Source organism: Kocuria sp. MNB10 (assembly GCF_054073685.1).
Window position 1 is genome coordinate 57,672 of the sequence record NZ_CM133411.1, and the last position, 461,373, is coordinate 519,044.

At 68.9% G+C, this 461,373-nt stretch carries 390 protein-coding genes, 7 tRNA genes, 3 rRNA genes, 1 other RNA gene, 14 pseudogenes, 2 riboswitches and 2 other annotated features (2 of these 419 running past the window's edge); of the genes and pseudogenes, 124 read left to right on the forward strand and 291 right to left on the reverse strand.

The window, feature by feature from the left end:
• The 12 genes from tatC to ACW9PK_RS00295 all read right to left on the reverse strand — a co-directional run.
• Nucleotides 1-48, reverse strand: partial view of a twin-arginine translocase subunit TatC gene (gene tatC, locus ACW9PK_RS00240; protein ID WP_085106078.1) — the 5' portion only. 765 nt of this gene lie to the left of the window's left edge; only the first 48 of its 813 coding nucleotides appear in the window; it begins with the start codon at nucleotides 46-48; its stop codon lies beyond the left edge, outside the window.
• 195 nt (nucleotides 49-243) lie between these two features.
• Nucleotides 244-585, reverse strand: coding sequence for a Sec-independent protein translocase subunit TatA (gene tatA / locus ACW9PK_RS00245; RefSeq protein ID WP_286737718.1), 342 nt, complete (start codon nucleotides 583-585; stop codon nucleotides 244-246).
• Nucleotides 569-949, reverse strand: a complete 381-nt coding sequence (locus tag ACW9PK_RS00250) for a hypothetical protein (RefSeq protein WP_064846992.1) — start codon at nucleotides 947-949, stop codon at nucleotides 569-571. The genes tatA and ACW9PK_RS00250 overlap by 17 nt, the downstream gene beginning before the upstream one ends.
• A 24-nt stretch (nucleotides 950-973) precedes the next feature.
• Nucleotides 974-3,238, reverse strand: coding sequence for a WYL domain-containing protein (locus ACW9PK_RS00255; RefSeq protein WP_457016198.1), 2,265 nt, complete (start codon nucleotides 3,236-3,238; stop codon nucleotides 974-976).
• Entirely contained in the window at nucleotides 3,239-3,634 is a 396-nt protein-coding gene (locus tag ACW9PK_RS00260; RefSeq protein WP_144996777.1) for an FKBP-type peptidyl-prolyl cis-trans isomerase, read from the reverse strand.
• Between the two features lie 64 nt (nucleotides 3,635-3,698).
• The gene (locus tag ACW9PK_RS00265) at nucleotides 3,699-4,706 is read right to left on the reverse strand and encodes an FKBP-type peptidyl-prolyl cis-trans isomerase (RefSeq protein ID WP_206069137.1); all 1,008 of its coding nucleotides are present in this window, start codon (nucleotides 4,704-4,706) and stop codon (nucleotides 3,699-3,701) included.
• Between the two features lie 104 nt (nucleotides 4,707-4,810).
• Nucleotides 4,811-6,220, reverse strand: coding sequence for a Pup--protein ligase (gene pafA / locus ACW9PK_RS00270; RefSeq protein ID WP_144996781.1), 1,410 nt, complete (start codon nucleotides 6,218-6,220; stop codon nucleotides 4,811-4,813).
• A 4-nt stretch (nucleotides 6,221-6,224) separates the two neighbouring features.
• Nucleotides 6,225-6,431, reverse strand: a complete 207-nt coding sequence (locus tag ACW9PK_RS00275) for a ubiquitin-like protein Pup (RefSeq protein ID WP_098055493.1) — start codon at nucleotides 6,429-6,431, stop codon at nucleotides 6,225-6,227.
• A gap of 52 nt (nucleotides 6,432-6,483) precedes the next feature.
• Complete coding sequence (gene dop / locus ACW9PK_RS00280; protein ID WP_457016199.1) at nucleotides 6,484-8,211, reverse strand: depupylase/deamidase Dop; 1,728 nt, start codon at nucleotides 8,209-8,211, stop codon at nucleotides 6,484-6,486.
• Nucleotides 8,208-9,920, reverse strand: a complete 1,713-nt coding sequence (gene arc, locus ACW9PK_RS00285) for a proteasome ATPase (protein WP_457016200.1) — start codon at nucleotides 9,918-9,920, stop codon at nucleotides 8,208-8,210. The genes dop and arc overlap by 4 nt, the downstream gene beginning before the upstream one ends.
• Nucleotides 9,913-10,992, reverse strand: a complete 1,080-nt coding sequence (locus ACW9PK_RS00290) for a tRNA (adenine-N1)-methyltransferase (RefSeq protein WP_144931822.1) — start codon at nucleotides 10,990-10,992, stop codon at nucleotides 9,913-9,915. The genes arc and ACW9PK_RS00290 overlap by 8 nt, the downstream gene beginning before the upstream one ends.
• Before the next feature lie 149 nt (nucleotides 10,993-11,141).
• Complete coding sequence (locus ACW9PK_RS00295) at nucleotides 11,142-12,320, reverse strand: site-2 protease family protein (RefSeq protein WP_457016201.1); 1,179 nt, start codon at nucleotides 12,318-12,320, stop codon at nucleotides 11,142-11,144.
• A gap of 81 nt (nucleotides 12,321-12,401) precedes the next feature.
• Between ACW9PK_RS00295 and ACW9PK_RS00300 the strand changes: the two genes are divergently transcribed.
• A complete protein-coding gene (locus tag ACW9PK_RS00300) occupies nucleotides 12,402-13,298 on the forward strand; it encodes a PAC2 family protein (RefSeq protein WP_064846984.1) in 897 nt (298 codons plus the stop codon).
• 28 nt (nucleotides 13,299-13,326) lie between these two features.
• On the opposite strand, the gene mshC is transcribed toward ACW9PK_RS00300, so the two are convergent.
• The 3 genes from mshC to ACW9PK_RS00315 form a co-directional block, all read right to left on the reverse strand.
• Nucleotides 13,327-14,637 carry a cysteine--1-D-myo-inosityl 2-amino-2-deoxy-alpha-D-glucopyranoside ligase gene (gene mshC, locus ACW9PK_RS00305; protein WP_457016202.1) on the reverse strand — a complete coding sequence of 437 codons (1,311 nt, stop codon included), beginning with the start codon at nucleotides 14,635-14,637 and terminating at the stop codon, nucleotides 13,327-13,329.
• 112 nt (nucleotides 14,638-14,749) lie between these two features.
• Nucleotides 14,750-15,583 carry an undecaprenyl-diphosphate phosphatase gene (locus tag ACW9PK_RS00310; protein ID WP_131333006.1) on the reverse strand — a complete coding sequence of 278 codons (834 nt, stop codon included), beginning with the start codon at nucleotides 15,581-15,583 and terminating at the stop codon, nucleotides 14,750-14,752.
• A 124-nt stretch (nucleotides 15,584-15,707) separates the two neighbouring features.
• Nucleotides 15,708-16,094 carry a primosomal protein gene (locus ACW9PK_RS00315; protein ID WP_368844100.1) on the reverse strand — a complete coding sequence of 129 codons (387 nt, stop codon included), beginning with the start codon at nucleotides 16,092-16,094 and terminating at the stop codon, nucleotides 15,708-15,710.
• A gap of 87 nt (nucleotides 16,095-16,181) precedes the next feature.
• On the opposite strand from ACW9PK_RS00315, the gene ACW9PK_RS00320 reads away from it, so the two are divergent.
• The gene (locus tag ACW9PK_RS00320; RefSeq protein WP_094067061.1) at nucleotides 16,182-16,379 is read left to right on the forward strand and encodes a DUF5703 family protein; all 198 of its coding nucleotides are present in this window, start codon (nucleotides 16,182-16,184) and stop codon (nucleotides 16,377-16,379) included.
• A gap of 13 nt (nucleotides 16,380-16,392) precedes the next feature.
• On the opposite strand, the gene ACW9PK_RS00325 is transcribed toward ACW9PK_RS00320, so the two are convergent.
• Both ACW9PK_RS00325 and ACW9PK_RS00330 read right to left on the reverse strand, forming a co-directional pair.
• Nucleotides 16,393-17,577: an acyl-CoA dehydrogenase family protein gene (locus ACW9PK_RS00325; RefSeq protein WP_457016203.1), complete on the reverse strand. Its 1,185-nt coding sequence runs from the start codon at nucleotides 17,575-17,577 to the stop codon at nucleotides 16,393-16,395.
• A gap of 155 nt (nucleotides 17,578-17,732) precedes the next feature.
• On the reverse strand, nucleotides 17,733-19,052 hold the full coding sequence (locus tag ACW9PK_RS00330) for a M20/M25/M40 family metallo-hydrolase (RefSeq protein WP_457016204.1): 1,320 nt from the start codon (nucleotides 19,050-19,052) through the stop codon (nucleotides 17,733-17,735).
• A gap of 211 nt (nucleotides 19,053-19,263) precedes the next feature.
• Between ACW9PK_RS00330 and ACW9PK_RS00335 the strand changes: the two genes are divergently transcribed.
• Nucleotides 19,264-19,770, forward strand: a complete 507-nt coding sequence (locus ACW9PK_RS00335; RefSeq protein ID WP_231885618.1) for a GNAT family N-acetyltransferase — start codon at nucleotides 19,264-19,266, stop codon at nucleotides 19,768-19,770.
• A gap of 255 nt (nucleotides 19,771-20,025) precedes the next feature.
• Here the strand turns inward: ACW9PK_RS00335 and ACW9PK_RS00340 are convergent, their stop codons facing one another.
• The 5 genes from ACW9PK_RS00340 to ACW9PK_RS00360 all read right to left on the reverse strand — a co-directional run bounded on the left by ACW9PK_RS00340 (nucleotide 20,026) and on the right by ACW9PK_RS00360 (nucleotide 25,040).
• Nucleotides 20,026-20,472 (reverse strand): pyridoxamine 5'-phosphate oxidase family protein, encoded by a 447-nt coding sequence (locus tag ACW9PK_RS00340; RefSeq protein WP_098055514.1) that lies wholly within the window; start codon nucleotides 20,470-20,472, stop codon nucleotides 20,026-20,028.
• 133 nt (nucleotides 20,473-20,605) lie between these two features.
• Nucleotides 20,606-21,415, reverse strand: coding sequence for an SOS response-associated peptidase (locus ACW9PK_RS00345; RefSeq protein WP_457016205.1), 810 nt, complete (start codon nucleotides 21,413-21,415; stop codon nucleotides 20,606-20,608).
• 31 nt (nucleotides 21,416-21,446) lie between these two features.
• Nucleotides 21,447-22,169 (reverse strand): biotin/lipoate A/B protein ligase family protein, encoded by a 723-nt coding sequence (locus tag ACW9PK_RS00350; protein ID WP_368835237.1) that lies wholly within the window; start codon nucleotides 22,167-22,169, stop codon nucleotides 21,447-21,449.
• A 131-nt stretch (nucleotides 22,170-22,300) separates the two neighbouring features.
• Nucleotides 22,301-22,735, reverse strand: a complete 435-nt coding sequence (locus ACW9PK_RS00355; RefSeq protein ID WP_207387829.1) for a hypothetical protein — start codon at nucleotides 22,733-22,735, stop codon at nucleotides 22,301-22,303.
• Nucleotides 22,736-23,543: 808 nt separating this feature from the next.
• Complete coding sequence (locus ACW9PK_RS00360) at nucleotides 23,544-25,040, reverse strand: hypothetical protein (RefSeq protein WP_457016206.1); 1,497 nt, start codon at nucleotides 25,038-25,040, stop codon at nucleotides 23,544-23,546.
• Between the two features lie 137 nt (nucleotides 25,041-25,177).
• Between ACW9PK_RS00360 and ACW9PK_RS00365 the strand changes: the two are divergent.
• A pseudogene (locus tag ACW9PK_RS00365) lies at nucleotides 25,178-26,500 on the forward strand (ISL3 family transposase).
• 24 nt (nucleotides 26,501-26,524) lie between these two features.
• Nucleotides 26,525-27,802 (forward strand): ISL3 family transposase, encoded by a 1,278-nt coding sequence (locus ACW9PK_RS00370; RefSeq protein ID WP_457016207.1) that lies wholly within the window; start codon nucleotides 26,525-26,527, stop codon nucleotides 27,800-27,802.
• Nucleotides 27,803-28,012: 210 nt separating this feature from the next.
• Here the strand turns inward: ACW9PK_RS00370 and ACW9PK_RS00375 are convergent, their stop codons facing one another.
• A complete protein-coding gene (locus ACW9PK_RS00375) occupies nucleotides 28,013-32,026 on the reverse strand; it encodes a hypothetical protein (RefSeq protein ID WP_457016208.1) in 4,014 nt (1,337 codons plus the stop codon).
• A 188-nt stretch (nucleotides 32,027-32,214) separates the two neighbouring features.
• Nucleotides 32,215-33,462, reverse strand: coding sequence for an IS256 family transposase (locus ACW9PK_RS00380; RefSeq protein WP_457016209.1), 1,248 nt, complete (start codon nucleotides 33,460-33,462; stop codon nucleotides 32,215-32,217).
• 451 nt (nucleotides 33,463-33,913) lie between these two features.
• On the opposite strand from ACW9PK_RS00380, the gene ACW9PK_RS00385 reads away from it, so the two are divergent.
• The gene (locus ACW9PK_RS00385; RefSeq protein ID WP_167318555.1) at nucleotides 33,914-35,449 is read left to right on the forward strand and encodes a recombinase family protein; all 1,536 of its coding nucleotides are present in this window, start codon (nucleotides 33,914-33,916) and stop codon (nucleotides 35,447-35,449) included.
• 75 nt (nucleotides 35,450-35,524) lie between these two features.
• Here ACW9PK_RS00385 and ACW9PK_RS00390 read toward each other — a convergent pair whose 3' ends face one another.
• The 3 genes from ACW9PK_RS00390 to nrdF form a co-directional block, all read right to left on the reverse strand.
• A complete protein-coding gene (locus ACW9PK_RS00390) occupies nucleotides 35,525-35,731 on the reverse strand; it encodes a helix-turn-helix domain-containing protein (RefSeq protein ID WP_167318556.1) in 207 nt (68 codons plus the stop codon).
• A 79-nt stretch (nucleotides 35,732-35,810) separates the two neighbouring features.
• Nucleotides 35,811-36,974 carry a tyrosine-type recombinase/integrase gene (locus ACW9PK_RS00395; RefSeq protein ID WP_457016210.1) on the reverse strand — a complete coding sequence of 388 codons (1,164 nt, stop codon included), beginning with the start codon at nucleotides 36,972-36,974 and terminating at the stop codon, nucleotides 35,811-35,813.
• 468 nt (nucleotides 36,975-37,442) lie between these two features.
• Entirely contained in the window at nucleotides 37,443-38,423 is a 981-nt protein-coding gene (nrdF, locus tag ACW9PK_RS00400; RefSeq protein ID WP_085105975.1) for a class 1b ribonucleoside-diphosphate reductase subunit beta, read from the reverse strand.
• A 303-nt stretch (nucleotides 38,424-38,726) separates the two neighbouring features.
• On the opposite strand from nrdF, the gene ACW9PK_RS00405 reads away from it, so the two are divergent.
• Nucleotides 38,727-38,909, forward strand: coding sequence for an antitoxin (locus tag ACW9PK_RS00405; protein ID WP_457016211.1), 183 nt, complete (start codon nucleotides 38,727-38,729; stop codon nucleotides 38,907-38,909).
• A gap of 158 nt (nucleotides 38,910-39,067) precedes the next feature.
• Here ACW9PK_RS00405 and zapE read toward each other — a convergent pair whose 3' ends face one another.
• Nucleotides 39,068-40,114 (reverse strand): cell division protein ZapE, encoded by a 1,047-nt coding sequence (zapE, locus tag ACW9PK_RS00410; RefSeq protein ID WP_064846785.1) that lies wholly within the window; start codon nucleotides 40,112-40,114, stop codon nucleotides 39,068-39,070.
• A 275-nt stretch (nucleotides 40,115-40,389) separates the two neighbouring features.
• Between zapE and ACW9PK_RS00415 the strand changes: the two genes are divergently transcribed.
• On the forward strand, nucleotides 40,390-41,298 hold the full coding sequence (locus ACW9PK_RS00415; protein WP_457016212.1) for a sulfurtransferase: 909 nt from the start codon (nucleotides 40,390-40,392) through the stop codon (nucleotides 41,296-41,298).
• The gene (locus ACW9PK_RS00420; RefSeq protein ID WP_085105972.1) at nucleotides 41,295-41,744 is read left to right on the forward strand and encodes a SufE family protein; all 450 of its coding nucleotides are present in this window, start codon (nucleotides 41,295-41,297) and stop codon (nucleotides 41,742-41,744) included. Before ACW9PK_RS00415 ends, ACW9PK_RS00420 begins: the two co-directional genes overlap by 4 nt.
• On the opposite strand, the gene ACW9PK_RS00425 is transcribed toward ACW9PK_RS00420, so the two are convergent.
• Nucleotides 41,710-42,960 carry an alpha/beta hydrolase family protein gene (locus tag ACW9PK_RS00425; protein ID WP_457016213.1) on the reverse strand — a complete coding sequence of 417 codons (1,251 nt, stop codon included), beginning with the start codon at nucleotides 42,958-42,960 and terminating at the stop codon, nucleotides 41,710-41,712. The genes ACW9PK_RS00420 and ACW9PK_RS00425 overlap by 35 nt on opposite strands.
• A 231-nt stretch (nucleotides 42,961-43,191) precedes the next feature.
• Between ACW9PK_RS00425 and msrB the strand changes: the two genes are divergently transcribed.
• From msrB to ACW9PK_RS00440, 3 genes are all read left to right on the forward strand, one after another.
• On the forward strand, nucleotides 43,192-43,608 hold the full coding sequence (msrB, locus tag ACW9PK_RS00430; protein WP_369795628.1) for a peptide-methionine (R)-S-oxide reductase MsrB: 417 nt from the start codon (nucleotides 43,192-43,194) through the stop codon (nucleotides 43,606-43,608).
• A 137-nt stretch (nucleotides 43,609-43,745) separates the two neighbouring features.
• A complete protein-coding gene (locus tag ACW9PK_RS00435) occupies nucleotides 43,746-44,327 on the forward strand; it encodes a DUF3000 domain-containing protein (protein ID WP_312794101.1) in 582 nt (193 codons plus the stop codon).
• A 133-nt stretch (nucleotides 44,328-44,460) separates the two neighbouring features.
• On the forward strand, nucleotides 44,461-45,723 hold the full coding sequence (locus tag ACW9PK_RS00440; RefSeq protein ID WP_457017243.1) for an HRDC domain-containing protein: 1,263 nt from the start codon (nucleotides 44,461-44,463) through the stop codon (nucleotides 45,721-45,723).
• A gap of 129 nt (nucleotides 45,724-45,852) precedes the next feature.
• On the opposite strand, the gene ACW9PK_RS00445 is transcribed toward ACW9PK_RS00440, so the two are convergent.
• Nucleotides 45,853-46,323: a hypothetical protein gene (locus tag ACW9PK_RS00445; protein WP_457016214.1), complete on the reverse strand. Its 471-nt coding sequence runs from the start codon at nucleotides 46,321-46,323 to the stop codon at nucleotides 45,853-45,855.
• Between the two features lie 147 nt (nucleotides 46,324-46,470).
• Between ACW9PK_RS00445 and ACW9PK_RS00450 the strand changes: the two genes are divergently transcribed.
• A complete protein-coding gene (locus tag ACW9PK_RS00450) occupies nucleotides 46,471-46,950 on the forward strand; it encodes a Rieske (2Fe-2S) protein (RefSeq protein ID WP_144996802.1) in 480 nt (159 codons plus the stop codon).
• 113 nt (nucleotides 46,951-47,063) lie between these two features.
• Here ACW9PK_RS00450 and dxs read toward each other — a convergent pair whose 3' ends face one another.
• The 4 genes from dxs to ACW9PK_RS00470 all read right to left on the reverse strand — a co-directional run bounded on the left by dxs (nucleotide 47,064) and on the right by ACW9PK_RS00470 (nucleotide 55,683).
• The gene (gene dxs, locus ACW9PK_RS00455; RefSeq protein WP_457016215.1) at nucleotides 47,064-49,079 is read right to left on the reverse strand and encodes a 1-deoxy-D-xylulose-5-phosphate synthase; all 2,016 of its coding nucleotides are present in this window, start codon (nucleotides 49,077-49,079) and stop codon (nucleotides 47,064-47,066) included.
• 225 nt (nucleotides 49,080-49,304) lie between these two features.
• Nucleotides 49,305-52,112: an aconitate hydratase AcnA gene (gene acnA / locus ACW9PK_RS00460; protein ID WP_457016216.1), complete on the reverse strand. Its 2,808-nt coding sequence runs from the start codon at nucleotides 52,110-52,112 to the stop codon at nucleotides 49,305-49,307.
• A gap of 170 nt (nucleotides 52,113-52,282) precedes the next feature.
• Nucleotides 52,283-53,713 (reverse strand): class I SAM-dependent RNA methyltransferase, encoded by a 1,431-nt coding sequence (locus tag ACW9PK_RS00465; RefSeq protein WP_457016217.1) that lies wholly within the window; start codon nucleotides 53,711-53,713, stop codon nucleotides 52,283-52,285.
• Complete coding sequence (locus ACW9PK_RS00470; RefSeq protein WP_270258951.1) at nucleotides 53,710-55,683, reverse strand: APC family permease; 1,974 nt, start codon at nucleotides 55,681-55,683, stop codon at nucleotides 53,710-53,712. Before ACW9PK_RS00470 ends, ACW9PK_RS00465 begins: the two co-directional genes overlap by 4 nt.
• 63 nt (nucleotides 55,684-55,746) lie before the next feature.
• Between ACW9PK_RS00470 and ACW9PK_RS00475 the strand changes: the two genes are divergently transcribed.
• Together ACW9PK_RS00475 and ACW9PK_RS00480 are read left to right on the forward strand one after the other, a co-directional pair.
• Nucleotides 55,747-56,466 (forward strand): potassium channel family protein, encoded by a 720-nt coding sequence (locus tag ACW9PK_RS00475; RefSeq protein WP_035962299.1) that lies wholly within the window; start codon nucleotides 55,747-55,749, stop codon nucleotides 56,464-56,466.
• Nucleotides 56,466-57,212 carry a potassium channel family protein gene (locus ACW9PK_RS00480; protein WP_457016218.1) on the forward strand — a complete coding sequence of 249 codons (747 nt, stop codon included), beginning with the start codon at nucleotides 56,466-56,468 and terminating at the stop codon, nucleotides 57,210-57,212. The genes ACW9PK_RS00475 and ACW9PK_RS00480 overlap by 1 nt, the downstream gene beginning before the upstream one ends.
• Here ACW9PK_RS00480 and ACW9PK_RS00485 read toward each other — a convergent pair.
• Genes ACW9PK_RS00485 through dut form a run of 4 tightly spaced genes read right to left on the reverse strand, consistent with a single transcriptional unit; the run spans nucleotide 57,130 to nucleotide 59,468 of the window.
• Nucleotides 57,130-57,837, reverse strand: coding sequence for a DUF3159 domain-containing protein (locus ACW9PK_RS00485; RefSeq protein WP_368844537.1), 708 nt, complete (start codon nucleotides 57,835-57,837; stop codon nucleotides 57,130-57,132). The two genes, ACW9PK_RS00480 and ACW9PK_RS00485, sit on opposite strands and share 83 nt — an antisense overlap.
• Nucleotides 57,834-58,196 carry a hypothetical protein gene (locus ACW9PK_RS00490; RefSeq protein WP_457016219.1) on the reverse strand — a complete coding sequence of 121 codons (363 nt, stop codon included), beginning with the start codon at nucleotides 58,194-58,196 and terminating at the stop codon, nucleotides 57,834-57,836. The genes ACW9PK_RS00485 and ACW9PK_RS00490 overlap by 4 nt, the downstream gene beginning before the upstream one ends.
• Before the next feature lie 5 nt (nucleotides 58,197-58,201).
• Entirely contained in the window at nucleotides 58,202-58,966 is a 765-nt protein-coding gene (locus ACW9PK_RS00495; protein WP_457016220.1) for a DUF3710 domain-containing protein, read from the reverse strand.
• 49 nt (nucleotides 58,967-59,015) lie between these two features.
• A complete protein-coding gene (dut, locus tag ACW9PK_RS00500; RefSeq protein ID WP_131333054.1) occupies nucleotides 59,016-59,468 on the reverse strand; it encodes a dUTP diphosphatase in 453 nt (150 codons plus the stop codon).
• 85 nt (nucleotides 59,469-59,553) lie between these two features.
• Between dut and ACW9PK_RS00505 the strand changes: the two genes are divergently transcribed.
• Nucleotides 59,554-60,096 (forward strand): DUF3093 domain-containing protein, encoded by a 543-nt coding sequence (locus tag ACW9PK_RS00505; RefSeq protein WP_457016221.1) that lies wholly within the window; start codon nucleotides 59,554-59,556, stop codon nucleotides 60,094-60,096.
• An 85-nt stretch (nucleotides 60,097-60,181) separates the two neighbouring features.
• Here the strand turns inward: ACW9PK_RS00505 and ACW9PK_RS00510 are convergent, their stop codons facing one another.
• The gene (locus ACW9PK_RS00510) at nucleotides 60,182-60,481 is read right to left on the reverse strand and encodes a DUF4193 domain-containing protein (RefSeq protein WP_064847393.1); all 300 of its coding nucleotides are present in this window, start codon (nucleotides 60,479-60,481) and stop codon (nucleotides 60,182-60,184) included.
• 318 nt (nucleotides 60,482-60,799) lie between these two features.
• Between ACW9PK_RS00510 and sepH the strand changes: the two genes are divergently transcribed.
• Nucleotides 60,800-62,227 (forward strand): septation protein SepH, encoded by a 1,428-nt coding sequence (gene sepH / locus ACW9PK_RS00515; protein WP_457016222.1) that lies wholly within the window; start codon nucleotides 60,800-60,802, stop codon nucleotides 62,225-62,227.
• A gap of 705 nt (nucleotides 62,228-62,932) precedes the next feature.
• Here the strand turns inward: sepH and ACW9PK_RS00520 are convergent.
• The 4 genes from ACW9PK_RS00520 to ACW9PK_RS00535 form a co-directional block, all read right to left on the reverse strand.
• Complete coding sequence (locus ACW9PK_RS00520) at nucleotides 62,933-64,003, reverse strand: alkaline phosphatase family protein (protein WP_318545978.1); 1,071 nt, start codon at nucleotides 64,001-64,003, stop codon at nucleotides 62,933-62,935.
• Nucleotides 64,004-64,074: 71 nt separating this feature from the next.
• On the reverse strand, nucleotides 64,075-64,785 hold the full coding sequence (locus ACW9PK_RS00525) for a DUF5998 family protein (protein ID WP_035961403.1): 711 nt from the start codon (nucleotides 64,783-64,785) through the stop codon (nucleotides 64,075-64,077).
• Nucleotides 64,786-64,873: 88 nt separating this feature from the next.
• Nucleotides 64,874-66,454, reverse strand: a complete 1,581-nt coding sequence (locus ACW9PK_RS00530) for a serine/threonine-protein kinase (RefSeq protein ID WP_457016223.1) — start codon at nucleotides 66,452-66,454, stop codon at nucleotides 64,874-64,876.
• Between the two features lie 18 nt (nucleotides 66,455-66,472).
• Nucleotides 66,473-69,163, reverse strand: a complete 2,691-nt coding sequence (locus ACW9PK_RS00535) for a bifunctional acetate--CoA ligase family protein/GNAT family N-acetyltransferase (protein ID WP_457016224.1) — start codon at nucleotides 69,161-69,163, stop codon at nucleotides 66,473-66,475.
• Nucleotides 69,164-69,233: 70 nt separating this feature from the next.
• On the opposite strand from ACW9PK_RS00535, the gene ACW9PK_RS00540 reads away from it, so the two are divergent.
• The gene (locus tag ACW9PK_RS00540) at nucleotides 69,234-71,774 is read left to right on the forward strand and encodes a DNA gyrase/topoisomerase IV subunit A (protein WP_368835224.1); all 2,541 of its coding nucleotides are present in this window, start codon (nucleotides 69,234-69,236) and stop codon (nucleotides 71,772-71,774) included.
• 163 nt (nucleotides 71,775-71,937) lie between these two features.
• Here ACW9PK_RS00540 and ACW9PK_RS00545 read toward each other — a convergent pair whose 3' ends face one another.
• Nucleotides 71,938-74,046: a DNA gyrase/topoisomerase IV subunit B gene (locus ACW9PK_RS00545; RefSeq protein WP_457016225.1), complete on the reverse strand. Its 2,109-nt coding sequence runs from the start codon at nucleotides 74,044-74,046 to the stop codon at nucleotides 71,938-71,940.
• Nucleotides 74,047-74,274: 228 nt separating this feature from the next.
• Here ACW9PK_RS00545 and ACW9PK_RS00550 point away from each other — a divergent pair, with 228 nt between their 5' ends.
• Nucleotides 74,275-74,475 carry a DUF7455 domain-containing protein gene (locus ACW9PK_RS00550; RefSeq protein ID WP_035961388.1) on the forward strand — a complete coding sequence of 67 codons (201 nt, stop codon included), beginning with the start codon at nucleotides 74,275-74,277 and terminating at the stop codon, nucleotides 74,473-74,475.
• 117 nt (nucleotides 74,476-74,592) lie between these two features.
• On the opposite strand, the gene ACW9PK_RS00555 is transcribed toward ACW9PK_RS00550, so the two are convergent.
• The 5 genes from ACW9PK_RS00555 to ACW9PK_RS00575 form a co-directional block, all read right to left on the reverse strand.
• On the reverse strand, nucleotides 74,593-75,318 hold the full coding sequence (locus tag ACW9PK_RS00555; RefSeq protein ID WP_240505540.1) for a ubiquinone/menaquinone biosynthesis methyltransferase: 726 nt from the start codon (nucleotides 75,316-75,318) through the stop codon (nucleotides 74,593-74,595).
• Nucleotides 75,318-76,937 carry an RNA polymerase sigma factor gene (locus ACW9PK_RS00560; protein WP_144996820.1) on the reverse strand — a complete coding sequence of 540 codons (1,620 nt, stop codon included), beginning with the start codon at nucleotides 76,935-76,937 and terminating at the stop codon, nucleotides 75,318-75,320. The genes ACW9PK_RS00555 and ACW9PK_RS00560 overlap by 1 nt, the downstream gene beginning before the upstream one ends.
• A 207-nt stretch (nucleotides 76,938-77,144) precedes the next feature.
• Entirely contained in the window at nucleotides 77,145-78,578 is a 1,434-nt protein-coding gene (locus tag ACW9PK_RS00565) for a DUF4192 family protein (protein WP_457016226.1), read from the reverse strand.
• A 232-nt stretch (nucleotides 78,579-78,810) separates the two neighbouring features.
• Entirely contained in the window at nucleotides 78,811-80,106 is a 1,296-nt protein-coding gene (locus tag ACW9PK_RS00570; protein ID WP_064845178.1) for an MFS transporter, read from the reverse strand.
• A gap of 58 nt (nucleotides 80,107-80,164) precedes the next feature.
• Nucleotides 80,165-81,094 (reverse strand): proteasome assembly chaperone family protein, encoded by a 930-nt coding sequence (locus ACW9PK_RS00575; RefSeq protein WP_179861265.1) that lies wholly within the window; start codon nucleotides 81,092-81,094, stop codon nucleotides 80,165-80,167.
• Nucleotides 81,095-81,300: 206 nt separating this feature from the next.
• Between ACW9PK_RS00575 and ACW9PK_RS00580 the strand changes: the two genes are divergently transcribed.
• The 4 genes from ACW9PK_RS00580 (at nucleotide 81,301) to ACW9PK_RS00595 (ending at nucleotide 86,835) form a co-directional block, all read left to right on the forward strand.
• Nucleotides 81,301-82,824 carry a leucyl aminopeptidase gene (locus ACW9PK_RS00580; protein WP_457016227.1) on the forward strand — a complete coding sequence of 508 codons (1,524 nt, stop codon included), beginning with the start codon at nucleotides 81,301-81,303 and terminating at the stop codon, nucleotides 82,822-82,824.
• 171 nt (nucleotides 82,825-82,995) lie between these two features.
• The gene (gene lpdA, locus ACW9PK_RS00585; RefSeq protein ID WP_064845175.1) at nucleotides 82,996-84,363 is read left to right on the forward strand and encodes a dihydrolipoyl dehydrogenase; all 1,368 of its coding nucleotides are present in this window, start codon (nucleotides 82,996-82,998) and stop codon (nucleotides 84,361-84,363) included.
• A 119-nt stretch (nucleotides 84,364-84,482) separates the two neighbouring features.
• Entirely contained in the window at nucleotides 84,483-86,360 is a 1,878-nt protein-coding gene (gene sucB / locus ACW9PK_RS00590) for a 2-oxoglutarate dehydrogenase, E2 component, dihydrolipoamide succinyltransferase (RefSeq protein ID WP_457016228.1), read from the forward strand.
• Nucleotides 86,361-86,484: 124 nt separating this feature from the next.
• Nucleotides 86,485-86,835 carry a hypothetical protein gene (locus ACW9PK_RS00595; protein ID WP_035961358.1) on the forward strand — a complete coding sequence of 117 codons (351 nt, stop codon included), beginning with the start codon at nucleotides 86,485-86,487 and terminating at the stop codon, nucleotides 86,833-86,835.
• Nucleotides 86,836-86,953: 118 nt separating this feature from the next.
• On the opposite strand, the gene ACW9PK_RS00600 is transcribed toward ACW9PK_RS00595, so the two are convergent.
• The gene (locus ACW9PK_RS00600; RefSeq protein WP_457016229.1) at nucleotides 86,954-88,912 is read right to left on the reverse strand and encodes a serine/threonine protein kinase; all 1,959 of its coding nucleotides are present in this window, start codon (nucleotides 88,910-88,912) and stop codon (nucleotides 86,954-86,956) included.
• A 74-nt stretch (nucleotides 88,913-88,986) separates the two neighbouring features.
• Here ACW9PK_RS00600 and lipB point away from each other — a divergent pair, with 74 nt between their 5' ends.
• The 3 genes from lipB to ACW9PK_RS00615 all read left to right on the forward strand — a co-directional run bounded on the left by lipB (nucleotide 88,987) and on the right by ACW9PK_RS00615 (nucleotide 91,771).
• On the forward strand, nucleotides 88,987-89,724 hold the full coding sequence (gene lipB / locus ACW9PK_RS00605) for a lipoyl(octanoyl) transferase LipB (protein ID WP_098054537.1): 738 nt from the start codon (nucleotides 88,987-88,989) through the stop codon (nucleotides 89,722-89,724).
• A gap of 115 nt (nucleotides 89,725-89,839) precedes the next feature.
• Nucleotides 89,840-90,847 carry a lipoyl synthase gene (lipA, locus tag ACW9PK_RS00610; RefSeq protein ID WP_085105942.1) on the forward strand — a complete coding sequence of 336 codons (1,008 nt, stop codon included), beginning with the start codon at nucleotides 89,840-89,842 and terminating at the stop codon, nucleotides 90,845-90,847.
• 174 nt (nucleotides 90,848-91,021) lie between these two features.
• The gene (locus tag ACW9PK_RS00615) at nucleotides 91,022-91,771 is read left to right on the forward strand and encodes a DUF4191 domain-containing protein (RefSeq protein WP_035961354.1); all 750 of its coding nucleotides are present in this window, start codon (nucleotides 91,022-91,024) and stop codon (nucleotides 91,769-91,771) included.
• Between the two features lie 35 nt (nucleotides 91,772-91,806).
• Here the strand turns inward: ACW9PK_RS00615 and ACW9PK_RS00620 are convergent, their stop codons facing one another.
• A complete protein-coding gene (locus tag ACW9PK_RS00620; protein ID WP_064845162.1) occupies nucleotides 91,807-92,253 on the reverse strand; it encodes an RDD family protein in 447 nt (148 codons plus the stop codon).
• Between the two features lie 235 nt (nucleotides 92,254-92,488).
• On the opposite strand from ACW9PK_RS00620, the gene glnA reads away from it, so the two are divergent.
• On the forward strand, nucleotides 92,489-93,913 hold the full coding sequence (gene glnA, locus ACW9PK_RS00625; protein WP_085105940.1) for a type I glutamate--ammonia ligase: 1,425 nt from the start codon (nucleotides 92,489-92,491) through the stop codon (nucleotides 93,911-93,913).
• Between the two features lie 55 nt (nucleotides 93,914-93,968).
• Here glnA and mptB read toward each other — a convergent pair whose 3' ends face one another.
• Nucleotides 93,969-95,444, reverse strand: a complete 1,476-nt coding sequence (gene mptB, locus ACW9PK_RS00630; protein WP_253270453.1) for a polyprenol phosphomannose-dependent alpha 1,6 mannosyltransferase MptB — start codon at nucleotides 95,442-95,444, stop codon at nucleotides 93,969-93,971.
• Between the two features lie 275 nt (nucleotides 95,445-95,719).
• Here mptB and orn point away from each other — a divergent pair, with 275 nt between their 5' ends.
• The gene (gene orn, locus ACW9PK_RS00635; protein WP_094067060.1) at nucleotides 95,720-96,343 is read left to right on the forward strand and encodes an oligoribonuclease; all 624 of its coding nucleotides are present in this window, start codon (nucleotides 95,720-95,722) and stop codon (nucleotides 96,341-96,343) included.
• 106 nt (nucleotides 96,344-96,449) lie between these two features.
• A tRNA-His gene (locus ACW9PK_RS00640) sits at nucleotides 96,450-96,525 on the forward strand.
• Between the two features lie 260 nt (nucleotides 96,526-96,785).
• Here the strand turns inward: ACW9PK_RS00640 and ACW9PK_RS00645 are convergent.
• The 3 genes and pseudogenes from ACW9PK_RS00645 to ACW9PK_RS00655 form a co-directional block, all read right to left on the reverse strand.
• Nucleotides 96,786-97,713, reverse strand: a pseudogene (locus tag ACW9PK_RS00645) (transposase).
• 296 nt (nucleotides 97,714-98,009) lie between these two features.
• Nucleotides 98,010-98,321: a membrane protein insertion efficiency factor YidD gene (gene yidD / locus ACW9PK_RS00650; RefSeq protein ID WP_231885405.1), complete on the reverse strand. Its 312-nt coding sequence runs from the start codon at nucleotides 98,319-98,321 to the stop codon at nucleotides 98,010-98,012.
• Nucleotides 98,322-98,369: 48 nt separating this feature from the next.
• Complete coding sequence (locus ACW9PK_RS00655) at nucleotides 98,370-99,554, reverse strand: zinc-dependent alcohol dehydrogenase (protein WP_098054543.1); 1,185 nt, start codon at nucleotides 99,552-99,554, stop codon at nucleotides 98,370-98,372.
• Between the two features lie 87 nt (nucleotides 99,555-99,641).
• On the opposite strand from ACW9PK_RS00655, the gene ACW9PK_RS00660 reads away from it, so the two are divergent.
• The gene (locus ACW9PK_RS00660) at nucleotides 99,642-100,577 is read left to right on the forward strand and encodes an SDR family NAD(P)-dependent oxidoreductase (RefSeq protein ID WP_457016230.1); all 936 of its coding nucleotides are present in this window, start codon (nucleotides 99,642-99,644) and stop codon (nucleotides 100,575-100,577) included.
• Nucleotides 100,578-100,706: 129 nt separating this feature from the next.
• Here ACW9PK_RS00660 and ACW9PK_RS00665 read toward each other — a convergent pair whose 3' ends face one another.
• The 7 genes from ACW9PK_RS00665 to ACW9PK_RS00695 all read right to left on the reverse strand — a co-directional run bounded on the left by ACW9PK_RS00665 (nucleotide 100,707) and on the right by ACW9PK_RS00695 (nucleotide 107,793).
• Nucleotides 100,707-101,954 carry an APC family permease gene (locus tag ACW9PK_RS00665; RefSeq protein ID WP_457016231.1) on the reverse strand — a complete coding sequence of 416 codons (1,248 nt, stop codon included), beginning with the start codon at nucleotides 101,952-101,954 and terminating at the stop codon, nucleotides 100,707-100,709.
• Nucleotides 101,955-102,069: 115 nt separating this feature from the next.
• A complete protein-coding gene (locus ACW9PK_RS00670; protein ID WP_085105936.1) occupies nucleotides 102,070-102,978 on the reverse strand; it encodes an SDR family oxidoreductase in 909 nt (302 codons plus the stop codon).
• Nucleotides 102,979-103,062: 84 nt separating this feature from the next.
• Nucleotides 103,063-103,716 carry a response regulator transcription factor gene (locus tag ACW9PK_RS00675; protein WP_085105935.1) on the reverse strand — a complete coding sequence of 218 codons (654 nt, stop codon included), beginning with the start codon at nucleotides 103,714-103,716 and terminating at the stop codon, nucleotides 103,063-103,065.
• Between the two features lie 21 nt (nucleotides 103,717-103,737).
• Nucleotides 103,738-104,586, reverse strand: coding sequence for a glycosyltransferase family 2 protein (locus ACW9PK_RS00680; protein WP_167317862.1), 849 nt, complete (start codon nucleotides 104,584-104,586; stop codon nucleotides 103,738-103,740).
• Nucleotides 104,583-105,659 (reverse strand): glycosyltransferase, encoded by a 1,077-nt coding sequence (locus ACW9PK_RS00685; RefSeq protein ID WP_457016232.1) that lies wholly within the window; start codon nucleotides 105,657-105,659, stop codon nucleotides 104,583-104,585. Before ACW9PK_RS00685 ends, ACW9PK_RS00680 begins: the two co-directional genes overlap by 4 nt.
• The gene (locus tag ACW9PK_RS00690) at nucleotides 105,656-106,717 is read right to left on the reverse strand and encodes a glycosyltransferase (protein ID WP_193519412.1); all 1,062 of its coding nucleotides are present in this window, start codon (nucleotides 106,715-106,717) and stop codon (nucleotides 105,656-105,658) included. Before ACW9PK_RS00690 ends, ACW9PK_RS00685 begins: the two co-directional genes overlap by 4 nt.
• A complete protein-coding gene (locus ACW9PK_RS00695; RefSeq protein ID WP_457016233.1) occupies nucleotides 106,714-107,793 on the reverse strand; it encodes a glycosyltransferase in 1,080 nt (359 codons plus the stop codon). The genes ACW9PK_RS00690 and ACW9PK_RS00695 overlap by 4 nt, the downstream gene beginning before the upstream one ends.
• A 254-nt stretch (nucleotides 107,794-108,047) precedes the next feature.
• Here ACW9PK_RS00695 and def point away from each other — a divergent pair, with 254 nt between their 5' ends.
• The gene (gene def / locus ACW9PK_RS00700; RefSeq protein ID WP_144932386.1) at nucleotides 108,048-108,617 is read left to right on the forward strand and encodes a peptide deformylase; all 570 of its coding nucleotides are present in this window, start codon (nucleotides 108,048-108,050) and stop codon (nucleotides 108,615-108,617) included.
• Between the two features lie 104 nt (nucleotides 108,618-108,721).
• Here the strand turns inward: def and ACW9PK_RS00705 are convergent, their stop codons facing one another.
• The 4 genes from ACW9PK_RS00705 to ACW9PK_RS00720 form a co-directional block, all read right to left on the reverse strand.
• A complete protein-coding gene (locus ACW9PK_RS00705; RefSeq protein WP_312796901.1) occupies nucleotides 108,722-109,498 on the reverse strand; it encodes a YaaA family protein in 777 nt (258 codons plus the stop codon).
• Between the two features lie 14 nt (nucleotides 109,499-109,512).
• Nucleotides 109,513-109,891: RNase P RNA component class A (rnpB, locus tag ACW9PK_RS00710), an RNA gene on the reverse strand.
• Nucleotides 109,892-110,031: 140 nt separating this feature from the next.
• Nucleotides 110,032-110,760: a zinc ribbon domain-containing protein gene (locus ACW9PK_RS00715; RefSeq protein ID WP_457016234.1), complete on the reverse strand. Its 729-nt coding sequence runs from the start codon at nucleotides 110,758-110,760 to the stop codon at nucleotides 110,032-110,034.
• 53 nt (nucleotides 110,761-110,813) lie between these two features.
• On the reverse strand, nucleotides 110,814-111,695 hold the full coding sequence (locus ACW9PK_RS00720) for a Nif3-like dinuclear metal center hexameric protein (RefSeq protein ID WP_457016235.1): 882 nt from the start codon (nucleotides 111,693-111,695) through the stop codon (nucleotides 110,814-110,816).
• Nucleotides 111,696-111,765: 70 nt separating this feature from the next.
• Between ACW9PK_RS00720 and msrA the strand changes: the two genes are divergently transcribed.
• The 3 genes from msrA to epsC all read left to right on the forward strand — a co-directional run bounded on the left by msrA (nucleotide 111,766) and on the right by epsC (nucleotide 114,039).
• Nucleotides 111,766-112,305 carry a peptide-methionine (S)-S-oxide reductase MsrA gene (msrA, locus tag ACW9PK_RS00725; RefSeq protein WP_035962271.1) on the forward strand — a complete coding sequence of 180 codons (540 nt, stop codon included), beginning with the start codon at nucleotides 111,766-111,768 and terminating at the stop codon, nucleotides 112,303-112,305.
• 95 nt (nucleotides 112,306-112,400) lie between these two features.
• Nucleotides 112,401-113,336 (forward strand): cysteine synthase A, encoded by a 936-nt coding sequence (cysK, locus tag ACW9PK_RS00730; protein WP_144932380.1) that lies wholly within the window; start codon nucleotides 112,401-112,403, stop codon nucleotides 113,334-113,336.
• A gap of 118 nt (nucleotides 113,337-113,454) precedes the next feature.
• On the forward strand, nucleotides 113,455-114,039 hold the full coding sequence (gene epsC / locus ACW9PK_RS00735) for a serine O-acetyltransferase EpsC (RefSeq protein ID WP_035961303.1): 585 nt from the start codon (nucleotides 113,455-113,457) through the stop codon (nucleotides 114,037-114,039).
• A 108-nt stretch (nucleotides 114,040-114,147) separates the two neighbouring features.
• On the opposite strand, the gene gndA is transcribed toward epsC, so the two are convergent.
• Together gndA and ACW9PK_RS00745 are read right to left on the reverse strand one after the other, a co-directional pair.
• Entirely contained in the window at nucleotides 114,148-115,605 is a 1,458-nt protein-coding gene (gene gndA / locus ACW9PK_RS00740; RefSeq protein ID WP_457016236.1) for an NADP-dependent phosphogluconate dehydrogenase, read from the reverse strand.
• Nucleotides 115,606-115,729: 124 nt separating this feature from the next.
• Nucleotides 115,730-115,800: transfer RNA gene (locus ACW9PK_RS00745), tRNA-OTHER, on the reverse strand.
• A gap of 208 nt (nucleotides 115,801-116,008) precedes the next feature.
• Here ACW9PK_RS00745 and ACW9PK_RS00750 point away from each other — a divergent pair.
• Nucleotides 116,009-116,084 (forward strand) — tRNA-Val (locus tag ACW9PK_RS00750).
• A 263-nt stretch (nucleotides 116,085-116,347) separates the two neighbouring features.
• Here ACW9PK_RS00750 and ACW9PK_RS00755 read toward each other — a convergent pair.
• The 26 genes from ACW9PK_RS00755 to dinB all read right to left on the reverse strand — a co-directional run bounded on the left by ACW9PK_RS00755 (nucleotide 116,348) and on the right by dinB (nucleotide 146,883).
• A complete protein-coding gene (locus ACW9PK_RS00755) occupies nucleotides 116,348-116,989 on the reverse strand; it encodes a GNAT family N-acetyltransferase (protein ID WP_286737663.1) in 642 nt (213 codons plus the stop codon).
• A 95-nt stretch (nucleotides 116,990-117,084) separates the two neighbouring features.
• Complete coding sequence (gene nrdR / locus ACW9PK_RS00760) at nucleotides 117,085-117,759, reverse strand: transcriptional regulator NrdR (protein ID WP_457016237.1); 675 nt, start codon at nucleotides 117,757-117,759, stop codon at nucleotides 117,085-117,087.
• A 3-nt stretch (nucleotides 117,760-117,762) separates the two neighbouring features.
• Nucleotides 117,763-119,148 carry a histidinol dehydrogenase gene (gene hisD, locus ACW9PK_RS00765; RefSeq protein ID WP_144996848.1) on the reverse strand — a complete coding sequence of 462 codons (1,386 nt, stop codon included), beginning with the start codon at nucleotides 119,146-119,148 and terminating at the stop codon, nucleotides 117,763-117,765.
• A 217-nt stretch (nucleotides 119,149-119,365) separates the two neighbouring features.
• Nucleotides 119,366-122,860: a DNA polymerase III subunit alpha gene (gene dnaE / locus ACW9PK_RS00770; RefSeq protein WP_396415788.1), complete on the reverse strand. Its 3,495-nt coding sequence runs from the start codon at nucleotides 122,858-122,860 to the stop codon at nucleotides 119,366-119,368.
• A 116-nt stretch (nucleotides 122,861-122,976) separates the two neighbouring features.
• Nucleotides 122,977-123,954, reverse strand: coding sequence for an RluA family pseudouridine synthase (locus ACW9PK_RS00775; RefSeq protein WP_085105923.1), 978 nt, complete (start codon nucleotides 123,952-123,954; stop codon nucleotides 122,977-122,979).
• Nucleotides 123,944-124,477, reverse strand: a complete 534-nt coding sequence (gene lspA, locus ACW9PK_RS00780) for a signal peptidase II (RefSeq protein WP_085105922.1) — start codon at nucleotides 124,475-124,477, stop codon at nucleotides 123,944-123,946. Before lspA ends, ACW9PK_RS00775 begins: the two co-directional genes overlap by 11 nt.
• Before the next feature lie 6 nt (nucleotides 124,478-124,483).
• Nucleotides 124,484-125,245, reverse strand: a complete 762-nt coding sequence (locus ACW9PK_RS00785; RefSeq protein WP_457016238.1) for a DivIVA domain-containing protein — start codon at nucleotides 125,243-125,245, stop codon at nucleotides 124,484-124,486.
• A 131-nt stretch (nucleotides 125,246-125,376) separates the two neighbouring features.
• Nucleotides 125,377-125,673: a YggT family protein gene (locus tag ACW9PK_RS00790; protein WP_144996856.1), complete on the reverse strand. Its 297-nt coding sequence runs from the start codon at nucleotides 125,671-125,673 to the stop codon at nucleotides 125,377-125,379.
• Between the two features lie 2 nt (nucleotides 125,674-125,675).
• Nucleotides 125,676-126,200 carry a cell division protein SepF gene (locus ACW9PK_RS00795; RefSeq protein WP_085105919.1) on the reverse strand — a complete coding sequence of 175 codons (525 nt, stop codon included), beginning with the start codon at nucleotides 126,198-126,200 and terminating at the stop codon, nucleotides 125,676-125,678.
• A gap of 62 nt (nucleotides 126,201-126,262) precedes the next feature.
• Nucleotides 126,263-127,078 carry a YggS family pyridoxal phosphate-dependent enzyme gene (locus ACW9PK_RS00800; protein WP_167318592.1) on the reverse strand — a complete coding sequence of 272 codons (816 nt, stop codon included), beginning with the start codon at nucleotides 127,076-127,078 and terminating at the stop codon, nucleotides 126,263-126,265.
• Entirely contained in the window at nucleotides 127,075-127,809 is a 735-nt protein-coding gene (locus ACW9PK_RS00805) for a polyphenol oxidase family protein (RefSeq protein ID WP_144996860.1), read from the reverse strand. Before ACW9PK_RS00805 ends, ACW9PK_RS00800 begins: the two co-directional genes overlap by 4 nt.
• Nucleotides 127,810-128,036: 227 nt before the next feature.
• Nucleotides 128,037-129,281, reverse strand: a complete 1,245-nt coding sequence (ftsZ, locus tag ACW9PK_RS00810; RefSeq protein ID WP_457016239.1) for a cell division protein FtsZ — start codon at nucleotides 129,279-129,281, stop codon at nucleotides 128,037-128,039.
• Between the two features lie 244 nt (nucleotides 129,282-129,525).
• Nucleotides 129,526-130,740 carry a cell division protein FtsQ/DivIB gene (locus ACW9PK_RS00815; protein WP_457016240.1) on the reverse strand — a complete coding sequence of 405 codons (1,215 nt, stop codon included), beginning with the start codon at nucleotides 130,738-130,740 and terminating at the stop codon, nucleotides 129,526-129,528.
• Nucleotides 130,740-132,146: a UDP-N-acetylmuramate--L-alanine ligase gene (gene murC / locus ACW9PK_RS00820; protein WP_457016241.1), complete on the reverse strand. Its 1,407-nt coding sequence runs from the start codon at nucleotides 132,144-132,146 to the stop codon at nucleotides 130,740-130,742. The genes ACW9PK_RS00815 and murC overlap by 1 nt, the downstream gene beginning before the upstream one ends.
• Before the next feature lie 31 nt (nucleotides 132,147-132,177).
• On the reverse strand, nucleotides 132,178-133,311 hold the full coding sequence (gene murG, locus ACW9PK_RS00825) for an undecaprenyldiphospho-muramoylpentapeptide beta-N-acetylglucosaminyltransferase (RefSeq protein WP_457016242.1): 1,134 nt from the start codon (nucleotides 133,309-133,311) through the stop codon (nucleotides 132,178-132,180).
• Nucleotides 133,308-134,666: a putative lipid II flippase FtsW gene (gene ftsW / locus ACW9PK_RS00830; RefSeq protein ID WP_144932362.1), complete on the reverse strand. Its 1,359-nt coding sequence runs from the start codon at nucleotides 134,664-134,666 to the stop codon at nucleotides 133,308-133,310. Before ftsW ends, murG begins: the two co-directional genes overlap by 4 nt.
• Nucleotides 134,666-136,216 carry a UDP-N-acetylmuramoyl-L-alanine--D-glutamate ligase gene (gene murD, locus ACW9PK_RS00835; protein ID WP_167318595.1) on the reverse strand — a complete coding sequence of 517 codons (1,551 nt, stop codon included), beginning with the start codon at nucleotides 136,214-136,216 and terminating at the stop codon, nucleotides 134,666-134,668. Before murD ends, ftsW begins: the two co-directional genes overlap by 1 nt.
• 94 nt (nucleotides 136,217-136,310) lie before the next feature.
• Nucleotides 136,311-137,444, reverse strand: a complete 1,134-nt coding sequence (gene mraY / locus ACW9PK_RS00840; RefSeq protein ID WP_457016243.1) for a phospho-N-acetylmuramoyl-pentapeptide-transferase — start codon at nucleotides 137,442-137,444, stop codon at nucleotides 136,311-136,313.
• A gap of 4 nt (nucleotides 137,445-137,448) precedes the next feature.
• A complete protein-coding gene (locus ACW9PK_RS00845; protein WP_457016244.1) occupies nucleotides 137,449-138,927 on the reverse strand; it encodes a UDP-N-acetylmuramoyl-tripeptide--D-alanyl-D-alanine ligase in 1,479 nt (492 codons plus the stop codon).
• Nucleotides 138,924-140,612, reverse strand: a complete 1,689-nt coding sequence (locus ACW9PK_RS00850) for a UDP-N-acetylmuramoyl-L-alanyl-D-glutamate--2,6-diaminopimelate ligase (RefSeq protein WP_457016245.1) — start codon at nucleotides 140,610-140,612, stop codon at nucleotides 138,924-138,926. Before ACW9PK_RS00850 ends, ACW9PK_RS00845 begins: the two co-directional genes overlap by 4 nt.
• Nucleotides 140,613-140,709: 97 nt before the next feature.
• Nucleotides 140,710-142,563 carry a peptidoglycan D,D-transpeptidase FtsI family protein gene (locus ACW9PK_RS00855; RefSeq protein ID WP_457016246.1) on the reverse strand — a complete coding sequence of 618 codons (1,854 nt, stop codon included), beginning with the start codon at nucleotides 142,561-142,563 and terminating at the stop codon, nucleotides 140,710-140,712.
• Between the two features lie 84 nt (nucleotides 142,564-142,647).
• Nucleotides 142,648-143,268 carry a hypothetical protein gene (locus ACW9PK_RS00860; RefSeq protein WP_085105909.1) on the reverse strand — a complete coding sequence of 207 codons (621 nt, stop codon included), beginning with the start codon at nucleotides 143,266-143,268 and terminating at the stop codon, nucleotides 142,648-142,650.
• Nucleotides 143,265-144,248 (reverse strand): 16S rRNA (cytosine(1402)-N(4))-methyltransferase RsmH, encoded by a 984-nt coding sequence (rsmH, locus tag ACW9PK_RS00865; RefSeq protein ID WP_085105908.1) that lies wholly within the window; start codon nucleotides 144,246-144,248, stop codon nucleotides 143,265-143,267. Before rsmH ends, ACW9PK_RS00860 begins: the two co-directional genes overlap by 4 nt.
• Before the next feature lie 244 nt (nucleotides 144,249-144,492).
• Nucleotides 144,493-144,924 (reverse strand): division/cell wall cluster transcriptional repressor MraZ, encoded by a 432-nt coding sequence (mraZ, locus tag ACW9PK_RS00870; RefSeq protein ID WP_035961210.1) that lies wholly within the window; start codon nucleotides 144,922-144,924, stop codon nucleotides 144,493-144,495.
• 265 nt (nucleotides 144,925-145,189) lie between these two features.
• On the reverse strand, nucleotides 145,190-145,591 hold the full coding sequence (locus ACW9PK_RS00875) for a DUF3040 domain-containing protein (protein WP_144932352.1): 402 nt from the start codon (nucleotides 145,589-145,591) through the stop codon (nucleotides 145,190-145,192).
• A 53-nt stretch (nucleotides 145,592-145,644) separates the two neighbouring features.
• A complete protein-coding gene (gene dinB / locus ACW9PK_RS00880; RefSeq protein ID WP_457016247.1) occupies nucleotides 145,645-146,883 on the reverse strand; it encodes a DNA polymerase IV in 1,239 nt (412 codons plus the stop codon).
• Between the two features lie 352 nt (nucleotides 146,884-147,235).
• Between dinB and ACW9PK_RS00885 the strand changes: the two genes are divergently transcribed.
• The gene (locus ACW9PK_RS00885) at nucleotides 147,236-148,345 is read left to right on the forward strand and encodes a polyprenyl synthetase family protein (protein WP_457016248.1); all 1,110 of its coding nucleotides are present in this window, start codon (nucleotides 147,236-147,238) and stop codon (nucleotides 148,343-148,345) included.
• A 20-nt stretch (nucleotides 148,346-148,365) separates the two neighbouring features.
• On the opposite strand, the gene ACW9PK_RS00890 is transcribed toward ACW9PK_RS00885, so the two are convergent.
• Nucleotides 148,366-148,752 (reverse strand): Rv2175c family DNA-binding protein, encoded by a 387-nt coding sequence (locus ACW9PK_RS00890; RefSeq protein WP_144932347.1) that lies wholly within the window; start codon nucleotides 148,750-148,752, stop codon nucleotides 148,366-148,368.
• A 142-nt stretch (nucleotides 148,753-148,894) separates the two neighbouring features.
• On the opposite strand from ACW9PK_RS00890, the gene ACW9PK_RS00895 reads away from it, so the two are divergent.
• Both ACW9PK_RS00895 and ACW9PK_RS00900 read left to right on the forward strand, forming a co-directional pair.
• Nucleotides 148,895-150,016, forward strand: a complete 1,122-nt coding sequence (locus ACW9PK_RS00895; RefSeq protein WP_144932345.1) for a LysM peptidoglycan-binding domain-containing protein — start codon at nucleotides 148,895-148,897, stop codon at nucleotides 150,014-150,016.
• Between the two features lie 4 nt (nucleotides 150,017-150,020).
• The gene (locus ACW9PK_RS00900) at nucleotides 150,021-151,958 is read left to right on the forward strand and encodes a protein kinase domain-containing protein (protein WP_457016249.1); all 1,938 of its coding nucleotides are present in this window, start codon (nucleotides 150,021-150,023) and stop codon (nucleotides 151,956-151,958) included.
• Between the two features lie 151 nt (nucleotides 151,959-152,109).
• On the opposite strand, the gene ACW9PK_RS00905 is transcribed toward ACW9PK_RS00900, so the two are convergent.
• The gene (locus tag ACW9PK_RS00905) at nucleotides 152,110-153,504 is read right to left on the reverse strand and encodes a class II 3-deoxy-7-phosphoheptulonate synthase (protein ID WP_064845750.1); all 1,395 of its coding nucleotides are present in this window, start codon (nucleotides 153,502-153,504) and stop codon (nucleotides 152,110-152,112) included.
• Between the two features lie 9 nt (nucleotides 153,505-153,513).
• On the reverse strand, nucleotides 153,514-154,359 hold the full coding sequence (locus tag ACW9PK_RS00910; RefSeq protein WP_312796837.1) for a lysophospholipid acyltransferase family protein: 846 nt from the start codon (nucleotides 154,357-154,359) through the stop codon (nucleotides 153,514-153,516).
• A 150-nt stretch (nucleotides 154,360-154,509) separates the two neighbouring features.
• On the opposite strand from ACW9PK_RS00910, the gene ACW9PK_RS00915 reads away from it, so the two are divergent.
• The 3 genes from ACW9PK_RS00915 to ACW9PK_RS00925 all read left to right on the forward strand — a co-directional run bounded on the left by ACW9PK_RS00915 (nucleotide 154,510) and on the right by ACW9PK_RS00925 (nucleotide 157,687).
• Nucleotides 154,510-155,301 carry an alpha/beta hydrolase gene (locus ACW9PK_RS00915; RefSeq protein WP_085105900.1) on the forward strand — a complete coding sequence of 264 codons (792 nt, stop codon included), beginning with the start codon at nucleotides 154,510-154,512 and terminating at the stop codon, nucleotides 155,299-155,301.
• Nucleotides 155,298-155,711: a hypothetical protein gene (locus ACW9PK_RS00920; RefSeq protein ID WP_035961177.1), complete on the forward strand. Its 414-nt coding sequence runs from the start codon at nucleotides 155,298-155,300 to the stop codon at nucleotides 155,709-155,711. Before ACW9PK_RS00915 ends, ACW9PK_RS00920 begins: the two co-directional genes overlap by 4 nt.
• 167 nt (nucleotides 155,712-155,878) lie before the next feature.
• Nucleotides 155,879-157,687 (forward strand): AMP-dependent synthetase/ligase, encoded by a 1,809-nt coding sequence (locus tag ACW9PK_RS00925; protein WP_457016250.1) that lies wholly within the window; start codon nucleotides 155,879-155,881, stop codon nucleotides 157,685-157,687.
• Nucleotides 157,688-157,757: 70 nt separating this feature from the next.
• Here the strand turns inward: ACW9PK_RS00925 and ACW9PK_RS00930 are convergent, their stop codons facing one another.
• Together ACW9PK_RS00930 and ACW9PK_RS00935 are read right to left on the reverse strand one after the other, a co-directional pair.
• Entirely contained in the window at nucleotides 157,758-159,185 is a 1,428-nt protein-coding gene (locus tag ACW9PK_RS00930; protein ID WP_457016251.1) for a mycothione reductase, read from the reverse strand.
• 59 nt (nucleotides 159,186-159,244) lie between these two features.
• A complete protein-coding gene (locus tag ACW9PK_RS00935) occupies nucleotides 159,245-162,694 on the reverse strand; it encodes a pyruvate carboxylase (RefSeq protein WP_457016252.1) in 3,450 nt (1,149 codons plus the stop codon).
• A gap of 280 nt (nucleotides 162,695-162,974) precedes the next feature.
• On the opposite strand from ACW9PK_RS00935, the gene ACW9PK_RS00940 reads away from it, so the two are divergent.
• A complete protein-coding gene (locus tag ACW9PK_RS00940; RefSeq protein WP_085105896.1) occupies nucleotides 162,975-163,814 on the forward strand; it encodes a ParA family protein in 840 nt (279 codons plus the stop codon).
• A gap of 35 nt (nucleotides 163,815-163,849) precedes the next feature.
• Here ACW9PK_RS00940 and ACW9PK_RS00945 read toward each other — a convergent pair whose 3' ends face one another.
• From ACW9PK_RS00945 to gcvH, 5 genes are all read right to left on the reverse strand, one after another.
• A complete protein-coding gene (locus ACW9PK_RS00945) occupies nucleotides 163,850-164,392 on the reverse strand; it encodes a MerR family transcriptional regulator (protein ID WP_064845778.1) in 543 nt (180 codons plus the stop codon).
• Nucleotides 164,393-164,629: 237 nt separating this feature from the next.
• The gene (locus ACW9PK_RS00950) at nucleotides 164,630-165,142 is read right to left on the reverse strand and encodes a bifunctional nuclease family protein (RefSeq protein ID WP_144996895.1); all 513 of its coding nucleotides are present in this window, start codon (nucleotides 165,140-165,142) and stop codon (nucleotides 164,630-164,632) included.
• A complete protein-coding gene (gene ftsR, locus ACW9PK_RS00955) occupies nucleotides 165,139-165,894 on the reverse strand; it encodes a transcriptional regulator FtsR (protein WP_457016253.1) in 756 nt (251 codons plus the stop codon). Before ftsR ends, ACW9PK_RS00950 begins: the two co-directional genes overlap by 4 nt.
• A gap of 8 nt (nucleotides 165,895-165,902) precedes the next feature.
• Nucleotides 165,903-166,346 carry an FHA domain-containing protein gene (locus ACW9PK_RS00960; RefSeq protein ID WP_064845760.1) on the reverse strand — a complete coding sequence of 148 codons (444 nt, stop codon included), beginning with the start codon at nucleotides 166,344-166,346 and terminating at the stop codon, nucleotides 165,903-165,905.
• Between the two features lie 34 nt (nucleotides 166,347-166,380).
• The gene (gene gcvH, locus ACW9PK_RS00965) at nucleotides 166,381-166,767 is read right to left on the reverse strand and encodes a glycine cleavage system protein GcvH (protein WP_457016254.1); all 387 of its coding nucleotides are present in this window, start codon (nucleotides 166,765-166,767) and stop codon (nucleotides 166,381-166,383) included.
• A gap of 149 nt (nucleotides 166,768-166,916) precedes the next feature.
• On the opposite strand from gcvH, the gene ACW9PK_RS00970 reads away from it, so the two are divergent.
• Both ACW9PK_RS00970 and ACW9PK_RS00975 read left to right on the forward strand, forming a co-directional pair.
• Nucleotides 166,917-168,356, forward strand: a complete 1,440-nt coding sequence (locus ACW9PK_RS00970) for a TrkH family potassium uptake protein (protein ID WP_457016255.1) — start codon at nucleotides 166,917-166,919, stop codon at nucleotides 168,354-168,356.
• A 67-nt stretch (nucleotides 168,357-168,423) separates the two neighbouring features.
• Nucleotides 168,424-169,113 (forward strand): potassium channel family protein, encoded by a 690-nt coding sequence (locus ACW9PK_RS00975; RefSeq protein ID WP_085105893.1) that lies wholly within the window; start codon nucleotides 168,424-168,426, stop codon nucleotides 169,111-169,113.
• 8 nt (nucleotides 169,114-169,121) lie between these two features.
• Here the strand turns inward: ACW9PK_RS00975 and ACW9PK_RS00980 are convergent, their stop codons facing one another.
• On the reverse strand, nucleotides 169,122-170,126 hold the full coding sequence (locus ACW9PK_RS00980) for a CobW family GTP-binding protein (protein WP_368835187.1): 1,005 nt from the start codon (nucleotides 170,124-170,126) through the stop codon (nucleotides 169,122-169,124).
• A 13-nt stretch (nucleotides 170,127-170,139) separates the two neighbouring features.
• Complete coding sequence (locus ACW9PK_RS00985) at nucleotides 170,140-171,168, reverse strand: LLM class flavin-dependent oxidoreductase (protein ID WP_457016256.1); 1,029 nt, start codon at nucleotides 171,166-171,168, stop codon at nucleotides 170,140-170,142.
• Between the two features lie 101 nt (nucleotides 171,169-171,269).
• Between ACW9PK_RS00985 and ACW9PK_RS00990 the strand changes: the two genes are divergently transcribed.
• The 7 genes from ACW9PK_RS00990 (at nucleotide 171,270) to ACW9PK_RS01020 (ending at nucleotide 177,323) form a co-directional block, all read left to right on the forward strand.
• Nucleotides 171,270-171,428, forward strand: coding sequence for a hypothetical protein (locus tag ACW9PK_RS00990; protein WP_156960875.1), 159 nt, complete (start codon nucleotides 171,270-171,272; stop codon nucleotides 171,426-171,428).
• A gap of 86 nt (nucleotides 171,429-171,514) precedes the next feature.
• Complete coding sequence (locus ACW9PK_RS00995) at nucleotides 171,515-174,466, forward strand: DUF4040 family protein (protein WP_457016257.1); 2,952 nt, start codon at nucleotides 171,515-171,517, stop codon at nucleotides 174,464-174,466.
• Nucleotides 174,463-174,792 (forward strand): cation:proton antiporter subunit C, encoded by a 330-nt coding sequence (locus ACW9PK_RS01000; protein WP_270450866.1) that lies wholly within the window; start codon nucleotides 174,463-174,465, stop codon nucleotides 174,790-174,792. Before ACW9PK_RS00995 ends, ACW9PK_RS01000 begins: the two co-directional genes overlap by 4 nt.
• Entirely contained in the window at nucleotides 174,789-176,312 is a 1,524-nt protein-coding gene (locus tag ACW9PK_RS01005; RefSeq protein ID WP_368844503.1) for a monovalent cation/H+ antiporter subunit D family protein, read from the forward strand. Before ACW9PK_RS01000 ends, ACW9PK_RS01005 begins: the two co-directional genes overlap by 4 nt.
• A complete protein-coding gene (locus tag ACW9PK_RS01010) occupies nucleotides 176,309-176,695 on the forward strand; it encodes a Na+/H+ antiporter subunit E (RefSeq protein WP_270257513.1) in 387 nt (128 codons plus the stop codon). Before ACW9PK_RS01005 ends, ACW9PK_RS01010 begins: the two co-directional genes overlap by 4 nt.
• Nucleotides 176,692-176,949, forward strand: a complete 258-nt coding sequence (locus tag ACW9PK_RS01015; RefSeq protein ID WP_035961140.1) for a monovalent cation/H+ antiporter complex subunit F — start codon at nucleotides 176,692-176,694, stop codon at nucleotides 176,947-176,949. Before ACW9PK_RS01010 ends, ACW9PK_RS01015 begins: the two co-directional genes overlap by 4 nt.
• Nucleotides 176,946-177,323 (forward strand): cation:proton antiporter, encoded by a 378-nt coding sequence (locus ACW9PK_RS01020; RefSeq protein ID WP_270240125.1) that lies wholly within the window; start codon nucleotides 176,946-176,948, stop codon nucleotides 177,321-177,323. The genes ACW9PK_RS01015 and ACW9PK_RS01020 overlap by 4 nt, the downstream gene beginning before the upstream one ends.
• 94 nt (nucleotides 177,324-177,417) lie before the next feature.
• Here ACW9PK_RS01020 and ACW9PK_RS01025 read toward each other — a convergent pair whose 3' ends face one another.
• Nucleotides 177,418-178,563: a MalY/PatB family protein gene (locus ACW9PK_RS01025; protein WP_457016258.1), complete on the reverse strand. Its 1,146-nt coding sequence runs from the start codon at nucleotides 178,561-178,563 to the stop codon at nucleotides 177,418-177,420.
• A 27-nt stretch (nucleotides 178,564-178,590) separates the two neighbouring features.
• Complete coding sequence (locus tag ACW9PK_RS01030; RefSeq protein ID WP_270450863.1) at nucleotides 178,591-179,064, reverse strand: hypothetical protein; 474 nt, start codon at nucleotides 179,062-179,064, stop codon at nucleotides 178,591-178,593.
• A gap of 281 nt (nucleotides 179,065-179,345) precedes the next feature.
• Here ACW9PK_RS01030 and ACW9PK_RS01035 point away from each other — a divergent pair, with 281 nt between their 5' ends.
• Entirely contained in the window at nucleotides 179,346-180,113 is a 768-nt protein-coding gene (locus tag ACW9PK_RS01035; RefSeq protein WP_457016259.1) for a hypothetical protein, read from the forward strand.
• Nucleotides 180,114-180,503: 390 nt separating this feature from the next.
• On the opposite strand, the gene ACW9PK_RS01040 is transcribed toward ACW9PK_RS01035, so the two are convergent.
• The 3 genes and pseudogenes from ACW9PK_RS01040 to ACW9PK_RS01050 all read right to left on the reverse strand — a co-directional run.
• On the reverse strand, nucleotides 180,504-181,208 hold the full coding sequence (locus tag ACW9PK_RS01040) for a hypothetical protein (RefSeq protein WP_270257521.1): 705 nt from the start codon (nucleotides 181,206-181,208) through the stop codon (nucleotides 180,504-180,506).
• Nucleotides 181,129-186,156 (reverse strand): hypothetical protein, encoded by a 5,028-nt coding sequence (locus tag ACW9PK_RS01045; RefSeq protein ID WP_457016260.1) that lies wholly within the window; start codon nucleotides 186,154-186,156, stop codon nucleotides 181,129-181,131. Before ACW9PK_RS01045 ends, ACW9PK_RS01040 begins: the two co-directional genes overlap by 80 nt.
• A gap of 1,524 nt (nucleotides 186,157-187,680) precedes the next feature.
• Nucleotides 187,681-188,145: pseudogene (locus ACW9PK_RS01050) on the reverse strand (transposase); the annotation flags it as partial.
• 407 nt (nucleotides 188,146-188,552) lie between these two features.
• On the opposite strand from ACW9PK_RS01050, the gene ACW9PK_RS01055 reads away from it, so the two are divergent.
• The gene (locus ACW9PK_RS01055; RefSeq protein ID WP_413468307.1) at nucleotides 188,553-189,773 is read left to right on the forward strand and encodes an IS30 family transposase; all 1,221 of its coding nucleotides are present in this window, start codon (nucleotides 188,553-188,555) and stop codon (nucleotides 189,771-189,773) included.
• Between the two features lie 26 nt (nucleotides 189,774-189,799).
• Here ACW9PK_RS01055 and ACW9PK_RS01060 read toward each other — a convergent pair whose 3' ends face one another.
• Nucleotides 189,800-190,204 carry a hypothetical protein gene (locus tag ACW9PK_RS01060; protein ID WP_457016261.1) on the reverse strand — a complete coding sequence of 135 codons (405 nt, stop codon included), beginning with the start codon at nucleotides 190,202-190,204 and terminating at the stop codon, nucleotides 189,800-189,802.
• Nucleotides 190,201-190,509, reverse strand: a complete 309-nt coding sequence (locus ACW9PK_RS01065) for a transposase (RefSeq protein WP_457016262.1) — start codon at nucleotides 190,507-190,509, stop codon at nucleotides 190,201-190,203. The genes ACW9PK_RS01060 and ACW9PK_RS01065 overlap by 4 nt, the downstream gene beginning before the upstream one ends.
• Nucleotides 190,510-190,565: 56 nt before the next feature.
• Between ACW9PK_RS01065 and ACW9PK_RS01070 the strand changes: the two genes are divergently transcribed.
• Nucleotides 190,566-191,630, forward strand: a complete 1,065-nt coding sequence (locus ACW9PK_RS01070; protein ID WP_457016263.1) for a tyrosine-type recombinase/integrase — start codon at nucleotides 190,566-190,568, stop codon at nucleotides 191,628-191,630.
• Nucleotides 191,631-191,864: 234 nt separating this feature from the next.
• Here ACW9PK_RS01070 and ACW9PK_RS01075 read toward each other — a convergent pair.
• The 9 genes from ACW9PK_RS01075 to ACW9PK_RS01115 all read right to left on the reverse strand — a co-directional run bounded on the left by ACW9PK_RS01075 (nucleotide 191,865) and on the right by ACW9PK_RS01115 (nucleotide 200,825).
• Nucleotides 191,865-191,938 (reverse strand) — tRNA-Pro (locus ACW9PK_RS01075).
• 216 nt (nucleotides 191,939-192,154) lie between these two features.
• Nucleotides 192,155-193,699, reverse strand: coding sequence for a ribosome biogenesis GTPase Der (gene der / locus ACW9PK_RS01080; RefSeq protein WP_457016264.1), 1,545 nt, complete (start codon nucleotides 193,697-193,699; stop codon nucleotides 192,155-192,157).
• A gap of 2 nt (nucleotides 193,700-193,701) precedes the next feature.
• The gene (gene cmk / locus ACW9PK_RS01085; RefSeq protein ID WP_457016265.1) at nucleotides 193,702-194,442 is read right to left on the reverse strand and encodes a (d)CMP kinase; all 741 of its coding nucleotides are present in this window, start codon (nucleotides 194,440-194,442) and stop codon (nucleotides 193,702-193,704) included.
• Complete coding sequence (locus ACW9PK_RS01090) at nucleotides 194,442-195,551, reverse strand: prephenate dehydrogenase (RefSeq protein ID WP_098055211.1); 1,110 nt, start codon at nucleotides 195,549-195,551, stop codon at nucleotides 194,442-194,444. The genes cmk and ACW9PK_RS01090 overlap by 1 nt, the downstream gene beginning before the upstream one ends.
• Nucleotides 195,548-196,630 (reverse strand): pseudouridine synthase, encoded by a 1,083-nt coding sequence (locus tag ACW9PK_RS01095; protein ID WP_457016266.1) that lies wholly within the window; start codon nucleotides 196,628-196,630, stop codon nucleotides 195,548-195,550. Before ACW9PK_RS01095 ends, ACW9PK_RS01090 begins: the two co-directional genes overlap by 4 nt.
• A gap of 7 nt (nucleotides 196,631-196,637) precedes the next feature.
• Entirely contained in the window at nucleotides 196,638-197,312 is a 675-nt protein-coding gene (gene scpB / locus ACW9PK_RS01100; protein WP_457017136.1) for an SMC-Scp complex subunit ScpB, read from the reverse strand.
• Nucleotides 197,313-197,399: 87 nt separating this feature from the next.
• Entirely contained in the window at nucleotides 197,400-198,317 is a 918-nt protein-coding gene (locus ACW9PK_RS01105) for a segregation and condensation protein A (RefSeq protein ID WP_457016267.1), read from the reverse strand.
• A 13-nt stretch (nucleotides 198,318-198,330) separates the two neighbouring features.
• Entirely contained in the window at nucleotides 198,331-199,218 is an 888-nt protein-coding gene (locus ACW9PK_RS01110; protein WP_270257562.1) for a ParA family protein, read from the reverse strand.
• A 176-nt stretch (nucleotides 199,219-199,394) separates the two neighbouring features.
• Complete coding sequence (locus ACW9PK_RS01115; protein WP_144996936.1) at nucleotides 199,395-200,825, reverse strand: cation:dicarboxylate symporter family transporter; 1,431 nt, start codon at nucleotides 200,823-200,825, stop codon at nucleotides 199,395-199,397.
• A 172-nt stretch (nucleotides 200,826-200,997) separates the two neighbouring features.
• Between ACW9PK_RS01115 and ACW9PK_RS01120 the strand changes: the two genes are divergently transcribed.
• Together ACW9PK_RS01120 and ACW9PK_RS01125 are read left to right on the forward strand one after the other, a co-directional pair.
• Nucleotides 200,998-202,716 (forward strand): ATP-binding protein, encoded by a 1,719-nt coding sequence (locus ACW9PK_RS01120; RefSeq protein WP_457016268.1) that lies wholly within the window; start codon nucleotides 200,998-201,000, stop codon nucleotides 202,714-202,716.
• Nucleotides 202,713-203,411: a response regulator gene (locus tag ACW9PK_RS01125; protein WP_457016269.1), complete on the forward strand. Its 699-nt coding sequence runs from the start codon at nucleotides 202,713-202,715 to the stop codon at nucleotides 203,409-203,411. The genes ACW9PK_RS01120 and ACW9PK_RS01125 overlap by 4 nt, the downstream gene beginning before the upstream one ends.
• Before the next feature lie 583 nt (nucleotides 203,412-203,994).
• Here ACW9PK_RS01125 and ACW9PK_RS01130 read toward each other — a convergent pair.
• Nucleotides 203,995-204,177 carry a hypothetical protein gene (locus ACW9PK_RS01130; protein ID WP_085105873.1) on the reverse strand — a complete coding sequence of 61 codons (183 nt, stop codon included), beginning with the start codon at nucleotides 204,175-204,177 and terminating at the stop codon, nucleotides 203,995-203,997.
• Nucleotides 204,178-204,320: 143 nt separating this feature from the next.
• Nucleotides 204,321-206,243 carry a propionyl-CoA synthetase gene (locus ACW9PK_RS01135; RefSeq protein ID WP_144996949.1) on the reverse strand — a complete coding sequence of 641 codons (1,923 nt, stop codon included), beginning with the start codon at nucleotides 206,241-206,243 and terminating at the stop codon, nucleotides 204,321-204,323.
• A gap of 179 nt (nucleotides 206,244-206,422) precedes the next feature.
• On the opposite strand from ACW9PK_RS01135, the gene ACW9PK_RS01140 reads away from it, so the two are divergent.
• The 4 genes from ACW9PK_RS01140 to ACW9PK_RS01155 all read left to right on the forward strand — a co-directional run bounded on the left by ACW9PK_RS01140 (nucleotide 206,423) and on the right by ACW9PK_RS01155 (nucleotide 210,829).
• Nucleotides 206,423-207,082, forward strand: a complete 660-nt coding sequence (locus ACW9PK_RS01140; RefSeq protein WP_368844978.1) for a GntR family transcriptional regulator — start codon at nucleotides 206,423-206,425, stop codon at nucleotides 207,080-207,082.
• Between the two features lie 77 nt (nucleotides 207,083-207,159).
• Complete coding sequence (locus ACW9PK_RS01145; protein ID WP_457016270.1) at nucleotides 207,160-208,692, forward strand: MmgE/PrpD family protein; 1,533 nt, start codon at nucleotides 207,160-207,162, stop codon at nucleotides 208,690-208,692.
• A gap of 2 nt (nucleotides 208,693-208,694) precedes the next feature.
• A complete protein-coding gene (gene prpB / locus ACW9PK_RS01150) occupies nucleotides 208,695-209,606 on the forward strand; it encodes a methylisocitrate lyase (protein WP_064845376.1) in 912 nt (303 codons plus the stop codon).
• Nucleotides 209,607-209,689: 83 nt separating this feature from the next.
• Nucleotides 209,690-210,829 carry a bifunctional 2-methylcitrate synthase/citrate synthase gene (locus ACW9PK_RS01155; protein WP_144996955.1) on the forward strand — a complete coding sequence of 380 codons (1,140 nt, stop codon included), beginning with the start codon at nucleotides 209,690-209,692 and terminating at the stop codon, nucleotides 210,827-210,829.
• Nucleotides 210,830-210,890: 61 nt separating this feature from the next.
• On the opposite strand, the gene ACW9PK_RS01160 is transcribed toward ACW9PK_RS01155, so the two are convergent.
• The 10 genes from ACW9PK_RS01160 to ACW9PK_RS01205 form a co-directional block, all read right to left on the reverse strand.
• Complete coding sequence (locus ACW9PK_RS01160) at nucleotides 210,891-211,871, reverse strand: D-alanyl-D-alanine carboxypeptidase family protein (protein ID WP_457016271.1); 981 nt, start codon at nucleotides 211,869-211,871, stop codon at nucleotides 210,891-210,893.
• 228 nt (nucleotides 211,872-212,099) lie between these two features.
• Entirely contained in the window at nucleotides 212,100-213,014 is a 915-nt protein-coding gene (locus tag ACW9PK_RS01165; protein ID WP_457017138.1) for a site-specific tyrosine recombinase XerD, read from the reverse strand.
• A 128-nt stretch (nucleotides 213,015-213,142) separates the two neighbouring features.
• Nucleotides 213,143-213,799, reverse strand: coding sequence for an NUDIX hydrolase (locus ACW9PK_RS01170; RefSeq protein ID WP_318545822.1), 657 nt, complete (start codon nucleotides 213,797-213,799; stop codon nucleotides 213,143-213,145).
• A gap of 3 nt (nucleotides 213,800-213,802) precedes the next feature.
• The gene (locus ACW9PK_RS01175) at nucleotides 213,803-215,518 is read right to left on the reverse strand and encodes a CTP synthase (protein WP_457017140.1); all 1,716 of its coding nucleotides are present in this window, start codon (nucleotides 215,516-215,518) and stop codon (nucleotides 213,803-213,805) included.
• Nucleotides 215,519-215,550: 32 nt separating this feature from the next.
• A complete protein-coding gene (gene recN, locus ACW9PK_RS01180; protein ID WP_085105865.1) occupies nucleotides 215,551-217,263 on the reverse strand; it encodes a DNA repair protein RecN in 1,713 nt (570 codons plus the stop codon).
• On the reverse strand, nucleotides 217,260-218,357 hold the full coding sequence (locus tag ACW9PK_RS01185; protein ID WP_085105864.1) for an NAD kinase: 1,098 nt from the start codon (nucleotides 218,355-218,357) through the stop codon (nucleotides 217,260-217,262). Before ACW9PK_RS01185 ends, recN begins: the two co-directional genes overlap by 4 nt.
• A 78-nt stretch (nucleotides 218,358-218,435) precedes the next feature.
• Entirely contained in the window at nucleotides 218,436-219,179 is a 744-nt protein-coding gene (locus ACW9PK_RS01190; RefSeq protein ID WP_368844973.1) for a TlyA family RNA methyltransferase, read from the reverse strand.
• Nucleotides 219,176-219,412 carry a hypothetical protein gene (locus ACW9PK_RS01195; protein ID WP_064845384.1) on the reverse strand — a complete coding sequence of 79 codons (237 nt, stop codon included), beginning with the start codon at nucleotides 219,410-219,412 and terminating at the stop codon, nucleotides 219,176-219,178. The genes ACW9PK_RS01190 and ACW9PK_RS01195 overlap by 4 nt, the downstream gene beginning before the upstream one ends.
• On the reverse strand, nucleotides 219,409-220,449 hold the full coding sequence (locus ACW9PK_RS01200; protein WP_457016272.1) for an HAD-IIA family hydrolase: 1,041 nt from the start codon (nucleotides 220,447-220,449) through the stop codon (nucleotides 219,409-219,411). Before ACW9PK_RS01200 ends, ACW9PK_RS01195 begins: the two co-directional genes overlap by 4 nt.
• A complete protein-coding gene (locus ACW9PK_RS01205) occupies nucleotides 220,436-221,233 on the reverse strand; it encodes a hypothetical protein (RefSeq protein ID WP_457016273.1) in 798 nt (265 codons plus the stop codon). The genes ACW9PK_RS01200 and ACW9PK_RS01205 overlap by 14 nt, the downstream gene beginning before the upstream one ends.
• Here ACW9PK_RS01205 and ACW9PK_RS01210 point away from each other — a divergent pair.
• Nucleotides 221,186-221,857: a hypothetical protein gene (locus ACW9PK_RS01210; RefSeq protein ID WP_457016274.1), complete on the forward strand. Its 672-nt coding sequence runs from the start codon at nucleotides 221,186-221,188 to the stop codon at nucleotides 221,855-221,857. The genes ACW9PK_RS01205 and ACW9PK_RS01210 overlap by 48 nt on opposite strands.
• Nucleotides 221,858-222,317: 460 nt before the next feature.
• A complete protein-coding gene (locus tag ACW9PK_RS01215) occupies nucleotides 222,318-223,529 on the forward strand; it encodes a dicarboxylate/amino acid:cation symporter (protein WP_144932299.1) in 1,212 nt (403 codons plus the stop codon).
• Between the two features lie 126 nt (nucleotides 223,530-223,655).
• Here ACW9PK_RS01215 and ACW9PK_RS01220 read toward each other — a convergent pair whose 3' ends face one another.
• Nucleotides 223,656-224,138: a small multi-drug export protein gene (locus ACW9PK_RS01220; RefSeq protein ID WP_098055181.1), complete on the reverse strand. Its 483-nt coding sequence runs from the start codon at nucleotides 224,136-224,138 to the stop codon at nucleotides 223,656-223,658.
• A gap of 199 nt (nucleotides 224,139-224,337) precedes the next feature.
• Between ACW9PK_RS01220 and ACW9PK_RS01225 the strand changes: the two genes are divergently transcribed.
• The 4 genes and pseudogenes from ACW9PK_RS01225 to ACW9PK_RS01240 all read left to right on the forward strand — a co-directional run bounded on the left by ACW9PK_RS01225 (nucleotide 224,338) and on the right by ACW9PK_RS01240 (nucleotide 227,750).
• Entirely contained in the window at nucleotides 224,338-225,183 is an 846-nt protein-coding gene (locus ACW9PK_RS01225; RefSeq protein ID WP_457016275.1) for a histidine kinase, read from the forward strand.
• A gap of 105 nt (nucleotides 225,184-225,288) precedes the next feature.
• Nucleotides 225,289-226,597 (forward strand): annotated as a pseudogene (locus tag ACW9PK_RS01230) (ISL3 family transposase).
• 27 nt (nucleotides 226,598-226,624) lie between these two features.
• Nucleotides 226,625-227,143, forward strand: a complete 519-nt coding sequence (locus ACW9PK_RS01235; RefSeq protein ID WP_457016276.1) for a hypothetical protein — start codon at nucleotides 226,625-226,627, stop codon at nucleotides 227,141-227,143.
• Nucleotides 227,136-227,750 (forward strand): response regulator, encoded by a 615-nt coding sequence (locus tag ACW9PK_RS01240; protein WP_457016277.1) that lies wholly within the window; start codon nucleotides 227,136-227,138, stop codon nucleotides 227,748-227,750. Before ACW9PK_RS01235 ends, ACW9PK_RS01240 begins: the two co-directional genes overlap by 8 nt.
• Nucleotides 227,751-228,155: 405 nt before the next feature.
• On the opposite strand, the gene rrf is transcribed toward ACW9PK_RS01240, so the two are convergent.
• The 10 genes from rrf to ACW9PK_RS01290 all read right to left on the reverse strand — a co-directional run bounded on the left by rrf (nucleotide 228,156) and on the right by ACW9PK_RS01290 (nucleotide 243,588).
• Nucleotides 228,156-228,272, reverse strand: a 5S ribosomal RNA gene (rrf, locus tag ACW9PK_RS01245).
• Nucleotides 228,273-228,495: 223 nt separating this feature from the next.
• Nucleotides 228,496-231,623 (reverse strand): 23S ribosomal RNA (locus ACW9PK_RS01250).
• Between the two features lie 438 nt (nucleotides 231,624-232,061).
• Nucleotides 232,062-233,593: ribosomal RNA gene (locus tag ACW9PK_RS01255) — 16S ribosomal RNA — on the reverse strand.
• Together the 16S, 23S and 5S rRNA genes form the textbook arrangement of a ribosomal RNA operon.
• A gap of 621 nt (nucleotides 233,594-234,214) precedes the next feature.
• On the reverse strand, nucleotides 234,215-235,522 hold the full coding sequence (gene tyrS, locus ACW9PK_RS01260; protein WP_064845917.1) for a tyrosine--tRNA ligase: 1,308 nt from the start codon (nucleotides 235,520-235,522) through the stop codon (nucleotides 234,215-234,217).
• A gap of 13 nt (nucleotides 235,523-235,535) precedes the next feature.
• Nucleotides 235,536-237,851, reverse strand: coding sequence for a HelD family protein (locus ACW9PK_RS01265; protein WP_167318634.1), 2,316 nt, complete (start codon nucleotides 237,849-237,851; stop codon nucleotides 235,536-235,538).
• Between the two features lie 69 nt (nucleotides 237,852-237,920).
• Nucleotides 237,921-238,448 carry an adenine phosphoribosyltransferase gene (locus ACW9PK_RS01270; RefSeq protein ID WP_064845919.1) on the reverse strand — a complete coding sequence of 176 codons (528 nt, stop codon included), beginning with the start codon at nucleotides 238,446-238,448 and terminating at the stop codon, nucleotides 237,921-237,923.
• Between the two features lie 40 nt (nucleotides 238,449-238,488).
• On the reverse strand, nucleotides 238,489-239,199 hold the full coding sequence (locus tag ACW9PK_RS01275; protein WP_085106714.1) for a DNA-3-methyladenine glycosylase: 711 nt from the start codon (nucleotides 239,197-239,199) through the stop codon (nucleotides 238,489-238,491).
• Nucleotides 239,196-240,641 carry an argininosuccinate lyase gene (gene argH, locus ACW9PK_RS01280; RefSeq protein ID WP_457016278.1) on the reverse strand — a complete coding sequence of 482 codons (1,446 nt, stop codon included), beginning with the start codon at nucleotides 240,639-240,641 and terminating at the stop codon, nucleotides 239,196-239,198. The genes ACW9PK_RS01275 and argH overlap by 4 nt, the downstream gene beginning before the upstream one ends.
• Nucleotides 240,642-240,781: 140 nt before the next feature.
• Entirely contained in the window at nucleotides 240,782-241,987 is a 1,206-nt protein-coding gene (locus tag ACW9PK_RS01285) for an argininosuccinate synthase (RefSeq protein WP_064845922.1), read from the reverse strand.
• 86 nt (nucleotides 241,988-242,073) lie between these two features.
• Nucleotides 242,074-243,588: a long-chain-fatty-acid--CoA ligase gene (locus tag ACW9PK_RS01290; RefSeq protein ID WP_144932667.1), complete on the reverse strand. Its 1,515-nt coding sequence runs from the start codon at nucleotides 243,586-243,588 to the stop codon at nucleotides 242,074-242,076.
• Nucleotides 243,589-243,787: 199 nt separating this feature from the next.
• On the opposite strand from ACW9PK_RS01290, the gene ACW9PK_RS01295 reads away from it, so the two are divergent.
• Nucleotides 243,788-244,219, forward strand: coding sequence for an ankyrin repeat domain-containing protein (locus ACW9PK_RS01295; RefSeq protein WP_085106711.1), 432 nt, complete (start codon nucleotides 243,788-243,790; stop codon nucleotides 244,217-244,219).
• Between the two features lie 106 nt (nucleotides 244,220-244,325).
• On the opposite strand, the gene ACW9PK_RS01300 is transcribed toward ACW9PK_RS01295, so the two are convergent.
• Genes ACW9PK_RS01300 through argC form a run of 6 tightly spaced genes read right to left on the reverse strand, consistent with a single transcriptional unit; the run spans nucleotide 244,326 to nucleotide 250,344 of the window.
• Complete coding sequence (locus tag ACW9PK_RS01300; protein ID WP_064845925.1) at nucleotides 244,326-244,820, reverse strand: arginine repressor; 495 nt, start codon at nucleotides 244,818-244,820, stop codon at nucleotides 244,326-244,328.
• The gene (gene argF, locus ACW9PK_RS01305) at nucleotides 244,817-245,788 is read right to left on the reverse strand and encodes an ornithine carbamoyltransferase (protein WP_457016279.1); all 972 of its coding nucleotides are present in this window, start codon (nucleotides 245,786-245,788) and stop codon (nucleotides 244,817-244,819) included. Before argF ends, ACW9PK_RS01300 begins: the two co-directional genes overlap by 4 nt.
• Before the next feature lie 36 nt (nucleotides 245,789-245,824).
• Nucleotides 245,825-247,087, reverse strand: a complete 1,263-nt coding sequence (locus ACW9PK_RS01310) for an acetylornithine transaminase (protein WP_457016280.1) — start codon at nucleotides 247,085-247,087, stop codon at nucleotides 245,825-245,827.
• Nucleotides 247,084-248,034: an acetylglutamate kinase gene (argB, locus tag ACW9PK_RS01315; RefSeq protein ID WP_085106707.1), complete on the reverse strand. Its 951-nt coding sequence runs from the start codon at nucleotides 248,032-248,034 to the stop codon at nucleotides 247,084-247,086. Before argB ends, ACW9PK_RS01310 begins: the two co-directional genes overlap by 4 nt.
• A 10-nt stretch (nucleotides 248,035-248,044) precedes the next feature.
• Entirely contained in the window at nucleotides 248,045-249,250 is a 1,206-nt protein-coding gene (gene argJ, locus ACW9PK_RS01320) for a bifunctional glutamate N-acetyltransferase/amino-acid acetyltransferase ArgJ (protein ID WP_457016281.1), read from the reverse strand.
• Nucleotides 249,251-249,294: 44 nt separating this feature from the next.
• Nucleotides 249,295-250,344: an N-acetyl-gamma-glutamyl-phosphate reductase gene (gene argC / locus ACW9PK_RS01325; RefSeq protein WP_064845981.1), complete on the reverse strand. Its 1,050-nt coding sequence runs from the start codon at nucleotides 250,342-250,344 to the stop codon at nucleotides 249,295-249,297.
• Between the two features lie 204 nt (nucleotides 250,345-250,548).
• On the opposite strand from argC, the gene ACW9PK_RS01330 reads away from it, so the two are divergent.
• Nucleotides 250,549-251,526: a quinone oxidoreductase family protein gene (locus ACW9PK_RS01330; protein ID WP_457016282.1), complete on the forward strand. Its 978-nt coding sequence runs from the start codon at nucleotides 250,549-250,551 to the stop codon at nucleotides 251,524-251,526.
• Nucleotides 251,527-251,595: 69 nt separating this feature from the next.
• On the opposite strand, the gene ACW9PK_RS01335 is transcribed toward ACW9PK_RS01330, so the two are convergent.
• The 8 genes from ACW9PK_RS01335 to infC form a co-directional block, all read right to left on the reverse strand.
• A complete protein-coding gene (locus ACW9PK_RS01335) occupies nucleotides 251,596-252,207 on the reverse strand; it encodes a hypothetical protein (protein WP_206399279.1) in 612 nt (203 codons plus the stop codon).
• Nucleotides 252,208-252,238: 31 nt separating this feature from the next.
• On the reverse strand, nucleotides 252,239-254,791 hold the full coding sequence (pheT, locus tag ACW9PK_RS01340) for a phenylalanine--tRNA ligase subunit beta (RefSeq protein WP_457016283.1): 2,553 nt from the start codon (nucleotides 254,789-254,791) through the stop codon (nucleotides 252,239-252,241).
• Between the two features lie 4 nt (nucleotides 254,792-254,795).
• The gene (gene pheS / locus ACW9PK_RS01345; RefSeq protein WP_064845938.1) at nucleotides 254,796-255,854 is read right to left on the reverse strand and encodes a phenylalanine--tRNA ligase subunit alpha; all 1,059 of its coding nucleotides are present in this window, start codon (nucleotides 255,852-255,854) and stop codon (nucleotides 254,796-254,798) included.
• Between the two features lie 149 nt (nucleotides 255,855-256,003).
• On the reverse strand, nucleotides 256,004-256,447 hold the full coding sequence (locus ACW9PK_RS01350) for a (deoxy)nucleoside triphosphate pyrophosphohydrolase (protein ID WP_193519667.1): 444 nt from the start codon (nucleotides 256,445-256,447) through the stop codon (nucleotides 256,004-256,006).
• 48 nt (nucleotides 256,448-256,495) lie between these two features.
• Entirely contained in the window at nucleotides 256,496-257,452 is a 957-nt protein-coding gene (locus ACW9PK_RS01355; protein ID WP_457016284.1) for a TrmH family RNA methyltransferase, read from the reverse strand.
• An 8-nt stretch (nucleotides 257,453-257,460) separates the two neighbouring features.
• Nucleotides 257,461-257,847, reverse strand: a complete 387-nt coding sequence (rplT, locus tag ACW9PK_RS01360; protein ID WP_035963276.1) for a 50S ribosomal protein L20 — start codon at nucleotides 257,845-257,847, stop codon at nucleotides 257,461-257,463.
• A gap of 92 nt (nucleotides 257,848-257,939) precedes the next feature.
• Nucleotides 257,940-258,137 (reverse strand): 50S ribosomal protein L35, encoded by a 198-nt coding sequence (rpmI, locus tag ACW9PK_RS01365; RefSeq protein ID WP_035963278.1) that lies wholly within the window; start codon nucleotides 258,135-258,137, stop codon nucleotides 257,940-257,942.
• 118 nt (nucleotides 258,138-258,255) lie between these two features.
• Nucleotides 258,256-259,206, reverse strand: a complete 951-nt coding sequence (gene infC / locus ACW9PK_RS01370) for a translation initiation factor IF-3 (RefSeq protein ID WP_457016285.1) — start codon at nucleotides 259,204-259,206, stop codon at nucleotides 258,256-258,258.
• A gap of 362 nt (nucleotides 259,207-259,568) precedes the next feature.
• Here infC and ACW9PK_RS01375 point away from each other — a divergent pair, with 362 nt between their 5' ends.
• A complete protein-coding gene (locus tag ACW9PK_RS01375; RefSeq protein WP_457016286.1) occupies nucleotides 259,569-260,039 on the forward strand; it encodes a DUF1844 domain-containing protein in 471 nt (156 codons plus the stop codon).
• 116 nt (nucleotides 260,040-260,155) lie between these two features.
• Here ACW9PK_RS01375 and ACW9PK_RS01380 read toward each other — a convergent pair whose 3' ends face one another.
• The 7 genes from ACW9PK_RS01380 to ACW9PK_RS01410 form a co-directional block, all read right to left on the reverse strand.
• Nucleotides 260,156-260,992: an SseB family protein gene (locus tag ACW9PK_RS01380; RefSeq protein WP_457017142.1), complete on the reverse strand. Its 837-nt coding sequence runs from the start codon at nucleotides 260,990-260,992 to the stop codon at nucleotides 260,156-260,158.
• 109 nt (nucleotides 260,993-261,101) lie between these two features.
• On the reverse strand, nucleotides 261,102-261,851 hold the full coding sequence (gene priA, locus ACW9PK_RS01385) for a bifunctional 1-(5-phosphoribosyl)-5-((5-phosphoribosylamino)methylideneamino)imidazole-4-carboxamide isomerase/phosphoribosylanthranilate isomerase PriA (RefSeq protein WP_457016287.1): 750 nt from the start codon (nucleotides 261,849-261,851) through the stop codon (nucleotides 261,102-261,104).
• Nucleotides 261,852-261,959: 108 nt separating this feature from the next.
• Entirely contained in the window at nucleotides 261,960-262,121 is a 162-nt protein-coding gene (locus ACW9PK_RS01390; RefSeq protein WP_165489804.1) for a hypothetical protein, read from the reverse strand.
• The gene (gene hisH, locus ACW9PK_RS01395) at nucleotides 262,118-262,813 is read right to left on the reverse strand and encodes an imidazole glycerol phosphate synthase subunit HisH (RefSeq protein WP_318545576.1); all 696 of its coding nucleotides are present in this window, start codon (nucleotides 262,811-262,813) and stop codon (nucleotides 262,118-262,120) included. The genes ACW9PK_RS01390 and hisH overlap by 4 nt, the downstream gene beginning before the upstream one ends.
• 17 nt (nucleotides 262,814-262,830) lie before the next feature.
• Nucleotides 262,831-263,448: an imidazoleglycerol-phosphate dehydratase HisB gene (gene hisB, locus ACW9PK_RS01400; protein ID WP_144932642.1), complete on the reverse strand. Its 618-nt coding sequence runs from the start codon at nucleotides 263,446-263,448 to the stop codon at nucleotides 262,831-262,833.
• Between the two features lie 156 nt (nucleotides 263,449-263,604).
• Nucleotides 263,605-264,708, reverse strand: coding sequence for a histidinol-phosphate transaminase (locus ACW9PK_RS01405; protein WP_085106696.1), 1,104 nt, complete (start codon nucleotides 264,706-264,708; stop codon nucleotides 263,605-263,607).
• Between the two features lie 151 nt (nucleotides 264,709-264,859).
• On the reverse strand, nucleotides 264,860-265,291 hold the full coding sequence (locus ACW9PK_RS01410; protein WP_457016288.1) for a LysM peptidoglycan-binding domain-containing protein: 432 nt from the start codon (nucleotides 265,289-265,291) through the stop codon (nucleotides 264,860-264,862).
• 280 nt (nucleotides 265,292-265,571) lie between these two features.
• On the opposite strand from ACW9PK_RS01410, the gene lexA reads away from it, so the two are divergent.
• Complete coding sequence (gene lexA, locus ACW9PK_RS01415) at nucleotides 265,572-266,345, forward strand: transcriptional repressor LexA (RefSeq protein ID WP_085106694.1); 774 nt, start codon at nucleotides 265,572-265,574, stop codon at nucleotides 266,343-266,345.
• Nucleotides 266,346-266,584: 239 nt separating this feature from the next.
• On the opposite strand, the gene ACW9PK_RS01420 is transcribed toward lexA, so the two are convergent.
• Entirely contained in the window at nucleotides 266,585-268,639 is a 2,055-nt protein-coding gene (locus ACW9PK_RS01420) for an ATP-dependent DNA helicase (RefSeq protein ID WP_457016289.1), read from the reverse strand.
• Complete coding sequence (gene hflX, locus ACW9PK_RS01425; RefSeq protein ID WP_457016290.1) at nucleotides 268,636-270,339, reverse strand: GTPase HflX; 1,704 nt, start codon at nucleotides 270,337-270,339, stop codon at nucleotides 268,636-268,638. Before hflX ends, ACW9PK_RS01420 begins: the two co-directional genes overlap by 4 nt.
• An 86-nt stretch (nucleotides 270,340-270,425) precedes the next feature.
• Between hflX and ACW9PK_RS01430 the strand changes: the two genes are divergently transcribed.
• Nucleotides 270,426-271,043 (forward strand): class I SAM-dependent methyltransferase, encoded by a 618-nt coding sequence (locus tag ACW9PK_RS01430; protein WP_144932636.1) that lies wholly within the window; start codon nucleotides 270,426-270,428, stop codon nucleotides 271,041-271,043.
• Between the two features lie 207 nt (nucleotides 271,044-271,250).
• On the opposite strand, the gene dapF is transcribed toward ACW9PK_RS01430, so the two are convergent.
• From dapF to rpsO, 17 genes are all read right to left on the reverse strand, one after another.
• Entirely contained in the window at nucleotides 271,251-272,195 is a 945-nt protein-coding gene (gene dapF, locus ACW9PK_RS01435; RefSeq protein ID WP_457016291.1) for a diaminopimelate epimerase, read from the reverse strand.
• Nucleotides 272,188-273,129 (reverse strand): tRNA (adenosine(37)-N6)-dimethylallyltransferase MiaA, encoded by a 942-nt coding sequence (gene miaA / locus ACW9PK_RS01440; protein WP_457016292.1) that lies wholly within the window; start codon nucleotides 273,127-273,129, stop codon nucleotides 272,188-272,190. The genes dapF and miaA overlap by 8 nt, the downstream gene beginning before the upstream one ends.
• A 7-nt stretch (nucleotides 273,130-273,136) precedes the next feature.
• A complete protein-coding gene (gene miaB / locus ACW9PK_RS01445; RefSeq protein WP_239318253.1) occupies nucleotides 273,137-274,642 on the reverse strand; it encodes a tRNA (N6-isopentenyl adenosine(37)-C2)-methylthiotransferase MiaB in 1,506 nt (501 codons plus the stop codon).
• Nucleotides 274,643-274,716: 74 nt separating this feature from the next.
• The gene (locus tag ACW9PK_RS01450) at nucleotides 274,717-275,481 is read right to left on the reverse strand and encodes a regulatory protein RecX (RefSeq protein WP_457016293.1); all 765 of its coding nucleotides are present in this window, start codon (nucleotides 275,479-275,481) and stop codon (nucleotides 274,717-274,719) included.
• A gap of 17 nt (nucleotides 275,482-275,498) precedes the next feature.
• Nucleotides 275,499-276,644: a recombinase RecA gene (recA, locus tag ACW9PK_RS01455; protein WP_144932628.1), complete on the reverse strand. Its 1,146-nt coding sequence runs from the start codon at nucleotides 276,642-276,644 to the stop codon at nucleotides 275,499-275,501.
• 167 nt (nucleotides 276,645-276,811) lie between these two features.
• Nucleotides 276,812-277,033, reverse strand: a complete 222-nt coding sequence (locus ACW9PK_RS01460; RefSeq protein ID WP_457016294.1) for a DUF3046 domain-containing protein — start codon at nucleotides 277,031-277,033, stop codon at nucleotides 276,812-276,814.
• 161 nt (nucleotides 277,034-277,194) lie between these two features.
• Nucleotides 277,195-277,620: a helix-turn-helix domain-containing protein gene (locus tag ACW9PK_RS01465; RefSeq protein ID WP_064845953.1), complete on the reverse strand. Its 426-nt coding sequence runs from the start codon at nucleotides 277,618-277,620 to the stop codon at nucleotides 277,195-277,197.
• A 149-nt stretch (nucleotides 277,621-277,769) separates the two neighbouring features.
• Nucleotides 277,770-278,267, reverse strand: a complete 498-nt coding sequence (locus tag ACW9PK_RS01470) for a CinA family protein (protein ID WP_239318182.1) — start codon at nucleotides 278,265-278,267, stop codon at nucleotides 277,770-277,772.
• The gene (gene pgsA / locus ACW9PK_RS01475) at nucleotides 278,264-278,896 is read right to left on the reverse strand and encodes a CDP-diacylglycerol--glycerol-3-phosphate 3-phosphatidyltransferase (RefSeq protein WP_064845955.1); all 633 of its coding nucleotides are present in this window, start codon (nucleotides 278,894-278,896) and stop codon (nucleotides 278,264-278,266) included. Before pgsA ends, ACW9PK_RS01470 begins: the two co-directional genes overlap by 4 nt.
• Complete coding sequence (locus ACW9PK_RS01480; RefSeq protein ID WP_457016295.1) at nucleotides 278,893-281,832, reverse strand: DNA translocase FtsK 4TM domain-containing protein; 2,940 nt, start codon at nucleotides 281,830-281,832, stop codon at nucleotides 278,893-278,895. The genes pgsA and ACW9PK_RS01480 overlap by 4 nt, the downstream gene beginning before the upstream one ends.
• Nucleotides 281,833-281,914: 82 nt before the next feature.
• The gene (locus ACW9PK_RS01485) at nucleotides 281,915-283,609 is read right to left on the reverse strand and encodes a ribonuclease J (protein WP_457016296.1); all 1,695 of its coding nucleotides are present in this window, start codon (nucleotides 283,607-283,609) and stop codon (nucleotides 281,915-281,917) included.
• A 15-nt stretch (nucleotides 283,610-283,624) separates the two neighbouring features.
• Nucleotides 283,625-284,560 (reverse strand): 4-hydroxy-tetrahydrodipicolinate synthase, encoded by a 936-nt coding sequence (gene dapA / locus ACW9PK_RS01490; RefSeq protein WP_167318654.1) that lies wholly within the window; start codon nucleotides 284,558-284,560, stop codon nucleotides 283,625-283,627.
• Between the two features lie 9 nt (nucleotides 284,561-284,569).
• Nucleotides 284,570-285,205: a hypothetical protein gene (locus ACW9PK_RS01495; protein WP_368844704.1), complete on the reverse strand. Its 636-nt coding sequence runs from the start codon at nucleotides 285,203-285,205 to the stop codon at nucleotides 284,570-284,572.
• The gene (gene dapB / locus ACW9PK_RS01500; RefSeq protein WP_368844705.1) at nucleotides 285,202-285,960 is read right to left on the reverse strand and encodes a 4-hydroxy-tetrahydrodipicolinate reductase; all 759 of its coding nucleotides are present in this window, start codon (nucleotides 285,958-285,960) and stop codon (nucleotides 285,202-285,204) included. The genes ACW9PK_RS01495 and dapB overlap by 4 nt, the downstream gene beginning before the upstream one ends.
• Nucleotides 285,961-285,971: 11 nt before the next feature.
• A complete protein-coding gene (locus ACW9PK_RS01505; RefSeq protein ID WP_457016297.1) occupies nucleotides 285,972-287,375 on the reverse strand; it encodes a M16 family metallopeptidase in 1,404 nt (467 codons plus the stop codon).
• A gap of 21 nt (nucleotides 287,376-287,396) precedes the next feature.
• A complete protein-coding gene (locus ACW9PK_RS01510; protein ID WP_131333205.1) occupies nucleotides 287,397-289,655 on the reverse strand; it encodes a polyribonucleotide nucleotidyltransferase in 2,259 nt (752 codons plus the stop codon).
• Nucleotides 289,656-289,900: 245 nt separating this feature from the next.
• Entirely contained in the window at nucleotides 289,901-290,170 is a 270-nt protein-coding gene (gene rpsO / locus ACW9PK_RS01515) for a 30S ribosomal protein S15 (RefSeq protein ID WP_035963435.1), read from the reverse strand.
• A gap of 282 nt (nucleotides 290,171-290,452) precedes the next feature.
• Here rpsO and ACW9PK_RS01520 point away from each other — a divergent pair, with 282 nt between their 5' ends.
• The 3 genes from ACW9PK_RS01520 to ACW9PK_RS01530 are packed head-to-tail and all read left to right on the forward strand — an operon-like array spanning nucleotide 290,453 to nucleotide 292,549.
• Nucleotides 290,453-290,911 (forward strand): S-ribosylhomocysteine lyase, encoded by a 459-nt coding sequence (locus tag ACW9PK_RS01520; RefSeq protein WP_457016298.1) that lies wholly within the window; start codon nucleotides 290,453-290,455, stop codon nucleotides 290,909-290,911.
• Nucleotides 290,908-291,684, forward strand: coding sequence for a 5'-methylthioadenosine/adenosylhomocysteine nucleosidase (locus ACW9PK_RS01525; RefSeq protein WP_368844708.1), 777 nt, complete (start codon nucleotides 290,908-290,910; stop codon nucleotides 291,682-291,684). The genes ACW9PK_RS01520 and ACW9PK_RS01525 overlap by 4 nt, the downstream gene beginning before the upstream one ends.
• Nucleotides 291,677-292,549: an aldo/keto reductase gene (locus ACW9PK_RS01530; protein ID WP_457016299.1), complete on the forward strand. Its 873-nt coding sequence runs from the start codon at nucleotides 291,677-291,679 to the stop codon at nucleotides 292,547-292,549. Before ACW9PK_RS01525 ends, ACW9PK_RS01530 begins: the two co-directional genes overlap by 8 nt.
• Nucleotides 292,550-292,568: 19 nt before the next feature.
• Here ACW9PK_RS01530 and ACW9PK_RS01535 read toward each other — a convergent pair whose 3' ends face one another.
• From ACW9PK_RS01535 to ACW9PK_RS01575, 9 genes are all read right to left on the reverse strand, one after another.
• Complete coding sequence (locus tag ACW9PK_RS01535) at nucleotides 292,569-293,582, reverse strand: bifunctional riboflavin kinase/FAD synthetase (protein WP_131333207.1); 1,014 nt, start codon at nucleotides 293,580-293,582, stop codon at nucleotides 292,569-292,571.
• A 48-nt stretch (nucleotides 293,583-293,630) separates the two neighbouring features.
• On the reverse strand, nucleotides 293,631-294,101 hold the full coding sequence (locus ACW9PK_RS01540; RefSeq protein WP_186317216.1) for a hypothetical protein: 471 nt from the start codon (nucleotides 294,099-294,101) through the stop codon (nucleotides 293,631-293,633).
• Nucleotides 294,102-294,142: 41 nt separating this feature from the next.
• Complete coding sequence (locus ACW9PK_RS01545) at nucleotides 294,143-294,514, reverse strand: hypothetical protein (protein WP_457016300.1); 372 nt, start codon at nucleotides 294,512-294,514, stop codon at nucleotides 294,143-294,145.
• Nucleotides 294,514-295,605 (reverse strand): tRNA pseudouridine(55) synthase TruB, encoded by a 1,092-nt coding sequence (gene truB / locus ACW9PK_RS01550; RefSeq protein WP_457017144.1) that lies wholly within the window; start codon nucleotides 295,603-295,605, stop codon nucleotides 294,514-294,516. Before truB ends, ACW9PK_RS01545 begins: the two co-directional genes overlap by 1 nt.
• Nucleotides 295,606-295,720: 115 nt before the next feature.
• The gene (gene rbfA, locus ACW9PK_RS01555; RefSeq protein WP_457016301.1) at nucleotides 295,721-296,176 is read right to left on the reverse strand and encodes a 30S ribosome-binding factor RbfA; all 456 of its coding nucleotides are present in this window, start codon (nucleotides 296,174-296,176) and stop codon (nucleotides 295,721-295,723) included.
• 217 nt (nucleotides 296,177-296,393) lie between these two features.
• Nucleotides 296,394-299,312: a translation initiation factor IF-2 gene (gene infB / locus ACW9PK_RS01560; protein ID WP_457016302.1), complete on the reverse strand. Its 2,919-nt coding sequence runs from the start codon at nucleotides 299,310-299,312 to the stop codon at nucleotides 296,394-296,396.
• A 116-nt stretch (nucleotides 299,313-299,428) separates the two neighbouring features.
• Nucleotides 299,429-299,761 (reverse strand): YlxR family protein, encoded by a 333-nt coding sequence (locus tag ACW9PK_RS01565; RefSeq protein WP_064845966.1) that lies wholly within the window; start codon nucleotides 299,759-299,761, stop codon nucleotides 299,429-299,431.
• A 125-nt stretch (nucleotides 299,762-299,886) separates the two neighbouring features.
• On the reverse strand, nucleotides 299,887-300,864 hold the full coding sequence (gene nusA / locus ACW9PK_RS01570) for a transcription termination factor NusA (protein WP_064845967.1): 978 nt from the start codon (nucleotides 300,862-300,864) through the stop codon (nucleotides 299,887-299,889).
• Between the two features lie 146 nt (nucleotides 300,865-301,010).
• Nucleotides 301,011-301,502 (reverse strand): ribosome maturation factor RimP, encoded by a 492-nt coding sequence (locus ACW9PK_RS01575; protein WP_035963505.1) that lies wholly within the window; start codon nucleotides 301,500-301,502, stop codon nucleotides 301,011-301,013.
• A 96-nt stretch (nucleotides 301,503-301,598) separates the two neighbouring features.
• Here ACW9PK_RS01575 and ACW9PK_RS01580 point away from each other — a divergent pair, with 96 nt between their 5' ends.
• The gene (locus tag ACW9PK_RS01580; protein WP_457016303.1) at nucleotides 301,599-302,609 is read left to right on the forward strand and encodes a hypothetical protein; all 1,011 of its coding nucleotides are present in this window, start codon (nucleotides 301,599-301,601) and stop codon (nucleotides 302,607-302,609) included.
• 19 nt (nucleotides 302,610-302,628) lie between these two features.
• Here the strand turns inward: ACW9PK_RS01580 and ACW9PK_RS01585 are convergent, their stop codons facing one another.
• From ACW9PK_RS01585 to rpsB, 17 genes are all read right to left on the reverse strand, one after another.
• The gene (locus ACW9PK_RS01585; RefSeq protein ID WP_457016304.1) at nucleotides 302,629-303,435 is read right to left on the reverse strand and encodes a sulfite exporter TauE/SafE family protein; all 807 of its coding nucleotides are present in this window, start codon (nucleotides 303,433-303,435) and stop codon (nucleotides 302,629-302,631) included.
• Between the two features lie 21 nt (nucleotides 303,436-303,456).
• Nucleotides 303,457-305,283: a proline--tRNA ligase gene (locus tag ACW9PK_RS01590; RefSeq protein WP_457016305.1), complete on the reverse strand. Its 1,827-nt coding sequence runs from the start codon at nucleotides 305,281-305,283 to the stop codon at nucleotides 303,457-303,459.
• A 98-nt stretch (nucleotides 305,284-305,381) separates the two neighbouring features.
• Nucleotides 305,382-306,200, reverse strand: coding sequence for a GNAT family N-acetyltransferase (locus ACW9PK_RS01595; protein WP_457016306.1), 819 nt, complete (start codon nucleotides 306,198-306,200; stop codon nucleotides 305,382-305,384).
• 38 nt (nucleotides 306,201-306,238) lie between these two features.
• Nucleotides 306,239-307,405 carry a flavodoxin-dependent (E)-4-hydroxy-3-methylbut-2-enyl-diphosphate synthase gene (ispG, locus tag ACW9PK_RS01600; RefSeq protein WP_144998858.1) on the reverse strand — a complete coding sequence of 389 codons (1,167 nt, stop codon included), beginning with the start codon at nucleotides 307,403-307,405 and terminating at the stop codon, nucleotides 306,239-306,241.
• Between the two features lie 175 nt (nucleotides 307,406-307,580).
• The gene (locus ACW9PK_RS01605; protein ID WP_035963525.1) at nucleotides 307,581-308,237 is read right to left on the reverse strand and encodes a methionine ABC transporter permease; all 657 of its coding nucleotides are present in this window, start codon (nucleotides 308,235-308,237) and stop codon (nucleotides 307,581-307,583) included.
• Nucleotides 308,237-309,289, reverse strand: coding sequence for a methionine ABC transporter ATP-binding protein (locus ACW9PK_RS01610; protein WP_035963527.1), 1,053 nt, complete (start codon nucleotides 309,287-309,289; stop codon nucleotides 308,237-308,239). Before ACW9PK_RS01610 ends, ACW9PK_RS01605 begins: the two co-directional genes overlap by 1 nt.
• Complete coding sequence (locus tag ACW9PK_RS01615) at nucleotides 309,286-310,170, reverse strand: MetQ/NlpA family ABC transporter substrate-binding protein (protein WP_144998862.1); 885 nt, start codon at nucleotides 310,168-310,170, stop codon at nucleotides 309,286-309,288. Before ACW9PK_RS01615 ends, ACW9PK_RS01610 begins: the two co-directional genes overlap by 4 nt.
• Nucleotides 310,171-310,265: 95 nt before the next feature.
• Nucleotides 310,266-310,380: riboswitch (SAM riboswitch) on the reverse strand.
• Between the two features lie 53 nt (nucleotides 310,381-310,433).
• Complete coding sequence (gene dxr, locus ACW9PK_RS01620) at nucleotides 310,434-311,696, reverse strand: 1-deoxy-D-xylulose-5-phosphate reductoisomerase (RefSeq protein ID WP_457017146.1); 1,263 nt, start codon at nucleotides 311,694-311,696, stop codon at nucleotides 310,434-310,436.
• A gap of 131 nt (nucleotides 311,697-311,827) precedes the next feature.
• Nucleotides 311,828-312,088, reverse strand: a complete 261-nt coding sequence (locus ACW9PK_RS01625) for a GlsB/YeaQ/YmgE family stress response membrane protein (protein WP_085106663.1) — start codon at nucleotides 312,086-312,088, stop codon at nucleotides 311,828-311,830.
• A 162-nt stretch (nucleotides 312,089-312,250) separates the two neighbouring features.
• On the reverse strand, nucleotides 312,251-313,891 hold the full coding sequence (locus ACW9PK_RS01630; protein WP_085106662.1) for a solute symporter family protein: 1,641 nt from the start codon (nucleotides 313,889-313,891) through the stop codon (nucleotides 312,251-312,253).
• The gene (locus tag ACW9PK_RS01635; RefSeq protein ID WP_457016307.1) at nucleotides 313,888-314,277 is read right to left on the reverse strand and encodes a DUF485 domain-containing protein; all 390 of its coding nucleotides are present in this window, start codon (nucleotides 314,275-314,277) and stop codon (nucleotides 313,888-313,890) included. Before ACW9PK_RS01635 ends, ACW9PK_RS01630 begins: the two co-directional genes overlap by 4 nt.
• Before the next feature lie 161 nt (nucleotides 314,278-314,438).
• Nucleotides 314,439-315,182, reverse strand: coding sequence for a DivIVA domain-containing protein (locus tag ACW9PK_RS01640; RefSeq protein ID WP_286739363.1), 744 nt, complete (start codon nucleotides 315,180-315,182; stop codon nucleotides 314,439-314,441).
• An 85-nt stretch (nucleotides 315,183-315,267) separates the two neighbouring features.
• Entirely contained in the window at nucleotides 315,268-316,242 is a 975-nt protein-coding gene (locus ACW9PK_RS01645) for a phosphatidate cytidylyltransferase (protein WP_313362343.1), read from the reverse strand.
• Entirely contained in the window at nucleotides 316,242-316,799 is a 558-nt protein-coding gene (frr, locus tag ACW9PK_RS01650; RefSeq protein WP_035963538.1) for a ribosome recycling factor, read from the reverse strand. Before frr ends, ACW9PK_RS01645 begins: the two co-directional genes overlap by 1 nt.
• A gap of 119 nt (nucleotides 316,800-316,918) precedes the next feature.
• Nucleotides 316,919-317,695: a UMP kinase gene (gene pyrH, locus ACW9PK_RS01655; RefSeq protein WP_064845980.1), complete on the reverse strand. Its 777-nt coding sequence runs from the start codon at nucleotides 317,693-317,695 to the stop codon at nucleotides 316,919-316,921.
• A gap of 200 nt (nucleotides 317,696-317,895) precedes the next feature.
• A complete protein-coding gene (gene tsf, locus ACW9PK_RS01660) occupies nucleotides 317,896-318,726 on the reverse strand; it encodes a translation elongation factor Ts (protein WP_064846724.1) in 831 nt (276 codons plus the stop codon).
• Nucleotides 318,727-318,840: 114 nt separating this feature from the next.
• Entirely contained in the window at nucleotides 318,841-319,698 is an 858-nt protein-coding gene (gene rpsB / locus ACW9PK_RS01665; protein ID WP_064846725.1) for a 30S ribosomal protein S2, read from the reverse strand.
• 511 nt (nucleotides 319,699-320,209) lie between these two features.
• Between rpsB and ACW9PK_RS01670 the strand changes: the two genes are divergently transcribed.
• Complete coding sequence (locus tag ACW9PK_RS01670; protein ID WP_457016308.1) at nucleotides 320,210-320,683, forward strand: M23 family metallopeptidase; 474 nt, start codon at nucleotides 320,210-320,212, stop codon at nucleotides 320,681-320,683.
• Between the two features lie 30 nt (nucleotides 320,684-320,713).
• Here the strand turns inward: ACW9PK_RS01670 and ACW9PK_RS01675 are convergent.
• The 4 genes from ACW9PK_RS01675 to ACW9PK_RS01690 form a co-directional block, all read right to left on the reverse strand.
• Nucleotides 320,714-320,787 (reverse strand) — tRNA-Ile (locus ACW9PK_RS01675).
• Between the two features lie 69 nt (nucleotides 320,788-320,856).
• Nucleotides 320,857-322,011, reverse strand: coding sequence for a glycosyltransferase (locus ACW9PK_RS01680; RefSeq protein WP_085106655.1), 1,155 nt, complete (start codon nucleotides 322,009-322,011; stop codon nucleotides 320,857-320,859).
• Nucleotides 322,012-322,033: 22 nt separating this feature from the next.
• Nucleotides 322,034-322,984 carry a DMT family transporter gene (locus ACW9PK_RS01685; RefSeq protein ID WP_085106654.1) on the reverse strand — a complete coding sequence of 317 codons (951 nt, stop codon included), beginning with the start codon at nucleotides 322,982-322,984 and terminating at the stop codon, nucleotides 322,034-322,036.
• Nucleotides 322,985-323,223: 239 nt separating this feature from the next.
• Nucleotides 323,224-324,135, reverse strand: a complete 912-nt coding sequence (locus tag ACW9PK_RS01690; RefSeq protein ID WP_085106653.1) for a phage holin family protein — start codon at nucleotides 324,133-324,135, stop codon at nucleotides 323,224-323,226.
• Nucleotides 324,136-324,598: 463 nt separating this feature from the next.
• Here ACW9PK_RS01690 and ACW9PK_RS01695 point away from each other — a divergent pair, with 463 nt between their 5' ends.
• Entirely contained in the window at nucleotides 324,599-324,946 is a 348-nt protein-coding gene (locus tag ACW9PK_RS01695) for a peptidase dimerization domain-containing protein (RefSeq protein WP_186313837.1), read from the forward strand.
• Between the two features lie 915 nt (nucleotides 324,947-325,861).
• Here the strand turns inward: ACW9PK_RS01695 and ACW9PK_RS01700 are convergent.
• Entirely contained in the window at nucleotides 325,862-326,662 is an 801-nt protein-coding gene (locus ACW9PK_RS01700) for an ABC transporter ATP-binding protein (protein ID WP_368844920.1), read from the reverse strand.
• A 44-nt stretch (nucleotides 326,663-326,706) separates the two neighbouring features.
• Nucleotides 326,707-327,822 (reverse strand): ABC transporter permease, encoded by a 1,116-nt coding sequence (locus ACW9PK_RS01705; RefSeq protein WP_457016309.1) that lies wholly within the window; start codon nucleotides 327,820-327,822, stop codon nucleotides 326,707-326,709.
• Nucleotides 327,823-328,180: 358 nt separating this feature from the next.
• Between ACW9PK_RS01705 and ACW9PK_RS01710 the strand changes: the two genes are divergently transcribed.
• Both ACW9PK_RS01710 and ACW9PK_RS01715 read left to right on the forward strand, forming a co-directional pair.
• Nucleotides 328,181-329,464, forward strand: coding sequence for a sensor histidine kinase (locus tag ACW9PK_RS01710; RefSeq protein WP_457016310.1), 1,284 nt, complete (start codon nucleotides 328,181-328,183; stop codon nucleotides 329,462-329,464).
• Nucleotides 329,461-330,084, forward strand: a complete 624-nt coding sequence (locus ACW9PK_RS01715) for a response regulator (RefSeq protein ID WP_085106647.1) — start codon at nucleotides 329,461-329,463, stop codon at nucleotides 330,082-330,084. The genes ACW9PK_RS01710 and ACW9PK_RS01715 overlap by 4 nt, the downstream gene beginning before the upstream one ends.
• On the opposite strand, the gene ACW9PK_RS01720 is transcribed toward ACW9PK_RS01715, so the two are convergent.
• From ACW9PK_RS01720 to ACW9PK_RS01770, 11 genes are all read right to left on the reverse strand, one after another.
• Entirely contained in the window at nucleotides 330,053-330,922 is an 870-nt protein-coding gene (locus ACW9PK_RS01720) for an alpha/beta fold hydrolase (RefSeq protein ID WP_260850676.1), read from the reverse strand. The genes ACW9PK_RS01715 and ACW9PK_RS01720 overlap by 32 nt on opposite strands.
• A 143-nt stretch (nucleotides 330,923-331,065) precedes the next feature.
• Nucleotides 331,066-331,341: a hypothetical protein gene (locus tag ACW9PK_RS01725; RefSeq protein WP_143467395.1), complete on the reverse strand. Its 276-nt coding sequence runs from the start codon at nucleotides 331,339-331,341 to the stop codon at nucleotides 331,066-331,068.
• A gap of 141 nt (nucleotides 331,342-331,482) precedes the next feature.
• A tRNA-Asn gene (locus ACW9PK_RS01730) sits at nucleotides 331,483-331,558 on the reverse strand.
• Between the two features lie 107 nt (nucleotides 331,559-331,665).
• Complete coding sequence (dnaG, locus tag ACW9PK_RS01735; RefSeq protein WP_457016311.1) at nucleotides 331,666-333,636, reverse strand: DNA primase; 1,971 nt, start codon at nucleotides 333,634-333,636, stop codon at nucleotides 331,666-331,668.
• Between the two features lie 150 nt (nucleotides 333,637-333,786).
• A complete protein-coding gene (locus ACW9PK_RS01740; protein ID WP_457016312.1) occupies nucleotides 333,787-335,166 on the reverse strand; it encodes an MFS transporter in 1,380 nt (459 codons plus the stop codon).
• Nucleotides 335,167-335,286: 120 nt separating this feature from the next.
• Nucleotides 335,287-336,606 (reverse strand): deoxyguanosinetriphosphate triphosphohydrolase, encoded by a 1,320-nt coding sequence (locus tag ACW9PK_RS01745; RefSeq protein ID WP_368835918.1) that lies wholly within the window; start codon nucleotides 336,604-336,606, stop codon nucleotides 335,287-335,289.
• Nucleotides 336,607-336,611: 5 nt separating this feature from the next.
• The gene (gene dusB / locus ACW9PK_RS01750) at nucleotides 336,612-337,796 is read right to left on the reverse strand and encodes a tRNA dihydrouridine synthase DusB (RefSeq protein WP_064846741.1); all 1,185 of its coding nucleotides are present in this window, start codon (nucleotides 337,794-337,796) and stop codon (nucleotides 336,612-336,614) included.
• Nucleotides 337,777-338,628, reverse strand: coding sequence for a tetratricopeptide repeat protein (locus tag ACW9PK_RS01755; RefSeq protein ID WP_239318210.1), 852 nt, complete (start codon nucleotides 338,626-338,628; stop codon nucleotides 337,777-337,779). Before ACW9PK_RS01755 ends, dusB begins: the two co-directional genes overlap by 20 nt.
• 84 nt (nucleotides 338,629-338,712) lie before the next feature.
• Nucleotides 338,713-340,074 carry a galactokinase gene (locus ACW9PK_RS01760; RefSeq protein ID WP_457016313.1) on the reverse strand — a complete coding sequence of 454 codons (1,362 nt, stop codon included), beginning with the start codon at nucleotides 340,072-340,074 and terminating at the stop codon, nucleotides 338,713-338,715.
• A gap of 60 nt (nucleotides 340,075-340,134) precedes the next feature.
• A complete protein-coding gene (locus ACW9PK_RS01765; protein ID WP_457016314.1) occupies nucleotides 340,135-341,547 on the reverse strand; it encodes a sugar porter family MFS transporter in 1,413 nt (470 codons plus the stop codon).
• A gap of 239 nt (nucleotides 341,548-341,786) precedes the next feature.
• The gene (locus ACW9PK_RS01770; protein WP_457016315.1) at nucleotides 341,787-342,062 is read right to left on the reverse strand and encodes a glycosyltransferase; all 276 of its coding nucleotides are present in this window, start codon (nucleotides 342,060-342,062) and stop codon (nucleotides 341,787-341,789) included.
• Nucleotides 342,063-342,105: 43 nt separating this feature from the next.
• Here ACW9PK_RS01770 and ACW9PK_RS01775 point away from each other — a divergent pair, with 43 nt between their 5' ends.
• On the forward strand, nucleotides 342,106-342,276 hold the full coding sequence (locus ACW9PK_RS01775; RefSeq protein ID WP_457016316.1) for a hypothetical protein: 171 nt from the start codon (nucleotides 342,106-342,108) through the stop codon (nucleotides 342,274-342,276).
• Nucleotides 342,277-342,685: 409 nt separating this feature from the next.
• Here ACW9PK_RS01775 and ACW9PK_RS01780 read toward each other — a convergent pair whose 3' ends face one another.
• The 3 genes from ACW9PK_RS01780 to ACW9PK_RS01790 form a co-directional block, all read right to left on the reverse strand.
• The gene (locus ACW9PK_RS01780; protein WP_457016317.1) at nucleotides 342,686-343,663 is read right to left on the reverse strand and encodes a GNAT family N-acetyltransferase; all 978 of its coding nucleotides are present in this window, start codon (nucleotides 343,661-343,663) and stop codon (nucleotides 342,686-342,688) included.
• 7 nt (nucleotides 343,664-343,670) lie between these two features.
• On the reverse strand, nucleotides 343,671-345,053 hold the full coding sequence (locus tag ACW9PK_RS01785) for a glycine--tRNA ligase (protein WP_239318213.1): 1,383 nt from the start codon (nucleotides 345,051-345,053) through the stop codon (nucleotides 343,671-343,673).
• 309 nt (nucleotides 345,054-345,362) lie between these two features.
• A complete protein-coding gene (locus tag ACW9PK_RS01790) occupies nucleotides 345,363-346,559 on the reverse strand; it encodes an acyl-CoA dehydrogenase family protein (protein WP_457016318.1) in 1,197 nt (398 codons plus the stop codon).
• Between the two features lie 314 nt (nucleotides 346,560-346,873).
• Here ACW9PK_RS01790 and ACW9PK_RS01795 point away from each other — a divergent pair, with 314 nt between their 5' ends.
• Complete coding sequence (locus tag ACW9PK_RS01795; RefSeq protein ID WP_457016319.1) at nucleotides 346,874-347,653, forward strand: AMP-binding enzyme; 780 nt, start codon at nucleotides 346,874-346,876, stop codon at nucleotides 347,651-347,653.
• 9 nt (nucleotides 347,654-347,662) lie between these two features.
• Here ACW9PK_RS01795 and ACW9PK_RS01800 read toward each other — a convergent pair whose 3' ends face one another.
• Nucleotides 347,663-348,970 carry an ISL3 family transposase gene (locus tag ACW9PK_RS01800; RefSeq protein WP_457015433.1) on the reverse strand — a complete coding sequence of 436 codons (1,308 nt, stop codon included), beginning with the start codon at nucleotides 348,968-348,970 and terminating at the stop codon, nucleotides 347,663-347,665.
• 326 nt (nucleotides 348,971-349,296) lie between these two features.
• Here ACW9PK_RS01800 and ACW9PK_RS01805 point away from each other — a divergent pair, with 326 nt between their 5' ends.
• Nucleotides 349,297-349,758: a MarR family winged helix-turn-helix transcriptional regulator gene (locus tag ACW9PK_RS01805; protein ID WP_144999120.1), complete on the forward strand. Its 462-nt coding sequence runs from the start codon at nucleotides 349,297-349,299 to the stop codon at nucleotides 349,756-349,758.
• A gap of 82 nt (nucleotides 349,759-349,840) precedes the next feature.
• Here the strand turns inward: ACW9PK_RS01805 and mmsB are convergent, their stop codons facing one another.
• The 3 genes from mmsB to ACW9PK_RS01820 form a co-directional block, all read right to left on the reverse strand.
• Nucleotides 349,841-350,773 (reverse strand): 3-hydroxyisobutyrate dehydrogenase, encoded by a 933-nt coding sequence (mmsB, locus tag ACW9PK_RS01810; protein ID WP_239318215.1) that lies wholly within the window; start codon nucleotides 350,771-350,773, stop codon nucleotides 349,841-349,843.
• Nucleotides 350,774-350,929: 156 nt separating this feature from the next.
• On the reverse strand, nucleotides 350,930-352,426 hold the full coding sequence (locus tag ACW9PK_RS01815; RefSeq protein WP_457016320.1) for a CoA-acylating methylmalonate-semialdehyde dehydrogenase: 1,497 nt from the start codon (nucleotides 352,424-352,426) through the stop codon (nucleotides 350,930-350,932).
• Between the two features lie 122 nt (nucleotides 352,427-352,548).
• Nucleotides 352,549-353,568: a DMT family transporter gene (locus tag ACW9PK_RS01820; protein ID WP_368835856.1), complete on the reverse strand. Its 1,020-nt coding sequence runs from the start codon at nucleotides 353,566-353,568 to the stop codon at nucleotides 352,549-352,551.
• 37 nt (nucleotides 353,569-353,605) lie between these two features.
• On the opposite strand from ACW9PK_RS01820, the gene ACW9PK_RS01825 reads away from it, so the two are divergent.
• Nucleotides 353,606-353,842: an RNA-binding S4 domain-containing protein gene (locus tag ACW9PK_RS01825; RefSeq protein WP_064846925.1), complete on the forward strand. Its 237-nt coding sequence runs from the start codon at nucleotides 353,606-353,608 to the stop codon at nucleotides 353,840-353,842.
• Nucleotides 353,843-353,846: 4 nt separating this feature from the next.
• Here the strand turns inward: ACW9PK_RS01825 and ACW9PK_RS01830 are convergent, their stop codons facing one another.
• Entirely contained in the window at nucleotides 353,847-354,500 is a 654-nt protein-coding gene (locus ACW9PK_RS01830; RefSeq protein WP_064846924.1) for an alpha/beta hydrolase, read from the reverse strand.
• A gap of 75 nt (nucleotides 354,501-354,575) precedes the next feature.
• On the opposite strand from ACW9PK_RS01830, the gene ACW9PK_RS01835 reads away from it, so the two are divergent.
• The gene (locus tag ACW9PK_RS01835; RefSeq protein ID WP_085106631.1) at nucleotides 354,576-355,424 is read left to right on the forward strand and encodes an SGNH/GDSL hydrolase family protein; all 849 of its coding nucleotides are present in this window, start codon (nucleotides 354,576-354,578) and stop codon (nucleotides 355,422-355,424) included.
• Between the two features lie 110 nt (nucleotides 355,425-355,534).
• Here the strand turns inward: ACW9PK_RS01835 and metX are convergent, their stop codons facing one another.
• The 3 genes from metX to ACW9PK_RS01850 all read right to left on the reverse strand — a co-directional run bounded on the left by metX (nucleotide 355,535) and on the right by ACW9PK_RS01850 (nucleotide 358,556).
• Nucleotides 355,535-356,692, reverse strand: a complete 1,158-nt coding sequence (metX, locus tag ACW9PK_RS01840) for a homoserine O-acetyltransferase MetX (RefSeq protein ID WP_457016321.1) — start codon at nucleotides 356,690-356,692, stop codon at nucleotides 355,535-355,537.
• Nucleotides 356,693-356,694: 2 nt separating this feature from the next.
• Entirely contained in the window at nucleotides 356,695-358,083 is a 1,389-nt protein-coding gene (locus ACW9PK_RS01845) for a bifunctional o-acetylhomoserine/o-acetylserine sulfhydrylase (RefSeq protein ID WP_144999036.1), read from the reverse strand.
• A 76-nt stretch (nucleotides 358,084-358,159) separates the two neighbouring features.
• Nucleotides 358,160-358,280, reverse strand: a riboswitch (SAM riboswitch).
• Nucleotides 358,245-358,556: a hypothetical protein gene (locus ACW9PK_RS01850; RefSeq protein WP_457016322.1), complete on the reverse strand. Its 312-nt coding sequence runs from the start codon at nucleotides 358,554-358,556 to the stop codon at nucleotides 358,245-358,247. Its footprint overlaps the riboswitch before it by 36 nt.
• 691 nt (nucleotides 358,557-359,247) lie before the next feature.
• Between ACW9PK_RS01850 and ACW9PK_RS01855 the strand changes: the two genes are divergently transcribed.
• Nucleotides 359,248-359,886 carry a VOC family protein gene (locus ACW9PK_RS01855; RefSeq protein ID WP_064846920.1) on the forward strand — a complete coding sequence of 213 codons (639 nt, stop codon included), beginning with the start codon at nucleotides 359,248-359,250 and terminating at the stop codon, nucleotides 359,884-359,886.
• A gap of 51 nt (nucleotides 359,887-359,937) precedes the next feature.
• Here the strand turns inward: ACW9PK_RS01855 and ACW9PK_RS01860 are convergent, their stop codons facing one another.
• A complete protein-coding gene (locus ACW9PK_RS01860) occupies nucleotides 359,938-360,702 on the reverse strand; it encodes a CPBP family intramembrane glutamic endopeptidase (RefSeq protein WP_457016323.1) in 765 nt (254 codons plus the stop codon).
• Nucleotides 360,703-360,770: 68 nt separating this feature from the next.
• Between ACW9PK_RS01860 and ACW9PK_RS01865 the strand changes: the two genes are divergently transcribed.
• Nucleotides 360,771-363,113 (forward strand): S9 family peptidase, encoded by a 2,343-nt coding sequence (locus ACW9PK_RS01865; RefSeq protein ID WP_457016324.1) that lies wholly within the window; start codon nucleotides 360,771-360,773, stop codon nucleotides 363,111-363,113.
• Here ACW9PK_RS01865 and ACW9PK_RS01870 read toward each other — a convergent pair.
• From ACW9PK_RS01870 to ACW9PK_RS01900, 7 genes are all read right to left on the reverse strand, one after another.
• Complete coding sequence (locus ACW9PK_RS01870; protein ID WP_457016325.1) at nucleotides 363,092-364,222, reverse strand: NAD(P)/FAD-dependent oxidoreductase; 1,131 nt, start codon at nucleotides 364,220-364,222, stop codon at nucleotides 363,092-363,094. The two genes, ACW9PK_RS01865 and ACW9PK_RS01870, sit on opposite strands and share 22 nt — an antisense overlap.
• A 240-nt stretch (nucleotides 364,223-364,462) precedes the next feature.
• Entirely contained in the window at nucleotides 364,463-365,185 is a 723-nt protein-coding gene (locus ACW9PK_RS01875) for a transglycosylase family protein (protein ID WP_368835851.1), read from the reverse strand.
• Nucleotides 365,186-365,619: 434 nt separating this feature from the next.
• A complete protein-coding gene (locus ACW9PK_RS01880; RefSeq protein WP_368835850.1) occupies nucleotides 365,620-366,477 on the reverse strand; it encodes an inositol monophosphatase in 858 nt (285 codons plus the stop codon).
• Nucleotides 366,478-366,485: 8 nt separating this feature from the next.
• On the reverse strand, nucleotides 366,486-368,888 hold the full coding sequence (ligA, locus tag ACW9PK_RS01885; RefSeq protein WP_457016326.1) for an NAD-dependent DNA ligase LigA: 2,403 nt from the start codon (nucleotides 368,886-368,888) through the stop codon (nucleotides 366,486-366,488).
• A gap of 89 nt (nucleotides 368,889-368,977) precedes the next feature.
• Nucleotides 368,978-370,054 (reverse strand): MaoC/PaaZ C-terminal domain-containing protein, encoded by a 1,077-nt coding sequence (locus tag ACW9PK_RS01890; RefSeq protein ID WP_367404344.1) that lies wholly within the window; start codon nucleotides 370,052-370,054, stop codon nucleotides 368,978-368,980.
• A 4-nt stretch (nucleotides 370,055-370,058) separates the two neighbouring features.
• Nucleotides 370,059-371,441, reverse strand: coding sequence for a 3-oxoacyl-ACP reductase (locus tag ACW9PK_RS01895; RefSeq protein ID WP_312795334.1), 1,383 nt, complete (start codon nucleotides 371,439-371,441; stop codon nucleotides 370,059-370,061).
• A gap of 50 nt (nucleotides 371,442-371,491) precedes the next feature.
• Nucleotides 371,492-372,901 carry an acetyl-CoA C-acetyltransferase gene (locus ACW9PK_RS01900; RefSeq protein WP_457016327.1) on the reverse strand — a complete coding sequence of 470 codons (1,410 nt, stop codon included), beginning with the start codon at nucleotides 372,899-372,901 and terminating at the stop codon, nucleotides 371,492-371,494.
• 72 nt (nucleotides 372,902-372,973) lie between these two features.
• Here ACW9PK_RS01900 and ACW9PK_RS01905 point away from each other — a divergent pair, with 72 nt between their 5' ends.
• Together ACW9PK_RS01905 and ACW9PK_RS01910 are read left to right on the forward strand one after the other, a co-directional pair.
• On the forward strand, nucleotides 372,974-373,675 hold the full coding sequence (locus ACW9PK_RS01905) for a TetR/AcrR family transcriptional regulator (RefSeq protein WP_239318228.1): 702 nt from the start codon (nucleotides 372,974-372,976) through the stop codon (nucleotides 373,673-373,675).
• Nucleotides 373,675-375,789, forward strand: a complete 2,115-nt coding sequence (locus ACW9PK_RS01910; RefSeq protein ID WP_457017149.1) for an acyl-CoA dehydrogenase family protein — start codon at nucleotides 373,675-373,677, stop codon at nucleotides 375,787-375,789. Before ACW9PK_RS01905 ends, ACW9PK_RS01910 begins: the two co-directional genes overlap by 1 nt.
• A 135-nt stretch (nucleotides 375,790-375,924) precedes the next feature.
• On the opposite strand, the gene ACW9PK_RS01915 is transcribed toward ACW9PK_RS01910, so the two are convergent.
• Genes ACW9PK_RS01915 through ACW9PK_RS01930 form a run of 4 tightly spaced genes read right to left on the reverse strand, consistent with a single transcriptional unit; the run spans nucleotide 375,925 to nucleotide 379,526 of the window.
• Nucleotides 375,925-376,842 carry a PP2C family protein-serine/threonine phosphatase gene (locus ACW9PK_RS01915; protein ID WP_144999020.1) on the reverse strand — a complete coding sequence of 306 codons (918 nt, stop codon included), beginning with the start codon at nucleotides 376,840-376,842 and terminating at the stop codon, nucleotides 375,925-375,927.
• Complete coding sequence (locus ACW9PK_RS01920) at nucleotides 376,839-377,999, reverse strand: adenylate/guanylate cyclase domain-containing protein (RefSeq protein ID WP_457016328.1); 1,161 nt, start codon at nucleotides 377,997-377,999, stop codon at nucleotides 376,839-376,841. Before ACW9PK_RS01920 ends, ACW9PK_RS01915 begins: the two co-directional genes overlap by 4 nt.
• Nucleotides 377,992-378,603, reverse strand: a complete 612-nt coding sequence (locus tag ACW9PK_RS01925; RefSeq protein ID WP_064846907.1) for a hypothetical protein — start codon at nucleotides 378,601-378,603, stop codon at nucleotides 377,992-377,994. The genes ACW9PK_RS01920 and ACW9PK_RS01925 overlap by 8 nt, the downstream gene beginning before the upstream one ends.
• A complete protein-coding gene (locus ACW9PK_RS01930) occupies nucleotides 378,600-379,526 on the reverse strand; it encodes a biotin--[acetyl-CoA-carboxylase] ligase (RefSeq protein ID WP_144999016.1) in 927 nt (308 codons plus the stop codon). Before ACW9PK_RS01930 ends, ACW9PK_RS01925 begins: the two co-directional genes overlap by 4 nt.
• A 126-nt stretch (nucleotides 379,527-379,652) precedes the next feature.
• On the opposite strand from ACW9PK_RS01930, the gene ACW9PK_RS01935 reads away from it, so the two are divergent.
• The 8 genes from ACW9PK_RS01935 (at nucleotide 379,653) to ACW9PK_RS01970 (ending at nucleotide 388,876) form a co-directional block, all read left to right on the forward strand.
• Complete coding sequence (locus ACW9PK_RS01935) at nucleotides 379,653-379,943, forward strand: YciI family protein (RefSeq protein ID WP_064846905.1); 291 nt, start codon at nucleotides 379,653-379,655, stop codon at nucleotides 379,941-379,943.
• Between the two features lie 152 nt (nucleotides 379,944-380,095).
• Nucleotides 380,096-381,676 carry an acyl-CoA carboxylase subunit beta gene (locus ACW9PK_RS01940; RefSeq protein WP_064846904.1) on the forward strand — a complete coding sequence of 527 codons (1,581 nt, stop codon included), beginning with the start codon at nucleotides 380,096-380,098 and terminating at the stop codon, nucleotides 381,674-381,676.
• A complete protein-coding gene (locus tag ACW9PK_RS01945; protein ID WP_222119012.1) occupies nucleotides 381,673-381,996 on the forward strand; it encodes an acyl-CoA carboxylase subunit epsilon in 324 nt (107 codons plus the stop codon). Before ACW9PK_RS01940 ends, ACW9PK_RS01945 begins: the two co-directional genes overlap by 4 nt.
• Nucleotides 381,997-382,068: 72 nt before the next feature.
• Complete coding sequence (locus ACW9PK_RS01950) at nucleotides 382,069-383,214, forward strand: MauE/DoxX family redox-associated membrane protein (RefSeq protein ID WP_457016329.1); 1,146 nt, start codon at nucleotides 382,069-382,071, stop codon at nucleotides 383,212-383,214.
• Nucleotides 383,215-383,402: 188 nt separating this feature from the next.
• Entirely contained in the window at nucleotides 383,403-385,139 is a 1,737-nt protein-coding gene (locus ACW9PK_RS01955) for a DUF885 domain-containing protein (protein WP_183085805.1), read from the forward strand.
• A 112-nt stretch (nucleotides 385,140-385,251) separates the two neighbouring features.
• Nucleotides 385,252-386,682, forward strand: coding sequence for a dicarboxylate/amino acid:cation symporter (locus ACW9PK_RS01960; RefSeq protein ID WP_368835840.1), 1,431 nt, complete (start codon nucleotides 385,252-385,254; stop codon nucleotides 386,680-386,682).
• Between the two features lie 172 nt (nucleotides 386,683-386,854).
• Entirely contained in the window at nucleotides 386,855-388,378 is a 1,524-nt protein-coding gene (gene exaC / locus ACW9PK_RS01965) for an acetaldehyde dehydrogenase ExaC (protein ID WP_064846902.1), read from the forward strand.
• A gap of 27 nt (nucleotides 388,379-388,405) precedes the next feature.
• Nucleotides 388,406-388,876 (forward strand): DUF779 domain-containing protein, encoded by a 471-nt coding sequence (locus tag ACW9PK_RS01970; RefSeq protein ID WP_368844903.1) that lies wholly within the window; start codon nucleotides 388,406-388,408, stop codon nucleotides 388,874-388,876.
• On the opposite strand, the pseudogene ACW9PK_RS01975 reads toward ACW9PK_RS01970, so the two are convergent.
• From ACW9PK_RS01975 to ACW9PK_RS02000, 6 genes and pseudogenes are all read right to left on the reverse strand, one after another.
• A pseudogene (locus ACW9PK_RS01975) lies at nucleotides 388,870-389,256 on the reverse strand (integrase core domain-containing protein); the annotation flags it as partial. The gene ACW9PK_RS01970 and the pseudogene ACW9PK_RS01975 sit on opposite strands and share 7 nt — an antisense overlap.
• A 27-nt stretch (nucleotides 389,257-389,283) precedes the next feature.
• Entirely contained in the window at nucleotides 389,284-389,727 is a 444-nt protein-coding gene (locus tag ACW9PK_RS01980; protein ID WP_457016330.1) for a nuclear transport factor 2 family protein, read from the reverse strand.
• A 150-nt stretch (nucleotides 389,728-389,877) separates the two neighbouring features.
• Nucleotides 389,878-390,655, reverse strand: a pseudogene (locus tag ACW9PK_RS01985) (DDE-type integrase/transposase/recombinase).
• 394 nt (nucleotides 390,656-391,049) lie between these two features.
• Nucleotides 391,050-391,913, reverse strand: a complete 864-nt coding sequence (locus tag ACW9PK_RS01990) for an SDR family oxidoreductase (RefSeq protein WP_457016331.1) — start codon at nucleotides 391,911-391,913, stop codon at nucleotides 391,050-391,052.
• A gap of 66 nt (nucleotides 391,914-391,979) precedes the next feature.
• A pseudogene (locus ACW9PK_RS01995) lies at nucleotides 391,980-392,211 on the reverse strand (IS481 family transposase); the annotation flags it as partial.
• A gap of 246 nt (nucleotides 392,212-392,457) precedes the next feature.
• Nucleotides 392,458-393,150 carry a hypothetical protein gene (locus tag ACW9PK_RS02000; RefSeq protein ID WP_085106938.1) on the reverse strand — a complete coding sequence of 231 codons (693 nt, stop codon included), beginning with the start codon at nucleotides 393,148-393,150 and terminating at the stop codon, nucleotides 392,458-392,460.
• A 156-nt stretch (nucleotides 393,151-393,306) separates the two neighbouring features.
• Here ACW9PK_RS02000 and ACW9PK_RS02005 point away from each other — a divergent pair, with 156 nt between their 5' ends.
• From ACW9PK_RS02005 to ACW9PK_RS02015, 3 genes are all read left to right on the forward strand, one after another.
• Nucleotides 393,307-393,945: a nucleoside triphosphate pyrophosphatase gene (locus ACW9PK_RS02005; protein WP_368836126.1), complete on the forward strand. Its 639-nt coding sequence runs from the start codon at nucleotides 393,307-393,309 to the stop codon at nucleotides 393,943-393,945.
• A 104-nt stretch (nucleotides 393,946-394,049) separates the two neighbouring features.
• The gene (locus tag ACW9PK_RS02010) at nucleotides 394,050-395,855 is read left to right on the forward strand and encodes an ATP-binding protein (RefSeq protein ID WP_457016332.1); all 1,806 of its coding nucleotides are present in this window, start codon (nucleotides 394,050-394,052) and stop codon (nucleotides 395,853-395,855) included.
• 245 nt (nucleotides 395,856-396,100) lie between these two features.
• The gene (locus ACW9PK_RS02015) at nucleotides 396,101-397,507 is read left to right on the forward strand and encodes an MFS transporter (RefSeq protein ID WP_457016333.1); all 1,407 of its coding nucleotides are present in this window, start codon (nucleotides 396,101-396,103) and stop codon (nucleotides 397,505-397,507) included.
• Between the two features lie 124 nt (nucleotides 397,508-397,631).
• Here the strand turns inward: ACW9PK_RS02015 and ACW9PK_RS02020 are convergent, their stop codons facing one another.
• Entirely contained in the window at nucleotides 397,632-399,068 is a 1,437-nt protein-coding gene (locus tag ACW9PK_RS02020; protein ID WP_085106941.1) for an NAD(P)H-quinone dehydrogenase, read from the reverse strand.
• Nucleotides 399,069-399,431: 363 nt separating this feature from the next.
• On the opposite strand from ACW9PK_RS02020, the gene ACW9PK_RS02025 reads away from it, so the two are divergent.
• Complete coding sequence (locus ACW9PK_RS02025) at nucleotides 399,432-400,250, forward strand: purine-nucleoside phosphorylase (RefSeq protein ID WP_457016334.1); 819 nt, start codon at nucleotides 399,432-399,434, stop codon at nucleotides 400,248-400,250.
• A 119-nt stretch (nucleotides 400,251-400,369) separates the two neighbouring features.
• On the forward strand, nucleotides 400,370-400,801 hold the full coding sequence (locus ACW9PK_RS02030) for a hypothetical protein (protein ID WP_098053338.1): 432 nt from the start codon (nucleotides 400,370-400,372) through the stop codon (nucleotides 400,799-400,801).
• A 144-nt stretch (nucleotides 400,802-400,945) separates the two neighbouring features.
• Here the strand turns inward: ACW9PK_RS02030 and mfd are convergent, their stop codons facing one another.
• Nucleotides 400,946-404,701, reverse strand: a complete 3,756-nt coding sequence (mfd, locus tag ACW9PK_RS02035; protein ID WP_457016335.1) for a transcription-repair coupling factor — start codon at nucleotides 404,699-404,701, stop codon at nucleotides 400,946-400,948.
• 258 nt (nucleotides 404,702-404,959) lie between these two features.
• On the opposite strand from mfd, the gene ACW9PK_RS02040 reads away from it, so the two are divergent.
• Complete coding sequence (locus ACW9PK_RS02040; protein ID WP_457016336.1) at nucleotides 404,960-405,808, forward strand: uroporphyrinogen-III synthase; 849 nt, start codon at nucleotides 404,960-404,962, stop codon at nucleotides 405,806-405,808.
• Here ACW9PK_RS02040 and ACW9PK_RS02045 read toward each other — a convergent pair.
• Complete coding sequence (locus tag ACW9PK_RS02045) at nucleotides 405,781-406,608, reverse strand: sirohydrochlorin chelatase (protein ID WP_085106945.1); 828 nt, start codon at nucleotides 406,606-406,608, stop codon at nucleotides 405,781-405,783. The two genes, ACW9PK_RS02040 and ACW9PK_RS02045, sit on opposite strands and share 28 nt — an antisense overlap.
• A 137-nt stretch (nucleotides 406,609-406,745) precedes the next feature.
• Here ACW9PK_RS02045 and ACW9PK_RS02050 point away from each other — a divergent pair, with 137 nt between their 5' ends.
• Both ACW9PK_RS02050 and nhaA read left to right on the forward strand, forming a co-directional pair.
• On the forward strand, nucleotides 406,746-407,246 hold the full coding sequence (locus tag ACW9PK_RS02050; protein ID WP_035963632.1) for a DUF2505 domain-containing protein: 501 nt from the start codon (nucleotides 406,746-406,748) through the stop codon (nucleotides 407,244-407,246).
• A gap of 115 nt (nucleotides 407,247-407,361) precedes the next feature.
• Entirely contained in the window at nucleotides 407,362-408,654 is a 1,293-nt protein-coding gene (gene nhaA, locus ACW9PK_RS02055) for a Na+/H+ antiporter NhaA (protein ID WP_144931299.1), read from the forward strand.
• A gap of 76 nt (nucleotides 408,655-408,730) precedes the next feature.
• On the opposite strand, the pseudogene ACW9PK_RS02060 reads toward nhaA, so the two are convergent.
• Both ACW9PK_RS02060 and ACW9PK_RS02065 read right to left on the reverse strand, forming a co-directional pair.
• Nucleotides 408,731-408,988: pseudogene (locus ACW9PK_RS02060) on the reverse strand (aminoacyl-tRNA hydrolase); the annotation flags it as partial.
• Between the two features lie 14 nt (nucleotides 408,989-409,002).
• Nucleotides 409,003-409,068 (reverse strand): annotated as a pseudogene (locus ACW9PK_RS02065) (aminoacyl-tRNA hydrolase); the annotation flags it as partial.
• 206 nt (nucleotides 409,069-409,274) lie between these two features.
• Here ACW9PK_RS02065 and ACW9PK_RS02070 point away from each other — a divergent pair.
• Nucleotides 409,275-410,084: pseudogene (locus tag ACW9PK_RS02070) on the forward strand (Na+/H+ antiporter NhaA).
• 336 nt (nucleotides 410,085-410,420) lie between these two features.
• Here the strand turns inward: ACW9PK_RS02070 and ACW9PK_RS02075 are convergent.
• The 5 genes from ACW9PK_RS02075 to ACW9PK_RS02095 all read right to left on the reverse strand — a co-directional run bounded on the left by ACW9PK_RS02075 (nucleotide 410,421) and on the right by ACW9PK_RS02095 (nucleotide 414,809).
• A complete protein-coding gene (locus ACW9PK_RS02075; protein ID WP_457016337.1) occupies nucleotides 410,421-411,038 on the reverse strand; it encodes a transposase in 618 nt (205 codons plus the stop codon).
• A gap of 439 nt (nucleotides 411,039-411,477) precedes the next feature.
• A complete protein-coding gene (sufU, locus tag ACW9PK_RS02080; RefSeq protein WP_206400128.1) occupies nucleotides 411,478-411,951 on the reverse strand; it encodes a Fe-S cluster assembly sulfur transfer protein SufU in 474 nt (157 codons plus the stop codon).
• Nucleotides 411,948-413,243: an aminotransferase class V-fold PLP-dependent enzyme gene (locus ACW9PK_RS02085; protein ID WP_457016338.1), complete on the reverse strand. Its 1,296-nt coding sequence runs from the start codon at nucleotides 413,241-413,243 to the stop codon at nucleotides 411,948-411,950. Before ACW9PK_RS02085 ends, sufU begins: the two co-directional genes overlap by 4 nt.
• Nucleotides 413,244-413,417: 174 nt before the next feature.
• A complete protein-coding gene (pth, locus tag ACW9PK_RS02090) occupies nucleotides 413,418-414,002 on the reverse strand; it encodes an aminoacyl-tRNA hydrolase (RefSeq protein ID WP_457016339.1) in 585 nt (194 codons plus the stop codon).
• Nucleotides 414,003-414,182: 180 nt separating this feature from the next.
• On the reverse strand, nucleotides 414,183-414,809 hold the full coding sequence (locus ACW9PK_RS02095) for a 50S ribosomal protein L25/general stress protein Ctc (protein ID WP_098053344.1): 627 nt from the start codon (nucleotides 414,807-414,809) through the stop codon (nucleotides 414,183-414,185).
• 510 nt (nucleotides 414,810-415,319) lie between these two features.
• Between ACW9PK_RS02095 and ACW9PK_RS02100 the strand changes: the two genes are divergently transcribed.
• A complete protein-coding gene (locus tag ACW9PK_RS02100; RefSeq protein ID WP_144931293.1) occupies nucleotides 415,320-416,798 on the forward strand; it encodes a sugar transferase in 1,479 nt (492 codons plus the stop codon).
• Nucleotides 416,799-416,963: 165 nt separating this feature from the next.
• Nucleotides 416,964-418,676, forward strand: coding sequence for a GH25 family lysozyme (locus tag ACW9PK_RS02105; RefSeq protein ID WP_457016340.1), 1,713 nt, complete (start codon nucleotides 416,964-416,966; stop codon nucleotides 418,674-418,676).
• 127 nt (nucleotides 418,677-418,803) lie between these two features.
• On the opposite strand, the gene ACW9PK_RS02110 is transcribed toward ACW9PK_RS02105, so the two are convergent.
• The 4 genes from ACW9PK_RS02110 to ACW9PK_RS02125 all read right to left on the reverse strand — a co-directional run bounded on the left by ACW9PK_RS02110 (nucleotide 418,804) and on the right by ACW9PK_RS02125 (nucleotide 422,259).
• A complete protein-coding gene (locus tag ACW9PK_RS02110) occupies nucleotides 418,804-419,784 on the reverse strand; it encodes a ribose-phosphate diphosphokinase (protein ID WP_064847154.1) in 981 nt (326 codons plus the stop codon).
• A gap of 58 nt (nucleotides 419,785-419,842) precedes the next feature.
• A complete protein-coding gene (glmU, locus tag ACW9PK_RS02115) occupies nucleotides 419,843-421,318 on the reverse strand; it encodes a bifunctional UDP-N-acetylglucosamine diphosphorylase/glucosamine-1-phosphate N-acetyltransferase GlmU (protein ID WP_457016341.1) in 1,476 nt (491 codons plus the stop codon).
• 64 nt (nucleotides 421,319-421,382) lie between these two features.
• Nucleotides 421,383-421,454, reverse strand: a tRNA-Gln gene (locus ACW9PK_RS02120).
• A gap of 73 nt (nucleotides 421,455-421,527) precedes the next feature.
• A complete protein-coding gene (locus ACW9PK_RS02125; protein WP_457016342.1) occupies nucleotides 421,528-422,259 on the reverse strand; it encodes a hypothetical protein in 732 nt (243 codons plus the stop codon).
• Nucleotides 422,260-422,335: 76 nt separating this feature from the next.
• Between ACW9PK_RS02125 and ACW9PK_RS02130 the strand changes: the two genes are divergently transcribed.
• On the forward strand, nucleotides 422,336-424,288 hold the full coding sequence (locus tag ACW9PK_RS02130) for an ABC-F family ATP-binding cassette domain-containing protein (protein WP_457016343.1): 1,953 nt from the start codon (nucleotides 422,336-422,338) through the stop codon (nucleotides 424,286-424,288).
• A 16-nt stretch (nucleotides 424,289-424,304) separates the two neighbouring features.
• Here ACW9PK_RS02130 and ACW9PK_RS02135 read toward each other — a convergent pair whose 3' ends face one another.
• Nucleotides 424,305-424,943, reverse strand: a complete 639-nt coding sequence (locus tag ACW9PK_RS02135; protein ID WP_457016344.1) for an HD domain-containing protein — start codon at nucleotides 424,941-424,943, stop codon at nucleotides 424,305-424,307.
• A 157-nt stretch (nucleotides 424,944-425,100) separates the two neighbouring features.
• Here ACW9PK_RS02135 and ACW9PK_RS02140 point away from each other — a divergent pair, with 157 nt between their 5' ends.
• Nucleotides 425,101-426,132 (forward strand): GlxA family transcriptional regulator, encoded by a 1,032-nt coding sequence (locus ACW9PK_RS02140; RefSeq protein WP_457016345.1) that lies wholly within the window; start codon nucleotides 425,101-425,103, stop codon nucleotides 426,130-426,132.
• On the opposite strand, the gene ACW9PK_RS02145 is transcribed toward ACW9PK_RS02140, so the two are convergent.
• The 6 genes and pseudogenes from ACW9PK_RS02145 to ACW9PK_RS02170 all read right to left on the reverse strand — a co-directional run.
• On the reverse strand, nucleotides 426,072-426,365 hold the full coding sequence (locus ACW9PK_RS02145) for an antibiotic biosynthesis monooxygenase family protein (protein ID WP_085106956.1): 294 nt from the start codon (nucleotides 426,363-426,365) through the stop codon (nucleotides 426,072-426,074). The two genes, ACW9PK_RS02140 and ACW9PK_RS02145, sit on opposite strands and share 61 nt — an antisense overlap.
• A gap of 90 nt (nucleotides 426,366-426,455) precedes the next feature.
• Nucleotides 426,456-427,895 (reverse strand): RNB domain-containing ribonuclease, encoded by a 1,440-nt coding sequence (locus ACW9PK_RS02150; RefSeq protein WP_457016346.1) that lies wholly within the window; start codon nucleotides 427,893-427,895, stop codon nucleotides 426,456-426,458.
• Between the two features lie 119 nt (nucleotides 427,896-428,014).
• Nucleotides 428,015-429,037 (reverse strand): 4-(cytidine 5'-diphospho)-2-C-methyl-D-erythritol kinase, encoded by a 1,023-nt coding sequence (locus tag ACW9PK_RS02155; protein WP_457016347.1) that lies wholly within the window; start codon nucleotides 429,035-429,037, stop codon nucleotides 428,015-428,017.
• Nucleotides 429,034-430,092, reverse strand: a complete 1,059-nt coding sequence (rsmA, locus tag ACW9PK_RS02160; protein WP_457016348.1) for a 16S rRNA (adenine(1518)-N(6)/adenine(1519)-N(6))-dimethyltransferase RsmA — start codon at nucleotides 430,090-430,092, stop codon at nucleotides 429,034-429,036. Before rsmA ends, ACW9PK_RS02155 begins: the two co-directional genes overlap by 4 nt.
• A gap of 160 nt (nucleotides 430,093-430,252) precedes the next feature.
• Nucleotides 430,253-430,552: pseudogene (locus ACW9PK_RS02165) on the reverse strand (integrase core domain-containing protein); the annotation flags it as partial.
• A 7-nt stretch (nucleotides 430,553-430,559) separates the two neighbouring features.
• A pseudogene (locus ACW9PK_RS02170) lies at nucleotides 430,560-430,724 on the reverse strand (IS30 family transposase); the annotation flags it as partial.
• A 39-nt stretch (nucleotides 430,725-430,763) separates the two neighbouring features.
• Here ACW9PK_RS02170 and ACW9PK_RS02175 point away from each other — a divergent pair.
• Nucleotides 430,764-431,998 (forward strand): IS3 family transposase gene (locus tag ACW9PK_RS02175; protein ID WP_241246949.1). Its coding sequence is split into 2 segments (ribosomal slippage): nucleotides 430,764-431,043 and nucleotides 431,043-431,998, totalling 1,236 coding nucleotides; the frame shifts between segments, so codons are not numbered across the junction.
• Nucleotides 431,042-431,155: a sequence feature (AL1L pseudoknot), on the forward strand. It overlaps the preceding gene by 114 nt.
• Nucleotides 431,999-432,005: 7 nt before the next feature.
• Here the strand turns inward: ACW9PK_RS02175 and ACW9PK_RS02180 are convergent.
• From ACW9PK_RS02180 to ACW9PK_RS02195, 4 genes and pseudogenes are all read right to left on the reverse strand, one after another.
• Nucleotides 432,006-433,268 (reverse strand): annotated as a pseudogene (locus tag ACW9PK_RS02180) (IS30 family transposase); the annotation flags it as partial.
• Nucleotides 433,151-433,960, reverse strand: a complete 810-nt coding sequence (locus ACW9PK_RS02185; protein WP_457016349.1) for an IS3 family transposase — start codon at nucleotides 433,958-433,960, stop codon at nucleotides 433,151-433,153. The pseudogene ACW9PK_RS02180 and the gene ACW9PK_RS02185, both read right to left, overlap by 118 nt.
• Nucleotides 433,889-433,999, reverse strand: a sequence feature (AL1L pseudoknot). Its footprint overlaps the gene before it by 72 nt.
• Complete coding sequence (locus ACW9PK_RS02190; RefSeq protein WP_430413391.1) at nucleotides 433,957-434,271, reverse strand: transposase; 315 nt, start codon at nucleotides 434,269-434,271, stop codon at nucleotides 433,957-433,959. It overlaps the preceding feature by 43 nt. The genes ACW9PK_RS02185 and ACW9PK_RS02190 overlap by 4 nt, the downstream gene beginning before the upstream one ends.
• A 292-nt stretch (nucleotides 434,272-434,563) precedes the next feature.
• On the reverse strand, nucleotides 434,564-435,724 hold the full coding sequence (locus tag ACW9PK_RS02195; protein WP_457016350.1) for a TatD family hydrolase: 1,161 nt from the start codon (nucleotides 435,722-435,724) through the stop codon (nucleotides 434,564-434,566).
• 170 nt (nucleotides 435,725-435,894) lie between these two features.
• On the opposite strand from ACW9PK_RS02195, the gene ACW9PK_RS02200 reads away from it, so the two are divergent.
• The 3 genes from ACW9PK_RS02200 to ACW9PK_RS02210 are packed head-to-tail and all read left to right on the forward strand — an operon-like array spanning nucleotide 435,895 to nucleotide 440,905.
• The gene (locus tag ACW9PK_RS02200) at nucleotides 435,895-436,845 is read left to right on the forward strand and encodes an AAA family ATPase (protein ID WP_457016351.1); all 951 of its coding nucleotides are present in this window, start codon (nucleotides 435,895-435,897) and stop codon (nucleotides 436,843-436,845) included.
• Complete coding sequence (locus ACW9PK_RS02205) at nucleotides 436,842-438,428, forward strand: DUF58 domain-containing protein (protein ID WP_457016352.1); 1,587 nt, start codon at nucleotides 436,842-436,844, stop codon at nucleotides 438,426-438,428. The genes ACW9PK_RS02200 and ACW9PK_RS02205 overlap by 4 nt, the downstream gene beginning before the upstream one ends.
• Nucleotides 438,425-440,905, forward strand: coding sequence for a transglutaminaseTgpA domain-containing protein (locus tag ACW9PK_RS02210; RefSeq protein WP_457016353.1), 2,481 nt, complete (start codon nucleotides 438,425-438,427; stop codon nucleotides 440,903-440,905). Before ACW9PK_RS02205 ends, ACW9PK_RS02210 begins: the two co-directional genes overlap by 4 nt.
• A 151-nt stretch (nucleotides 440,906-441,056) precedes the next feature.
• Here ACW9PK_RS02210 and rsmI read toward each other — a convergent pair whose 3' ends face one another.
• A complete protein-coding gene (rsmI, locus tag ACW9PK_RS02215) occupies nucleotides 441,057-441,947 on the reverse strand; it encodes a 16S rRNA (cytidine(1402)-2'-O)-methyltransferase (protein WP_368835749.1) in 891 nt (296 codons plus the stop codon).
• Between the two features lie 90 nt (nucleotides 441,948-442,037).
• On the opposite strand from rsmI, the gene ACW9PK_RS02220 reads away from it, so the two are divergent.
• On the forward strand, nucleotides 442,038-442,901 hold the full coding sequence (locus ACW9PK_RS02220) for a phospholipid carrier-dependent glycosyltransferase (protein WP_457016354.1): 864 nt from the start codon (nucleotides 442,038-442,040) through the stop codon (nucleotides 442,899-442,901).
• Here ACW9PK_RS02220 and ACW9PK_RS02225 read toward each other — a convergent pair.
• The gene (locus ACW9PK_RS02225) at nucleotides 442,892-444,196 is read right to left on the reverse strand and encodes an ISL3 family transposase (RefSeq protein WP_457015429.1); all 1,305 of its coding nucleotides are present in this window, start codon (nucleotides 444,194-444,196) and stop codon (nucleotides 442,892-442,894) included. The two genes, ACW9PK_RS02220 and ACW9PK_RS02225, sit on opposite strands and share 10 nt — an antisense overlap.
• A gap of 153 nt (nucleotides 444,197-444,349) precedes the next feature.
• Here ACW9PK_RS02225 and ACW9PK_RS02230 point away from each other — a divergent pair, with 153 nt between their 5' ends.
• Nucleotides 444,350-445,105 carry a hypothetical protein gene (locus ACW9PK_RS02230; RefSeq protein ID WP_457016355.1) on the forward strand — a complete coding sequence of 252 codons (756 nt, stop codon included), beginning with the start codon at nucleotides 444,350-444,352 and terminating at the stop codon, nucleotides 445,103-445,105.
• Here ACW9PK_RS02230 and ACW9PK_RS02235 read toward each other — a convergent pair.
• From ACW9PK_RS02235 to ACW9PK_RS02250, 4 genes are all read right to left on the reverse strand, one after another.
• On the reverse strand, nucleotides 445,089-445,808 hold the full coding sequence (locus ACW9PK_RS02235; protein WP_368835747.1) for a TIGR01906 family membrane protein: 720 nt from the start codon (nucleotides 445,806-445,808) through the stop codon (nucleotides 445,089-445,091). The two genes, ACW9PK_RS02230 and ACW9PK_RS02235, sit on opposite strands and share 17 nt — an antisense overlap.
• A gap of 9 nt (nucleotides 445,809-445,817) precedes the next feature.
• On the reverse strand, nucleotides 445,818-447,107 hold the full coding sequence (locus ACW9PK_RS02240) for a L,D-transpeptidase (RefSeq protein ID WP_144998756.1): 1,290 nt from the start codon (nucleotides 447,105-447,107) through the stop codon (nucleotides 445,818-445,820).
• Between the two features lie 76 nt (nucleotides 447,108-447,183).
• Nucleotides 447,184-447,840, reverse strand: coding sequence for a DUF3499 domain-containing protein (locus ACW9PK_RS02245; RefSeq protein ID WP_260850662.1), 657 nt, complete (start codon nucleotides 447,838-447,840; stop codon nucleotides 447,184-447,186).
• A 5-nt stretch (nucleotides 447,841-447,845) separates the two neighbouring features.
• A complete protein-coding gene (locus ACW9PK_RS02250) occupies nucleotides 447,846-448,415 on the reverse strand; it encodes a WhiB family transcriptional regulator (protein ID WP_064846188.1) in 570 nt (189 codons plus the stop codon).
• A 233-nt stretch (nucleotides 448,416-448,648) separates the two neighbouring features.
• Between ACW9PK_RS02250 and ACW9PK_RS02255 the strand changes: the two genes are divergently transcribed.
• Nucleotides 448,649-449,353 carry a TIGR03089 family protein gene (locus tag ACW9PK_RS02255; RefSeq protein WP_457016356.1) on the forward strand — a complete coding sequence of 235 codons (705 nt, stop codon included), beginning with the start codon at nucleotides 448,649-448,651 and terminating at the stop codon, nucleotides 449,351-449,353.
• A 98-nt stretch (nucleotides 449,354-449,451) separates the two neighbouring features.
• Here ACW9PK_RS02255 and ACW9PK_RS02260 read toward each other — a convergent pair whose 3' ends face one another.
• Nucleotides 449,452-450,084 (reverse strand): GtrA family protein, encoded by a 633-nt coding sequence (locus ACW9PK_RS02260; RefSeq protein WP_457016357.1) that lies wholly within the window; start codon nucleotides 450,082-450,084, stop codon nucleotides 449,452-449,454.
• Between the two features lie 238 nt (nucleotides 450,085-450,322).
• Between ACW9PK_RS02260 and ACW9PK_RS02265 the strand changes: the two are divergent.
• The 5 genes and pseudogenes from ACW9PK_RS02265 to ACW9PK_RS02285 all read left to right on the forward strand — a co-directional run.
• Nucleotides 450,323-451,444 (forward strand): annotated as a pseudogene (locus ACW9PK_RS02265) (5-(carboxyamino)imidazole ribonucleotide synthase); the annotation flags it as partial.
• 132 nt (nucleotides 451,445-451,576) lie between these two features.
• Nucleotides 451,577-452,053, forward strand: coding sequence for a 5-(carboxyamino)imidazole ribonucleotide mutase (gene purE / locus ACW9PK_RS02270; protein WP_457017151.1), 477 nt, complete (start codon nucleotides 451,577-451,579; stop codon nucleotides 452,051-452,053).
• A 157-nt stretch (nucleotides 452,054-452,210) separates the two neighbouring features.
• Nucleotides 452,211-453,923: an LCP family protein gene (locus tag ACW9PK_RS02275; RefSeq protein WP_144998750.1), complete on the forward strand. Its 1,713-nt coding sequence runs from the start codon at nucleotides 452,211-452,213 to the stop codon at nucleotides 453,921-453,923.
• A 40-nt stretch (nucleotides 453,924-453,963) separates the two neighbouring features.
• Nucleotides 453,964-454,956 (forward strand): lipid II:glycine glycyltransferase FemX, encoded by a 993-nt coding sequence (locus tag ACW9PK_RS02280; protein ID WP_085106968.1) that lies wholly within the window; start codon nucleotides 453,964-453,966, stop codon nucleotides 454,954-454,956.
• Nucleotides 454,953-455,708 carry an SDR family NAD(P)-dependent oxidoreductase gene (locus ACW9PK_RS02285; protein ID WP_457016358.1) on the forward strand — a complete coding sequence of 252 codons (756 nt, stop codon included), beginning with the start codon at nucleotides 454,953-454,955 and terminating at the stop codon, nucleotides 455,706-455,708. Before ACW9PK_RS02280 ends, ACW9PK_RS02285 begins: the two co-directional genes overlap by 4 nt.
• A gap of 173 nt (nucleotides 455,709-455,881) precedes the next feature.
• Here the strand turns inward: ACW9PK_RS02285 and ACW9PK_RS02290 are convergent, their stop codons facing one another.
• Together ACW9PK_RS02290 and glpX are read right to left on the reverse strand one after the other, a co-directional pair.
• The gene (locus tag ACW9PK_RS02290) at nucleotides 455,882-457,396 is read right to left on the reverse strand and encodes a hypothetical protein (protein ID WP_457016359.1); all 1,515 of its coding nucleotides are present in this window, start codon (nucleotides 457,394-457,396) and stop codon (nucleotides 455,882-455,884) included.
• A 114-nt stretch (nucleotides 457,397-457,510) separates the two neighbouring features.
• Complete coding sequence (gene glpX, locus ACW9PK_RS02295; RefSeq protein ID WP_064846181.1) at nucleotides 457,511-458,521, reverse strand: class II fructose-bisphosphatase; 1,011 nt, start codon at nucleotides 458,519-458,521, stop codon at nucleotides 457,511-457,513.
• A 140-nt stretch (nucleotides 458,522-458,661) separates the two neighbouring features.
• On the opposite strand from glpX, the gene ACW9PK_RS02300 reads away from it, so the two are divergent.
• The 3 genes from ACW9PK_RS02300 to ACW9PK_RS02310 form a co-directional block, all read left to right on the forward strand.
• Nucleotides 458,662-459,453, forward strand: coding sequence for a DUF4245 domain-containing protein (locus tag ACW9PK_RS02300; protein ID WP_457016360.1), 792 nt, complete (start codon nucleotides 458,662-458,664; stop codon nucleotides 459,451-459,453).
• Nucleotides 459,454-459,576: 123 nt separating this feature from the next.
• Nucleotides 459,577-460,227, forward strand: a complete 651-nt coding sequence (locus ACW9PK_RS02305; RefSeq protein ID WP_084118074.1) for a carbonic anhydrase — start codon at nucleotides 459,577-459,579, stop codon at nucleotides 460,225-460,227.
• Between the two features lie 148 nt (nucleotides 460,228-460,375).
• Nucleotides 460,376-461,373, forward strand: the 5' portion of a protein-coding gene (locus ACW9PK_RS02310; RefSeq protein ID WP_457016361.1) for a class II fumarate hydratase. Its footprint extends 409 nt past the window's final position; the window shows 998 of its 1,407 coding nt (coding positions 1-998); it begins with the start codon at nucleotides 460,376-460,378; its stop codon lies beyond the right edge, outside the window.

Sequence of the window (461,373 nt, forward strand, 5' to 3'; positions counted from 1 at the left end):
CTTGATGAGGCGGTTACGCAGTTCCCGCAGGTGCTCCTTGAGCGCCATCTGGGCCTGCGGGTTGTGCCGCCGCGACGTGCTCTTGCGGCGTTCCCGGCGCTGTTGCCGAGTGGAACCGGGGGCCTTCCCGGAATCCGTGGTGGACATGGGTCCCTGTCCTCTCTGACGGGCCGTTCACCCGCATGCGACGGGGCCGAGCCGTGCGGCTCGGCCCCGCGCGGGTCCCGACGGACGATGCCGGGATCAGGCGGTGGGGCGCTGGTTCTGGTCCACGGTGGGCGCGGGCTGGCCCGGCTGCGGGGTGATCACGGTGGGCTGCTCGGCGGCCGGCTGTTGCACCGAGGGCTGGGTGCTCGACTGCGCGGCGGTGGTGCCCGCGACGGGCTGGCCATCGGCGACCGGCTGGCCGTTGACGGTCACGTTCGGATCGTCGTCGCGCTTCATCTCCTTGACCTCGGACTTGAAGATGCGCAGGGACTGGCCCAGGCTACGAGCCATCCCGGGCAGCTTGGGGGCACCGAAGAGGAGCAGGATGACCACGAGGATCAAAACGAGGGTCAGGGGGCTGTCAAACAAGCGGCCCATGGCGGAGTCCTTTCTGTTCAGCCCGGCGCACGTCCGAATACCTCTGGGGCTGCCCCAGGGTGTCCCTGCGCTGCATCCTGCGGATGAGCCGAGCTGTTTGTCGTTGGTCCCGGCCGCTACGGTAGGCGGCGCGGGTCTCGTCCACCGGGGTGAACATGGCTGGCGAGGCGGGTGTGCGCAACGGCGTGGAGTGTCCCTGGGCCGCGGCGTTCCAGCGGGTGGCGAAATCGGTACCGCTTCGCTCGATCTCGTCCAGCGCGGGCAGCACCTGCGTGCGCACGACCCGGTAGAGCACCCACCCGATGAACGCGGCAGCGCCCAGGACCAGAACGGTCCACAGCACGACCCACATCCACCACAGCATGGCCCCAGTATAGGCAGTCGACGGCTACGGACGCCCGGGGGTGGGCTCGGGACAGCTGCTGTTCAACCACTGTTCAACGGCGGCCACGGCCTCGGGCGGTGAGACCACGCCCACGTGTCCCGCATGCCGTGTGACCAGGGACGACAGTGCATCCAGCGTGGGGAAGTCCACCTCCGCGGCCACGTACTCGGGCAGTGGACGCGGCCCCCGCGCCGCGCGTGCGCGGGACCCGGGAATCGGCTGGGAGTTCGACTCCCGGGGCGCGGCGTCGGATTCCTCCGTCTCCCCCGGTGCCGGTGGCACGGAGACCTCTACGAAGCGCTTGGCGTGGTAGTGCTCCACGATCCACCGCCCGCGCCGATCGGTGACGACCACGGCCTGGACCGGACGACGCTTGGCCGGTTGGATGCTCGAACGCACCTCCGATTCCATGCGCGGGTGCACCTCGGCCTCACCCGCGTCCTCGCAGCCCACGATCCGGTCGGTGCGGAACGTGCGCGGCGCGTTGGCCTGCAGGCACCAGCCCCGCACGTACTGCTGCCCGTCCGAGAAGATCATCCGCACGGGGTCCACATGCCGCTCCGTGACCTCGTCCCGGGAGGCCACGAGGTACTGCAATCGCACGCGCCGGCCGTTCTTGATCGCGTCCCGCAGGCGGGTGACGAGCGCGCTGTCACGGGGCTCCGCGGCGGCGTCGGCGTCCGGTGCCGCAAGCGCGTCCGCGAGCGGCAGCGCGTCCGCGGCGGTCGCGACCTTCTGCATGGCCGAGCGCACGACCCTGCTGTCACCGCCCGGAACGGCCTGCAGGGTCTGCAACCCCATGAGCAGCGCGCTGGCCTCGGGGACGGTCAGCCGCACGGGTTCGGACAGTTCCTGCGCGTTGCCCAGGTAGATGTGGCCGTCGTCCCAGGACGCGTCGATGAGCTGGTCTGGCATGTGCCCCGGGCGCCCGCACACGAACAGGGTCTGCAGGTCGTTGACGAGTTCCGCGTCCGTGATCCCGAAGTGCCGGGCCGTCTCCTCGAGCTCCGCGCCCTGGTGGGCGTAGACGTGGCGCACGATGTGTAGCAGCCGCGCGAGGTGCTGTTCGGTGCTGGCCTTGGCCGCGCCGTGACGGCGCTGCTTGCCCCAACGCACGTCCACGCCGGGCATCCGCGCCTGGAAGGCCCGCGCGTCACGGAGTCTGCGGGCCACGGCGTCGGCGACCGCGTTCTGGGTCGCGATGTCCTCGGCGGTCGGGGCGTCGTCGCTCGTCGAATCGGGTTCGACCGACGGCCCGCCCTCGGCCGTCGGGGAGCTCCCGCCCTGTGCGGCGTCGCCCCGAATGCCGGGCACGGGTTCGCGGGGCACCCGGGCGTCCGGGCCCGCCGCGCACACGTGTTCCGCCGCGGACTCGGTGTCGTGCACCGCGAGCTGCACGGCGTCGTAGCCCTCGGGGGCCCGCCACGCGGGTGAATCGGACGGCGCGGCAATGCGGCGCAGCAGCTGGCCCGCGCCCTGGCGGACATGGACCACCACGCACAGCTGCGGCGGCTGGCTGACCATGCGCGCGAGCTGACCGCCCATGGAAAAGTCCCGGGGCGGCTCGAACGTCTCGCGCGTGGTCTCCACCTCGGAGATGATGCGGGAGAGCCGGAACGTGCGCTGTGCACGCCGGTCCGTGTCCCAGCCCGCGAGGTACCAGGCTCCGTAGCGGGAACCCACACCCCACGGCTGCACCGTGCGCTGGGAGAATGCCCCGGTGCGGTCCACGTAGTCGAAGCGCACTGTGCGGTGCGCAAGCACTGCCGAGAGTAGCGGCTCGAAGGCGGGGTCCGCCACGGCCACGGTGGGCTGCAGGTCCCGGCCCGGCGCGGCCTCGCCGCTGAGCGCCGGTTCGAGCTTGTCGAGGGCGCGGCGTGCGAGCCGGTCCTGGGCAGCGTCGTTCCACGCGTCCGCCGCGACGGCGAGCACCGCGGACTCCTCTGCACTGAACCGCACCCGGGGCAGCCGGTACGAGCCCCGGGGCACGCGGTAGCGCGGGGTGAGCTGCGCGTCCGAGGCCCAGGGGTCGTCGTCCGGGATCTCCTCCACCGGGTACCCGAGTGAGCGCAGGTGCGCCTTGTCTCGCTCGAACATGCGCTCGAACGCGTCCTGGTTCCCGGCGCGGTCGTAACCGGGCACGATCCCGCGCAGCTGCTCACGGGTGTACCCGGACTCGCGGTCGAGCAGGGCGATCAGCAGGTTGAGGAGCCGCTCGGCGGACGCCGTGGTGGAACGGCGCGCCGAAGGCCCCGCGGAGGGCGCCATTCAGCGGACGTCGAGCAGGTCCACCACGAAGATCAGGGACTCGTCCGGGCCGATCACGGCGCCGGCGCCGCGCGAGCCGTACGCCAGCTCGGAGGGGATCTCCAGCCGACGCCGACCACCCACCTTCATGCCCAGCAGACCCTGGTCCCAGCCCTGGATGACCTGTCCCACGCCCACCGTGAAGCCCAGCGGCTCACCGCGGTTCCAGGAGGCGTCGAACTCCTCGCCCCCCGAGTACGTGACACCCACGTAGTGGCACGAGACCGTGTCCCCGACCTTCGCCTCCCGGCCGGTGCCCTGGATCTCGTCCACGATCCGCAGCTCGGTGGGAACCGGGTCCTGGGGGAAGTCGATCTCCGGCTTGGAACGATCAAGCTTGCGCTCTCCGAATGACACGGGCTCTACCTTTCGTCGTGGGCCCCCGGGCGGGGCCGTGCCGAGCACACAGTGTAGCCGTGTCTCACTTGCCGGACGCAGAGGACTCCGGGCTCGCGCTCGGTGCCGTAGACGCACCGGGAGTGGCGCTCGCCGAGGCCTGCGGGCTCGCGGTCTCCGTCTTCGGGGTAGGTGTGGTGCCGAGGATGTCCACCACGAACACGAGCGCGCCCGCGGGGTACTGGGAGTCCTTGCCGAGCTCCTTCTCCGTGCCGTAGGCCTTGTCGGTGGGGATCACCAGCTCCACGCGCGAGCCCACCTTCTGGCCCTTCAGACCCTCCTTCCAGCCGGCGATCACACCGTTGAGGGGGAAGGAGGCCGGAGTGCCCTTCTCGTAGGAGGAGTCGAAGGACTTCCCGTCCGCCCAGCGCACGCCCACATAGTTCGCGATCACGGTGTCCGACTCCTTGACGGTGTCACCGTCCCCCTCGATCAGCACGTCCGTCTTCAGCTCCTTGGGCTCGCTACCGGAGGGCTTGGCGATCGTGGGGGTGCCCTTGTCGTCCTGCGTAACGTTGGGCATGCCCTTGGAGGGGGTCTTCATCTTCTCGTTGAGCGAGGGCATGATCTTCTTGGTCACCTGGTAGACCTCCACCGAGGTGGAGTCGTCCCCCTCGGAGGCCGCGCCGCTGGTCTTGGGAGAGCTGTACGCGATGATCTCCCCCTCCTTGGCCTTCGTCAGGGCGTCGTACATCTGCGGCAGGGAGTCCTTGAGCTCGTCGTTGACGGTCAGCACCTGTCCGGCACCCTGACTGTAGGTGTCCCCCAGCGAGGAACCATCCGAGCCCTTGTACAGGGCCGCCTGCAGCATGATGCTGTCGCCGGCGTGGATCTCCTCACCGTCCCCCTCCTTCAGGACCTTGGTCTGCGCGTCGTCCACCTTCATTGGGGTCTTGAAGGACACCGACGGCGCGGTGCCCTGCGAGGGGTCTGCGGACAGTTCCACGGAGTCCCAGCCCGAGCCCCCGCCGCAGCCGGTCAGCAGCAGGGACAGGGCGAGCGCGGCGGTGCCGGCAGGGATGATCTTTCGCACGAGGGGGTGACCTTTCGTCATCGGGGTGCTGGCTCGGGGCCAATGTAGAGGACCCGCGTGGGCCGCGGCTGGGAGAGTCCCCGGAACACTGCGGGCGGGTGGGGTCAGGCGCGTCCAGAGGTGATCTCTGCGATCAGCTCCTCGACGTCCGGCTGGGTGGTGGCGAAGGGGTCCTTGCACATGACCGTGCTCTGCTGGTGCTCCCCGTTGAGCTTCAGGTGCACCCAGTCCACGGTGGTGCTGACCCCGGCGTCGTGGGCCGCGGCCACGAACCGCCCGCGCATCCGCGCCCGGGTGGGAGGGCCTTCGACGACGGCGCGCTCGACGTCCTGCGGGGCCACGAACGTCTCCACGGCACCGCGGCGCTCCAGCATATGGAAAAGTCCGTGGCGCACGGAGGTGTCGTGGTAAGCGAGGTCCAACTGCGCCATGCGGGGGTGGGACCAGTCCATCCCGTGGGCGCTCGCGTAGGAGTCCAGCAGCTTCTTCTTGATGGCCCAGTCCAGCTCGCGGTCCACCAGCGAGCTGTCCTGCTCCTCGACGGCGCGCAGCCCACGGTCCCACAGCCCGACGACCCAGTCGAGGCGGTCGTGGTGCGCGCCGTGGCGCTGCACGAACCGGGTGACTTCCTCAAGGTACTCGCGCTGCAGTTCGATCGCCGAGCGGTAGCCCCCCGCGGCCAGCTCCAGCGGTGCCAAACCGGTGAGGTCGTGGGAGACCTGCCGCAGGGCGGCAGCCGGGTCCGCGAGCGTGCGGTCCGGCAGGATCTGGCCCGCCTCGATCATGCGCAGCACCGCGTCCGTGATGCCGATCTTCAGCGCCGTGGTGGTCTGGGACATGGACGAGTCGCCCGTGATGACGTGCAGCCGGCGGTAGCGCTCGGCGTCCGCGTGCGGTTCGTCCCGGGTGTTGATCATGGGGCGGGAGCGGGTGGTGGCCGAGGACGACCCCTCCCACACGTGGTCCGCCCGCTGGGAGAACGAGTAGCCGGGGCGCCCGTCCCCCAGGGCCAGGGAGCCGAAGGGCGGCGGCCCGTCCGGGTGCACCCGACCCGCGCCCACGAGGATCTGCCGCGTCACCAGTAGCGGCAGCAGGTGCTGGACCAGCCGGGAGAACTCCGTGCGGCGGGCAATCATGTAGTTCTCGTGCGAGCCGAACGAGTTGCCGGCGGAGTCCGCGTTGTTCTTGAACAGGTGCACCGTGCCGCCCACGCCCTCGGCGTCCAGGCTCTCCTGCAGCTGAGCGCGCAGGTCGTCCACGATCCGTTCGCCGGCGGCGTCCTGGGCGACGACGTCGTGCAGGGTTGCGGCCTCGGCCGTCGCGTACTCGGGGTGGGAGCCCACGTCCAGGTACAGGCGCCCGCCGTTAGGCAGGAACACGTTGGAGGCCCGCCCCCACGCGAGCACCGGTGCGAACAGCCGCCGCGCCGTCTCGTCCGCACCCAGGGGACGGCCCTGCGGTGCGCTGTGGATCAGGCCGAACTCGGTCTCGATCCCGTAGATCCGCCGTTCCACGGTATTACTGGCCGCCCTTCTGCACGAAGCCCTTCACGAAGGCCTCCGCGTTGGTCTCGAGCACGCCGTCGATCTCCGCGAGCAGGTCGTCGGTGCCCTGGGTGTCCCGCTGGGCCTGTGCGGCGCCCGAGGCGGGCGGGGTCGCGGGGGCCGGGGCGTCCGGTTCCTCCTCGCGGCGGGATCCGGTGCGGAAGATGCGTTCCTGTGCCATGGTGTCCTCCTGTGGCTTCTCGAATGGGGTGTGCTGCGCCCGACCGGGTGGTTCAGCCGATGTCGCTGCCCGTGACGAGGGCGGGCCGGTTCGCGGCCACGCGCTCGATCCAGGTCTCGACGTCCGGGGCGTCGAACCAGTCCTCGCACGTGTCCCGGGTGAGGTCATGAGGTTCGGGCATCCTGACCCGAGCTCCCCGGCGGATCCCGGGGAACGTCACGGTCAGTGTGTCCCAGCCCACCGCGGCCATGTCCCGCGGGTACCGGGACACCGCGGTGCCCCGGAAGTACGCGCGGGTGTCGGTCGGCGGATGGTCCGCGGCCGCGGTGATCCGGTCGTGGTCCACGAGGGTGCGGATCCGTCCGGCGGCGGCAAGCTTGTGGTAGAGCCCCTTGTCGGGGCGCACGTCCGCGTACTGCAGGTCGATCGCCACGAGCCGGGGATCGTCCCACGCGAGACCGTCGCGTGTGCGGTACGCGGTGAGCAGCGCGTACTTGGCCGCCCAGTCCAACCGGTCGGACAAGCGCGCGGGGTCCTCGGCGAGGTCCGTGAGCACCTCGTCCCAGGTCTGCAGCACGTGGGCGGTGTCCTCGTCCAACCCGTTCGGGGCCAGCTCGGTCTCCAGCGCCAACGCTGCGCGGTAGTACTCGCGCTGCAGCTCCACCGCGGTCAACTCCCGACCGTTCGCGAGCGCCACCGTGGTGCGCAGGGACGGGTCGTGACTGATGGCCTGCAGCGCGGCCACGGGATCCTCGAGTTCGAGGCGCGGCGCCCGGTCGTGTTCCACGAGGTTCAGCACCAGGGACGTGGTCCCGAACTTGAGCAGCGTGGCCACGTGGGAGAGGTTGGCGTCCCCGATGATCACGTGCAGGCGCCGGTAGCGGGTGTCGTCCGCGTGGGGTTCGTCCCGCGTGTTCACGATCGGGCGGTGGATCGTGGTCTCGAGCCCCACGGTGCGTTCGAAGAAGTCGGCGCGCTGACTCAGTTGGAACCCAGGATGTGAACCGTCCACCCCGAGGCCCACACGGCCTGCACCACACATAATTTGCCGGGACGCGAAGAACGGCAGCAGGGCCGCGGTGATCCGCTCGAAGGGCACGGCGCGTTCCACGGTGTAGTTCTCGTGGGCGCCGTAGGACACCGACTTGTTGTCCGTGTTGTTCTTGTAGAGGTTCACCGGCGCGGCATCCGTCCCCGTGGAAACCTCCGCGAGGTACTCCACGGCGCGGGCAGCCACCACGTCCCCCGCGGCGTCCCACGTGAGCGCGTCCAGGGGCGTGGTGACCTCCGGGGACGAGTACTCCGGGTGGGAGTGGTCCACGTAGACCCGCGCGCCGTTGGGGATCACGGTGTTCATGATCACGCGGCGCCAGTCGAGGTCCTCCGTGTACATCGCGGATTCGCTGATCGCCTCCGCGGCGATCTCCTCCGCGGTGAGCACCGGCGCCTCATCGGTGAGCTGGCTCGGGTGGGCGTCCTCGCGGGCCACGGTGAACCCCCGGGCATCCGCGAGCGGGGTCTCGGAACCGTAGTCCCACCCTGTGCCGAGCGGGGCGTCCGGGGAACCGGGCTGCGCGGCGTCGTCGTCCGATGGCGTGGGCCCGGCCGAGCCCACGGACCGTTCCCTGCGTGCCGCCTCCTGTTCCCGAAGCCGTCGGGCGACCCACGCGGCGTACCCCGTGACCACGCGGGTCGAGAGCACCGTGGGGTTCGCACCCGGTTCACCCTGGGCCAGCACGCCGAACTCGGTCTCGCTGCCCATGATCCGCCGTACCGTCATGCCGCGCCCCCGTCCGGACGCTGCGTGTCGGAGACCCCGGGGCGGTCCACCGCGATCCGGACGTCCTGGATGGTGTCCGCGCGCCGACCGGTCAACCGGGCCCAGTCCTCCGGGTCCGCGGTGTTGGGCAGGTCCTGTTGTTCGTGGAACTCCTGGTTCACGGCGTCCACGAGGTGCTGCGCGGTGATCCCGCGCCGGCCCGTGGTCAGCAGCGTCTTGATGGCCTGCTTCTTGGCGCGGTCCACCACGTTGCGGATCACCGCGCCGGACGCGTAGTCCGCGAAGTACAGGGTCTCCTGGCCGCCGTCGCGGTACGTGATCGTGAGGAACTCGGTGTCCGGGGTGCGCGCGTACATGCGCCCGATCGCGGCGTCCACGAGCTCCCGGGCGGCCTGCGCGCGGGAGCCGGCGCGAGCGACATCGTCCTCACGCAGGGGCAGGTCCTCGGTGACGTACAGCGAGAAGATCTCCCGCGCGCCCTGCTCGTCCGGGCGGTCGATGCGGATCTTCACGTCCAGGCGACCGGGGCGCAGCACCGCGGGATCGATCATGTCCTCGCGGTTGGTCGCGCCCACCACGATCACGTTGTCGAGCTGCTCCACGCCGTCGATCTCCGTGAGCAACTGTGGCACGATTGTGGTCTCCACGTCCGAGGACAGCCCCGAACCGCGCACGCGGAACAGCGAGTCCATCTCGTCGAAGAACACCACAACGGGGATCCCGCGCGCCGCCTGCTCGCGCGCGTTCGCGAAGATCGAGCGAATCTGGCGCTCGGTCTCCCCCACGTACTTGTCGAGCAGCTCGGGGCCCTTGATATTGAGGAAGTAGCCCTCGGGCCGCGCGCGCCCGGCCTTGGCCGCGCTGCGCTCGGCGAGCGAGCGCGCAACAGCCTTGGCGATCAGCGTCTTGCCGTTGCCCGGGGGACCGTAGAGCAGGATGCCCTTGGGCGGGCGCAGACCGTGTTCGCGGTAGATGTCCGGGTGGACGTAGGGCAGTTCCACGGCGTCGCGGATCGCCTCGATCTGAGGCCCCAGCCCTCCGATGTCTGTATAGCGGACCTCCGGGACTTCCTCGAGCACGAGCTGTTCCACGTCCGTGCGTTCCACGGGTTCCAGGGCGAAGCCCGTGCGGTGGTCCACGGTCAGGGCGTCCCCGGGCTTGGGGCGCTCACGCCGCAACCGACCCGAGAGTAACAGCACGCGTTCCTCGTCCGAGCGGCCCACGGTGAGCACGCGGTCGTGGTCGATGACCTCCTTGACGGTGGCCACCTCCCCGGTGCGCTCGTAGTCGAGCACCGCGATCACCACGTAGTGCTCGTTGAGCAGCACCCCCAGTCCGGGCTCGCACGCACTCAGCGACACGAGAGGGCTCAGGGCCACGCGCATCTTCCGTCCCGCGGAGAGCACGTCCACCGACGGGCCCGTGACCACGGGACCGTCCCCGGTGGCCTCCCCCAAGGGCTGGCGACCGTGGTTGACCTGCAGCACCACGGCGAACGTCGCGGGCGCCTCGGCCTCCGCCGCGAGGGTCTTCTTGAGCGTCACGATCTCCTGGCGGGACGCGTTGAGCAACCGCACCAGCTTCTCGTTCTGCGATCCCACCGCCGCGAGCTGCTTGTCCAGGTTGCGCTTCTGGTCCCGCAGCATGTTGATCTGGCGCTGGGTGATGTCCGCGGCCGAACGGCCCGCGGTGCCGCCCGATTCAGTCATCGCGCACCTGACCCTCGTCCGCGCGGGCCTGCTCGTCGATCTCCCGCTGGGCGCGCGCGGCGTGCTCGGCCAACGACGCCGCATCGCGGCCCGCGCGGCGCAGCTTGCGGTCCGAGACCACGCGCTCGCCCAGGGCCACGGGAGTCCACGCCTGCAAATCCTCTTCCGTGTACTCGCTCTTGGAAGCGCGCCGCTTCGGAGCCAACCTGGGTGCGCCGTCCACGAGTCGGCGGGACTGGATCAGGAACCCGGTGTGCGCGACCATGCGGTGGTCCGGGCGCACCGCGAGCCCCTCCACATGCCACCCGCGCACCATGGTCTCCGAGGCCTCGGGCTCGGTGAAGCGGCCGTCCGCGCGCATGGCCTCCGCCACGCGGGACAACTGCGGCACGGTGGCCACGTAGCAGATCACCACGCCGCCGGGCGCGAGGGTTGTGGCCACGGCGTCGAGGCACTCCCACGGGGCGAGCATGTCCAGGATCACGCGGTCCACGGACCCGGGCTCCTCCCGCGCGGCCAGTTCCTCTGCGAGGTCCCCGAGGCTCAGTTCCCACGCGGGGTGCGGGCCGCCGAACATGGTCTCGATGTTGCCCCGGGCGATCTCCGCGAACTCCTCCCGGCGCTCGAACGAGTGGACGTGGCCTTCGTCCCCCACCGCGCGCAGCAGGGAGATGGTCAGCGCGCCGGAACCGACCCCGGCCTCCACGACCCGGGCGCCCGGGAAGACGTCCGCCATGGTCACGATCTGCCCGGAGTCCTTGGGGTAGACCACCGCGGCTCCGCGGGGCATGGACAGCACGAAGTCCTTGAGCAGTGGCCGCAGCGCCTGGTACTGGATCCCCGAGGTGTTGGACACGACCGTGCCCTCGGGTTGGCCGATCAACAGCTCATGTGCCAGCACCCCGCGATGGGTGTGGTGTTCCCCTCCGTCCACCAGGGTGATGGTGGTCATCTTCCCGGTCTCGTCCATGAGTTGGACGCGCTCGCCGGAGCGGAACGGGCCGCGCCGGTTGGCTGCTCCCCGCACGGTGGCGCCGGTGGGGTTCGGGTGGGATTCCTGCTGCTCGCTCATCTGCTCGCTCTCACGCGTGGTCGTCGTCGGGGCCGTCCGGCTCCGTAGGTACGCCCGCACCGCGGGCCGCCCCGAGCCATTCTCCCACCGTAGCCCCGATCGGATCACCACGCCCCGCGGCGATGGCCCCCACCGCGCTCATGGAGCGATCAGGCGCGCAGGGCCAAGCGTGCGAGGTCCTCGTGGTGCACCACGCCCGTGACGTGACCGGCGCCGTCCACGACGCACACCCAGGCGCGGCGCCCGGACTCCAGCACGCGGGCCAGTTCGCCGCCGGGGGTGCCCGGGTCCACGGTGGTATCCGCGGGGTGCCATTCGGCTACGTCCCCCACGGCGACGACGCCGCGGTGTGCCAGTGCCACCCGTTCGGCGAGCTCGGGGTCCAGCAGGCCCACGGCGCCGCGGTCACGGACGACAACGTCCGGGGTCCATCCCCGGTAATCGTCTCCCGTGGCGGCCATGACGGTGGCGTCCACGAGGGCCAGGGGCGTAGTCGGGGAGAACTCCATCGCGGGACGCGCGACACCCCCGGCCCGCACGGCGTCGAGCACGCCCAGAACGCGTGCCTGGCGCAGCGCCTGCCCCGCGCCCATGAAGATGAACCCGGCCACGAGCAGCGTGATCACGAGCACCACCGGTTGGCGCCATACCTGCGCCCACAGCAACCACGCGACCGTGAGGATCGCGATCCCGCGCCCGCACCACGCGGCCACGGTCGTGCCCTTGGCCTCCGAGCGGGTCAGTGCCCACACGATCGCCTCCACCACGCGCCCGCCGTCGAGCGGCAGTCCGGGCAGCAGGTTGAACAACCCCAGGATCCAGTTGGCCAGGATCAGCAACTGGACGAGCGCCCACCCCGGGCCCGCGAGGCTGTCCACGGTCACGAAGAGAACACCGGTGCCCAGCGCGGCGAGCACCACGTTGCTCAGCGGTCCGGCCAGGGACACGAGCGCGGTGGGCAGCGGCGTGGTGCGCACGCTGCCGAACGCCGTGTGCCCACCCATGAGGGTCAGCACGATCCGGGTCACTGGCCACCCGGCCGCGCGACCCGCGAGCGCGTGGGCGAGTTCGTGCACCAGCACGCTCAGGGCCAGGCCCACCGCGAAGCCCAGGGCCAGGAGTAGGTTGAGCCAGCCGAGCTCGGGGTACAACCGCCACAGCACGGGCCCGTACATCACCAGGGTCAGCCCCGCGATGAGGAACCACGAACGGTCCAGCAACAGCTCCACGCCCAGCAGCAGACCCAGCCGCACGCCGCGGGGTCGGGGGCCGGCGGGGGCCGGTGCGGCGCGGTCGTCGGAGGGCTGGCGGAACCGGGGAAGGGGCATGCTGAACATGGTAGGTGCGCCCGCCGGTACCGCGCTGGGGATCGGCTCGTGGAACACCCGCATGGGCCGTACAGTGGGACGGTGACCACGTTGGACAATAATTCGGAGCAGCCCGGTATCGGACCTTTCGGGGTCGTGCGTGACGGTGCGGACCAGGAGACCGTCACGGTGCTCATCGCCGCGTTCGAGGGCTGGAACGACGCCGGCGACGCCGCCACGGACACCCTCAAGCTCATCCGCGAGCAGCTCAACGCGAAGGACGTGTTCGAGGTCGCCTCGGACGACTACTACGACTACCAGTACTCCCGTCCCGTGATCCGCCGGCCCCTGACCGGGGAGCAGAAACTGCACTGGCCCACCACGCGGTTGTCCAAGGCGTCGGTGCCCGGGACCAACCTGGACGTCGTGCTGCTGCACGGCTGGGAGCCGTCCTACCGGTGGCGCGCGTTCACCGCCGAACTGCTCGAGCAGGCCGCGGCCCTGGACGTGGACTTCGTGATCATGCTCGGCTCGCTGCTCGCGGACGTCCCCCACACCCGCCCGATCCCCGTGACCCTGACCTCGGACACCGAGGAGCTGCGCGAGGAACTGGACATCGATGCCCCCCAGTACGAGGGACCCACCGGGATCGTGGGGGTGCTCTCCCACATGGCCGCGCTCGCGGGCTTCCCCACGCTGAGCATGTGGGCCGCCGTCCCGCACTACGTGGCGCAGTCGCCCTCCCCCAAGGCGCAGCTCGCGCTCGCGCGCCGCCTCGAGGACCTGCTGGGCATGGCCCTGCCGCTCGAACCCGTGGTCGAGGACGCCGAGGCGTGGGAACGCGGCGTGGACGAGCTCGCCTCCGAGGATCCGGAGGTCGCGGACTACGTGCGCCAGCTCGAGGAGGCCAAGGACACCGTGGACCTCCCGGAGGCCACCGGGGACGCGATCGCCCGCGAGTTCGAGCGTTACCTGCGCCGCCGCGACGACCGCGGCTGACCGCGCGGGTCCGTCGGAGGCGGGGCGCTCAGAGTTCGATGCCGAGCAACGCCTCGACCGTGGCGCGCGCCAGCGCGGCGTCCTCGGCCGACGCCCCCGCACCACGCGCGGCGGCACCGCCCAGGTTGCGCGCGGCCCACGCGTCCACCGCGATCAGTGCCGCGGGAGCGTTGAGGTCCTGACCGAGGGCCGCGCGAACGGCCTCGAGCAGGGAGTCCGCCCCGGCCGTTTCAGGTTTGACGGCGGCCTCACGCCACGTGGCGAGGCGATGCTTCGCCTGCTCGAGCAGGTCGTCCGTCCAGAACCAGTCCGTACGGTAGTGGTTGGCGAGGATCGCCAGGCGGATCGCGGCGGGATCCACTCCCTCCCGGCGCAAGGTCGAGACGAGCACCAGGTTGCCCTTGGACTTGGACATCTTCTCGCCGTCCAGCCCCACCATCGCGGTGTGGACGAAGTGCTCGGCCATGGGCTCACCGGACAGCGCGTACGAGTGGCCTGCGCCCATATCGTGGTGCGGGAACGCGAGGTCCGAGCCTCCGCCCTGCACGGTGAACGGCGCGGGCAGGTACTGCAGCGCGATGACGCTGCACTCGATGTGCCATCCGGGACGGCCCTCACCCAGTGACGCACCGTCCCAGAACGGTTCGCCCTCGCGCTTGACGCGCCACAACAGCGGGTCCAGCGGATCACGCTTGCCCGTGCGCTCGGGGTCGCCGCCGTGATCCGCGAAGAGGGGCAGCATGCGCTTCCGGTCCAGGCGACACGTGGAGCCGATCACCCATGCGTCGGGGTCGTCGGCGCGCAACCGCCCGGCGGCATCGACGTCGAAGTAGACGTCCCCCGCGGGCTCCGAGCGCCCGTCCTGGCCGGTGCCCTCCGGGACGCGGTACGCGAGCCCGCGTTCCACGAGGCGTTCGACGGCGGGCACGATCCACTCGACGGCCTCGGTGGCCCCCACGTAGTGATCGGGGGCCAGCACGTTCAGGGCCGCCATGTCGGTACGGAACAACTCCGTCTGTTCCTCGGCGAGCTCGCGCCAGTCCACGCCGGTGTCGTTCGCCCGCTCGAGCAGGGGGTCGTCCACGTCGGTGACGTTCTGGACGTAGTCCACGGGGAAGCCGGCGTCCCGCCACACCCGGTTGAGCAGGTCGAAGTTCACGTACGTCGCGGCGTGGCCCATGTGCGTGGCGTCGTACGGGGTGATCCCGCACACGTACAGTCCCGCCCGGCCCTCACGCGGTTCCAGCCGTTCGAGCTCCCCCGTGCTTGTGTCGTGCACGAGGGGTGCGGGCGAGGTCCCGGGCAGTTGCGGAACCGGACGGCTGGACCAACGCTTCATGTTCACCTTCGCTTGGACGATTCTTGGACTCCCCCGAACGCAACGGGCGCACCGGGGCCGCTATTCCCTGGTGACCGCGAACGCGCACGTCACGGGTCGAGGGCGGTGCTGATCAGGCGCTGATGAGCCCCGTTCCGAGCATCACGAACAGCGCGGCACCCAGCAGGATGCGGTACCACACGAACAGGTTGTAACTGCGTTCCGAGATGTAGTGCATGAACCACCCGATGATCAGATAACCCACGCCGAACGCGATCAAGGTTGCCACCGCGGTCTGGCCCAGGGAGTAGACCCCGCCGGGTTCGGCGCCGCTGACCGCCTTGTACAGCTGGTACAGGCCGGAGGCGAACACCGCGGGAATGGCCAGCAGGAACGCGTAGCGTGCCGCGGCCGCGCGGGTGTAGCCCATGAGCAGACCCGCGGTGATCGTGCCACCCGAGCGGGAGACACCGGGCACCAGTGCCAGCGCCTGGGCGAAACCGAAGCCCACGGCGTGCTTGACGGTCAGGTCCTCCAGGTGACGTTCCTGCTTGCCCATGTAGTCCGCGATCGCCAGGAACAGACCGAAGACGATCAGCATGGTCGCGGTGATCCACAGCGAGCGGAACTGGGTCTCGATGTAGTCCTGCAGCAACAGACCGAGTACGGCGATGGGCAGTGAACCCAGGATGATGAACCACCCCATGCGGGCGTCCGGGTCCTTGCGGTCCACGCGGCCGCTCAACGACAGCGCCCACTTCGTGATGATGCGCACGATGTCCCGCCAGAAGAAGATGATCACGGCGGTCTCGGTGCCCAGCTGGGTGATCGCGGTGAAGGTGGCCCCGGGGTCCGCCCCGTTGGGCAGGAACTCGCCCACGATCCGCAAATGGGCGGAGGAGGACACCGGCAGGAATTCGGTCAGCCCCTGTACGAGGCCCAGGATTATCGCTTCGATCCAGTTCACGCGACAACTGTACGGCACCCCCTCCGAGGTGCTTCCCGGCCCGTCCTGGGAAGCCGCTGGACACGCACGAAGGCCCCCGCCCGCGGCGGAGGCCTTCGCAGCTCACGTGATCCGATCCCCCGGGTCAGCGCCCGGAACGGCGTCCGTTCGAGGAATCACGGTCCTCGTTCTCGTCGTCGTCATCGTCGTAGTCGTCCTCGTCGATGAGATCCTCGTCCATCATCTCGTTGTCCTCGAGAAGATCGTCGTCATCATCGTCGTCATCGTCATCATCGTCGTCGTAGTCGAGGTCGTCGTCGGAGTCGTCCTCCTCGGCGAAGACGGTGAGCGGGGTAACCTCGTCGTAGGCGTCGTAGAGGGCTTCCTCGTAGGCTTCGAAGGTGTTGGCGATGGCCAGGTAGGCTCCGTCCACCGTGGGATCGTCGTCCGAACGGCGGTTCGCCGCGGCGGCGAGGTGTTCTTCGAGGGCGTTGACGAGCGCTTGCAGCGCGGCGCGGGGATCGGTGCTCATGGTGTAGACGTTAGCCGTTATCGGAGCAGAATGGGAGCAATGAAAGAACAACGTCTGAAGCACAGTTCGGTATCCGGTCACCCCGCCATGACCGGGCGCGACGACCGGTACGAGTACCTCTCGCTCACGGTGGCGCCGCGGGAGAAACCCGCCGAGGCACGCAGCCGGGTGCGGGAACACACCGAGTACGGCAAGTGGGAACTCATGCGCTCGGCGGTGCTCTACGGGGGCCAACGCCGCTATGTACTGCGCCGGCGGATCATGCGGGTGGACCGCACGTTCTGAGCCCGGGATCCGCTCAGGAGGAGACGGGTCCCAGCAGGGATTTCGCCGTGGCCGCGTGGACGGACTCCTCGTCCGAGGGGTGGTACATCCCCGCCAGCACGTCCCGGTAGAGCCGCTCGAGCTCGGAACCGCGCCGGTACTGCGCTCCCCCGGACGCCCGCAGCGCCAGGTCCACCACGGCGCGCGCGGCTTCCGTGGCCCGGTGCTTGACCCCGGAGAACAGGATGAACCACCGCGGCCCGTGCGCCGGCTCCCGGTCCGAGCCCAGGGCGTCCACGTCCGCGCACAACTGCCGCAGTTGCAGTTCCACCCCGTCCCGTAGCACACCGGCCCCGGCCACGTGCCGGCGGATGTCCGGGTCGTCCGAGTACGGGGCGTCCTTGGCCAGGGATCGCCTCGTGGTCGTGATCTCCACGGCCACGTCGATCGCGCGGTCGGCGATCCCCGTGTACACCGCCGCGAGCAGCAGTTCGAAGCACCCGAAGATCCCCCACACCACGGGGTCCGGGTTGGGTGCGGCAGGGGTCCTGGTGAGCACGTCCTCGGTGCGCAGCAGCGCACCGTCCAGCACCGTGGTGCACGACTGCGAGGCCCGCATCCCGAGCGCGTCCCAGTCCTCGCGCACCGTGACCCCCTCCGCCGGGGACTCGTGGTCCTCCCGGGTGAGGAACCCGAAGACGAGGGGTGCGGCGTCGTCGTCCCCGGAGACCCGGGCGTGGACGAGCAGGCGCGTCCAGCGCGGGGACAGGGACGTGAAGATCTTGGTGCCGTGCAGGCGCCAGCCCTCGGCCACGGGCTCGGCGCTCGTGGTCGCGTCGAAGAGGACGGAATCGTTGCCCGCCTCGGAGATCCCGAACGCGAAGACCTCCCCGGCCACGGCGTCGAGGAAGATCCGCTGCGCGCGATCGTCCCCGCGCAGGTGGAGGGTGTGGCCGATCCCCACGATCACGTGGTGCATGTTGATCCCCAGCGCGGTGGCCGGTGCGGCCGTGGCGAGGCGGCGCTGCGCCTGCGCGGCCTGCTCGAGCGTGAAGCCCAGCCCGCCGAACTCGCGCGGGACGAGCATCTGCAGGTAGCCGATCTCGCGCAGCGCATCGAAGTCCTCGGCGAAGAACGCATTGTCGCGGTCGGTCGCGGCGGCGCGGTCTCTGATCTCGGCGAGCAGCTCGTCGGATAGCAGTTCGGTCACGGCGGTCACGGTGGCTCCTTCGGTGGTCGGGCCGGTGGAATGGTGCGGAACGCGGGACGGGCCGGCGTCGCTCGGGTCCGGTCGCGTGGGGCGTGCACGAGGTCGCTAGGACTTGGCAGTACGATGCGGGGCCGACGTCGTTCGGGCCGGCGAGCGCGGGGGGCTCAGTACGTGCGCAGCAAGCGGTCCAGCACACGCGAACCGAACTCGAGCGAGGCCACGGGCACGCGCTCGTCCACGCCGTGGAACATGCCCGTGAAGTCCAGTTCCGGAGGCAGCTGCAGCGGGACGAATCCGTAGCCGGTGATCCCGAGCGTGGCCAGGGACTTGTTGTCGGTGCCCGCGCCGAGCATGTAGGGCAGCACCACGGCGTCGGGGTCCTCGGCCTGCAGCGCGTCCATCATGGCGTCCACCACGTTGCCCGAGAACGGTACCTCCAGCCCGATGTCCTCGAACTCGGCCTCGAAGCGCACCTTGTCACCCGCGAGCTCCTGGAGCTTCTCCATCACCAGATCACGCTGATCCGGCAGGAATCGCACGTCCACGGTGCCCTGCGCGGTCCCGGGGATCACGTTGGTCTTGTACCCGCCGTCGAGCATCGTGGGATTCGAGGTGTTCTGCAGGGTCGCCCCCACGAACCGGGCCACGTCCCCCAGCTCGCGCAACAGCCGCTGCGGGTTCTCCGGATCGAACTCCACGCCGGTCAGCTCGGTGACCTCGTCCAGGAACGCGCGGGTGGTCTTGGTCAGTTCCACGGGCCACGTGTACTGTCCGATGTTCGCCATGGCGCGGGACAGGTGCGTCACGGCGTTGTCCTCGTGCAGCCCGGAGCCGTGCCCGGCCTGGCCCTGTGCGATGAGCTTCAACCACAGCAGACCCTTTTCCGCGGTCTGCAGCAGGTAGGCCCGCTTGCCCCCGATGTTCGCGGAGAACCCCCCCACCTCGCTCAGCGCGTCCGTGACGCCGTCGAAGACCTCGGGGTGTTCGCTCACCATCCACTTGGAGCCGTAGCGCATCCCGGCTTCCTCGTCCGCGAAGAACCCGAAGACGATGTCCCGCTCGGGCACGGTTCCCGTGCGGCGCATGTGGCGCAGCACCGAGAGCATCATGGCGTCCATGTCCTTCATGTCCACCGCGCCGCGGCCCCAGATCATCCCGTCCCGCACCTCCCCCGCGAACGGGTCCACGGACCAGTCCTGCGCCATGGCGGGGACCACGTCCAGGTGACCGTGCACGAGCAGCGCGTCCGCGCTCGGGTCCTTGCCCTCGATGCGCGTGAACACATTGGCCCGCCCGGGCGCGGACTCGAAGTACTGGGCCTCGAGGCCCACCTCGTGGATCAGCTCGGCCACGTACTCCGCGGCCGCACGCTCGCCCTTGGCCTCGCCGCTCGCGTAGTTGCTCGTGTCGAAGCGGATCAACTCGCGGCAGATCCGGGCGGTCTCGCCCTCCGGTGTGGAATCGGTCTGGGGGTTCTCGGTCATGGTTCTCGCTCTCCTCACTACCGGCGGACGGTGGCCTCCGGGCTGCGGTCCCCGCGTGGGACGACGACGCCGCTCGCGCCCACCGCGGTGCCGTGGGCCGGGGCTCGGACGGGCCTGCCCCTCCACCGTAGTACGCCCGTGGAAACCGGGGTCTTCTCGGTTACCCTGAGGGGCAAGAACTACCGTGTGCACCGATGACCCATGGGAGGCCATGATGACTGGAACCATCACGCTGATCGCGCGGACCGAGCTGACCCCCCGGGAGCTCACGGCCACGAGCCGTTCCGTGACGGACGAGGACACCGCCGCGCTCGCCCGGTTGCTCCGGGAGGCCTACGGCTCCGGGACCGTGGGCACGCAGGAGGACGCGGAGACCACGGTCCGGGACGCGTTCCGGGGTGAGTTCGGCCCGTTCTTGCAGGAACAGTCGCAGGTGATCGAGGACGAGGACGGCAACCCCGTGGCCGCGGCCATCGTGCTCGAGCGCCGCGATGACCCGCATCTGCCGGACGTGCCGTACCTGTTCGAACTTTTCACGGCGTCCTCGCACCGCCGCCGCGGCTTGGCGGAGCAGCTCGTGCGCCAGGTCATGACGTCCCTGCACGAGAACGGCTACCACGAGGTGTGCGTGCGGATCCCGGAGGACAACTCCGCGGCCCTCGCGCTCTACCTCACGCTCGACTTCAACCGCTGGATCCCGGAGCAGGACGAACTCTGACGGTGCTGCGGCTGTTCGGGACGCAGCTGCCCGGAACCGAGCCGTCCAAGACCGACCCGCCTAGAACCGAACCGTTCTGAACCGGATGCAAGAGACCCGGATCGCCTGAGGCGACCCGGGTCTCTTGCTGCGGATGGATGCACTGCATGTCGTGGAACGGATCGGCGCCCGCCGAACGCACCGGCGCCCCTCCGTGACGCGCCCGCGCCGTCGTTCGACAGCGAGGGGCGAACCCGTCAGCGTGGCAGCAACCCGTCAGCGCAGCGTGAGCTCGTCGCTGCGCGGCGGGACCTGGGATGCGTCCGTGCGCGTGGCCCAACGCACCGTGATGTCCAGGACCCGCAGGTTCTCGGGATCGTTCGTATCGGTCGCACCCGGGTGCTGTGCCGCGAGCGTCTGACCGGCCGGAGCGGCGTCGGCCCCTTCAAGGACCCTGGCCTCTCCCTCGAGCTGCACCTCGTGCGTGCCGTCGCGCATCACGACCATGGACACGCGCGGGTCGGACGTGATGTTGGAGAACTTCCGGGACTTGGTGTTGGTCCCGAAGACGATGTGTCCGTCGTCCGTGGCAGCCACGTGGACGTACGCGGATTCGGGATATCCCGTGCCGCTGTTGCTCGCGAGCACGCCGGCTCCGGCCGAGCGGACGAAGTCGATCAGCCAGCGCGTGTCATCGGTCAGGGTGTTGCCCAGTTCAACCATGTCTACCCCCGGTTATCGTCGGTGTGTGGTGCGTCGGCGCACCGTCTCCACCATAGGCAGAGGGCCGAGGTCTTGCGGTGCGGCGGGCCGCACCGAGGACATTCACCGGGGTTGTGACACGCCCCGGCTGCGGCTACAGCAAGGTCTGCAGGGGTTCCACCAGGTACTCTCCCTGGGACTTCACCGACCCCACGTCCGTGCTGACGGCATGCATGCGCCACTGCGCGGCGACCTCCAACGCGCCGACCACCGCGCGGTCCACGAGTTCCGGGGCGTGGTCCTTGTCCGGGGTGATCCATTCGCGCGCGAACGCTTCGGTCATGCCCATGGGCAACCGGTTGTGCAGGGCTCCCAGCGCGGCGAGGTGCGAGTTCTCGTCGTGCGCGTCCGGGGCCTCGCGCGTGAGGATCGAACACGAGAGCAACCACCGGCCCGCGTCGTCCTGCGCGTTCTTGCCCGGCCGGGTCTGCTCGGCACGCGCGAGGTCCGCGGCGTCGTCGGGAACGTGCCACCACTCGTAGATCCCGGCGAACCAGATCGGGGAACCGTCCTCGGGGTGCACGAAGTACGGTTGCTTCTTCCCGCGCCCGGACTCCGGGGCCTTCCACTCGTAATAGCCGTCCGCGGGGATCGCGCAGCGCCGGGCTTTGACCGCGGCCCGGAAGGACGGTTTCTCGGTCACAGTCTCCGAGCGGGCGTTGAACATCTTGGACCCGATCGACAGCTCCTTGGCCCACGAGGGCACGAGGCCCCAGCGCGCGGCGTGGATCTCCGGGAGCAGCTGACCGTCCGGTGAGAGCCGCTCGAGCATGATCGGGACCGTGTGCGTGGGAGCCACGTTCCAGTTGGGTTCCACGCCCCCGGCAATCGAGTCGTCGACCTGCGCGTCGAAGGGCAGTGCGAGCTGGCCCGGGGTCCGGGCGATCACATAACGACCGCACATGGTGTTCTCCTCCCGTGACGGGTTGTCGGTCCTACCGCGATCCGCTCACGGGGCCGTACCCCATGTAGGACGAGTACCGGTCGTACACGTTCATGAGCGCGGCCTCGACCTCGGCGACCGTGGTGCCCGGTCGGACGTCCGCGACGCACCCGGCGGTGGCCGGTTCCCACGACACACCCAGGCACGAATACACGTCCTCCAGGACGCTGCGCAACGGCTCGGCTACCTCGATCACGAGCACCGTGGAGAAGTACCACGCCCCGGCCACGACACGCTGCGCGGTACCGGCGAGTTTGACCGGTTGGTTCGGATCCGCCGCTGTCCCCGGTGCGTGCACGCTGTACTCCCCCGCGCAGTACTCCCCCGGGATCTCTCCCACCTGGGCCGGGATCTCGAGTTCCTCGAGCGCTGCGACCACCATGTCCCCGAACAGGCGGTACCGGTCCTGGATACCCGTCTTAGGATCCGGATCCGGTTCCACGTGATCGATGACCAAGCAACCCCCGTGGTACGCGGCCGCACGTCCACCCACGCGGCGCACGAGCGGGGTGAACGCGGCGTCGAGCGCGGCCTGACGGGCCCGGGGGAACCCGGGGTTGAGTTCGTCGCGGCGACCGAAGGCCACCGTGGGCCGCGGTTGATACACGCGCAGCACGGGTTCGGTGGCGCCACCGCGCGCGGCGTCGAGGATGGACAGGGCGCGGCGGTAGTCCTGTTCGGCGCCCAGGGACTCGCGCTGGCGTATGAGTTTCATGCTGGCGCCAACTCTAGTGCAGCGGGGCCCGCTCGGAACCCGGACGCGGCGGCACGGGCGGGTCCGTTCCCCACAACTCCTCGCTCACCCGGCCGGACGTGGCACGCGTTAAGTCGACGACGTGTGGAGCATCACGCCGCGGAGGTGGTCAACCGCGCGGCCGGACGGGGCGGGGTGATGAGCGCAGTGGCCATGCGGCTCTCCTCGGCCGCGGTGACCGGACCGTGAGCGGCGGCAGCTACCATCGCGGTCTTGAGCACGTGGTGGTTCGCGAGCAGATCCGTGGAGTTGCCCAAGGAACGCAGCACCCGCCACGACATGGCCACACCGCCGCGTGAGACGTAGCGATTGACGTAGCGCACGGCGGCGTTCCAACGTTTGCGCTGGTCACGGGTGAGTTCCGCGCCCTCTTCCTGTTCCTGCAGCCACGCACGAGCACCCACGAACACGCGGGACACCAGTTCACGTTCGAACGGTTCCACCGTGCCGGCTCCGCGCATGAGCTGGTTGAGCGTGCCCAGCTCGGCGACCGAGAGCACTGATTTAACGGACGATTTTGCGCGCATCACGTTCAAGCCCCCTACGAAGATCTCCCGTGGCGAGTGCATGACTGTGCAGTTCTTCACGGTTGTCGATCGTGCCCCCACCAACCCGGCGTTCCCCCCGGAACGCCTGAGGGTTGGCGGGAAACCTCTCCCCTTGCGGCTCCAGCCTAGGAACAGCGGCCACGTGATGACAGCCGCACATTGGGGGACGCACCCGCGTGCCACCCGCTCTCCATTCCATGGCCTTGTTTCCCGCACACTCCCACCCAACACGCCCCCGCACCCCCCTTTGCCCCGCGGCGAGCGCACTGCACAACATACGTGCTTCGATACGCACCGAAATCGGGGGTAAAAGTGGTCGTTTCGCGGCACAGATGTTCACCCATCACAGCCCACGCCAGCCCCACCCGCGTGTCACACGCCGCCCCCCACGCCCGCGGATCGCCCACCCAGCACGGCATGCGACGAGGCCCGGGCCCGCATACACCGTGCGGATCCGGGCCTCGGAACGCCCTCCGGGAGGGCGGGCGCTCAGTGACTCAGAAGTCCCAGTCCTCATCAAGTTCCCCGGAATCTTGCGGTTTTTCCGCGGCCAGGCCGGACTCGTGCCCTCTACGTGCCACTCCCCCGCGTCGAACGACCGCAGCAAAGCCGCACATTTCGGAATCCAAGTAGAACCGAGTATATAAGTTTAGGCGGGACGCGGTTATTTCGGAAGCGATTGAACCTACTTCACCTTGAAAGATCCGGTTGATTTCCGGTGTCTGTCGAACGCTGTGGCGAAGGGCAGTGAGCGCCCGCCTTGTGGAACCATCGCCACTAGCCGAGCTTATTCATCCATTTGCTGGAGCCTGACGGCGCCGTGATCCCCTGCGGCGGCGAGTCCGTCAATGATTCGGTGGTAGTGGCTCTGGACCTTACCGTCGATCGCGCCGACGCTACGAAGGTTAGTCAGCCATTCTTCAAGAAGCCAAAGGCGGTTCGCGATGAGGTCGAAGCGGCCGTCGATGATCGTCTCAATCCAGGTCAGCGCGACGGTCGTCTGCCATTCAGGGGTAGTGCCTTTGGCAAACTTAACAACTGCGTCGACAGCTTTAGCCTGCCCGCGCGCAATACGCAGCCAGCGGTCAGGAAGCTCGCCGAGGGCAGCCGGTTGAATCCAAGCCGCGCGGCATCTGGCCAACGTGCCGTCGATGTCTGGGTCTGCCGATCTTGGGCTGGGGGTAGGGAGCAAGGCCGCTACCATGTAGTCGTACCAGTGCCGTTGCGATGGAAGCTCGGTCCCATCCCCAATCGTGTCCAGAGCGATCCTGAGTGCCCAGGACCAGAAGTCCGCCAAATGTGCCCGAAGGCCCTCGTCGTAAGTGAATACCGTCGCGAACCCGTCGAAGAGGAGATGCAGGGCGTTCGAATCTGCTGCGAAGGTCTTGATGTACGACCCGACAATATCGCGGTCGCCATCCAGAGCGACCTTGATCATCCGACGAGCGATGGGCTCGTGCGTGATGTGTGCGTGCTGGTCATACCCTTCTTTCCACCAGTGCGCGAGGCCTCTACGGTGGGCGTCCCATAAGGGGGACCAGAGTGCGGCTATCTCTTTTTGAAGGCAAGGGACGTTGCGGGCGTCGATCATGCAGGCGAGCGGCATGCGTAGCCGATTGACCATTAGGTCGTTGTCGGAAACGAGGAGTAGCGACTCGTGGAATGGTGGCGACAACGGCTCATGCTCCCGCCGTTGTCGATCTCGATTCCATGATCCGAGCCGGCAGTCGATCAAGCCTGCCGTGCCTGCGGCCCACGCCGGGGCGTGCCGACGACAGGAGCTGGTATCTATGTCAAAATCGCACGGTGCACCCCAAACCGGAAGGGCGCCTTTGACGTAGTTTGCTCTTACCTCGTCGAAGACACTGGTCCCAAGGGATCGCAAGCAACTCTCGATCTGCTGCCGGTCCAGCTCCAGGTCGTCGAACGGCGCGAGAAGGAGTAGCGGCACAGACGCGGCCGCTGCTCTGTCTGCACCCATCGAGAACATCGAGCCGCTGTAGTCCATCCCGTCGACCTTGGGGTTCTCGCCAGCCCAGATGATGGCGCCCGCCGCCCACACGAGGTTAGACCGATCTAGGTTGACCAGACCCATGGCTTGACCGTGTACTGCGGCCGCCGCGACTGCAACCAAGGCGTTCTCAGGACTGTAGACATTCTTCGGGACTGTCTCCTCGTCGTTCATCCGACGGGCGACGGCAAGGTCCTCCTCGAGGTACTCAACTGGCCAATTCCCAGGATCGTCGTTGTAACGCCCATAGCGATTCTGGAGCGCATACATCAAGTTGGTCGTCTGAAGCTCCTGGTTGCCGGCTCTTCACAGTTGAGGGTGTGACGGCCATTGACGGGGTGCTGTCGGGGTAGACGTCGAGGTCCCCTGAAGATGGAGGTTCCTACGCCACCCATCCAGAAGACCTCGACTTGCCTGACGCTACCTTCGCGCGCCCCGACCTGACCAAGTTCTGCCGACTCGATGACCTCGGACTCGAAGTCGTCGGCCAGCACCTCGAACCCGACCGTGTAGTTCTGGCCTGTCGTGTTCTCGACGCCGATGACGGCAGCGAGGGCTGGTGCCGACGCTGTGGCTGTCAGGGTGCGCCGCGCGACGCCGTGACCCGCCGGCTGGCCCACGTGCCCTTGGGCTGGCGGCCGACCACGCTGCTGGTGTCGATCCGCCGCTACCGCTGCACTGGTTGCGGACATGTGTGGCGCCAAGACACCAGCCGGGCAGCCGAGCCCCGGGCGAAGCTGACCCGCACCGGCCTGCGGTGGGCACTGGAAGGGATCGTGGTCCAACACCTCACCATCGCTCGGGTCGCCGAGGGTCTCGGGGTCGCGTGGAACACCGCCAACGACGCCGTGCTGGCCGAAGGCAGACGAGTCCTGATCGACGACTAACAACGCTTCGACGGCGTCACCATCCTCGGGGTCGACGAGCACGTGTGGCGCCACACCAGGCGTGGTGACAAGTACGTCACCGTGATCATCGACCTCACCCCGGTACGTGAGGGCACGGGCCCCGCCAGGCTGCTCGACATGGTCGAGGGCCGCTCCAAACAGGCGTTCAAGACCTGGCTCGCCGAGCGCCCCGAAGCGTGGCGCGAGGCGGTCGAGGTCGTCGCGATGGACGGGTTCACCGGCTTCAAGACCGCCGCCGCCGAGGAGGTCCCCGACGCGGTCGCGGTGATGGATCCCTTCCACGTCGTACGCCTGGCCGGTGACGCACTCGACCAGTGCCGCCGCCGGGTCCAGCTCGCCGTCCACGGCCACCGCGGCTACCGAGACGACCCGCTCTACAAGTCCCGTCGCACCTTGCACACCGGTGCCGGCCTGCTCACCGACCGACAGATCGACCGGCTCAACCGGCTGTTCGCCGACGACGCCCATGTCGAGGTCGAAGCGACCTGGGGCATCTACCAGCGCATGGTCGCCGCCTACCGTGAGCCCGACCGCGCCACAGGCAAGAAGCTGATGACCAAGCTCATCGCCGACCTGGGCACCGGCGTTCCGAAGGCGTTGGTCGAGGTCGCGAAGCTCGGCCGGACCCTGAAGAAGCGCGCCGCAGACGTGCTCGCCTACTTCGACCGACCCGGCACCAGCAACGGCCCGACCGAGGCAATCAACGGCCGACTCGAGCACCTGCGCGGCAGCGCACTCGGGTTCAGGAACCTGACCAACTACATCGCCCGCAGTCTGCTCGAGACCGGCGGCTTCAGGCCCCAACTCCTACACCCTCAACTGTGAAGAGCCACCTTCGCCTGCCCTGACTTGACCACCTTCTGCCGTCTCGACGAGCTCGGTCTTGACGTCGTCGGTCAGCGCCTCGAGCCCGAGCAGGCGATCCTGGCCTGCCGGGTCCTGGAACCGGACCAGTGGTGCCGGCGCTGCGGCTGCGAGGGCACGCCCCGCGACACCGTGGTGCGGCGCCTGGCGCACGAGCCGCTGGGCTGGCGACCTACGACGCTGCTGGTCACGGTTCGCCGCTACCGGTGCACCGGGTGCGGACACGTGTGGCGCCAGGACACCACCAAGGCAGCCGAGCCGCGGGCGAGGCTCTCCCGTCGCGGTCTGCGGTGGGCGCTGGAAGGGATCGTGTGCCAGCACCTGACCGTGGCCCGCGTCGCCGAAGGCCTGGGAGTCTCGTGGAACACCGCCAACGACGCCGTGCTGGCCGAGGGCAAGCGGGTGCTCATCGACGACCCCGGCCGGTTCGACGGGGTCAAGGTCATCGGCGTCGACGAGCACGTCTGGCGCCACACCCGCCGCGGCGACAAGTACGTCACCGTCATCATCGACCTCACCCCGGTTCGCGCCGGGACGGGTCCCGCCCGGCTGCTGGACATGGTCGAGGGCCGCTCCAAACAGGCGTTCAAGACATGGTTGGCCGAGCGCGAGAACCCTTGGCGCCAGGGCGTGGAAGTAGTCGCGATGGACGGGTTCAGCGGGTTCAAGACCGCCACCACCGAGGAGCTGCCCGAGGCGACCGCGGTCATGGATCCCTTCCACGTCGTGCGCCTGGCCGGCGATGCCCTGGATCAGTGCCGGCGCCGCGTTCAGCAGGACACCCGTGGCCACCGCGGCCGGGCCGGCGATCCCCTCTACTCGGCTCGCCGGACCCTGCACACCGGAGCGGACCTGCTCACCGACAAGCAGCGGGACCGGCTGGAGAAGCTGTTCACGGCCGACGCCCACGTCGAGGTCGAGGCCACCTGGGGGATCTACCAGAGGATGATCGCCGCCTACCGAGAACCCGACCGGGCCCGAGGCCGAGCGCTGATGCAGCGGCTGATCCACTCCCTCAGCCACGGCGTCCCGGGTGCGTTGAGCGAGGTGATCACGCTCGGCCGGACCCTGACCAAGCGGGCCACCGACGTGCTGGCCTACTTCGATCGTCCTGGTACATCCAACGGCCCGACCGAGGCGATCAACGGCCGGCTCGAACACCTGCGCGGCTCCGCGCTCGGGTTCCGCAACCTCACCAACTACATCGCCAGATCGCTCCTGGAGACCGGCGGGTTCAGGCCGCGACTACACCCTGGATCCTGAAGAGCCGCGAAGGTAGCGTCAGGCACGTCGAGGTCTTCCAGATGAGGCGTGTAGGAACCTTCATCTTCGGGAGGCCTCGACCCCTATCCGGCGACCGACGCGCCGACCCCAACTACACCCTGGATCCTGAAGAGCCGAAAAACCGTTGCCCAACACGTGCTATCCAAAGCTTGCACTGAAGAACCTGGACGCGACTCGTTCCACTTCGGATTAAGACAGTTGAAACAGTCCTGGAGCAGAGTGGGGATCGATATCCCACTCCAATGCCATAAGGCGCGCCGCGCCCAGAGCGATGGTGAGTTCTGTCTGCTCACCCGCTGTAACCATCCGCAGCATCTGACTGGCGATGCCACCGCCAGTGGCGTCGCCGGACTCCTCATTCGTCAACTCCTCTTCGAGGGCGTCCAGAAACAAGACGATCTGCTCAATTACCGCGTCCGTTGGCGCTTGCTTGATGGCCCTCTTCGATCGAGCAAATCCCTGCTTCGCGTCTTTCAGAACCTGAACGACAGTGTCATGCGCTCGCTGTTGCTCACTGAGCGCCAAGACTCCTGACGCAACTTGAACCGAAGCGACCGTCGCGTCGAGCGACTCAGTCAGGGGGATGTCGTGCGGGTCGGGAAGCTCGGTTGCCCAGGGTCCGAGCGCGCCTGTTGGTAGTAGAGAAGTGATCAGGGACATCGTGAGCGATTCGACGGGCTTCCCGTCACGTATCGGAAGGAGCACAAACTTCTCTCCGGGCAGTCCTGCCGTCTGGAGGGCAGCAACAATCTCTTCAAGCGCGTTTCCCCAGGTGACCAGCGACGGCACATCGAGCGCTATGAGCCGTTCGGGGACCAGTTGATATCGGTCACTCGTAGGCATGTGCACACGGAATTGCCAACCAATGCTCCTACCGACTTGTTCCAGCTCGGATTTCCGAGCTTGCAGCCTCCGTCTTGTAAGGGTTCGGGCAGCGTCGGCTGCTCTGCCGAGTGCGCCCTCACGCTTTCCGGCGCGGGCCGCACGCACGAGAGCCACATTTACAGATGAGTCTGCGGCAAGCGCGGCGACCGCAGCGAGGAGGCGATGCAGATCGGCTTCGAGCGATCTCAGGCTATCCGGGAATGTGTCGTAGCCCAGTAGGTGCCACGGCTCCTCCTGCGCAAGGTGGAGCGACTTTGCGATCACATGGTCGCTGAGGTGCGCCGCAAGCGCCGCAGGGTTGTCCAGTTTCATGAGTCGTGGGAATACATTGCCAGTGAGGTCTGTCACGAGGCCCGAGAGTGGGTCTACGGTCAAGGATGACACCCCTTGATCTCCGGTGACGTCAAGCGCTCGTGGACGTCCGTTGAGGCGCGGACCGATCTGGTTGGCGTCTTCGCCGAGAGTGTTTATCTGCTCCGCAAGCTGATTGGTGTCAATACCTCGTACATCTGCAGCAGTGAATGCGTTTCCGACTACGCGTGTGAGTCGAGAGGCAGCCTCGATGAGGGGAAGCGCGGCCGAGAGACGTTCTGTATCGGTGGCCCCGAGCACTGCGTTGGTGACTCGCATGCGTTCTTGGTTCCAGGCCACCGATAGTTCAGAGTGATCGTACTCTCGGCGGAGTGCAGTGGAACCGAATTGGTAATCGCTGATCTGGTAGTCGTGGCCCCCTGGGAGCAGCAACTTGACGTCGACGTGCGTGGTTCTGGGAAAGCATCGCAGAAGGAGTCGTCCAAGCTTGATCACTCGGTCGTGAGGGTCGCCATGAGTGGCATCGGAGACATGAAGAACGCGAGCGTAGGCGACCGCTTCGCCGCTAGATTCATCGATCCGGAGGTCGAGTATCCACGGATCGGCATACCTGATCTTGGCCTCGATCTCGGGCTCTCCACCGCATGACTGAATGAGTGTCTGAGCAAGGTCGGGATTGAGAGAGTTCGCTGTCGCTAGGAAGTTTGCAAGCTGTGTGACCGATGCGCGTTGCATCGCATCGCCCAGAGGGCTGGAGTTCAGAAGCGCGGATTGAGATTCAACGGTGATGTCGACCGGGCTTTCCTGGTGCTCGAACAGAAGCTCATTCGCGAGGTCGAGGTCGTCTATTGCGACAAAGTCCTCGGCGAGTTGCCGAGCACCGATCGCTGCGATCAGCGCTGACCCGCGTGAAGATTCGGGCGATGCAGCCATGTCCGCGACGGCGCGGTTGAACTCCTCTGGAAAAAAGTCAGGAAGAACAGTGCCCGCAATGGCACAGAGTTGTGCGACAGGCTTATTTGCTGGAGGGATTCCATATCTTTCGGCTATCTCAGTCCATTTAACCGCCCGTTCGTAGAAGTCATAGAGGCGCAAGCCTCGCAGATAGGCGGCTAGCTTCTTGACATCGCCGGATTCGCGCAGCGCGGACTCGTGAATCAGCCGGTCCAGTTCTGGTTCGTCCCTGAGTGCATTGGGGACGAATCGCCTGACTTGTTCGGGAACGAGAAGGGCGAGGAGACGACTGAACGTGTGGTCAAGAGTTGGAGGCGGTTGGTCGTGGATGGCTTTGGAAATGGCGGTCGATCGCAATTGATGCACGCCGGAGATCGTTCCGTTGCGCTCGACCAACAGATGCTCTTCCGCCAAACGCGCGAGAGGCCCCCGAAGTTCGAGCTGAGTCACTCCGCAGGCTTCCGCAGCCTTGTCTACGGGTAGCGTGGCCGACCAGCGATCTGCGGTGGTAGAAAGGCTTAACAAGTCGAGTTCGATATTTCTTTGTTCAGCGATGCGACGGCGCACCTGGTCGCCGATCACAGCATCTATGCGTTCTCCACGCGTGAGCAAGTGGGTGAACTCAAGGGTGAGTCCCCCGGATTGTTCGAACGCCTCTCTCCAGTGAGGCGACTCTGTTGCCTTTCGTTCATGCAGACCGTCGAAGATCACCTCAGCGGCGTCTTCGTCCAGATCCACGGTGATGATGGCGCAGCCTGATAGGTCTCCAAGTGAGATGAGGTCTTCGTGCCGCGCAGTCGAGATCATGAACAGGCCCGGTGTCGCAGCCGCTTCCTCGCGTAGCTGAGACCATCCGCTGAACTGGCCTGCACCGGCTGCATCGATGAGGAGACCGATGGGGTTCGTGTCAGAAACCTGGTACGAACGACACAGCCTCAGCACCTCGGGAACGTCAAGGGAAGACAACCGGTTTAGACGGAACCACAGGACGCCCGGGAGAGCATGCGGGATCGACCAAAGCAGAGCGCTCTTCCCGACGCCAGATGGTCCGGTCAAGATAACGGATGAGGTTTCTTGCACTCCGGTTACCGTTTCGCCGATGAGCTCGCTCCGCGGCACCACCAGACCCGCCGCAACATGGCCTGGTTGTGTCGCGACGCCCTCGTAAAAGCGGGCGTCGTGGAGTTCTTCGGTGAGCGACAAAGGCGAACAGAGGCCAAGAGTAATAGCTGCTTCGAGCGCATCGAGGTCAACCTGTTCAATGAAGTCCTGGCTCCGACGTATCAGCTCGTTCCGATCGAGAGAGTGCCTACCGGCGTAGCCGACTGGTGCGTTCAACCTGGCAGTCTCGGCTGTGATGGTGCGGAGCTCACGTGCCAGGTAGTCAAGGACCGACGGCCGCAACATTTCGAAAGCCGTTCCCAGCAACGTTCTGCTGTTCTCATCCAGATAAGACCAGGAGACTCCAAATACGACTGTGCGATCAAACAGCTCGTGAACATCACTCTCGCCAAGCCCGTGCTTCTTCGCCGCAGTAGCGATGCTGGCCCGCAGTCGCGAATCTTGTCCGAGCGATTTGCCAAGCGGTCTATCGAACTCTCCGAGTTCAGTTTCGCCTTCAATGCCTCGCTCAAACACAACGATGAGAGTGTATGAATCGTCGCCACGATTACGGTGTCGGAGCCAGGCGTCAACGACGTCGCCACTTGCCTTCCCCACGGGGAATGCTCCCAAGTGCTCGCCTCGCGACTTCACCTGAACATGCCGCGAGGCCTCGGACTCAATTGTGATGTCTTCGAGCCCCTCGGGAACGAGCGCTTCGGCTTGGAGATCACTAGCAATCAGCCGAGCAGCAAGCCAACCCGCGACCGTGTGCTGAAAATCGAAACCTCTGCTTGCCCAAGCGCCGCTTCTTGTTCCGCTCCACTCATCAATGAGGCGAGCCGAATCATCCTGCTCGGCGAGCACCGCCGGGACCGCTAAGGGAGCGACAGCGGGTGAGCGACGCAACTGCTGTCCTCGCTTGCCACGCTTCGACTTTTTCTTGGCCACCACACAATTCTCCCAGACGCCGCCGACATATACAGTGCGCTGCCACTCGTGTTCAGCGTCGGATGGATGCGCTCTCTTCGTGGGAAGACAACGTGCATCACACCACGCTCGCTGTCTCCTCCTGAGAGGTCAAGACCGAACGTGGGAGGTCAAGCCCCGAGAAGTGGTGTAGCGATCTTTCGTAGGGGTCAGGCAGTGAGGGCGGTCAGGGGGTCGGGGATCACCTCGCTTCCGGTGCGGGCCACGGGGGTGAGCCGGCAACGGGTGAGGACCTCGAGTCCGAGGTAGCGGCGGCCCTCGGCCCACTCATCGGTCTGCTCGGCCAGCACCGCGCCCACGAGGCGAACGATGGCGGCTCGGTTGGGGAAGATCCCGACCGCGTCGGTGCGCCGGCGGATCTCCTTGTTCAGCCTCTCGGCGGGGTTGTTGGACCAGATCTGCATCCACACGTCTTTCGGGAAGCCGGTGAAGGCCAGCAGGTCCTCCCGGGCGTCGGCCAGGTGCTCAGCCACCTCGGGCAGCTTCTCGGCGACGTAGTCGATCAGCCGGTCGAACTGGGCGTTCACCGCGGCGGCATCGGGCTGGTCATAGACCGAGTGCAGCATCGCCTTCACGGCCGGCCACATGCTCTTCGGGCAGATCGACATGAGATTGGCCGCGTAGTGGGTGCGGCACCGCTGCCAGGACGCCCCGGGCAGGTGCGCGGCGATCGCGTCCTTGAGACCGGCGTGGGCGTCACTGGTGACCAGGCGGACTCCGCCCAGGCCCCGGGCCACCAGGTCGGCGAACAACTCGTTCCACGCCGCCCCGGTCTCGGCCGTGGCCACCCGCATCCCGAGGACCTCCCGGTGGCCGTCGCCGTTGACCCCGGTGGCCAGCAGCACGACCGCGTTGACCACCCGCCCGCCCTCTCGGACCTTCATGGTCAGCGCGTCGGCGGCGACGAACGTAAAAGGGCCGGCCTCGTCCAGTGGCCGGTGGCGGAAGGACTCCACGTGCTCGTCGAGGTCACCGGCCATGCGCGAGACCTGGGACTTCGACAGGGAGTTGATGCCCAGGGTCTTCACCAGCTTGTCCATCCGACGGGTCGAGACCCCGGCGAGGTAACAGTCGGCGACCACGGTGATCAGCGCGGACTCAGCCCGTTTGCGCCGCTCCAGCAACCACTCGGGGAAGTAGGTGCCGGTGCGCAGTTTCGGCACGGCGACGTCGATCGTGCCGATGCGGGTGTCGAGCTCACGGTGCCGGTAGCCGTTGCGCTGCGCAGACCGGGTCGGGGTGGGCTTGCCCCATTCGGCGCCGACCACCGCCTCGGCATCAGCAGACAAGAGAGCGTTGATCACCGTCTGCAACAAGCTGCGCATCAGATCCGGGGACGCGTCGGACAGGGCTTCGCCGAGCAGGCCGGCAGGGTCGACAATGTGAGGAGCGGTCATCGTGATGATGTCCTTTCGAGGGTGCTGTGAGAGGTGAACTCGAAAGATCTCACGGTGGCCGCGCTCTCGTCGGCGACGACGAGCAAGACCACCGCGCTACACCACTATCGGGGGCTCAACTACGTGGGACTGCTGTACATCTGTGGGCGTTGATGAGTTGCTTCGGAAGACAGCCTCGAAGGATGGCGCTGTTCCTGAGCTTCTCAGCGGGTCCGCGGCACCGCCAAGCGGCGGTTCTTCATCACCCATTCAGCGCTGCGGGCTCCGCCATCAGCCCTTTGCCCAGGTCCCAGGAACCCCGCCGTACGTCCTATTCCTCGATGAGTCGAACAATGGGAGGTATGGCACCGCGAACATCCGGGTGATTCCGCGGTTTTCGACCGGCGTCTTCCCGCCACGCTATGACAGGTTGACGGGGCAAGGAGCCTCGTCGTGTCGAGAGGAACCTGTCATGGGATCACTGACGTACCTGTCCGTTATGGACAAGAACAAGCCCTCAGCAATAACACCCGTCAGAGCGTTGATATATGCGCGAGCGTCGCAGGACCGGCTCAAACTGATGCGGTCAATCGGTGATCAGGTCAGTGATTGCCGATCGTGGTGCCAACCACTGGGGTGGACGGTCGTCCGCGTCCTGAGAGACGCCGACCGCTCCGCTTCCGAGTGGCGGACTAAGGACCGAGGAGGTTTCCAGGAAGCCCTGCAACTCATCGAGTCAGGGAAGGTCGATGGTTTCGTCACCTGGGAGCCATCCAGAGCCGGCCGGGATCTCGAGATCTACCTCCAACTACGTGCCGCCTGCCAAGCAGCAGGAGTTCTCTACATGACGCAAGGCCGAGTCTCCGACTTCACTCGCTCCGACGACAGCTTCATGCTCGGATTCGAGTTCCTGCGAGCCGAAGCCGACGCACATACGATGCGCGAACGGCAGATCCGCACTGTACGCCTCCTGGCAGAGAAGGGACGCCCGCACGGGCGAATACCTTATGGTTATCGACGCGTTTACGACACGAACACAGGCCAACTCATCGGCCAAGAGCCGGATCCGCACACCGGCGAACTCGTAAGGCTGATGGCACGGCGGATTATCTCCGGTACACCAGTCAGAACGATCGCGAACGATCTTCAAGACCGGGGAGAGCCAACACCTCAAAAATCCCACGATGGGAAAATCACCTCAGCGTGGACATCGATGACGGTGAAGCAGATCATGCAGAACCCCACCATCGCGGGGAAACGCGTCTACCGCGGGGAGATCATCGGTGACGCCGCGTGGGAGCCGTTGATCTCCATCGAGGATTTCGCACGGGTCCAACGGCTCCTGTCCGATCCATCACGGCGAGTGCACGAGTCCGGGACGGTAACCCCGAAATCGTTGCTGTCACACATCGCGATATGTGATTGTTGCAGGCATCCGCTTCGTCGCGTCCTCGACAGACCCCACGGCGATGCCCCTCGAAAGGTGCGATACCAGTGCCGTTTCCGCGGCTGCTACAAGATATCCATCAGCGCAGCACCCGTCGAGGAGTACGTCGTCGACTACGTCCTCGCCTGGCTTTCGCGTCCTGCAAACGCCGCATTGCTGATCGGCGAAGACGACGAATGGGTCTCGCAGTCCGTCGGAGCACGCGAGCATCTCGCAAAACTGGAGGCGAGACTCCAGGAGGCAATAGACGGTTGCGCGAATGGCGATGTCAGTCTCGGACTGCTCAGCGGTATCGAGAAAAAGCTCGTCCCGATGATTGAGCGCGCGCGACACCAGTTGGCGTTGCCCATCGTTGACCGCGCGATCAGAGATCTCGTCAACGCCGAAGACATCTCCATCGCTTGGAATGGACTCGCATTCGCAGAACAGCGAAGGATCACCAAGGCTCTCTTCGGGGTGCGCATCACTCCGGCTCCCCGAAGGTCGGCAGGAGGGGCGTTTCAGCACGAGCGCGTCGTGATCACCGCGCGAGCCGTAGGCGCTGGAACGGTGCAGGGATGACGCGGCTGTCTTCGAGCTGACACCGGCGTCAGTCACGGTGGGCGGGTCCTCCAGGACCCGCCCACCGCACGTCTCTCACCTCGTGGTCGGCATCTCGACGATGAGTCTCTGATCGAGCTCGTCGAGGTCGACCCGGACAAGACGTCCGGCCTTGTAGCCGTGGATCGTTCCGTCCGAGATCCTGCGGCGAAGTGTCTTGGTGGACACTCCGAATCTCGACGCAGCCTCCGCCAGTGATACAAGGTTTCGTGCCGTGGTATCGGCGCGACTCTGGTTTGTCATCGTGGTTCCTCTCCGTCAGCCAACGATTACTGATTCTCAGGTGCGTGCCACAGCCCCGTGCTGACTTGATGGCATGGCTCTAGGCGGCCCCGAGTGCGGTTTCCACGCGAGCGCTAAGACGATCGGCGAGTTCGCGATCACGGGTCATCGTGGAGTGCTGGTATCGCAGCACGACGCGCATGTCGGAGTGCCCGCCGCGTCGCATCAGCTCGGCCAATGTTGCGCCTTCCTGGGCGAAGATCGTCAAGCCGGTATGCCGCAGGTCGTGGAATCTGAATCTGTTCGGCACGCTATCCACTGCTTCGCGAGCCGCGCCCCAGATGTATCCCCACCGCGTGTGCGACAGCGGCACGCTCCCCCGCGTGCTGACCGGCACGACCGGCGCCTTAGCTTCTGACGCCACGTAGTCCTCCAGATACTTCCTCAAGGGCTCCAGCATGATCCGTGGCACGCTCAGCGCCCTCTTCCCTGCCTCGCTCTTCGGTTCGGAAAAATCGCCTGTGTTCACGTTGAGTTGCCTGCGCACGTGCAGGGTCGCTCCCCCGTCCGGGTGCCATTCGATATCCCTGCGCTGTAGGCCCAGGCACTCACCGCGGCGCAGCTGGCACCAGGCGGCGAGCAGGATCGTGATCGCATACCGGTCCGGCGTCGCTTTGTACAGGGAATCGACCTGGGAAGGAGTGGCGACGTCTTCACTTTCGTCATGCTCGGCATCGTGACGCACCGATTCCTGCTTGGGGATCGAGACACTCGGCGCGGCCGGGATGATCCCGTCCCGGGCAGCCTGCCTGAGAATCATCATGAGCACGGTCAGGACCGGTCGTGTGATGCCGTTGAACTTCGACTTCGGGTTCAGTGGAGACGGTATCTGGTCCAGACGTGTGGTCATGACCTTGATCCGGTCGATGTCGATCTCGCGCACCGGGGTGTCGCCGAACTCCGGAATCAGGTAGCCGTCGACTTTGCTCGCATACGAGCGTACCGTTCCGGCCGCGCGTCGTTTGCCGGAACGGTTGGGTTCTGTGCGGATCATCTCGATCCAGCGCTTGGCGTAGGTCGTGAACCCGACCGAGCGTGTTTCGTCGGCGGCGGCAGCAGCGCGCCGCCGCCGCTTGGCGACGACCGCGGGTGGCTCCCACTCCCCTCTTGAGATCCTGGTGTGCATGCCGGCCAGCCAGGTGCGGGCGTCCGTCTTCGTGAGAAACGTCAAAGACTTGTCGTCCTCGGTTCGTGCCGTGTACATCCGGCCATCAGGGGCCGAGTAGCGGGCCTGCCATCGGCCCGAGGGCAGCTTACGGATCCGACCCCATCCCTCTCGCCTCGATGCAACCCTACCTGTCTTCTGAGTGGTGCTCATCGTGTCCTCCCCTGACCTCGAACGGATGTCAGGGAGCTCTCGTGCCCCTCATCGGAAGCACGTCGCAAAACCCCTGGTCAACAGGCTTTTTCTCGACATTCAGAGCGTGCTGAAAGGCACGAAGGGGCAAGACCCAAGGGGTGTGCCAGACCCAAATTTCTCCTGGCGATCCACCTTGCTCCCACCATGCAGGTGTGTGCGTGCCCCCGGTGTGCCCTACTGAATGGGTGTTGATGTTCATCGTCGTCCTCTCCTGTCGTGTTGGAGAGGGCACAAAAAAGCCCCGAACCTGCGAAAACTCGCAGATCCGGAGCCCTTGACTACCCCTGAGTGGTCAGGAGCGGACCAGGACTTCTAGAAGTCCCAGTCCTCGTCCTCCGTGTTCACGGCCTTGCCGATCACGTAGGAGGAGCCGGAACCGGAGAAGAAGTCGTGGTTCTCATCCGCGTTCGGGGACAGCGAGGAGAGGATGGCAGGGGACACGTCCGTCATTTCCCGCGGGAACAGGGCCTCGTAGCCCAGATTGTTCAGTGCCTTGTTGGCGTTGTAGTGCAGGAACTTCTTGACGTCCTCGGTCCAGCCGACCGAGTCGTAGAGCGCCTCGGCGTAGGCCACCTCGTTGTCGTAGAGCTCGTCCAGCAGCTCGTACGTGTACGCCTTGAGCTCCTCCTGACGCTCCGGGGTCTCCTGCAGCAGACCACGCTGGTACTTGTAGCCGATGTAATACCCGTGCACGGCCTCGTCGCGGATGATCAACCGGATCAGGTCCGCGGTGTTGGTCAGCTTGGCGTGCGAGGAGAAGTACATGGGCAGGTAGAACCCGGAGTAGAACAGGAAGGACTCCAGCAAGGTGGAGGCCACCTTCTTTTTCAGCGGGTCGTCACCCTTGTAGTACGTCAGCACGATGTCGGCCTTGCGCTGCAGGTGCTCGTTCTCGCGCGACCAGCGGAACGCCTCGTCGATCTGCTTCATGGACGACAGCGTGGAGAAGATGGACGAGTAGGACTTCGCATGCACGGATTCCATGAACGCGATGTTCGTGTACACGGCTTCCTCGTGCAGGGTCTTGGCGTCCGGGATCAAGGAGACCGCGCCCACGGTGCCCTGGATGGTGTCCAGCAGGGTCAGGCCCGTGAACACCTTCATGGTGAGGTCCTGCTCCTCCGCCGTGAGCGTCTTCCACGACTGGACGTCATTGGACAGCGGGACCTTCTCGGGGAGCCAGAAATTGGACGTCAGACGGTCCCAGACTTCGGTGTCCTTCTCGTCCTGGACGCGATTCCAGTTGATGGCCTCCGCCGGGTGGCGGAGCAGTTCGACCTTCTCGGTGGTCATGGCGCGCACTGGCTCCTTCGTGGATGGGGGTTCCCGCCCCGCTGGATGACGCCGACGGCGCTCGGCGGGCGAGCGCTGCACACCGGTTCTCGCGGGGTCGGCTGGCGCGCGGGACGACTTCCCAGGGTACTCCACTTCAGGCGGGAACGAACGGGGCCCGATTCCTTCCACCCCGGACCCATCGCGTCATATTCCCTCAGGGTGAACCCCGTGTCGGGATCCTTCCGTATGTGACGGAAGTCGTGCAGGATGAACGTACCGACCCGACACCGGGCTGGTTCACCTACCGGAAGGACACAGATCATGCCGGATCTCGGAGGACTCGCGGACAAGGCCAAGGACGCCGCCGGAAACCACCAGGACAAGGTCGACCAGGGCATCGACAAGGCGGGCGACGCCGTGGACGAGAAGACCGGTCACAAGTTCGAGGGCCAGGTCGATCAAGGCCAGGACACCGCGCGCGATCGGCTCAGCGGCAACGAGTGATCTGCACCGCCGACGTGAGAACGGGGTCCCTTCCGATCGGAAGGGACCCCGTTCTCACGTCGGCTCGAGGGTGCGCCCCACGGGCTCGAGGGCTCCTCTCACGGACCGGTCACCCGCGCGGGGACGACGCCGCGGCGTCGCCACCGCTCTCGCGGGTCTCAGGCCTCGTCCGCCTCCCGGGCGAGTGCCGTGAGGCGGGAAACCGCCCGGTAGTACTTCTTCTGGTAGCCGCCGGCCATCATCTCCTCCGTGAAGACGCGGTCGAACGGCACGCCCGTGGAGAGGATGGGCAGGTCCCGGTCGTACAACCGGTCCGCGAGCACCACAAACCGCAGCGCTACCGCTTGCTGGTCGATCGTGCGCACCCCGCGCCACGCGATCGCGTCCAGGCCCTCGATCAGCGCACGGTAGCGCGAGGGGTGCACGCGGGAGAGGTGTTCCACGAGCGCGTCGAAGTCGTCGATCGCCACACGCCGACCCGCGAAGTGCTGTTCGACGGCGGCGTCGAGCGCGGCGTCGTCGGGCAGGGGCGACGGCGCGTTCGGCAGTCCGCGGTGACGGTAGTCCTCGCCGTCGATGCGCACGACCTCGAACTGGGAGGACAGCACCTGGATCTCACGCTGGAAGTCCTGCGCCGCGAACCGGCCTTCGCCCAGGGAACCGGGCAAGGTATTGGACGTGGCCGCGAGCTTGACGCCCGCGTCCGCGAGTTCGCGCATGAGCCGGGACATCAGCACGGTGTCCCCGGGGTCGTCGAGCTCGAACTCGTCGATGCACACGAGGGTGTATTCCTTCAGGGCGTCCACGGTGCGGCGGAACGTGAGCGCACCCACCAGGTTGGTGTACTCCACGAACGTGCCGAACGCCTTGGGCCCGGGCACGGCGTGCCACAGGGACGCGAGCAGGTGGGTCTTGCCCACGCCGAACCCGCCGTCCAGGTAGATCCCCTGCGCCGCGCCGGAACTCTTCTGCCCGCCGAAGAGTTTGGAGAAGAACCCGCCACCGGAGGCGCCGCCCCCGGACGCGCCCGCCGCGAAGGTCTTGAGCTTCTCGACCGCCTGTGCCTGCGAGGGCTGGGACGGATCCGGGCGGTACGTGTCGAACGACACCTCCCCGAAGCGTTCGGACGGGGTGAAACCGGCCAGCAGTTCATCGGCCGAGACGCGTGGATCGCGCTCCACGAGGTGTTCGATCTGAGTGCTCACGTGACAGGGCCTCCCGACCGGTTCCGGATCGCGCGCCGCGGCGGGCGCGCACCGGGACCGGTCCTGCGGTAAACGGACAGTACGTGGGACGCGCCGGGCGTCCCGTTCTCCCCCGATGCTACCGGTCAGCCCGTGGTGAACACGGCGACCGCGTATGACGGCGCACGCGGGCCGGCATGCGCCGGGTGCGCGCGCACCACTACGCTGGAGAACGAGACGCGCACGGCACGTGCGTGCGCAGCGCCCACGACAGCACAAGGACAAGGAGAAGTCTCATGGCTGTAGAAGCAGAGCAGAACGACGCGTTCGCGCAGTACGCGCACCCGGAACGTCTGGTGTCCACGCAGTGGGTGGCCGATCACGTCGGCACGCCCGGCGTCGTCGTCGTCGAATCGGACGAGGACGTCCTGCTGTACGAGACCGGGCACATCCCCGGGGCCGTCAAGGTGGACTGGCACACGGACCTCAACGAACCGGACACCCGCGACTATGTGAACGGGGAGCAGTTCGCCGAGGTGATGTCCCGCAAGGGGATCTCCCGCGACGACACTGTGGTGATCTACGGCGACAAGTCCAACTGGTGGGCCGCCTACGCCCTGTGGGTCTTCACGCTGTTCGGTCACCGGGACGTGCGCCTGATGAACGGCGGGCGCGACAAGTGGATCGCCGAGGGCCGCGAACTGACCACGGACGCGACCCCCGTGACCCCCACCGAGTACCCCGCGGTGGAGCGGGACGACTCCGTGATCCGCGCGTACCGCGAGGACGTGCTGGCCGCACTGGGCACCACTCCCCTGATCGACGTGCGCTCTCCCCAGGAGTACACGGGCGAGCGCACCCACATGCCCGACTACCCGCAGGAGGGCACGCTGCGCGGCGGACACATCCCCACCGCGGCGTCCGTGCCGTGGGCCCGGGCCGCCGCCGAGGACGGGACGTTCAAGTCCCGCGAGGACCTCGACGCCATCTACCGCGAGGAGGTCGGGCTCGGGCAGGACGACGACGTGATCGCGTACTGCCGCATCGGCGAGCGTTCCTCGCACACGTGGTTCGTGCTGACCCACCTGCTGGGCTTCGACAACGTGCGCAACTACGACGGGTCCTGGACCGAGTGGGGCAACGCCGTACGCGTGCCCGTGGCGCAGGGTGAGGAACGCGGCGAGGCCCCCGGGGCCGCGCGGTGAGCACCCAGGACCTGCCCGAACAGTTGCGGGAGCTGGTGACCGAGTTCCACGAGGTCCCGGAACCCGACAAGCTGCAGTTGCTGCTCGAGTTCTCCCGTTCGCTGCCCGCGCTGCCCGCGCGGCTCGGCGAGCACCCGGAGGAACTCGAGCAGGTCACCGAGTGTCAGTCACCGTTGTTCCTGACCGTGGAACTGGACGGGTCCGGTGCGGACGCACCGGTCGCCCTGTTCTTCTCCGCGCCGGCGGAAGCGCCCACCACGCGCGGTTTCGCGTCCATCCTGCACGAGGGGCTCAACGGCCTGCCGGCGTCCCAGGTGTTGGACGTGCCCGACGACCTGCCGGAACGCTTCGGGCTGACCAAGCTGGTGTCCCCGCTGCGCATGCGCGGGATGTCCGCGATGCTCGGTCGGATCAAACGCCAGATCCACGCCCGGCTCGGCGAGTGAGCGCCGCGGGCAACCAGTCACGGATGGCCCGCTCGTAGCGTTTGCGGTCGATGTTCCATTCCTTGGTGTGCCGGGCCCCGGAGAACCCCACGAAGTCCACGTAGGGACTGCGATTGGCGAGTTCCACGGACCCGGCCACCGGGACCACCTCGTCGTCCGTGGAGTGCAGGATCAGGGTGGGCGTAGTGATGTCCTCCCAGCGGGAGAGCCAGTCCAGGGCATGCAGGTCCAGGGGCGCGGCCAGCCCGGTGATCCGCGGGCCCATCCGGTGGGAGATCAGGTCCGCCGCCATGCGACCCACGCGCCGCGGGATGCGGTGGATCCGGGTCTGGTGAGCCAGTAGCTCGTACCAGTCCACGACCGGCCCCGTGAGCACCAGCGCTCGGATGCGGTCGCGGTACTCGGTCAGTTCGGTCGTGCGCAACACAATGGCCCCGCCCATGGACCACCCGAAAAGCACGATGTCCGACGCTCCGTGGTCCAGCGCATAGCCGATTCCCGCCTGGATGTCCTCCCATTCGGTGAACCCCAGCCCGTAGCGCTGATCCGGGGTGGAGGGTGCCTCCTGGTCGTTGCGGTAGGACAAGATGAGGGAGTGCAACCCCAGTTCGTGGGCCACCCTGGCCCCGCGGATGCATTCCGGGCGCTGGGCGCCGCGGCCGTGCACCATGACCGCCCACGTGCCGGTGTGGTGTGCGGTGGCCGTGTCCCCGTCCGCGGGGATGACCCACGCGGGCGCGGGCCCCAGCGGCGTCTCCACGTGGATCTTGCCGTAGGCCAACCCGGCGTCCGACGGTCGCGCGTACACGGTCCCGGTCCACCACCCGCGCTTGCCCACCGCGAGTTCCCCGCGGTATACGCGTTCCACGAGCCGCGTGACGGTGCCCCCGGTCTGGTGCACGATGAAGCCGATCCGTGCGAGGCCGCGACCGTCGTCGAACCGTAGGGCGTACGTCCCGGCGACCCGGGTGTCCGGGTTCGCGGGCAGCGTGATCAGTTCCTGTCCCGAGTTGGGGTCCTTCTCGAGCTTGAGCACCTGGACGTTGCCGGGCCGGGTGGACGGGGTGACCACGTGGCGCGCGACGAGTGCCGCCAGACCTCCCGACAACGCGAACGTCGCCGACGCTGCTCCGATACTCGCGGCGGCGCCCACCACCGCGCCGCGGCGCCACGAGCGCGCGTTCGAATCCTGCCCGGGGGTGATCAGGGTAGTCATGTCGTCATTCTGGCACGCGCCGATCACGGGGACCTGGATGGCGGGCCGGTCACCGCAGGCACCCCGAATACACGGCGCGCGCGAGCGTCGAACGGCGGCTACGCGACGTCGTACGGGCATAACCGGCGCGAACGCGTGGTTGGACAGGGAGGAAGTCACATGACGACGAGAAGGAGGCGCCCCGTGACCACGGAGCCGAACCACGAGACGAGCGCCCGCACCGGCGGAGCCCTGAGCCCGGAGGCCGCCGCGGCGCGCACGGACGCGCAGTGGCGTGAACAACTGAACCCGCTCGAGTACCAGGTGCTGCGCCAGGCCGGGACCGAACGCCCCTTCACGGGCGAGTACGTGGACACCACCACGCAGGGCGTGTACGAGTGTCGCGCGTGCGGGGCCGAGCTGTTCCGCTCGGACACGAAGTTTTCGTCCCACTGCGGGTGGCCGTCCTTCTTCGCGCCGCTCGCGGAGGACCGGGTGCGCTACATCGAGGACACAACCATGGGGATGAAGCGCGTGGAGGTGCGCTGCGCGAACTGCGACTCGCACATGGGCCACGTGTTCGAGGGCGAGGGGTACGACACTCCCACGGATCTGCGCTATTGCATGAACTCGGTGTCCCTGCGTCTGGTTCCCGCGACGCAGGACTGAAGCGTCGATCCGACCCACCCCAGAGCGACGCACGGCGATACGCACGAGCGACACGATGTCAAACGCGCGGTGAAGGATAACGGTGTGGTTACTGTGACCTTGTGGGAGCGGTAACCGAGCTGAACAGCACTCCGGACGTGTTTCGCGCAGTCGTGCAAGCCCTGGAGACTGCCCGCTTCCGCCCGGAGATCGCACTGCGCCGTATCGTCCCCCCGCACGGACTTGCTCCGCACGCGATCTCCTTCGCCGCGGAAGTCGTCCGGGGTCCCCATCGGCGCAATACCGCACCCGACCGGCCCCGCACCGCGGACGACGCACCGGCGGCCGGGCGTTTCGTGGTGTTGTACGACGAGTCCTGCCCGCAGCCCTGGGAAGGTCCCTTCCGGATCGTGAGCTGGTTCCGGTCCCGCACGGACACCGCCATGGGCCGGGACGACCTGCTGACCGACGTCGGTTGGTCCTGGCTCACGGACACGCTCACCCAGCACGGTGCGCAGTTCACCGCCGAGGGCGGTACAGCCTCCCGCACGGTGGAGCGCCACTTCGGCAGCCTGACCGAACATGCAGACTCCGCCCAGGTGGAGGTGCGGGCGTCCTGGACCCCGGTGCCCCACATCGGCCCGCCGCACTGGGCCCTGACCCACCTGGGTGCGTGGGCCCAGGTGTTGTGCACCGCCGCCGGTCTGCCGCCCCATCACGAGGGCGTCACCTACCTGTAACCAGCCCCGTCATCCGTCCCGTCCGGCGGTGCGGATCACCCGCACCGCCGCCGATCCACCTTCCGAGGAACATCCCATCAACAGCAACGCCAAGGACCCCAGGCCCCCTCGAGCTCCGGAGGCACCCGAGATCGTGGTCCCCGGATTCGAGCATCTGCACATTCCCGCGACCGTGCATCTCAACGGCCCCGCAGAGGGGCTCCCCCGCGTGGTGGACACCGCCCGCGGCCTCACGCGCGCCGCGGAGCAACTGGCCGCGGCCACGGGTCCCGTGGCGATCGACACCGAACGCGCCTCGGGGTTCCGCTACGGGCAGCGCGCGTTCCTCGTACAGTTGCGCCGCGAGGGCGCGGGCACGATCCTGATCGATCCCGAGGCCGTGGGGTCCCTGACGGTCGTGAACGAGGCCCTGCGCGACGTCGAGTGGGTGCTGCATGCGGCCACGCAGGACATGCCCTGCCTCGCCGAACTGGACATGCACCCGGACCGGCTCTTCGACACCGAACTGGGCGGTCGGTTGCTCGGGCTGCGCAAGGTGGGCCTCGCCTCCATGACGGAGGAGCTGCTGGGATTCACGCTGTCCAAGGAGCACTCGGCGGTGGACTGGTCCCAGCGCCCGCTGCCCGTGGACTGGCTCAACTACGCCGCACTGGACGTCGAAGTGCTCGTGCAGCTGCGCTGGGCCACGGAGGATCGCCTGGTCCAGGCGGGCAAGCTCGACTGGGCGCTCGAAGAATTCGACCACATCCGCACCCTGCCCCCGCCCGCACCGCGCCAGGATCCGTGGCGGCGCACCCACGGCGTGGGCAACGTCCGTGGCCGGCGCAAGCTGACCGCGGTGCGCAATCTGTGGCAGGCGCGGGAGTCGCTCGCGCGGCACAAGGACCTCGCGCCCACACGGTTGCTCCCGGACTCGGCGATCGTGGCGGCCGCCAACGCGATGCCCCGCACCGTGCCGCAGCTCATGGCCACCCCGGGCTTCCACGGTCGCCTGGCCTCGCGCGAGGCCACCCGGTGGCTCACCGCGGTCCAGGACGCCCGCAACACCGAGGAGCCCGTCCCCGCCACGATCCCCTCCAACGCCCTCCCGCCGGTCAAGGGCTGGGATGCCAAGCGCCCGGAGGCAGCGGCGCGGCTCAAGGTCCTCAAACCCGCCGTGGCGGAACTCGCCGAGCACCTGGAGTTACCCACCGAGAACCTCCTGACGCCCGAACTATTGCGCCGGTTCTGCTGGCAGCCCCCGCGTTCCACCGCCGACGACGCCGTGGCCGCCCGGCTGCGCGAGCTCGGCGCCCGCTCGTGGCAGGTCGAGCACGTGACGCCCGTGATCGGGGCCGCGTGGCGTGAACTGCGCTCGCGGCGTCGGGCGGAGAAGACCACTGAGGTACACGAGTAGATCGAGGGCGCGGAGCCGGCCGTGCACCGGACCGCTCCGGCCACGACACGACAGTGGCCGTGCACCCACGAAGGTGCACGGCCGTTGTCACGCGGCGGCGCGGTCACATGACCCGTGCCGCCCGTCGCATCAGTTCTTCATGTCCTTGGCGTCCGGACCCGGGTGCGCGGGCTTCATGTCCACCTCGTCCTCGGTCACGGCGGGCTCGGGCAGCTCGGCGCCCGAATGGTTCGCGGGCGTACCGGAATCCTGACCGCCCTGGGAGGCATTCTGCTTCACGGCCTCGGCACCGCCCTGCGCCTTGTCCTTAACGGACGCGGCACCCTGGGCGGCCTTGTCCTTGACGGCGGCCGCGCCCTCGGAGGCCTTGGCGCCCACGGTGCCGGCGGCCTTCTGCGCGCCCTCGGCGAGCTTCTCGCCCACCACGGGGACCTCGGACTTGACCCAGTCCGTACCCTCGGAGACCTTGGCCTGGACCTTGGGGTCGTTCCAGGTGTTCAGCGCGCTCTCGCGCAGGGACTCGTAGCTCTTGCGACCGGACGCGGAGCCGACCACGAAGCCGATTCCGAAACCGGCGACGAATGCAAGACGTTTGATCATGGTGCCTTCCTTCCTGTACCGCGGACCGGGATCCACCCGTCCGCTCCTGGTCCCATCGTACTGAGGAAACACCCCGCCCCCGCGCCCCACGCCGCGCCGTGACCGGTCCTAGGATTGGAGTCACCGCGTCGAAAGGATCGCACCGCCATGACCGTCCCACCCCTGCCCGAGGACCCCGCCGCCCGGACCAAGACCCCCTCCCCCGCGTTGTTCACGCGCCGACGCGCCGTGGGTGCCGCCGGGATCGCCACTGTGGGCGCGGTCGGGTTGAGCGCGTGCGGTTCGGGCGGCGGATCGGACGACGACGCCGCGGCCGCCCCCACCGCGCCGGCCACCCCCGTGGACGTGGCCGCCGCCGCGGACATCCCCGTGGGGTCGGGGGTCAAGGTGGACTCCGGTGGTGTGCAGGCCGTGGTGGGACAGCCCACCGAGGGCACGTTCACCGCGTTCTCTCCCGTGTGCCCGCACGAGGGGTGCATCGTCAATCCCGCCAACCGGCAGTACGTGTGCCCGTGCCACAGCTCGGCGTTCGACATGGCCACGGGCGAGGTCAAGGGCGGGCCCGCACCCAGGGGACTCACTGAGTACCCGGTCACGGTGCGCAACGGGCGCGTCATCGTGGGCTGAACCGCGCGGATCCGTTCGCCACGCACCGCATCGGTCTGGCGACAAACGGCCCGTGGAGCAGCGTCCCCGGATCCGCATTCGTGGACCAGCGCGGGTGGATTAGCGCTGGTGGTTCAGCGTTCGTCGCGCGGTTGCTCCCCGGAGCGCGGCACGGTGAGCTGCGCGGCGTCTTCGGCCACGGGGCGCGCGTACGGGACCTTGGTGCCCAGGACGGACGCGAGCGTGTCCTGGGCGATGCGCTGGGCGGTCAACCCCGTGTGCTGCAGGATCTGCTCGCGGCTCGCGTGCTCGAGGAACTCGGTGGGCAACCCCACCTCGTTCAGCGCGGTGTCCACGCCCTGGGCGCGCATCTCCTGGCGGATGAGCGAACCGATGCCCCCGGCGCGCACACCGTCCTCGATCACCACCACGATCCGGTGCGTCGCTGCCTGCTCCACGACCGCCTGCGGCACGGGCAGCACCCAGCGGGGGTCCACCACGGTGGAGGAGACACCGTGGGCGGCGAGGCGTTCGGAGACGTCCAGCGCGGTGACGCACATGGCGCCCACGCCTACGATCAGCACGTCGCGGTGATCCACGCCCTTGCCGGAGGCCTCGCCGTTGCGGGCGAGGACGTCCACCCCGCCGCTCAGTCGCGCGAGGGCGGGCAGCGGCGCACCCACCGCGCCCTTGGGGTAGCGCACCACGGTGGGTGCGTCGGAGACGGCAACCGCCTCGCGCAGCTCCTCGACCATGGTGGCCTCGTCCCGCGGGGCCGCGAGGTGCAGCCCCGGCACGATCTGCAACAGTGCGAGGTCCCACATCCCGTGGTGGCTCGGCCCGTCCGGGCCGGTGACGCCCGCGCGGTCCAGGACGACCGTGACGCCCGCGTGATGCAGGGCCACGTCCATGAGCAGCTGGTCGAAGCCGCGGTTGAGGAACGTCGCGTACAGGCCCACGACCGGGTGCAGCCCGCTGAACGCCATGCCCGCGGCCATGGTCAGCGCGTGCTGTTCGGCGATCCCCACGTCCACGACGCGCTGCGGGTGTGCCGTCTGCATCTTCTGCAGTCCCATGGGGATCAACATGGCGCCGGTGATGCCCACGATGTCCTCACGCTCATCCGCGATCGCGGCGATCTCGTCGCGGAAGACGTGCGTCCACGAGCGGGTCGAGGCGGTGCTCGTGGGTTTGCCCGTGGTGGGGTCGATCACGGGCACGGAGTGGAATTGGTCGTTCGCGTCCAGGCGGGCGGGCAAGTAGCCGTGGCCCTTCTCGGTGATGGCGTGGACGATGACCGGGCCACCGAAGTTGCGGGCATTCGTGAGTGCTTGTTCCATCGCGGCGAGGTCATGGCCGTCCACCGGACCCACGTACTTCATGCCGAGGTCCTCGAAGATCCCCTGCTGGACCACCACGTCCTTGATGCCCTGCTTCATCCCGTGCAGACCGCGGTACACGGCCTGGCCCAGGTGGCCCGAGGACGTCAGCAGGCGCTTAGCCTTCGCGAGGGTCTGCTCGTAGCGGCGGTCCGTGCGCACGGCGTCCACGCCCTGCTGCACGCTGGCCTGCAGCTCGCGCAGGTGGTTCGCGAACCCGCCCACGGTGGGCGCGTAGGAGCGGCCGTTGTCGTTGACCACGATCACGACTTTGCGGTCCCGGTCCGAGGCGATGTTGTTCACGGCCTCCCACGCCATGCCACCGGTCAGGGCGCCGTCCCCGATCACCGCGATGGTGTGCCGGTCGTCCTGGCCCGTGAGCGCGTAACCGCGCGAGATCCCGTCCGCCCAGGACAGGGACGACGACGCGTGGGAGGACTCCACGATGTCGTGTTCGGACTCCGCGCGGGACGGGTAGCCCGCGAGGCCACCCTCCTGGCGCAGGGTGTCGAAGTCCTGGCGACCCGTGACGAGCTTGTGCACGTAGGACTGGTGCCCGGTGTCGAAGACGATTGAGTCCTGGGGCGAGTCGAACACGCGGTGCACCGCGAGGGTGAGCTCCACGACACCCAGGTTCGGCCCCAGGTGACCCCCGGTCGCGGAGACGTGGGTGATCAGGAAGGAACGGATCTCGGCGGCCAACTGCTCCATGGCCGCGGCGTCCAGCCCCCGTAGGTCTTCGGGTCCCTCGATGGTCTCCAGAAGCGTCATAGCCTACTCTCCGTGGATGTCTCGTCCTCTTCGGGCCCGCACCGGACGGGTGCTCGTCCGGCGGGGGGATCATGATGCGCCCGAATGCTCCGTCCGATCTTACTCGCCCTGGCCGGGGCCCCGTCCCGTCGCATGGCCTGGGCCACGGCGAACGGCGCCCGCAACGCCGTCGGCCGGTGACCCCCGAGCGGGGATCACCGGCCGACGGTACGATCCGAGGATCTATTACTTGGCGATCTGACGCAGCACGTACTGCAGGATGCCGCCGTTACGGTAGTAGTCGGCCTCACCCGGGGTGTCGATGCGCAGCACGGCGTCGAACTCCACGGTGGAACCGTCTTCCTTGGTGGCCGTGACCTTCAGGGTCTTGGGGGTCTGGCCGTCGTTGAGCGCGGTGACCCCTTCGATCGAGAACGTCTCGGTGCCGTCCAACCCCAGGGAGTCCGCGGACTCGCCCTCGGGGAACTGCAGGGGCAGCACGCCCATGCCGATCAGGTTGGAACGGTGGATGCGCTCGTAGGACTGCGCGATGACCGCGCGCACACCCAGCAGGGACGTGCCCTTGGCCGCCCAGTCACGCGAGGAACCGGAGCCGTACTCCTTGCCGCCCAGCACCACCAGGGGAACACCGGCCTCCTGGTAGTTCATCGCGGCGTCGTACACGGCGGCCTGCGGGCCACCCTCCTGAGTGAAGTCGCGGGTGAAACCGCCCTCCACGCCGTCGAGCAACTGGTTCTTGATGCGGATGTTCGCGAACGTACCGCGGATCATGACCTCGTGGTTACCACGGCGGGAACCGTAGGAGTTGAAGTCCTTGCGCTGCACGCCGTGCTCCGTGAGGTACTTGCCCGCGGGCGTGTCGCTCTTGAACGAACCGGCCGGGGAGATGTGGTCCGTGGTCACGGAATCGCCCAGCTTGAGCAGCACGCGCGCACCCTCGATGTCCTCCACCGGAGTGGTCTCCATGGTCATGCCCTCGAAGTACGGTGGCTTGCGCACGTAGGTGGACTCGGGGTCCCACTCGAACACGTCACCCGTGGGGGTGTCCAGGTTCTGCCAACGCTCGTCACCGTCGAAGATGGTGCCGTACTCGCGGTCGAACATATCGGTGTCGATCGAGGCATCGATGATCTTCTGGACCTCGGTGGGGTCCGGCCAGATGTCCTTGAGGAACACGTCCTGACCGTTCGAGTCCTGGCCCAAAGGCTCGTTCTCGAAGTCAAAGTCCATGGTTCCGGCCAGCGCGTACGCGATGACCAGCGGCGGGGACGCGAGGTAGTTCATCTTCACGTCCGGGTTGATTCGGCCCTCGAAGTTGCGGTTACCGGAGAGCACCGAGGTCACGGCGAGGTCGTTTTCCTGCACGGCCTGGGAGATCTCGGGCTCCAGAGGACCGGAGTTGCCGATGCACGTGGTGCAGCCGTAACCCACGATGTAGAAGCCGAGCTCCTCGAGCGCCGGGACCAGACCGGACTTCTCGTAGTACTCGGTGACCACGCGCGAACCCGGGGCGATCGAGGTCTTGACCCACGGCTTGGCCTTGAGGCCCTTCTCCGTGGCGTTGCGCGCGAGCACGGCCGCGGCCATCATCACCGAGGGGTTGGACGTGTTGGTGCAGGACGTGATCGAGGCGATCGACACGGCACCGTGGTCCAGCTCGAAGTGACGGCCGTCCTCCATGGAGACCTCCACTCGGTGCTCGGGGCGCTCCTTCATGTCGTCCGCGGAGCTCTCGCGCGGCGCGTCCTGGGGGTCCTGCTCGTCGGTCGCGTTGTGGGAGGGGGCGTCGGAGGCCGGGAAGGACTCGACGACGTCCGGGTCCACCTCCACGGACTTGTCCTCGGCCACGTAGTTCACGAGGTCGTCGCGGAACTGTTCCTTGGAGCGGGTCAGCTCGATGCGGTCCTGGGGACGCTTGGGCCCGGAGATCGAGGGGACCACGGTGGATAGGTCCAACTCGAGGTACTCGGAGTAGGCGACCTCGTGCTCGGGGTCGTGCCACATGCCCTGTTCCTTGGTGTACGCCTCGATCAGGGCGATCTGCTCCTCGGAGCGGCCCGTGAGCGTCAGGTAGTCCAGGGTCACCTGGTCGATCGGGAAGATCGCCGCGGTGGAACCGAACTCCGGGGACATGTTGCCGATCGTGGCGCGGTTGGCTAGCGGCACCGCTGCCACGCCCTCACCGTAGAACTCCACGAACTTACCCACGACACCGTGCTCACGCAGCATCTCCGTGATGGTCAGCACCACGTCCGTGGCGGTCGCGCCGGAGGGGATCTCGCCGGTGAGCTTGAAGCCCACCACGCGCGGGATCAGCATGGAGATGGGCTGACCGAGCATCGCGGCCTCGGCCTCGATGCCGCCCACACCCCAACCGAGCACGCCGATGCCGTTCTCCATGGTGGTGTGGGAGTCGGTGCCCACACAGGTGTCCGGGTAGGCGCGCAGCGTGCCGTCAACCTCGCGGGTCATGACCACGCGGGCCAGGTTCTCGATGTTGACCTGGTGGACGATGCCCATCCCGGGCGGGACCACCTTGAAGTCATCGAACGCGGTCTGGCCCCAGCGCAGGAACTGGTAGCGCTCGCCGTTGCGCTGGTACTCGATGTCCATGTTGCGCTCGATCGCGTCCGCGGAACCGAACGCGTCGATCTGCACGGAGTGGTCGATGACCAGCTCGGCCGGGGCGAGCGGGTTCACGCGGGAGGGGTCGCCGCCGAGGTCGGCCACGGCCTCACGCATGGTGGCCAGGTCCACGATGCAGGGAACGCCGGTGAAGTCCTGCATGATCACGCGACCAGGGGTGAACTGGATCTCCGTGTCGGGCTGGGCCTCGGGGTCCCAGTTGCCCAGGGCTTCGATGTGCTTGCTCGTCACGTTGGCACCGTCCTCGGTGCGCAACAGGTTCTCGAGCAGGACCTTCAAGCTGTAGGGGAGCTTCTGTGCTCCCTCCACGGCGTCCAGTCGGAAAATTTCGTAGTCGGTGCCCTTGACGTTGAGAACGCCCTTGGCTCCAAAGCTGTCCACAGTCATGGTGTGGAACTCCTCTCGCCACCGTCGGTTGCGTTCGGCGCGCGCGGCACACCACAGGTGTCCCCCGCGCGTGGAACAGTCCCTGTCAGTGTAGCCCGTGCGCTCCGTCACTCCGGGGATCCCCGGGCGTCCGCGTCACGATGACGTGGGCCGTCGTTCGGCTGCCCGGTTCAGCCCTCGCAGTTGAGCACAGCGACGGCTTCCACGTGGTGCGTGTTCGGGTACAGGTCGAACGCCTCGACGCCGTCGATCCGCCAGCCCCGGCGCCGCAACCGCCCCAGGTCCCGGCCGAGCGCGGCGGGATCACACGCGACGTACACGATCGTGCGCGGCGCGGCCCGGTCCACCGCGGCGAGCACCTCCTTGGCGGCTCCCGCGCGCGGCGGGTCCAGCACGACGACGTCCGGGCGCGGGGGCCGCGGCGTCGTCGCGCGACCCCGTCGGGACGACGACGCCGCCGCACCCCGGCCGCGATGCCCACTCCGGCCGCCCGGCCCGGTGAGCACGCGCGCCACGTCCCCGCGCACGCTCGTGACGTGCGGGGCGTGGGCGAGGTTGTGAGCGGCGTCGGCGGAGGTCACGGGCGAACCCTCGACCGCGAAGACCGAGCCCGTGGGGCCCACCTCACGGGCGGCCACGGCGGTGAACAGGCCCGCGCCGCTGTAGAGGTCCCACACGGAGTCCCCGGGGCGCAGACCGGCACCCCGGAGCACGGCCCCGGCGAGGGTCTGCGGGGCGCCGCGGTGGATCTGCCAGAAACCTGTGGGGCTCACGCGCCAGCGCAGCGGCTCAGGATCGGTAGCGCCGGGCAACTCGAGGGTCTCCTGGACATGGTCGGTGCCCGCCCACAGCTGGGTGTCCCGCTCGTGCGGCGAGCGCGCGGTGACGCTCGCCCCGTGGTCGTGCGCCCACGCGCCCAGACGTTGCCGTAGTGCCTCGACCTGCTCGGACGTCGCGTCGGGGCGCAGGCCCACGTGCACGAGCGGTGTCCCGCCACTCGCGGGTGCCGCGACGTCCACGCGGGCCGCACCGGGGTAGGCCGGCGACCACGGGGCCAGGGCGCGGATCGCGTCCGTGGCCAGGGGCATGTCGGCGACGGGACCGAGCTCGGTGCTGCGGTGGGGGTACATCCCGGGTGTCCCGTCCGGGGCCACGTCCAGGTGCAACCGGGTGCGCCACCCGGTGCCGTCGGGGCTCTCCCCCGCGACGGGCTGCACCTCGCCGTCCCAGTCGTGGCCGGCCAGGTGGCCCAGTTGCTCGGCGATCACGTGGCGTTTGAGCTCGCGCTGGGTCGCCAGGTCCGCGTGCCCGAACTCGGCCCCGCCGAGCGGTGACCGGTCCGCGCGCGCCGCGACGAGCGCGTCCGCCTGCTGCCACGGGTGGGCCTCCCGGCGCCCGGGGGCGGGTTCGAGCACGTCCGTGACGTCAGCGCGCCAGAACGACGCCGCGGGGTCCCGGTCGGTGAGCCGCACCCGGACCAGCTCCCCCGGCAGCCCGTGGCGCACGAAGACCACGCGCCCCTCGTCCGTGCGGGCCACCACGTGGCCGCCGTGGGCCACGGCGCCCAGGCGCAGCTCGAGGTGATCGGGGGCATCGGTCATTCGTTGTTCTCCGTGAGTCGTAGTTCGCGCACCGATTCGAGGTGCCAGGGCACGGAGGCGATCATGACTCCGCGTTCGTAGTGCAGCCGCGCCCGCAGCGGGCGGATGGCCTGGTTGTGCAGGAAGCGCTCCCACCCGCGGCCCACCACGTACTCGGGCAGGTACACGATCACGAGGTCCCGGGGGGACTTGCGGCGGATGCCGCGGATGTGGGCGATCACGGGTCCCACGCTATCGCGGTAGGGGGATGCGAGGACCGTGACCGGCACGGGGATCTCCAGGGCCTCCCACTGTCGCACGATCTGTTCGGTGCGTGCGCGGTCCGTGTCCACCACCACGGCCTCGAGGCTCGAGGGGCGGGAGGCCCGCGCGTAGGTCAGGGCGCGCACCACGGGTTTGCGCACCGAGGTCACCACGATGATCGAGTGCACCCGGGAGGGCAGGGCCCGCACCCCCGAGTCCTGGTGCACCTCGAGTTCGGTGTCCACCGAGCGGTAGTGGTGCCCGATGGCGCGCATCAACACGGTGATCAGGGCGATCGCGACGATCGTGAGCCACGCACCCTGGGCGAACTTGGTCACGAGGACCACCACGAACACCGCCGCGCACGCGATCAGGGCGATCACCGCCACGGCCCAGCGTCCGGCGATCCGGCGGTGCGGGCTCTGCGACGTACTCGTGCGGCGCACCCTGGCCCAGTGCCGCACCATCCCCGCCTGGGTCAGCGTGAACGCGAAGAACGCCCCCACCACGTAGAGCTGGATGAGCCCGTTGACGCTCGCGCCGAACACGATCGTGAACACCGCCGCGACCACGGACAGCAGGATGATCCCATTGGTGAACGCGAAGCGGTCCCCCCGGCTCTGCAACTGCCGGGGCAGCAGCGCGGCGGAGGCGAGACGCGAGGCCAGCACGGGGAAGCCCGAGTACGCGGTGTTCGCGGCCATGAACAGCACGCCCACGGTCACGAGCACGAGGATCACGAACCACACGGAGTCCGCCCCCGTCACGGCCTGCGCGATCTGGCCCAGGATGGGCACCTGGTAGAAGTCGGGCTCCGGTGCGCGGCCGTCGATCAGCAATTGCCGCGCGGGGTCCATCACGACCACCGCGCCCGTGCGCCGGGTCAGGTAGAGCACGCCGAGCAGCAACACCGCGGACAGCCCCCCGAGCACCGCGAGCGTGCGCGCCGCGTTGAGGGCCTTGGGCTTGCGGAAGAACGGCACGGAGTGCGTGATGGTCTCCACACCGGTCACGGCCACGGCACCCGAGGAGAACGCGCGCAGCACGAGCATGGCCCCGGCCAGGCCCATGAGCCCGCCGTCCATGCCCGCGGCCGGGACGACGTCGTAGTCCGCCGACGGCGCGCGCTGCAGCGTTCCCGTGACGTCCTGGACGAAGCCCACGAGCACGAGGAGCAGCACGACCGCCACGAACGCGTACGTGGGCACCGAGGACGCGCGACCCATGAACTTGAGTCCGCGCAAATTGAGCAGTCCCACGAGCGCGATCCCCGCTACGGCCACGACCGTCTGGTGGCCAACGAGCCACGGGACGGCCGCGGCGAGGTACTGCGCGGCGGCGGCCATGGACACCGCCACGACGAGTGTGTAGTCCACGAGCAGGGCCGCACCCACCGCGGCACCGGCGGGCCGGCCGAGGTTCTTGGACGCGATCTCGAAGTCCGCCCCGCCCGAGGGGTACGCCCGCACGTTCTGCCGGTACGCGGTGATGATCACGGCGAGCACGGCGAGGACCGCGAGGCCCACCCACGGGGACAGCAGGATCGCCGCGGAACCCGCGAGGGCGAGGGTCAGGACGATCTCGTCCGGGGCGTACGCGACCGAGGACAGGGCGTCGGACGCGAACACCGGCAGGGCGGTGCCCTTGGAGAGCACCGTGCCCGCGGCGCGCTCGTTGTGGATCGGTTTGCCCACGAGCGCGCGGCGCAGCATTTGGGACACATACACGTGGGAACACGCTAGTCCCTCGGCCGGGCCTTGTCCCGTGCCGCGGGCCCTATGCTGTGGCTCATGGCGCATTTCGTGATCATGGGCGTGGGCCGGGTGGGGATCACCCTTGCGCACGCCCTCGAGGACTCAGGGCACACGGTGGCCGTGATCGACCAGGACGACCGGGCGTTCCGCAAACTGCGGCCCTCGTTCAGCGGCAAGAAGGTCACGGGCCACGGTTTCGACCGCGAGGTGCTGCAACGCGCGGGGATCGCGGACGCCTACGCGTTCGCCGCGGTCTCCTCCGGGGACAACTCCAACATCATCGCCGCGCGCGTGGCGCGGGAGACCTTCAAGGTCAAGCACGTGGTCGCCCGGATCTACGACCCCACCCGCGCGGAGTTCTACCAGCGCATGGGCATCCCCACGGTCGCGTCCGTGCGCTGGAGCGCGGACCAGGTGCTGCGCCGCATCCTGCCCGAACACGCCATCACGGGTGACTTCCGGGAGGCCTCGGGCCGCCTGCAGCTCGGGGAACTACCCCTGGACGACGCGTGGTCCGGACTGCACCTGGACCGGATCGAGGAGGCCGCCGGCGTGCGGATCGCGTTCGTGACCCGGTTCGGGGAGGGCATCCTGCCCGCGAGCGACACGAGCTACCAGCAGGGGGACATCGTGCACGCCATGATGCGCGTGGAGGACGTGGAACGCGTGGCCCGGGTACTGTCCCGGCCGCCGTCGGACGAGGTCATGGAGGCCGTGGCGCTCGCCGCGACCCCAGGGACGCGGGGGCGTGACTGATGCACGTGGTGATCGTGGGCGGAGGGTCCGTGGGATCCTCGATCGCCCGGGAACTGTTGTCGCACGGCCACGACGTGGTCGTGGTGGACGCCACCGCGGAGGTGATCGGACGCTCCAACCTGCGTGGTGCGCAGTGGGTCGTGGGGGACGCGTGCGATCTCGACGTCCTGCAGCGGGCCCGCGCGGAGGAGGCGGACGTGGTCGTGGCCGCGACCGGTGACGACAAGGCCAACCTGGTCGTCTCGCTGCTCGCGCGCAGTGAGTTCGGGGTGCCCCGCACGGTGGGGCGCGTGAACAACCCCAAGAACGAGTGGCTCTTCGACGACGCGTGGGGCGTGGACGTGGCCGTGTCCACCCCGCGGTTGATGACGGCGCTCGTGGAGGAGGCCGTGGAAGTGGGCGACGTCGTGCGCCTGCTCAGTTTCCAGACCGGTTCGGCCACGCTGTCCGCCTACACGGTGCCCAGGGAGCACCCCGTAGTCGCGAGCACCGTGACCCAGGTGCCGTGGCCCCAGGACGTGGCGCTCGTGGCGATCCTGCGCGACGGCGTGCCGATCGCACCGTCCGGCGACGACGTCCTGGAGAGCGGGGACGAGCTGTTCTTCATCACCACGGCGGGGGGTGAGGACCAGTTGCGAGCCATGTTCACCACGGCCCGGGACGTCAACCTGCAGGCTGCTCGCGGCGAGGGCGGCTCCACAGCCATGCCACCCACAGCACAGCGGCGTACAGCGGGGCCCCCATGACCAAGCGCGCGATCCCGAGCGCCGTGACGTTCTCCGCGACGTACAGCGGGACCTGCACGAGCAACCGGGTCGCGAACATCGCGATGAGCAGACCGTTGACCCGCTGATAGGCCACGCGCCGCAGCGGGTCGCGGCGCCAGTCCACGGATTCACCGCGCACGTAGCCGAAGACGACGCCCAGCAGCGGCCACCCAACAGCCGCCGAGATGCTCAACAGGACCAGCGCCACGACGTTCGTGATGAACCCGGGCACGTAGTAGTCCAGCGCCTGCCCGCCCGCGCGGGCGAACAGCGTGCACACTCCCACGCCCATGAGCCCGGCGATCGCCTGGGTCACGGCCTGGCGCTGCGCCAGCCGGAGCACGGTGAACACGGCGGCCGTGCCCAGTGACGCCAACAACGCCGGGACCAACTCCCCCGTGAGCACCACACACGCGAGGTACACGAGTCCCGGGAGGATGGATTCGATCACGCCGCGCCAGCCGCCCACGGCGCTGAGCACGTCCAGTTGGCCGTTGGCGTCCCGGCGCAGGCCCGAGCGCCGGGCGAAATCCTCGGCGGCGCGGCCCATGCGGTCGCCCGCGCTCTGCGGTGCGGGTTCCGTCGGGTCCGGCGGGGACGTCATCGCACGGCCTTCTTGGGGGTGATGATCTCGTAGCGCGGATTGTACATGGTGGCCACCCCGTCCGGGAAGCACACCACGGCGAGGCAGCGCAGCTTGGTGCCGGCGGTGACGCCCGGGACCACGTGCTGACCGTGCCACAACAGTTCGAGCGTGCACGGCTGCGCCGCTGGGTTCGTCACGCGCAGCAGCGCCCGGTAGTACGGCGGCGCGGTCACGGGCGCGATCGTGACCTCCACGACCACGCCCTCCACGACCGCACGGCGCCGCTGCCGCGCCCTATGCCCCGGGGTCAGGTCCTCCGCGTGGGCCTCGGGTTCGGCGACGACGTCGATCGCGCCCGTGAGCGGGTTGTTGACCACCCGGGTCAGCCGATCTCGGTAATCTCGGGGCCGCGCCGCGGCTCCTGCACCGCGGCGCCTGGCTCCGCCGGGGTCCGACCCGCGTCCTCATCCGCACCGGTCGGCGCGCCCGCGGGGTGCACCTCGGCGTCCTCGGGGACCGTGAGCGCGAGCAGGTCGCGCGGCGGGTGCGGGTCCTGGCCGCGGACGACGACGAGCCCGCGCACGGCGTCATCGAGCACCTCCGCAGTGGGCCCGGGCAGCGCGGCGTCGCCTGTGTAGACGCAGCGCAGGAACCAGCGCGGACCGTCGATGCCCACGAAGCGTGCGAGCCGGAACCCGTTCTCGCCGGAGGGCGTGACGCCCGCGAACTGCGCGTTGACCTGCATGCCCAGGGGACCGTCGGAGACCGTGGGGTTGCCCCCGTCCCGCCGCAACCCGGCCACGAGCTCGGCGCGCACCTCGTCCCACAGCCCGGAGGACTTGGGGGCCGTGAAGACCTGCACCTGGACGGAACCGCCCCCGAAGTCCATGTTCACGGCCCGCGGCACCCGGTCCCGCGGATCCAGCTCGACGCGCACGTCCACGCGCGCGACCGGCTTCAGCAGCAGAGCCCCGAGATCCAGGTACTCGGCGCGCTCACCCGGCATCTCGCTCTCGTCCCACGGGCCGTTGGCGCGAGGATCCGGCGCGTCCTGGTCCGGGGCGGCCTCGGTGGCAGCCGACGCGGTCGTGGACTCGGTCGGTGTCTGCTCCGAGGCCTCGCGGTTGCGCTTCTTACGTCCGAACATCAGTTGCTCCAAGAGTGGGTGGGGAATCTGCGGGGGCGAGGGCCGGCGATCAGTGGGCCCCCGTGGACCCGAATCCGCTCGCACCGCGCTCGCTGTCGGGGAGTTCGGTGGTGAGCTCGAAGCGGGCGGTGACCACTTCCTGGATCACGAGCTGGGCGATCCGCTCACCGCGGCGCACCGTGTAGCTCTCATGCGGATCCGTGTTGAGCAGGCACACCTTGAGTTCGCCACGGTAGCCGCTGTCCACGGTGCCCGGTGCATTGACCACGGTCAGCCCATGCTTGGCCGCGAGCCCGGAGCGCGGGTGCACGAGACCCACGTACCCCGCGGGGATCGCGAGCGCCACCCCTGTGTCCACGAGCGCGCGCCGGCCCGGGCCGAGTTCGACGTCGTGGCGGGCGCGCAGGTCCGCTCCGGCGTCACCGGGACGTGCATAGGCGGGGGCGGGCAGGTCCGGGTCCAACAGGTGCAGGGCCACGGTCACCGCGGCCGACTCGCTCATTTCGGTCACAATGCCCCACTGTAACGCGCGGGCCTGACGGCGCGGACGCGGGCGGCGTCCAGGGGGAATGTGTCAAGGTGGGGGCATGAGTTCCCACCCAGATTTCGGGGCGGCCGCGGCGTCCTCACCCGCAGAGCACCCGTCCCAGGCCCAGGAGAACGTCCGAGCGGACGTGCAGTACGAGGAGAAGCTGATCGTCGCGTGGTGGGTGTGGCTCATCGTGGTCTTCGTGGGCGCGGCCGGATTCGTGGCCGTGGCACCCATCAGCATCGCCGTGGGCGTGATCGTGGCCGTGGTGCTGATGGTCGTGATCGGGCTCGTGCTGCACCTGGGGGCGCCGAGCATCGTGGTCACCGACCAGGACCTGCGCGTGGGCCGGGCGTACATCGAACGGCAGTACGTGGGCGATGCTCGTCCGCTGGTCGGCGCCGAGGCGCGTGCTGCGCGCGGACCCGACCTGGACGGGCGCGCCTTCATGAACTTCCGTGTGTCGATGCCGGACCTGTGCCGGATCGAGATCGTGGACCCGGTGGACCCCACCCCGTACTGGCTCACCGCGACCCGCCACCCCGAGCGGTTGGCCGAGGCGATCAATGCGGGCTCCCGCTCGGCGGGCAACCGGGCCTAACGAGCACGATCACGGACGAGCAGAAAGACGACGGGCGCTCACCCGAGGGTGAGCGCCCGTCGTCATGCGGTCGTGGACCCGGGGCTCAGCCCAGGCACTCGTGGCAGTACTTCACGCCATCGCGCTCCTCGGCGAGCTGCGAACGGTGGCGCACCAGGAAGCACGAGCCACACGTGAACTCGTCGTCCTGGGCCGGGAGCACCACGACGGACAGTTCCTCGTTGGAGAGGTCCGCGCCGGGGAGTTCGAAGCTCTCCGCCGCGGTGGCCTCGTCCTCGTCAACGCTCCCGGACTGTTGGTCCGACCGCCGGGACTGGAGCTCCTCGATGGAGTCTTCCTTGAGGTCTTCGTCCTGCTTACGCGGTGCGTCGTAGTCTGTGGCCATGTGTCTATCCGCTCCAACCGGTCTTCACGAAAATCCCTGCGAAAAACACCTCCCGAGGGCTCTACCCCCGGGCCGTGTCGCGTGGATTGTTCACCATGGACGCGGAAAAAGCCAGTGGCGACGCCGAGGTTTTCTCGCAGAGCAAGATTTCCACCTCGGGCGGTGGATCCGCTCGTCCGGATGACACACGCGGTGCCCGTGCGGGTGGCCGTCCCCCCGGTCCCGAACGGCGCCCGGGCGTGCCACTACACTGACGCTACGAGCGCGCCGAGCGCACCCCGGATCGCGTGGTGCCCCCAACGGCGAGGGAAGGACAGCATGGAGCAGTTGCGCCTGGTAGGAGTGCACGACGACGGTGAGCACCTCATCGTGGAGACCCCCGATTCGACCCGGTACCGGCTGAAGATCGACCAGCAATTGCGTCAGACGATCCAGCACGCGCGCCGCAAGCGCCCCTCTCATGGACGCGGCGGAGGGTCCTTCGGTCCGCGTGACATCCAGGCCCGCTTCCGCGCCGGCGCGAGCGTCGAGGACGTCGTGGCCGAGTCCGGGTGGGAGGCCGAACGCGTCAAGCGGTACGAATGGCCCATCCTGGCCGAACGCTCCCACGTGGTCGCCGAGGCGTGCCGGGTCACGGTCTCCGGAACCAACCCCTCCCACGAGGGTTACCGCTCCGTGTTCGAGGGCGAGCCCCGCACCCTGCGCGAGACCGTGGACGAGCGTGCCGCCGAGCTCGGGGTGGACCGCTCGTCCTTCGACTGGGACGCGTGGTTGCGCGAGGACCAGTTGTGGACCGTGCAGCTGAGCTTCTCCGCGGAGGACGCCTCGCAGGACGCCCCGGACATCCCGGGTCCCGCGCAGTGGAGTTACAACCCCGCGAACCGGACCGTGCGTCCGGAGAACGACTGGGCGCGCGCGCTGGGTCAGGAGCACCAGGAGACCGGCCCGCTCGGCGCGGCCGCCCACGCGCTGCCCCCCGCACCCACCGCGACATTGCGGCAGTTGCAGCACGAGGCGAGCCAGGCGGACGACCTGCTCGACGTCCTGCAGTCGCGCCGCGGACGGCGGATCGGCTCGGACGAGGCGGGCGACGACCGGCTCGCGGAGATCCTCGGCCGCGGCATGGGTCAGGTGGACCAGCGCCCGCGCCCCATCGACGCCCCGGAGGAATCCACGGTGTTCGACCGGCCCATCCAGCCGGCCGCCTCACAGGTCGCCGAGGCCCAGGCACTCGCCCAGGACGACGGGATCGAGATCGTCGACGATTCGACCCCTCTCGAACACGACGACGCCACCCCCTCCCGGAACGCAGCTGCCCCCGCCGTGCCGTTCGGGAAGGGCTCGTACGACGACTCCCCCGCAGCCTCCCGGAACGAGAACGTCCCCTCCGCCGTCACGGGCCACCAACCTGCGGATTGCACGTCCGAGGATCCCGCGCCTGAGGACTCCGGGTCGGAGAACTCCGGTGAGGACGAACAGGCGGCCACGGAGACCGAAGCGCGCGACACCACGTCGGATAGCGCGTTCGCCGTCGACGCCTCCGGCACGGCCACGGACGTGGCGGACGACGACGAGCCCGCTGCGCAGGACACCGACGAACCGGCCCGTTCCGGCGATGCGGACACCACAGACGAATCGGGATCGAGCGACCGTCCCGCCCCGGGCCCGCGGGGTCGCACCCCCAAGGCCAAGCGGTCTTCCGTGCCGAGCTGGGACGACATCGTCTTCGGGGCGAACCGGTCCTGACGTCGGCGCTGCGCTCTCACGAGCGGTTGTGCGCGGGGAAGCCGGCACGCGGTAAAGTCACGTGAACGCACCGGGCCCGGGGAGAACACGGTCCGGTCGTGGACACGCACGGGCGATCTCGAGGGAATTTTTGCATGGGCAACTCCATCCAGGACGATTTATTCGGTGAGGACACTCAATCCCCCGAAGGCACCGCGACTCCGGCCCGCTCGGGTGTCCGGCGATACATGGCCCCCGTCACGCTCGTTGGTGCGGCCCTGCTCGTCCTGGTGGGTGTGGGGGCCGTGGCCTTCACCGGTTTGTCGGGTTCGTCCGACGACGACCCCGCGAACTTCGCGACCGAGTCCCCCACCGTGACCCCCTCCCCCACGCCGAGCGCCACCCCGAGCGTATCTCCGACGCCGTCGCCGCAGATCACGCCGTTGGTCCCGCCCTCGAGGCCCGCGGAGCAGTACTACGTGCCCGTTCCGCCCCCCGTGGTTCCCGCACCCCCGGTCGCTCCCGCACCGCCCGTCGCGCCGGTACCCCCGGCGCCCACGAGCACCCCTCGGCCCGTTCCGTCCACGGCTACGCCCGAGCCCACGAAGAGCCAGGCACCGGAACCGACCCGCGCACCTCGGCCGCCCCAACCACCGGCGCCCACGCGGCCGGCGGCGCCGACCGCCGATCCGGACCCCACGCAGAAGGAGACTAAGCCCGCGCCGATCACCACACCAGGGAAGGGACAAGCCTCTCCTGGTCGGTGAGCGACCCGTGCTGGCCCACCATAGCCAGGGGCCGGGTTCCCTGCCGGGAGACGTCGTACAGGGCGATGTCCTCGCGGGCCAGCACCCACACGTCGCCTGCTCGTTCGAGCAATCCTTGATCCGGTTCGGGGCCGAAGTACCCGTGCGCGGCAAGGTGCTGCTTGGTGGCCACCCACACGACGTCCCCGTAGTGCGCGCTCCAACGGCTTGCCAGTTCTTCCGGATCGGTGTCCGCGTCCGTGTGCAGTTGCACCGCCCGGGGCTCACCCGCGGTGAGCCGCACCCCGGCCATGAGCTCGGGGACCGCACTGTAGTCCACGCGGTGCTCGGGGGCCACATCCACCATGCCATGGTCCGCGGTGAGGATCACCCGGGTGTTGGCGGGCAATTTGGTCACGAGCCGCTTGAGCGCGGAATCAAGTTCCTCGAGGGAGCGTAACCAGTCGTCCGAACGCCACCCCGCTTTGTGACCGGTCTTGTCCAGCTCGTCCCAGTAGAAGTACACGAGCCCGCGCCTGCCCTCCCGCAGTTGCTCGAGGGTGCGCGCGGTGCGGGCGTACACACCGTGGGCGCCCACGAAACGGCCACCACGCAGCACGGCCCTCGTAAGGGCGGAGGACTCGAAGCGTGGTGAGCTCACCGTCACGGCGTCCGCGTGCTGCGCGGCGCGCTCCAGGACCGTGGGCTCGGGTTGCCAGGCAAGCGGGTCCACGTCCGAGGGCCAGTTGCCGAGCATGTTGACCACGCGGTCGGAGGCGGGGTCCACGACGTCGTAGCCGAGCATGCCGTGACGCCCCGGTGTGGCTCCGGTGCCCAGGCACGAGAGCGAGACGGACGTGGTCGTGGGGAACGCGGCATCGAGCTCACCGAGTGACTGGGCCGCGCGCAGGGTGGGCGCGTAGCTCGCCGTCTCCCTCAGCAAGCGCGAGCCGAGACCGTCCACGAGCACCACCACATAGCGTTGGGCGGACGGCAAGCTGAGGGCGTTGCGGAAACCGGGGACGCCCAGGGCCGCGGCCGCGGAACCCATGACCTCCGCGACGCTGTGCGAACCGTAACGCGGCGCACGCGGCAGCTCCGGGGCAGCGGGATCCTCCACATTCACGCGTTGCGCCCCGAATCGCGGCCGTTGAACCGGTGACCGAACCGCGGTCGCGGTGCCGGCGGTTCGGGACGGGCCGCGGTGGGGTGCTGCGGCGGGGACTGCGCGATCTGCGCACCGGAATCCGTCAGCGGTGCCACATTGGCCCGGCGCAGCGTGCGCGCGAACTCGCGAGCGCCCTCCACGGCCTCCTGCCCGTCCGCCTCGGAGCTGATGCGCATGACCACGTCCTCGCTCGCGGCAGTGCCCGTGTAACCGTGGTCCGCCTGGCACTCGGGGTCCTCGCACATCGCGGGATACAGCTCGAGCTGTTGGGTCCCGGTCCAGCTCACGGCCAGGTTCAGCTCCATGATCGCGGTGCCCGGGACGTAGTTCTGCGGCTGGTGGTACGCGTAACTCAGCGTGACCGAGCGGATCTGGGAGATCGGCACGGTCTCGGACGAGACCCGAGCCACGGTGTCCGAACCGTTCTCGTCATACTGTTGGTCGTCCACGTGCGTGATGTGCAGGACGTCCTCCGCGAGCACGAGGGCCGTGATGTGCCGGTGCAACTCCGTGTTGGTGAAATGGGTTTCCAACTGCACCAGGTGGGACACCGGGCGCCGCCCGTCCAGGGAGTCCATGACCACGTCCGTGACCAGTTGCGGATAGAAACCCGCCTTCTCGATGTCCTGGACCAGGCGTGATCCATCGGGTGCTGAGTATGTCATGGCGCCATTGTCCTCCACCGCGCCGCCCGGGGCACATTGCGACCCTCCGCGGTTCGGCACACGGCGCGACCCTTCACCGCCCGGCGCCTCACGGGGCCACCACGCACGAGACCGTGCCGTCCTCGAGCTTCGAACAGATCGGGGTCACGTCCGTGGTGGGCGCCGGTTCCGGGTCCCTCGTGGGAGAGATGGTGGGGGCCGGTGTCTGCGCCGGTGACGGATCACCGCCCCACTGCACCAGCACGGGGCCGAGCCACAGGTACCCCGCGGCGAGGGCCAGGAGCGCGAGCGTGAGCGCTAGGACCCACCACGGCCAGCGGACCGCTCGCCGAGCGTGCGGCTCCCGTTCGTCCGCCGTGCCACCCGGGTCCACGACGCCGCCGGCTCCCGTGTCCGCTTCCCGCCCTCTGGCAGCCAGGCCGGTCGCGGCACCCACGGCAGTGATACCGGTGGGGTGCACGCCCGTGAAGCCCGCAGGATCCACGATCGTGATCTCCTCGGACCGGTCCGGGGTGCTCGCCCCTCCCGAGGTGCCCACGGGGTGCCCTTCGAGCATCGCGGGCGCGCCCTCCACGGGGGTCAGCCGCTCGGTCGTGTCCTGCCCGGCACCGGTTCCGATCGCGTGCGCAGCGGTCACCTCGGTCACGGGGGCGAAGGGGCGCAACCGGTCACCGCCGCGCTCGGCCATGGGCCGGTGCTCACCCGCGGCGATCACCTTCCGGTGCACCGCGTGCCACGCGATGGGCGCGTCCCTGGTGCCGCCCGCCCCGGGAGGTAACCGCGCGGCGTCGAGCACCGGGGACAGCTCACGCTCCGTGGTGGGTTCGAGGACGTCGAAGACCTCGAACGGCTCGCCATCCACCGTCTCGCTGGGCCGGTCCCGGCGGGCGGCCGCCGTGGCCGTGAGACTCGCGAGCAGCTGGTCGGCGGCGCGCGTGCGCTCCGCGGGCACGATGCTGAGCAGTCCGGCCACGCCCGCGCGTAACAGCGGGGAACCCCCGAACAAGCCGAGGCGGGCCACGTCCTCCGGGCGCAAGGGGTCGCCACTGAGATCCACCTCGGGCAGGACCATGCGCACCGCCGTGACCCCGGCGGCATAGAGGTCCATGGTGCGAGACGGATTCCCCGGGGCGTACGCCTCGGTCGGCAGGTACCCGGGGGTACCCACCACGGTGCCGGCGTGCGTGAGGCGCGCATCGGTCACGCGCACGGCGATCCCGAAGTCCGCGAGCCGGGCCACGGGGGTCCCCGAACCCGTGGGTTCGAGCAGCACGTTGGCGGGCTTGACGTCCCGGTGCACCCAGCCGTGCTCGTGGACGAAGCGCAGTGCCTCGAGCAGCTGACACATCAGCTCCTCCGCGAGCCAGTCCGCCACGGGACCGTTGTCCTGCAGCGCGGCCTCGAGGGTGCCCCCGGACACGAGCTCCATGGCGATGGCCACGTGTTCGTCCTCCGCGGCCCAGCCGTACGGAGCCACGACGTGCGGGTGCTCGAGGTCCACGGACTGTTCCCGCACGAAGCGCAACAGCTCCGCCGAATCACGCTGCCGCAACACCTTGGCCGCGCATTCCCTGCCCCGGCGCAGGTCGTGGGCTCGCCACACGGCCCCGCTGCCACCCTCGGCGATGGGTGTCAGCAGTTCGAAGCGTCCGGCTATCGTGTCCCGCACTCGGTTCGCGGTCCCGTGCTAGCCCAGCATGGCGCGCCGGGCACTGTCCGTGCGTTGTCCCGGGTCCCCGATCTTGACCGCGGCAGAGAGCACCGTGACGACGGATCCGGAGAGCACGACCGGGTTCAGTTCCAGGAACGCGATTTCGGGGAAGCGGTCCTTGAGAAAGGCCACATGGTTGATCAGCTGCTCCAATCCGGTGGTGTCCACGGGCGGGACGCCCTGGTAGCCGAACAGTTTCCGCGCGGCCTTGGGCGCGCGCACCATGCGAGTGATGTCCCGGTCGGTCAGCGGGGGCACGCGGTGGGCCCAGTCGTCCAGCAGGTGCACGGCGTCCCCGGCCATCCCGAAGGACAGGACGGGACCGATGAGTGGGTCCTCCGCGGCGCGCACCACCACGGTCTGACCCGTGGGCGCCATGGACTGCACCTCGAAATCGCTCGCGTTCCAGCCCGCGAGCGTGCGCTTCATGGTCTCGATCGCGGCACCCAGTTGGTCCGCGTTCGCGATGTTGAGCACCACGCCACCCAGGTCCAGGCGGTGGCGCAGGAACGGGTCCGTGGACTTCAGGGCCACGGGGTAGCCGAGCCGTTCGGCGGCGGCGTACGCGGCCTCCGGGTCCGTGAACCGCACAGACTCGAGCACGCGGATCCCCGCGAGACCCAGCAGCTCGTTGCGCTCGGCGATCTCCAGTTCGTAGAGCGCGTCCCCGCTGATCTTCTCGCGCAGCCGTTCCAGGAACTTCTCGACGCCGTCGGAATCGAACTCCTCGGGCGACACCATCACGCCCTGGTCCTGCGAGCGCCATGTCATGTAGTCCACGACGCTCGCGAGCGCGCTCAGGGCGGCGCCGGGCGAATCGAAGCACGGCAGGGCGGCGTCGTCCGCGGTGTGCACGGACGTGGTCATGGCCTCGGGGCCGTGCTGACCCGTGAACACGACCACGGTCGTTCGGTCGGCGTCGCGCGCGGCCCGGGCGACGTCGCTCGCGAGCGCCGCGGTGTCCAGGCCGCGCACGGGCATGAGCACGAGCACGACGCTGTCGACCGCATCCGACGAGAGCTGAGCGCGCACGGCGTCCAGGACGGCCTCGTGCGCCCGCTCGGGCCCGTTGGAGGTGTCCACGGTGCCGTCCACGACGGCGGGGTCGAGCCGTAGGCGCAGGGCCGTGTCCTCGGCGAGCTGCGCGAGCGCGAGCGCGTTCGAGACCACGGCCACGCGCGGGGAGGCGGGCAGCGGCTGGCTCTCCGCGATCGCGGCGATGTCGAGCAACTGCTCGGCCGTGGTCGCACGGATCACCCCGGCCTGGCGAAACATCGCGTCGAGCGCGCCGGTCGGGGCCTGGGTGACCCGGCCCGTGTGGCCCGGCGGGAGCCGCAGGCCGGTGACCTCGGACTTCGCGACGATCACGGGCTTGCTCAGCGAGAGCCTGCGCGCAATGCGCGAGAACTTGCGCGGGTTGCCCACCGACTGCAGGTAGAGACCGCACACCGTGGTGGCGGGGTCGTCCTCCCAGTACTGCATGAGGTCGTTGCCGGAGACGTCCGCGCGGTTCCCCGCCGAGAGGTAGCTGGACATCCCCACGCCGTGGCGCTGCGCGGCACCGTAGAGCATGGTGCCGATCGCCCCGGACTGGGAGAACAGTCCCAGTCCTCCGCGGCGCGGCAACTCGGGCAGAACGGACGCGTTGAGCGAGACCTCCGGATCGGTCGTGAACAGACCCAGGCTCGCTGGGCCCACCACGCGCATCCCCGCGGCGCGGGCGATCCGCACCAGGCGGCGCTGGGCGGCCGCGCCCTCCGCACCGTCCTCGGCGTAACCGCCCGTCATCACGACGACGGCGCGCACTCCCGCCCTGCCGCACTGCGTCACGGTCTCCTCCACCGATTCGCGCGGCACCGCGATCACCGCGAGGTCCACGGTGCCCTCGATCTCGTCGAGGGACGAGACGAAGTGCAGCCCTTCGCGCTCGTACGGGGAATGACCTACGCCGTAGAGCGTGCCCGTGTACCCGCCCGTGAGGATGCCCTCGACCGCGTGGAACCCCGCGTGGTCCCGGTTCGCGGACGCCCCCACGACCGCCACGGTGGCCGGTGTCAGCAGGTCCGTGATGGACCGGGCCTCCGCGCGGTGCTCGCGCGCGGCCATCACCGCGAGCGACTTCTCGGTGGGGTCGATGTCGAAGTCCACGACCACCACGCCGTCCTCGAACTGACGGGAGACGTCGTAACCGGCCTCCACGAAGACGTGGAGCATCTTGCGGTTCTCGGGCAGCACCTCCGCGGTGAAGCGGTCGATCCCGTTCTCGCGGGCGGCGGCGGCCAGGTGCTCCAACAGGATGGACCCGATTCCCCGCCCCTGGTGGTGATCGGAGATCATGAATGCGACCTCCGCCGAGCGCTGCGTGGTGCGGTCGTAGCGGCCCACACCGATCATCCGCTCCCCCAGGATCAGCACGAAGCACACGCGGTCCCGGTGGTCCACCGTGGAGAAGCGGTCCAGTTCCCGCTGGGACAGGGTCGGTTTGTAGGAGAAGAACCGCAGGTAGATGCTGTCCTCGGACTGCCCGGAGTGGAACTCCTGGAGCAGGTCCTGGTCCTTGGGGCTGATGGGGCGCAGGTGCGCGGTGGCGCCGTCGCGCAGGATGACGTCCGCCTCCCAGTACTCGGGGTAGGTCTGCTGCGGCGCGGCGTCGTCGGTGGTACCCATAGACTTCAGAGTAGCCAACCGCATGCTCCGGTCACAGGAGCACGCCCTGATTTCAAGGAGTTGCCCCTCGATGGCTCGTCGCCGCTCAGCCACGCGTTCTCCCCAGGACGAACTGCCCAAGGACTTCACCGAGCACATCGTGGACGTGGACGTCACGCAGGAGATGGAGACGAGCTTTCTGGAGTACTCCTACTCCGTGATCTACTCCCGCGCGCTGCCGGACGCCCGGGACGGTCTCAAGCCCGTGCAGCGGCGGATCCTGTTCATGATGGACCAGATGGGCCTGCGCCCGGACCGCGGCCACGTCAAGAGTGCGCGCGTGGTGGGCGAGGTCATGGGCAAGCTGCACCCCCACGGTGACGCCGCGATCTATGACGCCATGGTCCGCATGGCGCAGTCCTTCGCGATGCGCGTGCCACTCGTGGACGGGCACGGCAACTTCGGGTCGCTCGACGACGGTCCGGCGGCCCCGCGCTACACGGAGGCCCGGATGGCCCCGGCCGCGCGCACGCTCACGGGTGACCTCGACGAGGACGTCGTGGACTTCGTGCCCAATTACGACAACCAGTTCCAGCAGCCCGCGGTGCTGCCGGCCGCGTACCCCAACCTGCTCGTCAACGGGGCCACCGGGATTGCGGTGGGCATGGCCACGAACATGGCACCGCACAACATGCGCGAGGTCGCGGCCGGGGCCCGGCACCTCATCCTGAACCCCGAGGCCACGCTCGAGGAACTCATGCGGTTCATCCCCGGTCCGGACCTGCCCTCCGGCGGTCGGATCGTGGGCCTCGAGGGCGTGCGGGACGCCTACCGCACCGGGCGGGGTTCGTTCCGCACGCGCGCCACGGTCTCCGTGGAACAGGTCTCGCCCCGCAAGCAGGGCATCGTGGTGACCGAGCTGCCGTACATGGTGGGCCCCGAGAAGGTCACCGAGAAGATCAAGGACGCGGTCCAGGCCAAGAAGCTCGCCGGGATCTCGGACGTCGTGGACCTCACCGACCGCACCAACGGGCTGCGCCTGGTCATCGAGCTCAAGAACGGTTTCAACCCGCAGGCCGTGCTCGCGCAGCTGTACAAGCACACACCGCTCGAGGAGTCCTTCGGGATCAACAACGTGGCTCTCGTGGAGGGTCAGCCCCGCACCATGGGGCTGCTCGAGCTGTTGCGGGTCTACAGCGACCACCGGATCAGTGTGGTGCGCCGGCGCACCGCGTTCCGCCTGGCCAAGCGGCAGAACCGGTTGCACCTCGTGGAGGGGTTGCTGATCGCGATCCTCGACATCGACGAGGTCATCCAGATCATCCGTTCCTCCGAGGAGACGGCCGAGGCCCGGGACCGGTTGATCGCGGTCTTCGACCTCTCCCGCGCGCAGTCCGAGCACATCCTGGAACTGCGGTTGCGTCAGCTGACCAAGTTCTCCCGGATCGAGCTCGAGGCCGAGCGGGACACCCTGCAGCGGGAGATCGCCGAACTCGAGGCAATCCTGGGCTCGGAGACCGCGCTGCGCGGCGTCGTCGCGGACGAGCTCACCGAGACCGCGGAGAAGTTCGGTGACGAGCGGCGCACCGTGCTGCTCGAGGCCGAGGACCTGCCCGCGGTCACCGCGGAGAACGCGCGCGGGAAGAAGAACGCGGCACCGTCCGTGGCGCTCGAGATCAGCGACGACCCGTGCTGGGTGTTCCTGTCCACGACCGGGCGGATCGCCCGCAGTGCCGTGCGCACCCCGCTCGCTGACGGCTCGCGGCGCTTCAAGCACGACGCCCTGACGAGCGTGGTGCCCTCGACGGCGCGCGGGGAGATCGCCGCGATCACGTCCACGGGCCGGATGCTGCGCGTCTCGTGCGTGGACGTGCCCGTGCTGCAGGAGTTCGACGGCGTTCCCCGCCTCGCGGACGGCGTGCCCGCCGCGGACTTCCTGGGTCTGGACAAGAACGAGACGCTAGTGGGACTCGTGCCCAGCAATGCCGTGTTCGCGATTGGGACCGCGGACGGCGTGGTCAAACGCGTGAACCCCGACTACCCGCTGAACCTGGACCAGTGGCCCGCGATCAAGCTCAAGGACGGGGACTCGGTGGTGGGTGTGGGTGCCGCGCCGGTCGACGCGGAACTCGTGTTGGTCTCCTCGGACGCCAAGCTGCTGCACTTCCCCGCATCCGCGGTGCGCCCCCAGGGCCGAACGGCCGGTGGCGTGGCCGGGATGAAACTCGCGGCGGACGAGCACGTGATCTTCTTCGGGGCGGTGGCACCGAGCGAGTCCACCGTGGTGGTCACCCAGGCCCGCAGTGACGGTCAGCTGCCCGAGATGGGCGAGGCGTCCGTGAAGGTCACCCCGCTCTCGGAATTCCCCGCCAAGGGCCGCGCGACCGCCGGTGTGCGGGCCCAGCGACTACTCGCGGGTGAGACCGGGTTGACCCTGGCGTGGGTCGGCCACGGGCCGGGCAAGGCCGTGTCCGCGGCGGGCGTCGCGCGATCGCTCCCCGTGGAGTATGGGCGCCGGGACGGTTCCGGTGTGGGCATCGACCGTGCGGTCGCAGCCGTGGGACCCGCGCTCAGAGGTCTCCCCGTGCCGGGGACCACGACGAATGGGGAGTCAGCCGCGGAGGACGAATGACCCGCGGACCGGGCGCCGCGGAGGAGGATGGATCGGCGACGGTCGGCGACCGACCCGCGCACGGGGCGACGGCGGCGTCACCCGCGGACGACCGACCGTCCGGGGCGTCGCGCCGCCCGGCGCGTGAGACGGCGCCGCTGCCCGAGCACACCACCTGAGGCGCTCAGGCGTCGATCTGCTCCTGGTTGAGCTGGGCGGCACCGGCCACGATGAAGTCCTTGCGCGGGGCCACCTGCGAGCCCATGAGCAGGGAGAACGCGCGCTCGGCGGCCTCGGCGTCGGACACGCGCACGCGCCGCAGGACACGGTGGCGGATGTCCATCGTGGTCTCCGCGAGCTGATCGGCGTCCATCTCCCCCAGGCCCTTGTAGCGCTGGATGGGCTCCTTGTACCGACGATCCTGCTCTTCGAGGCTGCCCAGCAGCGTGTCGAGTTCGCGCTCCGAATACGTGTAGACCATCTCGTTGGGCTTGGAGCCCGGGTTGACGATCTGCACCCGGTGCAGCGGGGGCACCGCGGCGTAGACCCGTCCGGCCTCCACGAGCGGGCGCATGTAGCGGTAGAAGAGCGTGAGCAACAGGGTGCGGATGTGGGCGCCGTCCACGTCCGCGTCCGTCATCATGATGACCTTGCCGTAGCGGGCGGCGTCCAGGTCGAAGCTGCGACCCGACCCGGCCCCGATTACCTGGATCAGGGCCGCGCACTCGGCGTTCGCGAGCATGTCCGTGATCGAGGCCTTCTGCACGTTCAGGATCTTGCCGCGGATCGGCAACAGCGCCTGGTAGTTGGAGTTGCGGGCGAGCCGGGCGGTGCCGAGCGCAGAGTCACCCTCCACGATGAACAGCTCCGAGCGGTCCACGTCCGCGGAACGGCACTCCACGAGTTTCGTGGGCATCGACGACGTCTCGAGCGCGTTCTTGCGCCGCTGGGTCTCCTTGTGCACTCGGGCCGAGATCCGGGACTTCATCTCCGCGACGACCTTCTCGAGCAGCTGACCGGCCTGGGCCCTGTCGTCCCGCTTCTTGGAGGTCAGCTGCTTGGTGAGCTCCGTCTCCACGACCTTGGCGACGATCTGGCGCACCGCAGGGGTGCCCAGCACCTCCTTGGTCTGCCCCTCGAACTGGGGTTCGGCCAACCGGACCGTGAGCACCGCGGTGAGCCCGGCCAGGACGTCGTCCTTCTCGAGCTTGTCGTTACCCGCCTTGAGCTTGCGGGAGTTGGTCTCCACCTGCTTGCGCAGGGTCTTGAGCAGCGCATTTTCGAAACCGCTCAAGTGGGTGCCACCCTTGGGCGTGGCGATGATGTTGACGAACGAGCGCACCGTGCTGTCGTACCCCACGCCCCAGCGCAGGGCCACGTCCACCTCGCACGTGCGATCCACGTCGGTGAGCCGGGCGTGTCCGGACTCGTCGAGCACAGGGACCCGCTCGGTGAAACTGCCCTGCCCCTGCAGCCGCCACACGTCGGTGACGGGCGCGTCCGCGACGAGGAACTCCGCGAACTCCGAGATCCCGCCGTCGTACTGGAAGACCTCCTCCACGGGACCGTCCGCGCCCGGTGTACCCGGCAGGCGGCGTTCGTCCTGCACGGTGATCTTCAGCCCGGGGATCAGGAACGCGGTCTGGCGGGCGCGGCGCACGAGCTCTTCGGTGGAGAAGCGCGCGTCCGGGGTGAAGATCTGATCGTCGGCCCAGTAGCGGATCCGTGTGCCGGTGACGCCGCGCTTGGCTCTGCCCACGACGTGCAGGTGCGAGTCGGTCGTGAACGCCTCGAACGGTGCACTCGGGGACGGCGCCCCCTTGTCCGTGAACGTCCCGGGCTCACCGCGCTTGAACGACATCTGGTATGTCTTGCCGCCACGGTCCACCTGCACGTCCAGGCGCGCGGACAACGCATTGACCACCGAGGCACCCACGCCGTGCAGCCCGCCCGACGCCGTGTACGAACCGCCGCCGAACTTGCCGCCGGCGTGCAGTTTGGTGAACACGACCTCCACGCCCGTGAGGCCCGTGCGGGGTTCGGTGTCGATGGGGATGCCGCGACCGTCGTCGTGGACCTCCACGCACCCGTCCCGGTGCAGGATCACCGTGATGTCCTGGCCGTACCCCGCGAGCGCCTCGTCGACGGAGTTGTCGATGATCTCCCACAGGCAGTGCATCAGACCGCGCGAGTCCGTGGAGCCGATGTACATGCCCGGGCGTTTGCGTACCGCCTCGAGGCCCTCCAGGACGGAGAGGTGGCGGGCGTTGTATTCGGAACGGGACGGTGTCACGGTGGTGCTACTCCGGGGTTCGGGGGCGGCCCGCGGGCGGTGCGGGACCATCCCACTGTAGTCGGCACCCGGGGTTTGTGCGCGGTGGGCGAAACAGGGCCTTCGTGGGAAGCATTGACTGCGCGCGTGGGTTGTACTGGTACGTGCGATCGGGGCGTGACACCCCTGATGGCCGTGCGGCGGCTCAGATGAGCGCCGTCGCATTCCGTACCCCGTGAGGAGGATCCCATGAACGCGACACTCGAAGCGCGTGAACTTAACGCGACCCACCGTTGCGACGCCTGCGGTGCCCAGGCATACGTCCGCGTGGTCCTCGAATCCACCGGTGGCGAGCTGCTGTTTTGCGCCCACCACGCTCGTGCGAACGAGGAGAAGCTGCGCCCGTTGGCCGCCACGTGGCAGGACGAGACGCAGCACATCGGCGCCTGAGCGACAGGCCCATCCCGCGGCGTTCCGGTCCCCCGCCGGAACGCCCGGACACGAAGGAAGGCGCGCATCCTCGGATGCGCGCCTTCCTTGTCATGTGTCCTTTACATCATGTGTCGTTCACGGGCCGGGCTTGCGGCCCCACAGGATCACGTTGGTGCCCAGGTACTTGGTCTCGAAGTCCACGTCCGTGAAGCCGACCTCGCGCATGAGCTGCGCGACCTGCGCGGGCTGCATGAATCCGAGGGTGGAGCTCTCCAGGTAGGAGTAAGCGTCCTTGTCCTTGGCGACCACCCGTCCTAGCAGGGGCAACACAATCCGCATCCCCGCGGTGACCGCGAGCTTGAGCAGCCCCCGGGGCGGTGCCGTCTCCAGGACGACCACCCGCCCCCCGGGCGAGAGCACACGGAACTGTTCGCTGAGTACGCGCGGGACGTCGCTCACGTTGCGCAGCAGGTAACCGTGGGTCACCGCGTCGAAGGATTCGTCCGCGTACTCCAGCGAGTGGGCGTCCGCGAACTCCCACGCGATGCCGTCCGCGCCGGGCTTCGTGCGGGCGCGCTCGAGCATGTTCTCGGAGAAGTCCACCGCCGTGATCTCGGCGCGGGGTTCACGACGCCGCGCGGCCAGCGCGATCTCCCCCGTGCCCGTGGCGATGTCCAGCAGCCGGCCGCCCGGCATCACGGACGCCCGCCGGGCCACCTCGCGGCACCACTGGGCGTGCCGACCCAGGGTCATCAGCGTGTTGATCCGGTCGTAGGAGTCCGTGATCCGGTCGAAGATGCCCTGGACCTTCGTGTCCCGTTCGGTCATGGAGTGCTTACCGTTCTTGTTCACCGAGGACATCAGTCCAGGTAGTCCCGCAGCACCTGCGAGCGGGACGGGTGACGCAGCTTGGACATGGTCTTGGACTCTATCTGGCGAATCCGCTCACGGGTGACGCCGTAGACCTTCCCGATTTCGTCCAGGGTCTTGGGCTGACCGTCCGTGAGCCCGAAGCGCATGGCCACCACACCGGCCTCGCGTTCGGAGAGCGTGTCCAGCACCGAGTGCAACTGCTCCTGCAGCAGCGTGAAGGACACGGCGTCCGCGGGGACCACGGCCTCGGAGTCCTCGATCAGGTCGCCGAACTCGGAGTCACCGTCCTCACCGAGCGGCGTGTGCAACGAAATGGGTTCGCGACCGTATTTCTGGACCTCCACGACCTTCTCGGGGGTCATGTCGAGCTCGTTGGCGAGCTCCTCCGGGGTGGGTTCGCGCCCCAGGTCCTGCAGCATCTGGCGCTGCACGCGGGCCAGCTTGTTGATGACCTCGACCATGTGCACCGGGATGCGGATGGTGCGGGCCTGGTCCGCCATGGCGCGGGTGATGGCCTGGCGGATCCACCACGTGGCGTACGTGGAGAACTTGAAGCCCTTGGTGTAGTCAAACTTCTCGACCGCGCGGATCAGGCCCAGGTTGCCCTCCTGAATCAGGTCCAGGAACAGCATGCCGCGGCCCGTGTAGCGCTTGGCCAGGGACACCACGAGGCGCAGGTTGGCCTCGAGCAGGTGGTTCTTGGCGCGGCGGCCGTCGTGGATCACCCAGCGGTAGGCGCGGCGGGTGTCCGCGTCCATGGAGTCCTGTTCGTCCGCGAACTTGTGCTCGGCGTACAGCCCGGCCTCGATGCGCAGGGCCAGGTCCACCTCCTGTTCCGCGTTGAGCAGCGCGACCTTTCCGATCTGCTTGAGGTAGTCCTTGACGGGGTCCGCGGTGGCACCGGCGACGACCACCTGCTGGGCGGGAGCGTCGTCGTCGTCGTTGTTGGTCAGCACGAAGCCGCGCGCACTCTTGTCCTGGCGGCCCTTCATGAGCGGGGCCGATTCCTCCACTGAGGCCTGCTGGGACTCCTGGGTGTCCTCGTCCTCGAGGTCCTCCGGGGTGTCCTCGGGCACCAATTCGTCCTCGGCGAGCGCCTCCTCGACGGGATCCGCCTTCTTCCGACCGCGTCCGCCCGCGGGGGCCTTGGCGGCGGGCTTCGCGGCGGTTTTGGTGGTCTTGCGGGTGCCCGTGGACTTGGCGGTGCCCTCCGCGGAGTCCGCGGTGGTCTTGGTGCGGGTCGTGGACTTGGTCGCCGCGGTCTTGGTCGCGGCCGTCTTCTTGGCGGCGGTCTTCCGGGTGGCGGTCTTCTTCGCCGCGGGCGCGGCGGTGTCTGTCTCGTTCGACGCCGCCGCGTCCGATGTGGCAGCGGTGGTCTGCGACGACGCCGCGGCGGTCCCCCGCGTGGCGGAAGCGCTCTTCTTAGCGGCGGTGCTCTTGCGCGCCACAGTCTTCTTGGCCGCGGCGGCCCGCTTCACGGCGGGCTTCTTAGCAGCGCCACTCGTGCTAGCGCCGCCCGTGCCTGCCTGAGAAGTGGTCTCAGCGGGGTCCGTCTGCGCCGTGGAGGCCTGAGAAGCGGACGCGGTCTTGCTGGCAGCTGGTGACACGGAGAACCTTTCGTTGGACAGATCTACGGGTGCGCACCGCATCAGCGGCCAACACACCTATGACCCTGTCAAGTCCGGCGTGGTGACACGGGGTCCCGCCGAGACTCTGAGGGCCTTATTCGCCCTAACACCGACCCTTCGCAGTTTGTTCCCGCACACCATGAAAAAATTTCGCCCGCCCCCGTTACCTCTAGCGATGTGCCCCCATCACCCCTGGTCCGAGGCACCGCGTTCCCACACGCCCCGGCCTGGCCACGCGGTACGCCGGTCCACGCACCACCACGGCGTGGGCTGGTGCCGCAACCGGTGCGCCACGTCGGCCGCCGCGGAACGGCCGGGCATCACGGATCGTTCGGACCCCGCGGCACCCTCCCGGTTCGCGCAGCGTGCGAGCAACCGCGACGCCGTGTGGGCGCGACCCCGGTACACCTCGAGCTGCGCCAAGGTGGCCACGACGCTCGCGGCAGCCGCGGTCAAGGGTTGCCGGTCACTCGAGGGGTTTGGGTCACTTGACGGCTCTCGGTCACCCGACGTCTCCCGGGAATCCGACAAATCTCGAGGACCCAACGACTCCCGCGAGCCCGCCACGATCTCGGTGGGGTCGGCGAGCGGGTCGCGCCCCGCACCAAGGATCCCGTCCAGCACCTGCAACACCCGGTACGCACCGTCCAGGGTGTCCCAGTCCGGCGGGCCGTCCCATTCCCCGGCCACCGCGACCACGCAGCGCAGGGCCTCGTCGATCTCGTCCTGCGAGGGCTCGGACCCCGCGATGCCGCCGCCCAGTCGCACCATGGCGGCCCGCAACCCTGCGAGCGCCGCCGCGGCCCGAGCGGTGCTCCCGCTCAACCACGCGTACAGCAGCGCGTCCCTGACGAGGTCGTCGTGCACCCCCTCGATCAGCAGCGCGAGATGTCCGTCCGACAGACCCAGGACGGCATCCACCCAGTGCTGCCTGTCCGCCTGGACGCAACGCACCGCGCGGTGCCACGCCGTCAACGGATGCCGCGGATCGGGGTCGATGGTGGGCGGCGTCGGACCCGGCACCGTGGTCCGCGCAGGTGCGGGATCGCCGTCGTCCGTGCGCAGTAGCTCCCACGCACGCGTGACATGCTGTGCCCTCCGGGCGAACCGGTGCCGCCACCGCGGGTGGTGCTCGGGCGCATCCGGTTCGGCAGCGCTACCCAGAGCGATCATCTGGGCGTTGACCGCGCTGTCCCGGATCAGCTCGACGGGCAACGCCCGGTCCGGTTCCGCGAGGTCCCACCAGTGCTGCGGACCCACCACGAGGGTGCGTAACACGGTGAGTCCCGCCCGTTCCACGGCGCACTCCCACCGGGCCGCGGCCACGGCCTCGCGATCCACCCCGCCCTCGAGGGCCTGGTCCGAGTACACCGTCACGACCACCTCCCCGCAGTGACGCACACGCGCGAGGACCTCGGCGAGCTCCGCACCGAGCTCGTACGGATCGGTCTCCACGGTGGGTGAGTTCATGCTCAGGCACAGGGCGCTGCTGTCGGCCACGGGGAAGAACAGCACCGAGGTGTTACGGGGCTGGCGACCCACCTGATGAGGGATCAGCGCGAGGAGGTCCTCGGTGCTGCGGATACGAACGGTGTCGGCGGCTTCATGGGAAATGGTCATGACGCCACCCTGGCGACCGGACGCCCCTCGCTGGGGTCGGTCCGCGCGCATGTGCACGAGCTCGCTCCCGACACACCCCGGGGCGGTGCTGTGGAGGGCGCTTGCCGCGGTGGACGAAGTGGGGCGCCGTCGGCGGTGGGCGAAGTGGGGTGCCGTCGGCGGTGGAGCGGTAGGGCGTGGCGAGCCGGAGCCGTAATGGGACGCGCGGCGCGGGTTCCCACTCACCCAGGGGTCAGACGGAATCGGGGCCGTGCACCCGGCGCACCTTGCGTGTGCAGCGAAGGATCGCGACCGTGCCCACGAGGGCCACGAGGGCCTGGGCGGCGATCGCGGGACGGAACGCATCGGCGTCGTACAGCGTGGGTGTGATCCCGGCGCCGAACAGCAGGTCGAGCACGAGCCCCGTGACGTAGATCGCGAGCAGGGACGCCGCGAACCCGCCCACGTTGGCGAGTCCCGTGGCGGTGCCGTTGCGCTGCGGCGGGTTGAAGGAGCGCACGATGTCGAACGCCAGCATGGACGCGGGCAGGGACAGAGCGATCATGCACACGGCCACGTAGACGACCACGGCGGGGGCGTGGCCCGGCCAGACGAGCAGTGCCGTCCACCCGGCCCAGCTCACGAGCACGCATGCCAGGGACAGTGTGGAGCGCCGGCGCGCGAAGCGCGCACTGAGTTTGCCGATCACCGGCGCCACCGCCACGTTGAACACCACGTACACGGTCATCACGGCGGAGGCCTGCGTGGGGTCCAGCCCCTGTGCGTTCTGCAGGTACGGGTACGCCCACATGAGGGCGAACGTGTTGCCCACGAACTGCACGGTGAAGTGGACCCAGAAGCCCAGCTGGGTCCCCGGTTCCTTGATGGCCTGCCCCATGGAGGTGCGCACGGTCGCCAAGGAGATCGCGTCGTTGAGCTCACGCGCGCCCGGCGGGTTGCTGCGCAGGAACAGGCCGGAGAGCACCGCGGCGAGCAGGGCGATCGCCGCCATGACCGCGAAGGACGGCACCCAGCCGACCACGTGGAGCAACGCCGCGAACGGGATCACGGAGAAGAGCTGGCCCAGGTTGCCCGTCATGCCCACGACCTGGGTGAGCATGGGTACCTTCAGCGCGGAGAACCACACGGGGAGCAAGCGCATGACGCACACGAACGTGGCGGCGTCGCCGGCGCCCACGAGGATGCGACCCACCACGCCCTCGGCCACGGACTGCGCCGCGGCCAATTGCAGTTGTCCCGCCGCCATGGCCACGGCCCCCACGGTGATGAGGATGCGCGGGCCGAACCGGTCCACGAGCACCCCCACGGGCACCTGTAGTGCCGCATAGACGAGCACCTGCATCATGGAGAACAGGGACAACCCCGAGGCCGCGGTCTGGAACCGGTCGGCGGCCTCCACCGTGGCCACGCCGAAACTCGTGCGCTGCGCGACCGCGGAGAAGTACGCGAAAACACCCACCGCGAAAATCAACCATGCGGTGGGTGAGTCCTTGTACCGGGACGGACGGGGTGCAACCGGTTCGGGCATGCGGATGGGCCTCCCACGGGCTCGGCGACGGAGGCCCGTGCATACCGGGTGCGGGGCCCTACTCTCGGTGGTCCTCCGGGTCGCTCTGCGCGGCCAAGAACGCCTCCGCGGCGGCACCGAGGTCGTCGGCGTCGGGCAGGTCGGCGTCGTCGGGCCCGGCGAGAATCGAACGACGGGCGGACGCGTCCACCACGTCATCGTATCGCCGTTCCATGTTCTGGATGACACCCTGGACCTCGGGCGAGGAGTTCGCCTGCGCGTCGATCTGACGGATCACGTCCCGGGAGGCCTCCCGCAGCTCGTCCGTGGGCAGAGTGCGCCCGGTCACGGCACTGAGATACTCGAGGGCCGCGACGGCCGCCTGCGGAAGGTAGGACTCCGCGAGGTACTGCGGCACGTGCACGGACAACCCCACGTGATCGATCCCACCCTCCTGCAATCGCAGTTCGAGCAGGTGCGAGGCGGATGCGCTGACCTCGAACGTTGGCTTGTTGCCGTCGATCCGGGGCAGCAGATCCGCACGCGGACCATGGGCGGTCACCAGGATGGGCCGCGTGTGCGGCACGGGCATGGGGATCCCTCCCACGAGCGCCACGAGACTCACCCGCAGTCGTTGCGCGAGCCCCACCACGGCGGAGCTGAACCGCTCCCACTGGGTGTCAGGCTCGGGTCCGGTGAGCAACAAGAAGTGCCGGTCCAGCCCGTCGGTGACCACATGCAGGTTCAGCTCGGGCGCCTCGAAGTCCTCGAAGTGGTCCTCCGAGAACTTCACGTGGGGGCGCCGGGAGCGGTAGTCGTAGAGCTGGTCCAGGTCGAAACGGACCACGGTCTCGCTCGGCATGGAGTCGAGGATGACGGCCTCGATCTGACCGGCCAGGTGGCCGGCTTCCACGTATCCGGACAGCGCCACGATCATGGGCAGCCCACGCAATCGCTCGTCTCCCAGCAACGCGGGATTCCCCAGATACAGGGCCGTGGGATCCAGCACACTTCCTCCTCGTTGAATCATGGGCGCGGCACAGGGGCGCCGACGCTCGTGAGAAGGGAACGCCCGGAGCGACCCCGCCTATTCCCCGCTTCCCCGGGGCTGTGCTGGCTAGGATCGGAGTCGTGCGCGCCACACGAACGCCGCGCACGTCGCGGCCATCCGTACCGCGCCGCATCGTCGTCAGCCACCCGTGAAAGGACACGACAGTGACCACACCGCAGGACATCCTGGCCACCCACGAGGTACGCCTCGAGACCAGCACCAAGCCCCTGGGCACCTCCGCAGACGCCCTCGTGCTGGGGGTACGCCACGACGGCGAGCTCGCGGTACCGAGCGACGTCAAGGCGGGCGTGCGGCGTCGTCTGACGGAGCTCGCCGAACGGGCCCGGGTCTCCGGCGGGCTCGACCGCGTGCTCGTGGTGCCCGCCCCGGACGAGGTGGACGCGCGGTCCGTCGTGTTCACGGGACTGGGCCGTGGTGAGGACGACGAGCGTGGCGAGAACCTGCGCCAAGCGGCCGGTGCTGCGGCGCGGACCCTGCGCGGGGCGGCCGAAACCGCCGTGTTCGCGCTGCCCGTGGCCTCCGAGACCGAGGCCCAGGCCGTGGCCGAGGGGATCGGGCTGGGCGCGTTCAACTACGTCACGCAGAAGTCCCGCACGGCCTCCGAGGCCGACGCCCCGCTGAGCGCGGCGACCGTGGTCGTACCCAAGAACCTCGGCAAGACCGCGAAGGACGCCGTCATCCGGGCCGCCCATGTGGCGCGCGCCGTGCGTCTGACGCGCACCCTCGTGGACCTCTCCCCCGACACCGCGACCCCCGAGTTCGTCGCGGCCGTGGCGACCACCGCCGCGAAGGGCACGAAGGTCTCGGTCGAGGTGCTCGCCGAGAAGGAACTGACCCGCGGCGGTTACGGCGGCCTGCTGGGCGTGGGGCGGGGCTCCGTGAACGGGCCGCGCCTGGTCAAGCTGCAGTGGTCCCCGGCCCGCGCCAAGAAGCACGTCGCGCTCGTGGGCAAGGGCATTACGTTCGACTCCGGCGGCCTGTCGTTGAAGCCGCCGGCCTCGATGATGACCATGAAGTCGGACATGGCCGGTGCCGCCGCGGTGCTCAGCACCGTCCTCGCGGCCGCTGCGCTCCAGTTGCCCGTGACCGTGACGGGCTGGCTGTGCCTCGCCGAAAACCTGCCCTCCGGCTCCGCGACCCGTCCGGGTGACGTGTTGAGCATGTTCAGCGGTCACACCGTGGAGGTGTTGAACACGGACGCCGAGGGCCGCCTGGTGCTCGCGGACGGGCTGTGGGCCGCGGGCCAGGAGAACCCGGACCTGTTGCTCGACATCGCGACCCTGACGGGCGCGCAGATGGCCGCGCTCGGCGTGCGGACCGCGGGCATCATGGGCGACGACGACGCTCGCGAACGTGTCGTGCGCGCCGCCTCCCGCGCCGGCGAACCCGCGTGGCCCATGCCGCTGCCCGAGCACCTGCGTCCGTCCCTCGACTCGTTCGTGGCGGACCTGAAGAACATAGGCGACAAGTACGGCGGGATGCTCGTGGCCGGGCTGTTCCTGCGGGAGTTCGTCCCCGAGCAGCGTGGCCGGCGGATCCCGTGGGCGCACATCGACATCGCGGGCCCCTCCTTCAACGAGTCGCAGCCCTGGGGGTACACACCCAAGGAGGGGACCGGCTTCGGGGTGCGCACCATGCTCGCGGTGGCCCAGGACCTCGCCGAGTAGGCTTCCCTCGATCGTGCGCCACGCTGCGGGGGTCCACCGGGATGCAATGTCTGGTGAGCCCCCCCGGGGTGGCGTTAGGCTGGACCCCAACCGTGACCGCCCCACACACACCCAGGATCGGGACCCGGGCGGGCATCAGAAACCAAGAACTCGAACCCCGAGGGAGCCAACGTGGCCGACAACCAATACGACATTCTGGTCCTGGGCGGAGGATCCGCCGGGTACTCTGCCGCACTGCGCGCGGTGCAGCTGGGTTACAGCGTGGCGCTGATCGAGAAGGAGAAGCTGGGCGGTACGTGCCTGCACTGGGGTTGCATCCCCACCAAGGCGTACCTGCACTCGGCCGAACTCGCCGAAGGCGCCCGGGAGTCGGAGAAGTACGGCATCAAGGCCTCCCTCGAGTCCATCGACATGGCGGCCGTGCGCGAGTACAAGAACAAGGTCGTGCAGGGCAAGTACAAGGGTCTCACCGGGCTCATGAAGATGCGCAAGGTGGACGTGATCCAGGGCAACGGCAAGCTCACCGGCCCCAACACCATCGACGTGGACGGCACCACCTACACGGGTGAGCACATCATCCTGGCCACTGGTTCCTTCTCCAAGACCCTGGGCATCGAGATCGGCGGTCGCGTGATGACCTCCACCGAGGCCCTCGAGATCGACTTCGTGCCCAAGTCCGCGATCGTGCTGGGCGGCGGCGTGATCGGCTGCGAGTTCGCCTCCATGTGGCGCTCCTTCGGCGTGGACGTGACCGTGATCGAGGGTCTGCCCCACCTCGTGGCCAATGAGGACCCGGCCATCGTGAAGATCGCTGAGCGCGAGTTCAAGAAGCGCGGCATCAAGTACAACCTGGGCACGTTCTTCGAGAAGGTCGAGCAGAACGACGACGGCGCCAAGGTCACCCTCGCGGACGGCAAGGAATTCGAGGCTGAGATCGTGCTGGTGGCCGTGGGCCGCGGCCCCAACACCGAGGGCATGGGCTTCGAGGACCAGGGCATCCCCATGGACCGCGGTTTCGTGACCCCCGACGAGCGCCTGCACACGGGCGTGGCCAACATCTACGCGATCGGTGACATCGTCCCCGGCGTGCAGCTCGCCCATCGCGGCTACCAGCAGGGCCGCTTCGTGGCCGAGGAGATCGCCGGGCTCAACCCCGTGGTGGTCCCGGACATCAACGTCCCCAAGGTCACGTTCACCGAGCCCGAGATCGCCTCCGTGGGCTACTCCCAGCCCAAGGCGGAGGAGAAGTTCGGCAAGGACAACGTGGAGACCTTCGAGTACAACCTCGCTGGCAACGGCAAGAGTTCCATCCTGGGCACCGGCGGCATCATCAAGCTGGTGCGCGAGAAGGACGGACCCATCGTGGGGTTCCACGCGATCGGGACCCGCATCAGTGAGCAGATCGGTGAAGGCCAGCTCATGGTGAACTGGGAGGCCTACCCCGAGGACGTGGCGGCATTCGTCCACGCCCACCCCACCCAGAACGAGGCCATCGGTGAGGCAGCAATGGCATTGGCCGGCACTCCGCTGCACGGCTGATCCACTGCACCGGGTGCCCGCCCCACGGGGTGGGCACCCGGCCCCTCACCACCCCGGGACCGCACGGACCCGGGACACGTTGCACATTTTCCGATCTTTAGAGAGGGACGGACGACACAATGTCTGAAACCGTTAACCTGCCCGCGCTGGGCGAGTCTGTCACCGAAGGAACCGTGACCCGCTGGTTGAAGCAGGTGGGCGACGAGGTGGCCGTGGACGAGCCCTTACTCGAGGTCTCCACCGACAAGGTCGACACCGAGGTCCCCTCCCCCGTGGCCGGCGTCGTCGAGAAGATCCTGGTCGAGGAGGACGAGGACGTGGAGGTCGGTGCCCCGCTGGTCGTCATCGGTGACGGCTCCGGTTCGGGTTCCGATGACTCCTCGGACGCTTCCGCTGACTCCTCGGACGCTTCCGCCGAGGAGGTCGAGGACGCCGCGACCGAAGCCGATTCCGGTGAGAACACCGAACAGGCCGCGGAGACCGAGACCGAGCAGGCCCCCAAGGCCGACACCAAGCAGTCCTCGGGCAACTCCGTGGAGGTCACCCTGCCCGCGCTGGGTGAGTCCGTGACCGAGGGCACCGTGACCCGCTGGCTCAAGGAGGTCGGCGAGCAGATCGAGGTCGACGAGCCCCTGCTGGAGGTTTCCACCGACAAGGTCGACACCGAGGTCCCCTCCCCCGTGGCCGGGACCCTGCTGGAGATCAAGGTCCAGGAGGACGAGGACGCCGAGGTCGGCCAGGTCCTGGCAATCGTGGGCGACGAGTCCGCCGCCAGCTCCGGTGACTCCGACTCCGACTCCGACTCCGACTCCGACAACGGTTCCTCCGACGAGTCGGGTGAGACCAAGGCCGAGCAGATCGAGGACGCCGCGACCGAAGCCGATTCCGGTGAGAACACCGAACAGGCCGCCGAGGCCAAGGCTCCCCAGAAGAGCTCCGGCTCCGAGGAGAAGCCCACTCCCGCCAAGCAGTCCGAGTCCGGTGCGTCCTCCGATTCCGGTGCCAAGTCCTCGGACTCCGGCACCAAGGACGTCCCCGGCTACGTGACCCCGCTAGTGCGCAAGCTGGCCCGTGAGAAGGACGTGGACCTGTCCACGATCACCGGCACGGGTGTGGGTGGGCGCATCCGCAAGCAGGACGTGCTCGCCGCCGCGGAGGAGGCCGCCAAGCAGTCCGAGGCTCCCCAGGTCCAGGACACCGGCGCCAACATGGCACCGGCCGTGTCCCGCCAGGGCTCCGAGGCCCAGCCGGCCTCCGCCCCCGCCCCGGACGCCAAGCGCGGCACCACGGAGAAGGCCCCCCGCATCCGGATGACCATCGCCAAGCGCATGCGCGAGTCCCTGGACGTCTCCGCCCAGCTCACGCAGGTGACCGAGGTGGACATGACTCGCGTGGCCCAGCTGCGTCAGAAGGCCAAGGACCAGTTCCAGAAGCGCGAGGGCGCCAAGCTCACGTTCATGCCGTTCTTCGCCAAGGCCGTGGCCGAAGCATTGCAGGCGCACCCCGTGCTCAACGCCACGTTCAAGGAAGAGTCCAAGGAGATCGTCTACAACGCCTCCGAGGACATCGCGATCGCGGTGGACACCCCCCGCGGGTTGCTTGTGCCGGTCGTCAAGAACGCCGGTGACCTGAACCTGGGTGGTCTGGCCAAGCAGATCGCGGAAGTGGGTGCCGCCGCCAAGGACGGTTCCATCTCCCCGGATCAGCTGACCGGTGGGACCTTCACCATCACGAACATCGGTTCCTTCGGTGCCCTGTTCGACACGCCCATCATCAACCAGCCGCAGGTCGCCATCTTGGGCACGGGCACGATCGTCAAGCGCCCCATGGTGCTCACGGACGCGGACGGCAACGACACCATCGCCATCCGCCACATGTGCTACTTGTCCCTGACCTACGACCACCGTCTCGTGGACGGCGCGGACGCCGGCCGGTTCCTGGGCACGCTCAAGAAGCGCCTGGAAGCGGGTCAGTTCGAATCGGAGGTCGGCCTGTAAGGGTTGCCCCGTGACCCACCGCGGTCAACCGTTCGGTTGATTTCCCGGCCGCCGGGATGTGTTCTGGATCACTCAGAACGCATCCCGGCGGTTTCGTGTGACGGGGCTCCGATAGGCTCGAATCATGTCTTTCCTCTTCAGCCTGATGTTGTTCCTCCACTTCCTCGGTCTAGCCGTCATCATCGGCACGTGGCTCTTCACCATGAAGCGCCCCACCGTCACGTCCGGTCAGTTCTGGGCCGCGATCGTGATGCTGCTGACCGGTTTGGTCATGGTGGTCTTCCGCGAGATGCAGGACGGTTTCGCGGTCAACCACATGAAGATCGGCGTCAAGCTGATCATCCTGCTCGTCGTGGCCGTCGCGGCGTTCATCGGGATGCGCAAGACCAAGCGCGGTGAGCCCGTGTCCACCGGGCTGGCCCACGCGGTCGGCGGTCTGGCCGTGATCAATGCCGCCGTCGCCGTGTTCTGGTGAGCCACCCGCTTCCCTGAACGTCCCCCGTTCCCACCGCACGCCCCGGTGCCGCGCGTTCCCTTCAGATTGCGACGGCACAGGGGCTTCGCGTTGCGCGGGGGCCGTCATGGGCCGCCTCTCACGGGGCGGCCTCGACCGGTGTGACGTCGGCGAGCCGCCACCCCCGCGGGGTCTGGGTCACCGAGATCCGCAGGGTCTGCAGGGCCTCGTCCCCCTGCCGGGTCACGTGGGAGCCCGAGGGTAATTCGCCGTGCCAGCCCCGCGTCCGGACCTCGGCGTCGTAGGTGCGAGTGCGGGCCGCCTCGGCGGGCGTGAGACCCGACCCGGCGCGGGGCCGCTGTTCGGTCAACCGGACGACGTCCATGCTCACACCGGACAAGGCCGTTAATCCCGATCCCGCGGTGTCCTGGGCCTTCGCGCGCCGGATCAGGTCCCGATCCCGCGCAGCGAGTCCCGAATCCGCGACGTACACTTCCGCGACGGCCGTCTCGTCCCCGGCCGCGAGCGCCGCCGCGCGGGCGGACACGAGGCCTTCGACGGCCCTTCGCGCCTCACCGTCCTTGTCCTGCATGGTCTCTCCTGGCGCGGTGGCCGATCGCTCGGTAGCTTCCCTGGACGCCCCCGCAGCGTCCGGCACGGGGGTCGCCCCAGGCGACTGCGAGCTCGTTCCGGAGGGTGTCCCGGCGGCCGCATCCGGGGGCGACGACGCCGTCCCCACCTCGGCTGCCGACGTCGCACCGGATTCGGCGGGCCTGGCGACGGGCCCGCCACCGTCCCACGCGAGGAATCCCCACGCCAGGGCCGCTGCACCCAGGACTCCGGCGGCCGTGAGCCACGCCCTGCGCCGCACGGACGTGTCCACCCCGGCCACGGCGACGCCGCCCGGACTCATCCGAATCCGACGCGGGGGAACGAGCCGACGGGGAACGGGGCGCAGGGGCATGAGGCGGCGGGGCCGCGCCACGGTGCCGTCCGCGCGGATGACCTCCGGGGTCATGCGTTCGGGTGGCCGGCCGACCGGTTTGCTCCGCGGTGCGGAGGCCGAGAAACCCGCGGCGAGTTCCTGCGCGGAGGGGCGCGCGGCGGGGTCGTCAGCCAGGGCGGCTTCGAGCATCAGCACGAGGTGACGCGGCGCGGCGGGACACATGAGCGTCAACGGCACCCGGTGCGACTCGGGGCCGGGGTGCCGGCCCGTGAGCGCGAGCCACCCCAGCACGCCCAGGGCATGCACGTCCTGCACCGCGGTGTATGCATCCTCCGCGGGGCCGAGCGCCACCCCGGGGTGCGCGGACCGATCCGCGACACCCCATGGCACGGGCCCCACCGAGCTGCCCGCGGGAACGCCGTAGCCGTCCACGAGCGCGCGCCCGTCCGGTGTGAGGAGGACGTGATGCGCCGCGAGGTCCCCGTGCACCCAGCCGCGCTCGTGCAGGTGCGAAAGCACACGAGCGACCGCCGCGAGAACCGGCGCGGTGTCCTCAGGCCGCAGCCGTCCCCGGTCGCGCATGGTGTCCTCAAGGGTCTTGCCGCGGACGTGGTCCGCCACGAGCGCCCGGGATACGCCGTCCCCGCCGAGGGTCGCGCGCACGCTCACGAGCTCGGGATGCGGTGACTCCGCCCATGCCTCGACGAGGGCGGCGATCTGCTCCTCGCCGGCCCGCCGGTGTTCGCGGTCCTCGGTCACGACGAACGTGACGGTGTACTTCTCATGGGTCGTGCGTTCCCGGGCCAGCCACGTGCGGGACCCACCGCCCTCCCCGAGCTTCTCCACGAGTTCGAGACCGTCGCGCTCGACCGTCTCGGCGGCCGGATCGCTCATCGACTCGGGCGACTCCGCACGGTCGGCGGGCTGCACACGGTGGACGGGTCCCGAATGGCCGGCGGATACCGCACTAGCGGTGGGGGCCATACCCGGGGTGGCCGCGGCGTCGTCGTGTCCCTCGCGACCGTGACGACGCCGCTCACCGGCGCGCACGGCCCGCACGCGGTCCCGGGCGCTGTGCCCACGCGACGGCGCGGATGCGTCACGGGCCCTGGACGGCGCCTCGAGCTGCTCCGGTTCCTGCTCTGCGTTCATGACCTCACTGTGCCGTGAAACACGGAGGCCCGCTCGCGTTATCCACAGACGGGCGGAAGGGATAGGCTGGCGGAATGGCTCTGCACTTCGAACGCATCGGTCTGGCACCGGACTTCGTGAACTACCGCGAGTGCTTGGACCTGCAGCGGGAGGTCCACGGCGAGGTCGTGGCCGGAACCCGCGGCAACACGGTGCTGATGGTGGAACACGAACCCGTCTACACCGCCGGGCGCCGCACCGAGAAGCACGAGTACCCGTGGGACGGCACGGACGTGGTCCCGATCGGGCGGGGCGGGAAACTGACCTACCACGGCCCCGGGATGCTCGTGGGGTATCCCATCGTGCGCTTGCCGATCCCCTTGGACGTGGTGCGCTTCGTGCGTGTCCTGGAAGAGGTCATCATCGCCGTGGTCCGCGACTTCGGCGTGCCCGCGACCACCGTGGAGGGCCGGTCCGGCGCGTGGGTGCTCGCGGACGAGCGGGGCCCCGATCGCAAGATCTCGGCGATCGGTGTGCAGGTCTCCAAGCGTGCGACGATGCATGGTTTCGCCTTGAACTGCTCGAACGACCTGCGCCCGTTCGGCAAGATCATCCCGTGCGGGATCACGGACGCCGGCGTGACTTCGATCAGCCAGGAGACCGGGAATCGGATCGACCCGGCGGACGTTGTGCAGCGTATGGAGCAGGAACTCGCGGCCCGTGAGGCGGACCTGTGCGTCGCCTTCGAACCCGATGTCCCGGCACCGCCCGTGCGACTGCCGCACACGGGTGACTCCCGAGCGAGGGACGCGTCACCCACCGCGGTGTCCTGACCGGGCCACAGCCACCGCACGAATCGCGGATCGTCGAGAACAGACCCCTGAGAACGGCCCGTACCGCTCATCCGCGTGGACCGGGCCCCGCCAGCGCCACCAGCGAGGAGTACTCATGACCATCGCCCCCGAAGGCCGCAAACTGCTGCGCGTCGAGGCACGCAACGCCGAGGTGCCCATCGAGAAGAAGCCCTCGTGGTTGAAGAACACCGCCAAGATGGGACCCCAGTTCACGGAACTGAAGTCCATGGCCCGGGGTCGCGGGCTGCACACGGTGTGCGAGGAAGCCGGGTGTCCCAACATCTACGAGTGCTGGGAGGACCGTGAGGCCACGTTCCTGATCGGCGGGGACACGTGCACGCGCCGCTGTGACTTCTGCGACATCGCCACGGGCAAGCCGGGCATGGTGGACGTCGCCGAGCCTCGCAAGGTGGCCGAGTCCGTGCGTGACCTGGGACTGCGCTACGCGACCGTGACCTCGGTGGCCCGTGACGACCTCGCGGACGGCGGCGCATGGCTCAACGCCGAGACCATTCGCGCGATCCACGCCCTGAACCCGAGCACGGGTGTGGAGATCCTGATCCCCGACTTCAAGGGTCAGCCGGACGCCCTGCAGCAGGTCATCGACGCCCAGCCCGAGGTCTTCGCGCACAACCTGGAGACCGTCCCCCGCATCTTCCGCCAGATCCGTCCCGCGTTCGCGTACGAACGCTCCCTGGACGTGCTGACGCAGGGCAAGGAGAACGGGATGATCGTGAAGTCCAACCTGATCCTGGGAATGGGCGAGACCGACGACGAGGTCTACGACGCCCTGTGCGACCTGCACGACGCCGGGTGCGACATCATCACGCTCACCCAGTACCTGCGCCCCGGGCCCACGTTCCACCCCATCGACCGGTGGGTCAAGCCCGAGACCTTCGTGGAGCTGTCCAAGCAGGCCGAGGAGATCGGCTTCCTGGGCGTGATGGCTGGGCCCATGGTGCGTTCCAGCTACCGCGCCGGCAAGCTGTGGGCACGCGCCATGAAAAAGATGGGCCGCGAGATCCCCGAGCACCTGTCCCACATCGACGACTCGGGTTCCGCGAGCCAGGAAGCCTCCTCCCTGTTGGCCCGCCTGGGCTGACGCCCGCGTCAACACCGCTCCGCGGACGACGCCGCCCGCTTCCGGGCGGCGTCGTCCGTTCCGGGCGCCGCGCGGCACCCGGGAGGGCTTCCCTACGGACGAGACGCCGCGTCGTCGGGCCTCAGCGGATAGAATGGCGGAGATCCCCTGTGTCAGCGAGTGCGAGGAAGAACTGTGTCACCAGCCACGTCCACCAAGGCCAAGGCCGCCGAACGCGACCGTAAGCGCGAGGAGAAGCGCCAGCGCAAGGCCGCCAAGGGCCCGGGCATCTTCGCGCAGATGAAGCAGGTCTTCCAGATGACTCGCGAGCGCGAGCCGAACATCCTGTGGTGGATGATCCTGCTCGGCCTAGGCGTGCTGCTCGTGTTCCTGCTCATCGGTGTGCTACTCGGCAACTGGATCACGTGGTTGCTCATCGGCATCCCGTTCGCGGTGCTCGCCGCCGTGATCCTGCTGTCACGGCGGGCCGAGAAAGCCGCATTCTCGCGCATTGAGGGACAACCCGGTGCCGCGGGGGCCGCGCTGTCCACCCTCAAACGTGGGTGGATCGTGGAGGAGGAACCCGCCGCGATGGATCCCAAGTCCAAGGACCTGTTGTTCCGCGCCGTGGGCCGCCCCGGTGTCGTGTTCATCACCGAGGGCCCGGTCAACCGCGTGGACAAGCTCGTGAAGAAGGAGCGCCGCCGCATCGGCCCGGTGATCCAGAACGTCCCCATCCACGTGCTCAAGTCCGGCAACGGCGAGAACCAGATCCCCCTGAGCAAGCTCACCAAGGAGATGAAGCGCCTGGAGAACAAGCTCACCAAGCAAGAAGTTCAGGTGGTCCACCGCCGGATGAACACCCTGCAGAACAAGCTGCCGATCCCCAAGGGCGTGGATCCCATGCGTGCGCGCCCAGATCGTAAGTCCATGCGCGGTCGCTGAACCAGCGCCCACGCACCGTGGGGCGATCCTGCTGATCAGCGCACGCGCACCAGGACGGTGTCGACCGCGCGATCGTGCAGACCCCGTTGGTCCTCGTCCGCGATCAGCGCGGGGATCACCAGACACAACAGCAGCGTGCGAAGGGCCGCTCTGCCGAAACCGGCGGGGCGGCCCTTCATCGTCTGGACCTGCAACCCCATGATCCAGTGCCCCGGGGTGCGCCCGAAGAACCCGACCATGAGCACGCTGATCACGAAGAACACCGCGAGGTTCATCAGCCCCGACCCGTTCCACTGCGCGAGGAACAGCCCCGCGAGGACCACCGCAAGCACCCAGTCGATCACCAGGGCCACCAGGCGCGCAGGGAAGCGAGCGATCGAGCCCGGCCCCTCAGCGGGGCGACCCAGACGACGACCGGGGTAGGGCTGGCTTCCCTGGGGGGCGCCGTCGAGCCACGAGCCCATGTCCTGGCGAGAAATCATGACTTCACCCTAACGGGCCGACGTGGGAGCGCGCGCACCCGCCGGTAGACTGGGGCTCGTACTGACCGGTCGGCGAGCCCTCCGTGCATCACGCTCCGGGCGTTACACGGACGAAACATTCGTGTCATGGACGGGCAACGCCAGGTTCCTACGCTGGACATCAGAACCGAACGACCGCGGTGGTCCCCGCCACCGCGGCGTCGATCGGACGCCCACACAGAAGGAGAACAGGTCCATGTTCCAATCAGCCGAAGAAGTGCTCGCGTTCCTCAAGGACGAAGAGGTCATGTTCGTCGATCTGCGTTTCACGGACATGCCCGGTGTGCAGCAGCACTTCAACCTCCCGGCCAAGGCGGTGGACGAGGACTTCTTCACGGACGGGCAGTTGTTCGACGGTTCCTCCATCCGTGGTTTCCAGGGCATCGCCGAGTCCGATATGCAGCTGATCCCGGACCCCCAGTCCGCGTTCGTGGACCCCTTCCGGCTCGAGAAGACGCTCGTGGTCACGTGCTCGATCGTGAACCCGCGTACCGGCGAGCCCTACCACCGCGACCCGCGCGGTGTAGCCGAGCGCGCCGAGGCGTACCTGGCCTCCACCGGTATCGCGGACACCGCGAACTTCGCGTCCGAAGCCGAGTTCTTCGTCTTCGAGGACGCCCGCTTCCAGGTCTCCCCCGAGCACACCTTCTACCGGATCGACTCGGACGAAGCCTCCTGGAACAGCGGCCGTGAGGAAGAGGGCGGCAACCTCGCGAACAAGACCTCCGTGAAGGGCGGCTACTTCCCCGTGTCCCCCGTGGACAAGCAGGCGGACCTGCGCGACGCCATGTGCGTGGCCCTGGACGAGGTGGGCCTTGAGGTCGAGCGCTCCCACCACGAGGTCGGTGCCGCGGGTCAGGCGGAGATCAACTACAAGTTCTCCACGCTGACCGCCGCCGCGGACGACCTGCTCAAGTTCAAGTACGTGATCAAAAACACCGCGGACTCGTTCGGCAAGACCGTCACGTTCATGCCCAAGCCCGTCTTCAACGACAACGGCTCGGGGATGCACTGCCACCAGTCGCTGTGGAAGGGCGGGGAGCCGCTGTTCTACGACGAGAAGGGTTATGCGGGCCTGTCGGACGTGGCGCGCTGGTACATCGGCGGCCTGCTGGAGCACTCCTCCGCGGTGCTCGCGTTCACCAACCCCACCGTGAACTCCTACCGCCGCCTGGTCAAGGGCTTCGAGGCCCCCGTGAACATGGTCTACTCGCAGGGCAACCGCTCCGCGGGCATCCGGATCCCCATCACGGGCACCAACCCCAAGGCCAAGCGCCTGGAGTTCCGCGCGCCGGACCCCTCGTGCAACCCGTACCTCGCGTTCGCCGCGCAGCTGATGGCCGGGCTGGACGGGATCCGCAACCGCATCGAGCCGGCGGACCCCATCGACAAGGACCTCTACGAGCTGCCGCCGGAGGAGGCCAAGGACATCAAGAAGGCCCCGGGCACCCTGTCCGAGGCGCTCGAGGCCCTCGAGGCGGACCACGAGTTCCTGCTCGCCGGTGACGTGTTCACCGAGGACCTGATCGAGACCTGGATCGAGTACAAGCGTGAGGTCGAGCTCAAGCCGCTCTCTGTGGTCCCCCACCCGCTGGAGTTCCAGATGTACTTCGGCGTCTGATTCCCCGCTCCACACCAACGCGGCCCCGCTCCTCGTGAGCGGGGCCGCGTTCGCGTCACAGCACGGGCGACGTCGCCCGCTCGCCACGTGGGGGCCGCGCCACACGTCGGGTGGCCGGGTCCAGTAGCCACAGGTAGATGCCGTACGTCAGGGCCACGAGCGCGGCGATGACCCGCGCCGCGAAGAGGTTCAGGTCCAGATAAGGGAACACGTCCAGCTGGTCCGCCACGGCGTAGACCATGAAGAACGCGGTCACAAAGAACAGCACGTCCACCTGCCAGTCGTCGCGGATCCCGGAGATTGCGAACAACGGGATGAGCCACACCACGTACCATGCCTGGATGATGGGGGCCAGCAGCACGAACGCAGCGAGCGCCCACGCGAGCCGGCGGAACAGTTTGGCATCCCGCCCCACGAACATCAGCACGACCACCACCGCGGCGGAGAGCACCGTCCCGGCCGTGTGCACGGCGTCCATCCACGCGGAGCCGTTGAACCCCCACGAGCTGCCCACGAGCTGCGCGAACAACCCAAGCAGTCCGATCGGCGCGTACCAGATGTACACGGTGCCCGGTGTGGAGACCGCGGAGACCCACCCGAAACCGAAGCCGTTGACGAATCCCATGAGCGCCAACAGGGCCACGGAGTAGGCCAGCGTGAGGGCCCAGATCGCGAACCGGCGCGGCCACGACGCACCGCGCCCGGCCCAGAGCAGGCCCACGAACGGCAGGAAGATCAGTGTGATGGGCTTGATCGCCACAGACAGGGTCACGAGGGTCGTGCCCGCGATCCCACCCTTCCAGTTGCGGTGCATTGCCGCCACGTAGGTCCCGATCAGGGCCAGGGCCAGCATGATCGCGTCGTTGTGGGCGGCCACCACGAAGTTCGTGAGGAACAGCGGATTGGCCACCGATAGCCACATGGCCCGCCGCGGATTGACGCCGTGCAGCCGGGCCAGGCGCGGGATGACCCACATGCACGCGATCACGGACACTACGCACAAGGCCCGAAACAGCAGCACGGAGGCGTCCGGGTCCGCACCGGTCACGAGGACCACGAGCTGTTCGAGCCACAGGAACACCGGGCCGTACGGGGGCGGGGATTCCGCCCATAACTGGTCCGCGCCCAGTTGGAAGAAGTTGTCGATCGTGGAGACCCCGGACTCGTACGGGTTCAACCCGTTCGCCATCACGCGGCCCTGCCCGATGTACGAGTACACATCCCGACTGAACAACGGGATGCTCACGAGCATGGGCGCCGCCCACGCCGCGATCGAGATCAGCACCCAGCGGGCGCTCTCCGGTCCCCACGGTCTGAGTTTCTGGCCCAGGCGCAGCCACTGCCGCACCAGGAGCATGGCTCCGAGGGCGAGCATCACGACCGAGACCACCACGCCCACGGTCTCGAAGCGCATCCACATGATCAGCGGGATGCGCCGCAGCGAGGACACGCTCGCGAGCCATCCCACGCCCAGGGAGCCGAACAGCAACATGAGCGAGCCCAGCGAGCCCATCACCACGGTGCGGGTCAATGACGTCGACGACGTCGCGTCCCGCTCCGGGGCTGCGTCCCGTCCGGTTCCGGGGGGCGTCGGGTGACGTTCCGTCCTGGACGTGATGCGCACTACGGGCCTCCCGGTGCTTCCGCGGTGGCCGCAGATGAGGGGTCTGGGAATCGTCCGCCGCGGCGCGCGGTGCGCGGGGGCGGCGTCGGGGTGATCCTACCGTGCGACGTCGTACGCCAACCGGATGCCCGGGGCGAGGCGGCGTCGCGGGGGTGCCCACACGACGCGATAGATTGGAGGGCGTGACGACTGCAAACCGGAAAATAGTGTGGATCGACTGCGAGATGACGGGGCTGTCCCTGTCCGATGACGCGTTGATCGAGGTGGCCGCGCTCGTGACCGACGACGAGCTCAACGTGCTGGGCAGTGGCGTGGACGTGGTCATCAAACCCCCGCAGGCCGCGCTGGATCAGATGTCTTCTTTCGTGCGGAACATGCACGAGACATCCGGGCTGCTGCCGGAGCTCGAGAACGGCATGGACATGGCGCAGGCGCAGGACGCGGTGCTGGACTACATCCGCAAATGGGTCCCCGAACCGGGCAAGGCGCCGCTGGGTGGTAACTCCGTGGGCACGGACAAGACGTTCCTCACGCGGGACATGCCGCAGCTCGTGGATCACCTGCACTACCGGGTCATCGACGTCTCCACGATTAAGGAGCTCGCGCGGCGCTGGTACCCGCGCGCGTACTTCCAGGCGCCCGAGAAGACGGGCAATCACCGTGCGCTCGGAGACATCGAGGACTCGATCGACGAGCTGCGATACTACCGCCACATCCTCTTTCCCGGCGATCCCGGCCCCACCTCCGACGACGCCCGCAAGATCGCCGCGCTCATCAAGGCCTCCCCGACCCGCTCGGGTTCCTGACCGGGACCTGACGCGTTCAGGCGCTCGATGCGGGAATCCGCCCGGGCGTGCGCTATAGTGGTCGTCGTTGCCCGGAGGGATCGAACGGTTCTTCCACGGGTTCATGGTGGGCGTAGCTCAGTCGGCAGAGCGCCTGGTTGTGGTCCAGGAGGTCGCGGGTTCAACCCCCGTCGCTCACCCCATACACGAGGTGCGAACATCGATCGGTGTACCGGTCGGGGTTCGCACCTCGTTCTCGTTGGCGGGCCAGTCCTGCATGACCTCGACCGCCCGCTTCCCAGCGGCCCGTCCGGCCTGACCACTCCCACCGCTGCGGCCATCCCCGCCACCCCGACCGCCCGCGCCTGCCGTCCACATGCACGGTGGAGGAAAAACAGCTTGGCGCGCGAATATCTGTTCCAACTCAGTAAAAGCACAGCCGGGGGTGCTCCTATGTTCTGAGTCAAACCGCGAGGGTGGTTGGTTCGGGGCTAAGGGTAGTGGTCGGGGGCTGGTAGTAGGTGCCATTGCGGAGCATCGCGTAGATGACGTTGCAGCGGCGGCGGGCGAGGCAGATGACGGCGGCGTGGTGGCGGTTTCTCTCGGCCCGCTTCCGGTCGTAGTAGGCCTTGGAGATCGGATCTGAGTCCGAGGCGACCCACGCGGAGTAGAACAGCGCGTTCTTCAGGCGTTTGTTGCCGGATCAGGCGGGCAACTCGCTCCTGATCGAGGCCCCTGATCTTCGCGTGACCGGCGCGACGCCGGCGTAGGCTGCGAGATGGCCTGCGGTCTCGAATGCGGAGCCATCGCCGAAAGCCAGGAGGATCTGGGCGGTCTTGATGCCGATCCCCGGCATGCTCATCAAGACCCCGGCGAGAGAAAAGTCCTCCAGCATAGCCTCGACCTCCCGGGCCACGGTCGCCCGCTGTTCCTTAAGTTCTTTGACCTGGCCAGCGACTCGGGGGATCACCAGTTCCACCCCTGCCGTTGCGGGGACCACCACGGTCTGCTCGCTGAGCGCCGTGAAGAGCCGATCGACCAACACATCCGGGTCAGCGGGATGGATCTGTGTGAGCAGAGACCGGATCCGGTTCAGTGCCCGGGTGGTCTCGTGGGCGAGGTCCTCGGCCTTTCGCATCGCCAACCCGGGTAGGTAGGCCACCGCGCAGCCGACGTTGCGAGCGACTGCGATGGGCAGGGCTCCGATGGTGATGGGCTCCATCAGCACGTCGCCGTGCTCCCGCAGGTGTGTGAAGAGGTCGCGCAGCTGGGCCTCGTCCTGCGGGAGGGGCTTGTCGAAGATCCTGTTCCCCGTCGGGGTCCAGCGCGCAGGCACGATGCCCGGTCTTCCCCACGCCCAGGCCGATCACGGCCGCGAATCTGGCGTTCATGATGTCGTCCTCGTTGAACGCATCACTGCTGGTCGCAGTCTTGAGACCCGATGCCGGCACCCACGTTGCGAAGAGACCTCAGAGAAGCTGGGCCGTGTCCCTATGAGCGGTCAACGCGTGTCTCTCGACCGGGCGGCAACACCCCCGGACCATGGATGGCTGGGCAGACAAGCCATACCCGGTCGAGCACCAAACGCCCAGCGATCGGGGGTACTCACAACGTAACTGGCGGGCACCACGAAGCCCCTCCTACCTCCGAGCGCGCCGCGAGGTGGGAGGGGCTTCCTCCATCTTTCTTAGAACCGGAACGGAATGGGGATGGGCCCGCAGCAGCAGACTCCGCTCACGTCGCCGCGGCCCGCGGGGCCGAGCATGAGTGCCGCCCGGTAGCAGGCCGCGAAACGGAGCATCGTGGGGATGATCCCTCGGATCACGCCGTACTGCGCAATGATGCCGCGCACCGCCGCGGAGCAGGACTGCCCGCCCCGTGCCACGAGGTGCGCGCACGTGAATCCTTTACGCGGTGAGAGGTGGCGCTGGTATCCGCGGATGAGACGATCGACCCCACGGCGGGGTGCCGTGGCTACTCGAAGCAGTACGTCAGTCAAGGGCGACCGGCTCCTCTTCCCATGAGCATGATCGTGGTGTGCACAGGGTCATGGCTTGAGGACCACCTTGATGCAGCCGTCCTTCTTCTCCTGGAAGATCTTGTACATCTCCGGTGCGTCCTCCAAGGACACGTGGTGGGTGGCCAGTGACTCGAGGCCGAGGACGTCGTCCGGGCGGCTCGCGATCTCCAGCAGCTCATCGGTCCAGTGGCGCACGTGGCACTGGCCCATGCGCATGCTGATGCCCTTGTCGAACATCTCCATCATGGGCATGGGATCCGCCATTCCGCCGTACACGCCCGACACCGAGACCGTGCCCGCGCGGCGCACGCTGTGGATCGCGGTGTGCAATGCGTCCAACCGGTCGATACCGGCCGTCTCGATGGCCTTGCGCCCGAGCGGCTTGGGCAGTCGCGCCGCACCGGCGACGATCTTCTCCGCAATGGGGTTGCCGTGCGCTTCCATGCCCACGGCATCCAGGACGCCGTCGGGGCCGCGCCCATCCGTCATGTCGACGAGCGTGTCGGAGACCTCGTCCACCTCACGCATGTCCACGGTCTCGATCCCCCAGCTCTTGGCCAGGGCGAGGCGCTCGTCCACACGGTCTACGGCGATGATCCGCTTGACGCCCTGCAGCTTGGCCGAACGCACCGCGAGCTGGCCCACGGGTCCGAGGCCCAGCACCGCGAGGGTGTCCTCTTCCCCCACGTTCGCGTACTTCACGCCCTGCCACGCGGTGGGCAGGATGTCGCTGAGGTAGAGGAAACGCTCGTCGTCGAAGTCCTTGGGCAGTTTCACGGGGCCGAAGTCCGCGTGCGGGACGCGCACCATTTCCGCCTGGCCCCCGGGGACCGACCCGTAGAGGGAGGAGAAACCGAACAGCGCGGCGCCCGTTCCCATCTCGCGGACCTGGGTGGTCTCGCACGCGGCGTACAGCCCGCGGTCGCACATCCAGCAGTGACCGCACGCGATCACGAACGGGACGACCACGCGGTCACCGGGTGCGAGGTTGCTGACCTCCGGTCCCACTTCTTCCACGATGCCCATGAACTCGTGACCCATCACGTAGTCCTTCTGCAGGTACGGGCCCAGCACGCCGTAGAGGTGCAGGTCCGAACCGCAGATCGCGGTGGACGTGACCCGCACGATGGCGTCGGTGGGATCCTGCAGAACGGGATCGGGGACGTTTTCGACCCGGACGTCGCCAAGTCCTTGCCATGTGAGTGCTCGCATTCACCCAGTAAAGCATGATCACCCCGCCCGGGCACCACCCCTGCAGGGGGGTCGAACCTGGGCGGCGCACCGCGTAGCGTGTCCCGTATGACCGCATCGCATCAGATTGCCCTCGTGGCCGGAGCCTCCCGTGGACTGGGACTGCTCGTGGCCAAGGAACTTCTCTCGCGTGATTTCGACGTCGCCGTGTGCGCTCGCGACGCCGCCGAGCTGGCCCGCGCGCGCGAGATGCTGTCCCCGTTCGGCACGGTGCACGCCTACGTGTGCGACATCGCTGAGGCGGACCAGGTCGAGGCCCTGGTGCGGGACGTGGAGCGCGATCTGGGACCGGTGGACGTGCTCATCACGGTCGCCGGGATCATCCAGGTGGGCTCGGTGGAGGGTGTCACGGTGGAGCAGTTTCGGGACGCCGTGACCACCATGACCATGGGTCCCGTGCACACCGCGCTCGCGGTGTTGCCCGGGATGCGCGAGCGTGGCCGCGGCCGGATCGGCACGATCGCGTCCGTGGGCGGACTGGTCTCCGTGCCGCACCTGTTGCCGTACTGCACGGCCAAGTTCGGCGCGGTGGGGTTCAGCGAGGGTCTCGCGGCGTCCCTGTCGGGGACCGGCGTCACCGCCACGAGCATCGACCCCGGCCTCATGCGCACGGGATCGCACGAGCGCGCCTACTTCACGGGCGAGTCGCAGAACGAGTACGCGTGGTTCGCGCCGTCCGCGTCCCTGCCGGTGTTGTCCATGAACGCCGACCGCGCGGCCCGCTTGATCGTGGACGGCGTTCTCGCGGGACGCCCGATCGTGCTGCTGGGGTGGTTGCCCAAGGTCGCCCAGCGGGTCCGGGGTATCGCCCCCGGGCTCACGATTCGCGCGTTGGGCGTGGTGAACCGGGTGCTCCCGTCCGCGTCCCCCCAGCAGACGGATCTCGTGGTGGGGGCCACCGCCAAGCAGCGCCTGGGATCCCGCGTGGTCAACGCCCTGAGCACGCTCGGCAGCAAGGCCGCACAGCGCAACAACGAGCGCTGAACGAACCGCGGTCGTCCGGCTCGCCGGTGCGCCCCGTGCCGGACGACGGCGCGCGCGGTGGCGGCAGCGCCCGGCGGCGTGGTTCACGACGGCTGTGCAGCGTGGCGTGACGCGCCCTCGCCAGCCGGGTCAGCGCCGTCGCACCCTAATCCCTCGGTACACGATGCCCAGCGCCAGTATGAGGACGCCGCCCGCCACGGACGCGATCGGGAGCGTGATCGCGAGGACCACGCACAGCACCGTGCCCAGGACGGACACCGCGCGCGGGTAGCGGCGATGCGGCCCGGTCTGCGTGAGCGCACTGAGGTTGGCCACGAGGTAGTACAGCAGCACCCCGAACGACGAGAAGCCCACCACCCCGCGCACGTCCATGGTGAACACCGCGATCACGACCACCGCTGCCACCACGATTTCGATGCGGCGCGGGACGCCGTGGCGCTCGTCGAGCACGGCGAGGGGCGCGGGCAGATCCGCCGTGCGGGCCATGGCCAGGCCGGTCCGACCGATCCCCGCCGTGAGCCCCAGCAGCGACCCGAGCGTGGCGGCCGCGGCCGCAATCGTGACCACAACCGTGGTCCACGGCCAGTCGGCGGCCGCGGCGAGGTCCGCGAGCGGCGTCGTCGTACGGGACAGGGCCTCGGGACCGAGGACGTGCAGCGAGAGCACCGCGAGTACGCCGTAGATCACGAGGACCGCGCTCAGGGAGATGACGATGGCCCGGGGGATGATCCGGGCGGGATCGCGCACTTCCTCCCCCATGGTGGCGATGCGTGCGTACCCGGCGAAAGCGAAGAACAGGAGTCCCCCGGCCTGCAGGACGCCGTACGCCCCGCCCGGCGGTGCCGCACCGAAGGTTGATGCGGCGGGGCCGGACCCGGCGAAGAGCCCGGCCACGAGGACCACGGCCAGGCCCGCGAGCACGATACCCACGAGCACCTTGGTGGCCGAAGCAGTGCGCGTCACGCCGAAGCAGTTGACCGCGACCACACCGAGCACCGCGAGAGCAGCGACGGGCCGTTGCCAGGGCTCGGGGACCACGTAGGCGGCGAACGTCATGGCCATGGCCGCGCAGCTCGCGGTCTTACCGGTGAGGAAACACCACCCGGCGAGGAACCCCGGCCAGGGGCCGAGGCGCTCGCGACCGTAGACGTAACTGCCGCCGGCCACGGGGTACTGGGCGGCCAGCTGGGCCGAGGACAGTGCGTTGCACAGTGCGACGACCGCGGCCAGCACGAGGGCCAGCGGTAACCAGGCGCCCGCGGAGGCCGCAGCGGGGGCGAACACCACGAAAATGCCGGCGCCGATCATGGAACCGAGCCCGATGGTCACGGCGTCCGTCAGGCCAAGTCTCCGGTGCATGGCGGAAGGATTCGTCACGAGGCTCCCGGGTTTCACATCACGTGCCCGTGACACACCAATGGGCGGGCCGCGTATCGCGTCCCGCCCACGGTGGTGTCATGTGCACTTGTCTGTCGTGGCTCTCGAAGGTGGCCTAGAAGACGGGCTTGCCGCCGGTCACACCGATCACCGTGCCGGAGACGTAGGACGCCTCCGCGGGGCTGGCCAGGAACACGAACGCCCCGGCCATCTCGGAAGGCTGTCCCGCGCGGCCGAGCGGGGTGTCCGACCCGAACTGAGGCATGCTCTCGCCGGCCTTGGTCGCGGGCTGCAGCGGGGTCCAGATGGGTCCGGGGGCCACGGCGTTGACGCGGATCCCCTTCTCCCCCAGCTCGCTGGCCAAATTGACCGTGAAGTTGTTGATCGCGGCCTTGGTGGAGGCGTAGTCGATCAAGTTCTCGGACGGGTCATAGGCCTGGATGGAGCTCACATTGATGATCGAGGAACCACTCTTCAGGTACTGCAGCGCCTGCTGGGAGACCCAAAACAGGGCGTACAGGTTGGTCTTGAAGACGCGGTCCATCTCCTCGGTCTTCAGACCCTGCAGACCGCCGTCACGGCGGGCCCACTGGAAGCCCGCGTTATTGACGAGGATGTCCAGGCCGCCGAGCTGCTCGGCGGCATCGTCCACGACCTGACGGGCGGTGGCTTCCTCGCGCAGGTCCGCGGGCAGCAGGACGGCCTTGCGACCGGCCTTCTCGATCCACTGCTTGGTGTCCTGCGCGTCCGATTCCTCGTCGGAGAGGTAGTTGATGGCCACGTCCGCGCCCTCACGGGCGAACGCGATGGCCACCGCGCGGCCGATGCCGGAGTCGCCACCGGTCACGAGGGCCTTGAGACCCTCGAGGCGACCGCGGCCCACCCAGTTCTCCTCACCGTGGTCCGGGAAGGGCTGCATGTCCGTGGACAGGCCGGGCGGGGTCTGTTCCTGCTCGGGGAAACCGCCCTCTTCACCGGCGAGTTCCCGTGCTTTCCTGGCTGCTGCGTACTTGTCTTCGGTCATGTGTCCATTGTGCCCCGCCGTACCCCGGGCTGTCGCCCACCCGGGAGGATGAAACCGCTGGTCGGTCCCGGATGACGCTGCGGGTCAGACCGCGGTTGTGCGCTGCTGCTGACCCGTGGGATCCATCCCGTGCTGGACACCCCACAACACGGCCTGACTGCGTCGCTCCACGCCCATCTTGCGGTAGGCGGAACGGATGTAGGACTTCACGGAGTTGATGCTGAGGTAGCAGTGCCGGGCGATTTCGTCATTGGTGAACCCCTGGGTGATCAGCGCGATCACCTCCGCCTCACGCGCGGAGAGCCCCTCGGGCCGGCCGGGCCAGTCCGGCAAGGTGATGTCCTCCCGCACTGGTTCGGGGGCCACCACGCGCTCCCCCTCGTGCACGCGCACGAGGGCGTCCGCGAGTTCGTCCGCGGTGAGCTCCTTGGAGAGATAACCGTGTATGCCCAGATCGAGTGCTTCGTCAACGTGCTCGGCGCGCACGTGCCACGTGTACATCACGACCTTGAGGCAGTGGGGGTCATCCAGTAGGCGCATCACGTCATGGGTGCCACGATCCTTCGCGGCGAACGCGTCATAGAGCACCACGTCCGCGTCCGTGTGCGGCAGACACCCGGAATCAAGTTCCACGACCCGCAGGCGCGGATGACCCTGCAGCATACTCGCCACACCCTGGAGGACCACGGGATAGTCGTTGATCAGGGCCAGGGTGATGACAGGTCGTTCGGAACTCACACCCCGAGCATAATCGTATGCTCACGCATCATCGGTCGAACCCTGTTCGAAAACGTGCCAGTCCTCCCCCGCGCGTGTCAAGACCCCCAAGTTGCGGAGTTCCCGCAGCCACCCCTCCATGGGGTCGAACCCCCACGTACGGCGGAAGAGGTTGGCGTTGCGGGCGATCGCTGCGGCGTGCTGGACGGGCGGTGACTGGGTCGGGTGGTACTGGTGGTACGCGGCGGCTCCGCCGAGCCACCACAGGCTCCCCCCGCTCGCGGCCAGGCGCTGACCGAAATCCGTGTCCTCGCCCCCGTAGCCCACGTAGCGCTCGTCGAATCCGGCCGCCGCGTGCCACGTCCGTACCGTGGTCGCCATCGTCAGCGACCACAGCATCCGGGGGTCGCCCTCGACCAGTTCCCCGGGCTCCGGCAGCACGCGGGCGGCATGATCCCGTCCCGCGCGGGCGACGCCCTCGGGCGTGTAATCGGCCTCGGTCATTCCCTCCGGGAGGTACTGCACGCGCCCGCTCACCACGGCGCGCTGGTCTGCGAGCCGCTCGAGGGCGCGCGTGTAATCGGCCATCAGGTCACGGTGGGGAAGGCAGTCCACGTCCAGTAGCACCACGGTGTCCGCGCCCAGCTGCTCCGCGCGTGCCACGCCGGCATTGCGCGCGGCGGCCAATGGCAGTTCGACGGCCGGCGGCAGTTCCACGAGGTCGGTGGGCAGTTCCGGCCGTTGCTCGAGCACTCCGCGGATCCCGGGATCGCCCATGCTCACGACCACATGGGTGACCGGGGGTTCGTTCTGCGCGGCCACCCAGTCCCGTTGCCGCCGCAGGTGGGTGTGCCGTCCGCTCACGATCGTGATCAGGGCAGCGGCCGTCACGACGTGACCCCGTGCAGCAGGTCCTCGAGCGCGCGCGCCGCACGGTATGCGCCGTCGCCATGGCGCCACGCGTCCCAGCGGGAGCCGCCGAGTTGCCGGGCACGTGCGAGCAACCGGGGCCATGCGGCGGCGTCGGGCCAGTGCTGCAGGCCCACGCAGATTCCCCCGCGCTCGAGCGCGGCGGCCGTGGCGGCTTGCTCGTCGTGCGGTCGCGGCTGGGCGACGACGACGGCGCGCGAGTGCGCCGCGGACAGCTCCGCCACGGCGTTGTTGCCCCCGTGGGAGACGACGACGTCCGCCTCGTGCAGTTCGCGCCACAAGTCCGGGGAGGGGTTCTCCGGCGAGCGCACGGTCCACGACCACCCGGGGGTCGCCGCGCGAGCCGCCTCGATCTCGGTGTCCCCCACGTCGGTCCCGCCGCGGCCCCAGACCACCAGGACGCGTTGGCCGCCGACGTCGCTCGCGCCGCTCCCGCTCGCACCTCGCGTCGCGGTGCGCTCACCGGGAGCTGGCTCGCCGGAAGAGTACGCGCCGGGAACGTGCTCGGCGGAGGATCCCGGCACCCGCACGGGGACGTCGAAGCGGGAGATGGCCCCCGTGAACGTGGTCTTACGGGTCCATTCCTCGGGCCAATAGGTCTCCGCGGTCTCCCGGGACCACGGCGCGATCAGAGCGGTCGCGGCGTCGTACGCCGCACGGTGGGTGCGGTCGGTGCGATCCCCCCGCATGGCCATGACCACGGTGGGCACACCCATCAGACGTGCGAGCAGGGTGACCTCCGCGGAGGTGTCCGTGACCATGAGTTCCACATCCGAGCGCAGGCGCTGCGCCATGAGACCCATGCGTTCCCGGTACCCGGGATGCTCGAGAGGCGCCCAGTGCAGCACGCCGTTGGCGGTGGGGTCCACGGGGTCCTGGGCGACATCCGGGGGCAGCTGGACCCACTCGCCGGGCCACGCCTCCGGGCGCTCCAGGGAACTGAACCCCGTCACGGGCACCGTGAGTTCCCGGGCGATCTGGGTGGCCCGGTTGCGGTGGCCCAGGCCCTGGTGGTGGATGTAGTACCCAATCACGCGCTCACCAGTTCCCGGTAGAGCGCGGCGTAGGCGTCCACGGTGACGTTGAGGGAACAGTGCTCGAGCGCGTAGTGGCGCACCCTGGTGCGGTCCAGGGCCACCACGCGGGGCAGCTCCGCGACCGCGGACGCCACCGTCTCCACCTCGCTCGCCCCGGGCTGGGACGTGTGCCCACCGGGATCGCGCACGATCTCGCTCAGGCCGCCGCGGGCCACCGCGAGCACGGGCGTGCCGCACGCCATGGCCTCCGCGGCCACGAGGCCGTAGGGCTCCTCCCATGCGGGCGTCACGAGGCTCGCGGCGCTATTGCCCACCAGGGTGCGCAGCTGCTGCGTGTCCAGGTGACCCACGTAGGTGATGTCCTCGTTGAGCAACGGCTTCAGCCGCGCCTCGAAGTAGTGCCGATCCGCGATGGGCCCGGCGATCCGCAGTTTCCACCCGGCCTTGCTCGCGATCAGCGCCGCGATGTGCGGGGCCTTCTCCGGGACCACGCGCCCGGACCACACGAGGGCATCCCCGCCGGGTCCCGGCCGCCACTCGTGCGGGTCCACGCCGTTGCGGATCACGCGGGCGGGCGTGACCTTGCTCCACATCTGGGCCACCGAATCGCTCACGGCCACCGTGGGTGCCGTGGGCGTGAGACGCAGCGCGGGTTCGAGCCACGGGGTGGCCGGGGTGTGAAGGGTGGTCAACAGAGGTTGCGGGATGGCCGGGGACATCACAATGGGCAGGAAGTGCAGCGAATTGTTGTGCACCACGTCGATGTCCGGGCGGCGTGCGAAGTCCCGCATGACCTGCAGGTACGAAAAGGTCTCCCGCACCTGCGCCTCCGGTGGCATGGCGACGTCGTTGCGCGCCTCGTCGCTGAGCACGAGCGGTTCCACGTCCAGTTCCTCGACCCCGAGCTCGGGGTCGGAACCCGGCGCGGCGAAGACCACCACCTCCATCCCGCGGCACTTGAGCCCGCGGGCCAGGTGCCATGTGAAGGACTCGAGACCCCCGGAGAACGGCGGGGCGATCGGGAACCGGTCGTGCGCGAGCAGTGCCACCTTCATGCGGCGTCCCCTTTCCCGGCCTCCCGGACCACGACGGCGCGGCGGTAGACCTCGGCGTGGGCTGCGGCGATGCGACGTCGTTGTTGGGTACGTTCCAAGGCGCTCGCCTGCCAGGGCGCGTTCCCGCGCAGACCCGCGAGCGCTTCTCGGATCTGATCGGCGTCCGGCTGACCGTCCCGGTCCCAGTTGAAGCGCAGCACACCCGGATGCTGCTCGTGGTAGAACCCCACGGACGGCGCCAGGACATGGGTGCCCAGGTCGTAGCACAGTTCGAGCCACCCGGAATGGGTGCCGAAGCGGTACGCGAGCACCGAGAGATCGAGCCCGCGCAGGTACTCCCACAATTGCTCGTCGGTGTAGAAGTCGTGGACGTTGACCTGAACGTTGTGTGTCCGATGCGCGGTCTCCAGTAGGTGACTCACCACGGGGTCGTGGTGCGGGGTGCCCCGGGTGACCACGTCTGTGTGGACGTCGAGTTGCAACCGGATCTCCCCGCGGGACGCGCATTCGAGCAGCACGCGGGCCACCGGCAGTGGGTTCATGTTCGCCCGCATGCTCTTGAGGTTGAGTCCCACCACGGGTACGGATCCCACGGGCGCGTGATCGCGCCACCGGTCTAGCGGGAGCAGGTGCGGGTGCGGGATGACCGTGGCCCGGCGGCCCCAGCACCGCTCGATCACGCGTGCGGCGCCGTCGGTCAGGGTAATCAGTTCGTCGGCGGCCGGGATCAGCACGTCCAGGGCGGCGTCCTGGGCAGCGGGGTCCGTCTGGTGGGGGTTGCGCAAATCGTGCACCGTGTAGACGAACGGTTTGCCCAGCTCGTGCAGGGTGTCCACGATCCGTCGCAGCTCCGCGGGTGAGGTCTGGTCGAACCCGAAGTGCAGGTGGTAGATGTCGAACTCGTGTGCGTGCCGCCGGATCCAGGCCTCGCTCAGCATCACGAGGGGCCACCACGGAGCTCCGGGGACCGGGTGTGCGGGCGCGGGGTCCGGCAACCGGTGGACGGGCTGCACGGCGCCGGGGTCACTGAGGTGCTCGACGTACACGTGACCGTGGGGTAGGGACGCGACCCTCACTCGATGTGACCTCCTGCGCAGAACTGACGTGAACGGATGGGACGCCCGCGGGCCGTGCGGACCGGGAACGGCGCGGGATCCGGCGCCTGAGCCGGTTGTGTGCACGGCCCCCGGCGACGATACACACATTACTGATGGTCAGGGACACGATATATTGTCCTCCGTCCGCCCGCCCTCCGCGCGGCCGCGCGGCGTGGGTCCAGGGACCACGCCCACATATGACGTCCACCCGTGAATCCCGAGGTGCTCTCCGCATGACCGTCCGTCCCATTGTGATCTCCGGTAACCCCGTGCTGCATCGTCCCGCGGCCCGGGTGACCACCTTCGACGACGCCCTGCGCGAGCTCGTGGCGGACATGCATGAGACCATGGACGCGTCCCACGGCGTGGGTCTGGCGGCGCCGCAGATCGGGGTGGGGCTGCGGATCTTCACCTACATCTTCGAGAACGAGGACGGTGTGCCCCCGCGCGGCACGCTCGTGAACCCCGTCCTGAGCACCGGGCGGATCTCCGAGACCGCCCCGGACCCGGACGACGAGGCCGAGGGATGCCTCTCGGTGCCCGGCCAGTCCTGGCCCCTCAAGCGGGCGGACTGGGTGCGGATCGCCGGGCAGGACGAGAACGGGGACCCCGTGGCGTTCGAGGCCAACGGCTGGTTCGCCCGGGTCATGCAGCACGAGTACGACCACCTGGACGGGAAGCTGTACGTGGACCGGCTCAACCGCAAGTGGTCCAAGAAGGCCCGCAAGGCCATCTCCGCGGAACAGTGGGGCACGGATTCGACGTGGCTGCCCGGTGTGGACGAGGACCCGTTCGGGCACTGACCCGCTGAGGGGATCCCGCATCACGGACGCGCCGTGGCGGCAGGCCCCGTCTCAGCGCCCTCGTCAGGCGAGCCAGTTGCTGCCCGTGGCTCGGCGCGGCTTGGTTACTGCGGATCCACCACGATCGTGAGCGTGCCCGCCTTACGGGTCGTGGGTTCGGTCAGTTCCACCGTGAACCTCTCGGCCAGCGCCGCGCTCACCTGCTCCACGGTGTCCAGCGGACGCCCCGCTCCCCCAATCTCGCACAGCGCACGGGCCACGAGTCCCCGCGTGTGTTTGGCGTGATGTGACACCACGGACCGGGTCCCGTCCGGCTTGAGCTGCTCGACCCGTACCGTGACGGTCCGCGCGGCGGGAGGTTTCCACGCCGCGGCGTAGGCCGCCGAGCGACAGTCCACGATCACGCCGTCGGCGGCGAGCGCGTTCAGCACCGGGGTCAATCGCGGCTTCCACCACGCACCGAGCTTGCCGGTGTCCGGCAGCGCGGTCCCCATACTCAGGCGGTAGGCGGGGATGCGGTCGGTGGGTCGCACCGCGCCCCACAGTGCGGAGATCACGAGCAGCGACGCATCGGCGACCTCGCGGGCCTCGGGGGCGAGGGAGCTGACATCCAGCGCGTCGTAGAGCACCCCCGCATAGACGTCGGGGGTGGGCGCGGCAGGTGCGGTCGCGAGTTCACGGTTGCGGGCGACGTCGTCCGCGAGCGACGGCCCCACACCCAGGATCTCTAGGGCGTCCGGGCGTTCGCTGACCTCGGCGAGGTGCTCTGCCAACACTGCGCGATCACGTGAGAGCTCGGGGAAGCTGAGTTCGGCGGGCATGACGGGATTCCCGGTCGCGGGCGCGGTCTTGGACTCGGAGGGAGGCAGCAGAATCAGCACCCCACGAGTGTAGAGGGACAGGTGGGCCTGTGAGCCGGGTTCTGTGCCGCGGGCGGTTACCCGCACCGCGGTGACGACCATCCATCTAGACCGTGCGTTGCCGCACGGCTCGAGCAGCCTACCCGGACGCTCGGGCGAGCAGCCCTCGAACGCGCCCTGCATGGCCTTGCTCCGGACGGGGTTTACCGAGCCGCGCCGGTCACCCGGCGCGCTGGTGGTCTCTTACACCACCTTTTCACCCTGACCCGCTCGCGGCGGGCGGTCTGTTTTCTGTGGCACTGTCCTGCGGGTTACCCCGAGTGGGTGTTACCCACCGTCCTGCTCTTCGGAGCCCGGACTTTCCTCGAGACGCCGTCGTTCACGACGACGCCGCGCGGTCGCCCGGCCCACCTGTCCGCCGTCGATCCTACCGCGCCGCCGGGCCACCCGACGCTCAGCGCCTGGCACCCTTGGCGCGGGGCACCCGAGTCAATGCGAGCGGCCGATGAGGAGCGGGCCGCGCAGTTCAGGACCGGACGCGTGCAAGCCCGGGCTCACACCAGGAGCAGCGCGGAACACTCGGGGCACTGGGGCACGGTCTGCGCCGGGGCATTCGTCAGCGCCGCGGCGTCGGCGGGGCTCAACCGGGTGCCGCACGCCCCGCACGTTCCGTTCTCGAAGCGTGCGACGGCGATCCGGCCTCCCCCGCGGGCGGTGCGCAGGCCGTCGTAGCGGCTCAGCAGGGCGGGATCAGTGAACTCCGATACACGCGTGGAGCGCTCCGCGGTCAGCCGCGCGTGCTCCTTTTTGAGCCGGGAAAGCTCCGCATCCCGCTCGGCCACCGCCGCGCGGGCCTCGGCGTCCGCGGCGCGCAACAGGGGCAGCTTCCGGTCCCGGTCCGCGGTGACCTCCTCGGCGTGGTCCATGGCCTGCAACTGCGCGTCCTCGGCCCGTCCGCGCTGCGCGGTGAGGGTGTCGATCTCGTGCTGGATGCCCATGAGGTCCTTGGCGGAGCCGCCGTGGTTGAGCCGCTCGGTGTCCTTGTCGATCCGGTCCTGGACCCGGGTGACCTCCCGCTCCGCCTCGGCCACCGCCCGCTCGGCCTCCTGCTGGGCGGTCTCGAGGGCGCGGGCCGCCGCGATCGCCTGCGTCCGCCGGGCCATGAGGGAAGCCACCCGCTCGGAGGTCTGCAACTCCTTGGCCCGGGCCATCACGGTGAGCAACCGGGAGTCCACGGACTGGAGTTCCAACAGGGCGGGAAGGGCCGAGCGGGGCGAGGTCATGGCGTTCTCCTGGGGTGCGGCTGGTTGAGTGCGGTGGTAGGTCCGCGTGTGCTTCAGGTCCCGGGCGTGTCGATCCGGAAGTCCCACGGATCGGTGCGCAGCGAGCTGACGGAGGTCTCCACGGCGAATCCCCGCCGCTCGAGTTCGTGCCGCAGGTCCTCGGCGGCCCACGGCAACCACAGGGCCTCGCTCGCGGAGTGGGCGGCGTCGATCAGCGCAGGGGTGCCCGATCCCCCGGGGCCCAGGGCGGCTTCCCGCGCTTCGGAGGCCGGGTGGTGGCGCAGGTCCGCGGTCACGAACACGTCCGCCCCGTGGGCCCGGACCTCGTCGAAGAGGGAGTCCCCGGAGCCCCCGCACACCGCCACGGTGCTCACGGGTCGCTCGGGATCGCCGGCCACGCGCAGGCCCTGCGCCGTGGGCGGGATCCGCTGCGCGAGTCGGTCCGCGAGTTCGCGCAGCGTCACCGGCGTGGTCAGGGTCCCCACCCGACCCAGCCCCACGCGGGGGTCCGTGTCGTGCGGGACGAGCGGAGCGGCGTCGTCGGGAGAGACACCGCACGCCGCGATCAGCGCGTCCGACACGCCCCGGCGCGCGGAGTCCGCGTTCGTGTGGCAACACAGCAGGGCGCAGCGGTTCTCGATGAGGTCGTGGATCGCGCGGCCCTTGAAGAGGTGCGCGGCCACCGACGTGACCCCGCGCAGCAACAGCGGGTGGTGGGTCAGCAACAGGTCCGCGCCCCTGGAGACGGCCTCGTCCACGACGGCGGCCACGGGATCCACCGCGAAGAGGATCCGCCGGATCGGCTGCTCCGCCCGCCCCGTGACGAGCCCGGACGCGTCCCAGTCCTCCTGCAAGGGGAAGGGCCACAGAGTGTCCGCGGCGGCGAGCACGTCCTCGAGCGTGGGCGGGGCGTCGGACGGGCGTTCGGTGCTCATGACCTCATCCTAGGAGTTCGCGCTGGGCGAGCGGCGGGAATCTTCTGGCGCGTCACGCGTTGTACTGGGCATGACTTCATCGACACCGCAGACGTTCGTGCTGGCCGGTGGCTGCTTCTGGTGCCTGGACGCCGTCTACCGCAGGGTGCGCGGCGTGCAGGGGGTGCGCAGTGTGTACACGGGAGGGCACACGGACCACCCCGACTACGAGTCCGTGTGCTCGGGCACCACGGGCCACGCCGAGGCCGTGGAGGTCACGTTCGATCCCTCCGTGGTTCCCGCCGACGTGATTCTGGACCTGTTCTTCACGGGCCACGACCCCACCACGCTCAACCGCCAGGGCTACGACGTGGGCACGCAGTACCGCTCCGCCATGTTCCCCGCCGACGACGAGCAACGGCACCTCTTCGAGGCCGCGATCTCCCGGGCGCAGACCCTGTTCGACGATCCCGTGGTGACCACCATCGAGCCGCTCGGGCCCGTGCACGAGGCAGAGGACTTCCACCAGGACTTCTACGGGAACCAACCATTCAACGGCTACTGCCAAGTGATCATCAACCCCAAGCTCGCGAAGGTGCGCCAACATTACGCCGTGTGGCTGAACGACTGAGCCGCCACCCGGGCCACCGATACGCTGGAGAAGACTCTGTGCGGGGACCGGCACGTGTGTCATGCCCCGCGGACCGACTGAACAGGAGACATGTCATGGGCAAGATCTACAACGACGTCACCGAGGTCGTGGGAGGCACTCCCCTCGTCCGCCTGAACCACCTGGACAAGGACCTCCCCGGCAACGTGGCCGTGAAGCTCGAGTTCTACAACCCCGCTAACTCCGTGAAGGACCGGATCGGCAAGGCCATCGTGGATGCCGCCGAGGCCTCCGGCCAGCTCAAGCCCGGTGGGACGATCGTGGAGGGCACCTCCGGTAACACGGGCATCGCCCTGGCCATGGTGGGTGCTGCCCGCGGGTACAAGGTCATCCTGACCATGCCCGAGACCATGTCCACCGAACGCCGGGTCATGCTGCGCGCCTACGGTGCGGAGATCGTGCTGACCCCGGGTGCCGACGGCATGCGCGGCGCCGTGGACAAGGCCCAGGAGATCGTGGACTCCTCGGACAACGCGATCCTCGCGAGCCAGTTCGCCAACCCGGCCAACCCCCAGGTGCATTACGAGACCACGGGCCCCGAGATCTGGAACGACTCCGACGGCGCCGTGGACGTCTTCGTGGCCGGTATCGGCACGGGCGGGACCATCTCCGGCGCCGGCAAGTACCTGCGCGAGCAGAAGCCGGACATCCGGCTCGTGGCCGTGGAGCCCTCCGACTCCCCGCTGCTGACCGAGGGCAAGGCCGGCCCCCACAAGATCCAGGGTCTCGGCGCGAACTTCGTCCCGGACGTGCTCGACCGTGAGATCTACGACGACGTCTACGACGTCACCGTGGAGAACTCCGTGAAGTTCGCTCGCGAGCTCGGCACCCAGGAAGGCATCCTGGGCGGCATCTCCTCGGGCGCCATCGTGTGGGCCGCCCTGCAAGAGGCCGCCAAGGAGGAGAACCGGGACAAGCTCATCGTCGCCGTGGTGTGCGATTTCGGTGAGCGCTACATCTCCACGATCCTGTACGAAGACATCCGGGGCTGATCCACTCGGCCCGACCGTGCGGGTGTCCGGGATGCGCACCACAAGTGAGGCGCAACCCGGGCACCCGTTCTTCACGGCGGGCGGCCCACCCCGGCACACCACGGAAGAGGAAACACACGTGAGCTTCTGGCGCAGACTCAACGAGGACCTCGACACGGCTCGGACGCACGACCCCGCGGCGCGGTCCAACCTGGAGATCGCTCTGAACTACTCGGGGCTGCACGCCATCTGGGCCCACAGGTTGTCCCACCGGTTGTGGCGTAACCCGGACCGCCGGTTGCTGGCGCGCACCGTGTCCCAGCTCGCCCGCTGGGCCACGGGCGTGGAGATCCACCCGGGCGCCACGATCGGCCGGCGCTTCTTCATCGACCATGGCATGGGTGTGGTGATCGGCGAGACCGCGGAGATCGGTGACGACGTGATGATCTACCACGGCGTGACCCTCGGTGGTCGCTCCTTGGAACCCGTCAAGCGTCACCCCACGATCCAGGACCGCGTGACCATCGGTGCCGGTGCCAAGATCCTGGGTCCCCTGACCGTGGGCCATGATTCCTCTGTGGGCGCCAACGCCGTGGTGGTCAAGGACGTCCCCGAGGACTCGATCGTGACCGGCATCCCCGGCAAGGTGCGCCGGCGCACCCCGGAGAAGCAGGAACCGCTCGTGGACCCCGCAACCTACATCGATCCCGCGATGTGGATCTGAAGCTGACTACCTGACGGGTTCGACGAGAACGGGCCGGGTCCCCACGTGGGGGCCCGGCCCGTTCTCGCTACCACCCCCTGTCTCGGGAGCGGTCGACGGTTCACGTGCTCAGGACACGACCTCGGAGCGGTCCCCGCTCCACAGCACGTGGAAGCTGGAGTCCGGGTCGTCGATGCGCTTGTACGTGTGGGCACCGAAGTAGTCCCGCAGGCCCTGGGTCAGGGCGGCGTTCAGCCGCGGGCGGCGCAGAGCGTCGTAGTACGCGAGCGCGGAGGAGAACACCGGGGCGGGGATGCCGCGTTCGACGGCGCGTGCCACCACGCGGCGCCACGACGGCAGTGCGTCCTCGATGGACGTGATGAATTCGGGCGCGAACAGCAGGTTCAACGGGGCCTTGTCCCCCTGGTAGGCGGCCATGATCACGTTGAGCAGTTCGGCGCGGATGATGCAGCCGTTGCGCCACAGGCTCGCGATGGTCGCGAGGTCCAGCTGCCAACCGTACTCCCGCCCGGCCATGGTGAGCATGTCCAGGCCCTGCGCGTAGGACACGAGCTTGGACGCGTACAGCGCCTTGCGCACGTCCTCCACGAACCCGGGGTCCTTCACGACGTCCTCGGTGGTGTCCCCGATGCCGGCGGGCAGCACCTCTTGGGCCTCCTTGCGCATCACGGGCTCGGAAGACGACAGGGCGCGGGCGAACACCGACTCGGCGATCGCGGTGACCGGGGAGCCCAGTTCCAGGGCTTCCTGCACGGTCCAGCGGCCGGTGCCCTTCTGACCCGCGGCGTCCGCGACGACGTCGATGAAGGGCTTGCCCGTCCGGGAGTCCACCTGACGCAGCACTTGCGCGGTGATCTCGATGAGGTAGGAGGACAGCTCGGTGGTGTTCCATTCCTCGAACACGTCCGCCTGCTCGGCGGGCTCCAGTCCGGCCACGGAACGCAGCAGCTCGTGCGCCTCACCGATGACCTGCATGTCCGCGTACTCGATGCCGTTGTGCACCATTTTCACGAAGTGACCCGCGCCGTCAGTGCCGATCCACGCGCAGCACGGAGTGCCGTCGTCCGCCTTGGCGGAGATGTCTTCGAGCATGGGGCCCAGGCTCTTGTAGGACTCCTCGGAACCACCCGGCATGATGGACGGGCCGTTGAGGGCGCCCTCCTCACCGCCGGAGACACCCACGCCCACGAAGTGCAGGCCCTTCTCTGCGCACTCGCGCTCACGACGCCGCGTGTCCTGGAAGTAGGAGTTGCCACCGTCGATGATGATGTCGCCCTCGTCCAGCAGCGGGGTCAGCTGCTCGATCACGGAATCCACGGGCGCGCCCGCCTTGACCATGATCAGCACGCGGCGCGGCTTCTCGAGGGAATCGACGAGCTCCTCCATGGTCTCGGTGGGGATGAAGTCCCCCTCGGAACCGTGCTCCTCCATGAGGGCCGTGGTCTTGCCCTCGGAACGGTTGTGCAGGGCCACGGTGTACCCGTGGTGCGCGAAGTTGCGGGCCAGGTTGGCGCCCATCACGGCCAGGCCGGTGACGCCGATGTGAGCTTTCTTTTCTGCTGCCATGGTCCCTAGCCTACGCATTTGCCCTGTGGGGTTGCAGCGATTGCCGCCTGTTCCCCCGGACACGCTCGGACATGCTCGGACATGCAGAAATCCCCGGGACTTGAGTCCCGGGGATTTCTCGAAGTGGTGGAGACCGACGGAATCGAACCGCCGTATCTGTCACGCCCGAAAGCGATCTAGCGCACCAGCGTCCCCTCAAGCAAGACACGTCACCGAGCGCGTTTGCATCATCAGCTTAACGCATCGTGACCGCGCGGTGTCAAACGCGACGCCGAACGAGGAACCTCTCGTGGTCAACATCACACACGGACTCGTGCATCGTGTTGGGTCCCGCCGTGACCTGCGGGTAGGCTGATCCGCAATCGGGTGCTGGCAGCTGGTCCAGTCGTGCCCACCCGATCCCGGGCCTTTAGCTCAGCTGGTAGAGCGCCACGTTTACACCGTGGATGTCATCGGTTCGATCCCGGTAGGGCCCACCACACGTACGACGAACGGACGTCAAGCCCGTCGCGCCGGGGTCGCGGAATGGCCCCGGCCTATCTCCTAGGTCGAGCGATGCAGGTCTACTGAGACGGTGGGGACTCTCCGAGCACATCGTGGACGGCGTCGTCGACACGAGTATCAACGGCACGTTCCTGAGCCCCGTGGCCGCAGTGATCGCTGGCAGCATCGAACTCGCACAGGTGCGCAAGGCGCATCTCAGGGCGATCTTCGCGGGACCCGGAGGGAACCTTCCGGTCCCTCACGCCACGGGCGGGCGCCACATCCCGATCGCGGGGACCGTCCCGCGGGACGGCACCGGTCCCCGGGAGATGAACCCGAAACGCGAGTAGAAGGGCACGAGGTCCAGCGAGGAGGCCTCCAGGTACGCCCCAGTGTGCTCGCGGTCGATGTGGGCGAGCCGTTCGTTGAGCAGCATGCTCCCCACTCCCGTCCGCTGCAGATCGGGCAGGGTCCCCACGGCCTTGAGGTACCAGTGCGGGGTGGCTGGATGCTGGCGGTGGGCCAGGAACTCGGTCGCAAGGGCATCCGGGAGGCGATCACGGAACACCCGCGCGTAGGCCAGCAGACCCGGAAGCATCCGAGGGATCGAGACCTTGCTTCCGGGGGCCTCCCACAGGGCCACGCCCAACGGACGCTCCTCACCCCGCCGCTCGGCGAGATACGCGTGGCCGCCCGCCTGCAGGGTCTCCCGCACGATGCGCTCCCACAGGACGGTCAGGGACCCGATCACGTCACCGGGCGGGAGCAGACCCACCACGTGGGGGTCCACCGAGAACGCCCGGGCCAGGGTCGCGGCGGCGCGCTGCGTGTCCGCGGCGGCCGCGGGGAGGATGTCGATCTGCTGCGCGGCGTCGTGGTCGGCGCCCTGAGTCGTCTGCACAACCAGAGAGTAACAGCACGCCCCTAAGAGCGGGCCGGGTGCCGAACCCGTCCATGACGAGCTCGTTCACCCGGCAGGCAAAGGACGTGCGACGCTCAGAGAAGTCGCGGCTGCGTGGGCGTCTCCGCCGGTTTCTTGGCCCGACGACGCCGCGTCGGAGCGGCCTTTTTCGGTGCCGTGTCGTCCTCGGGGGCCTCCGCGGCAGTGTCCTCCGACGCCGCGTCCGTGCCCTGCGCGGGGCGCCGGCCCGAGCGACGTCGTACGCCACCGTTGGTTCCCGGACCCGCAGCGGGAGGAACGAGGGTCTGCTGACCCGCGAGCTCCGCCTGCTGATCGCGGAGCACGTTGATCGCGCGCTCAAAGTCCTCGAGGTCGTCGAACGCCTGGTACACGGACGCGAACCGCAGGTAGGCCACGACGTCCAGGCGGCGCAGGGGCGGGAGGATGGACAGGCCCACGTCGTGCGCCTCGACCTCCGCACTGCCCGAGGCCCGGATGGATTCCTCGACCTCCTGGGCGAGCAACGCGAGGTCGTCCTCGCTGACGGGGCGACCCTGACATGCCTTGCGCACGCCGTTGACGATCTTCTGGCGGTCGAACGGTTCGGTCACCCCCGAGCGCTTGATCACCGAGATGGTCGTGGTCTCGAGCGTGGAGAAGCGTCGGCCGCACTCGGTGCACCGGCGGCGTCGGCGGATGGATGTGCCGTCGTCCGAGGTGCGCGAATCCACCACCTTGGAGTCGTTGTGCCGGCAGAACGGGCAGTGCACGGCTCAGCCTTCCCGGCCCGGTGCGGCGGCCTCGGAGCGGATCGTGACGGCGCGGCCGTGCGCGGGCAGATCCTCGGTGTCCGCGAGCGCCACGATGTCGTCCTCGAGCTGCGCGAGCGCCTTCTTGCTGTACTCGATGACCTGCACGGCTTTCATGAACGACGCCGCCTGCAGTCCCGAGTTGAACACCGCGGTCCCGCCCGTGGGCAGCACGTGGTTGGAACCGGCGGCGTAGTCCCCGAGGGGCACGGGACTGTACGGGCCCACGAAGATCGCGCCGGCGTTGCGCACTCGCGCGGCCACCACGGCGGCGTCCCGCGTGTGGATTTCGAGGTGTTCGGCGGCGTACGCGTCCGCAACCGCCACGGACTGGTCGAGGTCGTTCGTGAGCACGACCCCGGACTGGGGTCCACCCAGTGCCGTGGCGATCCGCTCACGGTGTTTGGCGGCGGGCACCTGGACCGCGAGCTGCTCCTCGACCGCCCGGGCCAGGTCCTCGGAATCGGTGATCAGCACGGACCCCGCAGCGGGATCGTGTTCGGCCTGCGAGATGAGATCCGCGGCCACGAACCTCGGATCCGCGGAGTCGTCGGCGAGCACCGCGATCTCGGTGGTGCCGGCCTCGGCGTCCACGCCCACCACGGAGCGCAACTGCCGCTTGGCCATGGCCACGAAGATGTTGCCCGGGCCGGTCACGGTGTTGACGGGTTCCAGGACGTCCTCACCATCGGTGATCCCGTAGGCCAAGGCGGCGAGCGACTGCGCGCCGCCTACGGCCCACACCTCGTCCACACCCAGCAGACCGGCCGCGGCCAGGATCACGGGGTGGGGCAGTCCGTCGAAGTCCTTCTGGGGCGGCGAGCACAGCACCACGGATTCCACGCCCGCGGCCTGGGCCGGCACGACGTTCATGACGACCGAGGACGGGTACACGGCCAACCCACCGGGGATATAGAGCCCTGCGCGACGCACCGGAGTCCACCGGTGGCGCAGGACGGCACCGGGGGCGACCTCCACGCTCACGTCCTGCGGCCGCTGCGCCCGGGCGAAGGCGCGCGTGCGCTCGATCGCGGACTCCAGTCCGTGGCGCACCGCGGGGTCGAGTTCGGCCACCGCGCGCTCGATCTGCTCGGGCGCCACCCTGATCCGCTGCTGGTCCACGCCGTCGAACTTGAAGGCGAGATCCCGCAGCGCCTGCGCGCCACGGGAGCGGACGTCCTCGATGATCGAGCGGACGCTGTCCTCCGCCTCAGCGACTGACGACGCCGCTTGGCGCGGCACCGCCGCACGCAGTTCGTTCCAGTCCAGGTGCCGTCCCCGCAGGTCGATGACCCGCAGGTGGGAACCAGTGGTCGCCGGGGATGCGGATTCAAGGCTGTACTCACTCACCCGTCCAGTCTACAATCGCGCCCCGCGCGGACCGCTCGGGCAACACCCGCACACGGCTAGAACCCACGCACCGGGCATGCCGAGGTCACGCAGCGTCAAGTCCGACGCCGCGCGGCGGCCCGGGTAGCGTCGCGCAACTACCCGTGCGGCGTCGAACCGCGGCCCGTTCGACGCCGCCCGTTCACGAGCGCCCGGTGACGCGCTCGGCGCCGCGTCGTCACGCCTCGAGGCAGGCCGGGCCCAGGAGGACCTTGAGGTCACCGAACAGGGCCGGCGACGGGTTGACCCGGTACTCGGGACCCAGGCGCATGACCTGGACGCTGCGATGCGTGTCCAAGTGGATCCGCACTTCCGAGTCCCCCTTGTGATTGCGCAGCACCTCCCCGATCCGGCGGATCACGGCCTCCGTGGCCCGGTGCTCGGGCAGGGCCACGCACACGGGTCCCGAGGAACCATCCACGCTCAACTCGGGCACCGTGAGTTCCTGGGCGGAGATGGAGATGGAACCGTCGTCGCGGCGCTGCATACGGCCCTTGATCACGCAGATCAGGTCCTCGGCAAGGACCCCGGCGATGGGCGCATATGCCTTGCCGAAGAACATGATCTCGATGGATCCCGAGCGGTCCTCGAGCTCCACGCGCGCGTACGCGTTGCCGGACGACTTCGCGATCCTGCGGGACAGGGACGTGATCATCCCACCCACGGTAATCACCGCACCGTCGGGACGGGTGTTCTCCTCGGTGAGCAGCGAGGCGATCGCGGTGTCCGTGTACTGGCCCAGGGCGTCGTCGAGACCGCGCAGGGGATGGTCGGAGACGTAGAGACCGAGCATCTCGCGCTCGAACGCCAGCAGGTCCTTGCGCTCCCACTCGGGGACCTCCGGGACCTCCACGGAGAACGTCTCCTGCTCGGTGTCGTCGGCGCCGCCCATCGCGAAGATGTCGAATGTGAACTCGCCGTTGTCCTCCTTCTTCTTCTGCGCGACGACGTCCTCCACGGCTTGCTCGTGGCACATCACCAGGCTGCGGCGCGTGTGACCCAGCTGGTCGAACGCACCGGCCTTGATCATGGACTCGATGGTGCGCTTGTTGCACACCACGGCCGGGACCTTGGCCAAGAAATCGGTGAAGGACGTGAACTTGCCCTGCTCGGTGCGCGCGTCCACCATGGCCTGCACCACGTTGGACCCCACGTTGCGCACCGCGCCCATGCCGAAGCGGATGTCGGTGCCCACCGGGGTGAAGTTCAGTTCGGACTCGTTGACGTCCGGGGGCAGCACCGTGATCCCCATGTGGCGGCACTCGGTCAGGTACATGGCGAGCTTGTCCTTGTCGTCACCGACCGAGGTGAGCAGCGCGGCCATGTACTCGGCCGGGTAGTGCGCCTTGAGGTACGCCGTCCAGTAGGACACGAGCCCGTAGGCCGCGGAGTGCGCCTTGTTGAACGCGTAGTCCGAGAACGGCAGCAGGATGTCCCACAGCGCCTTGATCGCGTCTTCGGAGTACCCGCGGTCGATCATCCCCTGGTGGAAGCCCTGGTACTGCTTGTCCAGCTCCGCCTTCTTCTTCTTGCCCATGGCGCGGCGTAGGATGTCCGCCTGACCCAGGGAGTAGCCGGCCACCTTCTGGGCGATCGCCATGACCTGCTCCTGGTACACGATCAACCCGTACGTGGTGCCCAGGATCTCCGACAGCGGTTCCGCGAGCTCCGGGTGGATCGGCGTGATCTCCTGCGCGCCGTTCTTGCGCAGCGCGTAGTTGGTGTGCGAGTTCGCACCCATGGGCCCGGGGCGGTACAGCGCGATGGTCGCGGAGATGTCCTCGAAGTTGTCGGGGCGCATCAGTTTGAGCAGCTGACGCATGGGCCCGCCGTCCAACTGGAACACACCGAGGGTGTCACCGCGCGCGAGCAAGTCGTAGGAACCGGCGTCGTCGATCGGCAGGTGCTCGAGGTCCAGGACGAACCCGTCCCGGTTGAGCGTGATGTTCTCGAGGGCATCCGAGATGATCGTGAGGTTGCGCAACCCCAGGAAGTCCATCTTGATCAGCCCCAGCCCCTCGCACGTGGGGTAGTCGAACTGGGTGATGACCTGCCCGTCCTGCTCGCGGCGCATCAACGGGATGATGTCGATCAGCGGGTCCGAGGACATGATCACACCGGCCGCGTGCACACCCCACTGGCGCTTGAGCCCCTCGAGGCCCTGGGCGGTCTCGAAGACCTTCATGGACTCGGGGTCGTCCGCGAGGATCTCGCGCAGCTCCCCCGCCTCGTCGTAGCGCTTGGCGTCCTGGTCGTAGACGTCCTGCAGGGAAATGCCCTTGCCCATGACGTCCGGCGGCATGGCCTTGGTCAACCGCTCCCCCATGGAGAACGGGTAGCCCAGCACGCGGGAGGAGTCCTTGAGCGCCTGCTTGGCCTTGATGGTGCCGTACGTGACGATCATGGCCACGCGCTCGTCGCCGTACTTCTCGGTCACGTAGTGGATGACCTCGGAGCGGCGGCGATCATCGAAGTCGACGTCGAAGTCGGGCATGGACACGCGGTCCGGGTTGAGGAAGCGCTCGAAGATCAGCCCGTGCTGCAACGGGTTGAGCTCGGTGATGCGCATGGCGTACGCGACCATGGACCCCGCACCGGAACCACGGCCCGGACCCACGCGGATCCCGTTGTCCTTGGACCAGTTGATGAAGTCCGCGACCACCAGGAAGTAACCGGGGAAGCCCATCTGGATGATGATCTTCTTCTCGTACTCGGCCTGCTCGCGGACGTCGTCCGGGATGCCCCCGGGGAAGCGGTAGTGCAGCCCTTTCTCGACCTCCTTGATGAACCACGAGGTCTCGTCCTCGCCCTCCGGGGTGGGGAAACGCGGCATGTAGTTCGCGGAGGTGTCGAAGTCCACCTCGCAGCGCTCGGCGATCTCCAGGGTGTTGTCGCACGCCTCCGGGAAGTCCCGGAAGAGCTCGCGCATCTGTTCCGGGGACTTGAGGTAGAACTCGTCCGCGTCGAACTTGAACCGCTTGGGGTCCTGCAACGTGGAACCGGACTGCACGCACAGCAAAGCGGCATGGGATTTGGCGTCCTCCGCGTGCGTGTAGTGCAGGTCGTTGGTGGCCACGAGCGGCAGGTTGAGCTCTTTGGCGAGCTTGAGCAGGTCCTGCGTGACCCGCTTCTCGATCCCGAGCCCGTGGTCCATGAGTTCGCAGTAGAAGTTCTCTGCGCCGAAGATGTCCCGGAACTCGGCGGCCGCCTGCACGGCCTGGTCGTACTGACCCAACCGCAAGCGGGTCTGCACCTCACCGGACGGGCAGCCCGTGGTGGCGATCAGACCCTTGCCGTACTGGTTGAGCAGTTCACGGTCCATACGCGGCTTGTACAGCTGACCCTCGAGCGACGCCTTGGTGGACGCACGGAACAGGTTCTGCATGCCCTCGCTCGTCTGCGCGAGCAGGGTCATGTGGGTGTAGGCACCGGCGCCCGAGACGTCGTCGCGCCCGCCGTCCGCGAACTTCACGCGGGAACGGTCCTGCCGCGCGGTGCCCGGGGTCAGGTAGGCCTCCACACCGATGATCGGCTTGATCCCCGCGGCGCGCGCCTTGTTCCAGAAGTCGAACGCCCCGAAGACGAAGCCGTGGTCCGTGGTGGCCAGGGAGTCCATGCCCAACCGGTGGCATTCCTCGAAGAGGTCGGTCAGGCGCGCGGCACCGTCCAACATGGAGTACTCGGTGTGCACGTGGAGATGGGTGAAGCCTTTTTTGCCGGTCGCCGAAGTCACCGCCCCAGTCTAGGACCCCGCACCGACCCGCTGAGGGTGGACGCGGTGGAGATCCGTCACAGCTGCGGGCCGCCCTCCCGCAGCGTCTCCACGGCATAGGCGAGATCCGCGGGATAGGGGCTCGTGTACTCCACGTCCTCCCCCGTGTCGGGGCTCGTGAACCCGAGCCGCGTGGCGTGCAACCACTGCCGCGTGAGCCCCAGCCCCGCGGACAGCGCGGGATCCGCCCCGTACGTGAGATCCCCGCAGCACGGGTGCTGCAGGGCGTTGAAGTGCACGCGGATCTGGTGGGTGCGCCCGGTCTCCAGGTGCACCTCCACGAGGGACGCCCGCCCGAAGGCCTCGAGCACCTCGTAATGGGTCACGGAACGGCGACCGTCCTGCAGCACCGCGAAGCGCCACTCGTGTCCCGGGTGCCGCCCGATCGGGGCGTCAATGGTTCCCTTGAGCGGATCCGGGATGCCCTGGACCACCGTGTGGTAGACCTTGGTGACCGTGCGCTCCTTGAAGGCGCGCTTGAGCACCGTGTAGGCGTTCTCGTCGCGGGCGACGACCATGAGCCCGGAGGTCCCCACGTCCAGGCGGTGCACGATCCCCTGCCGCTCGGGAGCCCCCGAGGTCGCAATCGTGATCCCGGCTCCGGCCAGCGCCCCGGCCACGGTGGGTCCCTTCCACCCGGGCGAGGGGTGCGCGGCAACCCCTGCGGGTTTGTCGATCACCACGTAGCCCGGGTTCACGTGCACGAGGCGCAGATCCGGTACGTGCTGCGCGGCGATGCGGTGGGGGTCCTCGGGCACCGGGACCTGGACCGTGTAGGTCTCGGCCGCACCCACCCTGTGGGACTTGGGCGCGGGCCGCCCCCGGAAGCTCACCCGCTCCTCGGCGCACAACTGTGCCGCCGCCGAACGGGACAAACCCGTCCAGGCGGCCACGGCGGCGTCGAGCCGGGAACCTTCCTGCTCGGCCGTGGCCGTGAACCGCTCGCTTACGTACTCGGGTTCGGAACCGGTGGGGCGGGTGTGCTCAACGGCCACGGGGCACCTCCATCTGGCGATTGGTCATGATCAGCACGAGGATCAGCACCACGCCCACGACCACCCCGCAATCGGCCACGTTGAAGATCGCGAAGCGGGGCACCGCGATGAAGTCCACCACGTGTCCGTGCGCGAAGGAGGGCTCCCGGAACAACCGGTCGGTGAGATTGCCCGCGGCACCGCCCAGAACCAGTCCCAGGGCGAGCGCCCACAGCGGGTCCCGCACCCGGCGCAGGTTCCACAGGATCGCAACGATCACCACGGCCATCACGATCGTGAAGACCCACGTGACGTTGGAACCGAGGGAGAACGCCGCGCCGCTGTTGCGGATGTGTTCCCACCACAGCAGGCCGGGGATCACGGGGTACTGCCGGCCGATCGGGAGGTTCTCCACGACCCACAGCTTGCTGAGCTGGTCCGCCGCGTACCACGCCGCGGCCACGAGCAGGGAGATGACGAGGCAGCGGCGGCCCACCCGGGAGGTCCCGGGGGCCGCCGCCGCGTCAGGGGTGTGTTCCGTCACCGGCGCTTACTTGGTGCCCGTGCGCTTGGTGGTCGCGGAGACGGGAGCGTCAGCAGGCTCGAGCGATCCGGCGTTGGCGAGATCGTTCAGCTGGGCGTTGAGGAAGCTCTTGAGGTTGCCGCGGTAGTCCTCCTCGAAGCTGCGCAGCTGCGCCACGGAGGCCTCGAGGTCCACCTTCTCGCGCTCGAGCGAGGACAGGGTCTCCTCCTTGGTGCGCTTGCCGTCCGCCACGAGCTGGTCCGCTTGGGTGCGGCCCTCGGTGATCAGGCGCTCACGCTCGGCCTGGCCCTGCGAGACGTAGTCGTCGTGCAGCTTTTGCGCCATGGCGAGCACCGCGGCCGCGGACTCGGCGGACTCGGTGGTCGGGACGTTCTGCGTCGCAGCAGGCTGGGCGGCGGCCGACGACGTCGTGCCCGCGCTCGGAGCGACCGTCGCGGCGGTGCTCGAGGACTGCTCGTCCGTCACGCGCACGGGCTCGGACACCGTGGTCGTCTCGGAGGTCTCGGTCACCGAGGCGGCCGGAGTCGCCGTGGTCTCCTGGACGTCCTCGGTGGACTGCGAGACCGCGGAGGTCTCCACGGCGGACTCCTCGGGGCGCCCACCCAGGGTCTCGACCTGCTTGCGCAGGGCGTCGTTCTCCTGGTTGAGGCGACGCAGCTCCACGACGATCTCGTCGAGGAAGTCGTCCACCTCGTCCTGGTCGTAGCCCTCACGGAACTTGGTGGGTTGGAAGCGCTTGTTGATGACGTCTTCGGGTGTCAAAGCCATGAGATGTCCTCACTCCTCTAGATGAATTGAACCGCTCGGATGGTGACCGTGCGCGGTGGTGACTGCCGCCGTTGCGCGGTGAATTCTGGCCCAGGATACAGCCGCGTGGCCGTGCCCGGGGCACGGACCGCTCAGCCGCGCAGCAGGAAACCGGCCAGGACGGTCTGCAGGATGCTGACGGCGAAGACCAGGATCAGGAACCCCAGGTCCAGCGCCACCCCGCCGAAGCGCAGCGGCGGCACGAGCCGGCGCAGCGCCTTCATGGGGGGATCGGTCAACGAGTAGATCGTGGACGCCGCCACGAGCGCCATGCCCTTGGGACGCCAGCCGCGCGCGAACATCTGTACCCAGTCCAGCACGAGGCGGCCCAACAGGGCGATGTAGAGCACGTGGACCACGAGGTAGACGATCGACAGCACCAGGCCCATGCTCAGCCCTCGACCCGCTGGACCGAACCGGTATCCTCGTCGATCTCGTCCGAGTGGCCCTGGTCCAGGACCTCCACGAAGGACGGGGTCAGCAGGAACACCTTGGCGGTGACCCGTTCGATGGACCCGTGCAGGGCGAAGACCAGCCCCGCGGCGAAGTCCACGAGACGCTTGGCCTCGGCCTCACCCATGTCGGAGACGTTCATGATCACCGGTGTGCCGTCCCGGAACGCCTCACCGATGGATTTGGCGTCGTTGTACGACCGGGGGTGCACAGTGGTGATGGTGCGCAATTCGTTGTCGTCCTCTCGGGAACTGGGAGCCCGCTTGATGGGGGTCACGGGGGCTCGGTACTCGGGGGACCGGCGGGCCATGGAGGTGCTGCCGGTCTCGCTCACCGCAGTCGTGGAACCGCTCGAGGCGTGCTGGGGGGTGTCCCGAGGGCGGGGGGTTTCTTCGGAGTGGTACTCGTCGTCGCTCTCGGCCAGCCCGAGATAGACCATGGTGCGACGCAGCGCTCCGGCCATATTCTCTCCTCAATCACAGAACGGACCGACTCAGGTCGGCCCGCATGTCGTCCGTCCTTACGCTACCGCACGGCGGGCCGCGGCCCGAGAACATCCGAACCGATCCGCACGTGCGTGGCCCCCGCGGCCACGGCTGCTTCGAGGTCCGCGCTCATGCCCGCGGAGATCGCCCGCGCGTCCGGGAATTCCCGCTGCACATCCTGGGAAAGCTTCCACAGTGTCTCGAAGGCCTCACGGGGTTCGGCGCCCAACGGGGCCACCGCCATTACACCGCCCACGCGCAACCCCTCGGTCCCCTCGAGCGTCCGCGCGAGCTCCAGGACGGTGTCCGGGTGCGCTCCCCCGCGGTGGCCGTCCGGCTCGGCAACCGGGTCCAGGTTGACCTGCACGAGACACGGCAGATCGACGTCGTCGCACGGGGCGGGCCGCGCGTCCCCCGCGAGGGCCGCGTTGCGGTGCGAACGCACCGCCTTGCCGAGCGCGGTGACGAGCGAGGGTCGGTCCACGGAATGCACCCAGGACGCGTACTTGACCACGTGCTTGGCCTTGTTGGACTGCAACTGACCCACGAAGTGCCACGCGGGAGGACTCACGGGAGGCTCCTGCCGGGCGAGGGTCTCGGCGACCTCCGCGGCCTTGGGCCCGGCCTCCTGGTCCTTGTTCTCCCCCACCGCGCGCACGCCGAGTTCCCGCAGGCGCAGGACGTCCTGCGCGGGGAAGAACTTGGTCACGACCACGAGCGAGGGCAGCTCGCCCCCGTGGGCGCGCTCGGGTGCGCGGCCCTCGGCCGCGTGCAGGATCCGTTGGCGCACCGCGGACAACCGTTGTGCGAGTTCCGCGGTACGGCCCGCGTCCTGCGGATCCGTGGTGGTCGTCATTCGGTGTCCCTCCCGTTGCGGGCCCACACGAGCCCCGCCAATCGCTGCGGTGTGGTGTCCCGGCGGTACGAGTACAGCGCGCGGTGCTCGAGCGTGCACCAGGCCTTGCGATCCGTGCCTGCGGTCGCGACGCTCACGCCCCGCTCACGCAGCAGCGCGTCCGCGGCACTCGGCAGGTCCAGGCCGGGGGTGCCCCACGCCGTGGTGGTCGCGATTCCGGGCAGCGCGGCCTCGGCCGCCTCGGCCATCTCCGCGGGTACCTCGTAGCAGTCCCCGCACACCGCGGGGCCGATCCACGCGGTGATCCCGGTGGCACCGCGGTCCTCGAGCGCGCCGACGGTATGCTGCAGGACCCCGTCCAACAGACCCTTGCGGCCCGCGTGGGCCACCGCGAGGACCGGCGCCGCGGCGTCGTCGTCCGTGCGGCCCACGAAGACCACGGGAAGGCAGTCCGCCGTGAGGATCCCCAGGGGCGTGCCGTCCGTACTCACGGCCGCGTCCGCCTCGGGGGCCTGTTCGGGGGCGTCGGTGCCCGTGGCGTCGTGCACGGTGGTGCCGTGCACCTGGTGTACGAACCGCACGCCGCGCGCCCCGGTGCCCAGCTCGCACTCCACCGTACGACGCCGCTGCCGCACCACCGCGGGATCGTCGCCCGTGTGCGTGGCCAGGTTGCCCTCGGTCGCGTCCGTGAACGCGATGCCCACGCCGTGGTGTTCACTGCGGAACCACATGCCGTTCTCCTTCCACTGCCGTGCCCCGCGCGGGCGCGGGACGTCGACGGGGTGGTCACCTCAGTGGTGACCACCCCGTACTGCACCCCGATCGGTGTTTGCGCTGCAGGGCGTTCACACTGCAGGGTGCTCGCGCGAACCCGTGCCGCCCGTGGGGGCACCGGCCCCGATATCAGTCCCCCGGAACGATGCACACCAGTGAACTCACCTGGTGCGCATCGCTGGACTCACTTCAGGAAGTCCGGGAAGTCCAGGGAGTCCTTGCGGCCCGAGGAGTTCGTGGAGGACGGCGCGTCCGACTCCGCGGGCAGGTCGACGTCGAAGCCCGCGTCATCGGGGATGTCGTCGTCCTGGTTCTGCCGGGACCCGAACCCCCCGGCGGGAGCGCCGTAGGACGAGCCGCCGCGCTGCGGGGAACGACCCAGACCCGAGGGCCGGGTGGCGTCCCCGCCGAAGGCCGCGCGGGTGTTCTCCGCCTGGCGCTGCGCGGGAGAGGAGTTGTTCGCGTTGGTCTCCTGGGAGACCGAGTCGAAGCCGGCGGCGATGACGGTCACGCGGGCCTGGTCCCCCAGGGCGTCGTCGATCACGGCACCGAAGATGATGTTTGCCTCCGGGTGGGCGACCTCCTGCACGAGGCGCGCGGCCTCGTTGATCTCGAACAGACCGAGGTCTGAACCACCCTGGATGGACAGCAGCACACCGTGGGCGCCGTCGATCGAGGCCTCGAGCAGCGGGGACGCGATCGCGAGCTCCGCGGCCTTCACGGCACGGTCCTCACCCTGGGCGGAGCCGATGCCCATGAGCGCGGAACCGGCACCCTGCATCACGGACTTGACGTCCGCGAAGTCCAGGTTGATCAGGCCCGGGGTGGTGATCAGGTCAGTGATGCCGGAGACACCGGACAGCAGCACCTGGTCCGCGGACTTGAAGGCGTCCAGCATGGACACGTTGCGGTCCGAGATGGACAGCAGGCGGTCGTTGGGGATCACGATGAGCGTGTCCACCTCGTCCCGCAGGGTCTCGATGCCGTTCTCGGCCTGGTTGGACCGGCGCCGACCCTCGAAGGTGAATGGGCGGGTGACCACACCGATGGTCAGCGCGCCGAGCGAGCGGGCGATGCGGGCCACGACGGGCGCGCCACCGGTACCGGTTCCGCCACCCTCGCCGGCGGTCACGAAGACCATGTCCGCGCCCTTGAGGACCTCCTGGATCTCCTCCTCGTGGTCCTCGGCGGCCTGGCGTCCCACGTCCGGGTTGGCGCCGGCGCCGAGACCGCGGGTCAGTTCGCGGCCGACGTCCAGCTTGACGTCCGCGTCCGACATCAACAGCGCCTGGGCGTCCGTGTTGATGGCAATGAACTCGACGCCGCGCAGACCTTCTTCGATCATGCGGTTGACGGCGTTGACACCGCCGCCGCCGATGCCGACCACCTTGATGACGGCCAAGTAGTTCTGGGGGGTTGAGGAGTCCATATGCACCTAACTCGCGTGGGCTTGCGGAACAAGGGATGTTCGATTGGGGGTAAAGCTTCAACCTTGAGGTGAAACTCGTGAGGTATTGACACCCGCGGGTGCAATATTCCGATCAGGGCAAGGATAACAACCCCGCCCGGTTCTCCGTATCATGCTCCCACGTGTTACCGGAGTTTGCCATAAATCCCCTGGTCACGCCCAACTTTGAAGTTTCAGGAACTGGTTGAACGATTCCGCCCCCTTCTCACCGGACCACGGGGTGCAGTGGTGCGGACACGTCGATGAGCGTGGCGTCCTTGGTGGCGTCCGAGTTCACGAGGGCGGCCACGACCTGGGATTTCAGTTCGCTCTCCCCCGCGTCCCCCCACAGGACCTTCTTGCCGCCCTTGAGGGTCAGCTCCACAGTTGAGCCGGACGGGGCGTCGGCCGCGTCCAAACGGGACAGCACATCCGCCGGCAGAGCGGCCAGGACCTCGGACACGTCGGTGAACTTCTGGGTGCTCAAGACACCCCGGCCACCCGCCACGAGGGGCACGTCCGGGCGCTGGGCGCGGGGCACCGTGCTGAGGGGTTTGCCCTCCGAATCAACGAGCACCAGGTTGGCTGCGTCCTCGACCACGGCCACCCCCACGCGTTCGTGCAGGTGCACCGTGATGGTGTGCGGGGGTCGCAACACCACGTCCACCGATTTCACTTGGGGGACGTCGCCGACCGAGTCCATGATCTCCTGCTTGGAGATCCGGGTCATGGGGACTCCCTCGTACCCGGCCAGGGCCTGCTCCACCGTGCGGGGGTCCGTGAGGGTCGCACCCTGCACGTCGATCGTGCGGGTCGCGAACAACGGCGAGAAGAAGACCACGAGCGCCAGCGCCGCGAGCACCACGAGGCTCAGCAGCAGTGCGAGCAGGCGGCGGCGCCGGGCGCGCCGATGCGGGCTCGGCGGGAACGGGACCACGGTCGTGGAGTCCTCGTCGGGCTCGGCCGCGGTCTCCTCGGGTGCCTCCTCGGTGGCGCGAGCGGCCCGGCGCTGGGCCCGCCACGTCGAGAACCGTCCACCGGCACTCGGCACGGCCTCGAGTTCGTCCGTGGCCACACGCGTGACCTTGGCACCGCCGTGCACGCGGACGAGGGTCTGTTCGTCCGGGGCAACGCCCATCGCGTCCTCGGGCGCGCTGCCGCGGCCGCGCGCGGACCTCGACCCCCCCGGGGACGCACCGGGCGTGCGTCCCCGCGATCCCCGACCCACGGCCGACGACCCCATTCCGGTGGGGCTCGACGTCGGGAACGGGAGGTCCGCGTCCCACGGGGTCGAGGCGTCCGTCCCGGTCCCGGAGATGTCAGAGATGCCGGACGGGTCGGCGGTTCCGGACGGGTCGGCGGCGTCGCGCGCGGCGGCGTCGTCCGCGTCGAACGGAGCGCCGCCCACACGGGGCTGGTGCGGAGGGACGGAGCGTGCCATCAGCGCTGCGCCAACGCGGAGAGGATCCGCGGCCCGAGAGCGGTCACGTCACCGGCGCCGATCGTCATGATCACGTCCCCGGGACGCGCGCGGGCCACCACGGTCTCGATCGCCTCCTCGGCGCTCGGGGTGGAGACCACCCGGTCGTCGGAGGCGTGTCCGGTGATCGCGGCGCCGGTGATCCCCGGCTGGGGTTCCTCGCGCGCGCCGAAGACGTCCGTGACGCACGCGAGGTCTGCGATCTCGAGGGCGCGGCAGAACGCCTCCGCGAACTCCCGGGTGCGCGAGTACAGGTGGGGTTGGAACACGGCGAGCACGCGGTGACCCTGGGCGACGTCGCGCGCGGCCGTGAGCGCGGCGGCGACCTCCGTGGGGTGGTGAGCGTAGTCGTCGAAGACCCGCACCCCGCCGTCCTCGCCCTTGGGGTCGAAGCGCCGTGACGAACCGTGGAACGAGCCCAGGCCCTCGGCGAGCAGGTCCGGGTCCGCGCCCGCGGCGAGGCCCGCGGTGAACGCCGCCGCGGCGTCGGCCACGTTGTGCGCTCCGGGAACGGGGAGCGTGAGCGCCACGGTGCGCCGGGCGCCGTCGCGGTCGAACGTGAGCGTGCAGGACGAGCCCGTGCCGTGCGGCGTGGCGTCCAGGACGACGACGTCCGCTGCCGGGTCCTGCCCGTACGTGAGCACGGCCTCCCCGCAGTCCCGACGACGCCGCGCGAGCCGGTCCGCGCCCGGATCGTCCGCGCACGCCACGAGGGTCCCACCGGGGCGGATGGTGTCGCAGAACGCCTCGAACGCGGCGTAGAACGCTTCCGCGCTGCCGTAGTGGTCCAGGTGGTCCGGTTCCACGTTGGTGATGATTGCGATCCGCGGGTGGTAGGTCAGGAAGGAGCCGTCCGACTCGTCGGCCTCAGCCACGAACCAGTCGCCGGAACCGAAGCCCGCATTGGCGCCGAGATCCGGGACGTGGGCGCCCACGGCCCAGGACGGGTCCATGCCCGCCGCCTGCAGGGCCACGGCGGCCATCGAACTCGTGGTCGTCTTCCCGTGCGTCCCCGCGACCGCGATCACGTTCCTGCCGTGCATCGCCGCAGCGAGTGCCTGCGAGCGGTGCAGGATCCGCGCACCCGCGGCACGTGCGGCGGCCAGTTCCAGGTTCGTCTCCTTGATTGCCGTGGAGACGACCACCGTGGCGGCGTCGGCCACGTGGGCCGCGGACTGCCCCACGAACACCGTGGCTCCCAGCGCCTCGAGCTGCCGCAACCCAGCCGAGTCCTTCGCGTCCGAACCGCTCACCGCCACACCGCGCGCGAGCAGCAACCGCGCGACCGCGGACATGCCCGCCCCGCCCATGCCGATGAAGTGCACGCGGCCCAGGCCGTGGGGATCGAGGGGTTGCTGGGTGTTCACTGGTTCTCCTGGGGACGTGGGGGGAAGGTTTTCAGCGGCGGGCGTGGTCGAGGGTGAGCCGGGCCATCACCTGCGCGGCGTCGCGGACACCGTGGGCGGCAGAGGCCTGGGCCATGCGCTCGAGCCGGGGAGCGTCGGTCACGAGCGGGACCACGGTCTCGCGGTAGAACGCGGCGGTGAACTCGGCGTCCCGCACGATCTCGGCACCACCCGCGGCTACGATGGAGCGGGCATTGAGTGCCTGCTCACCGTTACCGATGGGCAGGGGCACGAAAACGGCGGGCAGACCCACGGCGGCGACCTCGCACACCGTGGCCGCGCCTGCGCGGGCCACGAGCAGGTCCGCGGCCGCGTAGACCTTCTCCATCCCGTCCACGTACTCGGTCTGGACGTAGTTCGGCGCGCGCAGCAGCTCGCCGTCCGGGGTGCGCACTTCCTTGGCGCGCCCCGTCACGTGCAGCAGCTGGTACCCGTGCCGCGCGACCTCCCCCGCAATCGCGGCCACGGTCCGGTTCAGGGACTGGGCACCGGAGGAACCACCCGTGACCACCACGGTGGGCAGGTCCGGGTCCAGCCCAAGCGCCGCGCGGGCCTGCGCGCGTTCCGCGGTCCGGTCCAGCGTGGCGATCTCACGCCGCATGGGCATGCCCACGGTGCGCGCACCACGCAGCGGGGTGTCCGGGAAGGCGGTCGCCACGACGGACGCGAACCGGGCACCCACCCGGTTCGCCATCCCGGGCTTGGCGTTGGCCTCGTGGATCACCACGGGGATCCGACGCCTCGCGGCCGCGAGGTACACGGGCGTGCACACGTACCCGCCCACGCCCACGACCACCGTGGCCTGTTGCGCGTCCAAGATCCGGCCGGCCTGGCGCACCGCGGCGGACAGCCGATGCGGCAGGCGCGCGAGGTCCAGGGACGGCTTGCGGGGCAGGGGCACGCGGTCGATCAGTTCGAGGGGTACACCGGCCTGCGGGACGAGCCGCGTCTCCATGCCGGAGGCAGTGCCCACGGCGCACACCGTGGCGTCCGCGCGCAACTGCTGCACGGCGTCGGCGATGGCCAGCAGGGGGCTGATGTGCCCCGCGGTGCCGCCACCGGCGAGCACCACGCGGGCGGATCCGGCCCGCTTTTGCTGGTGGTCGATGTCGTGCGTGGTTGTCATTCTCGTCCCTTTCCGAACCGCTGGGTCACGCGCTGCGCCCACGACGTCCGGGGGCGTTCCGGTTGCGTGGCCAGCCCGCGCTCGTAGGCCTCCTGGTCGTCCAGGATCTGGGTGCCCGATGCCGCCCCGGACCGTCCGGGACCCACACGCACCGAGCGCGGGACCCGGGCGAAGGACATGACCACGCCCACGGCCGCCATGGTCATCAGCAGCGCGGATCCACCGTAGCTGATGAAGGGCAGCGGGATACCGATCACCGGGAGCAGGCCAGTGACCATGCCCAGGTTCACGAAGGCCTGGCCCACGAGCCACGTGGCCACGCACGCGGTGGTGATCCGCACGAACGTGCTGCGGGTGCGCAACAGGATCCGGGCCATGGCCACGACCATCACGATGAACAGCGCCAGGATGATCACGGTACCCACGAGGCCGAGTTCCTCGCCGATGATCGAGAAGATGTAATCGTTGTGGGCCTCGGGCACGTAGTTGTATTTGAGCCGGGACTGGCCGAGCCCCACGCCCCACCAGCCGCCGGTGGCCAGGGCGTTGAGTCCTTGCTGTGCCTGCCAGCACGCGTCCGTGGCGCCGCACTCCCCGAACAGCCACCCGGTGATCCGGTCCAGACGGTGCGGCGCAGTGATCACGAGGAACAACCCGCCCAGGACGAGGCCGGCCGCGCCCACGAGGAAGATCTTCAGGGGTGCGCGCGCGAACCACAGTGCCGCGGCGTAGATGAGGCAGAACACGATGGCCGTACCGGCGTCCCCGCCGGCCAGCGTGAGGAGGGTGGGGACCAGGAATCCCACGACGGAGGGCCACAGGGCCGGCTTCCAGTGCTGCGCGACCGCATCTCCCTGGCGCGCGAACATCGCCGCGAGCCAGATACACAGCGCGAGCTTGGCGAACTCCGAGGGCTGGAACGACTGACCGCCCAGCACGAGCCAGTTGCGGTTGCCGTTGACCTCCCGCCCCAGGGGTGTGAACACGAGCAGGGACACGAGCACGCTGAGACCCCACAGCACCCACGCGATCCGCGTGTAGAAGTGGGGTGGCACCATCGACAGCGCGAACATCGCGATCAACCCCACGACCCCGAACAGCGCCTGGCGCGCGAACAGGGCGTACGCCGAGCGACTGTCGGAGATCGATTCCACCGCGGACGCGGAAAGCACCATCATCACGCCGATGCCGGTGAGCAACACCACGCACCCGGCCAGGGCGTAGTAGGAGTGGAAGAGCGGGCCGTCGGTGAGCTGGTGCCACCAGCCGCGCATCCTGGTGCTCAGGGCGATCGATCGGGTGCCCGGCTCCGCGGGCTCGGCTGCCCGGGGACGTTCGGGGGTGCGGGTGGCCATCAGAACCCCAATTCTTCGTGCACGACGTGCATGAACGCGTTGCCGCGGTCCGCGTAGTCGGCGAACTGGTCCATGGACGCGGCCGCCGGTGCCATCAGCACGGTGTCTTTGGGCTCGGCGTGTTCACGGGCCAACCGCACGGCCCGGCGCATCACGGCGTGCCCGTCGGTCGGGTCGATGCCGGAGTCGTCCGGTGCGGTGCCGCCCTGGCCCGGGGTCGCCGCGAGGACGGGCACGTCCGGGGCCAGGCGGGAGAGCGCGTCCAACAGGGCGGCGTCGTCCGTGCCGATCACGACGACCGCGCGCAGCCGGCCCGCGTTGCGCTCCACGAGGGTGTCGTACGTGACGCCCTTGGAGAGCCCGCCGGCGATCCAGACCACGGAGTCGAACGCGGACAGGGACGCCTGCGCGGCGTGCGGGTTGGTGGCCTTGGAGTCATTAATCCAGCGCACCCCGTCCGATTCGGCCACGAGCTGGATCCTGTGTTCACCGGGGCGGTGGGCGCGCAGTCCGTCCCGTACGGCCTCGGGGCTCACCCCGGCGGCGCGCGCGAGCGCCGCGGCGGCGAGCGCGTTGGCCACGATGTGGCGCGTGGGGATGGAGCCGGTGTCCTCGATCGATCCGATCTCGGCGGCGGTCGTGGCGCGCTCTGCGACGAACGCGCGGTCCACGAGCAGGTCGTCCACCACGCCCACCATGGACAGCCCCGGGGTCTGCGTGGTGAAGCCCACCGCGCGGCAGCCCTCGAGCACGTCCGCTTCTTCTACGAGTTCCTCCGCGCCGTCCTGTTCGGCGTTGTATACGCACGCGACCCGCGTGTTCTCGTATACACGGGACTTGTCCGCGCGGTAGTTCTCGAAATTGCCGTGCCAGTCCACGTGGTCCTGGGCCACGTTGAGCACCACGGAGGCCAGGGGCGAGACGGAGTGCGTCCAGTGCAGTTGGAAGCTGGACAATTCCACAGCCAGGACGTCGTACTCCACAGGATCGCGCAGTGCGTCCAGGATGGGCGTGCCCACGTTGCCCACGGCCACGGCCTTGAGCCCGGCGGCCTGCAGGATGGAGGCGGTCATGCCCACGGTCGTCGTCTTGCCGTTCGTGCCCGTGATGCACACCCATTCGGGGGTCTTGCGCCCCGCGCGGCGGTTCACGCGCCACGCGAGCTCCACGTCACCCCAGATCTGGATGCCCTCCTCGCGCGCCGCGGCGAGCAGCGGGTGGGTGGGTGGGAAGCCCGGGGACGTGATCACGACGTCCGGGCGGGCCCCGGCCACGTCCGGGACGCTCGTCATGGCGTCCGGCCCCAGGACGACGTCGCTCGCGCCCACGATCTTCAGGGTGTCCGCGCTCTGCCGGTTGCGTTCGGTGTCCCGGGAGTCCAGGACGGTGACGAGCGCACCGAGTTCGATCAGGGTGTCCGCCGCGGCGAAACCCGAGACCCCGATCCCGGCGACCACGGCGCGCAGACCGGACCAGGGCGCGTCCCAGCTGGTCAGCTCCGCGAGGCGGGGGTTGTCCAGGACGGGGTTGTCGTTGCTCGCGTGCATCATGTCTGGTCTGTGCCTCATCCTCGTGTCGGTCGTGGGTGGTCTCGCGGGTGACCGGCGCGCTCCGCCGCCCGAGAGCGGGGTGCGCGCCGCGCGGTCAGTGCAGCGCTTCCGCGCCGGGGAACGCGCCGCCGTTGTGCAGCAACCAGTCACCGTAGAACACACCGAGCGCGGCGGCCACGAACAGACCGGCGATGATCCAGAATCGGACCACGATCGTGACCTCCTGCCAGCCCTTGAGCTCGAAGTGGTGTTGCAACGGGGCCATCTTGAAGATGCGTTTGCCGTGGGAGAGCTTGAAGTAGCCCACCTGCAGGATCACGGACAGGGTGATGATCACGAACAGGCCGGCGATCAGGATCAGCAGCAGTTCGGTGCGGGAGAGCACCGCGAACGCCGCGAGCGCGCCGCCCAGGCCGAGCGAGCCCGTGTCCCCCATGAAGATCTTCGCCGGGGACGTGTTCCACCACAGGAACCCGATGAGCGCACCCACCAGGGCCGCGGCCACGATCGAGAGGTCCATGGGATCCCGAACCTCGTAGCACGCCGCCTGTGCCACGTTCTCACACAGGTGCCCGGCCTGCCACAGTGTGATGAGCATGTACCCGCTGAACACCAGGATGGACGCGCCCGTGGCGAGCCCGTCCAGACCGTCCGTGAGGTTCACGGCGTTGGTGGTTCCGGTGGCGATCAGATTCACCCAGATCACGAACAGGATGGCCCCCACGATCGGCCCGGCGAATGCGAGGTCCACGCCGGTGTCCCGGGTCCAGGAGATCGCCGTGGAGGCCGGGGTGTTGCTCGCCTCGTCCGGGAAGAACAACACGAGCAGGGCGAACGCGATGCCGATGGCCCCCTGCAGGGCCATCTTCCCGGCCGCGGTCAGCCCCAGGTTCTGTTTCTTGGAGATCTTCTTGAAGTCGTCCAGGAACCCCACCAGCCCCATGCCGAGCATCAGGCCGAGCGCCAGGACGCCCGAGAGGGTGATCCCACCGTTCTCAGGCCACGCGATCACGCTGATCAGGTGGGTCACCAGATAGGCGGCCACGACCGAGAGCAGGATGGCCACGCCACCCATGGTGGGGGTGCCGCGCTTGGTCTGGTGAGACGTGGGTCCGTCGTCCCGGATGTACTGGCCGTACCCGCGCCGGGCGAGCACCCGGATCAGGGCGGGCGTACCGAAGATCGAGAACACGAGGCCGAGCCCCGCTGCCACGAGCAATTGGATCACGGGCTCAACCCTCCTGGTGGTTCGTGTCGGTGGTGGCCTGGGCCACCCGGTCCCCCAGGTGCTGCAACCCCGCGGCGTTGGACGCCTTGAACAACACGATGTCCCCCGGGCGCAGCGTGTCACTCAGGTACTGCTCGGCGTGCTCGGTGTCCGGGACCCAGGCCGCTTCCTCACCCCACGAGCCCTCCAGGGTCGCAGCGGTGTAGACCGGCCGGGCGACCTCCCCCACGGCCACGACATGCGAGACGTTCAACCGCACGAGCAACTGCCCGAGGTCCGCGTGGGCGGTGATGGACTCGTCACCGAGTTCGAACATGCCACCCAGCACGGCGATCGTGCGCCGCGCGGGGTGCTCCTCGTCCCCGCGGCCCAATTGGGCGAGGGTCTGCAGGGCGGCCCGCATGGACTGCGGGTTAGCGTTGTAGGCGTCGTTGATCACGGTCACGCCGTCCGGGCGCTCCGTGCGTTCCATCCGCCACCGCGAGCGGGGGCCGCGGCCCGTCAGACCCGCTGCGATCTCGGCCGCGGGGACCCCGGCGCCGAAGGCCACGGCGGCCGCGGCCAGCAGGTTGGTCACATGGTGCGCACCGATCAGCTGCGAGTGCACCGGGTGGGCGGAGCCGTCCGGGAAGTGCAGCGTGAAGGCGGGGCACCCGTCGGTACCGACGGTCACGTCCTCGGCCCACACGCGCGGGTCCTCGTGGGCCGGGTCGTGGGCGTCGGATCCCTGCCCGAAGGAGATGATGCGCGCGTCGGTGCACTCGCGCATGGCACGCACGCGGGCGTCGTCGTCGTTGAGCACCGCGGTGCCGGGCGCGGAGAGGCCCTCGACCATCTCGCCCTTGGCGCGCGCGATGTTCTCCACGCCACCGAACTCGCCCGCGTGGGCCGAACCCACGCACAGTACGGCGCCCACGTCCGGGCGGACGGTGTCGCACAGGTAGCGGATGTTGCCGATGTGCGTGGCGCCCATCTCGATCACGAAGTACTCGGTGTCCTCGGTGGCCGTGAACACCGTGAGCGGGACACCCACCTCGCCGTTGTACGAGTTGCGCGGCGCGACCGTGGGGCCCTGCGCGGCGAAGATCCCGTGCAGCAGGTCCTTGGTGGTCGTCTTGCCCACCGAACCCGTCACGGCCACCACGGTGACCGGGTGCGCGGCACGCAACTGCTCGAGCACGTGGCTCGCGAGCGCGCCCATCGCGAGCACCACGTCCGCCACGACGACGCACGGGTACGGAGCCCCCGCGTCGTCGGTCACCGCGCGTTCGGTCAGGTGCAGCACCGCGCCGGAGTCCGCGGCGGCCGGCACGAAGCGGTGCCCGTCCGTGGTCTCGCCCGGCTTGGCGACGAACAACGCACCGTCCGTGACTTCCCGGGAATCGGTCGTGACGGAGGTGACGGTCACGGACTCGGGGTCCGGGACCCCCGCGAGCTCACCGTTCACGGCCCGCGCGAGCTGCGCGGCGGACATGGCAATCATTGCTGCTCCTTCGTGTCCGCGTGCAACGCCGCCAGGGCGTCCCGCAGCTCTTCGCGGTCGTCCAGGTGCACGACCACGCCGTTGAAATCCATGGCGGTCTCGTGACCGCGGCCCGCCACGATGATGGCGTCGTCCGGGTGGGCCATGCGCACTGCGGTGCGGATCGCGGTCGCGCGCGGTTCGATGACCAGCACGTCCGTGGCGCGAGCATGGTTCGCGACGGCCTCACGAGCGCCCTGCGCGACCTGCTCCCGGATGGGCGCGGGTTCCTCGGCGTGGGGATCGTCGTCCGTGATGATCACGACGTCCGCCTCCTCCGCCGCGACCCGGCCCATGATGGGGCGCTTGGTGGTGTCGCGCTCGCCGGTGGCGCCGAAGACCACGATCACGCGACCGCACCCGTCCTCGGGGGTCACGGCGCGCAGCGCGCGCGCGAGCGCGTCCGGGTTGTGCGCGAAGTCCACGAGGGACGTGGGCCGCGTGCCCACAAGTTCCATGCGTCCGGGCACGCCCGCGCTCAGGGGGTCGTGCTCGTCCAGGACGCGTTGCAGGGTGTCCAGTGCCACGCCGGAGTCCAGGACCATGAGCACGGCCAGCGCCGCGTTGGCCACGTTGAACTCACCGGGCAGTCCGGTGTGCATGTCCAGCGCGCGCCCGTCCGTGTGCTGCAGCGTGAACGCGTGACCGATGCCCCGGCGGGTCAGCGAGCGCAGGGTCCAGTCCGCGGCGTCCGCCCCGCCGGTCCCGACGGGGGCGGTGCCTTCCGCATCGCTCGCGTCCTGACGCGTTCCGTCCGAGCCGCGCAGGGCAACGGTCGTGACGTTCTCCGCACCCAGGTTCTCGCGGGCCCGCTGCGCCATCGCGGCGCTCCACGGGTCCCCGTCCCCCAGCACGACGACGCCGCGGCTCGTGCGCTCGCGCGTGAACAACCGCGCCTTGGCCTCGAAATACTCGGCCATGGACCCGTGCAGGTCCAGGTGGTCCTGGGTGAGATTGGTGAACCCAGCGACGTCGTAGTGCACCCCGTCCACCCGGTGGAACTCGAGGGCGTGGGACGAGACCTCCATGGCGGTGGCGGTGATCCCGCGTTCACGGGTCAGGGCCAGCAGGGAATGCACGTGCGGAGCCTCTGGCGTGGTCATGTGTGACGGGATGGGTGTGTCCCCCGCGAGGATCTCGATGGTGCCGATCAACCCGGTCATGTGGCCCAGGGCGCGCAGGATCGAGGTGATGAAGTAGGTCGTGGTGGTCTTGCCGTTGGTGCCGGTCACCGCGAAGAGCTCCTGGCCGGTGCCGTCCGCCGGTTGGGAATCGTAGACCGCGCGGGCCACCGGACCCACCCATGAACGGGGTTCGGGGCTCACGAGCACCGGCAGGCCCACGCCCGCCTCGACCACGGACCGCGCGCCGTCCGGATCGGTGAGGATCGCCACGGCACCGGACGCGGCGGCGTCGGCGGCGAATCGCGCCCCGTGGACCTTGGCGCCGGGCAGCGCGGCGTAGAGATCACCCGGCTGCACCTCCCGCGAGTTCAGGACCACTCCCGTGACGGGAGCGGTGGTCCCCGTGGGGGCGGGGACCACCCGCGCGCCCGTGAGCCGCGCGAGCTCCTCGAGCGAGTGGGCCACGGGCCGGGACGGACGCAGACTCTGCGCGTCGGTCCCTTCTTGGGCAGATGCCACCATAGAAATCCTCTTCGAACCTGTCTGTGGACGTACCCCGTCCACCCGGGCCGGTGTCTCACCGGTCGTTGCTGCCGCCATGTGCTTCTGTGAGGGAAGTTTAGTCCTGGGACTCGTCCCTCCCCGGCTGCGGCCACGTTTGCTTGAGCGCGTTCGTGGGTGTCACGTCCCGGTCCACGTTCTGCGGCACCTGCATGTCGAACGTGGGCCCCGTGGTGGTGGAGGGCGCCACGTTGAAGTGGTGCAGCACCTGGGACATGATCGTGGAGAACGTGCTCGTCACGCCCAGGGTGCGCACGTCCCCCTGGGGGCGCTGCATGGTGATCGCCACGAGGTACTGAGGATCCTCCATGGGGGCCACACCCACGAAGGACGTGGTGTAGCCCTCGTAACCGCCGCTCTCGCTCGGCGCCTCGGCCGTACCCGTCTTACCACCCACGCGGTATCCCGGCACGGCCGCTTCCTTGGCGCCGCCCTGCGTGACCACGTTCTCCATGATGTCCAGCGTCTGCTGCGCGGCGGACTCGGAGAGCACCTGTTTGGGTTCAGGACGTTCGGGGTGCGTGACCGTCCCGTCCGGCGCGGTCACGGAGTCCACGAGGCGCGGTTCGATCTGACGGCCCTTGTTCGCGACCGCCTGGAAGATCGACGCCGTGCGCAACGGGGTCTGGGACACGCCCTGACCGAACAACACGGTGTACTCCTGACGCGGGTCCCACTGATCCGCGGGCGCCAGGATGCCCGTGGACTCCCCCGGCAGTTCGATGCCCGTGGCGGAACCCACCCCGAAGTTCGCGAGGTTGTCGTGGCGGGCCTGCTTGTCCATCTTGGAACCCATGATCACGGTGCCCGTGTTCATGGAGTCCGCGATGATCCCCGCGACCGTGCGGTTCTGGGTGCCATGGTCGAACGCGTCGGTAATCTTCTCGGAACCGATCTGCAGGTACGGCGGGACCGTGATCTCCGTGGTGGGGGACACGATCCCCCGGTCCAGGGCGCCGGCCACCGTGGCGATCTTCTCCGTGGAACCGGGCTCCACGGCCTGGGACACGGCGCGCGAACCGAGGTCGGCGGCGTCGGCCTTGCCCGGGACGTTGGGGTCCACCGAGGAGGTGTCCGCGAGCGCCAGGACCTTGCCGGTCTTGACGTCCATGACCACGGCCGTGCCCCATTCGGCCTTGAGCTGCTTGGCCCGTTCGCGCACGGCCTGCTCCGCGAAGAACTGGACGTCGCTGTCGAGCGAGAGCTTGACGTTCGAACCGTTCTCGGCGGCCTTCTGTTCCTGCGGGGCCACGGGGATGCGCACGCCGTCGCCGGAGATCTCGAAGCGGCGCTCGCCGTCGGTGCCGCGCAACAGGGAGTCCTGGGTCTGTTCGATCCCGCCGAGGGCCTGGTTGTCCCCGCCCAGGAACCCGACCACGGAACCGCCCAGGGAACCGTCCGGATAGCTGCGCTGGAACGTGGGCTGGCCGTAGATGTACGGCAGGTTCAACTCCCGCAGGGCGTTGTACTGCTCGGGGGTTACGCCCCGCGCCACGTAGTTGAAGCTCTTGTCCCCGTCCAGCGCGGCCTTCACGTCCGTGTCCTTCATGCCCAGGGCGTCCGCGATCTTGTACACGGCCTGCGTGGGGGTCACGGTCTCGGTGGAACCGTCCTTGTGGGGCACGGTCACGGCGGCGACGGCGCTCTGGTCCACGGTGATGTCGTAGCGCTGCAGTGTGCGGGCCAGCACCGTGCCACGGCTGTCGGTGATCTCCCCGCGCACCGCGGGGATGGACTCCACGAGCGTGCGCTGGGCGGCCGCGGCCTCGGCCCGGCCCCCGGGGTCCAGCCCCTGGACCCAGAACAGGCGGCCCACCACGAGAAGCAACAGGACCAGCAGGAAGGCGATGCCCACGTGCATGCGCGAATAGGGCCGGAACAGTCGGTTCTTGCGCGCTGACGATGCTGACACGGTCTTCCTCGATTCCTGGACTTCAGCGTGGTGGGGCCACCTCCGACGGGTTCTACTCCCGGTCCGCGGCGCGGACCGGCGCGTTCACTGGCCAGGCGCGCGCTGCGACGGCGCGGGGATGGAGCCCCCGTTGAGATCCCGGGACTCGTCGGCCTTCTGGGCCGCTTTACGCTGGGCGGTCTTCTTGTCCGCTTCTTCCTTGGCGCGCTTCTCCGCGCGTTCCTCGGCGGCGATCCGGTTCGCCTCCGCGGCGTCGGAACCCTTCATCTGCGCGGGCGGCACGAGGATGTTCTGCGCGTCCGTTTTCTCCGCGGGGGCGCTCGGGGCCGTGACGGCACCCGTGCCGAGCTGGATGCTCCCCACATCCTTGGCCGGGACCATGCCCAGGTCGTTGGCGCGGGCGGCCAAGTTCTGCGGCGCGGAATTGGCCTCGATATCCTGAGTGAGCGCCTCGTTCTCCTGGGAGAGAGCGCGCTGCTGACCGGTGAGCTCGGTCAACTGGTACTGCCCCTGGGTGATCTGGATGTTGAGCAACAGGATGCCCACGAGAGCTGCGGCCAGGGCGAGGGTGCACATCACCACGGTGGAGACCCGGCTGCGGCGGGCCGCGCGGCGCGGCACCACGGAGAGCGGCCTACGCCCGTCCGCCCCCCGGCCCGAGGGGTCACCCGACGACGGGGGCGAGGCCGACGTCGCACTGCTCATCGCTCACTCCCTGGTCTCGTGGTCTCCCGGAGCCGCTCGACGGCACGCAACCTGGCCGAGGCGGCCCGGGGGTTGTCCCGGACCTCCTGCTCGCCGGCGCGTTCCGCACCGCGGGTGAGAACCTTCAGCGTGGGCTGGTGTTCCGGCAGTTCCACGGGAAAACCTCTGGGGGCCGTGGAACGTGCACCGCGAGTGAACTCCTGCTTGACAATTCTGTCCTCCAGGGAGTGGTAACTCATGGCGAGGACACGCCCTCCCACCCTGACAGTTTCCACGGCGGCGGGCACGGCACGCTCCAGGACGTCGAGTTCCTCGTTGACCTCGATCCGCAACGCCTGGAAGGTCTGCTTGGCCGGGTGGCCCTTCTTGTGCTGGGCCGCGGCGGGGACCGCGGAGCGGACCACGTCCACGAGCTGGGCGGTCGTGCGCAGCGGGGCCTCGGTACGGGCGGCGACGATGGCGCGCGCGATCCGCGGCGCGAAGCGGTCTTCGCCCCAGCGGTAGATGATGTCCTTGAGCTGGGCCTCCGAGTACTCGTTGACCACGGTGTACGCGGACAGTTCCGCCCGGGAGTTCATGCGCATGTCCAGGGGGGCGTCGAACGAGTACGCGAAGCCGCGCTCGCGTTCGTCCAGCTGCAGTGAGGACACCCCGAGGTCGAACAGGATGCCGTCCACCCGGTCCACGCCGGCGGTTGCGGCGGCCTGATCGATGTGGTCGTACGTGGTGTGGATGCCCGTGAACCGCTCCCCGAAGTGCGCAAGGCGTTCCCCGGCGAGGTCGAGGGCCTGGGGGTCCCGGTCGATCCCGACCACGCGCAACCCCGGGAAGCGTTCGAGCATGGCGTGGGTGTGCCCGCCCATGCCCAGGGTCGCGTCCACGACCACGGGGTGTTCGGTGTCCAACGCCGGCGCAAGCAGGTCCAGACAGCGCTCCAGCATCACGGGGATGTGTCGTTGCTCGGCGGGGGCGTGGTCCATGCCGGGCTCCTGGTCTGTTGCGGATCGTGCGGGTACTACGGGTCGCAGGTCTCGGTGCGCACGGCACCGATGTCATCCGGGGGCATCCTACGGTGCGCCCGGACACCAGATCCCCATCCGCCGCTCGCCCCTCGAATCCGGCCTGACTCGGGGGAAGTCGAGTCAGGACGGTGACGTGGGCGGCTGGAGATCTCATGTCCGGGGACGGCACCGGCGGGGGTCCCGCGCGGTGGTCCTCGGGTGATCAGAACAGCCCGGGTATGACCTCGTCCTCCGTGGCGGAGAAAGCCGCTTCCTTCTCCGCCAGGTACTGCTGCCACGAGGCCGCATCCCAGATCTCGGCGCGGCTGCCCGCCCCGATCACCGCCAGTTCCCGGTCCAGGCCCGCGTACGAGCGCAGGGACGCCGGAATGGTGATGCGACCTTGCTTGTCCGGGACCTCGTCCGATGCCCCGGAGAGAAAAACGCGGATGTAATCCCTGGCCTGCTTGGACGACAACGGGGCCGCCCGCATCTGTTCATGGACCCTGGCGAACTCCTGCGCGCTGAACACGTACAGGCAGCGTTCCTGCCCTCGGGTCAGCACGAGTCCGTCCGCCAGTTCGGCCCGGAACTTGGCCGGGAGAATCAGCCTGGCCTTGTCGTCCAAACGCGGTTCGTATGTTCCGAGAAACACAGCCACCGCCTTCGAATCAGGGCCAGCCCAACCCTCGCTTCTCTACCACGCTCCACTTTACTCCACTGCCCTCCCCCGTCAACGCGCATCCCCTCCACGGCACGCCACGACGGCGCTGCCCCGGGGCGTCGTCGACATCCCTTTCCCGGCATGGTCTGCGGGCACGCCGGAGACGATGGGTCCGGACATGAAAGAACTCCCCGGCGCGGTGCCGGGGAGTTCTCGGAAGTTTTACGGGCTGGACAGCCTGCGGGGAGGCTCAGCGCTAACCCTGATTGCGTTTGTCCCACTTCTCCTCGAGGTTCTGGAGGAAAGTGGAGGACTTGCGTGGACCGGAGGGACCGCGGCCGGACGGCCCGTTCCCGGGGTTTCCGGGATTGGCGGCGCCCTTGCCCGGGGTGGCCCGGCCCCGCACGGTGGCCACGTACGCGCCGGCGGCCATCACGATGAAGCCCAACACGCCCACGATGATCAGTTGCAGGGCGACCCCGGCGAGCAGGACGCCCAGGCCAACCACGGCGATCACGACCCCCAGCACGACGTTGCGCATGGACCCGCGCCCCCGAACCGCTTCGGTGTGCATGGTCGAGGCGAAGCGGGGGTCGTCGTCGTGCAACTGCTTCTCGAGCTGGGCGAGAAGCTGTTGTTCGTGCTCGGAGAGAGGCACGATTCCTCCTGTGGTGTTGAGGGAACGAGGCGGGGGCGGTACGGCTGCCTTCCTCACGTACCGTCCAGAATATCCCGTGCGGGACGGATTGGCATCGTCGTTTCCATGAGTTTGGCTGGGCGCACAATTCCGGGGCCGAATCGGTGGTGCACGCGGTCCATGGCTTCCTCCGCGGCACCCCATTCCTCCTCCCGTCCGTCCAGGCTCAACTGGAACGCGTGATCGGCCCCGGTGAGCTTCTCCGCCCTGATGCCCACGAGCCGCACGGCCTGCGCTCGCGGGTCCAGACCGTCCAGTAGCGCGCACGCTTCGGTGTAGAGATCGTGGGCCGCGGTGACGGGGTGACTCAGCGTCCTGGAGCGGGTGATGGTCGAAAAATCGGCGTAGCGCAGCTTGAGTCCCACGCGCCCGGCGCGCAGTCCGTGCCTGCGCAACCGGACCGCGGTGTCGTGGGCCAGGCCCAGCAGCACACGTTTCAGAGCCGCACTGTCGGCGACGTCGCGCTGGAACGTCCGTTCGGCCCCGATGCTCTTCTCCTCGCGCGCGGGCGTCACGGGACGGGGGTCGTGGCCGGTGGCCAATTGTTTCAAATGTGTCCCGGACGCGGTGCCCACGAGCGCGTGCAACCGGGGCAACGGCGTGGCGGCGATGTCCCCGACCGTGGACAGCCCGGCGGACTGCAGGATCTCGGAGGTGCGCTTGCCCACCCCCCACAACTTGCCCACCGGCAGCTGTGCCAGGAACGCGAGGGTGTGCTCGGGCGTCACCACGAGCAGCCCGTCCGGCTTGCAGTACGCGGAGGCGATCTTGGCGACCGTCTTGTTCTCCGCGACCCCCACGGAGGCGGTGAGTCCCGTGCGTTCGTGGATCACGCGCCGCAGGGTCCGGGCGATCTCGACGGGCGGTCCGCTGCGCCGGATCGCCCCGGACACGTCCACGAACGCCTCGTCCACGCTCAGCTGCTCCACGCGGTCCGTGACCGAGCGGAAGATGTCCATCACGATCCGTGAGTAATGGGTGTACGCCTCGCGATGCGGTTCGAGCACCACCGCGGAGGGGCAGCGAGCGCGGGCCTGGGACACGGGCATCGCGGAGTTCACGCCGTACTGGCGGGCTTCGTAGGACGCGGAGAGCACCACCGAGCGCGGACCGGAACCGGCCACGATCACGGGGCGGCCGCGGTACTGGGGGGCGTTGAGCAGTTCCACGCCCACGTAGAACATGTCCATGTCCACGTGCAGGATGGCGCAGCGCCGGTACTCGGCCAGTTGCTGCGGACTCGGCCCGCCCATGGCGCCTCCTTCCACGACCCTCCGGCATCGGGAACCCATCGCCACGCGGGACCCGTCCGGATCGAGACCCGTTGATGACGGACATGCCACCCGCGCGGGATCTGGTTCGTCTTTCATAAGCCTAGGAAGGGGCTCCGACACGCACACGGGCCACGGCACCACGAACTTGTCCGGCCCCGGGCCGCTCGATGGGGCGGCACCGATACGCATACGCGGCGCCGCGTCCGGTTAGGCTGGTCGGGCGCCCGCGGGGCGGCCCGGCGTCGTGGAGCCCGTGCCCGGGACGCCCGCCGCGACCCGCGGTACCGCGCAGCGCGGCCGACAGCATCCCCTCGATCAAAGGTGCCCTGGCATGACCCCTCCCGACGCGTCCGTCATCGCGACGCAACAGGACCGTGACTTCTCCGCGCTCCTGGACGAGCGGATCACCGAGTTCTTCGCGCGGGAACGCGAACGGGTCACCGGGATCTCCCCGCACGCGACCGTGCTCGTGGACGCGATCGAGGACCTCACGCGCGGCGGCAAGCGCCTGCGCGCACGGCTGTGCTACTGGGGCTGGCGCGCGGCTGGCGGGGCCGTGGCGGACGACGTCGCCGTGGCCGCCGCGGCGTCCCTCGAACTTTTCCAGACCGCGGCGCTGATCCACGATGACATCCTGGACCGCTCGGACACGCGCCGCGGCAAGCCCAGTGTGCACCGCGTTTTCGAGGCCCTGCACCGCGACGCCGGGTGGTCCGCGGACGCCGCCCACTTCGGGGTCAGCGCGGCCGTCCTCACCGGGGACATGAGCCTGTCCTTCGCGGAACAACTCTTCGCCGACGCCACCGCGCGCGTCGCCGCGGACCCGGCCGCGACCGCACGGGAGATCTTCTCCACGATGCGCACCGAGGTCATGGCCGGGCAGTACCTGGACATCCACGCGGAGGTCGCTCCCGCCGTGGGCGACCCCGAGGAACAACTCGAGCGTGCCATGACCGTGCTGCGCTACAAGTCCGCCAAGTACTCGGTGGAGCACCCCGTGGAGATCGGCGCGGCACTCGCCGGCGCGGACCGCGCGTTCCTCGCGGACTGCTCCGCGTTCGCGCTGCCGGTCGGCGAGGCTTTCCAATTGCGCGATGACGTCCTGGGGGTCTTCGGCGACCCGCAGACCACGGGCAAGCCCGCCGGGGACGACATCCGCGAGGGCAAGCGCACCGCGCTGATCGCACTGTGCGCGGCATCGAGTTCGGCCGAGGACATCGCGTGGCTCGAATCGGTGCTCGGCCGCGCGGAACTCACCGAGCAGGAGGTGCACCGCGCGCGGGACCTCATGCGGGACAGCGGCGCCCACGCGCGCTCGGAGGACCTCATCGCGTCCCTCGTGCGCACCGCGGACACGCAGCTGGCGCGCTTGCGCACCGACGACGTCGCCCGGGCCGGACTGCAGGCGCTCGCCGACGCCGCCGTGCGCCGCGCCAAGTAGGCCGCCTCAGCGGGCGGGTGTCACCAGCCCAGGGCCTGGGCCCTGCGGCGCACCTCGGTCTTCTGGCCACGGCGCAGCGCGTCGATGGGCCGCCCGGGCAGGGTCTCGTCCTCGGTGAACAGCCAGCGGATCGCCTGGGCGTCCGTGTAGGCGGCATCCCGCAGGACGGCCACGGTCCCCTTGAGAGAGTCCACGGGGCGGTCGCCGTCCATGAATTCGGCGGGGACCACACGCACGCGGTCTTCGGGTCGGCGCACCTCGAGCAGGGCGCCGTCGTCCACGAGCCGGTGCACCCGGGTGATCTGGATGTCCATGGCCTCGGCGATGTCGGGAAGGTAGGTCCACTCGCCCACCAACGAGTCGAGTTCGGCGAATTCCTGGGCGGAGAGATCGGTTGAGTAGTTCACGAACCCTACTGTGCCACGGCGCACCGACCGGCTCACACACCGGTCGCGACCAGGGGTCGGGTAATCTGGGGGCACCGTGCTGTACCGGAGGGTGCCGCCGGATCTTCCCCCGTTCCCCCGTCCAGAGGTAGGAATCGCGAACATGCCGGTTGACCCGCCCCACGACCGCCGGTCCCCCCGTTCCACATGGTCCCGCCGCGCCGCGCAGGGCTCCGCCGCCGCGCTGGCCGCCCTCACCGCCCTGGGCACCGTGGGTTCCGCGCACGCCGCGCCGGCGCCCGCCCCGAACGTCCACGTGGCGCAGCATGCCCAGTCCACGCACGCGACCGTGGCCCCCGGGGACTCCCTGTGGTCCCTGGCGACCGCCCACGGGGTGCGAGTCCAGGACCTGATGAGCGTCAACAAGCTCCCGGCCCACGGCATGATCCGCCCCGGCCAGCGGCTCGTGATCCCGGGATCGGACCGCGCTCCCGCCTCCTCCTCCGCGGCCGCATCGCGCGCCGACGACGCAGACCCGGCCGGCTCCGACCGCGGCGGCTCCCGGCGCCACACCGTGGCCGCCGGTGACACCCTGTGGGACCTCGCGCAGCGCTACGGCGTGAGCGTGGCCGAGCTCATGCGGGCCAACGGGGTCTCCGCTGCCTCCGTGTTGCGCCCGGGCCAGGGACTCACGATCCCGGGCGGGGCGGCGGGACCCGCCCGAGCGGCGTCGTCGTCCGAACCCGCCGCGACGGTGCGTGACGCTGGCACGGCCGCGGCCCCGAAGCACAAGGCCGCCGTGGGTGACACGTTCGCGGGCCGCACGTACCCCCGCGAGGTCGTGGAGTCCGCGAACCGACACCACGCCCAGTTGCAGCAGCGCCAACTGCCGGCCCCGGAGCAGATCCGCGAGATGGTGCGAGCGACCGCCCAGGAGTTGGGGGTGGACCCGGCGCTCGCGCTCGCCCACGCCTCGCAGGAATCCGGGTTCCGCCACGGGGTGGTCTCCCCCGCGGACGCCGTGGGCACCATGCAGGTGATCCCGTCCGCCGGTGAGTGGGCGTCCGCGATGGTGGGTCGGGACCTGGACCTGCTGGACCCCCAGGACAACATCACCGCGGGGGTCGCGCTGATCCGGGAGCTGCAGGCCAAGGCCCCCAACAGGGCCGCGGGGATCGGCGCCTACTATCAGGGACTGCACGGCGTGAAGACGTACGGTATGTACCCCGACACCAAGGCGTACGTGAAAGCCGTGAGCGCACAGGAACGAGAATTTGCCCAGTAGCAGCATGAACGACCACCGGGTGGGATCCCTGCTGGAGGACCGGTACCAGGTCCGCCGCCTGATCGCCCGCGGTGGTACGGCCACGGTCTACGAGGGGCTCGACGAACGGCTCGAACGTCCCGTGGCCCTGAAGATCATGCACTCCCACGTCGCGGACGATCCGTCCTTCGTGGCCAGGGCACGGCGCGAGGCCAAGTCCGCCGCGCGCCTGCACCACCCCAACGTGGTGGCCGTCCTGGACCAGGGTCACACCGCGGATGGCGTGCTCTACCTGGTCCTGGAATACGTGGACGGGCCCACTCTGCGCGACGTCGTGGCCCATGAGGCGCCCATGACACCGCGCCGCACGCTCGACCTGCTGATCCCCGTGCTGCGCGGCCTCACCCAGGCGCACCGGATCGGCCTGGTCCACCGGGACGTGAAGCCCGAGAACGTCCTGCTGACCCGGGGCGGGCAGGTCAAGGTCGCCGACTTCGGACTGACCCGCGCCGTGGACGAGCACACCACGAGCACCACGGTCATGGGCACGGTGGGCTACGCCGCCCCCGAGCTCGTGGGGGACGGCCCCGTGGACCAGCGCAGCGACGTCTACGCCGTGGGGATCATGGCGTACGAGATGCTCACGGGCTCACGCCCGTACACCGGTACCGCCCTGCAGGTCGCGACCGCCCACGTGAGCCGGGACGTCCCCGCCCCCGGTGGGCTCGCGCAGGGCGTCCCCGCTGCGCTCGACGAGTTCGTGCTGCGCGCGACGTCCCGCGACGCTGCCCAGCGCCCCGCCGACGCCGCGGCGCTGCTGGACCTCGCGCTGGCCATCCGACGCTCGCTGCCCGAGCAGATCGACCCGCCCTCACTGCGGGACACGGACACGGTCGTCCTGGGAGGCGGGTCCCACGCCTCGACGGCTGCGGCGGCGGTCGCCGGAGGGGCACTGGCCGGCGCTGCGGGAGCGTCCGCCGCTGCCGCCGCTGCCGGCGCGGCCACCGTTCCCACCGCGGGAGGCGACGCCGCCGAGGCGCCGACGCAGGCACTCGGCGGAGTACCCACGGAGGCCCTCGGCGATGCGGGAGCGGATCCCACCGGGGAGAACGCCACCACCCCGCTCGGTACTCAGCACACGCATGGAATGGGCCGTCCCGGCGAGCGCGGGGCCGGTGCGCCGATCCTGCCCGCCTTCGAGACCGACGCGACCGGGACCATCGCCATGACCCAGGTGGGCTCCACCGCCCACCGCTCCCGCGACACACCCCGGGTCCGGCTGAACCCCCAGCCCCCTGCCCTGCATCTGGCCGTGGGCGCCGTGGTTTTTGCGCTGCTGCTCTCGGTGGCCGGATTCCTGGGCTGGTGGCTCGGCTCGGCCCCCGGGACGGCGTCCGCGACCGTCCCTGCCGTCGCGGGTCAGGACACCGCAACCGCGGAACGCGCCCTCAACAGCGCGGGCATCTCCAACGTGGGCGTGCGCTCGACCACGAGCCCCGAGGTCCCGCAGGGCATCGTGATCGCCACGGATCCCGGGGCCTCCACCACCGTGCGCGGTATCGAGCAGGTCAACCTGGTGGTCTCCGAGGGTCCCGCCCGCGTGAGCGTTCCCACCGTGGTCGGTTCAGCGGGCGACGACGCCCGGGCCGCGATCACCGGCGCCGGGCTGCGCGTGGGCGAGATCTCGCGGGAGTACTCCGCGCAGGCCGTGGACACCGTGCTCGGACAGTCCCCCGCTGCGGGGACGAGCGTGGACGAGGGCACGACCGTAGCCCTGACCCTCGCCGCGGACACCCCGCAGGGTGCACCGCCCAACGTGGTGGGCCAGGACGCGGACTCCGCCCGGCAAAGCCTCGAGGAGCAGGGGTACACGGTGGAGATCAACTCACCCGTTGGTTCCCACCTCAACCGGGTCGTGCGCCAGCGTGAGGACGAGAACACGGTGATCCTCACCGTGTTGTGACGGTCGTGCGGACACGACCGCATGAGTGGCGACCGTGCTGTCACGACCACGCCGTGACACCCGCGCCCCGAAGGCGATGACGACACGGACGCCTGACACACGAAAGATGACCCCGGCACCAACGGTGCCGGGGTCATCGCATGTCAACGGATCAGTTCTGCTGGGAGAGATACTCCGCGACCAGGAACGCGATCTCCAGGGACTGCATGTGGTTCAACCGGGGGTCGCACAGCGTCTCGTAGCGTTCGGCGAACGAGGACTCGTTGACCGGGTCGGACCCGCCCAGGCACTCCGCGACGTCGTCACCGGTCATCTCCACGTGGATGCCGCCCGGGAACGTGCCCAGCGCGCGGTGCACCTCGAAGAAGCCGCGGACCTCATCCACGACGTCGTCGAAGTTGCGGGTCTTGTACCCCGAGGGCAGCGAGACCGTGTTGCCGTGCATGGGGTCCGTGACCCACACGGGCTTGGCACCCGACGCCTCCACGGCCTGGATCACCGGGGGCAGCTTCTCGCGGATGTTCTTGGCACCCATGCGGGTGATGAACGTCAGGCGACCCGGCTCGCGCTCGGGGTCCAGGGCATCGATGAGCCGCAGGGCGTCGTCGCCCGTGGTGGACGGGCCGAGCTTGACGCCGATGGGATTGCGCAACCGGGAGAGTAGGTCCACGTGCGCGCCGTCGAGTTCGCGCGTGCGCTCCCCGATCCACAGGAAGTGCGCGGATGTGCCGTACGGCAGGTTCGTGCGGGAGTCGATGCGGGTCAGTGCACGCTCGTAGTCAAGCAGCAGCGCCTCGTGACCCGCGAAGAACTCGGTGGTCTTGAGAGCGTCGAAGTCGGAGCCGCACGCGGCCATGAACTTCACCGCGTGGTCGATCTCGCGCGCCATGGACTCGTAGCGGGCGTATGCCGGGTTGGCCGCGAAGCCCATGTTCCACGCGTGCACGCGGCGCAGGTCCGCGAACCCGCCCTGGGTGAAGGCGCGAATCAAGTTCAGCGTGGACGCGGACGTGTGGTAACCGCGCACCATCCGCTTGGGATCGTGAACGCGGGACTCCTCGGTGAAGTCGAAACCGTTGACCATCTCCCCACGGAACGAGGGCAGGGTCACGCCGTCGCGGGTCTCGTCGTTGGACGAACGCGGCTTGGAGAACTGCCCCGCCATGCGCCCCATCTTGACCACGGGCAGCGACGCGCCGTACGTGAGCACCACGGCCATCTGCAGCAGCGTGCGCACCCGGGCCGAGATCTTGTCCGCGGTGGCACCGGCAAACGTCTCGGCGCAGTCGCCGCCCTGCAGGAAGAACGCCTCACCGTTGGCCACCTGGGCCAGGCGCGCGCGCAGCCGGTCGACCTCCCCCGCGAACACGAGGGGCGGGACGGCGTTGAGCTCCTGCATGCTGCTCGCGAAGTCGGGGTGCTGCGCCCACTGGGGGTGCTGACCGATCGTCTTGTCCCGCCACTCGTCCAGGCCGGGATAGTTCGCCGCGCTCGGGGAGGGGGACGACACGGTTCGGATCTGTTCAGGCAGCGTTATGGAACTCATTCGGACAGTCTAGGCGGATTCCTTGGGACCGCGCTCGTCCGTTCCGTCATGTGAACGTCCCTGCAGCTTGGCGCCCAGGTTGCTCGCCTGCTGGGACACGGCGTCCGTGACCGCGCGTCCCTTGTCCCGGGTGGCCTCGACGACGTCGCGGGCCTGGTTCTTGAGCGCTGCGGTCTTCTCCTCGGCGAGCGCGCGCTTGTGATCGGCAGCGTAGACGTCTGCCATTTCCTGGCCAGAGATTTTCTGGATCGCGGCCATGATCTCGTCCGTCACGCGGCGCATGGTCGCGTGGTCCCCGCGCCGGGACATCAGGTCCGAGAAGTCCATGGGCTCACCGAAGACCGTGGTGACCTTGGCACGGCGCGGATCCGGGAACCGTGAGCCCAGGGGCTGCATCTTGTCCGTGCCGAACATCGCCACGGGGATCACGGGGGCCCCGGTCTCCAGCGCGAGGCGGGCCACACCGATCTTCCCCTTGTAGAGCCGACCGTCCGGGGAGCGCGTGCCCTCCGGGTAGATCCCGATCAGCTTGCCCTCGGCGAGTGCCTGGCCACCGGCACTGAGCGATTTGGCGCTGGCCTTGCCACCCCTGCGGTCCATGGGGATCTGGTTGATGGCTTTGAAGAACGCGCCGATCACGCGGCCCTTGAGCCCGGGAGTCGTGAAATACTCGGACTTGGCCAGGAAATACACCTGGCGCGGCACGGCCACGGGCATGAAGACGGCGTCCGGGACGGACAGGTGGTTGCTCGCGAGGATCGCGGGGCCGTGCTCGGGGACGTTCTCCAGACCCACCACGGTGGGTCGGCACACCAGATTGACCACGGGGCCCACCACGTAGGTCTTCAAGAACATGTACACCATGAGCGGGAGCCCTTTCGTCATCGCGGGAGTCACCGGATGCCCGCGGTGGCCCGGCCGTGCACCGGTGCGCACACGCGGCACCGTGCCTTTGTTCCGCCACATTCTCTCACGAGTTCTCGCGGCGGCTGGCACAATGGCGCCATGTTCTCCGATCAGCAACTCCACGGCCCCCTGCACCTTCCCGGCTCCTCCTCCGTGGGGGTCCTCCTACTGCACGGCTTCACGGCCACCACGGCCTCCGTGCGGGATTGGGCGCACGCCGTCCACGAGGCCACCGACGACGCCGGAGCCCACCCGGGCGTGCGCGTCCCCCTGCTGCCCGGGCACGGGACGCAGTGGGAGGAACTGGCCGAACAACCGTGGCAGGCCTGGCGGGACGCCGTGGACGAACAGTACTGGGCGTTGCGCCGCGAGCACGACCGCGTGGTCGTGGGCGGGCTGTCCATGGGCGGCGCGCTGGCCCTGCACACCGCGGCCCGGCGGGAGGTCACCGGGGTGCTGCTCGTGAACCCCGCGCTGTCCCTCGTGAACCGGATGGCGCGGTTCAGTCACCTGCTGAGTCCCGTGGTCGCGTCCCTGCCCGGGATCGGTGGCGACGTCAAGAAGGAGGACGTCCTGGAGTCCACCTACGACCGCACGCCCCTCGCCGCCGTCGCGCAGCTGAACGTGCTGATGCACCGGACCGTGCGCATGCTCCCGGCGATCACCGCGCCCACCGTGGTGTTCCGTTCCGAGGTGGACCACATCGTCTCCGGGGACTCCGCGGACCTGGTGGCCGAGCACAGTTCCGGGGACGTCCGCGTGGTCGATCTGCAGAACAGCTACCACGTGGCCACCCTGGATCACGATGCCCCACTGCTCGAACGGATCTCCCGGGACGCGGTCCAGCGGTTGTCCCGGGGCGAGCAGTTCCTCCCCGAGGACCCCTCGTGAGTTCACGCCAACCACCGGAGGACCCGTTCGAGCGGATCATCCGCGGCAACTCGTGGGACGACGTCCCCCGCGACGACGAGGACCTCGAACCGTGGGCCGAGGACTTCCCGTGGGAGCCCCGCGAGCAACCGGCCGAGGAGATCCCCGTCGAACTGCGGGACACCCGGGAGGACGAACGCTACGAGCCCGATCCCGGGCCCGTTACGAGCGGGATCTCCCCCGCCATGCTGCGCGCCCTGAGCACCGTGCTCGCGGTCATCGTGATCATGGTCGGACTCGCCCTGTTGCCCGGTCCCCTGCCCCCGGTTATGTGGCTGCTGGGCCTCGTGGGTCTGGTCACGGGTCTGTACCTGGTCTTCCGCGCGCTGCCGCAGGACTCCCCCGAGGACGACGACGGCGCCGTCGTCTGACGCGTCCGCGCGGCGCGTTCCAGCGGGTCCGGCTCCCCGGACGCGGGTGTCTCCGCCACAATCCTGCCGGGGTCGCCGTCATGTGGTGGACACGTCCAGTATATGCCGGGAGTGAGGCGCGACACACAGTAGGCTGAGAGCCGTTCCCATCAGGAAGGTGCCCCTCCATGCGACGCGTCAGCGCCCCGGCCATCGTCGATCCCCTGCCGTACCCCGGCATCGCCCACATCCTTGCCGAACGCGCCGAGCAGAAACCCGACACGGTGCTGTACACCGTGCTCGCAGAAGGGCGCGAGCGGGACGTCACGGCGCGACAGTTCCGTGACGAGGTCGTGGCCCTGGCCCGCGGGATCGCCGCGAAGGGCATCCGCCCCGGCGAGCGCGTGGGCCTGCTGAGCCGCACGCGCTATGAGTGGACGCTCGTGGACTTCGCCCTGTGGTGGGTCGGCGCAGTGCCGGTGCCCGTCTACGACACGTCCTCCCCCGATCAGATCGCCCACATCATGTCTGATTCGCAGGCCGTGGCGATCTTCGTGGAGACCGACGAACTGGCCGAACGCGTGCAGCGGGCCACCGGGATCACGGAGTTCGCGGCCGCACGGCGGATCTGCGTCTTCGACACCGCCTCCAGCGAAAACTCCCTGGAGGCCATGATCGCGGGCGGCGCGGACCGCACGGATCTGCAGACGCCCTACGACGGCGTGACCCTGGACGACGTCGCGACCCTCATCTACACCTCGGGGACCACGGGTGCGCCCAAGGGCTGCGAACTGACCCACCGCAATTTCGTGTCGTGCTCGCAGAACACCATCCCGGTGGCCGGTGCCGTCATGGCCGGGGGGTCCCGCACCCTCATGTTCCTGCCGCTCGCGCACGTGTTCGCCCGGTTCGTGGAGGTCACGTCCCTGGACGCCGGGATCACCCTGGCCCACACGCCGGATGTCTCCCACCTCATGGAGGACCTCGCCCGGTTCAAGCCCACGTTCATCCTGGCCGTGCCCCGCGTGTTCGAGAAGATTCTGGTGGGCGCGCGGTTCAAGGCCCAGGCCGGTTCGCCCGTGAAGAAGCTGATCTTCGAACGGGCCGTCGCGACCGCCGTCGCGTGGTCACGCGCCACCGTGAAGGGCCCCGTGCCGCCGCTGCTCGAAGCCCGCCACCGCCTCTACGACAAGCTCGTGTACTCCACGCTGCGCCAGGCCATGGGCGGGGACGTGCGCTATGCCGTCTCCGGGGGTGCAAGTCTGGGCGACTACCTCGCGCACTTCTTCAACGGGATCGGTGTGTACGTGGTCGAGGGCTACGGGCTCACCGAGACGACCGCCCCCATCGCGGCGAACTTCCCGAGCCTCAACCGGCTCGGCACGGTGGGCCACCCGATCCCCGGCAACGAAGTCGCGATCGCCGCGGACGGGGAAATCCTCGTGCGCGGCGCCAACGTGTTCAAGGGCTACCACGGGCTGCCCGATAAGACCGCCGAGGCGTTCTTCGACGGTTGGTTCGCCACCGGGGACCTGGGCCACCTGGACGACGAGGGTCTGCTCACGGTCACGGGGCGCAAGAAGGAGATCATCGTCACCGCGGGCGGCAAGAACGTGATCCCCAACCAACTCGAGGACCCCATCCGCGCCTCCGCGACCGTGGGGCAGATCATGGTCGTCGGGGACGACCGCCCCTTCGTGGCCGCCCTGATCACCCTGGACCCCGAGACGCTGCCCAAGGTGCTGCCCGGACTCGGGCTGGATCCGCACATGAGCGTCGACCGGGCCGCACGCGAGGAGGCCGTCATCGACCACGTCCAGAAGATCGTGGACCACGCCAACGCCAAGGTCTCCCGCGCGGAGGGCATCAAGGCCTTCCGCATCCTGGACCGTGACCTCACGATCGAGGACGGCCACCTCACTCCGTCCATGAAGCTCAAGCGGGCCAAGGTCGCCCAGGACTTCGCGCGCGAGATCGAGGACATCTACGCGCGCTGACAGCCCGCCGACGCCGTGGGGTGCCCGGGCCAGGAACTGCGCTTCGCATACCGGGCTCCGGGCGCCCGGTTTAGTCCCCCGTGCGCTGCCCGGGGACGTCCAGACCCAGTAGCGCGTTCTCCACCACCTCCGCGAGCGCGGGGTGGATCCAGTACTGGCCGCGTGCCATTTCGTGGGCCCGCAGCCCGAAGGACATGCCCTGGACGAGCGGCTGGATCAGGTTGGAGGAATCGCGGCCGATGAGGTGTGCCCCCAGCAGCTCGCCGGTGCGGGCGTTCGCGATGAGTTTGCAGATCCCGGCGTGGTCCTCCATGGCCCAGCCGTAGGCCACGTCCCCGAAGTCCTGTTCCTTGATCGTGATCCGCTCGTCGTTCCGGGCGGCCCACTCGCGGGCCTGGACCTCGGTCATGCCCACGGACGCGATCTGCGGTTCAGTGAACACCGCGGACGGCACGTAGCGGTGATCGGTCGCGCGCAGATCCTGCGGGTGCACCACGTTGTGGGAGACCGTGCGGGCCTCGGCGTTGGCCACGTGCTTGAGCTGGTACGGGGAGCACACGTCCCCGAGGGCCCACACGCCGGTCACGGGTTCCCCGTCCGAGAGCACACGCTGGTACTCGTCCACGGCGAGCAGACCGCCACCGGTGACGTCCAGGTGGGCGGCTTCCGGGCACAGCGTGTCCGCATTGGGGACGCGCCCCGTGGCCAGCAGGACGACGTCGGCGGTGCCGTCCCAGTGCTGTGCGGAACCGTCGGAGGCCTGCGCCGACACCGTCAGGCGGCCGTCCTCGGCACGCTCGATCCCGGAGAGCGTCCACCCGAGTTGCAGGTCCCACTGTTCGGCGGCCTCGCGCGTGAAGCGTTCGGCGATCGTGTCGTCGTGTTCGCGCAACAAGCGCTGCGAACGGTTGAGCTGGGTCACGGAGGCGCCCAGTCCGCGGAAAACGTGGCAGAACTCGGCGGCCACGTACCCGCCGCCCACCACGATGACGTCTCGGGGGAACTCGTCCAGGCGCATCACGGTGTCCGAGGTGTGCACCCCGGGCAGGTCGGTACCCAGCACGTCGGGGATGCTGACCCGCGAACCGTTGGCCAGCACGATCTCATCGGCGGTGATCCGCTGCCCGGACTCGGTCTCGAGGACCTTGGGTTCCACGAAGTGCACGTACTCCTGGATCACCGTGACGTTGTCGAGCGACTCGCGGTACTGCAGCCCGTTCTTGGAGATCGCGTCGATCCGGGCGAAGATGCGATCCCGCATGCCGGGCCAGTCCACACCCTCGATCACGGCGTCCAGGCCCAGCCGTATGGCGTCCCGCGCTTGGTCCCCCACGGTGGCCGGGTACGCGTACATCTTGGTGGGGATGCACCCCACGTTCAGACACGTCCCCCCGAACCGGCCGGGTTCCACGATGGCGACGTCGAGGTCCGCGTACTCGTCTGTAAGGATGGAGTTGCCGGAGCCGGAGCCCACGATGATCAGGTCGAAAGAACGCATGTGCCCCATCCTAGGCCGCTGCCCCGCGCGTCCGAGGACAGGCGGGGCGGCGGGATCCGTCACTCGGGGTCGATCACCAGCACCAGGTCCCCGCCGCTGACGTGCGCGGTGTCCGCAAGTGCCACGCGGGAGACCGTGCCCGAGACCGGCGCAGTGATGGACGCCTCCATCTTCATGGCCTCGATCGTGGCCACTGAGTCCCCCGCGGCGACCTTTGCCCCCTCGGAGACCGTGACCGTGACCGCACCGGCGAAGGGTGCCGCCACGTGCCCGGGCTTGGATGTGTCCGCCTTCTCGGTCTCCACGGCCTGGGACTTCACCGACTCGTCGCGGATCTCGAGCAGGCGCAGCTGACCGTTGAGGGTCACCATGACCGTGCGCATCCCCTTCTCGTCCGGTTCGGAGATCGCCTGCAGGGTGACCAGCAGCCGCACCCCCTTGCCGAGCGAGATGACGTGCTCGTGGTCCTGTTTCAGCCCGTACAGGAAGTCGCGGGTGTGCAGGAGGGAGATGTCCCCGTACTTGGTGCGCGAGTTCTGGTAGTCGCGCGTGGGGCCGGGGAAAAGCAGCCGGTTCAGGGCCGCGCGGCGCACCTCGCCCGGCTGGGCGAGCTCCTCGAAATCCTTCTCCGAGAGCTCCTCGTCCGCCAGGTGCACGGTGCGTCCCTCCAGCGCCTTGCTGCGGAACGGTTCCGGCCAGCCCGCGGGCGGGGTGCCGAGCTCGCCGGCGAGGAAGTTGATCACGGAGTCGGGGATGTCGAACTTGCGGGGATCGGCCTCGAACTCGGCGGGGTCCACGTCCATGCCCACGAGCTGCAGGGCGAGGTCGCCCACCACCTTGGACGACGGCGTGACCTTGACCAGGTGCCCCAGCATCCGGTCCGCGGCGTGGTACATGTCCTCGATCGCCTCGAACTTCTCCCCGAGCCCCAGCGCGATGGCCTGCTGGCGCAGGTTTGAGAGCTGCCCGCCCGGGATCTCGTGGCGGTACACGCGGCCGGTGGGCCCGGTCAGCCCGGACTCGAAGGGCTTGTAGATGGAGCGCACCACTTCCCAGTAGGGCTCCATGTCGCTCACGGCATCCAGGTCAAGTCCGGTGTCCCGGTCCGTGTTCTCGAGCGCGGCCACGAGCGCGGAGCCCGAGACCTGGGACGTGGTGCCGGCCATGGACGCGGATGCGGCGTCGACGGCGTCGACCCCAGCCTCCGCAGCGGCGAGCAGCGTGGCGAGCTGCCCGCCCGCGGTGTCGTGGGTGTGCAGGTGCACCGGCAGGTCGAAGCGCTCGCGCAGGGCCGCCACGAGACGCCGCGCGGCCTCCGGGCGCAGCAACCCCGCCATGTCCTTGATCGCCAGGATGTGCGCGCCGGCGTCCACGCACTGCTGAGCGAGGTCCAGGTAGTAGTCGAGCGTGTAGACGTTCTCCTGCGGGTCGAGCAGGTTGCCCGTGTAACACAGGGCCACCTCGGCCACCGCGGTGCCCGTGGCCCGCACCGCCTCGATGGCCGGGCGCATCTGCTCGACGTCGTTGAGCGCGTCGAAGATCCGGAAGATGTCGACGCCGGTCTCGGCCGCCTCCGCGACGAACGCGTTGGTCACCTCCACCGGGTACGGCGTGTACCCCACGGTGTTGCGCCCGCGCAGCAGCATCTGGATGGGGATGTTCGGCATCGCCTCGCGCAGCAGCCGCAGCCGCTCCCACGGGTCCTCCCCCAGGAAGCGCAGCGCGACGTCGTACGTGGCACCGCCCCAGGCCTCGACCGAGAGCAGCCCCGGCAGCAGGTGCGCGTACGCGGGTGCCGCTGCGAGCAGGTCGCGGGTGCGCACACGGGTGGCCAGCAGGGACTGGTGGGCGTCACGGAACGTGGTGGACGTCACTGCGAGCGGTTCGTAGTTCCGCAGGGTGCGCGCGAAGCCCTCGGGCCCCTGCTCCTGGAGCACCTGGCGCCAGCCGGAGGGCACCTCGTGGGAGGACGGGCCGTCGAACGGGCTGCGGAAGGGTTCGTCCCGCTTGTCCCCCGGGTAGTGCGGGAGCTTGTCGCGCGGGTCCATGCCGTCGATGCGCTCGCCGTGGGGCTTGTTGACCGTCACCTCCGCGAGGTAGTTCAGCGCGCGGGTGCCGCGGTCCGCCGAGCCCTTGCCCTTGAGCAGGTCCGGGTGGTTCTCGATGAAGTCCGTGGCCACGTCCCCGGCCAGGAAGTCCGGATTGTGCAGCACGGCCTGCAGGAACTGGATGTTGGTAGCGATCCCACGAATGCGAAACTCGGCGAGCGCGCGGCGGGCGCGGTGCACCGCGGTGGTGTAGTCGCGTCCGCGGCACGTGAGCTTCACGAGCATCGAGTCGAAGTGCGGGGAGATCTCCGCGCCCGCGTAGAGCGTGCCGCCGTCCAGGCGCACACCGGCGCCACCGGCGGAACGGTAGGCCGAGACCTTCCCCACGTCCGGGCGGAAGTCGTTGGCGGGATCCTCCGTGGTAATCCGGCACTGCAGGGCGGCCCCGCGCACGCGCAGCGCGTCCTGCGAGATGCCCAGGTCGTCCAGGCTCTCACCGGCGGCGATGCGCAACTGGGACTGGACCAGGTCCACGTCCGTGATCTCCTCGGTCACGGTGTGCTCCACCTGGATCCGGGGGTTCATCTCGATGAACACGTGCTGCCCCGCGCGTTCCCCCGCGGTGTCCACGAGGAACTCCACGGTGCCCGCGTTGACGTAGCCGAGCTCCCGGGCGAACTTCACCGCGTCCCGGTGCAGGGCGTCACGGATCTCCTCGTCCAGGTGCGGTGCCGGGGCGATCTCGATGACCTTCTGGTGCCGGCGCTGCAATGAGCAGTCCCGTTCGAACAGGTGCACGATGTTGCCCTCATTGTCCGCGAGGATCTGCACCTCGATGTGCCGCGGACGCAACACGGCCTGCTCGATGAACACGGTGGGGTCACCGAACGCGGTGTCCGCCTCGCGCATCGCGGCGTCGAGCGCTTCCGCCAACTGTTCGGGCTTCTCCACGCGCCGCATCCCGCGGCCACCGCCACCGGCGACCGCCTTGACGAACACCGGGAAGCCGATCTTCTCCGCGGCCTCGATCAACGTCTCCTTGTCCGAGGAGGGGTCCGAGGACTCGAGCGTGGGGATGCCCGCGCGCCGCGCGGCCCGCAACGCCTCGACCTTGTTCCCGGCGAGTTCCAGGATCTCGGCGCGCGGACCCACGAACGTGATGCCCTCCGCCTCGGCCGCGCGCGCCAGGTCCGGGTTCTCGGACAGGAAACCGTAGCCCGGGTAGATGGCGTCCGCCCCGGACTCCTTGGCCACGCGCACAATCTCGGCCACGTCCAGGTACGCGCGGACCGGGTGACCCTCCTCCCCGATGTGGTAGGCCTCGTCCGACTTCTGGCGGTGGATCGAATTGCGGTCCTCGTACGGGAAGACGGCAACGGTCTTGGCGCCGAGTTCGTACGCCGCTCGGAACGCGCGAATGGCAATCTCGCCGCGGTTGGCCACCAGGATCTTGGAGAACATGACTACCGTTTCCGCACGCGGCGCCCTGTGGGGCCCGCGCACTGGGTGAGGAGACGACTACCGGGACAGCTTACGTGAGCCGCGCCTCGGCAGGGTAGCCCGGATGTCGTGTCCCCTGTGCCGGTCCAGACAACATCCGCCGCTCGTGGTGACATCTACAGCTCATGATGACGACGCCGCGCGGCACCGCCCTACCCGGCTCGCGACGTGCGGTGATCCACCCACTAGCATGGAACAGGCTGGTGGGCAGCCCCCATTTCAGGTGACAGAAGGGTGATCCGTGCAGATCGTCAGCATCAGCAGCCTCAAGGGCGGGGTGGGCAAGTCCTCCGTGGTCCTGGGGTTGGCCTCCGCCGCTCTCGAAGCACACGTCCCCACGCTCGTGGTGGACCTGGACCCCCACGGCGACGCCTCCACGGCGCTCGGCGTCCACGCCCGCCCGGGGCACGAGGTGGGCACCGTGCTGCGCCGCCCCCGCAAGGGTGCACTGGCCTCCGTGGCCACGGCATCTTCGTGGACCAAACATCCCATCACCCCGCACACCGTGCCCGCGGGCCCGGGCGCCCCTGCCGACGGGTCATCGACCGGGGACGGCGCACGAGCCGTGCTGGACGTGGCACCGGGCTCCGCGGCGTCGTCGCACCTGGACCACGCCGCGTTCCGGACCAAGGACCTCAAGCGTCTCGAGACCGCGCTGCGGGGACTGGCCCGCTACGAGCTCGTGCTGATCGACTGCCCGCCCACCCTGAGCGCGCTGACCCGCATGGCGTGGGCCGCGTCCCACAAGGTGCTCTCCGTGGCCGAGCCGTCCCTGTTCTCCGTGGCGGGCACCAAGCGCACCATGACGGCGCTCGCGCAGTTCGAAACTTCCCGGATCTGGGCCGTCCCGGAGGCCGGGGTGGTGATCAACCGCGTGCGCGACGACTCGGTCGAACAGCGTCACCGCATGCGGGAACTGCAGGAGTTGTTCGGACCGCTCGTGGTGGATCCCGTGCTGCCGGACCTGTCCGTGATGCAGCAGATCCAGGGGGCCGCGTGGCCCGTCCACCGCTGGCCGGGTGCCCCGGCTCAGGATCTCGCGCAGCGCTTCGGCACCATTCTGGCGGGCCTCACGCGCTGATCCCGCAACCCGCGGCGGCGGGGTGCGGTGGCGGGTCAGCCCGCGTTCTTCTTGCGACGGCGCGCGCGCCGGGCGGACAGCTCGTCCTCCGGGAACGGATCCGCGGCGGGGGCCCCGTCCAGGCTCGTGTGTTCGCCCGGCATGGAGGCCAGCGTGCCCTCGACCTCGCGCCACACCCGACCCACCGCGATCCCGAACACGCCCTGACCGCCCTGGACCAGGTCGATGACCTCGTGGGGGGACGTGCATTCGTAGACGCTCGCGCCATCGGACATGAGCGTCAACCGCGTGAGGTCCTCGATGTTGCGCAGCCGCAGCGCGCCCACCGCCGAGCGGATCTGCTGCAGGGAGACACCGGTGTCGAGCAGGCGCTTGACGACCTTGAGCACCAGGATGTCCCGGAAGCTGTAGAGCCGCTGCGACCCGGAGCCCTTGGCGCCGCGCACGGTGGGTTCCACGAGATCGGTCCGGGCCCAGTAGTCGAGCTGGCGGTACGTGATCCCCGCGGCCTTGCACGCGGTGGGACCACGGAAGCCCACGGTCTCGTCGTAGCCGCCCAGATTGTCAGTGAACAACATCTCCTGGGTGCCGCCGGCGAGGGAAGATGCGCGCAGCCGTGCCGCGTCCAGCGGCAGCTCCGGATTGCTCAAGCGTCCTCCTCGTGCGTGGGTGGGGGTGTCCGATCCCCCGGACACGGGCACCAGCGCGCTGATGCCTCCTCGACGGTAAACCCACGGGTGGAGCGGGTCAAAGACATTGCCCACGGGCGGGCCCGTGTCGTCAGCCTACCCGCACGGGGCCCTGACGGGGTGGAATCAGGACTGGAAATCGTCCGGATCCACGTGGTCCAGGAAATCCCGGAATTCCCGGACCTGGGCCTCGGCCTCCTGCGGCTGGTCCCCCGTCTGTTCCCGCAGCTCCCCGTCCGGGCTGAGCACCAGACCGGCCTCGTCCAGCACGGCCGCGGCGCACAAGATGGGGCACGACGTGCGCGCGGCGATCGCGAGGGCGTCCGAAGCGCGGGCGTCCACCACGGTGCCGTCGTCGAAGGAGATGGCCGCGTGGAACACCGTGTTCTCCACCGTGTGCACCACGACGTCCCGCACGCTGCGCCCGAGCTGGTCCACCACGGACAACAGGAGGTCGTGTGTGAGGGGGCGCGGGGGCTCGATGCCCTGCAGCGCGAACACGATGGACGTGGCTTCGTTGGTCCCCATCCAGATGGGTAGACGCCGGGCGCCCTGGAGTTCGCGCAGCACGACCACGGGCTGGCCCGTGGGCACGTCCATGCGCACCCCGGCGATCTCCATGCGCACGTTCGGGCTCATTGCGCGCTCCCGTCCGTGTCCGGCGAGGCGAACGGTTGCACCGTCTCCTCCACCTGCGAGGTCACAAGCGCGGTCATCACGGTGAGGCACAGCGAAGCGATCTCTCGAGCCCGCTGCACGGCCCTCCGCCGCGTCTCGGGGTCCCTGCGGTTGCGCAACGGTGAGATGCTGCCCTCGACCAGGGCGATCACGCGCTCCGAGGCGCCCCGCAGCACCCGCAGGTGCCGCGGTTCGATCCCGTACCCGTTGAGCTTGCCCGCCGCCGCGGCCACGGTAAGTGCGTGGCCGTCAAACGCGCCGACCCGTTCCACGAGCAGGCCGTGGTTGAGCAGTTCCCGCAGCAGCGGCACGTCCGTGCCCGACCGCGCCGCGAGCTCGCGCAGGGTGTACCGCCGACCGCCGTCCGGAACCGGTGAAGTGGGTTCGGGGTCGACGCCGTCCCCGGAGCGTCCGGTCCCCGGTTCCTGCCGCTCGGTGTCCTGCGCGGGATCCTCGCCCCGGTCCAAGCGGTCACGGATGACCCGCAACGGGAGGTAGCGCTCACGCTGCAGCGTCAACACGGTCTCCAACCGGGCGACGTCCTCGTGGGAGTACTTGCGGTACCCCGAGGCGCTCCGCAACGGGTGCACGAGTCCCTGGTCCTCGAGGAAGCGCACCTTGGACGCGGTCAGTTCAGGGAACTGCGGCTGCAATCGGCGCAGTAACGCCCCGATACCCACCCGCGGGATCTGCGGTCGTTCGGAATCAGGCATGGAGCGCGTCAGGAACCGTTCTGCACGGAGTGGTAGTACGTAAACCGGAACTTGCCGATCTGGACCTGGTCGCCGTTCTCCAGCACCTTGGTGGCGACCCGGTCACCGTTGACGTAGGTGCCGTTGAGGGAGGACTGGTCCACTGCCTCGAACGTACCGCTGCGTCGGATGAACTCCACATGACGGCGGGACACCGTGACGTCGTCCAGGAACACCGAGCACGCCGGGTGACGACCCGCGACGATCTCGTCCCGGTCCAGCAGGAACCGGGCACCGGTCAGCCCGCCGTTCGTCTCCAGCAGCAGCGCGGAGCCCGGGGGCAGGGAGGCCACCGCGTTCTGCTCGCTCTCGGAAAGTTTGTGGTGAGCGGCATGGGCCAGCACATCCCCCACGATCTGGATGGATGTGGTCTCCGGACCCGCCTGGGTACCGGATTTCTCATGGTTCGACATCAGGGTTCCCTCACCTCACGTGAAGTTGGCGTATTCAGTCCAGCAACTGCTGGTAAGCATCGGCGTCCAATAGCTGCCCGGTGGCATCCGAGGAGTCCACGCGCACGGTGAACAGCCAGCCGGATCCGTACGGGGACTCGTTGAGCGCGCCGGGGTTGTCCACGAGGTCGTCGTTGACGCTCACGATCTCGCCGCTGACGGGCGCGAAGAGATCGCTCACGGACTTGGTGGACTCGATCTCCCCCACCACGTCCCCGGCGGAGACGGTGTCCCCGACCTCCGGTAGCTGGACGAACACGACCTCGCCCAGTTCGTTCTGTGCGTGGTCCGTGATGCCCACGCGGAAAGTGTTGTCCTCGTGGAGGTCCTCGACCCACTCGTGTTCTTCGGTGTACGCGAGTTCCGCGGGAATGTTGGTCATGTCGGTCAGTTTAGGGCACGACTCACGCAGTCGGGTTCATCACACGTGCGCGTGTGCAGCGCGCCGGTATTAGCTGAACGGCCTACGAGGTTCAGGCGCGCTCACGCGGCGCTCAGCCGGTACCGCCCCGGCGGGTGTATTTTGACCCCGTGCCCATCACCGAGGCCCTCCGCCAGGCCGCGTTCCGCGCGCGCACGCACGGGTCCAGGATCCCCCGCGCCGTCCCCCTGAGCCGACGACGCCGCGATCCGCTGCACCTGCACGAGCTCACCCCTGCCCGGTCCGCACGGATCATCGTCACGGCCTTCCTGATGGCGGTGCTCACGGGCACCGCGCTACTCATGCTGCCCCCAGCCACCACGGCTCCCGGGGGCACGGACGTGCTCACGGCGGCGTTCACCGCGACTTCCGCGTTGTGCGTGACCGGCCTGGTCACGGTGGACACCGCGACCTACTGGACGCCATTCGGTCAGGTGGTCATCATCTGTCTGATCCAGGTGGGTGGCCTGGGTGTCATGACGTTCACGACCATGCTGGGGATCCTGCTGGCCCGTAAATTCGGCCTGTCCTCCCGGTTGCTCGCCAACGCGGAGACGAAATCCCGCGGCGGAGCGCGCAAGGTGGTCGCACGCATCGTGGCGACCACCGCCGTGATCGAGAGCATCGCGGCGCTCATCCTGTTCCTGCGGTTCTGGGGCCACTACCACTACCCGCCGGGCACCGCCCTAGCCCACGCGGGGTTCCACGCCGTGTCCGCGTTCAACAACGCGGGATTCGCGCTGTACACGCTCAACGTCATGGACTTCGCGGGCGACGCCTGGATCCTGCTCACGCTCGCGGCGTGCGTGATCCTGGGCGGGCTAGGCTTCCCGGTGCTCTACGAACTGCGCCGCCACATCCGGGTGCCCCGGCGCTGGAGCATGAACACCCGGCTCGTGCTGCTCGCGACCCCCGTGCTGCTCGCGGGAGGCACGCTGTTCCTGCTGATGCTCGAGTGGAACAACCCGGGCACCCTGGGCGGCCAACCGCCCGCGGTCAAGCTGCTCAACGCGTTCTTCCAGTCCACGATCTCCCGCACCGCGGGCTTCAACAGCATCGACATCGGTCACATGCACCCGGTGTCGTGGCTCGGGATGGACATCCTGATGTTCATCGGCGGCGGCCCCGCGGGCACGGCCGGTGGTCTCAAGGTCACGACGTTCGGGGTGCTGTTCTTCGTGGCCCTCACCGAAATCCGGGGTGGCGCCGCGGTACCCGTGCTCGGCAAGCAGCTCTCCCGCTCCGTCCAGCGCGAGGCCATCACGGTCGTGGTGCTCGCGACCGTGGCGGTGATCGGTGGCACGATGCTCATCATGCTCACGGACACCGGCCTGGGCCTGGACCGTGTCCTGTTCGAGTCCGTCTCCGCGTTCGCGACCGTGGGACTGAGCACGGGGATCACCCCCACGCTCGCCCCGTTCGCGCAGTGGGTGCTGATCGCCCTGATGTTCACGGGCAGACTCGGCCCGGTCACCGTGGCCGCGGCCATCGCATTCGGCCGCCGCCCACCCCGTTACGAACTGCCCAAGGAACGACCGCTCATCGGATGAGCCCGGGCCCCGCCCGCGCCACCCGTGGACCCGGTGCTCGACGACCACGACCCACGAAGGAAGCCCCATGTTCGGACCCCACCCCGCCGCGTCTTCTCGCAACGCCATGGCCAACGCCGTGGTCGTGATCGGGCTGGGCCGCTTCGGCGGTGCCCTGGCCACGGAACTGATGCGCAACGGCACGGACGTGCTGGGCGTGGACATGGACGAGACGGTGGTCCAGCGCTTCAACGGCAAGCTCACGTCCGTGGTGCGCGCGGACGCCACGGACGAGGACGTGCTGCGGGAGCTGTCCGTGGACGAGTTCGACCGCGCGGTCGTGGGCATCGGTTCGGACATCCAGGCGAGCATTCTCGCGGCGTCCCGGCTCGTGAAGTTCGGGTGCCCCGCGATCTGGGCCAAGGCCATCACGGAGCCCCACGCGGAGATCCTGACCCAGATCGGCGTGCAGCACGTGGTCAATCCCGAGAGCGACATGGGCACGCGTGCCGCGCACCTGATCCAGCACCGGATCCTGGACTTCGTGCCCATCGACGCGGACTACGCCCTGGTGCGGTGCACCCCGCCGGAACCCATCCAGCAACGACCCATGGACCTGCTCAACGTGCGGCGTCGGTTGGGGGTCTCGGTGGTGGCCGTGTGCCGCCCGGGCGGTCAGTGGGAGCCCATCGAACCCGGCACCATGCTCTACGACGACGACCAGATCCTCGTGACCGGGCCCACCGCCAAGGTAGAGCACTTCTCGAACCTGACCTGAGGGTGTTCCTATAGGAACCGAGTCAGTCGGCGCAGCTCACGGGCCGTGGCCGCGGGAGCGCCGTCGGGGCGCACGAGGGCGTCGAGGCGGCGGCGCAGTGCGGCGTCGTCGCACTCCAGGCCGATGGCCACGACCCGGGACCGCGCGGGCTCGTCGGAGGGCCGTGACACCCGGTCCACCGAGACGTATCCCGCCACGGAGTGCGCCACGAACCGGCGGATCCCCCGGCCCGCGGCGACATCCACGATCGCCTTGATCCGGTGGACGGACGCGGGCGGGTCCTCGAGCAGCTCGGCGAACGCCGCGGGGTCCACGACCGAGGGCGCGTCCAGGGCCGTGGCGCGGTGGTGGACGTGGTGGTCGTGGTCGGGGGCCCGGCCGAACTCCCACAGCGCGAGCTGGCCGCCCTCGGGTACGGGGTGCTCGGCGGCGTCGAAGAACAACCGGGGATCGGCCGCCCCGTGGGGCGCGTCGATGACGAGCGCATGCGGATTGGCGTGCGCGATCCGTTCGCGCACCGCGGCGGTCTCCCGGGGATCGGCGAGGTCGGTCGTGGTCAGCAGCACGACCGCTGCGGCCTTGACGTGCTGCGCGAGGTCCCAGCCGCTGGCCTCCGCGAGCGCCACGCGGGCCACGGCGATCACCTCGACGAGCCCGCCGAAGCGTACGTCGCGCACCTCGCTGCCCAGGACCATATGGATGAGCCCCGGGGGCTCGGCGATCCCGGAGCCCTCGATCACGACCGCGTCGAGCTCGAGGGAGGGCCGGGACAGCGCACGCAGGGCGTCGTCGAGCTGGCGGGGGTCCTCGATGCAGCACAGGCACCCGCCCGCGATCGACACGGGTTCGGCAACGTGCCCCGCCACGAGCGCGGCATCGACATTCACGTCCCCGAAGTCGTTGATGATCACACCGATTCGCGCGCCGCCGGTCGCGAGGAAGTGGTTGAGCACCGTGGTCTTGCCGGAACCCAGGTAGCCGGTGAGGATCAGGACGGGAAGCGAGCTCGGCATGGGTCCATGCTTATCAGTCCGCGAGCATGTCCCGCACGAGGGGCGCAACACGCGTGCCGTAGAGCTCGATGCTACGCATGAGCTTTCCGTGGGACAGCGGGCCCGTGGAGATCTTCAGGTCGAAGCGCGAGGCACCCAGGGCCCGCATGCCCGCGGCGATCTTACGGGCCACGGTCTCGGGAGATCCCACAGCCATGGACCCGTGCTCCACCTCCTCCAGGAAGGACTCCTCGGTGGGTGCGGGCCACCCGCGCTCGGCTCCGATGCGCTCGGTGGAGATCGTGTAGGGGCGGAAGAACTCCTCGCGGGCCTGCTCGTCGGTGTCGGCGACGTACCCGTAGGAGTGGTAGGCCACGGGGTTGTCGGAATGGCCGAACTCGGCGAGCGCGCGGCGGTAGAGGTCGCTGAACGGCGAGAACCGCTCCACGGGCCCGCCGATGATCGCGAGCATGAGCGGGAGGTCGTAGTGCGCGGCCCGCACAACCGACTGCGGGGAACCACCCACCGCGATCCACGTGGGCAGCGGTCCGTTCTCGAGCGGCGGGTAGAGGCTCACGTCCCGCAGGTCCTGGGTCAGCGTGCCCTTCCAGGTCACCGGCTGACTCGTGCGCAGCGCCGCGAACAGCGCGAGCTTCTCCTCGAACAGTGCCTCGTAGTCCTGCAGGTCGTATCCGAACAGCGGAAAGGACTCGGTGAACGAGCCGCGGCCCAGCACGACCTCAGCCCGCCCGTGGGACAGCGCGTCCAGCGTGGCGAAGCGTTCGTAGACGCGCACCGGGTCGTCCGAGCTGAGCACCGTCACCGCCGTGCCCAGGCGCAACCGCTCGGTGCGCGTGGCGATCCCGGCGAGCACGACGTCCGGGGCGGAGATCGCGAAGTCGTCCCGGTGGTGCTCCCCGATCCCGATCGAGTGCAGCCCCACCTGATCCGCGAGCACCGCTTGCTCCACCACGTTGCGGACGGTCTGCGCGTGCGAGACGGGGCGGTCGTCGTCGTCCCACGTGACGTCCCCGAAGGTGTCGATTCCCAGTTCAACGGCCATGCCACGCACAACATTGTGGACACGTCAGCTATTCCGGTGGCGGCCCCTGCGGGTGGCCGGTCGCTTCCCCACCCCGCGGGCTCTTGCTAGGCTCGATCGCGATGCCCACGTTCCCGATCGCCACCGCCGCGCGCCCGCACGCCGTCCCTCGCGGCAGCGTGTCACCCGGTCTGCTCGTCCGATCCGTGGGTACGAACGGCCAGGTGTCCTCGTGGGGCGCCAACCAGGCCGGCGCACCGCCGTCGGCCGCCGCCCACTGATCCGGAGCCGTTGCCGGCGCTCGTGAGCGCCCATACCGTCCTCCGGCCCGCTCTGACCTCATGTCACCCCGGACCTAGGTGGACCCTTGCTACTTGCCTGCCTCGCGGGCGCGCTGCTCACGTGCGCGCTCGCCCCCCTGTTGACCCGCGCACTCGGCCGCGACGCCGGGTGGCTGCTCGCGGTACCCCTGCTCGGTGCCGCGGCGCTGATCGCGCTGGGGTACGACGACGCCGCCCACTCCCCCACCGAGCCCACCCCCGCGGTGGTCGAGTCGCTTCCGTGGATCCCGTCGTTGGACGTGGGGCTCGCCCTGCGCCTGGACGGGCTCTCCCTGGTCTTCTCCCTCCTGGTCCTGGTGATCGGGGCCGCGGTGCTGTGCTACGCGACGCGCTATCTCGAACGCACGGAGCGAACGGATCACGGGAAACACGCGGGGTTCTACGCGCTCATGACGGGTTTCGCGGCGGCCATGCTCGCGCTCGTGCTCGCGGACGACCTCGTGGTGTTCTACGTCGCGTGGGAGGCCACCACGCTGTGCTCGTTCCTGCTCATCGCGCGCTCGGGTGACGGGGCCCGGGAACCCGCGATCCGCACGCTGCTCGTGACCGTGGCAGGCGGGCTCGTGCTGCTCGCCGCGGTCACGCTCATGATCGTGGCCACCGGCACGACCCGGATCAGCACCGTGCTGACGCACGACGTGTGGGGTGCGCAGCCCGGGCTGACCACGCTCGTGGCCGTGCTCGTGGCGGTCGCCGCGTTCACCAAGTCCGCGCAGTTCCCGTTCCAGGCGTGGTTGCCGGACTCGATGGTCGCGATCACCCCGGTCTCCGCCTACCTGCACGCCGCGGCCATGGTCAAGGCCGGCATCTACCTCCTGTTGCGTTTCTCCCCCGTCTTCTCCGGGGTTCCCGCGTGGACCGTCCTGCTCGTGACGGCGGGTCTCGTCACCGCGGTGTTCGGCGCCGTGGCCGCGCTGCGCCGTTACGACCTCAAGGAACTGCTCGCCTACTCGACCATGAGCCAGCTGGGTCTGCTGACCGCGATGATCGGCGTGGGCACCACCGCCGCGCTCTCCGCCGCCGTGGTGCACACGGTCGCGCACGCGCTGTTCAAGTCCGCGCTGTTCATGGGCGTGGGCGTGATCGACCACAGCGCGCACACCCGCGACCTGCGCGAACTCGCCCGGATGAACCCGCGGATGCCCGTGACCGCCACGGTCATGGTGCTGGCCGCCGCGTCCATGGCGGGGATCCCCCTGCTGCTCGGTTTCGTGAGCAAGGAGTCCATGCTCGCGGCCTTCCTCGAGGCGCCCGGTCCCGCGTGGGCCCCGTGGTTGCTCACCGCCACGGCCGCCCTCGCCTCGGTCTTCACGGTCGCGTACTCCGCGCGCCTCGTGCTGGGCGCGCTCGGCGGCCGCAACGGCACGGTGGTGCGCGAGGCCCCGGCCACGTTCTGGGCCGCACCCGCCGCGGGTGCCCTCGCGGGGCTCGTCCTCGGTCTCGCGCCGTTCCTGCTGGACGGACTCGCCTCCGCGGGCGCGAGCGCGGCCGCCGGGTCCACCGTGGAGAAGCACCTCGCGGTGTGGCACGGCCTTGTCCCCGAACTCTTCGTCTCCCTCGCGGTGCTCGCCACGGGCGCGGTCCTGGTCCTCGCCCGACGCCGCGTGCACGCCGTCCTGGCCCCCCGCACCTTCCCGTTCTCCGCCCTGGACGGCGTGGACCGGGCGCGCGAGGGGATGATCCGGCTCGGCGGCGTCGTCGGCTCGTGGACGAACAGCCCCGCCCCCGCGCGGCACCTGGCCATCCCCGCGGTGTGCCTGAGCGTCGTCGCCCTGCTCGCCGTGTGGAGCACGAGCGAACTGCCGCCCGTGCGGATCGCGGCGAGCGAGCCCTTCGACTGGCTGCTCGCGCTGCTGATCGCGTGCGGCGTGGTGGCCATGATGAACGCGCGCAGCCTGATCTCCGCGATCGTGGTGACCGGGGTCGTGGGCTTCTCGATCACCGTGTGGTTCTTCGACCTGGGCGCCACGGACGTGGCCATGACCCAGCTGCTCGTGGAGATCCTCACGGTGTGCGTCATGGTCCTGTTGCTGCGCCGGTTGCCCGCGCGCTTCTCCTCCCCGGGCGCACGACGCCGCGTGGTCGCCCTGCTCGTGGCCGGCGCCGCGGGGCTGGCGACCACCGCGGGCGTGTGGATGCTGACCGGGCGGCGCGAGGTATCCCCCGCGTCCGAGTACTACCTGACCCACGGCTACGACGAGACGGGCGGGTCCAACCTGGTCAACACGATCCTCGTGGACTTCCGTGCCCTGGACACCCTGGGCGAGCTGACCGTGCTGGGGGTCGCCGGGCTCACGATCGCCGCCCTGCTGCACGGGCGCCGTCCCGCCGCGGACGACCCCGCCCCGATCGACGAGCAATCGCCCGTGAGCGACCCGGAGACCAACACCGTGTTCGTGCGCACCGCCGCTCGGTTGCTCGGGCCCGTGATCGTGGCGATGTCCGTGATCCTGCTGTTGCGCGGACACTACGAACCCGGCGGCGGTTTCATCTCCGCGCTCGTGGGCGGGGCCGGCTTCACCCTGAGCTACCTGGCCGCGCCGTCCGACGAACGCGCCCGCGTGCGCCTGCCGTACCTGTGGTTGATCGGGGCCGGTGTGGCCGTGGGAACCGTCACGGGCCTGCTGGGGTACCTGGACGGGTCCTTCCTGCGGCCCCTGCACCCGAGCATCCTGGGGTTCGAGCTCACCACCGCGCTCGTGTTCGACGTGGGCGTGTACCTCGCGGTGATCGGCGTGATCCTGGCCGCGTTCAACCTGCTGGGGCGGCCGCCGTCGGACACCACCAAGGTGCTGCCCCGTGAACCCGAACCCGGTGCCGCGGGACCGGACGACCCGCCCGGTTCCGGCGCGTCCCCGGGCACGAGCACCGGGGCCGGCGAACGCCGTCGTGCCGCCCGCAGAGGCGCCGCCGCGAATCCCGCGACGACCCGTTCGTCGCACCCGACCCACGAGACCGGAGAGGTGACCCCCCGATGAGCGCAGCCGTGATCGCCGGACTGCTCGTGTTCGGTGCCGTGTACCTGCTCATGCAGCGCGAGATGCTGCGCGTGATCCTGGGCTTCGTGCTCCTGGGCCACGCGGGCAACGTGGTGCTCATGGCCGCGGGCGGCAGCGCCCGGCGCCACGAGCCCTTCGGCGCCCCCGAGGACCTGTCCACCGTGGCGGACCCCCTGCCCCAGGCGTTCGTGCTCACGGCGATCGTGATCGCGTTCTCCATCACGATCGTGATGCTCGTGCTGGCCGTGACCGGCCGGGACGAGGAGGACGACACCGAGGCGGACCCCGAGGAGGTGCGCTCATGAGCGGCGCCCTCCTCCCCCTGTTCGTCGCGCTGCCCCTGCTCGTGTCCGCGGTGTTGTTGATCGTGGGCGACCGCCGCGTGCTGCACGCCGTGGGTCTCCTCGCGACCATGCTGCTCGCGATCGCCGGAGCCGTGTGGCTCGTGACCGATTTCGCCGGCGGCGGCGGGGCCGTGGCCCACGGTGTGGCGCAGTGGCCCGTGGGGATCTCCATCCCGTTCGTCGCGGACATGTTCGCCGCGCTCATGCTCACGGTCACCGGGGTGCTGACCCTGGTGTGCTCGTGGTTCGCGTACGCCTCCGGCCGGGCGGCCACCGTGTACTTCGCCCCGCTCGTGCTCGTGCTCACGGCGGGGGTGAACGGCGCGCTGCTGACCGCGGACCTGTTCAACCTCTTCGTGTTCATCGAGGTCATGCTGCTGCCGTCCTACGGGCTGTTCGTCCTCGCGGCGCGGCACCGGGGCACCGAGCGGCAGGTCATGGGTGCGCGGCTGTACGTGACCCTGAACCTGCTCACCTCCACGATCTTCCTCATGGGTGTGGGCTTCATCTACGGCACCGCGGGCACCGTGAACATGGCCGAACTCGCCGGCCGTGCGGCCACCGACGGCACCGTGGCGATCTCGACCGCCGTGTGCTTGTTCGCCCTGGCGATCAAGGCCGCGGTGGTCCCCATCCACGGGTGGCTCGCGGTCGCCTATCCGGCCACGTCCCCCGCGATCACCGCACTGTTCTCCGGGCTGCACACCAAGGTGGCCATCTACGCGATCTACCGGATCTACGCCGTGGTCTTCGACGGCGACACCCATTGGCTGTGGATCGGCGTGGCGCTGTGCTGCCTCACGATGGTCGCGGGCGTGCTGGGGGCCGTGGGTGAGAAGACCACACGCTCGATCCTGGCGTTCCACATGATCAGCCAGATCGGGTACATCCTGCTGGGGATCGCCCTGTTCACCCTGGCCGGACTCGCCGCGGGCATCTTCTACCTGCTGCACCACATGATCGTAAAAGCCTCCCTGTTCCTGTCCACCGGCGCGATCGAGGTGCGCTACGGGACCGGGAGGATCGGCGCGCTGTCCGGGATGGCGAAGCGCGAACCCGTGATCGCGGTCGCGTTCTTCGTGGCTGCACTGTCCCTGGCCGGGCTGCCGCCGTTCTCCGGGTTCGTGGCCAAGTTCTCGCTCATCCTCGCGGCGGTCGACACCGGGCACGTCATCGCGGTGATCGTGATGCTCGCGGTCAGTCTCGTCACGCTGCTGTCGATGCTCAAGATCTGGAACGGCGTGTTCTGGGGTTCCCCGGATACGCCCGCACCCGAGTCCCCGGCACCCGCGGGCGACGGCGCCGTGGCCACCGCGAGCGGGCGACGCATCTCCGCGGCCCTGGCGGGGCCCGCCGTCGTCACCGCGTGCCTGACGCTCGCGCTGGGCCTGGGCGCGGAAGTGCTCATGGGTGTGTCCACGACCGCCGCGGAGGGCCTGCTGGACACCTCGACCTACGTGAAAGCGGTGATGGACTCATGAGTTGGCTCACCTGGCCCGTCCGGGTCCTGGGATTCCTGGTGTGGTACGCCGGGCAGATCATCTCCTCGAGCACTGCGGTACTGCGGGACAACCTGACCCCGGGGCAGAACTCGACCCCCGGTGTGGCCCGCGTGCGGACCCGCTGCCGCTCGGACCTGGAGGTGACGCTACTGGCCGCGCTGATCACGCTCACCCCCGGAACGCTCACGCTGGGGATGCACGACGCACCCGTGGCGGCGCAGCGCCGTCGGGATGCGGAAGACCTCCGCACGCTGTACGTCCACTCGCTGTACTCGGGCGATGCCGACAGCGTGCGGGACGAGGTCCGGGAACTGGAGACACGACTGCTGCGCGCGGTGCGCCGCTCGGGAGGGACGTCATGATCGGTGTGACCGTGGGGATCGTGATCCTCGCCGTGGCCTGCCTCGCGGCGGCCTTCCGGATCCTGCGCGGGCCCACGGAGGCGGACCGCGCGGTCGCGGGTGACCTGCTGCTGTTCGGGTTCGTAGGCCTGATCGCACTGTTCGGTGTGCGGGTGGCCAACGAGTACACCTTCGACATCGTGCTCGTGGCGGCGCTCGTGGGATTCCTCAGCGCGCTGTCCCTGGCGCGCGCTCTGACCAGGGGGAAGCGATGACCGAGATCCTGACCGTCCTGGGCAACGTCCTGATCGTGGCCGGGGCCCTCGTGTTCGCCACCGCGGCCCTCGGGGTGGCCCGCTTCCGGGACGCCTACATGCGGGTCTCGGCCGTGGGCACCGCCGGTGGGTTGGGCATCGTGTTCGTGGTCACGGGGGCGCTGTTGCTGCAACCGTCCGTCTCCAATGTGGTGAAGGTCGTGCTCATCATCACGATCCACCTGATCACGTCCGCGGTGGGGACCATGGCGATCGCGCGGGCCGCTTATCTCACGGGGACGCCCCTGGAGCGTTACGCGTTCGACGAGCTGGCCGCGGACTCCCCCACCTCGGACAGGGACCCGGAGCCCGCGCGTAAGCCGGCCGCGGACTGACTCCCGCCCGCCCGGCTCGCGGGAAGACGTGCGGGTCGCGGGTCCCTTTGTGGGGTGGGGCTCGCGCTTCCGGACTGAGGGCGGCCCTCCAGGATCAGCGGACGGCCCGGCTGAGCCGGTCCACGGCCTCCACGATGGTCTCGGGTGCGCACGCGAGGTTGATCCGGGCGAAGCCCTTACCCGCGTCGCCGAACCTGGGCCCGTTCGATAGGGCCACCTCGGTGTGTTCGAGCGCGTACGCCGCGGGATCGTCGCCCCAGCCCAGGGCGCGCATGTCGAGCCACGCGAGGTAGGTCGCGCGTCCCCGGCGGACGACGACGCCCGGTAGCTTCTCCGCGACTTCCCGCTCGAGCAGCTCGGTGTTGTCCTGGATCACGGTGATGGTCTCGTCCAGCCAGTCGAGGCTGTCACGGAAACCCTCCCGCGTGGCGAGCAGGCCGAAGCTGCCGGTGCGGTAGGACACCTCGTCCGGCAACTGATCGAGCCACCGCGTCATGGGCTCGGAATCCACCACGAACATGGCAGTCTTCAAACCGGCCAGGTTGAACGCCTTGCTCCCCGATTCCGCGGCCACGCCGTGCTCGCGCGCGGCATCGGACACCGAAAGGTATGGCGTGAACTTGGTCCCGTGATGCGTGAGCGGGGCGTGGATCTCGTCGCTGACCACGAATCCGTCGTGCTCGGCCACGATCTCGGAGAGCCGTTCGAGCTCCTCGCGGGAATGTACGAGCCCCACGGGGTTGTGGGGATTGCGCAGCAGCACGCCGCAGGCACCCGCGCGCAGGGCGGCGTCGATGCCGGGCAGATCCAGACGGTAGCTCGCGGCGTCGTCGAGCAGCGGGACCTCCACGACCCGCCCGCCGGCCTCGACCACGAGGTCGAAGAACGGCGGGTAGACGGGCGGGGTGATGATCACGCCGTCGCCGGGCGCCATGAGACGGCGCAGCGACTCCACGATCACCACACTCACGTCCGTGGTGTAGGTGATCCGCGCCGGATCCGGGCGCCACCCCCACCGCTGCGCCGCGAAGTCCGCGAACGCCTCCGCGGCGCCGCGGTCGGTCGGGGTGGCGTACCCGGTGTCGCTGTTCTCGATCGCATTCTGCAGCGCCGCCTTGATGGCCGGCGGCGTGGGGAAGTCCATTTCCGCGACGAACATGGGCAACACGTCCCGCGGATACGTGCGCCACTTGGCGCTCGTACGACGCCGCAGGGCGGGCATATCATCGGCGGTCGTCATGGCCCACCTCCCGGTAGCGAACGGCACTCAGGACTCTGTGAGCTTTTTGGCCTGGCCCAGGCGCAGCGACTCCAGGGTCTTCTCCTGATCCTGGGCGCGCTCGTAGAGGTTCTGCAACAGGTCCTTGTCCAGCCGCTCGTCCGGGACTTCCAGGAGCAACCGCCACCCGAGGCCTTTGACGTGCACGGCGGCCACGAGGCCCTCGAGTTCCTCGATGTCCGACAGCGGCGAACGTTCCTTGATCCGCTCGTTCGGCTTGAGGCGTGCGAGCTTCTCCCCCGCCTTCGCGGGAAGATCCTTGTACAGGGCCGGCTTGGCCCCGACCATGGCCATGATGTCCTCCAGGGACGTCTGATCGCGGGCGATCTCCGGGACCAGTCGCTCGACCTGTTCCCGCACCTCCGGGTCCCCGTGGCCCTCGGCCACGCGGCGGAACACATCCACCCCCGCGGCCGATCCGGCGTGGTGGTCCTGCAGGTACGTGGTGATGACGTTGGTCACGGGATACCCCTCTCGTCGTGTCCTCCCACCTAAGCATGCCGAGCTCCGCACGGTCACACCCGAGTGGGTACATGACGTGCATATTTACCCGATGACCTGCGCCGCCCCGCCTGCCACCCCCATGTTCTAGTGCAGCAAAAGCAGCTTTGGTGCACCGAATCACGCTTTAGCTCAATAAAAGCAGAGGGGTGCGGCGTCGTCGTCCGCCGTGCGTGCGCGGCATACTGGACGGGTACGCGCCGTGCCGGGGGAATCGGGGCGGATCATCTCAGGGGGGGACAGTGGCACCGGAAACTTTCGTGGACTTCACCGCGCCGAACGGACTGAGCTCGTGGTATCACGTGTGGGACTCGGGCACCGCGGGGATCATGTACTACTTCGACGGGGACTACTGGGACCTGGACGACACGTCCATCAACTGGCCAGACGAGGGCGATCTGGCCCGGCTCGCGGTGGCAGCACGGGCCCGGGACCTCATGTTCGTGGCCGTGAACACGCCGGACGAGGACGGCTCCGGCGACGGCTACACGTGGTGGGAGGACTGCAAGGCGAACGGCAAGTACTTCCGGGCGCTGCACGAGCACATCGTCGAGCGGAACCCGCAGATGGACGCGAGCAACATCTGGCTCGTGGGGTACAGCGGCGGCGCCGAGTTCATCACCTACGAACTGCTGGACCGGGGTATTCCCGGGATGACGCACGGCGGCGCGGTGATCATCGGTGGCGGCGGAGCGAACGCGCCGGTGGCCACCAAGAAGAAGGCCCGGCCGTGCATCGGCAACACGGCCATGCACTGGTGGGTGGGCGATCAGGACGTGGACGGTGCCACGAACCCGCCCGAGTGGAGCGCGCTGGGCGCCGCCGAGGAGGGCGTCGCCGCGTTCCAGGCCGCGGGTTTCGACACGAACCTGCACGTCCTGCCGGGCGTGGACCACTCCGGATACGACGCCGTGGCATGCCTTTCGCACGCACTGCCCGCGGTCTCGCGCAAGGCGGGCCTGCGCGCCGCTCTGACCGACGGGTGGGTGCGGCTCACGCGGGAGACGTGAGGGGTCCTTGAGCGGCGGGGCGTGATTCCTAGTGGAGTTAGAGCAGCCACGGGCACGGAAAAGTGATTTAGCTCCACTAGAAATTCGGGTGGAGGCCGTGAACCTCACTACGCACGAAAAAACCGGCCCCGACCAAGCATCTCTGCCTGGCCGGAGCCGGTTCACTCGGTCGGGATGACAGGATTTGAACCTGCGACCCCTTGACCCCCAGGTGCCAGGATCAGGTTCTTAGCCTTCTTGACCTGGCTATTCCTGTTTCAGCGATGCGCTCCGCGCGTCCCATATTGCAGGGTTTGCAGGCTGTTGGTCACTTGATTGGTCCACTTCGTCGACGAGAACGGACCTCCAGTGTGCAACCACCAAATGCTGGCAGGACCGGTGCCGGAAAGGTCAGCCACCGCTCTCACCCGGAAGCTCCGAACCCTCAGCTTCAAGTGCGGTGACCAGGGTCGACACCACCGATGACAGCGCTGTTGCTCTCCTCGTGACCTCACTGTTCCAGTCCGGACTCTCGACATCGTCTTCGCTGCCGTTGTCGGCGAAGCGAATGCGACGGAGTGTCCGCAGCGCCCCGTCTCCGATCTTCTCCGCTTGCTTCGTCCAAGCCGCGCCGTCTTCCTCGGCAAGTGCGGCCGCCCGGCCAATCAGTCCATGGACGAGATCGCCGGCGAGTCGATCGATGAGCAGTGCGGCTTTCAGAGTGGTGCTTGTCTCGGTCTCCTCTGTGCTTGGCTCGGCATCAGCGGCGAAAGCGCCGAAATATGCCCACGGTCTTCGTCCGGGTGTCAGCCTCGCGATTGCCGCCTCCACCTCGTCCACTTCAGCGAGGGGTAACCGACTGCCGGGAAGCTGACGGCGAAGCGACCAGAGTCGGAGGATGAGGTCGGCAACCTCAGCCTCGGCGGTAGATCTCTCAGATCCAGCCTTCTGTTCAAGGCTGGTCAGGCGCTCCGCAAGATAGTGAGCTATCCAGCGTCCGAGAGTGTCGGTCTGTTCCAGCTCAGCCGCCAGCAGCTTACCTAGTTCCAACACAGCCGTTGAAGTCGTTCCATCCTGTTCCTGGCTGGTAGGAGAAGACTCGGAAGTCGTTGCCATGATCGGCGTCACCTCCTTCACTGTCGTTGTCTGAGACGTCGGCATAGCGAGCGCTACGATCTTCGCGCCTCACGCGTACCTCCACAATGAGCGCGGCATCGAGGCGTCCCAGCAACTGGTCGAGCGCTTCGGTCGTGATCCGCAGCCGGTGGCCTGATGGGCCGTGTGGTTCACGGCCGGCGCTAATCTCTGCCCAGGTCTCAGACGCCAAGACGACGTCCGCCTCCTCGCTCTGCCAGCGGAGGCCGCCGTCTCGGGAGGTGATGCTGAGCATTTTCGCAATGTCCTCGGAAGGGCGTGGGAGCTCGGGCGTGAGTTCGGTGGCGAGGGGGTCCAGCCGGTCGATGCCGCCTTCAGAATTCGGCGTTGACACCCAACCTTGAAGCTGGAACGGAGGCGAGGAGAACTGGAAGTCTTCGTCATCGAGGTCAGCTGATGGGATTCGGAAGCTCCAGTAACCGTCAGCAGTTTGCAGCGCACGTACAAGCGCGCCCGCGGCTTCGGGAGTGACCAGAGCCGATGCGATGTCGATGCTCAGGGATCGGTCGTACTCAGTGGCAGCGGCCGATTGCCAGACTGTCACCCATCCGTCAGCAGGTTTGAGGGCGGTCAGAAACTCGGATTCGTGAACCCGGCTACTTCCTCGCGGTCCGGCAGTAGCCAATGAACCAGGGATCGAGCTTCGCTGATCTGTAATCCATCGCCCGTCGTGGCGTGCGACGTCGAAGTCGGCGAGCCATTCTAGGACGTCGGGCTGTTCTGCGTCGGGGTCGCGGTACGGAGCAACGGTCCTCATGAGTCTTCCGGCGGTGGTAAGTGCCGCGTGGCGTTCCAGGTAATAGTCGAGATCCTCAGCTTTAGGAATCTCCCATTTGTATCCGTAGGTTTCACCGTCCTCGTAAACACCTGCGGTCCGCCTCGGGTCCTCTAGACGTTTGCCCTTGCCTCGCCATCCCCATTCGTCGAGGATGAGCGTGCTAGCCGCATCGAGCACTTCTTGGTGTGTGATGGCGAGTGCCTTCGTTAGTTTTCCGAGGACATACTCGTCGAAGTCTGAATGGAATCGGTGCTCAGCGTGTGGTGCGCCCTTCATCATTGGACCGGGCTGGGTGGGGCGGTGCCAGCTTTCGAGAGTCACCGGCTCTGCAAGCTTGGCCTTCCAGTCTGTCCCAACAGAACGGCCAATTGGTGTGGTGGTCAGTAGTGCAACTGATGAGCAGTGTCGTTGAATCGCGGCGTGGTCCGGATAGCGGTCGCTTAGTTCGATCACTGTGGACATGAGTGCGTCGACGGCAGAGGGGTCGTCGCGTGCTACTCGCTCGACAGCGACCAGGAACCACTCTGCTGCGCTCATCTGGTAGTAGAGGAATCGTTCATCGGCGTACCCAGCTGCATCGCCCCGCGTGACTGCCGAGCCGAGCGCAATGATCACGTCGCTGACGCCGAGTTCGATAGCTGTACGCACTGCGTGTGCAGCCTGCCAACGAACTGCTGAGCGCGGGTCACCAAGTGCAGCCCAGAGGAAGTTTGCTATTGCGGTATCGATTGGGTCTGCTGGCGTCTGCCCGGAAGCTGTCCTGGGACTAATTCCGAGTTCTTCCTCGAAGGCGGCGAGCGCTTCGTCGAGCACGCGCGCAGCCGTGGAAGGGTCGAGGACTGCTGAAGCTCCAGCTGCGAGCATGTAGCAATGGTCGGCATCGGTTAACGCTTCCTCAAGATTCAGGTGGTCGAGGGCACGTTGGAGGAGATCGGTCGTGCGCACCGCCAAGAGGTCGGCCGCCGCAGGCAGGTCAAAACTCATCCAGTTGTGGTGAAGCAACCGGGCACCGTGTCGATCAACGTAGGTGCCGACCGCATTCTTCAGCGAATCGACGAACGACTGAGCCGTTCGAGGACGCGCTAGGGCCGCGTTCAAGAGCTTGGCTAGCTCGTAGTCGCTGAGGGCATCAGAATCCAATGCGGCGTCCAGGATCGGGCCCCACTGAAGCTCTGGACGCGAAAAAGTTTCTGCGATGAAGAGACTGTCACTGTACGTACGAGCCTCTTGCTGCAGTCGAACCGCCGCGTTCACGTCGCTTGTCCGAGTGAGGTCAAGTGCCGCGATCTGCGCTTTGCATTCGTCTATCTGAGCGGATCGTTCTGCTTGTTCGTCTGGCGTGAGATCCAAGGTGGTGCTCCTGAACTCGTCAGGGTCCTTGGCACGAAGGGGGTCAGGAAGTGGGGATTGCCTGAACTCGGGATCGAGGGAGCGTCCAAGTCGGTTTGCGAGATTATCTGCGGCAGACAGGGCCTTTGCGTTGAGGGCGCCGGATACGTCAAGTTCACGAAGCGCGGCGTCCAGGCCAAAGTTGGTCGAGAAGGGCGCCAAAACTATTCTGAGATCTGGCCGTCCCGCAAGCAGGGCACCATCCCCTTCAACTAGTCCCCTGAATTGCCAGTCGAGCGCCCCGAACCGGCGATCCCTCCACTGCCCGAGAATTCGGAGAACGTTGGTGCCCGAGACCCGCGCGAGTGCAGCGACGAGCTGGTGTTGGTTGAATCCGTCATACACGATCGGTTCCACGGCCTCGCCGAGGCGAGCGACGCGCTCAGCGAGGGTGAATGCGTCGAGGGGATCGATGCCAGCAGCTGCCCGCGTGAGGGCAACTACTGCATCCCATCGATAAATCGCATCATCACCCACTCCGCTAGCAGCTTTCACAGCGTGGTCGAAGTAGCTTCCAGCTTCGGCCTCACTAAAGCGGTGCATTCCCCGAGCTATGCGCACTAGCGTTTCGGCCTTGCTGTCGGCCGTTTCAGCGGCACTCGTCAGGGCATGCCGTGCCGCGTTGGAGAGTTCGAGGACCGCCGACGCGAAACGGGCGTCGCCTCGCAGCCCTGAGATCAGGTCGAGCGCCCCGGCAATCGGAGCATTGGCAGAGATCGTCTGAATCGCTTGAATGCAAGCGACTGTCACCTCTTTTTCCTCGAAGGAAGAGCCGAGCAAGGGCAAGATCTGCCGGGCGATTCGGAGGGCCATTGACCAGATCTCATCTTGTGACTGGCGTTTGGGGTAACTCGCGATCACTGCTGCCGCGGCTTGCGGATCGAGGTCACCGCGAGCGTATTTTGTCCAAGAGCTGAGCCAGCTGATGGCGGGGCGCAGATAGCGATTGAGATCGTCGTCATTGGACTTCGCGGGATCGTACTTTCCACGCTTCGCTGGAACTTGAAGGGGCCGGTAGTGCCCGACATCGAGTACCTCACCCATTAGTTCGGCACGCAACGCGACCGCTAGGAGAAGACCCGATCGGCCTGAGCCGTGTCTGTCGCCAAGTCCAATAGGTAGCGATGGCGGCAAGCATTCGCGAAGTCGTTCTGCGGCTACTGTTGCGTCGGCAATCGAGTGACGCACCGCAAGTGCGCAAAGCCATGAAGCGCCCCGGAGCGCGGTATCTTCCGCATTCCGGTGATCGTATTCTTCGGCAGTGAGACGAGCACGGAATCGTTCCAGTGCCGTCCACGCGCCGCCAACGACACTGGCATCTACGGTCATTCCAACGCGCTGCATCTCGCCAAAGACGCCAAGAAGTAACGCAGGATGGGTGGAACTCACGATCAGGCCAGAAACGTCGTCCTCTGGGGCACATGAGATGAGCATCCGCGTAAGCGCCGCGCTCGATTCGAGGACGAATCGAGCTGGGCGCCAACCCGACAAGTATCGGACAGCCGCAGGAGGTCCATCCGTTCGAAGGATCGCAAGTGCGATGTGTGCCACTTGTTCTGGGGTGACATTCTCGTCGCGCGAGTACCGCTCTCTCGGCGAGCGTACCCAGGCAGCGATGGCGGAAGCTGCTTGCCGAGACCGGCTCCTGGCTGTGCTCGTACCTCCGGTGGAATGAGCAAGCATCGCCGCCTCGGCACCGAGCGTAGAGCCCGGCCAACTTTGTGGGAGCTCTCGCGACGCGATCAGCTCACCAAGCACCCGGGCGTCCATCCGCGAACCCGCCAGGTCAGGGTTGTCTCTAATGATCGTGAACTGCCGCCCCTTCCCTGCGCGACCCGCTCCAGCGCGCATGGCCAACTGCACAATCGAATCCGGACGTCGTAGCTGGACAGCTGCACGAAGACCGAACTCCACGCGTAAGTGCTCGACCCGGGTACGCTCGACGTCACTCGTTGAGGGCAGGGCATCGTCCGTGGCAACGAGGGCGAGCAGTTCGTCGTGGAGATTTGCGCTCCAGAGAACCTCCGGCAGAGAAGACGCGGCGTAAGCAGAGGAGCCGCTCAGCGTGCGCAGCTGAGACGCGACTTGGGCCGCGACCTCAGGTGTGGCACGGTGCCGGGTGCGGAAGTACGTTTCCGTCGGTTCGTCGAGAAACTGGACGCTTTGCCCGCTCAGGATCAAGCCTCGACCTAGATCGGATATGAAACTGCGGACGTTAGCAGCCTGCGTACCGGCAAGTTCCGCAAGCACGCCCAACGGAACACTCGGACGCAATAACGTGAGGAGCTGGGCAGCACGTTCGAGTTCTGATCGCGATCTACCAGCGTTGTTGAAGGCCTTGGTGACTTGCTCTTGCATGAGAGCGTCAAGCGGAGAAGTGCTGTCCGTAAACCCCGCGAGTCGACCGAGAGCCTCTTGAATCGTTTTGGTTTCAGAGAGCACCGTTGACACGACTCGCGGATTACCCGCGGTTCGATCGTGAATCTCTGCAACGTCCAGAGTCGTCGCCGATGGATGTGAAGTTGAAACGACCTTCGCCGTCTCTTCTAGTGCGAAGGCCGGTAGTTCGAACGTCACCGTACCCGCAGGAGCTTCAAGAAGATGAGCACGCTCTGGTCGACAAGTCAACACGATGTGAACGTTCGTTGGAATAGCGTCGTCTAGCCTCAGCAAGTCCCGCACGAATGCTCTAGATTCCGCGTTGTCCTCCGCAGCCATCACGGCGTTATCGGCGGCGTCCACCACTATCACTAGCTGGCGAGTTCCACTCTGAACGAGAATCTCGCTCGCAGCGTCGAGGCGACGAACGAAAGCCTTGGTGTACTCCTCGGGGGCGAGGTTGCCGGTGTGAACTATCGGGAGACCAAGCCCTATTCCTGCGATTTCAGTAGCAAGCTGAACTAGTCCGTCGCGGTGACGGTGCCGCGGACGGTCTGGTCTGCGGTAGGACCCATTGCCGAAGCAATCGTAGATGATGACGTCGGCTCGACCTCGTAAAAGGTCCGGTAGCGCCCGAGCGAACGTGCTCTTCCCGGCTCCGCCCTCGGCCGTTACGACTATCGAACCGGAAGATCCAAGAACCCGATCCGCGAGTTCTACATATGCGTCTCGCACAAAGAACGGTGCAGTCTCAAGCTGGCACGGCGCCGGGGCAAGCTCGTCCTCCCGACAACCGAAAGCAGTGAGAACATCTGCCTTCCGGATTGGGCCACTGGACTCGGTGCTCGCTCTTGAGGCGACAAGGTCAACAAGAGACGCGGACACACGGAGGTCGGTGTCAGCGGTGAGTCCGCCGACTTCTCGGTCAAGCCCGCGTCGGAGAACGGTAACCCCGGGCTCACGGCCTCGGAGGTCGAGCCGTGAGCATAGAGACGCCGCATCATCGGCGCTGAGATTCGCTGCATTCGTCAGCTTGGCGGCTGACGACCCCACGGCAGTCGGCTGACCACTAGCCAAGTCGCGCACAGCATTGACAGCGTCAGAGGAAATCGGCTTGTTCGTGACTATTGAGAAGCGAATCGTGGCCTGCGGGTACTGCATTCGCAATGTGTCATCGAGCTGAGCAAACTTGCTGAGGATCTTGCGAACCTCGCCAAGGGTGACATTCTCGTTTGGGTGCAGGGTCGAGTGCTTGAACTGACGCACTTCCAGGGACGTGAAGTCTTCGTCTGGAGGTCCATAGAACTCAACAAGGTCTATGACCTCAGCACCGTCTGGCTCGGCTTCCGAAGGAGCGGAGCCGAGTCCCTCGATTGATACCTGCTGGAGATCGGTCGCGGGGCTCAGGAGCTTTAGCAGGCGGGCTGCAGCCCAGGTGTAGTGGAATCGGTCACCGTCACGTGACGCGCGTACTCGTTCTGTCCCAGTGGAACCGCTTCGAGTGGAAGCGCTCTTCGCCCTAGCCATACCTCAGTGCTCCGTGCGGAACCAGCAGCGCCAACCTCTGCCGTGGTGACAAAGAGTCACGAGGAGATTCGGTGACATCACCTGGTGAAAACCCCCTACCGGTGACCAGGTCACCTACTGTCCGTCCGACACGCACTCATTCTCTCGCATCCTCTCCATCGCTCTCGGGCGACACGCGCCAAGAGACCGGTGGCGTGCGATCTCCTCGTCCGCACCAACCGAGCCTGCGCGACTAGATCGCACACGACAGCTGATGATCGAGGCGATCCGCGGCGTATCAGTGACCCACCTAGAGAAGGTCTTATCTATTGGGCGGGCAGCCGTCGGGGGCTGCCGCACGAACAGGTGACAGTTGGGGTGTCAGGCCGCGAGGCTCACGGCGGGGTTCATGATGGTCTCGTATTCGATGGGGGTCAATCGACCGAGGCGGGCCTGTCGGCGACGGCGGTGGTAGGTCCGCTCGATCCAGGTGATGATCGCGATTCGGAGCTCTTCTCGGGTCCGCCAGCGCTTGCGGTCCAGGACGTTCTTCTGCAGCAGCGAGAAGAAGGACTCCATCGCGGCGTTGTCGCCAGCAGCGCCGACTTTCCCCATCGAGCCCACGAGGTGATGACGGTTCAGAGCGTGCACGAACTTCCGTGACCTGAACTGGGATCCTCGGTCCGAGTGGACGATGCAGCCAGCGACGTCACCGCGGCGGGAAGCGGCGTTGTCCAGGGCGTTCACCGCCAGTCGCGCCTTCATACGGTCGCTGATCGAGTAGCCGACGATCCGGGCTGAGAACACGTCCTTGATGGCGCAGAGGTAGAGCTTGCCCTCTTCTGCTTGAGTTCCAGCCATCGTCGCAACACTCTGATCGAGAGGTGCGTGCGATGGTTATTCGGCCGAGGGGTAGAGAGAATGTGCAGTACAAGGCGAAGGAGCGGGACGAGTTCTTCCGTCGGCTTGATCGTGGCGGCACGATCCGTGCTGTCGCGGCTGAGCTGGGGCTGAGCGTTGAGTCGTGTTACCGGTGGCGAAATGAGGCTGGCGTATCGACTTCCCGTGCGAAGAGCCGGGTCTATACGGCTGAGGACAAGGCCGAGTTCTTCCGCCTGCTGGCGTCGACGGGGAACGTGTCGAAGGTCGCGAAAGAGCTCGGGTTCGTGCGGGTCACTTGCTACAAGTGGGCGCATCAGGCGGGGATCTTCACGGGGAAGGACACCCGCGCTCAACGAGCACGGTTTGAGCGGTTGCGTGCCGACGGTGTCAGTCGGGCGGATGCTGCGAGACGGGTCGGCGTGGACAAGCGCTCTGCGCAAGATTGGGACAAGGGCATCAAGCAGATAACGGGCGGACGCGTTCACCCCGACGGTCGTGTAGTTCGCTACCGTCAGGCGGCGATACTGGCGAATGTGAAGAGCCCGCGTGATGCCTATACGAGAGGCGCCCCGGTTGATCTGGCGCGTCTTGAGACTGTTATCGATTCTCGCTACCTGAGTTTGATCGAACGAGAGCGTATTCACGATCTACGCAGCCGCGGGGACTCGATAAGGTCGATCGGGCGTGCGCTGGGGCGGAGCGCGTCGACGATCAGCCGGGAGATCGCCCGCAACACGGCCACGACAGTCGGCTATCTTCCTTACGCGGCGCACCGGATCGCGGCGGCGCGCCGGCCGAGGCGACGTGCATGCAAACTCGAATCTGCTGGCGATTTGCGCGCCTATGTGGCAGCGAAGTTGCGTAAACGATGGTCACCAGAGCAGATCAGTCACCGGCTCGTGAAAGACTTCCCTGACGATCAAGGGATGCGGGTGAGCACCGAAACGATCTACCAGGCGATTTACGTCCAAGGACGCGGCGCTGTGAAACGCGAGATCGCCGCGTCGATGAGACGCGGGCGGACAACACGAAAACCACGGCGCGATCCAGCGAAGAGAACCAGTCGCTTCGTGGACCCTATGGTCTCCATCGCTGAGCGACCCGCGGAAGCTGAGGATCGTGCAATCCCTGGGCATTGGGAAGGGGACCTCATCGTCGGCACGATGGGACGATCAGCAATCGGAACACTCGTCGAGCGATCAAGCCGCTTCGTTACCCTCGTGCACCTTGAACATGACCACACGGCCGAGACCGTGCGCGATGGCCTCATCACCACCGTCGCTGATTTGCCAGCAGCGCTACGCCGCTCGCTGACCTGGGACCAGGGCACCGAGATGTCGGGGCATGTGGGGTTCCAGACCGCCACCGATATGGCGGTGTACTTCTGTGATCCGGGCAGCCCCTGGCAGCGCGGCAGCAACGAGAACACGAACGGTCTCCTACGCCAGTACTTCCCGAAGGGCACCGATCTCTCCCGCCACACGCCCGCAGAATTGCGACGCGTCGCAGAGGACCTCAACGAACGTCCACGCAAGACGCTTGACTGGGACACTCCAGCCGAACGACTCCACGCTTTACTGAATGCGAGTTGAACCAGTGTTGCGACGATGGCTGGAACTCAAGCGGTCCAGTGTTCGGTAATGTCGGTCAGCCAGAGTTCGTTGACGTCATCGGCGGAGAAGTCCCGCTTCACGAGATCATCGTGGACCGGCGGCCCGGGGCGCTTCCCGTTCTTGCCGCGCTTCTTGCCGAACACGGACCACCACTGATTGTCCCGGCAGATCCGCCACGCGGTCCGCTCGCACATGCGCTGGCCAGCGGCCTCCGCTTCGCCGACCAGGAACCGATACCCGAACTCGGGATCATCGCGGTGGGCGTCGAACAACGCGTTCGCCCGGTAGGCCTCGACCAGCTCAGACTCCGTGACCTGTTGTTTCCGCCATCGGTAGTAGGGCTGGCGGGAGAGCTTCAGGACCCGCAGGGACACCGCGACGGGGATACCGTCGGCAGCGAGCTCATTCACGAGCGGGTAGAAGATTTTCCCGGCAGGTTCGCCTGCGAAAGATACGCCGCGGCGCGGCGCAAGACCTCGTTCTCCTGCTCCAGCAGCCGGATCCGCTTACGCGCATCACGCAGCTCGGAGGACTCCTCGCGCGACTTGCCGACACGGTTGCCGTCGTCGATGTCGGCTTGGCGGATCCATTTATGCAGCGTCATCTCGTGAACGCCGAAGTCCTTCGCGATCTGCGCGATCGTGACGCCATCCTCACGGGACCGGGCCACACGCACGACATCGTCGCGGAACTCCTGAGGGTAGGGAGCAGGCATAGTGCACATCCTTCCAGGCCGCCCTACGGGCAAGCCAGATCAGATGTCACCTATCCGTGCAGCAGCCCCATGTAAGAACCGCGGAGGAAGTTGAGGAGTTCTTCGAGCAGATGCGGGCGGCAACCGAAACCGGTAACGACACCACCGTGACGCTGGCCGACTACGCAGCCTCGATCGGCGAGAGGTGGCAGCGCGGCCTCGACCCCACCTCCACCGCCGAGCTATACGAAACCGGGCTCCGGCTTCGCGTGCTGCCAGCGCTCGGGCACATCCGAGTCGCGAAGATCACCGCCGGGATGATCGACCGCACCATCGACACCTGGGAGACCGAGCACTCCGCCTCGACGATCAAGAACTCCATCGCCCCACTCGTCCGGGTCCTGGACGAAGCGGTCCGCGACGACATCATCTCCATCAACCCTGCCAAGCACCGCGCCCGCCGGAACCTCGGCAAACACGTCACCCAGACCACCGGAGCGCTCCGACAGTACGCGCTCCCAGATCTCCCGACGTTGCAGAACCTCGCGGCCGCCTGTGGGGAAGTGCACCAGTCCTACTCCGATCACGTCATGCTGGCCGCCCTCCTGGCAGCCCGCGGCTCCGAAGTCGCAGGACTGCGGGCAGGTGACGTGGACTGGGACAACCACATCGTCTGGATCAGACGCCAGCACTACCCCGGCAGAGGCGGTCTCGTCATCAAACAGACCAAGGGTCGCCGAGACCGCCCGGTCCCGATGCTTGACGCTCTCGAACCCGTTCTCGAACGTCTCACCGCTGAGAAAGAGCCCGACGACCCGCTCCTGCGGGGGCCGCGCGGCGGCGTCCTCACTACAGCGACGGTCCGCGACGCCACCCACTGGGACGACCTCGTGGCAAAGCTCGGCTTCGACAACCTCACCCGCCACGGGCTCCGCCACACCGGAGCAACCTGGATGGCCGACGCCGGCATCGCGCTCCATGTGCTCCAAGAGATCCTCGGGCACCAGTCGATCGAGACCACCAAGGGCTACCTGCACCCCGACCACCGGCACCTCGCCGAAGCCGCCAGGCAGGCCAACCAGTTCCTCTCCGCAGCACCCACCAGAAGGGATCCAGCCCGCCGCGACGGACCCCACCTATGACCACCGCTGAATTGCCGCTCCGACCCTTCCAGAAGGGGCCGGAGCATCGGCCTGCCCGGATTCTGGTCCACCTCATGGGCACCTATTGGTGCACCCCACGGTCGACGAGCCCGAACTGGATTGGTCCACTTAGTCAGTGGAAGGCTCGAGCAGATCGAGCGAGTGGACCAGCCAGTGACCACATCCAGAAACGACGAAGCCCTGGTGAAAGTTTCCTCTCACCAGGGCTTTTTGTCGGGATGACAGGATTTGAACCTGCGACCCCTTGACCCCCAGTCAAGTGCGCTACCAAGCTGCGCCACATCCCGTTGTTTAGTTTTCGAGCCATCTTGCCGCTTCAACGCACTTGACCCCCAGTCAAGTGCGCTACCAAGCTGCGCCACATCCCGCGACCGTGTTCGACACCGTTTCCGGCCCCGAACACCCGAGTTACGTTACCCCAACCCTGCCCGAATTTCACATCGGCGCGGGCGACTCGCGAGCCGCCCGCGCCGACTGGAAACCGAGCCAGTAGGGGCAACCACTCAGCGCTTGCGCTGGCGCTTCTCCCGCACCCGCATGGTGACCTCCAGCGGGGTGCCCTCGAAACCGAAGGTCTCACGGATCCGACGCTGGATGAACCGGCGGTAACCGGGGTCCAGGAACCCGGTGGTGAACAGCACGAACTTGGGCGGCCGGGAGGCCACCTGCGTCCCGAAGAGGATCCGGGGCTGCTTGCCACCGCGCACGGGGTGCGGGTGGGCCGCCACGATCTCGCCCAGGAACGCATTGAGCCGCCCGGTGGGGATGCGGCGGTCCCAGGAGTCCAGGGAGGTGTGCAGCGCCGGGACCAGCTTGTCCTTGTGCCACCCGGTCTTGGCCGAGAGGTTCACCCGGGGAGCCCAGGACACGTGGGCCAGATCCCGTTCGATCTCGCGTTCCAGGTAGAACCGGCGCTCGTCATCCAGGGTGTCCCACTTGTTGAACGCGAGCACCAGCGCGCGGCCCGAGTCCACGGCCATTTGCAGGATGCGCACGTCCTGTTCGGAGAGCACCTCGTCCACGGCGAGCAGCACCACGGCCACCTCGGCGCGTTCTAGAGCGGTCTGGGTGCGCAGCGACGCGTAGAAGTCCGCCCCCTGCTGCAGGTGCACGCGGCGGCGGATGCCGGCGGTGTCGATGAACCGCCACGGTTCCCCGCCGAGCATCACGATCTCGTCCACGGGGTCACGCGTGGTGCCGGCGGTCTCGTCCACGACCACGCGCTCGGAACCGGCGAGCTTGTTCAGCAGGGAGGACTTGCCCACGTTGGGCCGCCCGATCAGGGCCACGCGGCGCGGTCCACCCTCGAGCTCGGCCTCGGCCACCTCCGAGTACTCGGGCAGCGCCGCCACGAGGGCGTCCAGCGCGTCGCCAGAACCCTTGCCGTGCAGCGCGGAGACCGGGAACGGCTCCCCCATACCCAGGGACCACAGCGCGGTGGCCTCGATCTCGAGCTGCGGGGAATCCGCCTTGTTGGCCACCACGATGATCGGCTTGGTCACGCGCCGCAGCATGGACACCACGGCCTCGTCGGTCGCGGAGACCCCCACGGTCACGTCCAGCACGAGCAGCACGGCGTCCGCGTTCTCCACGGCCAGCTCCGCCTGATCGGCCACGCGCTTGTGGATGCCCTTGGCGTCCTGCTCCCACCCGCCTGTGTCCACCAGGGTGAAGTTCTTCCCGTTCCACTCCGCTTTGTAGGACACGCGGTCGCGCGTGACGCCCGGGGTGTCCTCGACCACGGCCTCGCGGCGCCCGATCACGCGGTTGACCAGTGTGGACTTGCCCACGTTGGGCCGGCCGACCACGGCCACCACGGGGTCGGGGCGGCGGGCGTCCCGCTCGTCGTCTCCGTCGACCCAGTCCGCGAGCAGCGCGGCGTCCTCGTCGTCCAGCTCGTAGTCGGCCAGCCCTTCGCGCAGGGCCTGCGCACGGGCCTCGGCCTCGGCGTCGTCGATCGCGGCCAGGCGCTGGGAGATGTCCTCGTTGCCCCCGCCCAGGACGGACTGTTCGTAGGAGTCCACCGTGGGCTCGTCCGATGCGCTCATGGTTACCTCGCTTCCTCGGGGGCGTTGGCGCCCGTGTCGTGAGGCGCGGCGAGCGCCCCGTCGTGTGTGGTGGCGCGGATGATCAGGTCGATCACGCCCTGCACCGTTTGTTCCATGGTCAGTTCGGAGGAGTCGAGCAGGTGCACACCGTCCTGCGCCGTAGTGAAGTTCACCACGGTGGAGTCCTTGGCGTCCCTGCCCACCACACGGGCCTCCAGGTCCGACGACGCCGCTGCGCCCACCTGTTTGCCCCGCCGCGCCATCCGCGCGGCCTCCGAGGCGGTCAGCAGGATCCGCACCTGGGCGTCCGGGGCCACGACCGTGGTGATGTCCCGGCCCTCGGCCACGATCCGGTACCCGCTGTCCCGGATGATGTCCTGCTGCATGCGCACCAGGACCTCGCGGGCGGGGATGGTCGTGGAGACCGCAGAGACGCGGTCCGTGACCCGGTTACCGCGGATTACCGTGCGCACGTTCTGCCCGGCCACCGTGATCCGCTCCTCGTGGGGATCGGTGCCCATCTCCAGGGGGACGGTCTCGGTTGCGGCCGTGACGGCCTGCGGATCGGTGAGATCCACCCCGGATTCGAGGCACCACCAGGTCACCGCGCGGTACATGGCTCCCGTGTCCAGGTAGGCCAGGTCGAAGCGGCGGGCCACCTCCTTGGACACCGAGGACTTCCCGGAGCCCGAGGGCCCGTCGATCGCGACCACGAGTCGCGCGTTCGTGTCCCATGCGTTCATCACTGCACCACCTTCCAGCCGCGTTCCTGCAGCTCGTCCACGAGGCCTTCCCGGCGGTTGGGATCCACCGAGGCCACGACCAGGCCCACCGGTTGCCCGGGTGAGTGTTCCAGGCGCAGGTCCTCCAGGTTGACCCCGATCTCCCCGATCTCCGTGAGCAACTTGGCAATGGTCCCGGGGGTGTCGTCCACGGCCACGGTGAAGGTTGCGAAGGCCCGCGGTGCCCCGCCGTGCTTGCCGGGGATCCGCGCCTGGCCCGCATTGCCCTCGGCCATGAGTTGGGCGATGTCCAATCGCGCACCGTCCGCCGCCGGGTCCTCCAGCGTGGCGATGAGCCGTTCGATGTCCTCGCGCACCTCGTACAGCGAGCGCACCACGGGCCGGGCGTTCGCGGAGAGGATCTGCACCCACAGACCGGGGTCCGAGCCCGCGATCCGGGTGGTGTCCCGCAACCCCTGCCCCGCGAGGGACAGGTGGTGCAGCGGGGTGTCCTGCAACCGGGAGGCCAGCAGGGAGGACATCACCTGCGGCACGTGGGAGATCAGCGCGACGGTCTCGTCGTGTTCGGTGGGGTCCAGCACCGTGATCGTGGCGCCGAGGTCCACCGCGAGGTTCTTCGCCGCCGTGATGGCGCCCGCACCGGTCTCAGGACCGGGGCAGATCACCCACGGCATGGACGTGAACAACTCCCCGCGCGCGGCCACGGGCCCGGACTTCTCCCGCCCGGTCATGGGGTGGGTCCCCACGTACCGGGTGAGGTCCGCACCGGACGCCGTGACGGCGGCCAGGATGGGGGCCTTGACGGAGGCGATGTCCAGCACCGTGGCACCCGGGTGATCGGTCAGTGCCTGCACCACGAGCTCGGCCACGACGTCCGGAGGGGCCGCGACCACCACGAGCACGGGCTCGGGCACGTCCCCGCCCGCGGCGCGCACGCTGCGCCCCGCGCCGATGTCCTGGGCCACGGCCTCCGTGGTGGGCGAGGAGTCCCGCAAGTACACGCTCACACCCAGGTGCCGCAGGCCCAGGCCGATGCTCGCCCCGAGCAGACCGGAACCGATGACCAGCACCGGTCCGGTCGTGGATGCTGTCACGGGAACCACGATCACATCCCCACGGACGCGAGGAGGTTGCCCACCTCGGTGTACGAGAGCTTGCGCACGGTGCCCTGGCGCTGGTCACCGATCGCAATGGGGCCCACGTGGGTGCGCGCGAGCTTCTCCACGGGGTGGTTCACGGCGTCGAACATGCGGCGCACGATCCGGTTGCGCCCGGAGTGCAGCACCACCTCGATGAGCACGTGCCCGGGGGTGGAGTCCACGAGGCGGAAGTCGTCCACCTTCGCATCGCCGTCCTCGAGCCGGATGCCCTGCTTCATCTGATTGCCCACGCCCTTCTCCACGGGCCCGTGCACCTGGACCAGGTACGTCTTGGGGACCTCGTAGGAGGGGTGGGTCAGGCGGTTGGTGAGCTCGCCGTCGTTGGTGAGCAGCAGCAGACCCTCGGTCTCCACGTCCAGGCGGCCCACGTGGAACACGCGTTCGTGCTTGCGCGGGTCCAGGAAGTCGCTCACGCAGCGCCGGCCGTCCGGGTCCTCCATGGTGGAGACCACACCGGCGGGCTTGTTGAACGCGTAGTAGACGAGCTTCTCGTCGGCCTGGATGCGCATCCCGTCCACGTGCACGACCTGCAGCACAGGATCCACGCGCACGCCCAGCTCGGTGACGATCTCACCGTCCACGGACACGCGCCCGTCCTGGATCATCTCCTCGCACACGCGCCGGCTCGCCACGCCCGCCTGGGCCATGAGCTTCTGCAGCCGCATGCCGTTCTCGTCGTGCACCTCCAGCCGGTCCACGGGCGGGTTCTTGGGACGACGACGCCGGTGCGGGCCGTGCTCCTTGATCGCCGCCGCGCGGCGCTCGTACTTGTCCACGCCCGCGAACGCGCGGGGCTTCTGGGGTCCCTTGCGGGACGCCGCGGCCTTGGGCTTGCCCGCCGCCTTGCCGCGCCCGGCACCCGGGCCCTTGGAGTAGCCACGCCCGGCTGCGTCGCCCGAGCGGGATCCGGAGGCCTTACCGGGACCCGAGCGGAAGCCGGCCTTGGGCCCGGATTTGGAGCCCTTGCCGCGACCCTGGGGGCCGCGGGCTCCCCCGCCGCGGGATGGGTTGTTGCGTGATTGTGCCATGCGTCGATCAGTCCTCTATGTCGTCAAGTTGGTCGGTTCCCGGCAGCAGGGGTGCGATGTCCGGGAGCTCGTCCAGCGAGCCGAGACCGAGTTTTTCCAGGAAGAGCGGGGTGGTGGAGTACAGGACGGAGCCCGTGGCCTCCTCACGCTCGTGGGCCGTGAGCAGACCGCGCTGCACCAGGGTGCGGACCACGCCGTCCACGTTCACGCCGCGGATCGCCGAGACGCGGGAGCGGGAGACCGGTTGCAGGTAGGCCACCACGGCCAGGGTCTCCAGGGCGGCCTGTGACAACCGCGAGCTGCTGCCCTCCACCACGAAGTCCGTGACGAGCTGCGCGTGCTCGCTGCGGGAGTAGATCCGCCACCCGCCGGCCACCTCGCGCAGTTCGAAACCTCGCACGCGGGCGGCGGGCACCGCCTCGTCGCGGGAGGCCGACCGTCCATCATATCCGGCAGTGCCGTCCCGTGGTGAGTGCGCCGGGGTGTTTCCGATCACGCCGTCGTAGTCGGCTTTGAGGTGTTCCAGGGCGCTGCGCACCCGGTGCACGGGTTCGCCCGTGACGCGCGCGAACTCCTCGAGCTGCACGGGGGCCGCGGCCACCATGAGCACGGCCTCCAGGGCAGAATACAACTGCGCGTCGTCGACCCCTGTGGACTGTTCCGAGTCGTGGGTGTCGACGATGTCGACAATGGGGGGTCGTGCGGGGCTGGGTTCCGCCACGCGCTCATCATCTCCTTCGGTACGGTTCACACCGATCCTGTGCGGGAATCATTCTCCCAGGTTTTGCTCCTCGGCGCTCGCCGCCGGATCCGCCTCCGCGCCCGTGTACTCGCTGCTCAGGGACTCGGCGGTCCAGTCGTCGGAGCCGTCCCAGCGCACGAGCAGGGGCCCGAGCACCTCGTCCTGGCGCATCCGCACCACCCGGTCTCGGTACATCTCGAGCAGGGCCAGGAACCGCACGACGATCACCAGGGTGGAGGTCGCATCCGCGATCAGGGACCGGAACGTGTGCTCCTCGCCGTCCCGCAGCGCCTCGGCGAGCGTCTCGGCCTCGTCCGCGACCCGCACCCGCGCGCCGTGGAGGTGAGCGACGTCGACCTCTTCGGGGACGTGCCGCTCGGGATCCAGCGCGACGACGGCCAGGTGCGCGAGCTGATCGGGGGTGAGCGTCCACGTGAGCGGCGGCAGGGCCGTGACCACCGCGGGGTCCAGGTCCACGTGGCGCGGGATCCGTACCGACTCCGCGGCGAAGCGCGCGTTGAGCTGCCCCGCGACCTCCTTGAACGCCTTGTACTGCAGCAAGCGCGCGAACAGCAGGTCGCGCGCTTCGAGCAGTTCGACGTCGTACTCGTCCTCGACCTCGCCGCGCGGCAACAAGCGCGCGGCCTTGAGATCGAGCAGCGTGGCCGCGACCACGAGGAACTCGCTCGCCTCGTCGAGTGCCTTGGGCGAGGCGATCTCCTGCAGTTCGCGCACGTACTGGATGAATTCGTCCGTGACCGCTGACAGGGACACCTGGGTGATGTCCATCTCGTGCTTGGCGATCAGGGACAGCAGGACGTCGAACGGACCCTGGAAGTTCTCGAGCGCCACGGTGAATCCCGCGGCCGCCCCGGACGGCGCGTCCGACTGCTCGCCGGAAGACCCACCCGACGGCGCGCTCGCCTCGAGCTCGGTGGTGCTCACGAGCGCGTGGGGATCACGGCGCCCCGCCGCGCGAGATCAACTCGCGCGCGAGCTGGCGGTAGGACTCCGCCCCGGGGTGGTTGGTCGCGAAGTTGAGGATCGGCTCGGCGGCCACGGTGGCGTCCGGGAACTTCACGGTGCGCTTGATGACCGTGTCGAAGACCTTGTCCCCGAACGCGTCCACGATGCGGGCGATCACCTCGCGCGAGTGCAGGGTGCGGGAGTCGAACATGGTGGCCAGCACGCCGTCGATCTGCAGCTTGGGGTTGATCCGGTCCTGGACCTTGGAGATCGAGTCCACGAGCAACGCGACCGCGCGCAGCGCGAAGAACTCGCAGATCAGCGGGATGATCACGCCGTGCGACGCCGTGAGCGCGTTGACCGTGAGCAACCCCAGCGACGGCTGGCAATCGATCAGGATCACGTCGTAGTAGTCCTCGACCTTGCGCAGCGCGGAGGCGAGCACCTGTTCGCGGGCCACCTCGGTCACGAGCTGGACCTCCGCGGCGGAGAGGTCGATGTTGGCGGGCAACAGGTCCACGTTCTCCACGTGGGTCTGCTGCACCACGTCCCATACGTCCACGGAGCGGTCCATCATCACGTTGTAGATGGTCAGGTCCAACTCGTGGGGGTTGGAGCCGAAGCCCGCGGACAGCGCGCCCTGCGGGTCGAAGTCCACGAGCAGCACCTTGCGCCCCAACTCGGCGAGCGCGGCCCCCAGGTTGATCGTGGACGTGGTCTTACCCACCCCGCCCTTCTGGTTGACCATCGCGATGATGCGGGCGGGGCCGTGTTCCGTGAGCTCGGGCGGGTCCGGGAAGGTCCGCACGGGGCGGCCGGTGGGGCCTACGGCGTCCGACGCCGGGTTCTGCTGGGGCGTCTCATCACTGGCGTTGCTCACGGGCGACAGCCTTCCTTCCTGGGCGTCCGTTCAAGTCTCAACGCCCTACCCTACCGCCCGGGGGTGCACCCGACCGGTACCAGCTGCGCTCCCCCGCACGAACGTGGACATGCACCGGGCCCCACCGCGGTGACGGCGGGGCCCGGTACGGGGTCTCGGTGGCGTGACCTGGGGAGTCAGTGCTCCCGCGGGGTCACGGGCCGGGATTCCGGATGTCCCTCCAGGGCCTGCTCCGGGGCGGTCGGGGAGCCGTGCGGGTCCACCGTGAGGGATTCCTCGTCGAAGGGCTCGGCACCCGAGAGCACCCGGCGCACCCGGTCCTTGTCCACCTGCTTGACCCACGTGCCCAGCACCAGGGTGGCCACCGCGTTACCAGAGAAGTTGGTCAGGGCGCGGGCCTCGGACATGAACCGGTCGATGCCCACGATCAGCCCCACACCGTCCACGAGGTCCGGGCGGTGGGACTGCAGGCCGGCGGCCAGTGTGGCGATGCCCGCGCCGGAGACACCGGCCGCACCCTTGGACGCGATGATCATGAACAGCAGCAGCGTGATCTGCTCCCCCAGCGCCAGCGGCTTGCCCATGGCGTCCGCGACGAACAGCGCACCCATGGTCAGGTAGATCGCGGTGCCGTCCAGGTTGAACGAGTAACCCGTGGGCACCACCACACCCACGACCGGCTTGGACACACCCAGGTGCTCCATCTTGGCGATTAACCGCGGCAGGGCCGCCTCGGAGGAGGACGTGGAGAAGATCAGCAGGTACTCGCGGGCCAGGTACCTCATGAGCGAGAAGATGTTGACCCCGGAGACGAGCTTGAGGATCAACCCCAGGACCACCACGATGAACAGGATGCACGTGACGTAGAACGCGAGCATGAGCCCAATCATGGACACGATGGCTTTCATGCCGGTGGCACCGACCACCGCGGCGATCGCCCCGAGCGCACCGATGGGTGCGAGCCACATGACCATCATGAGCAGCCGGAACACGACCGCCTGGATGTAGGTCACGGCCTTGAGCACGGGCTTGCCGGACTCCCCCATGGCCTGCAGTGCGAAGCCCACGAGCAGCGCGACCAGCAGGGTCTGCAGGATGTTCCCGGAGGTCAGGGCGGAGAACAGCGTGGTGGGGACGATGCCCAGCACGAAGCCCACGGCACCGCCCTCGGCCGAGTGGTCTCCCCCGGAGGCCAGCCCCGAGGAGTCGTAGTGCGCGTTGGCCAGGTCCAGTCCGGATCCGGGCTGGACGATGTTGCCGACCACCAGACCGATCGCGAGCGCGAACGTGGACATCACGATGAAGTAGGTCAGCGCGAGCCCGCCCACCTTGCCCACCGTGGCGGCGTGGGCGATGGACCCCACCCCGAGCACGATCGTGCAGAAGATCACTGGCGCGATCATCATCTTAATCAGGGCGATGAACCCCGTGCCGAGCGGCTTCAGCGCCACACCGACGTCCGGGAACAACAACCCGATCAGCGCGCCGAGCACCACGCCGGCGATCACGAAGATGTAGAGGTAGTGGGTGCGGTCCTTCTTCCGCGGACCGGCGCCCGCGGCGCGGGCTCCCCCGGGGACGCTGCCCCGGACGCGCGTGTCTGACATGGTGTCTCCTGACGGGTCGGAGGTGGTTCGGTGGTGGAATGGTGATCAGCCTCACGCACCATCCGCGCCCGCGTCGCGTTGTGGTCATATCGTTCATGACCGGGATCACAGTGCCCGCCGCGGACCTCCCACTGCCCGCCCGTACGACCCGCACCATTCGCTCGGAGCCGCCATGTCCCTCGCCCGCCGTTTCCTCGCCCTGCAGTTGGGGCTGGTGGTGGTCATCTCGCTCGTGGTGGCCGGTGTGATGGTGTGGCAGACCCACACCCGGGTCACGGAGCAGGCCCAGGCGGTCACGCGGGTGGCCACGGGAACACTCGTGGACGATCCGTTCGTGCGGGACGCACTGCTTTCCTCCGACCCCCACCCGAGGCTGCAGGAGTTGACGAGCACCCTCGAACGGGACACCGCGGTGGACTTCATCACGATCATGACCCCGGACGGCACCCGGATCACCCACCACGACGAGGGCCTCGTGGGTCAGCAGTACCTGGGCGACCGTTCGCAGGCGCTGCACGGCGAGGTGCACACCGCGACCGAGGTGGGTCGGCTGGGTCCCTCCGTGCGCACGATCGCGCCCGTGCGGGACCGGGACGGGACCATCATCGGACTCGTGTCCTCGGGGGTGCTCGTGAACCGGATCGCCGCGGAGAGCCGCCACGAGCTGCCAGGACTCGCCCTGATCGTGGGTGCGCTGCTCGCGGCGGCCTCGGTGGTCTGCGTCCTGGTGGCGCGCTACCTCAACCGCGTCACGGACGGGCGCTCCCCCGAATCTCTCGTGCGCGGTCTCGCGCTCAATCGCGCGGTGCTGTCCCGCGCACGGGAGGGGCTCGTGTTGCTGGACCCCGCCGACCGCCCGGTGCTGAGCAACACGCGCGCCGGTGAGCTGCTCGGCGTCACCCCCGGCGAGCAGCGCGGCTCCTCGCCGGAGGACACCCGCTTCGAGCCGTACGACAACGCCCGCTCCGGCCCCGGGGGTCCACGACACGGTCGCGGTCTCTCGGGTCCACGCGGGATCGCCCGACGGCGACGCCGCCCCGCCGCCGAGCCCGTGCCCCCGGCCGTAGCCGAGCTGCTCGCCCGGGCGGACACGTTCACGGACGAACGCTGCACCGTGGCGGGACGCACCCTGGTGGCCTCGTGCACCCGGGTCTCGGAGGACTCCGGGCTGCGTGTGCTGATGGTCCAGGACCAGACGGAGCTGAGCAGGATGTCCGGCGAGCTGGACACCGTGCGCACGATGGCCGCCGGGCTGCGCGCCCAGACCCACGAGCACGCCAACCGGATGCACACCGTGGTCTCGCTGCTCGAACTCGAGCGCTACCCCCAGGCCCGGGACTTCGCGGCTTCGACCCTCGAGGGGTCAGTGCGATTGGGTGTGACCGCCCGGGAGATCGAGGACCCGTACGTCGCGGCATTGCTCGCGGGTAAGACCGCCACGGCCCACGAACGCGGCGTGGAACTCGTGGTCGTGACCCACGAGCGGGTGTCACCGCTCGCCGTGGACCCGTCCGAGCTCGTGAGCGTCCTCGGCAACCTCGTCGACAATGCCGTGGATGCGGTCAGCGATGTCGAACGGGACGAACGTCCGGACGACGAACCGCCCACCGTGGAGGTGGAACTCGTCCCGTCCCGAGACGGGCGGTTCGTGCACCTCACGGTCGCCGACAACGGGCCCGGCATCCGACCGGACGTCCGGGAGCGGCTCTTCGACCCCGGGGTCACCACCAAGCCCGCCACGGACGCACCCCGCGGGGTGGGCCTGGACGTCGTGCGCCGGGCGGTGGAGGGCTGGGGTACCGAACTCACGGTGTCCCACGAGGCGGGCGCCGTGTTCTCGGTGGACATCCCCGCGCAGCACCCCGCCCTCGATCGGAAGGAGAACCGATGATCCGCGTGCTCGTGGTGGACGACGAAGCCCTGACGGCGTCCGCGCACGCCGAGTACGTGGCCCGCTGCGCGGGATTCGAGGTGGCAGGGGTCGCGCGCAACGGCACGGCGGCCGTGCGCGCGGTGCGGGAGCGGGCGGCGTCGTCGGCCCCGGTGGACCTCGTACTGCTGGACCTCACGCTCCCGGACATCTCCGGGCTCGAGGTGGCCCGGGCCCTGCGAGCACAGCGCGCGGCCGTGGACCTGCTGATCGTCACCGCACATCGGGACGTGGCCACGGTGCGGGACGCCACCGCGGTGGGGGTGGTGGGCTACCTCGTGAAACCGTTCACGTTCGACGAGCTGCGGCGCAAGCTCGAGGCCTACGCCGCGTACCACCGGGTGCTCGCGGCGGCCACGCCGGACGACGCCGCGATCGAGCAAGCGGAGCTCGACCGGATCTTCGCCGCCCTGGTTGCTCGCCCCGCTTCCGCGCCGCCCAAGGGTCTCGCTCCCGACACCCTCGAAGCGGTCGCGGGATTCCTGCGGGAGGCCTCCGACTACCACTCCGCGGGTGAGCTCGCCCGTGAACTGGGGTTGTCCCGTGTCACGGCACGGCGCTACCTCGAGCACCTGTGCGCGGCGGGTTCCGTGGACCGGCGGGCGCGCCACGGCACACCCGGGCGCCCCGAACTGGAATACGGGTGGCGCCGCTGAACTCAGCGGCGCCACCCGTACGGTGATCGATCGGTCGTGGGGGGACTACTCGGAGGTCACGGCGCTGCTTTCCGCGCGGGCACGACGGCGCTCGCGGCGTCGTCGTACGAACGGGACGTGGACCCTGGCCACGAGCCCGCGGTGCGCGCGGTGCCTCAGCATCTTCAGGGGCCCCGGTGCGGGTACGGCGCGCGTAGAACGCGGCCACCAGCCCGAGCACGCCGAAGGCCACCATGGACGAGGTCCCGTAACGGGACAGGGAGTTCGTGGTTTCCGCCCACAGGGTGCGGCACGCGATGTCCAGGGGCAGGCCCACCAGGAACCCCAAGGCGCCCACGAGGAACAGGCCCCGACCCATCGTGAACATGATGGGGATCTCGAAGCGCACGGCCACGAAGGTCTCCAGGCCTTCCGCGACCATCCCCCGTACGACTCGGTGTTGCGCAGCCCACCGCCGCCGTTGCCGACGGCGCCCAGGATCGCCGGCGCCGATGGACGAACGGCTCGAGGACTGGCCCGGCAGCAGGGTGAGCACCGTGATCATCACGGCGTGCAGCGCCAGGCCGATCCAGAGCCAGATCTTCTAGGCCTGGGGACTCGTGGCCAGCACCGCCGCGACCACCAGGGCCGCGAGACTGCTTACGGACGAGCTCGAGAAGAGCCAGATGTTGGTCAACAGGGTGCCCAGGAGCGCCAGGCCGCGCAGGACTTCCAGAGCCACGAGCCGTCTGCTCATACTCAGGGCGAGGGCCTGGGCCCCGTCCACCGCACCTGCCGAGTCACCGGACGGCGGGTGGCAACGCCCCGCGAGTGATCCTTGACCGCACGGACGGGGAGTGTTTGTGAGGAGTCAGAGTGTCTACGCGACTGCGGAGTGCCCGCGCGGATCCTGTCGGTCCGCGCGAGCCGCTACCCCTGCTCGCGCGGTGCCAGCACGGCGTGCAGCGCCTCAAGTACGGAATCGTCCTCGATGGTCGAGGGCACCGTGTACTTCTCCCCGTCCGCCATCTGACGCATGGTCTTGCGCAGGATCTTCCCCGAGCGGGTCTTGGGCAGGGCGTCCACCACGGCCACGTCCTTGAAGTCCGCCACGGGCCCTATCTGCGAACGCACCATGCCCACGAGGTCCTCGCGCAGCTTCTGGGGTTCGATGTCCGATCCGGTCTTGAGCACCACATACCCGCTGGGGCGCTGACCCTTGAGGGGATCGTTCACACCGATCACCGCGCACTCGGCCACGTCCGGGTGGGTTGCCACGACCTGCTCCATGTGCCCCGTGGACAACCGGTGCCCGGAGACGTTGATGACGTCGTCGGTGCGGCCCATCACGAACACGTACCCGTTCTCATCGATGTAGCCCGAGTCCCCCGTGGCGTAGTAGCCCGGGAACGCCGAGAGGTAGGAGGACACGAACCGCTCGTCGTTGCGCCACAGGGTCACCAGGGTGCCCGGCGGCAGGGGCAGCCGCACCGCGATGTTGCCCTCTTCCCCCGGACCCAACGGCTCACCCACGGGGTCGAGGATCTCCACGTTGAACCCGGGCACGGGGACCGTGGGCGAGCCCGACACTATTGGCAGCTTCTCGATCCCGAAGGGGTTGGCGCAGATGGCCCACCCGGTCTCGGTCTGCCACCAGTGGTCCACCACGGGCACCCCGAGCACGTCCGAGGCCCAGCGGTGGGTCTCCGGGTCCAGTCGCTCACCGGCCACGAACAGCGTCTGCAGCGAGGAGATGTCGTAGTCGCGCACCAGGTCCCCCTGCGGATCGGCCTTGCGGATCGCGCGCAGCGCCGTGGGGGCGGTGAACAGCACCTTGACCCCGTGCTCGGCCACGCGCTTCCAGAAGGCCCCGGCGTCCGGGGTGCCCACGGGCTTGCCCTCGTAGACCACGGTGGTCGCGCCGGCCAACAGGGGCCCGTAGACGATGTAGGAGTGGCCCACGACCCATCCCACGTCCGAGGCGGTCCACATCACGTCCCCGGCGCCGATGTCGTAGATGTTGCGCATGGACCAGCTCAGGGCCACCGCGTGCCCGCCGTTGTCCCGCACCACGCCCTTGGGGGTGCCCGTGGTGCCGGAGGTGTAGAGGATGTAGAGCGGGTCGGTGGCCTTGACCGTCACGGGCTCCGCGGGCGTCACGCCGTCCTGCGCCTCGGTCCACGACAGCCACGCGGGCCCGCCGTCGCCGGCCCGCTCGCGCGCCTGGGCCACGGTCGTGACGAAACCGTCCCGTTCGTGCACGAGCACCGCCGACGGCGCGTGGTCGCTCAACTGCAGGGCCTCCTCGATCGCGGGCAGGTACTCGATCCGGCGCTTGGGCTCCACGCCACCGGACGCGGTGACGACGACCACCGGGGCGGAGTCGTCGATCCGGCTCGCCAGTTCCTTGGGGGCGAAACCCCCGAACACGACGGAGTGCACCGCACCCAGTCGCGCGCACGCGAGCATCGCGATCAGGGACTCCGCGATCATGGGCATGTAGAGCAGTACCCGGTCCCCCTTGGTCACACCCTGGGCGGCGAGCGCGCCGGCGAAGCGGGCCACGCGCTCCTGCAGCTGCGCGTACGTGATGTGTTCCTGGGTGTCCAGCACGGCGGAGTCGTAGATCAATGCCGTGCGTTCCCCGTGCCCCGCGGCCACGTGACGGTCCACGGCGTTGACGCACGTGTTGAGCTCCCCGTCCGGGAACCACCGGTAGAGGGGTGCGGCGGAGTCGTCGAGTGCGCGGGTGGGTGGGCTCACCCAGTCCACGGCGTCGGCGGCGTCGAGCCAGAACCGCTCGGGGTCCTCCACGCTGGAACGGTAGACGGATGCGTACGTGGCCTCGGACATGGCTTCCTCCGCGGGTGGTCGTGGTGAGGATCGGTGCCACCAGGATAGTGTCCCTGATCACACAAAACAAGAGCTTTGTATACACACAACGCGTAACTTCGTCTTCAGTCCCGGAAAACTCTTGGCGCATGACGGGCTCGTGTATACACTGAAAGAACTTTCGATCTTCAGGAGGAGCCATGCGAGCGGGTGAGCGTGCCTACCGCGAACTGCGCGCGGACATCGTGTCGTGGCGCCTGGTCCCCGGGCAGGTCCTGGGCGAAGTGGACCTCTCCGAACGGCTCGGCATCTCCCGCACCCCCGTGCGCGAAGCGCTGTCCCGGCTCACCGCGGACGGGCTCACCGAGCCGCACAACGGCCGCGGCGTCGTCGTCAGCGCCCTATCCGCGGACGACGTGCGCGCCCTCTACGAACTGCGCGACACGCTCGACTGCCGGGCCGCCGAACTCGCCGCCCAGCGCGGCGACCCAGAGACGTTCCGAGCGCTCGCGGACGAACTGTCCCACGCGGCGGAGCGGCTCTCGGACGACCCCGACCACCCCGCGTACTACGATCTCGTGGACCGCATGGACGAACAGATCGACGCCGCCGCGGGCAACCCCTACCTGCAACAGGCCCTCGAGAACGTGCGTCTGCACCTCGCCCGCGTGCGCCGGCTCGCCACCTCCGATCCGCAGCGGCTGGCCGCCGCGGCCGCCGAACACGAGGCGATCGCCCGCGCGATCGCGCACGGGGACGCACCCCTGGCCGTCGCGACCACGCGCGTGCACCTGAAGAACGCCCTGAGCAAGGCCCTCGGCTCACCCGCGCTCTCCGTGGCCCGCCCGGAGGCCTCCTGACCGGGGCGTACGCCCCACGAACCATCCGCAAACCCGCGGAGACATCCCAGAGACACCCCGCAGCGAAAGGAACGCCCGTGACCGTCGAACACACCGTGCGCACGTACTCGTCCAAGGAGGAACTGCCCCGCGAGGAGCAGCTCGCCCACAAGCTCGCGAGCGTCGCGACCGACCCGGTGGCCGTGGAGCCCGAGGTCGTGGACATGGTCATCAACCGGATCATCGACAACGCGTCCGTGGCCGTGGCCTCCCTCAACCGCGGGCCCATCGTCTCCGCGCGCTCGCAGGCCCTGTGCCACCGGGTCGTCGACGGCGGCGGCTTCTCGGGCACCGGCGCGCTGCTCTACGGCGCCCCGGGCGACGACGCCGCGGTCTCCCCCGAGTGGGCCGCGTGGGCCAACGGCGTGGCCGTGCGCGAGTTGGACTACCATGACACGTTCCTGGCCGCGGAGTACTCCCACCCCGGGGACAACATCCCGCCCATCCTGGCCGTCGCGCAGCACGTGGGCAGCTCGGGCGAGGACCTCGTGCGCGCGATCGCCACCGGGTACGAGATCCAGGTGGACCTGGTCAAGGGCATGTGCCTGCACGAGCACAAGATCGACCACATTGCGCACATCGGTCCGTCCGCCGCCGCGGGCATCGGCACGCTGCTCGGCCTGGACACCGAGACCATCTTCCAGGCGATCGGTCAGGCACTGCACACGACCACCCAGACCCGGCAGTCCCGCAAGGGCGAGATCTCCACGTGGAAGGCCCACGCGCCCGCGTTCGCCGGGAAGATGGCGGTCGAGGCCGTGGACCGCGCGATGCGCGGGCAGACCTCCCCGACCCCCATCTACGAGGGCGAGGACGGCGTGATCGCGTGGCTGCTCTCGGGCCCGGAGGCCCGCTACACGGTGCCCCTGCCGGCCCCGGGTGAGCCCAAGCGCGCGATCCTGGACACGTACACCAAGGAGCACTCGGCGGAGTACCAGGCCCAGGCGTGGATCGACCTGGCGCGCAAGCTGCACCGCGAGCACCCGGAGGTCACCGACCCCGCCAACGTGGCCTCGGTGCTCATCAAGTCCTCCCACCACACCCACTACGTGATCGGTTCCGGGGCCAACGACCCCCAGAAGTACGATCCCACGGCGTCGCGTGAGACCCTTGACCACTCGATCCCGTACATCTTCACCGTGGCCCTGCAGGACGGCGCGTGGCACCACGTGGACTCCTACGCCCCCGAGCGTGCGGGCCGCCAGGACACCGTGGAGCTGTGGCACAAGGTCACCACGCAGGAGGACCCGGAGTGGACCCGCCGGTACCACTCCCTGGACATCTCCGAGAAGGCGTTCGGCGGTTCCGTGGAGATCACCCTCACGGACGGCACCGTGATCACGGACCAGATCGCCGTGGCGGACGCCCACCCGCTCGGTGCCCGCCCGTTCGCGCGGGAGCAGTACATCACCAAGTTCCGTACCCTGGCCGAGGGCATCGTGGCCCCGGAGGAGATCGAGCGGTTCCTGGACGCGGTCCAGCGCGTCCCCGAACTGGGTGCCGGGGAGCTCGGGCAGCTGAACATCACGGCCGCCGTGGAGCTGGAGACCTCAGCGAAGGGAATCTTCTGATCATGCTGTACACCACCGTGACCCCCGCCGAGAAGCGCGAACGGTTCCGCGAACTGCTCGCGGCCCCGGAGATCGCCCGTTTCCCCGGAGCGTTCACGCCCCTGTCCACCAAGCTCATCCAAGAGCAGGGCTTCGAGGGCGTCTACATCTCCGGCGGCGTGCTCGCCAACGAACTGGGCCTGCCGGACATCGGTCTCACGACCCTGACCGAGGTGGCCACGCGCGCCGGTCAGATCGCGCGCAGCACGGACCTGCCGTGCCTCGTGGACGCGGACACCGGATTCGGTGAGCCCATGAACGTTGCCCGCACCGTCCAGGAACTCGAGGACGCCGGCCTGGCCGGTTGCCACATCGAGGACCAGTTCAATCCCAAGCGCTGCGGCCACCTGGACGGGAAGAACGTGGTGGACACCGCCACGGCCACCAAGCGGATCAAGGCCGCCGTGGAAGCCCGCCGGGACCCGAACTTCGTGGTCATGGCCCGCACGGACCTGCGCGGTGTGGACGGACTGGATGCCGCGATCGACCGGGCCAAGGCCCTCGCCGACGCCGGCGCGGACGTGATCTTCCCCGAGGCCATGGCGGACCTCTCGGAGTTCGAGCGCATGGCTGAGGCCCTGGACGTGCCGATCCTGGCCAACATGACCGAATTCGGCAAGTCCCAGCTGTTCACCACGCAGCAACTGCACGGTGCAGGGGTGTCCATGATCATCTACCCCGTGTCCCTGCAGCGCCAGGCCCTCGGCGCCATGGAACGCCTGCTCACCACCATCCGGGAGGACGGCACCCAGCAGGCGCAGGTAGAGAACATGCTCACCCGTAAGCGGCTGTACGAACTCGTGGACTACAACGGGTACAACCAGTTCGATTCCGGGGTGTTCAATTTCGAGGTCCCCGAGACCCCGGACGCCTGAACCCCTCTGTTCCCACCACTCCAAGTGTGGTGTGGTGGGAACACTCAGTCCGTGCACGAGCCCGATCGTCGAAGGAGATCACCGTGGCCGATACCGAGATCCACAAAGGACTCGCCGGGGTGGTAGCTGACACCACCGCCGTGTCCAAGGTCAATGCAGAGACCAACTCGCTGCTCTACCGGGGCTACCCGGTGCAGGAACTCGCGCAGAACTGTTCCGCGGAACAGGTGGCGCTGCTGTTGTGGAACGGCGAGCTGCCGTCCGAGGACGAGCTCACCGCGTTCCAAAAGCTCGAGCGTTCCCACCGCGCGCTGACGCCCGAGCTCAAGCGCGTCATCGACGAGCTGCCCACCACGTGCCACCCCATGGACGTGTGCCGCACCGCCGCCTCGGTGATCGGCGCGCAGCACCCGCACGCAGAGGACAACTCCCCCGAGGCGGAGCTGCGCAAGGCCCAGGAACTGTTCGCCGTCATGCCCGCCGTGGTGTGCTACGACCAGCGCCGCCGTCACGGCCAGGACCTCGTGGATCCCCGCGAGGACCTCGATTACTCCCAGAACTTCCTGTGGATGGCCTTCGGCGAGGAACCCGCCCCGGAGGTCGTGGACGCGTTCCGGGTGTCGATCATCCTGTACGCGGAACACTCGTTCAACGCCTCCACCTTCACGGCGCGCGTGATCACCTCCACGCTCGCGGACCTGCACTCGGCAGTGACCGGGGCCATCGGCGCCCTCAAGGGCCCCCTGCACGGCGGTGCCAACGAGGCCGTGATGCACACGTTCGAGGAGCTCGGGATCCGCAAGGACGAATCCGCCGAGGAAGCGGAGAAGCGCGCCAAGGAGTGGATGGACCAGGCGCTCGCGGAGAAGAAGAAGGTCATGGGCTTCGGCCACCGCGTGTACAAGCACGGTGACTCGCGCGTGCCCACCATGCAGGACGCCCTGTTCCGCATGCTTGAGCACTACGACCGGCCCGAGGTCCTCGGGCTCTACAACGGTCTGGCCAAGTCCATGGACGAGGCCAAGTCCATCAAGCCCAACCTGGACTACCCCGCGGGCCCCACGTACTGGCTCATGGGGTTCGATATCCCCGCGTTCACGCCCATCTTCGTGGCCGCGCGGATCGTGGGCTGGACCGCGCACATCATGGAGCAGCGCGCAAACAACTCGCTGATCCGCCCGCTCTCGGACTACAGCGGCCCGGACGAGCGTCACCTGTCCTGAGCTTGGGACACCACGACGGCCCGCCGCCCCTTCACACGTGAGAGGTGGTGGGCCGTCGTCGTCAGTACTTCGGGGCCCGCGGCAGACCCATGTAGGACTCCACCGTCGCGGACTTGTTGTTCTTCACACTCGTGGCCGTGGCGGTGCCCACGTAGCGCAGGTGCCACGGTTCGTAGGCGTACCCGGTGGTTGCGGTGTGCCCGTTGGGGTAGCGCACCACGAACCCGTAGGTGTGCCCGTTCGCGGCGATCCACTTCCCCTGTGGGGTGTTGCCGAAGCACGGGAGCAGACCGCAGGTGGCCCCGGGGGCGCCCACGTCGATCGCGAGGCCGGTCTGATGTTCGGAGTGACCGGCCCGCGCGGAAATGGTGTCGGCGGTGGCCTGTCCGTACAGGGCCGTGTACTCGCGGTAGAGGCGCGCTTGGGTGTCGTAGTCGCGGTACCCGCTCACCGGGACCAGCGTGACCCCCTGTGCGGCCGCGGCACGGCTCATACGCTGGTAGGCCGCTGCAGCGTCGTCCCGTAGCAGGACTCCCCCGCCCACCGAACGTAACGGAGCCGGGGCGTAGGTGCGCGGGGACAGCGGGCGTTTCTTGTTCACGACCACGGACACGCTGCGGGCATCGTCGATGTCCCGGTGCACCCGCGCTCCTCCCTGGGCGGTCCAGGTGATGCGGCCGCGCTGGTAGCGGACCTCGCACGTGCCACCCGTGCAGGTCTCACGCGTCACGGGGTACCCCAGGGCCCCGTGCTCGGAACCCTCCGCGCGCCACTTCGCCAGGATCCCGCCGCGCTGGGCCCGCGCACCGGTCGTGGACGTCCAGTGGATCGTGCCCTTCTGGTACTGCCGATAGCAGCCGCGGTCCCGCAGGCCACAGCGTTCGGCGGACGTGGGCTTGCCCAACCATGCGCCGGGATTCGGCAGGGCGCGGTACTCGTTGTCGATCCCCGCCCCGGCGTGGGCCGGTGCCATGCCGCCCACGAGCAGCAGCGCGGCCAACAGGGCGGTGAGCAGGGCCGGACGACGCATGACGGTTCGCATGAGGCCACAATAGGTGTTGCGCGTGACGCGCGGTCGGCCTATGGGCGAACAGTCGACGACGCCGCTCCCTGCCCCTTGCGGGCCCGGCGCCCACGCGCGGGAGGTCCCGGGCTCCGGGCGGTGCGGCGGGCGACGTCGCCGGCTCGGTGTGCGGGCGGAACGTCACCCACTCCGTGTGCTGCGGCTCCCGACGTGGTCGGCTCAGTGCGCTGCCCCGACGCTGCCGGCTCAGCGCGCTCGCGGGTGGGACGTCGCGTAGACCTCGCGCAGGGACTCCACGGACACGCGCGTGTAGATCTGGGTCGTGGCCAGGGAGGCATGTCCCAGCAGTTCCTGCACAACCCGCAGGTCCGCGCCGCCCTCTAGCAGGTGCGTGGCGAACGAGTGGCGCAGCGTGTGCGGCGTGATCCGCTCCTCCTGGTGGATCGTGCGCGCGGCGTCCTTGACCATGTTCCACGCCGTCTGCCGCGAGATCCGCGTGCCGCGAGCATTGAGGAACACCGCCGGGCTCCCCCGACCGTGCCGCGCCAACTCGGGGCGGGCCCGGACAAGGTAGCGGTCCAGGGCCGCCACGGCGAACGATCCCACGGGCACGAGCCGTTGCTTGGCGCCCTTGCCCGTCACACGGATCAGGGCGAGGTCCTCGTCGTGCAGACCGGCGAGGTCGTCCACGTCCAGTGCGACGGCCTCGGAGATACGCGCGCCCGTGGCGTACAGCAGTTCGAGGAACGCCCGGGCCCGCAGTCCCGCGGGTGTGTCCGGGTCCGGGGCGGCCAGGAGGTTCTCGACCTCCGTGACGCCGATGGCCTTGGGCAGCCACTGCGGCGGCATGGGCGGGCTCACGCGGGACGCCACGTCCGAGTCGACGCTCGACTCCGTGACCCAGAACGCGTGGGCCCCCCGCACCGCCGCGAGCACCCGCGCACTGCTGCGCGCGGACAGCGCCGGGTGGGCGGCGTCGCCCTCGCGGATGCTCCGCACGAACGCCCGCACGTGATCGGCCGTGATGTCCCTGGGCACGCGCACGTGCGCGGCGGTCGCCGTGAGGTGCTGCAGGTAGCGCGCGAGGTCCCGGCGGTACGCGCTCACGGTGTTCGCTGCGAGTCCGCGCTCGACCACGAGGTGGTCCAGGTAACGCGCCACGGCCCGCCGCAGTTCCGGTGCGGCCTCCGCCTCGGTCGTCGAGTCCGACAGCGCCGCACCCGCCCTCGGTCCCCCGTCCACGATCGGCAGTGGTTCGGTGATGGGACCGTGCGACTCGAGGGAGTCGTTCACCCCTCGTGCCGCGGCCGCGAGGTCCATTCGGCGTCCGGTGCGCGCAGCGTGGCCCAGTCCCGGGACCGCGCGATGTGCGTGGCGAGGATGCCGAGCGTGGCCGCAGGGGACGTGATCCGCCCGGCCATGACCGCGGCCACGGCGTCGTCGAGGTCCGCGAAACCAGCCACGATCTCCGCCTCCTCGCCCTCGCGTTCGAACCGCTCGGACTCGGGGACCTCGCTCAGATCACGGGCCAAGAAGATCCGGTTGGCCTCCGCCGAGGAGCCTGGCGAGTTGTCGAAGTCCACGAGCGTGTGCCAGGTCCGGGCCGTGAGATCCGCTTCCTCGCCCAGCTCGCGCTGGGCCGCCTGCAGCGCGGGTTCCCCGGACACGTCGAGCAGCCCCGCTGGGATCTCCCACATCCGCTTGCGCACGGGGTGGCGGTACTGGTTGATGAGCAGGATCCGTTCCTTCTCGTCCAGCACGACCACGGACACCGCCCCCGGGTGCGTGATGAACTCCCGGGTCAGCGGTTCTTCCTGGCCCGCCATGCGGAAGGACTCACTGCACACGTCCCAGATGGCGCCGTCGTAGACGGTCCGCGAATCCGTGACGGTGTGCGGATCCGGGCGATCCGTCAGCTGCTCGGCGGTGATGCTCGTGTACTCCACGGCTCAGCCCTTGGCCTGGACGCCCCGGCGCTCGAGAGCGGCCTTGACGAGACCGTCGAACAGCGGATGTGGACGGGTCGGGCGGGAGGCCAGCTCGGGGTGTGCCTGCGTGGCCACGTAGTAGGGGTGCTCCTCACGGGGCAGCTCCACGAATTCCACGAGCGTGCCCTCCGGGGACGTGCCCGAGATCCGCAGCCCGGCCTCCGAGAGGGCGTCGCGGTACGCGTTGTTGACCTCGTAGCGGTGGCGGTGACGCTCGGAGACCTCCGTGGCACCGTAGGCCTCGGCCACCACGGAACCCTCGGCCAGCGCGGCGGGGTACAGGCCCAGACGCATGGTGCCGCCCAGGTCACCGGCGCCCTCCACGAACTGCTTCTGCTCCTCCATGGTGGCGATCACGGGAGTGTCCGTGTCCGGGTCGAACTCGGTGGAGGAGGCATTGGGCAGGCCCACGACGTCGCGCGCGTACTCGATGACCATGCACTGCAACCCGAGGCACAGCCCCAGGGTGGGCACCTTGTGCTCACGGGACCAGCGCAGGGCGCCGAGCTTGCCCTCGAGCCCACGGATGCCGAAGCCCCCGGGGATCAGGACGGCGTCCACGTCACCGAGTTCGCGCTGGGCGCCCTCTGGGGTGTCACACAGGTCGGAGGCGACCCACTTGATGTGCACGCGGGCGTTGTTCGCGAATCCACCGGCCCGTAGCGCCTCGGACACGGACAGGTACGCGTCCGGGAGGTCGATGTACTTGCCCACGAGCGCGACCGTCACGTGGTGCTCGGGCTCGTGCACCGCGGTGAGCAGCCGGGACCACTGTCGTAGATCGGCGTCCTGGTAGTCCAGACCCAGGTAGTCCAGGATGTAGGTGTCCAGACCCTGGCTGTGCAGGGTGTTGGGAATGTCGTAGATGCTGGGGGCGTCCGCGCACGAGATCACGGCGTCCAGGTCCACGTCGCACGCGGCACCGATCTTGCGCAGCATCGCGTCCGGGACGTCCCGGTCGCAGCGCAGCACGAGGGCGTCGGGCTGGATGCCCAGACCGCGCAGCGAGGCCACGGAGTGCTGGGTGGGCTTGGTCTTGAGCTCACCGGACGGGCCGATGAACGGGATCAGGGACACGTGCAGGTAGAACACATTGCGCCGACCCACGTCCTGGCGCACCTGGCGCGCGGCCTCGATGAAGGGCTGGGACTCGATGTCACCGACCGTGCCGCCGATCTCGGTGATGATGATGTCCGGGGCGTTCTCGTCCTCGGCGCGGCGGCGCATCCGGCGCTTGAGCTCGTCCGTGATGTGCGGGATGACCTGCACGGTGTCACCCAGGTACTCGCCGCGGCGTTCCTTGGCGATCACCGTGGAGTACACCTGACCGGTGGTCACGTTCGCGGAGGCGTCCAGGTTCTCGTCCAGGAAGCGCTCGTAGTGACCGATGTCCAGGTCCGTCTCGGCGCCGTCGTCCGTGACGAAGACCTCACCGTGCTGGAAGGGGTTCATGGTTCCGGGATCCACGTTGAGGTACGGATCCAATTTCTGCATGGTCACGGACAGGCCGCGCGAACGCAGAAGCATCCCGAGTGAGGACGCGGTGAGCCCCTTGCCGAGGGACGAGGCCACACCTCCCGTGACGAAGATCTGTCGGGTCACCTTGCCGTCGTTCTTTTCTGTGCCTGCCTCGTGGGCGGCGTCCTGAACATTCACCACGGGATTCGAGCCTACCATTCGTGTCTCGTCGGGGCGTTGGGGGTCGTCGGTCATGCGGTGGCGTCCCGCATGAGTTCTCGCGCGTGTTCGCGGGCCGCACGGGAGTCCTCGTGGCCCGCGAGCATGCGGGCCAGCTCCACCACGCGTTCCTCGTCCGTGAGCACTTTCACGTCCGAGACGCTCGAGTCCGAGGACTTGGTTACCAGGATGTGCTGATCCGCGAACGCAGCGACCTGGGGAAGGTGGGTCACCACGAGCACCTGCACGTTCTTGGCGAGCATCTTCAGCCGCCGGCCGATCTCTACGGCAGCTTTGCCGCCCACACCGGAATCGACTTCATCGAACACGAACGTAGGCACGGGGTCCACCTCGGAGAGCACCACCTCGAGCGCGAGCATGATGCGCGAGAGCTCACCACCGGAGGCACCCTTGCCCAGCGGGCGGGGTGTGGCCTGCGGGTGGGGCGCGAGCATGAACTCGATCGTGTCCCTACCGTCGTCCGTGAAACGCTCGGAGGGTTCCACCGCCACCACGAGGGACGCGTTGGGCATGGCCAGCGCGCTCAGTTCCTCGCTCACGGCGCCCGCGAGTTTCTTGGCGGCCACCCGTCGCAGCTCCAACAGCCTGGTCGCGTGCTTCACGAGGGCCGCATGCAGGCTCTCGCCCTCCGCGCGCAGTTGTTCCTCGCGTTGGGGGTCCACCACGAGCCCCTCGAGCCGGGTCCGGGCCTCGTCCGCCCAGGACAGCACTTCGTCGATGCTCGCACCGTACTTCTTGGTCAGCGCGCGCAGGGCACTGCGGCGGGCCTCGACCTCGGCGAGCCGCGCGGGGCCGTCCTCGTCCAGACCGCTCGCGTATCCCGAGAGGTCCGCGGCGACGTCGGCGGCGACCACGGTCAGCTCCCGCACCCGGGTGGCCAGGGCCACGAGTTCGGGGTCGGACTCCGCCACGAGGTCGAGCGCCTGGTGCGCGTGGGACAGCAGGGCGACGGCGTTGAGGTCCGGTTCGTCGTCCGCGTCGGATCCGCTCAGGGCCCCGTGGGCGGACAATGCCGCACCGCGCAGGGCCTCGAGGTTAGTGAGCTTCTCGCTCTCCGCGTCCAATTGGGCGTCCTCGCCCGGAACGGGCTCCACGGCGTCGATCTCCTCGAGCGCGGTGGTCAACGCCTGGGCCTGCAGCGCTCGTTCGCGGGAGTTTTCCTTGGCCACGCGCAACGTGGCCACGACCTCCCGGTAGCGCGCGAGTTTGCCGCGGTAGGTGGCGAGCTCCTCGGCAACGTCCGCGCCGGCGTAGTCGTCGAGCGCCGTGCGCTGGGCCGCCGGGGACTTCAGGCGTAGCTGGTCGGACTGCCCGTGGACGGCTACGAGGGTCTCACCGACGGCGCCGAGCGTGCCCACCGGTGCGGAACGGCCGCCCACATGGGCGCGACTGCGCCCCTCGGCCGAGACGGTGCGGGAGAGCAGGACCAGGGACTCCTCGGTGCCATTGACCGTCTCGCTGTCCACCGCACCACCGGATTCCTCCACGAGCGCCACAGCGGCGTGGTCCGACGGCACCCGCACGGTGGCTTCCGCTAGTGCCTTGGTGCTGCCCGAGCGCACGGACCCGGCGTCCGCGCGGTTGCCGAGCAGCATGCCGAGCGCGGTGACCACCATGGTCTTCCCCGCGCCGGTCTCACCCGAGAGGATCGACAACCCGGGGCCCAGTGGCAGGACGGCGTCCGTGATGACGCCGAGGTCGTGGATGTGGATCTCCTCGATCATGACCGGGAGGCCCCGTCCGGTCGGTCGCCGGTCCGCTCACCGGTCGAGGGGCCGCCATCGAGCCAGGGCGCGTCGTTGTGGTGCGGGATCTCCCGGCCCACGCTGAGCTTGAGTTGTTCCTCGTCCTGAGCGACCACCTTGGTGGTGGGCTGCACGACAGACAGGGCCGAGGTAAGGGCCTCGAGCTGTTCCTTGGGCATGGGGCCACGCCATCCGGCGATCGGCAGTTCGAACTTCCTGACGAGGCGTTCGGAGAACGGGGTCGCGTGCATGCGGGCCAGGTTCACGGACTTCTCGGACCGGCGCACCTCGATGCGCGATCCCGGGGGCAGGTCCACGGTTCGCCGTCCGTCGCACCACAGGACACCGCGGGCATCCGTGCGGGTGAGCACCTCCACGGCCATCATGGAGCGCGGGGAGATCACGAGGGGGCGGGAGAACAGGGCATGGGCGGACAGCGGGACCATGAGCAGGGCCTCGACCTCCGGCCAGACCACGGGACCACCCGCGGAGAACGCGTAGGCCGTGGAGCCGGTGGGGGTGGCCATGACCACGCCGTCACACCCGAACGTGGACAGCGGCCTGCGGTCCACCTCCGTGACGACCTCGATCATCTTCTCCCGGTTGCCCTTCTCCACGGAGGCCTCGTTGAGCGCCCACGTGTGCAGGACTTTTCGGCGCTGCTCCCACACGGTGATGTCCAGGGCCATGCGCCGCTCCACCGTGTAGCGACCGTCGACGATGGCCTCCACGGTCTCGCTCAGCCCGGAACGCTCGGACTCGGCGAGGAAGCCCACGTGACCCAGATTGACGCCCAGCAGAGGGGTGTCCACTCCGCGCACCAGTTCCGCCGCGCGCAGGATGGAGCCGTCACCGCCGAGCACCATGACGATCTCGATCTCGCGCAGCGCCACGTCCTCCTCGAGGATCTCCACGGGTGCCATGTCCGACCCGTCCGCACGTAGGGCCTCGAGGTCCGGGCGGCAGAGGACGGGTACGAGCCCGGCGTCGTGCAGTTGTTCGCAGGACTGGCGGGCCGCTTCCTTGGCCTCGTGCCGCCCCGTGTGGGTCATCACCAAGATTTTCCGGCTCACGAGCTGAAGACCATCCTCCTGCGATCGACTCCCACGGTGGGCTGACTCAGCCAACACTACGCGAGCGCCCCGACGCGGTCAGTGCTTCGGGCTGCGGCACCACACGAAGAACTCCACGTTGCCGTCCTGGCCCGGCAGCGGACTGGGCGCCGTGCCGAGGACCTCGAGCCCGACGTCGCGCGCGCACGCCCGTACGCGCTCCACCGCCGCTTCCCGCGCGGCGTCGGACGTCACGACGCCGGTGCGGGACAGCGCGTGCGCCCCCACCTCGAACTGGGGTTTGACCATGAGCAGCAGGTCCCCTCCACGCTCCGTGGCCGCCGCGAGCGCCGGGACCACGAGGGTCAGGGAGATGAAGGAGAGGTCGCACACCGTGAGTTGGGCGGGGCCGCCGATCTCGGCGGAATCCAGGTAGCGCACGTTGAGCCCCTCGTGGACCCGGACGCGGGGGTCCACGCGCAGTTCGGGGACCAATTGGTCGTGCCCCACGTCCACCGCCACGACCTCGCGCGCACCACGGCGCAACAGGACGTCCGTGAACCCTCCGGTGGACGCCCCCGCATCCAGACAGCGCTTGCCCGCGGGGTACACGTCCGGGAACCGTTCGAGCGCGCCGGCCAGTTTGTGCCCGGCGCGGCTCACGTACTCCTCGCCCTCGGCTGCCGCGACCTCGAGCGTAGCCTCCGAGGTGACCACGGCGGAGGGTTTCGTGGCCGCGGACCCGTTCACACTCACGCGCCCGGCCTTGATCAGAGCGGCGGCCACGGTGCGGGACCGGGCGAGACCGCGCGCGGTCAGCGCCCGGTCGAGCCGATCGTTCACGGGTGCTCCCGCTCCCCCGCGGCGTCCGACCCAGGCTCCGTCACGGAGTCGATGAGCCCGGCGGGCAACGAACCCGGAGACGCGTTGAGGATCCGCTCCAGTTCCTCGTGCAGGACCTCGTACGCCGCCGCCTGTTCCGTGACGGGGAGCGCGGCGATGTTTGCTTCACGCGCGAGCACGCGGTCCACGGGGTCCAGGCCGGTGTGCGGGGGCTCGGGGTGTTCCTCGTTCACGCGGGGTCCTGCCACGTCAGCGACGGTTCGTGAGCGACGTCGACGTCGGGATGGGCGGCCCACCACGCGGCGCACGCAGCGCGCCAGCCGTCCAGGCTGTCGCGAGGCGCGGTGACCGTCACGGCGGTGCTGTCGGTCTCCGCGACGGCCTCGCGGCACCGCGCGCGGAACCGGTCGCCGTCGTGCGTGACATCCACCCGGGGATACGGTTCGAACAGCTCACGCAGGTTCCCCAGGAGGTAGGTGGGGCGCTGGGACGTGCACGCAGCGAGCACCGAACGCGGCGAGTCCACCCCCGTGAACACCTCGATCCCGGGCATGCCCGCGTTGTTGGCCCCGAGGATGTCGGTGTCCAGCCGGTCCCCCACGACTGCGGAGTTGCGGGCGCCGACGCGCTCGGCCGCCTCGCGGAAGATGGGGGCCTCGGGTTTGCCCGCGACCACGGGTTCCCGGCCCGACGCCGCGGCAACAGCGGCCACGAGCGTCCCGTTGCCGGGGGCGATCCCCCGTTCCTTGGGGATGGTGCGGTCGGTGTTGGTCGCGCACCACAGCACGGCGTCGTCCGCGAGGGTGAAGGCGGCCTCGGCGAGGTGCTCCCATCCGATGTGCGGGTCGAAGCCCTGCACCACGGCCTCCGGTTGCTCGTCCTGGGAGGTCACGGGGGTCAATCCCACGGCGCGGATCTCGTCCGCGAGCGCCTGTGCCCCCGTGATCAACACTTTCGCCGACCGCGGGAGTCGCTCCGCCAGCAAAGCCGCGGCTGCCTGGGCGGAACTCACCACGTCCTGCGTCCGAGCGGGAGCGCCGAGGGACGAGATGTGCTCGGCCACCGCTTCGGGGGATCGGGATGCGTTGTTGGTCACGTACATCACCGCGCGCCCCGAGTCCTTCACTCGCTTGAGGCTCTCCGGGGCGCCGTCGATCGCGTGCGGTCCCGCGTAGACCACACCGTCCAGATCGCACAGCAAGGCGTCGAACCGTTCGATGAGCGTCGCGTCCTCGCTCCCCTCCTCGCGGGCGGGATCAGTTGCGGTCATGACCGGTGTCCGTCCCGTGCTCGCCGTCGGCGCTCTCGGCGGGTGCGTGGTTGTCGGCTGACGCGTCACCCGGAGCGGCCGCGTCGTCCGACGGCGCTGTCTCCACCCGCGCAGGGGCCGCCTCCTCGTGGGAGTCCGTGCTCACTTCGGGGGCGTCATCACTGGGGCGGTCCGCGCTGTGTCGCTTCTGGGCCTCCCGGACGGTGCGCCGAGCGTCGTCCTCGTCCAGGTCGTCACCCAGGTCCACGATCTCGGGCTCGGAGAACTGGCCCATGCCCAGCGCCGCCTCCGCGACGATGGCCTGGCGATCCCACGACATGGCCTCGCTGTCGCGACCCACCGCGCGCAGGGCGTCCGCGTACGCGCGGAAAAGTTTGGGGCTGTAGGAGAACCCGCGGTTCTTGTCGAGCTGGGGGATCTCGAGCGCCGCGAGCGCGGCCTGTTCGTCACCGGCGTCGGCGTGGATCCCGGACACGACCATGGCGAGCTCGGCCTTGCCCTCGGCGTCCAGCGCATCAGCGGCATCCGAGATGGCCTCTTCCATGGCCTTGTCCACGCGGCCCAGGGCACGCTGGGCGTCCACCATGAGCGGCAGGTGTGCCTGCGAACCGGAGATCCGCCGGTGGGTGCGCAACTCCTTCAGGGCGAGCGCGTAGTCACCGGCCGCATACGCCGCGATCCCGGCAACCTCGCGCACAGCGCCGATCCGCCCCGCCTTACGCACGGCGGCGTTGGCGTGTTCAAGGGCGAATTCGGGATCGTCGTCGAGATAGCGCGCCGCCATCACGAGGTGTTTGGACACCCGCTCGGCATTGCTCGCCTCGAGGGCCTGCAGTTCCCGGCGCACGGTCCGGTCGATCTCCCGACCCGTGACGTCCGCGTCGATGTCCGGGGCCACGAACCGCGGCTGGGCATCTCGGCGGTCATCGCGCTCGGGGCCACGTGCGTCACCGCGCCGGTCGTCACGGTAGTCGCGGCGCTCGTCGCGCGCTCCGAAGCCGCGCCCACCGCCCTGGCGAGCCCGGTCACCACCCCGGCCCGCGAAGCCCCCGTCCCGGCGATCCCGGTCCCCGCGATCATCACGTCGCCCAAAACCACCATCACGACGGTCGTCCCGACGTCCATAGCCGCCCTCACGACGGTCCCGGTCACCACGCTCGTCCCGACGCCCGTAGCCGCCCTCACGACGGTCGTTCCGACGACCGTAGCCGCCCTCACGACGGTCGTTCCGACGACCGTAGCCGCCCCGTTCCTCACCACGAGCGCCGTCGCGCGGACCGCGTCGATCGTCGTCACGGCGGTAGCCGCCTCGCCGGTCATCATTCCTGCGCTCGTCACCGCGCCCGCCGTAACTCCCCGCCCGCTCGTCCCGGCCCCGGTAGCCGCTGCGAGCGTCGTCGCCGGATGAACGGCGTCCGCTGCCGCCTCGGCCGCCGAAACCGTCCCGATCTCCGGGACGGCCCCCCGAGCCCCCGCGGTACGAGGAGCGATCGGAGCCACGGCGATCCGTGCCCCTACGATCGTCGTCGCCCCGGGAGAACCGGCGGTCTCCCCCACCGCGGGATGAACCGCGCTCGTCACGGCCCCACCGGCCGCCGTGGTCACCCCCGCCGCGTCGACGATCGGAACGATCGTGGGAACCGTGCTGTTCAGATTCGCTCAAGGGGTGTCTCCTACTGCGGCCTGCGGCCATGGTGCGGGGGCGGGATCTGGCACCGCCGGATGTTCTCGAAGAGCATTCTACAAACGGTGCGCGGAGCACTCCCAACGCCATGGACGGGCCGGTCGCGGCACTCGAACGGGCCGCGGCGGGATGATCCGCGCGCGGAGTGAACCGCAAGGAGGGTGGGCGCCGTACATAATGAAGCATGCGTTTGAGATCCCTCTCCAAAAACCTGCTTCTGCGGGTCCTCGTGGCCATCGTCCTGGGCGTCGTCTTCGGCCTCTTCTTCCCGGAATGGCTCGCACGGGTGTTCATAACCTTCAACGGCATCTTCAGCCAGTTCCTGGGGTTTCTGATCCCCCTGATCATCGTGGGCCTCGTGACACCGGCCATTGCGGATCTGGGGCGGGGCGCGGGCAAGTGGTTGGCCGTGACGGCGGCCATCGCGTACGGGTCCACCATTTTCGCCGGTCTCCTGGCGTTCCTCGTGGCCAAAGCGAGCTACCCGTGGCTGCTGGGCGGTGACAGGTCCGTCAACGGGCTGGAGAACCCGGAGGACCACGCCCTGAGCGGGTTCTTCGACATCACCATGCCACCCGTGTTCGACGTGATGACAGCTCTCATCCTGGCCTTCTGCATCGGCGTGGGGATCACGTTCGTCAAGGGCAACTCCCTGCACCGCGGGTTCGGGGAGCTGCGCACGATCGTGATGCGGATCGTGGAGAAGATCATCATCCCGCTGTTGCCCGTCTACATCTTCGGCATGTTCCTGAGCCTCACCATGAACGGGCAGATCGTCCTGGTGATCTCCACCTTCCTGCGCGTGGTGATCCTGGCGTTCATCATGACCGTGGTGATCCTGATCATCCAGTACTGCCTGGCGGGCCTCGTGGCCAAGCGCAACCCGTTCGTGATGCTCAAGAACATGCTCCCGGCGTACGCCACGGCGCTGGGCACGTCATCGTCCGCGGCGACCATCCCCGTGACCTTGGAATGCACCAAGCGCAACGGCGTGGACGAGCGCGTCGCCGGGTTCACCATTCCCCTGTGCGCCACGATCCACCTCTCCGGGTCCACCATGAAGATCGTGCTGTTCTCCCTGGCGATCATGACCATCTCGGGGATGCCCATCAACACGTGGCAGTACATCGGGTTCATCCTGCTGCTGGGCGTGACCATGGTCGCCGCGCCCGGTGTCCCCGGCGGCGCGATCATGGCCGCGGTCGGCATCCTGCAGTCCACCCTGGGCTTCGACGAGACCGCCGTGGGGCTCATGATCGCCACCTACGTGGCCATCGACTCGTTCGGCACCGCATGTAATGTCACCGGCGACGGCGCCATCGCCGCCGTCATGGACCGCATGCTCAAGGACAAGAGCGGGCGCCTGCGTGACGCCCCCGCGGAGTCGACCGTCTGACCATCTCGTGCGGGCCTCGCAGCCCGCACCTGCGATCCATGACGACGGCGCGTCGCACTGTGCGACGCGCCGTCGTCATCTCGTGGCCGGGTGCCGGTACGGGTGGCCCGCTCAGGGAACACCCGCTCAGGAGACCCCGGTGATCACGGAGAGTCCCGCCGAGGCGAGGCCGGCGAACAGGACACCCCACAGCACGATCGAGATGCACTGCCAGAAGATGATCTTCCCCTTGGCCACGCCAGCCCCGGCCATCATGGACGAGGTGATCTGACTGGGCAGCACGGCCTGACCCAGGATTGACACCCCGGCCACCCCGTACTTCTCGAACATCCTCACGAAACGCTGCTGACGTTTGCTCGGCTCCTTGCGCTCGTCCCGATTGCGCGTGAAGAACTTCCGGACCCGCTCCGCGAACAGGACCAACAGGGTCATGGAGACGATGTTGCCGATCACGGCGAAGAGCACCGCCATCACGGGATGGATCCCCGCGATGACCCCCACCGCCGAGGCCCCGTAGGACTCGATGAACGGGATCGCCCCGCCCAGCATCAGGAACAGGGCCTGAACGGTCTGCCCCGCGGCCTCCACATTCTCCTGCAACCACTGCATGGCGTTCTTCCTCTCCTCCGGCGGGTGCTTGAGCGCCGCGCTGTGGACGTGTGTTCGGGCTGTCGTGCCCTTCTGCCCACCACTCTTCCGCGCGGGGACCGTTCGCGGCAGTGAGCCCGCGTCACCACCTTGGCCACGGATGTCATCAGCCCACATGACATGTGTCATATCCGGATCACCCGGCCCCTAGGGTGGAGGCATGTCGGCGATCCCTACGTCCGCGCCGGTCCACGGCGCAGAACAGCACGAGCTCGACCTCGCGCGGCAACGCCGGAACATGAGCCTGGTGTGGTGGAGCACCTACCTCACGCTGGTGGGCATCCTGCTCTACGTGTTCTTCCTGAACTTCGCGGCCATTGCGTTCAGGCCATCGGCGGCCGCGTACGTCACGACGGGGATCATCGGCGTGACGAGCCTGCTGTGTTGGGCCGCAGGGCTGTTGCGGATTCGTCGGGGTGTGAGTCGGGCGGCCGTGTTGACTCCTTTCATGGGTGTGGCTGCGATCCTGGGGATTGTGTGCGCCGTTCTCGCGGCGAGCGTCGGCCCCCGAGGGGTTTACGCCGCACTCCCCCTGGCCGTAGTGGTCATGACGGCCGGCCTGCAGCCCGAGCACCGCTGGCGCTGGTTGTTCCTCGTGGCCGCTGCGATCCCGCCCGTGTACCTCTTGGTCTGTTGGGCCATGGGGGTGATGAACCCGACCGCGATGGACGTCGCCATGACCATCCAGTACGCGGGGATCGTCCTGCTCGCCATCCCCTCCTCGTTGTGGGTCTGGGGCGTCATGCTACAGCTGGAGGCCGCTCAGCGCCGTGCCGCGGACCTGGCCATCGCGAACGAGCGGCTGCGCTTCGCGGCGGACCTGCACGACGTCCAGGGACATCACCTGCAGGTCATCAGCCTCACCACGGATCTCGCGGCCCGCCTGCTCGGCAAACAGCAGTACGACGCCGCCCGCGAGCAGGTCCTCGCGGCTCACGCAGGCGCGCAGGAAGCCCTGCGTGACACACGCTCCCTGGTCCAGGGTTATCGGGCTCTTCACAGATGAGGGTGTAGCTGTGGTGCGACCTGGGGCGGCGCGTCGGTGTCGGGGTGAGGGTCGAGGTCTTCCGGTGATGGGAGTTCTCACACAACCCGTCCGGAAGACCTCGACGTGCCTGACGCTACCTTCACGCGCCCTGACCTGACTACCTTCACCCGCCTCGACGGCCTCGGTCTGGAGGTCACCGGCCAGCTGCTCGAGCCTGACCGGTCCGTGCTGGCGTGCCGGGTCGTGGAGCCGGACGACTGGTGCAGGCGGTGCGGCTGCCAGGGCGTGCCCCGTGACACGGTGAGCAGGGAGTTGGCGCACGAGCCGTTCGGGTGGCGCCCTACCACGCTGGTGCTCACCGTGCGCCGCTACCGCTGCAAGGAGTGCTCGCACGTGTGGCGTCAGGACACCACCGCTGCGGCGCCGCCGCGGGCCAAGATCTCCCGCGCCGGCCTGCGGTGGGGTCTGGTCGGGATCGTCGTCGGCCACCTGTCGATGCCCCGAGTTGCCGAAGGACTGGGCGTGGCGTGGAACACCGCCAACGACGCGGTCCTGGCTGAGGGCCGGCGTCTGCTCATCGAGGACCCGACCCGCCTGGACGGTGTCAAGGTCGTCGGGGTCGATGAGCACGTGTGGCGGCACACCCGGCGCGGTGACAAGTACGTCACCGTCGATCATCGACCTCACCCCGGTCCGGGACGGCACCGGGCCCTCACGCCTGCTGGACGTGGTCGAAGGTCGGCCGAAGAAGGCGTTCAAGGACTGGCTGGCCGAGCGGGGCCAGGCTTGGCGCGATGGGATCGAGGTCGTGGCCATGGATGGGTTCGCGGGCTTCAAGACCGCCACCACCGAGGAGCTGCCGGACGCCGTCACGGTTATGGATCCCTTCCACGTCATCCGGTTGGCCGGGGACGCTCTCGATGAGTGCCGCCGCCGAGTCCAGCAGGAACTGCACGGACACCGCGGACGCAAGGGCGACCCGCTCTACACCGCGCGGCGGACCCTGCACACCGGGGCTGACCTGCTCACCGACCGCCAGCACGAGCGCCTTGACAAGCTCTTCGCTGGGGACCGGCACGTGCAAGTCGAGTGCACCTGGGGGATCTACCAGCGCATGATCTCCGCCTACCGTCACCCCGGCCGGGCAGCCGGCCGCGTCGAGATGAGCTCCGTGATCGACGCCCTCGCCGACAGTGTGCCTGAGGCGTTGGTAGAACTGCGCAAGCTCGGCCGCACCCTGACCAGACGCGCCTGCGACGTCCTGGCCTACTTCGACCGGCCACGCACGAGCAACGGACCTACCGAAGCCGTGAACGGTCGCCTCGAGCACCTGCGTGGCCTGGCCCCCGGCTTCCGCAACCTCACCAACTACATCGCCCGCGCACTCCTCGAAGCCGGCGGATTCAGACCACACCTACACCCTGGATCCTGAAGAGCCGGTTATCGCTCCACCACTCTCGTGGACGAGCTCGAGAACGCGTCCTCCGTTCTCGGCGCGGCCGGGATCCACACGGACGTGGACCTGCCCCCGATGCTGCGGACCTGGGCCGGTCGCTCACGACCCTTCCCCGACTGCATCGAGGACGGCCGCGGTGACACCGTCACGAGCAATGTGCTGGGCCTCGTTGTGCGGGAGGGCACGACTAACATCCTGCGGCACTCCCACGCCTCCTCCGCGCGGATCTCGCTGCGTTTGATCTCGTCCACGGGTCGTGACGACGACGCCGCACCCACCGGTCGTGCCGCACGGCGCCGACGCCTGCCGGGCGGGGGCGCTCATCTCGAACTCGTCATCCACAACGACGGCGCGTCCCCGTCCTCGGAATCCACGCCGGACGCCTCCACCGGGAACGGATTGGCGGGGCTGCGTGAACGACTGTCGGCGCTGGGAGGCACGCTCACGTACACCTTCGATCCCGCGCACGCCGGTTTCACCCTGACCGCGCGCGTGCCCATGACAGGAGACGACCATGAATGACGAGCGGATCACGATCCTTCTCGCGGACGACGAGCACCTGATCCGCGGGGCCCTTGCTGCCCTGCTGCGACTCGAGGACGACTTCGACGTGGTGGCCGATGTCGCAGACGGGGCCGAGGCTCTACGGGCAGCTCAGCAGCACTCCCCCACTGTGTGCATCCTGGACCTGGAGATGCCGCCCACGGATGGCGTGGACACGGCGCAACGCATCGTGAGCTCGGTGGACACCCGCATCCTCATGGTCACGCGCCACGCCCGCCCCGGAGTACTGCGCCGCACCCTGTCTGCGGGCGTGTCCGGGTTCCTCCCCAAGTCCACGCCCTCCGAGAAGCTGGCCCAGGTGGTGCGGGACATCGCGGCCGGCAAGCGGTACGTGGATCCGGAAATCGCCGCCAGTGCGCTATCGGGCTCCGCATGTCCTCTGAGTGACCGGGAACTGGGCGTGCTGCGTGAATCCGCACAGCAGCCCACTCTCGCGGACGCGGCTGCGGCCCTGCATCTCGCACCGGGAACCGTCCAGAACTACGTCTCCTCGGCCCTGGCCAAGTTGCACGTGTCCACCCGTCAGGAGGCCGTGCAGCGGGCATGGGACGAGGGATGGATCTGAGAGTGAGAGAGCGTGACGCTGTCAACTCGCATCGGGGTGCGGCAGAAGAACCCGATCCAGTGGTGGCCCGAACGAACCCATCGCCGCTGGCGCCAGGGTGAAGCCCACCGTGGCGTTTACAGTGCACGATCTCCTCGCCCAGCGGGACGTGCAGCGTACCCTTATCCACGGACACTGTCTCGACCTCGCGCACCCTGCCCCGTGGAAGCATCGCCTTGCTGAGCCGAACCTCGCCGCGATGTGGGAGAACTATCGTAAGTGGGATACCGACGGGCGCACTCTATGAACAAAGCCCCCCGAGGAGTATTCCTCGGGGGGCTTTGTGTGCGTTTAGGTGTGTTAAATGGTGGGAGGCCGCGCCCCCTAAGGGGGTGCGGCCTCGACCACTTCTTTCTTTCATGTTAATCCCGGCGGTGTCTTACTCTCCCACACCCTTCCGAGTGCAGTACCATCAGCGCTGTGGGTCTTAGCTACCGGGTTCGGGATGGGACCGGGCGTTTCCCCCACGCTATAACCACCGGAAACCCTGCCACCAACCCCTACACGGTGACTACCAGCAACCATGCGTGGGGTGATGAAACCATGGGGTCCCGTGTTTCGTGGACCAAGCTTTATTATATTACCAACCACTACCCCCAGCCCACCCCACGCACCAGCCTGCGCGGCCGGGTAGGGGTGGGGGGTTGTTGGTGGTCAACCACATGGTGGACGCGAACATCACATTCTTCGAATGAAGGCTATGTGTGTGTAGAAGTCTTCGGTGTATTAGTACCAGTCAGCTCCACGTCTTGCAACGCTTCCACATCTGGCCTATCAACCCAGTCGTCTACTGGGCACCTCACACCCCACAAAGGAGGTCAGGAAATCTTATCTCGGAGCAAGCTTCCCGCTTAGATGCTTTCAGCGGTTATCAATCCCGAACGTAGCTAATCAGCGGTGCTCCTGGCGGAACAACTGACATACCAGAGGTTCGTCCGTCCCGGTCCTCTCGTACTAAGGACAGGCCTCCACAAATTTCCAACGCACGCAGCGGATAGGGACCGAACTGTCTCACGACGTTCTGAACCCAGCTCGCGTACCGCTTTAATGGGCGAACAGCCCAACCCTTGGGACCAACTCCAGCCCCAGGATGCGACGAGCCGACATCGAGGTGCCAAACCATGCCGTCGATATGGACTCTTGGGCAAGATCAGCCTGTTATCCCCGAGGTACCTTTTATCCGTTGAGCGACGGCCATTCCACAATGTACCGCCGGATCACTAGTCCCGACTTTCGTCCCTGCTCGAGCTGTCACTCTCACAGTCAAGCTCCCTTGTGCACTTACACTCAACACCTGATTGCCGACCAGGCTGAGGGAACCTTTGGGCGCCTCCGTTACTCTTTAGGAGGCAACCGCCCCAGTTAAACTACCCATCAGGCACTGTCCCTGACCCGGATCACGGGCCGAAGTTAGATATCCAGAGTGACCAGAGTGGTATTTCAACAACGACTCCACCACCACTAGCGTGACGGCTTCACAGTCTCCCACCTATCCTACACAAGCCACACCGAACACCAATACCAAACTATAGTAAAGGTCTCGGGGTCTTTCCGTCCTGCTGCGCGAAACGAGCATCTTTACTCGTACTGCAATTTCGCCGAGTTCATGGTTGAGACAGTAGGGAAGTCGTTACTCCATTCGTGCAGGTCGGAACTTACCCGACAAGGAATTTCGCTACCTTAGGATGGTTATAGTTACCACCGCCGTTTACTGGGGCTTAAATTCTCCGCTTCAACCCCGAAGGGTTTAACGAGTCCTCTTAACCTTCCAGCACCGGGCAGGAGTCAGTCCGTATACATCGTCTTACGACTTCGCACGGACCTGTGTTTTTGATAAACAGTCGCTTCCCTCTAGCCTCTGCGACCCCGACCAGCTCACACCGCGTGGGTGTTCACCAACCAGGGCCCCCCTTCTCCCGAAGTTACGGGGGCATTTTGCCGAGTTCCTTAACCATGATTCTCTCGAACGCCTTAGTATTCTCTACCTGATCACCTGTGTCGGTTTAGGGTACGGGCGACTAGAACCTCACGTCGATGCTTTTCTTGGCAGCATAGGATCACCGAATTCCCTCACCTAAGAGAGTCCCATCACATCTCAGGCCCATGACCCGCGGATTTACCAACGGGTCGCCCTACATGCTTAGACCAGGACAACCATCGCCTGGCTCGGCTACCTTCCTGCGTCACACCTGTTAACACGTTTACCTCCCCGGATCAGGTCCCACGCTCCCCACACACTCCCGTGACCGTAAACGGCCACGGATCGTGATGGTTCGGGTGGTTAGTATCCCCGGTTCGATAGGGTCGGTTCTTCGTCGGTACGGGAATATCAACCCGTTGTCCATCGACTACGCCTGTCGGCCTCGCCTTAGGTCCCGACTCACCCAGGGCAGATTAGCTTGACCCTGGAACCCTTGATCATCCGGCGGACGGGTTTCTCACCCGTCTATCGCTACTCATGCCTGCATTCTCACTCGTTGAGGTTCCACCACTGGGTCACCCCGCAGCTTCACTACCCCAACGACGCTCCCCTACCCACAACACCACCTCAACCACAAACGGCTCGGCTATACGGTGTCATGCCACAACTTCGGCGGTGTACTTGAGCCCCGCTACATTATCGGCGCGGAATCACTTGACCAGTGAGCTATTACGCACTCTTTCAAGGGTGGCTGCTTCTAAGCCAACCTCCTGGTTGTCTAAGCAACTCCACATCCTTTCCCACTTAGCACACGCTTAGGGGCCTTAGTTGATGGTCTGGGCTGTTTCCCTTTCGACTATGAAGCTTATCCCCCACAGTCTCACTGCCACGCTTACACTTCACCGGCATTCGGAGTTTGGTTGACGTCAGTAACCTTGTAGGGCCCATCAGCCATCCAGTAGCTCTACCTCCGGGAAGCAACACGCAACGCTGCACCTAAATGCATTTCGGGGAGAACCAGCTATCACGGAGTTTGATTGGCCTTTCACCCCTACCCACAGCTCATCCCCTCCATTTTCAACTGAAGTGGGTTCGGTCCTCCACGCGCTCTTACACGCGCTTCAACCTGGCCATGGGTAGATCACCCCGCTTCGGGTCTAGATCACGCCACTACACAACGCCCTATTCAGACTCGCTTTCGCTACGACTACCCCACACGGGTTAATCTCGCGACGTAACACTAACTCGCAGGCTCATTCTTCAAAAGGCACGCTGTCACCCCAAAAGGCTCCAACGGCTTGTAAGCACACGGTTTCAGGTACTATTTCACTCCCCTCCCGGGGTACTTTTCACCATTCCCTCACGGTACTGATCCGCTATCGGTCATCAGGAAGTATTCAGGCTTACCAGGTGGTCCTGGCAGATTCACACGAGATTTCACGGGCCCCGTGCTACTCGGGAACAACGTCACACCACGCACACCACGGTTTCGTCTACGGGACTCACACCCCCTACGGTCTGGCACTCACCACCAGTTCGACTACCACAGCGCCACAGCGCCCGGGGTGGCGACCCCGAGAACAACGCATCCCACAACCCCGATCATGCAACCCTCGCCAGGTATCACACACAACCGGTTTAGCCACCATCCGCTTTCGCTCGCCACTACTCACGGAATCACTATTGTTTTCTCTTCCTATGGGTACTGAGATGTTTCACTTCCCCACGTTCCTCCTCGCACCCTATGAATTCAGATACGAGTGACCACGCATGATACGCAGCCGGGTTACCCCATTCGGAGACCCTCGGATCACAGCTCGTTTATCAGCTCCCCGAGGCTTATCGCAGATTTCCACGTCCTTCATCAGCTCCTGATGCCAAGGCATCCACCGTGTGCCCGTAACAACTTCTACGCCACACAACACAAAACAATCATCAAAGAACACACCACACACACCCACCACACCACCACAACCAGGAATCTAAAAAACCCCTTGACCGTGATCATCGTGTGACCAGATGCACGCGGCGTCAAAGATGCTCGCGTCCACTATGTAGTTGACAAACAACAACCCACCAACACCACACACCCACCACAATGGATGCGTCAGTGCCCCAGGAAACCAACCAACGTAACTTGTTGATCGACAACCCAACAATGTGCCACCACGAACCCCCACACACACCACCACCAACCATCCAAGCCGGCAGTGTTCCCGTGTGCGTAGTATCCGTGTCCGCTTGCTGATATTCCACCCATGAGCAAAACACCCACCACCGACTCAACGGCGCACCACGATCTCGTGGTCTGTGGGGCCACCAGCCACCCGGCCGGTCAGCGTGCTCCTTAGAAAGGAGGTGATCCAGCCGCACCTTCCGGTACGGCTACCTTGTTACGACTTAGTCCCAATCGCCAGTCCCACCTTCGACGGCTCCCCCCACAAGGGTTAGGCCACCGGCTTCGGGTGTTACCAACTTTCGTGACTTGACGGGCGGTGTGTACAAGGCCCGGGAACGTATTCACCGCAGCGTTGCTGATCTGCGATTACTAGCGACTCCGACTTCACGTGGTCGAGTTGCAGACCACGATCCGAACTGAGACCAGCTTTTTGGGATTAGCTCCACCTCACGGTATCGCAACCCATTGTACTGGCCATTGTAGCATGCGTGAAGCCCAAGACATAAGGGGCATGATGATTTGACGTCATCCCCACCTTCCTCCGAGTTGACCCCGGCAGTCTCCTATGAGTCCCCACCATCACGTGCTGGCAACATAGAACGAGGGTTGCGCTCGTTGCGGGACTTAACCCAACATCTCACGACACGAGCTGACGACAACCATGCACCACCTGTACACCAGCCCCACAAGGAGGAAAACCCATCTCTGAGCCGATCCGGTGTATGTCAAGCCTTGGTAAGGTTCTTCGCGTTGCATCGAATTAATCCGCATGCTCCGCCGCTTGTGCGGGCCCCCGTCAATTCCTTTGAGTTTTAGCCTTGCGGCCGTACTCCCCAGGCGGGGCACTTAATGCGTTAGCTACGGCGCGGAAAACGTGGAATGTCCCCCACACCTAGTGCCCAACGTTTACGGCATGGACTACCAGGGTATCTAATCCTGTTCGCTCCCCATGCTTTCGCTCCTCAGCGTCAGTAACAGCCCAGAGACCTGCCTTCGCCATCGGTGTTCTTCCTGATATCTGCGCATTTCACCGCTACACCAGGAGTTCCAGTCTCCCCTACTGCACTCAAGTCTGCCCGTACCCACTGCACACCCGGGGTTAAGCCCCGGGCTTTCACAGCAGACGCGACAAACCGCCTACGAGCTCTTTACGCCCAATAATTCCGGACAACGCTTGCGCCCTACGTATTACCGCGGCTGCTGGCACGTAGTTAGCCGGCGCTTCTTCTGCACGTACCGTCACTTTCGCTTCTTCCGTGCTGAAAGAGGTTTACAACCCGAAGGCCGTCATCCCTCACGCGGCGTCGCTGCATCAGGCTTGCGCCCATTGTGCAATATTCCCCACTGCTGCCTCCCGTAGGAGTCTGGGCCGTGTCTCAGTCCCAGTGTGGCCGGTCACCCTCTCAGGCCGGCTACCCGTCGTCGCCTTGGTAGGCCATTACCCCACCAACAAGCTGATAGGCCGTGAGCCCATCCACAACCAGTACAAACCCTTTCCACCCCCCACCATGCGACAGGAGGTCATATCCAGTATTAGACCCAGTTTCCCAGGCTTATCCCAGAGTCAAGGGCAGGTTACTCACGTATTACTCACCCGTTCGCCACTCATCCACCCAGTGCAAGCACCAAGCTTCAGCGTTCGACTTGCATGTGTTAAGCACGCCGCCAGCGTTCGTCCTGAGCCAGGATCAAACTCTCCGTCAAAAAACATTCAACAGAAACCACCCCACCACCACACCAAACAGCGCAGCAGAACCAGGGCAGGATCCCAGCTGACACCCAACACCCCCAGGAAACGGGAAAACACCCAGGGGACTGTCAGGCCATCAACCAAAAACAAAAACTTTGGTATCAACAAACTAGACACACTATTGAGTTGACAAACAACAAACCACACCACCAGACCCCTCACCAGGGCCACAACGGTCGGTTGTCCGATCGAACCGCTCGGGGCCGATCGACGATTTTGGTAGCTGCCTCTCGGATCGAACCTCTTCGGTCCGCCGCGAAGCGACTCATCAAGCTTAGTTCCGCGTTGCTCGGCGTGTCAACTTGACTGTTCAAGCCGATTCGCTTCGCGCTGCCGAATGCCAGGTAACCATAGCATGAACGAGGTCCGACATGTCGGGCTGATCTTTGCTGGTCACCCCGCGGCTCCGGTTCCTTCTCGGTTCCTCGCCGCGGCGACTCGGAATACATTACACACGAGCCGGGACCGGCGCAAAACGCTGGCCCCGGCTCGCGGGTGCTCCGCCGTGCGGCGGTTCCGGGCGTCCATGCCCGGGGTATGTGACCAGGGCCCGACGGGGACCCGGTGCCCGACGATCAGCTCCCGACCGTGACGGCTGCCAGGTTCTTCTTGCCCCGGCGCAGCAGCGCGAACCGACCGTGCAACAGGTCGTCCGCGGTCAGGGTGGCGTCCTCCCCCGAGAGCTTGCGGTTGTTGACGGAAGCACCGCCCTCCTTGAGCGTGCGCCGCGCGGCGGACTTGGATTCCGCCAGGCCCGTGGCCACGAGCAGATCCACCACGGCGTGCTCACCCGGTGCGACCTCCGCGTGGGGCAACTCTGCCGCGACCGCCGCGAGCGTGTCTTCGTCCAGGTCCTCGAAGGAACCCTTGCCGAACACGGCGGCGGACGCCTCGATCGCCTTGCGGGTGGCCTCGGGCCCGTGCACCAGGGTGTTGACGTCCGAGGCTAGGACCTTCTGGGCCTCACGCCGGAAGGGTTCCTCCTCGGTGAGACGCTGCAGTTCCGCGATCTCCTCGCGGGTGCGGAAGGTGAAGACCTTGAGTCGATCCGCCACGTCCGCATCCGCGGTGTTGAGCCAGAACTGGTAGAAAGCGTAGGGCGAGGTCAGTTCCGGATCCAGCCAGATGGCATTGCCCTCCGACTTCCCGAACTTGGTGCCGTCCGAGTTGGTGATCAGCGGCGTGCCAATCGCGTGCACCGTGGCACCCTCGGCCTTGCGCACCAGGTCGGTGCCGGAGGTGAGGTTGCCCCACTGGTCGGAACCGCCGGTCTGCAGGACGCAGTCGTACTGCCGGTACAGGTTGAGGAAGTCCAGTCCCTGCAGGATCTGGTAGCTGAACTCGGTGTAGGAGATCCCCTCTTCCGAGTTCAACCGCTTGGCCACGATGTCCTTCTTGATCATGGTGCCCACGCGGAAGTTCTTGCCGATGTCCCGCAGGAAATCGATCGCGGACAGCTGGGACGTCCAGTCCAGGTTGTTGACCATGCGCGCGGGATTGTCCCCCTCGAAGGACAGGAACCGCTGGACCTGTTCGCGCAGCAGGTTTACCCATTCGGCCACGGTCTCGCGCGAGTTCAGGACGCGTTCCGAGGTCTGCCGCGGATCACCGATCAGCCCGGTGGACCCGCCGACCAGACCGATCGGGTGGTGTCCCGCGAGCTGGAGTCGGCGAAGCAGCAACAACTGCACCAGGTGTCCCAGGTGCAGGGAGGACGCCGTGGGGTCGAACCCGCAGTAGTACGTGATGGGACCACCGTCGAGCGTTTCCTGCAGGGCCTCCGCATCCGTGGAGACCTGCACGAGTCCGCGCCAGTTCAGCTCCTCCCACAGGGAGGAGAAGGACGGATCGTTGTGCTGGGTGCTGAGATCGGTGGTTGACACGTGGACTAAGTTATCAGGCCGCCGTGGGGTCCCCGGCGCCCGGTTCCCCGGGTTGCGGGGTGATCCCGTCGGGCAGTCCGTGGGCCGCCACGAGGTACAACCGCTGGGTGGGACGCGTCATGGCCACGTACAGATTTCCCGGGCCCCCGGCGGGGTCGTCCGCGATCTCCGTGGGTTCCACGACCACCACGGAATCGAACTCGAGGCCCTTGGCATCCCACGGGGTGAGCACCATGATCCGCCGGTCCAGGCTGCGCATGCCCGCGGCCACGAGCCCCGGGAAGGCCTCGTCCAGGGCCTTACCCACCGCGGCCAAACGTCCCCCGGGACACACCACTCCCACGAGACCCCCGGCGAGCCGCTCCAGTTCGCGCCGCACCTGCGCCACGATCTCCGCGGCCAGCTCCGCCTCGACGGCCACCGGCACGATCACGGGCGGATCGCCGCCGCGCACCGCCGTGGGATCGGAGACCGCGATCCCCGTAGCCTGCGCGACCCGCACCGCGGCGTCGGCGATCGGTTGCGGGGTGCGGTAGTTGACCGTGAGTTCCTCGAGCGTGAAGCGCTCCCCCACGAACGGCTCGAGCGCCTCGTCCCAGGTCCGGGCCGCCGCCGCGTTCCCCGCCTGGGCGATGTCCCCGACCACCGTGAAGGACTTCAGGGGGCACCGGCGCATGAGCACGCGCCACTGCATGGGCGAGAGTTCCTGCGCCTCGTCCACGACTACGTGCCCGTACGCCCACGTACGGTCCGACGACGCCGCTTCGGCCGCCGTCATCCGGTGCGGCGCCTCAGCGTTGAAAGACGTGAGCTGTTCGACCGTGACGACGCCCTGGGCACCGATGTCCTCGAAACCCTCCGCCATGGCCTCGAGCGCCTTCTGCGCCGATTCCTGGGCCTTGCGCTCCTCGAGCGAACGGTCTCCGCGCACCTTGATACCGGCGGACTCGAAGTCGCCCAGCAGTTCCGCGGCCTCGTCCAGCAGGGCGACGTCGGGTACGGTCAACGGCGCGTCGACGGGCCGCAACAGGCGCGAGACCTGGGCGTCCGAGAGCCGCGGGGCGGCGGAGCGCAGGTAGTGTTCCTTGGTGAACAACTGAGCCACGAGTTGCTGGGGTGTCAAGGGCAACCACAGCAGGTTGAGCGCGATGCGTACCTCTCGGGACTGTCGCAGGTCCTCCTTGAGGTACGAGCGGTCCATCGTGGTCCCGGCCTTCTCGTTGAGCTCGTCCCCGAGGTTCTGGGCGAGCTCCTTGACGATGACCTTCACGAACGTCTCGCGGGCCTCGTTGTGCGGCTTGCCCGTGGCGCGCGCACGCTCCCGGGCCCGGCGCACGAGCGAGGGTTCGAGCCGCACGCGGTGGCCGTCCACGGTGAGCCACTGCGTGCGCTCGGGAACCTTCTCCCGGTCAGCAACGGCGCGCTTGATGACGTCCACCATGTGCAGCCCGGACTTCCAACGGGTCACCCAGGGGTCGGTCTCGACCGTGCCGTGCACACCCGGATAGAGGTCCGCGAGGGACGACATCACCACGCCGGTCTCCCCGAGCGCCGGAAGCACGCGTTCGATGTACCACAGGAACGACGACGACGGACCCACGATCAGCACACCCGACTTGGCGAGCCGCTCCCGGTGTTCGTATAACAAGTACGCGGCACGGTGCAGGGCCACGGCGGTCTTGCCGGTACCCGGGCCACCCTGGACCACGCGCACCCCGGACAGCGGGGCGCGAATGATGCGGTCTTGTTCGGCCTGGATGGTGGCGACGATGTCCGTCATACGGCCCGTGCGCTCGGAGTTCAGGGCCGCGATGAGCGCGCCCTCGCCGTGCACAACCTCGGCGTCGGAGACGGCACCCGGATCCAGGACGTCGTCCTCGAGGGCGGTGACGTCCCGCCCGTCCATGATGAGGTGGCGTCGACGCACCAGGTCCATGGGGTTGGCGGCGGTGGCCTGGTAGAAGGCCCCGGCCTCGCGGGCCCGCCAGTCCAGTACGAGCCGGCGGTGGTCCTCCGTGGCCAGTCCGAGCCGGCCCACGTAGTGCCGCTCCCCCTCGGTGGTGTCCAGGCGACCGAAGACCAAACGTTCATCCACCGAGTTGAGTTGGGTGAGGCGGTCCTCGTAATGCGTGGCGAATGCGTCACGTTCGGAGCGCGCCTGGTGTCCCCCGCCGAAGTTCGTGGTCCGGACGCGGCGCAACTCGTCCGCATTGAGTTGCCGCAACTCGTCCAACCGGGCGTAGGCCTCGGCGACGTAGCGCCGTTCCTCCCCCAGTTGCCGGGACACCTCCACGGATGCGGATTCCTCCACGCACTTCACCTCACGCACACTGCCGACGGGTCCGGTCGCTCAACCGGCGATCGTCTATCCTACCGCTCGATCCGCGCGACTCCCCCGTCACACGCGCAACAGTGCGCGCACGCGATGCCCACCCAGTTGGGCCCGGCCGCGCAGCGCAGTCAGCTCCATGATCACGCCGAAACCCGCGACGTTGTACCCGCCGCGCGTCAACAACGACGCCGTGGCACCCAGGGTCCCGCCCGTGGCGAGGACGTCGTCCAGGACCAGGACGCGCGAACCGCGGGGAGCGTCGTCGGTGTGGATCTCCAGGGTGCCCGTGCCGTACTCGAGGTCGTAGGCCTGGGAGATGGTCTCGCGCGGGAGCTTGCCCGCCTTGCGCACCGGGATGATCCCCACCCCGGAGGCGTACGCCACGGCCGCGGCGATCATGAATCCGCGCGCCTCCACACCGGCCACGCAGTCGTACTGGCCGCGGAAGGCGTCCACGAGCGCGTCCACGGTGCGCTGGAAACCGTCCCCGTCCGCGAACAGGGGCGTGAGATCGCGGAAGAGCACCCCCGGCTCGGGATGGTCGGGGATCTTGGCGCACAACCGGTCGATCATCTGTTCCACGGATTCAGTCACCGCTCCATCGTATCCGGCGCACCGCGCGGCGGGCGGTGCGCTAGCGCGTGCGGCGGCGTTTGACGGTGGCCTTGCGGTACGGGGAGACCGTGGGCTCGCCCGGCAGTGCGTAGCGCCACGGGTACGCGTCCGTCCCGCCCTCCCCGGACACGCCCGTCCGGGCCGTCACGACGACGTCGCTCGCGGGGCGTTGCGCGAGGACCAGTCCGGTCCACGTGTCCTCACCGCGCCGTTCGACCTCCTCGCGCGCCCGGGCCACGGGATCGGGGGCGGTGCCGAGATCGGCGAGCGCGGCGCCGTCGTCGTCGCGGGTCAGTGCGAGGGCTTGCGCCACGTTGCCGGGCCCGCGCGCGAGCGAGGCGAAGGCCGGTGCGGAACTGCGGTTCGCGAGCCTACGCTGCGTGGCCACCTCGGAGCCCAGCACGACCTCGCCCGAGCGGATCAGGACACCGCCCCCGACGCCCTCGGGCCGGCACACGAAGTTCACCGCGTGATGCAGCCCGTACGTGAAGTACACGTAGACGTGCCCGGGCGGGCCGAACATCGAGGCGTTGCGCGCCGTGCGACCCCGGTAGGTGTGGGCCCCGGGATCCGGCAGGTCCGAGTCCTGCGGGCCGCCGTAGGCCTCGACCTCGGTCAGCCGCAGCCCCACCGTGCCCCCGGGGCGCGCGCACACGAGGACGGCGCCGAGCAGCCGGGGAGCGACGTCGGGGGCCGGGGCGAGGAGAAGCTCGTGCAGTCCGGCCGTCACGAGACGACGGGCTCGCGCGCGGCGAAGGCGTCCAGCTCCGCGAGCTGCCGTTCGAGCTCGGTGAGCTGTTGGGCGACCGCGTCCGGCGCGGTGCCGCCCTGGGAGTTGCGCGAGGACAGGGAGCCCTCGACCGTGAGCACCTCCCGGACCCCGGGCGTGAGGTGCGGGGAGATCGCGGCGAACTGCTCATCGGTCAGGTCCCACAGCTCGATGCCCTCGTCCTCGCACACGCGCACGGCCTCCCCTGAGACCTCGTGCGCCTCGCGGAACGGGACGCCCTGGCGCACGAGCCACTCGGCGACGTCGGTCGCGAGCGCGAAACCCTGGGGGGCGAGCTCGGCGAGGCGCAGCGTGTGGAACTCGAGGGTCGCCATCATGCCCGTGACGGCGGGCAACAGAACCTCGAGCTGGTCGATCGCGTCGAAGACGGGTTCCTTGTCCTCTTGCAGATCCCGGTTGTACGCCAGCGGCAACCCCTTGAGGGTCGCGAGCAGACCCGCGAGGTCACCGATCAACCGCCCGGCCTTACCGCGCGCTAGTTCCGCGACGTCCGGGTTCTTCTTCTGCGGCATGATCGATGAGCCGGTCGAATAGGCGTCGTCCAGGGTCACGAACGAGAATTCCTTGGTGGCCCACGTGGTCACCTCCTCGCTCATCCGGGAGACGTCCACGGCGGCCATGGCGCACACCCACGCGAACTCCGCGTAGACGTCCCGCGACGCGGTGCCGTCGATCGAGTTGAACACCGCGGAGTCGAAGCCGAGCTCGGCCGCCACGGCATTGGGGTCCAGGCCCAGCGACGATCCCGCGAGCGCGCCCGAACCGTACGGGGACACCGCCGCACGGTTGTCCCAGTCGGCGAGCCGCTGGACGTCCCGCAGTACCGCCCACGCGTGGGCGAGCAGGTGGTGGGACAGCAGCACGGGCTGGGCGTGCTGCAGGTGGGTGCGCCCGGGCATGGGGGCGTACGGGTGGCGCCGCGCCTGCTCCACGAGGGCTCGCACGAGCTCCAGCAGGTTGCGCGCGATGATCGAGGCGTGGTCGCGCAGGTACATCCGACCCAGGGTCGCGATCTGGTCGTTGCGGGAGCGACCCGCGCGCAGCTTGCCGCCGAGGTTCGCCCCGGCGCGCTCGATGAGCCCGCGTTCGAGGCACCCGTGGACGTCCTCGTCCGACGGCGACGGCGCGTACGCCCCGCTGCGCACGTCCGCCTCGAGCCGGTCAAGTGCGTCCAGCATCCCGCTCAACTCGTCCTCGCTCAACAGGCCGGCCGTGTGCAGCACGCGGGCGTGGGCGCGGGACCCCGCGATGTCGTACGGCGCCAGACGCCAATCGAAATCGGTGGACTTGCTCAGCGCGGCGAGGGCGTCCGCGGGCCCGCCCGCGAATCGACCGCCCCACAGGGCGCCCTCGTTGGTTCCGTGCTGCTCGTGCTGGGCCATGATGCTCCTCGTGGACGTCGTGGGACCGTGGATTGCCGGGCACTCACCCGGCGTGGGGAACGGCCGGGCTCCAGTCTAGGAGCCCGGCCGTTCGCGATGATGTGGTGATCACCCGCGCACCGGGGCGCGGGAGACGGATGTCAGCCCTCGGCGAGGCCCTGCTCGCGGCGGGAGGCCACCTTGGAGGACATCCCGAACAGTTCGATGAACCCGCGGGCGTTGGACTGGTCGAAGGAGTCACCCTCGTCGTACGTGGCCAGGTTGAAGTCGTAGAGACCCGTGGACGAACGCCGCCCGGTCACGGTGGCCCGGCCCGCGTGCAACTCCATACGGATGTCACCGTTGACGTACTTCTGGGTGTCCTCGATGAACACGTCCAAGGACTTCTTCAACGGGGAGAACCACTGGCCGTCGTAGACGAGCTCGGTCCAGCGCTGACCCACGGTCTTCTTGAAGCGGGCCTGCTCGCGCTCGATCGTGACGTTCTCGAGTTCCTTGTGCGCGGCGATCAACGCCATGGCACCCGGGGCCTCGTAGATCTCGCGGGACTTGATGCCCACGAGCCGGTCCTCAACGATGTCGATCCGCCCCACACCCTGGGCACCCGCGCGGCGGTTGAGCTCCTGGATGGCCTGCAGCGGCGTGACGGGCTTGCCGTCGAGCGCCACGGGCACGCCCTGCTCGAACGTGATCACGACCTCGTCCGCGGCGGGCGGGAACGTGGGATCGTCCGTGTAGTCGTAGACGTCCTTGGTGGGCGCGTTCCAGATGTCCTCGAGGAACCCGGTCTCCACCGCGCGGCCCCACACGTTCTGGTCGATCGAGAAGGGGTTCTTCTTGGTCGTGGCGATCGGCAGGTTGTTGTTCTCCGCGTACGTGATGGCCTTCTCACGGGTCAACGCGAGGTCACGTACCGGCGCGATGCACTTGAGTTCGGGACCCAGGGTCTGGATGCCCACCTCGAAGCGCACCTGGTCGTTGCCCTTGCCCGTGCAGCCGTGGGCCACCGTGGTGGCACCGAACTGCTTCGCGGCCTTCACGAGGTGCTTGACGATCACCGGGCGGGAGACGGCCGAGACCAGGGGGTAGGAGTCCATGTAGAGACCGTTGGCCTTCAACGCGGGCATGCAGTACTCGCTCGCGAACTCGTCACGGGCGTCCGCGACGTACGCCTCCACGGCACCGCAGTCCAGGGCGCGCTGACGCACGGTCTCGAGGTCCTCGCCACCCTGTCCGACATCCACGGCCACGGCGATGACCTCGGCACCGGTGGCCTCACCGATCCACCCGATGGCCACGGACGTGTCCAATCCGCCCGAGTAGGCCAATACCACGCGATCACTCACGGTGCTTTCCTCCACAACTGCTCGACGACGCCGACTACGCGGGAGTGCCCCGCGGCTCATGCATGACTATACACAGCAATCAGTATTTATGCATCGAGGGTCAGTTCGCGCTTGAGGATCTTGCCCGTCGGGCCTTTGGGCAGCTCGTCCGTGACGCGGTAGATGCGGGGGTACTTGTACTTGGCCACCCGTTCCTGCACGAACGCGTCCAGCTCTTGCGTGAGCGCCTCGCGGCCCTTGGACTCGAGCACCCCGGACTCGAAGACCACCACGGCCCCGACCTCCTCGCCGTGCTTCTCGCTCGGGACCCCCAGCACCGCGGCCTCCACCACGCCGGGGAACTGGTAGATGGCCTCCTCGACCTCGCGCGGGTACACGTTGTAACCGCCGCGCAGGATCATGTCCTTCTTACGGTCCACGATGAAGAACGCGCCGTCCTCGTCCTCGCGGGCCATGTCACCGGTGTGGAACCAGCCGCCGCGCATCGCGTTCTCGGTGGCTTCGGGCTTGTTCCAGTAGCCCTTCATCACGTACTGCCCGCGCACCACGAGCTCACCGACCTCGTTGGTGGGGACCTGCTGGTCGTCCCCGTCCACCACGCGCAGCTCCGCACCGCGCACGGCCGTGCCGATGGAGCCCGGCTTGCGCTCGTTGCCCGGCTGGTTGAAGCACACCACCGGCGAGGTCTCGGACAGCCCGTACCCCTCGAACACGGTGGTGTTGAAGACCTTCTCGAACTTGACCATGACCTCCACGGGCATGGGGGACCCTCCGGACACGCCGGCACGCAGGTCCACGCCCTCGACGGCCTGCGGGTCCTGGTTGGCCTGGTGCAGCAGGGCCACGTACATGGTGGGGACCCCCGCGAAGATCGTGACACCGTCGCGGCGCAGGATCTCCAGGGCCTTGCCCGGGTGGAAGCGGGGCAGCAGAGTCACGGCCGCACCGCTGCAGATCACGCCGTTGAGCGCCACCGTCTGGCCGAACACGTGGAAGAAGGGCAGCCCACCGAACATCACGTCCCCGTGGTGCAGGTTGAACACCTCGCCGGAGACCTCGGCGTTGGTGAGCAGGTTGTGGTGGGTCAGCTCCGCCCCCTTGGGGCGGCCGGTGGTCCCGGACGTGTAGAGCAGCACGGCCGTGTCCGAGTCCTGACGCTCCACGACGTCACGGTCGGGATCCACACCCTGGAGGCGCTCCACCGTTCCGCGGGCGCTGATGGGCAGCACGTTGAGGCCCTCGATCTCCTCGGCCGCCTTCTGGCTGGCCTGCGCCATGTCCTCCCACGCGAGCACGAAGGAGCACCCAGAGTCCTGGAAGTGGTAGGTGAGCTCTCGGGGCGTGAGCAGGGGGTTGAGGGGGACTACGATGCCGCCGGCGCGCAGGATCGCGTAGTACAGCACGGCCATGTGGGGCACGTTGGGCAGCACGAGGGCCACGCGGTCCCCCGGTCGGATGCCGTTGGCCTTGAGCAGCGCCGCGCCGCGGGCGGAGAGATCGTCCAGCTGCCCGTAGGTCATGTGCAGCTCGTCGAGAATGATCGCGGGATCGGACGTGTACTGGGCGGCCGAGGTGGTGAGCAGGGTAGCCAGGTTGGTCATGGGTCCTCCAGAAGACGGTGTGAGTTCTAACACGTGATACTGCCCGTATCGGATATTCGAGTCAAACGTCGACCCCGCCCGGATTCCGCGTGCGACACTAGACAGCGCCGCACGCGACGAGCCCCGGCCGCCGCTCTCCGCAATCCCGTCAATTCGTTCCCGGGCCACGGGCCGTGGCCCCCGCACAGGAGGATCCCCCGTGACCGACCAGCACAGCAACGCGCAGAGCCCCCAATTCACCGAGGCGGAGCTGGCCTACGTCTCATCCCTGTTCGATGCCGCCCGCAACGGCGACACCCAGCTGCTGAGCTCTGCGCTCGACGCCGGGGTGCCGGTCAACCTCACGAACAGCAAGGGGGACACCCTGCTGAACCTGGCGGCGTACCTGGAGCGCGAGGAGACGGTGGCCATGCTGCTCGCCCGCGGCGCGGACACCGAGCGCGTGAGCGACATGGGCTTCACTGCCCTGGTCTGTGCGGTGTTCCGCGGCAACGAGCCCATTGCCCGCGCGCTGCTCGAGGCGGGGGCGGGCCAGGCCACGGGTCACCAGCACGCACAGGACGTGGCCCGCGTCTTCGGCCAGGAGCACCTGCTGCCGCTGCTGGAGAGCTACGAGACGCGCGAGGCCTGAACCGGGCGGACGGCACCTGCTCTTCCAGGGGCTGGGGGCCCACCGCCGGGAGGTGGCACGGGTGCGGACGGCGCGCGGGCGGCGTCCGCGTGCCTGGTGGGCGCGCTCAGCGGGCGAGGTCCAGGAACTTCCGCGCGAGCTGCTCCCCGCCCTGGGGATCCCGGCTGACCACCATGATGGTGTCGTCCCCGGCAATGGTGCCGAGCACCTCGGGGAGCAGCGAGTGGTCGATCGCCGAGGCGAAGTACTGCGCGGCCCCGGGCGGGGTGCGCAGGATCACGAGGTTGGCGCTGCCCTCGGCCGTCACGAGCAGCTCGCGGCACAGTGCGGCGAGCTTGGCGTCGGTGCTCTCGCGGGTGACGCCGCTGGTCGGGGACCGGTCCACCCCCGCCTGGGGAACCGCGTAGACCATGCCCCCGCTCGCGGAGCGCACGCGCACCGCCTCGAGTTCCACGAGGTCCCGGGACAGGGTCGCCTGGGTCACCTGGATGCCGTCCGCCGCGAGCAGTTCGGCCAGTTCGGCCTGCGAGTGGACGTCTCCTCCGGTCACAAGTTCGAGGATCCGGGCCTGGCGCGCCGTCTTGGTCGTGGGGATGCTCACCGTGCCTCCTCCCGGCGCAAGGCGGCGGGCAGGTCCGCGGCCAGTCCCGAGGAATCCAGCAGGAACGTGAGCAGGGCCTTCTGCGCGTGCACCCGGTTCTCGGCCTCGTCCCACACCCGGGACGCGGGGCCGTCGATCACGTCCGCGGCGACCTCGAAGCCGCGGTAGGCGGGCAGGCAGTGCAGGAACACGGCGTCGTCGGCCGCGAGCGCCATGGCCTCGGAGGTCACGGAGTACGGCGTGAAGATCTGCGCGCGCTCGGTTTTCTCGCTCTCCTGGCCCATGGACACCCACGTGTCGGTGACGACGGCGTCCGCGTCCTCCAGCGCCTCTCTCGCGTCCGTGGTCACGAGCACCGAGCCGCCGGTGAGCTCGGCACGTTCGCGGGCCGCGGCGACGACGTCCTCGCGCGGCAGGTAGCCTTCCGGTCCGGCCACGCGCACGTGCATGCCGGCCGTGGCGCAGCCGAGCAGGTAGGAGTTCGCCATGTTGTTGGCGGCGTCCCCCAGGTAAACCAGGGTGCGCCCGGCCACGTCCCCGAACTCCTCGCGCAGCGTCAGCAGGTCCGCGAGGATCTGGCACGGGTGGTAGTCGTCGGACAGGGCGTTGATCACCGGGACGTCGCTGAACTCGGCCATCTCCTCGAGCCCGGACTGCGCGTACGTGCGCCACACGATCGCCGCGAGCATCCGGGAGAGCACGCGGGCGCTATCCGCGACGGTTTCCTTGTGGCCCAGCTGGGACTCCCCCGGGTTGATGATCAGCGGGTTGCCGCCCAGGTCGCTCACCCCGGCCGCGAACGAGACGCGGGTGCGGGTGGAGGTCTTGTCGAAGATGATCCCCACGGTCTGCGGACCCGCGAGCGGGCGGCGGGAGAACCGGTCCGCCTTGAGCGCGGCGGCAAGGTCCAGGACCCCGGACTGTTCCTCGGGGGTGAGATCGGTGTCGACCAGGAAGTGACGGGGCACGGGGGATTCTCCTTCGGGTGTGGTGCTGTCCGGGGCTCAGCGGGCGCGGACGGTCTCGAGCACATGCGGCAGGGCCTCGACGAATGTGTCCGCCTGCTCCGCAGTGATGATGAGAGGCGGCGCCAGACGCAGCGTGGTGGGTCCGGTGGCGTTGAGGATGAATCCCGCCTCGCGCGCGGCGGCGACGACGCGCTGGGCCATGGGGTTCCCGGAGGTCCCGGCGTTCTCCGCGTCCTCGGTGTTCTCCGCGACGAGGTCCACGCCGACCAACAGACCGTACTGGCGGACCTCCCCCACGCCGGGAACCTCCCGCAGCCGCTGCGCGAGGTGGGCTCCCACCTCCCGGGCGTTGACGAGCAGGTTCTCGTTCTCGAGGGTCGTGACAGTCGCGAGTCCCGCGGCCATCGCCAGGGGGTTGCCCCCGAACGTGGTGCCGTGCTGACCCGCTCCCAGTAGGGCCGAGACCTCCGGTCCCGCCGTGAGCATGGCCCCCACGGGGAACCCGCCACCGAGCCCCTTGGCGAACGTCACAGCATCCGGGAACTCACCCCGGGGCAGCTGGGCGGTGGCGGCGAGCCACGCGCCGGTGCGGCCCATCCCGGACTGCACCTCGTCCACGATCAGCAGTGCACCGCGCTCCTGCGTGAGCCTGCGGGCCAGTGCCAGGAACCCCTCGGGTAGCCCGTGCACGCCGGCCTCGCCCTGGACGGGTTCTACGATCACCGCACTCACGGTGTCGTCGAGTTCGCGCTCGAGGGCCTCCGCCGTGGCCGGGATGTGGGTGACCCCGGCGGGCAGCGGTTCGAACGGTTCGCGGTAGGCCGCCTTGGCCGTAAGTGACAGGGATCCCATGGTCCGGCCGTGGAACGAGTTCTCGAGTGCGAGCACACGCGTCCGGGGCCGACCCTGCGCGTCCGGGTGCGCGCGGCCGTGGCGGCGCGCGAGCTTGAACGCGGCCTCGTTCGCCTCCGAGCCCGAGTTCGCAAAGAACACGTGGGAGCCCTCGGGCGCCCCCGTGACCTTGAGCAGTTTCTCGGCCAGGTGGATACTGCCCGGGGACGTGAACAGGTTGGAGATGTGCGCAAGGGTTCCCGCTTGCTCCGAGACCGCCCGCACCCACGCGGGGTGCGCGTGGCCCAGGGCGTTCACCGCGATCCCCGCGAGCAGGTCGAGGTACCGCTTGCCGTTGGCATCGGTGACGTGCACGCCCTCGCCCGACACGAGCACGAGTGATGGATCCCCGAACACTCCAAGAAGGTGTTCCTTGTACTCCCCCAGCAGTTCGTCCTGGTTGCTCATGAGTGCTCAACTCCGTCCGGTGTGACCTCTGTGCCGATACCCGTGTCCGTGAAGATCTCCAACAGGGACGAGTGCTCCGTGCGCCCGTCCACGATGCTCGCGCGCGGCACACCGCCGTCCACCGCTCGCAGAGCCGCCCGCATCTTGGGGATCATCCCCGATTCGAGCTCCGGCAGCATCTCACGCAGTTCCGCCGCGGATAGGGACGAGATCAGCGACGAGCGATCCGGCCAGTCCGCGTAGAGCCCCTCGACGTCTGTGAGGGCCACGAACTTCTCCGCGCCCAGGGCCACGGCGACCTCGGCGGCCGCCGTGTCCGCATTGACGTTGAGGACTTGCCCCGTGAGCGCACCCCGCCCCGCGGCGTCGTCGTCCGAATCCGCGAGCTCCGGGGCGATCGAGGCGATGACCGGGATCTTGCCGATGTCCAGCAGCTGCTCGACCGCGACCGTGTTGACGCGCGTGACGGTACCGACGAGACCGAGGTCCAGGGGCGCGCCGTCGGACCCGGTGCGCACGCGGCGCGCCTGCAGCAGCCCCGCGTCCTCGCCGGACATGCCCACCGCGTACGGGCCGTGGGCGTTGATCAGGCCCACGAGTTCCCGCCCCACCTGCCCGGTGAGGACCATGCGGATGACCGACATGGCCTCGGGCGTGGTCACGCGCAGACCGTCCTTGAACTCGGACGGGATGTTCAGGGACTCGAGCATCGCGCTGATCTGCGGGCCGCCGCCGTGGACCACGACCGGGCGGATGCCCACGTGGCGCAGGAAAACCATGTCCTCCGCGAAGGCGCGCCGCAGGTCGTCGTTGATCATGGCGTTGCCGCCGTACTTGAAGACCATGGTGGATCCCGCGTAGCGCTGGATCCACGGCAGGGCCTCCATGAGGGTCTCCGCCTTCGAGCGGGCCGTCTCGTACCTGGTGTTATCGCTGAGTCGTGACATGGTGGGCGCGCTAGCTGGAGTAGGCGCTGTTCTCCTCGACGTAGTTATGGGTGAGGTCGTTGGTCCACACGGTCGCGCTCGCGTCCCCGGCCTTGAGGTCAATGAGGACGTCCACAGCGCGCGACGCCGCGAGGTCCACGCCCTCGCGCGGATCACCGATCGCGCCGTTGCGGCACACCGTCACGCCGTTGATGGTGACGTCGATCCGGTCGGGGTCGAACTGGGCGTCCGTGGTGCCCACCGCCGAGAGCACACGCCCCCAGTTGGGGTCGTTACCGAACACCGCTGTCTTGAACAGGTTGGAGCGGGCCACCGTGCGGGAGACGTCCTCCGCCTCGGTCTCCGTGGCCGCACCCACCGTGGTGATCGCGATGTCGTGGGAGGCGCCCTCCGCGTCCGTGATCAGCTGCTGCGCGAGGTTGTGGCACACCGCGGTCAGTGCGTGCGTGAGCTCCCCCTGATCCGGGCGCTGCGCCGAGGCGCCGGAGGACATCAGGACCACGGTGTCGTTGGTGGACATGCACCCGTCCGAGTCCGCGCGGTTGAACGTGACACGGCACGCCTCCTTCAGGGCGAGCGAGAGCTCCTCCGCGCTCAGGACGGCGTCGGTCGTGAGGACCACGAGCATGGTGGCAAGCCCCGGTGCCAGCATGCCCGCGCCCTTGGCCATGCCGCCCACGCTCCACCCTGCACCGCTCACGCAGGCCTGCTTGGGGACGGTGTCCGTGGTCATGATGGCCTCCGCGGCCTCCGCCGCGGCACGCTGCCCGGGTGCGAGCGCGGCCACGACGGCCGGGACCCCGCCGCGCACGACGTCCATCGGCAGCTGTTCCCCGATCAGCCCGGTGGAGCACACCAGAACCTCCCCTGCTCCGATGCCCAGCTGCCCACCCACCAGCTCGGCGGTCTCGTGCGTGTTCTGGAAGCCCTGCGGGCCGGTGCACGCGTTCGCCCCGCCCGAGTTGAGCACCACCGCGCGGGCACGGCCCTGCCGGATCACCTCGCGGGACCAGTGGACGGGGGCGGCGGCCACGCGATTGCTGGTGAATTGGGCAGCAGCGGCGTCGTCGGGCCCGGTGTTGACCACCAAGGCGAGGTCACGGCCACCCGACTTCTTGAAGCCGGCCACCACGCCAGCGGCGCTGAAACCGGCCGCGGCGCACACGCCGGAGTCGGTGCTCACGGAGACGTCGGGAAAGGGGTTGTGCGAGGACATCGCAGCTCCTGGTTCGGACGGGCGGTCGAGCGGGAACCCGGGATTCACGGTGCCACGCCCTGCGCGGCGAGGCCCGAGGTCTCGGGGAGACCGAGGGCCAGGTTGAGGGACTGCACGGCGGCTCCCGCCGTCCCCTTGGTCAGGTTGTCGATGGCCGCGCTCACCACGAGCCGCCCGGCGTGCGGGTCCACGGCCAGCTGCAGCGCCACGTGGTTCGAGGCCTGGACCGACTTGGTGGTGGGCCACTGCCCCTCGGGCAACAGGTGGACGAACGGCTCGCCGTCGTACGCGGCGCGGTAGGCTTCGCGCACAGCTTCCTCGGTCGTGCCCGGGCGCAGCGCGGCGGTGGCCGTGGTGAGGATGCCGCGGGGCATGGGGGCCAGGGTGGGGGTGAACGAGATCCGCACGCCCTCACCTGCCGCCCATCCCAGCCCCTGTTCGATCTCCGGGGTGTGCCGGTGCCCGCCGCCGACGCCGTACGGGGACATCCCCCCCATCGTCTCGGCACCGAGCAGGTGAGGTTTCAGGGCCTTGCCCGCGCCCGAGGTCCCGGACGCGGACACGATCACGATGTCCTGGGGAGACACCAGTCCCGCCGCCAGCGCGGGTGCCAGCGCGAGCAGCGATCCCGTGGGGTAGCAGCCAGGGACGGCGATCCGGGTGGCGCCGGGCAGGTTCTCTCGCTGCTTGCGGCCGTTCGGGTCCACGAGCAGCTCGGGCAGCCCGTAGGGCCACGTGCCGGCGTGGTCTGAGCCGTAGAACGCTCCCCACGCTTCGGCGGACTCGAGCCGGTGGTCCGCCCCGGCGTCGATCACGACCGTGCCTGCGGGCAGCTGCTCGGCCAGCGCCGCGGACTGACCGTGGGGCAGGGCCAGGAACACGACGTCGTGGCCCGTGAGGTTCTGCGCGGTGGACTCGACGACGTCCCTGTCCGCGAGCGCGTGCAGGTGCGGCTGGAGCGCCCCGAGCTTCTGCCCGGCGGAGGAGTGGGCCGCCACGGTGGCGATCTCGATGTCCGGGTGCCCGCACAGCAGACGGAGCACCTCTCCCCCCGCGTAGCCGGTGGCGCCTGAGACTGCAGCGGTGTAGGTCATGGGCTCCACCATACCGTATTCCTATGCACTCCACTCAATATTTATGCATAACGCGTTCCAAATCTCCGCGCGGGTGACCGCCCGCCCCGCCGACCGCCCCGACGTGCACTGCCTTGTGCCGGGAGGTGCCGCAGCGCGAGACTGACGGGGACGCCGTCGTGCCCCTCTGCGAGCACGGCACCCCGCTGCGAGGAGGAACTGACCATGAGCGAGACCACGATGCAGGCGATCGTCGCGCAGGAGCCCGGCGGCCCGGAGGTGCTGCGCCCGGCCGAGGTGCCCGTCCCCGAGCCCGGCCCCCGGGAGGTCCTCGTGCGGACCGAGGCCACCGGTGTGAACTTCATCGAGACCTACCAGCGCTCCGGTGTGTACCCCGTGGACTTCCCGTTCACGGCAGGCTCAGAGGGCACCGGCGAGGTCGTGGCTGTGGGCTCAGAGGTCACCACCGTGCGGACCGGTCAGCGCGTGGCAACCTCCGAGGCCACCCGCACGTACGCGCAGTTCTTCACGGTGGAGGAGGACAAGGCGCTACCCGTGCCGGACGGCATGGACCCTCAGACCGCCGGTGCGCTGCCCCTGCAGGGACTCACGGCGCACTACCTGGTGCGGTCCACGTTCCCCGTGCAGCCCGGGCAGACCGCGGTGGTCACGGCGGCCTCCGGCGGTGTGGGCGGGCTCGCCATCCAGCTGCTCAAGCGCATCGGCGCCACCGTGATCGCGCTGACCTCCACCCCGGATAAGGCCGCGACGGCCAAGCGCCTCGGCGCGGACCACGTGCTCGGCTACGAGGGCTTCGCCGAGCGCGTGCGCGAGCTCACGGACGGCCTGGGCGCGGACGTGGTCTATGACTCCGTGGGCCGTACGACCTTCGACGAGTCCCTCGCGGCCACCCGCGTGCGCGGGACCACCGTGCTCTTCGGGGGCTCCTCCGGCCAGGTGCCCCCGCTGGACCTGCAGCGGCTCAACAGCTCCGGGGCGCTCTACGTGACCCGCCCGTCCCTGGCTTACTACACGCGGGACCGGGACGAGCGCACGTGGCGCTGGGGCGAGCTCATGGACGCCGTGACCTCCGGGGGCCTCGAGGTCCGGGTGGGCGCCACGTACCCGCTCGACGACGCCGCCACCGCGCACCACGACCTCGAATCCCGCGGCACGCAGGGGAAGCTCCTGCTGCTGCCGTGAGACGACACCGCCCCGTGGGTCCGGGAGCCCACGGGGCGGTGCGCCACCGGCTTGCGCCGGAGCGGAGATCTAGGTACCTGCCCGCACCCCGCGGTGCACGCGGCGCGCACCCCAGGCCGTGAGGCCGATGCAGAACAGCGCGCCCACCCCGAGTGCCGCGGCGCGGACCCGCTGGCCGGTGACCATCGAGTCCGTCACCCCGCTGTCCCCGTAGGAGCCGGGCTCGCCCGTCTCCACGACCGTCAGGTGACCGTTCTGCTCCGCGAGCAGGGCGTCCACCTCCCGCGGGAAGTCGGAGTCCTGGACACCCGTCTGGGTGCCGCGAAACGTGATCTGGTTCCCCTCGGTCTTCTTGACAGGATCGTCGAGCCGGTTGTCGAACGGGTAGCGTTCGGTCAGCTCGTTCTTGGGCATGATGCCCGCGTAGATCCCGTTGTAGTCCTGGGTCACGAGGTCCTTGGTGAGCGTCTGGTACGTCCCGGAGACGACCATCGACTCCCCCGCCCACTCCTCCAGCCGGGAGGCCTTGTCGAAGGACAACGCCGAGGCCAACCCCAGCGCCAGGGTCACGACTGCCCCCAGCAGCACGATGAGGACGATCCACCATCCTCGGGCACCACCGGGTCGTGTCTCCTGGTCGTGCTCGTCGAAATCGATAAGTTCCTGGGTGTCGTGGCTCACGGTATGACTTCTCCTGGCTGGTGGGGGGTGATCAGCTTCGGATCTCAGCGCCGTGCTCCCTGTGGGCCGCATCCACCGCGTTCTCACGGGCCTGGGAGGCCTCGTCCGCGGTGAGGGTACGGTCCGCGGCCCGGAACCGCAGGGCGATCGCCACGGACTTCTTGCCCTCGGGGATGCCCTTGCCCGCATACACGTCGAAGACCTCGGCGGCTTCGAGCAACTCGCCCGCTCCCCGACGCACCGTGGTCAGCAGGTCCGCCGCGGGGACGCTCGCGTCCACCACGAGTGCGACATCCTGGGTGGCCGCGGGGTAGCCCGAGATCACCTGGGCGGTGACCGCCGAGGCCTCACGATCGAGCAGCGCGGACAGGTCGAGTTCCACGGCGCACGTGCGCTCGGGCAACCCCTGGGCCGCGACGAGCTTGGGGTGCAGCTCTCCCGCCATACCGATCACGGCGCCGTCCTGAGTGCTCAGCTGCGCGGTGCGCCCGGGGTGGAACGCGTGATGCGAGCCCTGGGTGACCCTCAGCTCCACGCCCACGCTGCGTGTGGCGAGCACGGCGACGTCGAGCGCGTCCTGCCAGTCCAGGGTGCGCGGCGCAACCCACGGGCCTGCAGCGGCGTCGTGCCCCGTGAGCACCGCGGCGAGCCTGCGCGGCTGGTCGGGGACGGCGGCGTCGAGCCGTTCGAGCTCCGGAGCGGCCGGGCGCACGCCGAGCGGCGGGATGGGCTGGGTGTCCGGGGTGTAGCCGTCCGCGAGGAACACGTGGCCCATCTCGTAGAGGGCCAGGTCCCGCAGTCCGCGCGAGTGGTTGCGCTTGAGCACCTCGAGCAGCCCGGGCAGGATGCTCACCCGCAGCAGGGACTGGGCCTCGCTGATGGGGTTCGCGAGCTTGATCGACGCCACGTGCTCACCGTCCGCGCTGCCCCACAGGTCGTTGTCCGCCTGGGACACGAACGGGTAGCTGAGCACCTCGGTGAGCCCGGCGGCCGCGAGCGTGTTGGCCACGCGGCGTCGCGCGGCCTGCGAGCGCGTGAAGCCGCGCCCGGGAGGCGCCACGGGGAGGCGATCGGGGATCTTGTCGTAGCCGTCCAGACGCGCGACCTCCTCGACGAGGTCCTCCTTCTCGAGCAGATCCGGGCGCCACGACGGCGGGACCACGGTCCAGCCGTCCGCGGTCTCCGTGACCTCGGCGCCGATGGCCACGAGGCTGCGCTCGACGACCTCTGGAGAGTAGTCCACTCCAACGCGCGCCGCAGGGTAGCCCGCGGGCAGCTCGATCGCGGCGGGGCGGTCCGTGTGGTCCACGTCCGTGACCCGCCCGGAGTCCGTGCCGCCGGCCAGCTCCACGAGGAGGTCGACGACGCGCTGCGCAGCAACCGGTGCGAGCTGCGGGTCCACGCCGCGCTCGTATCGCTTGGACGCCTCCGAGGGAAGCTTGTGTCGGCGGGCGGTGCGGGCGATCGAGACCTCGTCGAAGCGCGCGGCCTCCACGAGCACGCGCGTGGTGTTCTCCCCGACCTCGGTCGCGGCACCGCCCATGACGCCGGCGAGGCCCACGGGACCGGACTCGTCCGCGATCACGAGGTCCTCGGTGTTCAGCTCACGGGACTTGTCGTCCAGCGTGGTCAGCTTCTCTCCGGCCCGCGCACGGCGCACGGTAATCCCGCCCTGCAGGGTGTCCGCGTCGTAGTTATGGATCGGCTGGCCGTACTCGAGCATCACGTAGTTGGAGATGTCCACGGGCAGGCTCAGGGAGCGGATCCCGGCCAGGCGCAACCGCGACACGAGCCACTGCGGGGACGGGATGGATGGATCCACGTTCTCCACGATGCGCACCGCGAAGCGGTTGCACCCGGCGCGGCCGTGGATCGGGGCGTCGTCGGACACGGTCACGGGGAACCCGTCCTCGGTGGACGCGGGCACCCGCGGCGCGAGCTCCGCCACGGGATCCGCGAACGGTGCGCGGACCGCGTGGCAGTACTCGCGGGCGATCCCGCGGATCGAGAATGCGTACCCGCGGTCCGGGGTCACGTTGACCTCCGCCGCCGAGTCGTAGAGACCCAGCAGCTCCAGGGCGTCGGAGCCGATCTCGGGGTCCAGCCCGATCCGAGACAGCACCAGGATGCCGTCGTGGTCGTCGCCAATGCCGAGCTCGCGCACGGAGGCGATCATGCCTGCCGAGATGTGGCCGTAGGTCTTGCGCGCGGAGATCCGGAAGTCACCCGGCAGCACCGCACCCGGAAGGGCGACGACCACCTTGTCACCCACCGAGAAGTTGTGGGCACCGCAAATGATTCCCTGGACGCCCGAGGGGTCGATGCCCTTGCCCGTCAGCGTCTGCTCATGGCCCTCCGGCACCACGCGCACGGAGCACCAGTTCACGGTCTTGCCGTTGGAGTGGGTCTCCGGCTCCATGGAGAGCACCTGGCCCACCACGATCGGACCGGAGAGGGAGTCGGAGGGGCGGTGGACGTCCTCCTCCTCAAGACCCACCTTCACGAGGGTGGCCAGGACGTCCTCCGCGGTGGCGTCCTCGGGAACGGGCGCGTACTCGCGCAGCCATGACAAAGGAACTCGCATTGCTCTAGATCTCCATCCCGAAGTGTTCGCTGAAACGGACGTCGCCCTCGACCATGTCGTGCATGTCCGGGACGTTGTTGCGGAACATCAGGGTCCGCTCGATGCCCATGCCGAACGCGAACCCCGAGTAGCGCTCGGGGTCGATCCCCGCGGCCCGCAGCACGTTGGGGTGCATCATGCCGCAGCCACCCCACTCAATCCACCGCGGTCCGCCCTTGGCGGTGGGGTGCCACACGTCCAGCTCCGCGGAGGGTTCGGTAAAGGGGAAGTAGTTGGGCCGCAACCGGATCGCGGCCTCCGGGCCGAACATGGTGCGCGCGAAGTGGGTGAGGGTGCCCTTGAGGTCCGCCATGGACAGCCCTTCGTCCACGGCGATGCCCTCCACCTGGTGGAACACCGGGGTGTGGGTCGCGTCCAGTTCATCCGTGCGGTAGGTCTTGCCCGGGCACACCACATACACCGGCAGCTCGCGCTCCAGCAGCGAGCGCATCTGCACCGGCGAGGTGTGGGTGCGCAGCACCAGGTGTGACGACGGCGGGTCCACGAAGAACGTGTCCTGCATCTGCCGCGCCGGGTGGTCCGGCTTGAAGTTCAGCGAGTCGAAGTTGAACCACTCGTGTTCGAGCTCCGGTCCCTCCGCGACCTCCCAGCCCATGCCCACAAAGATGTCCCCGATGTGGTCCATCAGGTTGGTCAGGGGGTGCCGTCCGCCCAGCCGACGACGCCGCGTGGCCGCCGTGACGTCCACCGCTTCCTCCACGAGGATGCGGGCATCCCTCTCCTCCTCGAGCACGGTGGCGCGTGCCGCGAGCGCCTTGTTCACGCGTCCGCGGGCCTGCCCCACCAGCTTGCCCGCGGTGGCCTTGGCGGCCTTGTCCAGCCCACCGATCGCACGGTTGGCCAGCGCCAGCGGGGATTTCTCCCCCGTGTGGGCCAGGCGAACGGTCTTCAGCTCGGAGAGGTCGGCGGCGGCCTCGATCTCACGCAGTGCGTGCTCGAGGGCGGCCGTCACCCCGGCCTCGTCGGTGGGGTCCACCGCGGCGGACGGTGTGGTCTCGGACATGGTTTCTCGCGTTCCTACTGGCGGACGGTGTTCTCACGAGCTCGCTCCCCCGGTGGGTGAGCCGCTTTTCGTGCAAATGCCCGCAGCGTGGCCGGTGCGGGCAGGGTCAGTCTAGTGGAGGACCCATGGCGTCCGCTGACCCGGCGGGGTCATGGGGCGAGCTGTCCCAGCAATGCCCGCACGATCGGAAGGTCCGCCGGGATCCACGGCAAGGCCAGTACGGCGTCGGGGTCGCTCGACGGAACCCACCGCACGGCCAGGTGATCGGTGCCCACCACGGGTGTATCCGCAGTGGTTCCGGTCCACACTCGCATCGCGGCCTTCTCGGACAGTGGCCATCCCTGAGCATGGGGGCCTGAGATTTCAGCCAGAAGCTCCACCCGCACCGACAGCTCCTCCGCGCATTCGCGCACGAGTGCGTCCTCGGCGCTCTCCTCCGGTTCCTGCTTGCCGCCCGGGAACTCCCACAGCCCGCGCAATGTCTCGGGGTAGGCGCGCTGGGCGGCGAGGAACGCGGTGGGGTGATGTGCGTCGTCGAGCAGGGCCACCCCGACCACCTGGGTCCGGAAGCGCGCGGGGAGATCGGAAGTCATGGTGTTCAGTGTGTCACCGACAATTCGGACAGCGCGGAGAGAGAAGCGTCAGCGATCGAAAATCCGGCGCTGGGCTTGCGCCGATGCATACAGACACACGGTCGCGGCGGTGGCCACGTTGAGCGATTCGGCGGCCCCGTACAGCGGCACCGCCACAGACAGATCCGCGGCCGCGACCTCCGCTTCCGACAGTCCCTGCGCCTCATTACCGAACAGCCACGCGGTGGGCTGCTCGAGGGGATACGCCACGTCCCCCGAAGAAATGCCCGCGGCGCGCAGCATCGCGGCGTCGGCCAGCTCGGAGACCGTCATGGAGGCATAACCGTCCGCGGCGAGCACACCCATGCCGTGCTCACGAGCCGCCGCGACGACCGCGGCGAGTTCCATGCCCGTGAACACCGGGACGTGGAACAGCGACCCCGCAGAGGAGCGCACGGATTTCGGGTTGAACGGGTCCACGGTGCCGGGAGTGCACAGCACGGCATCTGCGCCGGCGGCGTCCGCGGTACGGATCACGGTGCCGGCGTTACCCGGGTCCTGCACCCGGACCAGCATGCCCACCAGGCGTGCGGCACCGAGGGCGCGAGCGACGTCGTCAGAGGAGCCCGACGCCTCAGACGCGTCCAAAGCAGAGGAAGGGAAGCGGCACACCGCCAGCATCCCCTGCGGCGTGACCGCATCGGTCATGGCCGCGAGTACCTCCGGGGTGACCGCCCGGACGAACACGTCACCGCGGTCGGCGACCGCGGCAAGATCCGCAGCGATCCCCGGGTGCCGGTCGAGTTCCTGCAGGGTCACGTACACGGCGTCGAGCCGCGGCAGCCCGGGAGCGGGGAGATCCGCGAGCGCGAGACGGACCGCCTCGCGCACGTTCTGCGGGCCCTCGGCGCGGAACAATCCGCGCTTGGAACGCATCGAGCGCCTGGTCAACGCGGCCACGTCCTTGACCCGATCGGCTCGGGGGTTGGACAGCAACCGGTCTTCCAGGCGCTCGACGAACGTCACAGCGGCACTCAGGCGGCGGTGCGGGGCGCGGAGGTGTCCTCCGGCAGGGCGTCCTTGGCCACGCGGACCAGAGTCGCGAACGCGTTCTCGTCGCTCACGGCCAGCTCGGCCAGCATGCGACGGTCCACCTCGACCTCAGCGGCCTTCAGGCCCTGGATGAAGCGGTTGTAGGTCAGACCATTCGCGCGGGCGGCGGCGTTGATGCGCTGGATCCACAGCCGACGGAAGTCGCCCTTCTTCTTGCGACGGTCGTTGTAGGAGTAGGTGTACGAGTGGAGCATCTGCTCCTTGGCCTTGCGGTACAACCGGGACCGCTGACCGCGGTAGCCCGAGGCCTTCTCCAGAACTTCACGACGCTTCTTGTGGGCATTGACCGCCCGCTTCACACGTGCCACGTGCGTACTCCTAACGATTCGGTTCCGACCCCTGCCGGAACATGACTACCCGCCGCGCAAACGCGGCGCTGACGAAATGGAAGAGGAAGGGCCTACTTGGCCAGCATCCGCTTGATGGCCTTGGCCTCACCCGGGGTGGAGACGATCTGGTCGCCCGCGAGACGGCGGGTCAGACGCGAGGACTTGTGTTCCAGGTAGTGGCGGCGGTTGGCCTGCTGGCGCTTGACCTTGCCCGAACCGGTGAGCTTGAAACGCTTCTTGGCACCGCTGTGGGTCTTCATCTTCGGCATGGTGACCGTCTCCTTTTACATCGACCGGTGGGGCACACCGGTGGGTCGCGGCACACGGCCGCGACCACGCTGGTGTCGGGCGATCACACGCCCAACGCTGTCAATTCCTGTGCCGCGATTACTTCTTGGCGGGCCCGGGCTTGGGAGCCCCAGGCTTCGGCGCCGCGGGCTTGGCCGCCGCGCTCGGCGTGGCGGGTGCGGGCTTCGCACTCGGCTTCGCGCTTGCAGCGGGCTTGGGGCTCGCTGCGGGCTTGGGTGACGACGCCGATGCGGTACCCGCCTGCGCCGCCGCCGGCTTGGCCGCTGCGACCTTGGCGTCCGCGGTGGCCTGCTGTGCAGAAGCCTCGGGCTGCGCCGGAGCCTGGGTGGCTTCGGTACCGGACGCCGGCGCCACGGTCTCCTGGACCTTGTCCTCCGCCGCGATCGGAGCGCTCTGCGAGCTCTCCGCCTGCACGGTGGCCGCCTGACGCAGTTCTGCCGGGAACGCGTCCCCGATGGACTGGGTCACGGACTCGGCAGTAGAGGTGTCCACCCGCTGCTTGCGCTGGTTCTCGTACTGCGACGTCTCCCGCTGCTTCTGCTTGCGGGCCTCAGCGCGAGCCTCCGCCTTGTTCTTGAGCGGACCGATGACCATGACCATGTTGCGACCGTCCACGCGGGGCGCGGTCTCCACGACACCGACCTCGGCGACGTCTTCCGCGAGCCGCTCGAGCAGGCGCACACCCATCGCGGGGCGCTGCTGCTCACGACCGCGGAACTGGATCATGGCCTTGACCTTGTCCCCCGCGGAGAGGAAGCGCTTGGCGTGACCCACCTTGGTCTCGTAGTCGTGCGTGTCGATCTTCAACCGGAAACGCACTTCCTTGAGCACCGTGTTGGCCTGGTTCTTGCGCGCCTCACGAGCCTTGACCGCAGCTTCGTACTTGTACTTGCCGAAGTCCATGAGCTTGGCCACGGGGGGCTTGGCGTTGGGTGCGACCTCGACCAGATCGAGATCCGATTCTCGGGCCAGCCGCAGCGCGTCCTGAACGCGAACGATGCCGACCTGCTCGCCGCCAGGTCCGACCAAGCGGACTTCCGGGACACGGATTCTGTCATTGATACGTGGATCGCTAATGCCAAGCTCCTGAGTTCGTGGGTTTCCCCGTGGTTGGGTCCTGGACCACAACGAAAAACCTCCGCTGCGGCACGCGCGAGCGGAGGTGAGAACCACACAGAGACCGAGATGACACGACCGTCATGAAAACGGCGTGGTCGTTCGGTCACGAACCCGGGCACCTTGTGCCGTGTAATCGCGTCACTCGGCGGGCGGCGGCGGGTGGGAGTCATCTCCGCTTGCACACTGCCCACCAATATAACGCATGCGGGGGCGTCGGGGCCAGTCGAGGGACGGCCCCACGCCGGGCGAGGTCGCTGTTCTACAGTGGTCCCATGTCCGAGCAGCCGCGCTCCGAGCGCTTCGAATTCACCGACACCGCATCGTCCCAGGGTCCCGCCCACGGTCACGACACCGCCCACGACCACGGCGCCTCCGATCCCGATGCACTGTCAGACGAGACCCTCGCCGAGGTGAACAACCAGATGCGTGACATCGCCGAGGTCCCCGCGGTCGAGGTCATCACGACCGCCGCCGTTCACCTGATGAGCGCCGCCGCCGTGAAGTGCGGTCTGGCCGCCGAGGAGAACGCCGAGGAACTCAAGGACCTGGACGAGGCGCGCAAGCTCATCATCGCCCTGGCAGGTCTGATCACCGCGGCCGCTTCCGAGATCGGCTCCCAGCACGCGGGCCCGTTACGCGACGGCCTCAAGTCCCTCCAGCTCGCGTTCCGCGAGGCTTCCCCGTTCCCCGACGCCCCCGGCGCGGGACCCGGCGAGAAGTTCACGGGCCCGGTCTACGGCTGAGCGTCGATCCCGTTGAAGTCCTTTTAAGGAACGCGGCGCGCGACCGGTGGTCGTGCGCCGCGTTCCTCTTGGTGACGTCAGACGGCGACGTCACGCTGTGATCTCATGCAGTGACCTCACGCGGTGAGCCGGACCTCGATCGAATCCACCGCCTCCGCCATGACGGGCTGGGCCGCGAGCTGCTGCTGGTAATGCCCCACTGCTGCCTGCACCTCGTCGGCGGACAGCCCCACCCGCAGCTGCAGGGTGACCGTGAGCTCCGGGCCCTCGCCCCCACCGCGTAACGCGGCGCCGCCGGACCGCGCGGCATTCACACCGCGACCCGGTCCGGCGAGCGCCGCCACGATCTCCGAGCGCCCGAGTGCCGCGCGCGTGACGGCGTCGTCCACCGCGACATTCCGGTACGACGGCGTCCACTCGTGTCCCTGCGCCACGGCCCACAGGGCGGGGCGCCGGACCACGAAGGCCGGATCCGTCCCCGGATCCACGACAAGCAGCGCGGAGCCGTCTTGCACCGCGGACAGCGCGGCGCGGCGGATGTCCGCGGCGACCGGTCGGGCCCGGGAGTTCCATGCGGTCAGTGCATTGGTGGACGTGAACACCGGCAGGGCCTTGCGGCCGTCGGCGGCCTGCAAGCTCACGAGGGCCATGTCCGCTTCCTTGTCGGAGACCAGACCGTCCTCGGTGATGTGGGACTGGGACACCTGCGCCACGATGGGCACGAACACCCGGATCCCGGCGAGCGCGGCCACGACCTCCTCCTCGCCCACTGTCCCCGCGCGCCATGCGTCAAGTGCGCAGGCGACACTCGGGTCCGCGGTGCCGGGGTCGTCGGGAAACTGGTGGGTGTGGCTCGTACCCTCCCCCAAATTGCGACCCTCCCACGACTGACCGCCGGTGTCTGTGGGGCCACCGGCCGAGCGCAGCTGAGCGGCGATGTGCGCGGGAAGGATGCGAGCGCCGTCGGCCCCGGAAACGCGTGCGCTGGGGCCGGAAACGTCGTGATCACCGCGCCCGGAGGGCGGGTGCGCTTCGCGTCCGGGCCCGCGATCCGCGCGGTGCTCAGGCACTCGGGCGACCGGCGACGTCCAGGGCCTGCGCAAGCGTGAACTTGCCGGCGTAGAGTGCCTTGCCCACGATCGCGCCCTCGATGCCGGCGGGGACGAGCTCGCGCAGCGCGGCGAGGTCCTCGAGGGACGAAATCCCGCCCGAGGCCACCACGGGCTTGTCCGTGCGGCGGGCGACCTCGGCCAGCAGCTCGGTGTTGGGCCCGCGCAGCGTGCCGTCCTTGGTCACGTCGGTGACCACGTACCGCGCGCAGCCGTCGGCCTCGAGGCGCTCCAGCACCTCCCACAGGTCGCCGCCGTCCTTGGTCCAGCCGCGCGCGGCGAGCGTGGTGCCGCGCACGTCCAAACCCACGGCGATCCTGTCCCCGTGCTCGGCGATTACGCGATGCGTCCACTCGGGATTCTCGAGCGCCGCCGTGCCCAGGTTAATGCGCGCGGGGTCCAGGGACAGGACGCGCTCGAGGGACTCGTCGTCCCGGATCCCGCCGGACATCTCGATCTTGAGGTCGAGGTGCGCGGCGACCCGGCGCAGGACGTCGATATTGTCACCGCGACCGAACGCGGCATCGAGGTCCACGAGATGCAACCATTCGGCGCCCGCGTCCTGCCACGCGAGGGCGGCCTCGAGCGGATCGCCGTAGCCGGTCTCGGAGCCGGCCTCCCCCTGGACCAGGCGCACGGCCTGGCCCCCTTGCACGTCCACCGCGGGCAGCAGTTCCAAACGGCGTTCGGTGGTCTCGGTCATGTCTCTCCTCACGTGGCGCCCGCGGGCGCCGTGGTGGTCCGGTGGTTGATTGGATTGTCGCGGTGCGGCGCGCGCCCCGTACCCGTTGACGACGGCACTACGCCCGGTTCACACGCTCGTGAACCACGAGTAGCCCCCGTAGCCGATCAACACGAGGGCCACAAACGCGAGCAACACCACGCTCCACAGCGGCTTGCGCTGCTGATGGAAGGAGATCGCCCCGCCCACGAAGAACGCCCCCGCCACGAGCAGCAGCACCGATGCGGTCATGCCGGGACCCCCGAACCCGGTGCGGGGATGCGCCCGGCCATGCGTCCGGTGCGCGGCAGCGTGGACAGCCAGTTGCGCAGCAGGGCGATCCCCGCCGCGGAGGACTTCTCGGGGTGGAACTGCGTGGCGCTCAACGGACCGTTCTCCACGGCGGCCACGAAGGGCGCCCCGTGCTCGGACCAGGTGACGCCCGGGGGCGCCATGTGCTCAATGCTCTGGTCGAATTCCCACTCCCGCACCCCGTAGGAGTGCACAAAGTAGAACCGCTCGCCCTCGATGCCGCGGAACAGTACCGAGCCCTCCGGCGGGCGCACCTCATTCCAGCCCATGTGCGGGACCACCGGAGCGTCGAGGCGTTCCACGGTCCCGGGCCACTGTGCCAGTCCCTCGGACTCGTGACCGTGTTCCACGCCGCGGTCGAACATGACCTGTAGGCCCACGCAGATCCCCAGCACCGGACGGCCACCGCTCAACCGGCGATCGATGAGCCGCGGGGCGTCCACCGCGCGCAATCCCTCCATGACGGCCGCGAAGGCGCCCACGCCCGGGACCACGAGACCGTCCGCGTCCATGACGTCGCGCGGATCGGCGCTCAGCACCACCCGCGCGCCGGCCTCCTCGAGGGCGCGCACGGCAGATCGCACATTGCCCGCGCCGTAGTCCAGGACGACAACGCTCGGCGCCTCCGTCATGTTCTGCTCCGCCCCGTTCACAGTGCGCCCTTGGTGGACGGGACCACGCCGGCCATGCGGGCGTCGGGCTCCACGGCTTCGCGTAACGCCCGCGCAAGCGCCTTGAACTGGGCCTCGGCAATGTGGTGCGGATCGCGGCCGCGGATCACTTCCACGTGCAGGCACAACTGGGCGTGGTAGGCCAGGGACTCGAAGACGTGGCGGGTCATCGACCCGGTGAAGTGACCACCGATCAAGTGGTATTGCTGGCCCTCCGGTTCACCCGTGTGCACCACGTAGGGCCGCCCGGACACGTCCACCACGGCGGACGCGAGTGCCTCGTCGAGCGGCACGGTGGCCTGCCCGAAACGGCGGATCCCCCGCTTGTCCCCGAGTCCCTGGCGCAGCGCATCACCCAGGACGATCGCTGTGTCCTCGACCGTGTGGTGGACGTCGATGTCCGTGTCCCCGTGGGCCTGGATGTCCAGGTCGATCAGGGAGTGCTTGGACAGTGCCGTGAGCATGTGGTTGTAGAACGGCACCGTGGTCTCGATCGAGGACGTACCCGTCCCGTCCAGGTCCAGGCTCACGCGCACGGTGGATTCACTGGTCACACGTTCCACCGTGGCGGTGCGGTGGTTCTCGACTGCGCTCATGAAAGACGACATCTCCTCGGGGACGGCGCCCGGCGACGGCTCGGCGGGCGGGTCCAGTCTAGATGGCTGGGGTGGAACCATGGGGCCGCGGCCCGACCGGTCCCACGGTTCGAGACGAGCCGGGCCGGCTCAGAATATTGGCCCGGACGGTCCGGCTCAGGACCGGGCGAGGTAGGACTCCACGGCCTCGAGGAACGCGGTGGTCTCCGCTTCCGTCCCGGCGGTGACCCGTAGGTGGCCGGGGATCCCCACGTCCCGCACGAGGACGCCCTGGTCGAGCAGACCCTGCCACATGGCGTGGGCGTCCCCGCCGCACTCGAAGAACACGAAGTTGGAATCGGATTCGGCGGGGGTCAGGCCCAGTCGCTTGAGCTCGTCCACGATCCGGTCGCGCTGCAGCTTGATGTCCTCGACCGTGCCGAGCAGTGTCTCGTGGTGTTCGAGTGCGGCCAGTGCGGTCGCCTGGGTCACTGAGGACAGGTGATACGGCAAGCGCACGAGGCGGATAGCGTCCGCGACGGAGCGGTCCGCGGCGAAGTACCCGAGCCGTGCACCCGCTAACGCGAACGCCTTGCTCATGGTGCGCGTGACGATGAGCCGGGGACGGCCGGGAAGCAGGGTTAGCGCCGAGGGGGTTCCGAAGCGCGCGAACTCGGCGTAGGCCTCGTCCACGACGACGATGGTGTTGCGGTCCTCCCCCGCCTCGTACACGGCCTCGACGACGTCCAGTCCGAGCGCGGTCCCGGTGGGGTTGTTGGGCGAGCACAGGAACACGATGTTTGGGGCGTGCTCGCCCACCTGGCGTGCCGCCGACTCCGCGGACAGGGAGAAGTCCGCGGCGCGCTCCCCCGCGATGAACCGCGTTCCGGTCCCGAGGGCGAGCAACGGGTACATCGAGTACGTGGGGACGAAGCTCAACACGGAGCGCTCCGGCCCACCGAAGGCCTGCAGGATCTGCTGCAGGATCTCGTTGGACCCGTTGGCGGCCCACAGATTGTCCTCGGTCAGCTCGTGACCCAGATAGGACGCTAGGGCGGTCCGCAGATTGGTGAAGTCCCGGTCCGGGTAGCGGTTCAGGGACGCCGCGGTATCGGTGACGCGCCGCGTGACGGCCCGAACCACGGGCTCGGGAACCGGATGGGTGTTCTCGTTAGTGTTCAGTGCGACACGGACTTCCAGCTGGGGAGCACCGTAGGGAGACAGGCCCCGCAGGTCGTCGCGCAGCGGAAGGGCTTCGAGGGAATCATCACGAGAATTCACCAGACCAGTCTATGGACTCAGTGCATATCCGGTCACACGACGTCTCACGGTGTGTCGATTCCCGGACCAGTCGTGACACCGCCCGGAGCTTGTCGGCGCACCAGGAGTCGCTCACTTGGCACCGACGGATCACGTCACCGACGGGTCACCGTCAGCGGGACGGGACCTCCAGGACCTGACCGGTGCGCAGGGTGGAGGACGTCAGACCGTTGAGCTCGGCGATGTCGTTCATGACCTCTCGGGTATCCCGCTGCGGGTCCGCGACGGCGGCGATCTCCCACAGGGTCTGGTCCGCCTGCACCGTGACACCGTGGGTCACGGGCGCCCCCGCCGGTTCCGTGGATGCCTTGACCGTGGGCGGCAGCAGGAAGACGGCGGCGACTACCAACAGGGCCGCCGCTCCCGTGACGAAGGGCAGTCCGATCAGGAAGAACCGGCCGCGGCGGGTGAGCTGCAGCGGCGAATGAGCGGCGCGCGGGGCGGCCTGGACGGACGCGGCACGGGCCGACGTACGAGCGCGCACGGCGGCGGAGGACGCAGCCGTGGCGGAACGAACGGATCGCGACAAGGTGAGAGCGGTCATGGCTACCTCCTGGTGATCTGACCGGATCCACCCGAAGGTGGCGGTGTTCGAACGCGAAGCGTATTTAGAACACATTTTCGAATCTCTACCCACAGTTCTAGCACGGGTGTACGAATGCTGTCGAGGACCTTTTCGAACACATATTTGAACCCGGGGACGCGCGCGGGTTAAGCTCGAGGTCACACAGGAGTTAGTTGACCCCACGTCTCCGACACGCATAAGCGGCCTCCGCGGCCCACCGCAGGGTGTGCACAGCGTGGACGGTGAAAGGACCCCGCACGTGAGCACTTCTTCCCCGAATCAGCAGGCGTCCGACCGACGCCCGCGCACGCTCACCCCTCGACAAGCACGGATTCTCGGTGCCGTGCAGCGCTGCATCACCACGCGCGGCTACCCGCCGTCCATGCGTGAGATCGGTGACACCGTGGGTCTGGCGTCCCTGTCCAGCGTGACCCATCAGCTCGGCCAGCTCGAGAAGTGGGGCTACCTGCGCCGGGATCCGCGCCGACCCCGCGCCATGGAGGTCCTGCGCCCGTTGAGCGCGGAGGAACTCGACCGCCACCTGGGGCCGGCCGACGAGCCCGCGGGTTCCGTGGAGTCCTTGGCGACCCGCGCATCGGGCGCCGCGTCCCCCGCGGTGCACACCATGGGCGACCTGCCCGCCGCGGACGACGACGACGCCATGGTCCCCGTACCGCTCGTGGGGCGCATCGCCGCCGGTGGTCCCATCACCGCCGAACAATCGGTCGAGGAGGTCTACTCCCTGCCACGGCAGTTCGTGGGTCACGGCCAGTTGTTCATGCTCAAGGTCTCCGGGGACTCCATGATCGACGCTGCCATCTGCGACGGCGACTGGGTCGTGGTGCGCCAACAGAACTCCGCGCAGAACGGGGACGTCGTGGCTGCCCTGCTGGACGACGAAGCGACCGTCAAGACCTTCCGCCAGCGCGACGGCCACACGTGGCTGCTGCCCCAGAACACCCGCTACGAACCCATCCTGGGTGATCACGCGACCGTGATGGGAAAGGTCGTCTCGGTCTTCCGCTCCCTGTAGCTCGCCCTCCGAACGGTTCCGGGAACCGCGCGTCGCGTCACGCGGGACCCGGCGGCGTGCACCGCCTCGGAACCGCCCGTGCTCGCGCTCCGGACCACGGGCCCGCGCTCACAGGGCTGCGGCGCGCGCCGTAATACCGTACGCCGACCCGCGCATGATCCGGCGGGGAGCGCACGGAGGCACTCAACGCGCGTCTCCCTAGACGGCACCACGGACGTGAGCACAGCGACGTCGAACGCTCAGGAGCGCGCCAATCGCTCTAACGCCCCGAGAACGGTCGAGCGGTCCGTGGTGGGCCACAGCGGCGGGAGGGACCGGGCCAGGAAGGACCCGTAGCGCGCCGTGGCGAGCCGCGAGTCCAGCACGGCGACGACGCCCTTGTCCCCGCTCGCACGGATCAGTCGGCCGGCGCCCTGCGCCAGGCGCACCGCGGCGTGGGTGGCCGAGACCGACATGAACCCGTTGCCGCCTGCCCGTTCGGCCGCGCGTGTGCGGGCGGTGCCCAGGGGATCGTCCGGGCGCGGGAACGGGATCCGGTCGATCACGACCAGTCGGCACGATTGCCCCGGCACGTCCACTCCCTGCCACAGGCTCATGGTTCCGAACAGGCTCGCTGAGGGATCGTCGGTGAACTCCTTGACCAGGGACGGCAGGGAGGCGTCCCCCTGGCACAGGATGGGCAGCTCTGTACGATCGCGCAGCGCCTCCGCCGCGTCCTCCGCGGCCCGGCGGGACGAGAACAGACCGAGCGCGCCGCCGCCCGAGGCCTCGAGCAGCCCGAGCAGTTCCTCGAGTTGCTCCTCCGAGACGCCACGGCCGGGTTTCGCGAGGTGCTTGGCCACGTAGAGGATGCCTTGGCGGCGGTAGTCGAAGGGGCTGCCCACGTCCACGCCCCGCCACGCGGGGGACCCCGGGCCCTGCAGGCCGAGAGCCCCGGCCGTGGACGAGAACGATGACCCCACGGCCAGGGTCGCCGAGGTCAGCACGACCGTGCGCCCGTCGAACAACCCCTCCCGCAGGGGCCCCGCGACGCTGAGCGGCGCGATGTTCAGGGTCGCCGGTTCCCCTTCGAACGCTCCCACGTATCCCTCGGTGGGCGACCAGCGACCCACGCGGGAGATCCACAGGACGTCATGGGCGGTGTCCGCCGACAGCATGCGCTCGGCGGTGTCCAGCAGCTCGGACAACCGTGAGCGGGCCGCGTGACGTGCCGCGTCCTCGCCCTTGGAATCGCCCTTGGTGTCACTGAGCCCCGTGCGCGCGGCATCCTGAACGCCACCGACCGCGTAGACCTGCTCCTCGGTGAAGCCTCGCGGCAACAGTCCGGACGGGTCGGGGTCGAAGGCGAGATCGAAGGCCTGCGCGGCCTTCTCGAGTGCATCGCTCGACGCCGCGGTGTGCTTGCGCACGGCCGTGGCCGCCGCTCGTACCGCGGCGGCGGACAGCGACGCGGTCACGGCACCCGTGACCCGGTCCCGCAGCTCATGGGCCTCGTCAACGATCACGACGTCGTGCTCGGGCAGGACCGCGAGCCCCTCGAACGCGTTGATCGCGAGCAGCGCGTGGTTGGTGATCACCACGTCCGCCTCGCCGGCCTCGGCCCGGGCGCGCTCGGCGAAGCACTCCTCCACGAGGGGGCACTTGCGCCCCAGGCACTCCTTGGCGGTCACGGAGACCTGCCGCCACGCGGCGTCCGTGACACCCGGCTGGACGTCGTCCCGGTCCCCGGTCTCGGTGGTCTCGACCCATTCCCGCAACCGCAGCACCTGCTGGGCCAAGCCACCGAGGGGGCGATCCGCGCCCCCTGCGGCGGGTCCCGAACCGGGGACGTCGAACAGGGCGCCGTCGTCGTCCGGGTAGCCGCCCTCGACCTTGTGCAGGCACGCGTAGTTGGAGCGGCCCTTGAGCAGCGCGACGACGGGGCGGTCGTCCAGTTCGTCCTCGAGCGCGTCGAGCAAGCGGGGGACGTCCCGGCCCGTGATCTGGGACTGCAGGGCCAGCGTGGCCGTGGCCACGACCACGGGCTTGTCCGCGGTGCGGGCGTGGCGCAGGGCCGGGACGAGGTATGCGAGCGACTTACCCGTACCGGTCCCTGCCTGGACCAACAGATGCCGGCCGGTCTCGAGGGCCTCGGCGACCTTGGCCGCCATGAACCGCTGTCCCTCCCGACGCTGCCCGCCCAGCGCGGTCACGGCGGAGTCGAGGAGCTCGAGCGTGTCCACCGCGCCGGGCAGCGTTTCGGGGCGGACGTCCGAGAGGTCGTGCCCCGCTTCGTCGACGAACGATTCGCTCATGCTCCGGCGGGATCCTCCGCGGTGGGCGAGGCGGCCGGGCTCCCGGGCTCCGCCACGCGGTAGGGCGCGAGTTCGCCCACGAGTTCCTCGCGAACGCGCACACGCAACCGCGTGCCCTCGGGAGTGTGTTCCGTGCGCAGGATCTCGGCGTCCTGGGCGTGCAGCCGGGAGACCACCTCGCCGTGAACGTAGGGCACGAGCAGTTCCATGTTGTGGTCTGGGCGCGGAATAGCGGAGGAGATCAACCGCTGCAATTCCTCGATGCCCTCTCCCGTGCGCGCCGACACGGCCACCGACGGGTGCTCGTGATTGCGCAAACGACCCAGCACCACGGGATCCGCGATGTCGGCCTTGTTCAGGGCCACGATCTCCGGGATGTCATTGGCCCCCACGTCCGTGAGGACGTCCCGCACGGCCTTGAGCTGACCCTCCGGATCCGGGTGGGAGGCATCCACTACGTGCACGATGACGTCCGCGTCCGCGACCTCTTCCAGGGTGGAGCGGAAGGCCTCGACCAACTGGGTGGGCAGCGAGCGCACGAAGCCCACGGTGTCCGCGAGCGTGTAGCCGATCCCGTCCGGGGTCTCGGCCTTGCGCACCGTGGGATCCAGCGTGGCGAACAGCGCGTTCTCCACGAGGACCCCGGCATCCGTCAACCGGTTGAGCAGGGACGACTTACCCGCGTTGGTGTACCCCGCGATCGCGACCGAGGGCACGGAATGACGCTTGCGGTTGAGTCGCTTGGTCTCACGCGCCGGCTTCATGGCCGCGATCTCCCGACGCAACTTGGCCATGCGCTGGCGGATCCGGCGCCGGTCCAGTTCGATCTTGGTCTCACCGGGACCACGGCTACCGATGCCCTCACCCGAGGCCGCACGGCCACCGGCCTGCCGGGACAGCGACTCACCCCAACCACGCAGACGCGGGAGCATGTATTCGAGCTGCGCCAGCTCCACCTGCGCCTTGCCCTCCTTGGACTTGGCGTGCTGGGCGAAGATGTCCAGGATGAGGCCCGTGCGGTCGATGACCTTGACCTTCACGACGTCCTCGAGAGCACGACGCTGCGACGGCGCGAGCTCGGCATCCACGATGACGGTGTCCGCACCGGTCGCGGCCACCACGTCCTTGAGTTCCAGGGCCTTGCCCGAGCCGAGGTACGTGCCGGGGTCCGGGGTCACGCGCCGCTGCAGCAGACCGTCCATGACCTCGGAACCGGCGGTCTCCGCGAGCGCCGCGAGCTCACGCAGCGAGTTCTCCGCATCGGCCAGGGTCCCGCTCGAGAACAGACCCGCCAAGACGACGCGCTCGAGCCGCAGCTGCCGGTACTCGACCTCGGTGACGTCCTCGAGCTCGGTGGACAGTCCGGCGACACGGCGCAGCGCGTGACGTTCGGCGAGGTCCTGCTGATCGCCGTCGGATTCGACGTGGACGTGGTCCTCGTCCGCGAGCTCACGGGCGCGGCCCAGGTGATCGTGTCCGCCGCCCGCGGCGTATGACGCGGCGTGGTCGCGGGCGCCGTGGACGCCCCGTTCATCGTCGAAGACGTCCTGACCGGCGTCGTGGACGTGGGTGGGTTCGGAGCGTGTGCGCGCACGGGCCAGGACACGCGAGACGACGTCCTCCAGTTCCGGTCCGGTCAGTTCCGCGGAGTGTCCGGGCTGCTTCGGAGCGGGATTCTGGTGCTGGTGAGATTGCGTCATATTTCCTTGATCTGTGGCTGGAGACGGTTGACCAAGTCTAGCGCCGGGCACTGACACGACGGGCGGGGGCACTAGCATGTGGAGCCATGGCCCCCGAGAATCCCGCCCAGCATTACTTCGTGTCCGACCCGTCCGTCGCGGAGAAACCGCGGCGGATCACCGTGGAGCTGCGGGGCCGCACCGTGGACGTGGGGACGGCAGCGGGGGTCTTCTCCCCCTCGGACCTGGACAAGGGAACCGCCGCGCTGCTGCGCAACGTGCCCGATCCGCACGGGCGGAACCTGCTCGACATCGGGTGCGGGTGGGGGCCGATCACCCTGGCCCTCGCGCTCGCTGCACCGAGTGCCACGGTCACCGCGGTGGACATCAACGAACGCAGCCTGCGGCTGACTGCGGCGAACGCGCGGGAGCTGGGTCTCACGGGCGTGGAGACCCATCGGCCCGAAGACGTACCCGCGGATCGTACGTTCGACACCATCTGGTCCAACCCGCCGATCCGCGTGGGGAAGCAGGAACTGCACGACATCCTCATGATGTGGCTCCCCCGCCTCGCGCCCGGTGGTACGGCGTGGCTCGTGGTACAGAAGAACCTGGGTGGGGACTCACTGCAGCGCTGGCTCGCGGCCACCCTGGGTGAGGGGTATTGCGTGGACCGGGCCGCAACCGACAAGGGCTTCCGCGTCATCACTGTCCAGCGCGCCTGAGGCGCGCGGAGGCACGCATGCCGGGCCGGGAACCGGGGTTGCGTGTACGGCGTTGGAAGCCACACCCCCGGGCGTTGGGTCGGGAACCGGTATCAGGGGAGTCGGGCTGGGAGTCGGCGCGCAGCGTCGTCGTCGGACGATGGATGCAACAGGGCCGCGCGGCGAGGCCCTCCCGACTCAGCCCACCACGGCACGAACGCGACCGACTCAGACAAGTTCGGCGGTGGCCACCACGCGCACCGGACCCGTGAGGACAACATGCTCGGTGCCGTCCGGGGCGGGCACGAACGTCACGGACAGCACGCCCCCGGGGACGCGCACGAACCAGCGGTCCGGGGAGTCGGGACCGCCCCAGAACCGGGTGGCCGCCGCGGCCGCGCACGCGCCCGTGCCGCACGAGTACGTCTCGCCGACACCCCGTTCATGGACGCGCATCTCGAGGCGACCGAACTCGGAATCGCCGTCGTCCAAGGGCACCACGAACTCCACGTTGGTCCCCTCGGGAGGGGTGGGTTCCACGACGGGCGCGGTGTGTAGGTCCAGCCCGTCCAACTTCTCGCCCTCGGACAGGGCCACGACCGTGTGGGGATTGCCCATGCTGATCGACACCCCCGGGCGGGGGACCGTGAGGCCCTCCGCATTCACGAGGCAATCCGAACCGCGCTCGCGCGCGGCATCCCCATCCTCGAAGCTCCACGGACCCATGTCCACGGCGTAGCCGTCGGACGTACGCGCCACGGTGCGCATCCCCGCGCGCGTGCCGATACGCAGTTGAGAACCGCGCGGGAGGCTCACGAGCCCCTCGCGCACGAGGTGGTCCACGAACACCCGCACCCCGTTACCGCACATCTGCGCCACGGAACCGTCCCCGTTGCGGTAGTCCATGAACCACTCGACGTCCGGGTGCGCTTCGGCGAGCTCGCCGGCATCGGCCACGTGCTCGGTGCGCACGGCGCGGATCAGGCCGTCACCGCCCAGCCCGAGGTGTCGGTCGCACACCGCCGCGACCGTGTCCGGTGAGACGTCCAGGGTGCCGTCCCGGTCCGTGAAGACCACGAAGTCGTTTCCCGTGCCGTGCGCCTTGGTCACGCGCACGCCCGCCAGTTCCTGCCAGTTCACGCTGCCTACCGTCCCCTCGGTCGTGTCAGTCATCGCCGCCATCATACTGAGCCCGGACGACGTCCATTGCCCGTTCCGGCAGCGCGGACGGTCCCGCGGGATCGTCCGCGCGCAACCAGTGCACGCGAGGATCCGCCCGGAACCACGTGCGCTGGCGCTTCACGAACCTGCGGGTGGCGGTCACGGTCTCGTCCCGGGCGCGCTCGAGCGTACTCGTGCCGTCGAGCACCGCGAGCAACTGGGGGTACCCCAAGGCCTTCCCGGCGGTGGGGCTCTCGCGCAGCCCCCGGGCCGCGAGCGCTCGTACTTCGTCCAGCCACCCCCGCTCGAGCATGGTGTCCACGCGGCGGGCCACCCGCTCGTTGAGCACGTCCCGCTCCATGGCGAGACCGATCTGCACCGTGGGCCGCACGTACCGGCGCTCGGGCATGAACGACGTGAAGGGCCGTCCGGTCAGCCGATGCACCTCGATCGCCCGGACCAGTCTGCGGTCGTCCTTGAGCGTGGCCGCTGATTCGGGATCCACGTCCGCGAGCCGCTGCAGCATGCGGGCGTGCCCGTGCTCGTGCAGCTCGGCTTCGACCCGCGCTCGCAGCTGCGGATCGGTTCCAGGGAATTCGATGTGGTCGAGCACCGCGCGCACGTACAGTCCCGAGCCGCCCACGAGGACGGGCACGTTGCCGCGTTCCTCGATCTCGGCGATGACGGTGCGAGCGCGAGTCTGGAACGCGGCGACCGACGCTTCCTCGTGCAGGTCCAAGATGTCGAGCAGGTGGTGCGGCACTCCCCCGCGTTCCTCCGGGGGCAGCTTGGCGGTCCCGATGTCCATGCCCCGGTAGAACTGCAGGGCGTCCGCGTTGACGATCTCCCCGCCCACGCGCTGGGCGATCGCGATCCCGAGGTCCGACTTCCCGGTCCCCGTGGGCCCCACGACCGCCACGACCGGGCGTTGCGTCCCCCGGGTCATACCGCGCTCAGGGCTTCCGCAGCGACGGCATGCCCAGCCCCACGGCGGCGGGTTTGCCCGACGACGACGGCACACCACACGATTCCGCCTGGGCGGCCTCCCACGCGTCCCCGCCGCGGGAGCGCCGTACGCTGTACTCGTTCGCGTCCCGCGGGTCCGCGAGCAGGTGGTACGTGGCGGCCCCGGTCACCGGAACCGTGACGAAATCACCCGGGCGCGGGTGTTCGGCTCCGTCCGGGACACTGAAGTGCACGAGCCGCTGATCCGGGCCCCGCCCGCTCAGTCGGTGCGTGGCTTCCGATTTACGGCCCGATTGGGCGCTCACGAGCACCTCCGTGCGCGCGCCCACGAGCTCGCGGTTCAACTCCGCGCTGATCCGGTCCTGCAGGGCGGTCAACCGTTCGAAGCGTTCCTGCACCACGGGGGCGGGGACCTGGTTCGCCATCTCCCCGGCGGGAGTGCCCGGGCGCACCGAATACTGGAAGGTGAACGCGGAGGAGAACCGGGAGGCCTCCACAACGTCCAGGGTGTCCTGGAAGTCCTGCTCGGTCTCCCCTGGGAAGCCCACGATGATGTCGGTGGTGATCGCGGCGTGCGGGATCCGCTCACGCACCCGGTCCAGGATGCCCAGGAACTTCTTGGAACGGTACGAGCGCCGCATGTCCTTGAGGATCCGGTCCGAACCGGACTGCAGCGGCATGTGCAACTGAGGCATCACGTTGGGGGTCTCCGCCATGGCATCGATCACGTCGTCCGTGAAGGCCGCGGGGTGCGGACTCGTGAAGCGCACCCGCTCCAACCCCTGGATGTCCCCGCAGGCGCGCAGCAGTTTGGCGAACGCCCCGCGGTCACCGAACTCCACGCCGTACGAGTTCACGTTCTGCCCCAGCAGGGTCACTTCCACCGCACCGGAGTCCACGAGCGCCTGGACTTCGGCGAGGATGTCCCCGGGACGGCGGTCCTTCTCCTTGCCGCGCAGCTGGGGGACGATGCAGAACGTGCACGTGTTGTTGCACCCCACCGAGATGGACACCCACCCCGCGTAGGCCTGTTCCCGCTTGGTCGGCAGTGCTGACGGGAAAGTCTCGAGGGCTTCCAGGATTTCCACCTGGGCCTGCTCGTTGTGCCGGGCGCGTTCCAGCAGGACCGGCAGGGACCCGATGTTGTGGGTCCCGAAGACCACGTCCACCCACGGGGCCTTATCGACGATGGTGGCGCGGTCCTTCTGGGCGAGGCAGCCGCCCACCGCGATCTGCAACCGTTCGTTGCGCCGCTTGACAGGGGCCAGCTGACCCAGCTGGCCGTACAGCTTGTTGTCCGCGTTCTCTCGGACGGCACACGTGTTGAACACGACCAGGTCCGGATCACGGTTCACCGCGGGAACGTATCCGGCGCTCTCGAGCAGTCCCGTGATGCGCTCGGAGTCGTGGGCGTTCATCTGGCATCCGAGAGTGCGCACTTCGTAGGCGGGTGCATCGGTGGCGATCACGGGTTCCTGCACGGCATGGGGCATCTGAGTCACCTCATCATTTTAGGGACGCGGTCAAATTGCTGGAACTCGGCCGCCCACGGCCAAAGGGGCACCGATCAAGGCGTGTCCCATACGTGGGCGCCGTCCGGATCCGGCCGATCGCGCCCGCCCACTGTGGACCCGCCCGCGGCGTACTCATCTCCCGAGGACCCGTCTCCCGGGAACCCGTCTGCGGAGAACTCGTCACCGGCGAACTCCTCACCCGCGGACTCCTCCGATTCGAACTCCTCCGCCGAGGACTCCAGCGCGCCCAGCTCCTCCTTGACCACGGCGAACGCGAGTCCCGGCGGATACCCCTTGCGTCCGAGCATGCTCACGAGCCTGCGGGTCAGCCGGTCGCGTTCCTTGCGGTCCGACGGGTCCACGGAGGCGGGCAACTTCTTGCGCACGAGGACGTGGGCGTCCCGCAGTTCGTCGTGGTCGGAGCGCTGTTCAAGGGCCTCGTCCGCGATCTCACCCGTGATCCCGCGCTGCGCGAGTTCCCGGCGCAGAGCCGAGCGGGACAACCGGCGGGTCTCGGCGCGGGACCTGACGAACATCCCCGCGTAGGCCCGGTCGTCCACGAGGTTCACTTCCTCGAACCGGTCGAGCACCTCCCGGGCGACGTCCTCGGGGACGTTGCGGTCCGCGAGTTTGTCCTCGAGCTGGCGCCGCGACTTGGCCGATGCGCTCAACTGGCGCAGGACGATCGCGCGGGCGACCTCGCGGGGATCGGCCTCCGCCTCACCCGATGACTTCGCGGACGCGGGCGGCGCCGCCGGGCCCCAATGGGAATCGGAGGCCCGGCGGCGCCGGGAACCATAGCGTTCGGACTCAGTCATGAAGGGACGGCGTCAGCTCAGAATGCCGGAAGTTCGGTCTCGTCCTTGGCCGGTGCGAACGGGGCATCCGGATCCAGGTCCTGGGGATCGTCGCCGAACCCGTCCGTGTCCTGGGAGGCCTGGTCCGGGTCCTCGCTGATCCCGAGCTTGACCAGGATCTTGCGTTCGATCTCCTGGGCGAGTTCCGGGTTGTCCTTGAGGAAGCGGCGCGAGTTCTCCTTGCCCTGGCCGAGCTGGTCCCCCTCGTAGGTAAACCACGCACCGGACTTCTTCACGATGCCGTGTTCCACGCCCATGTCGATCAGGCCGCCCTCGATGGAGATGCCCTGACCGTAGAGGATGTCGAACTCGGCCTGCTTGAAGGGCGGGGCCATCTTGTTCTTGACGATCTTGGCGCGGGTGCGGTTACCCACGGGGTTCGCACCGTCCTTGAGGGTCTCGATCCGGCGGACGTCCACGCGTACGGAGGCGTAGAACTTCAGCGCCTTACCACCCGTGGTGGTCTCCGGGGAGCCGAAGAACACGCCGATCTTCTCGCGCAGCTGGTTGATGAAGATCGCGGTGGTGTTGGTGTGGGACAACCGACCCGTGATCTTACGCAGAGCCTGGGACATCAACCGGGCTTGCAGACCCACGTGGCTGTCGCCCATTTCGCCCTCGATCTCCGCCTTGGGCACGAGGGCCGCCACGGAGTCGATCACGATGATGTCGATGGAGCCCGAACCCACGAGCATGTCCATGATCTCGAGCGCCTGCTCACCGGTGTCCGGCTGGGACACCAGCAGGTTGTCCGTGTCCACACCGAGCTTCTCGGCGTAGACCGGGTCCAGCGCGTGCTCGGCGTCGATGAAGGCGGCGATCCCGCCGGCCTTCTGGACGCTGGCCACGGCGTGCAGGGCCACGGTGGTCTTACCCGAGGATTCCGGGCCGTAGATCTCCACGACACGGCCGCGGGGGAACCCGCCGATACCCAGTGCGACGTCCAGCGCGATGGAACCGGTGGGGATGGTCTCGATCTTGTTGGCGGGGCGATCCCCCAGCCGCATGACCGATCCCTTGCCGTAGTTCTTGTCGATCTGGGACAGGACGGTGTCCAGTGCCTTCTGACGATCGGATCCGGCCACCTGAGAGGGTGCCGGTGCGCCCTTGGACTTGGCTGCCATGTTTCACCTCGGTTCTCGGGGGCCGGGGCGGCCCTGTCGATGTCTTCGCGTTCCACGGTACAAAGGGGGTCCGACAGCCATAAGCGACCGGACGGGTTGTGGAGCGCGCGTGAGCTCATTCGAATATACCTTCGAAGACGGCGTGGCGCACGCCGCCCACGGCGAACTCAGCGCCGGGGCGGTTGATCCGGACCCCACCACCGGGACTCGGGGATCTCCTGGGCGCGGCACACCGCGAACCACACCGTCTTGGGGTCCGTCCCGGACTCGAGGGCCTTCGCGGCCGTGCGCTCACCCAACTCGGTTAAAACGAGATCCCGAGCGAGAACCCGGCTGTACGCCGCCCCGAATTCGTGGGACATCAGGTCCCAGAACGCACTGACTCGCATGAACGACTTCTCCTCGGTATCGACGCTGCATAGATCCGCTAACTCTCCACGCTGTGCGGACCCCACGGTGCTGCAACGAGCAACGGACCCGCCCACCGGGCGGGTCCGTTCGTTGGTCTGGTGGACCGCGGCCGACTCGGCCGCAGCGAGCGGGGTCTGACTCAGTGCGCGCCGGCGGCGGTGCCACCGCGCAACTGACGCATCTCCCGCGTGAACTCCTCCGTGAGCTCGGACGGCACGGTGTCAGGGATGAACGTACCCTCGGCGTAGGCGAGACGATCCGCGACCTCGCGCAGCATCTGGGACATGGGGATGTCCAGTGCCGCACAGATGGACGCGAGCAATTCGGAGGAGGCTTCCTTTTGTCCTCGCTCCACCTCGCTCAGGTACCCCAGCGAGACGCGGGCACTGTGCGAGACCTCGCGCAGGGTCCGGCCCTGACGCTGGCGGACGTTGCGCAGCACCTCGCCTATCTCCTGACGCAGGACACCGACCTTGACATCATTGGTTTTCCCGTGAGCTTCATCGGACACACCCACGTCCTTCCAACGGACAACACCATTGACAGACACGGGTTGCTTCGTCATGTGAATTGCTTCTCCTCGTACGAATTGACGGGGCCTCCTGCATCGCTGACGACGCAGTGGTCGAGGCCTCTTGAGCCCATCGGGCTCAACCTCTGATATCCATAACGGGCTTACGTGTTCGATTGTTCCCGCTCGGCGGCCTAAAAACACTAGGCGTTGGCTGGGAATGAGATTTGAGTCGTCAATGCGTCAAGCGCGCGGCCCACGGTGGCTTGCCGGATCTCGGCCCGGTCACCGCTGAGATCCAAACGCTCCACCCGCTCCACACCCGGACCCGCGATCCCCACGAAGACGGTTCCCACGGGGTGTCCGTCGTGCGGTTCCGGCCCGGCGACCCCGGTGGTGGACACGGCCCAGTCCACGCCCAGGCGCTCGCGCGCCCCGCGGGCCATGGCCACCGCGACCTGCGGGTCCACCGCGCCGCGTTCCTCGAGCAGCTCGTGGGACACACCCAGCACGCGTTCCTTGACGGCGTGCGAGTAGCTCACGACCGCTCCCTCGAAACACGCCGAGGCACCCGCCACGGTCACGATCGCGGATGCGAGCGCGCCCCCGGTGAGAGATTCGGCCGTGCCCACCGTGACCCCGCGAGCGACGGCGCGGCGCACGAGCTCCGCGGCGTCGTACCCCGGCCGGTTCTCTGTCACGCCGCATCCCCGCGCACGGCCCGGTTGCGCAACTGCACGGCCTTGATCACATAGTCGATGCCCGTGATCACGGTGGCAAGCAACGCGAGCGCGGTGAGCACCCATGCGAACCACAACCACCACTGCCCCACGAAGGGGGTGAGCGGCAGCAGCAGGGCGATCAGCGCCGCGGTCTGCAGGACGGTCTTGGTCTTGCCGCCCTTGGACGCGGCCATCACGCCGTAGCGGATCACCACGAATCGCATGAGCGTGATGCCCCACTCGCGCACCAGGATCACGATCGTGACCCACCACCACAGCTCCCCGAGCATGGACAGCACCACGAACGCGGCACCCGTGAGCAGTTTGTCCGCGATGGGATCGGCGATCTTGCCGAAACTCGTGATGAGGTTGCGCGCCCGGGCGATGTCCCCGTCGAGCTTGTCCGTGAGCATCGCGAGCCCGAACGTGACCACGGCGGCCCAGCGCATGCCCATGGAGTCCTGGCCGTGGGTCCCCCCGGCCACCAGGAACCACACGAAGAACGGGACCATCACGATCCGCAGTGCCGTCAGGGCATTCGGCAGGTTCCAGTTGGAGGCGTTGGGGGCGGGCGCCCCGGGCGCCGCCGCGCCGTCGTTAACCGTCATCGTCCCGTCAACTCCCATGCATCCTCTGATTGGTCGGACCCGTCGTGGTAGTTGTGGGCCACGTTCGACAGCGACGCCGCCACGAGGTCCTCGCCGGACGCCGACGCCGCGAGCGCACCGTCTGCGGCGGCCGGTGTACTCTGCGCGGGTGGTTCCTCGCCGCGGATCAGGGCGAGGGTCGCGGCGAGGTCATCCGGCTTGACGAGGACGTCACGTGCCTTGGACCCCTCGGACGCCCCGACCACGCCGCGTGACTCGAGCAGGTCCATGAGCCGCCCGGCCTTCGCGAAACCCACGCGCAGCTTGCGCTGGAGCATGGACGTGGACCCGAACTGCGTGGTGATGATCAGCTCGGCGGCCTGCAGCAGGACGTCGAGGTCGTCCCCGATGTCCTCGTTGATCGTCTTCTTGGGCGCTTCCTGCACGACGTCGTCGCGGTAGTGCGTGCTCATCTGCGACTTCACGTGCTCCACGACCTTGTGGATCTCAGACTCGGAGACCCACGCGCCCTGCACACGCATGGGCTTGGACGCGCCCATGGGCAGGAACAGGGCGTCACCCTGGCCGATTAGCTTTTCCGCCCCGGGCTGGTCCAGCACCACTCGGGAGTCGGTGACCGAGGACGTCGCGAACGCCATCCGGGACGGGACGTTGGCCTTGATCAGACCGGTCACGACGTCCACTGAGGGCCGCTGCGTGGCGAGCACGAGGTGGATGCCTGCGGCACGCGCGAGCTGGGTGATCCGCACGATCGCGTCCTCGACGTCCCGCGGGGCCACCATCATGAGGTCCGCGAGCTCGTCCACGATCACGAGCAGGTACGGGTAGGGGCGGATGGTGCGCTTGGACCCGGGTTCGGGTTGCACCTTCCCGTTGCGCACGGCCTTGTTGAAGTCGTCGATGTGCTTGTACCCGAAGTGGGAGAGGTCGTCGTAGCGCGCGTCCATCTCCCGCACGACCCACTGCAGGGCCTCGGCGGCCTTCTTGGGGTTGGTGATGATCGGGGTGATCAGGTGCGGCACGCCCTCGTACGCGGTGAGTTCCACACGCTTGGGGTCCACCATGACCAGGCGCACCTCGTCCGGGGTGGAGCGCATGAGGATCGAGACGATCATGGAGTTCACGAACGAGGACTTACCCGCACCGGTAGCACCGGCCACGAGCATGTGCGGCATCTTGGCGAGGTTCGCGAGCACGAAGCCGCCCTCCACGTCCTTGCCCACGCCCATGATCATGGGGTGTTCGGACGCCCGGGCCTTCTGCGAGCGCAGCACGTCCCCCAGCGCCACGGTCTCGCGATCCGTGTTGGGGATCTCGATGCCGATCGCGGACTTGCCCGGGATGGGCGAGAGGATCCGCACGTCCGCAGACGCCACCGCGTACGCGATGTTCTTAGACAGCGCCGTGACGCGCTCCACCTTGGTCCCGGAGCCCAGTTCGATCTCGTAGCGCGTGACCGTGGGCCCGCGCGAGAAGCCGGTGACCTCGGCGTCCACCTTGAACTGTTCGAGCACGCTCGTGAGCGCCCGGACCACCTGGTCGTTCGCCTCGGAGCGTTCCTTGGCGGGCGGGCCCTGCACGAGGTCCGCCACGGGCGGGAGGCTGTAGGCGACGTCGCCCTGCAGCTTGAGCTGCTCGGAGCGGGCCGGGATGGGTGTCGCGGGCGTGTGGGTGCGCGGCTGGGCGTCATCGTCCACCTTGAGGGCGGGCGCGTCCGACGCCGCCGCGGTGTCCGCCGCGGGCGCGATCCCCTGCTCCTCGCGTAATTTCTGGGCGGCGCGCTGGGACTTGGTGGGGCGCTTCTCGCCGGGACGCAAGGCGGCCTCCGGGTTCGGGATCGCGTCGGTGTCCTGGACCTCGGACGCCGCGGTAGAGCCCGCCGCCTGCGCGGCGTCGCGCACGGAGGAGGACCCACCGGCAGAACCCCGGCGCGCGGAGCGCTCCGCGTGCGAGCCGACGTCGAACACGCTCGTCGATCCCGCGTCCCGTGCCTCGCGGCGGTTGGCCTCGCCCACGACAGCGCGCTCGAACGCCTCGTCACCGTCGTAGCGTTCCAGCTCGTGGCGCTGCTTGCGTCGCTCGGAGCGCCGGGAGCGCTTCTCGCGTGTGGGCCGGGTGGGATCGAGGTAGGAGCGGTCGTGCGCGGGATCGGTGACGTCGGTCGCGCGGGGCTCGTACTGGCCCGTGAGACGGCGGTAGAGCTCGCGCAAGCGCGGCCCGATCTCCCCCACGGGCGTGGCGGTCATGACGAGCACGGCCAACGCCGCGAGCAGCACGAACACCGCGAGCGCGCCCCATCGGGTGATCAGGGCCGCCAACGGGTCCGCGGCCAGGAAGCCCACGAAACCACCCGCGCGCCACACGGCGTCGAACCCGTCACCCAGACCGGGCGCGCCGCCCAGCAGGTGCGCGGTGCCCGCGCCGGCGACGGACAGCGCGAGCAGACCGATCGCGATGCGGTTGTTGGCCTGCGTGGCCTCGGGGTGACGGAAGACGCGGATCGCGAAGAAGAAGCAGAAGATGGGCAGCACGAGGGCCATGAACCCGAAGGTCCCGCCCACGATCGCGTGCACCCAGGACGCGGGGATCGCCACGAGCGCGAGGTCCACGCCGCGCAGGTTCCACCACTCGACCGCGGCGATCACGACGGCGAGCACGAGCCACACGAGCGCACCACCGTCGCGGCGCTGTTCGGGAGCCATGTCCGTGCGCACGGTCCCCACGCGGCGCACCGCGGCCCCCACCACGTGTCCGGCGCCGGACCACGCGTTGACCACCCCGTGCAGGGCGGTGGAACCGGCCGAGGGCCCCGTGGATCCGGAGCGTGCGGACGTGGACCGTGCGGGGGCCTTCTTGCCGTTCTTAGGGGAACGCACGGAACTCGAGGACCTGCCGGAGGCCTTCGAGGAGCGCGCGGGGGAAGTTCGAGACGCCATGCCTCCAGGGTACCCGGACGCGCAGCGGCCCGCCCGGAGTCGGATCCGGGCGGGCCGCTGCGCAGTGCGCTGGTTCGGGGCGTCAGGCCTCGACGACCACGGGCACAATCATGGGCTTGCGCCGCAGCTTGCGGGAGACCCACGAGCCCACGGTGCGCCGCACGATCTGCTGCAACTGGTGGGTCGTGTGGTTTTTGCCGCTCTCGCCGAGCGCGTCCTCGAGGGCCGCGGCGATCCGGGGGCGGATCTCGTTGAACACGGTGTCCTCCTCGGCCACGCCGCGCGCGTGGATGTCCGGGCCGGAGACGATCTTGCCGGTGTCCCGGTTGACCACGGTGATCACGGAGATGAAGCCCTCCTCACCGAGGGTCATGCGGTCCTTGAGGTCCGCGTCCGTGATCTCACCCACGGAGGAGCCGTCCACGTAGATGAACCCGCACTCCACCTGCCCGGTGATTCTGGCCGCGCCGGAATGCATGTCCACCACGGTGCCGTTCTCCGCGAGCAGCACGTGCTCCGCGGGGACGCCGGTTTCCTGGGCCAGGTTGCCGTTGGCGATCAGGTGCCGGATCTCGCCGTGGACCGGCATGACGTACTCGGGTTCCACGATGTTGTAGCAGTACAGCAACTCGCCCGCCCCGGCGTGACCCGAGACGTGGACCTTGGCGTTGCCCTTGTGCACCACGTCCGCGCCCAGACGCATGAGCCCGTTGATCACGCGGAACACGGAGTTCTCGTTGCCCGGGATCAGGGAGGACGCCAGGATCACGGTGTCCCCCGCGTTGACCTGGACCTTGTGGTCCCCGTTGGCCATGCGGGACAGCGCGGCCATGGGCTCACCCTGGGAACCGGTGCACATGATGACGATCTGGTCGTCCCGGTAGTCGCCCACCTTCTTCTGGTCCACGAGCACGTTGGGCGGCACGTCCAGGTACCCGAGCTTCTCGGCGATCGCCATGTTGCGGATCATGGATCGGCCCATCAGGACGACCTTGCGACCACTGGCCACAGCGGCGTCGAGCACCTGCTGCACGCGGTGGACGTGGGAGGAGAACGACGCCACGATCACGCGCTGCTTGGCGCGGGCGACCACGTCTGCGAGCACGGGACCGATGGCCTTCTCGGACGCGATGAACCCGGGAACCTCGGCGTTCGTGGAGTCCGTGAGGAACAGGTCCACACCCTCCTCGCCCAGGCGGGCGAAGTGACGCAGGTCCGTGATCCGCCCGTCCAGGGGCAGCTGGTCCATCTTGAAGTCACCGGTGTGCAGCACGGTCCCGGCCTTGGTGCGCAGAAACACTGCCAGGGCGTCCGGGATGGAGTGGTTCACGGCCACGAATTCGCACTCGAACTCACCGAGGCGCTCCACCTGGCCCTCGCGCACGGCCATGGTGAAGGGCTTGATCCGGTGTTCCTGCAGCTTGGCCTCAATCAACGCGAGCGTGAGCTGCGAGCCCAGGATGGGGATGTCCGGGCGGCGCTTGAGCAGGTACGGGACCGCGCCGATGTGGTCCTCGTGCCCGTGGGTGAGCACGATCGCGACGATGTCGTCGAGGCGCTCACGGATGTGGTTGATGTCCGGCAGGATCAGGTCCACGCCGGGCTGGGTTTCCTCGGGGAACAGGACACCGCAGTCGACCACGAGCAGCTGCCCGTTGATCTCGAACACGGTCATGTTCCGACCGACCTCGCCCAGACCGCCCAGGGGGATAACTCGCAGCGTGTCCTTCGCGAGTGCCGACGGTTCGGAGAGGTCGGTGGTGTTCCAATGGGTCATGAGACCCCTTTCATCTCAGGTAGTCAGCGTGTCGGCGATCACCGACGTGCTCAGGTCCGAGCGGATCTGCTCCAGCTCGGCCTGTGTGGGTGTCACGTGCGGCAAGCGCACCGTGTTGTTCGGCAGGCGGCCCTGCCAATGAAGAATGGTCTTCGCGGCCACGGCCCCGGGGATCCGGGTCATGGTGGCACGCACGAGCGGCAACAACTCCTCGTTGAGCCGCTGCGCGGTCTCGAGGTCCCCCGCCAGGGAGGCGTCCACGAGTTGGCGGTAGCGCGGGGTGTCGATGTGGGTGGTCACACCCACGAGCCCGGACGCGCCGAGCGCGATCCACGGGAGGGTGAGACCATCGTCGCCGGAGTAGAAGAGCAGGTCTGTCTCGGCCATGACCCGGGCGGCGGCCATGAAGTCCGCCTTGGCGTCCTTGACGGCCACGATGTTCGGGTGGGAGGCCAGGGAGATCATGGTCTCGGGCTCGATCGGGATTCCCGAGCGCCCAGGGATGTCATACACCATGACGGGCGTGTCCACGGAGTCCGCAAGCGAACGGAAGTGCGCCTCGACCCCCGCCTGGCTGGGCTTGTTGTAGTACGGGGTGACGATCAGCAGGCCGTCCATCCCGATCTTCTGCGCCTCGAGGCACAGGAAGCGAGAGTGCTCGGTGTCGTTCGAACCGGTCCCCGCGAGCAGCGGCACGCGCCCGCCCACGGCGTCCTTGACGGCACGGAAGACCGAAAGGTTCTCCTGGTCGGTCATAGTGGAGTACTCACCGGTGGTGCCGCACACCACCAGACCGTCACAACCGTCGTCCACGAGTTGCTCGGCGAGGCGACCCGTGGCCTCGAGATCCACCGAGCCGTCGTCGTGGAAGACCGTGACCATGGCGGTGAGCAGGGACCCGAACATGGGCGCGGACCGCTGCGTCCGCGCAGGTGCGCTGTCGTGTGTCATATCCACAGGTTACCGCCCAGAGCGGGCGAGCACCGTTTCCGGATCCGTCCCCCGATGTAGGGCTATGGCGGTGCGCATGGACCTGCGGGCCCGCCGGCCGTCGCCGCTCGCGGAGTACGCGAGGCTCAGTCGGTACCACCCGCCCCAGTCTGCGGGGAACGCCTCGACCTCGCGGCGCACGACGTCGAAGTGCTCGTCCGCGGCGGCCCGCACGTACCGTCCGGACGGGGTCCTCGGCAGATCGTCCGCGGGAAGCTCACCGCGCGCGGCGAGTTCCCGGCCGAGGCGTTCTGTGCGGGCGCCGAAGACGATCTCGCGCACCATGGCCCACGTGCCCACCGCGGGGATCACGAGCATGGCCACGCCCAGCAGGGTGGGCAGCCAGCCCCCCGCGCCGAGCAACAGGACCGCCCGGTGGAAGGCCAAGGCGAGGTACAGGGCCAGCAGCCCGATCATGAGCGCGGCCAGGATACGACCCTTCGCACCCACCTCGAGCACGGTGAACACCGCGGCGAACGCGAGCATGGCGACGAGCCAGATCTTGGAGCCCACGGAGATCGGCAGGATAAGCACCGTGATCACGAGCAGCACGATCACGGCCGTGGCCCACCAGCGCAGACCGGAGAAGGAACGGGCGCGGCTCACAGCCCCAGGTCCATGTAGCCGTCCAAGCCGTGGGTCAGCCCCGGGTGCTTCGCGACCGAGCGCACGCCCAACAGCACACCCGTCATGAAGGACACGCGGTCGAAGGAATCGTGGCGCACGGTCAGCTGCTCCCCCGTGTTGCCCAGCAGGGTCTCCTGGTGGGCCACGAGCCCGCGTAACCGCACCGAGTGCACGTGCACACCGTCCAGGTCCGCACCGCGTGCGCCGTGCGGATCGGATTCCGTGGCATCCGGCGACGGCGCCACACCGGCCCGTTCGCGCGCGGCGGCCACGAGCGCGGCGGTTCGCGCCGCGGTACCGGACGGGGCGTCGAGCTTCTGGGGGTGGTGCAGCTCCACGATCTCCACGGACTCGAAGAACGCCGCGGCCATCTCGGAGAACTTCATGGCGAGCACCGCACCCACCGCGAAATTGGGGGCGATCAGCACACCCGTGTCCGGGGAATCGGCGAGCCACGACCCGAGCTCGGCCAGAGTGGCGTCGTCCCAGCCCGTGGTCCCCACGACCGCGTGGATACCGTGTTCCACGGCGAAGCGCACGTTCTCCCGCGTGGCGCTCGGGACCGTTAGGTCCACGACCACCTGGGCGCCGGAGCTCACGATCTCCTGCAGGTCGTCACCGCGACCGAGCGCCGCGACGAGTTCCATGTCCGAGGCGTCCGTGATGGCCTTCACTGCCTCGGAGCCCATGCGTCCGTTGCGGCCCAGTACGGCCACCTTGATCTGCTCGTTCATGTGATCCCGCCTCATTCCTGGTTCTGCTCGACGTGCGGCCCCACCACGGTGCGCACCGTGGCGTCCGCGGACAATTGCGCTGCCAGTGTCTGCACGTCCTCGGACGTCACGGCGCGGATGCGCCGCAGGGACTCGTCCACGTCCATGAAGATGCCCGTCTTCAGTTCCGCGGACCCCAGCCGGGACATCCGTGACCCTGTGTCCTCGAGGGCGAGGACCGTGGCACCGCTGAGTTGGCCCTCGACCTTCGCGAGTTCTGCCGCATCCATCCCGTCCTGGGCAAGCCGGTCCAGCTCGGCGCGCATGAGCTCGCTGACCTGGTCCACGCGCTCGCCCGTGCACCCCGCGTACATCCCGAAGAACCCGGCGTCCGAGTAGGAGCCCGAGAAGGAGAACGTGGAGTACGCGAGCCCCTTCTGCTCCCGGATGGTGTGGAACAACCGCGAGGACATCCCGCCACCCAGGGCGGCGTTGAGCACGGTCATCGCGAAGCGACGCTCGTCCCCCGACTGCAGTCCGGCGCCGCCCAGCACCACGTGGGCCTGCTCGACCGGGCGCTCGAACGTGTGAGTCCCCACCAGGGGCGTCAGCTGCGCCGGCGAGGAGTCCCGCCGGGCACCGGCGTGACCGGTCGCGTCCGGGTCCCAGCCCGCGCGGGCCAAGGACTCGCGCACGAGTTCGACGACGCGGTCGTGGTCGAGACCCCCGGCCACCGTGACCACAAGGTTCTCGGGGCGGTAGGAGCCGCGGTAGTGCTGCCACACCGCGTCACGGGTCACGGAGCGGATCTCCTCGGGGGTGCCCGCGATGGGCCGCGCGAGCGCGGACCCGTGGAGCACCTCGGCGTTGAACTGTTCGAACGCGAAGTCCGTGGGATCGTCCCGGTCCATGGCGATCTCCTCGAGGATCACGCCGCGTTCGCGGTCGAACTCCTCGGGATCCAGGACGGCACCGGTGAACATGTCCGCGAGCACGTCCACCGCCATGGGCAACTGCTCGGAGAGCACCCGTGCGTGGTAGCACGTGTGTTCGTGGGCCGTGAACGCGTTGGACTCCCCGCCCACGCGGTCGAAGGCCTCCGCGATTTCGAGCGAACTGCGCCGGGAGGTGCCCTTGAACAGCAGGTGCTCCAGGAAGTGCGTGGAACCGAGCATGCCCGGGGCCTCGTCACGCGAGCCCAGGCTCACCCAGAACCCCACGGACACCGAACGCTGCCCGGGCATCTTCTCGGTGAGCACCCTGGTCCCGCACGGCAGGACGGTGCGCATGATCACGGCGCCCTCGGCGTCGTCGTGCACCACGTGGGTGAAGCCCGGCGCCTGCGCCGAGGCCGAATAGGCCCGAAGGCGGGCGGCCCCGCCGGAGACGTGCTCCGCGGGATCGCCCGCCCTCAGGGGAAGGTGAACAACTGTCATCTAGTAACGAACACCCTCTGCTCAGTTCTCGTCGTCGGAGGACTCGGCCGGGGCCTCGGACTCGGCCACGACGGGCGCGAGGGACAGCTTGCCGCGGTCGTCCACCTTGGTGATCTCCACCTGGACCTTCTGGCCCACGGACACGACGTCGTCGACCTCGTTGACGCGCTTGTTGTCGTTGAGCTTGCGCATCTCGGAGATGTGGAGCAGACCATCCTTGCCCGGGGTCAGGGACACGAACGCACCGAACGTGGTGGTCTTGACCACGGTGCCCAGGTAGCGCTCGCCCACCTCGGGGACCTGCGGGTTGGCGATCGCGTTGATCGCCGAGCGCGCGGCCTCCGCGGAGGGGCCGTCCGTGGCGCCGATGTACACGGTGCCGTCGTCCTCGATGGAGATGTCGGTGCCGGTGTCCTCCTGGATCTGGTTGATCATCTTGCCCTTGGGGCCGATCACCTCACCGATCTTGGACACGGGCACGTTCACCGAGATCACGCGCGGCGCGAACTCGCTCATCTCGTCCGGGGCGTCGATCGCGGAGGTCAGCACGTCCAGGATGTAGAGCCGGGCCTCACGGGCCTGGGTCAGGGCCGAGGCCAGGACCGAGGCGGGGATACCGTCCAGCTTGGTGTCCAGCTGGATCGCGGTCACGAACTCGGACGTACCGGCGACCTTGAAGTCCATATCACCCAGCGCGTCCTCCGCACCGAGGATGTCGGTCAGGGCCGCGTACTGGACCTCGCCGTTGACGGTGTCGGAGACCAGGCCCATGGCGATACCGGCCACGGGAGCGCGCAGCGGCACACCGGCGTTGTACAGCGACAACGTGGACGCGCACACGGAACCCATGGACGTGGAGCCGTTGGAGCCCAGCGCCTCGGAGACCTGACGGATCGCGTACGGGAACTCCTCCCGAGAGGGCAGCACGGGCGTGATCGCACGCTCGGCGAGCGCGCCGTGACCGATCTCGCGGCGCTTGGGCGAACCCACGCGGCCGGTCTCACCCGTGGAGTACGGAGGGAAGTTGTAGTGGTGGATGTAACGCTTGTGCTTGACCGGGGACAGCGAGTCGATCTGCTGCTCCAGCTTGAGCATGTTCAGCGTGGTGACACCCATGATCTGGGTCTCGCCGCGCTCGAACAGCGCGGAACCGTGCACGCGCGGGAGCACGTCCACCTCGGCGCTGAGCTGACGGATGTCCGTGAGGCCGCGGCCGTCGATGCGCACCTTGTCCTTGAGGATGCGCTGGCGCACGGTCTGCTTGGTCAGGGCCTGGTAGGCACCGTTGACCTCGTCCGCGCGGCCCTCGAAGGCCTTGCCCTCGCCCGTGAGCTCGGCCAGCGTGGACTGGTGCAGTTCGTCGGTCGCGGCCTCGCGCTCCTGCTTGCCGGCGATCGAGTAGACCTCCGCCATGCGCTCGCCCACGAAGTCCTTGACGGCCTCGGCGGCGTCGTCCTCGTACCCGCCGAAACGAGGCAGGTCCAGCTCGGGCTTGGCGGTGCGGGAGGCGAGATCCGCCTGGGCGTCGCACAGGGCCTTAATGAACGGCTTGGAGGCCTCGAGGCCCTCGGCCACGAGCTCCTCGGTCGGTGCGACCGCGCCCTGGCCCTTGATGAGCTCCCAGGCGTTGTCGGTGGCCTCGGCCTCGACCATCATGATCGCGACGTCCGAGCCGCCGTCCTTGGTGCTCACCACGCGGCCGGCCACGGCCATGTCGAACACGGCGTTCTCCAGCTGCGAGTGCTTAGGGAACGCGATCCACTGATGGGAACCGTTCTCCTGGGCCATGAGCGCCATGCGCACGCCGCCCACGGGGCCCTGGAAGGGCAGCCCGGACAGGGTCGTGGACATGGACGCGGCGTTGATCGCCACGGTGTTGTAGATCTCGTCCGGGGCGATGGACGTGACGGTCACGACCACCTGCACCTCGTTGCGCAGGCCCTTGCCGAACGCGGGACGCAGCGGGCGGTCGATCAGACGGCACGTGAGGATCGCGTCCGTGGACGGGCGACCCTCACGGCGGAAGAACGAACCGGGGATGCGACCCGCGGCGTACATCCGCTCCTCGACGTCCACCGTGAGCGGGAAGAAGTCGAAGCCCTCCCGCGGGTGCTTGCCCACGGCCGTGGCCGAGAGCATGGAGGTCTCTTCGTCGATGTAGACCATGGCCGAACCCGCGGCCTGGCGGGCGAGTCGGCCGGTTTCGAAGCGCACGACGCGCTTGCCGTACGAGCCGTTGTCGATAACGGCTTCTGCACTCTGGATTTCGGGACCCTCCAAGGGTCACCTCCGTTTCTTCGTGGTGCGCGATCCGCGCGACACACCGGTCTTCGATCGAGGCGCTCGCAGCGCGTGAGCGTTGCGAAGGCCACTGTCGAGGACCGCGACATGCAGCGCGGTCACGCCATGACGTGATTTCTCGTTGGATTGTCCGGACACGCGGTCCGGGTGGCGGTGTTCGTCACGAACAGCGCCGGTTGCGGCGGTTCCCCGCGCTCCGACAGGGGCACGGGGAACCGGTCACATCACTTGCGCAGGCCGAGGCGCTCGATGAGCGCACGGTAGCGGGCGATGTCGGTGCGACGCAGGTAGTCCAGCATGCGACGACGCCGTCCCACCAGGGCCATGAGGCCACGGCGGGTGTGGTGGTCGTGCTTGTGCATCTTCAGGTGCTCGGTCAGATCGGAGATCCGACGGGACAGCACCGCAATCTGCACCTCGGGCGAACCGGTGTCACCCTCGTGCGTCGCGTACTCGGTGATGATCTGGTTCTTGATCGTGGCATCCAGGGCCATGTGTAACTCCTCGAGTCAGTACCGTGACCGCCCGGTGCGTGAGATTCTCGCCCGGGGTCCGGGAGCGAGCTCCCGGGGTCGGACCGCCACGGACCGCAGTCAGACCAGCGTCCATCCTAACCGATCCTCCGCCGGGGCACCGTAAGGGCCGTCACCACTCGGCGGACGACGGCGCGGCGCACCGCTGCAGGGCCCCGCACCTACACGGTGCGGCAGCGCCGTCGCCGCCCCGCGGGAGCGCCCCGGACGTGCGAAGCGGGACCGACCTGGAACAATGGGGGCATGCAGAAGATGAACGTCGAATCATTCAACCTGGACCACCGCAGCGTGGCCGCTCCCTACGTACGGATTGCGGATCGGAAGGAACTGCCGGGTGGTGACACCCTCGTGAAGTACGACGTCCGCTTCACCCAGCCCAACCAGGCGCACCTGGAGATGCCGGCGGTACATTCGATCGAGCACCTCACCGCGGAGCACATGCGTAATCACACGGACGCCCTGATCGACTTCTCCCCCATGGGCTGCCGGACCGGTTTCTACGCGCTCATGCTGGGAGTGGAGACCGAGGAGTTCGAGCGCCTGCTCGAGCGCACCTTCCGGGACATCCTCGAGGCGGACGAAGTCCCGGCCGCGAACGAGGTGCAGTGCGGCTGGGGCGCCAACCACAGCCTCGAGGCCGCCCAGGACGCGGTGCGCGGATTCCTGGCCGAGCGCGAGCACTGGGACGAGGTCACGCGGTGACGGACGACGCCGCACGGTTCGCCGCGTGCGTGGGCGCGCCGGCCGTCGTGGTCGCCATGGCGGAGGAGGCCGAACCGTTCCTCGCGGACGCCGACTCCCGCTGCGAGAACCCCCACGTGATCGGCGGTGCCGAGCTGTATGCCGTCGAGGCCGCGGGGCGCCCCGTGCTCGTGGTGCGCACCGGGATCGGATTGGTCAATGCCGCGTCGACCCTGAGCGCGATGCTGGAACGGTTCGAACCGAGCGCCGTGATCTCCGCCGGTTCCGCCGGGGGCCTGCGCGCGGACGTCAACGTCGGTGACCTGGTGATCGGCACCGAGTTCCGCTACGCGGACGCGGACGCGACCGCCTTCGGGTACGAACCGGGACAGGTGCCCGGGATGCCCCCGGCCTTCGCGGCGTCGTCGGAGCTCGTGACGGCCGCGAGCAGCCTCGCGGCCGCAGAGGGCTACGCCGCGTGGCGCGGGACGATGCTCTCGGGCGGCGCGTTCGTCACGGCGCGCAACGTGGGGGTGACCCGCGAGGTGTTCCCCGAGGCCCTGAGCACGGACATGGAGACCACGGCCCTCGCGCACGTGTGCCACGACCGTGGCGTGCCCTTCCTGGCCGTGCGCGCGATCTCGGACCTGTGCGGTCCCGCCGCGGACCAGCAGTTCCACATGGAACTGGACATCGTGGCCCGGATCAGTGCCCAGGCCGTGACCGAACTGCTCGGCGGGCTCCCGCCCGTCCAGCCACCCACACGTCGAGAAGAACGAGGAACGCATGAGTGACGACAAGACCAAGGACCTGAAGGACGCCGCCCCGGACGTCGCCAAGCACGTGCTGCGCGACGGTCACGAGATCCCCCAGCTGGGGTTCGGCACGTACCCCATGGACGACGCCGAGGCCGAGGCCCTGATCCCCGAGGCCGTGTGGCGCGGCTACCGGCTCATCGACACCGCGGTGAACTACGGCAACGAACGCGGCGTGGGCCTCGGTGTGCGCTATTGCGACATCCCCCGCTCGGACCTGTTCCTCACGTCCAAGCTCCCGGGCCGGGATCACGGTACGGACAGCGTGCGGCGGTCACTCGAGGGCACGCTCGAACGGCTCGGCACGGACTACCTGGACCTCTACCTGATCCATTGGCCCAACCCCAGCGTGGACCGGTACGTGGACACGTGGCGCGCCATGATGGCCGCGCGCGACGAGGGCCTCATCCGCTCGATCGGTGTGTCCAACTTCCTGCCCGAGCACCTCCTGCGCCTGGAGCGGGAGACCGGGGAGATGCCCGTGGTCAACCAAGTGGAGCTGCACCCGCAGTACCAGCAAGAGACCCTGCGGGCGTTCCACGGGGAGCACAAGATCCTCACCGAGGCGTGGTCCCCGCTGGGGCGCAAGACGGACCTCCTGCAGGACCCATGGCTCGTGGAGATTGCACGCAAGGTGGGACGCACCCCGGCCCAGGTGGCGCTGCGCTGGCACGTGCAGTCGAGCATCGTGGCGATCCCCAAGTCCTCGAACACCGAGCGCATGGCGGAGAACATCGACGTGTTCGAGTGGGAACTCACGGACGAGCAGATGGAACGGGTGCGCATGCTGCACACCGGCATCAGCGGTTCGGGGTTCGACCCCTCCGTGCACGAGGAGATGTGATCAGCCCCACCGGGTGAGCTCAGTCGGTCCCGCGCGCCTGTTCCCGCAGGATGTCGCGGGACCGATTCACGTCGTCGCGCATCTGGGACACGAGCGCGTCGATCCCCCGGTAGGCCACCATCCCGCGCAGGCGTTCCACGAATTCGACCACCACGGTCTGCCCGTAGAGGTCGAAGTCCTCCACGGCCTCGTCCGGGCGGTCGATCACGTGGGCCTCGACCTGGCGGTTCACACCGTCGAACGTGGGATTCGACCCCACGGAGATCGCCGTGGGCCAGCGGGTGCCGTCCTGGTCCACGAGCCAGCCCGCGTAGACCCCGTCCGCCGGGATGAACCCCGTGGCCTCGGGTGCCAGGTTGGCCGTGGGGAAGCCCAGTTCACGCCCGCGTGCGGCCCCGTGCACCACTTCCCCGCGCATGCGGTGGTGCCGGCCGAGCAGTTTGGCAGCACCGCGGATGTCCCCCGCCTCGAGGCACGAGCGCACCCACGTGGACGAGCAGCGACGGTCGTCGCTCCAGCCCACCAGGCCGTTGAGTGCATCCGTGTCCTCGGGGACCAGGCCCGCGACGTCGTCCACGACCTCGACCTCGAAGCCGTGTTCACGGCCGAGCTCCCTGATCACCGGCAGGTCCCCCGTGTTGTCACGCCCGAGCCGGACGTCCGACCCGATCACGAGACACACCGCGCCCAGCGGTTTCACGAGGTAGTCGACCACGAACTCCTCGGGGCTCAGCTCGGAGAACTCGAGGCTGTACGGCAGCACGAGGACGGCGTCCACGCCTGTGGCCTCAAGGGCGTCGAGCTTGTCCTCGAGACCCATGATGAGTCCGGGGTGAGATTCGGGCCGGTGCACGAGAGCCGGGTGCGGATCGAAGGTCACGACCACGGAGCGGGCCTCGAGACGCCGGGAGGTCTCGAGCAGCCGCGCGAACACGTGTTGATGACCGCGGTGGACACCGTCGAAGTTGCCGATGCTCACCACGGAGGGACCGAATCCCGGGGTGACCTCGTCCAGGCTTCTCCAGCGAATCACTGTTCTCCTTGATGTCTTCTGCGTGGTCAGGGTGTGTGCGGGCGACGTCTAGAGCCTACCGCTCCGCCGGGAGGGCCGTGTCAGCCACAACCACACGAGCCCCACGATCGGGAGCACGAGCGGCACGTAGCCGTAACCGGCACCGAAGTGGGACCACACGCTCGCCTTGGGGAACAACTGCGGTTCCAGGACACTGAGCAGGCCCACGCCCAGCACACCCACGAGCTCCACGACCACGGCCACCGTGGCGACCCTGTGCCAGCCCGGACCGGACTTGGCCAAGGCGATCGTCGCCAGGACATAGATCGCGGCGGAGATCGTGGACAGGATGATCGCGAGCGGGGCCGCGGAGAACTCGGTGGCGAGCTGGTAGAGCGAGCGCACCCCCGCGGAGAGCGAGAAGACGGCGTACACCACTATCAGCAGCCGCCCGAACCCCGAGTTCTTCCGGTCGGATCCCGCGCGGGGCCCCGACCGCCCGAAACGGTTCTGCAGCGTGGTGCGTGAGGGCTCAGCCATGCTCGTCCTTCCCCCGGCGGCCCGTCCCGGCCGCTGCGGCGTCACTGGTAGTAGTAGATGAAGTTCATGCGGTAGACCATCACGGCCACCACGGGACCGGCGGCGGCCAGGATGAGGGTGGACCACCGCGAGCGTTCCACGAGGGACCACACGAACGTCCCCGCGGGGATCAGCAGCGCCGTGAGCAAGTAGCCCCAGTACTCGAGCAGGCTCCCGGAGGGATCCGGACCCAGCACGGGCAGGAACACCGAGCCCACCGCGTAGACCAGCAGGAACGACTCGAGCACGAGCACGGAACCCTGGGAGAAGTCGTCCGGCGCACGGCCGCGCGCGGCCTGCACGAGGCAGATCACGCACGAGAGCGCACCCAGGACCACCGATGCCCAGAACCACCCGTCATAACCCCACAGCATCAGTCGTGCGTCCGTTCCGTTCGCTTGGTTCCGTCCTGTCCCGCTCCGGGGTCACCCGCCCCGGGTTTTTCCACGCCTGTATCATCCGGCGCCGCGGCAGCCGTGAACGTCACCCCCGCCGCGATCCCGAGCACCGACGTCGTGTATCGGCGGTCGGCGGGGCCACGGTCCTCGGCGAGGGCCACGAGTGTCCCGTCCGGTGCGAAGCATGCGACGGGCAGCTCCGCCCGGGATCCCTCGCGCCCCTCGGAGCCCGACGCCGCGGCGTCGCCGGCGGATGCGGTGTCGCCGGCGCCTGCCCCGGAACGAGAGGCGGCGCCGTCGACCTGCGAAGCGCCGCCAGGATGAACCTGCGTCGCGGCGATCCTGCGCCCGTGCGACAGGTCCGTGGCCTCCCGGGCGGTGAGCTCGCGCACGGGGAACAGTCCGCGCGCGGCGTCGTCGATCGGCAGCGTCGAGACCGTGCCGCCGGCGCGCACCTGCTCCGTGAGCTCGTCGAGCGTGTGCGACTGCTCGAGCGTGAACGACCCCACGCGCGTGCGCCGCAGCGCCGTGAGGTGCCCGCCCACGCCCAGGGCCTCCCCGAGGTCGCGCGCGAGGGCGCGGATGTACGTCCCGGAGGAGCACGTCACGGTCGCATCGACATCCACCGCGGTGGGCTCAGCGTCGGTCGGCTCGCGGGAGATCCCGTGCACCGTGAACTCGTGGACGGTGACCGGTCGCGCGGGCAGCTCCACGTCCTCGCCCTTGCGCACGCGGGCGTACGAGCGCTGCCCGTCCACCTTGATCGCGCTGACCGCGGACGGGACCTGCTGGATCTCACCGGTCAGCTCGGCGACCGCGGCCAGAACGGCGTCATCGGTGAGCGCGGCGAGCCGCTCGGGCGCGGCCGTGCTCGTGACGTCCCCCTCGGCGTCGTCGGTCACGGTCGCGGCACCCAGGCGGATGCTCGCCCGGTACGTCTTGTCCGTGCCCGTGACGTAGGTCAGCAGCTTGGTGGCCTTCTCGACCCCCACGACCAGCACGCCCGACGCCGCGGGGTCCAGCGTGCCCGCGTGACCCACCTTGCGGGTCCCCGCGAGGCGGCGCATGCGTGAGACGACGTCGTGCGAGGTCCAGCCGAGCGGTTTGTCCACGACGACGAGCCCGGCCGCCCTCGGGAGCGAGGGTGCCGGGCTCGGAATCTGCTGGCGATCGGTCACCGGATCAGTCCCGCGACCGGCTCTCGGGGGCTTCGTCATCCGCGTCGGACGTGCGGTAGGCGTCATCCCCCGCGGCGTATTGAGCGCCCTGGGCCTGTTCAGCCACCTGGGCGTCCTTCTCACGCGCGGTGCGCAGCAGCGCCTCGAGACGTGCGGCGTCCGCGGGGATCTCGTCCGCGACGAAGGTGAGCGTGGGGGTCAGGCGCGCGGTGATGTTCCTACCCACCTCGGAGCGCAGGATGCCCTTGGCGGACTCCAGGGCCCGCGCGGTCTCCTGACGCTGCGTCTCGTCCCCGTAGACGGTGTAGTACACGGTCGCATGCTGCAGGTCGTTGGTGACCCGCGCGTCCGTGACGGTCACGAAACCCACCCGGGGGTCCTTGATCCTGCGTTCGAGCGCCTGGGCCACGATCACCTTGATGCGATCGGCAAGTCGAGCGGCGCGGGCGGCGTCGGCCATGGTGGTACTCCTCGTGTCCGGGCAACGCCGGGGCGTTGCAGTGTGCGGGGGTGGTGCGCCGTGACGCGCCACCCGGTGCGATCCGCCCATCACGGAACGGATCGCGGTGCGGGCGGGGTGCCCGCGTGATCTCGTGGGAATCACACGGGCACCCGGACCCGCTGTCACGTGGTCGCGGCCGGTGCGCTCGCGTGAGTGCACCGGCCGCGGGGACCCGTCAGTCGCGCGGCTTCTCGCGCATCTCCCAGGTCTCGATGAGGTCGCCCTCGCGGATGTCGTTGAAGGAACCGAGTCCGATACCGCACTCGTAACCCTCTCGCACCTCGGTGGCGTCGTCCTTGAACCGGCGCAGCGAATCGATGGTGAGGTTGTCCTGCACCACGTTGCCGTCGCGCACCAGGCGGGCCTTGCCGTTGCGGCGCACCACACCCTTGGTGATGTACGCACCGGCGATGTTGCCCCACTTGGACGAGCGGAAGACCTCGCGGATCTCGGCGGTACCGAGCTCCACCTCCTCGTACTCCGGCTTGAGCATGCCCTTGAGCGCGCTCTCGACGTCGTCGATCGCGTTGTAGATCACGGAGTAGAACTTCATCTCCACGCCCTCGCGCTCGGCCAGGTCCGTCACGCGCTCGGCGGGACGAACGTTGAAGCCGATGATCACGGCGTTGTCCACCGTGGCCAGGTTGACGTCGTTCTGGGTGATCGCGCCCACGCCGCGGTGGATGACCCGCAGCTGGACCTCTTCGCCCACGTCGATCTTGAGCAGCGAGTCCTCGAGCGCCTCCACGGCACCGGACACGTCACCCTTGATGATGAGGTTGAGGGTGTCGATCTTGCCCTCGGCCACGGCCTCGTCGAAGGACTCGAGCGTGATCCGCTTGCGGCGCTTGGCGAGTTGGGCATTGCGGTCCGCGGCCTCACGCTTCTCGGCGATCTGACGCGCGGTGCGCTCCTCCTGGGTGGCCAGGAACGTGTCACCCGCGCGCGGCACGGAGGACAGACCCAGCACCTGCACCGGGCGGGACGGCAGCGCCGCCTCCACGGTGCGGCCCATCTCGTCGAACATGGCACGCACGCGACCGTACGCGGCACCGGCCACGATCGAATCGCCCACGGTGAGCGTGCCGGACTGGACCAGCACGGTGCACACCGCACCGCGGCCCTTGTCCAGGTTGGCTTCGATGGCGACGCCGCGGGCGTTCTTGTCCGGGTTCGCCTGCAGTTCCAGAGCGCCGTCCGCCGTGAGCACGATGGCGTCCAGCAAGTCGTCGATGTGCAGGTTCTCGCGGGCGGAGACGTCCACGAACATAGTGTCGCCGCCGTACTCCTCGGGCACCAGGCCGTACTCGGTGAGCTGACCGCGGATCTTCTCCGGGTTGGCGTCCGGCTTGTCGACCTTGTTCACGGCCACCACGATCGGCACGTTCGCCGCCTGGGCGTGGTTGAGCGCCTCGACGGTCTGCGGCATCACGCCGTCGTCCGCGGCGACCACGAGCACGGCGATGTCCGTGACCTGCGCGCCACGGGCACGCATCGCGGTGAACGCCTCGTGACCCGGGGTGTCGATGAACGTGATGAGCCGTTCCTGACCGTCCACCTCGGTGGAGATCTGGTACGCACCGATGTGCTGGGTGATGCCGCCGGCCTCACCCTCGATCACCTTGGTGTTACGGATCGCGTCCAGCAGGCGGGTCTTACCGTGGTCCACGTGACCCATGACGGTGACCACCGGCGGGCGCGGTGCCAGGACGTCCTCGCCTTCAGCCTCCAGTTCCGCCTCGAGGTCGATGTCGAAGGACTCGAGCAGCTCGCGCTCCTCGTCCTCCGGGGAGACCACCTGGATCTGGTAGCCGAGCTCGGCACCCAGCAGCTGGAAGGTGTCCTCGTCCAGGGACTGGGTCTGCGTGGCCATCTCACCCAGGTGGATGAGCACGGTCACGAGCGACGCCGGGTTCGCGTTGATCTTCTCCGCGAAGTCCATGAGCGAGGCACCGCGGCGCAGCCGCACCACAGTGCTGCCGTCGCCGTGAGGAACCGACACGCCGCCGACGGCGGGTGCGCTCATCTGCTCGAGCTCCTGGCGCTTCGCCCGCTTCGACTTGCGGTGCTTGCCGCGGGCACCACCGCGACCGAAGGCACCCTGCGTGCCACCGCGGCCACCGCGGCCGCGGAAACCACCGCCGCCACCGGTACCACCACCGCCGGCGCCACCACCGCGGCGGGGTCCCCCACCGGGTGCCGGGCGGCTACCGATCGGGGCCACACCCGTGGTGTGACCGGGCATCATGTTCGGCGAGGGGCGGGGTCCACCGGGACGGGGGCCGCCCTGACCCGTTCGCGGTGCACCCGTACGGGGCGCACCGGGACGCGGGCCACCCTGGCCCGCCTGAGCGGGACGGGGGCCACCCGGACGGGGACCGCCGGGACGGGGTCCGCCCTGACCGGCATTGCTCGAACGCATCCCCTGCTGGGACGCGAACGGGTTGTTACCGGGACGCGGTGCTCCGGGCTTGGCCGAGCGCTGCTGGCCGGGGCGCGGCGCACGCTGACCACCGTCGGAACCGCGGCCCATGCCCTGCTGGGACGCGAACGGGTTGTTCCCCGGACGCGGTGCGGACTGACCCGGCTTGGCACTACCGGGCTTGGGGGCGTTGGCACGGGGGCCCGGGGTCGCCGCACTGCGCGGCGTGGCCGAGTCGGAGGCAGCGGGCTTGGAGGCAGCGGGCTTCGCAACCGGGGTCTCGGAGGCCTGGGGCTCGGACGCCGACTTCGCGGGAGCCTTGGGGGCACCCGGGGTCGGCGCGGCGGATCCGGCAGCGGGCTTGGCAGGGGCGTCGGAACCGGCGGGCTTGGGCTGGACCCTGCCCCCGGGCTTGGGCGCGGAGGACTTCTCCGCGGGCTTCCTGGCGCCCTGCTGCGCGGGCTTGCCGGAGTTGCCCCCGGCGGAGTTCTTGGACTGCGCGGCGGAATCGCCACCGGCGGGGTACGCCGAACGCAGCTTCTTGGCCACGGGCGGTTCCACCGTGGAGGACGCTCCGCGAACGAATTCGCCGAGTTCCTGAAGTTTGGAAATAGCTTCCTTGGACGTGATTCCGAGCTCTTTCGCGAGCTCGTGGACACGGGGCTTGGCCACTGTTCTCCTGTCTCGGTCCGCACCGAAACAGGTACGAACCGCTTATTTTCCGTTGACGTGGCCACCGGACGCACACGTGCGTCCCGCGTGGCCGCGGGTTGAGTACTCGAAGGCACTCATCGGCCGGCACTCATCGGTTTTCCATGGGCTTCTGACTCGCTTTCCTGGTGTTCGTCCTCCTGCACCGGCAGGAGGACGCGCAGCTGTTGCTCGAGGTCGTCCGTGGTCACGGCGGTACGGAACGAGCGATGGAACGCCCGTTTGCGCACCGCGGTGGCAACGCACTGCCGGGTGGCGTGCACCCAGGCTCCTCGGCCTCCCGCTCGGCGGTGAAGATCCGCCACGACCCGGGGGCCCTGCGGTGTGTCCTCCATCGTCACGCGGACGAGTTGATCAGGGGGGCTCACCTCTCGGCACCCCACACAGGTACGAAGACTGTTGACGCTCATCCCCGCTCCTCATGACCCGTCGTCCGGTTTTCAGGCGGCACGGAACCGCGCGGAAGGACGATGGTCGACCTGATCAGAGCAAAGTCTAGCGCGCCGCGCGGGATTCCCCCGAATCCTGGGGATGTTCAGCGATCCGTCGCGCGGGATTCGGGGACGATGTCGATGCGCCACCCCGTGAGCCGCGCGGCCAGGCGGGCATTCTGCCCCTCCTTGCCGATCGCGAGGGACAGCTGGGCGTCCGGGACGACGGCGCGCGCGGAACGGGCACCCTCGTCCAGCACGTTCACCCGGGACACCCGCGCCGGGGACAGGGCGTTGCCGATGAACCGGGCGGGATCGTCCGAGTAGTCGATGATGTCGATCTTCTCGTCTCCGAGCTCGTTCATCACCGCGCGCACGCGCGAACCCATGTCACCGATGCACGCGCCCTTGGCGTTGGCCCCGGGGCGCTTGGCGGCCACGGCCATCTTCGTGCGGTGCCCGGCCTCGCGCGCCAGTGTCACGATCTCCACGGAACCGTCCGCGATCTCGGGGACCTCCATCTCGAATAGTCGGCGCACCAGATCCGGGTGGGAGCGGGACAGCGTGATGGACGGGCCCTTGAACCCGCGCTTGGCCTCCACGACGAACGCGCGGATCCGCTGACCGTGCTCGTAGCGCTCCCCGGGGACCTGCTCGTGCGGCGGCAGCAGTCCCTCCACGGTGCCCAGGTTCACCTGGACCATCTTGGGGTTGTTGCCCTGCTGGATCTGACCGGAGACGAGTTCCCCCTCGCGGCCCTTGAAGTGACCCAGGACGTTGTCGTCCTCGACGTCGCGCAGTTTCTGCAGGATGACCTGGCGCGCGGTCGCGGCGGCGATACGACCGAAACCGGACGGGGTGTCGTCGAACTCGCCCACCCGCTCGTCGTTCTCGTCCAGCTCGGGAGCCCAGATGGTCACGTGTCCACTGCGACGATCGACCTCGGCACGGGCGCCGTTGATGGCCCCGGGCGAGCGCATGTACGCGAGCAGCAGGGCCTGTTCGATCGTGGGGATCAGCACGTCCACGGGGATGTCGCGCTCGCGTTCCAGCAAGCGCAGGGTGCTCATGTCGATGTCCATGTGTCCGGCCTTCCTTCGCACCACGCGGGGGTTCCGCACCGTGTTCGGGGCCGGGAACCAAACAGCGCGCCGCACGCGGGGTGCGGAGCGCTGCTGCATGGGTCTGTCTCGTGTTCTTCCGGCTATCGTACATCCCCGCGGGGACGTCAGATCTCCACCTCCACCTTGGCACCGCGCACGTCCGCGTAGGCCACGCGCTCGGGGTCCAGGTACTTCACCGGCATTCCCTTCTTGGGTTGGTGCCAGCGCTGGACCACGGCGTGGTCCTCGTGCGCCTCGAGCAGCCGCGCCGAGTAGCGCTCCCCCTCCGCGGGCCGGATCCGCACGAGGTGACCCACGCTGCGCCGCCAGTGCCGCGGCGTCTCCAGGTCGCGCGTGGCCCCCGGCGAGGACACCTCGAGTTCGTACGGCGGGCCGGGCACGGGGTCGTCGCGGTCCAGGGCGTCGGAGACCTGCCGCGCCACCTCCGCCACGCGATCCAGGCTCAGAGAGTCCGTACCGTCCGGCAGGTCCACGAGCACGCGCAGCATCCGGTTCCCGCCCTGGCCCGTGAACTCGCACTGCTCCAGGAAGAGCCCGGCGGCCTCGACCACCGGTTCCACGCTTGCGCGGATGCGCGTCTCGTCCACTGTCGTCATGTCCGTCCTCCTCGTGCGGCTCGCGGGGTCACCGCGCCGCGTTCGTCCTGCCTGCTGCTCCCTATCATGGAACAGACCCGTCCCCCGGAGGAATTCGTGAGTTCTCGCCCGCCCGCACCCCCCGCCAGCGCCTGGCGCGTCCTGGCCGTGGCGCTCACTCTGGTCCTGGTGCTCGTGCTCGCCGCGGGTTTGTGGGCTCATTGGCGCCCGTTGCCCGACGACGACGACGCACGCCTCGGCGCGCGCGCGACCATCGCGTCCGTGCGTGCAGACCTGGACCCCGACCCCTCGGTCCTTCCCGACGCTGTCCTGGCGGATCAGGAGGCCGCGTTCGGTCCGGCGGCAACTCCCTCCCAGGCCCGCCACCTCGAGGCACGCGGTACCGGGGCCCCGCCGAGTTCACTGGCCGACGCCGCAGCCCGGCTCGAGGACGTCGCCAGGACCTCGCCGAACGGGGAGCTGGCGGCCACCGCCGCGAGCGTCGCGGCGTCGTGGTGGGCGGCGGCGCCACCGCCGGCTGGCGCGGACCCCACCGCACGCCAAACAGAAGAGAGCGAGGCGGGTTCGGGGGCCGGTTCCCCCGCAACGTCGAACGGATCCGCAGGGGAACGGGACGGTGACGGCCCTGTCAGCGGAGCGGCATCGAAAGTACCCACCGAGGAAGGGGACGGCGGGGACACCGACGACGACGCGGCGTCGTCGTGCGAACCTGCGCAGCTCGCCGCGGTCACGGCCCTGGACCGTGCGCGGTTCACCGCCGAGGCGGCCGCTGCGCGGATCCCGGCCGACGCCGCACAGAGGGGCACCATGGACGCGGTCATGGACACGCTCGATCCCACGCTGCGTGAGCCGGCGGTGACTCCGATGTTGTCGTGCGATCCCGCACCCGTCGCGGGCGGTCACGTCCTGCCCGCCGGCTTCGTGGAGGACCCCGCCCGAGCGGTGGGCGGGACACTGCGCGAGGCGAGCGCCGCGCTCGTGTCCGCCGTGGGGGCGTCGTCGCCCGAGGACCGGGACTGGCTGCTCACGGCGCTGCTGGAGACGGCCGTCGCAGCGCAGCGCCTGGACCCCGAACACCCGGTGCCCGCCCTGCCGGGGAGGGACTGACGCGCGGCGCACGCGCCGGTCAGCGACCCGTGAGGACGTCCCACCCGAGCTTGGCGATCAACACCGTGACCACTGTAAAGAAGACCACGCGGATGAACGCGCTGCCCCGGGCCACCGCGGTGCGTGCGCCGAGGTAACCCCCGGCCATGTTGCTGAGCCCGAGCACGAGACCCAGCCCCCACAGGACGGAACCGTGCGCGGCGAAGACCGCGATGGCGCCGATGTTCGTGGCCAGGTTGACGATCTTGGCCTTCGCGCTCGCCGCGAGGAAGCTGTAGCCCAGTAACGATACGAGCCCGATGATCAGGAACGACCCCGTTCCCGGGCCCATGACGCCGTCGTAGAAACCGATCAGGGCGCCTAGCGCGACAGCCAGCCCGTAGTGCCGCGCGCCGGTGTGTCGCAGCGCGGTCAGCTGACCCATGGATGGCTTGGCCACCGTGAACACGAGCACGGCGATCAGCGCGAGCACGATGATCGGCTTGAACACCGCGGCCGGGAGTGCGGCGGCCGCGGCCGCACCCGCCCCCGACGCGACGAGGGCCACGACGGCCATGGGCAGCGCGGTGCGCAGGTCCGGGTGGACGCGACGGTAGAACGTCACCGCGGACGTGGTCGTGCCGAAGACCGAGCCCATCTTGTTCGTCGCGAGCGCCTGGACCGGGGTGATGCCCGGGATCAGCAGCATCACGGGCAGTTGGAGCAACCCTCCACCGCCCACCACGGCGTCGATGAACCCCGCGGCGAAACCGGTGAGCACCAGCAGCACGACGAAGCCGGAGGCGGCGGAGTCCAGACCGGATCCCGCGAGGGCGGACAGGTCCATGACGGAACACCCGGGCCGGGACTACAGGGTGTCGTCCGCGGGGGTGTCCGATCCGCGCAGTTCGGCGGTGAGTTCGGCAACCACGTCCTCGCGTGCGATGTCCCGGGACTGCCCGCTGCGGCGGTCCTTGAGCTCGAGCACCCCGTCCTTGAGCCCGCGGCCCACCACGAGCACGGTGGGTACGCCCAGCAGCTCGGCGTCGCCGAACTTCACACCCGGGGAGACCTTGGGACGGTCGTCGAACAGGACGCTGATCCCGGCGTCCTCGAGGTGCGCGACGATCTCCTCCGCGGCCTCGAGCACCTCCGTGCCCTTGCCCGTGGCGACCACGTGGACGTCCGCGGGGCTGAGGTCGCGCGGCCACAACAGGCCCTTGTCGTCGTGGTAGAACTCCGCCACGGCCGCGAGCGCGCGGGTCACGCCCACACCGTAGGAGCCCATGGTCACGGTCACGAGCTTGCCGTTGCTGTCCAGCACCCTGAGCCCGAGGGCATCGGCGTACTTGCGCCCGAGCTGGAAGACGTGGCCCATCTCCATGCCACGCGCGATCTCGAGGGGCCCGGAACCGTCCGGTGCGGGGTCCCCGTCACGCACGGTGCAAGCCTCGAGGGTGCCGTCCCACGTGAAGTCGCGCTCGGCGACCAGGTGGTAGACGTGGGTCTCGGCCACGTTCGCGCCGGTGATCCACGAGGTGCCCGGCACCACGCGAGGGTCCACGAAGTACGGGATGCCCGTGCGGGACTCGGAACCGAGCAGGGCGTCGTCGCGGCTCAGACCCGGACCGATGTAGCCCTTGACGAGTTCGGGCACGGCACGCAGCTCGTCCTCGGTCGCGGCGGCGACCTCGAGTTCACCGCCCTGTCCGAGGGCCTCACCGATCCCGGCTTCCACGCGCTTGAGGTCCACGTCGCGGTCCCCGGGAACGCCCAGGGCCACGAGCTGACGCTTACCACCGGGCAACGAGACGGACAGCACGACGTTCTTGAGCGTGTCCGCGGCGGTCCACGGCTCGCCTTCGCGGGGGTGCAACTCGTTGGAGCGCTCCACAAGCGTCTCGATCGTGGGGCTCGCGGGGGTGCGGTGCACTTGGGCCGCAGGAGCGTCCGCGTAGTCGATCGGCTCCGGGACCACCGTCGTCACGGCCTCCACGTTCGCGGCGTAGCCTCCAGCCGAGCGCACGAAGGTGTCCTCACCCACGGACGAGGGGTGCATGAACTCCTCGGACCGGGATCCGCCCATGGCCCCCGAGGTCGCGGACACGGCCACGACCGGCAGGCCGAGGCGTTCGAAGATCCGCACGTACGCCGCGCGGTGCTTGGCGTAGGACTCGTCCAACCCCGCGTCGTCGATGTCGAACGAGTAGGAGTCCTTCATGATGAACTCCCGCCCGCGCAGCAGACCCGCGCGGGGGCGGGCTTCGTCCCGGTACTTGGTCTGGATCTGGTACAGCGAGACCGGGAGGTCCTTGTAGGACGAGTAAAGATCCTTCACGAGCAGCGTGAACATCTCCTCGTGCGTGGGCGCGAGCAGGTAGTCCGCGCCCTTGCGGTCCTGCAGCCGGAAGAGGTTCTCACCGTACTCGGTCCAGCGGTTGGTGGCCTCGTAGGGTTCGCGCGGCAACAGCGCCGGGAAGTGCACCTCCTGGGCGCCGATCGCGTTCATCTCCTCGCGCACGATCCGCTCGACCTTCCCCAGGACGTTCAGCCCCAGGGGCAACCACGTGTAGATCCCGGGCGCCGCGCGGCGGATGTACCCGGCGCGCACCAGGAGCTTGTGGCTGTCCACGTCTGCGTCCACGGGGTCTTCGCGCAGCGTGCGCAGGAACAAGGAACTCAGGCGAAGGGGCATGAAGGGATCCTATCCACCCGTGAAGGGAACGATCGAAGCGGCGGGTATCCCCGCGAGTCTATCGCTGCGCGGCACCGGCGCACGCCGGGCCCGGGGGCTCACAGGAGGACCGTGGCGAAATCCCCGTGCCGCCGGAAACCCACTCGGCGGTATGTGGCCAGGGCGGGTGCGTTGAACGAGTTCACGTAGAGGCTCACGGTCGGGACGTACTGCCGGGCGAGCGCCACGGTCGCGGCCATACACGGCACGGCCAGTCCCCTCCCCCGGTGCTTGGGGTCCACCCACACGCCCTGGATCTGGCACACGGACCCGTGCAGTGACCCGATGTCCGCCTTGAAGATCACGGTACCGTGCTCGTCGGTGAGCACCGCGGTCCTGCGATCGCGCACGAGGGAGCGCACTCGCTGGCGGTAACCCTCCGCCCCGGTGGTGAAGGGGGAGTACCCCACTTCCTCGGTGAACATGGCCGCGGCCGCGGGCAGCACGCGAGGGAAGTCCTCGTCCTGCGCCCATCGCACATCGCGGGCGGGCCCCGTGAACAACTCGGGTGCGGGATCACGGTCCATCACGAGCAGCGGTTGCACGGGACGGACGTCGAAGGGTTCGGGCCACGTGTCCCGCAATCGTTCCCACAGTCCGAGCACGGGATCGGCGGGACCGAAGAACGAGGCGAAGCGGGGGCCGCCGCGGGCCAGGACGTCCGCGACGAGGTCCGTCCCGGTCTGGTCGAGCACCACGGGGACCACGTTGGTTCCCGCCCAGCACGCGCCCACGAGCTCACCGGAGGAGTCCACAACACCGATCACGGGCGGCTGCCGCCGACCGCGGGCGGCCCGGATCCGGGCCACGTGCGCCGCGACGAACACCCCGGACACCGCGTGCCGCGCCAGCAGGCGGTCCAGTGCCGACTGGTTCACGGCGGCGGGTGAGAGCACCCGCGGGGCGCGGCGCAGGATCACCCGGCGGTCACAACCGGCGCGCCCTCGACCGGCTGGCCGTTCTCGTCCAATTCCATGCTCTCGGCCATCTCATTGGCCTGGGCGAGCAGGGTCTCCACGATCTGGTCCTCGGGAACGGTCTTGATGACCTCACCGCGCACGAAGATCTGGCCCTTACCGTTGCCCGAGGCCACGCCCAGGTCCGCTTCGCGGGCTTCCCCCGGGCCGTTGACGACGCAGCCCATCACGGCCACGCGCAGCGGCACGGTCAGGTGTGCCAGGCCCTCGTTGACCTCCTCGGCGAGCTTGTAGACGTCCACCTGCGCGCGCCCGCACGAGGGGCACGAGACGATCTCGAGCTTGCGCGGGCGCAGCCCAAGCGACTGCAGGATCTGATTGCCCACCTTGACCTCTTCGACCGGAGGCGCGGACAGGGACACGCGGATGGTGTCCCCGATGCCCTGACCGAGCAGGATGCCGAAGGCGGTCGCGGACTTGACGGTGCCCTGCAGGGCCGGGCCGGCCTCAGTGACACCCAGGTGCAGCGGCCAGTCCCCGCGCTCGGCAAGCAACTGGTAGGCGCGCACCATGGTCACGGGGTCGTTGTGCTTGACCGAGATCTTGAAGTCGTGGAAGTCGTGCTCCTCGAACAGCGAGGCCTCCCACACGGCGGACTCCACGAGCGCCTCCGGGGTGGCCTTGCCGTACTTCTGCAGCAGGCGCTTGTCCAGGGAGCCCGCGTTCACGCCGATCCGGATGGACACGCCCGCGGCCTCCGCCGCACGGGAGATGCCCTCGATCTGGTCGTCGAACCTGCGGATGTTGCCCGGGTTCACGCGCACACCGGCGCACCCGGCGTCGATCGCGGCGTAGACGTACTTGGGCTGGAAGTGGATGTCCGCGATCACCGGGATCGGGGACTTCATGGCGATGATGGGCAGGGCGTCGGCGTCGTCCTGGGACGGGCACGCCACACGCACGATGTCGCAACCGGCGGCGTTGAGCTCGGCGATCTGCTGCAGCGTGGCGTTGATGTCCGTGGTGGGGGTCGTGGTCATCGACTGGACGCTGATCGGGTGCTCCGACCCCACACCCACCGAACCCACCTGGATCTGGCGGGTCTTGCGCCGGGGCGAGAGCACCGGTTGGGGCGCGGCGGGCATACCGAGATTGACCGAGGTCACGAATTGCCTCCCAAGGAAGTGGCGTCCGGGGCCCGTGACGCGCGCCCCGCGATGTTGCACTGTCCATTGTGCCCCACTCCTCCCACGTGCTACAGCCGCACGTGATGCGCCGAACACGACGCCGCCCCCGGAATGTTCCGGGGGCGGCGTCGCCATGGTACGGGGCGCGTGAGCGTCAGCGGCGCATGATCCTGCGCGCGAGCCAGTTGCCGAAGAACTGCACGAGCTGGACCAGGATGATGATCACGATCACCGCGGCCCACGTGACCTGGTCGTTGAAGCGCTGATAGCCCAGGCGCAACGCGAAGTCACCCAGACCACCGGCGCCGATCGCACCGGCCATCGCGGACATGTCCGTGATGCCGATGACCAGGAACGTGTACCCCAGCACGAGCGGGCCGAGCGCCTCCGGCAGGATCACCGTGGTGATGATCTTCCAGCGCGAGACCCCCATGGACCGCGCGGCCTCGATCACCCCGGGATCCACCGTCATGAGGTTCTGCTCCACGATGCGGGCCACCGCGAACGTAGCGCCGATGGTCATGGTGAAGATCGCGGCGTTGGGGCCCAGGCGCGTGCCCACGACCGATTCCGTGACCTGACCCAGGGCGGCCAGCAGGATGATGAACGGGATGGGACGCACGAAGTTCACCAGGAGGTTCAGCGCGGTGAACAGTGGACCGTTCTCCAGGATGCTGCCCCGCCGGGTCACGTAGAGCCCCATGCCCACGGCCAGGCCGATGAGCCCGGCCAGCACGAGGGTCACGGAGACCATATACAGCGTCTGCCCGGTTGCGTCCAGCAACTGCGGGCCCAGAGCAGACCACTCCATCACTCACTCACCTCCCGCACCGTGGTGACGGCGCGCAGACTCTCGACGGCGCGGTCCACGGACTCGTCCGAACCGGTCAGGGACAGCGTGAGCGTTCCGAAGGACTGTGATTGCAGGATGGAGATCCCCCCGAAGGCGATGTTGAAGCTGACACCGTCACGGGCGGCGTCCGAGAGCACGTCCCCGATCCGGTTCTGGTCGGTGACGTCCACCAGCACGAGCCGCCCGGGGTGTTCCCGGCGCAGCTTCTCGATCTCGTCCGCGCGCGGCACGGTGCGCATGACCGAGGAGACGAACTTGCGCGTGGTCTGCGCCCGCGGGTGGGCGAAGACCTCCGCGGTGGTCCCGGTCTCCACCACACGACCGCTGTCCATCACGGCCACGCGGTCCGCGGTGGCCCGCACCACGTCCATCTCGTGGGTGATCAGTACGATGGTGATCCCCAGCTCACGGTTGACGCGCTTGAGCAGACCCAGGACCTCCTGGGTGGTCTCCGGGTCCAACGCCGAGGTGGACTCGTCCGCGAGCAGCAGTTCGGGATTGCTCGCGAGCGCGCGGGCGATCCCCACGCGCTGCTTCTGACCACCCGAGAGCTGCTCGGGGTAGTTCCCGGCGCGCTCGGTCAAGCCCACGAACTCCAACAGTTCCGCGACCCGCGCCTTGCGTTCCTCGGGCTTCCACCCGGCACGCTTGAGCGGGTAATCGATGTTGCCCGCCACTGTGCGTGACGTGAACAGGTTGAACTGCTGGAAGATCATCCCGATCTTGCGGCGGATGGGCGCCAGCTGGGATTCGCTGCGCCCGTCCACACGGTTACCGGCGACCTCGAGCGTCCCGGACGAAATGGGTTCCAGGCCGTTGATCAGCCGCACGAGGGTGGACTTGCCCGCCCCCGAGTAGCCGATCACCGCGAAGATCTCACCGCGGCGGATGTCCAGGTCCACGGAGTCCACCGCGGTCACGGTGCGCGGGCGGCGTTTGGACCCCGTGACGAAGACCTTGCTCACGTCCCGGAAACTGACCAGGGTGTCCGCCGTGGCGGACGGGCTCACTTGGTCTGCTCCTTGAGGTCCTGCGAGTAGCGGGCCAGCAAGTCCTTGAGCTCCTGCTGGTCCACCTTGGTGGGCACCGCGGTGCCCTTGGTCTCGGTCTTCTCCGCGTCCTGGACCTTGTCGTCGTAGTAGAAGCTCGCGACCTTCTTCAGGGTCTCGTTGTCCGCGTTCGCCTCGGTCGCGGCGAAGAGGTTGTCGTACACCTTGGCACTGTCCGCGGTGGGATCGTCCTGAGCCAGCGCGGACTTGGGATCGATGTTCGCGCGGTCCAGGAAGTCGTTGTTGACCACGGAGGCGGCCACGGAGTCCATGGACAGCACGGTCTGCTCGGCGGAGACCGGGCGGACCGTGACCTTGGACTTGGCGGTGTCGATGTCCTGCTCGGTGGGGGCGATCGTGTCCTTGGTGAACTCCACGAGACCCTGCTGGTGCAAGAGGTTCAGGGCGCGGGACAGGTTGATCGAGTCGTTCGGCACGGCGATCTCGTCACCCTGCTTGAAGTCACCCACGGATTTCACGCTCTTGGAGTACAGCCCCAGCGGGAAGATGGACGTGGAGCCCACGGGAGTGATGGTGTCCCCGGCGTTGTTGTTGTAATCGGCGAGGTACGCGATGTGCTGGAACCAGTTCATGTCGATGTCACCGCTCTTCAGAGCGGGGTTCGGCTGGCTGTAGTCACTGAAGTCCACGTACTCGACCGTGATGTCGTTGTCCGCGGCGACCTGCTTCAACGCTTCCTGCACAGGGGTCGAGCCCACGATCCCGACGGTGATCTTGCCGTCCGCGGCCGGGTCCGAGTTGTCGGAGCCGCCGCCGCACGCGGTGAGGGTGAGGCCCAGGGTGGTGGCCAACACGACGGGAATCAAACGCTTGGTTCGCATGATCATGCCTTTCCAGGGGTCTGTGACGGGGACTCGCGGGGCGAACAGTCCCCCCTGGATGAGGGCACAGGGACGGGTACGTGCTGATTTCCGGGGAACCGCACTTGCCGTGATCTGTTGCAACCGCGACCGGATGGTCATCTGGGGCACCCCGCTACGGGAGAGGGTTGCCGTCCGGCCAGCCAGAGCTACGCGCCGGATCTCGTCATCCACCCGGAATTCTAGCATGGCCCTGCCATGGGCCGACGACCGCCGGAAGGGCCCTATGCCATCCCGGCGATACGTTCGTCCGCGCGGGCCCGGGCCCACTCCTCCGCCCCCAGGACGTCCTCAAGGGTGGGCCGCGTGACGCCGTCGTGATCCTCCAGCACACGCTCGACCATGTCCACGATCTGCGTGAAGCCGAGCGCCCCGCGGTGGAACGCGTGCACGGCCTGCTCGTTGGCGGCGTTGAACACCGCGGGCCACGTCCCGCCGCGCGAACCCGCGTGCTTCATGAGCTCCACGGCGGGGAACACCTGCGAATCGAGCGGTTCGAACGTCCACTGTGCGGCCCGGGTCCAGTCGCACCCCGCGGCGGCACCGGTCACGCGGTGGGGCCAGCCGATTCCGAGCGCGATGGGCAGGCGCATGTCCGGCGGGGACGCCTGCGCCAGGGTGGATCCGTCCACGAACTCCACCATGGAGTGCACGACCGATTGCGGATGCACCGTGACGTCGATCCGGTCCAGGGGGACGTCGAACAGTAGGCTCGCCTCGAGCACCTCCAGTGCCTTGTTGACCATGGTCGCGGAGTTCGTGGTGACCATGACCCCCATGTCCCACGTGGGGTGCTGCAGGGCCTGTTCGGGTGTCACGCGCGTGAGCTGCTCGCGCGTCATGCCGCGGAACGGTCCGCCGGACGCCGTGAGCACGAGCCGGCGCACCTCGGAGGCCGTCCCGGAGCGCAGGGCCTGGGCGATCGCCGAGTGTTCGGAGTCCACGGGGATCAGCGCGTCCTCGAGGCCCGTGTCCGCCGCGGCGCGCAGGACGAGCGGACCGCCCGCGATCAGCGATTCCTTGTTCGCGAGCGCCACCCGCCGACCCGCTCCCAGCGCCGCCAGGGTGGGCGCGAGCCCGATGCTCCCGGTGATTCCGTTCAGCACGAGGTCCGCACCCTCCCACTGCGCGATCCGCGCGGCGGCGTCCGGCCCGTGCAGGACCTCGGGTGCCGCCGACGACGACGACGCACGCGCCCGGTCCGCGATCAGCTCACGCAACCGGGCGGCGTCGTCCGCCGTACCGCTCGTGCCCACTGCTCGGACCCCGTACGCCACGGCCTGCTGGGCGAGCAGCTCGAGGTGACCCGCGCCCGCGGCGAGCGCCACGACCTCGAAGGGCTCGTGGGTGGCATCCGAGACGGGCCGGCGCAGCCCCGCGGCCTGGGACACGACGTCGAGGGCCTGCGTCCCGATGGATCCCGTGGATCCGAGGATCACGAGGCGGCGGGGGGCCTGCCGGGTGGCGCGGTCGAAGTCGGGGGTCATGACGGGCGACGAGTTCATCTGCCCAGTATCGCGTGTGCGACGCCCATGATGGTCATCCCGGGCACGCAACAAGGGCGCCACCCGGAGGTTACGCCCTTGTCGGGAGGGTCCGCTCAGGACCCGCGTGGGATTCAGCGACGGCGGCCGACGATGGCGCCGTAGATGAGCAGCACGATGATCGCGCCGATCACGGCGGTAATGATCGTGCCGGGGTGGTACCACGCATCAATGCTACCGATGCCGATGAGGCTTCCCAGCCAGCCGCCCAGGAAGGCCCCCACGATGCCGAGGATGATGGTGACGATGATCCCGCCACCCTGCTTGCCCGGAAGGATCAGCTTGGCGAGCGCGCCGGCGATCAGACCGAGGATGATCCAGCTAATGATGCCCATTTCTCCACCTCTGGTTCTCGTTGTGCGCGTTTGCGGTGTTCCGCAACCGCACGTGGTCAGCGAACTGGTTCACAGTGTAGTACCAGACACCAACGCTACACGGGCCGCCGCGTCCGAATGAAACCGGACACGGCGGCCCGTGTCAAGGGGCGGTGAACCAGGTCAGTGCGAGACTGCCCTCTCCGCTCCCACTCCCGTGAGGGAACGCACTTCCATCTCGGACTGCTTGCGCGGGTCCTCCGGCCGGCGCTCGCTGAGCGAGCCCAGGAAACCGAGCAGGAAGGACGCCGGGATCGAGATGATGCCGGGGTTGGACAGCGGGTAGAACGCGAAGTCCGCGCCGGGGATCATGGAGGTCTCCGATCCGGACATCACCGGGGAGAAGATAATGAGCACCACGGAGATGATCAGCCCGCCGTACATGGACAATACCGCGCCGCGCGTGGTGAAGCGCTTCCAGTAGAGCGAGTAGAGGATGGTGGGCAGATTGGCGGAGGCCGCCACCGCGAAGGCGAGGGCCACGAGGAACGCCACGTTTTGACCCTGCGCGCCAATGCCGCCGGCGACCGAGATCAGGCCGATGACCACCACGGTGGTCTTGGCCACCCGCAGTTCCTGACGCGGGTCCGAGGTGCCCTTCTTGATCACGGACGTGTAGATGTCGTGTGCGAATGACGCGGAGGCCGTGATGGCCAGACCGGCGACCACGGCGAGGATCGTGGCGAACGCGACCGCCGCAATCAGACCCATGAGGATGGACCCGCCGAGTTCGTACGCGAGCAACGGAGCCGCCGAGTTCACACCACCAGGCGCGCCCTTGATCCGGTCCGCACCGATCAGCGCGGCCGCACCGAACCCGAGCACCAGGGTGAAGAGGTAGAACAGGCCGATCAGAGTGATCGCCCAAACCACGGACTTGCGGGCCTCCTTGGCGGTGGGCACCGTGTAGAAGCGCATGAGCACGTGCGGCAGGCCGGCGGCACCCAGGACGAGGGCCAGACCCAGCGAGATGAAGTCCAGCTTGGAGATCTCGCTCACGCCGTACTTCAGCCCGGGATCGAGCATCGCGGGGTTGTTGTTCGTCTCCACGGCCGCGCCGAGCATGGTCGAGAAATTGAACCCGAACAAGGCCAGGATCCACACGGTCATCACGGCCACGCCGGATACGAGCAGGCACGCCTTGATGATTTGCACCCATGTGGTGCCCTTCATGCCGCCCACGAGCACGTAGACGATCATGATGACGCCCACGATCACGATCACCAGGGACTGCCCGGCCCGGGAGCCGATCCCCAGCAGCAGGGACACTAGGGCCCCCGCCCCGGCCATTTGCGCCAGGAGGTAGAAGAACGTCACGGCCAGGGTTGAGATGGACGCCGCGACCCGCACGGGCCTCTGCCGCAATCGGAACGACAGCACGTCCGCCATGGTGAACTTGCCGGTGTTGCGCAGCGGCTCGGCGATCAGTAGCAGGGCCACGAGCCACGCGACGAAGAAGCCGATCGAGTACAGGAACCCGTCGTAGCCCTGCAGGGCGATCGCGCCCACGATACCCAGGAACGACGCCGCGGAGAGGTAGTCACCCGCGATGGCCAGACCGTTCTGGGTCCCGGAGAACGAGCGCCCACCCGCGTAGTAGTCCGCGGCTGTGGCGGTGGACTTGGACGCCCGGATCACGACCACGAGCGTCACGAGCACGAACGCCAGGAAGATCGAGATATTGATCGCGGGGTTGCCCACGGTGGACGTGGCGGCCTCCGCCAGGTGCACCGCGGGTGTCGAGAGGGCGGGGACGGCGATCATGGCCGGGCCTCCTGGTGGTCGTCGGCCCGGTGGCCGGAAGTGGATTCGAGGTCCTCACGCAACGCGGTGGCCTGCGGATCGAGCTTGCGGTTGGCGAAGCTCACGTACGCGGCGGTGATCCCGAATGTGGTGACGAACTGCAGCAGACCCAGGATCAGACCCAGGTTGACGTTGCCCACGACCCGCGTGGACATGAAGCCCGGCGCGTAGATGGCGAGGACCACATAGAGCAGGTACCAGACCAGGAACGCGATGGCCAGGGGGAAGACGAAGGATCGGTGGGTCGAGCGCAGCCGTTGGAACTCGTGCGAACGCTGGACCGCGGGGAAGTCGATGCCCTGGGTTGCCGCGGAACCGTTGGGGTCGACAGGGGGCGTGGACGCCATGTGTGCCTCCTTGTGTGATGATCACCACAGTACGCACTGTGTATCCAATGACACAAGACATGCCCGTCACAACGTCGAAAAACCCCTGAAATCCGCGGTTTGGTTAGCCCACCTTATAATTTTGATCGATCTGTGTATACATTCGGCGTCATGGCGCGCCGCTACGGCCGCATGGCCAGGACGAACTCCACGGCCCGGTCCAGGAACGCGTCCACCTGTTGTTCCTCGTAGCTGCGCTGACCCTGGGCGGATCGAAAGACCGCCGTCCTCACGAGCCGCGGGTCCACCTCGGGTTCACCGCGCAACGCGTCCATGAGCCGGTCGCACAGCACGTCCACGTCCGCCGCCGCGTAACCCAGCGTGCGGTGCGAACTCGGCCGGCGGAAGCGTTCACCGTGCGGGCGGTTGAGCCGCCCCAGCAACAGCCCGGCCAACAGCTCCAGGTGCTCCTCCCAGCGCCGGGCGCCGTGCTCGGCCACGAACGCGGCCTTCTCCCGCGCGAACAGCTCGTCCTCCACGGCGTCCAGATGGGCGTCCACCGCTCCGGGGTCGTAACCGCCCTTGACGCGGTCGAACACGCGCTCGCGCACCTGCCGGCTGCCCAGCCGACGACGCCGCTGCGCCGCCTCCGCGCTCTCGGGTTCACGGTCCGCGTCGGTCGCCCCGGCGGTGTCCGCGGACGCAGCAGAGTCCTCGGCGGTGACGGGGTCCGTGACATCGGCCGGGTCAACGACCGGCTCAGCGACCGTCCCGGGGCCCGCGACCGGGTCCGCGTGGCCACCGGGGGCGGGCGGCGTCGTCGTATGCATGACCGCGGCGAGGCGGTCCAGGAAGTCGTCCACCTGGGCGGGGTCGTAACCCCAGGCCCGCTCGCCGAGGCGATCGAAACGTTGCTGAGTAGTCATACCCGCCCTTTCGCGGCCGGGACGCAACCCGCGAGGGGCGGCGTCCGTGCGTCCCGGGCGCGCGGGCGGTCGGCCCGCGACCGCGTCACCCCAGGACGGTGAACAGTTCGAAGATCACGTAGCCGGTGATCACGGCGAAGACGATGGAGTCGATGCGATCCATCACTCCGCCGTGACCAGGCAGCAGGGTCCCCATGTCCTTGATCCCGATCTCCCGCTTGATCATGGACTCGGAGAAGTCGCCCACGGTGGCCACGACGACGATCGCGACCGCCAGGACCGCGCCCTGCCACCACGGCATCTCCACGAGGAAAAGCGCGCACAGCACGCCCACGACCACGGCACCGCCCACGGATCCGGCGAAACCCTCCCACGACTTCTTGGGAGAGATCTTGCGGGCCATGGGGTGTTTGCCCCATACGACCCCCACCGCGTAGCCGAAGGTATCGGAGCTGACGGCCAGCAGGATGATCGTGAGGACCTTGTGGGGGCCGTCCGGGGAGTGGTAGAGCAGCACCGCCGTACTCAGCAGGAACGAGGCCCACACGAGCGCGAACACCGAGCCCATGATGGACAGCATCATCCCCTGCTTGGGCCCGAAGGCCCGCCACACCACCACGAGCGTCACGGCGAGCACGAGCGCCATGGACAGCGCCTCCGCCCCGCCGAAGAACGCCGCGAGCGGCATGAGCACCGCTGCGATCACCGCGGGGACCTGCGGGATCTGCACGCCCTTGTAGGTCAGTGACCGCGCGATCTCCCACACCCCGATACCCGCCGCGGTCCCGGCCAGCAGGGCCAGTACGAGCGGGACGAAGAACAGTCCCGTGACGAGCGCGCCGATGAGCACGACGGCCACGGCCACGGCGGCCGGGAGGTTACGGCCCGCCCGCGAGGGGGCCTTGTGCTCGGTGCTGCGCTGTAAGGGGCGGGTGAGGACCTGCCGCAGCGAGCCCGTGGTGACCAGGGGGTCGTGCGCCCGCCCCTGCTCCCCCGCCGGGGCGGGAGACGGCGGGCGGGTGTCGCGGTGCGGGGAGCCGGGGGAATCAGCCGATGCCATCAGGCGCCGAGCAGTTCGGCTTCCTTGTTCTTAAGCAGATCGTCGATCTGGTCGATGTGTTTCTTGGTCGCAGCGTCCAGGTCCTTCTCGCCGCGCTTGCCGTCGTCCTCGCCGACCTCGCCGTCCTTGACGAGCTTCTCGATGGCCTCCTTAGCGTGGCGGCGCACGTTGCGCACGGACACCCGGCCCTCTTCCGCCTTGTTCGAGACGATCTTCACGTACTCCTTGCGGCGCTCCTCGGTGAGCTCGGGCATGACCACGCGAATCACGTTGCCGTCGTTGGCGGGGTTCGCGCCGATGTCCGAGTCCCGCAGGGCCTTCTCGATGTCGTTGAGAGCGCTGCGGTCGTAGGGGGTGATCAGCAGGGTGCGGGCCTCGGGGGTCTGGAACGACGCGAGCTGCTGCAGCGGGGTGGGCGTGCCGTAGTACTCCACGAGCAGGCTCGAGAACAGGGCCGGGTTGGCCCGGCCGGTACGAACCGTGGAGAAGTCCGTCTTGGCGGCGTCCACCGCCTTACCCATCTTGGTCGTGGCATCCGAGAGGACATCTGAAATCACGGGTGTTTCTCCTTATGAGCTGGCCGGCCGGCGGTACTGACGCCGGTGGCGACGGTTCGTTCTCCCCACTCTAACGGGCAGGGGGCGGCTGGTCGCGCGATGCGACGGCCCGCGAGACCTTACGGGGTGACCAGGGTCCCGATCTCCTCGCCCAGCACCGCGCGGGTCACGTTGCCCGCGCCCTCCATGCCGAACACGCGCATGGTCACGTTGTTGTCGCGGCACAGCGCGAACGCGGTCTGGTCCATCACGCGGATGTCCCGCGCGATTGCCTGGTCGTATGTGAGGCTCGCGAGACGCTGCGCGTCCGGGTCCTTACGCGGGTCCGCGGTGTAGACGCCGTCCACACCGTTCTTGGCCATGAGGACCTCGCTCGCGTGCACCTCCAGGGCGCGCTGCGCGGCCACGGTGTCCGTGGAGAAGTAGGGCAGGCCCGCACCCGCACCGAAGATCACCACGCGGTCCTTCTCCATGTGGCGGATCGCACGGCGGGGGATGTAGGTCTCCGCGACCTGCTCCATCTTGATGGCGGACTGCACGCGCGTGTCCACGCCGCACTGCTCCAGGAAGTCCTGCAGCGCCAGGCAGTTCATCACGGTGCCCAGCATGCCCATGTAGTCGGCGCGCGAACGGTCCATCCCGGCCTGGGAGAGCTCCGCGCCGCGGAAGAAGTTGCCGCCACCGACCACCACGGAGGTCTCCACGCGGCCCACGGTCGCGGCGATCTGTTCGGCGATCTCACGCACCACCGAGGTGTCCACGCCCACGCTGCCGCCACCGAAGACCTCGCCCGAGAGCTTGAGCAGGACCCTGCGACGTGCCGGTTCGGTGCGCCGCAGCTGCCGGTCCCCGCCGAGGGCCTCGTCCTGGGGTTCCGATTCGATGATGCTGGGCATGGATCCTCCCGGGGGCCGATTCGTGGTCATGAGGCGGCCCGCCCGTGGCAGACCGCCCTCCAGCATACAGAAGCGGCGGGGCACCCCCGGTCCCCCAGTGGTGCCCCGCCGCTTCAGTGCGGGACGCGCGACGGTCTCCCGTCGAGACGTCGCTGTGGGCCTCACGTGCTCGGCGCACGCGGGACCCCGCGAACGGGTGCTCAGGCCCCCACGCGGAACCGCGCGAACGCGGTGGCGGTGGCGCCGGCCTCGGACAGCACCTGGCCCACGGACTTCTTGGCGTCCTTGGCGAAGTCTTGGTCCACGAGCACGACGTCCTTGTAGTAGCCCTTCAGGCGACCCTGGACGATGTTCGGGATGATCTTCTCGGGCTTGCCCTCGTTGCGAGCGGTTTCCTCCGCGACGCGCTTCTCGTTCTCCACGGTCTCCGCGGGGACGTCCTCCTCGGAGAGGAAGGACGGGGACATCGCGGCGATGTGCACGGCAACGTCGTGCGCGGCGGTCTCGGCGTCAGCACCGGACACGGCCAGCAGGACACCCACCTGGGCGGGCAGATCCTTGGAGGTCTTGTGCAGGTACACGGCCACGTGATCACCGGCGACACGGGCCACACGACGCACGACGACCTTCTCGCCCAACAGCGCACCGGTCTCGGTCACGAGATCGGAGATGGTCTTGCCGTCCGCCTGGGCGGCCAGCAGGGACTCGAGGTCCGCGGCGTCGGAGGCCACGGCGGCGTCGAGCACCTTGTTGCCGAACTCCACGAACGGGGCAGACTTGGCCACGAAGTCGGTCTCGGAGTTGACCTCGACCATGTAGCCCACGTTGTTCTCGGTGCGGGCCACAATGATGCCCTCGGCGGTCGAGCGACCCTCGCGCTTGGTCACACCCTTGAGGCCCTTGACGCGGATGATCTCCTGGGCCTTCTGGGCGTCACCGTCGGCCTCGTCCAGGGCCTTCTTGACGTCCAGCATCCCGGCACCCGTGCGCTCGCGCAGGGCCTTGATGTCGGCAGCGGTGTAGTTCGCCATGTGAACTCCTCTGTTGTCGGTTCGTCCGTGCCGGGCGCCTCAGGACGTCCGGAACGGTTCCGGTCACCACGATGGGTCACCGGGAAGAATGGAAGGTGAACTCGCTCACCGGCCTCACTCGGCGGCGGGGGCGTCCTTCTGCTCGGTCTCGGCGGGCTGCTCGGCGGCGGGCGCGGCCTGCTCGGCCGGGGCCGCCTGCTCGGCGGTCTGCTCGTTGTGCTGTTCCAGCAGCTCGCGCTCCCACTCGGCCATGGGCTCCTCGGCGGCGTTGGACTTGCCGTTGTTGCGCTCCATGAGGCCCTCGGCCACGGCGTCGGCGATCACGCGGGTGAGCAGTGAGACGGAGCGGATGGAGTCGTCGTTACCCGGGATCGGGAACGCGACCTCGTCCGGATCGCAGTTGGTGTCGAGGATCGCGACGATCGGCACGCCGAGCTTCTGCGCCTCGTCCACCGCGAGATGCTCCTTCTTGGTGTCCACGATCCAGACCAGGGACGGGGTCTTGGTGAGGTTGCGGATGCCGCCGAGCGTGCGCTCCAGCTTCTCCTTCTCGCGGCGCAGCAGCAGCAATTCCTTCTTGGTGTACTGCGAGCCCGCGACGTCGTCGAAGTCGACCTCTTCCAGTTCCTTCATGCGGTCGATCCGCTTGGAGACCGTCTGGAAGTTGGTGAGCATGCCACCGAGCCAACGGTGGTTCACGTAGGGCATGCCCACGCGGGTCGCCTGCTCGGCGATCGCTTCCTGCGCCTGCTTCTTGGTGCCGACGAAGAGGATGGTTCCGCCGTGGGCCACGGTCGACTTGACGGCCTCGTAGGCCTTGTCGATGAAGCCCAGCGACTGCTGCAGGTCGATGATGTAGATGCCGTTGCGCTCGGTGAAGATGAAGCGCTTCATCTTCGGGTTCCAGCGACGGGTCTGGTGGCCGAAGTGGACGCCGTTGTCGAGCATCTGGCGCATGGTAACGACAGGCATGTCGTCTCCTCATGAATAATGGACGGCCCGCGGGCCGTCTCGGTGTTTACGGTTGTCGACCGGCCGTGCCGGTCCCTGGCGCGATTCGTGAGTCCTACTCGTGGAGCAGGCTCCCGTGGTTCCATACCGCGACCACCCGGTAACCGGGGCCTCGGACCGAGGACCACGCACCCGGGCGGACCATGTCCGCCGTGGGTTCCCTCGCGCGCGAAGTCAGCCATCCCGCATTGGCGCGCACCCGCGAGCGGGCACGGTGAACCAATGGCAGAGTGACTGCACCCTGTAGGATACAGCATCGCGCGGCGTCCTCGCTCCACATCGGAGCGCCTCCCCGCCCCTTCGGACCGGGCTGCCGCACGCTGTCGTCATGTGTTCCTCCGGTCACGACGACGCCGCCCCACCCATTCCTCCTCGCCCACCCGTTCCAACGGTCCCACCCATTCCCGCGCACCCGCCGTTTCCCGCACGCCCACCCGGACGGTCCCCGCACCACGCCGTGTACTGCGCTGTGATGGCCGCGGTCCTCGCGCTTGGCTCGCTGCTGGCCCACCCCGCGGCGTGGGCCTCTCCCGACTGGGCCTGGCCCGTGTCCCCGCGCCCGTCGGTGAGCCGGCATTTCGAGGCTCCCGCACAGAAGTGGCTGCCCGGCCACCGGGGTGTGGATCTACACGCTCCCCCGGGCACACCCATATGTGCACCGCAGGACGGGGTCGTGAGTTTCGTGGGTGTCGTCGTGGACCGGGAGGTCCTCACGGTGGACCATGGCGAGGGGCACAAGTCCTCATTCGAGCCGGTGTCCTCGTCCGTGCGAGTGGGTGACCGGGTGACCCGGGGGCAGGTGATCGCCAACGTGGCCACTCCCGGCCACGGCCCGGGCGGGGATGCGGTGCACTGGGGTGTGCGGGAGAACGGGGAGTACGTGAACCCGTTGCAATTCGTGGCGGACCTGCGGCCGTCGGTGTTGTTGCCGGTCCCCGGTGAGTGAGACCACAGTGAGCCGGCGTGGCATGTCTTGTAGGGCGGGTGGGGCTTGAACCCACGACCAAAGGATTATGAGTCCTCTGCTCTGACCAGCTGAGCTACCGCCCCCTGTGCGACCGCGAACGGATGTCGAGGTCGCCGCCCTACGCTACCGCATGCGCGGCGTCGCAGGGCCCGTCACGACTCCGCGCCGGTGTAGAGCCGCTCGAACGTATCCAGTGTCTTGGCGAAGGAGTGGCGGGACACCATGTCCCGGCTGCGCTCGCCCATGGCCCGCCGCTGTTCGGGCGGGGCATCGAGGACCAGTTGCAGCTTGGTCGCGAGGTCCCCGGAATTGCCCGGGGAGAAGAGGTACCCGTTGCGCCCCTCGTCCGCGAGGTGGGGCAGCGCGCGGGCGTTGGCGAGCACCACGGGGGTCGAGGCGCTCATGGCCTCCAGCGTCACGAGGGACTGCAGTTCCGCTGTCCCGGGCTGGCAGAACACGTCCGCGCGGAGGTAGGCCGTGCGTAGCTGCTCGTCCGTGAGGAACCCCAGGAAGTGGACCCGGTCCGCGACACCGTGTTCGTGTGCGAGTTTCACGAGCCGGTCCAGCTGTTCCCCCTCCCCCACGATCTCGGCGTGAACGTTCTTCTCCCGCGGGATCAGGGCCACGGCCTCGATGAGTTCGTCCACGTTCTTCTCCACGGCCAGGCGTCCGCAGAACAGTACGATCGGGTGGTCCGGGTGCTCGATCTGCTCCCCCGCGGCGGCTTCGTAGTCACCGGCCTGGATCCCGTTGGACACCGCGATCGCCCGATCGGGGACACCGTTGTCGACCATGGTGCGCACCGCGAGCGGCGTGGGTGCGGTGATGACGTCGCAGCGGCCGTACACGCGGGCGATGTCCCACCACGAGACCTTGCGGTAGCCGCGCACGAACCACTGCGGGAACGGCAGGAACGGCTCGATGTTCTCGGGGACGAAGTGATTGGTCCCCACGACCCGGACACCACGGCGCACGGCCTCACGGACCACGAGCCGGCCCAGGATGTAGTGGCACTGGACGTGGACCACGTCCGGGCGGACGTCGTCGAACAACCGCGCGACCTCCCGCACGATCTCCCACGGGAAGCACAACCGGAAGTAGGGGTGGGTGAACGCGTGGTGGGAGCGGAACCGGTGCTCGGTCACCCCGGCGTCGTCCATGATCCGGGACGGGCCGCTCGTGGGCATGGGTGCTGCGACGTGGACCTCGTGACCCCGTTCCAGCATGCCGCGCGCGAGGCGGCGGGCGAACTGCGCGGAACCGTTGATGTCGGGCGGATAGGTCTCAGCGGTGATCAGTATTCTCAAGGCCTTGTGTTCCGTAGGGGGATCAGCGATCGGTGGCGCGTTCGGTTCGTCGTGGTGTCGCCGTGTCCGCAACCGCCCCGCTGGTCACCGCGTCCTGCTGGGCGCGTGCGGCCGCCCGGCGTTGCAGGACCTCGGGGTGGTGTCGCGAGAGCACGACCACGCCGACTATAGCAACGAGACCCGCGAGCCCCATGGCCGTGCCGAGTGCCCCGGTGAAGAAGTCACCGGCCTCTCCCAGGACCACGAGACCCAGGGCCACACCCACCATGGGGTCCACCACGGTAAGCCCGGCGATCACGAGATCCGGCGGTCCGCACGAATACGCGCACTGCACCATCCACCCGCCCAGCGCAGCGGCGACCACGATCATGAGCACGCTGGTCCACCGGATGTCCCCGAACCCGCTGGACGTGATGGTGGTGGCGGTCAACCGGACGAGCACGGCCACGAAGCCGTAGAGGAGCCCCGCTCCCAAGACGTAGAACATGCTGATCCGGTGCCGGCGCACGAATAGCTCGCACACACCGATGAGCACCACGAGGCCCACAAGCAGGGCGACCACCGTGTTCTCGGCACGCGTTCCGGGTACGTGGGTGGGATCCGTCCCGATCACGGCGCACACCACGAACGTGGCTCCACCCACGCTGCACAGGGCTACGGCGAGCCACGTGCCACGGTTGATGATCAGGTGGCGGTGCCGGGCGTGCAACAGCGTGGTGATGACGAGTGCGATCACCCCGATGGGCTGCACCACGGTCACGGTCGCAAGCGAAAGCGCCGCGACGTTCAGCACCGTTCCGAGGCCCAGCAGCGCGAGTCCGCTGAGCCAGCGTAGATTGCGCACGAGGGGCCACAGCCCCCGCGGCGTCAACGGTCCCTCGGTGTGCCCGGTGACCGCCACGGATTGCGTCTGCGTACCGAGCGCGAGGCACACCGCCGAGCTCAGTGCCAGAGCCACCGCGATCCACTGCATCACCGATTCATCACGTCCTCCGTCACGGTCTCATCGTAGAGCTCGGGGGCGCGGCGGGCCTGGGAGTTCACCGCATGTTCGCACCGGGGCACGAGGGATCCCATACCGCCGGATGAGACGCACCGGAGCCGGAGGAGTCGCGCACCCGAGTACGCCCCGGGACACGGTGGAGGCCGGGTCGCGACGATGACGACCCGGCCTCCGGCACGGCTGGCGACTCACGCGAGCCGCGCACCCGATTACTTCTTGAGCAGCTTGCGCAGGAACACCAGGAACGCGGACCCGGCGGCCACGGCGACCGCGAGGGGCTGCCAGCGCTCGCTCAGGACGTCCTGGGCGGACGTGGAACCGGCGGGACGAACCCCCTGGGAGCCCCCCTTGGACGCAAAGGTCTGCTTGACCGACTCCTGGGTCTGGGTGAACGTGCGCTGGGTTCGGTCCACGAAGCCCTGCGTGGCGGCCTGGACGGAATCTGCGCGGTTCTGGGCGTCGTCGCGCAGGCTCTTGAGGTGTTCGCGGCGCAGCTTGAGGCGGTGGCGCAACTGCTCCTCGGTGGGCTTCACGGGCTTGACCTGGTTGGGGTCGTTGGCCGCCTCTTCCTTCTCCCGCTGCTTCTTCTGCTCGGTCTCGTTCATCTCACGCTGGACACGGCCCTCATTGTACGCGGAGCCCTCCTTGACCACACCGAGGTCGTAGCGCAGCCCGAAGATGGCCTTCTTGGGCATGAGCGGCAACGCACTCTTGATCTTGGCGATCCCGATCAGCGCGAGCACGGCCAGGATGATGAGGAACAGCAGGGCGAGCAGCAGCGCGGCCAACCACGCCGGCATCACGTGGGACAGGCCCGCGATGGCGGCACCGATCAAGGCGATGACGGCGAGGCCCAGGAACACGAGACCGACCACCGCGAGCGCGGCGCCCACGCCCACCTTGATGCCCTTCTCCTTGAGCTCCAGGAACGCGAGCTGGGCCTCATCTTTGAGCTGCTTGGGGAGCAATCGGGTGAAGACCTTGACGACGTCCGTGATGGACGCGGCACCCGGCTTCGTGGTGGTGCGAGTTCTTGCCCCGGACGTGTGTCCTGTGTGGCCGGATGAATGCCCGGTGCTGCCGGACGAGTGACCGCTGTTGGGGTCCACTGCATGGCTCATGCCGCCTCCGATGAGTACGTGGTGGTGCTGAACGGTTGATCTGATTTCAAAATACCATTCGGCCGCGCGCCCAGCGGGCAGGGACGGGCGCGACACCTCGGGCGTGACGGGGCTCGGACCTTGTCAACCACCGGGGGCTGTGGAAAACTGAAGACGTTCAGTGAAAGCAGATTCCTTCACATAAGTCAACATTGTATTCTATTCAGAATCACGCATGATTCACAAAAGATCTTATTGTTGGGTGATTTCTTCGAGAGGGTTCACGGCCCCCGCAGATCGAGGCTCCCGCGTCCGACGTCATCGACTGGCGCCGCCGCATCCACGCCCACCCGGAGCTGTCCTACAAGGAGCACGCGACATCCGACTTCGTGGTGGAGACACTCCCGAGCTTTGGCCTCTCCCCCGAGCGCCCCACCGAGACCTCGGTGACGGTACTGATCCGGGCCAGGGTTCCCACGCTTCCATGCCGCAGAACTGTGCGGACCCGGTGCTGGTCGCCGCGCAGATCACGGTCGCGCTGAACACGATCGTCTCCCGCAGCGTGGCCCCCGACCACATGAACGTGGTCAACGTGGGCATGATCCGGGCGGGCGGGGCCCCCGACGTCATCCCGGACACCGCCCGGATCGGCGTGTCCGTTCGTACGGTCGCGGGCGAGGACTGGGAGGTCCTCGGGTCCCGCGCGACCGACATCGTGGAGGACACGTGCGCCGCCTACGGTGCCACGGCCACGTTCGAATGGGCGGACGGCTACCCCGTGATCGTCAACGACGACGACGTCGCGCAGATCGGCTACGACGCCGCGGTGTAGGCCCTGGGCGAGGACAAAGTCTCCTGGGGCCCGGGCACGTCCGCCTCCGACGACTTCGCGTACTTCGCGCGGGAGGTCCCCGCGTGCTTCGTGTTCCTGGGGGTGGCACGGCCGAGGACCGGCTGCCCTACATGAACCACCACCCCAAGTTCGGCATCAGGGAAGAGGCCCTCGAGGCCGGCGTGCGCACGGAGGTGCAGATGGCCCTGAATGATCCACGTTCCACTCCCGCGTACGACGGACACCCGACCATGAATCTCACGAGCACCCAGAAAGGCATCTTCGTCACGCTCGTGCCGGCGCCGCCGGAGCTGCCGGGCGACGGCGCGGCGTCGTCCTCTGCCGCTGCAAGCACCGAGGAGGGTGCCAACTCGAGTGCGAAGAAGGACGTCTCGATCCTCGACGCCTGGAAGAATCGCAACTCCCTGGTGCTGGGGCTGTGCCTGCTGCTCAACAACCTGGTGGGCGTGGGGCTGCTGACCTGGCTCGCCACGGTGTACTCGCAACAGTTCTGGATCACCCCTACCGGGTGGCAGTACATGGTCGTGATGCTCGGTTACGGGCTCTCGTTGTGGATCGCCACCTCCACCGGGCCCGGCGTAGTCAAGAAGTGGTTCGAGAACAACGAGAAGGTGTTCATGCTGATCATGTCCGTGATCGGCGCCGTCGTGGACGCGGGGGGGGGGGTACACGACCGCGTTCGTGGTACCGGGTGCACTGCCCCTGCTTGGTGGTCTCGCTCCGTTCCTGCTCCGGGAACCCCGCACCCCGCTCGATCCGCAGGGTCCGCGCGCGGCGGGGCCCGATGCAGACGCCACGACACCCCCGGGCGAACCCCACGCGGGCGTGGACGCGGCCGCGGGCACCACGGGCCGGCCCGACTCCCGGCGGTGAGCCCCGCCGGGAGAGGGCCCGTCAGGCCACGGTGGCAGCGACGCGACCGCTCGCCGTCGTGGCCTGTTCCGTGTCCAGGTGACCGTCCTGCATGCTCACGCATGCGTCCGCGAGGGGGACGAACTCGGTGTCGTGCGTGACCACGAGGGACGCCAGGCCGAAGGTGTGGGTCAGATCCGCGAGCAGTTCCATGACGCTGCGGGACCGCGCGTGGTCCAGCGCCGCGGTGGGCTCGTCCACGAGCAGCAGGTGCGGCCTGTTCATGAGCGCCCGGGCGATGTTGACGCGCTGGCGCTGCCCACCCGAGAGCTGATGGGGGCGGCGGTCCGCGCAGTTCTCGAGCCCCACCTGTGCGAGCAGTTCGTCCGCCCGAGCGCGGGCCCGCGCAAGCTCCTTGCCCCTGGCCCCGGCCACGTGCGCGGCGAGTACGAGTTGTTCGCGGGCGGTCAGCGAGGCCAGGAGATTGGGCTGCTGGAACACCATGCCCGTGTGCTCCCGGCGGACCCCGGCGAGTTCGCGTTCGGGGAGCTCCTCGAGCCGACGGCCCGCCACGGACACCGAGCCGGAACTCGGGCGGACCAACCCGGCGGCCACGGCGAGCAGCGAGGACTTGCCGGACCCGGACGGGCCCACGAGCGCCGTCATGGTGCCCGCGGCCAGCTCGAGGGACACACGGTCCAGAGCTCGCACCGTGCGGGGTTCGCCCTGCTCGTCCGTGCCGTCCGGGTACTCCAGGCAGAGGTCGGTCACCCGTAGGGCGGGATCGTCGGTCGAGTACTCATGCGGCCCGTCCGGGCGTGCCGCTGCGGTGTGGTTGTCCATGGGGTCTCCTGCGCGGTGACGGGGGTGACGATCGGAATGCATGCTCAGTTACCTCCCAGGGCGATCATCGGATCCACGGTGGACACGCGGCGCACGGCGAGCACGGACCCGATCAGTCCCAGCGCCAGGACACCGGCCACGGGCAGCGCCATGGTCGCAGCGCTCAGCACGAACGGGACCGCGGACCCGGCGAGCGCACCGCCGGCGATCCCCAGGCCGCCGCCCACGAGCACGCCGATCGTGAGCACCACGACGGCCTGGAGCAGCGAATCCCGCACCACGTAACCACGGCTCGCGCCGAGAGCGCGCAGCACCGCAATGTCCCGGGTGCGCTGGATGGTCCACACGGTCAGGAAGGAGATCACCACCAGGGCGCTGATGCCGTAGAGGAAGCCCTGCATCATGCGCAGCGAGCCCTGCTCCGACTCGTAGGCGGGCAGCGCCGCGAAGGCGTCCCCGGTGTCCATGGCCACGGTTGCGGTGCGCTCCGTGACCCCCTCGGGCACGGTGTCCGTGGTGAGGGCCAGGGCGGTGGCCTGCTCGGGGTCGTCGGTGTGGGCCACAGCGGGAAAGTCCTCCATGCTGAGCCACACGACCGGCACGTGGCTGTAGTACTCGTCCGCCACGACCCCGGTGACCTTCAAGGACGTGCCGGCCAGGGTCACCGCGTCCCCCACGCCCACGTTCATCTCGCGAGCCAGCGTCTCACCGAGCACGGCGGTGCCGTCCTGTGGGTGGGTGACTCCGTTGACGGCGCTCAGCCCGGGCGCGAGCCGCGAGCCCGGTTCGAGCGCGACACCGGCCACGGAGGTGGCCGACGCAGCGTCTGCGGAGGAGTTCGCCCCGTCCCCGGCCCGCGCGGTGGTCTGCACGAGGCCGAGCCGCTCCACGTGGTGCGCGCCCACGGTGTCACGCCACGCGCGCGTTTCGTCCGCGGTGATCCGGGACGTCGTGAAGGACGGGTCGGACGCGTCCCCCGCCGGGGCGCTGAGCACGAACCGCTGCGCCTGCAACCGTTCCAGGGCCGAGGTGTTCTGGTGGCCCAGCCCGTTGGTCAACCCGGTGAGCAGTACGAGCAACAGCGTGATCAGGGCCACGACGGTCGCGAGCAACGCGAACCGCCCCTTGGCGAACGTGATGTCCCGTAGGGACAGGTACATGGTGATCTCCGATGGGTCGAGAAACTGTTCCCCTCAAGCCTCGCGGGACGCGGCCGCCGGTGGATCGCCCCGCGGGTGGAGACCGTCCAGCCCCTCGGGGGATGCCGCGCTCAACCAATCGGTTGATCCGCCACTCGCGTCACATGCGTAGCATGGCGGGAGACCCGGCCGTGCCGTGCGCGCTGCTCGCCGATGGCGGCATCCGCCCGATCGCCGCGCGGCGATCGGGACGCCGCGTCTTGGTCGGGGCACCGCACTCGTGCGACCGCGCCCGGGACCCGGGCAGGACGACGACGCCGTCCCCGGCACACCGCTCCGACCAACCAGTCCACCGCACGACCCGGAAAGGAGCCCCCGAGTGCGCGAGGACCTCTCCACCCCCGCCGTGCTGAGCGTCCTGCGGGTCACGTTGCACGTGAGCTTCGCGGCGCTGTTGGTGCTCGCCGCCGTGCGCGCGGTGCTGCACCTGAGCCGGGCCCCTGGCGGCGGGGCGATGATCGCCGTCGTCCTGGGACTGAGCGTGCTGCTCGCGGCGGTCTACCTCGCGGGGACCCTGGTGGAGAACCGTGTGGCGCGGGGTCGTGCGAGCCGGGAATCCCTGCGGTGGGGTCCCGGGTGGCTCGGTCTCATCGCGGCGCTGTGGGCCGCGCTGGCCCTGCTGAGCCCGGACTTCTCGTGGGTCGCGTTCCCCCTGTTCTTCCTGTGCCCCGTGGTACTGCCCACCGCGGCGGCGCTGGTCGCGATCGTGGTGCTCACCGGCGTCGTGGTGCTCTCCCAGTACCTACATGCCGCCCCGGGAGCGTTCACGGCGGGAATGGCGCTCGGACCCGCGATCGGTGCGATCGTCGCGCTGCTCGTGAGCTTCGGGTACCGCGCACTGTACGAGGACACCCGCCGCCACGTGCGCGCGATCCGCGATCTCGAATCCACGCGAGCCGAGCTGGCGCGCCAGGAACGGGACGCGGGGACCATGGCCGAGCGCGACCGGTTGTCCCGCGAAATCCACGACACCCTGGCCCAGGGGCTGACCTCGATCGTGCTAGTCTCACGGGCCGCACAGCGCTCGCTGGAGCGCGCCGAGCTCGACGCGGCCCGCGCGCAATTGGCCACGATCGAGGACACGGCCGCGGCCGACCTCGCGGAGGCGCGTCGGTTCGTACGGGACCTCGCCGCGCCGGCACCGGGTGACTCCCTGCCCGCCGTCCTCGCGGAGGTGTGTCACCGCACCCGGGAGGCGGCCCGCGCCGTGGGCGCGCCGCTCACGTGCGAGTTCACGGTGGAAGGTGCCGTCCCCGAACTGCCCGCCCCGCAGCGCACCCTGTTCGTGAGGGCAGCGCAGTCCACCCTCGCGAACGTGACCTCGCACGCGCGGGCGTCACGCGCCGTCGTGACCCTCGCGGGCTGGGACGACGCCGTGACGTTGGACGTCGTGGACGACGGCGCGGGCTTCAGACCGCGTTCCGCCGCCGACGACGCACGCAACGACAGCTTCGGACTGGCCCACCTGCGACGCCGCGCGCTCGAGCTCGGGGCCGTCCTGACCGTGGAGTCCGAACCCGGCGCCGGAACGGCCGTGAACCTGCGGTTGCCCCTGCCCGCACCCGAAGCCACCCGCCCCCTGCCGAATGGAGATTCGTCATGACCACCCGCGTATTGCTCGTGGACGATCATCCCGTGGTGCGCGCCGGGCTGCGCGCGGTGCTCGAATCGGTGGGTGACATCGTGGTCGGCGCCGAGGCGCCGGACGGACGCGTGGCGCTCGAGATGCTGTCCCGCGCGGGCGGCTCCGTGGACGTGGTGGTCATGGACCTGCAGATGGGTTCCGGGATGGGCGGGCTGGACGCGACCCGGCGCATTGTCGCGGCGGGCGGGCCCCCGGTGCTGATCCTCACGACCTACGACACCCAGGCGGACATCGTCGCCGCGCTCGAGGCCGGCGCGACCGGTTACCTCCTCAAGGACTCGCAGCCCGAGACCATCGGTGCCGCCGTGCACGACGCCGCCGCGGGCCGCCCCGTGCTGTCCCCCTCCGTCACGGCACGGCTCATGCAGCGGGTGCGTTCCCCCGGCACGTCACTGAGCGCGCGGGAGATCGAGATCCTGCGCGGACTCGCCACGGGCGCGTCCAACAGGGCCCTGGCCAAGGAATTGTTCATCTCGGAAGCCACCGTGAAGACGCACCTTGTACACATCTACGACAAGCTCGGGGTGGACAACCGGACGGCGGCGGTCAACCGTGCGCGGGAAGAACACCTGATCTGACGGATGCGATCACCGCGGCGATCCGCTCGGGGTGATCCACCATGACGAAGTGACCGCTGCGTCGCAGCACGATCGTGTGCACGGGCGCTTCCCGGGACAGGTAGGTGGCCCGGGCGAGCACATGGCGCACCCACCGGGTGGTCCCGATCCGCGGCAGCCGTCCGTTCGCGGCCACCACCAGGACGTCCAGCTCCGGGTCCAGGGGCGTGTGGGCGGCCAGTTCCTGCAACCGGTTCATGCACGCCACGTAGCCCGCGAGTTCCCGCAGGGACCCCATGAGGAAGTTCGGGGATGTCAGATCCACGCGCAGCTGCGGCCACGAACGCATGAGGCGTCCGCGTCCGGGCACGAGTCGCCCGGCCACGACGGGGCCCATCACACGCCACACGGCACCCGCCACGCGGGACCGTGCCAGGGGCAGTGTGAACCGGCGGAACCGACGGGCTGTCGCGGCGTCGTCGTGGGCCGGGTCCGCGCCCTCGGCCGAGGGCACGGACGCGTCCAGCAACACGAGGTGACGGATCCGCTCCGGATGCACCCGGGCCACCACTTCGACCACCGCGCCACCGAAGGAATGTCCCACGGCCGTGACGGGTTCCCGAACGCCGCACACGGTGAGCACGGCGGCGAACCGATGCGCCTCCTCATCGAGATCGGGGAGTTGTTCGGACACCCGGTCCCCCTGGGCGTATCCGGGGCGGTCGTACACGATCACGCGGTGGTCCCGGCGTAGCCGTTCGACCACGGGAAGCCAGTCCCACAGGGTCGACGCCACGCCGGAACAGCACACGATGACCGGCCCGGAGCCCGCATCGAGGATCCGTACGGGGCCGCCCATAACTTCGCGGGTGCTGACATGATCCCCGATGCCCGACGGCGCGGAACCGTTGTCCTTTTCGTTGTGAGTTCCCGTGAGCGCAACCGCTGGGCGACGGGCACACCGGCCGCGGCGATGAGCCACACCGCGATTGCGGGAGGACATCACTTCGCGGGCCCGTCCGTCCCTCGCGTACCGTTCGGGAGAGCGCGCCACAGGGTCCGCAGCCGCGCAGAGGAGAACGCCGTCACCCCGGCGAGCACCACCCCGACCACTGCGTCCACGGTTCGCAGCACGGTGGCCCCGGCGAGGTCCGCGACGACGCACTCGGACACGAAGGACGTCCACGGGTGCAGTTCCCGGTTCACGAGCGGATAGAGGACCCACACCGAGTACAACAGCGCCGCTACGGCGCACAATCGGCGAGAAGCCAGAGTCACGGAACCGGGTCACCCGCCTGAGTCGTGGGCCGCACGTACGGAACAGCCGCCGAGTCTATTAGGCCGCGGCGGCTCCCGGAGGCGGGTGCCGCCCTGGATACGACGAAGGCCCCCTTCCGTACTGGAAGAGGGCCTCCGTGGTGGCTCCCCCGACTGGACTCGAACCAGTAACCCTTCGATTAACAGTCGAATGCTCTGCCAATTGAGCTACGGGGGAATGTACGCACTGCTGCGCAACGAGACGATACTTTACCGCCCCGTCGCGGCTTCCTCAAATCGAATCCCCGCCACCACCCGCAAGCGCCACACCCCTCTGAGTCGGGGTCACACCCCGGTGAGGCTGCGCCGCTGCAGTTCGAGGTCCAGCAGTTCGCGGTTGAGCTGTTGGTACAGCTCGGGTTCCCGTTGCGCGTTCAACCGGTTGAGGTGGGCCAGTTTGTCCGACTTCGCCCGGTTGATGTGCATCTCCACGAGCGAGGTGAGCACGCCCACCGCGTAGTTGCGCATTTGTTGCTCGGTGGCCGCGGGTAGCGGCGTGACGGACAGTTGTGCGAGGTAGCCGTGCAACGGTTCGGGCAGGTGGGCGCGCACGTGTTCGAGCCACGCGCGACCGCCCTCCCCGTGATAGTCCTCGTCCGCGCGGGCGGCCACCACGGCATCGTGCAAGACCTGGTGCACCCGGTACGTCATGCCGGCGGAATCGAAATGCTCCCAGTAGCCGTCCGGCACGAGGTCCGGGAGCTGGAGCACCACTTCGAGCGCCTCCCGTTCCATCCGGGACACGGGTTCGCGCGGATCCGGCAGCTCGGGCGCCTCGGGCCGGTGGTTCTCACCGGGGGCCGAGCCGGGCCCGGAGACAGGCCCCGAGCCATGCCTCGATCCCGCCGAGTCACCGCGGTGGCCACGCGCATCCGGACGGTCCGGGGTCGACCCCTGAGCGCGCCCCCGCCCCGGTTCTCCCCGGCCGTTCTCACTGCGGGAGGCGGCGTCGACGGCGCGCAGCACCTCGTTCGTCTCGATCCCCAGCCACCCGGACAGCTCCCGCGCGTACGCGGGGCGCAGGGCGGGGTCACGGATCCCGGCCACGATCGGGGCGCACGCCCGCATGGCGCGGAGCCGACCCTCGAGGCTGTTGACGTCGTACTCGCGGATCGTGGCTTTCAAGGCGAACTCGAACAGCGGGGTGCGGGACTCCACGAGATCACGCACGGCCACGTCCCCGCGGGTCAGGCGCAGGTCACACGGATCCATCCCGTGGGGCTCGACCGCCACGTAGGTCTGGGCCACGAACCGCTGGTCCTCCTGGAAGGCGCGCAGCGCGGCCTTCTGTCCGGCGGCGTCGCCGTCGAACGTGAACACGACTTCTCCCCCGGCGGAGTCGTCCGAGAGGAACCGGCGCACGATCTTGATGTGGTCCGCGCCGAACGCGGTGCCGCACGTGGCCACCGCCGTGGTGATCCCGGCCAGGTGGCACGCCATGACGTCCGTGTACCCCTCCACGACCACGACCTGTTTGGTCTTGGCGATCGGCCGTTTGGCCAGGTCAATGCCGTAGAGCACCTGGGACTTCTTGTAGAGCTGGGTCTCGGGGGTGTTGAGGTACTTGGGGCCGGCATCGTCGTCGTAGAGCTTGCGTGCCCCGAACCCGATGACCTCCCCCGCGACCGCGCGGATGGGCCAGATCAGCCGCCCCCGGAACCGGTCGTAGAGTCCGCGGTTGCCCTCCGAGACCATGCCGGTGAGCTTGAGTTCCTGGTCCGTGAACCCGTGATTGCGCAGGTGCTGCAACAGGTGGGACCACCCCTGCGGTGCGTAGCCGATCCCGTAGGTGCGAGCGGCGTCATGATCGAAACCGCGCTCCCCCAGGAACCGCTGGGCCGCGGCGGCCTGCCGGGTGTAGAGGTTGCGTTGGAAGAACTCCGCGGCCACCTTGTGTGCGTCGAGCAACCGCTGTCGACGCCCTACTTCCTCCCGGTTGGGTGCGGAACCCTGCTCGTAGTGCAGCTCGTACCCGATCCGGGCGGCCAACCGTTCCACGGTCTCCGAGAACGGCGTGTGGTCCATTTCCATGAGGAAGGAGATGACGTCCCCGGACTCGTCGCACCCGAAGCAGTGGTACGTGCCCAGTTGGGGGCGCACGTGGAAGGACGGCGTGCGTTCGTCGTGGAAGGGGCAGAGTCCCTTGTACGAACCGATGCCCGCGGGCTTGAGGGTCACGTACTGTTCCACGACCTCGCGGAGGTCCGTGCGCGCACGGACCTCGTCGATGTCTTCACGCTTGATCAGTCCGGCCACTCGGCCAGTTTAGGCACCCCGTCAAACCGGATCGCGCACTCGTCACGGATGTGCAGCGGCCCGGAACGACTGGTTAACGGGCCCGCAAGGACACGCGATGACTCCGGCCACGGCGTCACCGAACGGTCCTGCGACGAACAGGGCGCGGGGTCAGCGAGCCGCCGGGGCGTCGTCGTTCCCGCCGACCACCATGCGGCGGTCCGGGGCACCCACGGTCTTGGACCCGACCATGGCCACGCTGCCCAGGGCACCGACCGCGGCGAACGCGAAGAAGCCCCACGGGTACGCGAGCCCGGCACCCAGCAGCGTGCCGCCCACGATGGGACCGCTGATCGCGCCGAGACGCCCCACCCCGGCGGACATGCCCAGGGCGGTCGCGCGCACGCGCGGCGGGTGGTTGGTCGCGGTGAACGCGTACACGAGCACCTGGGAAGAGAACACGAAGCACCCGGTCAGGAACACCATGACGTAGATCCCGGCCACGGGCAGCCGGATCGCGAGGGCCGCGAGCAGCACGGCCGAGGCCGCGAACCACATGATGCTCGCGATGCGGGGGGTAATCCGGTCCGCCACGCGGCCACCGATCCACAGCCCCACCACGGCGCCCACGTTGAGGATGAGCAGGAAGCCCAGCGCGTTGCCGAGGTCGTAGTCCGCGGCGCGCATGATCTGCGGCAACCACGTGTTGAGCCCGTACACGAGTAGCAGACCCATGAAGGACGCGATCCAGATCACCACGGAGTTGCGCGCGTACGTGCCGCTCAACAGTAGGGCCGCGCCCTTCTTCTCGGCCACCACCTGGGCCGACGGCGCTGCGGCACCGCGCGCGCCCGAGGCCGCGGGGGCGGCGTCGCCAATCTCCAAAGGCACGTTGTAGTGCGCGGCCACCCGGCGGGCATCCTCGAGGCGGCCCTTGGACGCGAGGTAGGACGGGGACTCGGGCAGGAACACGAGCATGAGCGGTACGAGGATCAGGGCGGGCAGCGCGCCCACGATGAACATGGTGTGCCACGTGAAGTGGGACAGCACCCAGATCGCAAGCGCTGCGGTGAGCACGGCACCCACGTGGTAGCCGGTCATCATGACCGTGGTGGCGTTGGAGCCGCGGCCGGGGCGGGAGAACTCGGTGACCATGGAGATGCCGGTGGGCAGGCAACCGCCCAGGCCCAGGCCCGCGAGGAAGCGCAGGATGCCGAACCACAGGACGGTCGGGGTGAACGCGGCGGCGAACGTGAGCACCGAGAATACGATCACGGCTCCGATGAGCATCTTGCGCCGGCCCCAGCGGTCCGTGAGGTAGCCCATGCCCAGGGCGCCGACCATCATGCCGAACAGACCGGCGGTCGCGACCGCGGTGGCCTCACCGGTGGTCATCCCCCACGCCTGGTCCGCGAGCAGGGCGGGCATGACGGCGCCGAGCACCACGGCGTCGAAACCGTCGAGCAGCACCGCGATCCAACACAGCGGAGCCACCCAGGCGGCGGATTCCAGGACGAGCCCACGCGATGGGGCGGCGGTTTCGGAACTCACGGGATCACTTCCGGTCGTGGGGAGGGAACACGGTGATCTTAGTCTCACGCGGACGTGACGCACCCGATTTTCCCGATCAACGGGACGCGATGTGGGGCACAGAATTGATGCCGCCGGACCTCACCAGAGCGGCTTGTCCCCCGTGCGCCAGTTGGTGCCCCGGATCCGGTCGTGCAGCGCGACCGCGGAGCGGTCCGTGAGGCACGCGATCTGATCGACCACGAGCCGCAACCGGGCGGCTTCACTGCCGGGGCCGTCCCCCAGGGCACGCCAGTCCGCGGCGAACTCGGGGGCCAGGAACCGCCCGTCCGTCTGCATCAGGGCGTCCACGAGGATCGTGAGGATCTCGTGCTGGTTGTCGTAGAGGGGCAGGGCGTCCCGCACGGTCATCACGAACGCGGTCGCGATGCCCTTGAGCACCCCGATCTCCAGCTCCGTCTCGCGCGGGACCACGAGGGACGCCCGGTACCGGGTGAGCCGGTCGTCCCCGGCCACGTCCCGGGTGGCCGCGACCGCGGACATCGCGAACCGGCCGATCAACTGGCTCGTCATGTTCTTCAGTCGTGCCAGATCCGCGCGTGTCCCGTGCAGACGGGGAATCCACACGGATGAGGACTCGAGCCGGGACAGCGCGGCGTCGAGCTCGTCCTCCGTGGCCGCGGGCAGGTACCAGCTGCGGGTGCACTCGATGACCCGGTGGCGGTGCGCGGGTTGCGTGAGGTTCTCGAGCTGCAGGGCGTGGGCCGCGACCGCGTCCTCGACGTCGTGGACGCTGTAGGAAATGTCATCCGCGAGATCCATGACCTGGGCCTCGATGCACTTGCGTCCGGGCACCGCGCCCGCGCGGAACCACTCGAACACAGGCAGGTCGTCCTCGTAGACTCCGAACTTGCGGTTGGGGCGCCCGTCCGGCCGGGGCGGGGCGTCCGCCGCGCTCCACGGGTACTTGCACGTGGCGTCGAGTGTCGCGCGGGTAAGGTTGAGCCCCGCGGGCTCCCCCGACGGCGCGATGATCTTGGGCTCGAGCCGCACGAGCAGGCGCAGGGTCTGGGCATTACCCTCGAAGCCCCCGATCCCGCGGGTCAGCTGCGCGAGCGCCGTCTCACCGTTGTGCCCGAACGGCGGGTGACCGAGGTCGTGGGACAGGCACGCGGCGTCCACGACGTCCGGATCGCACCCGAGCGACTTGCCCAGCTCGCGCCCGATCTGGGCGACCTCGAGCGAATGGGTGAGCCGGTTGCGCACGAAGTCGTCCGACTGCGGCGAGACCACCTGGGTCTTGGCCGCGAGCCTTCGCAGCGCGGAACTGTGCAGCACGCGCGCGCGGTCCCGCTCGAAGTGGCTGCGATGGCGGTTGTGGTGGTTCTCGACGACGAACCGCTCGGTGTCGGTGGGCTCGTAGTCCGGGGGCAGGATCGCCAGACGGTCGGGGGTGTGCAGTGGGATCAGCCTCCCGAGACGTCGAGCTCGGCGGCCGCGAGACCCAGCCGTTCGGCGTCGCCCAGGATGCGGGAGTCGAGCCAGCCGTCCGGCAGGTGGGGCTTCTTGGGCGAGCCCGCCCGGCCCCGAGGCCCTTCGACGTCCGCGCCCGGGTAGGGGGCATCCAGGTCGAGTTCGTCGAGCAGTTCGCGCAGCGCGGCGAGTGTGGGCACCTGCGCCATGCGGGCGCGTAACTGCCCGCCCACCGGGTACCCCTTGAAGTACCAGGACACGTGCTTGCGGATCTCGCGGCAGCCCTTGAGTTCGTCCCCGAACTCCTGGGTGAGCAGCTCGGCGTGGCGGTACACGGTCTCCGCGACCTTGCGCACACCCGGCCGGTAGCGGCGCGGGCTGCCCTCGAAGGCTGCCTGCAGGTCCCCGAACAGCCACGGCCGGCCCTGACAGCCCCGACCCACGACGACGCCGTCCACGCCCGTGTGCTCGACCATGCGCACCGCGTCCTCCGCGGAGAAGATGTCCCCGTTGCCCAGCACGGGGATGTCCGGGAGGGCCTCGCGCAGCCGCGCGATCGCATCCCAGTCGGCGTGGCCCGAATAGTGTTGTTCGAGGGTGCGCCCGTGCAGGGCCACCGCGGCGATCCCCTCATCGCGGGCCATGCGCCCGGCATCCAGGAAGGTCTGGTGTTCGCCGTCGATGCCGATGCGCATCTTGACGGTCACGGGGATCTCCCCGGCCTCGCGCACCGCCGTGCGGATGATCGCGCGGAACAGGTCGGTCTTCCACGGCAGGGCGGAACCACCACCGCGCTTGGTGACCTTGGGCACGGGGCACCCGAAGTTGAGGTCGATGTGGTCCGCGCGATCCTCCTGCGCGACCATCCGCACGGCCTTGCCCACGTTCACGGCGTCCACACCGTAGATCTGGATGGATCTCGGGGTCTCGTGGGGGTCGTGGTCGATGATCCGCAGGGACTCGGGGCGGCGTTCCACGAGTGCCCGCGCCGTGACCATCTCGGTCACGTATAGTCCCCCGCCGTACTCCCGACACAGGGTGCGGAAGGACTTGTTCGTGACCCCGGCCATCGGCGCCAGGACCACGGGTACGTCCACGGTCAGCCGGCCCAGCTGTAGGGGTTTCAAGTTCAACACGGCCGGTTCACGGTCCGCGGTCTCAGTCGTCTCGGTGCTCATCGTGGGCCATTGTCTCATTCGTCCGCTGCCCGGCGTCGCGGTCGGTGCGCGCGGACGCGTCCACCTGCTCGAGTCGCATCGCGAGCTTGAACGCGCGCACCTGCTCCTCCCTGCGACCCAGGGTCTTGTACACCGCGCCCAGGTCCCGCAGGCACTGCACCCACTCGCGGGTGTGGGCCTCCGGCTCGGGCAGCGCGGGGTAGAGGTTGCTTGCGGTGTGGAGGGCGTGGGCAACGTCGTTCCAGGCCATCATCCCCTCGGCGAGCGCCGCGAGCCCTTTCCAGCACATGATCTGCCCGGCCACGTCCCCGCGCGCTTCGCAGCCCGCGAGCACGGTCTCGTAGTGCTCGGCCGCGAGTTTGCGCCGCCCGGCCGCTTGCGCCGCGGTGGCCAGGTGGGACACCCAGCGCAGGTCCTCCCGCGTGACGAAGCCCGCACCGTCCCCGGCGGGTCGCGCAGGATCCACCCCCGCCGCCGCGGCCCCCTCCTGGAACTCGCGGTATGCGTCCCACGGGCGCCCGGCCAGCAGCAGCACGTCCCCGAGGTTCTCGAGGCACTGCACCCGCGCTCCCAGGGATCGCGCCGACCGTGGCGCGCGCTTGTACTGCGTCGCGGCCAGTCGGTAGTAGTGTTCCGCGTCCGCCCAGTCGCCGGCGTCCCGCGCGAGATTCCCCAACCACGACGCCGCCTGGCCCGCTTCCAGCCACGCCTCCCCGAGTCGCGCCGCGCGCAGGGCCACCTCGTAGTGATCGCGTGCCGTGGCGGTGTCCCCGGACGACGACGCCGCCCGGCCCCGTTGCAGCCTGCGCGCCACCCTGGCCCGTGCGAACATGCGCCCTCCTCCTGTGCTCCTAACGCGTGATTCTTCCAGCACCGAATCATTGCCCCGTGCAACCGATGCCGCAGGGGCGCGGGGTCAGAGGACCCTGCGGGCGGCGTCGGACGGGGTGAGCGTGAGGAACAGCGGATCGGGGAACCTGTTCTCCGCGAACCGGTGCTGCACCGCGCTCGCGAGTCGCTCCACGTGGGTCTCGGGAACCAGGGCGATCACCGAGCCCCCGAAACCGCCGCCCACGACCTTGGCGCCCACGGCCCCGGCGGCCAGGCAGCCCTCGACCGCCGTATCCAGTTCCGGGACCGTGACCTGGCAGTCGTCCCGCATGGACTCGTGGCCCGCCACGAGCAGCCGCCCCACGGCCGCCCAGTCCGGGTCCGCCTCACGCAGGAGTCGGGCGATCTTCTCCGAGCGCACCATCTCGGTCACGGAATGACGCAGGCGCAACCGGGTCCCTCGGGGGTCCTCGGTCAACGGAGCGCCCGCCCCGAGCAGGTGGTCGAAGCGCTCGAGGACCGCCGCGGCGTCGTCGAACCCCGGATCCTCGGGCAGGGCGTCCCGCAACCGGGAGACCCCGAGCACGGCGGCGGCGGCCTCGCACTCGGCGCGGCGGGAACTGTACTGACCGTCGGCCAGTTTGTGCGGGGCGCACGTGTCCACGGCGAGCCACGTGAGACCCGCGAGCGCGGGATCGGCGGGCAGACGGGCGACGTCGAAATCGCGGCAGTCCAGCGCGAGCAACTGCCCGGCGTGCGAGCGCAGGGACGCCGTCTGGTCCAGGCCGCCGGTGTTGGCGCCCACGATGTAGTTCTCCGCGTCCATGCAGGCTCGGGCCAGGGCACGGCGCAGGGTGTCGTCCGGGTGGTCGTCGCCCGTGCGCAGCGAGAACAGGGCGAGCGCGACCGAGCACTCGAGCGCCGCGGAGGAGGCGAGCCCCGCGCCGATGGGCACGGTCGAGTCCACGAGCAGGTCCGCGCCGAAGTCCGCACCGAGCGCGAGTTCGGGCACGGCCTCGTGCTCGGAGTGCCCCACGGCCACGCGGTTCATCCCCCACGCCACGCCCGCGGCGTAGCCGAACCAGCCATGGATGGCTCCGGGTTGGACGTCACTCACCCGGGCCGCGCGCGGTTCACGGTCCGCGACGGAGGCGTCCGTGTCCTGGAGGGACTGTGCGTGCAGCAGCCCGTCCGTGCGGGGTGCGGCGGCGGTCAACGTCACGTACTGGTGGGCGAAGGGCAGGCACATCCCGCCCGAGTAGTCGATGTACTCGCCCATGAGATTCGCGCGGCCGGGCGCGGCCCACACCCCTGCGGGCGGGCGGGCGTAGACCTCCTCGAACTTCGTGCTCAACCGCTGCGCCCGCTCACGCACGTCCGGTTGCGCGACCCAGCGCGGGCGCGCGAAGTCTTCCGGGGTGGCGGTTTCGCTGAGCTCACAGGACACGGACGGTTCCTCACATGGTGTGGACGGGGCGTCGTAGGACGACTGACGAACCATTGTCCCCTACCCGGCGCGGAAGTAGCGCTCCAGCTCCTCGAGGGACTTGTCCTTGGTCTCCGGGGCCACGCAGTACACCCACACGATCGCGACGAGCTGGAGCACCACGAAGATCATGATCGTGTACCCCACGCCCAGCGCGTCCGTGAGCACGGGGAACGTGAGCCCCACCAGGAACGTCATCATCCACAGGATCCATGCGCACACACCCATGCCCACGCCGCGCACGTTGAGCGGGAAGATCTCGGACATGTACAACCACGTCACGGTGCCGATGCAGCACTGCATGAACCCCACGAACACCACGATGCACGCGAGGATCACCCACGCGCGCGCCGGACTGCCCTCGGGGATCGTCAGGTAGGACACCGCGAAGCCCGTCAACGACGTTGCCGTCCCCACCAACCCGGTCAGCAACAGTGTCCGGCGGCCCACGTGCTTGAGCAGGTACATGGCCAGGGCCACAGCCACGACCCCCATGATCCCGGGGATGATGTTGGCGTAGAACGCCCCGTTGCCCCCGAAGCCCACGTCCTGCAGCACCGTGACGCCGTAGTACTGGATCGCGTTGATCCCCGAGATCTGATTGATCACGGCCATGGACGCGCCCAGCACGAAGATTCGCCTGATCCACGGGACGCGGACCAGATCCGTGATCCGGGCCGCGGGGCGGTGCTCGTCCTCGTGGGCGAGTTCCAGGACGGTCTCACCCTCGCGCCGGTCGTAGGAGTCCTCGCGGATGCGGCGCAACACCTGGAACATCTTCTCCACCGCTCCGTGGCGGGCCAGCCAGCGGGGGGACTCCGGCACCACGATCATCCCGATCCACAGCACGAGCGCGGGGACGGTGGCGAGCACGAGCATGACGCGCCACACGTGCGGAAGGTGCCCGAACGCCGTCGCCAACCCCGCGTTGAACACGAAGGCGAGCGCCTGGCCGCCCACGATCATCAGCTCGTTCTGAGCGACCACGCGACCGCGCAGGTGCGAGGGGGCGAGTTCGGCGAGGAATACGGGCACGATCACGGAACACGCGCCCACGGCCAGCCCCAGCAGGCAGCGGAACGTCACGAGCACCGCGACGGTGGGGGCGATCGAACACCCGATCGTGGCGACCACGAAGACCACAGCCAGTATCACCAGCACCCGGCGGCGGCCGTAGCGGTCGGCGAGCTTGCCGCCGAACGCCGCGCCCCACGCCCCACCGAACGGCAGGATCGAGGCCACGAGACCCTCCAGGAACGGCGTCAACCGCAGATCCGTCACGATGGACGGCAGCGCTCCGTTGATCACCCCGGTGTCGTAACCGAACAGCAATCCGCCGAACGTGGCCACCGTGGCGATCAGCCGCAACCGGCCGTTCATCTCCTGGCGTCGCGGTGGCTCCGTGCGCGACGGACTCGCCTGGGTCTCGGGCATGGGACTCCTTTCCTCCGTGAACGTCTTACCACGAACGACGCATTGCGGGGCCCGCGAGGCTGCTCGGCGCCGACCCGCTCGACGTCCTGTCTTCAGGTCAGTCCTCGGTGCCCGCGATCCTGGCCGCGAGCTCCACCGCCGTGGCGCTCGCGAGCGTGGCCGCGTGGCTCGTGACGGCCGTGCTGTCCCGGCACGAGCAGCACGCGGAGGCCTCGTAGACCGAGACCGGACGGCGGCGGTCAGTCCGCACCGCGGCCCGAACAGATTCCGTGATCGTGGAGCTCGTCCCGCAACGCGCGCCACATCCTGTGGTACGTGAACCGCTCGGTGACCACGGCCCTACCCGCCTCCGCGAGCGCCTCCCGCTCGGCCGGGTGGCGCAGCAAGCGGTCCACGGTGTGTCGCCAACCCTCGGGGTCACCGACCGCCACGGGTGCCGCGAACCCCGCGTTGAGGTATTCGCTCAGGGCTTCGGTGGCGGTGAAGGCCACGGCTGCCGCGGCCTCGCGTGCCACCGTTTGCCCGGTGAGGCACGCGAGCTCCCGCGTGGGAACGGCCGTGATCGAACCTGGCGGCGAGGACGTCGACGGCCCGCTGCGTCCCGTCGTCGGTGAACAGTTCCGGTGCGCAGCCGAACGGGATAGCGGCCACCTGCTCGGCCCGGAACCCTGCATCCACGAGGATGTCGATCTGGTTCCGGCTCAGCGTGAGGATCAGATCCACCGCTGAGAACCGGCGGACGAGCGTGCGTCTGCGATCGGGATCCGCTCGTCGGATCCATTCCACGAGCCAGCACGAGATCATCACCAGGGGTGTGCCTGCGTACGGCGGCACGTCCCGCCGCTTGAGCTGCGCGGCGAGTGCCGTGACGGGTTCGAGCACCCCCAGGACGAGTTCGGCGTTCCGCACCCCGGGCACGGCCCTGAGGGGCACGTCCACCGTAGTGTGGGTCCGATGCTCCACGACGTCCCGCAGTTTCCGGGGTAGCCTGCCGCGCAGGGGTCGGACACCGGTGACCGGGAAACCCGGACCCGGAAACAGGTCGATGCCGTACGGGCACGCCGTGTGGTCACCCGCGTGGAGAACCAGTGTCCTCACCGCACCCGTCCTCCCCCCGCACCGGCTTGGACCGGCGGCCTTACACGCGGTCGTCCACCAGCGTGACCGTTTCCGTGACCACGTGCGCGACCCCGGCCTCCAGCAGGTTGTCCACCGCGGCCACGAGCGGGGTCATGGAGTCGTCCACCTCGAGCTCCACGGGGTAGTCCCGGACTAGCAGGGCCAGCAGCGTCTCCACGGCCGCACCCGCCTCACGCGCGGAACCGTCATCGGAAGAGGCGCCCGGCACGTAGCCCAGCAACACGTCCGCGGCCTCGAACCGGGTGGCCCGGTCCTCGGGATCCTGCGGATCGAACGGGCGGTAGCTCACGGCGAACGCGGTGATCGGTGCGGGACCGTCACTCCCCGGAGCGCCCGCGCGCAGCACCAGGGCTCCGAACGCTCCGGCGGTGTCCGAGAGCAACTGCCGGTTCACCGCACCGATCCCGATCTCCGCGACCGGGTCCCAGTCGTGGACCGAGCGGTAGAACTCCCACACGGCGCGTGTTAGTTCCACGGAACCGGTCGCGAGATCTTCCACGGAGCGCACCCACGAGCCGTCCGCGGTCTGTCCGAGCGCGGGTTCGGGCAGGGCACCCGCGGCCACGCGCACCACGCGCGAGCGCATGGCCGGGGTCAGGCCCTCCGCCTTCGCGAAGCTCTCCCCCGCGGAGCCGGGGGTCACGCGGGAGCGCAGCGCCGTGACGCTCGACGGCGCGTCCGCGGCCACTTTCCGCAAGCGCGCCAGGAGCTCCCGGCCGATGCCTTCGCGCTGCCGGTCCGGAGCCACCTCCACGTACGCCCACAACCGGCGCGGGTGCCACGAGGACTCGTAGACCACCCCGGCCGCCACGGGGACGCCGTCGTCGACGGCCACGAGCGTGCGGGAGAACGCGGCGGCGTCGTCGGCACCCAGTCGCGCACGGAAGGCCTGCGCGGGTGCCGACGGCGCGTCCGGCCAGACCTCGAGCAGACGCAGGTCGTCGTCCTCGCGCCACGGACGGTACTCGATGCTCATGCGGTGCCTACTTCTCGAGGTGGTCGGCGAGGTACTGCTGGACGCGGTCCAGACCCACGCGCTCCTGGGTCATCTCGTCGCGCGAGCGCACGGTCACGGCCTGGTCCTCGAGGGTGTCGAAGTCCACGGTGATGCAGAACGGCGTGCCGATCTCGTCCTGGCGGCGGTAGCGGCGGCCGATGGCCCCGGCGTCGTCGTAGTCGATGTTCCAGCGCTTGCGCAGCTCGGTGTCCAGGTTCTGCGCGGCGGGGCGCAGGTCCTCCTTCTTGGACAGCGGCAGCACGGCGGCCTTGACCGGAGCGAGGCGCGGGTCCAGGCGCAGCACGGTGCGCTTGTCCACGCCGCCCTTGGTGTTGGGGGCCTCATCCTCCACGTATGCGTCCACGAGGAACGCCATCATGGAACGGGTCAGCCCGAATGACGGCTCGATCACGTACGGGGTATAACGCTCTCCCGAGGCCTGGTCGAAGTACTGCATCTTGGTGCCTGAGTGTTCGGTGTGGTTGCTCAGGTCGAAGTCCGTGCGGTTGGCCACGCCCATCAGCTCGCCCCACTCGGAGCCCTGGAAACCGAAACGGTACTCGATGTCGATCGTGCCGTCCGAGTAGTGCGCGCGGTCGTCCTCGGGGACGTCGTAGCGGCGCATGTTGTCGGGGTTCACACCCAGGTCCACGAACCAGCTCCAACACGCCTCGACCCACTCGTCGAAGTACTGCTTGGCCTCGTCCGGGTGGATGAAATACTCGATCTCCATCTGCTCGAACTCCCGCGTGCGGAAGATGAAGTTGCCCGGGGTGATCTCGTTGCGGAACGCCTTGCCGATCTGCCCGATCCCGAACGGCGGCTTCTTGCGCGCGGCGGTCACCACGTTGAGGAAGTTCACGAAGATGCCCTGAGCGGTCTCCGGGCGCAGGTAGTGCTTGCCCTCCTCGTTGTCCACGGGACCCAGGAAGGTCTTCATGAGCCCGGAGAACTGCTGGGGGTCGGTCCACTTGCCGTCCTGGCCCGTCTCGGGGTCCTTGACGTCCGCGAGCCCGTTGACCGGCGGGTGGCCGTGCTTGGCCTCGTACGCCTCGAGCAGGTGGTCCGCGCGGTAGCGCTTGTGGGTGTACAGCGACTCCACGAGCGGGTCCGTGAAGGTCTCCACGTGGCCCGAGGCCTCCCACACCGCGGAGGGCAGGATGATCGAGGAGTCCAGGCCCACCATGTCCGCGCGGCCGCGCACGAAGGTCTGCCACCACTCGCGCTTGATGTTCTCCTTCAGTTCCGCGCCCAGGGGCCCGTAGTCCCACGCGGAGCGCGAACCGCCGTAGATCTCACCCGCCTGGAACACGAAGCCCCGGCGCTTGGCCAGGGAGATGACATTGTCCAGGGTGGATTTGGCAGCCATGCGGTCTCACGTCCGTTTCTCGCCCGACCGCTGGCTGCGGCCGTGCGTGGAGTACTGGGTGGGTCGTTCACGGCGCCGACGACGACGCCGCGGGGCCGCCCACGCGGGACCGGCACCGAAGGGTGCGGGTGCGGTGGGGACGAGAACGCCCGACGGCGCGCGAAGGCGCTGTCACCAGGGTAACGAGGATGCCGAATCCCCGCCTAACCGTGCAGCCCTCGCTCATGAGGGACCGCGCCTGGTCGGTCACGACCCCGGGCGCGGTCCTGCGGGCACGGCTTCCGCTTCTGGTCGTCAGCTCCCGGCCACTCAGACGAACGCGGAAACCCCTGTGAGCGCCCGGGAGACGATGAGCGAGTTGATGTGATAGCTGCCCTCGTACGTGTAGATGGCCTCGAGGTCCCCCAGGACCTTGGCGATCTCGTAGTCGCTCAGCAGGCCGTTGCCGCCCAGGGCGTCACGCGCCAGTGAGGCCGAGCGCCGGCCGAGCCGGGTCGCGGTGGACTTGGCGAGGGCCGCGTGCATCATGTCCATCTCGTCGCACGTTTGCAGGCGGGTGACTTGCACCATGAGCGCGGAGCTCGCCGCGAGGTTGCCCGCGATCTCCGCCATGGCCTGCTGGACCATCTGGAAGCTCGCGAGAGGCTTGCCGAACTGTTCCCGCCGCAGGGTGTACTCGCGCAGGACGTCCAGGATGGCCTGTTGGGCGCCCACCGCTTGCCACCCGACCCATGCGCGCGAGTCCTTGAGCAGCATGTTGGCGGCGTCGAAACTCACTGCCCCGGGGAGCAGGGCGTCCGCGGGGACACGCAGGTCCGTGAACGTCACGTCCGCGTTCTGCATGATGCGCAGACCCATCTTGTTGCCGATCTTGGTCGCGGCGTACCCGGGTGTCCTGGTGGGCACGGCGAAACACTTGACCTGACCGTCGGCCGTGTCCCGCGCCCACACGAGGGCCAGTTGGGCCACGGTTCCGGCGCCGATCCAACGTTTTCGACCGTTGATGACCCACTCGTCACCCTCGCGGGTGACCGTAGTGGCCAGGCCGCCGGCGATGTCCGAGCCGTGCTCGGGTTCGGTGAGGCAGAACGCCCCGATCGTGGAGAGGTCCGAGAGTCCGGGGAGCCACGTGTCCTGTTGCTGCTGCGACCCCAGTTCCACGAGGGTCCCCACGATCAACTCGTTGTGGATCCCGATCAGCGCGGACAGGGACACGTCCGCCCGGGCGAGCTGCGCATGCACGAGTCCTTGGAACAACCGGGACGAGCCGTCCCGGAACAGGTTGCCCAGGCCGAGCTCGGCGAGCGGGGGCAGCATCTCCAGGGGCAGGTGCTCCCGGTTCCACGGGTCGATCGACTGACGGCGGACGTTGTCCTGCAGGTGCTTCTCGATCCCCGCCAAACGGGTGCGTTCGTCATCGCAGAGCAGCTGCTGGATCTTCAGCAGGTCCACTCCGGGAAGCTCGGACGCGGCACGGGGACGAGAGGAGGTGATGGTGGTGGTCATCCTGGCCCTCGGGTGCTCGGTAATCCAATGGTGATCTTTTCAATTATAGACCGTCCAAGTACATATGTATGTCACAGATCACATGAATTCGAGGGGGGGCGGTCATGACCGTCACGGACGAGATTCGCGCCGCACGCGACCACCTGGTGTCGCTCCAGCAGGAGTGGGAACGGGCCCGGGAGGAGTTCGTGTGGCCGCGCTTCGATGCTCAACAACCAGGTGGAGCTGTGGGAGTGCATGCTCGCGTGCATCAAGCTGGGGGCGGTGGTGATCCCCTCGACCACCCAGATGGGACCCACCGACCTCACGGCCGGGTGGAACGCGCCGGCGCCTCGCGGGCGGTGGGCGGCGTGGAGGATGCCGCCAAGTTCGCCTCCGTGCCCGGGGACTACGCGGTCGTGTACGTCCCGGGGGTCCGGGCGGGTTCCGAACCGGTCGCCGCACCCGAGCTTCCCCACCGCACGTGCCTGGACTACCGGGACGCGTACGCGAGCTCGGACGAACTGGAACCGGACTCGCCCACGGGCGGGGACGCTACCCTGCTGCTGTACTTCACGTCCGGGACCACGTCCACGCCGAAACTCGTGGAGCACACCCACACGTCCTACCCCGTGGGCCACATCTCCACGATGTACTGGATCGGTCTGGAACCCGGCGACATCGTCTCGGTGGACGAGAACGGGGTGTTCAGCTACATGGGCCGCTCCGACGACGTGTTCAAGTCCAACAACTACAAGATCTCCCCGTTCGAGCTCGAGTCCGTGCTCGTGGAACACCCCGCGGTGCTGGAAGCGGCCATCGTCCCCACCCCGGACGAGCTGCGCCTCGCGGTCCCCAAGGCCTGCGTCACGCTCGCGCCCGGCCGCATGGCCGACGTCGCGACCGCCACGGAGATCCTGGCCTACTGCCGCGCCAAGGTGGCACCCTATAAGCGGATCCGTCGGATCGAGTTCCTCGAACTGCCTAAGACCATCTCGGGCAAGATCCGTCGCGTGGAACTGCGCTCGGTGGAGACGCGGCGCTCCAAATCCGGCCGAGCGCCGGAGGGGCACGGGACGGAGTACCGCGAGAAGGATCTGTCCCTGGACCAGTAATGGGGCTCTTCAGGATCCAGGGTGTAGTCGCGGCCTGAACCCGCCGGTCTCCAGGAGCGATCTGGCGATGTAGTTGGTGAGGTTGCGGAACCCGAGCGCGGAGCCGCGCAGGTGTTCGAGCCGGCCGTTGATCGCCTCGGTCGGGCCGTTGGATGTACCAGGACGATCGAAGTAGGCCAGCACGTCGGTGGCCCGCTTGGTCAGGGTCCGGCCGAGCGTGATCACCTCGCTCAACGCACCCGGGACGCCGTGGCTGAGGGAGTGGATCAGCCGCTGCATCAGCGCTCGGCCTCGGGCCCGGTCGGGTTCTCGGTAGGCGGCGATCATCCTCTGGTAGATCCCCCAGGTGGCCTCGACCTCGACGTGGGCGTCGGCCGTGAACAGCTTCTCCAGCCGGTCCCGCTGCTTGTCGGTGAGCAGGTCCGCTCCGGTGTGCAGGGTCCGGCGAGCCGAGTAGAGGGGATCGCCGGCCCGGCCGCGGTGGCCACGGGTGTCCTGCTGAACGCGGCGCCGGCACTGATCCAGGGCATCGCCGGCCAGGCGCACGACGTGGAAGGGATCCATGACCGCGGTCGCCTCGGGCAGCTCCTCGGTGGTGGCGGTCTTGAACCCGCTGAACCCGTCCATCGCGACTACTTCCACGCCCTGGCGCCAAGGGTTCTCGCGCTCGGCCAACCATGTCTTGAACGCCTGTTTGGAGCGGCCCTCGACCATGTCCAGCAGCCGGGCGGGACCCGTCCCGGCGCGAACCGGGGTGAGGTCGATGATGACGGTGACGTACTTGTCGCCGCGGCGGGTGTGGCGCCAGACGTGCTCGTCGACGCCGATGACCTTGACCCCGTCGAACCGGCCGGGGTCGTCGATGAGCACCCGCTTGCCCTCGGCCAGCACGGCGTCGTTGGCGGTGTTCCACGAGACTCCCAGGCCTTCGGCGACGCGGGCCACGGTCAGGTGCTGGCACACGATCCCTTCCAGCGCCCACCGCAGACCGCGACGGGAGAGCCTCGCCCGCGGCTCGGCCGCCTTGGTGGTGTCCTGGCGCCACACGTGTCCGCACCCGGTGCACCGGTAGCGGCGAACCGTGACCAGCAGCGTCGTAGGTCGCCAGCCCAGCGGCTCGTGCGCCAGGCGCCGCACCACGGTGTCGCGGGGCGTGCCCTCGCAGCCGCAGCGTCGGCACCACTGGTCCGGTTCCAGGACCCGGCAGGCCAGGATCGCCTGCTCGGGCTCGAGGCGCTGACCGACGACGTCAAGACCGAGCTCGTCGAGACAGCAGAAGGTGGTCAAGTCAGGGCAGGCGAAGGTAGCGTCAGGCACGTCGAGGTCTTCCAGATGAGGCGTGTAGGAACCTTCATCTTCGGGAGGCCTCGACCCCTATCCGGCGACCGACGCGCCGACCCCAACTACACCCTGGATCCTGAAGAGCCAGTAATGGCCGCCCGGTGACGGCCCTCCCGTGACGGTCGCCCGAGGACGGTCGCCCGGTACCGGCCGTCCGGTGACGGACGTTCGATGACAGGCCCTTGGTACCCTGACCGGGCCGCGGGAGGGCGCCGACGGCATCCGATGAGGAAGGCGGGTTCCCTGTGTCGACCACTCCCGGGCTCCCCAGGGACCCCATTGCCGAGGCCCAACGCAACTGGATGCGGCACGGGTGGGAGGACACCGCCGCGCCCATGGCGGCGGTCACGGCCATCATGCGCGTGCAACAGATCCTGCTGTCCCGGGCCGAGGCCGTCCTCAAACCGTTCGGGCTCACATTCGCGCGCTACGAGCTGATCGCGCTGCTGAGTTTCTCGCGCGAGCACCAGATGCTCATGAAGAAGGCCAGTGCCCTGTTGCAGGTCCACCCGACCTCCGTGACCAACGCGGTGGACCGCCTCGAGGACGCGGGCCTGGTGCGCCGCGAACCGCTGCCCAGTGACCGGCGGGCCATCACCATCGTGCTCACGGATCGGGGGACGGCCGTAGCCGCCGAAGCCACCGAGGCGCTCAACCGTGACCTGTTCCGCGACACGGGGTTCGCACCGGACGAGGTGGACTCGCTCATCGCGATCCTGCGGCGCTTCCGCGCACACGCCGGGGACTTCGCGATCGAGGGCTGACGCCCCTGCGACGCCAGGCCCCGCCATTTAAGCCCCGCCGCGCAAGCTCCCCGCTCAATCCTTGCTGGTCAGGCGATGCCATTCAGGCCCCGCGCTCGCTCTCGGCGCGGATGGTCTCGATGATCCCCGAGAAGTCCCGGTGGGCGCCGTCGCCGGCCGCGAACTCGCGGTACAGCTGCGCGGCGAGCGGGCCCATGTGGGCCGCGACCCCGGTATCGGTCAGTGCGGAGACGGCCAGGTTCAGGTCCTTGGCCATCAGGGCTCCGGCGAAGCCCGGCCGGAAATCGCGGTTGGCGGGACTCGCGGGAACCGGCCCGGGCACCGGGCAGTTCGTGGTCAGGGACCAGCACTGTCCCGAGGCCTGCGAGACGACGTCGTACATCGCGTCGTGCGTGAGCCCCAGTTTCTCGGCGAGCACGAACGCCTCGCTCACCGCAATCATGGACACGCCCAGGATCATGTTGTTGCAGATCTTCGCGGCCTGCCCCATGCCGTTGCCCCCGCAGTGCACGATCCGCCCGCCCATGATCTCGAGCAGCGGGAGCACCTCCCGGTATACGTCCTTCGGGGCGCCCACCATGAACGCGAGCGTTCCCGCCTCCGCCCCGACGACGCCGCCCGAGACCGGTGCGTCCGCCGCCCGGTGGCCCGCCGCCACGGCGAGTTCGGCGGCGTCCTGCGCGTCGGAGATGTCGATCGTGGAGCAGTCGAGGAACGTGGTCCCGGCGGGTGCCGCCGCGAGCAGACCGGGCGCGGCGTCGTCGCCCGTGTAGGCCTGCCGGACGTGTCGACCCGAAGGGAACATGGTGATGACGACCTGCGCCTCATGGACCGCGGCCGCGGGCGAGTCCACCACTGTGACCCCGGCCGCGCGGGCGGCGTCCATCGCGGCGGGGACCACGTCGAACCCCAGGACCGGGACGCCCGCGGCCACCAAGTTGGCGGCCATGGGCCCGCCCATATGGCCCAGGCCCAGGAAGGCCACCCGGAGATCTGTTGTGCCGGAGGTGTTCATGGTGCTCCCTGACGGTACGGAACCCGGGGGTTCGGGACGTTCGGTTCGGGCGTTCGGCTCGGGTCGCGAAGTGCGGGTCGTGAGGCGCGGGACCTATGGGGCGGGGACCAGGGCCGGGCCCCGTGGAAGGGAACCCGCGGCCGCCCGCGGGCCCGCTCAGCTGCCGGCGGGCATCACGAAGCTCGAGCCCTCCTTGGCCCCGGAGGGCCAGCGCGTGGTCACGGTCTTGGTCTTCGTGTAGAACTTCAACCCGTCCGTGCCGTGCTGGTTGAGGTCGCCGAAACCGGAGGCCTTCCACCCGCCGAAGGTGTAGTACGCGATGGGCACGGGGATCGGGACGTTCACGCCCACCATCCCCACGTCCACCCGGGACGTGAAGTCGCGCGCGGTGTCCCCGTCGCGCGTGAAGATGGCCACGCCGTTGCCGTACTCGTGCTCGGAGGGCAGGCGCAGGGCCTCCTCGTAGTCCTCGGCACGCACAACACACAGCACGGGGCCGAAGATCTCGTCCTTGTAGATCTGCATGTCCGGTGTGACGTGGTCGAACAGGGTGGCCCCGACCCAGAAGCCGTCGGGGTGACCCGCGACCTCCGCGCCGCGCCCGTCCACGAGCAGCGTGGCGCCCTCCTGCTCACCGATGCCGATGTAGCGCTCGATGCGTTCCTTGGCGTCCGGGCCCACGACCGGGCCGAAGTCCGAAGCCGGGTCGAGGGACGGGCCCAGGGTGAGTTGGTCAATGCGTTCGCGCAGCAGGTCGACCAACCGGTCTGCGGTGGCCTCCCCCACGGGCACCGCCACGGACACCGCCATACAGCGCTCCCCCGCGGAGCCGTAGGCGGCGCCCATGAGAGCGTCCGCGGCCTGCTCGAGGTCCGCGTCCGGCATGATGACCATGTGGTTCTTGGCACCCCCAAAGCACTGGGCGCGCTTGTTGTGCTGCGCGGCGGCCACGTAGATGGACTGGGCGATCGGACTCGAACCCACGAATCCCATGGCCTTGACGCGCGGGTCCTCGATCAGCGCGTCCACGGCGGTCTTGTCCCCGTGGACCACGTTCAGCACGCCCTCGGGCATCCCGGCCTCGACGGCGAGTTCCGCGAGCCGCACGGGCACGGACGGGTCGCGCTCCGAGGGCTTGAGCACGAACGTGTTGCCCGCTGCGAGCGCGATGCCGGTCTTCCACAGCGGGATCATGGCCGGGAAATTGAACGGTGTGATCCCCGCGACCACGCCGAGGGGCTGGCGGACCGAGTGGACGTCGATCCCCGTGCCGGCGTTCTCGGAGAACTCCCCCTTGAGCAGGTGGGGTGCCCCGGCGGCGAATTCCACGACCTCGACGCCGCGCTGAATGTCCCCGCGCGCGTCCTCCAGCGTCTTGCCGTGTTCGTTGGACAGCAGCTCGGCCAGCTCGTCCGCGTTCTCGTTAATCCGGTCCACCCATTTGAGCAAGAGCCGCCCCCGGCGTTGGGGGTTGAGCGCGGACCATACGGGGAACGCCTCCTGGGCCGAGATGACGGCGCGCTCGACCTCGTCCGCGGTGGCCAGGGGCACCTGCGCCGCGACCGTGCCCCGCACGGGGTTGTAGACGTCCCCGAATCGCCCGGACTCCCCCGGGACGCGTGTGCCTGCGATGAAATGTGGGATCTGGGTCATGGTCGTCTCCTCGCGGCGCTCCAGTGTGACGTGCGTCTCACGAAAAATCTAACGACAAACCATTACACGTGCAATCAATCGTGGGGCGACGGATTCCCGACCACACCACGCAGAATCGCGCCTCAGGAAAGGCGGCGTGAACCCCACGGGAGTGTGACGACCACGAGGCCCACGAGGGTGGCCAGCGTGCCCGCGACCGTGACGGGGGTGACCACGGTGGCCGCGGTGGGCACGGCGACGTCGAGCACGAGCGCCCCAAGCAGCATGCCCGTCACGAGCCCCAGGCTGGTCTGCAGCACACCCACGTGCCGGGCCAGCACCGCCCCGGCGGCCACGAACACGATGCCCAGGATCCCGCCCGTGTAGAGCCACCACTCGTGGGGCCACTGCACGGGTCCGGGGCGCGTGAGCCAGCGGGCCACACCGGCCACGACCACGAGTGCCACGGTCCCGGCCGCGAAGTTCGTGAGCGTGGATGTGAGGGGCGTCCCTGTGGCCGCGGCAATGTGAGCGTTCCACGCCGTCTGCACCGTGTTGAGCACACCCGCCAGAACCGGCAACGCCACCGCGCCCACGAGCGCCGGGGTGGACATGTGCAGGGAACCCGCCGAGAACCGCGGCACCATGGCCACGGCCACGGCGGCCAGGATCAGGACGGTACCGAGCACCCTGTAGCGGCTCAGCGGTTGCATCCCGCCGGGGCCGATCCCCCACCGGTCCACGAGCATCCCGCCCAGGGACTGGCCCACCACGAGACCCAGGATGAACACGGACACGCCCAGCAGCGCCGTCGTGAGCGTCTGCGCGATCACGAGGTACGCGCCGAAGACCCCGGCCAGGAAGTACCACCAGCGGATCCGCCGCGTGCGCAGCACGCCCGGCAACCGCGCCGCGCCGCGCCGGCCCGCAGGCAGTAGGACGGAGCCCACGAGCAACACTGCGAACCCGATCCCGAAGCTCACGAGCGCGGCGAGGTACGGGTCCCCCATGGCGCGGCCCAGCGCGCCGTTGAACCGCGACTGGACGGCCAGGCACGACCCCGCCAGGATACTCAGCACGACCCCCGTGAGCAGGACGAGCGGGCTCCGGGCGGGCGCGTGTGGAGTGGGGGCGCGACGGCGGACGGGGGTGGAAGAGGTCACCGATGAAGACTACTCCCGAGCCTGCGAGGATGGACCCATGCATCACGACGACTACGAAGAACTCCCGATCCGTGACGAGATGATCCGATTGGGCCAAGCGCTCAAGCTCGCGAACCTCGCGGAGGACGGCCAACACGCCAAGCACTTGGTGTCAGAGGGGCAGGTCACGGTGAACGGCGCGGTGGAACTGCGCCGCGGCGCGCAACTGCACGCCGGAGACGTGATCGCGGTGGTCGGGGCGGAGCTGCCGCCCGTGCGCATCGTGACGGGCTGACGCCCTACGAGGTCGCGTCCACGGCGGCCTGGAGATACTCCTTAATGTGCGCGAGTTCCTCCGGGCAGACCCCGTGACCGATGCCCCGGTACTGGATCTTGGTCAGCTCGGTGTGGTCGTTGGCCCACTCGGCGGTGCCGTCTACGAGCACCGAGGTGATCACGGGGTCCTCCGGGTCCCGGCCCCAGAACATGCGCAGCGGCTCGGCGCGCAGTCGATCGTCCCGGAAGAAATCAGCTTGGGCGTCGTCGGGCGCCACGGGGATCACGAACCCGGACATCCCCACGACGGCGTCCACGAGCTCGGGGACGTGACGCGCCACGGTCGTGGCCATGGCCATGCCCTGGGAGAACCCCAGTAGGAAGACGTGCGTGTGCTGCTGGGACTCTTCGCGCAACCACTCGATCACGGCCTCGGCCGCGGCGACCACGGCGTCCGTGGTGAACGCGAGATCTGCGGCCAACGGGAACCATTGGAAACCCATACCCGCGCGCTGCGGTGCGCGCACGGACGCGTACGTGTAGCCCTGCGGTAGCGCGAAGCTCAGGGCCATGAGGTCTTCCTCGTACGAACCGTAGCCGTGGAACATGACCACCAAGGGTGTTCCGGCGCGGTCCTGCGGTTCGTTGTTCCAGATCACGTGGGGAGCTTGCTGCATGGTTCCATCCTGACATGCCCACCCGGCGCTGCCCGCGGGCCTGAGTCGTTCAGGCGGGTGTGTTAGAAACCTGGTATGGATAAGAGCACGCACTCCCGAGCCCCCTCCGACCCGAAGCACCCTTGGCACCGCATGGTCTCGATCGGCGATTCTTTCACGGAGGGCGTCGGCGATCCCGACGACGCCGTCCCCGGCGGTGTGCGCGGTTGGGCCGATCGCGTGGCCGAGGAGCTCGCGCGCCACACCGACGACTTCGCGTACGCCAACCTCGCGATCCGCGGTCGGCTCTTCCAGGGCATCGTGGACGAACAGCTGGAACCGGCCATCGAACTGCGCCCGGACCTCGTGACCATCAGCGCGGGCGGCAACGACATGCTGCGACCCGGTGCGGATCCGGACGACATCGCGGTGCGGCTCGACGCCGTGATCGAGAAACTCGCCGCCACGGGTGCCACGGTCACGATGTTCGACGGCCCGGACATCGGCAACACCCCCGTGCTGCGCGGCATCCGCGGGCGCGTGGCGATCTTCAACGAGAACGTGCGCGTGGTGGCCGCCCGGCACGACGCCGTGATGGTGGACCTCTGGGGACTGCAGCAACTGGGGGAACCTGCCATGTGGGCACCGGACCGGTTGCACTTCTCGCCCCTGGGCCACCAGCTCATCGCGTGCGAGGTCCTGGACTCCCTGGGGGTCGAGCACGACCTGGTTCCCGGTGAACTCGGGGACCGCCCCGCGCGCACGTGGCGCGAGGCGCGTCGAGAGGACCTCGTGTGGGCCGGGAAGTACCTGGTCCCGTGGGTCGGCCGCCGGATCCGGCGTCGCAGCTCGGGGGACAACATCACCGCCAAGCGCCCTTCGTTCGGGCGCACCACGATCCCCGGTGCGGGCGAGGGCATCCCTGTCGAGGACCGGGAGGCCTGAGCCGGCCCGGGGCCGGGTCACCCAGTCCCGCCAGTCAGGGCCGCGCCCACTGAAGCCGACCCGTTCCCACCGGGTCTCACCGCTGAAGCCGACCCGTCAGGGCTCCCTGCTCAGTCCCGCAGCACGGTCTCCCGCAGCAACATGCCCACCTGCGGAGTTTCGATCAGGAACCCGTCGTGCCCGCTCGGGGACGTGATCGTGTGCAGCTCCTGCTCCCCCGGCAGCGCAGCCACGAGTTCGGCGGATTCCGAGGGGAAGAACAACCGATCGGAGTCCACCGCGGCCACGAGCCACTCGCACCGCGTGCGGGCGAGGACGTCCCGTAGCTCGCCGCGGCCCCGAGCGACGTCGTGCGACATCAAGGTCTCGTTGACACTCAGGTACGAGTTCGCGTCGAAGCGGCCCGCGAGTTTGGACGCCTGGTGGTCCAGGTAGCTCTCCACCTGGTACCGACCGCGGTCCGCGACGTGGGTGGCCTCGGGGTCCTCACGGGGTTGGGGTTCGCGGCCGAAGCGCGTTTCCAGCTCGTGCGCGCTGCGATAGGTGATGTGCGCGATCCGCCGCGCGAGCCCCAGACCCGCCTCCGGGTACTCGCCCGCGTAGTAGTCGCCGCCCCGGAAGTTCGGGTCCTGGCGGATCGCGAGCGACTGTGCCTGTCCCCACGCGAGCTGCTCGGCACCCACGCGCGCGTTGGCCGCGATCACGGCGCACGCGGCCACCCGATCCGGGTGGGACACGGCCCACTCGAGGGCGCGAGCTCCGCCCATGGACCCGCCGATCACGAGCCGCCACCGGGAGACTCCGAGCGCCCGAGCGAGCAGGGCCTCCGCGGTCACCGAGTCCCGCACGGTCACGCGCGGGAAACGCGAGCCCCACGGGACGCCGTCCGGTGCGGGGCTCGCGGGTCCCGTGCTGCCGTAGCACCCACCCAGGATGTTGGCGCACACCACGAAGTAGCGGTCCGTGTCGATCGCGGCACCCGGGCCCACGAGTCCGTCCCACCAACCGTCCGCCGCGGCGGCCGCGCCCTCGGGAGCGCTCGCGGCGTCCTCATGCCCCGCACCACCGCGCGCCACGTGCGTGTCACCCGTGAGCGCGTGCTCGATCAGCACCGCGTTGGAACCGTCCGCCGCGAGCTCGCCCCACGTCTCGTACGCGAGGTGCACGTCCGGCAGCCGGAACCGGGACTCGAGCACGAGCTCGCCGAGTTCGGCCCGCCGTACGACGCCGTCGCACCGCGTGCGCGGCCCGTTGCCCACGACCGTCATGGTCAGTTCCCCGTGTCCTCCGCCGACGACGCCGCGTCGCCGGCAGCGTCGCCGCGCGCACCCACCGCGGCGAATCCGGACTCGAGGTCCGCGAGGATGTCGTCGATGCCCTCGACACCCACGGACAGCCGCACGAATCCCGGTTCCACGCCGGCCGCGAGCTGCTCCTCGTCCTTGAGCTGGGCGTGCGTCGTGGAGGCGGGGTGAATCACGAGCGAGCGCACGTCACCGATGTTCGCCACGTTGGAGTGCAGGCTCAGGGCGTCCACGAACGCGACACCGGCGTCCCGACCGCCGTCGAGCACGAAGCCGAGCACCGACCCGGCGCCGTTGGGCGCGTACTTCAGGGCGCGGTCGTGCCAGCGCGAGGACTCGAGACCGGCGTAGGACACCGAGCGCACCTCGGGGCGGGCCTCGAGCCACTCGGCGACCTTCTGCGCGTTGGCCACGTGACGTTCCATGCGCAACGACAGCGTCTCGATGCCCTGCTCGATCAAGAACGCGTTGAACGGAGAGATCGAGGTCCCCAGATCGCGCAGCAACTGCACGCGCGCTTTGAGGATGTACGAGAGGTTGACGCCGAAGGCCCCGTCGGCACCGAGATCACGGGCGTAGACGAGTCCGTTGTACGTCTCGTCCGGTTGGTTGAAACCGGGGAAGCGCTCGGGGTCCCGCGAGTAGTCGAACGCTCCGGAGTCCACGATGAACCCGCCGATCGCCGTGCCGTGGCCGCCCAGGAACTTGGTGGCCGAGTGCAGCACGATGTCCGCGCCCCACTCGATGGGCCGCACCAGGTAGGGCGTGGCGATCGTGTTGTCCACGATGAGCGGGACACCCGCCTCGTGGGCGATCCCGGCGATCGTCTCGATGTCGAACACGTCGTTGCGGGGGTTCGGGATGGATTCACCGAAGAACGCCACGGTGTTCTCGCGCACCGCGTCCCGCCACTGCGCGGGATTGTCCGGGTCCGAGACGAACGTGGTCTCCACACCCATGCGCGGCAGCGTGTGCTTGAGCAGGTTGTACGACCCGCCGTACAGGGACGGGCTGGCCACCACGTGGGTCCCGGCGCCGCCCAGGTTAAGGATCGCGAGCGTGGCCGCGGCCTGCCCGGAGGAGACCATCAGGGCCCCCACGCCGCCCTCGAGGGACGCGACCCGGTTCTCCACGACCTCCGTGGTGGGGTTGGTCAGGCGCGAGTAGATGGGCCCCATCTCCTCGAGCGCGAACCGGGCCGCCGCCGTGCGGGCGTCCGGGAACACGAAGGACGTGGTCTGGTGGATCGGCAGGGCGCGCGACCCGGTCACAGGGTCGGGGTTCTGGCCCGCGTGGATCTGTCGGGTTTCGAACGACCAGCCCTGGGGATTGTCGGGGGTGGGAGCGGTGCTCATGGCCGTACTCCTTCTCGGAGGGATCAGGGGTCCGGTGGCGATCCGCACGGTGCCCGTGCTGTGACCGGGCACCAACGACCCGCGCTTGCCGCATGACGTCGGTCGACGCCACGGCCAGGTCCTCACCCAGGGCACCCCACCGCGGAAGGGAGGGTTGCCGGTCAGCTAGCTGGGGCTTCGCGCTGACTCTCGTGACCTATTACCTCATTGTCCGAACCCGGCGGGGCGGGAGTCAAGCCGGGGACGCTGCGAGCGGGCTCGGGGTCAGTGGCCGCTCGTTCCTGCTGTTCCATCTCCCGGGTGTGCAGTTCCCGGTCCTTCATCTCACGTGGATGGACGTAGAACAGACCCGTGAGCACCGCGATCACGAACACCGCGAGCATCACGAAGAACAACGGCCGCACGCCGGTCAGGTAGATGACGGGGATGGCCAGCACCGTGACCAACCCGCCCCCGAAGAACGGTTCGAACACCAGCTGTTTGTAACCGAACGCCTCGAACACCGGGTCTTGGCCTCCGGGTCCACCACGCGCATGAGGATCAGCCCGGTGGCGGTCACCCCCATGGACGGGTGGTAGTCACCGATACCGCGCGCGAGCCAGTAGCGACCGATGATGTGGGGTGCCAACCACAAGAAAATGGCCACGTTGAACGCGATGCCGACCACCGCCAGGATGGTGAACGCCGCCAGCCACGGCCGCGATGGACATGTGCAGGGAGAACGGTTCCACGGAGGACGGGCAGCTGGTCATGGTGCCAGCGGAGTAGTACTCGTCGCTGCGGAACAGGCTCTGGACCCAACCCACCTTGACGCGCACGAACTTCCCCAGGAGCAGGGCGACTCGGAGGATCAGGAGTGTGAAACCGACGGCATTTGCGGACACGGGAACCACCTCGTAGTGATCGGGATCGATATCGGTCTCAGGTCACATATCGAGGGCTCGGTCGGAGACTCCCCGGCTGATGCTGCGGACTCCAGCCTCTGAGATGCGCGTCTCGTTGACCTGGACCAACACAGTCCCCGCCCGGATCAGCCGTCCCGATGTCAGGTCTCGGGAGGTGCGGAGAGCCGGCCCTGCCCACCGGACCGGGCGGCGCAGGTCACACACTCGCCGGGCTCGCGCTCGATTTGGTGGCCCGTGTGGCCGGTGCCACCATGGCGTCATGAACTTGGATCACGTTTCCTTCGCGGCTCAGCCCGACGGCCTCGAGGCCACCACCGAACGCATCGCGAACCGGTTGGGGATCGAACCGGTCAAGGGCGGTGTGCACCCCCGTTTCGGCACCCGGAACATGATCCTGCCGCTCACCGACCACCAGTACGTGGAGGTCGTCACGGTGCTCGAGCACCCCGCCGCGGAGAAGGCGCCGTTCGGTCAGGCCGTCCGTGCCCGTTCCGATGCCGGCGGCGGCTGGCTCGGCTGGGTCGTAGAGGTCCCCGACCTCGCGCCCTTCGAGGCCAAGCTGGGCCGCCCCTCCGTGCCCGGTGGCCGGTTGTTCCCCGACGGTCGGCAGCTCGAATGGCATCAGATCGGCGTGAAGGGTTTGATCTCCGACCCGCAGTTGCCGTTCATGGTGCACTTCGATTCCGAGGACGAGATGCACCCGTCCCAGGCGCGGATCACGGACGTCCGGTTGAGCGGAATGGAGATCGCCGGCTCCCCCGACCGCGTCACGGAGTGGCTCGGCGGTCCCGTGGAGGACGTCCTGGGCTCGCTGGACGTCACCTGGTGCGCCCCCAATGGCACCCCCGGGGTCATGGCCGTCTCGTTCGACACCCCGGACGGCACCGTCACCATTTGATCTGGTTCCCTTCGGTGCGGCCGACGACGCCGCTCCGCCCGGTCTCCGGCATCAGCCCGCGAGCAGTTGCGGGGCCAGGAAGCCCACGGTGTCCAGGAGGGCGTGGGCGATCAGCAGCGGCATGAGTCGACCGCCGCGGCGGTAGAGCCACACGAACACGAGTCCCATGACCAGGTTCCCGAGCGTGGGTCCGAACCCCTGGTACAGGTGATAGCTGGCCCGCACCACCGCGGAGGCCACCGCCACGAGCCACCACGACCATCCGAGGGATCGCAAGCGCTCGCACAGGAACGCCACCACGATCATCTCTTCCACGATCGAGTGGCGCAGCGCGGAGAGCACGAGCAAAGAAACCGCCCACCAGGTCTGCTCCATGGTGGATGTGGTGATCTGCGCGGTGATCTCCAGGGACCGGCCCACCTGATAGAGCACCAGGGTGCCGCCGCCCATCACCGCGAACAGGCCCATTCCCCACAGCGTGTCCCACACGGGTCTGCGCCCATCCACCCCGATCCTGCACAGCACGCCGGGGATCCCCCGCGCCACCCCGGCCATGAGGTACAGGGCCAGCAGCACGGGGACGAGCGCGAAGCCGATGCCCGTGAGCTGACGCAACGCGTCGATCAGGGGGACGCTGCTCAGGGGCCGGTTGAGCGTCGTCGTGGTGTCGGCCAGCGAGGACCGCATGAGCACCTCGGCCAGATCCAGCACGGCGTAGACCGCGGACGCCCCGAGGGACACGCCGAGCACCAGGACGATCTGAAGCCACGTGTCGGCGCGCGACATGCCGCGCTGCGAAGGGGTGGGAGTCTGCACGGGACCATTGTGGCCGCTCGCGAGCGGGACCACGTCTGCGCATCCCCACCCGCCCCTAGACTGTGGGCATGACTTCCGAGCAGCCGTCCTATCCCGTGGCCCCGAGCCGCCCGGTGGAACGCACGTTCCACCGGCACACCTTCGCCGATCCCTACGAGTGGCTCCGGGACAAGGACTCCCCCGAGGTGCGCTCGCACCTGGACGCCGAGAACGCCTACGCGGAGGCCACGACCGAGGATCTGGCGCCCCTGCGCGAGCGGATCTACGGGGAGATCAAGGACCGCACGCTCGAGACGGACCTGTCCGTGCCGTCGCGTCGCGGGGACTGGTGGTACTTCACGCGCACGGTCGAGGGCGGCGCCCACCAGATCTTCTGCCGCGTCCCGGTCACCGACCCCGCGCAGTGGACACCGCCCACCGTGGAACCGGGCACCGCACTGGACGGCGAACAGACCCTCCTGGACGCTAACGCCGCATCCCAGGAGCACGACTTCTACGCGCTGGGCGCCTTCAGCGTGTCGGAGGACGGCTCCAGGTTGGCCTGGTCCGAGGACACCGCAGGTGACGAACGGTTCACGATCCAGGTCAAGGATCTCGCTACGGGACAACTTCTCGCGGACCGGATCGAGCAGACCTCGTACGGCGCGTTCCTCACACCGGACGCCTCCCAGCTGATCTACATCGTCGTGGACGAGTCCTGGCGGCCGTGGTGCGTGTACCGGCACGTCATCGGCCAAGACGCATCCTCCGACGAGCTGCTGTTCCAGGAGGACGACCCCGGTCTGTGGCTCGGGGCCGAGCTCTCCGCGGACAAGCAGTGGCTCATGCTGTCCTCGTCCTGCTCGGAGTACAGCGAGTACCGGATCCTGCCGTTGACCGAGCTGGCCGGCTCCCCCACGGATGAGCCGGTCGCCGATGCGTCCGACGACACCGCTGGGCCGGCTTCCCTGCCCTGGCGCATCATGATCTCGCGCGAGGACCGGGTGCTCTACGAGGTGGAACCCCTCACGGTGGCCGGCCAGGACTACGTGCTCCTGACCCACGACGCGCACGCCCCCAACGGCCGGGTGAGCCTCATGCCGCTCGGGCACGCGGGCCGTGCCCTCGCGGACCTCGAGCTCACGGATGTCATCCCGGCGTCGGAGGACGTGCGGATCGAGTCCTGTGTTCCCACCGCCACCCACCTGGTCGTGGCCCTGCGCGCGGACACCACGCCCCGGGTCCGCCTGATCCCGCGCCGCGCGGTGGACGAGATCGTTGCGGGCCCACGCGAGGCCGTGCCCTCGACATCGGACACGGGCTCAGGACGCCTTGCGGACTCGGACGACGCCGCGGCGTCGAGCGCGGCGGCCGGTGCGGCGTCGCCGTCGCTGCTGGACGGGGCCGAGGCCGCGTTCGACGAGGAGCTCTACACGAGTGGCGTGCTCTCCGCGGAGTACGAGAACCCCGTGGTGCGGGTGTCCTACACGTCCTTCGTGACGCCGCCGCGCGTCTACGACATCCCCACGGCCGAACCCGGCGAGTCCGGGACGAACGAGTACGGCGTGGGCGATCCCGTCCTGCGGCGCGAGGCCACCGTGCTGGGCGGGTACCGCAGCCAGGACTACACCGTGGAACGGGACTGGGCCGTGACCGAGGACGGGACCCGGATCCCCGTGAGCATCGTGCGCCGCGCGGACCTGGACCCCACCCGCCCCGCACCCGTGCTCCAGTACGCCTACGGGTCCTACGAGATCAGCACGGACCCCGGCTTCTCAGTGTCCCGGTTGTCGCTGCTGGACCGGGGCGTGATCTGGGCGGTCGCGCACGTGCGCGGCGGTGGCGAACTCGGCCGCGGGTGGTACGAGAACGGTAAGAAGGACACCAAGACCAACACGTTCACCGACTACGTGGCCGTCACCCGCCACCTCGCCACCCGCCCGGACGTGGACGCCCAGCGGATCGCCGTGATGGGTGGCTCGGCCGGCGGCCTGCTCGTGGGAGCCGTGCTCAACCTCGCGCCCGAGCTGTACTGTGCGGCGCTCGCGGCGGTCCCGTTCGTGGACCCGCTGACGTCCATGCTCATGCCCGAGCTGCCGCTCACCGCCCTCGAGTGGGAGGAGTGGGGCAACCCCGTGGACTCGGCCGAGGTCTACGAGTACATGCGTTCATACTCCCCCTACGAGAACCTCCGGGACGCGGACTACCCGCCCGTCCTGGCGGTCACGAGCCTCAACGACACCCGCGTGCTGTACGTGGAACCGGCCAAGTGGGTCGCCGCCCTGCGCACTCGTGCCCGGCACCCGGAGACCGTGGTGCTGCGCTGTGAGATGGCGGGCGGCCACGGTGGCGCGTCCGGGCGCTATTCGCAGTGGAAGGACACGGCCTGGGAGTACGCGTGGCTCGCGCGCTACCTGGGGGTCGCGGACTGATCGGGTGAGCCGTCCGGGGCCAGAGCATCGCGAGTGGCGGGGCTGAGCCAGTCCCCCACCTCACCGCGCAGCACCAGTTCCGCGGCAGCCCTGGCGAGTGCCGAACTCGTCTGGAACCCATACCCGCCCTGGCCCGCGAGCCAGAACATCCCCGGTGCCACCGGGTCCCAGCCGCACACGGGGACGTCGCTCGGACGCTCCGTGCGCAGTCCGGTCCACGCCTTGACCACGCCCGTGATCCGCAGGCTGGTCTCCCGCTCAATCGTGGCGATCAGCCCGGCGACGGCGCCCTCGTGCGGTTGGGCATCGCACGGTTCGCTGGGTTTGGCCTCCCCGAGCGAGATCATGGCGCCCGCGGCATCGGGGCGGTAGTACCAGTCCTCGGCGGCATCGTCGACCATGGGGTGTTCCGGCGGCATGGGCTCGGCCAAGGTTACGAGGGCCGCCGTGCGCCGCAGAGGCCGTAATCCCTGGGGCGCCGCGCCGAACAGCGCTCCCACCTCGTCCGCCCACGCACCCGCGGCATTGACGACCGTGGCGGCACGCACGGTCTTCGGCCGGGCGGCGTCGAGGGTCAGCTCCCACAGGTCCCCGGCCCGCCTGGCATCGGTCACGCGGCTGTTCGTCCGGATCTCGACGCCGGCCGCCAGCGCTCGCTCGCGATGCCATGCCACGAGGGCGGTGGCATCCGTGCGCACGGCGGACTCGTCCACGGCGGCGGTCCGGAAGCGCTGCGGGTTTACCCGCAGTTCGGGGCACAGCTCGAACAGTTCGGCGCCCTCAAGGGTACGCAGCCCGGGAACAGTCATGGCGGCCACGTCCTCGGGCGAGCCGGCGACGACGAACGAGCTGGGCCACGCGAGCGGCGCCGCCAGATAGTTGCCAGCTTCGAGCAACCGGGCAATGCTCCAGCGGGTGAGCTCGAGCACCGGTTCCGGACCGTAGCTCGGGATCAGTTGCTGCGCGGACCGGGAGGACGTGTGCATGGCCGCGTCCCGTTCCGCCTCCAACACGAGGATTCCCTCGCCAGTCCCCCGGTGTTCCGCCAGCTCCGAGGCCGCGGACAATCCGGCGATGCCTGCTCCAATGATCGCGATCTCAGTCGTCATGACCTCATTGTGGCACCCCACAGGTCGCATCCCGGAAGCCGGAGAGGAATCCTCCGGCTCGGCAATCGGGGCCCCGCAGGATGCCGTGGCGTGAAGCCCACACCGTGGGATCCGGACCGGTTCCGGGTATGACGAAGCCCCGCCCCACACCGGGATCGGTGCGGGGCGGGGCTTCGAGGGGTCAGCGGCGGACCTCGGTCCACCGCATCACCCGGTCATCGCGAGCGATGAGTGCCTGGATCAGGCGGGGATGTTCAGAACCTGGCCCGGGAAGATCAGGTTGGCGTCCGCCACGGTGCCGGAGTTGGCGGCGAACAGGGCCTGCCAGCCACCGTTGACACCCAGCTTGTTGGCGATGGTGCCCAGGGTGTCCCCGGCCTGCACGGTGTAGGTGCCGGCGGCGGGAGCGGCCTGCTGCACGGGAGCCGCGGGAGCGGAGTAGGTCACGGCCGGAGCCTGGGCCACGGGGGCAGCCTGCTGAACCGGAGCGGCCTGCTGCACGGGGGCAGCCTGCTTCACGGGCGCGGCCTGCTGGACCGGAGCGGGAGCAGCCTGCTGCACCGGGGCAGCCTGCTTCACGGAGGACGCCTGGGTGCTCACCGAGGCGGCGGAGGCGACGCCCCCACCGTTGCCGGACAGGCCGAGCTTGGCGGAGCAAGCGGGCCATGCGCCCCAGCCCTGACCCTGCAGGACGTTCTCGGCCACGCGGATCTGCTCCCCCTTGGAAGCCCCCTGAGCGGAACCGGTGCCGCCGAAGGCAGCCCAGGTGCTCGGGGTGAACTGCAGACCGCCGGAGAAACCGTTACCGGTGTTGGTGCCCCAGTTGCCACCGGACTCGCACTGAGCCAGGGCGTCCCACGTGGAGACGGGAGCGGCGTTGGCGGGAACGGCGAAGGCGCCCACGGCCACGCCGCCCATCAGGACAGCAGCGGCACCACGGCGAATAGCGGTTGAAGTCTTCATTATGCTCCGTAAGGCCACCTACGCTCGTTCCCATCCCTGGGTGTCTTCGCGCCGTCGTCCACCCTTGACAGTTGGTGTTAGGGGTAGAAACTACGGAATGCTGCCATACAGACGACGTACGGTGTTGCGGCAACATCCAGCACAAGCCGAGCCACGGATCGAGCGGGCCCGGAAGCGAACTTCCGCTCACGAAAGTCCGCTGAGGAAGTTGATAATAACGATAACGTAACGTTCCGGGCGTTGCCAAGCAGAAAGTTACTTTTTCGTTATCCCGTTTCTGGGGACACCCCCAGTCGCGGACACGTATCACGGCCACCACGGCCGATCAACTCCGGCCACGCTAGGCCACCCGCGACGAACGGGTCAACCCGACCCGGGTTCCCGGCTCGCATAACGGTGTGATTGCCAACCGATAACGGTGTGATTACCACTACTCAGCGCGGGGCCCAGGCCGCGATCACACTGGTCACGCGGGTCTTTTCGTATGCGTTCGCGATCGCACTGCCCGCTGAGTGTTCTTGCTCACTCAGCGCCGGTGGAACGGGCAGATCGGGGCGCTGCACCACCGCCCCGGCCTCGTGGGCGATCAATGCGCCGGCCGCCCAGTCGTGCTCGTGCAGTCCACGTTCGGAGTAACCGTCCAGGGTGCCGTCGGCCACCATGCAGAGATCCAGGGAGGCCGCTCCCAGGCGCCGCATGTCCGAGAAGTTCTCCATGATGTCCAGGAACGAGCCGAATTGCTCACGCCGCACGGCGGGGTCGTACGAGAAACCCGTGCCGTAGAGCGCGCCCCGGCGGCCGGGGACCGGACCCGTGAGCCTCGTGTCCCGTCCGTCCCGCCGGACCCACGCACCCAGGCCTGCGACGCCGTAATAGATCCGCCCGAGAGCGGGGGCGTTCACGACCCCTACGAGCCAGTTCCCGTGCTCGTCGCACGCGGCCACGGAGGTGGCGTAGTACACGATGTCCCGGATGAAGTTGGTGGTCCCGTCCAGCGGGTCCACCGACCACCGCACGGGGCTGCGGTGCTCGGGCACGTACGTTCCCGATTCCTCCCCCGTGATGGCGTCCCGGGGCCGTTCACGGCGCAGGACGGCACTCACAGCCTCCTCCGCGGCGACGTCGAAAGACGTCACCCAGTCGCCGTCCGAGGACTTGGTCTGTGCGTGGAACTCGGCGCTGTCACGACCGCTCAGGACATCGGCCCCGGCCTGTGCGGCGCGCAGCGCGACCTCCAACAGCTCCTGCAGTTCGTCCGACCCCGGACCCAACCCTTCCAGTGCATCCGCCATCTCGCGTCTCACTTCCCCGCGTTGTCGTGGGATGCAGCGGCATCCGGGGCGTCAGCCGCGGCGCCCTGGCCATCCGACTCGGCCACGTCCGGGGCCGAGGCCTCCGGGTCACCGTCCTGGGCGTCCTCGGCCGAGGACGCTCCCGGTGCGGCAGCGGCGTCGTGGAACGCCGACGGGCCCTGCGCGAGCAAGCGCTCGAAACCGGCCTCGTCCAGCACGGGAACCCCGAGGGACTCCGCCTTGTCGAGCTTGGAACCCGCGTTCTCGCCAGCCACCAGGAACGCCGTCTTCCTGGACACCGACCCGGACGCCTTGCCGCCGCGTTTTAGGATGGCCTCCTTCGCGGAGTCCCGGCTGTAGGCCTCGAGCGATCCCGTGACCACCACGGTGACTCCCTCAAGTGTGCGGGGGGTGGACTCGTCCACCTCTTCCTCCATGCGCACACCCGCGGCGGCCCAGCGGTCCACGACCTCACACCGCCACGGCTCCTCGAAGAACTCGATGACGGCCTGCGCGATGACGGGGCCCACCCCGTCCGTGCCCGCGAGCGTGTCCAGGTCCGCCGAGCGGATCGCGTCCATGCTGCGCAGGGACGTGGCCAGCGAGCGCGCGGCCGTGGGACCCACGTGGCGGATGGACAGCGCCACGAGGATCCGCCACAGGTCGGTGTCCTTGGCCTGTTCCATCTGCTGGAACATGATCTCCGTGGTCTTGGAGGGCACGCTCGGCTTGTTCTTGGTGGGCTTGGTCCAGAAGTACGGGACGAGTTCGGGGGTGACCCGCTGGGTCTTCTCCCCCGTCTCCTTGTCCGTGACGGTGCGCCGGGAGTCCCGCCACACCTTCACCTTCTTGAGGTCCTCCGGCGTGAGATCGAACAACCCGGCCTCGTTGCGCAGCGGGGGCACGGAGAACTCGGTGCCGTCCGGTGCGTCCTGGGGAACAGGTTGGGTCAGGGCCTTGGCCGCTTCCTCGCCCAGTGCCTCGATGTCGAAGGCCCCGCGACTCGCCGCGTGGTTGACGCGCTCCTTGAGCTGGGACGGGCACGTCTCCGCATTGGGGCAGCGGATGTCCACGTCCCCCTCCTTGGCGGGACGCAGGGGCGTGCCGCACGACGGGCACTCGGTGGGCATCACGAATTCCCGCTCCGTGCCGTCCCGCAGTGCGACGACGGGCCCCACGATCTCCGGGATGACGTCACCGGCCTTGCGCAGCACCACGGTGTCCCCGATGAGCACGCCCTTGGCCTTGACCACGTCCTGGTTGTGCAGGGTGGCCATCTCCACGGTGGAACCCGCCACGCGCACCGGGTCCATGAGCCCGAAGGGCGTGACGCGACCGGTACGACCCACGTTGACCAGGATGTCCACGAGTTTCGTATTGACCTCCTCCGGCGGGTACTTGTACGCCACGGCCCACCGGGGGACGCGGGAGGTGTAGCCGAGCCGGAACTGCGTGCGGCGGTCGTCCACCTTGATCACGATGCCGTCGATCTCGTGCAGCAGGCTGTGACGCTTCTCGCCGTACTCGGCGATGAACTCGAGCACCTTCTCCATCGAGTCCAGGACCCGGGAGTACGGGCTCACGGGCAGTCCCCAGTCCCGCAGGACGTCGTACGCCTGCGACTGCGTCTCCAGCTCGAAACCGCGGGAGAACCCGATGCCGTGCACGAACATGGACAGCGGCCGTCGCGCGGTGACCTGCGGGTCCTTCTGGCGCAGGGACCCCGCCGCGGCGTTACGGGGGTTCGCGAACGGCGCACGGCCTTCTTCCACGATGGCCTCGTTGAGGGCGCGGAAATCCTTGGATGAGATGAACACCTCGCCGCGGATCTCGACCTCTTCGGGGAAGTCCTCACCGGTCAGCCGCTGCGGGATGGTCTTGATGGTGGCCACGTTGTGGGTGATGTCCTCACCCGTGGTGCCGTCCCCGCGCGTGGCGGCCCGGACAAGCACACCGTTGCGGTACAGCAGGTTCACGGCCAGGCCGTCGATCTTGACCTCGCTCAACCACGCCACGGTGGGCGCACCCGGCAACTGCTCGACCTGCTGCTGGGCGCGGGTCAACCACGCCATGAGCTCGTCCGTGGAGAAGACGTCCTCGAGCGAGTACATCTTCTCGAGGTGCTTCACGGCGCTGAACGCCGCGGAAACGTCACCGCCCACCTCCTGCGTGGGGGAATCGTTCGCCTTGAGTTCGGGATGCAGGGCCTCGAACTCCTCGAGGGAGCGGTACAACCGGTCGTACTCGGCGTCCGACATGACGGGTTGGTCGTGGACGTAGTACGCCGTGCGTGCTTCGCGGACGCGGTCCGCGAGATCGGCGTACTCCTCCCGCAGTGTCTCGCTGGGCTCGTCCGGATTGAGGCTCTGGCCCGTGGCGTCCGTGGCCCGCCGCGCGTTGTCTGTGCTCACGCCCCCCATTGTGTCCCACCCCACCGACAGACACGAACACCCCCGGAACCTCGGTCCCGGGGGTGTTCGTCAGGCGGATCAGCGAGCGGTCACAGGGCCGTGACCGTGACCTCCGCGTGTGGGCGTTGCCGCTTGGGGTCCCACACGAGGACGCGGGAACCGCGCCAGTGGGCGCCCCGACCGTCGTCGTCCACCGAGACCGCCACCGTAGTTGGCAGCTGCACCGGGACGGCGAAGTCCACGGACCACGCGAAGGGGACCTCCGCGGGCACGCCGGTCAGCGCCAGCGCACGCGAGGCCGTGTACATCCCGTGCGCGATCGCCCCTTTCATCCCGAGCGCCTTGGCGGACGGGTCGGAGAGGTGGATGGGGTTGTAGTCGCCGCTGACCGCCGCGTAGTCCCGCCCGGTCCCGGCGCCCAGGACCCACTGCGCGGTCTGCTGCGGCGGATCGAACGGTGCGCGCTCGTGGGAGGACTCCTCGGGAACGCGCGCGCCCTCGTCCGCGATCGCGGTGTGCACGCCCTTGGCCAGGTACGTGGAGCGCCCGGCCCAGACCACGGACCCGCCCTCGCGGGACAGTGTCACCACGGCGTCCACCGTGGTCCCGGACCGGTGGGTGCCCAAATTCTCGGTCCACGCCGTGGCGGTGAGCCGCTCCCCCACGGCCACGTCCGTGACGTGGCGGATGGTGTTGCTCAGGTGCACCATGCCCAGCACGGGCAGGGGGAAGTCCTTGCGCGTGAGCACCGACATGGCCACGGGGAACGCGAGCGCGTGCAGCGCACCCGAGAACACCGTGGTGTGCTGCGACCCCGGGGCCACGGGATGCGTGCTTGCGTGCACCACGCGGCAGAACTTCTCGTGCCACTCGGGTTCCGCGCTAACGTCCTCCACGACGTGGGCCACGCGCGGCACCTGCAGGGCAGCCCCCACGCGTTCCGTGCGGGACTTACGCAGCGCGCCGGGCAGCACGCGCCCCACGGGCGAGTCGCGCAGAGCCGGGAGCACCTTGTGCGTGGCCGCAGCGGCGGCGTCGGAAGCCGCCGACGACGCCGCGCGCGCCCCCGCGGACGCGTACAGCGCGGGCAGCTTCACCGAACCCGCCGGCTGGACGAGTTCGTAGTCGGAGGGAACGGTGGGCAGGACCGGGTCAGGAGTGCTCATGCGATCATGCTCCCACGAGGCTCTGGCCGCACACGCGCAACGTCTGACCGTTGATCCCACCGGCGGCGTCCGAGAGCAGGAACGTGATGGCCTGTGCCACGTCCTCCGGCGTACCGCCCTGCTGCAGGGAGTTCAACCGGCGGGAGATCTGGCGGCGGGCCGCCGGGATCTTGGCCGTCATGTCCGACTCGATGAACCCGGGAGCCACGGCGTTGATGGTCCCGCCCTTCTCCGCGATCAGCGGTGCCGTGGCGGCCACCGCACCGATCACCCCGGCCTTGGAGGCGGCGTAGTTGGTCTGACCGCGGTTGCCCGCCACGCCGCTCGTGGACGCGAGGCACACGATGCGCGGCGCCGGGCCCAGCTGATCGGAGGCGAGCAGGGTCTCGGTGATCCGCAACTGCGATTCGATGTTAACCGCGATCACGGAATCCCACTTGGCCTGGTCCATGTTGGCAAGCATCTTGTCCCGCGTGATGCCCGCGTTGTGCACCACGAGGTCCAGCCGGCCGTACCGGGCCACCGCGAGGTCCAGGATCTTCTGTCCGGCCTGCGGGTCCGTGACGTCCAGCTGCAACGCGGGCACGCGCAGTTCGTTGGCGAGCTTGCTCAGCGCGTCACCGGCGGCGGGCACGTCCACGGGGATGACCGTGGCGCCCGAGGCCGCGAGCGTACGCGTGACCTGTGCGCCGATCCCGCGTGCGGCACCCGTGACCACTGCGACCTTGCCCGCGACGGGGTGCACCCAGTCCACGTCCGCGTCCCCGCGGTCGTCACCCACCGTCAGGAACTGCCCGTCCACGTACGCGCTGCGGCCCGAGAGGAAGAAGCGCAGGGCGCCCGTGACACCGGGAGCGTCCGCAGCGACGTCGTCCGCGAGCAGGATGCCGTTGGCGGTCACGCCGCCGCGCATCTCCTGGGCGATCGAGCGCAGCATGCCCACGACACCCTGGCGCGCCGCGGCCTGCGACGGGGTCAACTGCCGCGCGCCGGGCAGCGTGCCCGACGCTGCTCCGGTCCCGATCCCGGGCGCCGGTCGCGACAACGTGATGACCCGCCCGCCCGGGCGCAGCTTGCGCACGGCCGAGGCCAGCTCAAGGGCGGCGTCCGCGAGATCGGCGGGGCTGTCGACCTCCGTGTAGTCGATCACCACCGCACCCACCCGGTCCACGTCCTGAGCGTGCCGGCGCACGTCCAGGTCCCAGCCGAGCAGGGCCGACGACGCGGCGTCGCCCGCCGCACCCCGGCCGAGCACGAGCACGGAGCCGCTCGGGAAGTCCCCGTCCGCGGTGAACCGGCGCAGCGTGACCGGGCGCGGGAGGCCCAGTTTGCCGGCGAGCTGCTTGCCCAGCCCCGAATTGACCATGTCCAGATATGTGTCCGTCACTTGTGTCCTCTCCCAGAAATCGTGGTGTCTCGCCGTGGCCGTGAACTCGCTTAGACCGAGCGCAGCAGCATGGCCACACCCTGACCACCGGCGGCGCACACCGAGATCAGCGCTGTCTGCGGCTTGCCCGTCTCCTTGGCACGTGCGGCCAGTTCCTTGGCGGTGGAGGCAACGATGCGACCACCCGTGGCGGCGAAGGGGTGCCCAGTGGCGAGTGAGGACCCGTTGACGTTGAGCTTGGCGCGGTCCACCGAACCCAGGGGCGCGTCCAGGCCCAGGCGGTCCTTGCAGAACTCCGGGGACTCCCATGCGGCGAGGATCGACAGCACGGTGGAGGCGAACGCCTCGTGGATCTCCACGAGGTCCAGCTCCTGCAGCGTGAGGCCGTGGCGGGCCAGCAGACGCGGCACGGCGTAGGCCGGGGCCATGAGCAGGCCCTCGTTGCCGGTCACGAAGTCCACCGCGGCGGCCTCGCTGTCCACGACCTCGGCGAGTGGGGTCAGGTGGTGCTCACCGGCCCACTCCTCGGACGAGATGAGCACCGTGGAGGCACCGTCCGTGAGCGGCGTGGAGTTGCCGGCCGTCATGGTGGCCTCACCGGAGAGCTTCTTGCCGAACACCGGGTTCAGCCCGCCCAGCTTCTCCACGGTGGAGTCCGGGCGCATGTTGTTGTCCTTGGTCAGACCCTTGAACGGGGTCACGAGATCGTCGAAGAAGCCCCGCTCGTACGCGGCGGCCAGGTGCTGGTGGGAGGCCGCGGCCAACTCGTCCTGGGCCTCGCGTGTGATGCCCCACTTCTGGGTGGTCAGCGCCTGGTGCTCACCCATGCTCAGGCCCGTGCGCGGCTCACCGGACGAGGGCACCGACGGCGCGAGGTCGCCCGGGCGCAGGTCCTTGAACGCCTTGAGCTTCTGGGCGGTGGTCTTGGCGCGCTGCAGCTTGAGCAGCGCGCGGCGCAGCCCCTCGCTCACGGCGATGGGAGCGTCCGAGGACGAGTCCACACCACCGGCGATCCCGGCCCGGATCTGGCCCAGCCGGATCTTGTTGGCGATCGAGCTCACGGTCTCCATGCCCGTGGTGCACGCCATCTGGATGTCGTAGGCCGGGGTCGCGGGGTCCAGCGCGGAGCCCAGCACGGACTCGCGCGTGAGGTTGAAGTCCCGGGAGTGCTTGATCACGGCACCGGCCGCCACGGCGCCCAGGCGTTCGCCCGCGATCCCGGTCCGGGCCACGAGCCCGTCGATCGCGGCGGTCAGCATGTCCTGGTTGGACACGTTCGCGTACGGCCCGCCCGCGCGGGAGAAGGGGATGCGGTTGCCCGCCACGACGACGGCGCGGGCTCCCGTCGCTCCGCCCTGCGGCGCGGAGGAGGCGGCCGGGGCCGCAACTCGCTTGGCGGCTTCGGAACCGGTTCCGGTGGCCGGGGTGGACGGTGCCGTGTTCTGCGTATTCTCGCTCATGCGTAGTTCCTTTCGGGGAATTTATGCGATCTGGATCACTCGGGATCCAGAATAGCTGATACTCTCGGTATCGTGAAACAGGTCACCCACCCCGTGGACGGCAGGAGCTCGCGTTGGCAGCGGCACCGCGCCGTGCGGCGGATCGAACTGATCACGGCCGCGCGCGACGCCGTGGCCGCGAACGGTGCTGCGCTGTCCATGGAGGAGATCGCCACGGCGTGCGGGACCTCCAAGTCCGTCTTCTACCGCTATTTCAAGGACAAGGCCGGCGTGCAGGCCGCGGTGGGTGAGTACTTCGTGACCCGGATGCGTCGACGCATGGTGGCCGCGGCCAGCGAAGCGGACACGTTCGCCGCCATGATCCACGCCCTCGTCTCCGAGTACCTCAAGTCCGTGGCGGCCTCCGGTGAGGTCTACCGCTTCGTGGTGACCGCCCCCACGGAACGGGGTTCCACGATCGAACGCTTCGTGGATTCCGTAAGGGGCCTGCTCATGGAGCAACACATGCGCCACCACGGCAGCCGGGCCACGCCCGAGGGGGTCCTGAAGTGCTGGGCCGCTTCCACCGTGGGCATGGTCCGCGGTGCGGGTGAGGCCTGGCTCGAACTCGGCGGCGATACCGCAAAACCGGATCGCCACACCATGAGTCGGATCATCACCACGTGGGCCGTGGAGGGCCTGCGCCCCGTGACCGGCAGTGAATCCGCACCACCAACTTCCCCCATCAGGACGACGGGTAAACCACCCGTCCCAGAGAACCGTCAGGAGTCATGATGTCCATTACCTCGGTCAGCGGAACAGTTCCCAATACCGACCGCATCGAAGACCTGCCCGAGGACGGTGCCACCACCCCGTCCGGGATCGACACCGCCGAGCTCGGCGCCATCCTGCTGGGGCGCTGGCCCGAAGCACGCAAGGCGGCACGCGAGCGGGCGAAGGATCCCCGCTTCCAGTCCCAGTACGACCAGTCCTTTGCGGACCAGCGCAACGTCACGTTCGAGCAGCTCAAGCTGCTCGCGGATGCCGGGCCCCAGTACCTGGGCATGCCCGAGAGCGTGGGCGGGGCCATGAGCCCCGGCGCCAACCTCTCCGCGTTCGAGGAGCTCGTGCTCGCGGACCCGTCCCTGCAGATCAAGTCCGGTGTGCAGTGGGGCCTGTTCGGCTCCGCCGTGCTGAACCTGGGCACCGAGGAGCACCACAAGAAGTGGCTCCCCTCCATCCTAGACCTCAGCATGCCCGGTGCGTTCGCCATGACGGAGATCGGCCACGGTTCTGACGTCGCCTCGATCGGCACCACCGCCACGTACATCCCGGAGACGGACGAGTTCGAGATCCACACGCCGTTCAAGGCCGCGTGGAAGGACTACCTCGGCAACGCCGCGGTGCACGGCCGCGCGGCCACCGTGTTCGCGCAGCTCATCGTCAACGGCACCAACCACGGTGTGCACTGCCTCTACGTGCCCCTGCGGGACGAGAACGGCGAGTTCCTGCCGGGCGTGGGCGGCGAGGACGACGGCCGCAAGGGTGGGCTCAACGGCATCGACAACGGCCGACTGCACTTCGACCACGTGCGCGTGCCCCGCACCAACCTGCTCAACAAGTACGGGGACGTGGACGAGAACGGCGTCTACTCCTCCCCCATCCCGTCCCCGGGCCGGCGCTTCTTCACCATGATCGGCACGCTGGTGCAGGGCCGCGTGTCCCTCGACGGCGCCGCGACGATCGCGAACCAGGCCGCGCTGAGCATCGCGGTGCGCTACGCCGAGCAGCGTCGGCAGTTCACCACGGACTCGGACATCCAGGAGCAGACGCTGCTGGATTACCAGCGCCACCAGCGCCGGTTGATCCCCCGCATCGCCGAGACGTACGCCATGACGTTTGCGCACCAGCAGTTGCTCGACAAGTTCCACGAGGTCTTCTCGGGCGAGGACGACTCGGACGGCAACCGTCAGGAGCTCGAGACCCTGGCCGCGGCGTTCAAGCCGATGTCCACGTGGAGCGCCCTTGACACGCTGCAGGAGTGCCGCGAGGCGTGCGGCGGTGCGGGCTTCATGGCCAAGAACCGCCTCGTGGAGCTGCGCGCGGACCTGGACGTGTACGTGACCTTCGAGGGTGACAACACCATCCTGCTCCAGCTCGTGGCCAAGCGCCTGCTCAACGACTACTCCGCGGAGTTCAAGAACGCGGACGTGGGCGTGATGGCCCGCTACGTGGCGGACCGCGCCACCGAGGCCGGCTTCAACCGCTCCGGGTTGCGCAAGCTGACCCAGGCGTTCTCGGACACCGGGGACTCCCGCAAGTCCGTCAACGCCCTGCGCGATCCCGCGGCCCAGCGCGCGCTGCTCACCGACCGGGTGCAGACCATGATTGGCGACATCGCGGACGAGCTGCGGGCCGTCTCCCGCAAGTCCCGCACCGAGCAGGCAAAAGCGTTCAACAACAACCAGAACCGGCTACTCGAGGCCGCCCGCTCCCACGCCCAGCTGCTGCAGTGGGAGGCGTTCACCGCTGGTCTCGAGAAGATCGAGGACCCGGACACCAAGCGCGTGCTCACGTGGCTGCGGGACCTCTTCGGCCTGCACCTGATCGAGCAGGACCTCGCGTGGTACCTCTCCTACGGTCGGCTCTCGATGCGCCGCGGCCGCGCTCTGGAGTCCTACATCAACCGCCTCATTGCGCGCCTGCGCCCCTACTCCCTGGAGCTGGTGGACGCGTTCGGGCTCTCGCCCGAGCTGCTGCGCGCTGAGATCGGCGGCACGGTGGAGGCCGAGCGCCAGGAGGAGGCCGCGGGCTACTACCGCCGGTTGCGCGCGAGCGGCAAGGCCCCCGTCAAGGAGCCCAAGCCCGCCAAGGACCCGGGCGCCCAGACGCGCGGCCACCACGCCTGACCCGGCCGGCTCGCGCGGGGTTTCCGCGTCCGCGTGAGCCGCGCCCCGACCGTTTCATTGCGAACGAAACGCTCGGCTTGACGCGCGCACGCAAGCGTGCCCAGGCACCGGCCGCGCGATGCCCGGGACGTGAACTCAGCGGATCCTGGGGATGGACGTGGTGTTGGCGCGGGGGTCGTCCGCGCGCAGCACGTCCGCGACCACGAGCGTGACATTGTCCCGGCCACCAGTGCGCAGCGCGGCCTGGACCAGGACGTCTGCGGCCTCCTTGGGGTGCGGGACCGAGTGCAGGACGCGGGCGATGTGCGCGGGCGAGAGTTCCCCCGTGAGACCGTCGGAGCACATGAGCAACCGCTGCCCCGGCACCGCGGGCACCACGATCACGTCCGGTTCCCAGATTTGGCCCGTGCCAAGGGCGCGCGTGATGACGTTGCGCCGCGGGTGCACGAGCGCTTGGGCCGGGGTGAGCTGGCCGATCGAGACGAGGTACTGCACCTCGGAGTGGTCCACGGTCAGCTGGGTCACGCCCACGGGTCCGGTCTCGGTCGTGGGCGGCTCCCCCACGGGCGGGCCCACGAGTTGGTAGGTGCGCGAATCCCCCACGTTGAACACGAGCCACAGCCAGGTGCCGGCGATCTCCACAAGCCACGCACCCGTGACCGTGGTCCCGGCGCGCGTGCCGCACTGGGCCTGGATGGCCTGGTCCGCTTCCCACAGCACCGAGCGCACCCGGTGCACGGCCTCCAGTGCCTCGTTGGGCACGTCCGGGTCGAGCTTGAGCTGGCGGTCGATCGTCGCGCGGAACCGGGCGACGTCCGATCCGGGTGCCGGCTCCACGATCACGTAGTCGCGGAAGTCGTCGAGCGAGAACAGGTCCGAGCCACCCAGCGTGGACACGCACAGCGCGCTGGCCACCTCACCGGCCTCGTGACCGCCCATCCCGTCCGCGACGGCACACATGGTGTCCGTGACGATCAATGCGTCCTCGTTCGTCTCACGACGCAGTCCCCGATCGGTGACACCGCCCGATCGGATGGTCAGGGGAACGGTCATTCGACCTCGTCTTCCAGAAAGGGCCCGTGGCCCTGGGTGATAGACACGGGGCGCACGTCCCCGAAGCCGCGCACGTTGCGGGTGGGTTGCGGGGTCAGCACGAACCGGTCGTCGCCGTCGAGCACACGGGCGGTGGAGGCATCCACCATGACACCCCCGGGTTCCGTGAGGGCCACGAGCCGGGACGCGAGGTTCACGGTGGGCCCGTAGAGATCACCGAGTCGCGGCAGCACGCGCCCCCACACGAACGCGACGCGGGCCTGCGGCAACAGGGGGTCGTTCTTGATCACGCGGGCGAGTGCGAGCGAGATCTGCGCCCCGCCCTCGGGGGTCTCGGACAGGAACATCACTTCGTCGCCGATGGTCTTGATCACGCGGCCACCGCCGATCGAGATCACCTCCGCGCACCGCTTCTCGAAGCGCTGCACGAGGTTGGCCAGGGTGCGCTCGTTCATCTGCCGAGACAGGGACGTGTAGGAGACGAGGTCCGCGAACCCCACGCCGCGCGCGAGCGGCAGGGACGAGGAGCCCACGTCCGGGCCCGCCATCCCGAGGCTCACAGTGGACCCGTCCGCGCGTTCACCGCGCATGGCCAGTCGTTGCACGGCTGCGGAGAGCTGACGGCGCCACGCGTAGTCGAGCAGGTTCTCGAGCGGTTCGAGAATCTCCGGGAGCATGCGCAGCAGTTCGCGCCGTGCCTGGGCGTCCGTCATGTCCCGGTGGGCCACCATGTCCTCGACGAGCGCCTCGATCTGCCACACGACCATGCGGTCGGTCAGTTGCGCCACGGAGCGGGCCAGGGACAGCGCGGCCTCCTCGCTGAGCTTCTCCTCCTGTACGAGGTTGGAGACCACCCGCAGGGCCCGGACGTCCTCGCCCGTGAAGTAGACGTCGTCGTCGCTGAGGTTCGGGAAGCCCAGGGCACGCCAGATCTTCCGGGCGGACGCCGTGGACAGCCCCGCTTCACGCGCGGCCTCCCGGCGCCGCAGGTGACGCTGCGAACCCAACAACAGGGAGTCGAGGTGGCGCGCCGCCGCCTTGGACTCCTCCGACCCGTACAGGTTGGACTGCACGGGATTGTGCACGTTCAGGTTGAGCTGTTCGGTCTGCGGCCCGGTGACGTATCCGTCCGTGTGCTCCGAGGGGTCGTCAGCCACGCGGTCCTCCTTGCTGGGCGATATGGGTTCCGGGATACCCCGGTCCGGCCGTGTTGCCTCCACCACTGTAGTTGCCCGCGTCCGCCGCGGACTCGCGGACCAACGCGGCGAAGCGGGCCGGTTGCGGGCAGCTGGCGAGTTTGAGCCCGCCCAGGCCCCCGAAATCCGCGAGCACGGTGCCGCGGTCCAGGCCCTCGCGGGCCTCGCCGGGCCGGGTGGCCCCGCGCGTGACGCGCACCGAGCGCAGTTCGTTCAGGGGCAGGAACACAGCACCGTCCCGCGCCGGGGGCCCCACGAGGGCAAGCCGCGCGGTGGTCAGCACGAAGCGCGTGCGCAGCCAGCGCCACGCGGGCGAGAGCACGAACCGCCACGCGAGCAGCAATGCCGCAATGAGCAGCAGCCACCCCACGAACGCGTGCAGCGTGGTCCATGGGGTGGCTGTGGGCCGCCACGTGAGGTCCAGGACGCGGCGCAGGGCCGAATAACCGAACACGATCGCCCACGCGGCGAGCGCCGGGGCCACGAGTTTCAAGGGGTGGGCGCGGGTGGCCACGACCGTGTCCTCCCCCGGTGCCAGGTCCAGGGCGCGGCGCGAGCGTGTCATCGGGGCCTCTCGTTCTCGTGTCCGGCGTCCTCCGGGGTGCGGGGGCCGGGTCGCACGTGGACGACGTCGCCCGCGCCGTACTCGTGCTCGCGGCCGTCGTCGTCGCGCACGCGCAGCTGACCGGACGATCCCAGTCCCACGGCGGTGGCGGGCAATGGCGCGTTGCGCCCTGGCAGGTGCACGAGCACGCGGCGTCCCAGGGTGTCGAGAGCGGATTCGAGCTCCCGTCGCAGTTCCCCACCCGGCCCGAGTTGCGCGGCGGGGTCCACGCTCGCGCGGTCGAGGGCGCGGGAGAAGTGGGCGAGCACCCCGGTGAGCACCGCGCTGCGGGTGGGGACAGCGGCGTCGTTCCCGGTCTCGAGGCGCAGGGACGTGGCGCCGGGGACCGGGAGGTGGCCCTGCTGGACGTTGATGCCCGCGCCGAGCACCACGGTGGGTCCTTGGTGTGCGGCACCGGGGGGCGAGGGTACGAGGGACGCGAGGATGCCGCAGACCTTGCGTTCGCGGATCAGGACGTCGTTGGGCCACTTCACCGCCGCGGGGACGCCGGTCAGCTCGCGCACGGTGGCCGTGACACTGTGCGCGAGCATCAGCGTGAGCCACGGCAGGAGGTCCTGCGGCCACGCGCGGCCCGAGCGGTCCCGCGGCGTGAGGGCCACCGAGAACGTCACGGCGGTGCCCGCGGGGGTGAACCAGCTGCGGTCCAGGCGCCCCTTGCCGCGGCTCTGGAATCCCGCGACGACCGCTCGCAGCGGTGCCCCGGCGGCGTCGTGCGCCGCGTCCCGCGAGAGCTGTTCGACGAGCCACTCGTTGGTGGACGGGACGCTGTCCAGGATCGTGAGGCGGCACCCGTGGCCGCGCAGCGCCCCGTCCAGCTCCGCGGCGCGGTAGTCCGCGGCGGGCCGGTCCTCGGTGGCTTCCATGGGTACTCCTCACATGATTGTGCCCACGACGCATGTCGACGACGGGGCGGTACCGCAAGTTTATGTCTAGCGTCGTGAGCCGGGCATATGCTGGGACCAGCCAGCGCCACCACGAGAGGACCCGGTATGAGCGTCTACGCCTTGAACTACGTCTACGGCGGCCCGCAGGACATCCTGACCGAGCACCGCCCCGCCCACCGCGCGTTCCTGCGCGAACTGCACGAGCGCGGCGTCGTGATCGTCTCGGGGCCCTTGGAAGGTGACGCCGCATTGATCGTCCTGCGTGCGGACAGCGCCGAGGAGATCGAACGGATCATCGCCGAGGACCCCCTGGTGGTCCACGGTGTGGTCACGGAGCACACGATCCGGGAATGGACCGTGACGATCGGCTCGGTGGGGTCCGACACCTCCGCCTGAGGGACCCGGGACGCTCGCGCCCGTCGAAAGAGCACCGGCCTGCGTTGTGGGACTTCTACAAAGGCGCGTGTGGGCCCTGCAATTACACTGGGGGGCGTTCCCAGGGCTCGCGGTACGCCCAACCAGTACCGATCACGATGACGCGAGGTGTTATGAGCCACGACCTGTCCACCACAGCAGGCAAGATCGCCGACTTCCGGCAGCGCCGCGAGGAGGCCGCGGTACCGTCCGGACAGGCGGCCGTGGACAAGCAGCACGCGCGCGGGAAGAACACTGCCCGGGAACGCATTGAGATGTTGCTGGACCCCGACTCGTTCGTGGAGTTCGACGCCCTGGCCGTGCACCACAGCACCATGTTCGGCATGGAGAAGAAGAAGCCGCTGGGTGACGGCGTGGTGAGCGGTTTCGGCACCGTGGACGGGCGCCTCGTGGCCGTCTACTCCCAGGATTTCGGCGTGTTCGGGGGCTCCCTGTCCCAGGTCAACGGCGAGAAGATCGTCAAGGTCCAGAAGTTCGCACTGCGCAACGGGTGCCCGGTGATCGGGATCAACGACGGCGGCGGCGCCCGCATCCAGGAGGGCGTGGCCTCCCTGGCGATGTTCGCGGACATCTTCCGCATGAACGTGCGCTCCTCCGGGGTGGTCCCGCAGATCTCGCTCATCATGGGCCCGTGCGCCGGTGGCGCCGCCTACTCCCCCGCACTGACCGACTTCGTGGTCATGGTGGACAAGACCTCCCACATGTTCATCACGGGCCCAGACGTCATCAAGACCGTCACGGGTGAGACCGTGGACATGGAGACCCTGGGTGGGGCCCGCTCCCACAACGAGCGCACGGGCACCGCCGCCTACCTGGCCTCGGACGAGCAGGACGCCTTCGACTTCGTCCACGAGCTGCTCGAGTACCTGCCCGGCAATAACCTGCAGGACAGCCCGGTGCTCGACCACGACCAGGTCGAAGAGGTCACGGACGAGGACCTCGCCCTGGACACCTTGATCCCGGACTCCGCGAACCAGCCGTACGACATGCGCACCGTGATCGAGACGGTCGTGGACGACGGGCACTTCATGCAGATCCAGGAACTCTACGCCCCCAACGTGATGGTGGGCTACGCCCGCGTTGAGGGTCACACCGTGGGGATCGTGGCAAACCAACCCATGCAGTTCGCCGGGACCCTGGACATCGCGGCCTCCGAGAAGGCCGCGCGGTTCGTGCGTCACTGCGACGCCTTTAACATCCCGATCCTCACGTTCGTGGACGTCCCCGGGTTCCTGCCCGGCACGGACCAGGAGTTCAACGGGATCATCCGCCGCGGGGCCAAGCTGCTCTACGCGTACGCGGAGGCCACGGTCCCCCTGGTCACGCTCATCACCCGCAAGGCCTACGGCGGCGCGTACATCGTGATGGGGTCCAAGAAGCTGGGCGCGGACATCAACCTCGCGTGGCCCACCGCCCAGATCGGTGTCATGGGCTCCCAGGGTGCGGTGGAGATCCTCTACCGCCGGGACCTCAAGGCCGCCCAGGAAACTGGTGAGGACCAGCAGCTGCGCGCCGAACTCGCGCAGAAGTTCGAGGAGGACCTGCTCAACCCCTACCAGGCCGCCGAACTTGGGTATGTGGACGCGGTGATCTGCCCGTCCGAGACCCGCGAGCAGATCATCCGGGCCCTGCGCGGGCTCGCGGACAAGCGCGCGTCCACCCCCGCCAAGAAGCATGGGAACATTCCGCTGTGAGCACGGCCGAGAACAACTCACCGGCCTCGCGGGCGGCCGGTGACGTGTCCCGTCCCGCCCATGATCCGGGGACCGCGGCGGTCGCTTCGCTGCCCGAGACCACGAGTCGCCAGGACCCCCTGTTCACGGTCACCCACGGCAACCCGACCCCGGAGGAGCTGGCCGCGCTCACCGTGGTGTTCTCCGCGCAGGCCGCGGCGCAGGACGCCCAGCCCTCCCGCGCACCCAAGCCTCCGCGGTCCCAGACCCGGCGACTGCGCCTGGGCCTGCGGTTGCGACCGGGGCGCGGTGCGTGGCGGCGCACCCTGCCCGATCGCTGAGCCCAGTCCGCCGCCCCCTTGTCGGCTTGTCAGCGCACATGAGGAGGATGCATCGAAATGGATAATGTTTCCGTGGCTGTCATCTCCTCGTCCTCCCTGGGTTCACTCGCCCTCGTGCTGCTGATCAGCGGGGTGGCCAAGCTCGTCTCCCCCTCCACCGGCCCGTCCCTGCTGACGTCCCTGCCCACGCCCCTCACGGCGCGCTGGCTACAGGGTGTCCTGCCGTGGCTCGAACTGGTCCTGGCGATCGCGCTCCTGCTGGCCTCCGGGGTGGTGCTGTGGGCCGCGGCCTCCGCCGCCACGGTGCTGTTTTCGGTGTTCACGGCCGCGGTGTTCCGCGGCACCCGGCAGTCGGATCCCGCCTCGTGCGGGTGCTTCGGCTCCCTGTCCCGCGCCCCGGTGTCCACGCGGACCGTGGTGCGCAACCTCGCCTTCACGATCGTGGCCGCCCTGGCCCTGCTGCTCGTCACCGTGGGCGATTACGACGGGCCGGTCCTGGACGTCCCGTGGTGGGTCGTCGTGGCGGTCGCGATCCCCGTGGGACTCATGCTCGTGAGCCTGTGGAGCGAACGCCCGGGTCCGTCCCACGCCGGTGACCCGCACGCGCTCGCCGGGATCCCGCCGCTGCCGGGTTCCTCGCACGACGACGCCGCTGTGCCCGCCTACGCGCTCACAGCGGGTACTCCGGTCCCCGCACAGGCGGGCCCACCAGCGGGTGCGGTCCCCGGCGCCGTCGCGCCTCGACCCGCGGGAGACTCCGCAGCCCCTCGACCGGCCGGCAGTTCCAAAGCCCCCGAAGAACACGACGTCTACGCGCGTTTACCCATTCCCTACGCGGGGCTCACGGACGCCGCCGGTAACCCGGTGACCCTGCGTGGCCTGGCTGCCACCGCGGCGCGCGCCCTGGTCCACGTGAGTCCCTCGTGCGGGGCATGCACCCCCGCGATCGACCGTGCGGCGGGGATGCCCGACCACCTGGGGCCGGTCGCGGTGCACGTCGTGGTGGCCCGCGAGGAGGACCGAGATCTGCTCCCTCCGAGCCTGCGTGCAGCGTGTTTGGTGGACCGCGAGCACGAGGTGAGCGCCATGTTCGAGCACCCCGGTACCCCGTGGGTCGTGGTGCTCGGTGCCGATGGGCTGCTCGCCGGCGGCCCGGTCGCGGGTACGGACGCAGTGCTCGAGCTGCTCGCGGAACTCGAGGAACGATTCGCGGGCTGAACTCGCCGCCCCGGTGCTTCGCGGCGGCCACACCGGTGAGTACACCGGCGCGCTCCCCGGTGCCGCGGGAACCGCGCCGTCGCCGCGCCGAATTGCGACAGCGCCGACGTGCGAGCGCACACCGCCCGGGCGTGTCGGACTCGCCAGGGTGCTTGCCGCCGGCCGGAGCGTGACTAGGGTGACACTCTGTGACGCACATCGACTCCACCCCGCAGAGCCGCGAACCCCTGGCACCCCTGGGCACCACGCACCGCTCCGCGACCGCCGTGGACACCCTCGCAGAAACCTACTTCGACCATTGCATGGCCCTGGATCCCAGCGCCGCCACGTTCAACGGCATTCCCGGCCACGAGACCGACTACCCGGACTACGGGCCCGCGGGCCGCGCGGCCGCCGCGGAACTGGCCCGCACCACGCTCGAGCTCGTCGAGCGGGCGGAGCCCCAGGACGACGTGGACCGCGTGACGCTGCACGCGCTGCGCGACGAGCTGCGCCTGCAGCTGGACCGCCACGAGGCGAACCTGGACGTGTCCGTGGTCAGCAACATCGCGTCCCCGGTGCAGGAGATCCGGCAGATCCTGGACGCCATGCCGCGGGACACGGAGCAGGAGTGGAAGCACATCGCCGGCCGGATGGCCAACATCCCCGCGGCCCTGGAGCAGTACCTCGAGGGCCTGCGCGAGGCCGTGGAACTGGACCGCCCGCCGTCCGCCCCGCAGATCGTGGAGGCCTCCCAGCAGGCGGAGCAGTACGCGTCGGACAAGGGCTCCTTCGCGGTGCTCACGAACGACCCCACCGCGCCGGAGGGCGTGCGCGAGGAGCTGCGCCGCGCCGCGGACGCTGCGCGCGAGGCATACCGCGCCGTCGCCCGGGCACTGCGCGAGGAGTTCGCCCCCGGGGCGCGGGAATCGGACGCGTGCGGGATTGACGACTACCGGTTGCACCTCGCCTCGTTCCTGGGCGCCCGGCTGGACCCGCGCGAGGTCTACGACTGGGCGGTGCAGCAACTGCTCGAGCTGGATGCCGAACAGCGCCGGGTCGCGGAGCAGATCCAGCCGGGAGCGAGTGTCCCCGAGGCCATGGCCGCTCTCACCGCGGACCCCGCACGGCAACTGCACTCCCCCGAGGAGTTGCAGGCATGGATGCAGCGGCTATCGGACGCCGCACTGGACACCCTCGCGGACACCCACTTCGAGATCACCGAGCCCATGCGCGAACTCGAGTGCCGGATCGCCCCCACGCACGACGGCGTCATCTACTACACGCCCCCGAGCGGTGATTTCACCCGGCCCGGGCGTATGTGGTGGTCCGTCCCCGAGAACGTCTCCCAGCACGCCACGTGGGAGGAGACCACCACGGTCTACCACGAGGGTGTCCCCGGTCATCACCTGCAGATCGCCACAGCCCTGGCGAACGCGGGTGAGCTCAACAGATGGCGCCGGATGGGCATCTGGGTCTCCGGTCACGGCGAGGGCTGGGCGTTGTACGCCGAGCGACTCATGGCCGAGCTGGGCTTCTTGGACGACCCCGGGGATCGGATGGGCATGCTCGACTCGCAGCGCCTGCGGACGGTGCGCGTGATCTTCGACGTGGGATTCCACTGCGGCTTCGAGATCCCGGAGGTGCTCGGGGACCTGCTGGGCGGCGCGCGCGCGGGCGAGACCTGGACCTCCGACGACGGTTGGGCGTTCCTGCGCCACAACGTAGTGATGGCCGATTCCGTGCTGCGCTTCGAATGGTTGCGCTACATGGGATGGCCGGGTCAGGCGCCGTCCTACCGAATCGGCCAGCAGATGTGGCTCGACGCCCGGCAGCAGGCCATGGCGCGCGAGGGAGCGGACTTCGACCTCAGGCAGTTTCATGCCCGAGCACTGCGCCTGGGCTCCGTGGGATTGGACACACTCTCGTACGCCTTGGCCCTATAGGCGGCGGATTCTCAGGGATTCTTCAGGGTACAGGATTTTATTCCCGTGTCGCGCTGTCATATTTCGTCATGTGACCCGTGCCGTTTAGGATACACGGGCCTATCCTGGGCGCATGAATTCCGCAGAAAGTACTCGCCGTCTCCCGCGGTGGATGACGTCGTTCGGGTGGCAGATCCTGATCGCTCTGATTTTGGGTCTTCTCCTCGGATCGCTGGCCGCTGCCATGGGTGGCGACCCCGAGGAGAACCCCAACTGGCTCATGACCACGTTGGACACGATCGGCACGAGCTACGTCACCATCCTCAAGGCCGCCGTGGTCCCGCTCGTGGTCACGGCCGTGATCTCCTCCATCGCCAACCTGCGTGACGTCTCCAACGCCGCGCGCCTCGCGTGGAAGACCCTGTTGTGGTTCGCCATCACCGCGTTGATCGCGGTGGTGATCGGCATGCTGCTCGGTGTCATCGCGCAGCCCGGTGTGGGCACCGGCCAGGAACAGCCCGGCACGTATTCCGGCAGTGAGGGCTCGTGGCTCGGGTTCCTCAAGGGCCTGATCCCCGTGAACTTCCTTGGTCTGGAGACCAGCTCCAAGGTCGTGGATCCGGAGACCGTGACCACCGCCGTGAACTTCAACATCCTGCAGATCCTGGTGGTCTCGCTCGTGATCGGCATCGCCGCGCTGAAGGTCGGCAAGGCCGCCGAGCCGTTCCTGACCTTCATGCAGTCCGCGCTGGCCATCATGCAGAAGGTCGTGTGGTGGATCATCCGCCTGGCTCCCCTGGGCACCCTGGGGCTCATCGGCCGCGCCGTGTTCGAGTACGGCTGGACCTCCATGGGTTCGCTCGTGAAGTTCGTGATCACGGTTTACGTGGGCCTGCTGCTCGTGGCCTTCGTGGTCTACCCCCTGTTGATCAAGCTCAACGGGCTGTCCGTCAAGCAGTTCTTCTCGGGCGTGTGGCCCGCCATGCAGCTGGGCTTCGTCTCCCGTTCGTCCCTGGGCACCATGCCCATGACGCAGCGCGTGAGCGAGCGCAACCTGGGTGTCCCCGGGCACTACGCGTCCTTCGCGATCCCGCTGGGTGCGACCACCAAGATGGACGGTTGCGCCGCGATCTACCCGGCGATCGCCGCGATCTTCGTCGCGCAGTTCTACGGTGTGCCCCTGACCCCGATGCACTTCGTGCTGATCGCGCTGGTCTCCGTCCTGGGTTCCGCCGCGACCGCCGGCACCACCGGTGCCACGGTCATGCTGACCCTGACGCTGTCCACGCTGGGCTTGCCGCTCGACGGCGTGGGCCTGCTGCTCGCCGTGGACCCGATCCTGGACATGGGCCGCACCGCCCTGAACGTCACCGGTCAGGCCCTCGTGGCCACGATCGTCTCCAAGCGCGAAGGCATCCTGGACACCCGGCTCTACGACGCCCCGCGTTCGAGTGAGCCGTTCAAGGACGACGCCGCCCTCATGGAGCAGCCCGCCCACTCCGGTGAGCAGGGTTCGCACGCGTACGCTCCCGCCGCGCCTTCGGACGGGCAACGCACCGAGTAGGCGCCACCGACCACCGGCACTTTCTGTGAACGGGGCAGTCCGGGTTCTCCCGGGCCGCCCCGTTGCGTGTGCACATTGTGTACGCATAAGGGGGCATGCGGGTGCCTGTCATGATGTCGGGGGCCTGGCTATAGTGTGGTGCACCTCACTTTCGGACAACAGGATGGTCGCCATGAGCGTGTACACCCAGCCCGGCACGGACGGATCCGTCGTCAGCTTCAAATCCCGTTACGAACACTTCATCGGCGGCGCGTGGGTGCCCCCGGTCAAGGGGCAGTACTTCGAGGACGTCACCCCCGTCACGGGCAAGGCGTTCACCGAGGTCGGCCGGGGAACGGCCGAAGACATCGAGGCCGCACTCGACGCCGCGTGGGCCGCAGCGCCGTCGTGGAACGCCTCTACGCCCGCGCAGCGAGCGCTCATGCTCAACAGGATCGCGGACCGCATGGAGGAGAACCTCGAGGTGATCGCGGTCGCAGAAACCTGGGACAACGGCAAACCCGTGCGCGAGACGCTCAACGCGGACATCCCCCTGGCCATCGACCACTTCCGCTACTTCGCCGGTGCGATCCGCGCGCAGGAAGGGCGGCTGTCCCAGCTGGACGAGGACACCGTGGCGTACCACTTCCACGAGCCCCTCGGCGTCGTCGGCCAGATCATCCCCTGGAACTTCCCCATCCTCATGGCCGTGTGGAAGCTCGCCCCGGCGCTCGCCGCCGGCAACTGCGTGGTGCTCAAGCCCGCCGAGCAGACCCCGGCGTCCATCCTGGTGCTCATGGAGCTGATCCAAGACCTGATCCCGGACGGCGTGGTCAACATCGTCAACGGCTTCGGCGTGGAGTGCGGCAAGCCGCTCGCGTCCAACAAGCGCATTCGCAAGATCGCGTTCACCGGTGAGACCACCACGGGCCGACTCATCATGCAGTACGCGTCCGAGAACATCATCCCGGTGACCCTGGAACTCGGGGGCAAGTCGCCCAACATCTTCTTCGAGGACGTCGCCCAGCAGAAGGACGGCTTCTACGACAAGGCCCTGGAAGGCTTCGCGTTCTTCGCTCTGAACCAGGGGGAGATCTGCACGTGCCCGTCGCGCGCGCTGATCCAGGAATCGATGTACGACCAGTTCCTCGCGGACGGGGTCGAGCGCGTCTCTCGCATCACCGCCGGCAACCCGCTCGACACCGACACCATGATCGGCGCGCAGGCCTCCACGGACCAGCTCGAGAAGATCCTGTCCTACCTGGACATCGGCAAGAAGGAGGGAGCGAAGGTTCTCATCGGCGGCGAGCGCGCGGAGCTCGAGGGCGACCTCGCTGGCGGCTACTACGTGCAGCCCACCGTGTTCGAGGGCACCAACGACATGCGCATCTTCCAGGAGGAGATCTTCGGTCCGGTGCTCTCGGTGGCGAAGTTCGGCTCGTACGACGACGCTATCTCGATCGCCAACGACACCCTCTACGGTCTGGGCGCCGGTGTGTGGGCTCGTAGCGGTAACACCGCCTACCGCGCCGGCAGGGCCATCCAGTCCGGCCGCGTGTGGGTGAACCAGTACCACAGCTACCCCGCGCACTCCGCGTTCGGCGGTTACAAGTCCTCGGGCATCGGCAGGGAGAACCACCTCATGATGCTCGACCACTACCAGCAGACCAAGAACATGCTCGTGAGCTACACCGAGAACGCGCAGGGCTTCTTCTAGACCCTGACCGGAAGGCGAGGAACCGTCATGAGCACCCCTTCATCACCGGCGGACCCGTCCCCGGCGGACATCGCCGATCCCGAACACCCCGTGGTGCTCGAGGCGACCGCTGCGGTACCCGGTGAGACCACCTCACGGGTCGGTTTCACCGGGCCCGCAGTGGCCCTGTTGCAGGAACTGTGGGAGCAACATGGACCCCTCATGTTCCACCAGTCTGGGGGCTGCTGTGACGGTTCCTCGCCCATGTGCTTCCCCGCCGGTGAGTTCCGCACGGGCGGGGCCGATGTCCTGCTGGGGACAGCCCGGTTGCCGTCCCCGACCGGCGAGGATCTCGGGGCCCTGGAGTTCTGGATCTCCGCCGAGCAGTTCGAGTACTGGCGGCACACGCGGTTGGTGATCGACGCCGTTCCCGGCCGCGGTGGGGGCTTCTCCCTCGAGGCACCCACGGGCCGGCGCTTCCTCACCCGCAGCGAACTGTGTGGGATCGAGGTGTACTGATCGGAGACGTTGGTCAATCGTGAGAAGGGTGCTGGTTCCCGCAGGCTGTGTGGGGCGGTGGTGGTTGTAGTAGTGCAGCCAGCCCTCGAGTTTCCCGCGGCGCTCGGCCTCGCTCGTATAGCAGCGGGCGTAGCCCCAGCCGTCGGCCAGGGTGAGGTGGAACCGCTCGATCTTCCCGTTGGTCTGCGGCCGATACGGCCTCGTGCGCTTGTGCCGGATGTCGAGGTCGATGCAGGTGTCTCGCCACAAGTGTGAGCGGTAGGCGCCGCCGTTGTCGGACAGCACCTCTCGACGGTGACACCACGCTGGTTGAACCACTGGACGGCCCGGACGAGGACGGCCGTGGCGGTGAGGGCAATGTCGTCGTCGTGGATCTCGGCAGGGCATTCAATGGCTGGGCGACAGGCTCACCAGGTGGGAAGTTCGCCGTGGCCTGGGGTCACGCGTCGCTCATCCTGACCGATGGGACGGTCGTTGATGCTGGCCTCGCGATGGGTCATGTAGCCCTGTGCGTCGAAACGCCACAGCTCATTGCCGTAGGAGCGCCACCACCGGCCGTCATGGTCGTGCCACTCATACTGGAATCGCACGGCGATCTGATCGTCGGTAAACGCCCACAGGTTCTTGCGGAGTTGATAGTCGAGTTCCTGATCCCACTTGGCGGTGAGGAAGGCAATCACCTGGTCCCGGCCGGTGATCGTCTGGTCACGGTTTCGCCACACGGTATCGACGCTGTAGGCCTGGGCGACCGTCTCGGGGTCGCGAGTATTCCAGGCGTCTTCGGCGGCCTGTACCTTGCGGGCAGCGGTTTCGGCGGTGAACGGTGGGATCGGGTTACGGGTTTGGGTCATGTGATGGCTCCTTGACCTGGGAGCGGATGTGTCAGTGGTTTGCGGGCGTTGGCCACATGGGTGGCGCCGGGTGGTACTCGATGCTTTTTTGTACCAGTTGTAAGAGAGCGTGTCGTTGGGAGTGGGGAACGAGCCGGCGACGGTTTCGGTTTAGGCCGCGAGTGTGAGCGGCTTGGTTAGTTTGGCTTCGAACTCGATGGGCGTCAACCCGCCGAGTCTGTCCTGGGCTCGTTGACGGTGATACTTCCGCTCGATCCAGACCACGATGGCCAGGCGCAGCTGCCGGGCCATCGCGCGACCACGGAACTGGCTATCTCTGTCGGCGTGCAGCATGCACCCGGCGACGTCGCCTCGGCGGGCGAGTGCGTTGCGGACCGCGTCCACGGCGAGTTTCGCGGTCATCCGCTCCGAGATCGAGTATCCGACGACGCGGGTGGAGAACACGTCTTCGATCGCGCAACAGTAGAGCGTGCCCTCCCTCGTCCAATCCCCCGTGATACCCCTCAGCCAGAGCCGGTTCGGCTCATCGGCGCGGAAGACCCGCTGGAGGTGGTCCTCGAACACCGGCGGGCCCGTTGTGTTCCCCTTCCCGCGCCGGCGAGCTCGGCAACGAGCGGGTATGTCAGTGTGGGCAGCCGCCGAAACGCAGATTCGCTTGCGACACATACGCCGCAGCCCTACTGAGCACCTCGTTGTCCTGCTCCAGGAGGCGGATCCGCTTCTTCAGCTCCCGAGCATCCGCCGCGTCCGACGCAGTCTGACCAGGCCGATTTCCTTCGTCACAGTCGACCTGACGGAGCCAGTTCTGCAGGGTCGCTTCGCTGATACCGACGTCGGTAGCAATCTATTTGATGGTGACGCCGCTCTCACGACGGTGAGCGACCGCGATAACGTCCTCCCGGAACTCTCTGGGATAAGGACCGGGCATGATGACATCCTCCCCGCCAGCGCCTCTCAACGCTAACGATCAGTCATCACCTACTCGTTCCCCACGCCCGGTCTCGACCACCAAGATGACCTACGACGCCCTGACTCGGCTATACGTCACCAAGCGCCGAGCGGAAGGAAGGAACGACCGAAAGATTCGCCGCTGCATCAAGCACTACCTAGCCCGTCACGTCTATCGAACCCTCAACGCTACGACCCCGAGCGTGAATGGCTCTTGACCGACATAGAAGAATCTGGGCACCCCTCGGCAGACGTCACCATCGGACGCCAGTGTGGGGTTTGCCGGCAGGGGCGAGGTCGGCGGGTAGTTCTGGTTGTCCGGTTGGAAGGTTGGACAAACAGAACTAGCCACTCATGCAGGTTCTACCGAGAGGTTAGATTGCGGCGACAGCCGAACGAACAGCCTCGGCCATGGACGTGGCCGGGCGTCCGATAAGCCTGCTCAGGTCTCCAGAGTTCACCAGGAGGTCTCCGCGGGCTATTCCCAGATCAGAATCTGCGAGGATTTCCGCGCCCCCCTCGGGCACTCCGACCCTGACGAGCATTGCGGCGTATTCGCGCGGCGGCAGGTCCTGGTAGGAGATGTGCTTGCCGGCCGCGGCGCTGATCTCTGCCGCAAGCTCGGCCATGGTGAACGGCTTGTCACCGCCGAGTTCATAGATCCTGCCGGCCTGGTCGTCGGCCAGCAGCACCGCGGCGGCCGCCTGGGCATAGTCTGCGCGGGAGGCGGCGCTCACCCGACCATCGCCGGCACTGCCGACGAGGGCACCCCGAGCGAGCACGCCCGGCAATTGGTCGGTGTAGTTCTCCAGATACCAGCTGTTGCGCAACAGGACGAAAGGAACGCCGGACTGCTCCAGGAGGGTCTCGGTGGCTTGGTGCTCGACGGCCAGCTTCATCCCACTACCGTCTGCGTTGGCGATGCTCGTGTAGGCGACCAGCTGGATACCCTCGCGCTGAGCGGCCTCGATCACGGTACGGTGCTGCTCCACCCGCTGGCCCACCTCGGAACCTGAGATCAGGAGGACTTTGCTGGCCCCCTCCATGGCCTTTCCTACGGAGGCCGCGTCGGTGTAGTCCAGCTTCCTCACGTGGACACCGCGCTGTGCCAGATCCGCGATCTTCTCAACCGCACGCCCTGCGGCCACAATCTCCTGCGGCGGAACGTTGCGCTCCAGCAGTGTCTCCACGACCTGGCGGCCAAGCTGGCCGGTAGCTCCGGTGATAACGATGCTCATGATGTCCTTCAATGGGGTCCTTGACGGAAGGTATAACCACCCCACCTTCCGATTACTTCCGAAAAGCCGGGAGAAGAACCCGATTGTGGTGGCTGCTTTCTCATCCTCGAGGGCCTCGGTGTAGGCCAGCCGGGAAAACCCGTCCACGGCGCTGGGAAGGTAGGTGTACCCGCCACGCTGCTTGGGCGCGTTCGGAAGCCAGGGCTTGGCGGGAGTCTCGCCCGTGGGCCCACCAACCACCACCGTCGGGGATTCTCCCGAGCTTCTTCACATCCAGGTGGCCACAGTGGGCCGGGAAACCCGGAACTTTGCAGCCACGTGAGCCTGGGGCACACCATCGTAAAGATGACGGTGCACCATCCGCAGAAGGCCGGTCGGGGTCAGGGGTGCATTAGCGTGGGTCATGAACGGGCTCTCTCGTACGCGTGGGTGGTGTAGGAACTTCCATCCCGCGACGAGCAGCCCGTTCCTCATCTCACCACCACACCCGTGCCAACAACCTCATCCCCCACAACAGCGAGGAAGCACCTTCATCGGGCCCGCGTCACTCGTGAACGGCGGCGCTCCGCGCCTCGGATCCCAGGTGCGGACCCGCCGTTCGCGCGCGGTCGTCCCGTCGGCGGAGGGCGGCGCGCCGGATGAGCCACCGGCTCACGAGCTGCAGGAGCAGCCCCGCGGCGAACGTCACGGCCATGAACGGGCGGTCGATGTCGAGCGGTAGGACCACGGCCGCCATGCACACCGCACCGAGCACGATGAACGCGGCACGAGCGATACAGCGGCACTCGGTGCGCCAATAACCACGGGGCAGCCGCACGGCCCGTCGGCATGTGGCGAGCGCCGCGAGCCACCCCGTTCCCAGTGGAACGGACAGTTGCGGGTACGTGAGTCCGGCGTCGCCCGGCAGGGCGATCACCGCGCCTCGAGCCACCACCTGGTTGGCAAGGATCAGGGCCAGGGTCACGGCCAGGGCGTCCAGCAGTATCGACGTCAGGGGGCGGGACAGCCATCGCGAAGGCCGCGCCGGTGGTGTCCCGGTGGCGTTCGTAAGGCCGATGCCGTCCGAGAGCCACGGCCCGTGCGGGAGCCCGGCTCCTATGGACGGCCCGTTCGCCAGCCCGGTCCCGAGGGACAGCGCGGGCCCGTTCGAGGCGTGGGATGCTGTCGCTGGTCGGGACCCGGTGACGCCGGAGAGGTCCCGTGGGATGCGCGCACCACGACGCACGATCTCGACCATCCGGGCCACCTCCCTCTCCACGCGCGCGGCCGACGTAACAGGGTACATCCAGATGCTTGAGGTTGCCCCTATTTGTATGATCGCGGCCCTCCCGCGAGCACACCCCTCCTCACCGGACCGACGTCCCCTCACCCGATCCGCCGTAGAGTGAGGGGCGTGCACCCCGCTCTCGTCCTGGCCTCGCAATCACCGGCGCGCGCATCCCTGTTGGAGCGCGCGCACATCCCGTACCGCGCCGTCGTCTCCCACGTGGACGAGGACGCCCTCGTGGCCGCGGAAGCCCCCGAGACCCCCGCAGAGACCGCCTTGCTACTGGCACGGGCCAAGGCGGAGGCCGTCGCAGCGCTTCCGGAAGCGGAGGGGCGGCTCGTGCTGGGTTGCGACTCCGTGTTCGAGCTCGACGGCGCCCCCTACGGCAAGCCGTACGAGCCGGACATCGCGATCGAGCGCATCAGCGCCATGAGCGGGCGCACGGGCACGCTGCACACGGGCCACTGGCTCGTGGATGCGCGCACGGGCGAGGCTTCCGGCAACGGCCTGGTCTGTTCCGCGGACGTGCACTTCGCCACCATGACACGCGCGGAGATCGAGGACTACGTGGCCACGGGTGAGCCCCTCCAGGTCGCAGGCTCCTTCACCCTGGACGGGCGGGGATCCCAGTTCATCGAACGGGTGGACGGGGATCCGAACGCCGTGATCGGGCTGAGCCTGTCCACCCTGCGTACCCTGCTCGCCGGGGTAGGGATCCGGGCGTCCTCGTGGTGGGGTGCCGCAGCACAGGGCGGGGCGCAATGATTTGTAGATCTTCCACAGTTACCGCACCGCGGTGCCCCCGCGCTTAGGCGTTCCCCGGCACGGGGCACTAACCTTTCGGCAGAGAGTCGACAAGGAGCTATCACGTGACAACCACCTCGCGGCAGCAAGAGGCCGCCACCGCAACCCGCCCCGTCACCAAGGTCCTCGTGGCCAACCGAGGGGAGATCGCGGTGCGCGTGATCCGCGCCGCGCGCGACGAGGGCATCGCCTCCGTGGCCGTCTACGCGGACCCGGACCGGGATGCGCTGCACGTGCGCATGGCGGACGAGGCGTACTCACTGGGCGGGACGACCGCCGCGGACTCCTACCTGCGGATCGACAAGATCCTCGACGCCGCTCGACGCGCCGGTGCTGACTCCGTCCACCCCGGTTACGGGTTCCTGTCCGAGAACGCGGAATTCGCCTCCGCGGTGATCGCGGCGGGACTCACATGGATCGGCCCTCCCCCGGCGGCGATAGCCCAGCTCGGTGACAAGGTCGCGGCCCGCCACATCGCGGAGAAGGTCGAGGCGCCGCAGGTCCCCGGCACCGCCGACCCGGTGTCCTCGGCCCAGGAGGTCCTGGACTTCGCGGACGAACACGGCCTACCGATCGCGATCAAGGCCGCCTTCGGTGGTGGCGGCCGTGGCATCAAGGTGGTGCGTGAGCGCGACGCGATCCCCGAGCTCTACGAATCGGCCGTGCGCGAGGCTACCGCCGCGTTCGGCCGCGGTGAGTGCTTCGTGGAACGGTTCCTGGACGCACCCCGCCACGTGGAGACCCAGTGCCTCGCGGACCAGTTCGGCAGCGTCGTCGTGGTGTCCACGCGCGACTGCTCGCTGCAGCGGCGCAATCAGAAGCTCGTGGAGGAGGCACCCGCGCCGTTCCTGTCGGACGAGCAGATCGAGCGGCTCTACGAGTCCTCCAAGGCCATCCTCAAGGAAGCCCAGTACCAGGGCGCAGGGACGTGCGAGTTCCTCGTGGGCCAGGACGGGACGATCTCCTTCCTGGAGGTCAATACGCGCCTACAAGTGGAGCACCCCGTGTCGGAGGAGGTCTCGGGACTGGACCTGGTGCGGGAGCAGTTCCGCATCGCCCGCGGTGAGGCTCTCGGCTACGACGACCCCGAGATCCGCGGACACAGCTTCGAGTTCCGGATCAACGGCGAGGACGCCGGCCGCAACTTCATGCCCTCCCCCGGCACGCTCACCACGTTCACCGTGCCCTCCGGGCCGGGCGTGCGCGTGGACTCCGGCGTGGAGGCCGGCGAGACCGTGGGCGGGAACTTCGACTCGATGCTCGCCAAGCTCGTGGTGACCGGTGCGACCCGCACGCAGGCCCTCGAACGGTCCCGCCGGGCCCTGCAGGAACTGACGATCGAGGGCATGCCCACTGTCGTCCCGTTTCACCGGGCCGTGGTGAGCGATCCCGCGTTCGCAACCCCGGACGACACCCCCTTCACCGTGCACACCCGGTGGATCGAGACGGAGTTCGACAACCGGATCGAGCCCTTCACCGTGGCACCCGAACCCTCGGCGGACGAACCCGAACGGCAGAGCGTCATTGTGGAGGTGGGCGGTAAGCGCCTCGAGGTGACCATGCCGCAGCTGGGAGGTGCGGCCCGCCCGGACGCGGCCCAGCCCAAGGCACGCAAGCAGCGCAGCGGACGCGGCACGGCGGCCCGCGGAGCCTCGGGGGATTCCCTCTCCTCACCCATGCAGGGCACGATCGTGAAGATCGCCGTGGCCAACGGGGACGAGGTCTCCGAGGGGGACCTGATCGTGGTGCTCGAAGCCATGAAGATGGAGCAGCCGCTCACCGCCCACAAGTCCGGTGTGATCAAAGACCTGGACGTGTCCGAGGGGGACACCGTCTCCGCCGGCACCGTGCTGGCCTCCATCACGGGCTGACGCCCCGGCGCATCGCTTTACGGGGCCGGGGCATCGCCCCGGAGCTCCCACCAATCCGTCGTAGCGGCCCCGGTTCGGAACAGGACCGGGGCCGCTACGCACCCGCTCGACGACGAGACCGGCCCAGCACGCGAACTGAGCGACGTTGAGGTTCCATCTCAGAATGTGGACGCCAGAATTCACCATGCGGTATGGCCGGTCTTATCTTGAAGGCATTTCGCCCCTGAGTCCCTGTGAGGTTCTTCATGTCTTCCACCGTGTCCACCGTGGATCCGGGATCCCCCGCGGAGCAATCACGTGTGCCCCGCAGCCGCGTGATCCTGGCGTCCCTCGCGGGAACCACGATCGAGTTCTACGACTTCTACGTGTACGCGACCGCTGCGGTGGCCGTGTTCCCCGCCCTGTTCTTCACGGGCGAGAACGACACCGCCAAACTGCTGGCCTCCATGGCCACGTTCGCCGCCGCGTTCTTCGGCCGGCCCATCGGCTCCGTGATCTTCGGTCATTACGGGGACCGGATCGGGCGTAAGGCCACCCTGATCGGCGCACTGCTGACCATGGGTATCGCCACGTTCCTGATCGGCCTGTTGCCCACGTTCTACCAGATCGGCATCTGGGCTCCCCTGATCCTCACGATCCTGCGCTTCTGTCAGGGCCTGGGACTGGGCGGCGAATGGTCCGGTGCCTCCCTGCTCGCGACCGAGTACGCGGAGGAGGGCAAACGGGCCCGCGCCGCAATGTGGCCGCAACTCGGCGCGCCGTTCGGGTTCATCCTGGCCAACGGCTTCTTCCTGCTGCTGACCGTGGTCATGCAGTTCGGCACCGCGGGTCACCACCTGGGCACGGGCCACCCGTTCCTGGTGTGGGGCTGGCGAATCCCGTTCCTCGCGTCCGTGGTCATGGTCTTGCTGGGCCTGTGGGTGCGGATCAAGCTGGAAGAGACCCCGGTGTTCCAGCGCGCGGAACAGCAGGGTGAGAAGGTCAAGGCCCCCGTAGCGGAGGTCTTCAAGACGTCGTGGGTGCAGATCATCCAGGGCACGTTCATCATGCTCGCCACGTACGTTCTGTTCTACCTGATGACCGCATGGGTGCTGTCCTACGGAATCGGCAAGCCGGAGACCGGTGGGCTGGGCATCGAGTACCGCACGTTCCTGATCCTGCAGTTGCTCGCCGTGCTGCTGTTCGCCGCCATGGTCCCCGTCTCGGGCTGGCTCGCGGACCGCTACGGCCGCCGCTCCTCGCAGCTCCTGATCACGAGCCTCATCCTGCTGTTCGGCCTGAGCTTCGCCCTGATCATGAACCCCGACCTCGTGGGCACGGGCGCGGATGCGTCCCTACTGCGCGTGCTGGTCTTCCTCACGATCGGCATGACCCTCATGGGCCTGACGTTCGGTTCCATGTCCGCGATCCTGCCCGAACTGTTCCCCACGAACGTGCGCTACACCGGTTCGGGCATCGCGTACAACGTCGCGTCCATCCTGGGTGCGGCGATCACCCCCTACATCGCGGTGCTGCTCAACGCGCGCTTCGGCGTGGGCGCGGTGGGCCTGTACCTGTCCTTCGCCGCCGTCATCACGCTCATCGCGCTGTGGTTCTCCCCCGAGACCCGGCACGTGAACATGTACACCGTGGGCACCAAGGCCGCCAAGTAGGCCTTCCGCTTCCACGGACGACGGCGCCGCGGTGACCTTCCGTACGAAGGTCACCGCGGCGTCGTCGTACCCGGGGTGCGAACCGTGCCCGCCGGAACGAGCGGTGCTCGCCCGAGCGGGGCAGTCAGCGGTGGACGTGCAAGCGGCGCGCGGCCTCCGCGATCGTGCCGGACAGGGACGGGTAGACCGCGAACGTGTCGGAGAGGTCGTCCACGCCCAGGCGGTGGGTCACCGCGAGCGCGATCGGGAAGATCAGCTCGGAGGCGCGCGGTCCCACGACCACGCCGCCCATGACCGTCCCGCTGCCGCGGCGGGCGAAGATCTTCACGAAACCGTCGTCCACGGCCATCATCTTGGCGCGCGGGTTGGTGGACAGCTTCATGGTCATGCCGGTGAACATCGTGGGATCCGCCTCGACGTCCGACTGGGAAATGCCCACGGAAGCGATCTCCGGGGACGTGAAGATGTTGGACGCGACCTCGCCAGTGTGCAGAGGGTGCACGGTGTCACCCAGGATGTGGGCCACGGCGATCCGGCCCTGCATGGCGGCCACGGAGGCCAGGGGCAGCACGCCCGTGCAGTCACCGGCGGCGTAGATCCCGGGGACGGACGTGCGGGAGACCGAGTCCACCTTGATGTGACCGCGCTCGTCCATGGCGACCCCGGCCTCCTCGAGACCCATGTCCGCGGTGTTCGGGATTGAGCCCACGGCCAGCAGGCAGTGCGATCCGCGCACCTTGCGCCCGTCAGAGAGCGTCACGCGCACGCCGTCCCCGGTGTTCTCCACGGAGTCGGCGCGGGAGCGGGACAGCACGCGCAGACCGCGGCGCTCGAAGACGTTCTCGAGCACCTGGGCGGCATCGGTGTCGGAACCGGGCAGCACCTGGTCGCGGGACGAGATCAGGGTGACCTCCGAGCCCAGGCCGTTGTACGCGGAGGCGAACTCGGCGCCGGTGACACCCGAACCCACCACGATCAGCTTCTCGGGGATCTCGGTGAGCTGGTAGATCTGCTTCCAGTTGAAGATCCGCTCGCCGTCAGGCTTGGCGGTGTCCATCTCCCGGGGGTGCGAGCCCACGGCGAGCAGGACGACGTTCGCGTGGAGTTCGTACTCGGCGTCGTCGTCGGAGGGGCTGACCACCACGGTGTGCTGATCGGCCAGGCGGCCGCGGCCCTGCACCACGCGCACGCCCACGCGCTCCAGGCCGCGCTTGATGTCACGGGACTGCGTGGCGGCGAGGCGCAGCAGGCGCACGTTGACGGTGTCCAGGTCCACGCGGAGGTTGTTCAACTCCTCGCTCGCGTCCTGACCGTCCCCCACGTGCACGCCCAGGTCCTTGGCGTCCGCGAACCGGTTCATGGTGTCCGCGGACGCGATCAGGGTCTTGGAAGGGACCACGTCCGTGAGCACGGCGGAACCGCCCATGCCCTGCTCCTCGATCACGGTGACCTCCGCACCGAGGGACGCGGCGACCAGTGCGGCCTCGTAACCACCGGGGCCGCCGCCGATGATCACGAGCTTCGGATTCGCAAATTCAGTCTGCACACTCACGGTCCCCATTGTTGCAGCATTTACCACGGGTGCTACCGCCCATGATGGTGGTCCGGGTCTTCCGCGGGCCGGTTACGAGTGGCCGAGTCAGCGAACACACGTCGTAGGAGGAGACATGTCCACCGTCGCTCTTGTTGTCGTCCTGGGCTTCGTCCTTTTCGTCGTCCCCGTCGTCGTCCTGGTCGTCGGGGTGGTTCTCACGGCCTCACTCCGCCGGCAGCGCCCGCCCGCGTCCGATCCGGCTCCTCCGCTCAATGGCCACGTGATGCGGGGTGCACCTCCCGCCGATCGTTGAGGACGACCCCTTGCCGGCAGGACCCTTGCCCGGGCCTTTCACGTCCGAGCGGTGGATCGCGGCTTAGAGTGGTGCCCGTGACTGAGAACGCAACGGCTTGCACGGATCCCTTCGACCTCGCCCGCCGCGCCGCGGACGTCCTGCGTGAGCGCACCGGCGTGCAGAGGCACCGGATCGCCCTGACCCTGGGCTCCGGGTGGGGCGGTGCCGCGGACCTCATCGGTGAGACCGAACACGAGATCCCCGCGACCGAGATCCCCGGCTTCTCCGCCCCCGCCCTGCAGGGCCACGGCGGCACCCTGCGTTCCATCCGGCTCACGAACGGGGATCACGCCCTGGTGATCGGGGCGCGCACCCACTTCTACGAGGGCAAGGGTGCGCGGGCCGTGGCCCACGGCGTGCGCACGGCCGCCGCGGCCGGAGCCGAGACCATGATCCTGACGAACGGATGCGGCGGACTGAACCCCGCATGGGCGCCCGGGACCCCCGTGTTGATCCGCGATCACATCAACCTCACCGCACACTCCCCGCTCGAGGGCGCCACCTTCGTGGACCTCACCGACCTTTATTCTCGGCGGATGCGGGACATCGCCCACCAGGTGGACCCCGGACTCGACGAGGGCGTTTACGCCCAGTTCACCGGACCGCACTACGAGACGCCGGCGGAGGTTCGGATGGCCAAGGTGCTCGGGGCGGACCTCGTGGGCATGTCCACGGCGCTCGAGGCGATTGCCGCGCGCCACGCCGGCCTCGAGGTGCTGGGGATGTCTCTCGTGACCAATCTCGCGGCGGGGATCAGCGACGAGCCACTGTCCCACGAGGAAGTGCTCGAGGCCGGCCAGGCCGCCGGTCCCCGGATCTCCCGGCTGCTCGCGGACGTCGTCGCAAAGTTGTGAGAACGCGCGCCGGTTCGGGTGCTCGATATCGACGGAATGTCGGCAAGTTCCGGTCCCAGGCACTAGACTGGACGCAGGAACGTAATGGGCCCGCCGCGGCGGTCTGAAAGGGTGAACTCATGGTCAGAAGAGCCGAAACACACACGAGCGATCAGTACTCCGCTGGGCGCACGGTGGAGGATGGCAGCCACGCGGTGACCGAGGACCACCGGGCCGCCCGCTCCGACCACGATTCCGCGTCCCGCCGCAAGCCGCAATACTCTGGCCAGGACGACGTCGTGAAGAACGCCATCCTCTTCGGCGGCGGTTTCATCACCATCCTGGTGAGCCTTTACCTCTTCGCGTCCTACCCGGACAGCTGGTTGTTGTTCCTGCTCGGGATCCTGGCCTACGGTCTGGCCCTCATGGTCCCCACCACGATCCTCAACGGCAGCACCGCCAAGCACTCCACGGGTGGCAAGGAAGTCACCCTGGACCTCCCGCGCGACGCCTCCGAGATGGCCCGCCAGCCCATCGGAGCGGGTCAGCTCCAGGACAACGTGAGCCACTGACGCACCACATCCACGACAGCCCCGCTCGTCCACCCGGATGAGCGGGGCTGTTTCCGTGTGCGGGCCTGCGACGACGCCGCGCCAAGGTACCCGGGGTGAGTCAGTACCCGGGCGAGGCGGAGCCCGGACGGGGCCGCGCTATCCCTACTGCGAGACCTCTTCCGTAGGTGCCTGTACCGGAGGGAAGATCGCGTCCAGCACCTCCCGTGCCCATGCGAGGATCTCCCCGTCCACGAGGTCCTTGCCCCCGATCCGCGCGGTCTTGGGTTTGGGGATCAGCGCCATGCGGGTGTCCGCCCCCGGGACCGACTTCACCTGCGCGCCCGGGTACATCCGGGTCAGGCGCATCTCGCGGGACTCGGTGAGCTCGGCCGGCGAGAACCGGATCATGGTGCCCTGGGTGGCCACGTCCGTGAGACCCGCGGCGCGCGCCCTGATCCGCAACCGGGCGACGTCGAGCAGGTTCTCCACCGGGGTGGGTAGCGGGCCGTAACGGTCCTTGAGTTCCTCGCCGGCCTCCGCGACGGCTTCTTCCGTGGCGGCGTTCGCGATCGTGCGGTACGCCTCGAGCCGCAAGCGCTCACCGGGCACGTAGTCGTGCGGGAGGTGGGCGTTGACGGGCAGCTCGATCTTCATCTCGGCGGGACCCGTGTCCTGGTCGCCGCGGTACTCGGCTACGGCCTCCCCCACGAGCCGCAGGTACATGTCGAAGCCCACGCCCGCGATGTGTCCGGACTGTTCCCCGCCCAGCAGGTTGCCCGCACCGCGGATCTCGAGGTCCTTCATGGCCAATTGCAGACCCGAGCCGAGCTCGTTGTGGGCGGCCACGGCCTTGAGCCGTTCCAGTGCCGTCTCGCTGAGGGGTTTCTCCGTGGGGTACAGGAAATAGGCGTAGGCACGTTCACGCCCACGGCCCACGCGACCGCGCAACTGGTGCAGCTGCGACAGCCCGTAGCGGTCCGCGTGGTCCACGATCAGCGTGTTGGCGTTGGCGATGTCCAGGCCCGTTTCCACGATGGTGGTGCACACCAGGACGTCGAACTTCTTCTCCCAGAAGTCCACGATGATCTGCTCCAGGCGCGACTCGCTCATCTGCCCGTGGGCCACCGCGATCCGCGCCTCGGGAACGAGTTCGGCGAGCGCTTTGGCCTGCGCCTCGATCGAGGAGACACGGTTGTGGATGAAAAACACCTGGCCCTCGCGCATGAGCTCACGCCGGATGGCCGCGGAGACCTGCTTGTCCGTGTAGGGCCCCGCGTACGTGAGCACGGGGTGGCGTTCCTCGGGCGGGGTCGCGAGCGTGGAGGTCTCACGGATGCCCGTCATGGACATCTCCAGCGTGCGCGGGATGGGGGTCGCGGACATGGCCAGGACGTCCACGTCCGTGCGCATGGCCTTGAGCTTCTCCTTGTGCTCCACGCCGAAACGCTGTTCCTCGTCGATGATCACCAGGCCCAGGTTCTTGAACTGGGTCTCCTTGGAGAGCAGTCGGTGGGTCCCGATGACGACGTCGATCGCGCCGGAGCGCAGTCCCTCGAGCGTGGCCTTGGACTCCTTGGCGCTCTGGAACCGGGACAGCGTGGCCAGGCGCACCGGGAAGCCCGAGAAGCGTTCGGCGAAGGTCTCGGTGTGCTGCTGGGCGAGCAGCGTGGTGGGCACGAGCACGGCCACCTGTTTGCCGTCCTGCACGGCCTTGAACGCCGCGCGCACCGCGACCTCGGTCTTGCCGTAGCCCACGTCCCCGGAGATCAACCGGTCCATGGGGATGGGCCGTTCCATGTCCGCCTTGACCTCGTCGATCGTGGTGAGCTGATCCGGTGTCTCCACGTACGGGAAGGCCTGTTCGAGTTCGCGCTGCCACGGGGTGTCCGGGCCGAACGCGTAGCCCTTGGACGCCATGCGCGCCGAGTACAGCCGGATCAGCTCATTGGCGATCTCCTTGACGGCCTTCTTGGCGCTGCGCTTGGTCTTGTTCCAGTCCGCGCCACCCATCTTGGACAACGACGGCGCTTCCCCGACGTACGTGCTCACCTGGTCGAGCTGCTCCGTGGGCACGAACAACCGGTCCCGGGGACCGTTGCGCTTGGACGGCGCGTACTCGAGCACGAGGTACTCGCGCACGGGCTTGGGTTGACCCGGGGCGGTCATAGCCCCGGCGATCGGTCGCTGCACGAGTTCGATGAACTGCCCGATCCCGTGCTGCTCGTGCACCACGTAGTCGCCCTTCTGCAGGGCCAGGGGGTCCACCTGGTTGCGCTTGCGCCGCTGCGGCAGTTTGCGCTGCGCCCGGTTGTCGTAGGCGGTGGAACGCCCGAGCACGTCCGCCTCGGTCAGCAGGGCGGTGCGCGTGGCCTCGATGACGAACCCGCGTCCGGCGCGGGCCGTGGTCAGTTCCACGAGACCGGCCCGGGGCACCTCCGTGAGGCTGTCGCACCGGGCGGCGGGGATCTCCGCCCCGTGCAGCAGCTCGCTCAGCCGCTGCAGCGGTCCGGGGCCGTCCGTGACGATCACGACCCGCCAGTCGTCGTGCATGCGCTCCCCCAGGAAGCGCAGCATGGCCTCCACGTCCCCCGAGAACCGGGTGGGTTCGCGCGCCGTGACGGTCAGGGTGTCGGCGTCGGTGTCCGCGAGCCGGACCTCCTCGTCCGCGGTGTCGGCGTCGATCTGGGAGGTCGTCACGGCGTTGACGTTGAGCCCCGTGACGGACCACCACCCCACCGACCGGTCGAGCGCGAGTTCCCGGACCTCCCCCACGGTGTGGAAGGACCCGGCGGCGAGCGTGCGGGACGCGCCGTCGTCGGCGTCGAGCGCGGCGTGCAGGTCCAGCGGGGCGTCGTTGCCGCCCGAGGCGGACTCCCACGCGGCCGTGAGGAACTCCTGGTTGGTGGCCACGAGGTCGTGCGCGCGGGCCCGGACCTTCTCGGGTTCGAGCACCACGGTCATGGAGCCTTCGGGCAGCAGGGACATGAGCTGGACCATCTCGTCCGCGAGCAGTGGCGCGAGCGATTCCATGCCCTCCACGTACTGCCCGCCAGCAATACGCTCCAGGATCTCGCGCCCGCCCGGCAGCTGTTCCTTGAGCTTGGCGGCGCGCGACTGCACCGACGGGGTGATGAGCAGTTCGCGGCACGGCGGCGCCACGATCACGGACGGGTGTTCGGCATCGGTCAGCGTGCGCTGGTCCGCGACCGCGAACCACCGCATCTCGTCGAGCTCGTCCCCGAAGAACTCCGCGCGCACCGGGTGGTCCTCGGTGGGCGGGAAGACGTCGATGATGCCACCGCGCACCGCGAACTCACCACGGCGGGTCACCATGTCCACGCGCGAATACGCTGCCCCGGCAAGACGTGCCACGAGCTGTTGGAAGTCGTACTCCTGGCCCGTGCGCAGCGTCACCGGTTTCATGGCACCCAGCCCGGCGACCACGGGCTGCAGCACCGAACGCACCGGCGCCACGACCACGCGCAGCGCCTGTTCCCCGTCCTGCGCGTGGTCCAGGCGCCGCAGCACGCTCAATCGCTGACCCACGGTGTCCGAGCGCGGCGAGAGTCGTTCGTGCGGCAGGGTCTCCCAGGACGGGAAGTTCGCGATCTGCTCGGCGGGCACGTAGGACGCGAGCCCCGACTGCAGTTCCTCGGCCTCACGTCCCGTGGCGGTCACGGCAAGCAGGATCGGGGTGGACCCCGCGGAACCGCCCTCGGCCCCGTCGGACGACGACGCTGCCCCGGCCCCGTCCGCGAGCCCTCGCGCGATCTGCGCGAGCACCGGCGCGCGCAAGCCGTCGGTCGCGCTGATGATCGTCTCGGCGGAGCGTTCCGTGAGCGGCCGGGCGGCCTGCGCGCGGATGTTCGCGAAGCTGCGGTCCTCGGAGAGCGCGGTGAGCAGACCGGTCAGGGACATGGGTGGCTGACTCCTGGTGGGTGCGGTGATCGGGACCTGTGGTCCCGCGCCCATGACGGGCGCGACGGAACGCGCTACAGCCTACTCGGGACGTCGGACACGATCCCCCGCGAGCGCCCCGTCCGGACCATGCCCTCGCAAGAAGTGCACCGGGTCGGCCGGACTCACGCGAGGTCAGCCCCGTACGCGAGCGCGCGGACCCGACACCCGTTCCCACGGCCGGACTCGCACCGGGCGGCCCGGGCGTACCCTGGAGACATGACAACAGCTGAGCACCCCGCCCTGACCGGACTGACCGTGGCCGTGACCGCGCATCGCCGCGCCGCCGAGCAGGGCGGGGCGTTCGAACGCCACGGGGCACGTGTGCTCCACGCGCCCACGCTCAAGCTCGCCCCGGTGGACGAGGACGACGCTGTGTTCGCCACCGTGCGCGAGACGATCGCGACTCCCCCGGACGCCGTGCTCGTCACGACGGGCTACGGCTTCGACCGGTGGCTGCGCGTGGCCGAGCAGGAAGGGCTGGGTGACGAGCTGCTGAAGACGCTGCGCGGCGTCGTCGTCATGGCACGCGGAGCGAAGGCCCGGGGGCAGTTGCAGGCCAAAGGCGTGACGTGCGCGTACACGGGTGCGTCCGGGCGCACCGCGGAGCTCGTGGACCGCGTGCTCGCGGGGGATCCCGCGGCGCAGCGCCCCGCGACCGTGACTGTGCAGGTGCACGGCACCACGGACGAGGAGCAGCTCGAGCGGTTGCGCGCGGGTGGGATCGCGGTGCGCGTGGTGGCGCCCTATCAGTGGGAGTCCGCGGACGAGGGTTCCCGACTGGCCGGGCTCGTGCGCGACGTCGTGGCCGGGGAGATCGATTACGTCACGTTCACCGCCGCGCCCGCCGCGGACGCGCTGTTCGACGCCGCTCGCTCGGTGGGCGCGTACGACGAGTTGGTGGGCGCATTACGCGAGGGCCGGTGCACCGCGGTGGCGATCGGGCCGGTGTGTGTACAACCGCTCGAGGAAGCGGGCATCACGAACGCCGTGGTGCCCGAGCGGTTCCGCCTGGGGGCCATGGTCAAGGCCGTGTGCGATCACGCGCGGGAGGCCGCCTCGCGGTAGTGCTCCACAGTGAGCTCCATGAGTTCCGGGGGCACCGATCCGGGGTGGACGAGTAGCGGCTCGGCCACGACGTCGCCGCCGGCCGTGAGGACGCGACCGTGGAAGAAGCCCGGCGCCAGGAGGTACGGGACGAGCAGCACGCGCCCGGCATCGGCTGGCGTGGTTTCCGAGCTCTGCGCTGCGTACGGGCGCGATGCTCGACCGTGGGAGCCGGGCCGTTCGGAGTGTTGACCGAGCTCCGCGCGCGCGGCGGCCACGGCATCGGGAACCGAGGGCTGCGCCGCTGAGAGGTAGGCGGCCGTCACGGGCGTGCCCAGTGCATCGCCGAGGTATCGGGCCATGAGCTCGCAATCGTCCCGCGAACGGGGATCGGAGGATCCCGCCGCGACCATGAGCACGCGATCGGCCGGTGCGAGACCGGGTGCGCCCGCGGCGTCGAGCGCCTCGGTGAGCCGCCGGGCCATCACGCCCGCCAGGCGCCGGTCGGGGCCCAGTGCCGCGGCCACGACGTGCTGTGGTGAGGACTGGACGGCCCGGGCCATGTCCACGAACACGTGGTACCCGGCGGAGAGCAACAGCGGCACGACCACCGCGGGATGCTCGGCGTGTTCCCGGGTGCGCGCCACCAGGTCGGGTTCCTGGACGTCCACCCACGTGTCCACCACGTCCACCTCGGGAAGGGCCGCACGCACCTGCTCGACCAGGGCGGCGACGGCGCGTTGTCCCCGCTCGTCGCGGGTCCCGTGGGCGCACGCGAGCAGGACGGGAGCGGAGGCGGGATGCGTGTTCACACAGTCCATTATGCCGGTTTCCCAGGTTGCGCGGCGCATCCGGGAGGCCGCGGTCGCGGGACCGATGACTAGGATGAGGGCAGCCCGCGCACCGTGTCCCATGGCGCGCGGAAACCGACGATTCGGCGACGACCCTGAGGAGCATCATGTCCGTCAACGCTTCCACCACCATCAAGGCCCCCGTGGACACCGTCCTGGCCACGTTCGTGGACGAGGCCTTCGTCCGTCACGTGAGCGCCTTGGCCGGAACGCAGTTCGAGTCCTTCGAGGTCAACGGGGACACCTCCACGGCGTTCACCGCGACCACCGTGCGCAGCATGGGCTCGGACAAGCTGCCGGACGTGGCGCAGAAGTTCGTCAAGGGCGGGGTGAAGCTCACCCAGGTGGACACGTACGGCGCCCCCGCCGCGGACGGTACCCGTACCGTGCGCACCGAGATCAAAGTGGCCGGTCTGCCCGTGGGAGCCACCGCGCACCAGACCATCAAGCCCCTGGGTGAGGACGAGACCTCGGTGGACGTCACCGGTGAGGTGCAGGCCAACATCCCGCTCGTGGGCAAGAAGATCGCCGCGGCCGCCGAGCCCTACATCGGCAAGGCCCTGACCCTGCAGGCCCGCCAGGCCGAGGCGTGGATCATCAAGAACTGAGCGCCTCGCGGGTCTAGGATGGCCGGGCGGGCACCATCGGTGCCCGCCCGGCCATCCTTCGTCCTACTCGACAACCGCGGTTCACCTGTGAACCACGTGACGGGAGTTCCTTGTCTTGAGCACAGACACGCAGACGTCCTCCGGTTCCGGTGGATCCTTCACGAATTTCCTGCGCCGGGACACCACCGGCGGTCTCTTCCTTCTGATCGCCATGGTGTTGGCCCTCGTGATCGCCAATTCCCCGTGGGGGGAGGTCTACTTCGGGCTGCGTGACACCGAGGTGGGCCCGAGTGTGGCCGGGCTGCAGCACACCGTGGGGCACTGGGCCTCGGACGGGCTGCTCGCGATCTTCTTCTTCCTCACGGGGTTGGAGTTGAAGACCGAGTTCGTGGACGGGGAACTGCACAACATCCGTAAGGCGATCCTGCCGGTCGTGGCCGCGTGCGGCGGCGTGCTCGTTCCCGCGTTGATCTTCCTGGGGGTCAACCTGGCCGCCGGTTCGGAGCGCACCGCGCTGCACGGCTGGGCGATCCCCACCGCCACGGACATCGCCTTCGCGGTGTCGGTGCTCGCGGTCGTGGGTTCGTCCCTTCCCGTGGCCATGCGCACGTTCCTGTTGACCCTGGCGGTCGTGGACGACCTCATCGCGATCGCGATCATCGCGTTCGTCTACACCGAGAGCGTGAACTTCCCGTTCCTGGGCGGGGCCGCGGTGCTGCTGGCACTGTACTGGTTCCTCACCCACAAGTTCATGGGGTGGTTCATGGCCCGGCACTGGGCCGCGTGGGTCATCCTGCTGCCCATCGGTGTGGTGACGTGGTGGCTGGTCTACGAGTCCGGGATCCACGCCACGATCGCGGGCGTGCTGCTGGGCTTCATGGTCCCCGTGCTCAAGCAGAAGCCGCGCATCATCCGTCAGGAGGACCCGCGCATGGGGTTGGCGCCCGCGCTCGAACACCGCTTCCGTCCGCTGTCCAACGGCTTCGTGATCCCCGTCTTCGCGTTCTTCTCGGCGGGTGTGGCCGTGGGCGGCTGGGACGGTGTGACCTCCGCCGCCACGGACCCGGTGGCCTTGGGCATCGTGGCCGGTCTACTGCTCGGCAAGCCCATCGGCATCTTCGGTGCCGCGTGGCTCATGGACCGTTTCACGTCCGCGGAGAAGGACCGGGACTACACGTGGTTCGACATGTTCGGCATGACGATCGTCGCGGGCATCGGGTTCACGGTGTCCCTGCTCGTGGGCGAACTGAGCTTCGGAGAGGGCAGCCCCCACGGCGACCACGCCAAGGTGGGCATCCTGTGCGGTTCCCTGCTCGCCGCGCTGATCGGTGGCACTCTCGTGGCCACGCGCAACAAGAAGTACAAGGCGATGCGCACGGCCGGCCACGACCCGGACACCCTGGACTGACGCCCACACACCGCTGCACAGGAGACGCGCCCGCTCCCCCGATCCGGGGAGCGGGCGCGTTACTCGTGACGGGCGGTCAGGCCGGGTTGCTCGGGTGGAAGTACTGTTGTGTGTCGGTGAGTCCCCGCTCGCTGAGCATTTCCACGGCGTCGGCGGCGTCACTGATGAGCAGCGGCAGTTCTTTGGCCTGCGCGCCGGAAAATCGCTTGAGAACATAATCGTCGGTATCCATGCGTCCCGGGGGTCGACCCACGCCCACGCGAACCCGGATGTAATCCCTGGTTCCCAGAGCCTTGGTGATGTCCCGCAGCCCGTTGTGACCGCCCCCACGACCATGGCACCGCTGTTGTGCCGGGTCCCCGCGTAGCGGTCCCCCGGGTTGCCCAGTCCCACGACCAGCGTCCGCTGCGTCATCTCGTGTCCCTTCTTCGGGGCGGGGGCCCGCTCGTTCGTCCCGCACCGTATCGGGTGTCGGATTGTTCGTTGCCGTCCACGTCGATCTCGAGCACGGCGTTGGAGTTACGGGACGCGAGCATCATGTCGTGGCCCGGCAGGATCACGTGCAGCGGCTCGGCACCGTGGCCGTCCTGGCGGTCGTGGGCTCGGCCCTGCCCACTGCCATGCGCACCTTTCTCTTGACCCTGGCCGTTGTCGATGATCTGATCGCGCTCATCATCATTGCGTTCGTGTACACGGATTCCGTGCGCGTGCTCTTCCTGGGCGGCGCAGCCGTGCTGCTCGGGATCCTCTGGGTACTCACCCACAAGTACGCCAACTAGTTCATCGCCAAGCACTGGGCCGCCTGGGTGATCCTGTTGCCCTTTGGAGTGGCCACGTGGTGGTTCGTCTACGAAGCCGGCGTGCATGCCACCATTGCCGGTGTCTTGCTGGGGTTCATGGTGCCCGTCATGAAGAACACTCCCCGAGTCATCCGTCACGAGGACCCCGAGATGGGCCTGGCCCCGGCCCTCGAGCATCGTTTCCGCCCGCTATCCAACGGCCTGGTCATCCCCATTTTCGCGTTCTTATCCGCTGGCGTGGCCGTGGGCGGCATCGAGGGCATCAACTCCGCAGCCACTGATCCCGCGGCGCTGGGTATCGTGGCCGGTCTGCTGATCGGTAAACCCGTGGGGATCTTCGGCGCATCCTGGCTCATGGACCGGTTCAGTCCAGCGGTCAAGGACAACGACTACACCTGGACCGACATGTTCGGCATGTCGTTCGTGGCCGGTATCGGCTTCACGGTGTCCCTGCTCGTGACCGAGCTGAGCTTCGGCACCGGCAGCCCCCACAACGACCACGCCAGGGCGGGAATTCTGTTCGGCTCCATGTTGGCCGCCGTCATTGGTGGCATCATGCTGCTGACCCGCAACGCCACGTACAAGAAAATCCGGGCCCACGGCGTGGATCCGGACGTCTACGACAACTGACATGTAGGGGAGTTCTGTCGAGAGGACAGGGTGAGGCGCCGTCCGGAAGCTATCCGGGCGGCGCCTCTTGTTGGCCCAGCCGGTGCTGGTCGGAAAGCGTGTCAGGTGGCGACGCGCGGTCAGACTGATATGCGCGGGTTGGGTACCGCAGGACGGTGTTCGGCTAGAACGGACCGCGTGTCTACAATCCAGCGTGGCACCGCAACAGGAACCTCGTGCTGCTGCTCATAGTTGTATCGCGGGTCGCTCCACGCGCTACCTCCCGGGACCACCGGCGGGTCGGCTTGTAGGGGCGGGAGACCTATCCGGTGGCGGCCCCGCCCATCTGCTCATCCATCACGGCCAAGGACCAGCACCACCCGGCCAGCTCCCGTGCGATAGCCACGTTAGCGATCTTGGAGCGCTTCTTCCGTTCAAGCATCCGCGCCCAGCGGTGGTGCAATCTGCGGTTGCTGGCATCGCCACGGGCCCGAGCCGCAGCCGGGGCCAGGTCCCAGCGATCCTGCATGATCTTGCCGATGCAGTATGCCCGGCGGTGGTGCCAGGCTGCGTCAACCAGCAGCCGCCAGCATGGGTGTTACCGGTCTTGGTGATCGGTCTTCGTACTCTGCTGGTTCCGGAGGAGTGCTCGCAGGGCACCAGCCCGACGAAGGCCCCGATGGTGTTACCGGTGAAGCGGTGCCAGTCCCCGATCTCCACTGCCAGCCCGCAGCCGGTCAGTGTGGAGATCCCGCGCAAGCACCCCAGCCGGTGGACGACCTCGGTGAATTGGGACTCGGCGGCCATCTGGGTAATCACTTGATCCAGTCGGTCACGGCGGTCCGCAGTGGCCAGAACCGTCTCGTGCTCGGCACCAAAAGCCATCCGCGTGGCCGGGGATTCCAAGTACTGGCGGGCCAGCCACGCGTGATGGGCCCCGGTCCAAGCCTGCCCCACCTTCATGGACGATCCCATGATGTAGCAGCAGCTTCGAGACCCGGTGGCGGGCGCGCATCAGATCTGAACGGCAGCCCTCCCGGGCCCGTACCAGAAACTGGGCGGCTTCTTGTTCCACCGACGGCACCACCACGCCAGTGACCTCATCCACACGCAGCAACCAGGCCAGGTGCACCGCGTCCTTCGCATCAGTTTTCACCCGGTCCCCAAAAGACCGTTGCAGCTTCGAGGGGCCGCCACCACACACCGGATCCCGTCTGCGTTCAACACCCGAGATGACCCGAAACCGATGGGGCGGCCTCCTAGGTCACCGCCACCGGCCCGGGCAGCTGGCGGATCCAGGACCGAATGTGAACGTAATCTGAAGTCAGCCGGGCATGTCCGGTAACCCACGAATCTCTGTGAGGGAGGCCCCGGCCCGCAACCCCTCCACGACAGACGGGTCACTAGATACCGTTTAGACGGTCTTGGACGCCGCGTGCTTCACGGCGTCCTCGACGGCCACCCAGCTGAGCATCGCGCACTTCACGCGCGCCACGAACTTGGACACCCCCGCGAAAGCAGCGGCGTCGCCCAGGATCTCTTCATCCGGAGTCACCTGGCCACGCGACCGCAGCATGTCACGGAAGTGCTCAATCAGTGTGTCCAGCTCGGGCAGGCTCATTCCCGGTGCCGTTTCCGCTAACACCGACGCCGCCGCCATGGAAATCGAGCAGCCCTCACCGTTCCACTCCACGGCCTCCACCGTGGGGGTCTCCCCGCCTGTCACCGTCACCCGCACGGTGATTTCATCACCGCACGTGGGGTTGTACTGATGCGACACTCCGCTGCGCTCACCAGCGGATGAAACGTCCTGGCTCGCCTCCCCACTGCGCTTGTGCGAGTGCTCCAAAATGATGGTCTGGTACAGCTGGTCCAATTCAGCGCTCATGCGCCCTCCGCCCGGAAGTAGCCGCGAACACGCGAAAGCTCGTCGAGGAAGCGATCGACGTCATCAGTGGTGTTGTACAAATACGTGCTTGCGCGTGTGCTGGCCGTGAGGCCCAATTCGCGGTGGAGCGGCTGGGCGCAGTGGTGACCAACGCGCACGGCAATTCCCGCGGCATCCAAGAGCTGACCCACATCGTGCGCGTGCACCCCGGCCACGTCAATGCTGACCAGGCCCACGCGCTCCACCCCGGGTTCGGGACCGATGAGACGAACGCCGTTGATCTCGGTGACACCTCGTGCCAACTGACGGCCGAGTTCGGCCTCCCACGCCTCGATCCGGCCCATGCCGATCGCCTGCAGGTATCGCACGGCCTCAGCCCAGGCGACGGCCTGGCTGATGCGCTGGGTACCGGCATCGAAGCGGACGGGCGAGTCCAGATAGCGAGCATGCTCGGTGGTGACCTCGGTGATCATGGAGCCGCCGGTGAGGAACGTGGGCAGCGCATTGAGCAACTCGTGGCGACCGTAGAGCGCGCCGATGCCCGTGGGACCCAGCATCTTGTGCGCGGAGAACACGGCGAAGTCCACGCCGAGCGCGGGAAAATCTATGGGCATGTGCGGCACGGATTGGCACGCATCGAGAACCGTGAGCGCGCCGATTTTTTGGGCCTCCCCCACGATGGCCTGCACATCCGTGATCGCACCGGTCACGTTGGACACGTGAGTGAACGCGACGAGCTTGGTGCGCTCCGAGACTGTGTCGGCAACCGCCTGGGGCGTGATCAGACCGCGCGCGTCCACGGGAACCACGCGCAGGCTCGCACCCGTGCGGGCTGCCAGTTCCTGCCACGGGATCAAATTCGCGTGGTGCTCCGCCTGGGTCGTGACGATCTCATCATCGGGCCCCACTCGAAACCGCTCCGCGTTCTCGGAACCATTGGAACCTGCGGTCGCGTTGGACATCGCGTAACTGAGCAGGTTCAGCCCCTCGGTGGCGTTGGAGGTCCAGACCAGTGAATAAGGGTCCGCACCCACGAAGTGCGCGATCGTGGCCCGTGCGTCCTCGAAGAGATCCGTGGCCTCGACGGCCAGCGTGTGGGCGCCGCGGTGGACTGCTGCACGATGATGCAGGGTGAAGTCGCGTTCCGCGTCAGCGACCGCCAGGGGCACCTGGGAGGTGGCACCGGTGTCTAGGTACACCAACGGATGACCCGCCACCTGCGATTCGGTGAGCAGCGGGAAATCCTGCTTCAGCCTCAAGACCTGCTCGTTGTCCAAGGGGGTTGTGGGCATGACTCCTTCTTACGAGCTTCCGCTCCTTGACGAACGCTGCGGGCATTTCGACCGTAGTCCGGTGCGAGCACGGTGACGAATGGTGATTACGCAGTGTTGAGCCCACCGTCACTATGGGCCGGGTCCGCGGTGTCACCGGCCGGCGCGGGCCGGACGCGAGAACCCGGCCCGGTGTCAGGACAATCTGGCGTGGAAGTACTGTTGCGTGTCGGTGAGTCCCCGCTCGCTGAGCATTTCCACGGCGTCGGCGGCGTCACTGATGAGCAGCGGCAGTTCTTTGGCCTGCGCGCCGGAAAATCGCTTGAGCACATAATCGGCGGTATCCATGCGTCCCGGGGGTCGACCCACACCCACGCGAACCCGGATGTAATCCCTGGTCCCCAGAGCCTTGGTGATGTCCCGCAGCCCATTGTGACCGCCCTCCCCACCACCGCGCTTGAGCTTAACGGCACCGAAGGGCAGGTCAACGTCGTCGTGGACCACCACGAGCTCGTCCGCACCCAGGGAGTAGTACTGGGCCAGCGCGCTCACAGGCCCCCCGGAGACGTTCATGTAGCTCAAGGGCTGGGCCACCACGAGTCGCGGCGCCCCCGGACGTATCCGGGTCTCCGCCACGGCGGCGCGCGCCTTATGGGCGGAGAGTTTCACGCCGGCGCGCTGCGCGAGTTCGGCCACGACCATGGCACCGATGTTGTGCCGGGTCCCCGCGTAGCGGTCTCCCGGGTTGCCCAGTCCCACGACCAGCGTCCGCTGCGTCATCTCGTGTCCCTTCTTCCGGGCGGGGGCCCCGCTCGTTCGTCCCGCACCGTATCGAGTGTCAGATTGTTCGTTGCCGTTCCCGTGTCCGGACCCGGGGACGACGGCGGCGGCAGGCACACGTGGTGCTTGCCGCCGCTCATCACATCGCCTCAACCCGTTACGGACGGGCGACCACTTGGATCACTCGTCGTCCGAGGACTCCTCGGCCGACTCCTGCGCGGTCTCGACCTCGGCGTCCTCGGTCTCCGGCTCCTCACCCAGGTCCTGCTCCACGGGCTCGGACACGTTGATGACCAGCAGCTCGGGGTCGGACACGAGCGTGACACCGGAGGGCAGGGTCACGTCCGCGGCGTAGATGTGCTCGCCGGCCTCGCGGCCCTCGATGTCCACGACGACGTTCTCAGGAACCTTCAGCGCGTCGGCCTCGACGAGCAGGACGTTCTCCTCCACGTTGTGCACGGCGGTCGCGGCGACCTCGCCCTCGACGGTCACGGGGATCTCGACCTCGACACGCTCACCGCGGCGCACGGTCAGCAGGTCGATGTGCAGGATCTCGGGGCGCACGGGGTGGCGCTGGACGTCCTTGATCATCGCGAGGTGGCCCTCGCCGTCCACGTCGATCTCGAGCACGGCGTTGGAGTTACGGGACGCGAGCATCATTTCGTGGCCCGGCAGGATCACGTGCAGCGGCTCGGCACCGTGGCCGTAGATCACGGCGGGGATCTGGTCGTTGGCGCGCACGCGGCGGGAGTAGCCCTTGCCGAACTCGGTGCGCAGGGTCGCGGGAATGGTGATGACGTCCACCATGGCGGTTCTCCTTCGATCGTGGGTCTGGTTGGTTACCGTCAGACCGTCCGAGTCACGGTGGAGGTACTCGCACCGTGCGTCCCGAACGTTGTTACGACCGACGTGGTGCGGTACCCCACTCGCCCACCGCTCGGGATGCACTCACCGGTCGCGGTGGATCGTAAGGATCCACAAGCCGTCGTCGATAACGGGGCGGGACGACCGCCCCCTCGCCTTGGCAACGGGCCCACGATAGCACGTGCCCCACCCCCGGCGCCGCCTCCGGGTTTGACCCCCAAGCGGGCGACGACGCGGCCCCGTCAAGGACGTCACATGTCCACAATTCTGTACCGATTCATGAACTCCGGGGATATTCGAGCAGGTGAGAGAGTATGTTGACTAATTAGCGGGCGTAAATCTCGGGGGAGATGAACACCGCGGTGCGGGGACTCGTTGGGAACGGTCCACGCATCGGAGCGAGCGCGTGGGGCGTCTCGCCGTCGAACGGTTTTGGGGGAAGGTTCGTCGACCGTGTTCCAACATGCAAGCCAGAAACACAAGCACTTGTCGTGGCGCGAGAGCTACCAGACGGAACTGAGGATCTACGACGCTTTGTCCCTGGTGCTCGCGCTCGCCGCGGCCCAGGCCCTGCGGTTCGGCTGGCTGCAGGGGTTGCTGCAGGTGGACGTGCTGCCCGTGCCCTACTGGCTCGTGGGGCTGCTGCTGGCCGTGGGGTGGTGGCTGTGGCTCGAGCTGCGCGGCACCCGCGGTGTGCGGCTGATCGGTAACGGCGCGGAGGAGGCAAAGCAGCTCGTCACGGCCTCGCTCACGTTGTTCGCCGCGATCGCCATCGCCTCCTACGCCTTCAACGTGCCCACGGCGCGCGGGTACATCCTGATCGCACTGCCTCTCGGCACACTGGCCCTTTTCGCAGGACGCATGTGGGCGCGGCGTCAACTCATGCAGCGGCGCAAGAACGGGCTCAACATGTCCCGCACCATGGTGGTGGGTCGCTTCCCGGGGGCGGTGGAACTTGTTGGAGAGCTGCAGAGTCGCCCGGACGCCGGGTTCAACCCCGTGGCGGTCTATATGCCCACCTCGCACCACCAACTGCCGCAGTCCCTGCACTCCGTGCGGGTACCCGTCAACGCACTCGCGCCGGAGGAACGCCCTAGCGTCCAGGGGATCATGCAGGCGTGCCGCGAGCACGACATCGAGACGCTCGTGATGGCCGCCGCCGTACCCCTGAACACCACTGAGATCCGCCACCTGGGCTGGGCGCTCGCGGACGAGCGGATCCGACTGGTCATGAACACCGGGCTCACGGACGTGGCCGGACCCCGGATCCACACCCAGCAGCTCGTGGGTCTGCCGCTGATCCACGTGGCCACCCCGCGTTTCACCCGGTCCAAGAAGATCGTCAAGCGCATCATCGACGTCACCGGCTCTCTGGCCGCGCTGATCATCCTCTTCCCCGTGATGCTCGTGCTGGGCATCCTGGTCAAGGCGCACGACGGCGGTCCCGCGTTCTTCGCGCAGGAGCGCGTGGGGATTGACGGCACCCGGTTCCGGATGCTCAAGTTCCGTTCCATGTACACGGACGCCGAGGAACGCAAGGCCGCCCTGATGGCCGCCAATGAGTCTCAGGGGGACGTGCTCTTCAAGATGAAGGATGATCCCCGCGTGACCGCACCCGGCAAGTGGATGCGCCGGTTCAGCCTGGACGAGCTGCCGCAGTTCATCAACGTGCTCAACGGCACCATGTCCCTCGTGGGGCCCCGCCCGCCGCTGGCCAGCGAGGTGGACAAGTACGAGCAGCACGTCTACCGCCGCTTGCGTGTGCGCCCCGGGATCACTGGCCTGTGGCAGGTCTCCGGTCGCTCGGACCTCGACTGGAACCAGACCGTGCGCCTGGACCTGTACTACGTGGAGAACTGGTCGCCGGTGCAGGACTTGATCATCATGCTGCGGACCGTGCGTGCGGTCTTCGCATCCGAAGGCGCCTACTGAGGTCGAAATCAGAAGTATTTCTTCTCGAAATGCAATCGTGATGACCGTTGCGTGTGAGACACATCGAATTCCTGGGTGACCACTTACACTTTCTAGTGCGTCCCCCTGGCCGCTCGCCTTCCCCCCAACGAGTGGCTCCCCCCACACGCAGTAAAGGCTACGCGTATGATCTCCCCCCGAAAATCAGTGCTGCCCGCTGCCGTGACCGCCGCGGTCCTGGCACTGACCACCTTCATGCCCGCCACGGCGGCCAACGATCCCGCGGAGAACCTCAATCCCGAGAAGGGGAAAGTGGTCTCCGTGGAAACCCACGAACTCGAGACGGTTGTCAAGGACCCCCAGCTGCCCACGGCCCCGCCCAAGACCGGTGACAAGAATCCCGGCGCGACCATGGGCCAGAAGATGAAGTCCATGGCGACCACGACCAACCTCTCGGAGGCATCCGAGAAGGAACTCGACAAGGTGGCCGAGAACGTCCTGGGCCCCGAGGCGGCGAAACCCTCCGCCGCGCCGTCGACCGCGACGCCGTCGACCGCGACGCCGTCGCCCAAGACCCCCGCCACGCCGTCCGCGAGCGCGAACCCGAAGGCCACCGCGAGTGCCGCCGCGCAGGCCGCGGGCACCACGGGCATCGGCCCGGCCGGTTCCATGTCCCTCGTGATCCGGGAGAACAACTGGATCCCGACCGGGATCCAGGGCATGGACGTCTCCGGGTGGCAGCCTGCCGTGAACTGGAGCGCGGAATACGCCGCCGGCGCACGCTTCGCTTACGTCAAGGCCACCGAGGGGACCGGTTATCACTCCGAGGCCTTCGACGACCAGTACACGGGCTCGTACGAGGTGGGCATGTTCCGCGGCGCGTACCACTTCGCGCTGCCCTCACAGTCCTCGGGTGCCGCCCAGGCGGACTTCTTCATCAACAACGGCGGCGGCTGGTCCTCGGACGGCAAGACCCTGCCCGGCCTGCTGGACATCGAGTACAACCCGTACGCCTCCCTGGGTGGCACGTGCTACAACATGTCCCAGCCGCAGATGACCGCGTGGATCAAGTCCTTCTCGGACCGCTACAAGCAGCGCACTGGTCGACTGCCCGCGATCTACACGACCGCGGACTGGTGGCAGACCTGCACGGGCAACACGGCGCAGTTCAACCACCACCCCCTGCACCTCGCGTCCTACGGCGTTATGGCACCCCAGTGGTACCCCAATGGCTGGTCGCGCTACGACATCTGGCAGTACACGGACAGCGGGCCCTTCTCGGGTGACTCGAACGTGTACGGCGGTTCGTGGGCGCAGCTGCAGGCCCTGGCGTCGTCGTCGAACTACAAGCCGCTGGGCGGGCGCGCGACCGGCTACTCCGTGGCCGGCGGCATCGGCGCCATCTACCGCGCCACGGGCGGCGCCGCGAAGTGGGGCACCCCGGTGGGCCCCGAGGCCAACGCCGCGAACGGCGGCCGGTACCAAGAGTTCGTGCGCAACGGCGTGAAGTCCACCGCGTACTGGCACCGCACCACGGGCGGGCACATGGTGCGCAACACGAGCAGCATCGGCGGGAAGTTCATCGGCGCCGGACGGGAACGCGGTTACGGCTTCCCGATCACCGAGGAGCGCTCGCTGGCGGGCGGGGCCTACCAGGTCTTCCGTACCCCGTCCGGTAAGTCCACCAAGCTCATGTGGTCCCCGCGCACGGGTTCGCGCGCGATCAAGGAGTACGGCGCGATCGGTCAGCGCTGGGCGAAGTCCGGTATGGAGCGCGGCCTGGGCTATCCCACGACCGACGAGTACCGCGCGGGCTACGAGATCCGTCAGCAGTTCTCCAACGGATACGTGATCGGGTACAACACCGTCTACGGCGGGACCCGGATCAGCCGGTTGTGATGCCGTGGTGTCCGGGGTGATGCGCCCCGGACACCACGACTCCCGAGCACGACGAAGGCCGGGGTGGCGTGTGCCGCCCCGGCCTTCGTCGTACCGGAAACCGCGTCGTAGCGGTCACCGGCGGTTGTCAGGAGCGGCCGTTGAAGAGGCTGGTGACCGATCCGTCCTCGAAGACCTCCTGGATGGCACGGGCGATCAGCGGGGCGATCGAGAGCACCTCGAGGTTCTCGAACTGGTGCTCCGGGGGCACGGGCAGGGTGTCGGTCACGGCCACCTTGTCCGCGCCGCACGAGGACAACCGCTCCACGGCGGGACCGGAGAACACGGCGTGCGTGGCTGCGATGATCACGTTCTTCGCGCCCTGGTCCTTGAGCACCTTCACGGCGCCGGTGATCGTTCCGCCGGTGTCGATCATGTCGTCGATGAGCACGCACGTGCGGCCCTTGATGTTGCCCACGACCTCCTTGGACACCGCCTGGTTGGGCACGGTGATGTCCCGGGTCTTGTGTACGAACGCGAGCGGGGCACCGCCCAGGCGCTCCGCCCACTGCTCGGCCACGCGCACACGGCCGGTGTCCGGGGACACCACGGTCACGTTGTCCACATCCACCACGGAGCGCACGTAGTCGCTCAGCAGCGGGATGGCCATGAGGTGGTCTACGGGTCCGTCGAAGAAACCCTGGATCTGCGCGGTGTGCAGGTCCACGGACATCAGCCGGTCCGCGCCTGCGGTCTTGTAGAGGTCCGCGATCAGGCGAGCGGAGATGGGCTCGCGGCCGCGGTGCTTCTTGTCCTGCCGTGCGTACGGGTAGAACGGGCTGACCACGGTGATGGACTTGGCGGACGCCCGTTTGAGGGAGTCCAGCATGATGAGCTGCTCCATCAACCACTGGTTGATGGGAGCGGGGTGGGACTGAATCAGGAACGCGTCCGCGCCGCGCACCGACTCACCGAAGCGCACGTAGGTCTCACCGTTCGCGAAGTCGTACGCGTCCGTGGGGACCAGTTCGGTGCCCAGCTCACGGGCGATGTTGTTGGCGAGCTCGGGATGGGCCCGACCCGAGAGCAGAACCATGCGGTTCGAACCCGTGTTGGTGATGCCGGTCATGTGAACTCGCTTTCCTTGAATTCCTGTGGATCACTGCTCGCGTGCCGTGCGCCCGGACTCAGGCGTGGTCGTCGCGGTCAGAGTCTTGAGCGGCCTGGGCCGCGCGTGCCGCCGCGGTTCCGGGACGGTGCTCCTGCACCCATCCTTCCACGATGACCTGCTTGCCCTCCGTGAGCACCAGGGCCCCGGCGGGGACGTCCTTGCGCACGGTGGTCCCGGCACCCGAGTAGGCACCGTCGCCCACGGTCACGGGGGCCACGTACATGTTGTCCGAACCCATGCGGACGTCGTTGCCGATCGTGGTGTGGTGCTTGGCCACGCCGTCGTAGTTCACGAAGACCGAGGCCGCGCCGATGTTGGAGTTCTCCCCGATCGTGGCGTCCCCCACGTAGGACAGGTGCGGGACCTTGGAGCCGCGTCCGATCGTGGCCTTCTTGGTCTCCACGAATGTGCCGATCTTGCCGTCCTCGCCCAGGACCGTGCCGGGGCGCAGGTACGCGAAGGGGCCCACCGTGGCGCCCGCGCGCAGCTCGGAATCGCTGCCGTGGGTGCGCGTGACGTGCGCTCCGCGGCCCACGATCACGTCGGTCAGGGTGGTGTCGGGGCCCACGACGGCGTCCTCCGCGACCCGCGTACGCCCGTGCAGTTGGGTCCCGGGTAGCACGGTGCTGTCCGCCTCGAGCTCCACGGTGTCGTCGATCCACGTGGTCGCGGGGTCCACGATGGACACCCCGTTGCGCATGTGCATTTCCAGGGTGCGCTGGTTGAGGTAGTGCCCCAGTGCCGCGAGCTGGACGCGGTCGTTGGCACCCTCGAGCTCCATGTAATCCGTCATCTTGAGTGCGTCCACGCGGTGGCCGGCCTCGCGCGCGAGACGCGGGACGTCCGTGAGGTACTTCTCCGCCTGGGCGTTGTCGGTGTCCACGCGGGAGAGCGCATCCCGCAGCACCGCGGCGTCGAACGCGAAGATCCCGGAGTTGACCTCGCTCACGGCACGCTCGGCGTCCGTGGCGTCCTTGAACTCTCTGATCTCGGCGAACTCGCCGCGCTCGTCCCGCAGGATCCGGCCGTACTTGCCGGGCTCGGGGTGATCGGCGGTCAGCACCGTCACGGCGTTGCCGTGGGAGTCGTGGTGCGCCACGAACTCGCGCAGCGTGTCCACCATGAGCAGGGGGACGTCCCCGTAGGTCACCAGCACAGTGCCGCTCACGGGGGTCTCGGCGTCGAGGACCTCGAGGCCCGCGTCCACGGCGGAACCGGTACCGGGGACGTCCGACTGGTCCGCGGTCAGGACCTCGGGATCCACGGCCGCGATGTGCTCGGCCACGAGATCGCGCTGGTGACGGATCACGGCCACGATGCGCTGCGGCGCGAGCTCGCGGGCCACCTTCAAGGCGTGGCCGAGCATGGAACGACCCCCGATCTCATGCAGGATCTTGGGGGTCTTGGACTTCATGCGGGTGCCCTTACCCGCGGCCAGGACGATGACGGCGGCGGGGTTCTGCCCGGTGCTCGCGGTGTCAATGGTGCTCACGGAGCAGACTCCTCTGGTTGCTCGTGAGGCGGTGGGGGCCATCTACGCCTCGATGTATCGTGCGTTCCGCCACTAGGACTCGAACCTAGACTCACGGCTCCAAAGGCCGGTGTGCTGCCAATTACACCATGGCGGAGCGTTGTCACCCGCGGGCGCCAACATGTGCGTGCGGCCGGAGGACGCACGAGACGTCACTTTATCATCTGCGTTCAGCGCGTCAGCACGAGCAGAACCCGCCCCGCTGCACGGTTCTCCTCGAATCCGGGGAGCCCCCGGGACAGGGTCTCGGCGTCCTCCACGGTGATCCCGCGCACGAGCACGGGGGCGCGTGCGGCGGCGCGGCGCACGTACTCCCACGCGGCGTTGTCGGCCTGTCCGGCGGCCCGGGAACGCGAGACGTCCCACGCCGTGGAGGTGACGTCCGGGGCGGTGACGTCCAGCGTGCCGTTGTCGTACTCGCGGTCCAGCAGGGCCATGAGCATGCCCACTTCCTCCACGATCGTGCTGTTCTGCACCATGAGCTTGACCTGGCGGTGGGACGCTGCTTCCGCGAGCGCGGCGAGCATCGAGTACAGCCGCCGCCGCTGCCGCCCCCGGTGCGCCACCCCGCCCAGGGCGAGCACGAGCCACCCGGCGCCCACACCGCGGCACAGCTCCAGGGCGTCGTCCACGGCCGCGAGCACGCCCTCGTCGGGGATGTCGTCGTCCACGGCCACGGGCGCGCGCAACAACAGGGGTTCCGCGCCGGCCTCGCGCAGGCGTAGAGCGGTCTGGCGGCGCACGAGCGAACCCATGTGCGGCCCCACGGGGTGGTCCCCGCCGATCGTGATCTCCACCGGCCCCGGGAACTCACGGATCCGGGCCACCGCCTCGGCGAGGCCCTGGGGATCGTCCAGGACGGTTCCCGCGGGCGTCTCCCCGCGTCCTGTTGCGTCGTGCATGGCACACAGTCTCGCACGCCCGTGGGGCGGGGGGACGACGCCGCGGCCCGTCGGTGCGCGCTTGTATCCTTGCCGGGTGGCTCATCTGATCGGCGGAGAAAACTTACATCTCGAGTACCCCACCAAGACCGTGTTCGACTCGGTCACCGTGGGGATCGACGAGGGCGACCGGATCGGGATCGTGGGTCGCAACGGGGACGGCAAGTCCACTCTCATGCGACTGCTCGCGGGGCGCATCGCACCGGACTCCGGGCGGGTGACCGTGCGCAGCGGGACGACCGTGGGCATGCTCGACCAGGCCGACACGCTGGACCCGGACCAGACCGTGGGCCACGCCGTGGTGGGGGACGTGCCCGACTACGTGTGGGCCGCGGATCCCAAGGTGCGGGACGTGATCTCCGGGCTCGTCTCGGACGTGGACTGGGACACCCCCGTGGGGCAGCTCTCGGGCGGGCAGCGCCGCCGGGTCGCGCTCGCGAGCCTGCTGACCGGCGACTGGGACGTGATCTTTCTGGACGAGCCCACCAACCACCTGGACGTGGACGGCATCACGTGGCTCGCGAAACACCTCAACAACCGCTGGTCCAGGAACGCCGGCGCGCTCGTGGTCGTGACCCACGACCGCTGGTTCCTGGACGCCGTGTGCACCGACACGTGGGAGGTCCACGACCGGATCGTGGAACCCTTCGAGGGCGGGTACGCGGCGTACGTGCTGCAGCGCGTGGAGCGTGACCGACAGGCCGCCGTGGTGGAGCAGAAGCGGCAGAACCTCATGCGCAAGGAGCTCGCATGGCTGCGCCGCGGGGCACCCGCGCGCACGTCCAAGCCCAAGTTCCGCATCGACGCCGCCAACCAGTTGATCTCCGACGTCCCGCCGCCGCGCGATTCCGTGTCGCTGTCCCGCATGGCGGTGTCCCGGTTGGGCAAGGACGTGGTGGACATCGAGGACGTGTCGGTGGAGTTCCCCTCCCCCGCCGTTTCCGGTTCCGCGGGTTCGTCCGGTCCGTCCGGCCCTTCCGCGGATGACGACGGCGCCGCGACTGCCGCTTCGTCGGGCGCCTCTTCGCCTGGCGCCTCCGGTCGGACACGCGTGCTGCAGGACGTCACGTGGTTGATCGCTCCCGGGGAGCGCACGGGCATTCTGGGCGTCAACGGCGCGGGCAAGTCCACGCTCCTGGGGCTCGTCACGGGTGCCGTGGAGCCCACCACGGGGCGGGTCAAGCGCGGGAAGACCGTCAAGATCGCAACCTTGACCCAGCAGCTCGCCGAGCTCGAGGACGTCGCGAACGACCGGGTCTCGGACGTCGTCGCCCGGAAGAAGACCTCCTACGTGACCGAGGGCAAGGAGATGACCCCCACCCAGCTCTTGGAGCGGCTGGGGTTCTCCTCCGCGCAGCTGAAGACCCCGGTCAAGGACCTCTCGGGTGGGCAGAAGCGGCGCCTGCAGTTGCTGCTCATCCTGCTGGACGAGCCCAACGTGTTGATCCTGGACGAGCCCTCCAACGACCTGGACACGGACATGCTCGCTGCCATGGAGGATCTCCTGGACACGTGGCCCGGGACCCTGCTGGTGGTCTCCCACGACCGCTATCTCCTGGAGCGGGTGACCGATCAGCAGTACGCGGTAATCAACGGCCGGTTCCGGCACCTGCCCGGCGGGGTCGAGGAGTACCTCAACCTCTCGGCGACCGCGGCGTCCGGCACCGCAGCCGGTTCCTCCGGGGCGTCCAACCCGCTTGCGGCGTCCTCTTCCTCCTCTGGCACTGCCCCTGCCTCCGACGGCGCTGCCCCCTCCGAGCCGCGGCTGTCCGGCGCGCAGGCGCGGGCCGCGCAGAAGGAACTGGGCGCCGTCGAACGCAAGATGCAGAAACTCGGCGAGCAGATCAAGGCATTGGACGGGACCATGGCCGCCGCGGACCCCTCGGACTTCGAAGGCCTCGGCAAGCTGGCGGCGCAGAAGTCCGATCTGCAGGAGCAGCTGGACGAACTCGAGCTGCGATGGCTCGAGCTGGGCGAGGCGCTGGAGTAGACGAGCGAGCCGGAGCTCACTCGCTCCAGGGATTCGCCTTGATGATCTCCACGAAGTTGTCGCGCTTGAATTCCGGGTCGAAGTGCTCCAGCACGTCCGCGTTCATGTTCCCGAACGTGGAGTGCGAGCGGTGCACGTTGGCGTCGTTGAACGCCTTGAGGATCTGGTTCTTGAAGTCCGGGCGGGGATGGACCTCCACCACGGCCTGCCGTTGGGCGTCCGTGAGCTCGTCGAAGTGCATGCCCAGCACGTCCGTCTCCACACCCGCACTCACGAGCGCGATCTCCGGGGCCATGAACTCGGGCACCCCGGGGGTCGTGTGCAGCGCGATCCCGAGCCACGCGTTGTGCGCCCGCTCCTGCGACGCACCGCGTTCCAGGAGGAACTCGCGGACCTCGTTCGCGCCGTCCACCTCGAAACGCAGCATGGAGTCGGAGTAAGTATCCGTGAGGCCGCGATCGTGGAACATGGCCGCCGCATACAGCAGCTCGTGGTCCACGCTCAGGTCCTGGGCCTGCCCCACGAGCGCGCCGAAGAAGAACACGCGGCGGGAGTGGTGGTAGAGCAGGTCGTCCTCGTTGTCCCGGATGTACTCGGTGATCTCCCGGGCGAGTTTGCTGTCAGGGACGGAGATGCCGGAAATGGTGTCGGTCATGAGCTGACTCCTGTTCTGGGCGGGCCGTGCATGGGCGGGCAGGGGCCGCTGCAGCTGAGGAGCCGCGCTGCCCCACCTTTCCATTGTGGGCTCGCTGCACACCCGTCCGCCAGGTCCACAGTGACAGGAACCCCTCGGATTCGGACATACTGAACACATGACAGCCCGCCATCACGTCGTCGTTCTGCTGTTCCCCGGGGTCACCCTGCTGGACGTCTCCGGGCCCGCTGAGGTTTTCGCCGCGGCCAACTCCGCGGGTGCCGACTACGCGGTGCGCTTCGTGTCGCCGTCCGGCGGAGACGTCGAGACGTCGGTGGGCGCGCGGATCGCGACCGAATCACTCGCGGATCTGAAGGGCGCACCCCGGATCGGCACGCTGCTGGTGGCCGGTGGAGAATCCCTCGCCACGCGCCCGGTGCCGGACGGCGTCGTCACGGCAGTGCGCGCCGTCGCCGACCATAGCGACCGCGTGGCGAGCGTGTGCACCGGGGCGTTCGCGCTGGCCGAGGCGGGCCTGCTCGACGGACGCCGGGCCACGACCCACTGGTGTCACGCCGCCGAGCTGGCCCGCCGCTACCCGGTAGTGACCGTACACCCCGACGAGCTGTACGTGCGGGACGGAGCCGTGTTCACGAGCGCGGGCATCTCGTCCGGGATCGACCTCGCCCTGTCACTCGTGGCCGTGGACCACGGGCGGAACTTGGCCCACGGCGTGGCCCGGGAACTCGTGGTCTACATGCAGCGCGCGGGAGGGCAGTCCCAGTTCTCGGCCGCGCTGGACTGGCCCGCGCCGTCGTCCGCTCCCCTGCGCGAGCTGTGCGCCGATATCGTGAGCGACCCCGCGGCCGCACCCCCAGTGGCGGAGCTGGCCCGGCGCGCGCACATGAGCGTGCGCCATCTGAGCCGGCTGTTCACCGCGGAGCTGGGCGTATCGCCGGGGAAATTCGTGGAACAGGTCAGGGTCGAAACCGCCAAGTCTCTGCTGGACCGCGGGCACGGCGTCATGGACACCGCGCGACTGTCCGGCTTCGGCACGGACGAAAGCCTGCGCCGCGTGTTCGTGCGGCACTTCGGCGTCACGCCCAGCTACTACCGCGGCCGCTTCCCGGCCGATCCAGTCCGGGAGCCTTACAGGTCCACGACCTCGAACTCGAGCAGCGACGCACCCGTGGCCACCGGTTTGCGCTGACCCCCGGCGTGGGCGGCCTTGGCATTACCGTCCCGCCACGCCTCGAAGTCCTCCTGGGTGGCCCACGTGGTCACCACGAAGTAGCGGTTCTCCCCCGCGACCGGGCGCAACAGCTGGAACCCCTCGAAACCGGGCTCACCGTCCACCGCGTGCTTGCGCGCCGCGAACCGGGCCTCGAGCTCGGCGCCGGCACCCTCGGGGACCTCGATGGCATTGATCTTCACCACGGACATGACTGCCTCCTGTCGTTCGTCATCACTTCTCTCCCAGGCTAACGACGCCGCCTGACCGGTTACTGCGACGAGGTTCCGGACCAGGCGGCGTCACCCGGCGACGTCGGACACGAGTTCGAACTCGGCGCGGCCCTCCGCGACGTCGGCCCGCACGAGACGCACCCGGACCTCTTTGCCGAGCGGCAAATCGGGGGCCTTGAGGGTGACCTCAACGGCGGGTTCGCGGATGATGATGGTGCCGCGAGCGCCGTCGTCCTTGACCTCCACCACGGTGGCCTTGAATTCCTCGCCCACGTGCGCGGACAGCGCCAGCGTCTCGACCATGTTCACGATCCCGCGCTCGTACGCCGAGGCCTTGCGCGCGGACGCCTCCATCTCGGCCGGCAGCTGCGGCAGCGCCTCGAGCACCCAGTCGGGAACGGGGTTCCCGGCGCTGATCGCGAGGCACACCTCGCTCCCGTAGCGGTCCACGAGTCGGCGCAGCGGCGCGGTCACGTGCGCGTACGACGTCGCGAGGGCCGAGTGTTCGCGATGCTCCGGGGCCGCGCCGTGGAACGCCTCGTAACCGGCCCCCCGAAACAACAGGGTGCACGCGTGCAGCATGGCCGCGTGGGTCCCGAGCTGCGGATCGAGTGCGCGCACGAATTCCGGGTAGCTGACGTCCTCGGGCCACGGGATGCGCAGGGCGGCCGCCGTGGCCCGCAGTTTGCGGATCGCGGAGTCGGCCGCGCGGGGCAAGATGCGCAACAGGCCCGTGCCGGCGTCGAGCATCAACTGCGCGGCGGCGATGCCCGTGAGCAGCGAGATCTGGGCGTTCCACCCCTCCACGGGCAGCGCACTGCGGTGGACCACGCGCCACTGCTCGTGATCGATCACCACTTCCTGCTCGGGGATGCGCAGGCTCACCCCGCCGCGTTCCCGTTCGATCCGTTCCCGTAATTGCCCCACGGTGCGCAACAGTGTGAGGGACGGGCCCGCGGTCCCCGCGTCCAGCCGATCCTGTACTTCTCGATAGGTCAGCTGGGCGCGGCTACGCACGAGGGCCCGCCGCACCGATGTGCTGCGGAGTGCGCCCTGTTCGTCCAGCCCCAGTTCCCACAGCACGGCGGGGCGCACGGTGTGCGGCAGCAGACTCGCGGCGTCCTCCGAGAGTTCGGGAGGGTGCAACGGCGTGCGCTGGTGCGGGGCGTAGAGGGTCTGGCCGCGGCCGTGGGCCTCGACATCGATCGGATCGCCCGGGTGCACGAACGCGGCGACGTCGGCGATCGCGTACCACACGGTGAAACCCGTATCCGCGGTGCCGATGAGCACCGCTTGGTCCAGGTCCCGGGAGCCCTCCGGGTCGATCGTGACGAGCTCGAGGTCCGTGCGGTCCAGAGACGGTAGGCGCGGTGCGGCGGCAGCGGCCACGGCGGCGTCGTGCACGGCCGGTGGGAAGTCGTCGGGGATGTTGAGCTCGTGACGCAGGGCCTCGAGTGCGCGCACGAGTGGCTCGGGAACGGGATGGACCTGCTGCGGACGGATGGCCAAGATTGACTCCTCACCCGGGGGCTCGGGGAGTGCACCGCCCGGGCCGGCCCAGACCTCGAAACCGTGGTGACGCGCCTACGTTGACCCGATTCTGCCCCGGGACACCCCGGCGGGCGGGTTCATTCGCGCGATTCGACCCGCGCGCCGGGCACGGGGCCGGCCACGGCGAGGGCGTGGCGGTGTTCCCGCACGAAGTCGAGCACGAGGCGGCGCGCGGCATCCCGCGAGCGCACCAGGAAACATACCGTGGGGCCCGACCCGGAGACCCATCCGGCGAGCGCACCCAGTTCCACGCCGTGGTTGAGCAGCCCCTCGAGTTCGGGTAGCAACTGGATCGCGGGGCCCTGGAGGTCATTGCGGATCCGGGCGGCGAGGGCATCGGGGTCCGCGTCGGCCAAGGCCGTGAGCACCGCGGTGGGGACGGGGTCGGGGGCGATGCCGGTGCGCGGGGCACTCCTCGTCGACGCGTTCGTCACCGTGTGACTGGCATCCCGCTGGCGGTACACGGCCGGTGTGGACAGGCCCTGGTCCTGGGGGACGAACACGAAATGCAATTGCTCCTCCGCGGCCACCGACTCCAACTCAGTTCCCGTGCCGCGGCCGATCGCGGCACCTCCCAGGAGCATGAACGGCACGTCGGCGCCCAGGCCGGCGCCCAGTCGGAGGAGTTCGTCCGTATCCATTGGGGCGATGCCCGCGTGGCGGGCCACGAGGCCGTTGACCGCCACGAGCGCGGCGGCGGCGTCCGCGGATCCCCCGCCCATGCCGCCGGCGACCGGCACGGCCTTGCGGACATGCAGCTCGAGTCCGGGCACGGGGACGTCCAGCGCCTCGCACACCGCGAGCGCGGCCTTCACGGCCAGGTTCGTCCCGTCCAGGGGGACATCGGAGAGGCGGGCGGTTCCCTCGCTCACCATGCGGGCGTACTCGCTACCGCGCTCGGCCTCCACGGTGATGCGGATCCCCACCCCACGACGGGCGAGCGCGGGATTCACGGAGGCCGTGACGGTTTCCCGCAGGTCCACGGCCACGAAGAGGGTCTCCAGGGGGTGGTAACCGTCCGGGGTGGGGCTGCCCACGTGCAGCACGAGGTTCGTCTTGGCCGGGGCGCTCGCGCTGACCCGGGTCGGTGTGGGGCTCATGGGTGCTCCCCCGGGTCGGTGGCAGGTACGTCGTTCACTCCGGACCGGTCTCGGGGCGCGGTCTCAACGGCTTCCGCGGGGTGCTCGTCCGGCGCCGTCCCAGTGGCAGACGCGGTTCGTGTAGTCGTGAGGTTCCCCGGAACTTCTCCGGGTCGGCTATCAGCTCCGGCCACTTCCTCCGTCCCCTCTGAACTTACGGTCCCGGCGGCCGCCGCGATCCGGGCGAAGTCGGCGACGTCGAGCCGCTCACCGCGCGCGGCGGGGTCCACACCGGCGGCGCGCAGGATCTCCTCGGCGCGGGCACCGGACCCCGCCCAGCCGCTCAGCGCCGCCCGTAAGGTCTTGCGACGCTGGGCGAATGCGGCGTCTACCACCGCGAACGTGTCCCGGCGCAGCGACTCGGCGACCGGGGGCTCGCGGCGCTCGAAGCGCACGAGCCCGGACGCGATCTTCGGGGCGGGCCAGAACACGTTCTTGCCGATCACCCCGGCCTTGCTCACGTGCGCGTACCAGGTGGCCTTCACGGACGGCACGCCGTACACCCGCGACCCGGGCCCGGCCGCCAATCGGTCAGCGACCTCGTCCTGGACCATCACGAGCCCGTGGCGCACGGTCGGGAAGGTCTCCAGGATGTGCAGCAGCACCGGCACGGCCACGTTGTAGGGTAGGTTCGCGACGAGCGCGGTCGGCTCGCCGGGCAGCTCACGCACGCGGGCGGCGTCGGCCTCCACCACGGACAACCGGTCCGCAGCGCTCGGGAAGAACCGTTCCACGGTCTGGGGCAGCTGCCGCGCGAGGGGCGGGTCGATCTCCACGGCCGTGACCGACGACGACGCCGCCAACAGCCCCAGCGTCAACGACCCCAGGCCGGGCCCCACCTCCAGGACGTGTTCGTCCTGCCCCAGGTGGGCGGCGGCCACGATCCGGCGGATGGTGTTGGGATCGATCACAAAGTTCTGACCGAGCGTCTTGGTGGGGCGGATCCCCGCTTGCTCGGCGAGTTCTCGAATCTCGGCGGGGCCTAGGAGAGGGCCGTCGGTACTGGGCTCGGTCACCGGTCAATCCTACGTGGCGTGCCTGCGCGATCCGCACCCGCACCTGTGCCCGCGCCCCCGCCCCGCTCACTCCCCCATACCCGAACCTTCCCTCCCACCCTCATTGGGCCCCGCGGCAATCCCACTGCACAACTGAAGCGCCCTGGGTTTCGTTCCGAGGTCAGGACGCAACGGGCGCTACGTCGTGGTCGTGAGTGTAGGCTACTTCGACCTCCGCGGGCGTGAGGTAGCCGAGGGCCTCGTGCAGACGGACGGTGTTCCACCAGTGCACCCACCCCATCGTGGCCAGTTCCACCGCCTCGGTGGACTCCCACACACGTTTCGCGTGGATGAGTTCGGCTTTGTAGAGCCCGTTGACCGTCTCGGCCAGGGCGTTGTCGTAGGAATCCCCGACCGTGCCCACCGAGGCGCTCACTCCGGCGGCGATCAACGCATCCGAGTAGGCCAGACTGACGTACTGACCGGATTCAACTGGTCGTTGCAACACCGGCTTCTTGGAGAGACTTTAGCTGCTCGTTCAGTGCCTCGGCAGGTGTCTTCCACCCCAGGCTCTTGCGTGGACGAGTGTTCAGCGTGTGCGCCACGGCGTTGATCTCGTGTGCCGACCAGCGTGACAGGTTGTCCCGTGACGGGTCTGTTGGAGGCTTTCATTCCACGGAAGGATGAGAGTCATGGGGGCACCGAGGAAGTACCCGGACGAGTTGCGAGAGCGCGCCACCCGGATGGCGGTGGAGGCCCGGCGGGACCCGGCGACGAAGGCCGGGGCGCTGGCGCGGATCGGTCAGCAGCTGGGGATCAACCCGGAAACGCTGCGGAACTGGGTGAGACAGGCCGAGGTCGATGAGGGATATCGACCAGGAACCACCACTGATGACGCCCAGCGGCTGGCCGAGCTCGAGAGAGAAGTTCGGGAACTCCGCAGGGCTAACGCCATCCTGCGGTCGGCCTCGGCTTTCTTCGCGGCGGAGCTCGACCGCCCACACAACAGGTAGTGGCCTACATCGACGCCCACAAGGGCGAGTACGGGGTCGAGCCGATCTGCAAGGTTCTGCAGGTCGCCCCGAGCACCTATTACGCAGCCAAGACCCGCCCGCCCTCAGCGCGATCGGTCAGCGACGCGGCCACGACCGCGGTCATCACCAAGGTGCACGCGGAGAACTACGGGGTGTACGGGATCACCAAGGTCCACGCCGCGCTGCGCCGGAACGGCCACCGGGTGGCCCGGTGCACGGTTCACCGGCTCATGAGGGCGGCGGGTCTGCGCGGGATCATTCGCGCCAAGGGCCCGCGCACCACGGTGGCCGGCACCGGACCGGAGACCCGCCCGGACCTGGTGGAACGATCTTTCACCGCCGCTGCCCCGGACCGGCTGTGGGTCGCCGACATCACGTATTGCAGAACGTTCGCCGGCTGGGTCTACGCCGCCTTCGTCATCGATGTGTTCTCCCGGCGGGTGGTGGGGTGGCAGCTGTCGACCTCGTTGCGCACGGACCTGGCTCTGGACGCTCTCGAGATGGGGTTGTGGACCCGCTCCCACGACGGCCATGACACCAGCGGTGTGGTCCATCACAGCGACAAAGGCGTTCAGTATGTCGCCGTGCGCTACACCCAGCGCCTGGCCGAGGCGGGGGCGGTGGCCTCGGTGGGATCCACCGGCGATTCGTACGACAATGCCCTCGCTGAGGCGTTCAACTCGCTGTTCAAGGCCGAACTGATCCGCAACAAGGGCCCCTGGAAGTCGATCGACGACCTGGAGATCGCGGTGGCCGAGTACGTCGACTGGTTCAATCACCGGCGCCTGCACGGAGAGATCGGGCTCGTGCCCCCGATCGAGTTCGAAGACGCCTACTATCGTCACCACACCGCCCCGGCGACCGCCGGAGCGGCACTACCAAGCCTCCACTGAACCCGTCACGGGACAGGTCAGTGCCCTTGGGGAAGTACTGACGAAGCAGGCCGTTCGTGTTCTCGTTGGTGCCGCGCTGCCACGGTGAGTGCGGATCGGCGAAGAACACCGGGATGCCTGTCTCGACACGAAACGCTATGTGCGCGGACATTTCCTTGCCGCGGTCCCACGTCAGTGAACGCGTCAACTCCACCGGCAGACGTGTCATCGTCGTCGACAACGCGTTCTTCATCGTGATCGCGCCGTACCCGGCCAGGGCCGGCCCCTTTTTCACTGATTCCTTGTGCCGATAGCCTTCCTCGCGGGGCAGGTGAACGAGCATCGTGTAGCGGGTGGTGCGCTCCACGAGCGTGCCGATCGCGGAGCGTTCCAGCCCGATGATCAAGTCGCCCTCCCAATGGCCCGGCACTGCACGGTCGTCGGCTTCAGCAGGCCGTTCACTGATGAGCGCTTCGGGCGTGACGTGCGCCCACGTCGTGCGCTGCGCGCGCGCCCGCGGGGCGCGCAGCGCACGCCCGGTGCGCAGGCACAAGATGAGTTCACGTTTCAACGCTCCTCGGCCTTGGATGTAGAGGGATTGATAGATCGCCTCGTGGCTGATGCGCATGGACTCATCATCGGGGAAATCGAGGGGCAGGCGCCTACTGATCTGCTCCGGGCTCCACGCGCGCACCCACGCCCGGTCCTTGCGGCGTGGCTTGTTACGGCCCGTCCATTTCTCTACCGGCGGCCCGGCCACGACGTTTCCGTCCTCGTCGACGATGTGGCCGCTGAGTCGTTGCTCAACGTACTCGCGCAACCGCGGGTTCGCCACGAGCTTGGCTTCCTTCGGCCGCCGCGCTGCCATGTCGGCCTTCCACTGCGCGACCGACGCGCGATAGTCACGCGTGAGGCCCCGTGTCGCGGCGTTTCGGCGTAACTCGCGCGAGATCGTTCCTGGGTCGCGGCCGATCGCGCGCGCGATCTGCCGCACACCATGACCTTTCGCGACAAGAATCGCGATCTCTTCACGCTCGGTGAAGCTGAGGTAACGCCCTGACGGCGTCGGCGGCATGAACGGGCGCATCCCACCATGCTGGCGGTACCAGCGCGTCGCGACCGCAGGGGCCACGCCGATGACACGAGCCGCTTCCTCTGCCAGCAATCCCAGCGCTATCTGATCCCAGAACGCTGACTCGACATCCCGGCGGTACTTCGGATGCCCCGGCGACCGCAGCTTCGGTCTGATCGCCCGATCCGCTTGCCACTGTCGACGCGCACCCGCCGGCACCGCTGATTCCTCTGGATCTCGTCCCACCACACACCCTCACGATCAGGGTGTTGCGACAACCAGTTGAATCCGCCCTGGCTACCCCGGTCGCTGTGGTGTACCAGGCCCTGTCGGCCGCGGCTGGCACCGGTGTTCAGCAGGGCATGTTCCAGGGCCAGTAACGGCAACCCCACGGTGTGCAGCGAGGCAGAGACTGCCCAGCCCACGATTTTTCGGGTGAACACGTCGGTGACGAACGCTGTGTAGCAGAACCCGCCCAGGGACCTGACGTAGGTGATGTCAGCGACCCACAACTGATGCGGCCTCTCGGCGGTGAAGTGCCGTTTCACGAGGTCAGGGCGGTGGTCAGGCTCACCGGCAGGGCGCGTGGTGACGGGCTTGCGACCACGTCGGACGCCCTGCAGGGCGGCGGCACGCATGAGCCGAGCGACCTGATCACGGCCGATCTCCCAGCCGGCGCGGGCCATCGCGTGGTGCATCTTCCGCACCCCGTAGACCGAGTAGTTCTCCGCGTGGATCCGCTTGAGTTCCTCGGTGAGGATTTTGTCTCGCAGTGCCCTCGCGGACGCGGGGCGCTGCTTCGCGGCACGGTAGCCGCGGGAGGTGATGAACCCACATCCCGTCGCACTCAGTGTGCGGCAGATGGCCTCGACCCCGAACTGATCGCGGTGCATATCGATGAACCGGATCATCTCGTCGTGGGGCGGTCGAGTTCCGCTGCGAAAAAAGCCGAGGCGGCTTTGAGAATCTCATTGGCTCGGCGGGCTTCGGCGAGTTCGCGTTTGAGGCGCTTGTTCTCCTGCTGCAGGTCCTCTCCGGCGGGTATCTGCTCGATCTCATGGCCGTGGCGGTTGCACCACATCCGCAAGGTCTCCTCCCCGACGCCAAGCTGTGGGGCCACGGCCCGGATGGAATGCGAGCGTGGGCCGCCCTGCGCGGCCTGGCGTTCCAGGACCATCCGCACGGCGCGCTCACGCAACTCGGGGCTGAACTTCTTGGGCATGTTCCGATTCTCCTTCAGTTGGATCGGAACGAAACCCAGGGCGCTTCAGATGACCTCACGCCCCCGATCTCGTAAACATCTGTGCCCCGAAACGACACTGGATTCGCCTCGCTCCTTGCTTTTTCGGGGCACAGGTGTGGTGCAGCCCGGTTGCCGCGGTGGGGAGGTGGGTGGGCTGGTTGTGGGAGCACGCATGAGAAGCCACGTGGGCGCAGGGTGTGGGTGGGCATGGTGGATGGGGCGCGGGGCGGGGTGGGAGCCCCTCAGAACTGCCCGCACACCCGTTCCGAATTCAGAACTGCCCGTACACCCGCTCCGAGTTCTCCCAGATCCGCCGGCACAGCTCCTCGAGGTCCGTGTCCAGGATCTCCGCCATCCCCCGCACCGTGTAGTTGACCATGTACGGCGCATTGGGCCGGCCCCTGAACGGGTGCGGCGTGAGGAACGGCGCATCCGTCTCGCACAGCACGAGCCCCGGATCCGCTTCCCGCAGCGCCGCGTTGAGCGGTGCCGCGTTCTTGAACGTCACGGTTCCCGCGAAAGACATGTACCACCCGTTCTCGTTGCACACCCGCGCGAGTTCCGAATCCCCCGAGAAGCAGTGGAACACAGTGCGTTCGGGAGCCCCTGCATCACGGAGGATGCGCACCACGTCCTCGTGGGCCTCACGGTCGTGGATCTGCATGGCCACCCCGTGCCGCTTGGCGATCTCGATGTGCGCCCGGAACGATTCCTCCTGCACCGCCAGACCCGACGCCGGGGTGTGCACACGGTCCATGCCCGTCTCCCCAACGCAACGCACCCTACGCTGCCCCGCCAATTCGTCGATCACCGCGAGCGCTTCGTCCAGCGAGCGCCCGCCCGTTGAGCCCGCGTCGCGTGCCCCCGTGAAACGCCCAGCCGCGGAAACTCCCTCTGGTCCATCGGACTCGAAGCGCCCCGCACCGGAACCGTTCGCCGAGCCGTCACCCGCCGGAGCCGGTGCATCACGGTCTCCGGACACACCCGACCCGGCCAACGCCGGCGCCTCGTTCGGGTGCAGCGCCACCGCCGCCAGCACCCCCGGAACCGTCTGCGCCGCCGCCACCGCGAACCGCGACGACTCCACGTCGCACCCGGCCAGCACCACCCCGCACACGGAGGCGTCCCTGGCCGTGGCCATCGCATCCACCACGGACACCCGCACCAACCCGTCCTGCATGTCCAGGTGGGTGTGGTTGTCCACCACGGGGTGCGGCAGCGGTTCCGGCAGCGCGGGGAAGGTGAGGTTGCGACGTCGCCCCCGGGCGTCGGTGTGCGCGCGGCGCTCCGTGCCCTCACCGTTGGGCACGTCGTCACCGGAATCGGCGACCGCGTACCGCTCCACGGTGTACGCCTCGGGCGTCTGTCCCGCCACGGGCTCGGGTCGGGCTGCGTGGTCCCACACGGATTCGGATACGGGTGTCTCGATCACCCCTCCACGATAGATGACTCGCTCCCGCCCGGCCCCGGGCAACCGCATCCGTGCGCCGCTCGGTGAGGAAGGGGCCCCGACCCCGTTCGCAATGCACCCGCACCTGGCAAATACCTGCGAACATGGGGACAAACACCCCCGGATCCCCCTGCCCGTGAGACGAGGAAATAATGGAGCAGTTCGCCGCCCGCACCAAGGCCATCCTTGACCGTATGAACTCGGTCATCGACGGCAAACCCGCCGAGACCCGCACGGCCCTGCTGACCCTGCTGGCCGGCGGCCACCTGTTGGTCGAGGACGTCCCGGGCGTGGGCAAGACCATGCTGGCCCGTACCCTGGCCGGCGCGGTGGGTGGGACGATCAACCGGATCCAGTTCACCCCGGACCTGCTCCCCGCGGACATCACGGGCGTGTCGGTGTACGACCAGACCCGCAACCAGTTCGAGTTCAAACCCGGCCCGGTGTTCGCGAACGTGGTGATCGGGGACGAGATCAACCGCGCTTCGGCCAAGACCCAGTCCGCGCTGCTGGAGGCCATGGCGGAGGGCCAGGTCACGGCGGACGGCACCACGTACCGGCTGGCCGAACCGTTCATGGTCGTGGCCACCCAGAACCCGGTGGAGATGGACGGCACGTTCCCCCTCCCGGAGGCCCAGCGGGACCGGTTCATGGCGCGGATCTCCATGGGCTACCCGGACGCGGACGCCGAGGTCGCCATGCTGCGCGATCACGGCGCAGGCTCCCCGTTGACGGGTCTCGGGCCGGTCGTGGACATCGAGGAGGCCCGCGACCTCGTACGCCACGTGGCCTCGCTGCACGTGTCCACCCCGGTGCGCCGCTACGTGGTGGCACTGTGCCAAGCCACCCGCACGCACCCGCACCTGCGCCTGGGCGCGAGCCCCCGCGCGGCCCTGCAGTTGCAGGCGGCCGCCCGCGCGCAGGCCGCCCTGGCCGGACGCGACCACGTGCTGCCGGACGACATCAAGGACGTCGCGGTGGCCGTACTCTCCCACCGCCTGCTCCTCGAGCGTCGCTCGGGCGCGGACAGCGCCCAGGACATCGTGCGCACGATCCTCTCCGACGTCCGCGTCCCCACCGAAGACGCCCCCCAGACCCGATGAAGGCTGCGGCTCCCGAGGCGCGGGTGGACTCACGCGCCAAGTTCACGGTGCGCGGGTGGTGTTTCCTGGCGGCAGCCGTGCTATGCCTGGCCGCCGCCACGTGGCTCGGCCGCAAGGACGTCCTGGCGCTGTCCCTGTTCCTGGGCATGGTGCCGCTGCTGTCCTCCCTGGCCATGTGGCTCGTCAAACCTCGCGTCCTGCTCAAACGTTCGGTGGACCCGCCGCTCGTCACGCTCGGCGACGCCGCCCAGGTGGCCCTGCGCGTACGACGTCGCTCCGCCTTCTCCGCGCGCAACCGCACCTCGGGTGCCGGTCGAGCAGGCTCCACCCACGACCCGGTGGACCCCGCGGTCCACGACATGGGCACAGCGGGAGGCGGCCTGACGGGTGGCATGGGCAATGGCCCGGCGGATGCCGCGAACCCCGGCCGCGGGGCAGGCCCGGACACCACCGACGCGGACCGCAAGGGCACCCTCCGCTCGGGCCGCACGAGCGCCGTCGCCGCGGTGGACGTGCACGAGACCGTGGACCCCCTACTGGGCCGGGACCAGGACGTCTCGGTACCGGTGTCCGGGGCGCCGGTCACGTACACGGTGCGCCCGCGGCGTCGGGGGATCCACGAACTGGGTCCGGCCACGGTGCGCGTGGGCGACCCGTTCGGCGTGGTGACCGAACTGCTGGACGTGGCCGAGCGGACGTCGCTGTACGTGGCCCCGGAACCCGAGGACCTCACCGAGCACGGGGCTACCATGGCGCGTGAATCTGGCAACGACCCGTCCCGGCGCGCCCAACCGCAACCGGGACCCGACAACGTGATGACCCGCGAGTACCGCCACGGTGACCCCATGCGCCGGGTGCACTGGGCGGCGTCCGCCAAGCACGGCCAGCTCATGGTGCGCCAGGAGGACCCGCGCAGCACGCGCAGCGCCGTCGTGGTCCTGGACTCCGCGGCCGAACACTGGCCGGGCGCTCGTGTGTGGGCCGGTGTGCTCGAATCCACCGAGGAGTTCGAGTGGGCGGTGCGCGCGGCGGCGTCCGTGATCGAGCACCTCACGCGCCGCGAGACCGTGGTGCACGCGCTCGACGACCAGGGCCGCGCAATGCCCCGCGGCGAGGCACCGGTGGCCGACCTGCGGGATACGGACGTCACCGACGACACCGCCACGGAAGTCGTCCACGGCCTCTCCCGAGCGGCCCTCGTGAGCCGGCCCGAATCCGAGGCGTCGACCGATCCCCTGACCGAGCGCCTCGAACGGGAAGGGCTCTCCCACCCGTTGTTGCTGCTCACGGGCCGACTCTCCCCAGCGGCCGCGCGGCGCTACGTCACGGCAGCGGCGGCGAGCACGGTGTGTTCGGTCATCATGGTGATCGACGCCCCCGCGCACCGCCCCGACAGCGCCGCGGTGTTCGAGTCCGCGGGGTGGTCCGTGGTGTTGGTGACGCGCTGGACGGACGTGGACGCCGCATGGCTCGCGACCACCCGCGGCGCCACCCTGCTGACTCCGCCGCCGCCCGACCCCGGTGCCCGACAGCTGCGCATGGACGAGATGATGGGCCGCGCCCGAGGGAGGGCCACCGCATGAGCGCCCCCGATCCCACGCCCCACGCGGACCACGACGCCACCCCCGCCGCGGCTGCGACCGCCACCGCGGCGCCCACGGCTCAGGGCCGCTCGGTAACCCCCGACGCCACCGGTCTCCGGGCCGCTCCGGACGGCCGGAGCTCCGCCGGCCACTCCCGCACTCCGCACGATCAGCACATCCAGGGAGCGCGTCCGCCCCGGCCCCGCGTGATCGAACTCAGTCTGCTTCTGCTCACCGCGATCGCCCTGGGCTGCGTGGGCATGGCCGGTGCGCTGAACGGCCTGTGGTGGCTGCCCTCCGTGGCGGCCACCGTGCTCACGGTGCTCGTGGTCACGGGCGCGGCCCGCTGGTTGCGCGTGCCCTCACCTCTCGTCACGGTCCTGGGCCTGGCCGCCCTGTTGCTCGCGTTGACCGTGGTGCACCTGCCTTCCCACGCCCTGCTGGGCTTCATCCCCACCGGGGAGACCTTCACCGCGGCCGGTGAGCTGTGGCGTTCCTCCGGCGACTTCATCTCCCGCGACGCCGCCCCCTACGGCCCGAACCCCGGGCTGGCCTTCGTGCTGTGCACCCTGGTGGGGCTGGTGACCGTGTTCATGGAAACCGTGCTCGTGGGCCTACGCATGGCCGGGCTCGCATGCCTGGGGGTCCTGGCGCTGCTCGTGCTCCCCGCGCTGACCCTGCCGGGCAGCGTCACTGCCCTCGGTCTGGCCGCGGCCGCGCTCGCCGCCCTGGCGCTGCTGGCCGGTTCACGGTTCTGGGGTGCCACGCGCGCCCAGCGCATCGCCCCGACCCCGGGAGGACTCCCCCGCGCCCTGCTCGTCATCGCCGGTGTACTCGCGGTGGTGCTGTTCGTCCCCGCAGTCATGCCCGGATTCTTCAACGGGGCCTTCCCACAGGGCAGCTCGTTCACCGCGGAGCGCGCCTCCGGGGTGGGCCCGCTGCGCGCGGTGGGTCAGGACCTGCGCTCGGTCGAGCACACCCGGCGGTTCTCGTACACGACCTCGGACGACCAGCCCCAATACATGCGGTTGCTCACCCTTTCCGATTTCGACCAGGACGAGTGGTTCCCGGACGTCGAGAACCTGGACGGCGATCTGTCGGGTCTGGCCGACGCCGCGCGCAACCCGGTCCCCCGCGGCACCGAGGTCTCGGCCAAGGTCATGTTCGACGACTTCTCCGAGCACTGGCTGCCAGCACCCTACGCCCCGGTGGCCGTGAGTGGACTCGGTGACGAGGGGTGGGCGTGGAATCCCCGCGACCTGTCCATCTTCAGCGAGTCCACGGGAATGTCCGGGGCCGAGTACACGGTCACGTCCGCGCTGTCACGAGCCACCCCGGAGGCACTGCGGACGGCACCGTCGGCGGCGTCGGACCCGCAGCTCGGCGACTACCTGCGGCTGCCCGCAAACCGCCCGCAATCGGTCGCGGACGCCGCGCGCACGTTCACCGAGGGTGCGGACACGGACTACGACCGCGCCCTCGCGATCCAGAACCACCTGCGCGACGGCTTCCGCTACGACGTGACCGCGCCGCTCGCCCAGGGCTACGACGCCGGCGGGATGGGATCGCTCGACGAATTCATGCGCACCCGCACGGGGTACTCGGGGCATTTCGCCCCGGCCATGGCCCTCATGGCCCGGGAAGTGGGTATCCCCGCGCGGGTCGCTGTGGGTTACCTGCCCACCGCCCCGGTCGAGGGCCCGGACGGCGGCCGTTCCTTCCCCGTGAGCACGGGCGATTCCCACGCGTGGCCCGAGCTGTACTTCGAGGGCGTGGGCTGGGTCCGTTTCGAGCCCACCCCCGGGGTGCCCAGCACCCCCGATTACGCGCCGGATTCGGCCCAGGACCAGGGTGGGGAGGGCCCGGAGACCCCGGAGGAGACCGCGGCGCCGAGCGACGAGCCCGAGCAACAGCCCAGCGAGGAACCCTCCGACCAGCCGTCCGATCAACCGAGTGAACAACCGGGGGACGACCCCTCGCAGGAGCCACCACCCCAGGACGAGGCGGTGCCGACCACCGCTGCGGTGCCGTGGTGGCTCGTGACCGGGATGCTCGGTCTGCTCGCGCTGCTGGCCCTCGTGGCGGCGCCGCGGGTGGTGCGCGGGCGGCGTCGTCGGGCTCGACTCGCGGCACTGCAGGACGCGTCCCTGACCCCGCAGCGCCGGGCCAACGCCGCGTGGGACGAGTTCCGCGCGCTCGCCGAGGACCACGGCGTCACCTCCCCCGCGTCCGACACGCCCCGCGTGCGGGCACGCCGGCTCGCGGCGGGGCTACCGGGTGCGCAGACCGCCGTGGATCACCTCGTCGCGGACCTGGAATCCGCGAGCTACGGCGCCCCGGACTCCCGCTGGACCCCGCGGACCACGCCGGAGGACCTCACGCTGGTCCGGGACGAGTTCCGGAAGCGGGCCTCGCGCGGCGGGCGGCTGCGCGCCGACTGGTGGCCGGCGTCTCTGTGGAGCGGCCCGCGCGGGTGACCACGACGCCGCGCGGGCGGGTCCGTCCCGCCCGCGCGGAGGCCGGGGCCGCGCCGTCATCACTGCACGGAGACCGGCAAGTCCGACCCGAGGGGCACTCGTCGGCGAGACGGTCGTCCTACATATCTGCGCGTCGTTACCGCGGGTCGGGTCAGTTCTGACCGCGCGCGGTGATCACGGCGTCGTAGAGCTTGCGTGTGCTCACCCCGTGCGCGGTGGCCACTTCGCGCGCGGCGGCCTTGAGCTTGACGTCGCTCGCGGCCACGAGGTGCTCGACCTCCTGAACGAGGTCCTCGGGCTCGGGAGCCGCGGCCGGTGGGGCACCATGCACGACCACCACGATCTCCCCGCGCACCTGGTTGTTCGCGGCCCACTCGACCAGACCCGCGAGGTCATCGCGCAGCACCTCTTCATGCAGCTTGGTCAGCTCGCGGCACACGGCCGCGCGCCGGTCCGCGCCCAGGGCGTCCCGCAGCGCGGTGAGCATCTCCGCGAGACGGTGCGGGGACTCGTAGAAGACCATGGTGCGGGGTTCGTCCCGCAGGGTCGCGAGGTGGGCCGCACGCTCGCCCGTCTTACGCGGCAGGAAGCCCTCGAACGTGAACCGGTCGGTGGGCAGCCCGGAGACCGCGAGCGCCGCGAGGACCGCCGAGGGCCCGGGGAGCACGCTCACGGGCAGGTCCGCCTCGGCCGCGGCGCGCACGAGCGGGAACCCGGGGTCGGAGACCGTGGGCATGCCCGCGTCGGAGAGCACGGCCACGGTCCGACCGCGGCGCACCTCGTCCAGCAGTTCGCCGGTGCGCGCGTTCTCATTGTGTTCGTGGTGGGTGACCACCCGCCCGGTCACGGTCACGCCGAGCCCGGAGGCCAGGCGGTGCAGGGTGCGGGTGTCCTCCACGGCCAGCACGTCCGCGGTGTGCAGGATGTCCTTGAGCCGCTGGGACGCGTCCGAGAGGTTGCCGATGGGGGTGCCCACGACCACCACGGCACCGGGGCGGTGGTCCTCGGTGCCGGGGGTGGTCGTCGATGTCTGTGAACTCACCCGTCCACTCTACGAAGGTCCGCCGGTCGAACGCGGTGACGCCACCGTGGCCGGGCTGAATCTCCAGGGGTGCACCCTACGATGGGATCCGTGCCCTCGACTGTCTTCTCCCCCGCCTCGACCGCACCCGTGGCCCCCTCCGTGCGCGACCGCCTGCTCCCTGCGGTCACCCGGTTGCCCCGGTACTGGTGGGTCCCCCTGGCGCTCGTGACCCTGCTGGGCGGGGTGCTGCGCTTCGTGCACCTGTCGTGGCCGCACGCCGTGGTCTTCGACGAGACGTACTACCTCAAGGACGCCTACTCGCTGCTGCTCCACGGCACGGAGCAGCAATGGCCCGAGGGCGCGGACGAGGGTTTCGTCTCCGGGAACATCCCGGACACACAGGGTCACCCCTCTTTCGTGGTGCACCCGCCCCTGGGCAAGTGGCTCATCGCGATCGGGCTGTGGTTGTTCGGCGCGGACGACCCGTTCGGGTGGCGCTTCTCCGCGGCCCTGTTCGGCACGGCGTCCATCGCGGTGATCTGGTGCGCGGGATGGTTGTTGTTCCGCTCGGTCACCCTGGCCACGATCGCCGGTGTGCTGACCTCCCTGGACGGGCTGCACCTCGTGGAGTCCCGCCTGGCCCTGCTGGACGTCTTCCTCATGTTCTTCCTGTTGCTCGCCTTCGTCTTCGTCCTGTTGGACCGCGACGACGGTCGACGCCGCCTGCTCGCCCGCAGCCCCGGCGGCGTCCTGGGCCCGTGGTTGGGCGCGCGGTGGTGGCGGATCGCCGCGGGCGTGGCGTGCGGTGCGGCCGCGGCCGTGAAGTGGAACGCGCTGTTCAGCATCGCCGCGCTCGGGATCCTGGCGGTGCTGTGGGACATGAACGCGCGGCGGATCGCCGGGGTCAAGAACTGGTTCGCCGGTGCGGTGCTCAAGGACGGCCCGTGGGGATTCCTGGCCCTTCACAGATGAGCATGGGTAGGGGTCTTGCGCCACGGCCGGTGTCCGCCGGCGGCGAGCAGGGCGCGTAGGCGGTAGTTGTCGAAGTTCCGGAAGCCGCGGGCGACCCGGCGCATCGTCTCGATCACCCCGTTCACGGCCTCGGTGGGCCCGTTGGAGGCCCCGGCGGTGTCGAAGTAGGCCAGGATCGCGGCCTTCCACCGGCGCAGGGTCCGCCCGAGCCGGGCGATCTCCGGGATCGGGCAGGACGGGAAGGCGGCAAGGATCTCGGCGACCAGCCGGCGGCCGGTCTCGGGGCGGGCGTGGTAGATCGCACGCAGCTTCTGATAGCAGTGCCAGGCCAGGGTCACCTCGTGGTGCGGGTCCCCGGCCTCAAGCTTGGTGTTGAGCCGGGTGATCTGTTTGGCGGTGAGGTGCTCGGCGCCGATCTGCAAGGTGCGGCGGATCCCGTAGAGCGGGTCCCCGGCCCGGCCCCGGTGGCCCAGGGTGTCCTGCTGCACCCGACGACGCACCTCGTCCACGACCTGCCCACCGAGTTTCACCACGTGGAAGGCGTCCAGGACGGTGATCGCCTCAGGGAGTTCGTCGCGGATGGCGTTGGCGTAGCCGTGGAACGGGTCCAGCGTCGCCGTGCGGATCCCGCTCGTGAACGCCGGACCCTGCTCGGTGAGCCAGTCGCCGTAGGCCGCCCCCGTGCGCCCCTTGACCAGGTCCAGCAGTCGCGCCCGGGGCCGGCCGTCCTCGCCGCGGGAGTGGTCCACGATCCCGGTGACCAGCCCGGTGCCGGGTGGACCCACGTGGCGCCACACGTGCTCGTCGACACCGAGGGCGTCCACCCCGGCCAGCCGATCCTCCGCGGCCAGCTGGCCTTCGATGACCGGGGCCACGGCGTGCCAGACGGTGTTCCAGGCGACTCCGAGCATGTCCGCCAGGGCGGAGACCGCGATGTCGTGGGAGCGCAGCTGCGTCACCGCCCAGGCGATCGCGCGGGTGGTGAGCTTGGCCCGCGGCGCGGCCAGCTCGTGGACCTCGCTGAACGTCACGACCTCGCAGGCGTCCTCCCGGCACCTGAAGATCCGCTTGCGCCACACCACCCGCACGGGCACCCCAGCGCAGGGCAGATCGTGGAGCACGACCTCCCGGCGGCCGTGGCCGGTGGCGAGCACCCCGCAGGACGGGCACCCCACCAGCGTCGGAGAAGTCTCCACCACCACGGTGAACGAGCGTGGTCCGCGTTCCACGGCCCTGACATGGACGTCGGGCAGGTCGAAGAGCGCGCACGCGGGCGCGCAGATAGCATGAGACACGTCGAGGCCTTCATGGATCGGGTTGCTTGGTCGCTACCCATCCTGGAGGCCTCGACCTCTACCCAGACCTCACAACACACCCCTCGAGACGCCCACGCGCACACCGCTACCCATGCTCATCTGTGAAGGGCCGGATTCCTGAGCATGATCGGCGTGGGCGCGGTGGTGTACGTGATCACGTGGACCGGGTGGCTCACCACGAGCACGGGCTACAACCGCAACTGGGCCGAGCTGAACCCGGGCGACGGCCCGCAGTGGCTCCCGCCCGCCCTACGTTCCCTGTGGGAGTACCACGTGGCGGCCTATTCGTTCCACGCGGGGCTGTCCTCGCACCACACGTACATGGCCGGCCCGGCCACGTGGCCGGTCATGGCCCGCCCCACGTCCTACTTCTACGAATCCCCCGGACGAGGCGTGGACGGCTGCACGGTGGAGTCGTGCAGCCAGGCCATCCTCAACCTGGGCAACCCCGCCGTGTGGTGGGTGGGGATCCTGGCGGTGCCGCTGGGACTGTGGTTGTGGGCGGTGCTCCGTGACTGGCGCTTCGGTGCCCTCGTGGGCGTGTACGCGGCCGGTTACCTCCCGTGGTTCCTCTACCCGGAACGCACAATGTTCTTCTTCTACGCGCTGTCCTACTTCCCCGCCATGGTCCTGCTGATCACGGGGGCGATCGGGGTGCTCACAGGCAAGCTCGCGGTCCCCCGCCTGGGTGCCACCGCGGGCACGCCGTCCGCCGCGGTGCACGAGCAGGTGATCTCACCGGTGTGGGCGCGACGCTGGCGCAGGGTGAGCCTGGTGTTCCTGCTGCTCGTGGTGGTGCTCGCGGTGTTCTTCTGGCCCGTGTGGACCGCCCAGACCATTCCCTACGAGCACTGGCGCTGGCGGATGTGGTTCACCTCGTGGATCTGAAGGAGCGTGCCGCCCGCATCCGGCGGGTCGTGGCGAGCATGACCGCGAACGCCCCGATGAGCGCCACGAGCGCCACGGCGATCGCGGCGTCGATCCAGAACTGGGTGGGATAGAGTCGGATCAGGGTGTCCGAGATGCTGAAGGTCCACGTCCCGGAGCTGAAGAACAAGGAGTGGAACGCCGTGAAGAAGCTCTGCCACCCCACCACCGCGAACACGGCCGTGAGCAGCAACAGGACCACGGTGAGCCACGAGCCCGCGAACCACGCGGAAGAGGCGGTCCCCGGGGTCGCCCGGTGCAGGTACCAGGCCGCCAGGACGCTCAGCACGAGCAGGACGAACGCGATCAGCAGCCCCCAGTACATCACGTGCTGGACGTCCCGCATGTGAGAGACCTCCGCCGGGGTGAACGCCATGCCACCCTCGCTGCTCACCAGACCGCCCAAGTACTCGGGCGGGGCCAGGTTCATGATGTAGTCCATCCCGTAGGAACCGAACGTCATCCGTTCCTGCGTGCTCATCCCCCAGTGGTCAGCAGGGAAGCCGGGGCGGTGGTACTCGAGCCACAGGAAGACCGGGGTGGCCACGAGTCGTACCCCCAGCGCCACGAGCAGGACGGGCAGAGTGAGTGCCAGGAATCCCTGGAGGATGCGCTGCACCGCGGTGGGGCGGGGCCAGGGGCCGCGTGGGATGGAGGAGCTCACCGGGCTGTATCACCAGTTTCCGTGCCAGTCCTCGTCCGAGTAGTGCTCGAACGGGATGTTCCAGTCCCCGTAGCCATCGTCGGGATCGGCCTGGGGGTAGTCAGTGTTGACCACCTCCACCATGTCACCCGGGCGGAAGGTCTCAAAAATGTAGGCCGCACCCTCCGGCGGCATCCCCACGCACCCGTGGGACACGTTGGCCACGCCCAGCACGGGCATCGCGGACGGCAGCGCCTGGTGGATGAACTCGCCGCTCCACGTCAGCCGGGACACGTTGGACGCGTCGAACGGCGGGTAGTAGTGGGGGTCGCCGGGCTTGAGGTTCAGCGACGACGCCTTGAACTCGTAGGAGGCCGCTTGCTCGATGATGACCTTCTTGCCCGTGGTGGACGGCCAGTCCGGGTTGCCCAGGGTCACGGGCCAGCGACCGGTCTCCTTGCCGTTCACGTAGGCCACGAGGGTCTTGGTGTTGTTGTCCACGAACACCCGCTGCTCGGCACCGGTGCTGAACGACACCGTCTCGTTGCCGTTGCCGATCATCCCGTTGCCCAGATCCTTGCCCAGGATGTTAACGGTGACCGTGACCTTGGAGTTCGGGTCCCACGGTTGCTCCGGGCGGAAGCGCAGTTTGCGGTCCGAGTACCACCGGAACGCGCCGTCGCGGTGCGCCCCGTCCACGGTCACGGCCTTCTCGACCTCGTCCTTGTTCATGACGGGCTCGGAGAAGTTGAACTCCACGACCTGCCACACGCCGTAGGTCTGCCCGTCCTTGACGTTGAGGGCCACGTCCGCCTCGTGGGCGGCGTCCACCGTGCTGAACACGGACTGCCCCGTGCTGTCCCGGTCCCCGGAGCGCGCGGTGTAGTCCACCGTGTAGGTCTCGTCGAACGCAAGGGGCGCCTTCGAGCGCCACTCGTGGCCGTCCTGCGCGAGTTCGCCCTCGACCCGCTCCCCCGAGCCCGCGGCGCTCACGGTCACGTCCGTGAGTTCCCCGCCGTCCGCTGTGACGACCACGGGGTCCACGGGGTTGACCATGCTCGTGTCGGCGGCCGGGCTCACCTCGACCCGCACGGTCCCGAAACTCTTCGTGGGCGCGGTACTCGATGGAGCGGCGGCGGCGGACGACGGCGCTGCCGGGGTGGCGTCGTTCCCCCCGGCGCACGCGCTCAGGCCCAGGAGCCCCGCGAGAGCGAGGCACACGATGCCCGGACGACGACGCCGCGCGCTCGCCCCGGCGGGACGCGCGGGCTCGCGCGGTGTCCCGGGCAGCGGATCGCGGTGGTGGGAAGGGAGTCTCATGGGCACCTCACATCGGGGGGAGAACGGCGGCCGTGGGAATCACGGTCTCGCAGCCCACCCGGACGGGGCAACCGGGTTACGGCCGCCGCCAGTGCGGGGTGCGCAGGGCTGCGGGGAGGGGGACGGAGTCCATGCGCTGCCCCACCTGCGTATTTGCGTTCGCAATCGTACGCGTCGCTACAGAATAGCCGGTATTCGCCCCGGAACGGCCCATGGGAACATGACGCGCCGGGCGCGCGCCATTGGCGCCCGCGGAGCCCTCGGAACGGGGCATTTCGGCGGAACCGGAGTCGCCCGCGGGGCCGGAATCGGCGTCTGCCCGGGATTCGTCATCGCGGCCCTGGTAGGAGACGTCGCGCAACACGGGACCCCGTGACCGGGACGGGCCCGAGGGTCGCGCAGCCCCGGGCGGTCGCACGGCGCCCAGGAACGTACCGCGCGCCGTGCGGTGGGGTGCGGGATCCTCGTCCGGTCGGACGGCTTCCACCACGGCGTCGAGGTCGTCGTGGTTCCAGCCGTCCGGTGACTCCAGGCGCACCACGCGCCAGCCCTTGGGTGCCGTCAATGAGTCCGCGTGCACGGGGCACAGGTCGTACGCGTGCGGTTCCCGCCGCGCGGACAGGGCACCGATCACCGCGGTGGAATCGGAATAGACATAGGTCAGGGTGCACACCGCGTCACGATTGCACATCTGCTTGGAGCACGTGCGCCGCGGAGTCTCGGGAGCGGCCACGGGGTTCAGCGTCCCCGGCGACGCAGCCTGCGCCGCTCGCGCTCGGACAGGCCGCCCCAGATCCCGAACTTCTCGTCGTTGGCCATGGCGTAGTCCAGGCACTTGCCGCTCACGGGGCACGCCTCGCACACGCGCTTGGCGTCCCGGGTGGACCCGCCCTTCTCGGGGAAAAAGGCCTCGGGATCGGTCTGGGCGCACAGGGCGTCGGTCTGCCACGCGAGCTCGCCCTCGGCGTCGCCCTCGCTCACGGAGTACAGCCCGGCCACGGCCTGCCACACGGAGGCGTCCACGCTCTGGACGTCGTGGACCTCGGTGGTGCTCAGGTCTTGGGGGGTGCTCACGGGGGGTTGCGGTTCACGCGGCTTCTTGCGGTCGGAACGCAGGAGCACGTCCCCGGCGACCTCGGGGTGTGCGGCCAGGAAGGCCGTGGCGAGATCGTCCAGTGTGGTCACACCCGAGTCCCCCCGGGCTTGATCCACGGGATCCACGAACCAGTCCACGGGAGCTGCACCCCCGGTCGACCCGGGTTCGTAGTCCTCCCGAGCATCGATCTGGCGGCGTGCGGCCTCTCCCATGTCGCTCCTTCCGTCCCACGCGTTCGCTGTTCAAATGCCCTCAACCAGCCCGGTTGTCCCGACCGAAAACGAGTGCGCCACGTAGGGGCGTACACCGTCGATATCCAGGTGGACCCCCTAATTACACGCGTGTAAGTCCTACTGAGTCAAGCCGAGTATCCTGGGCTTCCCGGGTCCACCGGCGCGCCGCCCGGGAACCCGTGGTTCCGTCACATACCCTAAGGAGTTTCCTCGTGGGACGCACACCGACAGACCTGGCCCAGGCCCTGCAGACCGTGGCCGAGCGCCCCACCCCCGCTCTGATCTGGCGCGACGGCGCCGAACGGGTCGAGCTGTCCGGGCGGGTCCTGGTGAACTGGGTCGAGAAGGCCGCCGGGCTGCTCGTGGACGAGCTCGACGTCGTCGCCTCCGACGTCCTCACGATTTCCCCCGTGCCGCACTGGCGACTCGCGGTGCTCACGTTCGCGGCGTTACGCGCGGGTGCGCGCGTGGACTTCACGCGTCATCCCGAACCGGATTCGGTGGTCCATGCGTACCCGGAGTCTCACCCTGACGACGACGCCGCGGCGCAGACCCTGTTGGTGGTCGCCGAACCCGCACTGGCCTTCGAGTGCTCGGGGCCCCTGCCCAAGGGCGCGGTGGACTTCTGCGACGAGGTCCGGGCGCAACCGGACATGTACGGGGGTCTCGAGAACCCGGAACCCGACAGCGTGGCCCTGCCGTCCGGGGTGACCCACGCGGAGGTACTGCCGCGAGCGTTGGAGCTCGCCGGAACCGACGGGGGCACCGTGTACCTGCCGCTCACCGAGGGTTGGGGCGAGAACGCGGCCCTGCGGACCCTGGGAATCATCACGGGCGGTGGGGCGGTGGTGCTGACCGCGCGTCCCGAGGATGCCACGGCCGCTGTCCTGGACCAGGAGCGCGCGACCCGCGGTTGACACCGAAACACGGTGGCGCCTGCACCGGGCCGCGCGACCGGCGGTGGTCCGGCCGGCGTTTGTCTGGTGCAGGCGCCCTGTTCGACGGTCCTCGCGGATCAGGACGCGCGGCGCACGTCCTGCTCGGGAAGGGTGTTCGCCACCGTGTCCTCGGGCCGCAGCGCCGGGTTCCCGTGGTGGGATGCCGGGTCGTTGTGTCGGGGCGTCTTGTCCTCGCGCTGCGGGATCACGGGGATCTGCCCGGTGATGAACGCGAGTTCCTGGTCCGGGCTGCTCGCGAAGTCCGGGTCCTGGTCCAGCTTGGTGCTGAACACCCAGAAGCGGTAGGCGAAGTAGCGGAAGATCGTGCCCAGGATGGTGCCGATGATCGTGCCGGAGATGAAGGACGCGGTCGCGGAGGTCAGGCCCAGGACGTAGTAGCTGACCCCGAGGCACCCGAGTTCGATCCCCATGCCGATGCCGTTGGCCACCAGGAACTGCACGAGTTCCTTGCGTTTGTCCTCTTGGCGCTTGTCCCGGAAGGTCCACAACCGGTTGGCGACCCACGAGAAGATGATGGCCACGACCGTGGCGACCACCTTGGCCTTGATGTGGCTTTCCGCGAAGTACTGCGTGTGCATGAGCACCCAGACCAGGCCCGCGTTGATGGCGAACGCAGCCGCACCCACGACCCCGAACTTCGCGAGTTCTTTGACGAACAGATTCCACAGCGCGTGTGCGCGATCAAACATTTTGTTCAAGATTCGATCCCAATCTGACGCTCGGGGAAGAGGGATGGGCGGCCGCACCGGCGTGGCCCGCCGCCGACCCGTGACCCGCCACGACACGGATGATGTGGCGTCCGCAGGATGATTGAGTGCATCGTACTCCGAAATGGCTGAACGTCCGCTGTGGCGCTAGCCTGAAGCCGTGAATTCTCCCATTACCGGTCCTGTCATTGGTGTGGTGGGCGGCGGGCAGTTGGCCCGCATGATGGCCCCCGCCGCCGTCGCTCTCGGCGTGGAACTGCGCGTGTTGGCCGAGGGCCCGGAGGTCAGTGCCGTGGCCGCGGTGCGCACGGCACCCACGGGTGACTACACGGATCTCGAGACCCTGCAGCGTTTCGCCGCGGACGTGGATGTGCTCACGTTCGACCACGAACACGTTCCCACCGAGCATCTGCGCGCGCTCGAGGCGCAGGGTGTGGCGGTGCGTCCGGGGCCGTCCGCCCTGGTGCATGCGCAGGACAAGCTCGTGATGCGCCGCGCCGTCGCCGAGCTGGGCTTGCCCAATCCGCAGTGGCAGGAAGTCTACTCCCCGCAGGAACTCGTGGCGTTCGGCGAGCGGGTGGGTTGGCCCGTGATCCTCAAAACCCCGCGCGGCGGGTACGACGGCAAGGGCGTCCTCAAGGTCGACGGCCCGCAGGACGCCGGCACCGGCACCGCCGCCGAGTGGTTCGAACGCGCCACCGGCCAGGACGACGGCGCCGGGTTGCTCGCCGAGGAAGCGGTCGCGTTCTCGCGGGAACTGTCCGCGATGGTCGCGCGCCGGCCCTCGGGGCAGACCGTGGCGTGGCCCGTGGTGGAGTCCATCCAGGTGGCCGGGGTGTGCGACGAGGTCATCGCCCCCGCCCCCGGCCTGGATCCCCAGGTGGCCCGCGCGGCACAGGACGCCGCGGTCCGGCTGGCCGAGGAACTGGGCGTGACCGGGGTGATGGCCGTGGAGCTGTTTGAGACCCCCGGGATGGACGCGGGTTTCGCGGTCAACGAGCTCGCCATGCGCCCCCACAACTCGGGTCACTGGAGCATGGACGGATCCGTCACGGGACAGTTCGAGCAGCACCTGCGCGCCGTGCTGGACTGGCCCCTGGGCGCCACGGACGTCGTGGCCGGGGCGGCCGTGATGAAGAACTACCTGGGCGGGGACAACCAGGACCTCTTCGCCGCGTATCCGCAAGCACTGAGCGCGGAACCCCGCGCCAAAATCCACAACTACGGCAAGTCCGTGCGCCCGGGGCGCAAGATCGGTCACGTCAACGTGGTGGGCGGCGCCCACGAGATCCAGCGGTTGCGCCAGATCGCGACCCACGCGGCGAGCATCCTGCGCGACGGCGAGGACCGCGGCGTGCGACCCACCGACGTCACCGATGCTCCCGAGCAGCAGCCGTGGGGTGCCGTCCCGTCCGGTCAGGACGAGCCCCCGCGCGTGGGTCTCGTGATGGGCTCGGACTCGGACTGGGCCACCATGCGGGCCGCGGCCGAGGCCCTCGAGGAACTAGGGGTCCCGTACGAGGCGGACGTGGTCTCCGCGCACCGGATGCCCACCGAGATGCTCGAGTACGGCCGTACCGCCCACGAGCGTGGCCTGCGGGTCATCATCGCCGGGGCCGGCGGTGCCGCCCACCTGCCGGGTATGCTCGCGTCCGTCACGCCGCTGCCCGTGATCGGGGTGCCCGTGGCGTTGAAGACCCTGGACGGCATGGATTCCCTGCTGTCCATCGTGCAGATGCCCGCGGGGGTTCCCGTGGCCACGGTGTCGATCAACGGCGCCCGCAACGCCGGTCTGCTCGCCGCCCGGGTGCTGGGATCGGCGCCGGACGCGTCCGGGCAGGACCTGCGGGAACGACTGCGGGATTTCGCACAGGAGCTCTCGGAGGCGGCGCATCGGAAGGGCTCCGCGCTGCGTGACACCGTGGGCCGCGGAACCGCCTCCCAGGACTGAGCGCCACCCCCTTCGGGGTGCATTGTCGGCCCGGACCCAGGCGGACAAGGCACAATGATCGGGTCGGGATCCGTTCTCCTCTGATGGATCCCGGCCCGGCGGGCCCGCACCCATGGCCCGTCGCAACACCGACTTCCCCTTCAGCACGGAGTTGCACGTGAACGGATCCAGCGACCGGCCCGACGACGCCGCCCCCCATCCCACGGCCACCAAGGCCTACGAGAGCGTGGCGTCGGGCTCCCACACCGCATCGGACGAGCCGCCCGCGGGCGCCACCGCCGAGCGTCACCCGGGCGACGGGCCGCGACGATCGCGTTCCCGCGTGGGGGATCCCCTCAGGAGTCCCCGGTTCGCTGCACCCGCCACCCGCACCAAGCGGGCCTGGTGGCTGCTGGGTACCACGCTGCTCGTGCCCGGTTCCGCGCAACTCGTGGCGGGCCGACGCGGCCTGGGGCGGATCGCCGTGCGCGTGACCGCCGTGGTGTGGGCGCTCGTGCTCGCCGCCCTGTTGTTGTGGGTCGTGTGGCGCAGCGCGCTGATCTGGTTGCTGACCAACACCGTGACCTCCGCGGTGCTCATGTACGGCCTGGTGGCGCTCGCGATCGGGTGGGTGCTGTTGTGGTTCGACACGCTGCGCCTGATCAGACCCGGGCTGCTCGGGGACGGGATGCGCCGGGCCGTGGTGCTCGTGACCGTGCTCGCGATGCTCGTGACCGGAGGGGGACTCGGCTACGCGGCGCACCTGGTCTCTGTGGCCCGCAACGCGGTCTCGGACATCTTCGGCGGGGGCATGCCGTTCGCCCCGGAGGACGGGCGCTATAACATCCTGCTCATGGGCGGTGACGCCGGTGACGACCGCGAGGGCCGCCGCCCGGACTCCATGACGGTGCTCAGCATCGACGCCTCCTCGGGACAGACGGTCACGATCTCCCTGCCCCGCAACCTGCAGAACGTCCCGTTCCCGGCGGACTCCCCCATGAACTCGGTCTACCCCGAGGGGTTCAATTGCGGGGACGAGTGCATCATGAACGCCGTCTACACGGACGTGATGCAGAACCACAAGGACCTCTACCCGGACGTCGCCGATCCCGGGGCGCAGGCCACCAAGGAGGCCGCCGAGGGCGTCACGGGCCTGAAGATCCAGGCGTACGCGCTGATCGACATGGACGGCTTCGCGTCCCTCGTGGACGCGCTCGGCGGGATCGACATCAACGTGGGTGGCCGCGTACCGATCGGCGGCGGGACCAACCTGGACACGGGACTGAAGAACCCCATCCTGGGGTGGATCGAGCCCGGGACCCAGCACATGGACGGCTTCCACGCCCTGTGGTACGCCCGCTCCCGCGAGGGCGCCACGGACTACGACCGCCAGGCCCGGCAGCGCTGCGTCCAGGCCGCGATGCTCGCGCAGCTGAACCCGGTCGCGGTGGCCACCAAGTTCGACGAGCTCGCGAGCTCTGGCCAGCAGATCCTCGAGACGGACATCCCGCAGTCCTCGATCGGCTCCATGGTCACCGTGGCCACGAAGGCCAAGGACCACGAGCTGCAGGCGTACGCGGCGGGTCCTCCCTACTACGACCAGTCCTTCCCCACCTATCCGGACTACGCGCAATTCCAGTCCGACGTCTCCCGGGTCCTGGCGAACGCGAACGGCGACGACGCCCAGGCCGCCGGGGGCGTGCGCGGCGACGCAGCGGCGTCGTCCGCCGACACGCCCGGCACCGTGGGTTCCCAGGGTGCGGCGCGAGCGGGCGGGGTGTCCGCGCTGGGCGGCGGTGCGGGCGTCGGGACGGCCGTGGTCGTGCCCGCCGCGCTCAAGGTACCGGCGCAGGAGCAGTTGTCGCCGAACGGGACGTGCTCGGTCCCCTGACCCGGCACCCCGGACCCGCGCACTCGGTACAATTGGGGGCGTGGCGAACATCCTGCAGTCCCCCGAATGGGCACGGTTTCAGCAAAGCATCGGACACCGCGTGATCCAGGCGAATGGGCCGGGCTGGCGGTACCTCGCGACCGTCGAGGGCGGGCGCACCGGACGGTACCTGTACTGCCCGTACGGCCCCGAAGCGGACTCCCCGCAGACGTTCGACGCCGCTCTGGCGGACCTCACGGCGCAGGCCGAGGCGCACCGGTGCTGGTTCGTGCGCGTGGAGCCGATCAACGGTCACCCGGTGGACGGTCTGGAGACCCCGGAGGCATCGCTCAAGCGGCGAGGCATGAAGCTCGCGCCGCGACAGGTGCAACCGGGACACACCCAGCTGATCGACCTGCGCAAGGACGCCAAGGACCTGCTCAAGGACATGAAGTCCACCAACCGCAATCTCTACCGCAACATCCACAAGAAGGGCGTGAGCATCGAGCGCTCCGAGGATCCCGCGGACGTGCGGTACCTGCTGACCTTCCTGGACGCGACCGCCAAGCGGCGCAACTTCAATCGGCAGCATGACGACTACCTGCGGGCCGTCGCGGAATCGCTCATGCCCGCGGGTGCCGCGAGCCTCTATCTCGCCAAGTTGGACGGTGAGCCGATCGCGGCCTCGCTCGTGTACGACTCCGAGGACACCCGCACCTACGCGCACGCGGCCACGGACCAGACCCACCGGAAGCTTTCGGCGGGGATCCCGCTCGTGGTGACCATGATCATGGACGCCAAGGAGAAGGGGCTCACGTGGTTCGACCTCTTCGGCACCGCTCCCGAGGGCGCGGGGCCCGAACACGAGTGGTACGGCTTCACGTCCTTCAAGAAGTCCTTCGGCGGCGAGCCCGTGTCCTACCCGGGGACGTGGGACCTGCCGGTCTCCCGCGCGGGCTACACTGCCTACGGTGCGGTGCGTGCGGGCCGTGAGACCCTCGGGGCAGCCAGGGGCAAACTGCGCACCCTGCGCGAGCGTAGGGTGGGCGCATGACTCGCACAGCCCTGATCACGGGTGCCACCGGTGGCATCGGACGTTCCTTCACCCATGCCCTGCACGAGCGCGGCTACGGCCTGATCCTCACGGGCCGCAGCACCGAGAAGCTCACGGAACTGTCCCAGACCGTCACGGGCGGCACCGCGCAGATCGTCGTGGCGGACCTCGGGACCACCGAGGGGATCGACACCATCCTGGACGTGCTGGAACGCAACCCCGTGGACCTGCTGATCAACAACGCGGGCTTCGGCAGTCACGGCGAGTTCGCGCACCTGGACCTGGACCACGAGATCGAGGAGCTCACGGTCAATGTCCGGGCCCTCATGACGCTGACCCACACCGCTCTGGGTGCCATGACCGCCGCGGGGCACGGCGCGATCGTGAACATCGCGTCCGTGGCGGGCTTCCAGCCCCTGCCGTCCATGGCCACGTATAGCGCGTCCAAGGCGTTCGTGGACCGCTTCAGCCTCGCCGTGGGTGTGGAGGCCCGCAAGCACGGCGTACACGTGTTGAGCGTTAACCCCGGTCCCGTGGACACCCAGTTCTTCACGGTCGCCAATGCGCAGGCCATCGAGCTGGGCCGTTCCGCGAATCCGGACGACCTCGTGGCCGCGACGCTCTCGGCACTCGACAAGAAGCGGTCCCGGCTCGTGTTCCCGCGCGCCTACTACCTCATGGACGCGCTCACGGGTGTGCTCCCGCGGTCGCTGGTCGCGCGCGCCGCGAACGTGGTCTCGGGCCGCAAGTAGTCCCACCCCGCGCCGGCAGAGTTCGTCCCGGGCGGGCGGGGCTCGTCTCCCACACGGGCAAGTCTCGTCCCCACCGCGCCGTGCGGCCAGGCACGGCCCTCTTCGCGCCGCGCGCCTCGGCTCGCGCGAGTCGCCCACACCGTCCACGGCGTGCGCCGCAGGTCAGGACCCGTTCACCAGCGGGCGGCGTCGCGGACCGCCGCCCGGCCCTCCTCGACGGCGCGACGCAGCAGTCCGGCGGCCGCGCTCTGACGCCGCGAAGCGCTCTGCGTGTCCCCGTCCGTGCTCGGGGTTCCGGTGACCGGTGTGCCGGTGGGCTGCGCGGTCCGCTTGCGGCGGGCCAGCGGGCCCGGAAGCATGCCCGTGATCTTGCCGCCCCGCGCCAAGCGTGGTGAACGGGCCGCCCCGGAGTCCTTCGATGTACCGCCCGGGAGCTGATCCGCGGAGCGCACCAGATCCGGATCGGCGTCCACCCCGGGGCTCGTCCGGGAGGACGGTGCGGCGTCGTCCTCACGGGAACGCGCTGCGGTAAGACTGTCGGATGGCTCGACGGGCGAGCCCTCGAAAGCCGCGGACCCGGCAGTCGCGTTCCCGGCGCGTGTCGGCTGGGGCACGTGGTGGGGGGCCGCGGCCGACGTCGTCGGCTCGGGTGCGGCGTCGTCGCGGACCGCGGGCTGCTCCGGCAACAGGTCGTCGGGGGCCGCGTTCTTCGAGCGTCTGCCCAGGAACCGGCGCCGGGTCTTCTCCACACGGCCGGCCACCTGGAACTCGCCGAGCAGCGGGTACTCCCACGTGCCGGGGGCCTCGTGCTCCTCGGTCGCGAGCTCGCGCAACACCATGGGTTGCGAGGGCCGGTCGGGGTCCCCCGCGAGGACCTTGTGCACCTGGCGCTGCTGCAGTTGGACCAGGCCCGTGAGCAGGAGGGCGTCGTCCACGCCCAGCTGGCGGGCGCGATCGGTGAAACCCAGCCGGTAGATCATGGCGGATTCCCCGGTGTGCACGAACCACAGGTACCCCAGGGCGGTCTCCGTCCCGTCCTCGAGGTGCTCGGTGGCCACGAGAAACACGGAGTTCTCCCCCACGGCGCGTAACAGTTCACGGATGTACTCACTGCGCAGACCCACGTTGGAAAGATCGCGGTCCGAGGCGCGCACCCGGCGCACCCGCACGCCGGAATCACGCAGCCCGGCGCGGCAGCGCTGCAGCGTGTCGTCCGACAACCGCTTGGACAGCTCACCCTCGGTCTCGCCCAGTCGCACCACGAGGTGACGCGGTCCGGCCTCCCCCTTGCGGGGCTTGTCCGCGCGGCGGTAGCCCGCGCCGGTGAGCAGCTCGGTGAGTTCGGGGGTGGCGTCGGTGTCCGGGCTCACCCGTAACACGGCGGCCTCGTGTGCCGTGCGGGCGTGGTCCTGCAACGCGGCCAGGACCTCCGTGAGGTGGCGCGGATCCTTGACGTGCAGGGACCGGGCGTCCACGACCGTGTGCAGGTCCTCCCGCAGGATCACCAACTGGCTGTAGCCCACGGTCTGCTGACCCCGATCCACGGCCACGCGTTCGACCCTGGCGTCCTGCGCGGTCAGGGCCTCGGCGTCACCGATGCCCCACAGCAGTTCGGGGTGTCCGCCCGTGACACGGACCCGGGCGTCCCAGGTCTTCCGATTTCCGCAGGGGGTCACGCTCAGCGCCACGGGGTTTCCTCTCCTCAGGCCCACAACGCGTTCCAGCATAGCCGGGCACACACCGCGCGCGTGCCCTCCCCGACCGGGGTGAACACGCGCGCGGTGTGTAGAGAGTGTCGGGGATCAGCCCTGGTTGCGCTCGTACTTCTCCCACTTCTTGGCCAGGTGCTCGGCCTCGACCATGCGTACCGTGCCCGAACGCGAACGCATCACGATGGACTGGGTGGTGATGGTGCGCCCGCGATAGCGCACACCGCGCAGCAGGTCGCCGTCGGTGATGCCCGTGGCGGCGAAGAAGCAGTTGTCGGACGTCACGAGCTCGTCCGTGGTGAGGATCCGATCCACGTCGAGTCCTGCGGCGGCGGCCTTCTCCCGCTCGGCATCGTCCGTGGGGGCCAGCCGGCCCTGGATCACACCGCCGGTGGCCTTGACGGCGCACGCGGTCACGATGCCCTCGGGCGTGCCGCCGATGCCCATCATGATGTCCACGCCGGTGCCCTCACGGCACGCGGCGATCGCCCCGGCGACGTCCCCGTCGAGGATCATGCGGGTGCGGGCACCGGTCGCGCGGATCTCGTCCACGAGGCCCTGGTGGCGGGGGCGGTCCAGGACGCACACGGTGACCTGGTTGGCCTTGACACCCTTGGCCTTGGCCACGAGGTGCACGTTCTGCTTGACGGGCAGGCGCAGGTCCACGAGATCGGCGGCCTCGGGGCCCACCACGAGCTTGTCCATGTAGAACACCGCGGAGGGGTCGAACATGGAGCCGCCGTCCGCCACGGCGATCACGGCTAGCGCGTTGTTCATGCCGAGAGCCGTGAGCCGGGTGCCGTCGATGGGGTCCACGGCGACGTCCGAAGCCGGGCCCTTGCCGTCGCCCACCTGTTCGCCGTTGAACAGCATGGGGGCCTCGTCCTTCTCGCCTTCACCGATCACCACGGTGCCGTTGAAGTCCACGGTGGAGAGGAACGAACGCATGGCGTCCACGGCCGCGCCGTCCGCGCTGTTCTTGTCACCGGCGCCCACCCAGTGGCCACCCGCGATCGCGGCGGCCTCCGTGACCCGCACCAGTTCCAAGGCCAAATTCCGGTCCGCCACATTGCCCGCTCTGCTCTGCTGGGTCGCTTCTGCCACGTTGTTCCTCACATTCGAGTTTCGGGTCGCCCCGGTGGCCGCCAGCCGGGCCCCGGCGGCACCACCATGACACGTACGTCCAGCATATCCTCGGGTTCCCAGGATTGGGCCGGTCCCCGGGAGCACGGCACAATGGGTCCGTGAGTTCTTCCGCTTCCGGTCCCGGTGCCGGGTCCTCCCCCGATCCCCGCGACGCGCACGCCGCGCCCGCCTCCGCCGTACCCGGTCCGAGCGACTCCACCGCGGACGGTCCCGCCTCGGGCAGCACTCGCTCGGAGCGCACCTCCTCGGACGGGGCTTCGGCGGAAGCTCCCTCGGCGAGCGCCTCCGCCGCGGCCGACGACGCCGCCACCCCGGACGCGGGTCAGGCGCCGGTCCCGCAGCTCACCCGCAAGCAGGCCTCGCGGATCAACGCACCCATCCGCGGCATGGTCATCTCCATGCTCGTGCTCATTCTCCTGTTGTTGCCGTTTTTGTGGTTGCAGCCCAAGCCCGATGCCCAGCCCTACCGAGCACACGTGGACGTGAGCGAGGAGGCGCGCTATGCGGGTGACCAGGCCCCGTTCACCCCCGCGGCCCCGGCGTTGGGGGACGGGTGGAGCGCCAACTACGCGCGCTGGGAGGCGCAGTCCCAGGACGGCGTCCCCCTGTGGAACGTGGGTTTCCTCTCCCCCGGTTACCACCTGGTGGACATGGCGCAGACCGCCCGATCCAATCCCACGTGGCTCGCGCAGCGCACCCAGCTGATCCCGCCCACGGACGAGCGCACGGTCAATGGGATCACATGGCAGATCCATCACCGTGACGCGTCGGGCAAGCAGGACGAGTTCACCGCGTGGGTCGGTGAGCTCAAGGACTCCACGGTGGTGCTCAGCGGCCAGGCCCCGAGCGCCGAGTTCGAGCACGTCGCGGGGGCCGTGTCCGGGCAGTGACGCCGGGCAGCGGGACCGGGCGCAGCGACGTCGTCGAACCGAGGTCCCGGAACCGGGGCTAGTCTAGGACCCGAGCGAGCCGACCCGGCCCAGCCGTCGTGCCTTCGAGATTTGGAGATCAGCGTGAGCACTCAGCCGTCTGCCGTGGAGAACACACCCCGCACCCCGTTGGGGGCCTGGCGGAAACTGCGGGAGGGCAACGCCCGGTTCATCTCGGGTGACACCCTGCACCCCCACCAGGACGCCCAGCGCCGCAAGGACCTCGCGCAGTCCCAGAAGCCGTTCGCGGTGATCTTCGGGTGCTCCGACTCCCGCCTGGCCGCGGAGATCATCTTCGATCTCGGGCTCGGCGACGCCTTCGTGATCCGCACCGCGGGCCAGGTGATCGACAACGCCGTCCTGGGCACGCTCGAGTACGCGATCGAGGTCCTCGGCACGCCGCTGATCATGGTGCTCGGCCACGACTCGTGCGGCGCCGTGACCGCGACCAAGGCCTCCGTGGAATCCGGGGAACTGCCCCGCGGTTTCCAGCGGGACCTCGTGGAGCGCATCACGCCGTCGGTGCTCGAGGCCCGGAGGCAGGGCCACACGGACCTACAGGACATGGTCGTGGAGCATACCAAGCAGACCGCGGCGCGCATGCTCGACCAGTCCGCGGCGATCTCCGGCGCGGTCTCCCGGGGCGAAGCCGCCGTGATCGGCGTGTTCTACCACCTCTCGGACGGCCAGGCGGACCTCGTCTACAGCAACGACCCGGCGTTCCGGGACGCGTGAGTCCCCCTCCCGGATCTCACCTCCCATGCCCTGCTGAATGACGATGACGCCGCGCGCTCCCGGGCACCCGGCGTCGTCGTCCTCCGCACCGCGGTAGTACGGCGACCGCGACGGCTGACGACGGGGCCGTGGGCCTAAACTGTGGGCCATGGCAGAAAACACCGAGTACCGCATCGAACACGACACCATGGGTGAGGTCCGCGTCCCCAAGAACGCGCTCTACCGAGCCCAGACCCAGCGCGCCGTGGAGAACTTCCCGATCTCCGGCACCACCCTGGAACGCGAGCACATCAAGGCGCTCGCGCAGGTGAAGAAGGCCGCCGCCACGGCCAACGAGGAACTGGGTGTCCTCGACGCCCAGCGCGCCCAGGCCATCCGCGACGCCGCGGACGCCGTGGCCTCTGGCCAGTACGACGAGCACTTCCCGATCGACGTCTTCCAGACCGGCTCGGGGACCTCCTCCAACATGAACACCAACGAGGTGCTCGCGACCCTGGCCACGCGCTCCCTCGAGTCCGAGGGCGTGGAGGTCCACCCCAACGACCACGTCAACGCATCCCAGTCCTCCAACGACGTGTTCCCCACCTCGGTGCACGTGGCCGTGACCAACGCGCTGATCAACGACCTCAAGCCGGCCATGGACGTGCTCGCGATCTCCCTGGAGAAGAAGGCCTCGGAGTTCAAGGACGTCGTGAAGTCCGGGCGCACGCACCTCATGGACGCGACCCCCGTGACCCTGGGTCAGGAGTTCGGCGGCTGGGCCGCCCAGGTGCGCTACGGCATCGAGCGCATCGACGCGTCCCTGCCGCGCGTGGCCGAGGTGCCGCTGGGCGGCACGGCCGTGGGTACCGGGATCAACACCCCGGACGGCTTCTCCGCGCGTGTGATCGAGCTGCTCTCCGAGGAGACCGGCCTGCCCCTCACGGAGGCCCGCAACCACTTCGAGGCGCAGGCCAACCGCGACGGGCTGGTGGAGGCCTCAGGACAGCTGCGCAACATCGCGTACTCGTACATGAAGATCATGAACGACATCCGCTGGATGGGTTCCGGGCCGAACACGGGCCTGGGCGAGCTGCACATCCCCGACCTGCAGCCGGGATCCTCAATCATGCCGGGCAAGGTCAACCCCGTGATCTGCGAAGCAAC

Coding starts and splice junctions, on each gene's coding strand:
- tatA (WP_286737718.1), bottom strand. CDS start 585: ATGGGCCGCTTGTTTGACAGCCCCCTGACCCTCGTTTTGATCCTCGTG.
- ACW9PK_RS00250 (WP_064846992.1), bottom strand. CDS start 949: ATGCTGTGGTGGATGTGGGTCGTGCTGTGGACCGTTCTGGTCCTGGGC.
- ACW9PK_RS00255 (WP_457016198.1), bottom strand. CDS start 3,238: ATGGCGCCCTCCGCGGGGCCTTCGGCGCGCCGTTCCACCACGGCGTCC.
- ACW9PK_RS00275 (WP_098055493.1), bottom strand. CDS start 6,431: ATGGCACAGGAACGCATCTTCCGCACCGGATCCCGCCGCGAGGAGGAA.
- dop (WP_457016199.1), bottom strand. CDS start 8,211: ATGACGGTACGGCGGATCATGGGCAGCGAGACCGAGTTCGGCGTGCTG.
- arc (WP_457016200.1), bottom strand. CDS start 9,920: ATGACTGAATCGGGCGGCACCGCGGGCCGTTCGGCCGCGGACATCACC.
- ACW9PK_RS00290 (WP_144931822.1), bottom strand. CDS start 10,992: ATGAGCGAGCAGCAGGAATCCCACCCGAACCCCACCGGCGCCACCGTG.
- ACW9PK_RS00295 (WP_457016201.1), bottom strand. CDS start 12,320: ATGCCCCTTCCCCGGTTCCGCCAGCCCTCCGACGACCGCGCCGCACCG.
- mshC (WP_457016202.1), bottom strand. CDS start 14,637: ATGAAGCGTTGGTCCAGCCGTCCGGTTCCGCAACTGCCCGGGACCTCG.
- ACW9PK_RS00315 (WP_368844100.1), bottom strand. CDS start 16,094: ATGAGCACCGATCCCCGCGCCGCGCTGCAAGCGCTCGTCAACGCCCTC.
- ACW9PK_RS00320 (WP_094067061.1), top strand. CDS start 16,182: ATGACCGGGCGCGACGACCGGTACGAGTACCTCTCGCTCACGGTGGCG.
- ACW9PK_RS00330 (WP_457016204.1), bottom strand. CDS start 19,052: ATGACCGAGAACCCCCAGACCGATTCCACACCGGAGGGCGAGACCGCC.
- ACW9PK_RS00335 (WP_231885618.1), top strand. CDS start 19,264: ATGATGACTGGAACCATCACGCTGATCGCGCGGACCGAGCTGACCCCC.
- ACW9PK_RS00340 (WP_098055514.1), bottom strand. CDS start 20,472: ATGGTTGAACTGGGCAACACCCTGACCGATGACACGCGCTGGCTGATC.
- ACW9PK_RS00345 (WP_457016205.1), bottom strand. CDS start 21,415: ATGTGCGGTCGTTATGTGATCGCCCGGACCCCGGGCCAGCTCGCACTG.
- ACW9PK_RS00350 (WP_368835237.1), bottom strand. CDS start 22,169: ATGAAACTCATACGCCAGCGCGAGTCCCTGGGCGCCGAACAGGACTAC.
- ACW9PK_RS00355 (WP_207387829.1), bottom strand. CDS start 22,735: ATGCGCGCAAAATCGTCCGTTAAATCAGTGCTCTCGGTCGCCGAGCTG.
- ACW9PK_RS00380 (WP_457016209.1), bottom strand. CDS start 33,462: ATGACCGCTCCTCACATTGTCGACCCTGCCGGCCTGCTCGGCGAAGCC.
- ACW9PK_RS00385 (WP_167318555.1), top strand. CDS start 33,914: ATGGGATCACTGACGTACCTGTCCGTTATGGACAAGAACAAGCCCTCA.
- ACW9PK_RS00390 (WP_167318556.1), bottom strand. CDS start 35,731: ATGACAAACCAGAGTCGCGCCGATACCACGGCACGAAACCTTGTATCA.
- ACW9PK_RS00395 (WP_457016210.1), bottom strand. CDS start 36,974: ATGTACACGGCACGAACCGAGGACGACAAGTCTTTGACGTTTCTCACG.
- nrdF (WP_085105975.1), bottom strand. CDS start 38,423: ATGACCACCGAGAAGGTCGAACTGCTCCGCCACCCGGCGGAGGCCATC.
- ACW9PK_RS00405 (WP_457016211.1), top strand. CDS start 38,727: ATGCCGGATCTCGGAGGACTCGCGGACAAGGCCAAGGACGCCGCCGGA.
- ACW9PK_RS00415 (WP_457016212.1), top strand. CDS start 40,390: ATGGCTGTAGAAGCAGAGCAGAACGACGCGTTCGCGCAGTACGCGCAC.
- ACW9PK_RS00425 (WP_457016213.1), bottom strand. CDS start 42,960: ATGACTACCCTGATCACCCCCGGGCAGGATTCGAACGCGCGCTCGTGG.
- ACW9PK_RS00445 (WP_457016214.1), bottom strand. CDS start 46,323: ATGATCAAACGTCTTGCATTCGTCGCCGGTTTCGGAATCGGCTTCGTG.
- ACW9PK_RS00450 (WP_144996802.1), top strand. CDS start 46,471: ATGACCGTCCCACCCCTGCCCGAGGACCCCGCCGCCCGGACCAAGACC.
- dxs (WP_457016215.1), bottom strand. CDS start 49,079: ATGACGCTTCTGGAGACCATCGAGGGACCCGAAGACCTACGGGGGCTG.
- acnA (WP_457016216.1), bottom strand. CDS start 52,112: ATGACTGTGGACAGCTTTGGAGCCAAGGGCGTTCTCAACGTCAAGGGC.
- ACW9PK_RS00465 (WP_457016217.1), bottom strand. CDS start 53,713: ATGACCGATGCCCCCGATCACCTCGAGCTGCGCCTGGGCGCCGTGGCC.
- ACW9PK_RS00475 (WP_035962299.1), top strand. CDS start 55,747: ATGGCGCATTTCGTGATCATGGGCGTGGGCCGGGTGGGGATCACCCTT.
- ACW9PK_RS00480 (WP_457016218.1), top strand. CDS start 56,466: ATGCACGTGGTGATCGTGGGCGGAGGGTCCGTGGGATCCTCGATCGCC.
- ACW9PK_RS00485 (WP_368844537.1), bottom strand. CDS start 57,837: ATGACGTCCCCGCCGGACCCGACGGAACCCGCACCGCAGAGCGCGGGC.
- ACW9PK_RS00495 (WP_457016220.1), bottom strand. CDS start 58,966: ATGTTCGGACGTAAGAAGCGCAACCGCGAGGCCTCGGAGCAGACACCG.
- dut (WP_131333054.1), bottom strand. CDS start 59,468: ATGAGCGAGTCGGCCGCGGTGACCGTGGCCCTGCACCTGTTGGACCCG.
- ACW9PK_RS00505 (WP_457016221.1), top strand. CDS start 59,554: ATGAGTTCCCACCCAGATTTCGGGGCGGCCGCGGCGTCCTCACCCGCA.
- ACW9PK_RS00510 (WP_064847393.1), bottom strand. CDS start 60,481: ATGGCCACAGACTACGACGCACCGCGTAAGCAGGACGAAGACCTCAAG.
- sepH (WP_457016222.1), top strand. CDS start 60,800: ATGGAGCAGTTGCGCCTGGTAGGAGTGCACGACGACGGTGAGCACCTC.
- ACW9PK_RS00520 (WP_318545978.1), bottom strand. CDS start 64,003: ATGGGTTCCGCGGCCGCGGCCCTGGGCGTCCCCGGTTTCCGCAACGCC.
- ACW9PK_RS00525 (WP_035961403.1), bottom strand. CDS start 64,785: ATGACATACTCAGCACCCGATGGATCACGCCTGGTCCAGGACATCGAG.
- ACW9PK_RS00535 (WP_457016224.1), bottom strand. CDS start 69,163: ATGGGTACCACCGACGACGCCGCGCCGCAGCAGACCTACCCCGAGTAC.
- ACW9PK_RS00540 (WP_368835224.1), top strand. CDS start 69,234: ATGGCTCGTCGCCGCTCAGCCACGCGTTCTCCCCAGGACGAACTGCCC.
- ACW9PK_RS00550 (WP_035961388.1), top strand. CDS start 74,275: ATGAACGCGACACTCGAAGCGCGTGAACTTAACGCGACCCACCGTTGC.
- ACW9PK_RS00555 (WP_240505540.1), bottom strand. CDS start 75,318: ATGTCCTCGGTGAACAAGAACGGTAAGCACTCCATGACCGAACGGGAC.
- ACW9PK_RS00565 (WP_457016226.1), bottom strand. CDS start 78,578: ATGACCATTTCCCATGAAGCCGCCGACACCGTTCGTATCCGCAGCACC.
- ACW9PK_RS00570 (WP_064845178.1), bottom strand. CDS start 80,106: ATGCCCGAACCGGTTGCACCCCGTCCGTCCCGGTACAAGGACTCACCC.
- sucB (WP_457016228.1), top strand. CDS start 84,483: ATGTCTGAAACCGTTAACCTGCCCGCGCTGGGCGAGTCTGTCACCGAA.
- ACW9PK_RS00595 (WP_035961358.1), top strand. CDS start 86,485: ATGTCTTTCCTCTTCAGCCTGATGTTGTTCCTCCACTTCCTCGGTCTA.
- ACW9PK_RS00600 (WP_457016229.1), bottom strand. CDS start 88,912: ATGAACGCAGAGCAGGAACCGGAGCAGCTCGAGGCGCCGTCCAGGGCC.
- lipB (WP_098054537.1), top strand. CDS start 88,987: ATGGCTCTGCACTTCGAACGCATCGGTCTGGCACCGGACTTCGTGAAC.
- lipA (WP_085105942.1), top strand. CDS start 89,840: ATGACCATCGCCCCCGAAGGCCGCAAACTGCTGCGCGTCGAGGCACGC.
- ACW9PK_RS00620 (WP_064845162.1), bottom strand. CDS start 92,253: ATGATTTCTCGCCAGGACATGGGCTCGTGGCTCGACGGCGCCCCCCAG.
- glnA (WP_085105940.1), top strand. CDS start 92,489: ATGTTCCAATCAGCCGAAGAAGTGCTCGCGTTCCTCAAGGACGAAGAG.
- ACW9PK_RS00655 (WP_098054543.1), bottom strand. CDS start 99,554: ATGCGAGCACTCACATGGCAAGGACTTGGCGACGTCCGGGTCGAAAAC.
- ACW9PK_RS00660 (WP_457016230.1), top strand. CDS start 99,642: ATGACCGCATCGCATCAGATTGCCCTCGTGGCCGGAGCCTCCCGTGGA.
- ACW9PK_RS00670 (WP_085105936.1), bottom strand. CDS start 102,978: ATGACCGAAGACAAGTACGCAGCAGCCAGGAAAGCACGGGAACTCGCC.
- ACW9PK_RS00690 (WP_193519412.1), bottom strand. CDS start 106,717: ATGAAGGTGGCACTGCTCGCGCACGACCGGTTCCCGATCGCCCCGCCG.
- def (WP_144932386.1), top strand. CDS start 108,048: ATGACCGTCCGTCCCATTGTGATCTCCGGTAACCCCGTGCTGCATCGT.
- ACW9PK_RS00715 (WP_457016234.1), bottom strand. CDS start 110,760: ATGACCTCGCCCCGCTCGGCCCTTCCCGCCCTGTTGGAACTCCAGTCC.
- ACW9PK_RS00720 (WP_457016235.1), bottom strand. CDS start 111,695: ATGAGCACCGAACGCCCGTCCGACGCCCCGCCCACGCTCGAGGACGTG.
- msrA (WP_035962271.1), top strand. CDS start 111,766: ATGACTTCATCGACACCGCAGACGTTCGTGCTGGCCGGTGGCTGCTTC.
- cysK (WP_144932380.1), top strand. CDS start 112,401: ATGGGCAAGATCTACAACGACGTCACCGAGGTCGTGGGAGGCACTCCC.
- gndA (WP_457016236.1), bottom strand. CDS start 115,605: ATGGCAGCAGAAAAGAAAGCTCACATCGGCGTCACCGGCCTGGCCGTG.
- dnaE (WP_396415788.1), bottom strand. CDS start 122,860: ATGTTGGACGGTGCCGCGCGCCTGACCGACCTCTTCGAGGAATGCCAC.
- ACW9PK_RS00785 (WP_457016238.1), bottom strand. CDS start 125,245: ATGGCTTTGACACCCGAAGACGTCATCAACAAGCGCTTCCAACCCACC.
- ACW9PK_RS00790 (WP_144996856.1), bottom strand. CDS start 125,673: ATGGGCCTGGTGCTGTCGATCGTCTACCTCGTGGTCCACGTGCTCTAC.
- ACW9PK_RS00795 (WP_085105919.1), bottom strand. CDS start 126,200: ATGGCCGGAGCGCTGCGTCGCACCATGGTCTATCTCGGGCTGGCCGAG.
- ACW9PK_RS00800 (WP_167318592.1), bottom strand. CDS start 127,078: ATGACGACCACCACGGATCCGCAGGACGCGGGCCGTACCGCGGAACTC.
- ACW9PK_RS00805 (WP_144996860.1), bottom strand. CDS start 127,809: ATGTGGTTCCGCAGTGAACACCACGGCGTGGGCATCGCGTTCACGGAC.
- ftsZ (WP_457016239.1), bottom strand. CDS start 129,281: ATGGACTCCTCAACCCCCCAGAACTACTTGGCCGTCATCAAGGTGGTC.
- ACW9PK_RS00815 (WP_457016240.1), bottom strand. CDS start 130,740: ATGGCACGCTCCGTCCCTCCGCACCAGCCCCGTGTGGGCGGCGCTCCG.
- murG (WP_457016242.1), bottom strand. CDS start 133,311: ATGACAACCACGCACGACATCGACCACCAGCAAAAGCGGGCCGGATCC.
- ftsW (WP_144932362.1), bottom strand. CDS start 134,666: ATGGCCACCCGCACCCCCGAACGTCCCCGGGCAGCCGAGCCCGCGGAG.
- murD (WP_167318595.1), bottom strand. CDS start 136,216: ATGATGCACGCGAGCAACGACAACCCCGTCCTGGACAACCCCCGCCTC.
- ACW9PK_RS00845 (WP_457016244.1), bottom strand. CDS start 138,927: ATGATTGCCATGTCCGCCGCGCAGCTCGCGCGGGCCGTGAACGGTGAG.
- ACW9PK_RS00850 (WP_457016245.1), bottom strand. CDS start 140,612: ATGGTGGCATCTGCCCAAGAAGGGACCGACGCGCAGAGTCTGCGTCCG.
- ACW9PK_RS00860 (WP_085105909.1), bottom strand. CDS start 143,268: ATGAGCAGTGCGACGTCGGCCTCGCCCCCGTCGTCGGGTGACCCCTCG.
- rsmH (WP_085105908.1), bottom strand. CDS start 144,248: ATGGACCACGCCCCCGCCGAGCAACGACACATCCCCGTGATGCTGGAG.
- dinB (WP_457016247.1), bottom strand. CDS start 146,883: ATGGGCGGGCCGAGTCCGCAGCAACTGGCCGAGTACCGGCGCTGCGCC.
- ACW9PK_RS00885 (WP_457016248.1), top strand. CDS start 147,236: ATGACCCCTCCCGACGCGTCCGTCATCGCGACGCAACAGGACCGTGAC.
- ACW9PK_RS00895 (WP_144932345.1), top strand. CDS start 148,895: ATGCCGGTTGACCCGCCCCACGACCGCCGGTCCCCCCGTTCCACATGG.
- ACW9PK_RS00900 (WP_457016249.1), top strand. CDS start 150,021: ATGAACGACCACCGGGTGGGATCCCTGCTGGAGGACCGGTACCAGGTC.
- ACW9PK_RS00905 (WP_064845750.1), bottom strand. CDS start 153,504: ATGAGTTCCATAACGCTGCCTGAACAGATCCGAACCGTGTCGTCCCCC.
- ACW9PK_RS00910 (WP_312796837.1), bottom strand. CDS start 154,359: ATGTTCTTGAAGACCTACGTGGTGGGCCCCGTGGTCAATCTGGTGTGC.
- ACW9PK_RS00915 (WP_085105900.1), top strand. CDS start 154,510: ATGTTCTCCGATCAGCAACTCCACGGCCCCCTGCACCTTCCCGGCTCC.
- ACW9PK_RS00925 (WP_457016250.1), top strand. CDS start 155,879: ATGCGACGCGTCAGCGCCCCGGCCATCGTCGATCCCCTGCCGTACCCC.
- ACW9PK_RS00930 (WP_457016251.1), bottom strand. CDS start 159,185: ATGCGTTCTTTCGACCTGATCATCGTGGGCTCCGGCTCCGGCAACTCC.
- ACW9PK_RS00935 (WP_457016252.1), bottom strand. CDS start 162,694: ATGTTCTCCAAGATCCTGGTGGCCAACCGCGGCGAGATTGCCATTCGC.
- ACW9PK_RS00945 (WP_064845778.1), bottom strand. CDS start 164,392: ATGTTGTTCACTGACAATCTGGGCGGCTACGACGAGACCGTGGGCTTC.
- ACW9PK_RS00950 (WP_144996895.1), bottom strand. CDS start 165,142: ATGAGCCCGAACGTGCGCATGGAGATCGCCGGGGTGCGCATGGACGTG.
- ftsR (WP_457016253.1), bottom strand. CDS start 165,894: ATGCCTGATTCCGAACGACCGCAGATCCCGCGGGTGGGTATCGGGGCG.
- ACW9PK_RS00960 (WP_064845760.1), bottom strand. CDS start 166,346: ATGTCGAACCATGAGAAATCCGGTACCCAGGCGGGTCCGGAGACCACA.
- gcvH (WP_457016254.1), bottom strand. CDS start 166,767: ATGACCAACATTCCCGCGGAACTCGCGTACACCGAAGAACACGAGTGG.
- ACW9PK_RS00975 (WP_085105893.1), top strand. CDS start 168,424: ATGTTCGGACCCCACCCCGCCGCGTCTTCTCGCAACGCCATGGCCAAC.
- ACW9PK_RS00980 (WP_368835187.1), bottom strand. CDS start 170,126: ATGCCGAGCTCGCTTCCCGTCCTGATCCTCACCGGCTACCTGGGTTCC.
- ACW9PK_RS00985 (WP_457016256.1), bottom strand. CDS start 171,168: ATGGCCGTTGAACTGGGAATCGACACCTTCGGGGACGTCACGTGGGAC.
- ACW9PK_RS00990 (WP_156960875.1), top strand. CDS start 171,270: ATGCCCACGTTCCCGATCGCCACCGCCGCGCGCCCGCACGCCGTCCCT.
- ACW9PK_RS01000 (WP_270450866.1), top strand. CDS start 174,463: ATGAGCGCAGCCGTGATCGCCGGACTGCTCGTGTTCGGTGCCGTGTAC.
- ACW9PK_RS01005 (WP_368844503.1), top strand. CDS start 174,789: ATGAGCGGCGCCCTCCTCCCCCTGTTCGTCGCGCTGCCCCTGCTCGTG.
- ACW9PK_RS01010 (WP_270257513.1), top strand. CDS start 176,309: ATGAGTTGGCTCACCTGGCCCGTCCGGGTCCTGGGATTCCTGGTGTGG.
- ACW9PK_RS01015 (WP_035961140.1), top strand. CDS start 176,692: ATGATCGGTGTGACCGTGGGGATCGTGATCCTCGCCGTGGCCTGCCTC.
- ACW9PK_RS01020 (WP_270240125.1), top strand. CDS start 176,946: ATGACCGAGATCCTGACCGTCCTGGGCAACGTCCTGATCGTGGCCGGG.
- ACW9PK_RS01025 (WP_457016258.1), bottom strand. CDS start 178,563: ATGACGACCGCCGATGATATGCCCGCCCTGCGGCGTCGTACGAGCGCC.
- ACW9PK_RS01040 (WP_270257521.1), bottom strand. CDS start 181,208: ATGGCAACGACTTCCGAGTCTTCTCCTACCAGCCAGGAACAGGATGGA.
- ACW9PK_RS01065 (WP_457016262.1), bottom strand. CDS start 190,509: ATGCCTGCTCCCTACCCTCAGGAGTTCCGCGACGATGTCGTGCGTGTG.
- der (WP_457016264.1), bottom strand. CDS start 193,699: ATGAGCGCATCGGACGAGCCCACGGTGGACTCCTACGAACAGTCCGTC.
- cmk (WP_457016265.1), bottom strand. CDS start 194,442: ATGAACGCATGGGACACGAACGCGCGACTCGTGGTCGCGATCGACGGG.
- ACW9PK_RS01095 (WP_457016266.1), bottom strand. CDS start 196,630: ATGGCACAATCACGCAACAACCCATCCCGCGGCGGGGGAGCCCGCGGC.
- ACW9PK_RS01115 (WP_144996936.1), bottom strand. CDS start 200,825: ATGTCAGACACGCGCGTCCGGGGCAGCGTCCCCGGGGGAGCCCGCGCC.
- ACW9PK_RS01120 (WP_457016268.1), top strand. CDS start 200,998: ATGTCCCTCGCCCGCCGTTTCCTCGCCCTGCAGTTGGGGCTGGTGGTG.
- ACW9PK_RS01125 (WP_457016269.1), top strand. CDS start 202,713: ATGATCCGCGTGCTCGTGGTGGACGACGAAGCCCTGACGGCGTCCGCG.
- ACW9PK_RS01135 (WP_144996949.1), bottom strand. CDS start 206,243: ATGTCCGAGGCCACGTACGCATCCGTCTACCGTTCCAGCGTGGAGGAC.
- ACW9PK_RS01140 (WP_368844978.1), top strand. CDS start 206,423: ATGCGAGCGGGTGAGCGTGCCTACCGCGAACTGCGCGCGGACATCGTG.
- prpB (WP_064845376.1), top strand. CDS start 208,695: ATGCTGTACACCACCGTGACCCCCGCCGAGAAGCGCGAACGGTTCCGC.
- ACW9PK_RS01160 (WP_457016271.1), bottom strand. CDS start 211,871: ATGCGAACCGTCATGCGTCGTCCGGCCCTGCTCACCGCCCTGTTGGCC.
- ACW9PK_RS01175 (WP_457017140.1), bottom strand. CDS start 215,518: ATGGTAGGCTCGAATCCCGTGGTGAATGTTCAGGACGCCGCCCACGAG.
- recN (WP_085105865.1), bottom strand. CDS start 217,263: ATGATCGAGGAGATCCACATCCACGACCTCGGCGTCATCACGGACGCC.
- ACW9PK_RS01200 (WP_457016272.1), bottom strand. CDS start 220,449: ATGACCGCAACTGATCCCGCCCGCGAGGAGGGGAGCGAGGACGCGACG.
- ACW9PK_RS01205 (WP_457016273.1), bottom strand. CDS start 221,233: ATGGCGGCGCGCTATCTCGACGACGATCCCGAATTCGCCCTTGAACAC.
- ACW9PK_RS01215 (WP_144932299.1), top strand. CDS start 222,318: ATGCGTTTGAGATCCCTCTCCAAAAACCTGCTTCTGCGGGTCCTCGTG.
- ACW9PK_RS01220 (WP_098055181.1), bottom strand. CDS start 224,138: ATGCAGTGGTTGCAGGAGAATGTGGAGGCCGCGGGGCAGACCGTTCAG.
- ACW9PK_RS01225 (WP_457016275.1), top strand. CDS start 224,338: ATGTCGGCGATCCCTACGTCCGCGCCGGTCCACGGCGCAGAACAGCAC.
- ACW9PK_RS01240 (WP_457016277.1), top strand. CDS start 227,136: ATGAATGACGAGCGGATCACGATCCTTCTCGCGGACGACGAGCACCTG.
- argH (WP_457016278.1), bottom strand. CDS start 240,641: ATGGCCCAGCACGAGCAGCACGGAACCAACGAGGGCGCCCTGTGGGGC.
- ACW9PK_RS01290 (WP_144932667.1), bottom strand. CDS start 243,588: ATGACCAACCTGGCTACCCTGCTCACCACCTCGGCCGCCCAGTACACG.
- ACW9PK_RS01310 (WP_457016280.1), bottom strand. CDS start 247,087: ATGAGCAACCAGGACGAACTGCTGGGGGAGTACAAGGAACACCTTCTT.
- argB (WP_085106707.1), bottom strand. CDS start 248,034: ATGTCACGACTCAGCGATAACACCAGGTACGAGACGGCCCGCTCGAAG.
- argJ (WP_457016281.1), bottom strand. CDS start 249,250: ATGTCCTCGCACAACCCCTTTCCCGACGTCTCCGTGAGCACCGACTCC.
- argC (WP_064845981.1), bottom strand. CDS start 250,344: ATGACCTACACCGCTGCAGTCTCAGGCGCCACCGGCTACGCGGGGGGA.
- ACW9PK_RS01330 (WP_457016282.1), top strand. CDS start 250,549: ATGAGCGAGACCACGATGCAGGCGATCGTCGCGCAGGAGCCCGGCGGC.
- pheT (WP_457016283.1), bottom strand. CDS start 254,791: ATGCGAGTTCCTTTGTCATGGCTGCGCGAGTACGCGCCCGTTCCCGAG.
- pheS (WP_064845938.1), bottom strand. CDS start 255,854: ATGTCCGAGACCACACCGTCCGCCGCGGTGGACCCCACCGACGAGGCC.
- ACW9PK_RS01350 (WP_193519667.1), bottom strand. CDS start 256,447: ATGACTTCCGATCTCCCCGCGCGCTTCCGGACCCAGGTGGTCGGGGTG.
- rpmI (WP_035963278.1), bottom strand. CDS start 258,137: ATGCCGAAGATGAAGACCCACAGCGGTGCCAAGAAGCGTTTCAAGCTC.
- ACW9PK_RS01375 (WP_457016286.1), top strand. CDS start 259,569: ATGTCCGAGCAGCCGCGCTCCGAGCGCTTCGAATTCACCGACACCGCA.
- priA (WP_457016287.1), bottom strand. CDS start 261,851: ATGACCGAGACCACCGAACGCCGTTTGGAACTGCTGCCCGCGGTGGAC.
- ACW9PK_RS01390 (WP_165489804.1), bottom strand. CDS start 262,121: ATGACCGCATCGGTGCTGCTGCTCGTGGCGGGGGCGTTCTTCGTGGGC.
- hisH (WP_318545576.1), bottom strand. CDS start 262,813: ATGACGGAGGCGCCGAGCGTTGTCGTCCTGGACTACGGCGCGGGCAAT.
- hisB (WP_144932642.1), bottom strand. CDS start 263,448: ATGAGCGCAGTCGAGAACCACCGCACCGCCACGGTGGAACGTGTGACC.
- ACW9PK_RS01410 (WP_457016288.1), bottom strand. CDS start 265,291: ATGACCGCTCTCACCTTGTCGCGATCCGTTCGTTCCGCCACGGCTGCG.
- ACW9PK_RS01420 (WP_457016289.1), bottom strand. CDS start 268,639: ATGAGCGAATCGTTCGTCGACGAAGCGGGGCACGACCTCTCGGACGTC.
- hflX (WP_457016290.1), bottom strand. CDS start 270,339: ATGACGCAATCTCACCAGCACCAGAATCCCGCTCCGAAGCAGCCCGGA.
- ACW9PK_RS01430 (WP_144932636.1), top strand. CDS start 270,426: ATGGCCCCCGAGAATCCCGCCCAGCATTACTTCGTGTCCGACCCGTCC.
- dapF (WP_457016291.1), bottom strand. CDS start 272,195: ATGACTGACACGACCGAGGGGACGGTAGGCAGCGTGAACTGGCAGGAA.
- miaA (WP_457016292.1), bottom strand. CDS start 273,129: ATGACCCGGGGGACGCAACGCCCGGTCGTGGCGGTCGTGGGGCCCACG.
- miaB (WP_239318253.1), bottom strand. CDS start 274,642: ATGCCCCATGCCGTGCAGGAACCCGTGATCGCCACCGATGCACCCGCC.
- ACW9PK_RS01450 (WP_457016293.1), bottom strand. CDS start 275,481: ATGACTGAGTCCGAACGCTATGGTTCCCGGCGCCGCCGGGCCTCCGAT.
- recA (WP_144932628.1), bottom strand. CDS start 276,644: ATGGCAGCCAAGTCCAAGGGCGCACCGGCACCCTCTCAGGTGGCCGGA.
- ACW9PK_RS01460 (WP_457016294.1), bottom strand. CDS start 277,033: ATGCGAGTCAGTGCGTTCTGGGACCTGATGTCCCACGAATTCGGGGCG.
- ACW9PK_RS01465 (WP_064845953.1), bottom strand. CDS start 277,620: ATGACGAAGCAACCCGTGTCTGTCAATGGTGTTGTCCGTTGGAAGGAC.
- pgsA (WP_064845955.1), bottom strand. CDS start 278,896: ATGACGGTTAACGACGGCGCGGCGGCGCCCGGGGCGCCCGCCCCCAAC.
- ACW9PK_RS01480 (WP_457016295.1), bottom strand. CDS start 281,832: ATGGCGTCTCGAACTTCCCCCGCGCGCTCCTCGAAGGCCTCCGGCAGG.
- ACW9PK_RS01485 (WP_457016296.1), bottom strand. CDS start 283,609: ATGACCCATTGGAACACCACCGACCTCTCCGAACCGTCGGCACTCGCG.
- dapA (WP_167318654.1), bottom strand. CDS start 284,560: ATGACACACGACAGCGCACCTGCGCGGACGCAGCGGTCCGCGCCCATG.
- dapB (WP_368844705.1), bottom strand. CDS start 285,960: ATGAACGAGCAGATCAAGGTGGCCGTACTGGGCCGCAACGGACGCATG.
- ACW9PK_RS01505 (WP_457016297.1), bottom strand. CDS start 287,375: ATGACAGTTGTTCACCTTCCCCTGAGGGCGGGCGATCCCGCGGAGCAC.
- rpsO (WP_035963435.1), bottom strand. CDS start 290,170: ATGGCCCTGGATGCCACGATCAAGAACCAGATCATCACCGAGTACGCG.
- ACW9PK_RS01520 (WP_457016298.1), top strand. CDS start 290,453: ATGCAGAAGATGAACGTCGAATCATTCAACCTGGACCACCGCAGCGTG.
- ACW9PK_RS01530 (WP_457016299.1), top strand. CDS start 291,677: ATGAGTGACGACAAGACCAAGGACCTGAAGGACGCCGCCCCGGACGTC.
- ACW9PK_RS01540 (WP_186317216.1), bottom strand. CDS start 294,101: ATGGCTGAGCCCTCACGCACCACGCTGCAGAACCGTTTCGGGCGGTCG.
- ACW9PK_RS01545 (WP_457016300.1), bottom strand. CDS start 294,514: ATGCTGTGGGGTTATGACGGGTGGTTCTGGGCATCGGTGGTCCTGGGT.
- truB (WP_457017144.1), bottom strand. CDS start 295,605: ATGCGCCGCCTCGCGGGGACCCGCAAGGTGGGTCACGCGGGCACGCTG.
- rbfA (WP_457016301.1), bottom strand. CDS start 296,176: ATGGCCGACGCCGCCCGCGCCGCTCGACTTGCCGATCGCATCAAGGTG.
- ACW9PK_RS01565 (WP_064845966.1), bottom strand. CDS start 299,761: ATGAGCGTCAACAGTCTTCGTACCTGTGTGGGGTGCCGAGAGGTGAGC.
- nusA (WP_064845967.1), bottom strand. CDS start 300,864: ATGGACATCGACATGAGCACCCTGCGCTTGCTGGAACGCGAGCGCGAC.
- ACW9PK_RS01575 (WP_035963505.1), bottom strand. CDS start 301,502: ATGACGACAGTGGACGAGACGCGCATCCGCGCAAGCGTGGAACCGGTG.
- ACW9PK_RS01585 (WP_457016304.1), bottom strand. CDS start 303,435: ATGGACCTGTCCGCCCTCGCGGGATCCGGTCTGGACTCCGCCGCCTCC.
- ACW9PK_RS01590 (WP_457016305.1), bottom strand. CDS start 305,283: ATGCCCCTTCGCCTGAGTTCCTTGTTCCTGCGCACGCTGCGCGAAGAC.
- ACW9PK_RS01605 (WP_035963525.1), bottom strand. CDS start 308,237: ATGGAGTGGTCTGCTCTGGGCCCGCAGTTGCTGGACGCAACCGGGCAG.
- ACW9PK_RS01615 (WP_144998862.1), bottom strand. CDS start 310,170: ATGCGAACCAAGCGTTTGATTCCCGTCGTGTTGGCCACCACCCTGGGC.
- dxr (WP_457017146.1), bottom strand. CDS start 311,696: ATGACCCCCGACTTCGACCGCGCCACCCGGCAGGCCCCCCGCCGCCTC.
- ACW9PK_RS01625 (WP_085106663.1), bottom strand. CDS start 312,088: ATGGGCATCATTAGCTGGATCATCCTCGGTCTGATCGCCGGCGCGCTC.
- ACW9PK_RS01630 (WP_085106662.1), bottom strand. CDS start 313,891: ATGATCGCCGTCCCCGCCCTCTCGACACCCGCGGTGCACCTGGCGGAG.
- ACW9PK_RS01635 (WP_457016307.1), bottom strand. CDS start 314,277: ATGGCGTCCACGCCCCCTGTCGACCCCAACGGTTCCGCGGCAACCCAG.
- ACW9PK_RS01640 (WP_286739363.1), bottom strand. CDS start 315,182: ATGACTACTCAGCAACGTTTCGATCGCCTCGGCGAGCGGGCCTGGGGT.
- ACW9PK_RS01645 (WP_313362343.1), bottom strand. CDS start 316,242: ATGGCATCGGCTGATTCCCCCGGCTCCCCGCACCGCGACACCCGCCCG.
- pyrH (WP_064845980.1), bottom strand. CDS start 317,695: ATGCCCAGCATCATCGAATCGGAACCCCAGGACGAGGCCCTCGGCGGG.
- tsf (WP_064846724.1), bottom strand. CDS start 318,726: ATGGCGAACTACACCGCTGCCGACATCAAGGCCCTGCGCGAGCGCACG.
- rpsB (WP_064846725.1), bottom strand. CDS start 319,698: ATGCCTGTCGTTACCATGCGCCAGATGCTCGACAACGGCGTCCACTTC.
- ACW9PK_RS01670 (WP_457016308.1), top strand. CDS start 320,210: ATGGCCGCGGTCCTCGCGCTTGGCTCGCTGCTGGCCCACCCCGCGGCG.
- ACW9PK_RS01685 (WP_085106654.1), bottom strand. CDS start 322,984: ATGCAGTGGATCGCGGTGGCTCTGGCACTGAGCTCGGCGGTGTGCCTC.
- ACW9PK_RS01690 (WP_085106653.1), bottom strand. CDS start 324,135: ATGAGCCATGCAGTGGACCCCAACAGCGGTCACTCGTCCGGCAGCACC.
- ACW9PK_RS01695 (WP_186313837.1), top strand. CDS start 324,599: ATGCCGCAGAACTGTGCGGACCCGGTGCTGGTCGCCGCGCAGATCACG.
- ACW9PK_RS01700 (WP_368844920.1), bottom strand. CDS start 326,662: ATGGACAACCACACCGCAGCGGCACGCCCGGACGGGCCGCATGAGTAC.
- ACW9PK_RS01705 (WP_457016309.1), bottom strand. CDS start 327,822: ATGTACCTGTCCCTACGGGACATCACGTTCGCCAAGGGGCGGTTCGCG.
- ACW9PK_RS01715 (WP_085106647.1), top strand. CDS start 329,461: ATGACCACCCGCGTATTGCTCGTGGACGATCATCCCGTGGTGCGCGCC.
- ACW9PK_RS01720 (WP_260850676.1), bottom strand. CDS start 330,922: ATGGGCGGCCCCGTACGGATCCTCGATGCGGGCTCCGGGCCGGTCATC.
- dusB (WP_064846741.1), bottom strand. CDS start 337,796: ATGAGCACCGAGACGACTGAGACCGCGGACCGTGAACCGGCCGTGTTG.
- ACW9PK_RS01755 (WP_239318210.1), bottom strand. CDS start 338,628: ATGTTCGCACGGGCCAGGGTGGCGCGCAGGCTGCAACGGGGCCGGGCG.
- ACW9PK_RS01765 (WP_457016314.1), bottom strand. CDS start 341,547: ATGCCCGAGACCCAGGCGAGTCCGTCGCGCACGGAGCCACCGCGACGC.
- ACW9PK_RS01780 (WP_457016317.1), bottom strand. CDS start 343,663: ATGAGCATCGAGTACCGTCCGTGGCGCGAGGACGACGACCTGCGTCTG.
- ACW9PK_RS01785 (WP_239318213.1), bottom strand. CDS start 345,053: ATGGCTGCCAAATCCACCCTGGACAATGTCATCTCCCTGGCCAAGCGC.
- ACW9PK_RS01790 (WP_457016318.1), bottom strand. CDS start 346,559: ATGACCACCACCATCACCTCCTCTCGTCCCCGTGCCGCGTCCGAGCTT.
- ACW9PK_RS01805 (WP_144999120.1), top strand. CDS start 349,297: ATGCGGCACGGGTGGGAGGACACCGCCGCGCCCATGGCGGCGGTCACG.
- mmsB (WP_239318215.1), bottom strand. CDS start 350,773: ATGAACACCTCCGGCACAACAGATCTCCGGGTGGCCTTCCTGGGCCTG.
- ACW9PK_RS01815 (WP_457016320.1), bottom strand. CDS start 352,426: ATGACCCAGATCCCACATTTCATCGCAGGCACACGCGTCCCGGGGGAG.
- ACW9PK_RS01825 (WP_064846925.1), top strand. CDS start 353,606: ATGCATCACGACGACTACGAAGAACTCCCGATCCGTGACGAGATGATC.
- ACW9PK_RS01830 (WP_064846924.1), bottom strand. CDS start 354,500: ATGCAGCAAGCTCCCCACGTGATCTGGAACAACGAACCGCAGGACCGC.
- ACW9PK_RS01835 (WP_085106631.1), top strand. CDS start 354,576: ATGGATAAGAGCACGCACTCCCGAGCCCCCTCCGACCCGAAGCACCCT.
- metX (WP_457016321.1), bottom strand. CDS start 356,692: ATGACGGTCGTGGGCAACGGGCCGCGCACGCGGTGCGACGGCGTCGTA.
- ACW9PK_RS01845 (WP_144999036.1), bottom strand. CDS start 358,083: ATGAGCACCGCTCCCACCCCCGACAATCCCCAGGGCTGGTCGTTCGAA.
- ACW9PK_RS01855 (WP_064846920.1), top strand. CDS start 359,248: ATGAACTTGGATCACGTTTCCTTCGCGGCTCAGCCCGACGGCCTCGAG.
- ACW9PK_RS01865 (WP_457016324.1), top strand. CDS start 360,771: ATGACTTCCGAGCAGCCGTCCTATCCCGTGGCCCCGAGCCGCCCGGTG.
- ACW9PK_RS01870 (WP_457016325.1), bottom strand. CDS start 364,222: ATGACGACTGAGATCGCGATCATTGGAGCAGGCATCGCCGGATTGTCC.
- ACW9PK_RS01875 (WP_368835851.1), bottom strand. CDS start 365,185: ATGAAGACTTCAACCGCTATTCGCCGTGGTGCCGCTGCTGTCCTGATG.
- ACW9PK_RS01880 (WP_368835850.1), bottom strand. CDS start 366,477: ATGGCGGATGCACTGGAAGGGTTGGGTCCGGGGTCGGACGAACTGCAG.
- ACW9PK_RS01890 (WP_367404344.1), bottom strand. CDS start 370,054: ATGAGCACTCCTGACCCGGTCCTGCCCACCGTTCCCTCCGACTACGAA.
- ACW9PK_RS01900 (WP_457016327.1), bottom strand. CDS start 372,901: ATGAGCGAGAATACGCAGAACACGGCACCGTCCACCCCGGCCACCGGA.
- ACW9PK_RS01910 (WP_457017149.1), top strand. CDS start 373,675: ATGTCCATTACCTCGGTCAGCGGAACAGTTCCCAATACCGACCGCATC.
- ACW9PK_RS01915 (WP_144999020.1), bottom strand. CDS start 376,842: ATGACCGTTCCCCTGACCATCCGATCGGGCGGTGTCACCGATCGGGGA.
- ACW9PK_RS01925 (WP_064846907.1), bottom strand. CDS start 378,603: ATGACACGCTCGCGCCGCGCCCTGGACCTGGCACCGGGGGAGGACACG.
- ACW9PK_RS01930 (WP_144999016.1), bottom strand. CDS start 379,526: ATGGAAGCCACCGAGGACCGGCCCGCCGCGGACTACCGCGCCGCGGAG.
- ACW9PK_RS01935 (WP_064846905.1), top strand. CDS start 379,653: ATGAGCGTCTACGCCTTGAACTACGTCTACGGCGGCCCGCAGGACATC.
- ACW9PK_RS01940 (WP_064846904.1), top strand. CDS start 380,096: ATGAGCCACGACCTGTCCACCACAGCAGGCAAGATCGCCGACTTCCGG.
- ACW9PK_RS01960 (WP_368835840.1), top strand. CDS start 385,252: ATGAATTCCGCAGAAAGTACTCGCCGTCTCCCGCGGTGGATGACGTCG.
- exaC (WP_064846902.1), top strand. CDS start 386,855: ATGAGCGTGTACACCCAGCCCGGCACGGACGGATCCGTCGTCAGCTTC.
- ACW9PK_RS01970 (WP_368844903.1), top strand. CDS start 388,406: ATGAGCACCCCTTCATCACCGGCGGACCCGTCCCCGGCGGACATCGCC.
- ACW9PK_RS01980 (WP_457016330.1), bottom strand. CDS start 389,727: ATGACCCAAACCCGTAACCCGATCCCACCGTTCACCGCCGAAACCGCT.
- ACW9PK_RS01990 (WP_457016331.1), bottom strand. CDS start 391,913: ATGAGCATCGTTATCACCGGAGCTACCGGCCAGCTTGGCCGCCAGGTC.
- ACW9PK_RS02000 (WP_085106938.1), bottom strand. CDS start 393,150: ATGGTCGAGATCGTGCGTCGTGGTGCGCGCATCCCACGGGACCTCTCC.
- ACW9PK_RS02015 (WP_457016333.1), top strand. CDS start 396,101: ATGTCTTCCACCGTGTCCACCGTGGATCCGGGATCCCCCGCGGAGCAA.
- ACW9PK_RS02020 (WP_085106941.1), bottom strand. CDS start 399,068: ATGGGGACCGTGAGTGTGCAGACTGAATTTGCGAATCCGAAGCTCGTG.
- ACW9PK_RS02030 (WP_098053338.1), top strand. CDS start 400,370: ATGGTCAGAAGAGCCGAAACACACACGAGCGATCAGTACTCCGCTGGG.
- mfd (WP_457016335.1), bottom strand. CDS start 404,701: ATGTCCCTGACCGGTCTGCTCACCGCGCTCTCCGAGGACCGCAGCTTC.
- ACW9PK_RS02040 (WP_457016336.1), top strand. CDS start 404,960: ATGACAACAGCTGAGCACCCCGCCCTGACCGGACTGACCGTGGCCGTG.
- ACW9PK_RS02045 (WP_085106945.1), bottom strand. CDS start 406,608: ATGGACTGTGTGAACACGCATCCCGCCTCCGCTCCCGTCCTGCTCGCG.
- ACW9PK_RS02050 (WP_035963632.1), top strand. CDS start 406,746: ATGTCCGTCAACGCTTCCACCACCATCAAGGCCCCCGTGGACACCGTC.
- ACW9PK_RS02075 (WP_457016337.1), bottom strand. CDS start 411,038: ATGGGATCGTCCATGAAGGTGGGGCAGGCTTGGACCGGGGCCCATCAC.
- sufU (WP_206400128.1), bottom strand. CDS start 411,951: ATGAGCGCTGAATTGGACCAGCTGTACCAGACCATCATTTTGGAGCAC.
- ACW9PK_RS02085 (WP_457016338.1), bottom strand. CDS start 413,243: ATGCCCACAACCCCCTTGGACAACGAGCAGGTCTTGAGGCTGAAGCAG.
- pth (WP_457016339.1), bottom strand. CDS start 414,002: ATGACGCAGCGGACGCTGGTCGTGGGACTGGGCAACCCGGGAGACCGC.
- ACW9PK_RS02095 (WP_098053344.1), bottom strand. CDS start 414,809: ATGGTGGACGTCATCACCATTCCCGCGACCCTGCGCACCGAGTTCGGC.
- ACW9PK_RS02105 (WP_457016340.1), top strand. CDS start 416,964: ATGATCTCCCCCCGAAAATCAGTGCTGCCCGCTGCCGTGACCGCCGCG.
- ACW9PK_RS02110 (WP_064847154.1), bottom strand. CDS start 419,784: ATGACCGGCATCACCAACACGGGTTCGAACCGCATGGTTCTGCTCTCG.
- ACW9PK_RS02125 (WP_457016342.1), bottom strand. CDS start 422,259: ATGCACGACGCAACAGGACGCGGGGAGACGCCCGCGGGAACCGTCCTG.
- ACW9PK_RS02135 (WP_457016344.1), bottom strand. CDS start 424,943: ATGACCGACACCATTTCCGGCATCTCCGTCCCTGACAGCAAACTCGCC.
- ACW9PK_RS02140 (WP_457016345.1), top strand. CDS start 425,101: ATGACAGCCCGCCATCACGTCGTCGTTCTGCTGTTCCCCGGGGTCACC.
- ACW9PK_RS02145 (WP_085106956.1), bottom strand. CDS start 426,365: ATGTCCGTGGTGAAGATCAATGCCATCGAGGTCCCCGAGGGTGCCGGC.
- ACW9PK_RS02155 (WP_457016347.1), bottom strand. CDS start 429,037: ATGAGCCCCACACCGACCCGGGTCAGCGCGAGCGCCCCGGCCAAGACG.
- ACW9PK_RS02185 (WP_457016349.1), bottom strand. CDS start 433,960: ATGATCCGGTTCATCGATATGCACCGCGATCAGTTCGGGGTCGAGGCC.
- ACW9PK_RS02190 (WP_430413391.1), bottom strand. CDS start 434,271: ATGCCCAAGAAGTTCAGCCCCGAGTTGCGTGAGCGCGCCGTGCGGATG.
- ACW9PK_RS02200 (WP_457016351.1), top strand. CDS start 435,895: ATGGAGCAGTTCGCCGCCCGCACCAAGGCCATCCTTGACCGTATGAAC.
- ACW9PK_RS02205 (WP_457016352.1), top strand. CDS start 436,842: ATGAAGGCTGCGGCTCCCGAGGCGCGGGTGGACTCACGCGCCAAGTTC.
- ACW9PK_RS02210 (WP_457016353.1), top strand. CDS start 438,425: ATGAGCGCCCCCGATCCCACGCCCCACGCGGACCACGACGCCACCCCC.
- ACW9PK_RS02240 (WP_144998756.1), bottom strand. CDS start 447,107: ATGAGACTCCCTTCCCACCACCGCGATCCGCTGCCCGGGACACCGCGC.
- ACW9PK_RS02250 (WP_064846188.1), bottom strand. CDS start 448,415: ATGGGAGAGGCCGCACGCCGCCAGATCGATGCTCGGGAGGACTACGAA.
- ACW9PK_RS02260 (WP_457016357.1), bottom strand. CDS start 450,084: ATGTTTGATCGCGCACACGCGCTGTGGAATCTGTTCGTCAAAGAACTC.
- purE (WP_457017151.1), top strand. CDS start 451,577: ATGCGGGCCGCGGCCGAGGCCCTCGAGGAACTAGGGGTCCCGTACGAG.
- ACW9PK_RS02285 (WP_457016358.1), top strand. CDS start 454,953: ATGACTCGCACAGCCCTGATCACGGGTGCCACCGGTGGCATCGGACGT.